At 42.3% G+C, this 349402-nt stretch carries 296 protein-coding genes, 1 tRNA gene and 1 riboswitch; of the genes, 224 read left to right on the top strand and 73 right to left on the bottom strand.

The features are described from left to right. The 7 genes from DUK53_RS05670 to DUK53_RS05640 form a co-directional block, all read right to left on the bottom strand. Positions 1–982 (bottom strand): toxin Cry1Ac domain D-VI-related protein (locus DUK53_RS05670; protein WP_201740713.1); only part of this gene is annotated, 982 nt, incomplete at its 3' end. A gap of 545 nt (positions 983–1527) precedes the next feature. Beyond that, complete coding sequence (locus DUK53_RS05665; protein ID WP_124892615.1) at positions 1528–1770, bottom strand: hypothetical protein; 243 nt, start codon at positions 1768–1770, stop codon at positions 1528–1530. A 751-nt stretch (positions 1771–2521) separates the two neighbouring features. Beyond that, a complete protein-coding gene (locus DUK53_RS05660; protein ID WP_052164965.1) occupies positions 2522–7108 on the bottom strand; it encodes an Ig-like domain-containing protein in 4587 nt (1528 codons plus the stop codon). A 120-nt stretch (positions 7109–7228) separates the two neighbouring features. After that, a complete protein-coding gene (locus tag DUK53_RS05655) occupies positions 7229–7918 on the bottom strand; it encodes a Crp/Fnr family transcriptional regulator (RefSeq protein ID WP_036092944.1) in 690 nt (229 codons plus the stop codon). Between the two features lie 592 nt (positions 7919–8510). Continuing rightward, positions 8511–11954: an isopeptide-forming domain-containing fimbrial protein gene (locus DUK53_RS17955; RefSeq protein ID WP_124892613.1), complete on the bottom strand. Its 3444-nt coding sequence runs from the start codon at positions 11952–11954 to the stop codon at positions 8511–8513. A gap of 639 nt (positions 11955–12593) precedes the next feature. After that, positions 12594–14687, bottom strand: a complete 2094-nt coding sequence (locus DUK53_RS05645; protein WP_036130556.1) for a MucBP domain-containing protein — start codon at positions 14685–14687, stop codon at positions 12594–12596. Then, the gene (locus tag DUK53_RS05640; RefSeq protein ID WP_036130558.1) at positions 14668–18087 is read right to left on the bottom strand and encodes a leucine-rich repeat domain-containing protein; all 3420 of its coding nucleotides are present in this window, start codon (positions 18085–18087) and stop codon (positions 14668–14670) included. The genes DUK53_RS05645 and DUK53_RS05640 overlap by 20 nt, the downstream gene beginning before the upstream one ends. A 378-nt stretch (positions 18088–18465) precedes the next feature. Between DUK53_RS05640 and DUK53_RS05635 the strand changes: the two genes are divergently transcribed. Beyond that, a complete protein-coding gene (locus DUK53_RS05635) occupies positions 18466–18672 on the top strand; it encodes a hypothetical protein (protein ID WP_124892611.1) in 207 nt (68 codons plus the stop codon). Next, a complete protein-coding gene (locus DUK53_RS05630; protein ID WP_081964410.1) occupies positions 18639–18869 on the top strand; it encodes a Tn3 family transposase in 231 nt (76 codons plus the stop codon). Before DUK53_RS05635 ends, DUK53_RS05630 begins: the two co-directional genes overlap by 34 nt. A 251-nt stretch (positions 18870–19120) precedes the next feature. Here DUK53_RS05630 and gyrA read toward each other — a convergent pair whose 3' ends face one another. The 8 genes from gyrA to dnaA form a co-directional block, all read right to left on the bottom strand. After that, positions 19121–21631 carry a DNA gyrase subunit A gene (gyrA, locus tag DUK53_RS05625; RefSeq protein ID WP_036130567.1) on the bottom strand — a complete coding sequence of 837 codons (2511 nt, stop codon included), beginning with the start codon at positions 21629–21631 and terminating at the stop codon, positions 19121–19123. 258 nt (positions 21632–21889) lie between these two features. After that, positions 21890–23830 (bottom strand): DNA topoisomerase (ATP-hydrolyzing) subunit B, encoded by a 1941-nt coding sequence (gene gyrB / locus DUK53_RS05620; RefSeq protein WP_052164830.1) that lies wholly within the window; start codon positions 23828–23830, stop codon positions 21890–21892. Between the two features lie 49 nt (positions 23831–23879). After that, the gene (gene recF / locus DUK53_RS05615) at positions 23880–24992 is read right to left on the bottom strand and encodes a DNA replication/repair protein RecF (RefSeq protein ID WP_036130570.1); all 1113 of its coding nucleotides are present in this window, start codon (positions 24990–24992) and stop codon (positions 23880–23882) included. 22 nt (positions 24993–25014) lie between these two features. Continuing rightward, entirely contained in the window at positions 25015–25233 is a 219-nt protein-coding gene (yaaA, locus tag DUK53_RS05610; protein ID WP_036078868.1) for a S4 domain-containing protein YaaA, read from the bottom strand. Between the two features lie 123 nt (positions 25234–25356). Beyond that, complete coding sequence (locus DUK53_RS05605) at positions 25357–25851, bottom strand: GNAT family N-acetyltransferase (RefSeq protein ID WP_036092939.1); 495 nt, start codon at positions 25849–25851, stop codon at positions 25357–25359. Positions 25852–25899: 48 nt separating this feature from the next. Beyond that, complete coding sequence (locus DUK53_RS05600) at positions 25900–27246, bottom strand: MATE family efflux transporter (RefSeq protein ID WP_036130573.1); 1347 nt, start codon at positions 27244–27246, stop codon at positions 25900–25902. 76 nt (positions 27247–27322) lie between these two features. Then, complete coding sequence (gene dnaN, locus DUK53_RS05595; protein ID WP_036130575.1) at positions 27323–28468, bottom strand: DNA polymerase III subunit beta; 1146 nt, start codon at positions 28466–28468, stop codon at positions 27323–27325. Between the two features lie 279 nt (positions 28469–28747). Beyond that, positions 28748–30106 carry a chromosomal replication initiator protein DnaA gene (gene dnaA / locus DUK53_RS05590; protein ID WP_036078823.1) on the bottom strand — a complete coding sequence of 453 codons (1359 nt, stop codon included), beginning with the start codon at positions 30104–30106 and terminating at the stop codon, positions 28748–28750. A gap of 629 nt (positions 30107–30735) precedes the next feature. On the opposite strand from dnaA, the gene rpmH reads away from it, so the two are divergent. The 4 genes from rpmH (at position 30736) to jag (ending at position 32873) form a co-directional block, all read left to right on the top strand. Continuing rightward, complete coding sequence (gene rpmH / locus DUK53_RS05585) at positions 30736–30870, top strand: 50S ribosomal protein L34 (RefSeq protein ID WP_036084822.1); 135 nt, start codon at positions 30736–30738, stop codon at positions 30868–30870. A gap of 144 nt (positions 30871–31014) precedes the next feature. Then, positions 31015–31368 carry a ribonuclease P protein component gene (gene rnpA, locus DUK53_RS05580; RefSeq protein ID WP_036092932.1) on the top strand — a complete coding sequence of 118 codons (354 nt, stop codon included), beginning with the start codon at positions 31015–31017 and terminating at the stop codon, positions 31366–31368. A 54-nt stretch (positions 31369–31422) separates the two neighbouring features. Further along, entirely contained in the window at positions 31423–32256 is an 834-nt protein-coding gene (gene yidC / locus DUK53_RS05575) for a membrane protein insertase YidC (protein WP_124892621.1), read from the top strand. After that, complete coding sequence (gene jag, locus DUK53_RS05570; RefSeq protein WP_036092929.1) at positions 32253–32873, top strand: RNA-binding cell elongation regulator Jag/EloR; 621 nt, start codon at positions 32253–32255, stop codon at positions 32871–32873. The genes yidC and jag overlap by 4 nt, the downstream gene beginning before the upstream one ends. Positions 32874–32938: 65 nt before the next feature. Here jag and DUK53_RS05565 read toward each other — a convergent pair whose 3' ends face one another. Together DUK53_RS05565 and DUK53_RS05560 are read right to left on the bottom strand one after the other, a co-directional pair. Next, positions 32939–35488 carry a metallophosphoesterase gene (locus DUK53_RS05565; protein ID WP_036130581.1) on the bottom strand — a complete coding sequence of 850 codons (2550 nt, stop codon included), beginning with the start codon at positions 35486–35488 and terminating at the stop codon, positions 32939–32941. Position 35489: 1 nt separating this feature from the next. Continuing rightward, complete coding sequence (locus DUK53_RS05560) at positions 35490–36749, bottom strand: class I SAM-dependent methyltransferase (RefSeq protein WP_036130584.1); 1260 nt, start codon at positions 36747–36749, stop codon at positions 35490–35492. Positions 36750–36967: 218 nt separating this feature from the next. Here DUK53_RS05560 and DUK53_RS05555 point away from each other — a divergent pair, with 218 nt between their 5' ends. The 21 genes from DUK53_RS05555 to DUK53_RS05455 all read left to right on the top strand — a co-directional run bounded on the left by DUK53_RS05555 (position 36968) and on the right by DUK53_RS05455 (position 57036). Then, on the top strand, positions 36968–37633 hold the full coding sequence (locus DUK53_RS05555; RefSeq protein ID WP_036078834.1) for an aquaporin: 666 nt from the start codon (positions 36968–36970) through the stop codon (positions 37631–37633). A gap of 96 nt (positions 37634–37729) precedes the next feature. Further along, positions 37730–38152: a MarR family winged helix-turn-helix transcriptional regulator gene (locus tag DUK53_RS05550; protein WP_036130587.1), complete on the top strand. Its 423-nt coding sequence runs from the start codon at positions 37730–37732 to the stop codon at positions 38150–38152. A gap of 11 nt (positions 38153–38163) precedes the next feature. After that, positions 38164–39312 carry an MFS transporter gene (locus DUK53_RS05545; protein ID WP_052164831.1) on the top strand — a complete coding sequence of 383 codons (1149 nt, stop codon included), beginning with the start codon at positions 38164–38166 and terminating at the stop codon, positions 39310–39312. Positions 39313–39662: 350 nt separating this feature from the next. Further along, positions 39663–40751 (top strand): 3-phosphoserine/phosphohydroxythreonine transaminase, encoded by a 1089-nt coding sequence (serC, locus tag DUK53_RS05540; RefSeq protein ID WP_036130592.1) that lies wholly within the window; start codon positions 39663–39665, stop codon positions 40749–40751. Continuing rightward, positions 40744–41931, top strand: a complete 1188-nt coding sequence (locus DUK53_RS05535) for a phosphoglycerate dehydrogenase (RefSeq protein WP_036092918.1) — start codon at positions 40744–40746, stop codon at positions 41929–41931. Before serC ends, DUK53_RS05535 begins: the two co-directional genes overlap by 8 nt. 68 nt (positions 41932–41999) lie before the next feature. Then, positions 42000–43241, top strand: a complete 1242-nt coding sequence (locus tag DUK53_RS05530) for a DUF1015 domain-containing protein (RefSeq protein ID WP_124892609.1) — start codon at positions 42000–42002, stop codon at positions 43239–43241. A 225-nt stretch (positions 43242–43466) separates the two neighbouring features. After that, positions 43467–44873, top strand: coding sequence for an MFS transporter (locus DUK53_RS05525; RefSeq protein ID WP_171002426.1), 1407 nt, complete (start codon positions 43467–43469; stop codon positions 44871–44873). Between the two features lie 20 nt (positions 44874–44893). Beyond that, the gene (locus tag DUK53_RS05520) at positions 44894–46513 is read left to right on the top strand and encodes a glycoside hydrolase family 43 protein (protein WP_036092913.1); all 1620 of its coding nucleotides are present in this window, start codon (positions 44894–44896) and stop codon (positions 46511–46513) included. A gap of 112 nt (positions 46514–46625) precedes the next feature. Further along, the gene (locus DUK53_RS05515) at positions 46626–47789 is read left to right on the top strand and encodes an ROK family transcriptional regulator (protein WP_036092912.1); all 1164 of its coding nucleotides are present in this window, start codon (positions 46626–46628) and stop codon (positions 47787–47789) included. A 25-nt stretch (positions 47790–47814) separates the two neighbouring features. Continuing rightward, a complete protein-coding gene (locus DUK53_RS05510) occupies positions 47815–48006 on the top strand; it encodes a hypothetical protein (protein ID WP_036092911.1) in 192 nt (63 codons plus the stop codon). 108 nt (positions 48007–48114) lie between these two features. Next, positions 48115–48537 carry an SRPBCC family protein gene (locus tag DUK53_RS05505; RefSeq protein ID WP_036092909.1) on the top strand — a complete coding sequence of 141 codons (423 nt, stop codon included), beginning with the start codon at positions 48115–48117 and terminating at the stop codon, positions 48535–48537. A 218-nt stretch (positions 48538–48755) separates the two neighbouring features. Beyond that, complete coding sequence (locus DUK53_RS05500) at positions 48756–49544, top strand: hypothetical protein (protein WP_036092908.1); 789 nt, start codon at positions 48756–48758, stop codon at positions 49542–49544. A 255-nt stretch (positions 49545–49799) separates the two neighbouring features. Then, a complete protein-coding gene (locus tag DUK53_RS05495) occupies positions 49800–52541 on the top strand; it encodes a hypothetical protein (RefSeq protein ID WP_036092907.1) in 2742 nt (913 codons plus the stop codon). A gap of 239 nt (positions 52542–52780) precedes the next feature. Then, positions 52781–53065: a hypothetical protein gene (locus DUK53_RS05490; protein WP_036092906.1), complete on the top strand. Its 285-nt coding sequence runs from the start codon at positions 52781–52783 to the stop codon at positions 53063–53065. Further along, entirely contained in the window at positions 53062–53616 is a 555-nt protein-coding gene (locus tag DUK53_RS05485) for a recombinase family protein (RefSeq protein WP_036092901.1), read from the top strand. The genes DUK53_RS05490 and DUK53_RS05485 overlap by 4 nt, the downstream gene beginning before the upstream one ends. Beyond that, positions 53591–54826 (top strand): HEPN domain-containing protein, encoded by a 1236-nt coding sequence (locus DUK53_RS05480; RefSeq protein WP_036092898.1) that lies wholly within the window; start codon positions 53591–53593, stop codon positions 54824–54826. The genes DUK53_RS05485 and DUK53_RS05480 overlap by 26 nt, the downstream gene beginning before the upstream one ends. A 23-nt stretch (positions 54827–54849) precedes the next feature. After that, positions 54850–55260, top strand: a complete 411-nt coding sequence (locus tag DUK53_RS05475) for a homing endonuclease associated repeat-containing protein (RefSeq protein ID WP_036092895.1) — start codon at positions 54850–54852, stop codon at positions 55258–55260. 69 nt (positions 55261–55329) lie between these two features. Then, complete coding sequence (locus tag DUK53_RS05470) at positions 55330–55941, top strand: thermonuclease family protein (RefSeq protein WP_036092891.1); 612 nt, start codon at positions 55330–55332, stop codon at positions 55939–55941. Positions 55942–56294: 353 nt separating this feature from the next. After that, entirely contained in the window at positions 56295–56543 is a 249-nt protein-coding gene (locus DUK53_RS05465; RefSeq protein ID WP_036092889.1) for a hypothetical protein, read from the top strand. Beyond that, entirely contained in the window at positions 56540–56752 is a 213-nt protein-coding gene (locus tag DUK53_RS05460; protein ID WP_036092887.1) for a hypothetical protein, read from the top strand. The genes DUK53_RS05465 and DUK53_RS05460 overlap by 4 nt, the downstream gene beginning before the upstream one ends. Next, on the top strand, positions 56749–57036 hold the full coding sequence (locus tag DUK53_RS05455) for a hypothetical protein (RefSeq protein ID WP_036092884.1): 288 nt from the start codon (positions 56749–56751) through the stop codon (positions 57034–57036). The genes DUK53_RS05460 and DUK53_RS05455 overlap by 4 nt, the downstream gene beginning before the upstream one ends. A gap of 41 nt (positions 57037–57077) precedes the next feature. On the opposite strand, the gene DUK53_RS05450 is transcribed toward DUK53_RS05455, so the two are convergent. Continuing rightward, the gene (locus DUK53_RS05450) at positions 57078–57467 is read right to left on the bottom strand and encodes a hypothetical protein (RefSeq protein ID WP_036092882.1); all 390 of its coding nucleotides are present in this window, start codon (positions 57465–57467) and stop codon (positions 57078–57080) included. A 24-nt stretch (positions 57468–57491) separates the two neighbouring features. Further along, a complete protein-coding gene (locus DUK53_RS05445; protein WP_052164795.1) occupies positions 57492–58667 on the bottom strand; it encodes a Tle-like phospholipase domain-containing protein in 1176 nt (391 codons plus the stop codon). A 134-nt stretch (positions 58668–58801) separates the two neighbouring features. Between DUK53_RS05445 and DUK53_RS05440 the strand changes: the two genes are divergently transcribed. From DUK53_RS05440 to DUK53_RS05395, 10 genes are all read left to right on the top strand, one after another. After that, positions 58802–59137, top strand: a complete 336-nt coding sequence (locus DUK53_RS05440; protein WP_159106220.1) for a DUF1433 domain-containing protein — start codon at positions 58802–58804, stop codon at positions 59135–59137. Positions 59138–59155: 18 nt separating this feature from the next. After that, the gene (locus DUK53_RS05435; protein WP_036092877.1) at positions 59156–59545 is read left to right on the top strand and encodes a hypothetical protein; all 390 of its coding nucleotides are present in this window, start codon (positions 59156–59158) and stop codon (positions 59543–59545) included. A gap of 586 nt (positions 59546–60131) precedes the next feature. Next, entirely contained in the window at positions 60132–60446 is a 315-nt protein-coding gene (locus DUK53_RS05430) for a rhodanese-like domain-containing protein (RefSeq protein WP_036092875.1), read from the top strand. Between the two features lie 2 nt (positions 60447–60448). Then, complete coding sequence (locus tag DUK53_RS05425) at positions 60449–62107, top strand: FAD-dependent oxidoreductase (protein WP_036092870.1); 1659 nt, start codon at positions 60449–60451, stop codon at positions 62105–62107. Continuing rightward, the gene (locus tag DUK53_RS05420; protein ID WP_036092866.1) at positions 62100–62396 is read left to right on the top strand and encodes a rhodanese-like domain-containing protein; all 297 of its coding nucleotides are present in this window, start codon (positions 62100–62102) and stop codon (positions 62394–62396) included. Before DUK53_RS05425 ends, DUK53_RS05420 begins: the two co-directional genes overlap by 8 nt. Beyond that, positions 62396–62656: a metal-sensitive transcriptional regulator gene (locus DUK53_RS05415; RefSeq protein ID WP_036092865.1), complete on the top strand. Its 261-nt coding sequence runs from the start codon at positions 62396–62398 to the stop codon at positions 62654–62656. Before DUK53_RS05420 ends, DUK53_RS05415 begins: the two co-directional genes overlap by 1 nt. A 780-nt stretch (positions 62657–63436) precedes the next feature. Further along, the gene (locus DUK53_RS05410) at positions 63437–64450 is read left to right on the top strand and encodes an AcpB/EbpR/MafR family transcriptional regulator (protein ID WP_036130040.1); all 1014 of its coding nucleotides are present in this window, start codon (positions 63437–63439) and stop codon (positions 64448–64450) included. Positions 64451–64480: 30 nt separating this feature from the next. Beyond that, positions 64481–65716: an IS3 family transposase gene (locus DUK53_RS05405; RefSeq protein WP_036092858.1), complete on the top strand. Its 1236-nt coding sequence runs from the start codon at positions 64481–64483 to the stop codon at positions 65714–65716. A gap of 26 nt (positions 65717–65742) precedes the next feature. Continuing rightward, positions 65743–66315, top strand: coding sequence for a hypothetical protein (locus DUK53_RS05400; protein ID WP_036092855.1), 573 nt, complete (start codon positions 65743–65745; stop codon positions 66313–66315). A 343-nt stretch (positions 66316–66658) separates the two neighbouring features. Continuing rightward, on the top strand, positions 66659–67273 hold the full coding sequence (locus tag DUK53_RS05395) for an IS630 transposase-related protein (RefSeq protein ID WP_036130046.1): 615 nt from the start codon (positions 66659–66661) through the stop codon (positions 67271–67273). 319 nt (positions 67274–67592) lie between these two features. On the opposite strand, the gene DUK53_RS05385 is transcribed toward DUK53_RS05395, so the two are convergent. Continuing rightward, positions 67593–69041 carry an AcpB/EbpR/MafR family transcriptional regulator gene (locus tag DUK53_RS05385; RefSeq protein WP_036092850.1) on the bottom strand — a complete coding sequence of 483 codons (1449 nt, stop codon included), beginning with the start codon at positions 69039–69041 and terminating at the stop codon, positions 67593–67595. A 229-nt stretch (positions 69042–69270) separates the two neighbouring features. Between DUK53_RS05385 and DUK53_RS05380 the strand changes: the two genes are divergently transcribed. From DUK53_RS05380 to DUK53_RS17910, 4 genes are all read left to right on the top strand, one after another. Beyond that, positions 69271–69987: a Crp/Fnr family transcriptional regulator gene (locus tag DUK53_RS05380; protein ID WP_036092844.1), complete on the top strand. Its 717-nt coding sequence runs from the start codon at positions 69271–69273 to the stop codon at positions 69985–69987. A 199-nt stretch (positions 69988–70186) separates the two neighbouring features. Beyond that, positions 70187–70903 carry a Crp/Fnr family transcriptional regulator gene (locus DUK53_RS05375; RefSeq protein ID WP_036130049.1) on the top strand — a complete coding sequence of 239 codons (717 nt, stop codon included), beginning with the start codon at positions 70187–70189 and terminating at the stop codon, positions 70901–70903. Positions 70904–71166: 263 nt separating this feature from the next. Further along, positions 71167–73896, top strand: coding sequence for an immunoglobulin-like domain-containing protein (locus DUK53_RS05370; protein WP_124892607.1), 2730 nt, complete (start codon positions 71167–71169; stop codon positions 73894–73896). A gap of 114 nt (positions 73897–74010) precedes the next feature. Continuing rightward, on the top strand, positions 74011–74142 hold the full coding sequence (locus DUK53_RS17910) for a hypothetical protein (protein WP_255410865.1): 132 nt from the start codon (positions 74011–74013) through the stop codon (positions 74140–74142). A 305-nt stretch (positions 74143–74447) separates the two neighbouring features. On the opposite strand, the gene DUK53_RS05365 is transcribed toward DUK53_RS17910, so the two are convergent. Beyond that, positions 74448–77399: a Tn3 family transposase gene (locus DUK53_RS05365; protein WP_059140459.1), complete on the bottom strand. Its 2952-nt coding sequence runs from the start codon at positions 77397–77399 to the stop codon at positions 74448–74450. Positions 77400–77626: 227 nt separating this feature from the next. Between DUK53_RS05365 and DUK53_RS05360 the strand changes: the two genes are divergently transcribed. The 4 genes from DUK53_RS05360 to DUK53_RS05345 all read left to right on the top strand — a co-directional run bounded on the left by DUK53_RS05360 (position 77627) and on the right by DUK53_RS05345 (position 81886). Then, positions 77627–77944: an ArsR/SmtB family transcription factor gene (locus DUK53_RS05360; RefSeq protein ID WP_036092828.1), complete on the top strand. Its 318-nt coding sequence runs from the start codon at positions 77627–77629 to the stop codon at positions 77942–77944. A gap of 107 nt (positions 77945–78051) precedes the next feature. Next, positions 78052–79347: an arsenic transporter gene (locus DUK53_RS05355; protein ID WP_124892605.1), complete on the top strand. Its 1296-nt coding sequence runs from the start codon at positions 78052–78054 to the stop codon at positions 79345–79347. Positions 79348–79361: 14 nt separating this feature from the next. Next, positions 79362–81032, top strand: coding sequence for an FAD-dependent oxidoreductase (locus DUK53_RS05350; RefSeq protein WP_059140460.1), 1671 nt, complete (start codon positions 79362–79364; stop codon positions 81030–81032). 221 nt (positions 81033–81253) lie between these two features. Then, positions 81254–81886, top strand: a complete 633-nt coding sequence (locus DUK53_RS05345) for a recombinase family protein (protein WP_036094682.1) — start codon at positions 81254–81256, stop codon at positions 81884–81886. 145 nt (positions 81887–82031) lie between these two features. Here the strand turns inward: DUK53_RS05345 and DUK53_RS05340 are convergent, their stop codons facing one another. Beyond that, entirely contained in the window at positions 82032–82142 is a 111-nt protein-coding gene (locus DUK53_RS05340) for a putative holin-like toxin (RefSeq protein WP_077917947.1), read from the bottom strand. 234 nt (positions 82143–82376) lie between these two features. Here DUK53_RS05340 and DUK53_RS05335 point away from each other — a divergent pair, with 234 nt between their 5' ends. From DUK53_RS05335 to DUK53_RS05280, 12 genes are all read left to right on the top strand, one after another. After that, positions 82377–82931, top strand: coding sequence for a pPIWI-associating nuclease domain-containing protein (locus tag DUK53_RS05335; protein WP_036094683.1), 555 nt, complete (start codon positions 82377–82379; stop codon positions 82929–82931). After that, positions 82918–83247: a hypothetical protein gene (locus tag DUK53_RS05330; RefSeq protein WP_036094684.1), complete on the top strand. Its 330-nt coding sequence runs from the start codon at positions 82918–82920 to the stop codon at positions 83245–83247. The genes DUK53_RS05335 and DUK53_RS05330 overlap by 14 nt, the downstream gene beginning before the upstream one ends. A 141-nt stretch (positions 83248–83388) precedes the next feature. Next, positions 83389–83721, top strand: a complete 333-nt coding sequence (locus DUK53_RS05325; RefSeq protein WP_036094685.1) for a hypothetical protein — start codon at positions 83389–83391, stop codon at positions 83719–83721. 229 nt (positions 83722–83950) lie between these two features. Further along, positions 83951–84223: a helix-turn-helix transcriptional regulator gene (locus DUK53_RS05320; protein ID WP_036094686.1), complete on the top strand. Its 273-nt coding sequence runs from the start codon at positions 83951–83953 to the stop codon at positions 84221–84223. Between the two features lie 190 nt (positions 84224–84413). Then, positions 84414–85157 carry a DUF6414 family protein gene (locus DUK53_RS05315; protein WP_036094786.1) on the top strand — a complete coding sequence of 248 codons (744 nt, stop codon included), beginning with the start codon at positions 84414–84416 and terminating at the stop codon, positions 85155–85157. Then, complete coding sequence (locus DUK53_RS05310; RefSeq protein ID WP_036094687.1) at positions 85144–86238, top strand: AAA family ATPase; 1095 nt, start codon at positions 85144–85146, stop codon at positions 86236–86238. The genes DUK53_RS05315 and DUK53_RS05310 overlap by 14 nt, the downstream gene beginning before the upstream one ends. A gap of 462 nt (positions 86239–86700) precedes the next feature. Next, positions 86701–87885, top strand: a complete 1185-nt coding sequence (locus DUK53_RS05305; protein WP_124892603.1) for a hypothetical protein — start codon at positions 86701–86703, stop codon at positions 87883–87885. A 493-nt stretch (positions 87886–88378) separates the two neighbouring features. Continuing rightward, the gene (xylA, locus tag DUK53_RS05300) at positions 88379–89692 is read left to right on the top strand and encodes a xylose isomerase (RefSeq protein WP_036094688.1); all 1314 of its coding nucleotides are present in this window, start codon (positions 88379–88381) and stop codon (positions 89690–89692) included. 18 nt (positions 89693–89710) lie between these two features. Next, entirely contained in the window at positions 89711–91213 is a 1503-nt protein-coding gene (gene xylB, locus DUK53_RS05295) for a xylulokinase (RefSeq protein WP_036094689.1), read from the top strand. Positions 91214–91426: 213 nt separating this feature from the next. Further along, positions 91427–93703, top strand: a complete 2277-nt coding sequence (locus DUK53_RS05290) for a glycosyl hydrolase family 18 protein (protein WP_052164958.1) — start codon at positions 91427–91429, stop codon at positions 93701–93703. A gap of 93 nt (positions 93704–93796) precedes the next feature. Further along, the gene (locus DUK53_RS05285) at positions 93797–94183 is read left to right on the top strand and encodes a hypothetical protein (RefSeq protein WP_036094690.1); all 387 of its coding nucleotides are present in this window, start codon (positions 93797–93799) and stop codon (positions 94181–94183) included. A gap of 44 nt (positions 94184–94227) precedes the next feature. Then, positions 94228–94962 (top strand): class I SAM-dependent methyltransferase, encoded by a 735-nt coding sequence (locus tag DUK53_RS05280; protein ID WP_036132269.1) that lies wholly within the window; start codon positions 94228–94230, stop codon positions 94960–94962. Positions 94963–94966: 4 nt separating this feature from the next. Here the strand turns inward: DUK53_RS05280 and DUK53_RS05275 are convergent, their stop codons facing one another. Further along, positions 94967–95887, bottom strand: a complete 921-nt coding sequence (locus DUK53_RS05275) for a helix-turn-helix transcriptional regulator (protein WP_036132267.1) — start codon at positions 95885–95887, stop codon at positions 94967–94969. Positions 95888–95990: 103 nt separating this feature from the next. Here DUK53_RS05275 and DUK53_RS05270 point away from each other — a divergent pair, with 103 nt between their 5' ends. Then, complete coding sequence (locus DUK53_RS05270) at positions 95991–96410, top strand: effector binding domain-containing protein (RefSeq protein WP_036094693.1); 420 nt, start codon at positions 95991–95993, stop codon at positions 96408–96410. Between the two features lie 57 nt (positions 96411–96467). On the opposite strand, the gene aldA is transcribed toward DUK53_RS05270, so the two are convergent. The 5 genes from aldA to DUK53_RS05245 form a co-directional block, all read right to left on the bottom strand. After that, entirely contained in the window at positions 96468–97913 is a 1446-nt protein-coding gene (gene aldA / locus DUK53_RS05265; RefSeq protein WP_036132265.1) for an aldehyde dehydrogenase, read from the bottom strand. A 76-nt stretch (positions 97914–97989) separates the two neighbouring features. Beyond that, complete coding sequence (locus DUK53_RS05260; RefSeq protein WP_052164957.1) at positions 97990–98262, bottom strand: hypothetical protein; 273 nt, start codon at positions 98260–98262, stop codon at positions 97990–97992. A 2-nt stretch (positions 98263–98264) separates the two neighbouring features. Further along, positions 98265–98345 carry a DUF3307 domain-containing protein gene (locus tag DUK53_RS17990; protein WP_081964439.1) on the bottom strand — a complete coding sequence of 27 codons (81 nt, stop codon included), beginning with the start codon at positions 98343–98345 and terminating at the stop codon, positions 98265–98267. After that, positions 98338–99159: a hypothetical protein gene (locus tag DUK53_RS05250; RefSeq protein ID WP_124892601.1), complete on the bottom strand. Its 822-nt coding sequence runs from the start codon at positions 99157–99159 to the stop codon at positions 98338–98340. The genes DUK53_RS17990 and DUK53_RS05250 overlap by 8 nt, the downstream gene beginning before the upstream one ends. A 189-nt stretch (positions 99160–99348) precedes the next feature. Next, positions 99349–99963, bottom strand: a complete 615-nt coding sequence (locus DUK53_RS05245; RefSeq protein ID WP_124892599.1) for a lytic polysaccharide monooxygenase — start codon at positions 99961–99963, stop codon at positions 99349–99351. Positions 99964–100558: 595 nt separating this feature from the next. On the opposite strand from DUK53_RS05245, the gene qoxA reads away from it, so the two are divergent. The 7 genes from qoxA to DUK53_RS05210 all read left to right on the top strand — a co-directional run bounded on the left by qoxA (position 100559) and on the right by DUK53_RS05210 (position 106942). Further along, positions 100559–101659, top strand: coding sequence for a cytochrome aa3 quinol oxidase subunit II (gene qoxA, locus DUK53_RS05240; protein ID WP_036132303.1), 1101 nt, complete (start codon positions 100559–100561; stop codon positions 101657–101659). Positions 101660–101677: 18 nt separating this feature from the next. Beyond that, a complete protein-coding gene (gene qoxB, locus DUK53_RS05235; RefSeq protein ID WP_036094697.1) occupies positions 101678–103657 on the top strand; it encodes a cytochrome aa3 quinol oxidase subunit I in 1980 nt (659 codons plus the stop codon). Further along, entirely contained in the window at positions 103645–104256 is a 612-nt protein-coding gene (gene qoxC, locus DUK53_RS05230) for a cytochrome aa3 quinol oxidase subunit III (protein WP_036094698.1), read from the top strand. Before qoxB ends, qoxC begins: the two co-directional genes overlap by 13 nt. Position 104257: 1 nt before the next feature. After that, a complete protein-coding gene (qoxD, locus tag DUK53_RS05225; RefSeq protein ID WP_036067086.1) occupies positions 104258–104587 on the top strand; it encodes a cytochrome aa3 quinol oxidase subunit IV in 330 nt (109 codons plus the stop codon). Positions 104588–104935: 348 nt separating this feature from the next. Beyond that, positions 104936–105247 carry an ArsR/SmtB family transcription factor gene (locus DUK53_RS05220; RefSeq protein ID WP_036094699.1) on the top strand — a complete coding sequence of 104 codons (312 nt, stop codon included), beginning with the start codon at positions 104936–104938 and terminating at the stop codon, positions 105245–105247. Beyond that, positions 105244–106179: an ABC transporter ATP-binding protein gene (locus DUK53_RS05215; protein ID WP_036094700.1), complete on the top strand. Its 936-nt coding sequence runs from the start codon at positions 105244–105246 to the stop codon at positions 106177–106179. The genes DUK53_RS05220 and DUK53_RS05215 overlap by 4 nt, the downstream gene beginning before the upstream one ends. After that, entirely contained in the window at positions 106172–106942 is a 771-nt protein-coding gene (locus DUK53_RS05210; protein ID WP_036094701.1) for an ABC transporter permease, read from the top strand. Before DUK53_RS05215 ends, DUK53_RS05210 begins: the two co-directional genes overlap by 8 nt. 52 nt (positions 106943–106994) lie before the next feature. On the opposite strand, the gene DUK53_RS05205 is transcribed toward DUK53_RS05210, so the two are convergent. After that, entirely contained in the window at positions 106995–107759 is a 765-nt protein-coding gene (locus DUK53_RS05205) for a DeoR/GlpR family DNA-binding transcription regulator (RefSeq protein WP_308738465.1), read from the bottom strand. A 171-nt stretch (positions 107760–107930) separates the two neighbouring features. Between DUK53_RS05205 and rhaB the strand changes: the two genes are divergently transcribed. From rhaB to DUK53_RS05160, 9 genes are all read left to right on the top strand, one after another. Beyond that, a complete protein-coding gene (gene rhaB / locus DUK53_RS05200) occupies positions 107931–109391 on the top strand; it encodes a rhamnulokinase (RefSeq protein ID WP_124892597.1) in 1461 nt (486 codons plus the stop codon). Beyond that, a complete protein-coding gene (gene rhaA / locus DUK53_RS05195) occupies positions 109392–110675 on the top strand; it encodes an L-rhamnose isomerase (RefSeq protein WP_036094703.1) in 1284 nt (427 codons plus the stop codon). Next, positions 110668–111498 (top strand): rhamnulose-1-phosphate aldolase, encoded by an 831-nt coding sequence (gene rhaD, locus DUK53_RS05190; RefSeq protein ID WP_036094704.1) that lies wholly within the window; start codon positions 110668–110670, stop codon positions 111496–111498. Before rhaA ends, rhaD begins: the two co-directional genes overlap by 8 nt. Before the next feature lie 249 nt (positions 111499–111747). After that, positions 111748–112062, top strand: a complete 315-nt coding sequence (gene rhaM, locus DUK53_RS05185; RefSeq protein ID WP_036094705.1) for an L-rhamnose mutarotase — start codon at positions 111748–111750, stop codon at positions 112060–112062. A 21-nt stretch (positions 112063–112083) separates the two neighbouring features. Then, positions 112084–113388 carry an MFS transporter gene (locus DUK53_RS05180; RefSeq protein WP_036132258.1) on the top strand — a complete coding sequence of 435 codons (1305 nt, stop codon included), beginning with the start codon at positions 112084–112086 and terminating at the stop codon, positions 113386–113388. Next, on the top strand, positions 113381–114535 hold the full coding sequence (fucO, locus tag DUK53_RS05175) for a lactaldehyde reductase (protein ID WP_036132255.1): 1155 nt from the start codon (positions 113381–113383) through the stop codon (positions 114533–114535). Before DUK53_RS05180 ends, fucO begins: the two co-directional genes overlap by 8 nt. 222 nt (positions 114536–114757) lie before the next feature. Next, a complete protein-coding gene (locus DUK53_RS05170) occupies positions 114758–115600 on the top strand; it encodes an LD-carboxypeptidase (protein WP_036094708.1) in 843 nt (280 codons plus the stop codon). A gap of 219 nt (positions 115601–115819) precedes the next feature. Beyond that, positions 115820–116380, top strand: a complete 561-nt coding sequence (locus DUK53_RS05165) for a YdeI/OmpD-associated family protein (protein WP_036132253.1) — start codon at positions 115820–115822, stop codon at positions 116378–116380. 19 nt (positions 116381–116399) lie between these two features. After that, positions 116400–116702 (top strand): hypothetical protein, encoded by a 303-nt coding sequence (locus tag DUK53_RS05160; protein WP_036094710.1) that lies wholly within the window; start codon positions 116400–116402, stop codon positions 116700–116702. A gap of 294 nt (positions 116703–116996) precedes the next feature. Here the strand turns inward: DUK53_RS05160 and DUK53_RS05155 are convergent, their stop codons facing one another. Beyond that, the gene (locus DUK53_RS05155; protein ID WP_036132250.1) at positions 116997–118466 is read right to left on the bottom strand and encodes an AcpB/EbpR/MafR family transcriptional regulator; all 1470 of its coding nucleotides are present in this window, start codon (positions 118464–118466) and stop codon (positions 116997–116999) included. Positions 118467–119219: 753 nt separating this feature from the next. Here DUK53_RS05155 and DUK53_RS05150 point away from each other — a divergent pair. From DUK53_RS05150 to DUK53_RS05065, 18 genes are all read left to right on the top strand, one after another. Further along, complete coding sequence (locus DUK53_RS05150; protein ID WP_236637269.1) at positions 119220–119897, top strand: Crp/Fnr family transcriptional regulator; 678 nt, start codon at positions 119220–119222, stop codon at positions 119895–119897. Positions 119898–120001: 104 nt separating this feature from the next. After that, positions 120002–125077: an immunoglobulin-like domain-containing protein gene (locus tag DUK53_RS17750; protein ID WP_052164956.1), complete on the top strand. Its 5076-nt coding sequence runs from the start codon at positions 120002–120004 to the stop codon at positions 125075–125077. Between the two features lie 78 nt (positions 125078–125155). Then, a complete protein-coding gene (locus DUK53_RS05140) occupies positions 125156–125620 on the top strand; it encodes a DUF4352 domain-containing protein (RefSeq protein ID WP_052164955.1) in 465 nt (154 codons plus the stop codon). 37 nt (positions 125621–125657) lie between these two features. Next, complete coding sequence (locus tag DUK53_RS05135) at positions 125658–126941, top strand: nucleotide sugar dehydrogenase (RefSeq protein WP_036094713.1); 1284 nt, start codon at positions 125658–125660, stop codon at positions 126939–126941. Positions 126942–126981: 40 nt separating this feature from the next. Next, a complete protein-coding gene (locus DUK53_RS05130; protein WP_036094714.1) occupies positions 126982–128178 on the top strand; it encodes a glycosyltransferase family 4 protein in 1197 nt (398 codons plus the stop codon). 15 nt (positions 128179–128193) lie between these two features. Beyond that, positions 128194–129483, top strand: coding sequence for a glycosyltransferase (locus DUK53_RS05125; RefSeq protein WP_036094715.1), 1290 nt, complete (start codon positions 128194–128196; stop codon positions 129481–129483). A 96-nt stretch (positions 129484–129579) separates the two neighbouring features. Further along, the gene (locus DUK53_RS05120; RefSeq protein WP_036094716.1) at positions 129580–130173 is read left to right on the top strand and encodes a hypothetical protein; all 594 of its coding nucleotides are present in this window, start codon (positions 129580–129582) and stop codon (positions 130171–130173) included. Next, positions 130134–132314 (top strand): CgeB family protein, encoded by a 2181-nt coding sequence (locus DUK53_RS05115; RefSeq protein WP_036094717.1) that lies wholly within the window; start codon positions 130134–130136, stop codon positions 132312–132314. Before DUK53_RS05120 ends, DUK53_RS05115 begins: the two co-directional genes overlap by 40 nt. A gap of 15 nt (positions 132315–132329) precedes the next feature. Further along, on the top strand, positions 132330–134471 hold the full coding sequence (locus tag DUK53_RS05110) for a glycosyltransferase (RefSeq protein ID WP_036132245.1): 2142 nt from the start codon (positions 132330–132332) through the stop codon (positions 134469–134471). Positions 134472–134492: 21 nt separating this feature from the next. Continuing rightward, entirely contained in the window at positions 134493–134786 is a 294-nt protein-coding gene (locus DUK53_RS05105; RefSeq protein ID WP_036132243.1) for a hypothetical protein, read from the top strand. A gap of 19 nt (positions 134787–134805) precedes the next feature. Then, a complete protein-coding gene (locus tag DUK53_RS05100) occupies positions 134806–135603 on the top strand; it encodes a hypothetical protein (RefSeq protein WP_052164954.1) in 798 nt (265 codons plus the stop codon). An 18-nt stretch (positions 135604–135621) separates the two neighbouring features. Continuing rightward, positions 135622–136671, top strand: a complete 1050-nt coding sequence (locus DUK53_RS05095; protein ID WP_036132241.1) for a hypothetical protein — start codon at positions 135622–135624, stop codon at positions 136669–136671. 2 nt (positions 136672–136673) lie between these two features. Beyond that, the gene (locus DUK53_RS05090; protein WP_103034793.1) at positions 136674–137483 is read left to right on the top strand and encodes an ABC transporter permease; all 810 of its coding nucleotides are present in this window, start codon (positions 136674–136676) and stop codon (positions 137481–137483) included. 13 nt (positions 137484–137496) lie between these two features. Next, positions 137497–138393 (top strand): ABC transporter ATP-binding protein, encoded by an 897-nt coding sequence (locus DUK53_RS05085; RefSeq protein ID WP_052164953.1) that lies wholly within the window; start codon positions 137497–137499, stop codon positions 138391–138393. Positions 138394–138421: 28 nt separating this feature from the next. After that, positions 138422–138985 carry a helix-turn-helix domain-containing protein gene (locus DUK53_RS05080; RefSeq protein ID WP_036094721.1) on the top strand — a complete coding sequence of 188 codons (564 nt, stop codon included), beginning with the start codon at positions 138422–138424 and terminating at the stop codon, positions 138983–138985. 101 nt (positions 138986–139086) lie between these two features. Continuing rightward, positions 139087–140205 carry a nitric oxide synthase oxygenase gene (locus tag DUK53_RS05075; protein ID WP_483306203.1) on the top strand — a complete coding sequence of 373 codons (1119 nt, stop codon included), beginning with the start codon at positions 139087–139089 and terminating at the stop codon, positions 140203–140205. A 25-nt stretch (positions 140206–140230) separates the two neighbouring features. After that, positions 140231–140527 carry a bacteriocin immunity family protein gene (locus DUK53_RS05070; RefSeq protein WP_036132237.1) on the top strand — a complete coding sequence of 99 codons (297 nt, stop codon included), beginning with the start codon at positions 140231–140233 and terminating at the stop codon, positions 140525–140527. A 187-nt stretch (positions 140528–140714) separates the two neighbouring features. After that, a complete protein-coding gene (locus DUK53_RS05065; protein WP_036132235.1) occupies positions 140715–141053 on the top strand; it encodes a hypothetical protein in 339 nt (112 codons plus the stop codon). A gap of 62 nt (positions 141054–141115) precedes the next feature. On the opposite strand, the gene DUK53_RS05060 is transcribed toward DUK53_RS05065, so the two are convergent. Next, positions 141116–141676, bottom strand: coding sequence for a hypothetical protein (locus DUK53_RS05060; protein ID WP_036132233.1), 561 nt, complete (start codon positions 141674–141676; stop codon positions 141116–141118). A gap of 302 nt (positions 141677–141978) precedes the next feature. Here DUK53_RS05060 and DUK53_RS05055 point away from each other — a divergent pair, with 302 nt between their 5' ends. The 12 genes from DUK53_RS05055 (at position 141979) to DUK53_RS05000 (ending at position 155795) form a co-directional block, all read left to right on the top strand. After that, on the top strand, positions 141979–142638 hold the full coding sequence (locus DUK53_RS05055; protein ID WP_036132230.1) for a DedA family protein: 660 nt from the start codon (positions 141979–141981) through the stop codon (positions 142636–142638). A gap of 516 nt (positions 142639–143154) precedes the next feature. After that, on the top strand, positions 143155–145458 hold the full coding sequence (locus DUK53_RS05050; protein WP_036132227.1) for a glycosyl hydrolase family 18 protein: 2304 nt from the start codon (positions 143155–143157) through the stop codon (positions 145456–145458). Between the two features lie 260 nt (positions 145459–145718). Then, a complete protein-coding gene (locus tag DUK53_RS05045; protein WP_036132224.1) occupies positions 145719–146567 on the top strand; it encodes an aldo/keto reductase in 849 nt (282 codons plus the stop codon). A gap of 148 nt (positions 146568–146715) precedes the next feature. Beyond that, positions 146716–146910: a hypothetical protein gene (locus tag DUK53_RS05040; protein ID WP_124892595.1), complete on the top strand. Its 195-nt coding sequence runs from the start codon at positions 146716–146718 to the stop codon at positions 146908–146910. 294 nt (positions 146911–147204) lie between these two features. Beyond that, entirely contained in the window at positions 147205–150510 is a 3306-nt protein-coding gene (locus tag DUK53_RS05035; RefSeq protein ID WP_052164952.1) for a pectate lyase-like adhesive domain-containing protein, read from the top strand. An 18-nt stretch (positions 150511–150528) separates the two neighbouring features. Continuing rightward, positions 150529–150807, top strand: a complete 279-nt coding sequence (locus DUK53_RS05030; protein ID WP_036132221.1) for a hypothetical protein — start codon at positions 150529–150531, stop codon at positions 150805–150807. Then, positions 150800–151507 (top strand): WxL domain-containing protein, encoded by a 708-nt coding sequence (locus tag DUK53_RS05025; RefSeq protein ID WP_052164951.1) that lies wholly within the window; start codon positions 150800–150802, stop codon positions 151505–151507. The genes DUK53_RS05030 and DUK53_RS05025 overlap by 8 nt, the downstream gene beginning before the upstream one ends. A gap of 19 nt (positions 151508–151526) precedes the next feature. Next, the gene (locus DUK53_RS05020) at positions 151527–152255 is read left to right on the top strand and encodes a WxL domain-containing protein (RefSeq protein WP_077917953.1); all 729 of its coding nucleotides are present in this window, start codon (positions 151527–151529) and stop codon (positions 152253–152255) included. Positions 152256–152304: 49 nt separating this feature from the next. Beyond that, complete coding sequence (locus DUK53_RS05015; protein WP_036132218.1) at positions 152305–153045, top strand: WxL domain-containing protein; 741 nt, start codon at positions 152305–152307, stop codon at positions 153043–153045. A 493-nt stretch (positions 153046–153538) separates the two neighbouring features. After that, positions 153539–154282 (top strand): WxL domain-containing protein, encoded by a 744-nt coding sequence (locus tag DUK53_RS05010; protein ID WP_036132215.1) that lies wholly within the window; start codon positions 153539–153541, stop codon positions 154280–154282. A 159-nt stretch (positions 154283–154441) separates the two neighbouring features. After that, on the top strand, positions 154442–155464 hold the full coding sequence (locus DUK53_RS05005) for a WxLIP family cell surface protein (RefSeq protein ID WP_036132212.1): 1023 nt from the start codon (positions 154442–154444) through the stop codon (positions 155462–155464). Positions 155465–155540: 76 nt separating this feature from the next. Beyond that, complete coding sequence (locus tag DUK53_RS05000; RefSeq protein WP_036132209.1) at positions 155541–155795, top strand: AbrB/MazE/SpoVT family DNA-binding domain-containing protein; 255 nt, start codon at positions 155541–155543, stop codon at positions 155793–155795. A gap of 64 nt (positions 155796–155859) precedes the next feature. On the opposite strand, the gene DUK53_RS04995 is transcribed toward DUK53_RS05000, so the two are convergent. Genes DUK53_RS04995 through DUK53_RS04985 form a run of 3 tightly spaced genes read right to left on the bottom strand, consistent with a single transcriptional unit; the run spans position 155860 to position 158334 of the window. Beyond that, positions 155860–156354, bottom strand: coding sequence for a HugZ family pyridoxamine 5'-phosphate oxidase (locus DUK53_RS04995; RefSeq protein WP_036094733.1), 495 nt, complete (start codon positions 156352–156354; stop codon positions 155860–155862). A 26-nt stretch (positions 156355–156380) separates the two neighbouring features. Then, a complete protein-coding gene (locus tag DUK53_RS04990; RefSeq protein ID WP_036094734.1) occupies positions 156381–157367 on the bottom strand; it encodes a FecCD family ABC transporter permease in 987 nt (328 codons plus the stop codon). A 1-nt stretch (position 157368) separates the two neighbouring features. Further along, entirely contained in the window at positions 157369–158334 is a 966-nt protein-coding gene (locus DUK53_RS04985; protein WP_236637268.1) for an ABC transporter substrate-binding protein, read from the bottom strand. Positions 158335–158485: 151 nt separating this feature from the next. On the opposite strand from DUK53_RS04985, the gene DUK53_RS04980 reads away from it, so the two are divergent. The 10 genes from DUK53_RS04980 to DUK53_RS04940 all read left to right on the top strand — a co-directional run bounded on the left by DUK53_RS04980 (position 158486) and on the right by DUK53_RS04940 (position 170089). Then, a complete protein-coding gene (locus tag DUK53_RS04980) occupies positions 158486–158821 on the top strand; it encodes a PadR family transcriptional regulator (protein WP_036094735.1) in 336 nt (111 codons plus the stop codon). After that, positions 158802–159338 (top strand): DUF2812 domain-containing protein, encoded by a 537-nt coding sequence (locus DUK53_RS04975; protein WP_036094736.1) that lies wholly within the window; start codon positions 158802–158804, stop codon positions 159336–159338. Before DUK53_RS04980 ends, DUK53_RS04975 begins: the two co-directional genes overlap by 20 nt. A 74-nt stretch (positions 159339–159412) precedes the next feature. Next, a complete protein-coding gene (gene relB, locus DUK53_RS04970) occupies positions 159413–159646 on the top strand; it encodes a type II toxin-antitoxin system RelB family antitoxin (protein ID WP_036094737.1) in 234 nt (77 codons plus the stop codon). A 236-nt stretch (positions 159647–159882) separates the two neighbouring features. After that, positions 159883–160341, top strand: a complete 459-nt coding sequence (locus tag DUK53_RS04965) for a DUF4352 domain-containing protein (RefSeq protein ID WP_052164950.1) — start codon at positions 159883–159885, stop codon at positions 160339–160341. Between the two features lie 20 nt (positions 160342–160361). Beyond that, on the top strand, positions 160362–161636 hold the full coding sequence (locus DUK53_RS04960) for a nucleotide sugar dehydrogenase (protein ID WP_036132207.1): 1275 nt from the start codon (positions 160362–160364) through the stop codon (positions 161634–161636). Positions 161637–161650: 14 nt separating this feature from the next. Then, positions 161651–162319 carry a sugar transferase gene (locus tag DUK53_RS04955; RefSeq protein ID WP_052164949.1) on the top strand — a complete coding sequence of 223 codons (669 nt, stop codon included), beginning with the start codon at positions 161651–161653 and terminating at the stop codon, positions 162317–162319. 262 nt (positions 162320–162581) lie between these two features. Next, positions 162582–166472 carry an immunoglobulin-like domain-containing protein gene (locus DUK53_RS04950; RefSeq protein WP_036132204.1) on the top strand — a complete coding sequence of 1297 codons (3891 nt, stop codon included), beginning with the start codon at positions 162582–162584 and terminating at the stop codon, positions 166470–166472. A gap of 138 nt (positions 166473–166610) precedes the next feature. Then, entirely contained in the window at positions 166611–166736 is a 126-nt protein-coding gene (locus DUK53_RS17985) for an immunoglobulin-like domain-containing protein (protein WP_368665712.1), read from the top strand. A gap of 156 nt (positions 166737–166892) precedes the next feature. Further along, positions 166893–169289 carry an immunoglobulin-like domain-containing protein gene (locus DUK53_RS04945; protein ID WP_036132202.1) on the top strand — a complete coding sequence of 799 codons (2397 nt, stop codon included), beginning with the start codon at positions 166893–166895 and terminating at the stop codon, positions 169287–169289. Between the two features lie 173 nt (positions 169290–169462). After that, positions 169463–170089 (top strand): NAD(P)H-binding protein, encoded by a 627-nt coding sequence (locus DUK53_RS04940; RefSeq protein ID WP_036094740.1) that lies wholly within the window; start codon positions 169463–169465, stop codon positions 170087–170089. Between the two features lie 64 nt (positions 170090–170153). On the opposite strand, the gene DUK53_RS04935 is transcribed toward DUK53_RS04940, so the two are convergent. Both DUK53_RS04935 and DUK53_RS04930 read right to left on the bottom strand, forming a co-directional pair. Further along, entirely contained in the window at positions 170154–177176 is a 7023-nt protein-coding gene (locus DUK53_RS04935; protein ID WP_161564221.1) for an immunoglobulin-like domain-containing protein, read from the bottom strand. Between the two features lie 488 nt (positions 177177–177664). Further along, positions 177665–179122 (bottom strand): AcpB/EbpR/MafR family transcriptional regulator, encoded by a 1458-nt coding sequence (locus DUK53_RS04930; protein ID WP_036094742.1) that lies wholly within the window; start codon positions 179120–179122, stop codon positions 177665–177667. Between the two features lie 469 nt (positions 179123–179591). On the opposite strand from DUK53_RS04930, the gene rpsF reads away from it, so the two are divergent. The 6 genes from rpsF to DUK53_RS04900 all read left to right on the top strand — a co-directional run bounded on the left by rpsF (position 179592) and on the right by DUK53_RS04900 (position 185017). Continuing rightward, on the top strand, positions 179592–179885 hold the full coding sequence (gene rpsF / locus DUK53_RS04925; protein WP_036094743.1) for a 30S ribosomal protein S6: 294 nt from the start codon (positions 179592–179594) through the stop codon (positions 179883–179885). Between the two features lie 59 nt (positions 179886–179944). Then, positions 179945–180505 carry a single-stranded DNA-binding protein gene (gene ssb / locus DUK53_RS04920; RefSeq protein ID WP_036094744.1) on the top strand — a complete coding sequence of 187 codons (561 nt, stop codon included), beginning with the start codon at positions 179945–179947 and terminating at the stop codon, positions 180503–180505. 54 nt (positions 180506–180559) lie between these two features. Further along, positions 180560–180799 (top strand): 30S ribosomal protein S18, encoded by a 240-nt coding sequence (gene rpsR, locus DUK53_RS04915; protein ID WP_036061496.1) that lies wholly within the window; start codon positions 180560–180562, stop codon positions 180797–180799. A gap of 464 nt (positions 180800–181263) precedes the next feature. Next, complete coding sequence (gene bcaP / locus DUK53_RS04910) at positions 181264–182658, top strand: branched-chain amino acid transporter BcaP (RefSeq protein WP_036094745.1); 1395 nt, start codon at positions 181264–181266, stop codon at positions 182656–182658. Between the two features lie 139 nt (positions 182659–182797). Further along, the gene (locus DUK53_RS04905; protein ID WP_036132197.1) at positions 182798–183799 is read left to right on the top strand and encodes a DUF4003 family protein; all 1002 of its coding nucleotides are present in this window, start codon (positions 182798–182800) and stop codon (positions 183797–183799) included. Between the two features lie 330 nt (positions 183800–184129). Continuing rightward, positions 184130–185017, top strand: coding sequence for an aldo/keto reductase (locus DUK53_RS04900; protein WP_201740714.1), 888 nt, complete (start codon positions 184130–184132; stop codon positions 185015–185017). Between the two features lie 69 nt (positions 185018–185086). Here the strand turns inward: DUK53_RS04900 and DUK53_RS04895 are convergent, their stop codons facing one another. Together DUK53_RS04895 and DUK53_RS04890 are read right to left on the bottom strand one after the other, a co-directional pair. Next, positions 185087–185830, bottom strand: coding sequence for an HNH endonuclease (locus DUK53_RS04895; protein ID WP_052164948.1), 744 nt, complete (start codon positions 185828–185830; stop codon positions 185087–185089). An 89-nt stretch (positions 185831–185919) separates the two neighbouring features. After that, positions 185920–186465 (bottom strand): TetR/AcrR family transcriptional regulator, encoded by a 546-nt coding sequence (locus tag DUK53_RS04890; protein WP_036081475.1) that lies wholly within the window; start codon positions 186463–186465, stop codon positions 185920–185922. A 135-nt stretch (positions 186466–186600) separates the two neighbouring features. On the opposite strand from DUK53_RS04890, the gene DUK53_RS04885 reads away from it, so the two are divergent. Next, on the top strand, positions 186601–188733 hold the full coding sequence (locus tag DUK53_RS04885; protein ID WP_036094748.1) for an MMPL family transporter: 2133 nt from the start codon (positions 186601–186603) through the stop codon (positions 188731–188733). 70 nt (positions 188734–188803) lie between these two features. On the opposite strand, the gene DUK53_RS04880 is transcribed toward DUK53_RS04885, so the two are convergent. Further along, positions 188804–191482: an immunoglobulin-like domain-containing protein gene (locus DUK53_RS04880; RefSeq protein WP_036132191.1), complete on the bottom strand. Its 2679-nt coding sequence runs from the start codon at positions 191480–191482 to the stop codon at positions 188804–188806. A gap of 144 nt (positions 191483–191626) precedes the next feature. After that, positions 191627–194710, bottom strand: a complete 3084-nt coding sequence (locus tag DUK53_RS04875) for a polysaccharide lyase family 8 super-sandwich domain-containing protein (RefSeq protein WP_036132188.1) — start codon at positions 194708–194710, stop codon at positions 191627–191629. Between the two features lie 408 nt (positions 194711–195118). Here DUK53_RS04875 and DUK53_RS04870 point away from each other — a divergent pair, with 408 nt between their 5' ends. From DUK53_RS04870 to DUK53_RS04855, 4 genes are all read left to right on the top strand, one after another. Beyond that, positions 195119–197095: a DHH family phosphoesterase gene (locus DUK53_RS04870; protein WP_036132185.1), complete on the top strand. Its 1977-nt coding sequence runs from the start codon at positions 195119–195121 to the stop codon at positions 197093–197095. A gap of 1 nt (position 197096) precedes the next feature. Then, positions 197097–197543 carry a 50S ribosomal protein L9 gene (gene rplI / locus DUK53_RS04865; protein WP_036132180.1) on the top strand — a complete coding sequence of 149 codons (447 nt, stop codon included), beginning with the start codon at positions 197097–197099 and terminating at the stop codon, positions 197541–197543. Between the two features lie 135 nt (positions 197544–197678). Beyond that, positions 197679–199079, top strand: coding sequence for a replicative DNA helicase (gene dnaB, locus DUK53_RS04860; protein WP_052164947.1), 1401 nt, complete (start codon positions 197679–197681; stop codon positions 199077–199079). A 178-nt stretch (positions 199080–199257) separates the two neighbouring features. Further along, the gene (locus DUK53_RS04855; protein WP_052164946.1) at positions 199258–199929 is read left to right on the top strand and encodes a Crp/Fnr family transcriptional regulator; all 672 of its coding nucleotides are present in this window, start codon (positions 199258–199260) and stop codon (positions 199927–199929) included. Positions 199930–199985: 56 nt separating this feature from the next. Here the strand turns inward: DUK53_RS04855 and DUK53_RS04850 are convergent, their stop codons facing one another. Then, a complete protein-coding gene (locus DUK53_RS04850; RefSeq protein WP_036094754.1) occupies positions 199986–200474 on the bottom strand; it encodes a GNAT family N-acetyltransferase in 489 nt (162 codons plus the stop codon). 222 nt (positions 200475–200696) lie between these two features. On the opposite strand from DUK53_RS04850, the gene DUK53_RS04845 reads away from it, so the two are divergent. The 7 genes from DUK53_RS04845 (at position 200697) to DUK53_RS04815 (ending at position 209958) form a co-directional block, all read left to right on the top strand. After that, entirely contained in the window at positions 200697–203393 is a 2697-nt protein-coding gene (locus DUK53_RS04845; RefSeq protein ID WP_052164945.1) for an alpha-mannosidase, read from the top strand. Beyond that, positions 203390–204703 carry a glycoside hydrolase family 125 protein gene (locus DUK53_RS04840; protein ID WP_036132175.1) on the top strand — a complete coding sequence of 438 codons (1314 nt, stop codon included), beginning with the start codon at positions 203390–203392 and terminating at the stop codon, positions 204701–204703. The genes DUK53_RS04845 and DUK53_RS04840 overlap by 4 nt, the downstream gene beginning before the upstream one ends. Positions 204704–204758: 55 nt before the next feature. Then, positions 204759–205409, top strand: a complete 651-nt coding sequence (locus tag DUK53_RS04835; protein WP_236637267.1) for a YesL family protein — start codon at positions 204759–204761, stop codon at positions 205407–205409. Positions 205410–205433: 24 nt separating this feature from the next. Next, complete coding sequence (locus DUK53_RS04830) at positions 205434–207191, top strand: sensor histidine kinase (protein ID WP_036132172.1); 1758 nt, start codon at positions 205434–205436, stop codon at positions 207189–207191. Continuing rightward, positions 207166–208674, top strand: coding sequence for a response regulator transcription factor (locus DUK53_RS04825; protein WP_124892593.1), 1509 nt, complete (start codon positions 207166–207168; stop codon positions 208672–208674). Before DUK53_RS04830 ends, DUK53_RS04825 begins: the two co-directional genes overlap by 26 nt. A gap of 114 nt (positions 208675–208788) precedes the next feature. Next, entirely contained in the window at positions 208789–209460 is a 672-nt protein-coding gene (locus DUK53_RS04820) for a TVP38/TMEM64 family protein (RefSeq protein WP_036094759.1), read from the top strand. Positions 209461–209514: 54 nt separating this feature from the next. Further along, entirely contained in the window at positions 209515–209958 is a 444-nt protein-coding gene (locus DUK53_RS04815) for a universal stress protein (RefSeq protein WP_036094760.1), read from the top strand. Positions 209959–210227: 269 nt separating this feature from the next. Here DUK53_RS04815 and DUK53_RS04810 read toward each other — a convergent pair whose 3' ends face one another. Further along, the gene (locus DUK53_RS04810; RefSeq protein ID WP_036081429.1) at positions 210228–210461 is read right to left on the bottom strand and encodes an IDEAL domain-containing protein; all 234 of its coding nucleotides are present in this window, start codon (positions 210459–210461) and stop codon (positions 210228–210230) included. 593 nt (positions 210462–211054) lie between these two features. Here DUK53_RS04810 and DUK53_RS04805 point away from each other — a divergent pair. Both DUK53_RS04805 and DUK53_RS04800 read left to right on the top strand, forming a co-directional pair. Beyond that, the gene (locus DUK53_RS04805; protein WP_124892619.1) at positions 211055–216187 is read left to right on the top strand and encodes a VaFE repeat-containing surface-anchored protein; all 5133 of its coding nucleotides are present in this window, start codon (positions 211055–211057) and stop codon (positions 216185–216187) included. Positions 216188–216386: 199 nt separating this feature from the next. Next, on the top strand, positions 216387–216662 hold the full coding sequence (locus DUK53_RS04800) for a hypothetical protein (RefSeq protein WP_036094761.1): 276 nt from the start codon (positions 216387–216389) through the stop codon (positions 216660–216662). A gap of 88 nt (positions 216663–216750) precedes the next feature. Here DUK53_RS04800 and DUK53_RS04795 read toward each other — a convergent pair whose 3' ends face one another. Together DUK53_RS04795 and DUK53_RS04790 are read right to left on the bottom strand one after the other, a co-directional pair. Then, the gene (locus DUK53_RS04795) at positions 216751–217020 is read right to left on the bottom strand and encodes a zinc ribbon domain-containing protein (protein WP_036094762.1); all 270 of its coding nucleotides are present in this window, start codon (positions 217018–217020) and stop codon (positions 216751–216753) included. A gap of 85 nt (positions 217021–217105) precedes the next feature. Next, positions 217106–217531 carry a hypothetical protein gene (locus tag DUK53_RS04790; RefSeq protein ID WP_036094763.1) on the bottom strand — a complete coding sequence of 142 codons (426 nt, stop codon included), beginning with the start codon at positions 217529–217531 and terminating at the stop codon, positions 217106–217108. A 222-nt stretch (positions 217532–217753) separates the two neighbouring features. Between DUK53_RS04790 and DUK53_RS04785 the strand changes: the two genes are divergently transcribed. The 10 genes from DUK53_RS04785 to DUK53_RS04740 all read left to right on the top strand — a co-directional run bounded on the left by DUK53_RS04785 (position 217754) and on the right by DUK53_RS04740 (position 228324). After that, positions 217754–218461 carry a DNA alkylation repair protein gene (locus tag DUK53_RS04785; RefSeq protein WP_036094764.1) on the top strand — a complete coding sequence of 236 codons (708 nt, stop codon included), beginning with the start codon at positions 217754–217756 and terminating at the stop codon, positions 218459–218461. A 212-nt stretch (positions 218462–218673) separates the two neighbouring features. Further along, positions 218674–219555, top strand: coding sequence for an ABC transporter permease (locus tag DUK53_RS04780; RefSeq protein WP_373862716.1), 882 nt, complete (start codon positions 218674–218676; stop codon positions 219553–219555). 17 nt (positions 219556–219572) lie between these two features. Further along, on the top strand, positions 219573–220547 hold the full coding sequence (locus DUK53_RS04775) for a carbohydrate ABC transporter permease (RefSeq protein WP_036132170.1): 975 nt from the start codon (positions 219573–219575) through the stop codon (positions 220545–220547). A gap of 233 nt (positions 220548–220780) precedes the next feature. After that, positions 220781–222250: an ABC transporter substrate-binding protein gene (locus DUK53_RS04770; RefSeq protein ID WP_124892591.1), complete on the top strand. Its 1470-nt coding sequence runs from the start codon at positions 220781–220783 to the stop codon at positions 222248–222250. Positions 222251–222409: 159 nt separating this feature from the next. Then, complete coding sequence (locus DUK53_RS04765) at positions 222410–222775, top strand: BlaI/MecI/CopY family transcriptional regulator (RefSeq protein ID WP_036094767.1); 366 nt, start codon at positions 222410–222412, stop codon at positions 222773–222775. A gap of 6 nt (positions 222776–222781) precedes the next feature. Then, positions 222782–224734 carry a M56 family metallopeptidase gene (locus DUK53_RS04760; protein ID WP_052164943.1) on the top strand — a complete coding sequence of 651 codons (1953 nt, stop codon included), beginning with the start codon at positions 222782–222784 and terminating at the stop codon, positions 224732–224734. Between the two features lie 146 nt (positions 224735–224880). Next, positions 224881–225594: a DUF975 family protein gene (locus DUK53_RS04755; protein WP_036132165.1), complete on the top strand. Its 714-nt coding sequence runs from the start codon at positions 224881–224883 to the stop codon at positions 225592–225594. Positions 225595–225609: 15 nt separating this feature from the next. Continuing rightward, entirely contained in the window at positions 225610–225963 is a 354-nt protein-coding gene (locus DUK53_RS04750) for an iron chaperone (protein WP_052164942.1), read from the top strand. Positions 225964–226141: 178 nt separating this feature from the next. Then, the gene (locus tag DUK53_RS04745) at positions 226142–227950 is read left to right on the top strand and encodes a glycosyl hydrolase family 28-related protein (RefSeq protein ID WP_036132163.1); all 1809 of its coding nucleotides are present in this window, start codon (positions 226142–226144) and stop codon (positions 227948–227950) included. 14 nt (positions 227951–227964) lie between these two features. Next, complete coding sequence (locus tag DUK53_RS04740; RefSeq protein ID WP_052164941.1) at positions 227965–228324, top strand: MmcQ/YjbR family DNA-binding protein; 360 nt, start codon at positions 227965–227967, stop codon at positions 228322–228324. A gap of 48 nt (positions 228325–228372) precedes the next feature. Here DUK53_RS04740 and DUK53_RS04735 read toward each other — a convergent pair whose 3' ends face one another. Next, on the bottom strand, positions 228373–228948 hold the full coding sequence (locus DUK53_RS04735; RefSeq protein ID WP_036132161.1) for a lipoprotein BA_5634 family protein: 576 nt from the start codon (positions 228946–228948) through the stop codon (positions 228373–228375). 281 nt (positions 228949–229229) lie between these two features. On the opposite strand from DUK53_RS04735, the gene DUK53_RS04730 reads away from it, so the two are divergent. Then, positions 229230–230519 (top strand): adenylosuccinate synthase, encoded by a 1290-nt coding sequence (locus DUK53_RS04730; RefSeq protein WP_036132159.1) that lies wholly within the window; start codon positions 229230–229232, stop codon positions 230517–230519. 378 nt (positions 230520–230897) lie between these two features. Here DUK53_RS04730 and DUK53_RS04725 read toward each other — a convergent pair whose 3' ends face one another. Continuing rightward, positions 230898–231401: a GNAT family N-acetyltransferase gene (locus tag DUK53_RS04725; RefSeq protein WP_036132157.1), complete on the bottom strand. Its 504-nt coding sequence runs from the start codon at positions 231399–231401 to the stop codon at positions 230898–230900. Positions 231402–231610: 209 nt separating this feature from the next. On the opposite strand from DUK53_RS04725, the gene DUK53_RS04720 reads away from it, so the two are divergent. After that, entirely contained in the window at positions 231611–233407 is a 1797-nt protein-coding gene (locus tag DUK53_RS04720) for a glycoside hydrolase family 2 protein (RefSeq protein WP_124892587.1), read from the top strand. A gap of 116 nt (positions 233408–233523) precedes the next feature. Then, positions 233524–233596 (top strand) — tRNA-Lys (locus DUK53_RS04715). A 171-nt stretch (positions 233597–233767) separates the two neighbouring features. On the opposite strand, the gene DUK53_RS04710 is transcribed toward DUK53_RS04715, so the two are convergent. Both DUK53_RS04710 and DUK53_RS04705 read right to left on the bottom strand, forming a co-directional pair. Continuing rightward, positions 233768–234868 (bottom strand): tyrosine-type recombinase/integrase, encoded by a 1101-nt coding sequence (locus tag DUK53_RS04710; protein ID WP_036132152.1) that lies wholly within the window; start codon positions 234866–234868, stop codon positions 233768–233770. A gap of 160 nt (positions 234869–235028) precedes the next feature. Continuing rightward, a complete protein-coding gene (locus tag DUK53_RS04705; RefSeq protein ID WP_124892585.1) occupies positions 235029–236111 on the bottom strand; it encodes a replication initiation factor domain-containing protein in 1083 nt (360 codons plus the stop codon). A 399-nt stretch (positions 236112–236510) separates the two neighbouring features. Here DUK53_RS04705 and DUK53_RS04700 point away from each other — a divergent pair, with 399 nt between their 5' ends. Then, positions 236511–237065 carry a helix-turn-helix domain-containing protein gene (locus tag DUK53_RS04700; protein WP_036132150.1) on the top strand — a complete coding sequence of 185 codons (555 nt, stop codon included), beginning with the start codon at positions 236511–236513 and terminating at the stop codon, positions 237063–237065. A 95-nt stretch (positions 237066–237160) separates the two neighbouring features. Here the strand turns inward: DUK53_RS04700 and DUK53_RS04695 are convergent, their stop codons facing one another. The 5 genes from DUK53_RS04695 to DUK53_RS04675 form a co-directional block, all read right to left on the bottom strand. Beyond that, a complete protein-coding gene (locus DUK53_RS04695) occupies positions 237161–237412 on the bottom strand; it encodes a hypothetical protein (RefSeq protein WP_036132147.1) in 252 nt (83 codons plus the stop codon). 19 nt (positions 237413–237431) lie between these two features. Next, positions 237432–238832, bottom strand: a complete 1401-nt coding sequence (locus DUK53_RS04690) for a T7SS effector LXG polymorphic toxin (RefSeq protein ID WP_052164940.1) — start codon at positions 238830–238832, stop codon at positions 237432–237434. Beyond that, positions 238829–239197, bottom strand: a complete 369-nt coding sequence (locus tag DUK53_RS04685; RefSeq protein ID WP_036132145.1) for a DUF3958 family protein — start codon at positions 239195–239197, stop codon at positions 238829–238831. Before DUK53_RS04685 ends, DUK53_RS04690 begins: the two co-directional genes overlap by 4 nt. 1 nt (position 239198) lies before the next feature. Next, entirely contained in the window at positions 239199–239483 is a 285-nt protein-coding gene (locus DUK53_RS04680) for a DUF3130 family protein (protein ID WP_036132143.1), read from the bottom strand. A gap of 78 nt (positions 239484–239561) precedes the next feature. Further along, positions 239562–239828 (bottom strand): hypothetical protein, encoded by a 267-nt coding sequence (locus tag DUK53_RS04675; protein WP_036132141.1) that lies wholly within the window; start codon positions 239826–239828, stop codon positions 239562–239564. Positions 239829–239923: 95 nt separating this feature from the next. On the opposite strand from DUK53_RS04675, the gene DUK53_RS04670 reads away from it, so the two are divergent. From DUK53_RS04670 to DUK53_RS04650, 5 genes are all read left to right on the top strand, one after another. Beyond that, entirely contained in the window at positions 239924–240145 is a 222-nt protein-coding gene (locus DUK53_RS04670; RefSeq protein WP_036132139.1) for a helix-turn-helix domain-containing protein, read from the top strand. A gap of 24 nt (positions 240146–240169) precedes the next feature. Then, positions 240170–241843 carry an ATP-dependent nuclease gene (locus DUK53_RS04665; RefSeq protein ID WP_036132138.1) on the top strand — a complete coding sequence of 558 codons (1674 nt, stop codon included), beginning with the start codon at positions 240170–240172 and terminating at the stop codon, positions 241841–241843. A gap of 112 nt (positions 241844–241955) precedes the next feature. After that, entirely contained in the window at positions 241956–242819 is an 864-nt protein-coding gene (locus tag DUK53_RS04660) for a DNA adenine methylase (RefSeq protein WP_036132136.1), read from the top strand. Between the two features lie 27 nt (positions 242820–242846). Next, positions 242847–244634 carry a hypothetical protein gene (locus tag DUK53_RS04655; RefSeq protein ID WP_052164939.1) on the top strand — a complete coding sequence of 596 codons (1788 nt, stop codon included), beginning with the start codon at positions 242847–242849 and terminating at the stop codon, positions 244632–244634. A gap of 374 nt (positions 244635–245008) precedes the next feature. Further along, entirely contained in the window at positions 245009–247009 is a 2001-nt protein-coding gene (locus DUK53_RS04650) for an SH3-like domain-containing protein (RefSeq protein ID WP_036132133.1), read from the top strand. Between the two features lie 112 nt (positions 247010–247121). Here DUK53_RS04650 and DUK53_RS04645 read toward each other — a convergent pair whose 3' ends face one another. Next, positions 247122–247349, bottom strand: a complete 228-nt coding sequence (locus tag DUK53_RS04645) for a hypothetical protein (RefSeq protein WP_036132130.1) — start codon at positions 247347–247349, stop codon at positions 247122–247124. Between the two features lie 196 nt (positions 247350–247545). Beyond that, positions 247546–247695: a lmo0937 family membrane protein gene (locus DUK53_RS04640; protein WP_112859896.1), complete on the bottom strand. Its 150-nt coding sequence runs from the start codon at positions 247693–247695 to the stop codon at positions 247546–247548. Positions 247696–247826: 131 nt separating this feature from the next. Between DUK53_RS04640 and DUK53_RS04635 the strand changes: the two genes are divergently transcribed. From DUK53_RS04635 to DUK53_RS04620, 4 genes are all read left to right on the top strand, one after another. Then, complete coding sequence (locus tag DUK53_RS04635; RefSeq protein WP_036132127.1) at positions 247827–248312, top strand: GNAT family N-acetyltransferase; 486 nt, start codon at positions 247827–247829, stop codon at positions 248310–248312. Positions 248313–248368: 56 nt separating this feature from the next. After that, on the top strand, positions 248369–249412 hold the full coding sequence (locus tag DUK53_RS04630) for an acyltransferase family protein (protein ID WP_036132123.1): 1044 nt from the start codon (positions 248369–248371) through the stop codon (positions 249410–249412). Between the two features lie 489 nt (positions 249413–249901). Next, a complete protein-coding gene (locus DUK53_RS04625; protein WP_483306202.1) occupies positions 249902–251284 on the top strand; it encodes an amino acid permease in 1383 nt (460 codons plus the stop codon). Between the two features lie 122 nt (positions 251285–251406). Beyond that, positions 251407–252411, top strand: a complete 1005-nt coding sequence (locus tag DUK53_RS04620) for an inorganic phosphate transporter (protein WP_036094782.1) — start codon at positions 251407–251409, stop codon at positions 252409–252411. Between the two features lie 114 nt (positions 252412–252525). Here DUK53_RS04620 and DUK53_RS04615 read toward each other — a convergent pair whose 3' ends face one another. Beyond that, a complete protein-coding gene (locus tag DUK53_RS04615) occupies positions 252526–253023 on the bottom strand; it encodes a GNAT family N-acetyltransferase (RefSeq protein ID WP_036094783.1) in 498 nt (165 codons plus the stop codon). A gap of 24 nt (positions 253024–253047) precedes the next feature. Beyond that, positions 253048–253779: a glucosamine-6-phosphate deaminase gene (locus DUK53_RS04610; protein ID WP_036094784.1), complete on the bottom strand. Its 732-nt coding sequence runs from the start codon at positions 253777–253779 to the stop codon at positions 253048–253050. A gap of 498 nt (positions 253780–254277) precedes the next feature. On the opposite strand from DUK53_RS04610, the gene DUK53_RS04605 reads away from it, so the two are divergent. The 4 genes from DUK53_RS04605 to DUK53_RS04590 all read left to right on the top strand — a co-directional run bounded on the left by DUK53_RS04605 (position 254278) and on the right by DUK53_RS04590 (position 259872). Further along, positions 254278–256185, top strand: coding sequence for a right-handed parallel beta-helix repeat-containing protein (locus tag DUK53_RS04605; protein WP_036132116.1), 1908 nt, complete (start codon positions 254278–254280; stop codon positions 256183–256185). 469 nt (positions 256186–256654) lie between these two features. Continuing rightward, positions 256655–257140, top strand: coding sequence for a PBECR4 domain-containing protein (locus DUK53_RS04600; protein ID WP_052164938.1), 486 nt, complete (start codon positions 256655–256657; stop codon positions 257138–257140). A 97-nt stretch (positions 257141–257237) separates the two neighbouring features. Next, complete coding sequence (locus DUK53_RS04595) at positions 257238–258923, top strand: DUF6044 family protein (RefSeq protein WP_036089409.1); 1686 nt, start codon at positions 257238–257240, stop codon at positions 258921–258923. Continuing rightward, complete coding sequence (locus DUK53_RS04590; RefSeq protein WP_036089395.1) at positions 258913–259872, top strand: glycosyltransferase family 2 protein; 960 nt, start codon at positions 258913–258915, stop codon at positions 259870–259872. The genes DUK53_RS04595 and DUK53_RS04590 overlap by 11 nt, the downstream gene beginning before the upstream one ends. Positions 259873–259907: 35 nt before the next feature. On the opposite strand, the gene DUK53_RS04585 is transcribed toward DUK53_RS04590, so the two are convergent. Beyond that, positions 259908–260852, bottom strand: a complete 945-nt coding sequence (locus DUK53_RS04585) for a DMT family transporter (RefSeq protein ID WP_036132113.1) — start codon at positions 260850–260852, stop codon at positions 259908–259910. A 112-nt stretch (positions 260853–260964) separates the two neighbouring features. Continuing rightward, on the bottom strand, positions 260965–261429 hold the full coding sequence (locus DUK53_RS04580) for a universal stress protein (protein ID WP_036089391.1): 465 nt from the start codon (positions 261427–261429) through the stop codon (positions 260965–260967). A 340-nt stretch (positions 261430–261769) separates the two neighbouring features. Continuing rightward, positions 261770–261877: riboswitch (TPP riboswitch) on the top strand. A gap of 83 nt (positions 261878–261960) precedes the next feature. On the opposite strand from DUK53_RS04580, the gene tenA reads away from it, so the two are divergent. Genes tenA through thiE form a run of 4 tightly spaced genes read left to right on the top strand, consistent with a single transcriptional unit; the run spans position 261961 to position 264869 of the window. Then, the gene (gene tenA, locus DUK53_RS04575; protein WP_052164937.1) at positions 261961–262659 is read left to right on the top strand and encodes a thiaminase II; all 699 of its coding nucleotides are present in this window, start codon (positions 261961–261963) and stop codon (positions 262657–262659) included. Beyond that, positions 262637–263446: a hydroxyethylthiazole kinase gene (thiM, locus tag DUK53_RS04570; RefSeq protein WP_052164936.1), complete on the top strand. Its 810-nt coding sequence runs from the start codon at positions 262637–262639 to the stop codon at positions 263444–263446. Before tenA ends, thiM begins: the two co-directional genes overlap by 23 nt. Then, positions 263443–264249, top strand: a complete 807-nt coding sequence (thiD, locus tag DUK53_RS04565) for a bifunctional hydroxymethylpyrimidine kinase/phosphomethylpyrimidine kinase (protein ID WP_036132110.1) — start codon at positions 263443–263445, stop codon at positions 264247–264249. The genes thiM and thiD overlap by 4 nt, the downstream gene beginning before the upstream one ends. After that, the gene (thiE, locus tag DUK53_RS04560) at positions 264246–264869 is read left to right on the top strand and encodes a thiamine phosphate synthase (protein ID WP_036132107.1); all 624 of its coding nucleotides are present in this window, start codon (positions 264246–264248) and stop codon (positions 264867–264869) included. Before thiD ends, thiE begins: the two co-directional genes overlap by 4 nt. Before the next feature lie 45 nt (positions 264870–264914). Here the strand turns inward: thiE and DUK53_RS04555 are convergent, their stop codons facing one another. Next, positions 264915–268298 (bottom strand): FtsX-like permease family protein, encoded by a 3384-nt coding sequence (locus DUK53_RS04555; RefSeq protein WP_036089384.1) that lies wholly within the window; start codon positions 268296–268298, stop codon positions 264915–264917. Between the two features lie 10 nt (positions 268299–268308). Next, complete coding sequence (locus DUK53_RS04550; RefSeq protein WP_036089381.1) at positions 268309–269010, bottom strand: ABC transporter ATP-binding protein; 702 nt, start codon at positions 269008–269010, stop codon at positions 268309–268311. Positions 269011–269237: 227 nt separating this feature from the next. On the opposite strand from DUK53_RS04550, the gene DUK53_RS04545 reads away from it, so the two are divergent. The 3 genes from DUK53_RS04545 to DUK53_RS04535 are packed head-to-tail and all read left to right on the top strand — an operon-like array spanning position 269238 to position 270208. Further along, entirely contained in the window at positions 269238–269540 is a 303-nt protein-coding gene (locus tag DUK53_RS04545) for a hypothetical protein (protein WP_036089379.1), read from the top strand. A gap of 14 nt (positions 269541–269554) precedes the next feature. Beyond that, entirely contained in the window at positions 269555–269920 is a 366-nt protein-coding gene (locus DUK53_RS04540; protein WP_036089378.1) for an ArpU family phage packaging/lysis transcriptional regulator, read from the top strand. Between the two features lie 33 nt (positions 269921–269953). Next, positions 269954–270208, top strand: a complete 255-nt coding sequence (locus DUK53_RS04535) for a BhlA/UviB family holin-like peptide (RefSeq protein ID WP_051999458.1) — start codon at positions 269954–269956, stop codon at positions 270206–270208. A gap of 46 nt (positions 270209–270254) precedes the next feature. Here the strand turns inward: DUK53_RS04535 and DUK53_RS04530 are convergent, their stop codons facing one another. The 3 genes from DUK53_RS04530 to DUK53_RS04520 form a co-directional block, all read right to left on the bottom strand. After that, positions 270255–271157 (bottom strand): ABC transporter permease, encoded by a 903-nt coding sequence (locus DUK53_RS04530; RefSeq protein WP_036089400.1) that lies wholly within the window; start codon positions 271155–271157, stop codon positions 270255–270257. 4 nt (positions 271158–271161) lie between these two features. Further along, on the bottom strand, positions 271162–272112 hold the full coding sequence (locus DUK53_RS04525; RefSeq protein ID WP_036089370.1) for an ABC transporter permease: 951 nt from the start codon (positions 272110–272112) through the stop codon (positions 271162–271164). Between the two features lie 140 nt (positions 272113–272252). Continuing rightward, complete coding sequence (locus DUK53_RS04520) at positions 272253–273815, bottom strand: ABC transporter substrate-binding protein (RefSeq protein ID WP_036089369.1); 1563 nt, start codon at positions 273813–273815, stop codon at positions 272253–272255. A gap of 187 nt (positions 273816–274002) precedes the next feature. Here DUK53_RS04520 and DUK53_RS04515 point away from each other — a divergent pair, with 187 nt between their 5' ends. Further along, the gene (locus DUK53_RS04515; protein ID WP_036089368.1) at positions 274003–274962 is read left to right on the top strand and encodes a DNA polymerase beta superfamily protein; all 960 of its coding nucleotides are present in this window, start codon (positions 274003–274005) and stop codon (positions 274960–274962) included. Between the two features lie 41 nt (positions 274963–275003). On the opposite strand, the gene DUK53_RS04510 is transcribed toward DUK53_RS04515, so the two are convergent. Then, the gene (locus tag DUK53_RS04510; RefSeq protein ID WP_036089367.1) at positions 275004–275561 is read right to left on the bottom strand and encodes a DUF1269 domain-containing protein; all 558 of its coding nucleotides are present in this window, start codon (positions 275559–275561) and stop codon (positions 275004–275006) included. Positions 275562–275720: 159 nt separating this feature from the next. Between DUK53_RS04510 and DUK53_RS04505 the strand changes: the two genes are divergently transcribed. From DUK53_RS04505 to DUK53_RS04485, 5 genes are all read left to right on the top strand, one after another. Continuing rightward, positions 275721–276086 (top strand): VOC family protein, encoded by a 366-nt coding sequence (locus DUK53_RS04505; protein ID WP_036089365.1) that lies wholly within the window; start codon positions 275721–275723, stop codon positions 276084–276086. A 130-nt stretch (positions 276087–276216) separates the two neighbouring features. Further along, positions 276217–276396, top strand: coding sequence for a type II toxin-antitoxin system Phd/YefM family antitoxin (locus DUK53_RS04500; RefSeq protein WP_077913905.1), 180 nt, complete (start codon positions 276217–276219; stop codon positions 276394–276396). An 8-nt stretch (positions 276397–276404) separates the two neighbouring features. Further along, complete coding sequence (locus DUK53_RS04495; RefSeq protein WP_036089364.1) at positions 276405–276923, top strand: GNAT family N-acetyltransferase; 519 nt, start codon at positions 276405–276407, stop codon at positions 276921–276923. Between the two features lie 159 nt (positions 276924–277082). Next, the gene (locus DUK53_RS04490) at positions 277083–277304 is read left to right on the top strand and encodes a hypothetical protein (protein ID WP_036089361.1); all 222 of its coding nucleotides are present in this window, start codon (positions 277083–277085) and stop codon (positions 277302–277304) included. Positions 277305–277349: 45 nt separating this feature from the next. Continuing rightward, positions 277350–277652 carry a type II toxin-antitoxin system RelE/ParE family toxin gene (locus DUK53_RS04485; protein ID WP_077917789.1) on the top strand — a complete coding sequence of 101 codons (303 nt, stop codon included), beginning with the start codon at positions 277350–277352 and terminating at the stop codon, positions 277650–277652. A 42-nt stretch (positions 277653–277694) separates the two neighbouring features. On the opposite strand, the gene DUK53_RS04480 is transcribed toward DUK53_RS04485, so the two are convergent. Next, the gene (locus DUK53_RS04480; RefSeq protein WP_036089359.1) at positions 277695–278720 is read right to left on the bottom strand and encodes a LacI family DNA-binding transcriptional regulator; all 1026 of its coding nucleotides are present in this window, start codon (positions 278718–278720) and stop codon (positions 277695–277697) included. 230 nt (positions 278721–278950) lie between these two features. Here DUK53_RS04480 and DUK53_RS04475 point away from each other — a divergent pair, with 230 nt between their 5' ends. The 10 genes from DUK53_RS04475 (at position 278951) to pgmB (ending at position 291151) form a co-directional block, all read left to right on the top strand. Beyond that, the gene (locus DUK53_RS04475; RefSeq protein ID WP_036089356.1) at positions 278951–280633 is read left to right on the top strand and encodes an alpha-amylase family glycosyl hydrolase; all 1683 of its coding nucleotides are present in this window, start codon (positions 278951–278953) and stop codon (positions 280631–280633) included. A gap of 51 nt (positions 280634–280684) precedes the next feature. Continuing rightward, positions 280685–281944, top strand: a complete 1260-nt coding sequence (locus tag DUK53_RS04470) for an ABC transporter substrate-binding protein (protein ID WP_373862717.1) — start codon at positions 280685–280687, stop codon at positions 281942–281944. Positions 281945–281959: 15 nt separating this feature from the next. Further along, positions 281960–282841 (top strand): carbohydrate ABC transporter permease, encoded by an 882-nt coding sequence (locus DUK53_RS04465; RefSeq protein WP_036060744.1) that lies wholly within the window; start codon positions 281960–281962, stop codon positions 282839–282841. Beyond that, positions 282828–283679 carry a carbohydrate ABC transporter permease gene (locus tag DUK53_RS04460; protein ID WP_036132105.1) on the top strand — a complete coding sequence of 284 codons (852 nt, stop codon included), beginning with the start codon at positions 282828–282830 and terminating at the stop codon, positions 283677–283679. Before DUK53_RS04465 ends, DUK53_RS04460 begins: the two co-directional genes overlap by 14 nt. 363 nt (positions 283680–284042) lie before the next feature. Continuing rightward, positions 284043–285095: a zinc-dependent alcohol dehydrogenase gene (locus DUK53_RS04455; RefSeq protein WP_036132103.1), complete on the top strand. Its 1053-nt coding sequence runs from the start codon at positions 284043–284045 to the stop codon at positions 285093–285095. A gap of 18 nt (positions 285096–285113) precedes the next feature. Further along, positions 285114–285905 (top strand): sugar phosphate isomerase/epimerase family protein, encoded by a 792-nt coding sequence (locus DUK53_RS04450; protein WP_036132101.1) that lies wholly within the window; start codon positions 285114–285116, stop codon positions 285903–285905. A gap of 226 nt (positions 285906–286131) precedes the next feature. Next, entirely contained in the window at positions 286132–287166 is a 1035-nt protein-coding gene (locus DUK53_RS04445; RefSeq protein WP_036132100.1) for a Gfo/Idh/MocA family protein, read from the top strand. A 5-nt stretch (positions 287167–287171) separates the two neighbouring features. After that, the gene (locus DUK53_RS04440) at positions 287172–289355 is read left to right on the top strand and encodes a glycoside hydrolase family 65 protein (RefSeq protein WP_373862718.1); all 2184 of its coding nucleotides are present in this window, start codon (positions 287172–287174) and stop codon (positions 289353–289355) included. 21 nt (positions 289356–289376) lie between these two features. Beyond that, complete coding sequence (locus tag DUK53_RS04435; RefSeq protein ID WP_059140663.1) at positions 289377–290495, top strand: glycerate kinase; 1119 nt, start codon at positions 289377–289379, stop codon at positions 290493–290495. Beyond that, the gene (pgmB, locus tag DUK53_RS04430) at positions 290492–291151 is read left to right on the top strand and encodes a beta-phosphoglucomutase (protein ID WP_036089340.1); all 660 of its coding nucleotides are present in this window, start codon (positions 290492–290494) and stop codon (positions 291149–291151) included. Before DUK53_RS04435 ends, pgmB begins: the two co-directional genes overlap by 4 nt. A 46-nt stretch (positions 291152–291197) precedes the next feature. Here pgmB and DUK53_RS04425 read toward each other — a convergent pair whose 3' ends face one another. Continuing rightward, positions 291198–291752, bottom strand: coding sequence for a helix-turn-helix domain-containing protein (locus DUK53_RS04425; protein ID WP_036089339.1), 555 nt, complete (start codon positions 291750–291752; stop codon positions 291198–291200). Positions 291753–291868: 116 nt separating this feature from the next. On the opposite strand from DUK53_RS04425, the gene DUK53_RS04420 reads away from it, so the two are divergent. The 4 genes from DUK53_RS04420 (at position 291869) to DUK53_RS04405 (ending at position 295568) form a co-directional block, all read left to right on the top strand. Further along, entirely contained in the window at positions 291869–292459 is a 591-nt protein-coding gene (locus tag DUK53_RS04420; protein ID WP_036132096.1) for a LysE family transporter, read from the top strand. 95 nt (positions 292460–292554) lie between these two features. Beyond that, on the top strand, positions 292555–293979 hold the full coding sequence (locus tag DUK53_RS04415; RefSeq protein ID WP_036089337.1) for an MBOAT family O-acyltransferase: 1425 nt from the start codon (positions 292555–292557) through the stop codon (positions 293977–293979). A gap of 18 nt (positions 293980–293997) precedes the next feature. Next, entirely contained in the window at positions 293998–295164 is a 1167-nt protein-coding gene (locus tag DUK53_RS04410; RefSeq protein ID WP_036132094.1) for a DHHW family protein, read from the top strand. Between the two features lie 11 nt (positions 295165–295175). After that, a complete protein-coding gene (locus tag DUK53_RS04405) occupies positions 295176–295568 on the top strand; it encodes a DUF1398 domain-containing protein (protein WP_036132092.1) in 393 nt (130 codons plus the stop codon). Positions 295569–295881: 313 nt separating this feature from the next. Here DUK53_RS04405 and DUK53_RS04400 read toward each other — a convergent pair whose 3' ends face one another. Next, positions 295882–296760 carry a helix-turn-helix domain-containing protein gene (locus tag DUK53_RS04400; protein WP_036132090.1) on the bottom strand — a complete coding sequence of 293 codons (879 nt, stop codon included), beginning with the start codon at positions 296758–296760 and terminating at the stop codon, positions 295882–295884. Positions 296761–296901: 141 nt separating this feature from the next. Between DUK53_RS04400 and DUK53_RS04395 the strand changes: the two genes are divergently transcribed. Genes DUK53_RS04395 through DUK53_RS04385 form a run of 3 tightly spaced genes read left to right on the top strand, consistent with a single transcriptional unit; the run spans position 296902 to position 299183 of the window. Continuing rightward, a complete protein-coding gene (locus DUK53_RS04395; RefSeq protein WP_036089327.1) occupies positions 296902–297345 on the top strand; it encodes a MarR family winged helix-turn-helix transcriptional regulator in 444 nt (147 codons plus the stop codon). After that, positions 297346–298698: an MATE family efflux transporter gene (locus tag DUK53_RS04390; protein ID WP_036089326.1), complete on the top strand. Its 1353-nt coding sequence runs from the start codon at positions 297346–297348 to the stop codon at positions 298696–298698. It abuts the gene before it with no gap. 29 nt (positions 298699–298727) lie between these two features. Then, complete coding sequence (locus tag DUK53_RS04385) at positions 298728–299183, top strand: ASCH domain-containing protein (protein WP_036132089.1); 456 nt, start codon at positions 298728–298730, stop codon at positions 299181–299183. A gap of 48 nt (positions 299184–299231) precedes the next feature. Here the strand turns inward: DUK53_RS04385 and DUK53_RS04380 are convergent, their stop codons facing one another. Next, a complete protein-coding gene (locus tag DUK53_RS04380; RefSeq protein WP_036132088.1) occupies positions 299232–300383 on the bottom strand; it encodes an ROK family transcriptional regulator in 1152 nt (383 codons plus the stop codon). A 146-nt stretch (positions 300384–300529) separates the two neighbouring features. On the opposite strand from DUK53_RS04380, the gene yicI reads away from it, so the two are divergent. The 6 genes from yicI to DUK53_RS04350 all read left to right on the top strand — a co-directional run bounded on the left by yicI (position 300530) and on the right by DUK53_RS04350 (position 306422). Further along, positions 300530–302797: an alpha-xylosidase gene (gene yicI / locus DUK53_RS04375; protein WP_036132087.1), complete on the top strand. Its 2268-nt coding sequence runs from the start codon at positions 300530–300532 to the stop codon at positions 302795–302797. 57 nt (positions 302798–302854) lie between these two features. Beyond that, entirely contained in the window at positions 302855–304240 is a 1386-nt protein-coding gene (locus tag DUK53_RS04370) for a glycoside-pentoside-hexuronide (GPH):cation symporter (protein WP_036132086.1), read from the top strand. Between the two features lie 73 nt (positions 304241–304313). Further along, a complete protein-coding gene (locus DUK53_RS04365; RefSeq protein ID WP_052164934.1) occupies positions 304314–304814 on the top strand; it encodes a peptidoglycan recognition protein family protein in 501 nt (166 codons plus the stop codon). A 242-nt stretch (positions 304815–305056) separates the two neighbouring features. Then, positions 305057–305485 (top strand): hypothetical protein, encoded by a 429-nt coding sequence (locus tag DUK53_RS04360; protein WP_036132085.1) that lies wholly within the window; start codon positions 305057–305059, stop codon positions 305483–305485. 15 nt (positions 305486–305500) lie between these two features. Beyond that, the gene (locus DUK53_RS04355) at positions 305501–306064 is read left to right on the top strand and encodes a VanZ family protein (RefSeq protein WP_036132084.1); all 564 of its coding nucleotides are present in this window, start codon (positions 305501–305503) and stop codon (positions 306062–306064) included. 1 nt (position 306065) lies between these two features. Continuing rightward, positions 306066–306422 carry a hypothetical protein gene (locus DUK53_RS04350; protein WP_124892580.1) on the top strand — a complete coding sequence of 119 codons (357 nt, stop codon included), beginning with the start codon at positions 306066–306068 and terminating at the stop codon, positions 306420–306422. A 354-nt stretch (positions 306423–306776) separates the two neighbouring features. Here the strand turns inward: DUK53_RS04350 and DUK53_RS04345 are convergent, their stop codons facing one another. Beyond that, positions 306777–307217, bottom strand: coding sequence for a GNAT family N-acetyltransferase (locus DUK53_RS04345; protein WP_036132082.1), 441 nt, complete (start codon positions 307215–307217; stop codon positions 306777–306779). Between the two features lie 72 nt (positions 307218–307289). After that, complete coding sequence (locus tag DUK53_RS04340) at positions 307290–308873, bottom strand: acetate--CoA ligase (RefSeq protein ID WP_036132081.1); 1584 nt, start codon at positions 308871–308873, stop codon at positions 307290–307292. A 145-nt stretch (positions 308874–309018) separates the two neighbouring features. Between DUK53_RS04340 and tadA the strand changes: the two genes are divergently transcribed. The 10 genes from tadA to DUK53_RS04290 all read left to right on the top strand — a co-directional run bounded on the left by tadA (position 309019) and on the right by DUK53_RS04290 (position 324038). Next, positions 309019–309492, top strand: a complete 474-nt coding sequence (gene tadA / locus DUK53_RS04335) for a tRNA adenosine(34) deaminase TadA (RefSeq protein ID WP_036132080.1) — start codon at positions 309019–309021, stop codon at positions 309490–309492. Between the two features lie 444 nt (positions 309493–309936). Beyond that, positions 309937–311361 (top strand): cytochrome ubiquinol oxidase subunit I, encoded by a 1425-nt coding sequence (locus tag DUK53_RS04330; RefSeq protein ID WP_036132079.1) that lies wholly within the window; start codon positions 309937–309939, stop codon positions 311359–311361. 1 nt (position 311362) lies between these two features. Then, on the top strand, positions 311363–312376 hold the full coding sequence (gene cydB / locus DUK53_RS04325; RefSeq protein WP_036132078.1) for a cytochrome d ubiquinol oxidase subunit II: 1014 nt from the start codon (positions 311363–311365) through the stop codon (positions 312374–312376). Next, entirely contained in the window at positions 312376–314091 is a 1716-nt protein-coding gene (cydD, locus tag DUK53_RS04320; RefSeq protein WP_036132077.1) for a thiol reductant ABC exporter subunit CydD, read from the top strand. The genes cydB and cydD overlap by 1 nt, the downstream gene beginning before the upstream one ends. Further along, the gene (cydC, locus tag DUK53_RS04315; RefSeq protein ID WP_036132076.1) at positions 314091–315833 is read left to right on the top strand and encodes a thiol reductant ABC exporter subunit CydC; all 1743 of its coding nucleotides are present in this window, start codon (positions 314091–314093) and stop codon (positions 315831–315833) included. The genes cydD and cydC overlap by 1 nt, the downstream gene beginning before the upstream one ends. A gap of 372 nt (positions 315834–316205) precedes the next feature. Next, positions 316206–320639, top strand: a complete 4434-nt coding sequence (locus DUK53_RS04310) for an LPXTG cell wall anchor domain-containing protein (protein WP_036132075.1) — start codon at positions 316206–316208, stop codon at positions 320637–320639. A gap of 150 nt (positions 320640–320789) precedes the next feature. Next, positions 320790–321776 carry an ROK family protein gene (locus tag DUK53_RS04305; RefSeq protein ID WP_036089283.1) on the top strand — a complete coding sequence of 329 codons (987 nt, stop codon included), beginning with the start codon at positions 320790–320792 and terminating at the stop codon, positions 321774–321776. 12 nt (positions 321777–321788) lie between these two features. Then, a complete protein-coding gene (locus tag DUK53_RS04300) occupies positions 321789–322046 on the top strand; it encodes a hypothetical protein (RefSeq protein WP_036089274.1) in 258 nt (85 codons plus the stop codon). Continuing rightward, entirely contained in the window at positions 322039–322839 is an 801-nt protein-coding gene (locus DUK53_RS04295) for an HAD family hydrolase (RefSeq protein ID WP_036132074.1), read from the top strand. The genes DUK53_RS04300 and DUK53_RS04295 overlap by 8 nt, the downstream gene beginning before the upstream one ends. A 23-nt stretch (positions 322840–322862) precedes the next feature. Continuing rightward, complete coding sequence (locus tag DUK53_RS04290; RefSeq protein ID WP_036132073.1) at positions 322863–324038, top strand: MFS transporter; 1176 nt, start codon at positions 322863–322865, stop codon at positions 324036–324038. Between the two features lie 54 nt (positions 324039–324092). On the opposite strand, the gene DUK53_RS04285 is transcribed toward DUK53_RS04290, so the two are convergent. Then, the gene (locus DUK53_RS04285; protein WP_124892577.1) at positions 324093–327176 is read right to left on the bottom strand and encodes a toxin Cry1Ac domain D-VI-related protein; all 3084 of its coding nucleotides are present in this window, start codon (positions 327174–327176) and stop codon (positions 324093–324095) included. Positions 327177–327268: 92 nt separating this feature from the next. Then, complete coding sequence (locus tag DUK53_RS04280) at positions 327269–329791, bottom strand: toxin Cry1Ac domain D-VI-related protein (RefSeq protein ID WP_124892575.1); 2523 nt, start codon at positions 329789–329791, stop codon at positions 327269–327271. Positions 329792–330088: 297 nt separating this feature from the next. Here DUK53_RS04280 and DUK53_RS04275 point away from each other — a divergent pair, with 297 nt between their 5' ends. From DUK53_RS04275 to DUK53_RS04195, 17 genes are all read left to right on the top strand, one after another. Next, a complete protein-coding gene (locus tag DUK53_RS04275; RefSeq protein ID WP_036089255.1) occupies positions 330089–331552 on the top strand; it encodes an AcpB/EbpR/MafR family transcriptional regulator in 1464 nt (487 codons plus the stop codon). A 255-nt stretch (positions 331553–331807) separates the two neighbouring features. Continuing rightward, positions 331808–332488 (top strand): Crp/Fnr family transcriptional regulator, encoded by a 681-nt coding sequence (locus tag DUK53_RS04270; protein WP_036089253.1) that lies wholly within the window; start codon positions 331808–331810, stop codon positions 332486–332488. 97 nt (positions 332489–332585) lie between these two features. Then, positions 332586–333050: a DUF4352 domain-containing protein gene (locus DUK53_RS04265; RefSeq protein ID WP_036089252.1), complete on the top strand. Its 465-nt coding sequence runs from the start codon at positions 332586–332588 to the stop codon at positions 333048–333050. Between the two features lie 26 nt (positions 333051–333076). Next, positions 333077–334480, top strand: a complete 1404-nt coding sequence (locus DUK53_RS04260; protein ID WP_052164930.1) for a polysaccharide biosynthesis protein — start codon at positions 333077–333079, stop codon at positions 334478–334480. After that, positions 334477–335823, top strand: a complete 1347-nt coding sequence (locus tag DUK53_RS04255) for a nucleotide sugar dehydrogenase (RefSeq protein WP_236637264.1) — start codon at positions 334477–334479, stop codon at positions 335821–335823. The genes DUK53_RS04260 and DUK53_RS04255 overlap by 4 nt, the downstream gene beginning before the upstream one ends. 25 nt (positions 335824–335848) lie before the next feature. Beyond that, entirely contained in the window at positions 335849–336529 is a 681-nt protein-coding gene (locus DUK53_RS04250) for a YveK family protein (RefSeq protein WP_036089251.1), read from the top strand. An 18-nt stretch (positions 336530–336547) separates the two neighbouring features. After that, positions 336548–337216: a CpsD/CapB family tyrosine-protein kinase gene (locus DUK53_RS04245; protein ID WP_052164929.1), complete on the top strand. Its 669-nt coding sequence runs from the start codon at positions 336548–336550 to the stop codon at positions 337214–337216. Between the two features lie 10 nt (positions 337217–337226). Next, positions 337227–338603: an O-antigen ligase family protein gene (locus tag DUK53_RS04240; protein WP_036132031.1), complete on the top strand. Its 1377-nt coding sequence runs from the start codon at positions 337227–337229 to the stop codon at positions 338601–338603. Continuing rightward, positions 338575–339054, top strand: a complete 480-nt coding sequence (locus DUK53_RS04235; RefSeq protein WP_036132028.1) for a hypothetical protein — start codon at positions 338575–338577, stop codon at positions 339052–339054. Before DUK53_RS04240 ends, DUK53_RS04235 begins: the two co-directional genes overlap by 29 nt. Continuing rightward, positions 339054–340202 carry a glycosyltransferase family 4 protein gene (locus DUK53_RS04230; RefSeq protein WP_036089248.1) on the top strand — a complete coding sequence of 383 codons (1149 nt, stop codon included), beginning with the start codon at positions 339054–339056 and terminating at the stop codon, positions 340200–340202. The genes DUK53_RS04235 and DUK53_RS04230 overlap by 1 nt, the downstream gene beginning before the upstream one ends. A 24-nt stretch (positions 340203–340226) precedes the next feature. Next, entirely contained in the window at positions 340227–341717 is a 1491-nt protein-coding gene (gene murJ / locus DUK53_RS04225) for a murein biosynthesis integral membrane protein MurJ (RefSeq protein ID WP_036132025.1), read from the top strand. After that, positions 341714–342832 carry a glycosyltransferase family 4 protein gene (locus DUK53_RS04220; RefSeq protein ID WP_052164928.1) on the top strand — a complete coding sequence of 373 codons (1119 nt, stop codon included), beginning with the start codon at positions 341714–341716 and terminating at the stop codon, positions 342830–342832. Before murJ ends, DUK53_RS04220 begins: the two co-directional genes overlap by 4 nt. A gap of 14 nt (positions 342833–342846) precedes the next feature. Next, a complete protein-coding gene (locus DUK53_RS04215; protein ID WP_036132022.1) occupies positions 342847–344037 on the top strand; it encodes a glycosyltransferase family 4 protein in 1191 nt (396 codons plus the stop codon). Further along, positions 344021–344629, top strand: coding sequence for a sugar transferase (locus tag DUK53_RS04210; RefSeq protein WP_036089245.1), 609 nt, complete (start codon positions 344021–344023; stop codon positions 344627–344629). Before DUK53_RS04215 ends, DUK53_RS04210 begins: the two co-directional genes overlap by 17 nt. Positions 344630–344667: 38 nt before the next feature. Beyond that, entirely contained in the window at positions 344668–345888 is a 1221-nt protein-coding gene (locus DUK53_RS04205) for a DegT/DnrJ/EryC1/StrS family aminotransferase (protein WP_077947592.1), read from the top strand. A 139-nt stretch (positions 345889–346027) separates the two neighbouring features. Then, the gene (locus DUK53_RS04200) at positions 346028–348313 is read left to right on the top strand and encodes an MSCRAMM family protein (RefSeq protein ID WP_124892573.1); all 2286 of its coding nucleotides are present in this window, start codon (positions 346028–346030) and stop codon (positions 348311–348313) included. Positions 348314–348538: 225 nt separating this feature from the next. Beyond that, positions 348539–349402 (top strand): toxin Cry1Ac domain D-VI-related protein (locus DUK53_RS04195; protein WP_236637263.1); only part of this gene is annotated, 864 nt, incomplete at its 3' end.

Here is a 349402-nt window from a genome sequence, read left to right as displayed (position 1 = left end):
CTTGATCTGTTGTATCTTTAATCGTTCCTGTTACGTCACCATTGGTGAATAAATCTTTCACGCTGGCTTCTGCTGCTTCTTGGCGTGCTTTTTCTGCCGCCGCTGCTGCTTGTTTCGCTTCTAGTTGTTTCTTCGCTTCGTCTAGCTCTTTTTGTAGTGCTGCTTTCTTCGTTGCATCTGTTACAGCATCAACAACTTTTTGCGCTTTATCAATCGCTGCTTGATTCGTTGTATCTTTAATCGTTCCTGTTACATCACCATTGGTGAATAAATCTTTCACGCTGGCTTCCGCTGCTTCTTGGCGTGCTTTTTCTTCTTCTTTTGCCAATTGATTACTAGATTTACCAATAGTTAAATTATCGAAAACCACTGACTTAGAAACATTCCCCGCAGTGTTTAATTGGAAAAATACATCTGTTTCGCTTCGATCAGCTATAAATGTAAACTGAGTGAAACCAGCTAGTCTATTTTGTGCGGCTATGCCTGTTTGTTCGATACTACCATTTGTTCTTCTCACACCAAATAAAAAGTTGCTTACTGATGGTTGATTTATGGGTGTTTGAACATAGTCTAATGCTATCGTATACTCTTTTCCTATCTCTGTTTTGATAGTTTGTACCAGCGTATTTACAACAGATCCTTGACTCCCAATTGTTAAGTTTCCTTCTCCAGTACTAGCTACAGAATGCGTGGGAACGGTGTTACTTCTCCAACCATTTTCTATCTTAGACCAATAGTCCCCCTTATTGACTAGCACTGCATTTTCTACGGTTGTGCCCGATTGCCAATGGACTAACCGATGCGTTGTAGGATCTATCTCAACCGATGTTGTCAGTAAATTAGGATTGTTCGCTGACAGAACTGCTGCTGTACTATTTGCTTCTTCCGCAGCGTAACCTTTTGTTGATAAAACATTCAATGGTGTTACAACGGTTGTTCCTAAAATGGAGGCAATCGCCAATATACTAATTACTTTTTTCATTTTTTTTCTACTCATATCTTTTAAATCCCACTTTCTTATTCTCTAATTTGTTTAATTATTTTCTAACATAGCTCCGTTACACAAAAACCACTCCTTTCATTTGAATTAAATAGGGAATATTCCAATATTTACACTATCTCTAAAAACATATCCGATAGTTCTTGGATATCGAATATTTCGATGGGACAATATTTGTATCTGATCAACTGTTCTTCTTCTAATTGATTCAATATTTTAATGGCACTCTACCTCTTACGACAACAATAGACACCAATGTAATAGCTAGTCATTCCTCTTGGCAAAATATACTTCACTCCTGTTTTAACACCCATTTCCAAAGCTAACTTTCTGAGTAATAGAATAACTCTGTCCCTTATTTGGTATTGAAACTGTGCGGAATATATATTCTCGGTGATTTAAATCATGGATAATTTCAAGTAAAGCATCCGTAAAAAATGGCGTTTCTCTAATATCTCTAAAACAACGCTTGTATCAATACGAATCAACGTAGTCCTCGTAATTGCAGAGAAATCAAATTTTTCATTTTATGAAAACTCTTTATTTAAAATAATATTGTCTTTAGTTAGAAATGAGGTACAGATGATTAGCTGTGCTAGTATCCCTGACTCTAAGATGTAGATATACTGACTATCCTTTTGACTTATCCATTCGCCTTTTTCCACTATGCTTTTCTCTTTCTTGTCATGGAATAGTGGATCTCCGGCAAGGATAAATTGAAGGATGCTATCTTCTTTCATCAGCAATCCATGTACATCTAGATAATTCACTCTTCTCATTCCCCACCTAGATTACTTAGTTTATTATAGCTTAAGCATTTTTAACAAAGAACAGCTTTCTTTTAAGATTTGTTACTTAAAATTTGTATTATCTTAACCCTCAAATATTCTAGAAATCCGAAGTCCTTGTTATTGATGATTAGAAAGTAATCGTATCAAGTAACTTGAACACTTTAGTTGCCTGTAAAATTTATTACGAAATTGTGTCTTTGTTTATAATGTCATAAGGAATGATTGAAAGAAATTTTGCTAGGAATGCTTCCCTTATCATGATTGAGTATTGCAAAGATAGATACTATATTAAGTTCTTTTATTTTGGGCTAAGCTCTATAATTCAATGATATAGGATTTTAATTTGGTATAACGTAAAATTTTATACCTTTCTTATTATTTTTTTAAAATTATTTTTTTATAAAAAAGTCTTTAAAATCGGTACTTAAATGTCATTTTTCTAATCCCTTTTACTTACTTATATTTCCTTTAGACATATTTTAGACAAAATATGCTTCTAAATACGAATTAGTTAGATATACAATGCCTCGAAAATAGTCTGGTCCATACTAGCTGGTAATACTTCTAGTGGGCTCCTACTACGCCTGTAACTCGCACGTTGACGATTAGTTGTGCATTTCTATTTTTTGTTAGGAAAAAATACGTATCAAAAATCTAAATTCAGATTTTTGATACGTATTTTTATAGGTCAGAGAACCTTTTGTCTCAGACTCTATAACCCCATTAAAACTTATATCTCAAACTTTGCTGATAATTCGCTGTTCATGCGTTTATCACTATTCTTTGCTGCTGCCTGAACATTTGTCGTACCTGGTGCTACATAACTACGGAATGATAGGCTACCATCCGGATTTGTTGTCATTTGTGATGCTGAAATCGTACGTTTTGCAACGCCGCCTTCATAAATAACAACGGTTTCTGTTCCTTTTACAGCTGTACCAACGATGTAGTTACCATCCATACGTTCTAGTGTCGGCGCATCTAGTTTCGCAACAGCTGATTCTGTAACTTTAACTGTGGAAACACGCAATGCGTTGTATCCATTTGCGTCTTTGATTTCAATCTTCACTTCTGTTCCTAATGCTTGTTTACCAATAGATGATTGGAAAGTTCCGTCTGCTGCTATAGTACCCGTTTTCACTGCTACTCCGCCAATGCTTACACGGAAAAAAGTTGCTGATCCTGCTGTTACATGACCTTTTATGACATCATCATCTACTGTTAGTGGGCCCAGAACTGGTTTTTCATCGTTTATAATGTTAACCTTCACACGAGCTACTTCTACTTTTCCACTATATCCTACGACTTCTACCTCAGAGCCTTCTTTGATGAGGCCATTTGTTGCGATGCTGTATGTCCCATTAGTGATTTGACCTACTTTTACAATGGCACCATCAATAGATAAGCGAACACTATCAATGCCACTACCTACTGTTCCTGTGATTGTTGCTGTTGAAATACCTGCATCATTTGCTTTCAAAAGATTGGAAAGATCATCTTTTCCTGCTACTATCGCTGTTGCTATTTTTCCTTCTTTACCTTTTGCATCTACAGGACGTACTTCGAAAGTGACACCCGTGTTTAAGCCTAAGCCATATGTGTCAAACTTGTAATTACCTAAAGCGTCTGGTGTCGCACGTTTCACACGAACGCCATTCACGTAAAGAGATACGGTTGCTGTTCCAACGCTTACTTTACCTGTTACATAGCTATCTAAATACGTATATTTATCAATCGTTGGGGCATCTAAAACTGCATTTCGATTGTTTAATTGTTTTTGCGCTTCATCTAGATTTTTTTGTAGTTCTGCTTTTTTCGTTGGATCTGTGACAGCATCAACGACTTTTTGTGCTTTATCAATCGCTGCTTGATCTGTTGCATCTTTGATGGTTCCTGTCACGTCATCATTATTGAATAAATCTTTCACGCTTTTTTCCGCTACTTCTTGACGTGCTTTTTCTTCTGCTGCCGCTTTTCTCGCATCTAGTTGTTTTTGCGCTTCATCTAGATTTTTTTGTAGCTCTGCTTTTTTCGTTGCATCTTTGACAGTATCAACGACTTTTTGTGCTTTATCAATCGCTGCTTGATCGGTTACATCTTTGATGGTTCCTGTCACGTCATCATTATTGAATAAATCTTTCACGCTTTTTTCTGCGGCTTCTTGGCGTGCTTTTTCTGCTGCTGCTGCATTTTTCGCATCTAGTTGTTTCTGCGCTTCATCTAGATTTTTTTGTAGTTCTGCTTTTTTCGTTGCATCTTTGACAGCATCAACATCTTTTTGCGCTTTATCAATCGCTGCTTGATCTGTTGTATCTTTGATAGTTCCTGTCACGTCACCGTTATTGAATAAATCTTTCACGCTTTTTTCCGCGGCTTCTTGAGTAACCGTTGTTGATGCGCTCGATGTCTTACCATCTTTCGTAGCAGTTGTTGTTACGACCGTGTTTGCTGCTTGTTTCGGAATCGTCAAGCTATAGTTGCCGTCTGACCCTACTATTCCTGTTGCAATTGTTGTCGAGCCTGCTTTCACCACGATTGCTGCATTTGGTTCTGCTTTTCCTGAAACAGACACTGAATCTGTTGTAAGGGCGCTGATTGTTGTCGCCGCAATGTTTTTACCTGCTGCTACTGTTGTAGAAGCAGTTGAAGTTTTATCCGATTTTGTTGCTGTTGCAGTTACGGTTGTCCCTTCAGTCTGCTTAGGAATGGTCATGCTGTATTTACCATCTGATCCTACTGTTCCTGATCCGATTGTTTTTCCTTCTGCATCTTTGATAACAATCGCAGCATTTGGTTCTGCTGTTCCGGTTGCTACGGTTGCATCGGCTGTTAGTGTATCAATTGTTGTTGGCGTGATACCATCACGTATTACGGTTGTGTTTGCACTTGATGTTTTACCATTAGAAGTAGCTACAGCTGTCACAACAGTTCCTTCTGCTTGTTTCGCAATGGTTAAACTGTAAATGCCATCTGATCCAACACGACCTTTTGTCAATTCCTTACCATCTTGATCCGTTAAAACAATAGTTGCGTTTGGTTCTGCTGTTCCTGAAGCAGACGTGGAATCTGTCGTAAGGGAATTAATCGTTGTTTGATCAATACCATTACGTGCCACAATAGTCGATGCTGTGGATCTAAATTCCCCTAAAGAAGCTGTTGCCGTAAGAATCGTTCCTTCTGATTGTTTTGGAATCGTCAAACTATACACGCCATCTGATCCTACGCGACCTGTTGCCAGTTCCTTACCATCTGAATCTTTTACAACAAGTGTTGAGTTAGCCTCCGCTGTTCCTGAAACTGATGTTGACTCTGTGGTAACTTCGTTAATCGTTGTTTGATTAATTTCACCACGAACGACCGTTGTTTGAGCGATAGACATTTTTCCAGCTGATTTCGCTGTCACTTTTACAACTGTTCCTTCTGCTTGTTTAGGAATTGTGATGCTGTAGTTACCATCTGATCCTACTTTTCCAGATCCAATAATAGAATCATTTGCTGTGATTTCAATGTTGGCATTTGGTTCTGCTGTTCCGATTGCTACAGTTGACTTTGTTGTTAACGCTGCAATCGCTGTTTGTGCAATATCACCCTGTGTTACTGTTTCTGTTGCTGAAGAAGTAACTTCTCCAAGTGTTGCTGTTGCTGTTACTCTTGTACCAACGTCTTGTTGTAAAATAGTAATGCTATAGTTACCATCTGATCCTACTTTTCCAGATCCAATGACAGAACCATTTGCTTTGATCTCAATGTTTGCATTTGGTTCTGCTGTACCTGTTGCTTTAGTTGAATCTGTTGTTAAAGGTGCAATTGTTGTTTGTGCAATGGCAGCTTGTTTAATAATTGTTGTCGCAGAAGAGTTGCCAGCTGTTGCTGTTACTTGTGTTCCTGCAGCTTGTTTGGGAATTGTAATGCTGTAGTAACCTTCTGATCCTACTTTACCTGTTCCTAAAGTAGTTCCAGCAGCATTCTTAATAACGATTGTTGCATTTGGTTCTGCTACACCTGTTGCTTTTATTGAATCTGTAGTAAGCTCATCAATTGTAGTTTTAGCAATATATATATCTGAATAGCTACCGCCAAAAAGTTTTGCTGTTGTTTTACTTACAAATTGCGATTGGAATTGAGCACTGTTTGAAGTCAAATTCTTTTGACTTAAATTCCCTTTATCCCACCCAGATAAATCCAATGTTGCTGTTGTAAAGTCATTATAGCTACGTGTTGGTTCTACACTATTGGTTAAACCTGAATCCCAAGTTGATAGCCCTTTATCGGAATTGATATTAATTTTTGTTGAAGCTCCTGCATAGTTCGCAAAAACAGAACCTGTACTATTCGTATTTGTAATGGCAAAATTGGAACCGTTCTCAAATACTAATTTACCACCCGTTTGAACTGTTCCTTGTGTTCCTTTTGAAATCGCAGTAAAATCAGCCCCTGATTGAACTGTCAAGTTACCGTTTGTAATGGAAATACCTTCTTCAGCCGTACTACCTCCAGTAGCCTTAAATTTAGCCCCTGTTTTAACAAGCATATCTCCACCGTCTGCATAAATCGCTTGCTGATTTTGAGATGATAGTTCCATATTACCCGCTATAGAAATTTGTGCACTAGCACTAGTAGCATGGATAGTTTTATATCGTGAAGCCACTTTCACATCAGAATTTTTTTCTTGAGTTAGATTTCCATGTACCCAAAATGCCGAGTATCCGGGAGCTTCAACTGAGGAGACATCCATGGATGCGCCCTCTTTAATTAAAAGGTTTTTCCCTTCAAAAATTTCACCTGATGTGGAACTTCCTGTGTATCTCCCTTCTATAATAATTGTACCGTTAGCGTTATACATACATTGCTTACCACTAGAACTTACATTCTTAAAAGTGACCTCTACATTTGCAGCCACCGAATAGAAAAGCGTATAAATATTTTGATTAATTATTGTTAAGTCTTCTACGCGATTGACTGAATCTGCTTTCAAAAGTTGGATATCAAAATTGTTCATATTAATCGTATGCCCGTTACCGTATAAGTTTTTTTGTGTTTCTACGTTAATGCTTCCTGTTAATTTAATATCTGCTGTTAATTTAATGTCTGTTATAGTTTTACTTAATAATGCTGTTTTTAAATCAGCCAATGTCGCTACTTCAGTTGCGCCAGCAGGCACTGTTGATACGCTATTTGTTTCTGCTGCGAAGATGTTTGTTGGTAATACTGTAACTACTTGACTTGCCATAACAGTAGCGACTAGTAAAGCCTTAGCTGCTTGTTTCATTTTTTTTGTAGATAAAACGTTTTGATAATTTGTCTGTTTCGATTTCATGTAAAATTTCTCCCACTTTCTTATCTCTAGTTTTCGTCTCATTTAAATTAGTCTCTAACTTAGCGCCGTTACATAAAGACCACTCCTTTCATTTGAATTAGATAGGGAATATTCCAATATTTATACTGTTTCTAAAGATATATTTGCTAGTTCTTTAATATCGAATATTTCAATTGGACAATGTTTATATCTAATTAACTGCTCTTCTTCCAGATGATTCAATATTTTAATAGCGCTTTGCCTCGTGCATCCACAATAGGCAGCAATATAATAGCTGGTAATACCTCTTGGAAGTATATGCTTTTCTCCATTTTTGATACCCAGCTCTAAAGCTAACTTTTTGAGTAGTAAAATAACTCTGTCTTTTATTTGATACTGAAACTGTGAAGAAAATATATATTCGCGTTGGTTTAAATCATGAATAATTTCAAGAAGCACATCTGTAAAAAAAGGTGTTTTCTCTAATATTTCTAAAACGATGCTTGTTTCAATCCGAACTAGCGTAGCCCTGGTAATTGCAGAGAAATCAAATTTTTCATTTTGTGAAAACTTTTTATTTAAAATAATATTATCTTTTGTTAAAAATGAAGTACAGATGATTTGCTTCCTAACATCATTCCTACCAATTAATTGTGCTAATATTCCTGATTCCAAGATGTAAATATACTGACTGTCCTTTTGATTTATCCACTCGCCTTTTTCCAATACAAGTTTTTCTTTATTGTTATGAAATAGTGGATCTGAGGCAAGGATAAATTGAAAGATATTACCCTCTTTCATCAGTAGCTCATGTACATCTAGATAATTCACTCTTCTCATCCCCTTCCTAGATTACTTAATTTATTATAGCTTAAGCATTTTTAACAAAGAACAGCTTTTTTTTAAGATTTATTACTTAAAATTTGTATTATCTTAATCCTCCAATATTCTAGAAATCATAAGTTATTGTTATTGCTGATTAGAAAGTAATCGTATCAAGTAACTTGAACACTTTATTGATTCGTAAAAAATATTACGAAATTGTGTCTTTGCTTACTTTAGTATGGAGGAATGTTTGAAAGAAATTTTCAAAGACAGATTCCCCTCATTTGATTGATTATTGTAAAGATACATATATTTTATGTTGTGCTGGACTCTATAATTCAATGATATAGGATTCTTATTTTGTATAACGTAAAATTTTTTACCTTTTTATTGTTTTTTTAAAATTATTTTTTTATAAAAAAAGGCTGTAAAATGGGCATTTTAATTTGATTTTCCTTATCCCTTTTACTTTTATAATTCCTTTAGACATATTTTAGACAAAGTACGCTTCTAATTACGAATGATTTGATATAATCCCCTAAAAAACAACTCCTTGCTAGCTTTCGCAGGCAAGGAGTCAGACTCTGTCCTATCTATATTATGCTTTTCTATACTGTCTTACAACTACTGCTCCTAGGATGAAGAGAATCGCTGCGCCTAATAGAATCCAGATGTACTCTAATGCGTCACCTGTACTTGGTAGGAAGCTTGTCGATGCTGGTGTGTTGTCTTTCTCTTTATTCTCCGTCACTTTCATTTCTGCTGTTTTTTCTGCTTGTTTTGTTGACTTGCTTTCTTCTTTTGTTTGGTTTTCTTTGTTAACTGATTTCTCTTGATTAGCTGGTGTTTCTTTTGCAGGTGGTACGGTTGTTTCTTTCGTTGGGTTTTCTGGTGTTTTTGGTGTTTCTTCTGATGGATTTTCTGGTGTTTCTTGAACTGGTACTGCTGGCGTTGGTGGAGTTACTGTTGGAATTTCTGACTGAATCATATCGCCTTCGTTCGCAAAAGCTAGGTCTGCTTGGTTTGGAATACCTCCGTCTTTAATGAATGGGGCTAATTGCTCGTCTGTTACGTCTTGTTTGATCGTTGTTGTCACAGTCATTGTATAGATGTGGCCTGCCAGGTAGGCAAAGCTATCGTCTTTTTTGTTCATCGTGAAGGTAATTAAGTTATTTTCTTCTGTGATGGTGCCGTTTTCTGTTACATCGTTGCCGTTTTCGTCGGTGATTTGGATGTTTTCGATTGCTAGTACGTCGTTGATTTGGTCTGTGATGATGGCTTGGTTCCAGCTTGCTGTTTGGTTACCAAATGCGGTGTGGACGTTCCAGTTGAAAGCGTCGTTGCGGTTCGCTAGCTCTAGGTGGTCTTTGCCTTCGATGTCTTTGCTGATTTCTGGGTTCACTGGTGGTGGTGTTACGGTTGGGATTTCCGATTGGATCATATCGCCTTCGTTACCAAATGCTAGCTCCGCTTGGTTTGGAATCCCGCCGTCTTGGATGAATGGGGCTAATTGCTCGTCTGTTACGCCTTCTTTGATGGTTGTTGTGACAGTCATCGTGTAGGTGTGGCCTGCCAGGTACGCAAAGCTATCGTCTTTTTTGTTCATCGTGAAGGTAATGAGATTGTTTTCTTCTGTTAGCGTACCATTTTCTGTCACGTCGTTGCCGTCTTCATCTGTGATTTGGATCTTTTCAATCGCTAGTAAGTTGTTGATTTGGTCTGTGATAATCGCTTGATTCCAGCTTGCTGTTTGGTTACCAAATGCGGTGTGGACATTCCAGTCGAATGCATCGTTACGGTTCGCTAGCTCTAGGTGGTCTTTGCCTTCGATGTCTTTGCTGATTTCTGGATTCACTGGTGGTGGTGTTACTTTTGGAATTTCTGATACGATTTTCCCGCTATTGTTGAAAGCTAATTCTGCTTGGTTTGGAATCCCACCGTCTTGGATGAATGGCGCTAGTTGCTCGTCTGTTACGCCGTCTTTGATTTTTGTTTGGATGTTCATCGTGTACGTTTGGCCCGATAGGAACGCGTAGCTGTTGTTTTTCTTGTTGATGGTGAATGTGATTAGGTTGTTTTCTTCTGTGAGTGTGCCGTTTCCTGTCACATCGTTGCCTTGTGCGTCTGTGATTTGAATGTTTTCAATCTCTAAAAGGTCGTTGATTTGATCGGTTAGTACGGCTTTTGTCCATGTCGCTGTGTTGTTGCCAAACTTCGTGTCTACGTTCCAGACGAATGAATCGTCGCGGTTTGTTAGTTCTAGTGATTGGCTAGCTGTGGCTGGTGCGCCTTCTAGTTGAGCCATGATGTTCCAGTCAAATGCTTGGTGTGCTGCGACATTTTTGTGGATTTCTGGTACGTCGATTTTCGTATTTTTGTGCGTCAGTGTGATCATTTGGCCTGCGTTGGCTGCTGTGATTTCGAAGGCGATGGGTGTTTTATCCAGGATATAACCAGTTGGTGCTGTCATTTCAACCAGACTGTATTTTCCAAGGGCAAGATCATTGATTGTCAGCGTACCGTTGGCTTCTGTCGTTACCGTCTTAATGGGTGTCCCAGCGGCGTTAAGCAAGTGATACGTAGCACCGGCTAATGTCTTGTTGGTAGCTGCTGCATCGACTTTGCGTAGTTGTACGCTACCTGTTGGATCTGGCTCTGGAATTGGGTCTGGATCTGGTGTTTCTGTTTCTGGCTCTTCTGGTATTTCTACTGGTGGTGTCTCCGTTTCTGGTTCTTCTGGCGTCTCCGTCGGTGGTATTTCTGTTGCTGGTTCTGGTTGGTTATCTACTGTAATCACCATCGTCGTGGCATGGTTGTCCGCTGTAATTTGGAACGTACGTGCTGTGGCGTCTAAGATATAACCATTTGGTGCTTTTGTTTCTACCAATCGATACGTTCCTAGGGCTAAATTATCTAATCGTGCCTTACCAGAACTATCTGTTACAAGTGTACGCTCCGTGTCCACTGTGCTTTCTAATCGGAACTCCGCACCCGCTAGTAGGTTGCTGTGATTGGTCGCATCGCGTTTGATGATTTCTATACTACCTTTTAGATCTGGTGTCTCTGTTGGTGGTGTTTCACCTGTTCCTGATCCGTCACCGCCAAAGTATTTGACTTCTGATTTCTTACTTTCACTTACGTCCGTTCCTGTTAATTTCGCCTCGTTGCCATAGGCTTGACCTGTCACTGGGTTCGCCATTTTTGTTTGGTATGTCACCGATACCGTGTCGTTGATGTTCCCTAAAGCTAACTGGAAACCTTGTGCATTGCCATTTATCAACATATTCGCTATGACAGCGTCCGCTAATTTGTTAGAGGCAATCGGATTTCCGAACCCATCCGTACCTCCTTTATAAACTGCTAAAGAGTCACGTACAAAAGTATGACCGGCACCAATTGTGTCTGTATACACAGCGTTTGGAATCGTTAACTTATCGTAATTGATGAGTACTGTCCAGTTGATTAGCGTTGGATCGTTCGCATCTACCTCGCCCCATTTGGCTAATACGTTGGCTGGTACTTCCGTTGACGGTGGACCTACTACGCCATTATCTGAAATGTTGAGTCCTATTTGCACATTACCATTCTTTGTTGGAAAATTAATCGTACTTTGTTCACCTGAAGTATTCGCAGATCTATCTACTTGCACCCAGACACGCATATCACCATGTACGTTCGTTCTTGATTCTGCATAGTCCGTGAAGGTTACTGTGATTTCATTCGTTGTCGGGTTTACTTTCGCTCTTCCTACGACATTTCCTTGTGCATCTTTTAGATCAAAGTCAAGACCAGCTTCTAGTTTTAACTCAGCAGGCATCTTCACAATCATCGTGTCGCCTGCTTTGACCGTACCATCTGGAATGGCCCAGTTGTAGTTGACCTGAATTTTTTCGCCTAAGCTAGCTGTCGTTTTATCTAAAGTTACATTGGTGATAAGGCTTGGGCCATGATTCGTGCTGGCAGAACTAAAGTTAAACGGGATAACTGTGATAGCGATAACTGCGACCATTAACATGATTAATATCTTTTTCATTTTTTTCATAAATGGATGTCTCTCCTCTATTTTTATTTTTCCATGGCTTGGATTAGGGACCTAAATTCCATCGATATATCTGGCGTTTCAAAGGAGCTATAATGGCTATACTGTAGTACTTCGGAGGCTTCGTATGTGGTCTTGTTTGCTTCTGTACACCTAATATACCATGGTGTTATCCGCCAATTGGGCTATTCCAAAAAAAGAAAATAAGAATGGAATCATCTATTTTAATTTTGATTATTCTGTTTATTATACAAAATATCTGATATTAAGGGTAGAACCAGCATCTCCGAGTAAATCGTACATTACGTAATATTCTGACTATAATGATTGGAATATCTTATGAATCGAGTTTCTTCTATATTACTATATTGGCCACAATCTCGTTAACGGATAGTGGCCACATTTTTAATGCGAAGCAAGCTATTTCTACTGGTCTTCTGTAGGCATTGTGGCTAAGCCTTCTTTAAAGGGTAAACCCTTATCAGACACACACTCTTTGTTCAGACAACAAAAAAACCATCGCGGAAAAGGCAGTAGCCGCGACGGTCAAAAAGAGAGTTTCACATTTCCATGCTTCTAAACAGATTGTTTTACCAAATAATCACTGTTGTAGTTAGATGTAGATACCTATTATTACATTATTTAAAATTTTCTTCTCCAGAGCCACATGCCACTAACGAAACAGAAAACGCCTAGGAATAGGTGTGCCATCGGTACACCGGAAGTATCCCCTGTGACTGGAAGTCGGGCTCCGATTACTTGTTGAACAGCGTCACTTCCTGCCTCCTGTATACTCGTGACAGGTAGACTCACACCTTGCTTGAGGATGGTCGCTGCTACTGGCGTAGCCGGTTTTTCATGCAACGGCACGGCTTCTGGTGTAGGTCTAGGGGGGCTTTCTTCTTGCCCGTCTTTCTTCGGTTCTACTTCTTTTCCTTGGGCGCTATAGACCACCCGAAGCGTTATCACACCTTCTCCGTATGTTCCTTTTGCCTCCGGTGTTTTCGCTAGACGGTAGCCCGGAATCGTCGGAAATGTCAACGTATAGCCTTCTCCCATTTTACCCTCATATCTATCTGGCGCGCGCAGCACCTTTCCTTTGCTATCGACATACTGCACGTCCACGATTCCTTTTGTTGCTTGTTCTGGGACATACACAAGCGTGATTTTTTGCGGTTCTACTGTATACTGACCTGTTGAGGTTGGCGCTTCCTTCACTTGATACCCAGCAATCGTTGGCCATACCAGTTCATACGCTTCTCCAATTTTACCCTCATATCTATCTGGCGCACGTAGCGCCTTTCCATCGCTATCGACATACTGCACGTCCACGATTCCTTTTGTTGCTTGTTCTGGGACATACACAAGTGTGATTTCTTGCGGTTCTAATGTATACTGACCTGTTGGGGTTGGCGCGTCCTTCACCTGATACCCAGCAATCGTTGGCCATACCAGTTCATACGCTTCTCCTACATTTCCTGTATAGACATCACTCATGCGTACTGTTTTTCCTTCTGCATCGACATAATGCACATGGACACTTCCTGTTTCGATTTTTTTATAGACAAAACGTACCGTCTGCGGTTGATCACGAAACACACCTGTCGCATTGGATGGCTCCGCCACTAAGGTATACCCATCCAATGCCTTCGCAACGGCTTCATAAGGAAACTCCTGCATCCCTTGCAAGACACTAGTTGCCGCCAACACATCCCCTGTTTCGGTTTCATACTGCACGGTAACTGGTTGACCGGCTACTTGGGGTTTCACTTCTTGATTGATGTTAATATCAAAAAACTGGTATTTATTCTTCCCCGCTAGTCCATAGCTCACATTGCCATATCCAATCCTGTTCCATTCGATCATACCATTTTTTAATTGACCAATGGTATCCCCTCGCTCACCGTCCATCCGAAAGGTCAGCTTATCCAGCGGATTTCCCAAAACATTCAGTATCCCCAGTGTTGTTGGCTTACCAACAATGGTTGATGGAGCAGTAACCGTCGTACTAATCGAATAACTAGTATCCGCTTGCTGCAGTAATGGTAAATCTTTTAGTGTCCATGCATCGTCAAAATAACCGTCAATGCTTAGATGTTTTAGATGCGTTAAGTTTCTTAGTGGCGCGATACTTGTCACACTCGTTTTATTTAACTGCAACTGTTCTAATTTCTTTAAATTAGCTAATGGCGATAAATCCGCAATCCCTTCATTCGACCATATATACAGTTCTTCTAATTGTGTTAACCCCCGCAACGGAGATAAATCTGTTACATAGCTCACGCCTCCTCCTAAATGTAGTACACGTAATTTCTTTAATGGCGCAAAGTAAGCTAAATCCGTAATATCTGCTCCATAACCACCATCATAAATAACGAACGTCTCCAAATTACGTAAGTACTGAATTCCTTCCATATTGAAAGAGAAGGTCACACCCTCTATGCCTCGATTCCAAATGTCACTCTTGGTCACGCAATCAAAATCTGCTTGGGTGACAATCCGATTATCATACTGCCCATGGGTCCTATAGAATTCATCATACGAAACCTGCATAATCTCTGGTCCAAAGGCTAACCGCGTATTCAAGTCTGGCATGATTTCTTTAAATGTTTTCCCTACGGGAAAGACAGGGCCATCTTCTGCCTGTGCTGTTTTCGGTAACCAGATGGTGCTGCCGATGACTAGCACACATAAAAATAATTTAAACCAACTAGATTTACTCCTTTGCTTGTACATATTCATACTCCTTTATCGTTTGTATTGGGGTGGTAGAAACGGGGACGATTAATCGTTCCCGCACCACGTTTCCATCCGAAGCGACTACTTCCACCACTTGTTTGGGGTTGGTTATCACGCCTTGCGCCGAGATGAGGTAGGGACGATTCGGGTCATTGGTCTGCAACGCGCCACTTTTCTTCGCGACCCCGTCCACATAGAGCACCACTTTCGTCACCCCTCGTGGGAATTGTCCCCGTACATAGGCATCGCCTAAGACATAAGGCTCCACCGTCAAGGGATCTTCGACACGGACTTTCACACGGTGTAAAATCTCCGAACTCCCACGTACCATTACCAGCTCCACGTCTTGAATCGCCGTATCAATCAATCCTTTGGCACTAATCCGATAACTGCCTGTGCTCGCATCTAATGCCCCGCTTTTCTTCGCAACCCCATTCACATACAGCACCACCTTCGTGGCTGCTGGGTCGTAAAGTCCGACAATATCCTGACTATCCAATGGATAAGGTGAAACGGTGAGCCGGTAAGATGGGATCAATAGCTGTTGCGTGACCGCATACTGATACAAGGGATTGGCATGTTTATTCCGTGCCACTAGGAGAAGCGACGATGCCCCGAGCGCTGCGCCATCCACACCAGTCACTTGAAACGTTCCCGACGCATCCACGTTTGCTGTGACGATGGGTAATCGCTTGCCGGTATCCAGATCTGCCAAATCTGCTATCGGTGCGGCATAAATATCCACCCGTGCGATATCCTTGCCAGCCTTTCCTTCCACGGTACCAAACGACGGCAACCATTGCACCTGTGTGACGCCATAAGCTGCCGCAACTCGTGTCAGCGTCGTCACACCTTCTCCGGTCGTGTCTTGGAACAGATTCGTTGCGCTACCACTATAACGATTATTCGACCGCTCTCCAAATTTCGTATCGCCAATGATGGACGGATTCCAGCTCGCGGCGACATTCCGTTCTATCCGGCTCGTCCGGTCTTTGGCGCTTGGCATCGCCGTATCTGTATGCGCATTATGCATCTCACGAAACGCAATCGGTGAAAATACATCGCGCAAACTAGGGACGGCTTTCGCTTTCCCTCCGGTGGCTGTTTCCAAATACCCAATGGCACCAAATTGATTGTCCGTGATGACAAACCCCATATTACTAGACGTCAAACTAATGCCTGCGACTTGTACCGAATGCGGTCGCTCCAATCCAATTTTATTCTGTTCGATCGTCAGCTGTCGTGTTAGCTTAGTCGCAATCCCACCAAAAAAGAGCGTATCCACTTCTCTCGGATAAATAGCGTCGATGGTATTATAGGCAATGAGGGTATCTTCTGTATACCCTTTATTGGTCTCTATTTTTGGCAATACGTTTCCTACGCTATCAAATAGAGGTGTACCATCGGTGGTTCCCCACACAACAATACCCGCTTGCGACGTTGGCGTATGGGATACCCAAGCTTCCCGATCTTGTGGTTGATTGATGCGATTGTGCGTAATCCGCACCTGTTGCGACGGGAAAAAATAGCGTTGACTATATTCTTGGCCACCAATCACAATGGCACGATCCGCACCAATGACCACATTCTCCCGAATGGTATAGTTTTGGACCGAATGCCCATCAATCCCTTCCCAATAGGGATTTTCTAACACCACATTTTTTTCTACGATGATGTCCTCACTGAGCGGAAACCGTAATTGATCTCTTACAATGATTTGTTCCGTCCCTCCGGAAACCATCGGGCGCTCTGTTTTAATTTTACGCATGGATGCCGCAATACCATAAAAGTGCGCACGGACGGAGTCGCCTTTGTCGTGGCCTAATTTTCTAACCAACGTTTGATGCATACGCACATTCTTTCCAGAGTAAACCATAATCCCATCATGCCCCATGTTATCGACGGCCATTGGATGATAGCTTGGCGTTGGCGCCTCTGTCCCTTCTATCGTGACATCATAGACTAAGTCCGCCATAATGCCTGTTCCATTAAAGTTTTGAATTTGCACATCCTGTACAACAATATCATGTTGATACTGAGATAATAAGGGGGGAATCGTCCCCTCTTGTTGATATTGCCCATGTATTGTAATACCGTTTTGATAGGTGAGACCATTTGGTGATAGTGAGCTGTTTCGTTGTCCATCTAATCGTAGTTGTTTGATGGTCGTATAGTTATACAAACGAACCAGAGAATCGTACTGGAAGCTCCGATCATCTATCCCTTTTTCGAAATACTTTGGTTGACGCGCGAGCGTTGTCGTCGTGTTTTCCCCTTGTATAGTAATCCCTTCTAAGACCCTGATTTGGCGCATCACCTGCCAATTCCCTTTCGGGATAATCAAGGTTCCTTTATGATGGTTCTGATTACTCGGTAGCTGATGCAATGCGGCTAGCGCCGTCTCAATTGTAGTAGAATTATCTAATGTGTCCTTAACTTCTTCCCCTTCCTTAAACAGAAAAAAGTTACTCCCAGCAATCTCCTGTCCATCCGCATTCAACAGTACTAAGGGGGTTCCCTCCGGTGTACTGCTTGCCGCTCGTATACCAACAGGTGGGTCTAGCTTTTCGCCACGCACCTCTTGCGTGACAAACACACTAAAAGAGGCACTACTTGCACTGCTCTCTCCATACCATGCTTTATTGGTACCAGGTGTCGTCCAATAAAAACTAGTTTCTCCTGATGGCTCCAAGTTCCCTGTAAAACCAACAGGGGACAGCGGATGGCCATCCTCATCCCAAATCGACATCCATTGGTTTTCTCCCGTTGTTGTCGCTTCCTTTGTGACTGCTTGCGATAAGGCCTGAAAACCAGGCGTCTTCACGACGGCTAAATCCCTTAAAGCACGCAAATCCATGACTTTATTCCCGGAGATGTTTAACACGGTGAGGGATGCCAAACCTGCTAATGGCGCTACATCTTCGATCTCATTGCCTACTAGGTTCACTTCTTCCAATTGTGGTAAGTCGCGCAACCTATCAATGGTTGTGATGTTTTCATTTTTCAAGGACAGCACCCGTAGCTGCTTTAATGTTTCTATTCCTTGTAAAGAATTGATTTTGCCGGTTTGATCGCCTTCTAAATAGAGCGACTCTAATGCTGGCAAATGTTCGATCCCTGTTAGATTCTGGATGCGAAGGCCACGTGTGTAGTCTGTGACCGTTTTTACGTGTGCCAATTCTTCCTCTGTTACCGAGCGATTTAAATCCATCTCTTCTTCCTCTTCGATTTCTGGATGAATCGTGCGATAGACCTCCTGCGCTAACGTGATGTCCGGAAACAAAGTACGATAGCTTTCCAACGTGCTCGCATGTACCTGTGTCTCTCCTTTGATGTCCCAACAACCAATGCCTAGCAGTATGTACAGCCACAGAAGTAATCCCTTTTTTTTAAACATGTTCTTTCTCCCCTTTTTCCTATCAAATGTCTCGTCATTGTTTAGCATACCATGTTGAAATGACCGTCCATGTCTACTATTTTTCGTTTCTCCCCTTTTTTTGTTACCATTTTGTGAACAAATAGCCTCCCATTCACGTTCATCCAGGCGAGCCACCTAGATTCCTTCACTTATTATAGCTAAAGCATTTATAAAAAAGAACCGCTTTCTTTTAAGATTTATGACTTACAAATGGCATGATCTTCCCCTCCCATATGCTTGCAATCAGACGTCATGGTGCTGGATGACTGGGGTATAATCGAATCAAGTCATCGAGACACTTTCATTGTGCATACAAAATAAGACGAAATGGTGTCTTTGTTTACATGGATAGAAGGGATGATGGAAAGAAATTTTAAGAAGCGTACGTCCCATATTGCGGTAGAACCATTAACTTCGAGTAAATGGGACACGCTAGCGTTTTCAAACACTAGGAGAAGAACAGCAAGTGATGATTTGCCTCCTTCCATCGTTCCGCAAGCGATTTCGTCTTTCTTAGCCAAGGTGGCGAAATTCGCCACAACCAGCTGGAAGAATCAGCAATAGCGATGCTCAGCCTCCAACGCATACAAAATGACATGATTTATATGAATACACTAAAAATTCAATCGGCGTTACGTAAAAAGGAATGGCAAAACAAGATGGAAACCGAAGATTATCGAGCGCTAACGTCCATGATTTACAATCATATCAATCCATATGGAGAGTTTCATATGAATATGGAAAAGAGAATACATTTATAATGAGAAAGCAAATCGAGCATCGCGTAATATTCGGAATATTACGTAATGTCCGATTTGCATGGAGATGCTGGTTCTATCCCTATTAGATTTATTTATAAAGAGAGATCATGTCGGTCTCTTTCTTCTATATAAACAATTCTTACCTTGATTGAGTTTCTTCCATAAAGATAAGGAATTACTGCAAAAAGGTACGAGCTATTGATGCTTAGCTCGTACCTTTATTCTCTACTCAAACAAATGTAAACTGTTTTTTAGTTTTCAGTAGTATCGTCCTCAGACTCTTCACTCACTACTGTTTCGTTTTCGGATACTTCTTCGTCCACAAACTCTTCCTCTTCTTTCGGCACTTTCGCAACGGTTGCTACAAACTCATCATCATCTAGACGAATAAGTTTCACACCCATCGCGCTACGGCCAGTCTGAGAAATATCACCAACCGAGAACCTAATCAAAACGCCGCCGATAGTCATCAACATCAAGTCTTCCTCACCGGTGACGGTTTTCAGAGCGACAAGATTTCCGTTTTTCTCTGTGATATTGATGGTTTTAACGCCCATACCGCCACGATTACGAAGCGGATACTGAGCAGCTAGCGTTTGCTTCCCATAACCGTTCTCCGTCACGACAAGCACTTTCTCGTCGTCTTCTAGGATTTCCATGCCAACAACCTCATCATCTTCACGAAGGCGAATACCACGCACACCAGCCGCTGTACGACCCATGACACGAATATCAGTCTCCTCGAAGTAAATCGATTGGCCGAATTTCGTTCCGATGATGATTTTTTTGTTGCCATCCGTCATTTGCACAGAAATCAACTCATCATTTTCACGAAGTTCCACGGCGCGCAAACCACTTTGACGAATCTTCGCGAATTGTGTCAACGTACTACGCTTCACGACGCCAAGTTTCGTTGTAAAGAATAGATACTGATCATCCGTAAAGTCGCGCAGATTAATCACGGCATTTACTTTTTCCTGGCTCTCGATGCCAAGCAAGTTGATAATCGGAATCCCTTTCGCAGTACGGCTATACTCAGGAATTTCATACCCTTTTGCACGGTAAACTTTCCCAGTATTCGTAAAGAATAGCAGCGTATCATGCGTACTCGTAGCTACAAGATGCTCTACGAAATCATCTTCATGCGTGCCCATTCCTTGCACACCACGGCCACCACGGCGCTGACTACGATAAGTCGAAAGCGGCAGACGCTTGATATAGCCTTTATTCGTAAGCGTAATCGCAACTTCCTCTTCTGGAATTAGATCCTCATCTTCCAAGCTTACCAAATCACCCGCCAAAATTTCCGTACGGCGTTTGTCCGCATATTTCTCTTTAATCTCTGTCAATTCTTCACGAATAATTTCTAAAATACGCTCATCATCGCCTAAAATTGCTTTCAAGTCCGTAATCAGAGCCATCAAACTGTTAAATTCATCCTCGATTTTGTCGCGTTCCAAACCAGTTAAACGTTGCAAACGCATATCCAAAATCGCTTGCGCTTGTTTATCAGAAAGGTTAAATTGTGTCATCAAGCCTTCTTTGGCAACATCCGCTGTTTTCGAAGCTCGAATTAATTTTATAACTGCATCGATATTATCAAGCGCGATCCGTAAACCTTCTAGAATATGCGCGCGAGCCTCCGCTTTACGCAGTTCGAATTCCGTACGGCGACGAATAACGATTTTTTGATGCTCTAAATAATGATATAAAATCTCTTTCAAATTCAGCACTTTCGGATGATTCGCAACAAGTGCCAACATATTAATCCCAAAAGTGGTTTGGAGAGCTGTCATTTTATACAAGTTATTAATAATAACGCTGGCACTCACATCACGACGAACCTCGATTACCATACGCATACCTGTACGGTCAGACTCATCATTGGCAGATGTAATACCATCAATTTTTTTCTCACGAGCAAGTTCAGCAATACGCTCAAGTAGACGCGCCTTATTAACTTGATACGGCAGCTCCGTAATAACGATTGTCTCTTTACCATTACTCTTCGTTTCAATCTCTACACGAGCACGAAGCGTGATAGAACCACGACCCGTTTCATAAGCACGACGAATTCCAGAACGACCCATAATCATCCCAGCAGTAGGGAAATCAGGACCAGGAATATATTCCATCAACTCACGAATCTCGATATCAGGATTGTTACTCAGCGCAAGCACACCGTCAATAACCTCACCAAGATGATGCGTTGGAATATTTGTCGCCATCCCAACCGCAATCCCAGACGAACCATTGACAAGCAAGTTAGGAAAACGAGCTGGCAAAATATTAGGCTCACGTTCCGAACCATCATAGTTATCAACATAATCAATCGTATCTTTATTAATATCACGCAAAAGCTCCATCGAAATTTTGGACATTCTAGCTTCCGTATAACGCATCGCAGCCGCCATATCCCCATCGACCGAACCAAAGTTACCGTGCCCATCAACAAGCATATTCCGATAACTAAAATCCTGCGCCATCCGAACCATCGTGAAATAAACCGCCGTATCACCATGCGGATGATACTTACCGATAACTTCACCGACAATACGCGCCGATTTCTTATAAGCCTTATCAGACGTCATACCAAGATCATTCATCGCATACAAAATCCGACGATGCACAGGTTTCAAGCCATCTCTAACATCTGGAAGAGCCCGAGCCACAATAACACTCATCGCATAATCTAGAAAAGAAGTACGCATCTCTTTATTCAAATTGATTTCCGTCACTCTTGACTCTGGTGTTTCTGACATTTTTCAAGAAACCTCCTTCAAATTACAACACATATGATATGTATTCCCCATCATTATTTCCCGGGAAATATTATTTATTTTTAATTAAAATCTCTTGACCTCAAAGTCTCCCGACCTGAAACGGAAAACCTCAGCGCGCCAGCAAATGCTTAGCTGCTAGGCAAAGGCGAGTACCGAAGCGGAGCGTACTTGCGTACGTGAGCATCGGAACGGAACCTTTAACGACGCAGATGAGCGTTTGCTGGTGCGCTGAGAGACTTAGACGTCGAGGTTTTTGACGTACTGCGCATTCTCTTCAATAAACTTACGACGCGGTTCCACATTATCACCCATAAGCATCTCAAACGTTTCATCCGCCGCAATCGCATCATCAATATTCACTTGAAGCAATGTACGGTGTTCAGGATTCATTGTCGTATCCCACAGTTGTTCAGGATTCATCTCACCCAAACCTTTGTAACGCTGAATACCATATTTCGTGTCCGCTTCCAATGTCGCCAAATAATCTTCCAATTGGCTGTCACTGTAAACGTACTCCTGCGTTTTCCCGTGCTTAATCTGATAAAGCGGTGGTTGCGCGATATAAATATACCCAGCATCTACCAAAGGACGCATGTAACGATAAAACAACGTCAACAACAACGTCCTAATATGCGCACCATCGACATCGGCATCGGTCATAATAATCAATTTATGATAACGTGATTTCGCAACGTCAAAATCGCCACCAAAACCAGTTCCCATCGCTGTAAAGATCGTCCGAATTTCCTCATTCGCCAAAATTTTATCTAAACGTGCTTTTTCAACGTTTAAAATTTTACCACGAATTGGAAGTATCGCTTGGAATAACCGATCACGGCCTTGCTTAGCAGAACCACCGGCAGAGTCACCCTCTACGATATAAAGTTCGCTGATAGCAGGGTTTCGCGAAGAACAATCGGCCAATTTACCTGGTAGACTAGAAATTTCAAGACCACTGGATTTACGTGCCACTTCACGTGCTCGCTTCGCTGCAAGACGCGCACGGCTCGCCACAACACCCTTGTCGACGATTTTTCTAGCGACCGTAGGGTTTTCCATTAAGAACTTATCTAAAGCCGTAGAGAACAGCTTATCTGTGATTGTACGTGCTTCAGAGTTGCCCAGCTTCGTTTTCGTTTGCCCTTCAAACTGCGGATCCGGATGCTTAATCGAAATAATTGCTGTCAGACCTTCACGAACGTCCTCACCAGACAAGTTATCATCACTGTCTTTAAATAATTTATTACGTCGCGCATAGTCATTAATAACACGCGTCAAAGCTGTTTTAAAGCCTGATTCATGCGTTCCACCTTCATACGTATGGATATTATTCGCGAATGAAATCAGATTGCTCGAAAAACCAGTATTATATTGCATCGAAACTTCCACCATAATGCCATCACGTTCGCCCTCAATGTAGATAGGCTCCTCATGAATGACCTCTTTAGAACGGTTTAAATGCTCCACATAAGACTTGATTCCGCCTTCATAATGATAATCTTGGCGCTGCTCTTGCCCTTCACGCTTATCTTCAATCGAAATTTGCAAACCACGGTTTAAGAAAGCAAGCTCTCGCGTACGCGTTCTAAGCGTGTCATACTCAAAATCCGTCGTTTCTTTGAAAATCTCTGGATCCGGCGTAAAATGAACAATCGTTCCGCGATAATCAGATGTACCACGTTCCTCCAAGTCCATAACAACATCCCCACGCTCAAAACGTTGGTAATACTGCGTGCCGTCACGGTGAACTTGTACTTCTAGACTCGTTGACAAGGCGTTAACAACAGACGCACCAACACCATGCAAACCACCAGAAACCTTGTATCCGCCACCGCCAAACTTACCACCAGCATGCAGTACTGTGAAAATAACCTCAACTGTAGGGCGACCAATTTTTTCGTTAATCCCAGTTGGAATGCCACGACCGTTATCGCGTACAGTGATGCTGTTATCCTTCTCAATCGAGATCTCGATTTCCGTACAGAATCCAGCCAGAGCCTCATCGATACTATTATCCACAATTTCCCATACCAGATGATGCAAACCACGTTGACTAGTAGAACCAATATACATACCCGGTCTTTTACGAACAGCCTCTAGGCCTTCTAAGACCTGAATCTGATCATCGCTATACTCATCCGCATTTCCTTGCACATTCGTCATATTTTCCTCAGACATCTAATATCCACCGCGCTTTCTTATCCGTTTACAAAACGATATTTTGCTATTATTTCTTCGTTACTGTACCTTGTTCCACCCAAAAAGTTGTTGCGTCGTTCAGCGTTGCATGATCAATGCCGTCGATACTGGTCGTCGTCACAAACGTCTGCACCTTGCCTTGAATCGCAGCCAACAAATGGGATTGCCTGAAATCATCCAACTCACTAAGCACATCATCCAGCAATAAAACCGGATATTCGCCCGTCTCCTCAAAAATCAAATCGATTTCCGCAAGTTTCACAGAAAGCGCTGTAGTCCGCTGCTGGCCTTGTGAGCCGAACACTTGTACATTTTGATCATTGACATAAAAGAAGAGATCATCTCGATGTGGGCCAATGAGTGTAACACCTCGATCGATTTCTCTTTGAGCGATTGATTCCATTTTCTTATATAAATTCGCTTGCCATTCCGCCGCATCTGAGCCCTCAAGCTCTACAGACGGTTTATATTCTAATTTCAAATGCTCCAACTCGCGCGAAATCTCAAAATGGATTGGAACCGCGAATTGCTCCAACCTTTCGATAAAATCCGCCCGGCGCTTCGTTAATTTCACCGCAACCTCGATAAATTGTTCGGTTAAAATTTGCCACATCATTGGATCGTGTTTACGCTTGATTTGCGCTTGTTTTAAAAAATGATTGCGTTGTTGCAAAATACGCTGATACTGACTCAAATCATGCAAGTAAACCGGCTGTATTTGGCCAATTTCCATGTTGATAAAACGCCTTCTCATGCCCGGCGCACCTTTTACGAGTGATAGATCTTCTGGGGCAAACATGACGACATTCAAATTCCCGACATATTGGCTTAGCTTCTTCTGTTCTAAATGGTTGACCTTAGCTTTCTTGCCTTTTTGTGTCAGCGTTAGCTCGAGTGGAACCGATTGCCCATGTTTTTCGACGCGACCTTCAATTTTTGCAGATTCGGCGTCCCAGCTGATGAAATCCTTATCATTCGTCGTCCGGTGTGATTTCGCAACTGCGAGTAATAAAATTGCTTCTAAAAGATTCGTCTTACCTTGCGCGTTCTCGCCTAAAAAAACGTTGACCTTGTTATCAAATGTCAGTTCCTGTTCTTTATAGTTGCGAAACTGGCGCAATACTAGATTCTCTAAATGCATATAATCCCTTATCCTTCTTTGATCAGCCTTGTTGGATCTGGACTTTACCCTCACCAGGAACTAAGACTACATCACCGTTTCGTAACTTACGACCGCGACGATTATCTTCTTCTCCGTTAATATACACCATGTTTTCACTTAAAAAAGCTTTCGCCATGCCGCCGCTCGAGATAACATCCATCATTTGAAGCAGTTGCCCAAGTGTAATATATTCGGTATTAATTTTAATACTTTCCGCCATTTTTTTCACGTCCAATCTTAATAAGTCCTATTCCTCTATTTTACTAGAAAATCAGCCAGAATACAACGAAATTATTTATATATGCGTTTTTTAGCCAATTTTAATAAAACTAATAGGGGGATATTATTTTGGTTTATAAATAAATATGGGGCTTCTCAGCGGGTTTTTGTTCTTAAAGCACAAAACTTCGCGATTTTCTTTTTTCCATCCAGCGTCTTTAAATCCGATCGATACAAACAGATCTTTCGCAATCGTATTTTCCGGGGAAACGGCAACTTTCACTTCAATGCTCTCCGGATTTTTCACAAATACAAAATCTACGAGTTGCTCCAAAGCACGGCGTCCTAGACCTTGATGCTGATAATCTTTATCGATCGCAAAGCCCGAAATCCAGTGATTATCCTTCGATTCATCCTCGTACGTATACAAAATAAAGCCGACTAATTCCTTCTCCGAGTATATGCCATAGGGGTTATAAACCAGCTTCGAATCCTCTGGCTCACCAGCAATGCGCATTAACGAATCCGCGACAGAGTCAACAAATGGCTTCTGCTCACGAAAAACGCTTATTTCTGAGGCCTTTTCCCACATGTCCAGAGGTAGTTTTCTAATAATCATCTATCTTACTCCTTTATTTTCACTTTCTATTTCTTACTTCCCATTCTACTATAGTTCCTTCTTGATAACAGCTTTTCGCATCCACTTACCCGATTTATAGCGCCATAATCCGAGCATCGTCGCACTGACCCAAGCCGCCGGTGTTGCCCACCACAAGCCCATATAACCTAAAAATTGTGCCAAAATAAAACCGATAGCAAGCCGCGCGACCAACTCAAAAATTCCCATCCAAAGCGGAATAATCGCGTCCCCAGTCCCACGCAATGTTTCGCGCACAACGAATAAAATCCCAACGACGACGTAAAACAGCGATACAATTTTCAGATAACCGGTTCCAATCGATAGGGCTTCGGTCGCCGAGCTATCCAGAAACAGTGTCAAAAACTGATGCGCGAAAAGCTGTACTAATACAGTTAAGGCTAAACTGACGACGGTCACTACTTTTATCCCGGACCAAAAGCCTTGTTTGACGCGATCAATTTTTCCAGCTCCCATATTTTGGCCAGCGAACATCGAAGAAGCCGAGCCAAACGCAATCCCAGGTTGGTATGTCAGCGAATCAATCCGACTCGCAGCCGTGTAAGCAGCAACAACCGTCGCGCCGAAACTATTGATCAAGCCTTGAATCGCCATATTCCCAATCGAAATAAACGAACCTTGTAACGCAGAAGGAAACGCAATTCGAAAAATTTCTTTGAAAATCGCGCTATCAAAATGGATATCCTTCTTTTTCAAACGCATGTATGGAATTTTGCGATAGCTGTAAATAATGCATAAAATCGCCGAAACCAGCTGACTAAAAACCGTCGCCCAAGCCGCACCAGCAACACCCATCCCAAATCCAACGACGAAAAGAAAGCTTAACGCAATATTGAGCAACGATGAAATAATAAGAAAATACAGCGGCGTAATCGAGTTTCCAAATGCTCTCAAAATCGCCGAAACTCCGTTATAAAGCCCCATTGGCAATATTCCGATAAATAAAGTCGTCACAAAAAGGACGGAATCATCTAATATTTCTGTGGGTGTTCCTAAAAGCAGCAACAACGGTTTCGCGAGTAAGATGCCGACGATTGTTAGCACGACGGACACCGAAACAATCATAATACTCGCCGTCGCAAGCACCCGTTTCAATCGCTGAAAATCCTGAAAACCGAAATATTGCGCCACAACAACAGAAACACCGCTCATCAATCCAATCACAAGCGATAGAAAAAAGAAATTGAGAGCATTCGTCGCCCCAACAGCTGCAAGCGCATTCACACCAACAAATTTTCCGACAATCATCGCGTCTACCATGACGTAAAACTGCTGAAACAAGTTCCCAATCAACATAGGCATCGCGAAATAAAAAATAGTTTTCGTCGGATTCCCAGTAGTCATATCCTTAATCATACTCTGGCGCCTCCTTATATGTAGTCAAGCACAACACAAAACCCGCCCAATTTTCACTGAGCAGGCAACATAATCTTTAGTACGTACGAACCGGCGTAATCAATTGCAAAATTTCATTTGGATTTTCCGCATCTTTCGGTCGCAATACGAACGGACGCATCGTTCCAGAGAAAGAAATCTGAATATCCGCGCCATCAAACGCACGCAGCGCATCCATCATGTATTTCCCGTTAAATGAAATCTTCAATTCCTCACCAGTAAAGCTTTGACTGAAAACTTTTTCAGAAACATTTCCGACTTCAGGCGAGTTAGACGAAACTTCCACCTGACCGTTTTCCAAAGTCATTAATTTAATCACGTTATTACGATTTTCACGGGCAAGTAGGGACGCACGATCAATCGCTTGTAAAAAGGATTTTGCGTTAATAATTAAATCCGATTTTGTTTCCGTCGGGATAAGGCGAGAAGTATCAGGATAACTGCCTTCCAAAAGACGCGAATAGAAAAGTAAATCCTTCAGTTTGAATAAAATTTGATTATTAGCAAGCACCATTTCAATCGAATCCGTACCTTCATCCAAAATTTTATTCAATTCCGCTAAACTTTTCCCAGGAATGACAATATTATATTCCTCATCGATTTCCGTTGTCAGCGGGATTTCGCGTAATGCTAACCGGTGACTATCCGTTGCAACAGCAGTCAAGACGTTATTTTTGATCATCCAGTTCACACCAGTTAAAACAGGGCGCACCTCAATAGCCGAAACCGCAAAAACCGTTTGTCTAATAATATTTTTAAGGACAGAAATCGGGATTTGAATGCTTTTCCCAGCCGTAACTTCTGGTAATTTCGGATATTCTGCTGGATCAAGGCCAATCAAGTTAAACGACGCTTGTCCAGAACGAATGTTAGTTTGATAATTCGTAGTCACTTCAAGCTCCACGCTATCATCAGGTAAACGACGAACAATATCACTAAAATAATTCGCCTGCAAAACAATACCGCCGAAACTCTCGACTTCCACTAGAATTTCGTCGTTTTCAATTAGAGGTATAAAAGCTTCAATCGAAATATCAGAATCACTACCAGTTAATGTGACACCTTCATCATTCACCGTGATTTTAATACCCGTTAAAATCGGAATAGTAGTCCTTGAAGAAATAGCACGCGTCACTTCATTTACCGCCTGAACAAGACGATTGCGCTGAATTACAAATTTCATGAGAATTCCCCCATTTTTAGTTTCTTTTTCTAAGTATAACATTATATCAAAATATGTTTAATTAATTAATAAAAAATCGTAGTAATAGTAATAGGGCCTGTGGATTTGTGGATAAGTATATGTGAGCCTATCTCTCGCAAAGTTTTCCACATGTTGATAACTTGTTGGTAAGTATGTTCTAGTTATCCACATTATGCACAGATTTAAAAAATGGAGGATATCATGCCTCGGCTCTTTGAAAGCTTCCTTTTGCTAACTTAGAGCCCTATATATAGTCCTTTAAAATAAACTCTGTGGTTTTCGCAAGTTTTTCTCAATCTCAGCCAAATCATTTTTCAGGTTTTGGTCGATTTTTAAGAGTTGCGAGATTTTTTCGTGCGCATGAATCACGGTAGTATGATCTCGACCGCCAAACTCTTCTCCAATTTTCGGTAGGGAAGCATCGGTCAGCTCACGAGAAAGATACATCGCGATTTGTCTAGGATACGCAATACTTTTCGTCCGTTTTTTCGCTTTAAAATCTTCTAAACGAACGTGATAATATTCGCCAACAGCTTCTTGAATATCAGGAATTCGGATCACATGGGATTTCGAATTTGGAATGATATCTTTCAAGGCTTCCGCAGCAAGATTCGCATTAATATCCTTATTTACGAGAGATGAGTAGGCGACAACACGAATAAGCGCGCCCTCCAGTTCCCGAATATTGGAATCGATTTGGTTCGCAATGTAAAGCATGACTTCATTCGGAATATCCAGTCCGTCAGCCTTTGCTTTTTTGCGTAAAATCGCGATCCGAGTTTCTAAATCAGGCGGCGTAATATCCGTAATCAGACCCCATTCAAAGCGCGAACGCAAGCGATCCTCAAGTGTTGGAATCTCTTTTGGCGGGCGATCACTAGAAATAATAATCTGTTTTTGCTCATCGTAAAGTGTATTAAACGTATGGAAAAATTCCTCCTGCGTTCCTTCTTTACCAGCTAAAAACTGAATATCATCAATAAGAAGCACATCGACATTACGATATTTATTACGAAATTCTTCGGCCTTATTTTCTCGAATAGAGTTAATGAACTCATTTGTGAATTTCTCACTAGAAAGGTACATGACTTTCGCGTTTGTTTTATGCTCTAAAACATAATGACCAATCGCGTGCATTAAATGCGTTTTTCCAAGTCCAACACCACCATAAATAAAGAGCGGATTATAGGCTTTGGCCGGCGCTTCGGCTACGGCAAGTGAGGCTGCGTGGGCAAAACGGTTGCCCGATCCAATAACAAACGTATCAAAAACATAACGCGGATTTAGCATGTGTTTGGAGTTGGCTTCGTCCAAGTCCTCGTCTAAATTACGCGGTTTTGGTGGAATATAGTTATCAAATACCTCATCTTGTTCACCATCGATAAACCGAACATCAAAATTTTCTCCCGTAATTTCTTGTAGGATATTAGCGATGAACTGTGAATAACTTTTCTCAAGCCAGTCACGAACAAAATTGTTTGGAGCCGTCACAATAAACGTACTTCCTTCAAGTGAATGCGCCGTGGTAGATTTCATCCAAGTATCATAACTTGGCTTACTCATATTTTGCTTGACGATACGCAAGGTTTCTTTCCATATGTCTTCCATTGTTTGCACTATGTTCCCCCCTTTTCATTAAACGTAAAAGTTATCCACAGATGGATGGAGCCGTGGATAAAGTTATACAGGGGTTGTTTAGAAGTTATCCACAAAGTAAAAGTTGACTGTGGATAAATAATGTTATCCCCAAATAATTTTCTATTCGACAATTGATATAATATCAGAAAAACATCACAATCGCAAGGGATTTCAAATTCTATCCACAAAGTTATGAAGATGTTGAGAAAAGATGTCCACAGGATATGAGCTTGTGCATAACTTGTGAACGAGGACGGGATAAAAAAATATCTGAAAAACAGTTATCCACAAGCAGTTGTGGTTAACTATCGCAAATTGTGCATAACTTTTCAGTATATTTAAGAGTTATCCACAGAAAAAGTGGGTTTTAGAGTATTTAGCTACACTTTTAATGATTATCCACAAGAAAATAAGAAGCAGAAAATCTTTGAAAAAAGTTTCGAAAATAGCTATATATCAGTTTGGAAATATGGTATTATGGAAGATAGAGTTTTTATATTCTACTTTGTTCCGAGGTATTATTGACAAATCCGATATATTTCTGTACAATGTCTAAGACTGTCTATACGAGTAAATTTGTAATAGACCCTTACTAGGAGGTGTAATTAATGAAAAGAACATACCAACCAAGCAAGCGTAAAAGAAAAAAAGTACATGGTTTCCGTCAACGTATGAGTTCTAAAAACGGACGTAGAGTTTTAGCTAGTCGTCGTCGTAAAGGAAGAAAAGTTTTATCTGCGTAGACCACTGAAAAAGACTCAGTGGTTTTTTTTAATTTCAGGCAGAGTGAACCGTTAATCTATCAGTCACTTCCTAGTGTAGGGAGATCTGATAGGTTAACAGGGGTGCATGTGTGAAAGAGAATCTGATTAGAAGATGGAGAATTTATGAAAAAAGCATACCGAATAAAAAAAGATGATGAGTTTCAACGCGTATTTAAAAAAGGGAAGTCGTTTGCGAATCGCCAATTTGTCGTTTACATATTTAAAAGGGAAGATCTGGCGCATTTTCGAATTGGGCTTTCTGTGAGTAAAAAAATTGGAAACGCTGTCGTACGAAATCGTATTAAACGATGTATTCGGCAAACCTTTCATGAGCTGAATGAGCAAATTGATTCAGGTTATGACTATATTATCATCGCCAGGAAACCGGCGGCCAATATGGATTTTCATGAAATCAAGAAAAGTTTGATGCATGTTTTGAAATTATCAAGAGTTTTGAAGCAGCCTCAGAAAAAGTAGTTTCATGAGAAGAATACAGGCGGAGAGTGGAGGTAGCACTATTTGAAGAAGAAAATGCTTTTTGCGGGATTAATGATGGGACTGCTAGCGGTTTTGGCAGGGTGTGGTATTTCGACTGACCCAATCACATCGGAATCATCAGGATTTTGGAGTCATTATATTGTTTATCCATTATCACAAGTAATTATCTGGTTTGCGGAACTATTCGGTGGCAACTATGCGATGGGGATTATCATGACAACCGTTGTGATTCGATTGCTGATTATGCCATTGATGATCAAGCAGCTGAAGAGCCAAAAAGCAATGACAGCGATGCAACCACAAATCAAAGAACTGCAAGAAAAATACAAATCAAAAGACAACGAGACAAAACAAAAACTACAACAAGAAACGATGCGTTTATACCAAGAAAACAATGCAAATCCAATGATGGGTTGTTTGCCGTTATTGATTCAAATGCCGATTTTACTTGGATTCTACCAAGCGATTAGTCGGACAGCGGAGATTAAGACGCAAGATTTCTTGTGGATGACACTCGGCGATAAAGATCCGTATTTCATTTTGCCAATTTTAGCGGCATTGACGACGTTTATTTCTTCTAAATTGTCAATGATGGGCCAAACGCAGCAAAATAAATCGATGAACATGATTATTTACTTCATGCCGTTGATGATCCTTTTTGCAGGTATCAGTTTGCCGTCAGCACTTGCACTTTACTGGGTTGTCGGAAACATATTCACGATTTTCCAAACGATGTTAATTAATAATCCATTCAAGGCCAAACGCGAGGCTGCGGCTTTGGAAGATGCTAAGAAGGAAGAAGAAAGACTTAAAAAGAAAGCAGCGACAATGTCTGCATCGAAAAAAGGAGGTAAGAAAAGAAAGTGAGAGATATAACTGCGCAAGGCCAAACCGTTGAAGAAGCAATTCAAAACGCGTTGAAGGACTTAGGCACAACGCGGGAAAAAGTAGACGTGGAAATCATGGACGCTGGTAAAAAAGGTATTTTCGGGATTGGTTCAAGGCTCGCGATGGTCAAGGTCATCGAGAAGCACAACCAAATCGAAACCGCCGTCCAGTACGTGATGGATGTGGCTACAAAAATGGGGGCTGAGGTCTCCGTTGATGTCTCTGAAAAAGGTAAGGAAGTCAGCATTCAAGTGTCAGGCAACAATCTAGGCTTGCTGATTGGAAAACATGGTCAAACGTTAAACGCATTGCAATATTTGACGCAACTGATCGCTAACAAAGATACGACGCAATTCAAAAATGTTGTCGTAAACATTGGCGATTACCGCGAACGTCGTGATGAAACACTGACTTTATTGGCTAAGAAAATGGCGGATAAAACAGTGAAGACGCGCCGAGTTGTTCATTTGGAGCCAATGCCTTCGTTTGAACGGAAGACAATTCATGCGATTTTGAGCGAAGATAAGCGTGTGGAAACACATTCGGAAGGTCGCGAACCGTATCGTTATATTGTTATTAAGCCCGTAAAAGGCTGAAAAAAGAAGCTTCGCCGAGAAAAAATCGGTGAAGCTTCTTTTTTTCAGTGTTTCACGTGAAACATTTATAAGCGTGGATCAATGTCGCGTTCTTTTTCGACTTCGAATAACAGGTTTGCTGCGGTTTCATTGAACGGTTGATTTGTCGGTGAGATTTCTGCCCACTTTGTTGTGAGTAGTTTGGAACCGAGAGACCATTCGTTAATAGAAGTTCGCAGCTTCTTGTTGATGCTTTTTTGTTTGATAAGTTTGTTGAATTTGTGAGGAAATTGGAAGTCGTAACCGTAAATGATTGATAGATAGTCCATATTTCGAACCTTCATGTAGGGCGCGATGTGTGGGCTTAATTTTTCAGGTTTGATTACGATTCCTTCCATTTTGTTTGTCGTGGTGATAGTTGAAAAATAGTGCTCAGCGGTGGTGAGGAAGTCGGGATGTGTGAGATCTAGCAACTCGAATGTATCGTCATTTAAAAAGCTATACATTTCCGAGGTCGGCCACGCTGGGATTTGCTCCGTGCCGTCTTGATAGATTATTTTTAGTAGGGAAAAGGCTTTGTAATCAAGATCGGATTCTGCTGCGTAGATGTCTAGTTGCTGTTTATACGTGCTTAGAGCTTCTTGATGTTGCGCTAAATTGGTGTGTGTTTGCTTGATTTGATGCAATGGTTTGTAGTTTTGATAGAGTCGCGAGCTGTATTTTTCGTTTAATTGCTTTTTCGTGAGCTGGGTTTGATCGGTTTCAAAATCAGTTGTGTCATATTCGGTGATGAGTTGCGTGAGACTTTCGTCAAAAGCATGCGCTTGCAAAAAGGCTAACTCGGTTTCCAGCGCGGTTTGGATGGGTTGGAATTGTTTTTCGATGAGTTCTTTGCCGAGCGCTTGCCATGGGAGTAGTTCGCCGTCTAGGATGAGCATTTGAATTTTGTTTTGTTCCATGTAATCTGCAAATCGGTGGTGCAAGGATTGATAAATTGGTGACAAGTCAATATGAGTTATTTTGAAGCCATTTCGACTTACTGCGAAACTGTGTTTTGTATTTTTATGCAAGTAGATGTTGCAGCGTGAACCCATATATTTTGGTTGTAGGACAACGTGAGAAATGCCTTTTTCGGCAAAATAGTGTAGTCCTTTTTCTAGGGATTCTAGATTGTTTGTTGCTAGGTCTTTTGGTGCAGGGGACATGGTTCCAGAGATGAAGTTGATTTTGTTTTCGCCGATATAGTGTAATCTTCTGAGGGATTCTGTATCGAGTTCGGAAATTTGAACGGTTTGTTCGCGTTTGAAAAGGGTAGGAAGTTCGCCAGCGAGTTGTTGATTTTCAGACCGAACGGATTTGAACATTGGTTTGCGATATTTTAAGGTTACGGCTGTCAACTCGTTGCCGTGGGCGCATCCAGTATCTAGGTGTAGCTTATTTTTAATGCGAAATGCTTGTTTTGCAGCTACGTGTCCGAAAATATGGTATGGATAATTATTCACGGCTTCGTTTTCTAGGAATGCTAGCTGTTCTTGGACAGGTCTTGTGCGATCTAGATGGAAATTTCGTTGATGACGCATGGAGTTTCCATCGAGTTTACCGATATATTTATTTTGGCACGGTGAATGGGTGACGTAAAAGGATGCTGTTTCTTCGCCAATGTAGCGGTAAAATGGTTGTGCTAGATGGAAAAGTTGTTCGAATTTCGAGAAGAGTTCTGGGTCCGCGACAAGGTCTGGAATCGAGTCGAAGTAATTATCGACAATTTCTTGATTTGCGCCTTTAATTTCGCCCAAAATATATTTATGCACAAAGTTTTCATGATTTCCGAGTACAAATAGGAAATATTGCTGATTTTCGTATAAAAACTCAGTGATTTCGCGCGTATTTTTACCTTTATCAATCCAATCACCGACCAGTATGATTTTTTGTGGGCTATGAGTGATTTTATTGTTTTCGATTTTGCAACCCAGTTTGTGTAGCAGTGATTTTAGTTCATTCGCACATTCGTGGACATCGCCAATCAGTGTGTAGGTCTCGTTTGTTGGTAGGATTGTGTCGAGAAATGGTGTTTTATTCAGGATGTTGACTTTATAGTCCGTGAAATTCTTAGCTCGAATCCTGTGAATGTGATGGTATTGCTCACGCGCCATATTCGGCAGAATTTCCTTTTTCAGACGCGTAATATGCTTGGAAATCAGTTTTTTGGAGCGCTCGCTGGTGTAGTAATCATCGCGATCACGATAGTCAAAAAGGATAACTTCGACATTGTAATTGTTGTTTTTAGCTGTTTCACGAACTTTTTCGCGGAAATCAGCGGTTAGTCCGGTTGTGTCTAAAACTACAAATTCGGCATTGATTGGGAATTTTGTGACCATATCTAGTTTTTTGAACAAGAGTTCGAACGTTTGGTCACTCGCTTCCAACATGATTTGGGCGTATTTATCGTAATCGTGACCGAGAATTTCTTGGCGAATTGCGTCGGATGATAAATATTGAACGTTCGCTTGGAAATTTTTATCGGCCTGGGAAAATTGAAGTTGAGGTATCAAAATTTCTTGTGCAAAAGTAGATTTTCCGCATTCTGTTGGGCCGACAAGCAGGAAAATGGTGTGTAGTTGTGTATTTAGTTCCATATTATACCTCCTTCTTTCGTAAAATGGCGCCTTGTGTTGTGTGAATACCATTTACAGCGTCGCCAATCGCGTGGAATTCAATCGTCATCGTTTTTTCGTCAATGATTTCCGACAACCAATCCTGGAATTCCGCGGTGCTCATTTCCCAATCATGATCATCGTGTCGGAAGCCCTCCAAACCGTAAAACGTATTGAATTCGCTGTTTGGCGTTGTGATAATGAATGTATCAAAATCGATATGCTGCGTCACTTTTCGGATGAGCTTTTTCGCCATGTTAGTAGGCATGTGCTCGATAACTTCGGTTAAAATCACGTCGACTTTCTCAGCTGGACTGTTGTCTAGGAACGTTTCCAGCGAGGAGTAGGTGATAATATTGTCGAGCTCCTTCTTCGCGGCTTTCTTGTTCGTAATAAGCAGCATCTCGGGATCGGTATCAATCGCATAATAATCGAGCTTCGTTTTCTCGGCGAATGGGATAGCATAAAAGCCTTCGCCACAACCTATATCGACAATTACTTTATCAAAAGCGAGCTGATTCGCGATGAAATTCCGTCTTTGAAGGGCAGTGTCGCCGAAATCAAACTGTATATCATAGCGGTTCGTCGCCTCTAATTCTGATTTGAACTGATTAAATGATTTGCGCGTCGTTAGGAAATTGTGCACGAACAGGTTACGAATGTAGAATGGTGGATCGGTGATTTGGACGCTTTTAATGTATTTTTTCAGTAAATCGTCGGTTATATCTAAGTGTTCTTGACTGAAACCGGCGAAAAATAGGCAAAAAAGATTCGAAATATGAATCAGATCATACAGGCTAGATTTAGTGGAGATTGTCACGGTCCAGTTTTTGTCGGAAAGATGCTCAACCTTGAAGGTGTAGTCGGGCATGTACTTTTGAAAGAATTCGACATAATGAATCCGGCGAATGTAGAGCATGTTGATATGAAATTGGTGCGTGAAGCCGGGTATGTCACGCGAATCGGGCTCTTTTAATGAAAAGAACTCGCTCAGCGCATTTAATGGGAAAATATTCGAATTATAGCGAGATAGGTTCAGATATTCAAAATTTTCATCGCGATATTTTTTATAGGATATCTCATTGTCTGCGTCTTTGAAATAAACGTTATAGGTATCAGGCGTGGAATACCAGCCGTGTGCGATGCCTTTTCGCATTTGCCGGAGCATCATGCCTGACTCGGGATTCTTCTTAATAAGGAAAGAAAAATCAGGATTGGTCGATGTTACTTGAATAATTGCCATACTGTTGCTCCTTTACTTTTTGGGATGAGATGTTTCACGTGAAACATCTGTGCGCCTTTGAAATATATTATACAACATAACGTTAAAGTAAGCGCTTCTATTTGTCAATACCGTGAATTTGTCTCAAATGTGTAAAATATTACATAAATAAAGGTTTACAATTTCTTGATTTAGAGGTATATATAATAAGTATGCAATTTTTAAAAGGAGGAGAACACATGAGTAAGAAATTATTTGCTGAATTTATCGGGACTTTTGTTTTGGTATTATTCGGTACAGGTACTGCTGTTTTAGGCGGCGGAATTGAAGGAATTGGGACGCTTGGAATAGCGATGGCATTTGGTTTGTCAATCGTTGCGATGGCGTACAGCATTGGAACTATTTCTGGATGTCACGTGAATCCAGCTGTTTCTGTTGCGATGTTTTTAAACAAGAGAATTTCAGGTAGCGAGTTAGTAGGATATGTTGTGGCGCAAGTGGCTGGGGCGATTGTTGGTTCCGTTACATTGCTTTCATTCTTAAATCTTTCTGATATGTCTACTAAAAACTTAGGTCAAAATGGATTCGGAAATATTGGTGCAGGCGGCGCGTTCTTGGTAGAAGCAATTTTAACTTTCGTATTTGTTTTAGTTATTATCGTCGTTACTGGTAAAAAAGGAAATCCTGCTTTTGCTGGTTTAGTTATCGGTTTGACGTTAGTTTTAATTCACTTACTAGGCATTCCGTTGACAGGAACTTCTGTTAACCCGGCTCGTAGTATCGGTCCAGCTCTATTCGCTGGCGGTGAAGCTTTATCTCAATTGTGGGTGTTCATTGTAGCGCCTATCGTTGGTGGTTTAGTGGCTGCGATTGTTGGTAAATTTGCTATGGATAGCGAAAAATAAGTTGTAGTTTGAGGTATGATAGCGGTGATTTACTGTTGTCATATCTTTTTTTGTGATATAGTTGTTGTGACAATTATTTTGTGAGGTGAATTGGGTATGCGAGATTTTTATGATGGTATTACTTTTCGGATGAATGTGGTAGCGAAGAAGGCTAGTCTTGGCTTGCAGCATGGGTTGAAGCGGTATGATGTGACGCCAGAGCAGTGGTCGGTTTTGAATGTGGTGAACCATAGGGCGCCGATTTCACAACGGCATGTGGCGGAATTAGTGGAGAAGGATGCGCCGACTGTAAATCGAATCATGGATGTGCTAGTTCGGAAAAATCTGATTGTTAAAATAGTTGATGAAAAGGATCGGCGGGTTACTTTACTGTCTTTATCTATGGAGGGAAAGCAGAAAGTGCAGATGATTCGCAATGCTGTGGAAATGACCTGTGTGCAATTTTATAAGGGCATACCAGACGCGGAGCTTGGTGTTTTTTTTGATATTTTAATGCGGATTGAAAATAATTTAAAGTGAGAAGGGATTTTTTGAAGGCGAAGTTGTGGACGAAGGATTATGTGATATTGTTGATTTCGAGTTTGTTTTTATATATTGGATTCCAGATTTTTATGCCGACTTTACCGGCGCAAATTATTAAATTAGGTGGTACGGAAACCCAGGCGAGTTTGGCGGTGGGCTTATTTTCGTTGGTAGCTTTGTTTATGCGGGTCATTGCGGGTGGGCTAAATGATCGTTTTGGTGCGAAAATCATGATTTTGGTCGGCTTTTTTGTATTGATTGCGGTTACGGTGAATTTTTATTGGTCAACGGTCGTTTCGGCATTGCTTGTGTTGCGGTTATTTCACGGCGTTGGTTGGGGGATTACGACGACCTCGATTGCGACTGGGGTTTCGACGCTTGTGCCGCCGAATCGGACGGGGGAAGGAATCGGCTTTTATGGATTGACGACAGCGCTTGGTATGTCACTGGCGCCGATTATTGCGATTATTTTGATGAACCAGTTTTCGTTTCATTTTTTGATTGGATTCTCGATTGTGTTGATGGTCTTGGTTTTTCTATTGGTGACGCGGTTGAAAATGCCAAAACAGGAGATCGTTGTGAAGCATAAGATGCAGTTGTTTGATAAGGGCGCGTTGTTGCCGGCGTTGCTATGCATGTTGATGGCGTTTCCGCTCGGTGGGATTCAGACGTTTATGATGATTTATGGATTGGAATTACACGTGCGGATGGTCTGGATTTTCTTTGTTGGGCAGGCGATTATGGTGCTGGTGAGTCGTGTTTTTGCGGGACGATTGTATGATTTGAAGGGTCATCGGGTGGTGATTCTGCCGGGAATCGTGTTGATGGGTATTGGATTGTGGTCGTTGTCACTGGCAACGGGAGCTTGGAGTTTGTTTGGATCTTCGCTATTTTTCGGGCTCGGCTACGGGATGGTGCAGCCGTCGTTGCAAGCTTTGGCGGTGGATCGTGCGGCACCGGATAAAAAGGGAATCGCGAATGGAACGTTTTTATCGGGAATGGATGTCGGAATGGCGCTTGGTAGCTTCGGATTGAGCTTCATTGCGGCGCATTATAACTACGCGATGATGTATCGTTGGTCGATTGTTACGCTGGTTATTTTTCTGGTGGTTTACTTGATTGTTTTTCGGACGAAACGATTATTACCCGGGAAATAATGTGGCGATTGGTTTTTCATAAAAAGTTTTTAAAAGGATGTGGAAAAGTGAGTCTTGTGGTTTTTAGCCGAATGAGGGCGCTTTCTTGATGTTTTTTAATAAAAACCCGCAGAATAAGTTAAATTTGTCTGAAAATATTCGTATTTTCTGATATAATATATCCAAGTGTTAGGAGTAAGTATTCTTTCTTGGGTTTGATTAGACTGTAAATGGGAATGAGATACATATGTGAACTCCAAAATAGGCTTTTCGCGATACTTGTAATGCTTGTCACAGTTTTTGTATTAAGACCAGATGTGAGAAATCGAAGTTGTAGGTTGGAAATACGATTGGAACAGGAGAGATGTTGTGTGGAAAGAGCGTATAATTTTTCAGCAGGACCTGCGATTTTGCCCGTACCGGTTTTAGAAAAGGTGCAGAAGGAGCTATTATCGTACAAAGGTTCAGGAATGTCAGTAATGGAATTAAGTCACCGTTCAGATTTATTTGAGGAGATCCTTGGGGACGCAGAATCGCTATTGCGTGAATTAATGCACATTCCCGAAAATTACAAAATTTTATTCTTACAAGGTGGGGCGAGTCTGCAATTCACGATGGTACCGATGAATTTGATGGCTGGCAAGAAGGCCTATTTTGTGAATACTGGCTCGTGGTCTGAAAAAGCGATGGAGGAAGCGGCTAAAATTGGCGATATTGAAGTGTTGGCGTCGTCAAAAGATAAGAATTTCAGTTATATTCCAGAGATACCGCGCGTGCCGTCCGATGCGGCTTATTTGCATATTACGACGAATAATACCATTGAAGGTACGGCGATTTTCACACCTCCTGAAACTGGTGATGTGCCGCTTGTTGCGGATATGTCTTCCAATATTTTGTCGAGTGTGTACGATGTGAGCAAATTTGGCCTGATTTATGCGGGGGCTCAGAAAAACATTGGTCCTGCGGGTCTCACGATCGTTATTGTTCGAGAGGATTTGATTGGAAACGTGGCTGGTTTACCGGCAATGCTGGATTACGAGGTGCAAGCGAAGAATGGTTCGATGTATAATACGCCAGCGACTTTTGCAATTTATGTGTCGAAGCTGGTTTTTGAATGGATTAAGGAGCAAGATGGCGTAGCGGGAATCGAGGCGCTTAATAGGAAGAAAGCTGGACTTTTATATGATTATTTGGACGCGTCTTCGATGTTTTCGTCTCCTGTAAACAAGGCGGATCGTTCGCTTACGAATGTGCCGTTTGTGACGGGTTCACCGGAGTTGGATGCGTTATTTATTAAAGAGGCGGAGGAACTTCATTTTGAGAATTTGAAGGGACATCGTTCGGTTGGTGGTATGCGTGCAAGTATCTACAATGCTTTTCCTTATGAGGGTGTCGAAGCGCTGACTGCTCTGATGGAAAAATTTGTAGCGACTCATAAAGGGGGAGAAATACATGTTTAATATTCAGACTTTCAATGCGATTGCTAAAGAAGGATTACGTAAGTTCGATGTGGAAAAATATTTAATTGACGGGAATCAGGCGCCGGATGGTATTTTACTGCGAAGTTATGATCTGCATGATTTCGAGTTTCCTGACAGTGTGAAAGCTGTTGCCAGAGCGGGTGCGGGAGTGAATAATATTCCTGTGGAGGCTTGCGCGGATAAGGGAATCGTGGTTTTTAATACGCCTGGTGCGAATGCAAACGCGGTGAAAGAGCTGGTATTAGCGAGTTTATTTATGGGTGCACGGCCGATTTTGGAAGGTTCGGAATGGGTGAAGACGCTTGATGGAAATGATATTGAGAAAAAAGTCGAGGCTGGGAAGAAGAAATTCGCGGGCACGGAGCTTGCTGGAAAACGGCTTGGCATCATTGGTTTAGGCGCGATTGGTGCGCTTGTGGCAAATGATGCGTCGGCGCTTGGCATGGAAGTTGTCGGCTATGATCCGTATGTTTCGGTGGACACGGCGTGGCGGATTTCGAAAGAAGTGGAACGCGCGATGACGCTGGAGGAAGTTTTGGCGACGTGTGATTATTTGACGGTGCATGTGCCGCTAAAGGATAATACGGCGGGAATGTTCAATCGGGAAACGTTGCAATTGCTGAAACCGGACGCTGTTTTGCTTAATTTTTCACGTGGGGAATTGGTGGAGGAGAAGGCGATGGTGGAGGCGCTGAATGCTGGTCAGTTACGCATGTACATCACAGATTTTGCGACGGAAGCGTTTGTGAAGCATCCGCAAGTGGAAGTCCTGCCGCATTTGGGGGCTTCGACGGAAGAGGCAGAAACCAACTGTGCTAAAATGGCGGCGAAGGAATTGGCTTACTTTTTAGAGACGGGTAGTATTAAAAATTCGGTGAACTATCCGAATGTGGACATGCCTTATAATGGACATCCGCGTTTGGGGGTATTTCACCATAATGTGCCGAACATGGTCGGACAGGTGACGACGGAACTGGCGAACGGGTCGATTAATATTTTGGATATGACGAACCGTAGTAAGGGCGATTATGCGTATACGCTGATTGATATGGAAAAAGGTGCACAGGGTAATTTATCGCTCGTTGTGGATCGTTTGAACGCGATTCCTGGTGTGATTCGAGTGCGCGCGATTGAGCCTGCTGGTGTTACGGCTTACTGAGATAAAAATGAATAGCTGCGATGGATTTTCTGTCGTGGCTATTTTTATAAAATAAGGAGGGATTTTTTGTGGTAAAGATTAGGGCTTTTAAAGGGATTAGACCGAGTGCGAAAGAGGCGATTTATGTGGCTTCGTTGCCGTATGATGTGTTGAGTACGGAGGAGGCGCGGAAATTGGGCGTTTCGAACCCGATGTCGTTTCTACATATTGATAAGGCGGAGATTGATTTGGCCGCTGATTTGTCGCCGTATGATGACTCGGTGTACGCAAAGGCTGCGTCAAATTTGGCGGAGTTTCAGGAGAAGGGCTGGCTTGTGAAGGACGGGAAGCCGGAGTTGTATTTGTATCAGTTAGTGATGAACGGGCGGCCGCAAACGGGGCTTGTGACGTGTACGGCGATTGATGATTATGTGAGTGGCGCGATTAAGAAGCATGAGTTGACGCGTGAGGAGAAGGAGCTGGATCGGATTCGCCACGTAGATGTGACGGATGCGAATACGAGTCCGATTTTCTTGACGTATCGTTCGGATGATGAAGTGAATAATGTGGTGGATGCTTGGATTGGTAGCCATGACCCTGTGTATGATTTTGAGAGCTTTCATGGCGTGCAGCACCGGATTTGGACGGTGGATGATGCGGATGTGGTAGGCGTGCTTACGAAGGCGTTTGAGGCGATTCCGGCGCTTTATATTGCGGACGGTCATCATCGCACGGAATCGGCGGTCAAAGTTGGTCTGAAGCGTCGGGAGGAGTTTCCGGATGCTGGTGCGGACGCTGAGTTTAACTCCTTTTTAGCGGTGTTATTCCCGCAAGATCAGCTAGAGATTCTGGATTATAATCGGGTGGTCGATGTGCCAATCGCGACGGATTTGTTAGATCAAGTGGCTTTAAAATTTGATGTAGAGAAGGTCGGAAAAGAGGCGTATAAACCTGCGACACCGAACACGTTTGGGATGTATTTGGATGGTTCGTGGTACGGTTTGAAAGTGAAACCTGAGTTTGCTGGTGAAGGCGTTATTGCGAGCCTTGATGTGTCTATTTTGGCGGATCAGGTACTTACGCCGTTGTTCGGTATTGAAGATATCAGACGCGATGACCGGATTAATTTTGTTGGTGGGATTCGTGGGCTAGGTGAGTTGGAGCAGCTTGTGGATGCTGGGAAATATACGATTGCGTTCTCGATGTACCCGCCGACGATGGATAATTTGCTTGATGTGGCGGATGCTGGTGAGATTATGCCGCCGAAATCGACTTGGTTTGAGCCTAAATTGTTGAGTGGATTATTTGTACATGATTTGGAAAGTAAGTAGATAGATAGCTAAAAATCACCGTTTCTGGATTAGGGAGCGGTGATTTTTAATGATGTTTCACGTGAAACATTGATTGTTTAATGTAAGATAAGCAACAAACATGAATTATTCCCGCTTTAACATATTTTTTACAAGAAAAGCTCATAATAAGTTGTTCCATCAAACCAACTATGATATACTATTCCTGATAACGGTTACTTCATTTTGAATTCGGGAGGAATTTTGATGGAAAACAGTATGGCGAGGGAAGAAGTGCGTGTTGAAAATGGGTTTTATAAATTGTCGTGGCTGCAAAGAATTGGCTTTGGTTCTGGAGATATGGCGCAAAACCTGATTTACAACACGGTTTCGACTTATCTGTTATTTTTCTACACCAATGTGTTTGGGCTGAATCCGGGATCTGCAGCGACAATGTTTCTGGTTGTTCGGATTATTGATGCGGTTTGGGATCCTATTGTTGGAACGATTGTCGATAAGCATACGACGCGCTTTGGGAAATATCGTGGTTACTTGATTCTTGTCGGTTTGCCACTGTCTATTTTTGCGATACTCGTGTTTTGGAATGGTTTTTCAGGTAGTTTATTGTATGCTTACATTACGTATGTTGGTTTGTCGATGCTTTATACGTGGATTAATGTTCCTTATGGTGCGCTCAATGCTTCGCTGACTCGTGATAATGACGAAATCACAAAATTAACGTCTACTCGGATGTTCTTAGCCAATTTTGGTGGTTTAGCGGTTGCTTATGGCGTACCTGTTTTAGTCAAACTTTTTTCAACGGATGGTTCGTGGGACACAAAAGCATCGGCAAGTGGTTGGCTCATTACCATGACGATTTATGCGGCTGTAGGTTTTGCTATTTTAATTTTCTGTTTTACGCAAACGAAAGAACGGGTTGTCATGGAAGTGGATAAGCAAGATGAGGTGAAAGTTTCTGATTTATTAACGGAGTTCAAACGGAATAAGCCGCTTCGTGTCTTGGCGTTTTTCTTTATTACTGCTTTTGCGATGATGTCGATTGGGAATGCTGGCGGGGCTTATTATATGCAGTATGTTGTCAAAGCTTCTGATTCCGTTCAGTGGTTCAATGCGCTAGGCTCCATTCCGGCGTTCATTTTCCTACCACTTGTTCCTGCTATCAAAAAAGCGATCGGTAAAAAGCAATTATTCATGGTCTTTTTAGGCATTGCGGTTATTGGGATGCTGGCGTTATACTTTATTCCGAATCCTCAAGATCATGTGACGTTGGTGTTGATCGCGCAGTTTATTAAATCTACTGGTGTCATCGTTGCTACGGGTTATATGTGGGCGCTTGTTCCAGAGGTTATTTCATATGGAGAGCTTCAATCGGGACGCCGTATTTCAGGTATTGTAAACGCTTTAACAGGATTTTTCTTCAAATTTGGGATGGCGCTTGGAGGCGTGGTTCCAGGTTTTGTGTTAAGCATTACTGGTTACAGTGCGGGAAGTGAGGCACAGTCGGCGTTCGTACAGGAAGGTATTTTATGGCTCGTTGCCGTACTCCCAGCGATTTTGCTTGTTGTGGCGATGATTATTATTTCGAAATATGATATCACAGATGAGCGCTATCTAGAAATTAGCCGTGAAATTGAAAGTCGTAAAAATAGCTAAAAATGAGGAGGTAAAAGGATATGCAAATTGAAAATCCAGTTTTGAAAGGTTTTAATGCGGATCCTTCGATTATTCGGGTAGAGGATACGTATTATATCGCAAATTCAACATTCGAGTGGTTTCCGGGAGTGCAGATTCACGAGTCAAAAGATTTAGTCCACTGGCAACTCATAGGGCATCCACTAACGACGACAACATTGTTAGATATGAAGGGAAATAAGGATTCGGGCGGCATTTGGGCTCCAGATTTATCGTACGCCGACGGGAAATTTTGGCTCGTATATACGGATGTTAAGACAACGGAAGGCGCTTTTAAGGACGCGACGAATTATTTGACGACGGCGGAGAACATTCGCGGGCCTTGGACGGATCCTATTAAACTGAATGGTGTTGGGTTTGATGCGTCACTTTTTCACGATGATGATGGCAAAAAATACTTAGTCCAGATGGAGTGGGATCATAGGGAGTATCGCCATCCTTTTAATGGTATCAAGCTGACCGAATATTCGCCGGAATTGGGGCGTTTATTACCGGAAACGGGGCGGATTATTTACCACGGAACCGATGTGAAATTAGTCGAAGGACCGCATATTTATAAGTTGTTCGGTCAATATTATCTTTTCTGTGCGGAGGGCGGGACTGTATACACGCATCAGGAAGTCGTTGCGCGATCTAAGGAGCTGTTTGGCCCATATGAAACGCAGCCTGGCGATGTTTTTCTGACGGCATTTGATTCTCCGGGGAACTATTTGCAAAAAAATGGACATGGTGCGCTGGTTGAGACGCCGTCGGGAGAATGGTATTTTGCGCATTTGACGGGGCGCCCTTGGCATCATGAAACAGAGTCGAGCCATGATCCGAGAGGTTGGTGTACGCTAGGTCGGGAAACCGCGATTCAAAAAGTGGCGTGGGACGAGGATAAGTGGCCGCATATTGTTGGTGGTAAACAGGGAAGCCGTTTTGTCGAGGCACCAAAAGACGTTACGCCACACGTGTATCCGCTAACCTACGATGAAAAAGATGATTTTGATGAGCCGCAGTTGAATCTTAATTTCAACACGTTGCGCGTTCCTTTTGATGATAGAATGGGCTCGCTTTCAGTGAATCCGGGGCATTTGAGGCTTATCGGGAAAGGTTCTCTAACGAATGAGCATGAATTATCGCTAGTTGCGAGGCGCTGGCAGGCATTTCATTTCGAGGCAGAGACGGCGCTGAAATACGAGCCAACGACGTTTCAGCAAATGGCCGGGCTGGTAAATTACTATAATTCGCAGCACTGGTCGATGATTCACGTTACTTGGAATGAAGTGAACGGTCGGGTGATTGAGCTAAGTCAGAATAATCGGGGCCAATTGACAAGCTTTTTAAAAGAAGAGGCGATTAGCGTTCCGGAAAATGTGGACTATGTGCATTTCAAAGTTCGCGTGGAAAAAACGTATTATGTGTATGCTTATTCGTTTGATGGGAACAGCTGGCGTGATATTGACATACGATTAGATGCCAAAATTTTATCTGATGACTATGTTGTACAGTCGTATGGCGGTTTCTTCACAGGTGCTTTCGTGGGAATGGCGAATGTGGATTATTCTGGTTATGATTTGCCTGCAGATTTTGACTATTTTTCTTATAAGGAGAAATAAAAGGAACGGATCATTGCGCCTAGAAACGTGCAGTGGTCCGTTTTAACTTTTAAGATGTTGTGGTAATGTGATATACTTTTTAAAAACGGGAAGCAAGAAGGGACGTATATAGATGACGAAGAAAACTGATCAGGATGTTATGAGAGAGAACAATAAGAAATTGGTGTTAAAAACTCTATTTAATGCTGGTCAGACGTCGAGGAGTTCGATTGCTGGCGCGATTCATTTGCAGAAATCCACGGTATCTTCTATTATTCGGGAGCTGCATGAAGAAGGGCTGATCGAGGAGCTTGGTATTGGTGAGGCCTCAAATGCAGGTGGGCGTCGGCCGAATTTGATTCAATTTAATTATCGGTATGGCTATGTTTTGGCTTTCGATATGGGCGCCAGGCATTTGAGGTATTCGGTGAACTATTTGAACGGCGAGGTGATTAAAAAGGATTCGCTGCGCCTTGTTGGGAATAGTGTCAAAGATGTTTTTCAGATGATGCGCGAGGTTATTTCTGGCTTGCAGGCTTTCGATACGATGAAAGGGCTGCTGGGGATTGCGGTGTCGACACATGCGCCGGTTCACGAGAATGAGATTCGGTATAGTCCGTTTTTGGAGCTGGATTCTTTTGCGTTACTGCCTGCGTTGCAAGAAATTGTCGATGTGCCGATTCGATTTGAAAATGAGGCTAATTTAACCGCGATTTCGATTCGAGATTTCTGGTATTATGCTGGCGAGGAACCACTTCAAAATTTATTGGCGCTGAATATTCATAATGGAATTGGCGTGGGCACGATTATTAATGAGCAACTTTATTATGGCGTGCAAGGTTTGGCCGGTGAAATTGGGCGTTCTGTGATTTATAAGGATAAGCAAGTGTACCGATTAGAGGAATTATACTCGGAAAAAGCGATTATGGAGAGAATCGCGAAGCACGAAAAGAAGGCGGAGTTAACGGTGGATGAGTTTGCTGCGTTGATAGAGAGTAAGGATGCGTTTGTTTTGGAGGTCGTTGATGAGTGGATTACGGCAATCGCGCAAATGGCTTATAATCTCGTGCAGTATAGCGCGCCGGAAGCGGTATTCCTTTCTTCGCGGTCCTTATCGCAATTCCCAGATTTGTTACAGCGGATTTTCGAGGAATACAAGGCGCTCGATCCATTAGGCGAAACGCGAATTGAATTTACGCAACACGATATTTATGATTCCTCGTTACTTGGAGGTGTGGCGCTGATTTCGCGGCAGGTTTTAGGACTGGAATCGCAGGATCTTGTTTTTAAGAAGTGAGGAAACCGAAGAGGAGAAATGCTGGATGAGTAGAAAAAAGAAGCGGGCATCCTATGTAAACGGCGTATTAACAATGTCCATCGTCATTTTCTTAGTGCTAAAATTTATTTTCAAGGATACGTGGTTAGAATCGCTCAGCATCTCTTTAGGCGTTTTTTTGATACTATTTATCGTGTCGAAGTATAGATATCGAGGAAATGAGAATGGTACGGAATGAATACTGAAAAACGGCGAATCTAGAGAGCGCGATTACTTGTTCAGGCATATCGAATAGACTACAATATAAATGTATGACGGCACTACAAAATTAGGAGGGAATGATACTATGAAACACATAAAAAAAAAATTCACGCTGGAGTGCGGGCCGAAAGAGGCTTGGCAACTAGTCGTTGATCGCAGTAAGTACGAAAAATGGACAGCAGCGTTCCACGAAGGATCGACCTACACTGGTGAAATGGGACTTAATGAAACCGTTAACTTTGTTGATCCAGATGGAAATGGCCTGGTTTCAAAAGTAGTCGTTTTTGAACCAGAAAAAGAAATCAAATTCGCCTTTTTAGGTGAAATCAATGACGGGAAATACGTCGAAGTCGCTGCATTTGCAGATATGCTGGAACACTATATTTTCGAACCAGTTGGCGACCAGACTCGGATGCTTGTCGATGTTGCGATGGATGATCAGTATTATGATATGATGAATGAGATGTGGGACCGAGCAGGGATTGAGCTTGTGAGGTTGAGTAAGTAGGAGAGTTTATATAGTTTATGCGATGGTGTTGAAACTTACGGGTTTTGGCACTATTTTTTATTTTTAATGAAAATTAAACAGCAAAAAGAAGAAGAGAATAAAATGCTCTGGAGATTGAATCTTGGATAGACTACTGTTAAAATTTATTTTTTTCTTGTAAATTATTACCTTGGTAGGTATATTTAGAATATAGATTAATTGGGAAGGATGGGTGTAAAATGATTGAATGGAATACAATAATATCTGTATGCGCTACGGTTTTATCTTTGGGAAGTATAGGATGGACGATTTATTGGAGTAAAAAAACTAGGAAGGAAGACGAGGACTGGAAGGTGAAATCAGAAAGGTATAAAAAAGAAATGGACTTATATACTAAAAAATTGAATATAAAAAACCAAGAATATATAGAAAAAATGAATGAAAAAAATGAGTTGTTAGAACATGTTACATCATTTTCAAAACTATCATATGCAATTTTAATGCAGTCGATTAATTGTCTGCATATACTAAGCGTACATATAAAATCAGTAAATAAGAAAAAGATTGATATTCCTTCCGAAGAATTAGTGATTCTAATAACTACGGTGTATAAATTAAAAGAAGAAGTCCATGTTTTAAAAACATATACAGGGTATTTGAGTTCATTTTTAGCAGATAAATCACAAGGTGTTATTGTGGGGGAAAGCTATAATAATTTATATTTCTTAGTGGAGCTATTAGAAGATGTGTTACTCAAACTAAAAAAAGAAAAGTTGATTGAGGTTGGGGAATTGAGAAATATCATAAACAAGGCATTAGAATCTAGTGATGAACTGCGCAAAGCACTAGATAGACTTGAATATAATTTTCTTCAAAAGGTATCTAAGTACAATAAGGATATGAATTTATTGGAATCAGAAAGTGTAAGAGGAACAAGTCTTTTTGAGTGGTATTTCCCGCAGTATTCGTTTGAAGTAGAGGGATTTGATTTTGAAAAAGAGTTGCTAAAAAGCTTATTTGGTATATAAGGACTATAAAATTTATTGTTACTCAAAGTCACGAAAAGCTTAAAGCGACCTACGACAAAGGATATACAGATACTATGAAGGGCATATTATAATGAAAAGATAAAATATGGACAAAAAAATAAAATCACTTTTTGAAATTTAATGCTATAATGTAAATATTATACATTAGATAGGGAGGTTATTTACTAGAGGTGTAATACCGAAATAGGAAAATGATATGAAAGTGTATAAAAATGCGGAATACGGGAGGGCAAAATGGTTATAGTTCCAGAAAATAAAATTGTAGTATTTATTAGTTCAAAAATTGATTCGTCATTTAAATATAGATTAGCAAGAAAAGCTATACGAGAATCACTTGTGAACACAGGGCTATTCAATGTGTATTCATTTGAAGAGACGGGGCCTTCTACTGCAAGCGCTTTGGTTCATTACAAGGAAAATATTAAATACTGCGATGTTTGTATTTTTTTAATCGATAATGATGACGATGTTCCAGATGGTGTGGCCACGGAAATTCAAGAAGTAAATAAATATAACATCCCTTCAATATATTATTTTTGTGAGGGTGAAAAGCGTGAGATAACGGCAACTCAGAAAGCAATAATGAAACCAGGTGGCCCAAAAATAAAAGAAATTAAAACATTTGAAGATTTTATTAAAAATGGAGCAAAAGACCTTATAGATGATATATTGTTCATCTATAAACGCTATACTAGAGGAAATCTTGTACAAGTGGAAGATGAGGAGAACGAAGACGTCATACTAGACAAGTCAGTTTACAAGGCAACAACAATATTAAAAAAAGATCAGTTGGCTAATTACCATAGTAGGCAGTACTTTGCTAAAATGATTTTTGGGGATCGTGATGAAAAATCTAATAGTCTCGTTGAAAAAAATTTAGATTATTACTGTTCTTTGTTTTTGCCAGTCTTATTTGAAAATACAGCAATTGAACGCTTTAATACGGGTTTATTTTTAAAAGAGCTGAAGTATCAATTAGATGATAAATATTACGCAATTGTAAGTCTGCGATGGGAAGCAATTGAATCCTACTTTAATGAGGATGTAGAAACAAGTATTGCTAAACTAAAGGAAGCGTTTAAAAAAGCTGAAGAACTACAAATAGAAGAATGGATGATTCAGGATATTCTCATTGATTTAAGAAACCAAATTTATATATATCATGAAAAGCTGGGGCAATTTGCAGAGAAGAATGAAGGAAAAGAACTGTTGGACTTGAGAGAAGAAAAACTGTACTATCCATTAATTGATAGATATGAAAAGGATTTGCTAAGTTGGATTATAGAAGATAGTCAAAAAAATGAAATAAGATCCTTTAGATCTCAAAGATTTTTAGGTGATCTATCCGTGCATTCTAATAAAATTGCGGATATTTATTTTCAATCAATGGCAGTTGGATCGATTACTCATTTGACTAGAATATATGGGCTTATTCAAAAATTATGCTTTCATATCAGTTCTCATTATGAGAATTGGCCATCATTAATGCTGACATTGAAAAACAGCATTATACTTTTAGATAGAACTAAGATTCATCAATTAGTGCGTCATTTCGAACTATTATTAGGAAGAATGAATGACAGGGATGCGAAGGAAGTGTTTGATTACTCAAATAATCTGATACTTGATTATCAAAGGTTTCAAGGGAATCTACTAGCTATTTCTGAGGTAGGATATTATTTAAGTGATGTGGATTTTGATGATAGTTGGAACGGTATTAAAGATGAGTTGAACAAATGGGCCAAAAGTAAAGTCACGCCATACAACATAGAGTCACAAATTTTCAAAACGATTCATAAAATTAAAGAAAGGATATCTAGTGATTATATCATTGAATTTGGCCTGCTTTTAATTGGTGAAGGGAAGAATATTTATTATTCGAATGTTTTCGAAATGTGGGCAAGGGATGTAGATTATGAGAGTGTAATGGAAAAAAATAAAGATAAAGTAGTTCAGACAGTGATCGCATATTTGGAAAACAGAGATAATAAACTCCAGCAGAATGGCATCAAAGAATTATGTTGTATCCTGGGTCGAAATAAGGTTCATAATTTGGATATATTAGAGGAAAAAATCAAGGAAGCTATGCCAGATTTTTATAACCTTGAGTATTTATTAGAAACTAGGAACGATGTTGTAACAAATCAGGATGCGATATTAAGATATACAGATGAGATAAGAGAAGATAATAAGGCACAAGGGGAAAATGGTATATATTCTCATTCTGGAAACTCTCCCTATCAATTTATAAGATTTATAATCTCTCAGCAAACAGAAAGAATTCCTAAGTCAATCTTAGATGCATTATTTGTTGTTTCAACAGAGGCTGTGACGAGTACTAAGCAACTAATTGAAGTCAAAACTGAAGCAATTAAATTATTGATGTTTTTGAATTATTACGATCCAAATATTGGTGATAGAAATTCTGAGTCTATTAAATTATTAATAGAGGGAGACTACCTAATGAATGAAAATCAATCTATGGTGGCCTATTTGGATAACAATTTATTTGAATTAGCGGTGCTATTATTAAAGAGTTGTTTAGGAAATGAAGTGTGGGCGGACCTACTCAACTCCTTATCTAAGTGCTCAAGTTCTGGCGCGAAAATAACAGCTTGCAAGCTTATTCAAGTATATCTTGGAGATGATACTTCTCGTATAAACGACGATGAGAAGGCTTTGATTTTTCAATTTGTATTAGAGTGGTCGACTGCAACGGTGATAGAAGTTCGTTGGGAAGCTGTTAACATCTTGATAACATTACTGCAAGTAGAACGATTTCAAAAAATCATTACTACTCGATTAGTTCAGATTATGAGCCAAGATAATGCGCTTGTTAAAAGTCGATTGGTTCATGCCGCAAAAAAAATAGGTAAACATAGCGAAGATACTGAAGAGTATATATACCAACATGCTCTAATCGATTCTAATTACGTATTAAGAGAAATAGTTCGTGATAAGTATCCAGATAGATAATATTAAAATATTGTTTAGGTAATATGTTACTTTTGGATTTTAAAAGGCGTAAATTTTCTAAGCTAAATGATGCTCACTGGTTTATGGTAATAGCAGGAAAGATGAAATGGAAGTATAAGTAGTACTATTTTCCTCAACGGTGTCAAAACTTATAAGTTTTGACACCGTTTTCGTTTTGTGATAAAATCAGTACATCGAGCGGTGTCATAACTCGTGTTCATAAGTAAGGGGTGTTTTTCATGAATTTTACCAATATGAACCATCGGCAATTAGCAAGTAAGATCCATTCGGATTTGATCAGGTTGGAAAATAATTTGAACGGTATTCATAAATCCAAAAAGCAAGAAGAGCTAGAAAATTATAGAAAAGAGTTGTTGTTGATCGCTGGCCAACTTTCCCAGTTAACAGATGAAAGTTTTGAACGAGCGTTGAAATTACAAACAGATGGTGATTTGGCCGATGTGCGTTCGCTTGGACTATCAAAGTTCCAAGGAAGTACAACAGTGAGGGAATTAGAGGAATGATCTATGGCTATGCACGTGTATCGACAATTGGCCAAGATTACGAAACGCAGGTCGAGCTTTTAACAGCTGCGGGATGTGAAGAGATTTTTCATGAGAAAGTAACTGGATCAAAAATGGCTCGTAAGCAGCTGGATTTATTATTTTCTAAGTTGAATGAAGGAGATACTTTTGTTGTTACGAGATTAGATCGGTTTGCTCGTTCCACCGTAGAAGGATTAACCACAACAAAAAATTTATTTGAACAAGGGATCAAAGTGCATATCTTGAATTTGGGCCTTATTGAGAACACTCCAACCGGTCGCTTAATCTTGGCCAACTTTTTTGCCTTTGCAGAATTTGAGAGGGATATGATTTTGGAGCGAACGGCTGAAGGAAAGAAAAGGGCTAAGCTGAATCCTGATTTTCGGGAAGGGCGGCCGAAAAAATTTACAAAAGCGCAAATTGATTTTGCCTTGGGATTACTAAAAGAGATGTCCTATACAGAGGTGGCGAAGAATACTGGGATATCCAAAAGTACGCTGATTCGTGCAAATAGAAAAAGATCAAAGTAAACGATATAAAATGATAGGGGCGAAAGTAGTGATAAACGTTGAAAAAATGGAGAAAGTTCTGGAATCAATAGAGTTATCGAATAAAATAGACGATGTTGCTTTCAGTTCGGCTAGAACTACTATAATCGATGATATTAATGGGGGGCAGGTAGTTGCATATTTAGATAAATATTTTTCATATAAACTAGCTAGTTTATACAGGAAGGAAAATATAAAGGAATTTGCAGACTTTAAAGAATTTAGCGATGTTACAATGAAATATATCATGATGTATGAAAAAGATTCGAATAAAGTTACTCAAGATTTAAATCAATTTATTATAGATATTAAAAAGCGTAAGAAAAATAATTTTTGGGTGTATTGTATTATTAATGGTTTTGAATACACAGATAGCGAGATGATGCTTGGTAATATACGAATAAGTTCGGAGAAACTATTAAATAAAACTTTGCTTGAGGAAGGACATATTCACCCAAATACTACAGAAAACTCCATGTACGCGTCGATATTGGTTTCTTCATACACTTTAAAATTAGCGTATGAAAAGGCATATAAAATATTTGATGATTTGGAACATATTCTAACGATGTTAACCCCAGCTCCAGAGTACCATCGAATTGAAATAAATAGTGGTACAACAACTGGGAGGCATACGCAATATGATATATATTCAAAGGAAAAAGGTTCATCTACTCGATCAACGGCTAAGCCATACAGACTTGTCAGTTTTGAGGATAGTCATTTTAAAATGGAAGACAATCAGAAATGCCTTAGCTTACTGAATGTTGATAAAAAAACAGAAATGGAGAATAAAATTTTCAACGCATCTATATGGGTAGGGAAATCGATAAAGGAATACGATCTTAAGCGAAAGTTAGTAGAGTTAGTGTATGCTTTGGAATGCTTATTGCAAGTACAGTCGAGGGATTTAGTTAGCCCAGGAATAGTATTTAATTTAGGGTTGACAGCATCTTATATCGTATCAGAAGGAGAGGATAAGAAAGAGATATTTGATTTTATAAAATCAATATATGCTAAGAGAAGTGCCATAGTTCATGGACGTGATACGGAGATAGATAGATACGAAATAGAACAGCTATTAACAATCGTAAAAAAAATTATTTTTAAACTTCTTTGTGAGGAACCATACGCTAGCTTTCAAAAGGGGCAAGAATTACATGAGTGGTTCATAGAAAAAGTGGTTAAATGATATAAAAGGAGAGTGTGAACAATTTGTCCAAAAAGTATACAGATGAATTTCTAATAGAAGAACTTCAACGGATCTCCACAAAAATTGGTCGTCCACCGTCCGGTTTAGCAGAGTATCGTTATAAATATACTGCTGTTGACAGATTTGGCTCGTGGGAACATACATTACGTATGGCTGGATTGACCTTGTACGCTACTGAAGACGAAGGGCTAGAGATTCGAGCTAGGTATATACGTGAGGTAAAGGAGATATACCGCATTTGGGGAAGAGTCCCCAGATGCCGAGATTTTGAGGATATACAGACAGTCAAATATTACTTTCGCACACTATCAGGGCTCTTGGAGGCTTCCGGGATGATTAAGAAACCAAACGGCAATTGGGAGATTCCGAAAGATTTTTTAACGGATGCTGAAGCAAAGAATGATCATAAATAGCTAGTGAGATAGCGCATTCGTGCTATCTTTTCTTTTGCCAAAAATTAAAATAGAAAAGAGTGGATTGGTTTGAAAAAATGGAAGTTAAGGCTACTTATAGCCATCATTGTTGTGATTGCTGGAGCATTCACGACAGGGAAAGTAAACGGAAGCATTCCTGAAACGTGGGATGGACTGGTTACGGCCGTCACTGGGGAGAAACAAAAGGACCAGGATATATCCATCGAGGTACCTAAACATGCGGTTCGTGTGACATTAGATCATGCTGTTGATGGCGATACAGTGGCTGTAAAGCTTGAAAGTGGGCAAGTGACAACGGTTCGATTATTACTCATTGATACACCGGAGAGTGTGAAAAGAGGCGTTGCAGTGCAACCATTTGCCATAGAGGCATCAGATAGGATGAAACAAATAGTAAATGCTGCGGACCAACTTTATCTGGAGTATGACGTCGGTGATCGTACGGATCGGTATGATCGCACGTTGGCATATCTCTACGCCGATGGAAAAAACGTCAATGAAATGATGGTGCGTGAAGGCTTTGCTCGCGTAGCTTATGTGTATCCACCGAACACGAAATATTTGAATCAGCTGAAGGCGGCGGAAAAACAGGCGAAGCACGCAAAGAAAAATATCTGGAGCAAGGTAGGTTACGTGACAGATCGAGGGTTTGGAAAGTAACGATAAAAAAGAAGATGCGTGTCACCAAGCGCGGTGAGAGGCATCTTCAGTGTATGTTATGTACAGAGTTTGTACATGAAGAGTAGCACTTAAAAGGGTTGTTAAAAGTACTACCATGGTCATTATAGCATGATTTGCTGTTGGGCGGTAGAGGCAATCTTAGGTCTTTTTGTACCTTGTCGTTGCCTTCAAAACATTGTAGACTGAAATAGAAGCAAAAAAAGCCTTTGAGTCTATCAAAGGCTAGGACTATATAACGGGAGTTGAGTTATATAGGGATGAATAAACTAATTATAGCATGGATTGTAAACGCGAACAATACCATATACAATCAACAAGGAGAGGTAAAATAGATGACCCCATTTGAAAATATTATGACGTTGGAAAAACAGATGACCGCAAACGGTTACTGGTATAGGGATGTGAAAAAAGATTTACGTATGTTGGTACTAGCTATATCCAATCACGGTATGGTTTATGTCGAGGCGATGGACACAAAAAAGAGCTCGCTGATGATTCGCACACAGCAAGGGAATCCGTTATGCTACCTGGAAAGAAATAAAGTGGTGCCGAAGCCGAAACGGGGGAAAGCTGAGACATGAAAATGATTGGTATGCACCCATCTGGGCGTGCTATTGTTATCGATATGAAAGAAAATGTATATGTATATGAAACGGCGATTAGTAGTGGCCAAGAAACAACTTTGGATAAAGCGAAGTTTAGTGCGCGTTTTGAGAGTTTTACTGTAGCAGAAAAACAACAAGGAATGGACATAGGGTTGTGGAAATGGCGCGAGGTGGGTGAACAATGAAGAAGGACGGTATGAAAATTGAAATCATACAAGATGAGAGCGGATTGGCCGTACCACGGCAGTATATTGTTGTGGTAGATCACCAGATTTTTATGGAATGGCTCGATTATCCGAATAAACCAATTTTTCTTATTCCAGCGCATGTTCCAAACGTGCGTATTGATTTGGCATATATTTTCTTTTTCAAAGAGATGGCTGACAAAGCGGCCATCAAACTTGGTGGAAAAGTCGTTGAAATCAAAGAAGAATGCTATTGTCTTCCCCAAAGAGAAAAGACGCAGTGAAGTTGTACGTACCCACTTTATAGCGTCTTTTATTCGTTAGATTATAGATGAATATTTACCTTGCAACTTTTCTTCAACTCTTGGAAATCTTCTTCACGATCCTTGCATAACTTGGAAATCTCGTCTTGAAATTGTAAGCCGATAGCGTCTCCGGTCTTGCTTTCAAATGCAATGCCTAATTGGCTCTTGGAACGAGTAAGCGCTCGTCCCCAATCATCAAACATGGTCTCTTTCCCGTGTAGTATGTGCTTAGCATCTTCGACAAGCGCGTTGGCATCACGCAATAACTGGCGTTTTAAGGCTGCGAGTTGCAGTTGCCGTTCAAATTCTGTCTTTTGCGCCTTGAGAGCATCAATGGTAGCATCGGCGCCATCGATTAAAGCTTCCGCAATTTTTGCTTCTATCTCTCTTAAGGATTGATATGGATCCATTTTGTTTCCCCCAATATGCGTGTGTTATTTACTAAAATAGCTGGCAGCATTCCCAGCGGCTATTCCTAAAAGGCTTCCAACTGTGTTCTCTAAATCGTGGCCAAGATTGATATCTGTCTGTAGCATGTGTTGCCCAGCTGTTCCAATTTCATGTGCAAATTGCTGCAGGTGATACTGTCTCTCCAGTAGTTTATTGAATAGGTCATGTAGTATTTCTTCATCATGGAAACGGTACACGCCTTCTGTACGACTTACTGCGAGGTCGTGAACGATATTATCGACGTCATTTTCGTTCAATAGATCATATTCCCCACCGTAGGTTTGATTATTGGCTTTTGAGATCATTTTTTTGACAGCATCACTTTCGTAACGCCGGAAATCTTCCAGCAGCCGGATCATACGATCAATATCTGTAGCAACACTTTTAATGATATCTGCCTGAGCTTTGATCTCATCTGGAGATATCGCTAATTTTGTTGTCCCGTTGCTACTAAACTGTTTACGGAAACCTTCCGTTAAATGGGCATTAATTGGATCGCTAGCGGCACCGTTGGCAGAATAATACTGTTGGTAAAAAACAAAGGCATTTGGAGGCAATAGGCCAACTGCATCTCCTGTATGCCGGAAATCTTTAATCAATTGGAAGTAGTCGCCATTCTTTGCCTTGGCTTGTTCTTCAGGAGTCAATTTGTTAAACGATCGAGCGGCAGCAAATGTAATTGCTGGCTTTGTATGTTTCACAGCTTCATACTGTGCTAAAGCACCACCAAGGCTGTGTCCTGTAAAAGAATAGTCTTTCGTGGTATGTGAGGACAAGGTGTTTTTGACGAAATTATCATACTCCTTAAATTGGCTATCTTGTTTTGGGAGTTTGTGTTTTGGTAAATCTGTCAAGTTTGTTGACCAATCAGCCTTATCTTCAGAACCACGAGAGGTAAAGACAATATTCGTAAATTCTTTGGTTTTTCCACTACATACATCTATGTATTCTTTATAGGGAACGACGGCAGCTGCTTGGATGCCACTTTTTTTATCGATAGACCCGATGGTGATCCATTTCGATTTATCGTCGAGTGTGAGGGGTAACAAATCGCTCTCTTTAAACTCTGACAAAGGCCTGATGGGATTGATACGTAGTGACTGATTACGATAAATTTTATCTGCTAGTCCAAAATATTGTTCTTCTGTTATTTTAGCCAAAATTATTCCTCCAGTACAAATTTATGATATGATATATATGGGAAAAGGGCGGTTAGATGAAAACAAAGACAAAGATTATTATAGCAAGTATTGGGATAATTTTACTACTAACTATAACAGGAGGAGCGCTAATTGTGAAACAAGAAGTAACCAAGAAAGAAAATGCAGCATTGGAAGCCGATAAAAAGCTCATGGCAGAAGAAAAACCAAGGATTGAGAAGTACCTGGTCTATAACTACGAAAACATAAAATCTGTCACGTTAACAAAGGTGGATTATAATCCGACTGGAATACCACACATCCTAGGATATGTGAACGGAGATAAGGAATTATCATTTGATGCTGGCATTTATGATGATCATTTTGAAACGGCGCTGGATGCAACGGGAGATCGTTTTCCACATACAAAACTTCCTGGTCATGAAACATTAACCGTTACCGAAATTGAAAAGTTAGAGAAAGAACAGTAATGGGTGGAGGGATAATTCATGATTAATATTCATGCCGGTGGCTTTGGTGGTGGATCTGTGGATGATGTAGTGAGTATGGATTTTCTACATAAAGCGAGCCAATATGCGGAAAGACATGATATGCATCAGCATTTTAATTACTTGTTAGAGGAAGACGAAGCATCTTTTTTCTTGTACCCCAAATTACTGTTGCTATTTAAAGAAGTCGTGAGGAAGCAACAAGTGAATCTGTTTTTATCTTATTTAACGGAGTCAAATCGGCAACTTGTCATGACTATTTATGGACCTGATCGGGTTTACTCCAGTAAGAGGGTCTGTGAGAAGTTGGAGATGACGAATGAACAAAGAAAACAGCAGATTGCTAAAGTACGCTATGAGCTAACCAAATTCTTGGCCAAGAATAATTAATCAGAAAGAGTCAGCAGATATGCTGGCTTTTTGCGTTGTATAGGGTCATTCTAACGCATCTAAAATGTTTGTTGTTGGTAATGTACTGGCTAAATCGACACAGGAACGAGCACGAAAGATGGTTCTTTTTAGGCGCAGAACCAGCATCTCCGAGTAAATAGGACATTTCATAATTTTCAAACAACGAGATAAGAGCATCAAGTACCGAAACAAGCTGTTTCCTACTGAATTTGTATTCAAAAACAAGTGTATCTAACGATCTTAAAACCTACTGAAATTCAAGAAGACTCCTACTATAGTCGGCTCCATTCATTGCTAGGTAGTACTTACCAGCGATGCTATAGAGGCATACTAACAACGTTTTTATTATCATAATATTTCGTGATTTACGATTTACTCGGAGATGCTGGTTCTTGCCTTACTAGTCACCATAAAATAACTAGCATTCGTCTGGGAATCTCTATCATTTCTTTTGAACTAGGTAATCGTGGGGTGACTAGAAGACAAATCTATTGACTTAGGAGTCTTTATATAGTTTAATATACCCCTAAGGGTATATTTTTATTTAGAAGAAAGGAGCTATTGTATGTTTTGTTTATTCAAAAAGATACCAACGATTTCAATACGAGAATTGCAGGGAAAACTAGATAAGAACACTATTTTATTAGATGTTAGAAGCCCATTGGAATACAAACGGGGACATATAAAAAATGCGAAGAACGTCCCCCTGAATAGGATATCCCATTATGAACAGAAAAAAGAGACTACCATTTTTGTCATTTGCCAATCAGGTGTACGAAGCAAGCAGGCCTTTCGTAAGCTAACCAAAAAGGGCTACAACGTTATAAATGTTGGTGGTGGTATGAATCATTGGCACGGACCTATTAAAGGAGGAAACTGATTATGTCAAAAATTATTATTGTGGGTGGTGTTGCTGGAGGGATGTCTGCGGCAACTCGTCTGCGTCGTTTGATGGAAGATGCTGAAATCATTGTGTTAGAAAAAGGGCCTTTTGTATCTTTCGCCAATTGCGGACTACCATATTATGTTTCAGGTGAGATTAGCCAACGAGACGATTTACTTGTTCAAACACCTGAAACGTTAAAAGCTAGGTTTGGATTGGATGTACGTCCTTTTCATGAGGTAATTGCGATTCACTCAGAGAATAAGACGATAACTATTAGGCATGAAGATGAAGATTTTATAGAACAGTATGATCAATTAATTTTATCACCAGGAGCAAAACCTTTTGTACCAAACATAGAGGGATTAGAACATGCAAGAAATGTTTTTACACTAAGAAATGTGCCTGATTTAGATCAGATTATGGGACACCTAGGCGAAAAAAATCCAAAACAAGCTACTGTCATTGGTGCTGGGTTTATTGGTCTAGAAATGGCCGAGAATTTACGTAAAAAAGGGATACATGTAACGATTATTGAAAAAGCACCACATGTATTGCCCACTTTAGATGAAGAAATGGCGGCGTATGTTAGAAATGAATTAATCCGGAATGGTGTAAAAGTCATTACTTCTCAATCCGCCGTAGCTTTTAAAAATGAGGGACAGGATATCATATTAGAAGATGCTTCTATCTTAAAATCAGATATCACCATTCTATCGGTTGGCGTACAACCGGAAAATACACTTGCTCAACAAGCTGGAATTGAATTAGGTTACCGTGGTGGTATTTCAGTAGATACCCATTATCGAACTAACTTACCAGATATATATGCTGTAGGCGATGCCATTGTAGTCAAACAGCAAATTACTGGTGAAGATGCGTTCATCTCACTGGCATCACCAGCAAATCGTCAAGGTAGACAAGTTGCAGATGTTATTGCTGGCCTGGAGCGTCATAATAAGGGCAGTATTGGAACAGCTATCGTACGCGTTTTTGGTATTAGCGCAGCTTCTACTGGGCTGAGTGAACGTGCTGCGAGACAAGCTGGTTTAGATGTCAGTATTGTGCACACTTCTGGCAAGGATCACGCAAACTACTACCCTGGTGCTACTGATATCACACTAAAACTAGTTTTCAATGCCAAAAACGGGGCTATTTACGGTGCTCAAGGTGTTGGTGCCAAAGGAGTGGACAAGCGCATCGATATTTTGGCTACCGCTATAAAAGCAGGTTTAACTATTTTTGATTTACCAGAGTTAGAATTTACGTATGCACCGCCATTTGGTGCTGCCAAAGATCCTGTAAATATGATTGGCTATGCAGCTATGAATTTAGCTGAGGGATTAAGCCATAATATTCAATGGTATGAACTAGAACAAGCAATAGCATCAGGTAAAACCATACTCGATGTTCGGAATAATAGCGAGTTGGTGAATCATGGCACATTTGAAAATGCGATTCATATTCCGTTAGATGATTTGCGCCATCGCATCGATGAATTAGATATTCAAAAGGAATATATTATAACGTGCCATAGTGGCTTACGAAGCTACATTGGCGAGCGTTTATTAAAGCAAAACGGCTTTAGTATTCAAAACCTAGATGGGGCATTTGCCTTATATAATACTGTAAAACCGGAGGGGATTCTACATGTATGAGTCGATTTTTATGGCTGACTTTTATCAACGTGAAAAAAACAATCGTTTGTCTATCCTAGATGTCCGAGAAGTGGATGAATTTCAAAGCGGCCATATCCCTAGTGCGCAAAATTTACCACTGAGTAGGCTGCCAGATATCTTTGAGATACTAGATAAGACGGAAGCCTATTATGTGATTTGCCATTCGGGTGGACGTTCCGCAACAGCATGTACTTTTCTTAGTCATCAAGGATTCAATGTCACGAATGTAATTGGTGGTATGACCTCTTGGAAGGGGGATTTAATATAATGTCTACGTGTGACAAGCAGGTTTGTAATCGTTTAAAAAGAGCAGAGGGGCAACTCCGTGGTGTTCAGAAAATGATAGAAGAAGGTAAAGAATGTCAAGAGGTTATCATGCAATTAAGCGCTGTGCGAGCAAGTGTAGATCGTATTATGGGCACAATTGTTGCTGAAAACTTGAAAAATTGTTTTGAGAATCCGGAGGAAAGTATAGAAAACCAAACAAAAAAATTGGAACAGGCTATACAATTAATTGTCAAGAGATAGGATCAATAAAGGGGTGCACATTAATCTAGGTTGATGATATAGCGCCCTTTTGGGTAAATAATAATACATTAATTTTTTACTTGCTCATCTGTGTATCAGGATTACGAGTAATAAAGATTGAGTGCTTCTTTTCTGGATTTATTTGATTGGCCCATAGTTTTACTGGTGAGATATAAAACAAATAACTTATGGTGGTATCGAGCACGCAATGGAAACCTTTATAGATGACGAATAATTGCTTTGTAATTTGAATCAGATCTTACCGATATAAAACAAGGCTATGCGCTTGGAATCCTTATATGCAATTTCGTATCCGAGGATGAGGCTGAGACAAAAGGGTCTCAAAAATGAAAAATAAGCAGGAATCTTGTGTATACCATTTTTGAAAATAGCTCTATACAACGATTCCTGCTTTTCTAGTTTCATACTTTTGACACTGAATTTTAGTTTTGTCTCAGCCTCATTTCGTAATGTCCGAATTACTTGGAGATTTTGATTGTATTTATATAACTTTATGTCACTTATTTATCAATTGATAAACGGATATATTATAAAAATTTATCAATAGTTCGAATCAGCGTACTAAAAATCAAAAAATTGGGGTATCTATTAAGTACTAAATAAGACCTAAGAAGAAACAAGGCCTTGTGAAACTTAAGGAGCTACAAGTAGTCACCTTTCACTATCATTAATAGGTAAAATTTATGTTGTAGTTCACGAATAAACCTATGTCAGATAAGAAAGATAGGCAACGCGCATCATCTAAAAAGGAGGTCGCGTATGAACCATTTTTGTTTAAGTTTAATAGCTGATAAAAAAGTACATCGCCAAATTTTGTTAATTGAGAAGATCGCAAAGGCTAGGTATGCCATTACGCTGGAGGAAATTTCTGATTCCCTAAATACATCATTACGAACCTTAAAAAGAGATTTGAAAGAAATAGCTAGTATGGAAGAAAATTTAATTATTAGACATTCTGCTGCGAAGGTAGAAATAACAGACAATGAGCTAGTTTCCTTCGTTTTAGCTGAATTTGCTGAAAAATCTCCGCTTTTTATCATCATTAAAAGTATCTTTGAAGGAAAGTATCTGAGTGTGGACGAATGGAGTGATGAACTATATATTTCTACATCCACATTATATCGGCATTTAAATCATTTAAAGGAGATTTTAGCCAGTTTTAATTTAAAATTGCAGTTCTCACCTGTGTCACTAGAAGGGCGTGAAGTGGAAATTCGGTATTTCTTTCATTATTTCTTTTATAGTATGGACGATATTTCTCAAAATTTCAGACCCAACAGAAAAACAGCCGAACTATTTGAAATAAGCTTTCAATATATTATGGAACATAGTGAGCTGGAAGGGCATGTTTGTCATCGTAGTGTATTGTATTGGATTATGGTAATTACAAAACGCTTGGAGCTGCGCCAAAATATTAAAATTAGTAATACCGCACAATTACAGAAAAAGGAGTTGCCCATGACATACGAAGCCATCGAAAAATTGGCTTTCGAAGTATTAGAACTTGTGCCTTCTTCTGACGAAGAGATAACGAAGAATGAAATTCTCTTTTTAGACTTTGTTTTATTAGACAATTATGTGTATACAGAGGAATTTTCCGCTCGTGTCATCGATTACGACGATAAAAAGTTAATTAAAAGTTTATTTTCTCTCGTTAAAACATATTTTATCGACAATGAATTAGAAGAACCTACAGAATACAATGGTACCTATAGAATGGACACTTCAAAAAAAGAAGTGCATTCTATAGGTATTTTTTGTATACTCAAATAAAGCAATAACTCCGCCAGAAAGGAAGGAATCATGAGCAAAAAACTATTCTCAAACGCCGAAATCCAAAAGCTACAACAAAATCCCAATGTAAGAAACGTCTCCCCGCGTGCCATCACATACGCTGACGCTTTCAAGCGTATCTTTGTGGAACGTTATTTAGCAGGAGAATTGCCACGTGCGATATTTGAAGCCCATCATTTTGATGTCGCCATCCTAGGCATGAATCGCGTAGAACAATGTGCAAGTCGCTGGAAAAATGCCTATGAAAAAGACAGTGTTGTTGGTTTGATGGACAATCGTAAAGGCGCTCAAAAAAAGCTCGAGAAGATAGAAGGAAGGTGCTTCACAAGAAAAAATAAATTAACAACGGATATGAAATTCCAATGGATTCAAACACTGGTCTCTGATGAAAATTTCACGCGTTACGTTAGCTATTTCTGTGGCTTATTAGAGGTGTCTAGGTCAGGCTACTACCGGCATGTGCAGTGTCAAACGAATCGAACACAGCGAGAAAAGCAAGACGAAGCATCGCGTGATATCATATTGAAAGCTTTCCATCGCCGCGGTTTCAAAAAGGGAGCTAGGAGTATCAAAATGGTGTTAGAAAATGAATTTGGCATCATTTACAGCCGTAAGAAAATCCGTAGGATTATGCGGAAGTACGACATCGTTTGCCCACATCGTAAACCGAATCCTTATAAACGAATCGCGAAGGCAACCCAAGAACATCGCGTCATTTCAAATAAATTGAAACGCCAATTTAAGCAAGCTATTCCTGGGAAGGTTCTACTCACAGATATTACTTATCTACCCTATGGTGAGCGTCAAATGGCTTATTTATCAACCATTAAAGACGGCTCCACCAATGAAATCTTAGCCTATCACATATCAGATAGAATCACATTAGACATTGCGATACAGACGATTAAAAAACTTAAAAAACGGAAGCACCACTTACACAAAGAAGCCTTTATTCATTCCGATCAAGGGAGCCATTATACAAGCCCTATCTATCAAAAACTTTTAAAAAAATACCACTTAGGCCAGTCTATGTCTCGCAGAGGAAACTGCTGGGATAACGCTCCGCAGGAGTCCTTCTTTGGTCATTTCAAAGATGACATCGATTCTCGCTCCTTTGATACCCTAGCGTCTCTGAAATCAAAAATAGATTATTACATGATTTACTATAATAACTATCGCTATCAGTGGAATCTCAAAAAGATGGCTCCTGTACAATACAGAAACCATCTTTTAGCAAGTGCTTAATTCTTTTTTTTACAAGTGTCCTTGACATGGGTACCACTTTAGAAAAAGCCTTGAGTATTTTTGTCTTTTATTTACGCAATATCATATTATTGAGCAAAATATCTCCTCTTTTCCAAAAAAACTTTTTTGAAATTAATAGTTCCATTCAAAAAAATCATGGTAATATGATGGCGGGTTGGTATGAAATCATAAAAAATAGTAAGGTGGCTGCACTTAAACGACTTAAATATTTAGATGATATCATTGTAAATTTGACGATGTTCACCCTTTACCTTGAGAATGTCAAAATCTCGAAAAAAAACAGTGGAAATACAGCTAAAACACACGTCCTATTCTCTTTGGATGGAAAAACAGCGTACTTGAACTATCTGCAAATTTACGCAAGAAATATATTAGAAACGAGCCATACCAAAATAACATTCTTATCCAATCAAAGAATTGACAATGCATATATTAGGCGTTTTAAAGTCGATATTTTAGTCAAAAACTATAAAGATAACTACGAACATTTCGACTGTCCTACTTACACCTGTTCTAGACAACCCACTACCAAAGACTGGGATAAAGTTTCGCAATATATTTCTGATTTTGAAGGATAGAATCTGTAATGGCCACCTTTTCCGAACAAAATTTATATGGAGAGTAGAACCAGCATCTTCGAGTAAGTTAGGCACGCTGAAATATGCTGATAAATAGAGTGTACTATTATTTTATTAAGTGGTAAAGGAGTAACAGGATGACAAATGATACAGATACAGCAGCTGGGATGGAAGCGTATATCCGTGCTCATCCTGAAAATCGGTGGTGGAACTAGCAAAAAAATATAAGATGACAAGGTATCGTATGGATGCCATCATCAAAGCGAATGAAGTGCTTTATCACGAGCGTCTTACTTTTAGAAAACAGAAAGAGGAGAAGCTGGCGGAAGCTATTCAGGCCTAGGTGAAGAAAAATCCAGATGCAACCATGTCTCACATCTTAGAAAATGCCAGTGATAAACCCATAGCGAAACAGACATTTCTTCGAATTATAGAGGCTTACGCTATTGAAGTCCAAGAAACGCGTAAAGTAGATGAGCGGGTTATCCAACAAATGAGCGCGCATATGGAAAAGTATCCTTATAAGACGCAGCAAGAGATAGCCGACGATTTTCATCTATCGGTGTCGTATGTTGGGCGATTGATCCGAAAACATAGCCTTCCATATCAGCGGAAGCGAAAGAAGAAGGGGTTATTGGAGGCAAGGGAATTAGCGCTATGTCTCGCGAAGCATACAGAGTGGACACATCAGGAAATAGCAGCGCATTTGCAGGTGTCCCGAGAGACGGTCATGAAATATATTAAACAGTATCATCTTCTGTACCTGCCGAAAAATAAAAAGGAAAAAAAGAAAATCTATCGAGACGCTTTACATGCCTTTGTGGTGGCACATCCAGATTTATCTATTTTAAAAGTGGCCAAGCATTTTGGCGTATCGGAAGCTACTATGAAAAAGAGGATGGAAAAACACCATATTCCTTACCGAAAACCGAGAAAGAATGGGTATCGCTTCCTTTGAAGTAACCGTTTATACCAATGGGCGGTTACTTCTTTTGTGTGGATCTGTAGCGTCGTTGGTTAGAGCAGACGGCTCATAACCGCCCGGTCTCAGGTTCGAGTCCTGCCAGATCTATTGTGACCGCTAGTGTGTACAAGAAGCTCAAGCGTAGAGAAATTCAAATCATTATAGTCGGAATATTGCGAAGTATAAGATTTGCTCGGAGATGCTGGTTCTACCCCTGCTACAGAGACCCCGCTTACTAAAAAAGGCCGATTTAATTTTTCAATAAAATAAGCAAGCGGAGCCATCGATATCCTCGCTCTCCGCTTGCTTATTTTTACACTTTCCTCGCTTCAATAATTTCGCCTAATTGACTGAAATCTCGCTTTGTTGGCGGTACATGCCAAACTAATACCTTTGTTTTGGAGGGTAATTCGACATGTGAGTCGCTAATAATTAAGTCATATTGCGGCATATGTTCTTTTGGATCGAGCTCTTCACAAAAAATGAGATATTCCTCCGAGTAATGTTGGCGAATCTGTCCTTTCAGATATTCTTCCCACAAAAAACCACTTTTTGAAATAACTTTCACATGTAAGCGCCGCGTGAACAATTCATTCATAAGAGAAACATTAAATAAATCGTGTAAATAGGTTGAAATCACTTTTTTATTATCACGAACGAAAAGGTAGTCGGGATGGCGCTCATATTTTTGAAGTTTTTGCATAATCATCTCCATTGTAATCACGTCAGGATAGAATTTTTTAGAGAAATGGTCCACATCTAAAATAAGATTTGTCTTTTTCACAAATGTGAAGCGAGTTAAATAGTCTAGGATAGCTAACTTTATTGTATCGTATTCCTGTATGCGACCATCTAGCAAAGTGAGAATGTCCTCAGCTAAGGCGAAGCGCTGTTTTCTGAATTTTTTATGATAATCAATGCGAAATTTTATTCGATCAAGACTGATATCCGTGAACGAGCATAAGAAACTAATATTTAGAATAGTATACCGTTCGATTAAGCTCATAGGTTCGTCTAAAAAAGCATCTAAATCATTAAAATCAATGTTTTCAGCATGATAGTATTTATAAATATCATCAATGGTGCTTTTTTCGACAGGGCTTAGTTCTGCTGCATAACCTTGTTTTATTCTCGTTAAACAAACGCATATGGCGATTGCATACTCCATTCGTGAACTGATTGAAAAAAAGACGCCCATATGTGCTTCAAATTTTTGAATAAAGCTATTGATTTGCTCAAAGCTAATTTCCTCACTGATCCAGCCGGAATAAGGATGACTTCTGATAAAGAGATGGGAAAAATAAAAGCGAATGTTAATCTCATTTCCTTCAATTTGTAGAGGCTTATTCTTTAATATAAGCCTACTGCGAGCCAAGAAAGTATCAATCTCTTTTAGCTTCAAATAAAACGAAGCAGGGCTAATAAAGTTTTTTTCCGCCCATTCCGGTATAGTCAATTTATCATTATGAAAGATGGATACAGAGAGTACAAATAAATCACTATGAGTAATCATATAAGCTTGCAAAAAATCAAAATTGATATCAGGAGCTGTTTTTAAAAATAGACGCTTATCTTCTTCATAGATGTGAGCCATTTCCATAGGACAGGTAGAATTGAATAGTTTTACATCAGCTTTTAACGTATTTAATGAGCACTCCACAGCTGCAGTTAATTCTTTTTTACTCAGTGGTTTTTCTGCAAAAAATAGTATGTTGAGCATTTTTAACTTCCGATAATCAGATGCTGTAATAATATCTTTCATTATAAAGCCCCTCCATTCCTTACCTCTATACATTCATGATAAAATAAGCACAAAAAAAGTGCAAATGATAAAATACTTAACGCGCTACAAAAAATAGGAGTTCAAAAGTTTGCAACACTTCTGTATTTAAAAATCCATAAATTTAGAAAACAAAGGTAATATCTCATGTTACGATCGGTATTATAATTATAAAAAAAGACTATAATCAAAAAGAAAGTGAGAATAACGAATGAATAAACAAGTAGCTGAGATGAACTATTTATATAATGCGAGCGTTGTAGAAAAGGAATTTAGCACAGAAAGGCTTCTACAGTGTTTAAAAGAGGAGCATATGTATCCTATCGAAGGAATGATCAAACAGTACGAAAGATATGAGCACATGATAAAGGAATCGGAAAGCATAGAAGAGGTTTTTTTTATTTTATCTGGGTGTATTATTGCTTCTAAAGGAAAAATGCGAACTCCCTACCTTTATGGAAGTCAAGATATTATTGGCTTAGAGAATCTAACAATGGAAAGCCAATCTTCTTATTCGTTCGAAGTAATTTCAGATAAGGTCAAGGTAATGAAATATAAAAAAGAGGATGTTATAAAGAAGCTATTTAACACACAAGAAGGCTATTTATATCACTATGTATATATGCAAGATCGTTTCAAACAAATAGTAAGAAGAGAACAGTTATTACGATTAAACGCTGAAGAGAGGGTGGGGTCAGCCCTTATTATATTATCCGAAAGATATGGTGAGAGGATAGTATCATCCACTATTTTCAGATTTCCGAAATCCATCAATAAAGGATTGCTTGCAAGGTATACAAATCTAAACCCCAATACAATTACCAACGTTCTTCAAAAGTTACACCAAGAAAATATATTATCGAGAAATCAAAAAGGACTTTATGTGGATATTTCTATATTGAAGGCGAAAATAGCCCATATGTTTTGATAATAACACATTGTCTTAGGAAGATACTACTGCCTTTTGTAAAACGCTTTTCCTTACCAAACACACAAGCACTTATCAAAGAAAATGAAAAAATGTTTCATTTTTTTAGAAAAATGAAACTATTGTCCGATTAGCTGGTAAAGTATAAGTAGGCAAAGGAAAACCAATCATACCACATAGTTGAAGGAGGACAAAACATATGAAACAGAAATTAGAGATGATGAGCCTTTTGTATAATCAACGCTATATAGAAAAGCAGTTTAGTGAAGAAAAATTCCAATTTTTTTTAGAGGAAGATACGATTTTTCCAGTGGAAGGGAGACGTAAGAAATATCGAAAAGGCGATATGTTATTAGTGGAGGATGATGAAGTAGATGATATCCTTTTCATTGAGTCGGGGTACTTGATGGCCATGAAGGATGAGGAAAATATCATCGACTTCTTGGGACCACAGGATATTATTGGATTGAGCAATTTGTTACTAGGCAGTCCATCTGACTATGTTTACCAAGTCATTTCCAATGAGTTGACTGCCCTAACATACGCGAAGGCAGATGTGATTGATAAAGTGATGAATACGCAAGAAGGATACTTTTATCATTATGTACACATGCAAAACCAAGTCGCACGGATGATGGAAAAAGAAGAATTATTACGACTTCCCTCCGAAGAACGCATCAGCCGCGCTATTTTGAAACTCGGAGAAAAATTCGGGCAATCGACGCAAGGTGACCCAGATACCATCTGTTTCCCCACCCAAATCAGTAAAGGCATGCTCGCGCAATACACCAACCTTAACCCCAACACGGTCACGAACATCCTCCAAAAACTGCAAGCAGAAGAGATACTCATTTCGACAAAACGAATGATATATTTTGATACCTATAAATTACAAGAAAAATTGGATGTTCAATAAATAGTAACAAATAGGGGGAAGCCATTCTAGAAATGTGGAAAATGCGGTTGAGAAACCCTGTTACTATTAATTTTGTACCAAGCAGTGACCTAGAAAAGAAAGAGGAGTGATTGTATTCGTCCATGAATAATCGCAACAGACGCACTATTTCTCTAAAGAATTGACAAAGAAAATGAATTTGTTATAGAAAGACAGATGCAGCACAAAATCCTGCTAAAATAAAGGTAAGCCAACAAATAAAAAAAAGAAAGAAGGAATGAAAAATGAAAATGAAAAAATTAATGAGTGTGGTTGCTTTAACATCGATTATCGGAACAAGTGTGGTAACGCCATTTAATGTCTTGGCAACACCTGCCGCAGCATCGGAACAAGCAAACAGCAACAATGTAACTAACCCAAACCTATTCAAAATTTCTACGGAGATGACGAAGCTAGCGGATGGAAAGTATAAATTAAACTGGAATTCCGTAGCAACTACAAACGCATGGACATGGAATGAAGCAAGTAATGTATTTAGTAAAGTGGAAACCAGTAAGAACATTGTTAGTTTGGCTGTAGAGAAAGATACAGCCATTACGCTGAAAAACGACTTGAAAAACTTTGCTTATGTCTCTGCAAACCCAGCAATCGGACAACCTGTTGCCACAGAAATTGGAAAAGAGTACACTGTCTCTACAGATTTTGACATAGTACAAGGCTCAACACTTGCTTCTATTCAAATTTATAATGAAAGCCCTGTGGCAAACCTAGTAAATACTAATAAGAATGCAAACACCGGAACAATGAGTGTCACATTTAAAGCGACCCAAAAAACTACTTTTATTGGTTTCGGAGCATATGGAGAAAAAGGGACAATAAAAGAGGTTAGGTATTCGAATATCAGTATGGTAAAATCCGATGCACAAGTGGCCAAAGACGATGTCGCTACACAAAACACAGCGCGTGAAGCCGTCAACAACTTGTTTGAAAACAAAAACCCACAAGGCAATATTACATCGGCTGTTACAGAAGACAGCATTGCGAATGCCCAAAATCTAGTGGATCAAGTAGTAGATGTAACGAAAAAGGCAGAGCTACAAGCCGATTTAGACAAAGCCAAAGCACAACTAGCAGATAAAGTCGCGAAGGCACAGGCAGAAAAAGAAGCGGAAGAGAAAGCGCGTGAAGCCGTCAACAACTTGTTTGAAAACAAAGACCCAAATGGCACGATCACAACAGGCATCACACAAGCAGACATCACGAATGCGCAAACTCTCATCAATCAAGTAACGGATACGGATAAAAAAGCAGGCCTACAAGCCGATTTAGAGAAGGCAAAAACACAACTAGCGGACAAAGAAGCGCAAGCACAAGTCGAAAAAGAAGCGCAAGAGAAAGCGCGTGAAGCCGTCAACAACTTGTTTGAAAACAAAGACCCAAATGGCACGATCACAACAGGCATCACGCAAGCAGACATCACGAATGCGCAAACCCTCATCGATCAAGTAACGGATGCGGATAAAAAAGCAGCCCTACAAGCCGATTTAGAGAAGGCAAAAGCACAACTAGCAGAAAAAGAAGCACAAGCACAAGCTGAAAAAGAAGCGCAAGATAAAGCGCGTGAAGCCGTCAACAACTTGTTTGAAAACAAAGACCCAAATGGCACAATCACAACAGGCATCACGCAAGCAGACATCACGAATGCGCAAACCCTCATCAATCAAGTAACGGATGCGGATAAAAAAGCAGTCCTACAAGCCGATTTAGAGAAGGCAAAAACACAACTAGCAGAAAAAGAAGCACAAGCACAAGCTGAAAAAGAAGCGCAAGATAAAGCGCGTGAAGCAGTCAACAACTTGTTTGAAAACAAAGACCCAAATGGCACGATCACAACAGGCATCACGCAAGCAGACATCACGACAGCCCAAAATCTTATCAACCAAGTAATGGATGCGAATAAAAAAGTAGTCCTACAAGCCGATTTGGATAAAGCAAAAGCACAACTAGCGGATAAAGAAGCCCAAGCGCAAGCCGAAAAAGAAGCGCAAGATAAAGCCCGCGAAGCAGTCAACAACCTATTCGAAAACAACAACCCGAAAGGTGATATTCTAACGGGAATCACGCAAGAAGACATCGCCATTGCCCAAAACCTCGTGAATAAAGTCACAGATCCTGCAACAAAAGCAGCCTTACAAGCCGACCTAGACAAAGCTAAACAACAAGTAGCCGATCGTTTAGCGACGACTGGTACAGTGAAAACAGATGCCTTCACAATTGGTACAGACAAATATGTTACAGGCACTTACACTGGTGACGTGGCTCGTATCTCTCTTTTCCAAGATGGTGTCGAATACAAAGGGGCAACGGTCAAAAATGGCACATTCAGCTTTTATGCCGCTGACAAGAAAATCAAAAAAGACCAAACAATCATCATGACAGCTTACGATAAATACGGCAAAGAATTAGCCCAAGAAAAAGTAACCTTTGTCGTACTAACCGAAGGTAAAATCACACCGAACGAGATGACGATTCCTGGTGACAAAAACATCACAGGTACGTACACAGATGACGTAAAATCAGTCGTTGTGACAGTCAACGGCACTGTGTACAAAGGTGGAACGGTAGCCAACGGTGAGTTCAAATTCTACAGCCAAGATAAAATCAAAGCTGTCACAGATAAAGTAACGATTCAAGCGTTTGACAGTGTTGGCAAACTATTGGATACAAAAACGGTTAAAATCAAAGCACCAGTCGTTGTCACAGCAGGCGACATCACATTGGACACGTATACAGTGGGCGATAAAAACATCACAGGGATGTATACTGGCGACGTGAAATCAGTAGTCGTAACAGTGAATGGGGCAGCCTATAAAGGTGGTACATTCAACGCAGACGGCACGTTCAAATTCTACGCACTAGACAAGATCAAATCAGCAGACGATGTCATCGCTATCCAAGCTTTCGACAAAGCAGGAAAAGTACTTGACACGCAAACAATCAATATTCAAAAATAAATGGCAATATAGGCGAGAGACTCATAACCATACATGGTGTTTCTCGCCTTTTTTATTGTAGAACTGGTCTTGATATGCTTGTACTTGTAACTACATGGAAAGGAGGCAGATGACATGAAAGAAACGATTCGTATTAAAAATATGTATCAAATAATGAAGAGATACGTGTGGTTTTTAATAAGCACAACTCTTATAGGGGGCAAAATTTTCATTGCCAACTATTCGAAGATTGGTTTCATGAAATGACGATGATTGAGAATAAACTTAAAATTGCTTTTGAGAGCAAGACCGGCGAAGCGATCGGCGCAAAATTGATGCAGGAAAGAAATCGATTGTGTCTTGATTATGGTCAAGTCTATCGAGAGGTTATTCAAAGTTGTAAAGGGAATCATTGGTGAGCAATAAATAAGTGTGCAAACAAATCTATCTGTCTGTTGACAGGACTTTTTTGTGTTGGAGAGAAGCATTCTAGGGGTAGAACCAGCATCTCCGAGTAAATCGGATATTACGTAATATTCCGAATATTACGCGATGCCCGATTTACTTGTTCCTTATAAATGTATTCTCTTTTTCATATCAATATGAAACTCTCCATATGGGTTGATATGATTGTAAATCATAGGAGTCAGTGCTCGATAATCTTCGGCTTCCATCTTGTTTTGCCATTCTTTTTTACTTAACACCGATTGGATTTTAAGTGTGTTCATATAAATCATGCAATTCTGTATGAGTTGGAGACTGAGCATCGCTATTTCTTGTTCTTCTAATTGATTGTGGCGAATTTCGCCACCTTGACCGAAAAAGACAAAGTCACTGGCAGAATGCCAATTTCCTACTGTATTTAAACCGGCATGAATTTCTTTTCGTAGCTCTTCAGATAGGAGATAATCGCATAGAAACATCGTTTTTATCACTTTACCTAATTCTTGAAAAGCGAGATAGGTAGGGTGCGAACTATTTTTGGAAAATTGCTTTAAAATAGCTTCGGTATCCGCGGTATGAATACGTAACGCTGTCGCATATTTCACCATTTCGTTGTACTGTCTGTGAATAAGATCCCAGTTGATGGCTCGCTTCGCAATAACGGGGGCGATATGCTCATATCGATCACTAGCCGATGCTCTATATAATTTTTGTGCATGTATATTTTTGAAACGTGGTAATAACTCATAGCCTAGTAAGTGACAAAATGCGAATCCTACCGCACTTTGGCCATGTGTGTCTACATAATTGCGATCCACTTCTTTTGCTGTGCCATGATGGAGTAAACCATGCAGCATCGCTGCTACTTCTGACGAGTTTGGTGCATTCACTTGCGAATGAATACACATGGACTTTTCTTCAATATGCCAATAAACAGATACGCCAGGACCACGATACCTTGGGAACCATTGCGTTCGTAAATTTTGATCGTAAGCTACCACGCGAGAAGAATCAGAAGCGCAAGCACAAGAAGTGGACCCTTTGCCCCATACACTCTCTGCTCGTTCTGTTAAAATGGCATTCACTATTTTTTGATTGGCCGCTTTTAGATTTTCGGTATGAATATATTTCCGCTTAACGTACAGTAAATCTTTGTAGCTGATGTCTGGACTACCCGATGATACACGTCGTATTCCAGTGTTTGTTCCAATACCGTATAGACATAATAACAACCGTTTTTGGATAGCTTCTCGATCCAGGCGTTCATACGTAGCAAGGCTTTGAAACGTCGTCGAAAATCCTGTTCGTAAATCCGTTTCTTTAATGATATCAATGAGATTCGTCATCCACCAACGATCGGTAATTTCTTTCTTCAGATAGGTAAGTTGATGTGGATCAGGACTTAACTCATTTGGCGCGACAGCAATCCAACCGTTTTTCTTGGTCAATATGTTCACTTTCTTATTATCTGGCATCGTTGTATCCAGCAGATGTAGCTTGTCACGTAGCTCCAGCTGTAGACTTTCTATTTTTTCTGCGCCATCTAAGGGAAGCTGAAGCGTCTCATAGTGCTGGACACGCTTCTCTTCAAAGTCAGCGGGCAAATATTCATCTGGATTTCGATAACGAAAAGCGAAAGATACCCATATTTCACGGCATTTCAACTTATCTTTTAACGCATGTAAGACACATATTTCATAATTAATGCGATTGATTTTTAGCTCACCATTGCTATCTTCTTTAATGACCAAGTCATACCATTTCTTGGGGATAATTTCTGGGCCAAGTGGAATATCCTCAGAAGGAGAAAAGGTAATTTGTTTGGATGTATGATATTGTCGCAGTAAGTCAATCGCTTGAATGACGGGTTGATACCGGTGGTTATTGGATTTGAATTGAAGCGTTTGCAATATATTCGTCACAGCGGAACGATAGGAACTACTATAGGAATTCCGTATACGCCAGTGTACTTTCTCTTGATAAATGGAGTTTTTATATTTTAATTCTTTGACAATATCCCCTACTATTTCTGGAGATGCGACGGAAAAGAGTGTGTCTTTGATAATCCCATTGGGATTTTGGAGCGCGCTCTCCAATAAATGAACCAAGATTTTATTCTTACCAAATACTTTCTTTACTTCTAGTATTAATTCCATTTTCACTTTCTTCTCCGCACGACCATCGATTTTATGGATGAGTGTAATGAGTAACTCTACAAGGCTATCATGCAATTCCCTTATTTTTAGCCAGAAAAAAGCACTCAGTAACGTGTAGCGAATAGGATCATTATGCCGACTCACTTCTGTCTTATCCTCGGACGTGGCCCTTAGTCTATATTTTTGCAAAATCTTAGCAGGAATATCCGTAAACAAATAATCTGGCAACTCTAAGTCGAGAAGTGTTTGCAGTTTATTTAATTCCATGACTAGGGTGGCTTGACTAAGGCGCCCAGGCCCTAAGGTTAACCTTCTAAATGTGATTTTTGTTATATCTTCTTTGTCGTTTTCTTCATTTTCTAATGCTCCCCAGTAGGCTAGTAAAGCAGCCATCTTTTCCAAACTAGTAGCAGAAAGCCTCTGGTAGGTTGTTTGATAAAACTGTTGCTCTTTTTGCCGAATACAGCCACGCACTAACGTTTCTATTTGGGATTCCGAAGGGATGATTATTTTTTCTACACGGTACTTCCTAGATAGCTGTTCTTTTAACACATCTACATCTTGGTTGTACTCGTATATTTTGTCGTCTAACCAATCTTGCAATGATTTTCTATCCGCTTCATTCTCTTCTCGAAAACCGCAAAATTGTAAAATTTCCTGTCGCTGCCGATAGGCTGTTTTGGAATCCAATTGGTAGGTTATATAAGCATCAGACGACAATTGTAATTGCTTCGCGATGAACGCAGGCATATCAGGTGGAACATCGTTCTTTTCTACTGGGAATTGATGCTCCAACTGAAAATATTTTAGCATCACAGCAAAACCAATCCGCGTAGCTCTGTATTTCGTTGTAACAAACGCCATTTCTCGATCGCTCAATATAAAAGCTTCTATTTCTTCATCAATCGTCCATTCTTTTTTCATGATGTTTCCCCCATCCATTTTGTTAGATCAAAGATTTATTGCATAAATTATATCAAATATAGAAAAGTATGCAAAGGATACTTATAGATAAAAAAAGAGAGTGCAAGCTAGTTGAAAATGAACGATATAGACTGTTTTTCGCATAAACGAAGAGAAATACTTGACGTTCCACTTGCAGATGTTTATATTTATAGATAGACAAACATCTATCTATAAGGAGGTTCATTGTGACATATGAAGAAACTGCTCGCCTTTTTAAGGCGATGAGTGACCCTAAAAGAGTTCAAATTATTGATATTCTTTCCTGCGGGGAATTGTGTGCGTGCGATTTGCTGGAACATTTCGATTTCACGCAACCCACATTATCTCATCACATGAAAGTTTTACTGCAAGCAAGTATTGTACAAAGCAGAAAATCAGGAATCTGGCATTACTATTCCTTAAGGGATGCATCTATATTGAAAGGACAACAAGTTCTAGCTTCTTTTTTGGACGAAAAAGAAGTGTGTATTTGTAATGACATACACAAGAAAGGGAGCTTATAAGCTAATGCCAGCCAATGACTTTGGTTGGCGAGAATCCCAGCTATGACTCATATTAATGAAATACACTAGCGAGTAGTATCTTTTTTCGCTAGTAGTCAGGGGGAATTATGCAAATCATACTCGCTATTTTAGTTTTTATAATCACACTCGTATTTGTTATCTGGCAACCTAAAAATCTATCGATTGGCTGGTCAGCGTGTGGAGGAGCTGTTATCGCATTACTAGTAGGTGTTGTCACGCTCACTGATGTAGTGACTGTAACAGGTATTGTCTGGAATGCGACGTTAGCTTTTATTGCTATTATCATCATTTCTCTTATCCTTGATGAGATTGGCTTTTTTGAATGGGCCGCGTTACATATGGTAAGACTCGCTAAAGGGAATGGTATTTTAATGTTTGTGCTCATTGCCATTTTAGGAGCTTTGGTAGCCGCATTCTTCGCGAATGACGGTGCCGCTTTAATTTTGACACCTATTGTGTTGGCGATGGTACGTGCCCTTAAGTTTGATGAAAAAAAGGTGTTTCCATTTATTATAGCTAGCGGATTTATTGCCGATACAACATCGCTACCACTAGTCGTCAGTAATCTGGTAAATATCGTTTCTGCTGATTTCTTTGGGATCACGTTTTCTCACTATGCGCTTATGATGTGGATACCCAATCTTTTTTCTTTAATTGCAAGTATCCTGGTATTGTACCTTTATTTCCGACGAGCCCTACCAAAAAGATACGATGCATCAGAACTCGCCACACCAGCTTCCGCAATCAAAGACGTGAAAATGTTCCATATTTCTTGGGGAATATTAGCTGTTCTGGTTACAGGTTATTTCTTAAGTAGTTTCTTGGAAATCCCAGTTTCGTTTATCGCCTTATTTATAGCCCTAACCTTCTTGTTACTTGCTAGAAATAGTCAAGCTGTCCATACTAAAACGATTTTAAAAGGCGCTCCTTGGAGTATTGTATTTTTCTCCATTGGTATGTATGTGGTGGTGTATGGTTTACAGAATGTTGGTATTACGAAAGTTTTAGCAAATGCTTTGGAATATATCGGTAATTATGGCTTATTCGCAGGCACCATAGGCATGGGGTTCATCGCAGCTATCCTGTCATCGATCATGAATAACATGCCTACGGTGATGATTAATGCTTTGGCCATCGATCACACTTCTTTTACCGGAATCATGAAAGAAGCCATGATTTACGCGAACGTAATAGGCTCTGATTTAGGTCCAAAGATAACTCCTATCGGTTCTTTGGCAACCCTTTTATGGCTACACGTTTTAGCGCAAAAAAATGTGAAGATAAGCTGGGGCATGTACTTTAAAATTGGGATTGTCATTACCCTGCCCGTCTTATTTATCACACTCGTAGGTTTATATCTATCTCTACTAATTTGGAATTAATGGAGGCTTATAGGATGAAAATTATTATTATTGGTTCCGTCGCTGCCGGAACAAGTGTAGCGGCAAAAGCAAGAAGAAACACTGAAGACGATGAGATTGTGGTATACGATCAGGATGTCGATATATCTTATTCTGTTTGTGGGATTCCTTATTATATCGGGGGAGAAGTCCCAACATTAGATACCCTAACCCCAAGAAATGCAGCATGGTTTCAAAGACGTTATAACGTCGCTATTCATACGGAACATCGTGTCATGAAAATTCATCCTGACCAACAAAAAATGGATATTTTAAATCTTAAGACTGGAGAAACGGTGGAAGATTTCTACGACGAATTGGTACTTGCCATGGGAGCAAAACCAGTGACGCCTGTTGCCTTTGAATCATTCGCAGATGCTAAGAATATTTTCCATGTTAGAAATATTCAAGACGCCAGCACGATACATCACTATATCAAGAAGAAGCAACCGAAAACAGCACTCATTGTTGGCGCTGGATTTATCGGTCTAGAAATGGCTGAACAGCTACAGCAGTGTGGTATCGATGTGACGCTCATACAGCGTGGGAATCAAATAATGAAACATCTTGATAGGGACATGGCTTTTCGTGTACAAAAAGTATTGGAGAAACAGGGTGTCAAAATCGCTTTAAATACAACGATAGAGAAAATCAAGCGCACAGATAAAGAGAAACGTTTGGTAACGGTAGATAATCATGCATACGAACGAGAATCGGATATGATTATTCTAGCCGCAGGTGTAACACCAAATACGAGCTTATTACATGGAACCAATATAACACTTGGAAGCTCTCATGCTGTTTCTGTAGATGAAAAGATGCGAACGAATATCCCGCATATATCAGCTGTTGGTGATATTGCAGAAAGTTACTCTTTAATCACTGGAAAGCCGTTGTATCGACCTTTAGGTTCGACAGCTAATAAAATGGGGCGAATTGCTGGAGATAGGTTAACTGGTGGATTATTAAAACACCGGGGAATTCTTGGCACAGGGATTGTCCGAGTTTTTGATATGGTTGTCGCCTATACTGGTTTATCCGAACAGGAAGCACGCGATGCAGGCTTTGAAATAGAAGTGCTCTACAATATTAAGCCGGATAAAGCAGATTATCTTGGTGGGAAAGAACTCACAATTAAAGCCATCGCTGATCGAGATACGGGACGTGTTCTAGGTGCTCAAATAACAGGAACACATGGTGTCGACAAACGAATTGATGTGTTAGCAACAGCTATCACTTTTAAGGCAACGGCAGCGGATCTATTTCACTTAGATTTAGCGTATGCTCCACCATTTGCAACGACAAAAGATCCTGTATTGTATACAGGTATGGCCTTAGACAATGCGATACATGATAATCCACTAATAACGCCAGAAACGCTCATTCAGAAACAAAATGAAGGCGAGAAAATGCAGATTATTGATACACGATCCAAAAAGCAGTTTGAAGCATCTTCTGTTAAAAATGCCATACACATTCCTTTGGCCGAGCTCCGAGAACAGGCCACGTTACTTGACCCTACAGTAATTACAGTAACCTACTGTAATAAAGGCGTAACAGGCAATGCAGCCCAGAATATTCTAAAAAACAAGGGATTCCAAACAGTCTATAATCTGTCTGGAGGCAACAAGAACTATCAATTATATTTGAATATGATTAGTGACTAAATAGTATTATAAGGTGAAAGATGTGCCAATGTATAGATGGCATGTCTTTCACCATTTTTGTTGTGTAATAAGTAATCAATACCTAACGGTAAATACTAACAGCTTGATGGTGATTTAGGGTGTACCCTAAATAGACACTCCGGATTCATTGCTTTATGCTGATTTTTAATGTAAAATTAGGGTGTAAAATAAATGAGTTCAAAAATGGAGTGATTTGGGGCATGAAAGTAGCATATGCGCGTGTAAGTTCCACGGATCAGAATTTAGATCGACAATTGGAAGAATTTAAAAGTCATGGTGCCGAGAAAATTTTTGTTGAGAAAAAATCCGGTGCTGATTTTATTAATCGCGAAGAATTTAGAAAAGCATTGGATTTTGTTCGCGAGGGAGATTTTTTGATGGTGGAGGCAATCGATCGGTTAGGTCGGGATTATGCTGAAATTATCCAAACCGTCAATGTACTGAAAGAAAAGAATATTGGTTTGATGGTTACGAGTATGCCTTTATTAAGTGAGCCAATTGGGGACCCACTTTTAGATCGTTTCGTAAAGGATTTAATCCTTCAGTTACTGGCGATGATTGCAGAACGAGAAAGAACGGAAAGTAAGAGAAGGCAAGCGCAGGGAATCGCGATTGCGAAGGAGAAAGGAGTCTATAAAGGTCGGCCGATTTTATATGCGGCAGATGCGAAGGATCCTCAAAAACAGGCAGTGTATCATCAGATTGTTCGGATGTTAGAAGAAGGACTTCCCATCAAACAAATTGCAGAAAAGAATCGAGTGACACGACCAACGATTTATCGAATTAAAGAAGAACTATATGATATAGAAGAAACACGTCATGAAATGAAGTGATTTTGACGAGATCTTCAAAAAATGCTATAATGAAACCAAGAAAAGGAAGCCATGCGCTAACATGACTTCCTTCCAGTAGCACCGTTAAAAAGACGGCGGCCGATTGTATAGTGTAACCATCAAATCCCGACCAAGCGATTGATGGTTATTTTTTTTGGTCGTTATTAAGCTTAATCAATGCAATAACAAGAGCGATTAGGGAGATCAAAAGACTTCCAAAACCGACTGCTAGTTGCAAAGCTTCTGCTACAGACACAAAGGCCTCTCCTTTCGTTAGAGTAGATACTTATTCGCATAAGCATCCCCCCTTTCATGTAAGGATAGCCACCATCTTTCACTCGCTACTAATTTTTATTATAACATACTTGCGGTGCCGTAATACAATGAAATAAGGCGATGTCAGAACGCATGGTTTTTGACAAGGATTAGAGTTAGAGGGGATAATAAAATCATACGATGGGTTAAATTTAAATGAGAGTAGGATTGTAACATGAATAATATCGAAAAAAAGAAACAAATTAGCTTTTCAAATTTTAAGAATTTAAATATCTTTGACAGTGAGCAGTTAGTGATGTTAAAAGGTGGTATACAAGCACTAAGACAGATATCCAACCCTTGTCGATTAATTCATTTTTGCGTAGATATGAGATGCTTTTTAGATGATTTTTTTAATAAGCGTACTCCATATAAACAAGTACAAAGTGAATCATGGTATGAGCCGGAAATTGACCAAGTCACAAAGAAGCCTAAAAAGCATCCTTCAAGGCAGAGTCATTTAATTTATTGGATTAAGAAAGAAATAGAAGCATATGATATTGATGTTCGAAAGGGTACAATAGATAAAATAAAATCATCAGATCATCTTGTAAAAATGTTGAATTCTTATGGAGGTATATGCAAGAAAATACATTCTGACGGAAAACTAGGCGCACTTTTGAATATATCTGATCAAGAGATTAAAGACCAAAAGAATGAAATCTTAAGTGATCTATACAATTTTTTTTACGCTTGCAAGAGATTTGATCTCAGATATGTTAGAATTTAATCTTGTTAAAAATGAATTACTGAGGTATTGCGTGTATAACTCATTTCAAAATTTGGAAAATGTAGGGTATCATGAAATTGAATGGGTTAGTGTATCGAATATAAATATACGAATAAATTCATATGGCGATTTTTTTGGTAAAGGGAAATGTGAGGTTGATTTAATCTTCCATTTAGGCGGTCGTAAAGATGGTGTACAGCATGACTTTGTAATAACACCGAATTTCACTTTTAAATTAGAAGCAGGAAAATCAATTAAAGATTTGCTAGTTGAAATTGATGAGAATTCAATTGATACGGATGCGTTTTATGAATAATGAAGTAAACGTGCATTAGAATTTGTTGTATCTGGATAAAGAATAAAGAAGATACCTATGATTTGACATTAATTTTACTTTATGGTAAAATTTTTTTATCAGTTATTTTACTATTATGTAAAATTTCGGAGGAATTTAATAATGAAGGGAATTTTTGCTATGGACAGTCTATTTTGTTTCTATAGCGGCAAGGACCGAGATAAAGCTCCATGGGCATGGTTGCAAGGATACGATAACCCTGTAACCAGGTACGTAATAATGAAACTTCAAGATTCCGATACCATTTCTGAAATAGAGATTATTGATCAGAAAAATCAAATATTCCTTCTTAATATAAAATGTGATGAAGAAAATATTTGCTTAATCGGATATATCCATCATGAGTCACATGTATTATGTGGAAAAACTGATACTATGAATGGAGAAATTTTCAATCAAGATTTGCTGGATGTCATAACTATCATAGCAGAGTAAGCCCAACTCTTTTATCTCGGCCGCTTTGCGGCTGCAAAAACAAATAGAAGCATATAATTCCATTATGAAAAAAGTGCTGTACCGAAGGAGAAAAATAACGTACCGAAGTAAAGACTCAAAAAAAGGAGGGAAAAGATGAAAGAATAGTCAGTAGTGACTATCGAATATCTATCGTATTCTAGTAGGTTTTAGTAAAGAGGTATGAAAAGGAAGGAGGGTACTATTTAACATGAGTATTGAAAAAACATTTAATATGGACGAAATGCTTAATGATATAGGCGATATACATGGTAAGGAACTACAATTAAAATTACAGTTAAGTGCTAAAATAAAAGAGATAAGAAAAAATAATAAAATGACGCAAGTAAAGCTAGCGGAACTATCAAATGTACCTACCAAAACAATTTCATATTTGGAGAATGGAAAGAACTTTCCATCCATTCCTACTTTACTACGAATTACTGAGTCGATGGGAGCGACATTAAAAATTAGTATCCGTTAATAATACTTATAATATTTTATCTATGAGATGTATTTATAATTAAAAATCAAAATACCCAGATGAAAGAGGGATTAAAAATAAGCAGGATTCTTCGTATAAAACCATTTTAAATAATGGAATATACAAGGCTCCTGCTTTTCCTTAATTGAAGGAAGAGGTGATTTAGGTGGGAAAGGTGCCCAATAAAAAAATGATTAAGGTTGTATACTTTGATGAGGGATCGGCAACAGATTACATTGTAATTCAAAATGGTGGTCAAATTGATTGGTCAAAAAAAGAAAATAAGGAAAAATTGGCAAAAATGTTGACTGAGATAGATGTGCAAGCAAAAGGTGGATTTAATCTATTAGCGTTGGCGAAGGCGGCAATTTCAGGTTCAATGCAAGTTGGGTATGATGCAAGCTCTACAAAAATGGCAGAGAGCACAATAACGAATACGTTGCTTACAGACTATATAAAATTTGCCAATGAAGATAAACATATCTATAAATTTTATAATAAATATGTTTATGCCCCGGAAAATTCAGTTTCAATGTATAAAATGTATAGCTCTTATCTTAATATTGTCCCGAAAGATCAAATACCAATTGATTTAGGCGAATTAAATAATGCTATCTTGGGAGAACGAGGATATTATCAAATGTTAATATCTGATGATAATGGCAGAAAGCAAGTCTTACGTTTTAATATAAACACCTTTAAAAATGGATATACTTTAGCAGATTTATCAAAAATGAACTTAACATTTTTTGGTGTCAATGTAGGGACATGTATGGAAGCAGATTTATCAATGGAAAATGAATTTAAGTTTGAGACAGGAAGTAAGAAGCCACCTAGTGCACAAGAAGTGGTAAAAGGAGTTCAGGCAGTTGATGAAAACAGGCTAGAAATTTTTGATATTGTATTGGCAGGTGTTATGCGTGACCCGAGTTAATATTTTTTACGGATCTAAGAAAAAATTTAATGAAATTATCCCTGAAAAATATAGAACTTTGACGGATGTAGCTTATGAATCAGACAGAAATAGTAAGCAATTTTATATAGTTGTAAAGGGAGAAGATCAGAAAGAGACAACTGAAGAGAGAGTATCTATTGAAAATTTTGTGGCGAGTTCGGATGAATATGCTGGTGTAAGCGAGCATGTAATTATTAATTTCAATAATTTTATCGCTAAATTTAAAGTTGACAATATGTATTTGCATAATCCACCAATTCAAATTAGTAACCAAGTAAAACGTCTATATGATGAGGTGAAGATTAATTATCAGAACTACACGCAATTAAAAGTAGCTGATTTACAAACAATAAACAAAGAGTATAATAGCACTATTATTGGGCAGGAGTCTGTCAAAAACGAATTAATCCAGGCTTTATTTCCGCTAACTATCGAGACAAGAGTAAAACCCGTTGTAATTCTTTTCTATGGGAAATCTGGTATTGGAAAAACAGAAACAGCCAAATATATATCGAATATACTCGAGGAAACTTTGTTTAGAAAGCAATTTTCAATGTATCAAAATAATCAATTTGCAACCTATCTATTTGGGGGGGCTCACTACGAGAAGAGCTTTGCGAAAGACATGCTAGATAGAGAGTCAAATGTTTTATTGCTAGATGAATTTGATAAAGCACATGCATCATTTCATAGCGCATTTTATCAGCTTTTTGATGAAGGAACTTATGAAGACCAAAATTATAATTTGGATTTAAAAAAGTCAATTATAATATGTACGTCAAATTATTCGAGTTTAAACGAAATAGAAAAGCACTTGGGAAGCGCAATTTATAATCGATTTGATAAAGTTATACAGTTTTCTGATTTATCATTAGAGTCGAAAGCACAGATTGGGGAAAAAGAGTACATGGAGATTTCAACAATTTATAGACACTCTTTGAATAATGATATTAAGGTAAGGCTTGAAGGTAGTTATAAATATTGTGACAATGTAAGGCAAATTCGCCATTTGATAGAAGATACAATAGCTTTAGATATAGTATCAAAGACGCTGAATTAGTTTGGATAGGTTTAAACTAGTGAAAAGTCCAGAATTTAAGATATATAGACACGCTAAATGAGACCAGTAAGTAGAAACATACAGGTCTCATTTAGTGTTTCAAAGTTGGTCTATAAAGCCGAATCTATATAGAAGAAACGAGATGCTAAGACAGATATTTACTTCGTGTATCCGATTGCTAAAGAATGTCATACCAAGTCGATATCTATATCCGTATTTGGTTATATAGATTTTAGCAAAACACTAGTGTAAACTGAGATTATCACATTGTGATGTAACTAGATAAGGTGTTTGTTGAAGAGATTGACTACTATATATTGTATATGATATAGTGATAATAGATAAAAAGGCAATAATGCTAATAGTTTCAGTCACTTTAATTGAGAGCGCTAACAATTAAAGTGTGACGTGTTCAGTAGTTAGTGGTTGACTTCCAAAAAAGTCATCAATTAAAAAAGGGAGATGATTGTCATAGCAGATTTTATGGTAATAAAAAGATTTAACTCAAAGCAAGACGATATGGAGGTTGCGTCAAAAGAGCAGATTTTATCTTTATTAGATAATGGGGAAGAGTCTCAAGATATAAAGGATATTTTAGACAATATTGTCGAAGAAAAATGTAACATTGCTGGCTCGGCTCAAATAATTAAACTATTTAATCAAATTAATAATAAAAAAGATGATATGCGAATAACAGTAGAAGACATTTCTCTTGTTGGATTTGATGAAAAGCAGCTAATACTATCTTTTAATGAGGAAAGTACTGATGATTTGGCTTTTACCGCAAAAGGTATCTATTCTTTTAGCACAGATTTTTTAGATAAATTATTCAGTATGTCTAAATTTGCGAGATACTGTTTTAAAGTAAATGAAATTGACTTTTTACGAGACAGCTTGGATTATCTGTTAGATAAGACAGATGGTAAAATGATGCAGTATCGTTTTATTAGCGGTACGGGTAAAAATAAAGAGGATATGTATATTAGAGCGATTACTTCTAATCAATACAGAAACTTTGATAATAATATAGTGCTGTATCTTTGTTTAGTATCGATACATAATTATTCAAAGGTAATGAATAAGAAAGCCTATATTGAACAAGCTTATATTACAGATTCCAGCTTAGATTTAACTATAAAGTTAGATGAGAAAATCAAATTAAACAATTATTTTTCTATCGAGGTTGGTATTAACATCACAAATAGTGAAATTAGAGAAGGAGCTGTTCTTTTTGAGTTTATATATACTATTAGTGATAAGAACGGTAAGAAATCCACAGCAATGGGAGATACTGTTATAAAGATACAGCATAATAATAAATTTGAAACTGTGGGTTCGAAAATGAAAATGCTTCACAACTTAAAAGATCATACAGATGGAGTGCTAAATGGAATCAATGTTGCAAGGCTAGCTACAAAATTAGATGAAAATGTATTATTTTCTATCTTTAAAAATTTGGCAAGTTCAAAAACTCTTGAAAAAGGCACTAGATCTAAATTAGAAAAACTTCACAAGGAAGAGATAACTAGTAATACGTTAACGATAATAGAACTTTTTGAGAAGCTAGAGCAACTAAATACTTCTGTTGACGATAAAACATATATACAAAAAAAGTTTAATGACTTTTTAACTAATGGTCTCAAGTAAATATTTTTTGGATATTGCTTAAGGCTTAAGGATGAAAAAAGAACAGCTACCCAACATGATAGATTAAATGGTGTAAATTGTATGTTATTGATGCTTTGTTTGAGTCTCACTTAATGGCATTGTGGGATGCTGAAAATACAAAGCGAATCTAACACAATGGACTTGTGTTAGATTGGATAAAACGATGCGAGACATTGGGCGCGTAAGAGAGAAAATGACTTTTTGGCCTTTCTTTTTTCTTTCAGCTTTTTGAATAGCACATAACATATTCTATAGCAGTATTAAGTGATATTCGATAAAAGATGATATTTTTCCTTATGAATGCATACGCACCAAAACTACGAGCCAACCCCGCCCGTAGTTTTTATTTACGAAAAAACTAAATGAAACCGCTTTACAAATGAACTCAAAAAAGGTATGATATCTGTATAGTTAGTTCGATGCACAAACTAATTGGAATCTGCGTGATAATTTGATGAGGAGGCTATATATTATGAGTTATTTTCCACAAGTAGAGAAGATTCAATTTGAAGGTAAGGGGACGAAAAATCGGTTTGCGTTTCGTCATTATAAGGCGGATGAGGTTGTACTCGGTAAGCCGATGAAGGAGCATTTGCGTTTTGCTGTGGCGTACTGGCACACAATGACTCAGGATGGTAGTGATCCGTTTGGAATGCCTACGAATGAGCGTACTTGGATTGGCGCAACGGAGATGGATACGGCTAAAAATCGTGTTGAGGCGTTTTTTGAAATCCTTGAAAAATTGGGTGTGGAGTATTTCTGTTTCCACGATATCGATGTGGCTCCGGCTGGTAATTCGATTGAGGAGTTCATGAATAATCTGGATGAAATTACGGATCTGATTAAGGTGAAAATGGATCAGACGGGTATCAAATTGCTTTGGAATACGGCGAATATGTTCTCTCATCCGCGTTTTAATAATGGTGCGGGTTCGACAAATGATCCGGAAGTGTTTGCTTATGCGGCGGCGCAAGTGAAGAAGGGTCTGGATATTTCTAAGAAACTTGGCGGCGCGAACTATGTATTCTGGGGTGGTCGTGAGGGTTATGAGACGCTTTTAAACACGGATATGAAATTCGAGCAGGACAATATTGCGCGTCTTTTCAAAATGTCGATTGCTTATGGTGAGAAAATTGGTCACAAACCGCAATTCCTTATTGAGCCGAAACCCAAAGAGCCGTCAAAACATCAATATGATTTTGATGCAGCGACAACGATGGCGTTTATTAAGAATTATGGTTTAGAGGGTGACTTTAAGCTGAATTTGGAGGCGAATCACGCGACGCTTGCTGGGCATACTTTTGAGCATGAATTGCGTGTGGCTCGTGAATATGGGGCGCTGGGCTCGATTGATGCGAACCAAGGGGATATGTTGCTTGGTTGGGATACGGATGAGTTTCCAACGAACGTGATGGACGTGACGCTTGCGATGTATGAGATTTTGCAAAATGGTGGTATTGCTCCGGGTGGGGTGAACTTTGATGCGAAGGTTCGTCGTTCTTCTTTTGCAATGGAGGACTTGATACTTGCGCACATCGCGGGGATGGATACGTTTGCTCGCGGGTTGAAAGTGGCTGCGAAACTGATTGAGGACAAGTTTATTTCTGATTTGCTTGCTGAGCGTTATGGTAAGTGGACGAATACGGAGATTGGGAAGTCTATTTTGGCTGGGAAAGAGGATTTGGAGTCGCTTTCGAGCTATGCGTATAAACATGGTGACGCGATTGAACTGGAATCTAGCCATATCGAATATGTGAAATCTGTTTTGAATGATTACGTATTTTAAGCGAAGGAGTTTAGACTGATGGGCTATGTATTAGGTATTGATCTGGGAACGAGTTCGTTAAAAGGAATCGTCATGGATAAGGCGGGGCAAGTGATTGCGGAGGCGTCGGCGGAGTATGAGATTGATTCTCCGGCGCCGGGCTTTTCTGAGCAGCATCCGGAATATTGGGTGGTTGCTTGTGAAGAGGTGTTGACGCGGCTGAATATTGAAGTGGCGGATTTCAACGCGGAGCTTGAGGCTATCAGTTTTTCGGGGCAGATGCATTCGCTAGTGACGCTTGGCGATGAGGATGCGATTGTTTATCCGGCGATTTTGTGGAATGATGTGCGGACGACGAAGCAATGTACGCAGATTATGGCGGAGTTCGGCGATTCGATGATTGAAATTACGAAAAACATTGTGCTGGAAGGCTTTACGTTGCCAAAAATTTTATGGTTGCAGCAGAATAAACCAGAAGTCTGGGAAAAAGTTCGGAAAATTATGTTGCCAAAGGATTATTTGGCGTTCGTTTTGACGGGAAATATGCATTGTGAGTATTCGGATGCTGCGGGAACGTCGTTATTTGATATTGAAAAACAGGATTGGTCGGCGGAGATTTGCGAGAAGTTTGGAGTCGATATGGCTATTTTGCCGGATGTTGTGTCCTCGATGACGCAAGTTGGTGTGGTGAAAGCGAGTTATGCCAAGCGATTCGGCTTGAAACGGGAAGTGAAGGTGTTCGCTGGCGGCGCGGATAATGCGTGTGCTGCGCTCGGAGCGGGTGCGGTGAATGAGGATTATGCGCTCGTTTCGCTAGGTACCAGTGGTGTTTTCAGTTCGTTTGAGGCGAAAATATCGAATTATGAAGGAAAGCTGCATTTCTTTAATCATGTGATTCCGGATGCGAATTATTCGATGGGTGTGACGCTTGCCGCGGGAAACTCGTTGAACTGGTTTAAGAACACGTTTGGCAAGGGCCTCAGTTTTGCGGAGTTGTTGGCGGACGTTTATACGGTTGCGCCGGGCAGTGAGGGTCTGCTGTTTACGCCATATATTGTTGGTGAGCGGACGCCGCATATTGATTCGAAAATTCGTGGTAGTTTTGTCGGGATTGATACGCGCCACGAGCTTAAGCATTTTGCGCGTGCGGTGCTGGAGGGTATCACGTTTAGCCTGAAGGATGCGCAGATATTGATGGAAGATGCGAAAAATAAGAAGTTTAAGCAGATTATCAGTGTTGGTGGCGGTGCTAAAAATGCTGATTGGATGCAGATGCAGGCGGATATTTTCAATGCGGAAATGATTCGTTTAGAGGTGGAGCAGGGGCCGGGCGTTGGTGCGTGTATGCTGGCGGCTGTTGGTAATGGCTGGTTTGAGGATTTTGAGGCTTGCCGTGATGTCTTTGTGCAGTATAAGGACGCGACTTTTACCCCTCGTGCGGAAAATGTAGAGAAATATGAAAAACTGTATGAGATTTATACGCAGGTTTATCCGGCTACGAAGAATATTTGTGGTGCGTTGACGGATTTGCAAGAGATTTGAGAATAGGGACAGATGAGAGTGGTGTGAGTGCTCTTGTTTGTCCTTTTTTGTATTTTTCTTTTTTTAGATGTAATTTTCTGATTAAATATGGTATGATGAAAAAGATTGGGGATGTGATTTTAGTCGTATTTTTGTAAGCGCTTTACGAATGGGCTAACCACATAAAAAAGGTATTTACTTGGGATAATTACAAACAAAGTGGGAGGAAGAAGAATGAAGATTGGATCAAAAAGGTTTTTTGGGAGTTTGATGGTTGCTTTGCTCGCTTTATCACTTGCTTTTTCAGGGGTGTTTGATGCGCCAAAAGTGACTGCGGCTGAGTCGAAATCGCCGTATCGGAATGTGATGTATTATGGGGATTGGTCGATTACGGAATCGGAGGGTAAGTTTTATCCGAAAGATATTCCGGCGGACAAGTTGACGCATTTGAATTTTGCGTTTATGGATTTTGATAGCGCGGGAAATTTGGAGTTTACGGATAAGGATGCTGCGGTGAGTGCGGCTGTTGGGCAGAAGGCTGCGATGGGCGGTATTTTGAATGCGCTTCAGGACTTGCGTGCGACGAATCCGAATTTGAAAATTGGTGTTTCGTTAGGTGGTTGGTCGAAGTCAGGAGATTTTTCGGTGATGGCGGCTGATGATACGGCGCGTGCGAATTTTGTGGAAAATGTGTTGAAGTTTGTGAAATATACAAATATGGATTTCGTGGATGTGGATTGGGAGTATCCGAATTCGCCGCGGGATGGTGATTTATTGGATAATAAGGAGGATGAAGGGACGCCGAATGCCGGGCCTGCGGATAAGGAGAATTATGTGAAATTGCTGCAGGATTTGCGGACAGGGCTTGATGCGCAGGGCAAAACGCTGAACCGGACGTACGAGTTGTCGGTGGCTTTGCCGGCTTCGCAGTGGACGATGAGCCAAGGGATTGATTTGCCAAGGGTTTTTGAGATTATTGATTTTGGGAATATGATGACGTACGATATGCATGGGGCTTGGGACGCTATAACAGGCCATCAGACAGCGCTTTATGATAATCCAAATGATCCGTATGCGAGTTATGGATTATCGATTGATGGTGTGACGAAGTATTTGAAGAGTAAGGGTGTGCCTTCCGAGAAAATTGTTGTTGGCGCAGCGTTTTATACGCGTGGATGGGATACGGTTGCGGAAGGGCCGAACGCGGGTCAGCCGGGCTTATTTCAGCCAGTGGAGCGCACGAATAAAAATGCGGATGGTTCCACGAGTAACGGCGCGGACAATGAGAAGCCGCTTGTTGCTGGGGACGGCGGAACGGTTGGTGGAATTTGGGCATATCGCAGTATTGATACGTTGAAAGCGGTGACGCCGGGCTTGACGGAATATTGGGATGACGCGGCTAAGGCGCCGTATTTGTATAGTCGGGAAACGGGTGCATTTTTCACGTATGATAATGTGCGTTCGGTGACGGCTAAGGCAAACTATGTGAAGGATAATGGCTTGGGTGGAATGATTTCGTGGATGCAATCTCAGGATAAACCGACGACTTCGGCGAAACGTGAGGAACTGACAACCGCGATTAAAAACGGGATGTTTGGGACTGGAAAATTGGTCGGAAACGTGTTGCCGTATCAGGATTTAGCGATTGAAATGACAGTGACGCCGTACACGAATGATGGTACGGGATATGAGATTACGATTTTGAATAAAGAGGTTGCGAACGAGACGAGCGATGTTTTGAAAGCTACGGAAACCGCGGCTGAGACGATTAAGTTACCGAGACTTTACATTCCAATTCGGGATGGGGAGAAATTGATTGCTGCGGATGATAAGGCGGGCATTGTGAAATCGGAAAATGGCTATACGATCGTGGATTTGGCCTCTTCGGATGCGCGGCTTATTTCGCAAGGTGAGAGCTACACGTTCCGCTTGAAATCAAACGTGACGCCGACGGATCTGAAAACGGTAACTTTGGCGCAGCGGATGACGTCTTCGGGTCAGGAATTAGGCCAACAGCTGGTTTATGAAGGTACAGAAGTTCCGCCGAAAGTTGAGGATATTGCCGCGCCAAGTGTGCCTAGTAATTTGCGCGTGACGAAAGTGACTGGCGATGGGGTTGTTCTGAATTGGTCGGTTTCTAAGGATAACGTCGGGGTGACGGGCTATAAAGTGTATCGTGATAGTAAAGAAATCGCGATGGTTACAAAACCGACTTATACGGATAAAAACGTGACGCCTGGCGAGTCTTATAGTTATACAATTAAGGCGTTTGATGCGGCGGGAAATATTTCGGCGGATAGCAATAAGGTGACGGCGAAAATACCGGTCAGCACGACGCCAAATAAAGGAATAGACAAAGCGCCAGTTGCCAATCCGGTAGTGCAAACTGATACAAAGACACCAGAAAAAACGGGCAATTTACCACAAACTGGCGATGCATTTCCGCTTGGTTTAGTTTTGCTTGGAAGTATGCTTGCAGGGACGACTGTAGTTTATCTAAGAAGTCGTTAATGGAATAATGAAAATAGGCATGGTATGGCGCATTTGATGATGCGTCAATGTATCTGGCATGCCTATTTTCTTTTGTGAGGTAGGAGGTGGAAAATGAAAAATAGTATGATAGTGGTGATTATGTTTTCATTGATTTTGATGTTGGGATGTCAGAAAGAGGATGATGTGGTGAGAGAGGAAGTTTCGGTCAATCCGACGGCGGAGGAGGTTTTGAAGGGAAATCAGGATTTGGATATTTTTCAATGGGATGGTGTCATTTATCAGGCGAATATTGATTGGGTCGATGCGTTGGAGTTGACGAAAAAGGAGCAAATTGGTGAGATTAGGCGTACTTTTTCAGAGGTGAAAGGTTTCGGTGATGGGGATGCTACGCGTTTGCCTGCGGGTGCTAAGGTTTTTAATGTCACTGGGCGTGGTGATGTGCTGATTGTGGATGTCGGCGGGAAAACGAAGCATTATTTGGCGCTTATCGAGGGCTAGTTTTTTTGGTATACTATTTACATAAATGAAAGAGGTGTATGAAGATGAAGGAAAATAAATATGATAATCCGGCTTTTTTTGAGCAGTATAGTAAGATGAATCGCTCTGTTGCGGGCTTGAAGGGTGCAGGGGAATGGCATGAGTTTCAGAAAATGATGCCTGATTTCGCGGGGAAACGGGTGCTTGATCTCGGATGTGGTTTTGGTTGGCATTGTCTTTACGCGGTTGAAAATGGCGCGGAATCTGCGGTTGGTGTGGATTTGTCGGAAAATATGCTCGCGGAAGCACGTAGGAAAACGGATTCGCCTAAAATTACGTACATTCGGGAGTCGTTGGAGGATATCGATTTCCCAGCTGGGAGTTTTGATGTGGTGATTAGTTCGCTGACGTTGCATTATATTGAGTCGTTTGAGACGATTTGCGAGAAGGTGAATCAGATTTTGACGCCGGATGGTGTTTTTGTGTTTTCTGTGGAGCATCCGGTTTTTACGGCACAAGGCACGCAAGATTGGTATTATGACGCGGATGGGAATAAATTGCATTGGCCGGTGGATCGGTATTTCACGGAAGGTTTGCGGACGGCGAATTTTCTTGGGGAGGATATCACGAAATACCACAAAACGTTGACGACTTATGTGAATTCGTTGCTTGAAACGGGCTTTGAGTTGGTGCGTTTAGTGGAGCCGGAGCCTGATGCGGCGATGTTGGCGAGTCATCCGGATATGCCAGATGAGTTACGCCGGCCGATGATGTTGCTGGTTTCGGCGCGGAAAAAGTAGCTGTTTATGCGTATTTATGTTGAATTTCCCTCAAATAGGCGACGAATCCATCGTAAAAATCACCATGATTGTGGACGGTGACGTGTGTGCCTAGTTGCAACAGAAAACGGTAGCCGGCTTCGTGATTTGGCAAGGTCACTTTTGCTGAGAAATGGGTTTCGTCTAGTGGTTCTATTGCTGTGGCTCCGAAGCGCAGGGCGATTTGTTCGCGGGCTATTTTGTCGACGATTAGGCTGACTTCCTTCATTTCGAACGGCGGTTGCGTTGCGGATGAGCGGAACGGTTTCAGACTAAATGGGCGCGATTCAAACGTTTCGGTGGACACTTCTAATTCGAGAACTCGCGATAGTTTGAATGTACGAAAGTCTTGGCGCTCCAAGCTAAACCCTTGTAAATACCACGACCGATTGCGGAAAAGTAAATGGTACGGCTCAACTTTACGCGTGGTTTGATTGCCATCGCGATCAATGTAGGTTAGGGTCACCAACTGTTGCTTTTTAATGGCCAAATGTAGCTGTTCCACATTCTCGTTAAATTCTTGTTTCATCGCCAAATTCGAAAAATCCAGTGAAATGGACGTGGCGGGAAGCTCGTTTTCGTGACCGAGCATGTTTTTCATTTTTTGCAGTGTTTTTTTAATATCGGCGGATGATAAAAGTTGCTCGAAACCGCTTAAACCAGTGATGATTGCGGTTAAATCTTCGACGGTGAGCAGTTTTTTGTCTACTTTAGAGGTTGGCATAATGCCGATTCCGCCTTTGACGCCGGGCATCGTATAAATCGGGATATTCGCCATAGAAAGCGAGTCGATATCGCGATAAATGGTCCGTTTCGTCACTTCGAACATCGCCGCCATTTCCGAAGCGCTGACGAGTTCACGTTGAAGAAGTAACATAATAATGCCGATGAGCCGCTCAATTTTCATAATTTTTTCTCCTTAAAATCGGAATGATGACATACATCAGTCAACATTCGCGTGTTATAGTTACATCATAACAAATTTACAGTAACTTTTGGAGGGAAATAGCATGGCATTTGAAATTGTAAAATTAGATAAAGAAGTTTTTTCTGGAAGCAGAGTGGAGATCCCAGCGTTTAATCCACAAGAAGGTTTCGCGGTTATGAGTGGCGTGAAAGAGACGGCAATAGCGGATTTTGCGAAAACAGCGGAGGATTTCGTCGGCATTAACGCGAATATCGATGGCGTGCAAACATACCTTGTTGCAAAAGTTGGCACGGAGAGCGGCGACACATCGTTTGAAATTACGGAAGGGCAATATGCCAAATTCGTAACGAAAGAAACGGAGCGCACAGCAATCGACCAATTCATCGGCCAATCTTACGGCGAGGTCATGCACAGCGACACGGTTGGCGTTGCAGGAACGTTCAATTTAGAGGATTTGCGTGAAGCAGATTTCACGTTGTACATCCCAGTTGTAGCTAAATAATCTAAAAATGGAGCCCACACAAAACAGCGCGAGAAACTGTCTTGTGAGGGCTCTTTTTTATTGGATATTTTGGTCGAATTGTAAGTACACGACATGGGTTTGCAGGTATTCTTCGAGGCCGTGTTTCCCGTCTGCGCCACCGATTCCTGATTTGCGAGACCCAGCGTGGAAACCTTGCATCGCCTCAAAATTCTCCCGGTTTACATACGTTTCACCGAATTTCAGTTGACGAATCACTTTCATCGCGCGGTCTAGATTCGTCGTATAAACAGAGGAAGTTAAGCCATAATCGCAATCATTGGCGAGCTTAATCGCTTCATCTAGCGTTTTGAAAGTTCCGATCGGTGCGACTGGACCGAACACTTCATCGTGCATGATTTCCATGTCGTTGGTCGCGTCGCCAATCACGGTCGGCTGGAAGAAGAATCCGGTTCCTTCCACAGCTTTCCCACCAGTCAAAATGGTCGCACCTTGCGCAACGGCACGATTTACTTTTGCTTGGACGGATTGTTGGGCGCTCTTATTCACGAGAGGTCCCATATCGATGTCGCCGGATGTCAGTGGATTGCCATATTGAACGGCTTCCATTGCTTTCACAAATTTCGCGGTGAAGGCCTCTTTCACGTCTTCTTGCACGTAAATCCGCTCCACGCAGTTGCAAACTTGGCCGCTGTTAATAACGCGAGAATCAACAATTGCTTTGACGGCTAAATCTAAATCGGCGTCATTCAGAACGATTGCCGGTGCTTTTCCGCCGAGTTCCAGGTTCACTTTCGTAATATTCTCACTCGCCGCTTGCATCACTTTTTGGCCTGCAGGTTCGCTCCCAGTCAAGGAAACTAAGCCAATTTTTGGATTTCCCGCGAGTTCATCGCCAATCTCGCCGCCCCGCCCAGTGATCATGTTGTAGACACCTTTCGGTAAGCCGATTTCATCCACGATTTTGGTGAAAGCGACCGCGTTATTTGGCGATTCCGCACTCGGTTTTACCACAATCGTGTTCCCAGTAATGAGCGCTGGAGCCATTTTCCGAGCAATTAAGAAGAACGGGAAATTCCATGGCAAAATTCCAGTCGTGACCCCAATCGCTTTCTTGAATACGAAAATATGCTCATTTGGCCGATCACTTTGCAAAATTTCGCCTTCATATCTGCGCGCCCATTCTGCCATGTAGTCTAAATAATCAGCGGTGAAATTCACTTCAACCTCGGATAAAGCCAACGTTTTCCCGACTTCTTCTGAAATAAGTTTGGCGATTTCAGGTACTTGTTCCCGGATTTTTGCAGCGATTTTATGTAGATAAACGCCACGTTCTACAGCAGGTAGAGCTTCCCACGCGATTTGCGCATCTTCAGCAGCATCGATTGCCCGTTTTGCGTCCGCTTTTGTGGCTTTCGGTACTTGTGAAATAATTTCCTCTGTAGCCGGATTGATAACGTCAAAAAATTCGCCATCACTCGATAAAATAAATTCCCCATTGATATACATTTTATGTTGATTCATGTGATTTCCTCCTTGTTTTATGTTGTTTCTTGTGTATTATTATAAATAAACAAACAGAAACAAGCAAATATAACGCTTACAAATGTAGGGTATAAATGAAAACAAGAGAGAGTAACACGCCGAATATCACGCTCAGGAAGTTGCCAATCAAATAATATTCCGCAAACGTTCGGTTATTTTCCAGTTCTTTGAATCGCGCTAACGTTTTCAAGGCAATGATGATGGGAATCGCTGAATAGATTTGCAATACCATAAAAATGAGCAGTAGCAGTCGTTCTAAGCCACCAATATACCACCCAGCTTTCAATTCTTTATTCGATACGACCGGTATTTCCTGATTTTTCGTCAAAATTATTTTGCCATCTTGTCCGTTTGCAGTACGAAATCTGCTAGGAAGTGGCATAGGAGAAGTGGGAAAAGCAAGTTACTCATCGCTAGCCCCTCCCATCATTTTTTGCAGATCCCCTAAATACGCCACAATATCCGAACGCACTTTTTTATATAGAAAATAGTCGGAATTAGCAATCAGAACGCTGACACGAGAGGAGATATCGGCTTTACTAAGCGCACTATAACCAAGCGCAGTGCCAACCTCAATATTGCTATAATCAGGATGACTATCTTTGATACGAAACAAGTCGCGCTGTTTGTCACTTTTAATCAGCTTCTCAAAAGCAAGGAAAAACATTGCACCGAGCGCATTACCGAACGATTTGGCCTCCGCGATACAGTAGAATTTAAAAGGCTGCTTTTCGAAAAAATAGTCCTCATCATTGTAGAGCGCGCTACGTTTCTGACCTTGTTGCGATTTCATGATTATTTTGGCCTTTTCAGAAGCTTCGATCGCGTTAATAATGCTGCTCCCGTTGACGATATTAATGTTCTGCAAATCTTCGGTAGGCGGTGTGTCGATATAGCCAATCCCAGCCCCGAAATAGAAATTAAGCGTTTCATCCACAACGGCGGAAATCCCGCTAAAGTGACGCCTAAAATCAGGCGAATAATATACCGTTAAACAATGACTATAAATATCGGGCAGCAACTGGAAATCAGAAACACCACCAACAATTGCATCCCCATCCTTAATTGTAAACGGCGTCAGCAGCTGATCTTCATAAGCCGCATTAATACTGTCCGCGATATAGGCGAGAATCTTCGTCCCATCATGTAGCGTAGAAAAGACGTGCCGGCTACTGCTAATATCGATATACACATAAATAGCCTCGAGTTTTACCGATTCCATCAAAAAAAGACCTCCTTTTATATAGTGATAACTATATATTAGCATGTTTATATAGTGTTTGCTATATATTTTGTAAAATTATTCTTAGTTTTGCGAGAGCGCATACCAAAAAGCCCCAAACGAGGAGCAAAGCGGCTAACAAAATTCTTGCTAAGCACTACCAGCTCCCAGTTTGAGGCTACATTTCCTACCTTATTTCAACGTCATTGTTCCATTATTAATCAAGTTCACATCGACAGCTTGATAGAAAGCATTCCCAGTATCCGCAATTTCCCAAACGCCAAGCACAACATAATAACCGTTACGGTCAGTTGGAAGCGGCACTTGATGGTTCACAGTTGTAGAAGTAGGAACCTCATTATGCGCATCAATCGTAGTCAACAACTCCAGGTCGCCACGAGTGAGCAGACTATTTGGATTCCAGCCTTTTTTCGTAATGTAATACTTGTATTCTTTCGTTCTATGAAGCGCAGTGAGCGTCCACGTGAAATTGTTTTGCCCGCCTAAAAGGTCTATGTGGTGCCAACGATCAGGAGTTTGTGCGTCCATTTCTGGAAACTTGCCTCCGCCTCCGCCCGCGATGGTACCGTCAGAAGGTCCGCCAAGTGGGAAATTCCCCGTCGCTTCAACACTTTGCGGCTCCCATTGAATCGCGCCAGCATTTTGGTTAATCCCCAATTTCGCCAAATATGCCCGACTTTCCGGTTTTGAAATGTAACCATGCGCTGATGCCCCCGGTGCAAACGTCGCGAACAACAATGCAAACGCGACTACAAATAAAACTGATTTACCCAAAAACTTCTTCATTTAACTAACACCCCTCGATTTTTTTTGAGCCATCTTCCACGCTCGCTATCTTGTTTACCCATCAGATTTAGAAACGAATCGCAAATATGTGAAAATGAAGCAATGTGCACATGGACTAGACCAATTCTTGTGTTTTGCAGTAGATAGAAAGAGCTGACCTGTTGGCGAGAAAGCGCTTTATCAGATAATCTATCTAGGTATTTTGGTTCTAATCGTGACATTCCAAACAAGCCGAAATGGGCGTCCTGCTCAACGCCTTTTCAACAGATATTACTAATAAGGAATTATTTTTAAGAGAGAGACATGCTCATATAGTAACGTTTGATATTGTGAAAAAAATAACTTGTCTCGATGCTTTGAATATACATACCAAATAAGCTATAATAGTATACGAGTATGCACATGCAGTTTCAAATTCATAATTTCACGAATCGAAAGTTTGTGATATTGTGAGAAATCTACACTATCTAGTTGGCCATATTTCATTATATTATCAATTAGGGGAGTCTCACTGGTCGGGAAATCAGGGAGTCAAGTTGTATTTTTGCGCAAAAATACACAGCAACAAACATCAAAAGGAAAGAAGGGGATTCGGGTGTCAAAAATGCTTAAGTCATTACTACTAACAGTCTCGCTAGTCTTTGTTGGACTTCTTAGCGGCTGTGGTGATTTGACGGTACTAGATCCAAAAGGTCCAGTAGCGCAAAGTCAAAGAGATTTAATCGTGTATTCGATTATTTTCATGCTTATCATTGTACTCACGATCTTCGTGTTATTCGTTATTATGATTACGAAATACCGCGAGAGAAAAGATCATTCCAACTACGAACCAAACATGCACGGTAGTACGAAATTAGAAATTTTATGGACGTTGATTCCGGTTGCGATCGTTATTGCATTAGCTATTCCAACAGTGCAAACGATTTACGCGAACGAAAAAGCGCCAGAGGTTACATCACACAAGGATCCAATTGTTATTTATGCGACTAGCGCAAACTGGAAATGGTTCTTTAGTTATCCAGATCAGTCGATTGAAACTGTAAACTATGTACATATTCCAACTGATCGACCGGTATTATTCAAGCTTACCGCGGCGGACTCGATGACGAGTTTCTGGGTGCCACAACTTGGTGGACAGAAGTACGCGATGAGTGGCATGACGATGGACTTATATTTGCAAGCGGACGAAACAGGCACGTTTAAAGGCCGTAACTCGAACTTTAACGGAGAAGGTTTTGCCGGACAAATATTTGATGTTGTCGCGCAAAAACCAGCCGATTTCGAGAAATGGGCGTTGAAAACGAAAGCAGATTCGCCGACTTTATCGCAAGACCGTTATGATAAATTATTATTACCAGGCAATGTGAAACCACAATCTTACGCGGGCACACATATGGCGTTTGTTGACCCAGCCGCAGATCCAGAGTACGTTTTCTATGCGTATAAACGTTTCGGCTTCGAACTGACAAATCCACATGATCCAAACGCAAAAGATACAAGAACGAAAGAGCCAATTTTGCCAGCGCGTCCGGTAACTATTACGAATCCGCGTTTTGAGCAAATGGACATGAAACCGATGATTATTCCGAATGGTACTGGTTACAAGAAAGATAAGCATTACGATGAGGAAATGAAAAAAATTGGTGACAAAATCAAAACCGATGAGGCAACAGATCACGATAAATCGGGACACTAAAAAGGGGGGTATTTCAACATGAGTTTAGATGAATTTATCATCACCGGCGACCCGCTGATTTTAGGAGCCCAAATTTCGATTGCTCTTGTCAGCATTGGTATCGTCGTGTTACTAACTTATACAAAGAAATGGAAGTGGCTATTCACGGAATGGATCGCTTCTGTTGACCACAAACGCCTTGGGATCATGTATCTCTTGGCAGCAGTACTAATGTTTTTCCGTGGTGGGGTCGATGCACTCATGATTCGTACCCAACTTGCGATGCCAGGGATGGAGTTTCTCGACGCCCAGCATTACAATGAGGTATTTACGACTCACGGAACTATTATGATCTTATTTATGGCGATGCCGTTCGTTATTGGTTTAATGAACATCGTTGTGCCGCTTCAAATCGGAGCGCGTGACGTTGCATTCCCATTCTTGAACAATTTAAGTTTCTGGACATTCTTTATGGGGGCAATGCTATTCAATATTTCCTTCGTAATCGGTGGTAGCCCAGCAGCTGGTTGGACGAACTATGCACCGCTCGCCGAGGAATTTAGTCCAGGTTATGGGATTAACTTCTACTTACTCGGAGTCCAGATCGCCGGTATTGGTACGCTGATGACCGGGATCAACTTCATGGTCACGATTCTGCGTATGCGAACGAAAGGCATGACTCTTATGAAAATGCCAATGTTCACGTGGACATCTCTGATCACTTGTTTAATTATCGTATTCGCGTTCCCAGTACTTACTGTGGCGCTAGCTTTAATGACGTTTGACCGTCTATTTGGGACGGCATTCTTCACGCTTGCAAATGGCGGAATTCCGATGATGTGGGCTAACCTGTTCTGGGTTTGGGGACATCCGGAAGTGTACATCGTTATTTTGCCGGCATTCGGTATTTTCTCCGAGATTATTTCGACATTCTCGAAGAAAAAACTATTCGGTTACCCAGCAATGGTAGCAGCAGTTGTTGTTATTTCCTTGCTAAGTTTCCTAGTTTGGGTCCATCACTTCTTCACAATGGGCTCCGGGGCAGCAGTTAACTCGTTCTTCTCGATTACGACGATGATGATTGCGATACCGACCGGAATCAAGATATTCAACTGGCTCTTTACCATGTACAAAGGGCGAATAACCTTCACCACACCGATGCTTTGGTCACTGGCATTCATACCGAACTTTGTTATTGGTGGGGTTACAGGGGTTATGCTCGCGATGGCAGCAGCCGATTATCAATATCACAACACGTATTTCCTAGTATCACATTTCCATTACGTACTGATCGCCGGAACCGTATTCTCCTGTTTTGCAGGTTTGATTTACTGGTATCCAAAAATGGTCGGTTATCGTTTGAATGAAAAAATTGGTAAGTGGTTCTTCTGGGTATTTGTGATTGGATTTAACGTATGTTTCTTCCCGCAATATTTCCTAGGACTTGATGGTATGCCACGTCGTATCAGCACATATGTGGAAGGCGACGGCTGGACTACATTGAACTTTATCTCATCTGTTGGTGCGTTCCTAATGGGAGCAGCATTCCTAATTCTATGTTGGAATATCGTTTACAGTTATAAACACTCTAAACGCGAAACAACTGGTGATCCGTGGGATGCGCGTACGCTTGAGTGGGCAACTTCTTCAGCTGTACCGCCAAAATATAACTTCGCTAAATTGCCAGAATGGAACGATTTGGACGATTTCTGGGAGAAAAAACAACGCGGCGAAACGTATAATGATGACAAAGAGTACAAACATATTCACATGCCAAACAATACATTGCTAGGTTTCGTCATGTCGGTGTTCTTCTTTATTGCTGGCTTCGGACTGGTCTTTTATTGGTATTGGCTTGGACTACTTGGCGGTCTTGGTGTACTTGCATGTCTTGCTTACCGTTCGTTCAAGAAAGACGACGGTTACCATGTGGAAGTACCTGAAATTGTGGCTACCGAGGAACAAGCAGCACGTGAATTTAAAACAGGCATAAAGGAGGGTAACCCATGGAACCTATAAAAGAAAATTCCAGCCTTCCGTTAGAATATCAATCGGAGCAAGGTCGTTTAAACATTCTGGGCTTCTGGATTTTCCTAGGCGCCGAGATTGCGTTATTCGGTACATTGTTTGCAACATATTTTGTTATGTATAGTGGTGGCTCCAACGCGGGTCATCCACCGTCCGAAATGTTCGAGTTACCGCTCGTTCTGATCATGACATTCCTACTTTTAACAAGTAGTTTTACGTGTGGTCTTGCTATTGGTGAGATGCGCAAAGGTAACGTCAAGCGTCTGATGATTTATTCGATTATCACGCTACTTCTTGGTGCAGGATTCGTAGGTTTCGAGATTTACGAGTTCGCACATTACGTATCAGAAGGTGTTACGCTGAAAGTCGGCTCTTATTGGTCCGCATTCTTCGTTTTACTGGGCACCCATGGTCTCCACGTAACGATTGGTTTGTTCTGGATCGCGTTTATCCTGATTCAAATAAAAATGCGCGGCTTAACCGCTCAAGCAGCATCAAAAGTATTCATTTCAAGCCTTTATTGGCATTTCCTAGACGTTGTGTGGATTTTCATCTTCACAGGTGTCTATCTGTTAGGGATGGTGAATTAATATGGCGAAAAATAAAGCGAACACGGCACACGCTGAAGAAGGCATTCCGTGGAAACATATCGTTGGTTTTGCCCTATCGATCGCGTTAACATTGCTAGCTGTCTGGGTTGTATTCGAATCTACGCTAAGTAAATCAGTAATCATTACGGTTATCTTTATCTTCGCGTTCATTCAAGCAGCATTGCAACTACTAATGTTCATGCACATGACGGAAGGCCAAAATGGACGTATCCAAGTCGGTAATATTCTATTCGCGGCATTCATTGCGATTGTTGTCGTTATGGGATCTTACTGGGTTATGGAAATTGGCCACATGAACCACCTCCTCTAAGTTCTGAAAGGGCACAAACGCTCATCTGCGTCGTTAAAGGCTGTGTTCCGATGCTCATGTACAAGTCGTACATTCCGCTTTGTTGAAGCACTTTGAAGCAAAGCGAATTAGAGCTTCAATATGCAGTGGAACGAAGTGAGGCTGCAGTCCTTTAAGGAGTCTTGCCTAGCATCTAAGCATTTGTGCCCTCTCAGAAGGTTTGGTGGGTTATTCTGGGCTTTTTTAAGAACAAATTTTAGACCTTTGGGATGGTGATTTTTTGCTGTTCTGGGGGTTTTTTATTCTTGACTTTACATTTATGGCAATCTATATTAACATAGGTGAGTATTTATGTATGGGAGGGTAGAGATGGATTATGTGAGGACTTCGTTGGTGCTTAAGGCTATGGCTGATCCGAATCGGATGAAGATTATTGATTTGCTTTCGGCTGGGAGTTTGTGTGGGTGTGATGTGTTGAAGCATTTTGATTTTACGCAGCCGACGCTTTCTCATCATATGAAGGCGTTGGAGAAGGCCGGGATTGTTTCGGTGACGAAGAAGAGTCAGTGGCATTATTATACGTTGCGAACGGATTTTGTGGAGGATTTTATGGGGGCGATGGCGAAATTGCTTTCTAACGATGGACAGAATGATACGGATAAGGAGATAGTTATTACATGACATATGCACTAGAAATAACAGGCTTGAAAAAAGTTTATGCGACGGGCGTTGAGGCGCTGCGTGGGATTGATTTGACGGTTGAAGAAGGGGATTTTTATGCCTTGTTGGGGCCTAATGGTGCCGGGAAATCGACGACAATCGGGATTATTACGTCGCTTGTTAATAAGACATCGGGAAAAGTGAAAGTTTTTGATTATGATATTGATACGGATTTAGTGCGTGCGAAACAGCAGATTGGCTTGGTGCCGCAGGAGTTTAACTTTAATCCGTTTGAGACGGTGCAGCAAATTGTGGTGAATCAGGCGGGTTATTATGGGGTTTCTCGGAAAGAGGCGTTGAAACGGAGCGAGACGTATTTGAAGCAGTCTGGTCTGTGGGAAAAGCGTGATGTGCGTGCGCGGATGCTTTCTGGTGGGATGAAGCGTCGGTTGATGATTGCGCGTGCTTTGATGCATGAGCCGCGTTTGCTGATTTTGGATGAACCGACTGCGGGTGTGGATATTGAGTTGAGACGTGAGATGTGGGATTATCTGCGAGAGTTGAATGCAGGTGGAACAACGATTATCTTGACGACGCATTATCTGGAAGAGGCGGAAATGCTTTGCCGCAATATCGGGATTATTCAGTCGGGTGAGCTGATTGAAAATACGAGTATGAAAACTCTTTTAGGGAAATTGCAGTTTGAGACGTTTATTTTTGACTTGGCGCCTTTTGATAAGGAACCTGAGATTACGGGTTATAAGAGTTGTTTGGAGGATGATCAGACGCTTTCTGTGGAAGTGGAGCGCGATCAGGGCGTGAATGAGTTGTTTGAACAGCTCACGAAACAAGGGATACAGGTTCTTTCGATGCGGAATAAATCGAATCGATTGGAAGAACTATTTTTGAAAATCACAGACGAGACACATCAAGCGGAGGGGAAACATGTTTAATCTTTATTTTACAGCTTTAAAAAGTTTAGCGGCTAAAGAAACGAATCGCTATATGCGGATTTGGATTCAAACCTTAGTGCCACCAGTGATTACGACATCATTGTATTTTGTTATTTTTGGAAATCTGATTGGCGGGCGAATTGGGCAGGTCGGCGGATTTTCTTATATGGAATTTATTGTACCCGGACTTATTATGATGTCTGTTATTACCAGCTCTTATTCCAATGTATCGTCCTCGTTCTTTTCGCAGAAGTTCCAGAAAAATATTGAGGAGTTATTAATCGCGCCGGTGCCGACACACGTGATTATTTGGGGCTTTGTCCTCGGCGGAATCGGCAGAAGTATCCTCGTTGGGGCGCTTGTCACAATGGTTTCGCTGTTCTTTGTGCCGCTACATGTACATTCATGGCTACTGGTTATCATTACGCTGCTCATGACGGCGATTTTATTCTCGTTAGCGGGACTATTAAACGGGATCTTCGCGCAGTCTTTTGATGATGTGTCGATTATACCGACGTTCGTTTTGCAGCCATTGACGTATCTTGGTGGCGTATTTTATGCAATCTCGATGCTACCACCATTTTGGCAAGCCGTTTCAAAAGTCAATCCGATTGTGTATATGATTTCAGGATTTCGGTTCGGCTTTCTTGGAAAAACGGATATTTCGGTCTTGTGGTCGATGGCGATTTTGATCCTGTTTATCGTGGTGCTTTATGCGATTTGCTGGTATCTGATTGATAGAGGTCGTGGATTGAGAAGTTAATTATTAAAAAAGGACTGTAAACATGATGTCAAATGTTTACAGTCCTTTTTTGTTAGTAAATCAGTGTTACCTCTTTTTCCTTCAAAAATTGTTGCCATTCGTGCGTTGGTTCTTGGTCGGTGATGAGGTAGTCGATTTCTGAGATGTCGACTATTTTGATGAAGGCGTTTTTGTCGAATTTAGAGGAATCAGCTACTAGTATCACTTTGTTAGCGCGCTTTAGCATGTGGTTTTTGATTTCGGCTTCGGGCTCGTTGGAATCTGTGATGCCGTTTTCCATGGAGAGGCCTTTGCAGCTGATGATCGCGTAATCCACGAAATAGCGGCTGATTGTGTTGGCTGCGTCGGAACCGATGAGTGAGTTGGACTTGGTGCGCAGGGTTCCGCCGGTCAGAATGAGGTGTACTTTGAACTTGGCGAGTAGTTCTACTGCCGTGATCGAGTTGGTAATGATGGTGAGATTCTCTTTTTCGCGGACGAGCAGGTTCAGCGCTTCGAAAACGGTGGAACTCGTGTCTGCAATGAGGGAATCGCCGGTCTTGATGAGTGATGTTGTTTTTGTTGCGATGTTCTTCTTTTCTTCGACGTTGATGACGTTTCTTGTTGCGTACGGTAAGTCTTCGTTCGTGTGTTGGCTGAGTGTTGCGCCGCCGTAACTGCGGTCCACGATGCCTTCTTTCTCCAACTTGTCTAGGTCGCGCCGAATCGTTTCTTCGGATACATTGAAAATTTTAGCTAGTTGGGATACGTGGACTTTCTTGTTTTTCTTTATTTCTGATAGTATTTTGTCTTTTCGCTCGAAAGCAAGCATTTTCATCACATCCTTGTCTCTTTCATTGTAAACAATGGGACATTTACAAGCAAGTTTTAATTGAAAACCACACAAAAACAACATAAAGCTACAAAATAATAAATAAAAATGTTGACTTAATGACGGATTCGGTGTATTCTTGGTTTATAAAATAAAAGTGTGAAGGAGGAGGAGCTTTTGAAACATGTGGCTGTGGATGTTGGCGCATCGAGTGGGCGTCTGCTTATGGGCGAGCTAGTGAATGGGACGATTGAGCTGACAGAGATTCACCGTTTTAAAAATGGTTTCACGGAAGTTGATGGTCATTGTGTATGGAATATTGATCATATTTTCACAAATATATTGCTTGGCTTGGAGAAATTGAAGAAAACTGGTGTCACACGTTGCACGTTGGGGATTGATACGTGGGCGGTGGACTATTGTTTGGTGGGCGAAGAAAGAAAGCGGTTACACGAGGTGGTTAGTTATCGTGATAAGCGGACGGATTGTGCGATGGATGCGGTTTTGGCGGAGGTGCCGGCTGCGGATATTTATGCGAAAACTGGGATTCAGTTTTTGCAGTTTAATTCGTTGTATCAGTTGTATGTGGAGGATGCGGGATTGAAGGCGCGGACAGATGCGGTCATGATGGTGCCGGATTATTTGGGGTATTTGTTGACTGGTGAGCGTGTGACGGAGGTTACGAATGCTTCTTCTACGCAAATGTTGCATTTACATACGAAACAGTTTGATGTGGATTTGTTGGATTTAGTGGGATTGGATGCTGGGCAGTTTGCGCGGTTTGTGAAGCCGGGTGAGATGTTGGGCAAGATTTCGGCGGAATGGCATGAGCAATATGACTTGCCGGATTGTGATGTGATTGCGGTTGCGACGCATGATACGGCTTCGGCGGTGCTTGGTGCGCCTGGTGTTGGTGATGATTGGGCGTTCTTGTCGAGCGGGACGTGGTCACTTCTTGGAGCGGAGTTGGAGAGTCCGATTAATAGCGCAGAGGCGTTTGCGGCGAATTACACGAATGAGTGGGGCGCGTATGATACGTTTCGCTTCTTGAAAAATATCATGGGGCTGTGGCTCATTCAAGAGGTCGCGCGGATGCAGGATTATGCGTATAGTTATGCAGAACTTGCGGAATTGGCGGCGCGCGAGGAGGCCTTTGAGGTTTTGATTGGGGTGGATGATCATCGCTTTTTGAACCCGACGGACATGATTGCGGAGATTCAGGCGTACTGCATGGAGACCAGGCAGGAGATTCCACGAACACCGGGCAAATTGGCGCGTGTTATTTATGATAGTTTGGCGATTCAGTATGCGATCCAGATTGAGCAGTTGCAGGCGCTGACAGGGCAAGAAATCAGGCATCTTCATATTATTGGTGGCGGCGCTAACATTGCGATTTTGAATCAGTTGACGGCGGATTTGACTGGGATTGCGGTGCATGCGGGGCCAACTGAGGCGACTGGACTGGGGAATTTGGCGGTGCAGTTGATTGCGAGTGGTGAGGCCAAGGACATCACGGCGGTTCGGGAGTTGATTCGCAGGTCGACGCCGATGACGACGTATACGCCGGGTGATGGTGTGAACATGATGGAAATTCGAGCAAAGTACAAAAATATATCTGGGAAACAGGAGGCTTTTTAAATGGGAAACGAGAAATTACAACAGCAGTATGCGTGGGCAAAAGAGGAATATGCGAAGTATGGCGTGAATGTGGATGATGTTTTGAAACGGTTGGCGGATGTGAAAATTTCGATGCATTGTTGGCAAGGGGATGATGTGACGGGGTTTATGAATCCTGATCAGGAGCTGACGGGCGGGATTTCGGTGACGGGGAATTATCCGGGTGCGGCGCATACGCCAGAGCAGTTACGCCAAGATTTGGAGAAGGCTTTCTCGCTGATTCCTGGAAAACATAAGGTGAATCTGCATGCGATGTATGTGGATACGGATGGAAAAGTGGATTTGGATGAGATTGAGCCGGCGCATTATGCGAAATGGGTGGACTGGGCGAAGGAGCAGGGATTGGGTTTGGATTTCAATCCCACATTTTTCTCACATCCTAACTCGGAAGATGGTTTTACGCTGAGTCATCCGGATAAGAAGATTCGTGATTTTTGGATTGAGCATGGGAAACGGGCTAGGAAGGTTGCGGCTTATTTTGGTGAAGAGTTAGGGCAAACTTCGGTCAATAATTTCTGGGTTCCTGATGGTTTCAAGGATAACCCAATTGATCGTTTGGCGCCGCGTAAGCGTTTGATGGAGTCGCTGGATACGATTTTTGCGGAGGAGTTGGACCGGAAATATACGCTGGACGCGGTGGAAAGTAAGCTGTTCGGACTTGGCGCTGAGGCTTATACGGTCGGATCGCACGAGTTTTATATGGGATACGGGATTACGCGGAATAAGTTGATTTGTATGGACGCTGGACATTTCCACCCGACGGAAGTGATTTCGAACAAGTTGTCATCGTTATCTTTGTTTAGTGAGGGAATTCTGTTGCATGTGAGTCGTCCGGTGCGTTGGGATAGCGACCATGTGGTGATTATGGATGATGAATTGCAGGAAATCGGGCGCGAGCTGGTTCGCAATGACTTACTTGGCAAAACGCATATTGGGTTGGATTTCTTTGATGCAACAATTAATCGCGTGGCGGCGTGGGTTATTGGGACGCGAAACACGTTGAAATCGCTTTTAAAAGCAATGCTTGAGCCGACGGAATATCTTCGCAAAATTGAATTGGATGGCGATTATACGACGCGTTTAGCGCTGACAGAGGAATTGAAGGACTTTCCTTTTACAGCGGTTTGGGACTATTATTGCGAGACGCAAAACGTTCCAGTTCGCGAGGCTTGGTTAAAAGAAGTGAAGGATTATGAAGAAAAAGTTTTGGTAAAACGGTCTGAGGAGGCAATTGGAATTGAGTAAAGATGTTGTAGCAGCACCATTTGTACAGGAAATGATGAAGGTAACGGCGAATTTATATCGTCTAGGTTGGGATGAGAGAAATGGCGGGAATATTAGTTATCTGCTGACGGAAGCAGAGGTTGGTGCATTTATTAATCCGAACCAAGTGATTCGCACAATTCCGATGATTTTTGACGCAACCGAGCTTGCGGGGAAATATTTTATCGTGACGGGTTCTGGGAAGTATTTCAAAAATGTGATTGATGCGCCGGATGTGAATCTTGGTATTATACGTGTTGCCGAGACGGGTGATAGTGTTGAGTTACTTTGGGGCTTAACGGATGGCGGTGTGCCAACGAGTGAGCTGCCGGCACATTTTATGAGCCACATTGAACGCCTGAAAATTGATCCGGAGCACCGTATTATTATGCATAATCATGCGACGAATATTATCGCGATGACATTTACGCATTCGCTTGAGGAACGTGATTTCACGCGAACTTTATGGCAAATGTGCACGGAATGTATCGTAGTTTTCCCAGAAGGTGTTGGGATTTTGCCGTGGATGGTGCCTGGGACGGACGCGATTGGGATGGCTACGGCTGCGAAAATGCGCGAATTCCGATTGGTTATTTGGCCACATCACGGGATTTTCGGAGCGGGAAGCACGATGGACGAAGTGTTTGGCTTGATTGAAACGGCTGAAAAAGCTGCGGAAGTTTATACGTTGGTTCAAGCGCAAGGCGGCGCGCGACAAACGATTACGGACCAACAATTACAAGATTTAGCGGATGCATTTGGTGTGACTGCGAAATCGGGATATTTACAAATAGGCGTTAAGTAAATTTTACAGGTCTGGGGCATAATCTAGATAAATCGGCGACAAGCGCTCGTATTACATTAATTTGGCGGACTTCCGGTTCTCACATACTCAAGTATGCTCCGCTTCCGGATTCCACCAAATTAATGTAATACAAACGCTTTCACTCGATTTGTGTAAGGCGTAATTTACTTCTTACCCCTAAATATGGGTCAAGAGGAACTGTCTTGCTTTGAGTTATACCTCAGTCTCTAATATAGGAGGAGTCGCAACATGGAAAGAATCGCATCGATTATGTACTTAAAAGATGGTTTTTCGGAGGAATATAAGGCGAGACACGATGATTTATGGCCGGAAATGGAGCAAGCCTTGAAGGAACACGGCGCACAGAACTATTCGATTTTTCTGGATGATAATACACACGTTTTGTTCGCGTACTTAGAAGTGGAAAATAGAGAAAAATACGACAAAATTGCAGAGACTGAAATTTGCAAAAAATGGTGGGCGTATATGGAGCCATTGATGGAAACGAATGAGGATAACAGCCCAGTTTCGAAAAATCTAACATCTGTTTTTTATCTCGCGTAACATAAAAAAGGAGGAAAAAGTATGGCGAATGCAGGTAAAGGAAGTTTAAAAGCCACTCTAACTGTGTCGATGTCCAATTTTTTGGAGGCTGGATCGATCGTTGCGGCGGCCGGGGGACTGACATTGTGGGTGAATTATTTGAATCTATCGGATGCGTCTGTTGGCTTGCTCGGCGCGGTTAGTGCGAATGGTTTCGGATCGGCGGTCGGTGCCTTTATTGGTGGAGCTTTGGTTGATAAATATGGGCGGAAATTCATCTATAAATATGACTTAATTGTGTATATGATTGGTGTTCTTTTGATAGCGCTATCAATGAATTTCGGCATGCTATTGACGGGGTACATCATCACGGGGATAGCGGTCGGGGCAGCGATTCCAGCGGCTTGGACGTATATCGCGGAGGAAGCGCCGGCAAAAGATCGGGCGGCACATGTTGGTTATGGGCAGTTGGCTTGGTCGGTAGGTCCTGCGGTAATGCTGTTCTTGGCGGTATTAATGGCGCCACTTGGCTTGATGGGAAGTCGGATTATCTTTGGAATGTTGTTTGTAATCGCTCTCATCACGTGGGTTTTACAGCAGCAAATCAATGAATCGACTGTTTGGGAAGATCAGAAGAAAGAGGACGCAAAAGCTGAGAATGTGGGTAAAAAAGTCTCGATTAAGGAGTTATTTACGATTAAGGCGAACCGAAAAGCGATTACGCTCGTGCTTGGTATCTACTTTTTCTGGAATTTGGTTGCAGGTGTGATGGGCTATTTCATGCCGTATATTTATCAGGTTGTTGGCGGTTTGACGTCGGCGCACGCGAACTTGTTACAAGGGACGCTGTGGGTGTTCACGATTCTTTCGACGTACTTTGTCTTTATTAAATTGGGCGATAAGATGAATCGTAAATTGTTGTTCGGAATCGGTGCTGTGATGGGAATTGTGGCATGGATTATCTTGACGTTTGGTTCGATGGGAATGACGGAATTGTTGCTATTCATTATTTTGTGGGGTGTTGCAGCTGGTTTTGGAGCGCAAGCGTTCTACGGATTGTGGGCTGGTGAACTTTTCAAAACGCAATATCGAGCAAAAGTGCAAGGCATGATGTTTGGATTGGTGCGGGTTGGTGTTGGTTTGATTTCGCTAGTCGTGCCGGCGATGATTACCTTCTTAGGATTCAAAGCGGCAGGCGTCGTGATGATTATTTTCCTTGTGATTCACTTGATTATCGGTCTTATTTTGGCGCCGGAAACGCGTGGTAAGACGCTGAAGGAGATCGAGGAAGAGCGGTATGGTCCGGAAGAAAACAGCATGATCGAGGAGGAACAATTAGATGGTTAACAGAATGATTTTGAATCAAACTTCTTATTTTGGCGCGGGTTCGATAGGGAAAATCACGGATGAGGTCAGAAAATCGGCTTTTCAAAAAGCGTTTATCGTGACGGATAAGGCTTTGGTGGAGCACGGAATCGCGCAAAAAGTGACGGCGTTATTGGACGCGGAACAGCTTCCATACGAGGTTTTTGATGGCTCGATTCCCAATCCGACGATCGCGGTTGTGAAAGCAGGACTCGCCGCGTTCCAACAATCAGGCGCGGATTACATCATCGCGATTGGTGGTGGCTCCCCGATTGATACGGCAAAAGCGATTGGGATTATTGCGACGAATCCGACGTTTAGCGATGTGCGAAGCTTGGAGGGTGAGGCAGATACGACGCAGGCTAGCGTTCCAATTTTTGCAGTGCCAACGACTTCGGGAACGGCGGCGGAAGTGACGATAAATTACGTGATCACGGATGAGGAGCGGCAGCGCAAGTTCGTTTGTGTGGACCCGCATGACATTCCGCTCGTGGCGTTTGTGGACAGCGATATGATGATGTCGATGCCGAAATCTCTTTGTGCTGCAACGGGTATGGACGCTTTGACGCATGCTATCGAAGGCTATATCACGAACGCGGCTTGGGAATTGACCGATATGCTACACTTAAAAGCAATCAAAATCATCGTGGGATCGCTGCGTTCATCGGTGAAAGGTGATGCGGCAGGACGCGAAAAAATGGCATTAGGTCAGTACATCGCAGGAATGGGATTCTCCAATGTTGGTTTAGGTCTCGTGCACGGCATGGCGCATCCGCTCGGGGCTTGGTACGACACGCCTCATGGGGTTGCGAACGCGATTATTTTGCCGACCGTCATGGAATACAATGCGGCGTATACAAGCGAAAAATATCGTGATATCGCCGAGGCCATGGGTGTTGTTGGCACCGAATCGATGTCGCTTGATGAAGCCCGAAAAGCAGCTGTCCGAGCGGTTGCTGAGCTTTCCAAAGATGTCGGAATTCCGAGTTCACTGAGCGAGGTCGGCGTCAAAGAGCAAGATTTAGAAGCGCTCGCCAAAGATGCCCTGGCTGACGTGTGTACTGGCGGGAATCCGCGGACGACGAATGCCGAAGAAATCCTAACTTTATATAAGAAACTACTTTATTAACAAAAATTTCACATTTTCATCTTAAAAAATTCATGACTGTCCTGTAACATAGGTTTTGTAGACAACAACAATTACTTTTTAACTCCCTTTTAGAGTAGTTGCATTGTTTCTCACCTTTTTTCATACCTCTCTTAGAAAGACATCGGCCCCAACTAACTGGGCGTCGGTGTTTTTTGCATGGTACAGGTATTGTGCTAAACTAGAGATATGGAGGTGCGGTATATGTTGCAAAATGGAGACACTATTGGCCTGGTTGGTTGTTCTAACGGGCGGGAGCAAGAGCGAGAAAAGGATATTAAACGTGTCGAGGAGCTACTTTCTAAGCATTTCGGTATTGGCGTAGTTCGCGCGACAACGATTTTTGAAACGGAAAGCAGGATGCCGAAACAACGCGCAGAATCGCTCTTAAACATGTATCAAAATCCCGAAATAAAGGCTATATTTGATATTTCGGGCGGTGATTTAGCGAATGAAATCCTGCCATATCTTGATTTTGAGGCAATCAAGATAGCGAATAAACCTTTCATTGGTTACAGCGATTTAACGGTTATTTTGAATGCTATTTATGCGAAAACAGGTGTGTCGGGTTATAACTACCAACTGTTGCATTTAGCAGGAAATGAATCGGAATTACAGTTGCGGCAGTTTGAGAATACCTTTTTAAAGGGGGAAAAAACAGTAATTCCGTATGAAACGATAGTAGAAAGCGCTAAAATGACAGGCCAGGTAATTGGTGGGAACATTCGGTGTTTATTGAAGTTGGCGGGAACGGAATATCTTCCTGATCCGACTGGGAAAATTATTTTGCTTGAGGCGATGAGCGGGGATCGTAGCAAAATCGCGACATTTTTTGCTCAGCTTGATCAAATTGGCTATTTAAAAGAGGCGAACGGCGTTATTTTAGGAACTTTTTCAGAGATGGAGAAATTGGAGCAACAAAAAGAGGTAGATGAAATGGCGCGTGAATACATGCAACGATATCGTAAATTCCTGATAAAAACCTCGATTGTGGGGCATAATGAAGACGCGCAACCATTCCCGCTTGGCGAAAAACTTGAATTCTAATAAAATTCTCATGGAATCCCCGCAAAACTTTCATCGACGCCCTGTATTATAGAGAATGTAAACAAGGACAGCAATTAGGTTTCCCCCCTTTTTCCTAATTGCGATATTCCTTAACAAACTCTCTTTTTGACCAGCTTCCCCGGCTGGTTTTTTTGTGCCTATTTGGAAGTAGTCAAAGCGGTTAGGAGTATGAGATAATGGGGTTTGGGAGGGATTTCGATGGAGATTGATAATAAAGTGTACGCGACGAATCGGGATGAATGGAGATCGTGGTTGGAAGCGAATGGCGAGACACAGAAGTATTGTTGGCTTGTTTTGCCGCGGAAACAGAGTGATTTTACATATATTGATGCTGTGGAGGAGGCTTTGTGCTTCGGTTGGATAGATAGTACGAAAAAAGGACTGGATGAAAAGCATATCGGGCAGCGGTTTTCGCATCGGGTGCCAAAGAGTAATTGGACGGAATTAAACAAAGAACGGGCGCGCCGAATGAGGAAACTGGGATTGATGACGCCCCAGGGAGAGCGGGTTTTGCCGAATCTGGACGCGGAATTTGAAATATTTGAAGACATTTTAGAGGCGATAGAACAGGACGCCATTTTGAAAGAAAATTTTGCGAAACTTCCGGATTTATATGTTCGAATCAAGCTGGACAATATCCAATCGGTTTTTAAGGACCGTGCGCTGTTTGACAAGAGATTGGCGACATTTTTGGAAAAAACACGAAAAGGCGAATTGTACGGCAAATGGCATGATGACAGCAGATTAACGGATTATTAGTGGAGGGAGCGGAAATAGGATGGCGTTAGAGATCAGTATAGTTAATAAATCGCAGAACAAGTTGACGCAAAAAGCTTTTATCTACATAGATGGCCAGCAGAAAACGACGAATATCAAGCAATTGGAGCCGGGTGAGGAATGCCAGATTGAGATTCCGACAACAGAGAAAGACGTAACCAGCGATATCATGCTTTCCTATTTAAACACAGATAGCGCGATTATTATCACAAAAATGGGCGAAGTGACCAGCCAGGCTCAAAACATGCTGCTAGACATCACAGATATAGCGCCAGAAGGAACAATTAGATACCAGTTTTCATAAAAAATGAAAGTTTCATGGAATTCTCATAAAAATCCCCGCAAACTTTCATCGAAGCCCTGTATTATAGAGAATGTAAACAAGGACAGCAATTAGTTTTCCCCCCCTTTTTCTAATTGCCGCTAGTCCTTTAAACTCCTTTTTTGAACCAGCTCCCCCGGCTGGTTCTTTTTGTTGGTGCTGTTACGACCAAAAGGAGTTACAGCACCAATATAAGGGTGAGCGTAGCGAACAGTTAATCCATGCACTGAACAAAGTGAGGCACAGCCCCAACATAAGCGCGAACAAAGTGAACAGTTAATCCATTCCCCCAAGTTTCCCATCCCGAATCCCCTTCAACCGCTCCTCCAAACGCACCCAATCACCCTGCGTCGGCGGAAAATTCCAAATGAAAACACGATCAGAATTCCCTGAAACAGTCGTGGTCTCCGATATCATGAGGTCAACTATTTTCGGAATATCCTGCGTACTGATTTCGATATTCAAATCTAGTTTGCGAAGGATTTGCGACTTTAATTTATTTAAAATAGCGTTATCCTGACTCGTAAACAAAGCAACTTGCAATCGCGGTTCATACTTTTTCATTGCGAACCGTTCTACAATCAGAACCATGTACTTATAGCAAAAATAAATAGGTGGCGCCGAAACGTGCTTCAAACGCTTAGGATCAAATAAATGCACCGTTATCTTATCTAAAACCATCCATAATCCAGGATTTTCAGCTTTGAAATAGTCAGCCTGTGCGCGCACATCTTGGTATATATACAAGTACGGAAGCGATAATCCATAAAAGTTAGCATTGATAAAATCGAGCCATAAATGATCGTTATCTTCTATTATAATATCTGGGTAGCATTTGGTAAATTCCTCAAAAAAGGATGCAGCAATTTTATAAGGTAGTGTTTGCTGTTGTCTGTGCCACGCAATGAGTCCAGTTGCAGTGGAATCACGAGCTTTAGGGTACATCAAATTACTAATAGCAATCGTTAAGTATTTTTCCTCCAGATCTTTGTGCTGTGCAGGTACATCGTTTATTAAAGATTCTCCATAGTCTCTAATAAATTGCGTCACTTGGGGAGGCACGCAATCCTGCAATATCATCTCCTCTACATAACGTTTTTGAGCATGCCTCATGTATTTTACTGCCAGACGATAAAGCAGCTGTTCTTTCTCAATCGCGTTCACGTAAACATCCACTTTACGCAAAAATTCATCGAGTTCGTATACCAAAACTTCTCTGGATATGGAGCGAAATGGCCATGTTCTCCCTTTATATACAAGCCAATATAGGTGATAGTAACATTCTCTCACCCAAATCTCAGGCCCAGTAATGCGTAGGGGGTTTGTTTGGATGCCCAAATGGCTTTTGTGAAGGATGTTTTGTAAGCGTTTTAATTTTAGGTAGAAGGTACTTTTCGTAATAAAATGTTGCTCATAAAATTGTCGTGCTCGTAAATGTGGATAATTAAACGTGCTGTCCAACAAAAGATACGCGACAGAAGAAGTCATATATTTTTCAATAATTGCATCTACAGGCAGGTCATCGTTTTTTTTCAGATAAGCACCGATCCCTTTTTTGATAATTAATTGGGTACCAGGGGCGTTTTTAGCCAAGTATAATGCAATATCATCGAGTGCTTTGTAAACTGCATCTAGGTTGTAATTTAAAATATGAGATATCTCAGAGATTGGCCAGTATTTTTTCTCTGTCCCTATCAACCGTATAATTTCGAATTCTCGTATTTCCTTCTCATCCAAAAAATACATGTCATTTCCCCTTTCTGGCATTGTTAATCGTATTTAATAATACCCTTTTATACTATTTTTATGCTAATTAGCGATATGTTAAGAGATAGTCACAAATTCTTTAGATTCTGATAGCGATAATTGTATAAACTTATGAAACGGATAAAAATAGCCGTGATAAGCTGAGTATGTATCCTATTTCAAAATTAGGTGGAAGCGGGATGCTAGTTTTACTTTTTAATAAGAAAAGGAGGGTTATTTCTATGATTACATAAAAAAGAGCACTAAATGTACTTTTTAAGAAAAATATACATCTGGAGGAACATATTGATATGACTTGAGTCTGCTGTATTTGTCCTATTGGCGCGAAAAGAAACCTATTTTTTAGGAAATAATTCGAAAGTAAAGTATTATACTATGAATGTACTTAAGAAACAGCATACTTTTAAAACGTTCAAACCTAATGTACTCAGGATTTCCTAGGTTAAAAAAACGTCATATGACACAAAATATTCACAGTTAGCCTGACTAGTTGCAACTCTGTTGTGAAATCTAAAACAAGAAGATGATACACTTAGTAACAGTAACAAATTTAGCTTTACAGAGCCGTTTGTACAGAAAGGAATAGGCAGACAAGGTGAAAAGACATAAAAGATTCACAATTCTTCTGGAAATCTGCACCATAGTTGAAACTTAGAAAACGGGAACATGTTAAATTTATAAATGTAATCTTTCGCAACTATTCAAGATGTTAGAAAGGAGAAATCATAATTGGTGTATATTTCAAGTGATACGAGTTTAGACGGGATTATTAAAGAATTACAAACAAATGCGTATGGCGATAATTTAGTACAAGAAGTTACATTTGATAAAGGGCAACAAATTATTGCGCCAGGGAAGCCGAACAATGCACTATACATTATTACATCTGGGATTTCCATCACGACCCAGACGATGAAAGATTCGCTAAAGCCAGTCATATCCTTTCTAACGGATGGGGATATCATCGGGCTGGAATCGTTTTTCAGGAAAAATGAGAGTGTGGTAATGACGCAAGCAACAACATTAACAGAGTTACGAGCAACGAGAATCGACATGGATTATTTAATGAACTATTTAGCGAATCGACCGTCATTCATGGAACACTTTGCGAACCTAATGACAGAGCAATTGTACAATCTATACGAGCGTTACATGCAACTGATGCTAGGTCGAGAAGAACGATTCGTTAACTCGCTTTACGATATTGCAAACAAACTAGGAACCGCAGTAGAGGAAGGCATTCAAATCCCATCTGTTATCAATACGAAGCTTATCGGGGCGTATTGCAACGTGGATCGAAACTTCATACCAAAGCAGCTAAAGAAAATGATAGAAGAAGACCAGATTAATGTGGATCATAAAAATATTACTATCAAAAACGTATCCACAAGTCGGAATATTCAGTTATAAAAATTCTGAATGTAAGGAGGTGTTTATCATGTGAACCCATAATCGTTCGATGGTAGGCAGACATTTTACAAAAAAAAAGAAACATAAGAAGGAGAAACATAAACATGAAATTAGAACAAAAGGGACCTATTAACGTCTTATCTATGAAAACCGTTAAAAAAGCGGCTAAAACATTATTAATCGCGACAGTGGTTGCAAGTCAAGTATTTACAGTACTACCAACAGGCTCACATGCTGCAGAAGCAGCTGGAAGCACAACAACAGGAACAGAGGCTCCAAGTGCAGCAGTCGTAGCACAAAAATACGCTCCACTAGGCGCAACTTTAGCACTGGATGGCGGAGTTACAGAGAAAAGACAACAAGTTTCAACATTTGCTGAATTTAAAGCAGCAGCAGAATCAACAACTGTAAACGTAATTGAAATCACTGGGGATTTTCAATTAGCAAGTAATGTAACAGTTAACAGCAACATGCGTATTGAAGGTAATGGACATACGATTAGTGCAGCATCTTACCAAGTAATCATGAAATCTAATTCGATTGTTGATTTAGAAGACGTAATCATGACAAACGTTGGAACGAAAGCAATTTTCACAGGTTATACATCTTCAGCAGCACCAACAGTAAACATCATTGATAACGTTCAAATTCGCGGTATGATCATGGGTGGATCTGGTAAACTTTCACTATCTATCGCTGGAACAAATAACCGTTTAGTAAATGCTGAGCGTCAAGGTATGGATGTTGATAGCCTAGAAATCGCTGACAACACACAAATCGATCAACTAGAAGCATTGGAAACAGCGGTTAAAGTTCGTTCATCAGGTTCTGTAAACATTGGTGACAACGCGAAAATCAACATGATGTCAAACAAAGGCTATGCATTTGACGTATCAAACAGCGCACTTGTAGTCGGCGAAAATACAGTTATTAACTCCGCATCTAAATACGGGACGCTAAAAGCTGCTACATTAGTTGTAAAAAATGGCGCAGACTTAACGCTAGCTTCAGGTGATGTTGGTAACGGTATTTACGTATCAGGTAACATTACAATCGGCGACAGCGTAAAAATCAAAGCAACTGGTACTGGTACAGCAATCTATGCATACAACACAGGCGCTTCTATTGTTGTAGGTAAAGACGCAGATATCGACGTAGTTAGTGATAACGGCAGTGGTATCTACGGTAACGCAACAATCACGTTTGGCGATCGTTCTTCTCTTAAACTAAGAACACATGATAGAGGTATTTATTCAGCTGGAGCAGCAACAATTCGCTTCGGTTCAGTATCTAACCAAAATCCACAACCAGAAGATCGCGTGAAAATTGATATCGACTCAGGCGTTAGTTACGGAATTTACTCTGGCGGACCAGTTATCTTTGGTGACAACACAGAAATAGCTATTAAAGCTAAAAGTGACGCAATCTACGCATCAGGTAATTCACGTGTTGATTTCGGTGCCAATACAGCGTCAAACATCACTTCTTCAAGTGGCGACGGCGTTAATGCAGGCGGAATCAAGTTTGGCGACAATTCTACAGCCTACATTAAAGCATACACAAACGGTCTTGAAACTACCAACACAAGCGGTGAAGGTATTTCTACAGGCAAAAACGTAAACATGACAATCATTTCTCCAAACCATGACGGTATCTACACATATAAAGATACAACGTTTGGCGATAACAACACACTTTCAATCACGGCATTGAACAGCCATGCTATCCATACTTTCTACGGTGGTTCAGTTAAATTAGGCGTAGATTCTAGTCTATATCTAAATGCCCAAACTGGTATGATTCAAGAAGGTAGCGCGGCAGCAACATTCAATGTAGGAAACAACACACTTGTTAAAATCGAGTCTTCTGATTACGGTATCAACACATCAGGATCCATCACTTTTGCAGAAAACGCGAAAGCTAACATCCGTGCAGCATCTGGACAAGGAAACTACCCAGCAATCAAAGCTAACGGTATTGTTACATTCAACAAAAATACAATGGCTTACGTAGAAACACTTTCAAATACATCAACAACTGTATTTGATCTAAGTGGCGCGCAAAGCTCGAAATTAGTTCTTAATGCACCAAAATATATCGATTTCCGTCAAAACAACAGAGCGGTAGCAGGACACATCGTTCGCGGTTACGGTAACGACAATGCATCTTACGTTTCTCGCGTAGAAATGAACAACATGGCTAAAGTTTACGCTTGGGAACATGCGGCAGACTGGTCTAAAGCAACAGGAAGCGAATGGACAAGCGTTGATGATGCTAGAATCCCATTAACTTACAAAGTTGGAAGCGCGTATACAAGCTATTACAGTGGTGTAGCAACTGGTCAAAACATCGAAGGATTCAGCCTTTTTGATTACTCACGTGTATCAACAGAAGGTTCAAGCATCGTAGAACGTCCAGTAGTATCTCCAATTTTTGAAGGTGCAACAACTGTTTCAGGAACTGGTACAGCTGGTGACGAAATCATTGTAACATTCCCTGATGGCAAAACTGCTAAAGCAAAAGTTGACGCTGATGGTAAATGGACAGTTGACGTACCAGCAGGAACAAATTTAGTAAAAGATCAAAGCGTTCTAACTTACCAAACAAACGGTGTTAACGATAGTGCACGCGTAACAACAAAAGTACAAAAAGACACTACGGTTCCAGCTCCACCAACAGTTGATTCTATCAAAGCAGGCGATACAACAATCAGCGGTAAAGCTGTTCCAAACAACACTGTAACAGTAAAACTTCCAGACGGAACAACAGCAACAGGTACAGCAAATGATAAAGGTGAGTTCGCAATAACAATTCCAGCTCAAAAAGCAGATGCAGCTATTGATGTAACACAAGCAGGTAAAAATGGTCTACCAAGTGATCCAGCATCCGTTGTAGTTAAATCTAACGAAAAACCAGTGATTACAGCAAGCGACAAAACAATCAAAATTGGCGACACGTTCAACGCATTAACAGGCGTAACAGCAACTGACAAAGAAGATGGTAGCTTAACAGCAGACATTAAAGTCGTAACAAACACAGTAGACACAACAAAAGCAGGCGTCTACTCCGTTGAGTATTCCGTAACAGACTCAGATAAAAACACAACAACAAAAACAATCAAAGTAACAGTTAACACGAACGAAAAACCAGTTATTACAGCGACTGATAAAACAATCAATGTAGGCGACACGTTCGACGCGTTAACAGATGTAACAGCGACTGACAAAGAAGATGGTAACTTAACAGCGGACATCAAAGTCGTAACAAACACAGTAGATACAACAAAAGCAGGAACATACACTGTGGAATACAGCGTAACAGACTCAGATAAGAACACAACAACAAAAACAATCACAGTTACCGTTGTTTCCGTAACAGCAGGAACAATTACAGCTAACCCATTTGTTATCGGTACAGATTCTTATGTAAAAGGTAACCTTACTGGCGACGTTACAAAAGCGTATCTAATTGTTGACGGTAAAACTTACGCAACAATCAATGTGACAGGTTCCACTTACCAATACTATGCATCAGACAAAATCAAAGACCCAGCAAGCAAAGTTTACATCGTTGGTCTAGATTCAACTGGTAAAGAACTACAAAGAACAGAAGTTGCCGTTTCTAAGAAGAAAGTCGGAACAATTACAGCTGACCCATTCACAATCGGAACAGACAACTATGTTAAAGGCGCTCTAACAGGCGATGTAGTAAAAGCAGCACTTGAAGTAAATGGTAAACAATTAACTACTATTACTGTATCAGGAACTAGCTACCAATACTACGCAAAAAGCAACATCACGCAACCAACAGACCAAGTTTTCATCATCGGTCTTGACGCAGCAGGTAACGTACTACAAAGAACACCTGTAACAGTTAAATCTGCAAAAGTAACAGCAGGAACAGTTACACCAGCTAAATTCGTACTTGGAACAGACACATATGTAAAAGGAACATTCACAGGCGATGTAGCAAAAGTTAGCATCACAGTGAACGGAACAGTATCACAAACAATCAATACACCAACTTCACCATTCCAATACTATGCAAAAGCACTTATCAAAAATGTTACAGACATCGTAACCGTAACAGCATACGATGCAACTGGTAAAGTATTAGATACAAAACCAGTAACAGTAACAAAAGATCAAGGCGATGCAGGAGCAGTTATTGCTAATAGCTATAAACTAGGTAAAGACAGCTATGTAACAGGAACGTACACTGGTGATGTCGTGAAGGTTTCTCTAGAAGTTAACGGAACAGAATTACAAAAAATCAATCCAACTGGCGGAACAATCAAGTATTACGCAAAAACTCAAATCACGTCTGCAACAGATGTTGTAAAACTAAACGGTTATAACTCAGCAGGTGTGCTAGTAAGTTCTAAAACAGTTGCTATCACAACAACAGATGGTACTATCACAGCTAACCCGTTCGTTATCACAGAAGATGACTACGTAACTGGTAAAGTAACAGGTGATGTTTCTAAAGTATCAATCACAGTAAATGATGTAGAACAATCGTTAATTCCAGCAGTAGCAGGAGATTATAAATACTACGCTAAATCATTAATCACAGACCCAACAGATGTTGTAATAGCAACTTTGTATGATGCAACTGGCGCGGTATTAAGCACAGCAACAGTAGCAGTTAGCAAACCAGCTGACGTTGTAACAAAAGGAACAGTAACACCAACAGCTTTCAAAATTGGTACAAATAACTATGTAGATGGGACATATACTGGTGATGTAGCGAAAGTAGAACTAGAAGTAAACGGCACAAAATACAGCCAAATTCCAGCTTCTAACGGCACAATCCACTATTACGCAGCATCTCTAATCAAAAATGCAGCAGACGAAGTAAAAGTAAACGTATATGATTCAGCAGCAAAATTATTAGACAGCAAAACAGTAACAATCAACGCAGCAACAGGAACTATCGAAGCTAAAGATGTAAAAGTTGGCGATAGCTATCTAACTGGTACAGCAACAGGCGATGTAACAAAATTAGCACTAAGCGTGAACGATGTTGTTCAATCAAGTGTTGCATTTATCCAAGCAGATGGTACGTACAAATACTACATCAAAGCACTAAACCTAAAACCAACAGATGATGTAAAAGTAATCGGACTGGATGCAAAAGGCGGTCAAATAGCTACAAACACAGTTACAATCGCAAACTAATAAAGTAGAGACAAAAATTATAAAGGGGAATAGCACTATTCCCCTTTAGTTATTAAAAGAATGAGGTGTACTAGACAGATGAAAAAAGGTATAATCGCAGCCGCAGCAGTATGCATGCTTGTATTCGTAGGCGCATGTGGGAATGATTCGACAACAAAAGATACAGATAAAAAAGCAGAAACAGCTGTTACAGAACACGTAACAAAAACCGTTAACAACATCGATATGAAAATCGGTACAATCAAGACAACAGAAAGCACAACTAAAAACAAAAATATGGTCAGCATCGACATGTCTTTCCTCAACAATGATAGCTCAGATGTAGGCGTCGGCGCAGCTGATTTCAAAATAAAATCAGACGGAAAAACATATGAAGTTTACCCACAAGGTAATAATTTTGGCGATATGTTCAAACCGAATGCCAAATTAGAAGGAAAAGCGTATTTCGAATTACCAACGAGCGTCAAAAAAGGCACACTCGTATACGCACCAATGGACAAAGAGCAAGCTAGCTGGTCGATTGTGATTCCAGCTGCCAAATAAGAAAATAAACTAAAACAGAACCGGAAGGGTGTAACAATTGAAATTAGTCGTTATGGGATTAGGATATATCGGACTTCCAACAGCCATTATGTTTGCCAACCACGAGCAAGATGTATTAGGTATTGATATCAATGAAAAAGTCATTCAAGAATTAAATGCAGGCAAGATTCATATTGAAGAGCCAGGATTGCAAGCAGAACTCGATCGAGCGATTCAAAATAATCGATTCCGCGCGGGTCTGGATGTAGAAGCAGCAGACGCTTTTATCGTATCCGTTCCAACTCCGAATAAAGAAGATGAGCTAAAATCATGTGATCTAAAATATGTGATCGCAGCTGTAAATAACATTTTACCCGTGTTACGAAAAGGTAATACGATCATCATAGAATCTACTATTGCCCCACGATCTACGGAAGATCATATTTTGCCACTAGTTGAGAGTACTGGATTAATCGTTGGACAAGATGTATTCCTCGTACATTGCCCAGAACGCGTGTTACCCGGTCAAATTATCCACGAACTAATCTACAATAATCGTATTATCGGAGGCGTCACTCCCGCGTGTACCCAAGCCGGGAAAGCAATTTACAGCGTCTTTGTCAAAGGTGAATTAATCGAATCAGCCGCGTCTACTGCCGAAATGTCGAAGCTTATGGAGAACACGTATCGTGATGTGAATATAGCGCTGGCAAACGAACTTGTGCATATTTCCGCTAAGTTAGGCATTAACGCGTTAGATGTCATTGAAATGGCGAACAAGCATCCTCGTGTGAATCTACATTTACCAGGGCCAGGCGTTGGTGGACATTGCCTAGCGGTTGATCCGTACTTTATCGCAGCCGCAGCACCAGAACAATCTTACTTGATTCAGCGTGCGCGTCACATCAACTCGACGATGCCAGCTTTTATTGTAGAAAATACGATGGCGATTATGAAAAAAATCCAAGGTAAAAAAATCGCGGTATTCGGTCTGACGTATAAAGGTGACATTGATGATATCCGTGAAAGCCCGGCGCTTGAAATTTACCATGAGTTGAAAAGACAGCAAGAATATGACGTTGTCGCGTATGATCCACATGTCGAAGCAGATTTTGTCGAGCACGATATGCAAGTAGCTACGGCGGATGCTGATCTTGTTTTGATACTGGTAGATCATTCGGAATTCCGTTCGTTAACGAGTCAAGATTTTGCCAATATGCATGAAATGGTTATTTTAGATACGAAGAAAATTGCAACGGAGTGTGGAGATATGGAGCATTACTTCCACCTTGGTACGCTTTCGGAAATCAGTCAGTTAGAAAAAGTAGGCGTAACAGCATAAAGCCATAGCATGTGATCAAAAATAGAAATGTGGATGATGAATGAAAAAGATACTATTAATATCACAAAATTTCTATCCCGAGATCGGTAGCGCGGCGAATCGAATGAAGCAATTGTTTCGTTTATTTCGCCAAGACTACGATACGACCTTGTTCACAACAGAACCGCAATACCCGAACCGCGATATGTACGAACAGGAAAAGTTTTGGGACGCTGATCTCGAGGATGCCAACATTGTTCGGGTGAAAACGAGAACGAGCAAATATGAAGCAAACATGATATTACGATTTCTTCTCTATTTGGAAACACTGTGCCGATTCATCTGGAAAATCCTAACGGAAAAGCAATCCTTTGATGTCGTCTATGTGTCGAGTCCGCCGATTTCTATTGCACTTGCTGGGCTCATTGCCAAACGAAAAATGAAAGCCAAGCTGATTGTTGATATTCGCGATTTGTGGCCAGAAACGTTGAAGGGTGTCGGCAAATTCACATCCCCCATTTTTCTACACATCGCATATCGATTGGAGAAGCGGATTTACAAAAAAGCAGATGAAATCATTGTGAATAGCGAACGGTTTGCGACGTATATGATTGAGCAAGGTGTGGATCCAGCCAAAATCACCTTTGTGCCCAATTCGCTCACGCAAGAAGAATTTGATTTAGGTGCTAAAAAAAGGCCACTCATCAATGAACCATTGACGGTCATATACACTGGAAACATCGGTTTAGCACAAGAGTTGGCAAGCTTCATTCGGATGGCAGACTATTTTCAAGATAATCCGCACGTACGCTTTAAGATGATTGGTTACGGCGCGAACTATCAAAAATTAGTCGATTCGGTGAAAGAAAAGGACCTGAAAAATGTCAACGTTAGCCCGCCAGATACACGAGCGAATGTCCTTCATGAGCTGGCCCAAGCGGATGTAGCTTTCGTAAGTTTAGTTCCGCATCCGGTTTTTGAAACAGTGATTCCTGGTAAAATAGTGGATTACATGGGCATTGGGTTACCGATTATTGGCATGGTTTCTGGTTATAGTAAAGACGTGATCAATGCTTCTGAGACAGGCTTTATTTTTGGCCATGATAAGGAACAAGAAATGTACCGCGGCTTGTGTCATTTGATTCAAGACCACGATTTGCGAAAGAGACTGCATCAGAATGGGTTAGCTTTCGCGAAAGAGAACTACAATTGGCAAGAAAACTTCAAACGTATTGAAAAAATCATTGCAAAAAATTGAATGAGGGATGAACGTATGTCAAAGAAAGTTGCCGTTTTTGTTTGGAACCATTTTACGAATGATGCACGCGTATTACGAGAATGTATGGCGTTGCAGGAAGCTGGTTATTTGGTTGATTTGATTGCGATTCATGATTTGAAACAGCCCGATTTACCGTATTTTGAACAACGGACAACGCGTTTTTCCGTTCGACGTGTCAGGGCAGACCAAGCTAAATGGGCAGATTTTCTTTTGAATGGTATTGGTCGCATCAAGCAAAACAAGATGCTTCTTCTGGCGTTTAGTATGTTATTCCTTCTTCTCCTCCTGTTTTTTCCTCTTATCATGCTGGTTATAGGCGCGATGATAGCAATTTATCCTCTCCCAAAAGTACAAACGCTAATCCGTCGTAGCATGATTTTCAGCCGTATGGTTGCTTACGGCTTACGAAACAAATACGATGTTTACCACGCGAATGATTTGAACACGTTACCCCAAGCCATTCTTTGTGCGAAGTTATTTCATCGTGAAAAATTGATTTATGATTCGCATGAAATTCAGACGAGTCGAACGGGCTACAACAACCCAATGTATGGCATCTGCGAACGGTTTTTCCTTCGATTTACAGATGTGTGTATTCACGAAAACCATACACGTGCGGCTTATATTCAGGATAGGTATCACTTTTATCCGAAAGTCGTGCACAATTATCCAACGCGCCAATTTCCCGAGCAAAATAAGGATATCGATTTACATCAAATGCTACAAATTCCAACACAGGAACCGATTTTATTATATCAAGGCGGTGTGCAGGTTGGCCGCGGTTTAGATAAGTTAATACAAGCAGTACCAATGTTCCAAAAGGGTGTCGTCGTCATGATTGGTGATGGGCGCATCAAGGTGGAATTAGAGCAGCAAGTGCGACAGGCTGGTTTGGAGCAGAAAATCCGATTTTTGCCGAAAGTACCTTTGCAAGATTTGCTTCACTATACGAAAAACGCGTACCTAGGTTTCCAGCTTTTAAACAATGTGTGCTTTAATCATTATTCTGCTTCATCGAATAAGTTGTTTGAATACGTGATGAGTGGCGTGCCAGTGATTGGGAGCGATTTTCCGGAAATTAGGCGTATTGTGACGGGTGAAGAGGTTGGCTTAGTCGTCGATTCACATGATCCAAATGCGATTGCGGCGGCGGTCAATGAACTGCTGACAAATCCGGCGTTACGAGAGCGATATAGTCAGAATTGTTACCGAGCGCGTGAAATTTATAATTGGGAACGCGAAAAAGTGCCGTTTTTAAAGATTTATGATGGATTGAAAGGTTGATGTAATCTGCAAGTCCTGAAATGATTCATTTTTCTAACAAATGCTGGGTGGAACGAAAGAGAATTTTATCAAAAGTTGATAGAGGTGTAGGGCGTAATGAAAGGCAAGCAAGTAAAAAAGAAGTACCACAAACAAGCGGAAACAGTGGCGTACGAGTCCCAACTCAAGGTCGCGTTACAGGAAATAGATCAGTTACAAGAACAGCTAGAAGAACGGGTTCACAACGAAATCTCACTACGTGCTGAAACAAAGCGATTAGAGCATGAAAAAGAAATGCACGAAGAAAATGCGGAACAACTCAAGCAAGAAAATGCGAAATGGAAAGTAACCAATCAGGGTTTGCAAGAGAAGAATGAAGCATTAGCCAAGCAACTTAGAAAAGAAGCAGACCTGATAGATCAAATAAAAGCGATACAAAAAGAGTTAAGCGAGTATAAAGTGAAGACGCTGGAAGTATTGTCTAGTCAAAAAGAACCGCTCGAAGAAATTTCTAAAGAACACGAGAATACCGTCAAGAAAATCAAGCAATTAGATAATGAGTTGATAAGGATGAAGAAAGAAGAAAAACTTTTAAAAGAACGGCTGAATAGTTTGCGAGCGCGGCATAATCAAATAATGAATACTAAAATGATGAAATGGACTGGTTTATATTGGAAACTACGCAAAAAATTAAGATGGAAGAAAAAATAAATCACGTACGCGAAACCATTACTAATTTTCAGAATGAGTTAATGTCAGAGCTGCATCCAGTTTTCTTAGCAGAAGAGGCATTGAAGGATTCGGCGCAGTGGTGGTGTATTCAGGACGAGGGTTTGCAGGTTTTTGAAGAAGCTGGTGATTTAGTTTTCCAAAATACGGGAGAACGTGCGAATTATGCCTCCTTCCAAGAAGAAAATGTCGCGTTTACACGATTACCACGCGTTTTTATCGATGTTTTGCCAGAAGAAACGCTTGCTATTCATGTGGAGGCAGAAGTAGAAGCCGGGATGTCAGTCAAAATCGCCGTCGTGGAATATGACGGACAAAAAAAGACGGCTACGACAATGGTGGACGTCAACAAGGAGATGCAGATTACGTTGGGACAAGCAGCAAAGCATATCCGATTAGCGTTGAAAGTAACTGGAAAAGGACTTATACGTATTCAAAAAATGGTGCTGCAACGTGTATTCAGTGCTAAGAAAAGCCAGTTGCCGCAAGTAGTATTGCGAGAACCGTTCCAAAACTTGAAGCAATTAGATGAGCTAAAAGTGGCGTGCATTTTCGATGAATTTACGATGACGAGTTACAAAGAAGAAGTCGAATTAATCACGTTTACACCGGAAAATTGGCAAAGCGTATTGGAGGAAAATCCACCGCATTTCCTATTCGTGGAATCTGCATGGCACGGGAATTTTGGTTCGTGGCAATATAAGGTTGGGCGTTACGCGAATGAAGATCGTCATGAGTTGTTTGAGTTATTGGAATGGTGTCAAGAACGTGGCATCCCAACGGTTTTCTGGAATAAGGAAGATCCGATTCATTTTGATAAATTTATTGATTCGGCGAAGCGTTTTGATTATATTTACACGACGGATGCGAATCGTATTCCGGATTATGTGAAACATGCGAAACATCAGAACGTGTTTGCTTTACCGTTTGCGGCACAACCGAAGCATCATAATCCTGTGCAATTGTTAGAGCCACGCGTGGATGGCGTTTGTTTTGCAGGTTCGTATTACGCGAATCGTCATGAAGAACGGCGCGACGTGATGGACCAGATGCTTGCGATCAGCGAGGAATTCAACTTGGCTATTTATGATCGGAATTATGAACGTCCGGAGCCGGAATTCCGTTTTCCGAAGCAATTTGAGAAAAATGTGAAGGGCAGCTTGGCGTATAGCGAGATTGATAAGGCGTATAAAGGTTATCGTTTCATGTTGAATGTGAATAGTGTTATCCACTCGCCGACGATGTTTTCAAGACGCGTGTTTGAAGGGATGGCTTCGGGAACGCCAATCCTCAGCAGTTATTCGGAGGGCATTGATAAAATTTTCGGGAACCTTGTGATGATTGCGCAGAAACCAGAAGACTTGCGTGCCCAGATGAAGGAAATCGCACAAGACGAGCACTTATACCGCAAAAAGTCTTTAGAAGGTATCCGCGAAATTTTCGGGAAGCATACGTACAAACATCGCTTGCATTTCATGTTGGAAAATATGAATCGACAGGTGCCTGTGCAGGAGAAAGAAGTCACGGTCATTAGTTTCGCAAGCTCCGAACAGGCCTTGAAAAACGTGATTGCGGCGTTTCATAAACAAAGCTATCTGACGAAAAAACTATGCGTCTTCGTTCGTAGTGTCGATGATTTTACAGACTTTAATGCGATTATCAACACGTACCAAAACGAAACGGTATCGATTTTTCTACTGGATTATATGCAAAATTATAAGCAAGTGACGGACTTTATTGGATCGGATTTTATGACGGTTTGGAATCAGAAGCATTTTTATGGGCGGCATTATTTGAAAGATTTAATGCTTGCGTCTGTGTATACCGATGCCGATTTTATTGGAAAAGGAAGCTATTATACGCAAGTTGGGCAACGATGCCAAGACCAGAATACAGAGAAAGAGTATCGTTTTGTGATGAATCTTAAGTCCACACAAGCGATTGTCAGAACGAACTATCCGTTCCGCAAAAATGTGAAGGCGTTATTGATCGATTTGATGCGCGGCATGGATTTATCCCTTTATATGAACCAAGGCGCGAAAATGTTTAGTGCAGACAAGTATAACTTTATTGAAAATGGAACAGAAGTGGGCGAAGAATGGCTTCACCACGTTGAAATTTAGGAGGAAGATAACGCAATGAGCAAATTACGGATTCTTTTGTACGGAGATATTGATTTGAATTTTATGGATGGGTCAGCGGTTTGGTTAACGTCGATAGCACCGGTTTTAAGTCAGAACGCGCATATTCACGTGGATTTACTATTGAAAGCACGGGAGCAAAATGATCGATTGACAACCGCATTAAAAAACAAAGCCAATCTCCGTCTGATTCAGCCGTTTGAAGCCTTTTCGACGATGTCATTTCAAGGTCCGCGTTTGAACGTCGAGGAAGCAGTGAACATTATGTCGAAGCTGCATCTAGAAGAGGCTTATGATCTTGTGATTGTTCGTGGCTTTGATTTAGTGCGGGAAGTCATGAAATATGAAGCGTTTCGCCATATCACGGTGCCGTATTTGACAGATTTCAAGCATGACGAGCGCTCAACGGCACAAGAACAGGCCGATCTAAAAAGTGTCTATGCGCATTTTGATTATCTATTCCTACAAACGAAAGAAACAAAGGAAGCATTGAAAAACTTGATTCACGTCGATGGTGAAAAAATTCGTTTGTTGTACCCAATGGTTCCAGAATCAGCAGCGATTCCGAGTTTTCGAAATAAGCACAATCGGTTGATCTATAGCGGAAAATTCCATGAAGATTGGCATACGGAAGAAATTATTTCTGCTACGAAAAAATTAGCCGCATCAGATACGCGGATTCACACGCAAATTGTGGGCGATAAATTTCAGGAACGGTTGCGCGAAAAAGATAACCAGCTGCGGATTAAAGCGGCTTTTAAAGAAGAAACATCGATTGATTGGGTTGGCGCTGTCTCACGTGAAACATGCCAAGAGCTGATTGAAGAAGCGGATATCGGGATTAGCTGGCGCAGTGCTTCACTTGATAATGATGCGAGTGTAGAGTTGTCGAGTAAGCTGTTGGAATATGGGAGACTCGGCAAACCGTCGTTAGTGAGAAGAACCAAGATGCATGAAGATTTGTTAGGCAAGGATTACCCGCTTTTTGTCGATACAGAAGAAGATTTTATTCAAAAGACACAAGCCGTTTTAAAAGATGAGCGTTTGTATTTGAAAGCTGCCACGATGATGTATGAGGCAAGCCAATATTTCACTTTCCAAGCTGCTTATGCGCGCCTGAAGGACTTCATTTGGTCCTTTGAAAAACGGAAAAAAAGAATCGTATTTGCGGGCCATGATTTGAAATTTGCCAAAATGATTATCGCGCACTTTGAGGCGCATCCAGCTTTCGAGGTGCAAATCGATGAGTGGCAATCGCATGAAAAGCACGACGAGAAGCATAGCTTAGCGTGTGCGAAATGGGCGGATATTGTTTTTTGTGAGTGGGGCTTAGGGAATGCGGTTTGGTATTCGAAGCATAAACAGCCGGATCAGGAATTGATTGTGCGTATGCATTTTCAGGAGAAAGATTTGAAATTTCCGCGCTTGATGGATATCGAGCAGGTTAATAAAATCATCGTGATTACGCCGTATATGCTGGAAGAGTTTCATCGTATTTTTAAAATTCCGCGTCATAAAATGGTGTATATTGATAATTTGCTGGATGCGGAGAAATTCGATTTGCCGAAACAAGACGGGAAAGAGTTCCGATTAGGGATTTGTGGTATTCTCCCAGAGCGCAAACGAGTGGATTTGGCGGTGGATCTTTTTGAGGAATTGTGGAAGCAGGATAAACGCTACCAATTGTCGATTAAGAGTAAGCATCCGAAAGACGTGGCGTGGTTGATGGCGCGTGAGAAGGAACGGGCGTATTATGATGCTGTTTTTGCGCGAATCGAGCAGGCGCCTTGGAAAGATAACGTGATTTTTGAACCGCATGGCGATGACGTGAATGAGTGGATGAGCACGATTGGTTATCTCCTTTCACCGAGCGATTATGAAGGTTCGCACGTTTCGGTTTCCGAGGCAATGGCGAGCGGTGCGGTGCCGATTATTCGAAACTGGAAAGGCGCCGATACTGTTTACCCGGAAAAATATATAGTCGATTCTCTGGAAACAGCGAAGCAGGCAGTAGAAGAACACGGTTTTACAACGAAAGAATTATTAGAACGCAAGCAGTTTGCGAAATATAAATTTGATCAAAAGCGAATCGTCCAAGAGATAGAAGCCTTGGTGAATCAGAGCTGGATCGCATTGTAGTAGGAAGGATAGGAAATCAGAATGGCACAAGAGATGATTCAACATATAGAAACGTTTTTCACGAAAAATTATTTACAAGTAAAGGTCACGTTAGCAGAAACAGACGAAAATAATGTGTACGCTTTTTATGTCTACAAGGGCGGAGATGCGGAGGCAATCGCCAAATCGCCTTACAAGAAGTTTGACACGTATCAATTGGAAGTTCTAGAAGCCGGAGAATATCGCGTGAAGGTCTTTGTGAAAAATACGAAAACGGGCCAAGTGGTGACGAAAACGAGCGAACGAATCCGAAAAACCATTATTGTGGAATATTGACGAAAAGGAGCGCGAACGGATGTTACACGGAAAACACATGATAAACGGCAACGACACACTGGTTCTTGTTTTTCAGAATGCAGCGAAGCCATTGAATGATGCGATACCAGGCATTTATAGTGGAAAAGTAACGCAGCAGGAAGTGGCGGAAATGCATGAGCGGTATACGTGGATGAAATTCGCGCAACGTGTGCCACAAGCCGATTATTTCTTCATCAAGGACCATTTTTCGAGTGTGTATGGATGGTATCTGGTCGACGGTGGGAAGCTGATTCATGAACGATTTAATGAGGAGTTAACGGCATTTATTAAGAAGCATGGCTATAAACGGGTGATTGCATTTGGTTCGAGTAAAGGCGGGACGGGGGCGCTGCTATATGGCGCGATGAACCCACTCATAACGGATGTCTTTTCGCTCATCCCGCAAATTCATGTCGCGACATTCATTAATAAACTGTGCCCGAATGAGAAGCGTTTATTCTTTGGAAAAGATAAAAAATTCGAGAAAAAAGTGGATCATATTTTATTTACAGATACCTTGTACAGCAATTATAAAAAGAAGAAGTTGTATTTTTATACGGGAACAATGGATATTCAGTTTCAGGCATTAGTGAAGTATCGGGAGTTTTTAGCGGAAAAAGGGATAGATAGTGAGTTGTTTTTAAATCGGAGTGATGAGCGGCATACGCGTTTGGTGAATCAATATACACCGTTTATCTTTGGGGTGTTGGAAGATTTGATTGACCAGAGCGATAGTCGAACGAAGCAGCAAGTGACGCAGATTCATCCTTCTGTTCAAGTATTAAAAGAACAATAGAAATGAGGAACGAGAGTTATGAAAATCGAGATGAGCCATTTAGCGTATAACAAGCCGGATATTCAATTGCCGTTTTCTACAAAGGGTTCTTTGTGGGGTTGCGAATTTGCGTACTATATTTATCAGGATGGGAACATTATAAAGAAAGAATGGTACGCGGAGTTGACGCAAGATAGCCACATCCGATTTCAGCCGATATACAGCGGTACGTACCAGATTCGCTTGTTTATTCGGAAAAAAGGGACGCTTTTGTATAACGAATTGTCGACGAAGTTACATTTAGATCTTAGCAGTGGGCAAACGATTGAGGCCAATTTCCCGAATGAAGCGGTGTTTTATAGTGATGTACCGGTCAAATATTTATTCCAGCCGGCCAAAACAAAATCGGACCATCTTATTATATCTTTTTCCGGACTTTATTCGACGGAGTTCAAAGGTGGAGCGCCGGTGTATAACCATATCCGAACGCTGGCGCCGGTGGATGCGCATAAATTGTTTATTTTAGATTCGTATCAAGATCAGTTTTGCTATTATGTCGGGTTTGGTGGTTCGCATGATTTTGAGCGTAGTGTGGTCAGTCTGATTACGACGATTGCGAATCAACACAATATCTCGCCGCAAAATATCATTGCTACGGGTTCGAGTAAAGGTGGGGCCGCGTCGCTTTATTACAGCATGAAGTATCATTATGGCAAGGCGATTATCGGTGCGCCACAAGTCTATATTGCGAATTATTTATATCGACGTGCCAATTCTGAATCGATGAGAGCGCGTTTTAATCGCATTCTTGGAGAAGACAGTCAATACGGGATGCAATTTTGGAATGGTTTGATTTTGAACCAAGTGAATGTGAACACGACGTTTCCAGAAATGCATTTTCATGTCGGAAAAGGTGATTTTCACTATGCGGAACATTTGCAGCCGTTATTTAAAAAATTGGACCAGAAGGATGTTCCGTATACGCTTGATTTGGCGGATTACGAAGAACATGGTGACACAGGTCTTTATTTCACGCCGTTTTTACTGAAAAAAGTAACAGAACTCGTGCAAGAAAAAAATGAGGTGTAAGTTTGAACGTTTTAATTAATTGGTGTCGCGTGCAATTATATAGCGGTAGTAAAATCATGCGTGTTGCGCGTTTTGATAAAAAGGCTGCCCATCAAAATCATTTTCTCGGTCTATTTTGGGAATTCTTGAGTCCAACCATTCAAATTGTGATCTATTACTTGATTTTCGGTTTGCGTTTAGGTGGACAAAATATGGTGAATTCCGATGTGCCGTACGTGTATTGGATGTTGATGGGAGTCATTCCTTGGTTTTATATGAGTGCTAGTATTAATGCGGGGGCCAATTCTATTAGCGCGAATTTGAATTTAATTTCGAAGACGAAATTTCCAGTCGAGATTTTGCCGACGATAGCGATTGTGAAGGGGTTAAGTGGGTTTTTCTCGATGTTTGGTTTGTTTCTTTGTCTGTACATTGGGACGGGGAATTTTCCGAATATACACTGGTTGCAGTTCATTTATTACTTTTTCGCGATGATTTTATTGTTGGTTTCGGTGTCGACGTTAAACGCTGTTGTCGTGATATTTTTCCGAGATTATCAGTTAATTATTAGTTCGACGATGCGCCTGTTGTTTTTCATATCGGGTGTCGTGATTGATGTATCCGCGAATCCGGATTCTTTATTGACGAAAATCCTGCATCTGAATCCATTTGTTTATGTGATCGAAGGGTTCCGGGATGCGTTGCTTGCTCGGGCTGCTATTTTTGATCATTTTTGGTGGGGGATTTATTTTTTCAGTAGTACGTTCCTTATTTTGGTGATTGGGATTTACGCGACTACGAAATACAAGCGCTACTTTGTCGAATATACGTAAGGAGATCGATTTAATGGAGAGCATATTAAAGCTAGAAGCGATTGACAAGATTTTTTATTTAGAACGGAAAAAGTGGAACAATGTGTGGCGAAATCCATTCCGGAAGCGGCAGGAAAAACTGTTTCAAGCGCTAGAAAATATTTCGTTTGAGGTGAAAAAAGGGGAATGCGTCGGACTTATCGGCTTGAACGGGTCGGGAAAATCGACGTTAGCTAACATTATTGCGGGGCATTTAGCGCCAACATCTGGTCGGTTAGAACAAACGGGGAGTGTCTCCTTGCTTGCGATTGGATCGGCGCTTAAGCCAAATTTAACAGGGGTGGAGAATATCCAGTTGAAGATGTTGTTAATGGGATTTAAGCCGAAAGAAATCGAAAATCGGATTCAAAACATCATTCAATTTACGGAGTTACAAGATTTTATCAATCAGCCGTTGAAGCAATATTCAAGTGGAATGCGGGCGAGATTGGGTTTTGGCATTGCGATTCAGACAGATCCAGATGTATTAATTATCGATGAAGCGCTGTCTGTTGGGGACTCGACGTTTTATCAGAAATGTGTGGATGAAATTGAGCGCATGAAAAAAGCGGGCAAAACGATCTTTTTTGTCAGTCACTCGTTAAAGCAGATTCGCGATATTTGCGACAAAGTAGGATGGTTGCATTACGGGCATTTGAATATATTTGGGGACAGCGAGGAAGTTTGTTTGGAGTACAGTAAGTTCATTCATCATTTTTCTAAAAAGACACCGGATGAAAAGCATTTGTACCAAAAAGAAATGATTTCGAAGCAGAAAAAGACGGTTTTGACGAAGCAGAAATATGAGAAATTGAAGTTTCCGGTCATATATTTCACAGCGTTACTCCTTTTATTTATGGCGAGCGCGAGTAAATTATTAGGCCTATGGTAATGAGCAATTCAAAAAAGCAGGTGAGAAGATGGGGAAGAGGCAGGCAGTTATAACGCTTCAAAAAGAGGAATATTTAGAAGAAAACGGGGAATATATCATTTTATCGGGGCATTTGACGTGCAGCATGGGTGAGCAGTTATTATGTTTTTTGCGCGAAGGGGAACGGGCGATGTTACATGATCAACTTTTGCCAGAAGCGCTCGTGTATCAAGCACGTGATGTGGTGAGATTATTGAAATTAGAGAGTAGCATGACGAATATGCGCTTAGAAGAGCGATATCGGGAGTTTGAGAAAGAAATAGTGGGACTAATGATGGAGCGAATGGAGATGCTGACGCAACAGAAAAAACAGCGATTAGTCAGCACGCTTTTGAAGTTAGGGAGAGAAATAGGAGTTATAGAAGGGGCGAATTGCCGGATTCCGAAAGTTTGGAATCAAATCGAATTGGCGAGTTACATCAACTGTACGAGGGAGTACCTGCTTACTCAAAAAAGGGTTTTGAGGGAGGAAGGCGTCATTTTGGATAGCCATCAGTGGGTTTTGTTGGACTGGGAGCGATGGACGGGGAAAGTGGCAGTGACTCAAATATAGTGGAGAGAGGACTTCTTAATAAGATGAGGAGTTCTTTTTTTGTGTGGGCTTGTGTTAAAATGAGAACATAAGTAAGGTCTAGGAGGTACGCAAAAATGGCGATGAAAACAGAGGAAGCAATCGAATTTCTAACGAAGTCTTACGTGGAATTGGGCAAAAGTGGCGCGGAATTGGAAAACCGTATGGATGAGGTGAAGCTGGAAATCGCGCAAACCGGTACATATTCGCATACGTTTGAAGAACTGGCAATCGGTGCAAAAATGGCATGGCGGAACAGTAACCGTTGCGTCGGCAGGCTGTTCTGGGATCGCATCCAAGTGGTTGACGCGCGCGAGGCAAGGACGGTATCGGAAATTCGCGTTGCCCTTTTTGAACATATCGAAAAAGCAACGAACGGCGGTCAAATCCGGCCTTTCATCACGATTTTCAAGCCGGGTAGCGATGGTCCGCGGATTTGGAATCACCAGCTGATTCGTTACGCCGGATACGCGTCAGAGCACGGTGGCATTATCGGCGATCCAGCATCGGTGTCCTTCACAGAAGTCTGCGAAAGCCTCGGCTGGCGTGGCGCGCGCGGCGAATTCGACATTTTGCCACTCGTCATCCAGGAAAGCGCTGACGCCACGCCAACTGTCATCGAAATCCCGCCTGAACTCGTGCTCGAAGTCCCGATTGCGCATCCCGATTTCCCGTCAATCGCCGAGCTCAGCCTGCGCTGGTATGCCGTCCCGATCATATCCGAAATGCAGCTCGAAATTGGCGGCATCACGTACCAGGCGGCGCCGTTCAACGGCTGGTATATGGAAACCGAGATCGGCGCGCGGAACTTCGCGGATGAAGGCCGCTACAACAAGCTCGCCGCCGTCGCCGAAAAACTCGGACTGAGCACGAAGCGTCTCGATTCGTTATGGAAAGACCGCGCGCTAGTCGAGCTGAACGTCGCCGTCCTCGACTCCTATCACAAAGCCAAAGTCCAGATTGTCGATCACCACACCGCGGCCCGCCAATTCGGCCAATTCGAAACAAACGAGCAAGCCGCAGGGCGCGAAGTCACTGGCGAGTGGGCATGGCTAATCCCGCCGCTATCCCCAGCAATGACGCACATGTTCCATCAACGCTACCCAAATAAAATCGTCAAACCGAACTTTTTCTATCAAGACGCACCATTTGAACGCACCGAAATCACCCCAGTAAAGCGCGGCGGTTGTCCGTTTCATTAAATGATTTAACAGGAGGAATAAAAAAATGTCATCAAGAAAAAAATCAAAGGTAGAAGAAAAAATTTTGAATGACATCTATGATATAGTCCTAGATGCAGACACATTAGAATATGAAAGAAATATGTTTCTACACTACAAAAACGCAATTGAAAACGGTAGCTATGTCCTTAACTGTATTTCACAATTGCTAAGCGAGTTACGCCCGTATGCAATAAAACAGGAACTTTCTCCAAAAGTCGCAAAATTTTATGTGGAAAGCTCGTCCTACAAAGCCATAGATAAAGAACTTGGTCGAGGATTAACTTTTTGGAATGGGCTTTGATAGCATAAAATCCAATGGAATTTCTAATTAGATAGACAAAAGCAAATTTGGTGTAAAAATGGATGGAGTTGACGAATCTATTCTTGTCAAATACTATGTAAAAATGGTAACATAGAAGTATCCAAGAGTTTGTGTTAGCTTATACGCACAGGACGGATAAATATGTCTTTCGAATGGAGTTTTTACGATGAATTTTGCGAAAACATTGGGGATTATTGGAGCATTGCTCGCGATGGGGCTTAGCCTAACCGTTATTTCCGTCGACAGCATTGCACGCGTTTTGGAAGAAGATTCATTAGTATTCACGATTCTGAACTTCATAGCATTAGGTATGTCATTTGTCGGCTTGTTCGGCGCCATTATCATGAACAAAGCACCGTTAAAAGGCGGCGTCATGCTAATCGCTTCGGCCGTAGCCTGCACAATGAGCGTATCGATGATGTTCCTAGTTCCAATCGTACTGCTTTGCGTAGCTGGATTAATCAGCCTGAGCACAGCAGATGACCTAACCGAAGCAAAAGCGTAATTTCAAAAAGGCAAAATCCGCGCCTCACTCAGAACTTTTGAGTAGACGCGGATTTCGTCTTTTTATTGATATTTACTATAAAGCCGATCCGCCTGGTCTCTCAATTCCTTCATGTCTTGGCGCGCTTTATTCAATTTTTCATCCGATTCGTTTTTAGCTGAATTCAACTGAGTGGCTTGCGTGTTCAACGTATCAACTTGCGCTTTATATTGGTCTCGCTCAGATTTTAGCTGATTAATCGTATTGTTCAACTGGCTAATCTGGTTATTCAATGCGCTGACATCATTATTTTTTTGATTCACTTCATTTTGTTTGTTCTGCAATTCCGTCATTTTCGCATTCAATTCTTGTTGTTTTGCTGCAATTTGATTATCTTTATCAGTCAATTGGTTTTTCACATTTTGAATGTCGTTCGTCAAATCATTAATTTTTTGTGTGTTATCCTGTTTGGTTTGCGTCAATTGCCCGATTTTTTGATCCGCCCAAGTCAACACTTCGGAAACCCTAGCCTTGTCGCTTTCTCCGCCCCATAAAATCACACTCGCGCCCAGTACAAGTGTCCCCGTCCCAAATACCATCAACGCTACCAACATAACAACTGTAAACCTCTTCATTTTCCGCATGATTTTCAACCCCTTTTTAGTGTTTTAGATGAAAAATTCCGACTTTTTAAGTATAATCAGAGAAATTCAACTAAGCGTAATATCTTAAATGTTAATAAGTTAATACTGATTTATACCACCGCAAATAAATGTTGAAACCTGGAAATTAAATTTATTTCAAAAAAAATGTTAGCCACGTGCAAATTGTTAAGTTTATGTAAATAAGTCCCTAGTATGATATAGTATGAACAAAAAATATGTTACAATAGAAGCTAACTGTGACTAAATAGAAAGCAGAATTTAAGTTAGGACGTGGTACATTCGTGGATATTATCCAAGCGATGATCAGTTTTATCATCCATATTGATCAGCATCTTGTTGAAATTATCAATACATTTGGCATCTGGACATATGTCATTATCTTCTTAATTATATTTGTAGAAACGGGACTCGTTATTTTCCCATTCTTGCCAGGAGATTCCCTACTTTTCGCAGCGGGCGCCTTGGCAGTACTCCCAGGATCGGAGCTCAATATTGTCGTTCTCCTCATCGTCTTGTGGGTAGCCGCAGTACTTGGCGACACCGTCAACTACCATATCGGTAAAAAAGTCGGCACTTCGATTCCACCAGACAGTTGGCTCGGCAAATTCATCAACCAAGAAAAAATGGACAAAGCTGAAGCGTTCTTCAACAAGCATGGAGGTAAAACAATTTTCATCGCGCGTTTCATGCCATTCATCCGTACTTTCGCGCCATTCGTAGCCGGTGCAAGTCGCATGAATTACCGTTATTTCTTAAACTACAACCTACTAGGCGCAACAGTCTGGGTACTACTTTGTACGATGGCCGGCTATTTCTTCGGGAACATCCCAGTCGTAAAAGATAACTTCTCACTCGTTGTACTAGGCATTATTTTCGTATCAATTTTACCGATGATTTTCTCGTTTGTTAAGAGTAAAATGGACAGTCGGAAAGCTAAATAAGTGATTGGAAAAGTAGATGAACCCTGATTCGCGGTTTCGTCTATTTTTTTATGGCTATATCCTTGACTTATTTGAAAGGAGCACCAAAATACAGCCAAATATCATTGGAGAGCAGATACAAATCACAGTAAATAATAACTATGCAAAAGCTACCGTAGTAGGATTCCGTTTTATATAATTATGAACATAAAATCTAAAATTCCTAATAAAAATCCAACTAATAGTTTCAATCTAGCTCTGAATAATGCATTTAGAAACTCATAATTAGCATTAAAAGACAACCTGTGTAAATAAAAACCAACCGTGTAAGTAGTGTGTGTAACAAAAATTACATCCAAAATGCGATGTTAACGCTTTCTTGTTTGGCACAATACTTGCATAATACATAAGTGACCAGAATTTAGTACACGGTAAAAGGGGGATCTAACGGGGGATTTTTGAAATTCTGGGTTTAGAAATTGCAGAGAAAGTAGGCATACCGTAAGCAGAACGCAAAAATTATGAAGAGGTGAAGAAATGAAAAAGGTAACAAAGAGGGTTGTAAGTGTAGTCTCGGTGTTGTTGTTAGTCGTTTCGTTATTTGCGTCATCCGTTCTAGGTAGTGTAGGGAATTCTTCTGTGAAAGCTAAAGCCGCAACCACATCGCAATACAGAAATGTGATGTATTATGGAGATTGGTCCATTTGGGGCGGGGAAGGTCAGTTTTATCCGAAAGATATACCAGCAGAGCAATTAACACATCTAAACTTTGCGTTTCTTGATTTCGATAGTAACGGAAACTTGAAATTCACAGACAAAGATGCAGCAGTTGGCGCACCAGTTGGGCAAGATGGAGTTCAATGGGGCGGAGCAAATGCGGGTATTTTAAACGCGTTACAAGAGTTGAGAGCAAAAAATCCGAATATGAAAATCGGTATCTCCATTGGCGGTTGGTCGAAATCTGGTGACTTCTCTGCAATCGGAGAAAATGCCACAGCGCGTGCTAATTTTGTAAGCAATGTCATGAAATTTATCAAATATACAAATATGGATTTTGTCGATCTAGATTGGGAATATCCTGCATCTGTTCGTGCCGCTGACTTAGTGGACAATAAGAACGATGAAGGTACACCAAACGCAAAACCAGCGGATAAACAAAACTATATTACGCTTCTTCAAGACCTGCGTACGGCTTTAGATAAGCAAGGCGTAGACGTGAAGAAAAAATATGAGTTATCTGTAGCATTACCAGCGTCTCAAGGCATGCTTGCAAACGGTGTCGATGTGGCGAAACTTTTCAATGTTGTTGATTTTGCGAATATCATGACGTACGATATGAACGGTGCTTGGACTCCGAATAGCGCGCATCACACGGCGCTTTACGGCAACCCGGCGGATCCTAATTATAGCGACGGTTTCTCCGTAGACCAAACAGTGAAATATCTGAAGAGCCAAGGCGCAGCATCTGAAAAAATCGTTGTTGGTGCAGCATTCTACACACGTGGTTGGAACAAAGTGGAAGCGGGTACAAGCACTACGCAACCAGGGCTTTTCCAAGCAGCTACAAAAAATAACAAAGATGCAGACTTAGGAGCAACATACGGCGCTCCAAACGAAAAACCACTAGCAACAGGTGACGGTGGTCGTGCAGGCGGAGTTTGGGCATATAAGAGCATCGATGCTTTGAAAGCCAAATCACCAACGTTAGTCGAATACTGGGATGACGTGGCAAAAGCGCCATATCTATACAGCAAAACGACTGGCGAATTCTACACGTATGACAATGTTCGTTCTGTCACTGCCAAAGCACAATACGTGAAAGATAACAATTTAGGCGGTATGATTTCGTGGATGCAATCTCAAGATAAAGAGACGACATCAACAAAACGCGATGAATTAACGAAAGCGATTAAACAAGGAATGTTAGGCACAGGAGCCCTTGCAGCAAACACAATCGTCTATTCCAACCTAAACATAGAAGCCACTGTAGCGCCATATAGCGAAAACGGTGTCGGCTATGAAATCACAATCAAAAATAAAGAAGTAGCCAATGAAACAAATGAAGTCTTACAAGCGACCGAATTTGCGGCAGAAACTGTGAAATTACCGAAGTTCTACATCCCTGTAAAAGCTGGCGAAACATTGACCGCTGGGGATTATAAAGCCGGTACTGTAGCGACTGCCAATGGTTACACAACAATCGATTTGGCATCTGTCTATGATGCACAACAAATTCCGCAAGGTGCAACGTATACATTCCGATTGAAATCCAATCTAACGTCTGTAAACGTGAACAACATTGCGAATATCTCCTTAACACAACGCATGTCTAAAACTGGCACAGAGCTTGGCAAACAAGTCATTTTCGGTGGAGGCGCGGTTGTTCCTGATCCTAGCGATACAGTAGCACCAACAGCACCAACGAATTTGGCAACAGTAACAGCGAACGTGACAGACGTAGCGGTTCCATTAAGTTGGGCAGCTGCAACGGATAATGTTGGCGTAGCAGGTTACAAAGTGTATCGTAATGGTACAGAAGTTGCGACTGTTTCTGGAACAACATACACAGACACAGGCCTTACAGCTTCAACAGCTTACTCGTATACTGTAAAAGCCTATGACGCAGCGGGCAACACTTCCACTGCAAGCGCGGCACTTTCTGTAACAACGAAAGCTGGTACAGTAACACCGCCAGTTGGAACAGGTACGTGGAGTTCTACAGCCGTTTACAATCAAAATGACCAAGTAACGTATAATGGTCACACGTATAAAGCGAAATGGTGGACACAAGGCGATGTTCCAGGGGCAGAGCAATGGGGCCCATGGGAACTAGTCGCGTGACGACAAACGCTCATTTGCGTCGTTAAAGATTCCGTTCCGATGCTCACGTACAGTCGTACGCTCCGCTTCGGTACTCGTCTTTGCCTAGCAACTAAGCATTTGTCGTCCCGCTCAGGTTTTGTGGGGAGTTCGTGATTGGAGTTATATAGAGAAGTGGGGGAGTGATTGGGCTCTCCTGCTTTTTTTTGCGTGTGAAATCTTTGGAAAATTGTGTTTGGAGGTCTATACTGGAGGTGAATGATTATTTGGGAGGTTTTGATATGGAGTTGAAGGCTACGGATAGGAAGGTTTTTCATAATGGGCAGGGGATTCCGCTTGTTGGGCTCGGGGTTTGGAAGATGCAGGATGAGCGGGAGGCGGTCAATGCGATTCAGGTGGCTGTCGACGCTGGGTATCGGGCGATTGATACGGCTAAGGTGTATGAGAATGAGGCGTTTGTTGGTCGGGCGATTCGTGAGGTCGGGACTCGGCGCGAGGATTTGACGATTACTTCGAAGCTTTGGAACGCGGATCATGGTTATGACGAGACGCTGCGGGCTTTTGAGACTTCTTTGAAAAAATTGCAACTGGATTATCTGGATTTGTATTTGATTCATTGGCCGGTCGGGAGTTACAAGGATTCGTGGCGGGCAATGGAGCGGCTGCATAATGAGGGGTTGGTGAAATCGATTGGTGTGAGTAACTTTCATCAGCATCATCTGGAAAATCTATTCACGACGGCGAATGAAAAACCGGTGATTGATCAGATTGAAATGCATCCGTTGTTGTCGCAGAAGCCGTTGCGGGCGTATTTGGAAAGTCAGGATATCGTGCATGAGGCTTGGTCGCCGCTTGCGAAGGGTGGGGAGTTGTTGCATCATCCGGTTTTGACAGCGATTGCGGAGGATAAGGGTTTGACTGTGGCGCAGGTGGTTTTGCGTTGGCATCTAAATAATGGCTCGGTGGTTATTCCTAAATCGGTTACACCTGAACGGATTCGGAGCAATTTTGATGTGTTTGATTTTGATTTGAGTAATGAGGAGATGGCGAAGATTGATGCGTTGAATGAGGATAAGCGTACGGGGTCTGATCCGGATAGTGAGGAGTTTTTGGCGAGGACTTGGAACTGAATAAATCCAGCATACTGAAATGGCGGTATGTTGGATTTTTTATTAGATTTTATTCGATAACTGTTGGTAATACTGCCTCGAGCGCTACAATTAGGTCTGGGTTTGTTGTTTGTTTGTTTGATGTGAACAATGTTGGAAAGATGCCTTTTTGTCGAAGTTAATTCTGGCATACGTATCGATGGCGAACACGACAACATTCGAAAATCTGGCTTGCAAAATGGAACCGATGCACATGGGGCAAGGGTCTAGCGATGTGACTAAAACAATATTTTCAGGCTCGGGTAAATCGTTGGTTTCTGTGAGTTATCAGCGGAAATGTCTGGTGTTACTTTTTGCAATGTGACTATTATCATATTAAAATATTTTTGTCAACGTCATTTTGTGTATCGAACGACTATTTAGGTTGTTGTTTGTGTCTAAAATGTGTCTAAAACAGAAAATTAATCAGTCTTTTTGTCTAAAAATAGTGAAATATATTACGTATGTGTTATTATTGGAATGTGAGCGGAAGATTTTTAAATACCGCACTAGTTATTTTCTGCGTGCTTTTTGAGTGGTGGAGATGATTAGATAATGGCAGAATTATAGAAGACTGAAAAAAACATATAGTATACAATGATTGGGGAGACGTTTTTTTATGAGGGAAAGAAGGCATATTCTTAGGACGCTTATTGCATTTCTCGTTGTCGGACTTGTTATACTAGGTCCGATGCAAGGTTGGGGCGCGAATCTTTTAAATCAATCACAAGAGAATATGGACATCATGATGACAACGGACTTGGCTGAGGTAGAAATAAACCAATCTGTTGTTATTCTTTTTGAGGATAAGTCGGAGGATGGGACGCTGACTTTTGCGATTCCTGATGGGCTGGTTTTTGATGAGGCGAAGACCGTGGAGGCAAATCAGGGTGTGAATATTTTTACGTTTGATGAGAAGGAACGGGTTTTGAAAGGGACTCAGCGGACTGGGAAGATCGTTTTGCGGGTGAGTCGTGTTGGGGATTTCCAGGTGACGGCGAACAAGTTAGTGGGCTCGCAAGTGGTGGCGACTAGCGGGTTGGTGGTGACTGGAATCGCGAAAAAAGTGGCGCGTGTGGCTCGAGCTGTGAATACGGCGGATGTGTATGATGACGCGACTTTGCGTGCGGCGCTGAACAATAAGGATATTACGGTTATTAATGTGACGAAGGATTTTCAGGTGACGGCGAACGCGAATGAGCTGAGTCAGTATTTTCCGACGAAATCATCGCTGCTTTTTAACGGGAATGGGCATACGGTTGATTTTCAGGGGTTGAGTGCTTGGTTTACGATTAGTGCGGCGACTCCGATGAATATGACGATCAAAGATGTGAATATTCTTGGGCGGAATTATTATGGTCCGGTTCGGCTTACGGGGACGCGTGGTTACGGGAAAATTCGCTATGAAAATGTGACGTATACTGGTGCGCAAATTACGGCTTCTTATGAGGCGGATATTGACATTGCTGGGCGTGTGGAGTGTCGGATGGTCACGAGTTATGTGAGCTTGGCGGGCGCGACGGTGACTACGCAGGCGAGTAACCAGGCCAATTTTGAGGCGACGAACATGAACTTTTTGGAAGGGTCGCATTATATTGGAAATACGGTGAATGCGGGCGCGTTTCTGCTTTATTCTGGCGGGAATGTGGACGTGGGCAAGAATGCGATTATTGATTTGACTTCTTTTGGCAATGGTGGCGAGGGTGATACGACTTACGCGACGGTTGCGACGCAGGGAAATATCAGTATTCATGATGGTGCAAAATTCAATATTAATACGGATGCTGGGAGTCGGCGCGGCGGGATTCGTGCTTCGGGTGCGAGTAGTCAGATTTTAGTGGAGTCGGGCGGCGAGCTGAATATTAATACAAAAGGTGCGCTGGATGCTTACCGGCACGCGATTTACTTAGGAAATGGTGCGGGGATAACGGTTCAGAATAATGCGAAATTGAATGTGCGGGCGGAAAACACGGCGGGCTCGACGACGAATATTATTGATACGGGGAGTAGTAGTAAATTCCTGATTGGTAAAAAGGCGACGTTCAACGTGTATAGTGACGGGACGGCTTCAAAACAGCTGATTTCGATCGGTTCGAGTGCGTTGTTTCAGTTCGCTGATGCGGCGAGTGTGGATTTGAATTTGAATAATACGAATGCGAATAGTCGGTTGATTTATATGGCGGGTTCGGCTGGGAAGCTGGTCGTGGATGTGCAGCGGGTTTTGGCGTGGAATGCGATTGGTTCGACGGGGAACAAGGACGCGACGTATGAGTGGAATCCGATGTATGGCATGAATATTAGTTATACGGGTTCAAACGTGACGGCTGCGGCGGGTAATTCGTTGACGACGCCGGTTCAGGATAGTTTTCGAACGAATTTCCGGACGCAAAATTTTAAGCGGGTGTTGTTTGAATATATTCCTGATGTGGCGGTGACGCTGGATATTTTGACGGATGCGCATTTGCAGGCGAATAGCCACGTGATTACTGGGACGACGAATCCGGGTGCTTGGGTGATTTTTAGCGGCTCGACGGTGATTCCGGCTGGGACGATTGCGGCGCAGAGCGTGAATGATGCGACGTTGTACCATGTGAAAGCGGATGGGACGGGGAATTTTTCGTATGCGCTACCTGTGAATAAGTATTTTACGGCGGGTGAGACGATTACCGCGAAGTCTTATTTGAATGGGAAAAGTGCTACGGCGACGACGGTTGTGAAGGATTTGACGGCTCCGAATGCGCCAGTTTTGAATGGGATGAAGGATCGGGATGTTGTGATTTCGGGAACTGCGGAGGCGAATGCGACGGTGCGGGTGTTTGGTGCCGATGATACGGTTTTTGCGAGTGGTCAGGCGAACGCGGCGGGGGTTTACTCGATAGCTGTGCCGGCCGGGAAACAACCGTTAGTTCCGTATTCTGTCTATTATACAAAAGCGACGGATGCTGCGGGAAATAGTAGTACGAAGTCGAATGTGGTGACGGTTGCTGATACAACGCCACCGACGGCGAATCCGATTATGCAGACGGTGGATTTGAATGCCGCGTTTACAACGAATGCGAAATCGCTTGTGCGGGATGTGCATGATAATGGCGGTGATGGGGATGATAATCTCACGTATACGCTGACGAAAAAGCCGAACGTTTCTGTGGTAGGCTACACGACGGCGGAGGTTCGGATTCAGGATCGTGCTGGGAATGCGTTATTTGTTTCGATTCCGGTTTTTGTGAAGGATGGTTTTACCGTGACGAATGATAAGGCGATGCTTCAGGCTTATGGTTTCACCGTTTTTGGTAAGGATTTCCCAACGACGCTGGCTGCGGTGGATCAGATGATTTTTACCGAGGCAAAAGTGAAGGCGTGGGGCGTGCCGAGTGGGCAGGATGTGACGTCGCAGGTGCAGATTGTGGATCGAGGTGGTTTATCGAAGACGCCGGGCTCGTATTTGGTGAAGCTGAGTGTGCTGGGCGTTGAAAAGACGGTGGTTGTGACGGTGAAGGCCGGGACGCTGGCGTTTAAAGATGTGACGCAGGATGTTTCGTTTGGCACGGCTACGATCAGCTCGAAAAGCAAGATTATTGCGCCGGAGACGGATTTAAAAGTGACGATTGAGGACACGCGTGCGGTGATTTCGGATTGGAAGTTGTCGGTGAAATTGACGCAGAATTTGCAGACGGCGGACGGTGAGGAAGTGGCGAATGCGCTGATTGTACGGCAAAAAAATGGGCTGGGCGTGACGTCGGATATGCCGCTTGGCGGTTCGGCGACACCGGTTTATGAGGATAAAACGGGAGTTGATGGCGTCAAAGTGGTGGATATGGCACCGAATCAGTCGCAAAGCATTTTGCTGAATATCGAACCGGGTACGGTGAAGGCGAATAAGGAATACACGGCGCAAATGGAGTGGACACTGGAAAATGGACCATGATAGTAAGGAGGGAAAGCGATGCGAAAAATAACACGATTCCTAGCTATCGCAGTGTTTAGTGGATTTTTATTTGTTGGCCAACCTGTGTTAGCGGAGAGTTATGAGTCGGATGTCGGTCTGACTTTTGAAGGATATGAACCGAGTCGTGAGGTCCCGCCGAAGTCGACGGGTGGCGTGGTTGCGTTGCCTGAAACGGGAGATGTTGCGCCTGGCGGGATGCAGCTGGTTTTTGGAGTGGGATTGTTGTGTTTAGGCGGTTTCTTGTTGGACCAAGCGAGGAGGCGGGCGGATGATTAGGAGATGGATGCTGGTCGTGCCGTTCGTGTTGGCAAGTTTGGCTGTGGGTAGCGATGTGACTTTTGCCGTTTATGAGTCGAATGTGGATATGATTTTGGAGGGGCAGGTGGAGGTTGTTGATCCTGTGAATCCGGTTGATCCGGGAAAACCTGTGAGGCCTGTGAATCCTAGTAAGCCGGGGACTCCGGGGCCGCTGAGCATTGATTATGTGTCGAATATTTATTTTGGAAAGCATCGGATTGGGAAGGAAACGTCGACGTTCTATGCGAATTTGGAGCGGGTTGTTCAGGCCGACGATGGCGCGGAAATTGATGTGCCGAATTATGTGCAGGTGACGGATAATCGCGGGAATAACAAGGGTTGGCAGTTGAACGTGAAGCAGGCGGGGCAATTGAAAAATGGGAATCATGTTTTGGAGGGTGCGCAATTGACGCTTTTGAATACGAAGCTCGTTTCACCGTCACGTGGCATGGAACCTGCGTCAAGCCAGAATATTCGGCTGAATCCGGTTAGTGGTGAGGCTTCTGAGGTGATGTACGCCGCGGAAAACCAAGGTACTGGGACGTGGATTGGTCGGTTTGGTAAGGACGCGGATGAGGGCAGGAGTAGTATTCGGCTCACTGTTCCGGGCGACACGAAGAAGTATGAAGGGCATTATAGTACAACCTTAATTTGGGAGTTACTTGACTCTCCGATTTAAGCGAGAAAGGAATGAGGCTATGAAAAGGGGCATCGGAATGGTGATGCTGGTCGTTGTGTCGGTTGCGGTGCTGGGGATGGTTGGCGCTCCTAGTTTTGCGAAGAGTACGACGTCAACGGGTGACATTATTTTAGAGCGCGGGACGACTTGGCACAAACCGATTGATCCGACTTTGCCGGGTGATGGGCATGAGATAACGCCGACTGATCCGGACGTGAACCCGCCGACACCAGGGCCGCTGAGTATTGATTATATTTCGAACATTCATTTTGGTAAGCAGAAGATTACGGGAAATGATGTGCGGTATTTTGCGGATAGTGACCATATTAAATTGGATGCGACGGGCGCGATTAAAGATGTGCCGAACTTCATTCAAATTACGGATGATCGCGGAAACAATGCGGGTTGGCGGCTCACTGTGAGGCAGGATATGCCGTTTACAAATGGGAGTCATGCGCTAAATGGTGCAGTTTTGAAGCTGAGCAATCCGAAGGCGGATAGTGTGACGGCGAAGGCTCGGAATAAGCCGCTGGTCCGCGAAGTGACGCTAGATTCTTCTGGGAAAAATGCATCGGAGGCTATTTTGGCGGATGAGAATCAAGGCGTGGGCACGTGGGTGCATCTTTATGGCGCCAACGCTGCGATTGGGAAGAAGAGTATTACGCTGGACGTGCCGGGTGAGGTGCCGAAAGTGGAGGGTGTGTATAGGACGACGCTTGTTTGGACGCTGAGTGATGCACCGAGTTGAGCGTACTTTTAAGGAGTAAAAAATCAAAAAACGAAGGGAATTAGAAACGATGAAAAATTTAGGGAAATTAGTTTTAGCAGGAATTGTAGTATTGGGAGGAACATTTACTTATGCGGCGCCAACATTCGCTGCAACGGCGGGCACGACGACTTCAAAAGGGGATATCACGTTTACGACGGATGACGGAACGGCGCCGACAAATCCAACTGACCCGACTGATCCGGGAAAACCTGTAACGCCAACGGATCCAGATAAGCCAACTCCAACAACAGGGCCGCTACGTATCGATTATATCTCGAATATTCATTTTGGCGAGCAAGTGATTTCAGGGAGCGACACGACTTATAAGGCGAAATACGATGAAGTTTTGACAGAAGATGGTGTGACGAAAAAATACGTGCCGACTTTTGTGCAGGTGACAGATAATCGCGGTTCGAACGCGGGTTGGAAGTTGCAAGTGAGCAATGACCAATTTGCTGCGGGCGCGAATGAACTGACGGGTGCGGTTTTGACGTTCAAAGATGCAAGACTGAACTCGACAAACTTGGCAAAACCAGATAACGTGGCGGCCGTCGTTTTATCAGGAAATAGCGTGAACCAAGACGTGGTAAACGCGCCGGAAGACACGGGGATGGGCGTATGGACGAACACATTTGGAACGGTGACAGGGCAAGACGCGGACGCTGAGAATGCCAGTGTGACACTGAAAATCCCAGGCGAAACGAAGAAAGTAGCAAGCAGTAAATATGTGACGACGCTGACGTGGACGTTGGGGGATACACCAGACTGAAAAGCTGAAACAGCCCGTTTAGCCTCGACAGAAATTGTTAGGGGGCGCAGTGAAAACCCTCCTTTGGTTTTTGCGGAGGCCACGAAATTTCCGAGAGGCTGGGGAAAGGAAGGCAGTCTCATTGCATTCCACTGCATATTGAGGTTCTAAATCAGCAAGAGATGCTTCATAAGAACCACAACAAAGCTGGATCTGGAAACGACAATAAGTCAACCCACGGAGCGTTCCCACAAACAAGATTGCCGAACACGAACCACCTCAAATCAAAACTACGTCTTCTAAAACCAGTTCTAAGAAGCAAGAGCAAAAAAGGAAGGCAGTCTCATTACATTCCACTGCATATTGAGGTTCTAAACCAGCAAGAGACACCCACAACAAGAACACCCACATTTCCACGCAATCCCACTTCGCTCTACCACCTCTCGTCATGAAAGAGCCCCCAAACTCAACCATGACACCCAAATAAAAACAAAAAGACAGGGGAATTTTAAATATGAATTTAATCAAATTAGCAACTCTAAGCACCATCATGGTAGCATCACTTTCCGTAACAGGCCTAAGCGCATTCGCCGCGGACAACGACACAACATCCGACGCAAAAGTAATGTTCAAAGCAGACGACGGCGGAACAACCAATCCAACAGACCCGACTGATCCAGGAAAACCGGTTGATCCAACAGACCCAGTAAACCCAACAACAGGAGCGCTACGCATCGATTTTGCCTCTCAAATCAATTTTGGCGAGCAAACGATTTCTGGTGCCGCGAAAGATTACTACGCATTATACACCGAATTACAACCGCTAGATGAGGCAGGTCAAGCTTCTGGCGCTAAAAAATATGTACCGCATTACGTGCAAGTGACGGATAATCGTGGCTCAAACGCGGGATGGAATTTGACGTTATCGGGAACGACTTTTAAAAATAGTACTGGTGAAGTGCTGACTGGCGCGGCTTTGACGTTATCTGACGCGACATTAAGTTCGGAAATGGCGGACACATTGAAACCTGGCACGGTGACGCCAGAAGTGACGGTGGGCGCAACGCCGGCGGAACTTGTGAGCGCTGAGGCGGACAAAGGAATGGGGACTTGGGTAGACTCGTTTGGGACTACGCCAGGGACGAGCAATACGGATACGAATAAAAGCGTGAAAATCCACGTTCCGGCTGAAGCTAAGAAAATTGCTGGTGAAACCTATACATCGACGCTGACTTGGACGATTAACGACACACCTTAATGCTGAGAGGGCCCATTCAGCTCCGAAAAAAACTGGAGCATTTCTAAACGTGAGTGGAGCTACAACAAAGCTTCGTTTTCATGCACACTAAGGCTCTAACATTTGGCAACGCTACTTACTATGAGTAGTGTTGCTTATTTTTCTCGAGGAGGCTGGAAAATGATCAAAAAACTAGTAGCAGCACTAGCCGTGATTGGCGTGCTTATCAGCGGGATTTTTATACATACAGAAATATCGAAAGCTGCGGAAATGAATTTTTCGGTGTCGGCGGTTATTCCGGAAAATCAGATTGATAAGTCAAAAACCTATTTTGAGTTGCGGATGAAACCGGGGCAAGTGCAGGAGCTGGAAGTTGTGCTGACCAATGGTTTGGCGCATCCGGTGACGGTGGAAACCAACGCAAATACGGCGGTGACGAACGATAATGGCATTGTTGATTACAGTAATAAGGCGCCGAAATTCGATAATACGCTCCAAGCACCTTTTTCTAAAATTGCGGAAATGCCTGATGAAATCACAGTTCCGGCGAATGGGAGCAGGACGGTGAAGGTGAAAGTGACGATGCCGCGCGATCCTTTTGATGGCTTTATTTTGGGCGGACTTCATTTTTCTGAGAAGGATAATGGGGATAAAACCGAGTCGGGAGAGGGCGTGCAGATTAAGAATAAATATGCCTACGTGATTGGCGTGATTCTTTCTGAGAATGATGTCGCGGTGAATCCTGATATGAAATTGAACCGAATTAAGCCGGATCAGGTCAACTACCGCAACGTTTTGAAGGTTAATCTACAGAATATCAAACCCGTGATTCTGCAAAGTTTGGATGTGGATGCGCAAGTATATAAGGATGGTGACGGCGAGGCGCTTTACACGACAAAACAAAGTGCGCTGCGCATGGCTCCGAATTCTAATTTTGATTTTGGGATTAGTTGGAATAATCAGGCGTTCAAACCGGGCAAATATCGTCTGAAAATGGTGGCGACGTCTGGGGATCACACTTGGAAATGGGACGAGCCGTTTGAGATAAAAGCAGATGCCGCGGCGGATTTCAATGATAAGGCGGTGGGGCTCGAGAAGGATTACACGATGTGGTACGTTGCGGGCAGTGTTTTGTTAGGGTTGTTGGTGCTTGGATTAGTGTTCTGGTTAGGACGGCGAACGAGGAAGAAGGATGAGGAATAATCATACTGTCCGGAATTGCGTGTTCCTCAAAATACGTATATACTGCGTATAGGGAGCAGAATTCGGAGGTATGAGTATGGCAGCTAGAACGACTAAATTAAAAAAATGGGAAGACAACTATGGAGTTATTCTTCCAAAAGAAACACTGAAACAAGCTGGCTTATGGGATTTTGAGGATGTGAAATTCGATGTTATTTCAAGAAGAAACGAAATAATTTTAAAACCTAGAAATTCAGTTAATAGATTAGAAAAATTGTTTGAAAACTATACAGGATCGCACATGAGTGACTCGGAGATTATTCGAGGCAGCATAGGTGAAGAACTTATATAGTATAGGCAACCGAAAAGGATACTGCACACACGAGTTTGATGTGTGCAGTATCCTTTTTTGCAACCTATTTCTTCTCGACCACAATATGCTCCAGCTTCTCCGCTGCGAAATCCACGGTAAATGCTTGTCCAAAGCCAATCACATAGCGGCCGTCTTTTGGTGTCAGCTCGAAAATCGACATGTCGATGGTGCGCAGTAATTGAATCAGTTGGGCGCCATGAATCGCTGTCATTTTTTCGAAAATCATTTCCAAATCGTCATTGCCGATATTTTCAGCGGTGCATTTCAGATAAAGTCGCTCGCGTGCGAAGAGGTTTTTCGTGTCTTGTTCATCGGCAATCATCATAATCTGAATCGTTTTGCTTTGCTCGATAAAATCGTAATGCTCGGCAATCGCGCTGATGTAGATGTAGAGTTTGCCTTCATGCGCAACGAAAGGCGCGTAGCTAATGAACGGATTTCCGTCCGCGTCGTTTGAGCTAATCACGATTGTTTTTCGACTCGCGACAAATGCATCATAGCGCGATTTTACTTTGTCAATATTGATTGTTGCTACCATATTTTATCCAACCTTCCATGCTAAAATTAGATGTCTCCTGTGCGCATTAAATAGAGGAAGTACGGCGCGCCAACGATGGCCATAATGATTCCGGCGGGTATGTCGAGCGGTGCAAAAAGGGACCGGCCGATCGTATCTGCTGCGAGTAAAACGAGGGCGCCGAGAACCATGCTCATCGGGATGAGGCGCCAATAATTCGAGCCGACTAGGAAGCGCGCCATGTGTGGCACAACGAGACCAACGAAGCCGAGTAGTCCGACGACGGAAACCGAGATTGCCGCTAGGTACACCGCGATAATCGACAGCATAATGCGTGTCTGATTCATTTTTTCACCAAGATTTACAGCGATATCGTCGCCGAGACTTAAGATATTGGCTTTTCGAATGAAGAGAATCGCAAAAATCCAGCCAATTATCGAGTAGGGAAGGAGCAGTTCGACGTCACCCATTCCTTTTGCGGCAAGGCTTCCGTTCATCCATTGCACGACGGCGGGTAATCGGTCGCTATACAGAATCGAGAGCAGGCCGATGATTCCGCCCATAATCGCGTTGACAGCGACGCCAGACAGGATGATGCGCATCGGCGAAATTTTGCCATTTTTCCAAGCGAGCGCGTAGACAATCACGACCGCGACGAGCCCGCCAATCATGCCGGCAAGCGGTGCAAAACTGCCAAAGTTCGGGAAAAGGAGTACGATGGCCAAAACGGTGACGGCGGCTCCGCTGGAAACTCCGGTTAAACCAGGATCGGCCAGTGGATTGCGCATCACAGCTTGCAAAAAGGCTCCTGATACGGCGAGATTTGTACCGACAATGACGGCGATGAGGACACGCGGAATCCGCAAATTCCATAAAATCGTTTGGGATAACTCGGCGCCTTCGCCAAATAAAGTACGGACGCTTTCTATCGGAGCGATGTGAATACTTCCGACGCCAACCGCGACAATCATCGAAACCACAAGTAAAATGGATGTCGTCCCAATGATAAACCAGCTTTTTTGTTGACGTTCCATCTTATTTGTAGAGAATGTCTTTCAGCTGTTCCAGGCCAGTTGTTGCGTTGGCAAGGGATGCATAGCCGAAAATATCATAATCGAGCGCTTGAACTTTATCGTTTTTGAAGGCATTTAATTTTTCCCAAGCGCCGTTTTTCTTCACATCTGCTTTGAATTGCGTCAAGGCGGCATTGGCATCTCCGTGCGATACGAGCAGGATCGCGTCAGGGTTTGCGGCCGTGACATCTTCCATATTTAGCGGTACATAGGATTCTTTCGTTTTCATCGTTTCGGTGACGATGTTTTTCGCTTTCACCGTTTTCACAAGGCTGCCGACGTAAGTTGTGTCATTCATCAGCATGAACGAGCTGCCAGTTCCGAATAAAATCATTACTTTTGGCGCAGCTTTATCTGGAATTGAGGTGACGATTTTGTCTTCGTCTTTTTGCAATTTGGTGAGGTATGTAGTAGCGGCATTTTCTTTATCGAACGCGGTGCCAAGAACCTCCAGCGATATTTTTAAATCAGGGTAGGAATCGGTCGGCAAGTAAGCGCCTTTTAGATTGATTTGGCTGATTTTCTTGTCGATGCTATCCTTGATGGACTCGGAACCAATGACTAAATCCGGATTCAGGCTCGCGATTTTTTCAACGTCAGGCTCAACCGCAGAACCGATTTTTGGAATAGCTGTAAAATTGTCTGGAAGTTTGTGCGTGGTGCTCGGAATACCGACGGGCGTGATTCCTACTATATCAAGCATTTCGGTCACGGAAACAGAAGTTGCGACGACATTTTTGGCAGGTTCAGTTGGAAATTGTGCGGCAAGCATCTTGATTTGCGCTGCTTCGGTTTTGGATTTCACCGGTGTCGTGTTGCCGTGTCCGGATGTTTTGACTTCCGCCTTCGTGGCTTTATCTGTTCCGCCGCAACCAGCTAGCGCTAAAGCCGATACGGTTACGATACTAAAAACTAATTTCTTCATCATCTCATGGAGACCCCCTTTAATCTTAATTGATAGTGATAATCATTATCAATTAATTGGAGTATACCAAATTTGGTTTTGTTTGGCAAGCTTGCAAATTATATCGAGCCGTGATATATTGTGATTATCAAATACATCGAGGTGTGATATATTTATGGATGAAAAACTAATAAAAACCTACGTCCCGATGACAGAGACCGCCTTTTACATTTTGCTATCTTTAATGCAACCAAGGCACGGTTATGCGATCACAGATAATGTCAAAAAAATGACGAAAAACCGCATTGTTCTAGGTCCAGGAACCATTTACGGCAGCCTATCGAAAATGAAAAAAGACCAACTAGTCGCGATCATTCAAGAAGAGAAAAATCGGAAAATCTATCAAATTACGGAACTAGGAAAACAAGTTCTTGGAATGGAAAAATCACGCATTGAGGAACTATACACGAATTCTAGGGAGGCGAGCCAACATGACGAAGAAGGTATTTAAATTTATTACGGTGGATAATGTGGAGAAGGAAGAGGCGTTTTTGGAAGAAATGGCGAATCAGGGGTGGTTTTTCAGTAAGTATGCTTCATTACGATATCATTTTGAACAAGGCGAGCCAGCCGAATACACTTATTGCATTGATTATAAGGAAGAAGCTGGCGATGAAGAGGAGTATTTGGCGTTGTTTGAGGACGCAGGTTGGGAGCACGTGTATGCGTATCCAATTTTGAGCGGCAAGTGGATGTATTTCAGGAAAGCGGTGAAGGAAGGCGCGCCGAAAGAAGCCATTTTCACAGATGACGCCTCGATGGTAGTGCTTTGGAAAACAATCCGTTCGCGGTGGACCTGGTTTGGTGGGAGTGCGATCTTGATGCTAATCGTCGTGGGAATCGCCACCTTACTTGCCTCAGTGTATCTGATTGGAAGTATTTTCACGTTTGCAGTGGCGCTATTTCTCATCGTCCTCTACGGTAAAATGTACATCAGAATAACACGAAAAATCAAGCTCAGAAGTTAGCGCTCGCTATGTTTCTCGATCTCCTTAGTCAAAGCCAACGCATTTTGAGCTAATATCAATAAGGAGGATTATGCATGGCTACAATAACAGTTCACGTTTCAGATGTAGAAAAGCAGTTTTTAGATGAAATGGCAAAGCTTAAAGGAAAGAGTTTATCTGACTTACTGAAAACAACAACACTTGAATCATTAGAAGACGAATATGATGCTCGCGTGGCTGATTGCGCATATGAAGAATATCTAAAGAAGCCTGAATCATGTCCTTTGTCTGAAACTATATCAGAGTATGGATTAGGTAACGGTGAATGAGCGACTAGATTAAGTCCTACAATGAAATATTATCAAAGAAAAACCCCTGTCTCGGGCGTGAGATAGGGGTTTTTCTTTGGATACACCCGTACTCCATAACCCTCCTCTGTCCTACAAACTGAAAATCCAAATCAATTTTCTGGAAAATCCCTGTTTTTGGATTTCGGGATGGTAAGCTATGAGTATATTAAATCGCAACACAAAAAAATAATCGCAAATAAGAGAGGAAGTTTTTTATGAAGAAAAGTAAAAGCTGGATTGCATTATTTATTTTAAGCTTGACATTGGTAGCGGTCGTCGCAGCATGTGGTACTACAGCAGGTGCGAACGATATCGGGAAAACCAGAACGGCCAATGATTTAGAAATAACAGTGACGCATGTCGAAACTTTAAATAGTAAGAATGATAAAAAACAACTCGCAAAAATCGATTTTGAAGTCTTGAATGTAGGATCAGACGAAGCAGGCGCTGGAGCAGGAGATTTCGTTGTGAAGACGGAGAACGGCAAGAAGCACAGTGTCTACGGAATGCACGCCAACAACTTCGGTGACGCGATTGCAGCAGGAAAGACGCTTCGAGGTTCTGGTTACTACGAAGTACCGGCAGGCAAGCAGGACGTGACGGTCATTTATCAACCGGCAGTCGGCAAGGCAGATCAAGAAGCGACATGGACAATTACACTCCCTGAAAAATAAGAAAGGCGGAATGCAAAACAATGAAAATTACAGTAGTAGGACTTGGATATATTGGATTACCAACCGCGATTTTGTTTGCGAAGTACGGCAATAAAGTGACAGGTGTGGATTTATCCCCAGTCATGACGGACAACTTAAACGCTGGACGAATTCACATTGAAGAACCCGGACTCGAGGCAGACTTGCAAGACGCTTTGGCCTTAAATAATTTTCACGCTAGTACAACACCAGTCAGCGCAGAAGCCTATATCATCGCAGTACCAACGCCTAACAAAAACGACGAGTATAAATCATGTGACACAGCGTATGTTGAGTCAGCGCTAGGAAGCATCGCACCACTTTTGAAGGAAAACGACACGATTATCGTCGAGTCAACGATTGCGCCAAGAACGATGGCAGACGTCGTACAACCGCTTATTGAAAAACAAGGATTCACCGTCGGGCAAGACATCTTCTTAGCACACTGCCCAGAACGAGTTTTACCAGGAAACATCATGCACGAACTAATCCATAACCCGCGTATCATCGGCGGAATCACCGAGCAATGTACAGAAAAAGCAGCAGCAGTATACGGCGAATTTGTTGAAGGCGAGATCATCAAAGCACAAGCCGGCGAAGCAGAACTCAGCAAATTGATGGAAAATACGTACCGTGACCTCAATATCGCACTCGCTAACGAACTTGCAAAAATCAGTAATTACCTCGAAATTGACGCTCTACGTGTGATCGAAATGGCGAATAAACACCCCCGTGTCAACTTGCACCAACCCGGCCCCGGCGTTGGCGGACACTGTTTAGCCGTAGATCCATACTTCGTTATTGCAGCAGCCCCTGAACAATCCCCACTTATGCAAACAGCCCGTAAAGTAAACAACAGTATGCCAGAATATGTCGTAGAAAACGTGAAGCAAATCATGGAACAACGCGACGGAAACACAGTGACGCTATTTGGTTTGACCTATAAAGGTAACATTGATGACATCCGTGAAAGCCCGGCGATGGAAATCAAAGAAATGCTCACAAAAGAAGGTTTTGACGTAAAAAGTTTCGACCCCCATGTTGTATCCGCGCCACTAACAGGTGAAGAAGCATGTGAAGATAGCTCGCTCATCGTTGTTTTAAGCGATCATGACGAATTCCGCACGATTCCAACCACTTACACAGATAAAATGCGCTCAGCCATCGTTTTTGACACGAAAAATATGGTTCAAAACGTCGGTGAACAAGTCGTCTACGCCAATTACGGCAACCTGCATGAGATCACCAAGGACGTGGCACAATACCAATTCAATTAAGGACGTGAAAGCCCATGGAAAAGACCTATTACAATTTCCGAGAACAGGCCAGAACAGCCCGAGAAACCCACGAAAAACCACTGCACGACAAAGTATGGCGCATCTTCGACATCATCGCCGCCGTCTTTGCCCTCCTCATTTCCCTCCCAATCCTCCTCGCAATTGCCATCACCATCAAATTCGAAAACTGGAAAGCCCCGATTTTCTTCAAACAAAAGCGCGTCGGAAAAGACGGCGAACTCTTCTATATGTATAAATTCCGCTCGATGTACGTCGATGCAGAAGCACAACTCGCCAAACTCCAGACCCAGAATGAAATGGACGGCCACATGTTCAAAATGAAAGACGATCCCCGCATCACCCGCGTCGGCAAATGGATTCGCAAAACGAGTCTCGACGAATTCCCCCAATTCATCAATATTTTAAAAGGCGACATGTCCTTCGTTGGACCACGCCCACCACTGATGACAGAATATGCGAACTACACAAACCACGAAAAAAAGCGTCTCCTCGTAACACCAGGATGTACCGGTTTGTGGCAAGTCAGCGGCAGAAACAACCTGACTTTTAACGAAATGATTGACCTCGATTTAGCATACATCGAAAAAAGATCGATCCTCTTCAACATCAAGATTCTACTACTCACTTTCAAGGAATTCACAAGCAAAGGAAACGGCATGTAAAAAACCGCGTGTCTAAAAAGTTGATTTTCAAAAATAAGTTTCTGGAAAATCCCTGTTTTAGGGAAAAATCTTGATAAAGTATACGTAGGCCAACAAATTAGGAGGTGGGAACAATGTGAAACGAAGCAGCACGACCCAATAAGAAAACAAACAATTATCCATTCCTCGTAACAAATTCCCTCATAAAGATTCTTAATAATAATACCCCAAAAAATTCAAGTTATGAGACAGACTCTCATAACAAAAGGAGAAACAATAAAACATGAAAAATCAAATTCCATTCAACGTATTACCTACTAAAAAGGTGAAAAAAGCTCTATTCGCAACACTAGCAACAGTAACAGTTTTATCACAAATGTTAACAGTATATCCAACAACGAGTGCAGCAGCAGAAGGATCCGAAATTGGAACAACAGAAGCACCAACACAAGTAGGCGATTTTGCGACATTAAAACGAATCATTGAAGAAGATAATGGCATTACAAATATAGAATTAACAGCAGACATCACGATGACAGCAGGAATTCAGATTCACAATAAGAAAACAACACTCACAATTAACGGTAACGGGCACACCTTAACAGAGAGCAAAGCATCTATCAACGGAGCTAACATGACAATCTTTGCTTACACTGGCTCGGCTATGCAAACAATGAATATCAAAAACCTAACGATTCGTGGTTCCCATTACTACTCACCATTCACAGTATACGATGGTGTCAAAGGTGTAGTACAAAATTTTGAAAACATCGATTATGTTGGTCCACAATTTGTTTATAATATTAATGGATTTGTAAACTTCACAGGGAAAAATAAAATTGTAAACGGACAAGGCGTTGACAAATTAGGTACGCTAAATGAGCTTGTTCAAGCAGGCGGAGTTACCATTGACGGTGAATTTATCGGTGAGCATAATACAACAGGAACATATGCTTTCGCTTTATACGGCACGAACCCGTACTTCATCATTAAAGATGGTTCAAAAGTAGATATCGCAGCAAATGGTGGAGAACTTTTATATGCTCCAGCTAACACAGCAAACTTTGTAGTGGGTAAAAGTGCAACATTCAACCTTAACACGCTTCGTGAGTTATTCCCATATGCAATGGCTAACGTAACATTCGATACTAGCTCTACAACAACAATTAATCGTACAGACGTATCAGCTGCGGCACTAATGAACGTAGCGCAAACTTTAACTATAAATCCAAACGCAAGCTTAGTAGCGAAACAAGCAGCAGGAGCACCAGCAGCAGCGCACATCTTCCGTACAACAGTAGCAAACGCAGTGATCAACATCAATGATCCACGTAAATTAGACTTAGATGCAAACGGAACAAGCACTAACCGCGTATTCTCAGCAGCAGGCAAAACAACCATTAACTTCAAAGGCTTATCAGAAATCGGCGTATTTAAACCAACAAACAAAACAGAAACACCAGACTTATCATGGCAAGATGCAACATTCCAAGTTGTTCAAGCATCTGCACAAGCTGGAATCGTTCAAGTAGGCGCACAGTCATCTACTGGCGACATCCAAACTAAATTCGTATTAGCAGACGCAAAACGTATTACAACAACAGGAACAGTTGAGATTGCACAAAAAGCAGTAAACGAACTTTTCACTAACAACGACCCAGCAACAGACGCAATCAAAGATACAACAACACAAGCAAAAATTGACGCAGCACAAAAATTAGTAGACGCAGTAACAGATACAGTAGAAAAAACAGCATTACAAAAAGATCTAGACCGCGCACAAGAACTTTTAAATGAGCGTAATGCAGCAAGTACAGATAAAGAGCGTCAAGCAGCAGCACAAAAAGCAGTAAACGAATTATTCACGAGCGATCAACCATCAACAGACAAAATCAAAGACACAACAACACAAGCTTCTATTGACGACGCACAAGGATTAATCGATTTAGTAGTAGACCCAACAGTAAAAGCAGCACTACAAAAAGACTTAGATCGTGCCCAAGAATTGTTGAACGAGCGTAACGCAGCAAATGCAGCAGAAAAAGCACGTCAAGAAGCAGCTCTAAAAGCAGTAAACGAACTATTCAACAGCGACAAACCATCAACAGACGCAATTAAAGACATCACGAACCAAGATGCAATCGATGCCGCACAAAAATTAGTAGATGCAGTAACAGATCCAACAGTAAAAGCACAATTACAAAAAGATCTAGACCGTGCCCAAGAATTGCTAGATGCACGTAACGCAGAATTAGCAGCAGAAAAAGCACGTCAAGAAGCAGCTCTAAAAGCAGTAAACGAACTATTCAACAGCGACAAGCCATCAACAGACGCAATTAAAGACATCACGAACCAAGATGCCATTGACGCAGCACAAAAATTAGTAGACGCAGTAACAGATCCAGAAGTGAAAGCACAATTACAAAAAGATCTAGACCGCGCCCAGGAATTACTAGATGCACGTAACGCAGCAGCATCATCAGAGCAAGAACGTCAAGCAGCAGCGAAAAAAGCAGTAGACGAGTTATTCACTAACGACAAGCCATCAACGGATACAATCAAAGATACAACAACACAAGCTTCAATCAATGCAGCACAAAAATTAGTGAACGTAGTAACAGATCCAGAAGTAAAAGCTGAACTACAAAAAGATCTAGACCGTGCGCAAGAATTACTAGACGCTCGTAATGCAGCAGAAGCAGCAGAGAAAGCCCGTCAAGAAGCAGCACAAAAAGCAGTAAATGAATTGTTCAACAGCAACAACCCATCAACAGACGCAATCAAAGGATCAACAACGCAAGCTAAAATTGACGCAGCACAAAAATTAGTAGACGCAGTAACAGACCCAACAATAAAAGCACAACTACAAAAAGATCTAGACCGTGCGCAAGAACTTTTAGATGCTAAAAATGCAGAGAAAGCACGCCAAGAAGCAGCACGTAAAGCAGTAAACGAATTATTCACGAACGATACACCAGCATCAAACGAAATCAAAGACCCAACAATCCAACCATCTATTGATGCAGCACAAAAAATCATCGACACAGTAACAGATCCGGCAGTAAAAGCACAATTACAAAGAGATCTAGACCAAGCGCAACAACTATTAGACATGCGTTCATCAACAGTCGGAACAATCACACCAGCTGAATTCCTAATCGGTGGCGACAAGTATGTAACAGGAACATTCACAGGCAGCGTAGCTAAAATCTCCCTACTTGTAAACGACAAAGAATACACTGGCGGAGCAGTCAAAGCAGATGGCACCTTCACATTCTACGCAAACGACAAAAACATCAAGAAAACAGACACAGTATTCGCAGTAGCATACGACAAATACGGTAAAGAACTAGAAAGAACAAAAGTGAAATTCGTAGTCGTAACAGCAGGTAAAATCACACCAGCAACATACAACCTAGCATCAGACAAAAACATCACAGGAGCGTACACGGAAGACGTAGCTAAAGTAACTGTAACAGTTGGCGATAAAGTGTACAAAGGCGGAACAGTAGCAAACGGCACGTTCACATTCTATGCTTTTGACAAAATCAAGAACGCAACAGATACCGTAACTATCCACGCATACGATTCAGTAGGTAAACTGCTAGACACGAAAACACTAAAAGTAGTAACAGGCGTACCAGTTGTAACAAAAGGTACCATCACAGTGAACGACATGTTAGTACCAGGCGACAAAAACATCACAGGAACGTATACAGATGACGTACATCATGTAGTTGTAACAGTAGACGGCGTCGAGTATAAAGGAGGTACTTTTGTAGACGGCGAATTCAAGTTCTACGCTTTCGACAAAATCACAAGCGCGAGCAGCAAAGTAACGATGCAAGCCTTCGATAAAGCCGGTAAAGTCCTAGATACGAAAACAGTGAAACTTGTAGCACCAGCAGGCGAGAATGCAAATAAAGGCGCAATCACGCTGAACGCATTCACACTTGGCGATAAAAACATCACAGGAACTTACTCAGGTGAAGTAAAATCAGTACAAGTAACAGTAGGCGAAACAACGTATAAAGGCGGAACATTCACAGACGGCGAATTCAAATTCTACGCTTTCGACAAAATCAAATCCACAACAGATACAGTTACTATTAAAGCACTAGACAAAGACGGTAACGTATTAGATACAAAAACAGTAACAGTAGCAGCAAAATAATTAGTTAGGCGTTGAGCGGTAACCTAGAAATTTAGGGTTGCCGCTCTTTTTTGATTGTAAAGTATATTGGATATTGTTACATAATTTTTACTAAAGATAAAAATATGCTAATATAATGTCGCAAAAATCTAAGTAACAATAAAGGGAAAAGTCTACCGAGGTGGTACATTCAACGCGGACGGCGAATTCAAATTCTACACCTTCGACAAAATCACCTCGACTGACGCTATTATAATGATTCAAGCATTCGTTAAAGTATCATAACAGCTGCTATTTTTTGCCGTTTTTTAAAAAAATTTATATTTTTTAAAAAATATAATAAAACAGCTGTATTTGCGGTTCCGCCTGTTAAAGTATAAGTAAGGCAAGGGATTACAAAAAACAAAGCCTAAAAAATAACCACTTGAAGGAGAGAAATCTATGTTAAAGAAAAAAGTAATGACTGTTTTAGCAACAACGAGTATTGTAGGTTCGACAATCATGTCCCCATTCACAGTAATGGCTGCTGAAGATGCACCAGTAAATGTAGTAGCCCCACAAAGCACTTTCGCCGAACAAGTATTAAAGAACATCATCGAAAACCCAACTTTTAACTTTAATGCATCGAAAACCTCAATCAACAGCTGGGATTTATATCGAAATAATGTAGCGATATCGAATGCAATGACAGGCCTGAGGTTAGTACCACAGCTTGATGCAGATAACAATATAAGCACGAATAACGAAAATATGAAGCTGAGAAGTGACTCGAAATCAGGCGAACTACAAGGATATATTAAAGGCGACAACACTTTCATCATCGGCCAAACGCTAACAACAATTCCAAATCACGAATATAAATTAGTAGCCAATTATACCGGTAACGGGAGGATAACCGTGTACGACGGAGACAAGGCGTATGCAGGAAGCGCCGGACTTTTAAGCGCAAAATCATTCAAAAATTCAGATGCAGAACAAGTCGAAGTAACATTCACCGCGAAATCTGCCAAGACATCCATCGGGAATCGAGCTATTTCAGATCTTAGCGAAAACTGGCAAGAATTTGGACTAGCGGACATTCAGGTCATCGACGTAACCGAACAACAAGCCCAAGACAAAGCCCGCGAAGCAGTAACGAACTTGTTTGAAAACCAAAATCCAGACGGTAACATCATCTCAGGTCTAACGCAATCAGAAATCGATAATGCGCAATCACTCATCAATGAAGTCACCGATGCAGACGAGAAAGCCGAACTTCAAGCCATGTTGTATAAAGCTCAAGTTGCATTATATGACGCAGCATCAGCAGAAGCAGGCAATCAATACAACGCCATCCAACGGGAACTCATGAATATCACGGAAAACCCAGCGTTCAATTTTTCAGCATCAAGTTCTTCCGTCGCAGGGTGGAATCTATATAGAAACAATGTCGCGATTTCGAATGCAATGACCAGCCTTGAACTAACGAAAACGCAAGATACCGATAACAACGCGCTCACAACAAACGAGAACATCAAGCTTAAAAATGGCTCCAAGCCAGGTGAAATAGGCGGATACATCAAAGCAGACAACACATTGGTCATCGGTCAACCCTTGAAAACCGCTTCGAATCGTCAGTACAAGCTGGTCGCGAATTACACAGGTGAGGGCAAAGTAACCGTATTCGATGGCAAAGACGTCTATGCAGGTAGCGCAGGCCTCATCACGACGAAATCCTTCACAAATGCAACGCAAGAAAAAGTCGAAATCACATTTACCGCGAAATCCACAGAAACAACCATCGGAAACCGCATGGCCTCAAATCAGAGCGCTAACTGGCAAGAATTTGCGATTGAAGGTATTCAAATCATCGATGTGACCGAAGAACTAGCTCAAAACAAGGCTCGCGAAGCCGTCGACAACCTGTTCGAGAACAAAGATCCAAACGGCAACATCAAAGAGGACTTAACCCAAACAGAAATCGATGACGCTCAAAAACTAATCGACCAAGTAACCGACCCGGACAAAAACGCAGATTTACAGAAGGATTTAGACAAAGCCCAATCCCAACTAGACGCGAAACAAACAACAGGAACTATTACAACAAATGATTTTGAGATTGGTCTCGATAAGTATGTAACTGGAACCTACTCTGGTGATGTAGCCCGTATCGCAATGCTTCAAGATGGCGTTGAAATCAAGAATGCGACGCTCAAAAACGGCGAATTCAGTTTTTACGTAGCGGACAAGAAGATCAACGAAAACCAAGCGATCTTCATGGTAGCGTACGATAAGAACGGCAAAGAACTCGCACAAGAAAAAGTAACATTCGTCAGCACGACAAAAGGCACAGTAACACCAGTCGAGATGACGATTCCAGGCGATAAATATATCACGGGAACGTATACAGGAAGCGTAACGAAAATAGAAGTAACTGTGAACGGAACGCTTTACAAAGGCGGAACAGTAGCCGATGGAAACTTCCAATTCTACTCACAAGACAAAATTTTGAAAGAAACAGATGAAGTCGTGATCAACGCCTATGACCACACTGGAAAATTATTAGACACAACAAGCGTAACCATTAAATCCACGACCCCAACAACAGGAACAATCAACCCGGACGCCTACAAACTGAAAAGCAGCAACATCACAGGAAAATTCGAAAAGGATGTAAAATCAGTCATCGTAACAGTGAACGGCACAGCATACAAAGGCGGAACGTTTAATGAAGACGGCACATTCAAATTCTACGCATTGGACAAAATTAAATCCGTAGACGATGAAGTCACGATTCAAGCATTTGATGCGAAAGGTAAAGAGTTAGATAAGAAGGTAGTGGAAGTGACAGCAAAATAATATTCGAGGCAGAGTAATGACCCCATGAAGCGGGGCTGTTGCTCTGCTTCTGAGTTTAGAAGGGAAACAAATTTTGACATAATGGCAGAACTTGTTTATGATGAGGCATATAGAGATTTTTTGTGATTAATTACACAATTCATTTCTACTTACAACGAATGGAGGAACTTGAAATGAATATCATAATTTTAGGCGCATTTGGGCATCTTGGAAAGGCGGTTTACCAACTTTTAGAGCCGCTGCCGAATGTCAATTTGACGTTGTTTGGACGGGAAAAAGAGAATATCGAGGTAGCTTCGACGACAAAAGTGATTTTTGGTGATGCGACGAATCCAGAAGATTTGGAAGATGCGCTTCGTGGACAGGATGTAGTTTTCTCAACGCTTGGTCCGTTTCATGTGGAGACTTTCGCGAAACCGCTAGTGGAGACGATGGAGAAGCTGGATGTGACAAGGCTTTTTTGGACGACGCAGTTTCAAATTAGACAGGACGAAGTGACGGAGGAGAACATTGCACTTGCGAAGACGTTTGGCTTTGATGAGGAGATGGAGCGGACGTATGTGGCGAATCAGAAGCTGGGCGCGCAGATCATTGAAGATAGTAGCCTCGATTACACGCTGTTGATGCCTCATTTCTTTAAATACGATAACAGCATCGCAAAAGTGATTCTGCAGGACGAGGATGAAACGGTGGAAGGTGAGCCGATTAGTATTTATAGTTTAGCGCTAGGACTGGTGTATTTATTGCTTCGACCTGAGCTTTATAGTAAAAAAGGTGTTATTATCTCTGCCGCTGAATGAGATTAGCGTTTAATATGTATTAAGAGCCCCCTGATTATGGAATCTAGAGGGCTCTTTCGTTGATTTAGTTTACAATAACATTAGTTTCCTGAAGAATCTCGTTCGTCGCATTATACGCGGTCAGGACAACTTTATCATTCTTACTTGTGATTAAACTTTTCGCATAGTACTGGAATTGACCGGCTGGGAGAACTTGAACAGTCGCTTGTTGCACGTTGTTTACTGTTAGGCGTATTCTCACTACATCGCCTGTATATTCCCCTTTTACGTAGTTGTCAGCTCCGATTGTGAATGGGTTTACCGTGACGCTTCCGCTGGCTGATGCGATGGAGAGCACTCTGCTGGTAACTTCTTCGCCTGCTGTATTAAAGGCCACTATTTTTACGCTATCTGTGGCTTTTGTAATGTTTGTTTTTGCGTAATATTTGATGATACCATCTGTCGTGCCAACTCGTTGTAGTGTAACGCCATTGACTTGTAGCTCGATTTTTTTAATATCGCCAATGTATGTGCCTGTTATATAGTTATCTTTGCCGATAGTGAACGTGTTTAGGGTGTCGATTGCTCCTGTGATTGTGACGGGCTTGGTGTCGAGTACTTTTCCGGTGCTGTCATATGCTGTCATTGTAGCAGTATCCTTTGCACTGCGAATGATGTTGTTAGCGTAATACTTGAAATCTGGAGCAGTGACGCCAACTTTTGTACCTTCCACGCCATTGACTGTCAAACTAACTCTCGTAACGTCACCAGAAACTTGACCAGTCACGTAGTTTTCTTTGCCAGGTGTGAATGTGTTTATCGAAGTAATTTTTCCAGCTGTTGCATCAGTAGTAACTGAAATCGTTTTTGTGTCTAAGACTTTGCCGGTATTGTCGTAACCAGTGATCTTAACCACGTCCTTTAGGTTCGAAATAATGTTGCTTGCGTAGTACTTGAAGTCTGGCGTCGTAGCTGGAATTTTCGTACCTTCTACACCATTAACTGTCAAACTAATTTTCGTAATGTCACCAGAGACTTGGCCGGTTACATAATTTTCTTTACCAAGCTTGAATGGATTTAGAGAAGGGAAGGTTCCTGTTGTAAGTTCTTTCGTGACGATAACTGATTTTGTGTCTAAGACTTTGCCGTTCGTGTCATAACCAGTAATTTTAACGTCATCTGTTAATTTGAGAATAAGATTTTTTGCATAGTACTTAAGGTCTGATGCAACAACACCGACTTTCGTACCTTCCACACCGTTGACTGTCAAACTGATTCTCGCAAGATCACCAGTAAATTGCCCGGTTACATAGTTGTCTTTACCGATATAGAAGAAGTTTGGTGTCATTTTAACGGTTGTTGACATTTGCACGTTTACCTTCGTTTTTTGTAGCTCGTTACCGTTTTTGTCATAAGCAATCACGGAAACTTGGTCTGTAGCTGCTTTGATTTTGTCTTTTGCGTAATACTGGTATGGCGAACTGCTGACGGGAATGATTTGTTGTGGCACATTGTTGATTTCTAGCCCTATTTTAGCGACGTCGCCAGTATACGTTCCTTTCACGTAGTTGTCCACGCCAAATGTAAAGGCATTTGCAGTGATAGTTCCCGATGTTTTGTTGTCTAATAAAAATTTGGCTTTAGCTAGCTGTGCTTGTAGTTCTGCTTTTAAAATTGGATCTTTTACAGTGTCTACTGCTTTTTTGGCTGCGTCAATGGCTAGTTGGTCTGTAGCTGGTTTGATGGAGCCTGAATCTGGGCTGTTATTTGTGAATAATTCTGAGACAGTTTTCGCTGCTGCTGCGTCTTTTTGTGCATCTGCTGCTTCTAGGGCATTATTTGCTGTTGGTCCCCAGTTGTTTGTTGTGAACGCACGGACAGTAAGTGATGTCGTTTTTGGCAAAACAGTTCCTGCTGTATATTTCGTTGCTTTGCTTGATACAACGCCGTCTGCTCCCATCGGATCGGTGCCGTCTGTTGTGTAGTAAACGTCTGTGTTGGCATTCGGGTTGTTTAAAACGACGCCGGATCCGCTTGGGATGATGCTAACGTTTTGCAATGTGTGCGCCATGCCGTATTTTGTCCACATTTCTAGGTTGTATTTCACACGGTCTGGGACTTGGGCTTGAACTTTGACTTGTGTTGTTAACCAATCTTTGTAGATAGTCGTTCTAGCGCCCATGAATGCTGCGTCAAGTTTGTATGCTGCATCGATTTCTTTTTGGTTATCCAGAATGAGTTGTCTCACGTTTGCGACAGATAATGGAGCACCGTCTGCACCTGCGAAGTCACCGTTTGCTGGACCGATTTGTTTTAGTACTTGGTCTTTTACAAGTGTTTTGAACTCGAGGTTTCCGGCTGTTGGGACAGTGGTACTATCTCCTGAAAAATTACCGAACAGGATGCCGGCGCCTTTTCTTGAGTTAGCGTCTGCCCATTTGTAGCGATACGTTCCGCCGCCACCTGCAAAGACAGAAGAGCTTGTCCCAGTGCCGCCGTTATTGTAGAAAGCACCGTCTGTATCATTGATATTGAATTTCATCTTAACACCATTACCGTTTAAAATATCATTGGAAACGACGGCATCTACTTCTTGTTCGGTATCAATAAACATGAAGAGAATTTGTGTTTTGATTAAATCTTCTACATCGACATAGTTTTTGAATTCTTGGAAGTTTTTCGCTGTTGCGACGGCTTTTACTTTTGTTAAAATGTTCGCGTCACCTTCGCCAGCTTCTACGATACCGGGAATAAAATACCCATCTTGGAAGCGGATTTTCGTGTAGTTATCATCGCTGTCGCCGAAGTATTCTTCAAACATGTTTTGACCAAAGTCTTCGCGCATTGTTTTTACGCCCATATATTTCCCGTTGTAGTAGTAGTGTACATATTTTGTGTGCAGGGAAATTTTATTCATTTGTTGTGCCAATGTGTTTGTAACGGTTTCGTCGTAACGGTTGTAGCCTAGGTTATAGACGTCGTTTTGCGGACCATCTTGACCTTCTTTTAATTCTAACTTACTGAATTTACCTACGACTGGGAAAGTTTCGCCTGGTGTTGCGTCAAAGAAGTTGTATTTTGCTTTTTTCGCGTTGTAGTCACGGTGGAATTTCACTGCTACGCCGGAGTTGTACTGTCCAACACTTGCTTGGCCGAATTTTTTTGCGCCGGAGTAGTTGAAATAGTTGGTTCCGCCGCTACCCATGTGTGAATCTAGATACTCAAATGTTCCTGGTGTGTAAGGATCAGCCACTAAATCTGCTGCTGCCCCAGTTACGGAAACGATTGGAAAATCATCGATGGCTTGTGCGTATTCATCGCTTGTAATGTTGTTTTTGAACTGCCATTGATAGCCTGATGTGACTTCGTTTTTGTAGTTATCGCGCAGAACGTACGTGTTGGAAAGGACGCCAGTGTTACCAGTTGCGTCATAGCCGTAGACTTTAACAACGGTTGTTTTGCTGATTTTGATTGGGCCAGTGTAAACCGTACCTTTTGTCGCGCTTGGTTCGCTGCCGTCGAGTGTATATTTTAGTGTAATGCCGGCTTTTGAAGTCATTGTTAAGTCAAAACCAGTGTCATACATGCCGCGATCTTTGCTGAATTGGACGGCGTAGTTTGTTTGACCGCTGTTGTTGGACGTGCCAAACGTTTCATTGCTGAATAGCGTTAATGTTTTGCTTGCGTCTGTTTGGCGCCCGAATGTTTGGTTGTACGCTTGTTTCGTATACTTGATCGAGTCGACCGTTTTGAATTCAGAACCGATTTTTGCGGATAAAACAACGTCGCCGCTACCACCGATTTCGAAGCTTAGGTGATTATTTCCAATTTCGGGCGCTTTATCTGAATACAGCACGCGGAAACCTTTGGCCGGAATAACAAGGTTGGAAAACTCGAATTTGTCGAGTGTTTTTGTTTTATCGGTCAGGTACATACCCTTGCCTAAAACAACCGGGACATCATTGTCGTTGTAAAGCTCGACCCAGGCGTCTTTAGAGCTTGTGGTGCCTTCTGATGATAGTTCGTTGATGAAGACGTTTTTGATTTTGTCTGGTGTCGTGAGGGCGCCTTCGATGCTTGGACCTTTGGCATTGTTTTTGTATTTGATGATGAGTCTGGCTGAGTTGGCTCCGCCGCCTTGATAAACACTACCGATGTAATTATCACCATCGACGCGGAATGCCATGGATTGACCGTCTTTCCAGCCATTGAAGCGATTTTCGTTGATGATATCTTTCAAATTGGCCGTGCGAACGATTTGGTTAGTTGCTGTGAATGCTGGTTGACTATACTTCACGACCATGTTGCTGTAAGAACGGGAAGTGATGTTTCCAGCTGTGCTTTTGTATATTTCTGGATTGCCAAGTTCGCTACGGATCTCCATGTTAGAGCTTACTTTTGCAGTGGTTGAAGCGGATGTTGTGAATTCTAAATAAGCATCTTCAATTTCTGCTGATTCTGGGAGGTTAACATTGTTAAAACGGAATGCTGAGATGTCTTTGTACGCGGGAGTAAGGGTAGCTGACCAGTAACCGCCGATTCTTAGGTTGTCACCGAGGTTCATTGTTTTTGCAGTACCGTATTCCTCTGCGTCGTCGTTTGCTGTTGCCACTTGAGCTCTAGAATCACCGTCTTCTGAGTAATATTCTAGGACTAATTTCGGCGCCATTGTAGCACTTGATTCAAAAGAACGGGCAACGTAAGATCCAGTTTTATCGCCATCTACTTTGAAAACAAGGTCTTTCAGTACGGCGTTGGAGCTGCGCATTTCATTGATAACTTCTGTCAAATCGCCTGTGTTCACAAGATCGTTGACTGCTACTTTTGCTGGTGTTGTAGATTTCGCAGTAGTTTCTGTCAGGGCGCGATTTGTGAAGGAAGCAACGGTGGATGCGAAGGCCTCACCATTTCCGACTTGACCTGCAACTGACAAATTCGTTGGTGTGCTTGATGCTGTTAGTGTCGTGAAGGTAAGGTAAGCTTTTGTAATCACGGCATCGGCTGGGATAGAAACATCTGCAAAACGCACAAATGTAGATTCGGGCACAGCTCTTAGAAGACCGTGTAGATTGAGTGATGTAGCCGTCAAATTGGTAGATGTAGCATTTACTGAAGCATCATCTGTACCGGCTTTGACAAGGTATTCTTTTTTCGCTGAAGGAATGTTTTCCGCATCATCACGAATGGAATACACATACGCTTGAACACCGCTATTTTGTTTGGCGTTATAGGCATAGGCCTTCACTGTCATATTTTTGTCGACTTTGATCGGGCCTGTATAAGTCGTGCCGTTTGTTTCGCTAGGCGTTGAGCCGTCAAGCGTGTATTTGATCGTGTTGATGCTGTCTGTTTTTAGCGTTAAGTCGAAACCGGCTTTGTACATTCCTGTTGTTTGGCTAGGCGTGATGTTTACTAGTGGAGTCGCGCCATTGTTCGAGCTTTCATACGTCCCAGTTGTATAGGAAACGAGATTTTTGTCGGCGTCATTAAAACGGCCTAATGTTTCGTTGTAAGGCATTTTTTTCACGGCAAAAGTATCCAGCGTGTGGAAGCTGCCGTCGTATTTTGTAGATAGATAAAGCGTTGTGTCGCGGTCGCCTAGCGTGAAGTTCGTAGACGCATTATTTTGCGTACCGTTTGCCTTCACGACACGGTATCCTTTTGCTGGGATATAGATGTTGCTGAGCTCAGATTTACCTAAAGCATTGGCGTCATCGGATATAAAAACATCTTTTGAAAGAAATACTGGAGCATCGTTGTTGTTGAAAATTTCGATCCAGCCGTCTGTCTGAACGTCTGTCCCCATGCTCGCAACTTCGTTTATAAATAGGTTTTTTATTTTGGCGGGATCTTGGGTAACTTCTTCGCCAATCGCGTCTTTTTCGCTGTATGAATATTTAATAACAAGCTTTGGTTGTAGGGCAGCATCGGTTCCACCTTGATAAATACTGCCGATATAGTTGTCGCCGTCGACTTTAAAAGCGAGCGCGTTTCCGTTTGTCCAACCCATTAAGCGTGTTTCGTCGATGATGCTTTTTAGATTAGGCGTTCGGATAACTTGTTTGGTGGTTGCAAAAGATGGTTGCTGGTATGTCACGGTAGAAGCTGTGTAGTTACGGTTGCTGATGTTTCCAGCGGTAGTTGCGTAGGTTGCTGGATTGCCTAATTCGGCCGCAATCGCCATGTTGGAAGTCTGGTTGGCAACGGTAGCTTTTGTTGTGAATTCCAAATAGGCATCGTCAATTTTCGCGTTTTCTGGAAGGTCTACATTCGCAAAACGGAACGCGGATAGGTTTTTATTTGCCGGAGTTAGCGCTGCTGCTGTGTAACCGCCGATTTTCATTTCAGCATTTAAGGCGATTGTTTTAGCTGTGCCTGATTCTTCTGCGTCATCGGATGTGTTGCTGATTTTCGCGTTGTATTCGCCTGTTGGAGACGTGTATTCAATCATGAGTTTTGGCGCCATTGGAGCGCTAGAGTCGAAAGAACGCATAACGAATGAGCCTACGCCACTGCCAGTTACTTTGAACACGTAATCTTTAATGTCCGCAGTATTCGCGCGCATTTCTTTCACTATAGATGAAACGTCGTCGGTATTGAAAATGGTATTTGTGGCAACAACGGGGGTTTTCATGCTCATCGTGGTGGTTGTGAAGGTGCGGCTTGTGAAGGATGCGACAGTGCTTGCAAATGCTGCTTGCGTGCCAAGTTCTCCTGCCACATTAATGGTCGTGGATTGAGCGGCTGAGGATGCATCACGAGCTGTGAATGCGATGTAAGCTTTTGTGATTTTTGCGTCTGTTGGTAAGGCTACATCGGCAAAACGTAAATACGTGGCCTGTGTTGCGCCTGCTAAACCGTGTAAATCAAGGCCGGTACTCGTTAAGTTCACCGCCGTACTCGAAACTTCGGCGTCATCGGCACTTTTTTGAATCGGAAATTCTTTGGCGAATGCAAATGTTTGCTCCTCGTTCACAGTGTTTGTAGATTGCGTCATGGCTTGGGTTTCTGCGAATGTCACGATATTCCCGATGGAACTAGGTACCATGAGAGAGACGATCATCGCCATCGATAAAACTTTTAATCCAAAATTACTTTTCTTTTTCATGTTTAAAATCATAACTACTTATGCATAATTCTTTATGGCTGGCAGTTATATCCTCCTTATTTTCTCTAGAATAGTTAACATTTTTTCTTTGTTTGTGTCGAACCATTATTTTACAATTAAACCGTGTTTTTCTATATCGGATAGATTGATTTTCATTATGTTATAGAAATATCTAATCGCATGGTAATGCTAGATTCATAGCACTCAAACATGCGTGTTAATCACCACTTTCCTAGTTATTTTTAAATGGGAGTGCCTTTGCTATTCGCTCTTATCCCTACTTATATTTTACCTGCGTTTGGGGTTTCAAGTCATTAGAATGGGCGTAACTTTTTTTGCGTAAAATGGGATGTTCACAGAAAAGACATCAATGTAACAGCTTAAAAACGCATGATTTGTGATTCATCAGAGTGCATATTTATTCGCTAAAAAGCAGAAAAAGCAGCATGACTCACCTAACTAAAAGTAGGGAATGATACTGCTTTTTCTTATTTGCTATGGGATCTAGCTTCCAAAACCTCACCTAAAGCGGTGAAATCTCGTTTTATCGGCGGCATATGCCAAACGAGCACGTCGACGTCCGTGATGCTGGGCAGAGGCGAGTCACTGATAATAAGATCGTGTTGCGCCCAATGTTCCCTAGGCTTTAGATCATCACAGAAAACAATCATTTCCTCCGAATAATAACGGCGAATCTGCGTTTTCAAATATTCCTCCCACATGAACCCGCTTTTTGAAATGATTTTAACGTGAAGAGCGCGAGTATATGCCTCCGTCAGTAACGCCACAGAAAAAAGATTATGGATGTAAGTCGCAATAACCTCTCGATTGGACCTCAAAAACTGAAAATCCGGCCAAGTTTCATATTTTTTCAATGTCGTTATAATTTTTTCTTTCTCCTGCGTATCGGGAACAAGTTTTTTCGAGAAATAATCGACATCCAGGATCAGATTTGCTTTTTCAATGAAAAGAAAGCGCGCCAGATAATCCACAATACTCACTTTTAGCGCAAGCGTATCCGCAACGCGACCATTCAAAATCGTCAAAAGATCCTCCGCAATCGATGTACGCGGACCTTGAAATTTTTCGCTATAGTACAGGCGCATCACCATCCGTTCACGATTGACATACGTAAACGAACCCAGGAAACACATAATAATAATCATATAACGCTCCACAGGAATTATATGGCTACCAAGCGCATCTTCCAAATCACTAAAATCAATCTCCATCGCATTATGATACGTATAAATATCTTTCCAAAATTGCTCATCCTCCGCGCTTGGATTAATCGTATGCCCTTGTTTAATGCGCCTCAAAGACACTGCAATAGCCGTTGCATAATCGACACGGGTACTAGGTGAAAAATAAACTTTCATATGATGTTCGAATTTTTGAATAAATTTATCTATATAGGTTTCAAAGTCGAAATCCGGAATGACCCAACCAGAATACGGATAGCACTTACTGAAAAGATGGTAGAAAAAGAAACGGATATTCATCTCACCACCCTGTATTTCGAGCGGGGCATTGTTCAGCACAAGCCGACTTCTAGCCAAGAAAGTATCCACCTCAGCCAATTTCACATAGAAGGTAGACCGACTCACAAAATTGTTCTCCGCCCATTCCGAGATTGTCGTTTTCTCGCCATCAAAAGCAGAAAGCGCCAATTGGAACAGGTGACTTGTCGATATCATATACGCCGTCAAATAATCAAAATTAATCTGAGGAGTCGTTTGCATCGATAGCTTTTTATCCGCCTCAAGAATCTGAGCGACATCCTCGGGAAGTGTGGCGTTGAGCGTCTCGATGTCCGCATTCAAAGTATTAACAGAACATTCCACAATAGTAGCAACTTCTTTTTTTACAATCGGAGCATCTGCAAAAAACAGTAAATTGAGTAGTTTTAATCGGCGATAATCCGATGCGGGAATAATATTTTTCACTAGTAAAACCTCCCTCGTATCCTTATGCTACTATCCTAATGAAATTTCCAGCTGAGGTCAAATATGAGTTACCATTTTCTTGCGCAATGTAGAAATATCACTATATAGAAGAAAGCAGAAAATTCGACGCTATTTCTAACACAATCAAGGTTGCGATACCCAATAAGCTATGCTATAATTATACCTCGTGAGTAATTAAAAATTATTCCTTGCCCGTTTCTAGTCCCGAAGCCGCAAAACGTGTTGGAAAGACTGGAGAGGTTGTTATAATATAAGAGATGAAACGCTTAAAAAAGATTGTAGGTCTTTCTTGTTTTTAAATGGGTAGGACGTAAAATTCTGCTTTAAACAAATCGAGCGAAAGCGTTTGTAGTCCGCAAAATTGTTGGAATGCGAACGCTTGCCGCCGATTTATATCGCTTATCGAACCAACCTTAGGGCCGCTAAGACCACAAGGAGGTGTAAAGAGATGGCAAGAACATATGAAATTATGTACATTATCCGTCCAAACATTGAAGATGAGGCGAAGAAAGCTTTAGTAGAGCGCTTCGACGGCATTTTAACTGACAATGGTGCGGAGATCATCGAATCGAAGGATTGGGGTAAACGTCGTTTGGCTTATGAAATCGAAGACCATAAAGACGGTTTGTACCAAATCACTCGTATTTCTGCTACTGCTGCGGATTCTATCAATGAATTCGACCGTTTAGCAAAAATTTCTGATGATATCATTCGTCACATGATCATTAAAGAAGAAGCTTAATATTCCCCGAGTCATGGCTCGGATTTTTATGAAAAAAAGAGAGGAGGTTGGTTCTACTTATGATGAACCGTGTTGTATTAGTTGGTCGTCTGACAAAAGATCCTGAATTACGTTACACTCCTGCGGGCGTTGCAGTTGCGACATTTACACTTGCTGTAAACCGCAACTTTACTAACCAAGCTGGAGAACGTGAAGCAGATTTCATCAATTGTGTTGTTTGGAGAAAGCCGGCTGAAAACGTTGCGAATTTCCTTAAAAAAGGGAGTTTAGCAGGTGTTGACGGTAAGGTTCAAACGCGTAATTATGAAGGTCAAGACGGTAAGCGTGTCTATGTAACAGAAATTCTTGCTGAAAGTGTCCAATTCCTAGAACCCCGCAGTGCAAACGGTGGCGGTAATGGTGGTGGCTACAGCAATAACAATAATGATGGCGGTGGACAGCAGCAGTCGTATAGCACTAGCAATACTGGCGGCGGCTTCAACCAACAGAATGATAATAGCTACGGACAACAGAATCAACAACAACCTCAATCTCAGAGTTACCAAGCACCACGTAACGCCGATCCATTTGCTAGTGATGGCAAGCCAATCGACATTTCAGATGACGATTTGCCGTTCTAATAAATCGAGAAGATTACGTATGACTGGATTTTAATTTGATAGGAGGAAACTATAATGGCTGGAGGACGCAGAGGCGGACGCCGTCGGAAAAAGGTTTGTTACTTTACTTCGAACGGAATTACGCATATCGACTATAAAGATACTGAGTTACTGAAAAAATTCGTTTCCGAACGTGGAAAAATTCTTCCTCGTCGTGTAACTGGAACGAGCGCTAAATATCAACGTAAATTAACGATTGCTATCAAACGCTCACGCCAAGTAGCATTATTACCATTTGTTGCTGAAGAGAAATAAAACCTGAACCTCCCGATTTCGGGAGGTTTTGTTTTGTTTTGGTTGTTTGAACGAAGTGAATTACAACCAAAATATAAGGGTGAGCGCAGCGAGCAGTTAATCCACCAGAGTTGTTCCCCTGATACACCCACCAAACCTGATTGAGAGTAAAACCTCGCTAGAAGATACACCCCAATGCAGGCCAATTGGTTGTTTGAACGAAGTGAATTACAACCAAAATATAAGGGTGAGCACAGCGAGCAGTTAATCCATCAGAGTTGTTCCCCGATACCCCACCAATCCAAACCAACTTTTCCAACCTAATTTCCCAGCCCTACAAAAAACATACATAACAAACCCAAGCTGTACTTCCTTTTACTTATCTCGTTTAAAGCATTGACGCACATACGCATTAAAGTGTATGATAGATAGAGGATTTTAAAATACATTTTATAACAAAAAACAATAGGGAGCTATAAAAAATTATGTTTTGGAAATCGTTATTAAGAAAGAAACCGTTAGAAGCACTTATTCATAATAAAAGTAATAGTATTCATTTGAAAAAAACGCTTGGCGCGATGGATTTAATTTTCCTAGGCGTCGGGGCGATTGTTGGAACTGGGATATTCATTTTACCAGGAACGATTGCGGCGCTTTATTCGGGGCCGGCAATCGTGCTATCCTTTGTCATTGCGGCGGTAGTCTGTGCGCTCGCGGCTCTTTGTTACTCTGAGTTTGCGTCGTCGGTTCCGGTTGCAGGAAGTGCCTACACGTATGGCTATGTCATTTTTGGGGAATTTATTGCTTGGCTGCTCGGCTGGGCGCTTTTGCTGGAGTACGGTTTGGCCGTGGCATCGGTTGCAAGTGGCTGGTCATCGTATTTCAAAACGTTGCTGTCTGGATTCAACTTGCATATTCCCGATGCGATTTCGGGTGCATTTAATCCGGCGGCTGGGACTTATGTCAACATTCCGGCGATTGCGATTGTCGCGATTATTGCGTACTTATTGACGCGCGGAATTCGTGAATCGACACGGGTCAACGCGTTCATGGTTATTTTGAAAATCAGCGTGATCCTGCTATTTATCTTGGTTGGCGTATTCTATGTGAAACCGGATAATTGGGAGCCGTTCATGCCATTTGGATTTAGTGGCGTGCTGAACGGTGCAGCGCTAGTATTCTTCGCGTATCTCGGGTTTGACGCGGTTTCGTCGGCTGCTGAGGAAGTAAAAAATCCGCAGAAAAACATGCCGATTGGGATTATTGGGTCGCTGCTCGTGTGTACGGTTTTGTATATCGCGGTTTCCATCGTATTGACTGGAATCGTGTCATATCAGGACTTGAACGTGGCTGATCCAGTTGCTTTTGCGCTACAAGTTATCAATCAAAATTGGATTGCGGGAATCGTGTCGCTGGGCGCGGTTGTTGGGATGATTACGGTTATTCTCGTGATGCTTTATGGCGGAACGCGCCTGATTTATGCGATGGGTCGTGACGGGTTGTTGCCGAAAAGCATGGCGGAAATCGATGCAAAAACAAACACGCCGATCAAAAGTACTTGGACGTACGCGATTGTTATCATGTTTTTCGCTGGTTTTGTGCCGCTGAATCGCTTGGCGGAACTGGTGAATATGGGGACGTTGTTCGCGTTCATGATGGTTTCGATTGGGATTATCTTTTTGCGTCGTAATAAATCGATTGCGACTGGCGGCTTCAAAACACCGCTATATCCGGTATTGCCGATCGTCTCCTTCTTGATGTGCCTATTCTTGATTACGAGATTATCCGTTGAAACGTGGATTGCGTGCGGGGTTTGGTTCTTGCTAGGCTTGGTTTTATATTTCACATTTGGACGTAGGAACAGTACGTTGAATAAATAGGAAAAAGGTACCTTAGCTACGTCGGTAGCTAGGGTATTATTTTTGGTCGGAGCAAAATTTTTTCGTGTTTGTAGTCTTTTTCTTCCTTTGGTACAATAGGGATAATAAATAACGTGATATCAAAGGAGTGCGACGGCGGATGGCAGATTTGGTTTTTGATAGTGGTAGAATCGTTCGTGATTTATTAGTGAACTTTCAGCAGGTGAAAAATTCGGGCGTGATGGGCGTTGATAAGCGGATCAGGTTTTTGGTGGCGCAATTATTCACAAGTGAGCAGGAAGTGATGGACGGTCAGGCTTTTAAGGATACGACGACGCTTTTTAAGAAGCAATTGGGGTTTTTCAATGCGCTCGATGGGAATACGCGGGCGTCGCTTGCTGGGCTGTTATTGGTGAATGGGCAAAATGATGAGAAGACCGTGGCGCGCGTGATTGATAATTATGAATTGCTTGTGGAAAGCGGATTCAAACGGACGAACTTTACGTATTTTGGCGCGTATTTGCTTTTGCGGACGGCGGATAAGCCGCGAAATGTGGCGGAGCGGGCGCGTAATATTTACATGGCTTTGCGGAAGCAGCATCCGTTTTTGACGGGGGCGGAGGATGTGACGTCGGCGGTTTTGATGGCGCAGCTGGATACGTCGCTTTCGGTGGAGCAGTTGACGGAAATCAATGAGTATTATTTTACTGAATTTAATCGTGCGGGATTCCGAAGAAACGACAGTTTGCAGTTTTTGGCGGCGACTTCTACGCTGATTTATTTGGATCGTGACGCGAATCATGTGAAAAAAGTGGTGCATTTGGCGGAAGAGCTCGAGCATGCGGATGTGAAAATTAGACCGATTCATTATGTGACGCTTGGAATTTTGGCGTATGTGAGGGAAAGTGCGGAGCTGGATGCGGTGTTTTTTGATTTGCTAGAGGCGATGCGGGGGGACAGCGGTTTGCGTTGGAATCGGGAGTTCTACACGGCGATGGCGCTTAGTTTGTACACGGAGGATCAGGCGCGCAACATGACGAAAGATCAGGTCGAGAGCTTGATGGTATCGGTGCACGTGTTGATTGCAATCGAGCGAGCGGCAGCGGCCAGTGCAGCAGCGGCAGCCAGTGCGGCGGCTGCGAGTAGTGGCGGAGGTTCTTAATTGACTTCGCCCCGAGACAGTGTAAAAATGAGAGGGTAAGTGTTTATCAAATGAAGCTGTGATAAAACTCAGAACAGGGAGAATCGCCAACCTAAAGTGGGTGGGACGTAAAATTTCGCTTAACACAAATCGAGCGAAAGCGTTTGTATTCAGGGGAGTTGGCGGAAGCCGGAAGCGGAGCATACTGGTGTATGTGAGAACCGGAAGTCTGTCAACTCCCCTGAATGCGAACGCTTGTCGCCGATTTATCTGAGGTAGGCTCCAGACTCATTTATCAAATAAGACAAAGAGGTGTTTCCATTGAACAAAATTAATCTTGGTAACAGTGGCATGCTCGTTCCTGAAATCGCGCTTGGTTGTATGCGTATGGCCGATTTATCGAAGGACGATGCGGCAAAAATGATTAACACAGCGATGGATGCGGGGATTAATTTCTTCGATCACGCGGATATTTATGGTGGCGGAAAATCAGAGGAAGTTTTTGCGGATGCGGTGGGAATGAATCCAGCGGTACGCGAAAAAATGATTTTACAGTCGAAATGTGGCATTCGCCCAGGCATGTTCGATTTTTCGAAAGAACATATTTTAGAGTCGGTGGACGGTATTTTAAAACGTTTGCAGACGGATTATATCGACATTTTATTGCTTCACCGTCCTGATACATTAGTGGAACCGGAAGAAGTAGCGGAGGCGTTCACAGCGCTTAAGAAAAGTGGCAAAGTGCGCGAGTTTGGTGTGAGTAACCAGAACCCGATGCAAATCGAGCTTTTGAGCAAATACGTGGAACAAAAATTGGTCGCAAATCAGCTGCAGCTCAGCATTACCAACACGGGCATGATTGACGCAGGGCTTAATGTGAACATGAAAATTGACCGCTCGATTGACCGTGATGGCAGCATTTTAGACTATTGCCGTCTGAAAGATATTACGATTCAAGCGTGGTCGCCGTTCCAATTCGGCTTTTTCGAAGGGGTTTTCCTCGATAATCCGAAATTCCCTGAGTTGAACAAAGTGATCGATCGCATTTCTGCTGAAAAAGGCGTGGAAAATACGGCGATTGCGACAGCGTGGATTTTACGTCATCCGGCGAAGATTCAAACGGTGGTTGGCACGATGAACCCTGAACGTTTGCAAGCGATTAGCGCGGCGTCTAATATTACGCTGACACGACAAGAATGGTATGAAATCTATTTGGCAGCGGGTAATGAATTGCCTTAATCCGACGAATAAAAAAGGACACATGCATGACCACCGAATTTGAGGCGGTTTTGCATGTGTCACTTTTATTTAACGAAATATTCTTTGCCATAGTGTCCGTTTAGCAGTAACCTCTAGCTGTTCGGCTAATAAATGCTGTGTTTTTTGAATAGCATGGCCGAGTTGTCCAAACTGGCTTTGCGATGCTTTACTCGTTTGCTTGATCTGATTTTCCATTTTGTTCAACCGAGCGTTGATAGCCACGAGTTTTTTATCTAAATTTTGAATCAAGAGGGCTGTATCGGTGATTGTTTTATTTGCTTTTTTCGTGCGGGCGTAGAAAACTTGATATTGTTGCGTGTCTTTTGGCAGGAATGGGATAACCTGTTGTCGTTTTAATTTCCGCGAATGTTGCCATCGTTGTAGTAATGTCATGTGGAGTAAGCGCTTCTGATACAGATGCAACGGGAGTGAATCTTTTGCGAAGTTACATGTCATGCAAGCGCAGACTAGGTTTGTGAACGTTGTGAGACCGTTCTCGCAAGCCGGAATGACATGATCCGCCGTATCGCCGCGACCGCCACAATAAACGCATAGTTGCCGATCGCGCCTGCGAACCATTCGTTTAATATCTATTTCTCGGTAAAAAATATGAATCCGATCTGGCTGAATTAAGCCAGCAACGCCACCACTAATAAGCTGTTTGGCCTCGTCATAAGATATTTTGCGCTTACCTTGCTTGTTGGTATGAAGCGAGATAGCCGTGATACTTTCCTTTTTTGCCAGTAACCTATAGTCATAAAAATAATGAACCCCATCGAAAACTGTCTTCATGTCTAACCTCCTATGCAGTATGTCCATACGAGAATTGTACAATGGATAGCTAGAAGAGTCAAAAATAGTTTTTGTAACATTTTAAACGTTTATAAATCGATTTTCACCGGCAAAACGGCCTTAAACAGCTTATCCATCTGTGCCCAATCGGCGGGCGTTGTCATCTGCTGCGACCAATACATAATCGCGCCCAAATTTGCCGCATAAATATACGTCAACAGCTCAGCGGGAATATCATCTGAAAGCGTCAATTTATCCATATTCGCCTCGATATCCTTCTGAAATTCCGTCAAAAAAAACGAAGCCATCGTCTTGAAAAACGTATCATCATTCTTCTGCTTCTCAAGCACCAACTGCATATCCATGTATACCGTATCAAACCCAGACTGAAACGGATGATTAATCCGGTCCTTAATATCCAACGCAAAATAGTCCTGAAACTGCTCATGCAACACATACATTAACAAATCATACTTATCAAAAAAATGCTTATAAAAAGTAGTCCGGTGAATCAAAGCTTCCTTACAAATACTATTCACTGTAACACTAGCCAGCTCCTGCGTTTCAAGCATTTGCAATAGCGTTTTATAAAGTGCATTTTTCGTTTTTCGCACACGTAAATCCGAATCATTCATCTACACATCTCCTAAAGTGTTGCTTAACTATACAGACCAAACAATCTGGTTCTTACATTTCATCTCGAAATCGTGTAATATACACTGTATGTCTATAAATATATAATAGCGTGAATCGAAGGAGGAAACAACCAATTGGCAAATTTACTTTACAAATTAGGACAGACTTTCGCTAAACACAAATGGAAAACAATCATTTCCTGGTTTGTTGTTTTAGGAATAATCGTGGCCGTACTAGGCGTCAAAGGTATTAATTTTACAGATGACATCAAAATGAGCGGTCTTAAATCACTAGATACATCGAATAAAATCGAGGAAGAATTCAAGCAGGACAGTCAAAAAGGCAGCATCCGCGTCGTCTTTAAAAGCGACCAAGAAAAAGGCATTGTGACACCTGAATCTCAAGCTGCAATCACGCAAGTTTTAGCAGAAATTAAGAAAAGTGATGACAAAATAGAAAGCATCGCGAACCCGTACGAAGCAAAAACAATCAGTCCAGACATGACAACTGCATTTGCGGACATTAGTTACAATGTCAGTGCGCTCGCGGTCAATGAGAAATCGATTGATAAAGTCAAAGATGCGCTAAAAGGCATGGATGACAAGCATCTTCAAACCGAGATGACTGGTAATGTCATGATTACACCAATGGATATCGGCGGTTCATCAGAAGCAATCGGTATCGTGGTGGCGCTAGTCATCCTGATCATCGCATTTGGTTCGGTAATCGCAGCAGGACTGCCAATTATCACGGCGATTCTAAGCTTGGGAACAAGTGTCGGCATTATTGCGATCATTTCCAGTTATTTCGAAATGCCAAACGTCACGCTCACGCTGGCGGTCATGATTGGCCTCGCCGTTGCGATAGATTACGCGTTATTTATCCTATTTAAATACCGCCAAATCATCCGCACCGAGAAAAATCACCTAAAAGCAGTCGGACTCGCGACAGGAACAGCAGGTAGCGCCGTCATTTTTGCCGGAATTACCGTTATTATCGCCGTATGTGGTTTATCCCTTGTCGGCATCGAATTCCTGACCGTTATGGGACTCGCATCCGCACTCAGCGTCCTATTCGCCGTGCTTTCCGCGCTAATCCTAATCCCAGCATTCATCGGCGTTTTCCATAAGAAAATTAAGCCACAAAAAGAAAAAGCCGGCAAAAAAGGCGACAACATTTGGACGAAATTCGTTGTTGGGAAACCACTTATTGCCTTCCTAATCGCGGTTATCGTTCTCGGCGGACTCAGCATCCCGTTCGGCTCGATGGAACTCGGAATCCCGGATAACGGCTCGAAACCGAAAGACTCCACCGAGAAGAAAGCGTACGATATTCTATCCGACAAATTTGGCGAAGGTTTCAACGGACCATTGGTTATTTTAGCGGATACAACAGAAAAAGGCAGTGCTGCCAATCTAGCCGCAGTCACAAAACACATTTCTGGTATGAAAGACGTGGCCATCGTAACGCCGCCAATGCCGAATGAAAATGGTGACTACGCGCTGATTACCGTCATTCCAAAAACAGGACCGACAAGCAGTAAAACAACGCAACTCGTTCATGATTTACGCAGCTACGCAAAAACAGCCGATAGCAAATACGGCGTCAACATGGAAGTAACCGGACAAAGCGCAATCAACATCGACATGTCCCAAAAACTCAACGACGCGATTCCAGTTTTTGCAACCGTTATTGTTGTATTGGCATTCATCCTGCTCACAGTCGTGTTCCGCTCACTACTGATTCCACTGACTGCCGTTCTTGGCTTCGTGCTCTCACTAACAGCAACACTCGGCTTCACGACGATGGTTATGCAAGACGGCGTATTTAGCGAACTGTTCGGCATCAGCACCACCGGCCCAGTTCTCGCCTTTCTGCCAGTCATCACGATCGGCATCCTGTTCGGACTCGCAATGGATTACGAGGTATTCCTCATGTCCCGCGTCCACGAAGAGTACACACTAACAAAAGACAACACGCATTCCATCAAAACTGGCTTGAAAGAAAGCGGCCCCGTCATCATTGCAGCAGCTCTGATCATGTTCTCCGTCTTCATCAGCTTCGTTTTCGCACCAGACCCAATGATCAAATCAATCGGGATCGCGCTAGGCTTCGGTGTCCTATTCGATGCATTTATCGTGCGTCTAACAATCATCCCAGCCCTAACAAAACTATTCGGAAAAGGCTCATGGTACATGCCGAAATGGTTGGATAAAGTGTTGCCATCGATGGATATTGAAGGGCATCATTTGAAGGATAAGAAGTAAGGATTTTTAGTAGCATAAAACCCGCGGACATCGTAATCTCATACGTCGTCCGCGGGTTTTTATGCGCCGTCTATTTAATGTTAATGGTCATAGAGGAAACTGCAGAACCCGCTGAACTGTAACCGACAAGCGTTACCTTATCTGTAATTTTTCCTTTAGGGATTACGGAGACCAGCGTTTTATTAACGAAATTGCCTAGTCCGTCATACGTATTAACATACACGACGTCTGATGCGTTTTTAATTATTTTTGATGAATAGTATTGGAAATTGTTTCCTGATACCGAAATTTTAGTGCCTTCTACGTCATTTACTGTTAGGCTGATTTTGCCGACCGAACCTGCATACGTTCCGCTCACGTAGCCAGTTCCGAGTACGAATGGGTTAGCTGTTGCACTTATATTGGTCTTTATAAGAACATTAGCAGAAGATACAGCAGATCCCGCTGAATCGTAAGCAACAAGCGTTACCTTATCTGTTGCATTTGTAATAAGTAGTTTTGCATAGTATTTTATCGTTCCACCTGTTACGTTGATACGTTGTTTAGCTACGCCGTTAATTTGAAGCTCTACTTTTGCGATGCCTCCTGTATAGTGCCCTGTCACATAGTTGTCAGTGCCAATTTGATAGGCATTGGTAGCTGTGATTTTTCCTTTAAGGGCTACTGGAACCAGCGTTTTATTGATGAAATTTCCTAGTCCATCATACGTATTAATATACACGATGTCAGTGGTGTTTTTAATTAATTTGGCGGCATAGTATTGGAAATTGTCTCCTGATACTAGGATTTTAGAGCCTTCTACGCCATTTACTGTCAGGCTAATTTTGCTCACATCCCCTGTGTACGCTCCTTTTACATATTGGTCATCTGTATAATAGGTGGAAGGCGTCACATTTACATTGTCTTTGATTGTCACATTTTTTTGTCCAACTACGAGTCCATCAGAATTATAGCCTACGAGCGTTACTTTATCTGTTGTTTTCGTAATCAGTGGTTTGGAATAATATTTTATTATTCCATCTGTCACATTGATTTGTTGTTTCGCGACACCGTTTACGATTAAACCGACTTTAGCTACGGGCCCTGTATATCTTCCTTCGATATAAGCATCTGCCACCCTATAATCAGACAGAGCTATAGCGAAATTCTTAGGTATTATTGCTACTTTCGTCTCGCATACTTTCCTGCCAGCTGAATTATAGCCAATAACTGTTACTTTGTCATTTATTTCTGTAGCCCAACGATAAATCTTGAATGTACCATCCGCAAAAACCGGATATTTCCCTGAATCTACGCCATTTATCTGCACACTAACCTTATCGACTTTTCCAGTATATGTTCCTTCTATTTGTTGACCTACCACATGAGGTTTGGTGAATAGTTCGCCATCACCCGGTTTAGGTTCGGGTACAACATTCACAGTACGCTCGAATATCTGTTTACCTGCTGAGTTGTAACCGATTAATTTTACCTTGTCCTCGGCAGATGTAATGAAATTTTTCGTATTGTACTGTATTTTCCCATTCGTGATATTCACTCGTTCTTTAGCTTCATTATTCACTTGTAGTTCTACCTGTGTAATCAAACCCATATAATTTCCGCGAATATAAGTATCTTCTCCATACATGAAAGAGAGTAGGGTCATAGATGGGAATGGTGCTATAGGAAGCAATCGAGATTTCGATATAAAGCCATCCGTTTCTGTGGTGGCGTAAACACGATTATAATACCCGTAAACATCATCATTTATAATTAGAGTAGGAATAGAGACAGTCCATTTTCCATCTGCACCAACTGTACCACTACCAATTTGAATGGTGTTAAAATCTACATAATTATATACGGATTCATAGATTTTTACGGTTGAATTAGGTTCTCCTGTTCCTGAAATTACCCCAGCTTCTGGATCCATAATATCAGATGCTGATGTTATAGTTGTTGGAGCCACTTCTGTTCTATCATATAATTTTAATTCGGAAAATTGTATTACCGCATCGCCTTGGACTCGTAACAAAACATTTGATACAGTAGAAGTGGCTTTAAATTGCACCGAATCTTTATATACTTTATCTTCATAATATAGATCATATCTATCAGAAATCTTTGGAACGTTACCATCACTTATACTGATACGATACTCATAATCATCCGGCGACGCTTCTAATACCTTCCCTTTAGCCTTAAACTGATACGTATGCCCTGGGATTGTAGCGAATGTCTGAAAAATACCACCTTGATTATCGAAATATTCATCTTGTCCCGTTTCATCAAAAGAGAGGTCACTTCTGACGCCCCCCCTCAAATCTACACTGCCATCACTATTTGCTCTAGCTTGGAATGGGCGATCAGAGACACCAGAAAAACCTTCATTGTTAGCCGCTGTGAACTTGGCCGCAGTGACATCCATTGACTCAATCCAATCATCGCCTCCATGGTGATAAGTCTCATTCCACCAAAGTGGTGTCCAATTATCGAATCCTTTAAATTCTGTATTTTTTAGAAAATCGACTGGTATCGCAGCTTTTGTCACGGGAGGGTTTATATCACTAGCCGACATTGGGTTTGGATTAAGTCCTGTTAATTCGTTAGTCAATAGCGCTGCCTTGGACTCTATTATTCTGCTCCCTTCTTGATTCTCAACCTCGTTCGCCAAGCTCTTAATCGGTGTTCCAAAAATACTAGCAACCAGTACGGCGCTCGTTACCGTAGCAGCCAATACTATTTTCTTCATCATTTTTCCCTTTTTCATATTATTATCCCCTCTGACTATGTTGTATTTTATTTTCTATATTATTACACGAAGCAATATATATTAGTATGTTGCAAAAATACTAGCGTAGGTGTCAAGATAGTTCAGTGATATTTGATAGGATCAACGAAAATTTATTACAAGTTATTGCAGAGTGACTTTTGAACGTTTCAATTCAGTACCAGAGGGGTCATAGCCAATAATATATACTTCTTTAGAGGTTTTCTGTATTTGATTAAGGGCATAATATTTATAAGCCGAACCAGTTACGGATATCATTGATTTGACAACCCCGTCTACCTCTAAGGAAATCTTGGCTATATTTCCGGCATACGTTCCCTCCACATAACTGTCTGTGCCGATAGTAAATGCATTTGTTTTTATTTCGGGTTTCGGATATACAGCCACTTTGGAGCGTGCCACTTCAGAACCGGATGAATCGTATCCAATGATGTACACTTCATTAGTGAGTGCTTTTATTTGGCTGAGTGCATAATATTGATAAACAGAGTTGGATACAGATATGGTGGATTTTAGGGTTCCGTCTACTTCTAACGCAATCTTAGTTATATCTCCGGTGTAGGTGCCTTTCACGTAACTATCAGTACCAAGCGTAAAGTTGTTAGCTTTTAATGCTGGAGGATCTTTTTCAAAAGTGAACTGGAATGATTCGCCTGATTTTCCTGTTGTATCAACAGTTATATCCCAGTTATCCCCTGCCGATGTGATGGTACCTTTTTCGGATTTTGTATTAATTGCTGTATATGACTCTTTAGGAACAGAAAAATGGATAGAGTCTGCCTCTCTAGAAGGATCTGATAGTGTGATTGTTTTTGTTTGTTTATCTTCTGTGTTAGCATAACGAATCATGATAGAACCAGGTGTATAGGCTTTGCTATTATAGTTATGATTTGTGATTGTTGGATAGCCAGCTTCTCCGGGTGCGCGGTAGTTCATGATTGCTAAGTCTTGTTCTTTGTCAAGTACGCCTTGAACGGTACTTGTATTCGTAGTTAATATGCCAGGATTAGTAGCAGTTTTCTCTGTATTTTCCTTGGAGCTACCAGGTAAAATCATGTACATGTAAGAAGCATTTGAAGGATTTGCCCCATGAGGTATAGTTAAGCCGGCATATGTGGCAGTGACTATGTTGTCATTGGTATTCCTTGTACTCATATCCTTCCATTTTCCAGACTGCTCTCTTTTATAGGCGTCAACATTTGTAGGATATGGGAAAACGTAACCGATATCTTGGCTAGGCGTTGTGCCATCCAGATGCGCCCACTTAGCATTTGTGATTTGGCTTACTGGGTTAGATAGGGAAATATTTTGTCCGTTGACACTAAAAGCCCTTGAGGTGTCGAGTAGTTGTCGATTTTCAACAATGGTTTGTATATTAGGGCCTCCAGTATTTGAGATGCCATTTCCCATCGCTACAATTTTTCCGTTTAAAAAGAACCATGATTTACTAGCTTTGAGATTACTTCCAGTTACTTCTTTCATAGTATAGTCCATTGTAGCAGAGCCGTTTACTTTGTCTGATATACCACCGGTCCATGATTCGGTATTAGGATAGAGTTGGTTGTCTTCAACTCCTTCTGCTACAAGATTTCGAGTCATCAAATCAGTTGTAGTACCAGGTAAACTAGTCATACCTACAGTTGGATAGTAGTCATCTTTGAAGGCGTCGTCTCCGTTATATAGGGATAGTACACCGGTTCCTGTATAAAAGCCGAGCAGATTTGTGGCACTGAGGTATTCAAACGCAGAGACATTCTTAGAAAACATACTTAATCCAACTTTGTATCCGGGCTTTTGATCAATCATTTGGCTAGCTCTTGACATCATTACGTTCGTGGGCTTTTCGGAGTATTCACTAGAAGTTCCGCTATCTGCTAATAATGCCTGAAACGCTTGGGCCACTGGGAGTGTGAGATCAGCGTAGAAGTTTGGTTGTAATGATTTTTCGAAGATAGATGATTTTACAAAATTTCTGTACTTATTAATGTACTCTGTATCGGTGTTACCGCCCAACGTTTTTTTTGCGCTGATGGTATATATGTTGTACATCATTGTGTTTGCTAAGTTTTCACTTTTGTTAGTGGGGAACGCAATTGTGCGTCCGCGAGTCATATCAAGTGTTTCATTTTTATAAAAAACATGGGCATAAGCTGTATCTAGTAGATTAAATATAGCGAGAGAGCCTGTGTAGTTTCTCATTCCATTTGTACCATCGAATAATCGGTATAAATCAGCGAAGCGAGCCAATGCATCAGCGCCGTATCCTGTGTTGTAAGGGAGGTATTGGTGTTGGATGAACGAGCCGTCACTGTAATACCCGTCTCCTGCGGTAACTGTAAGGTATCCACGTCGTATCGTATCAATACCTACTTGAGCCTTATCTGCATTGGAGTCAATAATTCCACGCAGGAGGATAACAAAGCCTTTATTAATCCGGTTTGCTCCAGTTCCGACGTGATCGCCGCTTGCGGATGTGCCATTATAAACAGATGGTTCAAAATAATCAAAGGCCAGCATATATTTTTGCAATAGTTCAGTCGGAATTTTGTTAGATTCATCCGTTTTTTCATCGGTGTTTCCCATTAAAGCGAGTGTGTTGACAAGTGAGAGTGGAGCTGCGATTTGATTATCATACCAGACGCTTCCATTGGTCGGTGGCTTTTCGCTACCAACTTTAATATCCCAACTATCTGTAATTCCCATGAATCCGTTAGGTGCACTGTATATATTTTTGTTATACCATTCAAGTGCTTTGATTATTTTACTACCTAGTTCCTTATCTTTATAATAGCTAGAATTTGGTGTCTTATAGAGTATTGCCATTTCTTCAATTCTTTTTGCCGTTGTCGTCCATTGAGTTGATGTCCATCTGGTTGGGATTTTAAGGTGGGGCTCTTTATCCTCAACTTTTGCGGCGACTTGGCCGAGATCATTTAGAGTTTTGGGCATATCTGTGAAAAGTATGTCCGGACTGTCGGTGTAACGGTTTAGAATTTCTTTTTTGAATGTATCTTCTTTAGCATTCAGTAGTTTCTTTAAGTCAGTGTTAGAGTCTGAAAAGCTAGTACCTACGAGTGACTGCTCCCAATTTTGCAATGCCCGGTCCCGTTCTGCAGGCGTCTGTTGAAAACCATCTGCCAATACTTTATTCGAGCAAATGAAGAGCAAAAATAATGCTAAAATCCCTGTAAACCAATATTTTTTCATAAGTGTTATATCCCCTTTTTTAGAAAATTTCGCATTCTAGTTCATGCTACATAATTCGCGATATAAGCGCAATATAATTTTCGGTTATTTTAATCATGAAATTACAAAATACACAACATTGTCACTTAACGCTCTGGAAAAGTATACTTATTCGCAATTTCGGTGCAAAAAATACGGTTTAGTAGGGTATATGTTTTTTGTGCAACAAAACAAACATTGTTACATTTTCGCTTCATAGTAACATTCAAAACCCGATTTATGGTATGATTAGAGTATTCTTATCTTCGCGCAAAAACGGGGATGGAATCTTAAAGGGATGCTTGGAAATTTATATTTACAAGGCTAATTACATAACAATAGACACCTAATTTCGATGCTAATCTAAGAAAGCAAGGGGGCTTTTCGCTGATGTCAGGCTTTTTTCAGAAGAGAATGCTAAAATATCCATTGTATGGGCTAATAGCAGTCGTACTTGTCCTGACGGTTGTCACTTTTTATTATAAGTGGTGGTTGGCAGTACTCTTATTTGTTGCTGTTACATCGCTCATTATAACGCTGTTTTTCATGGAGAATCGGTTGAATAAAGAGGTTCAGGAGTATATTTCGAACTTGTCGTATCGGATTAAGCGCAGTGAGGGTGAGGCGCTGGTTGAGATGCCGATGGGGATTTTACTATATGATGAGAATTATAATGTGGAATGGTTTAACCCGTTTATGGCGAAATATTTTGGGCAGGATGATGACATTTTAGGGTCGTCGCTCGCGGATGTTGGGCCGGAGTTTTTGACGGTGATTCGTGGGGAAGAGGACCAGGGGATTCAGTCGATTGCTTGGCGGGAGCACCGTTTTGATACGATTGTGAAACGGAAGGAACGCATTATTTATTTGTATGACCGGACGGAATACTATGATTTGAATACGCGCTATCAGGCGGATAAATCGGTTTTTGCGATCATTTTTCTGGATAATTATGATGAGTGGACGCAGGGGATGGATGACCGTAGACGTAGCGCGCTGAACAATTTGGTGACGTCGATGTTGACGAACTGGGCGAAGGAACACCGGATTTATTTGAAACGGATTTCGTCGGATCGCTTTATTGCCTTTTTGACGGAGGCGCAGTTGGCACGGCTTGAGGAGGAGAAATTCCAGATTCTTGACCGGATTCGGGAGCGGACGTCGAAGCAGAATATTCCGCTGACGCTCAGTGTTGGGATTGGTTACAAAGAGGATGATTTGATTGATTTGGCGGATCTGGCGCAGTCGGGGCTTGATTTGGCGCTCGGTCGTGGCGGGGATCAGGTCGTGATTAAGCAGCCGGAGGGCCAAGTTCGTTTTTATGGCGGCAAGACGAATCCGATGGAAAAAAGGACGCGGGTTCGGGCGCGGGTTATCTCGCAGGCGTTGCAGGAAATCATTACGCAGAGCGATCAAGTTTTCGTGATGGGGCATCGTTATCCGGATATGGATGTGGTCGGTTCGAGTCTAGGCGTGATGAAAATCGCGGAAATGAACGAGCGGCAGGGTTATGTCGTGGTGGAGCCGGGCAAAATGAGTCCGGATGTGCAGCGTTTGATGCGCGAAATCGAGAAGTATCCGGACGTGATTCGCAACATTATCACGCCACAGGCTGCGCTTGATATGATTACAGACAAGAGTTTGCTGGTCGTCGTCGATACGCATAAACCTTCGATGGTTATCAATCGCGAATTGTTGGAGACCGCAGCACATGTCGTGGTTGTCGATCACCATCGCCGTTCCGAAGAATTCGTTGAGAACCCTGTGCTCGTCTACATTGAGCCATACGCTTCCTCGACGGCAGAGCTTGTGACTGAGCTGTTCGAATATCAACCAGCCACTGAAAAAGTTGGCAAAATTGAAGCAACGGCACTCCTTTCGGGAATTGTTGTGGATACGAAAAACTTCACGCTTCGCACTGGTTCACGTACGTTTGACGCGGCGAGTTATTTACGATCGCTTGGTGCAGATACCGTTCTTGTGCAGCAATTTTTGAAAGAGGATATTGAGACGTTTAGGCAGCGGAGTCGCTTGGTCGAGTCATTGGAAGTGTACCATGATGGCATGGCGATTGCGACGGGACACGAAGATGAAGTTTTCGATACGGTCATTGCGGCTCAGGCGGCAGACACGATGCTTTCGATGGAGAGCGTTCAGGCCTCATTCGTCATTACGCTACGCCCGGATAAGATGATCGGGATTAGCGCGCGCTCACTCGGCGAAATCAATGTCCAAGTGATCATGGAAAAACTGGGCGGCGGCGGACATTTATCCAATGCGGCCACTCAGATAAAAAATAGTACAATTTCAGAAGCTAAAAAACAACTTTTACAAGCCATCGATGCTTATTGGAAGGGAGAAAACTAAGATGAAAGTTATATTTTTAAAAGACGTAAAAGGCACAGCTAAAAAAGGCGAAATCAAAGAGGTAGCAGAGGGCTACGCACAAAACTTCCTCATTAAAAAAGGCCTAGCAACAGCAGCGACGAGTAGCAGTATCAGCGCGCTTGAAGGTCAAAAAAAGAAAACAGAAAAAGAAGCGGCACAAGAACTCGCAGACGCAAAAGCCTTGAAAGAAACCGTTGAAAAACTAACAATTGAACTAAAAACAAAATCAGGCGAAGGCGGCCGACTTTTCGGATCCATCACGTCGAAACAAATCGCCCAAGCCTTAGAGAAGGACCATAAAATCAAAGTCGACAAACGCAAAATCGACCTCCCAGAAGCCATCCGCGCACTAGGACACACAAAAGTCCCAGTGAAACTACACCACGAAGTCGTTGCAACACTGGATGTCCACGTTTCCGAAGAATAAAGCCGAACTAATCCTCATGATTGAGAGTCCAAACGAGCGGGCGCCGACAAGCGTCCAGACCCTAGGCGAAGTTGAGCACCGAAGCAGAGCGTACGACTGTACGTGAGCATCGGAGCACAGACTTCAACGACGGAGATGGATGCTTGTCGGTGCCCGCATGAAAGGAGGGTGAATGTGGATACACTAGATCGTACCCCACCTCAAAATATTGAGGCTGAACAAGCCGTTTTAGGTGCAGTATTCCTGCAACCCGAAGCCCTAATCACAGCCTCAGAAATTTTAATGCCTGATGATTTTTATCGCCAGGCGCATCAACATATTTTCCAAGCAATGCTTGAACTGAGCGATCAAGGAAAAGCTGTCGATGTGGTGACTATTTATGAAGCATTGGCGTCCACTGGAAAAATTGAGGATGTCGGTGGCTTGCCGTATTTGACGGAGCTTTCTGGAGCGGTTCCGACCGCAGCCAATTTAGAATATTACGCCCATATTGTGGAAGACAAAGCCTTGTTGCGTAGACTGATTCGCACCGCGACGCAAATCGCGACGGATAGTTATGCGCGCGAGGATGAAGTCGAAACCCTCATGGACGAAGCCGAAAAGAATATTTTGGAAGTTTCTTCACGTAAAAACGTAGGGGCTTTTAAAAATATTAAAGATGTCCTCGTCAAAACGTATGATGATATCGAGATTCTTCATAATCGAAAAGGTGATATTACTGGGATTCCGAGTGGATTTAGTGCGCTTGATCACATGACGGCGGGTTTTCAACGCAATGATTTGATTATCGTGGCCGCCCGTCCTTCCGTGGGTAAAACCGCCTTCGCACTGAATATCGCGCAAAATGTGGCTACTAAAACCGATGAAAATGTCGCGATTTTTAGTCTCGAAATGGGGGCGGAGCAGCTCGTGATGCGGATGCTCTGCGCAGAAGGTAATATCAACGCTCAGAACTTGCGTACCGGTTCCCTAACCGCCGATGATTGGCAGAAGTTGACGATCGCGATGGGGACGCTATCTAATTCGGGTATTTATATCGATGATTCACCAGGCGTGCGTGTGAACGAAATCCGTTCTAAATGCCGTCGTCTGCAACAAGAAGCTGGCCTTGGCATGATCGTGATTGATTACTTGCAGCTGATTTCAGGAAGTGGCCGTAATGGCGGTGAAAATAGGCAACAAGAAGTTTCCGAAATTTCACGTTCCCTAAAAGCTCTTGCGCGGGAATTAAAAATCCCGGTTATTGCACTGTCGCAGCTGTCACGTAGCGTGGAATCACGACAAGATAAGCGCCCAATGATGTCAGATATTCGTGAATCTGGTTCGATCGAGCAAGATGCGGATATCGTGGCCTTCTTATATCGTGACGATTACTATGATCATGAAAGCGAGAACGATGGTACAATCGAAATTATCATTGCCAAACAGCGTAACGGACCAGTTGGAACCGTGCAGTTGGCGTTTGTAAAAGAATATAATAAATTCGTCAACCTCGAAGTGAGGTATGATGACTCTCAAGTTCCGCATGGAGCCTAGGATGCAAAAGCAGTTGTAACAGCCAAATTTGGTTTTACAACTGTTTTTTTATTTTGCAAACTGTAACAAAATCTATGCATTTGGGACTCATTTACAGGAAATATGTTATTTTTTTTGGGGTAAATAATGGTATCGTTAAAGTACGGTTAAGATAACAAGAGAGGGGAGGGCGAATAATATGCAAGAGATGTTAGTTGAATTATACAGTCACCGCGTCATTCGCAATCGATTTAATTACGAGAATTTTTTGGATACATTGTTAGAAAATCGAGTACCTTATACGAAGAAGACTGTACCTAAACAAACAGTTCTAATAATGGAGAAAGAAATTGATCCAGTCGTATATTTTATCGAGAGTGGTGTAGTTTCATTAGAACGTGAGGGGCAAGTCATTTCATTTTTAGGGGCTAGCCAGATTGCTGGGTTAAGTAACACTTTTATTATTGAGGAAAGTTTATATACTTTTAGAGCGTTAGAGCGATGCAGTGTGTATGCGTTTCAACGTGAAGCTGTGGTTGAATTATTACTCAGTATGCAAGAGGGCTGGATTTATTTGTATATGAATCACATGAACCATGACGGTTTCTTAGTAGAACAATGTTTAATTATGCGAGAACCGAGTGAAATACGGCTGAAGCATTGTTTAGCAGCATTGTTACCGAAATATGCTGTTTTAGAAGGCGAAACAGTGATACTGGAAAGATGTTTCACAAAGAAAATTATTTCGAATTATGCTAATGTAAGTACGAAAACAATGACGCAGACGTGGAAGAATTGGAGTGATGAAGGGTATATTGATGGTGCTGCAAATCAGTTTATATTCCATTCCATTGATTTTTTGCAAGAATAGGACAGAAAGAGGATAGTGCCCGTATAAAAGTGGCGAGACTATCCTCTTTTTATGTTTTAGAGCGTGTAGGTCATGGTGTAATCGTCCATGATGAAACCGCCGCCGACATCGGTTATAAGGGCTTTTTCGACGGTGAACCCCATTTTTTTGTAGGCTTCGATGGAATTTATGTTGTATTTATTCACGAAAAGTCGGATGCTTGGCAAGTTGTTTTTTTCTGCAAATTGGGTGATTTCGGTGAATAGTTGTTTGCCAATTCCTTGTTTGTGGTAGGTGGGATCAATGTATAGTTTACTAAGGAATAGTTCGGTGTCTTTTTGGTAGAATGCCGCGTAGCCAACGAATGTGGAGTCTTGGTAGGCCATGAGGTAGGTTGTGCCATTCGTGATTTCGCTATATATGGTGTCAGCGGATTGGAATTTGTTCAACATGTAGTCGATTTGTTCTTCGGTAATGATAGAAGGATAGTGTTCGTGCCAGATGTGGTGTGCGAGTTTGGAAATATGTTGGCTATCTTCTTTTGATTTTGCAATTTTTATATGCATGGTAAAACTCCTTTATTTGAAAGATAGTATTATCGTAGCATATTGGAGATTTGATGGGAAGTGGAGCGGGTTGGGAAGGTAGACAAAACTCATAAAAATAGACTTATCATAGGAGTTGCTCGTGTGTCATTGATTTTCGAAATGGGGGTCGATATACTGAGAATGAAAACGAATACAAAAATGGCTGGAAAACTGTTTTGGGATAGGTGAGAGGGGCGGGATTTGATGAAGAAAACGGCGTACATAATTTCACATTCGCATTGGGATCGGGAGTGGTTTTTACCGTTGGAGACGTTGCGTTATCGGTTGGTGACGTTGCTGGATGAGACGGCGGATTTGTTGGAGAATAAGGATGGGTTTGATTATTTTCATTTGGATGGGCAGACAATTATGTTGGAGGATTATTTGGCGGTGAAGCCTGGGGCGCGAGCGCGAATGGAGCGTTTGGTTCGGGACGGGAAATTGCGGATTGGTCCTTGGTATATGTTGCAGGATGCGTTTTTGACGAGTAGTGAGGCGAATGTGCGAAATCTGCTTTATGGGATGCAGGATGCGCGGGAGTTTGGCGCGGTGGAGCGAATTGGGTATTTTCCGGATACGTTTGGGATTTATGGTCAGGCGCCGCAACTTGTGAAACAGGCTGGGATTGATTCGGTGATTTTTGGGCGGGGCGTGAAGCCGACTGGATTTAATAATCAGGTTTTTGAGGGCGGTTACACGTCGCCGTTTTCGGAAATGTTTTGGCAGGCGCCGGACGGGACGCGGGTTTTGGGTGTGTTGCTGGCGAATTGGTATTCGAATGGGAATGAGATTCCGGTGGGGCGCGAGGATGCGTTGGCATTTTGGGATAAAAAACTTGCGGATGTGGCGGATTATGCGTCGACGGATGCGTTGCTGTTTTTGAATGGGTGTGATCATCAGCCGGTGCAAGTGGATTTACCGGAGGCGTTGGATGTGGCGCGGGAGCTGTATCCGGACGTGGATTTCAAGCATAGTCATTTTACGGAATATGTAGCGGAGTTGCGGAAGTTGTTGCCGAGTGAGGATTTGCAGGTGATTGAGGGCGAGCTTACGAATCAGCGGACGGATGGCTGGTCGACATTGGTGAATACGGCTTCGTCGCGGATGTATTTGAAGCAGGCGAATCAACGGGTGCAGCAGTTGCTTGAGAAGCAGGTTGAGCCGATTGCGGTGATGGCGACGCGGACTGGGACGGCGGCGTACCCGGAGGAGTATTTGAAGTTTACGTGGAAGTTGCTGATGGAGAATCAGATTCATGATAGTATTACGGGCTGTAGCGTGGACGCGGTGCATCGGGAGATGGAGACGCGATTCATGAAGGCGGAGCAGGCGGCGCGCGCGATGCTGGACGATAAGGTGGCACGGATTGTGCGGCGAGTGGACACGACGGCAAAATTTGATGGGGGCGCTGAGGCTGTGCCGGTTGTGGTGTTTCATACGTCGGGTTATGCGGCGACGCGGGTCGTGACGGTGGATGTGGAGTTTGCGCGGACGTATTTTGCGGAGATGCCGTTTGAGGAGATTCCGGCGTATTTGGATTCGTTGCCAAGTGTGCGATTGGAGATTCGGGATCGGGACGGGAATTTGGTGGATGCGGACGTGACGGAGCTTGGGATGCAGTTCGATTATGAGCTGCCGGATCGGGCATTCCGGAAGCCTTATTTTGCGCGGCGCTATCGTGTGCGCTTTGTTGCGGAGGATTTGCCACGGATGGGTTTTGCGACGTATTTTGCTGTACCTGTGCGGGGTGAAAAGGAGACTGTAAGGGTTGAAAATGACGCGAAACGGTTGGAGAATCAGTTTTTGCAAGTGGATGTTGCGAAAAATGGTTCGTATACGCTGGTTTGTAAGGAGTCGGGGCAAACGTTTGCTGGGCTTGGGGCGTATGTGGATCAGGGCGATATCGGGAATGAGTATATGTTTAAGGAGACTGGCGACGGGCTACGGGTTTCGACGGAGGGCTTGGACGCGGAGTTTGTGGTTTTGGAGAGTTCGAAGGTTCGCAAAACAGTGGAGATTACGCATCGGATGATGTTGCCGGAAAGTGCGGATGCGGAGGCTTTTTCGGATGAGAAGGCGCGTGTGGTTTGGCATCCTGGACGGGTGTCGCCGAGATCGGAGCGTTTGCGCGAGTTTGTCGTGCGGACGAGATTGACGCTTGAGTCGGGTTCGAAGGCGCTGAAAGTGGATGTACGTTTGGATAACGACGTGGCGGATCATCGTTTGCGTGCGGTTTTCCCGACTGGAACGACGCGCGCGACGCATTTTGCGGATAGTGTTTTTGAGATTGTGGAACGGCCGAATCAGGTGAGCGAGGAGTGGCAAAACCCGAGCAATGATCAGCGGCAGCAGGCTTTTGTGGCGGTTGGAGGCTTGATGGTGGTGAATCGTGGTTTGCCGGAATACGAGGTGAACGCGGATGGTTCGGAGATTCGTTTGACGTTGTTACGTGCGAATTCGGAGCTTGGTGATTGGGGCAACTTCCCAACTCCTGAGGCGCAGTCGTTTGGCGAGCAGGTCGCGGAATTTTATGTGATGCCGTATGTGGAGGAGACGCTTCGGACGGAGGCGGCGAAATGGGCGTATGAGTATCAGATGGAACCGCTGGCTGTGCAGGCGGATGGGCAACATGACGGGGAGCTTTCGAGTCGTGTGGAATTTGCGATGTGGCATGACGCGCCGGGACTTATTTTTTCTAGCTGGAAACGGGCGTCGAGCGGGGACGCGGAAATTTTGCGATTTTATAGTGTGAGTGAGACGGTGTGGGAGATGGCGTTGCTGGATGAGATGCGCAAAACGACGATTTTGGAGGAAGCGGTTCCGGATGTGGCGTTAGCGCGGAGTTGGCAGGTTGCGCCGAGTGAAATTATAACGTGGAGAAAAGAGGATGGGAAATGACGACGAAAAATGTGCCGAAAAGTTTTCAGAAAATGATTAATCGGGTTGCGGAGGTTTTTCCAGAGCATGAAAAGTTACAGGAAATGTTTCAGCAATGCTTTTTAAATACGTATGCTACGACGCTGACGGAGACGAAGGAAGGGTTGCCGTTTGTGATTACTGGGGACATTCCTGCGATGTGGTTGCGCGATTCGACGAGCCAAATTCGGCCGTACTTGATGGTGGCGGAGGATGATCCGGAGATGGCGGCGGTGATTGCGGGGCTTGTGAAGCAGCAGATGCGTTTTGTGCAACTGGACCCGTATGCGAATGCGTTTAATCAGGAGGCGAACGGGAAGGGTTTTCAGACGGATAAAACGGAGATGTCGCCGCACGTTTGGGAGCGCAAATATGAGATTGATTCGCTTTGTTATCCGATTCAGCTGGGCTATTTGCTGTGGCAGAGTACGGGAAGTTTGGCACATTTTGACGCGGATTTCCGTCGTGGTGTGGCGGCGATTCTGGCTGTTTGGAAAACGGAACAGCATCATGAAACCGAGTCGCCGTATTCGTTTGAACGTGCGGATGTTCGCCAGTCGGATACGCTGAATCGTGATGGAAAGGGTACGGAGGTCGCGTACACCGGCATGACGTGGAGTGGCTTCCGGCCTAGTGACGACGCGTGTCTTTTCGGTTATTTGGTGCCGAGCAATATGTTCGCTGTGGTCGCGCTTGGTTACCTCGAAGAAATCAATGAGGCGTGTTGGAAAGACGCGAATCTTGCCAAGGAAATCGCGACGCTAAAATCGGAAATTGAGCAGGGAATTCAAGATTTTGCGGTGCAGGAGCATCCTTATTATGGCGAAATGTACGCCTATGAAGTCGATGGAACTGGACGTAAAAATTTCATGGATGACGCGAATGTTCCGAGTCTCCTAGCCGCGCCGTACTTAGGTTTTGGCGATTTCACCGATCCAAAATACCTCGCAACACGGCATTTCATTTTGAGTCGCGAAAATCCTTTTTATGTGGAGGGAAGTCAGCTGACGGGGATTGGCAGTCCGCATACGCCAGATCATTACGTGTGGCCAATCGCGCTTAGTGTGCAAGGTATGACGGCGACGAATTTATCGGAAAAGCTAGCGATTCTGGAGATGCTGACAACGACGGATGGCGGTACTGGTTTTATGCATGAAGGCGTCAACGCGAGCGATCACAACGAGTACACCCGCGAATGGTTCGCCTGGTCGAACGCGATGTTCAGCGAATTCGTTCTGAGTCTGTGCGGCATCTGCGTGAAAGGTTCGCCGCTAGCCAAAAATACAAAATAAAATGCGAAAAGAGTGCGCCTAATTTGGCTCGCTCTTTCGTTGTAGGAGATGATATATGATGAATAAAGTAGAAAAAATGGATAAATTCTTCGTCGCCAGCCAGTGGTTGATCCGCTTCGTCTGGGCGAACCTCATTTGGATGTTTCTGATCGTTCTAGGGCTGGGCATTTTCGGCTTCATGCCAGCAACCGCAGCGCTTTTCACCGTAACTCGGAAATGGTCGCAAAAAGATATTGATGTCGCGATTTGGCCGACCGCTTGGAAAGCCTACAAAAAAGCCTTCGTAGAGACCAATTTGGCGGGATTATGTTTCGCGGCGATTCTGGGATTCCTATACATCGATCTCCGCATCGTTTTTGCAACAATGAATGGCTTGGCGTCAAGCTTGCTCTACTTTTTTCTGTTTTTCCTATTCGCGATGACGATACTTGCGCTCGTGAATTATTTTTCCGTTTACGCGCATTTCATTTATCCGCTACGAGGCTATGTTATCCAGTCGTTCTTGCTCGCCTTCACAAGCTGGAAAACCTCACTGTTGCTCATCGCGGGCTTCGGAATCGCGGCTTATCTCATCGCCCAAGTCCCAGCGCTCATCCTCTTTATCTCAGGCGTTTTGCCGGCGTATTGGGTGATGAAAGTCAATCTCGTTCGCTTTCAGAAAATGCAAGCAAAAATCGCAGCCCAATCCGCGCAAAATGTGGCATAATAGGGACTGGGGGTGTTTTCTAAAATGAGTGCAAACAAACGAAAAAGGCGAATTTTTCAGCGCATGTTATTGATTTTTTCCTTAACATCGCTGTTCACCGTCGGACTACTGCTGTTTTTCATATCCAAATACTACACGAACATAAAAGTCGACGCCGTGTTGCAAGAAACGAAAGCGGTTTCAGAGTCGCAACTTGTCGCAGTGGACCGAAAAGAAGCCGCGCTCGTTGCTATGACGCAGGAAATCTACAAAAACAGCGATCTCATGAATGACGTCCAGATTGCGATGACCCACGATTACGCCGATTATATCCGGCAGAACATCGATAACTATTACGCGCGGCAAGGCTTTTACAGCGTGGATTTGCAGAGTTTTCTGAGGTCCTATTTTACATATGATGAGGATGTAATCGCGGTGCAGCTCGTGTCGGCGGACAAAGAATTCACGTATACTTTTCCGACAAATTACGGCAAATGGCAACCGTTTTTCGAAAAATACGGCGAGAAAAAACTGCTACAGAGCATTTCGCGTAAAGAAAATGTATTCCGATTGGGCGAGAGCCTCGTGTTCAAGCAAGTCATCAATGATCCGAGTACGCTGCAACCGCTTGGAACCGTTTTGATGTACACCGACCCCGGATTCCTCGGCGATCTGATTCCAAATACCAAATCAGCATCCACATTCGCCGTCCTAAACCGCGAAAAGGCAACGCTATACAGCAATCACGCGCTCCCTGACATCACGTCCGAAAATATGGAAAATGGCTACCGTCACGGCAGCGGCTACATCCAAACCACCGAAGAACAAGCATCCGGCGTCTTCGGCCAAGTCGTCATCCCAGAAAGCCAAATCGGCGGCATCCCCGTTCTCCAGTGGACACTATTCGGCGTCGGAGTTGGCCTCGTCCTGATTTCCATCGCGGTCAATTTTTTCATCAGCAGGCGCTATTCCAACCGCATCCAGGTTATTATCGACGGCATGGATCAAATGGAAAAAGGCGAGCTCCACGCCAAGCTTCCCGTCGACGAACGCGAAGATGAACTCACGCTGATCAGTCAAAGCTTCAACAAGATGGGAGACAGCCTGAACGACTACATTAAGCAGGTTTACACGCTCGAAATCGAGGAACAGAAAGCCCAGTTGAAAGCGCTACAAGGCCAAGTCGAGCCTCATTTCCTCTACAACTCTTTAGAAGCCATCCGCATGCACGCGAGGTTAGAAGGCGCGAAGGTGACCAGCAACATGATTTACCACCTATCCACGCTTCTGCGCTACACCGCCGACAATATCGAGATGGTCACGCTTGCCGACGAGGTCAACTACGTCCGCCAATACTTACAATTCATGGAACTCCGCTACCAACAAGGAGTCCCATTTTTCCTAGAAGTCGAAGAACCACTATTAGAACACCCATTTTTAAAATTCACGCTACAACCGCTCGTCGAAAATTTCTTCAAATACGCGCGACATGAGGAAAAGCGAACGAGCCTCACGTTCAGCGCAAAACGAGTTGGCGGCGTACTCGAAGTGAGGATGCGTGACGACGGACTCGGCATTACAGACGACAAAATGCGTCAAATACAGAGCGATCTCGCGGATGAAAAAAGCGAACAGGGCCGCATTGGACTTGTGAATATTCACCGCCGCATCCAGCTTTATTTTGGAGAACAATACGGACTCGCGATTACGAGCATCGAAGGCCAGGGCACCGAAGTGACACTACGCGTTCCATACACATCGCAGGGGAGGAAAAACTATGTTGAAAATGCTTTTAGTAGATGACGAACCGCTGATTGTGCAAGGTTTACAGGCGGTAATTCAGGAATTTGATGAGGAAATTGAGATTATTGGAACCGCGAAAAACGGGATGGAGGCGCTGACGCATTTCGCGAATGAGCCGTGCGACCTCGTGATTACGGATATCAAAATGCCGAAAATGGACGGTTTACAGCTGATTGAGGCTTGGAAAAAAGAACAACCCGAGACGAAATTCATCGTTTTGTCGGGATTCCAGGAATTTGAGTATGTGAAACGAGGACTCGCAATCGGGATTGAGAATTATTTGCTCAAACCGCTGAACGAGACGGAGTTACTTGAAACAATCACGCAGATTAAAGAGAAAGTGGAGGCCGATTTTCAAGCGACGGGAGACGATGCCGCATACTATATTTTGCGGGATAATGCGCTATGGCGTTGGCTAAATGACCGCATTGGGATGGAAGATTGGAAGGAACGGATGGCGCTTTATAAAATGCCGCTTGCCAAAGAAATGAGGACGGCGCTCGTGTGGATTCAGCCGATGTATGGACAGGTAGACCGAACGGCGGACGGCTGGAAAAAGCTACAGAGCCATTTGCGCGCGGAATATCCTTTCATGTTGCTAAATCCCGAAGAAGAACTGCTCATCGGTTTAATGGCGGAGGACGATGCTGGAATCGCGGCGCAGATCACGACGGTATACGAAGAAATCGGGGCCCTCATCGGCGTGGAACAATGCTTCTTTTTGATGAGCGAAGTTGGAACCGGAACCGCCTATTTTCCGAAAGCATTCCGCGGCCTCGAACAACTACTCCAAGAACGCCTCGTCTCCTCACCAGGCACACTTATTTCCGCCGACAAAATTTTACCGCATCGCTGGCGCCCGAATTTCAGCCAACATCAACTAGCGCGCGCCCTCGTTTTGCAGGAAAAAGAAAAGACGCTAACCTGGCTCGATAATTTTTTCACCGAATGGGAGGCACACCTTTACGAAAGCGACCCACATCAAGTCATCCGCGTGCTCAGCGAAGTCGCGCTCATGATGTCCGAATCCGACCCGGAGCAACTACTAAAAGCGATCCGCAGACTAGACGGCGCCGCAACCCCATGCGAACTCAAAACCACGATGCTGGAGCTGATTCATCCATTTTTCGATCGCAATCAACACGATGAAAACAGCAAAAGTCCGATTATCCAGAAAATCATTTCTTACGTCACCGAACATTTCACAGAGGGCATGTCACTGAAAACGCTAGGCGCCAAGTTCCACATTAACGCCGTTTATCTCGGTCAACTTTTCCAAAAAGAAGTCGGCAGTCATTTCACGGACTACCTCAATCAATACCGCGTCAACCATGCCAAAGAAGTGCTGCTAACAACCAAGCAACCCGTGACCGCGATCGCCGAAGAATCAGGCTACACCGACATGGCCTATTTTTACCGGCAATTCAAGAAATACACCGGCTACACCCCGAACGGCTTCCGCAAAAAAGAGAAAGTACATTAAAAAAGTGTCGCGTCTCAGCTTACAGAGTGGGGCGCCATTTTTAATACAGGTGGAATTTGCTAAGTTGAAAACGCCGAGCTATAATTGATGTAGTACGCGAAAAGGGGGGACGATATGAGCACTCGTCTGAAAGTACTGTTTATTTTATTAGGCCTCATCTTAGTGATTATACTAGGTTATGTGATATACAAAGATTACTACGCGGATTTCATGCTATTTCTTGACCCAAAAGCAGACCGTGCCCACCTAATGGAAAGTATCCGCAGTCATAAATTAAAAGACGCGTTACTTCTAGTGGCTCTGACCGCTGTCATGTGCGCTATCCCAGGCGTCCCCAACTCGGTTATCGGCATTTTTATAGGTGTGTGTTTCGGTCCGTGGATTGGTGTTTTAATGAACGTTAGCGGAAATATACTGGGAAACTTCATTGTTATCCTAATTTTGCGCAAATACGGTTTATCCAAAAAAGCGAAAGATCCCGGAGAATTCATAACGAATATTTTAAACATGAAAAAGCCTACCGTCGGGATTACAGTAGGGTACATGATACCGGTGCTTCCATCCGTGATTGTGAATTACGCAGCAGTAAAACTGAAATTACCGCTGAAATCTCTTTTGCTGGCGGTGACAATCGGTGTTTTGCCAACCTCCTTTTTATACGCATTTGGAGGAGACGCCTTACTTAAAGGAAATACTAAGATCGCCATTTTATCGATCGTTTGCGTTGTGATTCTTGTATTCGTCCTGCGAATTTTCCAAAAAAGACAAGTAAGAAGCAATGCGTGATTGGCGCTATGGCGATCTTAGCAACTATAAAAATAAGAGAGTGAGTGAAGTAGCATGACAGAAACAAAGATAAAACAAATTTTGGTGGCGTTTGACGGTTCAGAACAATCAAAGGATGCATTCCAAGAAGCGGTCAGGATTGCGAAATTCGAAAAAGCGAGTTTGACCTTCCTAACTGTGATAACCGAAATCATGCCAAACGACGACGAACTCTACTTACAGCTGGATGTCCGCCCAGAAATTGACGACATCTACCGAGCGCTGGCAGAAAAAAGATTAGAAACCATAACTGCCGACCTTGATAAAACAATTCCCTACAAAAATGAAGCAGTGCACGGCGACGCAAAACGAAGCATTGTAGAATACGCGAAAGAAAACGGAAGCGATCTAATCGTGATCGGCGCAACAGGAAGAGGCGCATTAGAAAGAAGACTAATCGGCTCTACAACAGCATATGTAGTCAACCACGCACCATGTAACGTGATGGTAGTAAAATAACGATTGTTAGAACCCTATACATGAAAAAAAGCCTATCTCATCATTGAGGTAGGACGAAGATATTGCTTTAAACAAATCGAGCGAAAGCGTTTGTATTCAGGGAGTTTGGTGGAAGCCGGAAGCGGAGCATACTGGTGTATGTGATGACTGAAAACAGGGAGGGAGTAGTTTCCCCGACCATGTAAGAAGTTAAGCGTTAGCCGAACCGGAAGTCCGCCAAACTCCCTGAATGCGAGCGCTTGTCGCCGATTTATTTGGGTTATGCACCTTTACATATGAAGTTGCTCGTCTTGCAATCGTTTCATCCGTGTAGTCAAACGATAAAAACGCCGTCTATTTTGAGTTTCCAAAGCAAGATCAATCTCGTTTTGGATTCGTTCCATCCGTTGTTTCTGTGCGAGCATTGTCATGAAACAGTCGATGAACATATCCATAACGATTCTTTCATTTTCAAGCTCCTTGTATTGTTGGGACATTGCTTCAGATATTTTCTTGGCAGACATGACAATCACTCCTTCAAAGTGTATTTTCTAAATTATTAATAGACAATACCACCTTAAAAGAGGGATGAAACCTTTTTATGGAAAAATATTTAGTAACATGGGCGTTTGGATGATGCGTCTGGTGCTATAAGGGGGTTATAAATAGAGGTTATGCGTTTTTTTTTAACATAACGTGAGAAAAATTGCAGAGGGGTCTCTATTTCTGTATTTATCGGGTTATATTAATTAGACGTTTACTTTAGTGATTTCAAAAAACGGTTCTTTTTTCTATATTGTTTAAATAATTTTTATCTAAATATCGCTAATCCAAAGAAAAAAGTATCTAATGGCAACCTGATTTCATATCCTATTTACTTTTCAAAAAAGGGGGCTATGTTTCCTCTCTTTGAGTACATTTTTGAATTCGTTTACATTACCCCATATAGATAAAAAGAAGTAATAAATATATTGTTCTTTAAATTATATACTTTTCGAAAATTTAAATCATAAAGTCAATTGAAAAAATAAAAACGTTGACAATTATACGTTATCACGTTAAATTTACGTTGATAGCGCTATCATGATTTGAATTTAAGGAAGAGGGGGAAGATATAATGAAAACGATAAAGAAAATAATTTCTATGTTACTGATTTGTACGCTAATCATGGGTTTGTTACCGATACAGATGATGGCATCTGCATCGGTGTCTTGGGGAACGGAGTTTATTACTAATATCAACATTACAGATAGGAACGGGAATACTATCTCAGAAGCCCCTATAAGTAAAAGTTTTAAGGTTCGATATGATTGGACGATACCAAATAATATAGATGTTAAAGAAGGAAATACAATGAATATCACGCTGCCAGAAGGACTACGAACAGCGCAAAATGACGTGATGGAGTTCAAAGCTGCGTCAGGCGCGGTCGTGGCAAGAGGACAAGCAACTTCGCCTGGTGGTACAGCCTACAATGTAACGTTTACTGATTATCCAGAAACGCATTCCAATGTAAGGGGATATGTTGAATTTTATATACAATTTGACTCAAGTGTGAAACCTCAGCAGAAAATTGAATTTGATTCTTTGCCTGGTAAACAGCCGGTGACAATAACGGCTATAAAAGAGGATGAAGGGGAAGGCCCTCCTGGGGAACCAGGGCCTGTAGAGATTACCACGGACACCAGTTATAAAATGCGATCGTATAGAGGGAATGGCATAATAGAATGGTATATTTTTGTTATTCCACCTAAACTTAAATCCAATCCAGCAGGTCCGGGCTACTACGACCCAGTATATAACGTTGTGCTAGAAGACACTTATGGCGTAGGTCACACGCTTATTTCAGACTCGGTTAGAGTTAGGCAAGCATACGGAGTTAGAGGCGGATTTTTTGTAGAAAATAGATTGCCTGAGATGGAAATAACGAAAAAGGATGCTGCGGCAAGGACTTTTTCGTTGGATTTAGGGAATCTAGATGATGGTTTCGGAAGAGAGATTACGTACAGAACAAAAATAACAGATGCGGATCAAGAAGCATTTTATAATGAGGTAGCCATCAAAGGAGATGGGTTTGAAAGAAAGATTAACGGTACGTTACGACTTGAAGGCGGTACTGGCGGGGCGGAAGGCGAGCAAGCTGGTTTCACTGTCATAAAACAAGATGAGAATGGCAAACCGCTGGAAGGCGCTAGTTTTGATTTATATCGTATGTCAGCAAGTGGTGGGGAAACGGAGATAGCAACTGACTTAACATCGGATAAAAATGGTGTTATAAGCCATGACAAGTTGCGTTTTGGGACGTATGAGCTTCGTGAAAAAATTGCGCCTGAAGGATATAAACGCTTGGATGCGCCATATCGTTTTGTGTTAGATTCTAGTGGCATGACGACATTGGGAATTCCGATTATCAATGAACGTGAAAAAGCGCCTGTCGGATCTGTAGAATTAAGCAAGTACGATGAGGCTGACAAAAGTAAACAATTGGCAGGAGCGAAGTTTGATTTATATCGAGGACCACCAGCAGCAGGAAAGACACCAATCAGCTCCTATACAACGTCAGCAAGTGGGATTGTATTAGTCAATGATTTAGAATTCGGAGATTACTATTTTGTAGAGAAAGAGGCACCAGAGGGTTATGAGTTAGATGTAACACCAAGAATGTTCACTATTGGACAAGATCAAGTAGCTGTACCATTTGAATTAGGCGTCGCGAATAGAGCGATTGTTGACCCGACCATTCAGACCATCGCGTTTGAAACGGGGACAGAGAATAAAGTTCTTTTTCCAAGTGAAGAGGCGCAGATTAGTGATCGTGTTTCTTACAACGACTTAACGTTAGGTAAGGAATATCGTTTGGACGCAACACTTGTAACAAAAAATAGTGCACTACAGCTAACAACAGGGCAAAAACAGTTCACTGCAACGAGCACGGCAGGTCAAGAAGTAGTCGATTTAGCAGCTTTTGACGCGAGGGCATTGCGCGGCCAACAAGTTGTAGTATTTGAACAATTGATCGATGTAAAGTCCGGACTTATCGTCGCGACACACGAAGATTTGAACGATGCAGATCAAACGGTGGCATTTTCAGATCCGCGTGGTGGTGTAAGTTTTACAAAAGTAGATGCAGATACGCAAAATCCGTTGGCAGGAGCAGAGTTCACCTTATATGAAGGGACGTCAAACACGCCTGGCAATGCGCTAGGTGTCTATATAAGTGCCGTGTCAACTGGAAAAGTGGAGGTAAATAACTTACCATACGGCAATTATCACTTTGTTGAAATAAAAGCACCGAGTGGCGGTTATATTTTAGATGGTAAGGCGATAGATTTTGAAATTATGAGCGACGGAACGGTTCTAGAGTTGGATAATGTCACAAACAAACGTGATTACCAACCGCGAATCGAAACGCTAGCTTTTGAAACAGGAACGAACAATAAAGCACTGTACCCAGGGGTGGCAACGTCTATTAGCGACCGTGTTATGTATGAAGAATTAACACCTGGCAAAGCGTATCGTCTAGAGGCAGAACTGATGACGAAAGATGGTCAAACTGTGTTAACGCAAGGTTCGAAAACATTCACAACGACAACGGAGAATGGCGAAGAAGTCGTAGCATTAGACGGATTTGACGCACGTGCTTTGAAAGGGCAACAAGTCGTCGTATTTGAACGTCTGATTGATACGTCAACGGATGAAGTAGTGGCAACACATGAGGACTTAAATGATGCAGATCAAACAGTATCTTTCTTTGCACCAAGTTTACAAACATTTGCATTTGAAACGAGCACAGGATTACAACATGACATCCATCCGCACCAAAACGTGGAACTTAGCGACCGCGTAGTTTATACGAACCTAAATCCAGGTGAGCGCTACACATTAGAAGCAACATTGGTAGACAAGTTAACTGGTAATATTGTATTCACGCAAGGAACGCACGAATTTATTCCAACAACAGCATCAGGAGAAGTCACAGTACCACTTAACAATTTAGATGCGACAGACTTAAAAGGTAATTCCTATGTTGTCTTTGAAGTGTTAAAAGACGAGTCAGGACAAGTGATGGCAACACACACAGATAAAGATAGCATGACACAAACCGTATCATTCATTGAGCCAAGTATTGGAACAGTAGCACGTGATAAAGAAACAGGCGAAAGCAATGTACACGCTGGACCAATCACGATTGTCGATGAAGTACAATATCAAAACCTAGACACGACGCAAACGTATGACATCGAAGGCGTTTTGATGGACAAAGCAACGAATCAACCATTATTAGTAAACGGTCAAACAATTACGGCAACAAAATCGTTCAGCCCAGCGAATACAAACGGTAGCGAAGAAATCGAATTTACATTAGACGCATCACAACTAAAAGGCAAAGACATCGTTGTTTTTGAAACGTTGAAATTAAATGGCGCGATCATGGCTGTTCACCAAGATATCAATGATGCAAAACAAACGATTAAAGTCGTAGATCCAGCGATTGGAACAACATTACGTGACGAAGAAACAGCAACACAAACACCAAGTCCAGAAGAAGACGTAACATTAGTAGATGTTGTGAAATATGAGAACTTAATTCCAGGCCGTGAGTATACGGTAAAAGGAATTTTGATGGACAAAGCAACAGAAGCACCACTCGTGATTGACGGCGAGCAAGTAGAAGCAAAAACAACCTTCACACCGGAAAGTCCGAATGGTGAAGTGGACGTGATTTTCACATTTGGTGCTAAAGGTTTGGCGGGGCAAGGTGTTGTAGCATTTGAGCGTCTGTATACCGACAACAAAGAAGTAGCCGTGCATACAGACATTAATGATGCGAACCAAACAGTTACGTTCAAAACACCAGAAATCGGGACAACAGCAACCGATCAAAACGGTGAAAAAGAACTGAATGCAGACAGCGAAGTAACCATCATCGACGTAGTAGCGTATAAAGATCTAATCGCAGGGAAAGAATACACGCTCCAAGGAATTTTAATGGACAAAGCAACAAACGCACCAGTTCTTGTAAATGGTGAAGAAGTACGCGGTGAAACAACCTTCACACCAGAAGATACAGATGGTTCTGTAGAAGTAGCTTTCACATTTGACGCAAGTGACTTATACGGTAAAGATCTAGTCGTATTCGAGAAATTAATGCGTAACGGTAAAGAAGTAGTGAATCACGAAGATATTAACGACGAAGGACAAACAGTAACAATCAAAACACCGGAAATCGGTACAACATTACGTGACGAAGAAACAAACACACAAACACCAAGTCCAGAAGAAGATGTGACACTTATCGATATCGTTCGCTACGAGAATTTAACACCAGGTCGTGAATACACGGTCAAAGGAATTTTGATGGACAAAGCGACAGAAGCACCATTATTAGTAGACGGTAAGCAAGTAGAAGCAGAAACAACATTCACACCAGAAACACCAAATGGCGAAGTAGAAGTAACCTTCACATTCAACGCCAAAGCTTTAGCAGGTCAAGAAGTGGTAGCATTTGAGCGCCTATATACCGACAACAAAGAAGTAGCGGTGCATACAGATATTAATGATGCTGACCAAACCGTGACATTCACGAAACCAGACCTAAAAACAATCGCAACAGATCAAAATGGTGAGAAAGAAATCATGCCAGAAGAAAAAGTAAGCATTATTGACAAGGTATACTATGAAGACTTAATCGTCGGAAAAGAATACACGGTAACTGGGAAATTGATGGACAAAGCAACGAATAAGCCAGTTCTATCAAACGGTAAAGAAGTACTAGGCGAAACAACATTCACACCAGAAGAGCCAAACGGTGTTGTAGAAGTAGCATTTGACTTGGACGCACGTGAATTAGGTGGACGTGAAGTCGTTGTCTTCGAGAAATTATTCCGCAATGGGAAAGAAGTTGTGGGACACGAAGACATTAACGACTTAGACCAAACGGTTCGCTTTATCGAGCAGCCAGACCCAGAAAATACAGGTCAACCAGAAAGAGTAGACCGACTAGGAGACCCACAAAATCCGCTAAAACCAGAAAATCTATCTGTAGCGGGTAATGGTATAAGCAAAATAGAGGAAATAGAGAAAGTTGACAAAGTTGACAAAGATAACAAAGGTAAAGAGAACACAATTTTAACAGAAAAAATGCCGAAAACTGGAGACACATTCTCACTGCTGAATCTCTTATTTGGAAGTATAATTATAGTGATGGGGTCGAGTATGTTCCTTCGTAAAAGGAAGCAGCACCTTTAAAGATAAGTCATGAGAGCGTTTATGCAGCGCGTTTTCCAAAGTGAAAGCGCGCTTTTTAATGCGCAAATTTGTGACTCAAAGTATGCATTATATTCCAAGTTAAGCGTTTACAAAATATCAAAATAATGGTAAAGTAGGAATGTATATAAAAAGATGTGATTTTATATGCTCATAAAAACACAAAGAAGGGATGAAGAAAATGAAAAAAATTCTAGCAAGTATGATGATGATAGCTGTTCTTTCCGTTAGTTTTGTTGGTGCGTCGGGAGTTATTAACGAGCAAAAAGTAGAGGCTGCCGCTGCAACTAGTATTTATGTAAAAGTTACTCGCACGTCTCAGATACAATATGGCTCGCTCTATGTTACAGTGTCACAAAATGGTTATACTTATAGAGGTACCGTCTACAATACAAAGGCAGCAGCATGCTATTCTAAGAACGTTACCGATGCTTATTATGGTTGGGTATATAGATAAGCCCTTTTCAAAAAAGTGGACTTGACAATAAGAAACTTCACTAAGGCGTTCACCTGAGGGAGGACGCCTTAGTGTGATTTTTACAAATCTAACGCCAACGCTCTAACTTCTTCAAGAATTTTTTAGTATACATCTTATTAAGGAAAAACTTCCCGACTTTACTCATATCAGATTCCTGAAATCCTTTTAAACTAATTTCGTAAAACTCATCAAACGTTGCGTCAGGATTCGTCCACTCGCCATTTTCGTAACATTTCAAACAGAATTTCTCCGAGCGCGTACCATCTTTTTCCGTACCAAATTCTTCAGGTTTACTCATAGGCATGCCGCAACTTTGGCACTGTGGTGTTTTCGCCATTCTTCATCTCTCCATTTCCATAACATATAGTATAAAGTATAGCGTACTCCGATTCTGCGCACAATAGGCGAGCTGAAAATAGTAATTATTTCATGTACCCGAGGATTAAATCTTGCTCAGCTTGTATCTCTAGTTTGCGAATAATTAACATATACTGATACAAAGCAGTGTTTGAACAGCTGAACTTGTTTTGCTGTAATTGTTGAAAAAGATATTCCAGTGTAGCTGTAAATACAAGATGGAAGTATTGAACCGTTTCTAACAATGGCGTTCCGATATCCTTCCGATCTTCTCCAACATTTTGAAAGATGGAAGTGCTGACATAGTTTTGTTGTATTTGCTTACTAACCATTTGAAAAAGTTGTGTAATTTCCTGTGTTTGCGACACAAGAAACCCGTCGTATTCCTTGCGCTGTGCATATTCGTCGGTCTCCGTGTAATAAGTAGAAACCCAATAGCGGACAATATTTTCTATATTCTGCTCAACATATTGAAAAATTTTTTGCACCATGCGAATCCCCTACTTTCTAAATACTGCCATGCTAATTCATTATACTGCCTTGGCGTAGAAAAAGATAGATGATTCGACGTTGTTCACAGAATTGTCGGAATTATAAGGATATCTGGTAATATTTTTCCTCTTATGAAATAAAAACCAATCACAACTCGCTCGCTATCCACCGAAACTTCCGCTATACTATAAAGTAATAAAGTTCGAAAAAAGGAGAAGTCTATGAATACCAATGAAGTGATGCAACAACTCGAATCTCTCGGTTCTGAGCAAACCAAAAAGACCCTCTGTCGACACGGCGTTAATGAGCCAGTTTTCGGTGTTAAAATCGGAGACATGAAGAAACTTCTAGTCAAAAAAATAAAGGACTCAAATGTTTCACGTGAACTTTTCGCGACTGGAAATTATGATGCACAATATTTAGCAGGCCTGACAATCAACCCAAAAGAAGTCACAAAAGAAGAGCTTCTCACCTGGGCAGAAACAGCGAATTGTTCTGCGATAAACGAAGCAATCGTCGCCAGTCTTGCAGCAGAAACCCCGTACGCAACCGAGCTCGCTAAAACATGGATGGCATCCGACGAAGAACGAATAGAAGATACCGGATGGAGCTGCTACGCCAACTATTTGTCACTAACACCAAACGAGGAAATCAACGAAACCGAGGTCCTCACGCTTTTAGAAAATGTCGAAAAAAACATTCACGAAGCCAAAAATAGCGTCAAATATACGATGAACCAATTCGTCATCTGCACAGGAAGCTACTACCCACCTCTACTTGAAAAAGCCATCTCCGTTGCCAAAAACATCGGCCAAGTACACGTAGACATGGGCGACACCTCCTGTAAAGTCCCGCTAGCAAGCGACTACATCGAAAAAGTAATAGAAAAAGACCGCGTTGGGAAAAAACGAAAACGCGCCATTTGTTAAATGAAAGCCTGTGAAATCAAATTGGTTTCACAGGTTTTCTTTATTCTGGAAAACTAGAATACTAATTTTGTCCACAAATCTATATTTCCCCCACTATTCGCACAGCCCCTAAAAAAGGTACACTTAAGATGTTGAAAACACTTACAAAAGCGGGGTGACACGAATTGAAGAAGTTCTTCAAAAAACTCTACGCGAATAAAATCTGGTTATTCATGGTTTTGCCGGGAGTCGCATGGTTTTTAATCTTTGCGTATTTACCGATGTTCGGAACTGTGATTGCCTTTAAAGATTACCGTGTAGATGGAAACGGTTTCATATCTAGTCTGATGAGCAGTGACTGGGTAGGTTTAGAAAATTTCAAGTTTTTATTTAGAACCGATGATGCCTTTATTATCACGCGGAATACCGTACTTTATAACTTAGTCTTTATCATCGTGGGGCTCCTTTTGGGCGTTGCTTTGGCGATCGTCTTTAACAGTCTCGTGAACAAACGCATGGCAAAAGTCTACCAAACCGGTATGCTATTTCCCTATTTCCTATCTTGGGTTGTTGTAAGTTACTTCCTATACAGCTTCCTGAGTGAAGATAGCGGACTACTTAATTCACTGATTGTTTCCTTTGGCGGCGATCCGATTTCGTGGTACAGCGATCCGAAATATTGGCCCTTTATCCTGATTTTCATGAACATCTGGAAAGGCCTGGGCTATGGAAGTATCGTTTATCTGGCCGCGATTGCCGGAATTGACCGGAACTACTACGAGGCTGCGATGATTGATGGTGCTGGCAAATGGCAACAAATCCGCCACGTGACAATTCCAGCTTTGACGCCGCTGATCATTATCTTAACAATTCTAAACGTCGGCAAAATTTTCAACTCTGATTTCGGTTTGTTCTATCAACTTCCGCGAAACTCAGGGCCACTTTACCCAGTGACGGATGTTATCGATACATACGTTTATCGCGGTTTAACATCGCTTGGGGACATCAGTATGAGCGCTGCGGCAGGACTTTACCAGTCGATTGTCGGTTTCATTCTCGTCATGCTGACAAACTATATCGTGAAGAAAATCGATCCAGAATATGCACTATTTTAAAAACGGAGGCGAGTTAATTGGCAGAACAAATAGAACAAGTCGAGCAGTTAGAGCAGGTTAATGGCGACCTCCGCCTGCCGAAAAAAAATAAACCTAAAAAATCGGACGTCGTAGATTTTGAACCGAAAATGAACGTAGCAATGAATATCTTGCTCGGATTTCTCGCCATACTCTGCGTTTTTCCGTTCCTGTACATCATCGTTATTTCATTCAGTAGCCAAGATGCACTGGCAACAAACGGTTTCCGCCTCATTCCGAGCGAGTGGAGCACCGAAGCTTATAAATATCTGTGGAATATGAAAGGTCAACTGCTCCAATCTTATGGCGTAACAATCGTCGTGACGGTAGTTGGTACTGTGTTTAGCGTATCGATGATCGCCTTATACTCCTACGCGATTTCCAGAAAACAGTTCGCCTACCGCAAGCAATTCACGTTCTTAGCCTTTTTCACGATGCTATTTAGCGGCGGGATGGTACCAGCATACATCGTCATGACCCAAGTACTCCAACTGAAAAATTCCATCTGGGCACTGATTCTGCCACTAGCGATGAACGCATTTTACATCATGATTATGCGGACCTTCTTTATCCGCTCGATTCCAGAGCCGATACTCGAAGCCGCACGAATCGAAGGCGCCAGCGAACTACGCATTTTGCTAAAAATTGTCTTACCATTATCGTTACCTGGTATCGCAACAATTGCACTGTTCAGCACGCTCGGCTATTGGAACGACTGGTTCAACGCCTCACTTTACATCGACAACCCGCAACTAGTCCCGCTCCAATCCTTGTTGATGAAAATTGAGAATAATCTAGAATTCATGCGCCAAAATGCAGACATCGCGTTCACATCGGGAGCCTTCAAAGGAATCCCACAAGACGGCGCAAAAATGGCGATGGTTGTTATTTCGACAATTCCAATCGCGATTACGTATCCATTTTTCCAGAAATATTTCATAAGTGGTTTAACCATCGGCGGCGTAAAAGAATAGCCCAGCGGGCTGAGAAACGGTCATCTGCGTCGTTAAAGATTCCGTTCCGGTGCTCATGTACAGGTCGTACATTCCGCTCCGGTACTCATCCTTGCCTAGCATCTAACCATTTCTCAGCCCGCTGGGGTTCGGCGATGCAAGACTGATTTTGAGTAAAAAAACATTTAAAAAATCTATGATAAAATAGGGTTCTGGGTTGTGCTCGGAATCCTGATGAAAAGGGAGGATTTTTGATGAAGAAGAAACTGTTTTTGGTGATGATTTTGAGTTTTGTGATGTTGGTGATGGCTGCTTGTGGGAGTGATAAATCGGCGAGCGGGGATAGTGAGGTTACGCTGAAATGGTATATGATTGGGACGCCTCAGAAGGATCATGATAAGGTGATGAAAGAGGTGAATAAATATACACAGGAGAAGCTTGGTTTTGGCGTGGATATGACGCAAATCGACTGGGGCGACTACGGTAGCAGAATGCAGACGATGATTAATTCGGGCGAAAATTTTGATATCGCTTACACGGCTGCGGGAGAGTTCGTAACGTATTCTCAAAAAGGCGCGTTCATGGATATTTCGAAGTATCTTGATAACGAAGGCAAGAAGATGAAAGCCGAATTGAATAGCCAGCTTTGGGAAGGCGTGACGATGGATAACAAGGTCTATGGTGTGCCTTCGAACAAAGAAATCGGCGAGCAGCAAGTGTATGTTTTCAATAAAAACTTAGTGGATAAATACAAAATGGACGTTTCCAAAGTGAAGAATTTTGCTGACTTAGGTCCGCTTTTGAAAATAATCAAGGAAAATGAGCCGAACATCACGCCAATCGGTGGGAATAAAGACTTTAAACCGGTAACGCCGTTTGATTATTTGATTGACTCTGCGGTTCCGCTTCCATTTGCGGTCGATGAGTACAATGATACTGGCAAAGTAGTGAATTTTTATGAGCAACCTGAAACGGTGAAAATTTTGAAAGACTTGCATGGTTTTTATGAGGATGGCTATGTGAGTAAGGATATCGCGACGTCGACTGATCCGTGGTCTTATGAGAAGGAAAACTGGTTTGTGCGTATTGAGAAATATCAGCCGTACGCGGAATCGATTTGGGATAAGCAAACGAATGGTCAGTATAAAGTGGTGACGCAGCCAATTATGAAAACGCCAATCGTTAAAAATAGTTCTGTGACGGGCGCGATTCAAGCTGTTTCTATGACGTCGAAGCATCCGAAAGAGTCTGTGGAGTTCTTGAACTTGCTGAACACAGATCCGTATTTGCGTAACTTGGTTGACAAAGGGATTGAAGGGACGCATTACACGGAGCTAGCGGATGGCAGTATTGAGGATCTACCAGCGCGCGTGGAGAATTATTCGATGCCGACTTATGCGCTCGGAAACCACTTTATTTTGAAGCGTTATTCGGATGAGCCGAAAGATAAATGGGAGAAATTCAAGGAGTTTAACGAGGAGTCAAAAGCATCGCCAGGACTCGGATTCTATTTTGACTCGAAAAATGTCCGCACAGAAATTGCCGCGATTACGAACGTTTGTAATGAATTCGGACCAGCGCTTCTGACTGGGACGGTAGATCCGGATGATTACATGCCGAAATTCAAAAAGAAATTGAATGATGCGGGAATGAAAACCGTGATGACTGAGATGCAGAAGCAGTATGACGCGTTTAAGAAAGAGAATAAGGAAAAGGTAAATTAAATACTGTTAAAACGCTAAGTCGTGGTTCGATAGCCTCTATCAAACCACGACTTTTCTGCGTTCTAAAACTAATTTCCAAATAAACGCTTGACTTTTAAAAACTACAACTGTAGAATGTAATTAACGACAAGTGTAGAAAGTGGAAGGAGGGTTGAGAAAATGAAACGTTTACCGGATGCAGAGTTTGAAATTATGAAGGCTGTTTGGAAGAGTTCGCCACCAGTTTCGACGAATGAAATCATCGCGGTGTTGGATGGGGATAAACATTGGAAACCGCAGACTGTTCTTACTTTATTAGTGCGCTTAATCGAGCGGGACTTTTTAGAAAGTGAGAAAGTTGGGCGGGAAAGGGTGTACACGCCGATCGTTACCGAGGAGATGTATCTTCAATCGGAGACGGAGCAGTTCATGGATAAGCATTACAATAATTCGCTGGTGGGGCTCGTTAATACGCTGTATAAGGGCGGCGATATGTCGGACAAAGACATTGACGAACTGAAAGACTGGCTTTCAAAAAGGAGTTGATAAGATGTGGGGCAAATAATGTTTGACTTACTAGAAGCATCAATCACGATGGCGATTATTATCGTATTGGTCATGTTGTTTCACCACTTTTTCGGGAAAAAATATTCAGCAAAATGGCGATATTACATTTGGTTCGCTGTGTTAATCGGATTGTTGTTGCCGTTTCGTTTGGAGTTCGAAACAGCGTTGATTAAAGCGCCGATTATTGCGCAGACGGGTGTGGCTGAACCGGCTACTACGATGGGGAATCTGAATGAAGTAGTCGATGTTAATCCGGTAAATACAGCCGCGTCGCCAGTTGTGGAATCGTTCTGGACGTTACCGATGGTTTTATTTAGTATCTGGTTCGCTGGATTTGTTGTTTTCCTAAGCTACAACGTGTGGAAGCATTATCGCTTTTTGCGGATGGTGAAAAGGTGGACGACGCCAGTAACGGATGCATCGATTTTGGCATTATTTGAGCAAGAGAAACACAATGTGGGGGTAGCTTCAAAGCATATTGAGATACATATGTGTCGATTTGAAATTAGCCCGATGTTGATTGGATTCCTGAAGCCGACGATTTTGCTGCCGGAAAAACCAATTGATGAGGAAGAAATGGCCCTGATTTTGCGTCATGAATTAGTCCATTTTAAACGCAAGGATTTGTGGGTGAACGCGGCGCTCTTGTTGGCAACTGCGATCCATTGGTTTAACCCATTTGTATACGTGATGGGCCGAGCATTCCAGAACGATTGCGAGGAATCCTGCGATGAAACGTTGCTAACAGGCGAAAATATGGATAAAAGAAGAACATACGGAGAAGCGATTATCGGCTTAATTCGTAACAAAGATGTAAAACGAACAGCATTATCAACTAATTTTTATGGAGGGAAAAAGACATTGAAAAACAGACTGACATCTATCATGGACACGAGTAAGAAGAAGGTGGGCATAGCGGTACTTTGCTGCGGTGCAACGGTTACAGCGATTTTCTTATCGGGAAGCATTTTTATGAATCAAGGCGGCGAAAAAGCGGAGGCGGCTGCTGAAATTACGGCTAAGCGCGCACAAGAAATTGCGTTGGCAGAAACGGGCGGCGGTACGGTTGTGAAGTATAGCCTCGATTATGAGAACGGCAAGAAAATGTATGATATTAAAATCGTGAACGGTAATACGGAATATGAAATGGACATCAGCGCGACGGATGCTAAGATTTACAGTTTTGAGAAAAAGGCAATTAAGGCTACAACCGCAACGAAAACGCCAGCTTCGACTAAATTGACAGTGACGCCAGCTAACGAAATCACGGTGGCAAAAGCGAAACAGATTGCGCTAGCTAAAACAGGCGGTGGAACAGTGACGCGTGCTAATGTGGACTATGAAAATGGCAAGAAAGTCTATGATATCCAAATTGTGAACGGAAGCGCGAAGTACGAAATGGATATTGGCGCGACGGATTCTAAAGTATACAGCTACGAAAAAGAAACAATCAGAACGAGTGCAACAACACCGAGCAAAAACACACAAAGTAACACGACAAAACCAGCGCAAAATACAACACCGAAAACGAATACGGGAACAACAAACAAAGTAACGACGAATAAAACAACAACAACCGAAATTTCAGCAGCAAGAGCACAACAAATCGCACTAGGCAGAACTGGTGGCGGAAAAGTGGTACAATCCTATGTGGATTACGAGAATGGCCGTAAAGTGTATGATATTAAAATCGTAAATGGCAACACGGAGTATGACTTGGAGATCGGCGCGGCGGATTCTGTTGTGTACGGTTTCGAGAAGGAAACGATTAATAGAGCGGCTACAAGTACGAAGCCAAACACAAATACAACTGCGAAGTCTGCAGGAACTGCTCACAACGACAACGATGATGACGACGACCGTTACGATAACGACAACGACGACGATGACAGATATGATAACGATTCGGACGATGATGATCGCTACGATAACGACTAAAAATTAGAAATAGGAAACCGTCTTATCACTTTCTTTGGAAGGGATGGGGCGGTTTTTCCAATATTTGTTGGAATGGCGGGATATTTTACGTTATAATAGTGGGAACTGTTGGCATCAGCAGAATCACATTAAAAAGGGGATACATAATGAAAAAGATAGCAAAGCAGAGGTTAAAGGGCGTTTATTTTTATTCGGTTATTGTTTGGTTGGTTTATATGTTTGTGACGGATCAGGTTGGGACGTATAAAACAGAGTATAATGGGTTAGGTTTTTCGATACCGACAATAGGTGATTTTCTGCCAGATACGATATTGGTTGCGTTATTTTTAGGGTTGTTCTATATTTTCGTAGTTTTACCGCTTATGGCATCTATTCAGTGGTTTTTCTTGCGAGTAGCGAATGTGCAAAAAGCGAGTTGGCGCGAAATCTTGGAAGTGTTCATGAAGCAGAATTATGTGCGTTATTTTTTAGCGAGTTTACTTATCACGATATTTACTTTCTTATGGTCGCTTCTTTTTATCGTACCAGGAATCATAAAATCGTTTAGTTACTCGCAGGCGTTTCGATTAATGTGTGATAATCCGGATTTGACGCCTTTAGACGCGATTAACTTGAGTCGCAAATTGATGGATGGACGAAAAACGGATTTATTTATGTTGCAATTGAGCTTTATTGTTTGGTTTATTATACCGCTTGTTTTGCTTATCGCAGCTGTGATTACGGAGAATATCTTGTTGACTCGAGCAACGGATATTGTATTTTTTGTAGTGCTTATTTTCGTTGGGCCTTACTTTCATACCACGAATGCTGTGTTTTATGTCGAGGAAATCAGAGAGCGCTCGGAGCCATTAAAACTATAATTTGGAGGGATTGGGATGGTTGATACGGTGGAGGAATACATGGCGGGGGTGGAGACGGATGAGCAGCGGAAATGGACGATGACATTTGTTAGTTTTATGCGTGAAAATTATCCGGATTTCGAGGAGAAGATTTCGTATCAGATTCCGACATTTAAATTTGGGAAGCAGTATATCGCGTTTTCGAATGCCAAAACACATTTTTCGGTGCATACGCTGGATTTTGAGTTGGTTTTGGAGATGAAGGAGCGATTGCCACACGCTAAATTTGGTAAAGGGTGCGTAAAAGTGAAGTTTGAGGATGATGACGCGATTCCGGAGCTTTTCAAGTTTTGCAGGGAAATTGTTGTTCGAAATCACATAGGAATGTAAGTGGAAATCGCCCAAGTTGGATGACAGCTTGGGTGTTTTTTTGGCTTCTAGACACACTTTTGACAAAATGAGGATAGTAACACTGGATTTCTTGAGGTTAGATATTGGAATTCGTGGTATATTTAAAAGGGAACATAAGTTCTTGTTTTATTTGGGAATAGAGAGGGGAAATTTTGAGATGTATGATGATACGATTTTAGATGGGGCAGTTGTGAATGTGAAGGATGCGTTATTTGGCGCGAAAGGGGACGGAGAGACGGATGATACGGTGGCGATTCAGGCTGCGATTGATGCGCTGTTTGCGTCGCCGGTTGGCCCGGACTCTACGGTTGCGATGGAAGGGGGCATTGTGTTTTTCCCGCCTGGGGATTATGTGATTACGAAGCCGATTCATTTGGTAAATACGGGTGTCAAGCTGATGGGCGCGTCACCGGTTTCGTCCACGATTGTTCCGCGAGGCGAGTTGGTGATGGATGAGAATGGTGTGAAAAAGCTATTGTTTGACGGGAAAGAAGAGGGAAATGCTGCGATTGAGATTAAGTATATTAACAAAGAGGGCAAGCGGACGTTTATGCGGAATATGAATATTCAAAATCTTGGTTTTGATATGGGGAATGTGAATAAGACGACGATGATTCGAGTGATTCGGCCATATGATTTGTGCCATTTTGAGAATTTGATGTTTGTGAATATCCGCGGGACGGCGATTGCTTGTATGAGTGAATATCCAGATAATATGCAGCCGGAGCCAAAAGGATTGGGGCAGGGCGTGATTTTCCGGGATATTCATATTGATAATAGTGCTACAGTGCTCGACAATTTGAAAAATGGGCAGTATGTGACGTTTAATAAGTTGTTGGATCGGGGACGACCGCAAGATGCAACGTTGCCCGCGATTTATTTGGAGAATGTGAATGAGAGTTATATGGACAATGTAAAAGTGAATGCGACGGGTGTGAAGGTTGATTTGGCTGGGAATGTGGTGCGGGATGCGACGAACCAGACGGCGATTTCTTACGCTCCGAGGTCGGCAGTTTTGATGGAAGGTTGCCAAGGTATGAATATTCACATGTCGTCGTTTAACCAGTTGAGCAAGCCGGCGATTGATATTCGGCGCGGGACGATGGGGAAACAGGGCGCGTCGATTTATCATTTTATCGGTGGGAATACGTTCGAGGAGATTTCAGATTCGGCGATTAGAGTGGACGGAGATGTTGTCGCGGCAGGTGCTGGTAAGAATGTCAGCAATATTATTGTGGAGGAAAACCGGATTCTTGGCAAAGAGCAACCGGAGTACCAGTATGTTCTCGATAATTGCGATTTGGTGACGATTCACGGTCGGGCTAGTGTGAAAGTCGGGAAAAATGCGCTGAATACGACGATTTATGCGACAGATGTGAATAAAGCGGATGCGGCGAATCCGATTTTGGGCCAGCGAAAAATTCTTGATGAGGGGCAGCGAACGTTGATTATTGGGCGGGAATACCGATTTGATGATTATACGCAAACGCTCGCTATCAATTCTGTCGTGAAGCCGGCCGGAGCAATTTTACCGGTACAAAAAATGGCGGATTTGGCGCGTGCTTCGGTGAATAATGTTGGGAAAGTGGCATTTGTGAGGGAAGGAGCGGGTGCGGCGGAGCAGGATAATTTGATGTATGTCAAAAAATGCTTGGATGGGACGCATCAATGGGCGCGCGTTCAAAGCCAGATTGTGTATACGGAAACGGTGACGCCTGTGAAATATAAACTGAGTGCCTCGTATATCACGGGAACTTACACGGGGAATGTGAAAAAACTGCGTGTGACGGCAACGAATAGTGCTGGGACGGTGATTGATAAGCAGGGGGGCGAATTTTTGGCAGATGGGACGTTTCGTTTCTACTATAAAACAGTGTTGAATAATATCAATTATGATGTTAAACTTCAAGTACTTGGAGCGAACGACGAGATTATTTACAAGACGGGGCTCGAATTAGAAGCGTAAGGAGAGATGCGAAAGTGGCGAAATATCCGACGATTCACGAGGCAGCGCTGAGCTTGAAAGGCGCGACGCATGATTACAAAGAAGAATGGGGCGCTGACCGCTTTTTTGTAGGTGAAAAAATGTTTGCGATGCTTGGAACGAACAAAGAAGGCCGCGATATTCTCACGGTAAAAGTGGAGCCGAATCAGGGCGAGATTTTGCGATCAGAAAACCCAGCGATTATTCCGGGTTATTACATGAATAAGTCGCACTGGGTATCGGTATTATTGGATGAAGAGAATAACGCAGAATTCTTGGCAAAATTGTTGGCGCATGGCTACGAACAAGTCTTGCGAAAACTACCGAAGTATCGCCAAAAAGAGATAGAAGGCTAAGAAAAAGAGATTATCGCCGTCAAAGGGTAGCGATAATCTCTTTTTGTGTCATGATTTTAGATCAGCGAGTTGCGCCCGATCGATATCTTTAAAATCAACTAAATAATCCGACGCGTCTTTTTTCATTATCACGGTCGCGACGCTTTCTGATTTAGCGTTGATGGTGTTCCACAAAGCATCAGGAACAATCACGATTTTTTTCGCGTATGTCCGTGCATCGCCGAGTGTGATATTGCCGCCGTATGTGACTGTTTGTTCTTTTTCGCCAATTTGGATTTTCGTCGCGTCACTTTGCGCCAACAGGAGTAGCTTTCCGTTTGTGGCGGGTAGCTCTTTCAAAGCTTCTGTTTTATCCGAATCGACCAATTTCGTGAAAGCTTGCTGTTTTTGCATTTTCTTCGCATCCGATTCTTTTATGAAAACGGTCAAATTATCGCCATCACCGTCTTGTTTTGCCTCATAAATAGTAGATGAATCGATATTTTCCTTATTACTAGCAATCGTTTTTGTCACCTGATCATGACCGCCGTAGACAATTAAGCCTTTCGCTTTATCAAAAATGCAACCGGACAAAGCCAGTAAAAGCCCGCCCAGAACCATTCCAATCAGTAAAGTTTTTTTCATCTTATTCCCAACTCCTAAAATAGATTGAGCATTTCTCTTAGCTCTTAAATCTATCTTACCGAACTTCAAGGCATGCTTCCCGCGATTTACGTGACACTATATGTAGTTTTTCTTACGTTTTTGTAGGAAGGATGTCATTTTGCGTATAGACGAACGATTTTTGCATTCCATTTCGAAAACGTTCGATAATTCATTGACTATTGCCAGGACAAACGGTACAATTAGGAGTGGAAAAAGCTTGCGAAATCGAGCTTAAAAGACCAATTAAATGAGGTGTTTAGATGTCTTCAGTTGTTGTTGTAGGAACACAGTGGGGCGATGAAGGAAAAGGGAAGATTACGGATTTTCTTTCCGAGAATGCGGAGGCTATCGCGCGTTACCAAGGCGGTAATAACGCAGGCCATACGATCAAATTTGATGGAGAAACATACAAATTGCACTTAATTCCATCTGGCATTTTTTACAAAGAGAAGATTAGTGTTATCGGAAACGGGATGGTTGTTGATCCGAAAGCGCTTGTGACAGAGCTAAACTATTTACATGAAAAAGGCGTAAGTACGGAGAATCTGCGTATTTCGAACCGTGCGCACGTTATTTTGCCGTATCATATTCGCATTGACGAAGCTGATGAAGTACGTAAAGGTGCTAACAAAATCGGTACAACGAAAAAAGGGATTGGCCCAGCGTACATGGATAAAGCCGCGCGTGTTGGTATTCGTATCGTGGACCTTTTGGATAAAGAGGCTTTTAAAGAGAAATTAGAGCATAATTTACAAGAGAAAAACCGTTTATTGGAGCGTTTCTATGAGTTGGAAGGCTTTAAAATAGAAGACATTTTAGAAGAGTATTACGAATATGGTCAGCAATTTAAGCAATATGTTTGCGATACATCGGTTGTGTTGAATGACGCGCTGGACGATGGAAAACGTGTTCTTTTTGAGGGTGCGCAAGGGGTTATGCTGGATATTGACCAAGGTACATATCCGTTCGTAACGTCGAGTAATCCGATTGCTGGTGGCGTGACGATTGGTAGCGGTGTTGGTCCATCTAAAATTAACCACGTTGTCGGCGTTGCAAAAGCCTATACGACGCGTGTTGGTGATGGTCCATTCCCGACGGAGCTTGATAATGAAATTGGCGATAATATTCGTGAAGTTGGCCGTGAATATGGAACGACGACTGGCCGTCCGCGCCGTGTTGGCTGGTTCGACAGTGTTGTTGTCCGCCATGCCCGCCGTGTGAGTGGTTTGACGGATCTTTCTTTGACGCTTTTAGACGTTTTGACAGGCATTAAGAAATTGCAGGTCTGCGTTGCGTATGAGTTGGATGGCAAGGTTATTGAAGAATTCCCGGCGAGTTTGAAAGAATTAGCTCGTTGTAAACCGGTATACGAAGAGTTAGACGGTTGGGAAGAGGACATTACGAATGTGAAATCGTTGGATGATTTACCAGCGAATGCGCGTCATTACATGGAGCGTATCGCCCAATTGACCGGCGTTCAGGTTTCGATGTTCTCGGTAGGACCGGATCGTTCGCAGACGCATGTTGTGAAAAGTGTTTGGCGATTATAAAGCTGAAACGGCCCGTTCAGCTCCGAAAAAAACTGGAGCGGCCGCAGTAAAAATCCTCTTTTGATTTTTATGGAGGGCGTGAAGTTTTCGAGGAGTTGGCCGTTGAAGCTAGATTTCGAAGATGCAAAACGTGATGTAGAGCATGGATTACATGCTCACTGCGTTCTCATGCATATTGAGGTTCTAAATCGGCAAGTAATGCCTCATAAGAACCACAACAAAGCTGAAACAGCCCGTTAGACTCGAAAGAATTTGTTAGGGGGCGCAGTGAAAACCCGTACTTGGTTTTTGCGGAGGTCACGAAAATTCCGAGAGGCTGGCTCTTGAAGCTGGATTTCGAAGACGCAGAAATAGGAAGAGAAGTTAGGTGTTAAATTCCTAGCTTCTCTTTTTTATCGTGTACATAATCTCGTTTCCGTCCGCAAAATCTGGATTTAGCGTGAAATTGAGTTTTTTGAGGAGTTGGGTGGAGCGGTCGTTGTTTTTGTGCGTTACGCCGTCGATTTGTTGGAGTTGTGTGAAACCGTAGTCGAGCACGGCTTTTAAAGCTTCAAGCATGTAGCCTGAACCCTGAAATGTCGGCAATAATTCATAGCCTAAATCCGCGCGTGTCTGTTCTTCTGAGAAATTCCAGAGGCAAGCGGTTCCGATGAGTTCGGCGGTTTCTTGTAGCGTGATGGCCCAGAAAATCCAGGTTTCGCGGTCGATTCCTGTGTTTATTTTATCGATAAATGCGGCGGATTCCTCCAGGTTTTGCTGTAACGGGCGGTCTTGAAAAGCGGCGACTTCCGGATTTGATCGCAGGGCAAAAATGGCGCTGGAATCATCGGGGGTTAGTTGTCTTAGTGTGAGTCGCGGCGTTTGGATGATTGGGAATGTCATAGGATTAGCCTCCTTAGGTTGTTTGTTCGATCATAGAACATTTCTTTGTGAAAAGCAATACGTTTATAGTTTACGTATAAGTTAATGTTATTTTTATCTGTTTGACACAATGGTTATCTATTGTATATAATGCAAGTAAGATGGCTTTTTAGTTTGATTAACTTTAGAGTTTATTGTAAGCGTTTTTTTATAAGGAGGAGCGATGTGAAATGTTGAGAGAAGAATATCCGCGACCGCAATTTGTGAGGGAAAACTGGATGAATTTGAATGGGGAATGGGAATTTGCTTTTGATGATGGGGACGTTGGGTTGCGTGAGGGCTGGTTTCGTGGCGATGTGACGTTTGCGAAACGGATTGTCGTGCCATTTGCGTATCAGACGGCGCTTAGTGGGATTGATGACCAGGCGCATCACGAGATTGTTTGGTATAAGCGGGAGTTTGCGCTGGCGGATTTGGACGGTGGCAAGGAAGTGAAGCTGCATTTTGGTGCGGTGGATTATTCGGCGAGCATTTTTGTGAACGGGCAGAAGGTCAGCGAGCATGACGGCGGGCATACGTCGTTTACGCTGGACATCACGCCCTTTGTGGCTGGTGGTGAGGCTGTGACGCTAGTTGTGAGGGTATTTGATCCGCAAAAAGATGAGACGATTCCGCGTGGGAAGCAGAGTTGGACGCCGGAACCGGACTCGATTTGGTATACGAACACAACGGGAATTTGGCAGACGGTTTGGCTGGAAATCGTGGACGCGCTACATATTGAAAAGCTGCGCATGACGCCGAATGTGGACACAGGTATGGTGGAACTCGATTTGAATTTTGCGGGCGGCGTGATTGGTAAGCGCTTACGATATGCGATTCATTTCGGGGAGACGCTGGTTGCTGAGGATGCGGTGACGTTGACGCAAAACCATATACAGCGCGACGTGGCGATTTATCAAAAACAGATTTTCCGCTCGCCGAACCATAATGACGGCTGGAATTGGACGCCAGAAAACCCGAACCTTTTTCAGATTGAATTTTGCCTAGAGGACGATTCGGTGGTGTATGATGAGGTTTCGTCGTATTTTGGAATGCGCAAGGTGCACACGGAGGCCGGCATGGTTTATTTGAACAACCGCCCCTACTATCAAAAATTGGTGCTGGATCAAGGCTATTGGCGTGATGGTTTGTTGACTGCGCCGTCCGATGAAGCGTTGCGTTACGATATCGAGCTCGCCAAGGAAATGGGATTCAACGGTTGCCGTAAACATCAAAAAGTAGAAGATCCGCGTTTCCTATATTGGGCAGACACGCTGGGCTACCTCGTTTGGGGCGAATGCGCGGCGGCACCAGTTTATACAGAAGACGCCGCGACCCGACTGACTCGCGAATGGTTAGAAATTATCGAGCGCGATTACAATCATCCGAGCATCGTGACCTGGGTGCCAATCAACGAAAGCTGGGGCGTACCAGGCATTCACAACAACCGCGAACAACAACATCACACCCAAGCGATGTATCATCTCATTCATTCGCTCGACAAAACCCGCCCGGTAATCTCCAATGACGGCTGGGAAATGACCGAAACTGATATTTGCGCGGTGCATAATTATTCACACGGCCGCGAAGACGAACCCCAGAAGTACGCCGATTTTAGCGCTATGATTCATGACGAAGAAGCCATTTTGAAATCCCAATCCACCTTACGCGCCATTTACGCAGTAGGATTCGAGCACCAAGGCGCGCCAATTTTGCTAACAGAATTCGGTGGCATAGGCTTTCAAACCGGCGACCAGAGCGGCTGGGGCTACACATCCGTGAAAAACGCCGAAGAATTCGTCGCCGATTACAGCCGCGTCATGCAAGCCGTTTACAACTCAAAAGCCCTACACGGCTACTGCTACACCCAACTGACCGACGTAGAAGTCGAAATCAACGGCCTGCTAACATACGACCGCGAACCAAAATGCGAATTAAAGCGGATACGAGAGATAAATGACCAGTATTTCGATCAGATTGTAGAATAGACCACAAACAAGAAGGGCCTCGTTGCTGGGAGGCCTTCCTATCTATGTGTGAAATGTTTGCCAAGCCAGAGCGAAAGTGCTAGAATAAGTCTTGTCGGTAAAACCATTTATCGCACGGGTTGTTAGCTCAGTTGGTAGAGCAGCTGACTCTTAATCAGCGGGTCGTGGGTTCGATCCCCTCACAACCCATCCTAGAGCCTCAACGGTTTATGACTGTTGGGGTTTTTATTTTGCCTTGAAATATGTACTAAATTGGAGTAGTATTGCCTTAAAATTGCCTACGCCTAGAAATAAGAAAGCTGAAACCGTTCGTGCTCAATTGGTTTCAGCTTTTTGATGGTGACTAAATTGCTTCGAAAACTACAGGAAATCCAGTTTATCGCTCATTTCTCTTTGTTTATTAGGGAATAGATGTCCATATGTATCAATTGTAGTTGTGATACTAGCATGTCCCATCCTTTCCTTTATCACTGTTATATTTTCACCGTTATCTATTAGCAAAGCCACATGGGAATGCCTGAAATCATGCAAACGAATGGGCTGAACAGCACAACGATTACATATCCGTTGAATTTTTTTAGTCCCGAAGTTTTCTCGGATTGGATGTGATGTCTTATGCTGAAAAATTACTAAATCTTTCATTGGAATGGAGGGGAGAAGCTTGGATTGAGCCTCTTTCCAATCGGATAACTTTTTAGCGAGTTTGGAATTGATTGTTATCACTCGATTACTGGTCTCGCTTTTTGGTGGAGTCACAATCATTTTCCCATCGATACGGGAGACAGTCTTACATACGTGAATTTCCTGTTTCACAAAATTGATGTCAGACCACCTTAGTGCTAACAGTTCCCCTGCACGCATTCCAGTGAGATAGGCAGTTTGATAAAAAATCTTATGAACTTCTTCGTCTTCCCTGATAGATGCGATAAAGTGCAAGTATTCTGTAGTTGTCCAGAAATGCATTTTTTGTTTGATGATTTTCAACTTTTTAATTCGCAAGCAAGGATTTGTGTAAACAAGGGATTCATCCACAGCAACGTCAAAAATTTTCTTTAGTAGAATCATATGTTTATTGATGCTGTTAAAGGATAAGCTCAAAGTGAGTAAATGCTCTCGAAATTCTCGAATATGTGTCTGCGTGATTTTCTTGATCAAACAATCTTTAAAATATGGGAAAAGATGATTGGAATAATAGCCACGCTGAGTGCGCACATAAGTTGGTTTATGATTAATTGTATAGGATTGGAAATAAAGATTCCCTAGTTGCTCAAAGGATAATGATTTATCGGGCAATAGAGTACCATTGTAGTAATGCTGTTTTAGATGATTCTCCAATTGTTGCGCGCTACGTTTAGTAGAAATGTTATTATGTCGGACACGACGCTGTTTTCCTGTTATAGGGTCAACTCCGAGGCTAATATCGACACGATAACTTTTACGCGCTGTTTTTGTGATTGCCATAAACGATAACCTCCATCAAATTGTATTGAAAGTTTCTCCATTTATGATATAATAACCTTGCAACGGGTAGTGTTTATATCTGGAGAATTTACTTCTTTGGTTATAGCGCTACTTTTTTTATGCCCTATTTTAGACATTTTAATAGCACCCTTTCCATGTGTTAAAATTCTGTTTGTTTCGTCTGTTCGTACACTAATGGTATAAGCTCTGATTTTCCTATCATACTTAGATGGGTGATAATTTTCGCGCCAAGATTAGTGCTGAATTGTGTTTTCTTTTTCATGGATTCCAAAGATTGAAGACCACCAAGCGCTTGTTTGTCTTCTAAAAATTCAAATGCTTTTAAAGCCGCTAAAGCTCCACCGTCTAAAAGCCAATCTTGGGTATCTAGCAGAGTATTTACGGTGGGTTGAATCTCTAGTTTAACTGGTTCAGCATTTTCCAAAAAGCGTTCCCAGAAACGGCAGGAATCCCATCTACTTTTATTGGATTGCTCAGGGTTTTCTACAAGAAAATTAAGATTACCTCTCAAGAATCCAAATGCTAGTTCGCGAAGTGTCTGAGAACTAGAACGAATCTCGTTTGCTAGCATGTTAGCTTTTTCATCGCGTAATTGGATTTCTGTACGTTTCCAACTTCCCATTTCTTCGATATCAAAATTACCTTTCTCAGCTTGTTCTTTGTCTTTATCGTAAAAGCGATATTGAATATTAGATTTACGATGCCCAATGTAAAGTGTCTTAGCACTTTTAACCTTGTCAGAGCTACTTTGCTGCAGCCGATGGTGGCGACTTTTAGAGATAAATTCTCCTTTCTCGCACTTTCGATGTAATTGAGCAACTGTAAAGGCGGGTTTTATATTACGGTCATCAATAGCCACATCCATACGGGTGACATGAAAGCCATTTTTTCCTGATTGTTGGGCGCAAGATTGGAAAAAATCTTTCCATGAGCGCTTTTGTGCATCAAGATAGATTTTTAATTGTTGGCAACCAGTACCGCTAATGTTTAGATAACAGCCTGTCCCTTTGGGATTGTTAAGTGAGGGCTCAATATCCGCATAAACCTGTATGTTTCCATGTTGGTATAAGGTTGTATATTTTTTATAACGAATTCCCTGAGGCTGTTTACTAAAGTACAGTTCATTAATATCTAGGATGTTATCAAATACATCTTTTGCGTGTAGATTGTCAAATACGATAGTCAGCCAATCTATTCCAACGCTGATATTCTCTCTAGCCAAATTATTCACCTCCTTTCAAGTTTAGGCGTATTTGTGCGTGCTAACTAGTACGCTATTGCTTGGTATACCAGTCATTTTCTTATTTATTTTTGTATTATTAGGGCGGTGTTACATATGCGCCCTTAGTGCCAAGCAAAGCTTGGCACTGTCCCGATCGCTGCCGCTCAACATTGCCATTTGGCGCTTTCGCGCCATGTCGGGACAAAGTTATATTTCAAACGTGACAAAATACGACAATCGTTGTCAAAAAATAAATGCGACAATTTACGACATAATGTAATTATATCTATTATATTTGAATATGTCAATGATTTGGTGACAATTTACGACAAATATGATAAGCTTGTATCTTAATCTTTTACTTGTACAAAATTTTTACAAAAGGGAGGATTATTAATTATGAGGGATAAAAAAATAGATGCTAGAAAAAAGAGTGTTGGAAAGAATATTAAATCGATTAGATTATCTTTAGGTGTTACCTTAGAACAATTTAGTCAGATGTTTACGCCACCAACTACGCCTAGCATAGTATCAAAATGGGAGAGAGGGGTTAGTCTACCTAAGCCAGACAGATTAAAACAAATTGCAGAAATATCTGGACAGTCTGTGGATGATATTCTTCTGCCAATTACGGACGAGATGTTTTTGAACCAAATGGCTGGTATTAGTGAGTACTACCATATGCATAAAGATGATATAAAACAAGATTTAACAAATGGGTATTTGATAAAAAATATAGCTATTAAATTTTTAGATGCAAGTATGGAATCAGATAAAAAAGCCATAGCCCGTGTAGAGGAACTACTCTACAATATAGATATGATAACAAGTAAGCAATACTATGAATCAGCTGGAAATAATCCGAAGAAAGCATTTGAAGCGGGGAAAGAAGAAATTATTCGAAATCTTGATGAAATGTTCATAGAGATAATGAAAACACACAAAGCAAAGTAGGTTTAATGAGAGTATCTAACTCTAAGACGCTTGGAAAATTGAATAATCCACGAAAAACTCCCTTTAGTAGTATTCTAAAAGGAGTTTTTATATTGTTAGGATTCAATTGTAGTTCGTTCAACAAAATTGCCATTGTCTTTAATAGCCATTCTAGCCAAGCGCCTTCCAGCTCGCTTAAAAAAGAATTCATCTGGATAAAATTCTGAAACAATAGGCTCTTGCTGGCTAATCATGCCGTTATCCTTGTTATATTCAATAATGCCTGATATTTTTTCATCAGGACCATATTTATAGACGACTTTTTCCTCATTTTCGTACTCTTTTGTCATGACTATAAAAACTGCCACTGTATTCACTCCTTTAATTTTACTCGAAATCCCAAGGTCTTCCTGATTCAATTGTCTTATTGTGGGCAGTTCGATAATCAGTATTAAAAATGCTTTCAAATTTAGCTTCAAAAATCTCATGATCCAATAGTTGGAGGTCAGACTTTTTGAATGTACCGAGTCTTAAACGTTCCCAAGCTTGTGCGATTTCAAAATCGGGGTCGAATCTAGCTACTCCAGAATCTTTTATATGGAGGTTATTAAAGACGTGATTCTTAATGCGCTCTACTCTCCATTCTGGAACCCCTGTATTGCTTGAAATAGATTTTATATCTTGTTTGCCCATGGCTCGAAAATTAGCGTACATTTCTTCTGCTAAAGCTTCTTCTTTAAAGAATTGCTCAGCAGAAATATTTCTAGCGCCTGTTTCAGCAAACTCAAAGCTAGGGGCAGTATTTTTAATGCCAAATTTAGATGTGAACTTAGCTAAACCAAGCACAGGAGCCCCATATTGCGTCAATACGAGTGCACCATCTAATAGTCGCTGTCCATCACTAACATGTTTCCCTGATACAGAATCTACGCCGTAAACAGCACGATAAAACGAACCCACGCCAAGCACTTCACGGAAAACGGTCTCACTCTGCCAATAAATCATTTGTTGATTCACAAAATCGAGGGTCGCTTCTGTACTCATTTTACCATCAATCGTGATGAAGCCAGCACTATTTCCTTTTGGAACGTTGGGAGTTAGTCCGATTTCCTCAATTTCTTTTATCTTATCATCGATTTTTTGCTGGCTCGCATACATTTTAGTGAGCTGGCTGAATGTCGCAGGATTCAATTTTTCGAGATGATACATGCCTGTTTTGCCGTCAAATTTAAGATTTTGCTGAATATTATCGAGTGCCTGCTTAATATAATGTGCTAATTCTCCAACTTCATAAAAGAAATTTCCATGACTCTGCTCAAAATCCATAAATTTATTCAGTATATCTTCTTTTTTATGTGCTTCGAAAATTTGCGTGGCTAAATAATTTAGTTCGGAAGCATGTCCTGTTCCGTTTAAAGCCGTCAATTGGGACGTAACATTCTCTAGACGATTTTCGAAACCTGTTATTTTTTGATTTAGGTCATGAATGCCGTCTACATCAAGTCGAGAATTGGGGGAAGAATCTACTTGAGAGTGGAAATCAGTGATATATTTCTGCATCTTACTTTCACTTAAATCGAGTGCTTGCTTAATGGATGTACATAGCGGAAAATAGGCACCTGCGTAGTATTCTTTTGAGCTAGCGATGGCATCTCCACTAATCGATGTATCATTGATATAAGCGATGACGGCTTGTTTCACGGCGTTTACATACTGTTTTAATTCCTGATTAGATGTGCGCAACTGTTGTGAGAAATGAGTGACCTCTGCAATATCGATGCGAGTCATAAAATCAGCTCCTTATGTAACAGTTTCCGTTCCTCTTCTATTTGAGATAGGCTCGATTGAATGGTTTTCTGCTCTTGTTGTAGCTGCTCCCGTGTACTTTCAATATGCTTGCGTAATTTTCTCCAACTTTCATGCGCTGTATCTTCCGCATCATAAGCCACACTTCTGCCATGATTTCCACGCCATACATCATGAGCTTGAGCAATAAGGTTTTCTTTCTCACGTTCGATGTGCCGAAGCTCAGTTTCTGTGTCTTCTAGCTGAATTTGCTGTTTCCTTAGCGCATAGAGCTCGTCTTCTTGTTGTTCGGTCTTCCGCTTTAACTGTTGCAATGTCTGATGAATTTGCGCGCTTCTCGGTTCCATCTTAGCGCACCTCCAATTGCATTTTCTGGCCGACTTCTCGATCCTTGGCAGCATAAGCTTCCCCGATTTGTTTGATACGAATAGCATCTTCCTGCACCACTTTTCCAAACAAATCGACATAGTTCACCAAATCAAGTAAAGCTCTCTGACAATTAGTCATAGAATTGCACTGGGTGTAAGACATCGTATTATTTTTCTTTGTATGGTGGGTCATTCCCGAGACACTATCTCCAAGTTCCGCAGCGTGATGCATCATCTTTTCTCTATTAACTTTTATTTGCGTCATATCCCTATTCTCCCGTCTAAAGTTAGTCTATAAATCCATTATAAAGGAAAATAATTGAATTGTCGTCATAAAATAAGGTTATTGGGGATTCTTGGAGAATAATATTCCTTCTTTAAAAGCGGTTGCATAGATACGCATAAAAGCTTCTGTTTCATATTTAAATAATTCATCAAGATATTTTAGCTCATTATCGTTATTTAACTTTTGTTCAAGTACATCCCTTATATGGAATTGTCTTTCTTGTAGTGCCTTAAATTCAATACTAGAATTTTCTTCTGATAAGAAATGTTCCACACGCTCGTGACAAAATAATGAAAAATCGTGATTAAATGATTTTGACAGCATAAATTTTCCTCCTTTTCGAAAAGTTGCTCAATTGAGCAACGGTTTTGTTTTCATTATAGTATAAAATGTTCGTATAGACAAGAGGTGGTGTGGATATGGAAAAAGTTATAGTGGTTAATCTAAAATCATTAGTTGAGAAACACGGAATTTCGATGAAAGAACTATCTAGGTTAGCTGATATAGAACCAGCCATACTCAGTAAGTTAGTGAATAATAAAAGGCAGAGCATTTATTTTGATCATATCGCACGGATTGCAGATGCTTTGGATGTGAAGGATATACGGGAGATTATTGATATTGAGGAGAGAACTGAATAATACTTTAAGAGGGGAACAATAGGGATGGATAATCAGAAATTTATTACCGATATGAACAAAGCTAAAACGAAAAAAGCTTTAGGTGTTATTGATAATAAGCAGGTAGAGATAAAAAGAGTATGCGGGATACATATCCATAATTTTAGGACACTAAAAGATACAAGAATACCATTAGGAAAAAATCTTACCGTTATTTCTGGGAAAAATGGGACAATGAAATCTGCGATAATGGGGTTAATTGGACACCCCTTCAGTACAGATGCAAAAAATATTTTTGGAAAAGATTTGAAAACACCAGTTCATAAAATTTTTAAACTATCAGAAGAATATGATCAGACTCGCTATAATTATGATTTACTAATCGAGCTAGAGAATGAAGAAATTTTGACTACACCTGTTGAGTTCTATTTGAGAAATGACGCTGGGAGCACCCCTGTACCACGTGTCGTGGTTTCTGGGAGACGAAAAGGAGATGGGAATTTTAATTTAAACACTGCGTTTATTAATTTGCAGAGGTTGTTCCCTATGATAAATACGGAGGCAGAAGAACTAGAAACCATAGAATATTCTGATGAGCAAGCTATTAAAATAGGAAAATTCTATACTAAAATAATTCAAAAAGGTAATTTTTTTAATGCGAATGCAGTTTCTGATGAAGGTTTCAAATATTCGCTAGGTCCAGCAAAGTCTGAAAAGACTTCGTATGATTTTTCAGCAATATCATCAGGTGAGGATAATTTAGGTCACTTGATTAATGTTATCATGGCATTTGAGGACGCTATGAAACAAAATGGTTTGAGGGGTATTTTATGTATTGATGAAATAGAAGCGAGTCTACATCCTTCTGCGCAGAAGCAATTGCTGGACTATTTATTGAAGTGGTCTAAGAAAAATGATATACAAGTTATTTTCAATACTCATTCTCTTTATTTAATTCAAAAGGCGATCGAATACGAACGAGATATTAGGGATAATAATTTACAACTAAATTTCATAAGCACTCAGGGAGCCAGAGATTTAAATTACAATATAATTGAGAATCCATCGTATTCACAGGCGTATAAAGAACTCACTTTTGAGAATCCAGAAGATTTAAGTGATAACTATAAAATTGATGTTCTTGTAGAAGATGATTCAGCTAAATCATTTATTAATGCTTTGTTACCAAGAAATATAAAGAGTCGTATAAATATTACTACAAAAATTTCTGAAGGTGCTGGAACCAGTAAAAATATATTGAAAAGTCTGTGTAAAAATGCAAGTTTTCTATTGTCAAACTGTATTGTGGTGTTAGATGGTGATGTTTTACCAACTGAAATTAGTAAAATTAGGTTTGATAGGTTACTTATTCTTCCTGATCAATTTTCATTTGCTCCAGAAGTTTCTCTGGTTTACTATATTGGCAATTTACCAGAGGGAGATGATTTTTTTGTTAAAATGGGGAAGGAAAAGCAAGCATTTATTAGAGACTTTTCGAATTATGAGCTATACCCTGGGGGATGTGCTGTTAATGAAATGAAGGTGAAGGTGGCTGGTTGTAAGTCGTGGGCTAAGAGTTTGAAAAGACAAGAATTTAATAAATATGTAACGTATTATTGTAAAAATGATAATTTTATATCAAAATCAAATTTCAAACAAAATTTCATTTCTAAAGTAAATGATTTGTTAGTAGAGCAATCTTTGCCTGCTTTTGAATAGGTAGTGCCAGATTAAAAAAATAATGGCGAAGATTGGTATGACATTTGATAAAATTAAAAGAATGAACTATGATTTGTAGAAAGACTGATTTTCAGGCAGGAGGATAATATACATGAATCCATCTCCGTTAAGATACCCAGGAGGGAAATATAAATTATATAAGTATGTAAAAGAGTTAATTATTACAAATGGAAGTACAACTTATATTGAGCCATTTGGTGGAGGCTCAGCTATTTCTTTGGCATTGCTAATTGAAGGGGTAGTCAATAGAATAATTATTAATGATTTTGATTATACAATATACTGTTTTTGGAACAGTGTAATCAATGATACAGATAATTTTATTAAAATGATAGAAAATACAGATGTCAATATTGATGAATGGCGAAGACAAAAAGAGGTTAGGAACAATATTGATTATTTTTCAGAATTAGAGGTTGGATTCTCTACCTTCTTTTTAAATAGGACTAATCGTTCAGGCATTATTGACAAGGCGGGGCCAATAGGTGGGTTTGACCAAACGGGTAATTATAAAATGGATTGTCGTTTTAATAAACCTGCTTTAATAAATAAAATAAGAATAATAGAAAGTTATAAGAATAAAATAACATTAAAGAATATGGAAGCCATTGATTTTATAAATGATGAGATATTAATAACAAGGAATTCGTTTACTTTTTTTGACCCACCTTACTATAAAAAAGGACCAGGACTATATAAAAATTTTTATCAACATGGAGATCATGTGAATTTGGCTAATGAAATACACAACGTTATGAAAAATAGGCGATGGATAGTTACTTATGATTCAACAAATGAGATAAAAGAAATGTATCAAGCAAACAATGGTATGGAATTTAATTTACAATATACTTTGCAAAATAAGCGAGCGGGAAAAGAAGTAATGTTTTTTTCAAAGAAGACTAAATCGTTGTTAAAACCAGAGCGATATTTATCTGTGACTGAGTATCTATAAACTAATAAACATTAGGAGTGGACAATATTGGGACAAACAATAAATATTAAACTTGATGAACTTCTTAATGATTTTGAAAACCCTAGACATGATATAGCGGTAAACGAAGAGGACGCAGTAAAGAAATTGATAGAAAAGGTCGGTGGTGAGAATATGTTGCGCCTTGCCGAAGACATATATACAAGAGGATTAATTCCTTCTAATGAAATTGTGGTAATATATAATGAAGATATCGGAAAATATGTGGTATACGAGGGAAACCGAAGAGTGGCGATAATGAAAATTTTAAAGGATCCTGAACAATTTAGCTTTTTGAAAAAAACTTTTTTGGCTAGTATAGAAAAAATAAAGGCCAATAATAATCCAGTAATTAACTTTGAAGAAATAAAATGTTATGTGACAAATGTAGATGAAGCTTTATTTATTATGGAAAGACAACATTCAGGTGAAGATAGGGGGAGAGGGCTTAAAGCTTGGACACCTAGAGAAAAGGACATTTTCAAGAATAGAAGAAACAATTCCAAAACAGTACCAGCAATGATTGATGAGAAAGTTCGTGAGTATTACAATAATAAAGATATCACTCAGGAAATGAAATATACTAATTTAGGTCGGATTTTTAATAATAGAGGAGTAAAGAAAATAATAGGGATTTCTGATGAGGCGAGTTTGGATAAAAAATCCATTGATTTAATTCTTTCTTTGGTTAGCCAAGTTAACAAGAGAGCAGAACGAGATAATACAAGTGTTTCACGTATGCTTAATAGAGCCAGAGATACCGAAGATTTGATAATTGCACTGATTGAAGAATCTAAATCAGAAAATGATCCAAAAACCCCTGAGGAAGGTGATGTTTCGATATTAAAGGTGAAAACGCATACTATTATTGAGGGTACAGAACTAACGTTAAAAGACTTGATAAACGAAGGGCTACCTGTAGATAAAATAAAAATATTTTCTGATTCTAACTTGGTAATCAGGGATAAGTTTGTTGTACTCGGAGATAATCATAAAGGGGAATATACAATAGGTTTTACTTTGAACACAAACAATGAAGATTTACATTTGAAAATTGAAGAAAAGAAAGTAAAGAAGCCCGACTCATTTGAGATTATTAATCATTTTGTTAAAGTGGAAAATGGGAACAGCGTTAATTTACACGATTTTATTAAATATTCGGGAGATGCTAGTGATTTGAGGTTCCATTCAACTAATTTAGTTATTGCGAAAAATGGAAATGTATCAGCTACTAATGCTATAGGAGAATACAGTGTCAGAATTAATTTGCCAGAGAGTTCTTATTCTCGAATTATCGAATTACAAATTTATGAGAAAAAGAAACCTCCTATCACAACTGATTTAAGGTTGCAGATAGACAATGACTGGTTGCTGGTACTTGATTATGGACTCGCTAAGGAGTACGATAGGAAAATTACTAGTTTATTAACAGAACTTATTGACTTGAATATGTTAGGGTTAGATAATATAGAAAAATTTAACTCAGCTAGGCATTTGCTAGTTCTATCATTACTAGAGGTGTGTTTCCTAAGATATACGTATAGAACTAGTGGTAATTTAGATGGCATCTCTGAGGGTGGACTCCACGGGAAGATAATGCAAGTGATTAATAAAATGGCGATGGATAAGGTTATTGATAAAGGTGAAAAAAATCAAATTAAGGTACTTGTGAATGATAATGGTTATATTACTACAATGAATAGTATAAAGCATTCATATGTTTTAGGCGATGTGTATATATTAAAAACAGTTTTCTCTACTCTAAGATGCTATATAGCTTACTGTATCAACATCTAAATACTCTTAATCAGCGGGTCGTGGGTTCGATCCCCTCACAACCCATTTCATAAAACCGTTTAGGCTGTAGAGCTTAGGCGGTTTTTTGTTTGTGAAATTAGAGGTAAAAAAGTTAAGAAATGGTTTCCATGGGCAGGGATGCTAAAAAGCGAGCTTCCATTGAAAGCATAGTTACTCTCTGATTTGGTTTTTTTGGAAAAATTTTAGTAAGAAAACATCACCTAAATATTCCGATATATGCTACAATAAAGTTGATAAATCCCAATTTTGTTAACGTTAATAAATATACAAAATGAGAGCGTTAACTAAAAAGGGGAAGGGGGGAGAAAAGGGAGTACAGGTTACCTAAAACTATAGAAAAAGGAGAATTTAGAATGACAAACAAAAGAAATTTGCTGAAAAAAGGCTTTATTATGTTCTTGGTAGTGTTGATGGCTTTAGTTGCTATACCTCAAAAGGGGGAAGCTGCGTATAGCACTATTACCTCATCGAAAAATGTTAATTATTCAATGGATATTGTAAAAAGCGATATAAAGTATAATGTTTTTAAGAATGCTCCGTATAATTTACCGAATTCAACTTTAGTATCTGATTCAGTAAACTTTATCGGTAGCAAATATCAAGCTGTAAAAGAAGTGGTAACTGATAACAGTAGAACGTGGGTTAATTTCAAAGATTTAAAGGGTACTGAAATTGGCTGGGTAGACAAAAATGCGGTTAAACAAGGCGCTAATTTCCGGACAGTTACAGCAAGTAAAGTGGTCAATTATTCTATGGAAATCGTACCTACAGAAATCACTTACAATGTGTACAGCAATGGGCCTCATAACACGCCAAACTCTGCCCTAGTTAATAATTCAAGCGCTTACTTCAAGCAAACATTCCGGGCTGTAAAGGAAGTTGAGACAGATTCGGAAAGAACATGGGTCAATTTTGTGGATTCTACAGGAAAAGATATGGGGTGGATTGACCTTAACGCTGTTCAATCTAATGAAAAGATGACAAAGCCAGTTGTAACAAGCCATAAATTGACTAGTAACACTGGATATCTTAATTTAAAATGGGAGCCGAGAGCAAATGCGGTTGCCTATAAAGTTGGTTTTTTCAATGGATATAACTATCAATATGTGAATGTCGGCAATGTCACAAGTTGGAGTACCCAAGGAAAGAAAATATGGGCAACAAATGAAGATTTGGCTGTAGGTAAATATCAATTGCATGTGGACGGAGCAGGAAGTGAATTGCCGATAGATCCATTAAGAACCTATGTATCGGCTAATAAGGCCAATCCTAGTGTGAATTATACAGATAGGCTGTACTACTATGCTCGTGTGGTGGCTGTTTATGCCAACGGTGAATCGCCTGTGTCAGATGCTAATACTGCAACGATGCCACTTTCTAGTATAGACAATGTTAGTACTATCTCTCCAGCGATAGATGAAACTTCAGGAGTACTGAGTATTGAATGGGATGCAGTTAGCCAAGCAGCTGGATATAAGGTGTGGATATTCGATGGGAAAACATTCCATCCTTACGATGTGAAAAATAATTTAGGATGGAGCTCGCAAGGAAAAGGGATTTGGCCAAGTGCTGATGATACTAATCAAGGGAGAAAAGAGCTTTATGATAATGGATTGGGAAGTGAACTTGCTATTAATCCAGCTCCAGTTTACCACTTAAATAATCCGGATTTTGCAACAACAACCGATTATTACACCCGTGTGACGGCATATGATGTTAATGGCGATACAATTGCCTTGCATCAAAATCAAAGCATTAGTATGGAGAGTAATCTTTCAGAAGAAGACGTAATAGATGATGATGCATTCGGTAGTGGGGTTGACCAAGGAGTTGTAGAGAATGAGATAGGGGAGAAGACAGAATACTACGATCCTGAAATAGTGGCGGATACGCCTGAAGGGGAAGAAATAGAGTTTGACGAAGGACCTCCTATGCTACGAGCAGTGGTTTCCTACTGGGTTGTGGCTAGTAAAACTAATACAGGTAAATCGTATGGTCCTTGGAGAATTGGAGTGGCGTCTAAAAAATCTAATGCGACAGGTACACTTTCATATTCTGAATCATTGACTAGTAGCAATTCATTTACCGGGACGTTGAAGGTACCTAAAACGAAAGTTGATGCTTCTGTGGGTTTTAATATTACTAAGAGTGTAACAAAAACGGCAGGTATGAGTGTGAATGTTAAGAAAAATAAATCGTACACGATTTATCATCGCAGAGTATATACAACATATAAAGTTCCACAAAAGCTAAAAAAAGTTGATAGTTGGACTGGTCAAACGTACTATGGATCAACTTCATATCTTTATCTGAAAAAATTTTCACACATTGAATTTAAATCGGTAGAAAAATAAATAGTGTGAGCTAGTTTTACCCCACGACGTACAAATGTAAAATAAAAATTTCCTTGAGGTCATAGTCTGCTCAAGGAGATTTTTGTTTTAATATGGAATTTTTGAAGATGTTTTATTTTATTTTTAAATCTTTATATATATACAACACCAAAAAAATAAAACTGATACTAAAAAACATAATAGGGATAGGCATTAAGCCAGTATCGAATAGCCCTGTATATGTATCTCCATTAATTAATCCACCTTGAATGGCTATTTTTTTCACAAAAACGATAGCCTGGATAATAAATATAAGGATAGTTCCTATAGTAACACTGATGAAAAAATATTTAAAATACATAGTTACCTCCTTTTTTATTAGTAATCTAACATATATTAACTTTGATTGTATTTTAAGAGTGATTTTCTGCTACCCATATATATCTAACTATGAGTAAAACAACTAGTATACTACCCTTTCATAATATCACTAAAAAGAGAAAAATCAAATAAAAGGCCATGCTATCCTCTGTTCGAAGATAGTACAGCCTTCCTCATCACCCATTCCCCGTAATCAAATTCCACACCAACAGCACCAAAGCTAAAACTAACAATAAATGTATTAACTTCCCGCCGATGCGTAGAATCAGACCGATAACCCAAATCACAAATAAAACCACAATAATCGTCCAAATAATTCCTGACATATGTAACCTCCTCAGGCTCTGCCGTCCTTATCTTTACCACTCTGCAAAAAGGTGAAACATACGAATTAGTAGGGTAGCAAACCGGAAATATGCTAAAATAAAGCAAATCTCAATAAAAAGGAATGATAAGCATGAAAATCCACATAACATCTCAAACCGAATCTGACATCCCAGAACTATGGGAAATCGAAAAAAGCGTGATGGTGAAAGGAACCACCCCACATGTCGTGACTGAAAACGGTTATGAGCAATTCAAAAAAGACGTCATGACGCAAAATATGCTCGTAGCTAGAAATGAAGACGGAATCGTTCTAGGATCTCTAGTCTATCACAGTCCAGGGCTAGCCCCATCTCGCCAAAAACAATGGCTTTTCGGCATCTCGGTAGCCAAACAAGCGCAGGGACAGGGCGTTGGAAGACAGCTAATTGAACATTTAATCGAGCTTGGTAAACAAAATAACATCGGCAAAATTGCGCTTCGGGTCATGGCTACCAACACGAATGCTCTCCACTTTTATCAACATCTTGGCTTTGAGCAGGAGGCCTATTTTAAGCGTGAATTCTGGGAGGACAATCAATGGTTAGATGACTACCAGTTGGCCTATTATCTTGATTAGTCGCTAAAATTCATCTATTTCCCAAAACCATGGTATAATCTTCTGGGAGGTATATCATGACAAAAGATGTTAAATTTAGCAATATAAAAGGGATTCTCATCTTCTTAGTAGTACTCGGCCATTTATTACTCATAGTCAGAGGCGGCATGGAGTCGCTCATCCTGCTAATCTACGCATTCCACATGCCAGCATTTATTTTTCTGAACGGCTATTTCGCGAAAAACGTGACTTGGAAAAAGGTATTAAATCTACTTTTGCTATACATAATCTTTCAATCATTCTACGCGGTCATAACATACGTCACACATTACGGCGAAATATTCACGTTCCGCTTCACAACGCCAATTTTCCACTTATGGTACTTAGTCAGTCTAGCATGTTTCTACGCAGTCGCAATCCTGCTCCACAAAATCGGGAAGTATCGGATCTGGAGCATGTTCATCATAGCGGGTATCTTAGTCGCTAGCGTCGGAATTCGCTGGTGGGCAACAGGTTTCCTAATCGAAAACCCCACAATCTCAGGCCAATTCCTATCCATCCAGAGAACATTTGTATTTTTCCCATTCTTCTTGCTCGGTTTCTACATCAACAAAGAGACGATGGGCAAATATAGCGCGGCGCTCGGAAACTTCAAATTCAAAGCACTACTCAGCGCAGTTCTGATTTTCATCATCGTCTATGTGCTATCCAACAACCCACTACGATTTGAAAATGCGTTCTACGGCTTCCTGCAATCCAGCGCTTTTTCCAACACGATCCTGCAATTCCTAAAAATCGAGTTCCAGCAATACATCATCGCACTTATCATGATTACGATTCTATTCATGCTCGTCAACAATCGCGAAAGCACACTCACAAAATGGGGCGATAATTCACTAGTCATTTTCCTGCTCCATCCGATATTTTTCTTCATCATTCGAATGTTCGCCGCGGATTTCACGACTTGGAACCCCTTCGTAAAACTCGCTTTCATCATCTGTATCTCGATTTTCGCATGCAGCTCGTTGGTTGCCATTAGCAGTCATATTCGCTGGCTACTGAACCCTCTAGACAGCATTCAAAAACTCCGACGCACCGAAATATTGGAGGAAGAAGCGTAATCCAAAATAAGCATGAGCGCAATCAGGCTCGTGCTTATTTGTCGTTCGCCTTATAAATTGGTATAGCCTTATTCGGCATGTGATTTTCCTAGCTGCATTCAACGTATAAAAAAATACATTTGCGACATATAACCCTACGAATATACACATATATTCACAAACTCGGGACATTTGTTGTATGTCCGTCCTATTTACCCGATGATTCAGCCTATTCATATATAAAATTAAAAACATAGTAATACCCTTTATCTATCAATGGTTACAAAGAAAAATAAAAATTATAAGCGTTCTTCTTTGTCGAATGGGTAATTTCTGTGGTACAATAAACTCAAATGATAGCGTTTACATTGTGAAATAAAAAAGTATGGTGTTTGGATTCGTTTTGCTGTATGATAGAAGAATAATCTTGAAAGACATTGTTTCACAGAGGCTCGAGATGTTGCCTGATTGGTAGGGTTTCATCTGGCCAATAATAAGGGGGAAATACATATGTCAGAAGAACGAACATTAGAGAGAGGCTTAAAAAATCGTCATGTGCAGTTGATAGCGATTGGGGGTGCGATTGGGACTGGTTTGTTCCTTGGTTCTGGGAAATCGATTCATTTAGCTGGTCCGTCGATTCTGTTTGCCTACACGATTACTGGGATTATTTGTTTTTTGATTATGCGTGCGCTTGGTGAATTGTTACTATCAAATTTGAATTATCATTCTTTTGTCGATTTTGTTTTTGATTATCTTGGAAATGGAGCCGCGTTCGTTACTGGTTGGACGTATTGGTTCTGTTGGATTTCGATTGCGATGGCGGATTTGACTGCGGTCGGTCTTTACACACAATTTTGGTTCCCGAATGTGGCGCAATGGGTTCCAGGGCTAATCGCGTTAGTTATTTTGCTCGTGATGAACCTTGCAACCGTAAAGCTGTTCGGCGAAATGGAATTTTGGTTCGCGCTAATTAAGGTTATTGCTATTTTAGCCCTGATTATCGTTGGTACATTTATGATTATCAAAGGATTTTCAACGGATGCAGGTGCGTCTAGTTTTACTAATCTATGGAGTCACGGCGGTTGGTTCCCGAACGGTGCGAGCGGCTTTATCCTGTCGTTCCAGATGGTTGTATTCGCCTTTGTGGGCATCGAGCTCGTCGGTCTGATGGCTGGTGAGACGAAAGATCCTGAGAAAGTTATTCCAAAAGCGATCAACAACATCCCAATTCGGATTATTATCTTCTATATTGGTGCGCTAATCGTGATCATGAGTATTTATCCGTGGAATGATATTAACCCGGTGCAAAGCCCGTTCGTGCAAGTTTTCGCGGCACTAGGAATTGCGGCAGCTGCGGCAATCGTTAACTTCGTCGTCTTAACTTCGGCAGCATCAGCGTGTAACAGTGCGGTTTTCAGTACGAGTCGTATGGTTTACTCACTAGCTAAGGAAAAAAATGCACCATACCCAATGACAAAATTAACATCGCATAAAGTTCCGGCAAATGCGCTGTTCTTCTCCACAATCGTTATCTTGATTGCAGTTATTCTGAACTACGTGATGCCAGAAGGTGTGTTCACGTTAATCACGAGTATTTCGACAGTGTGTTTCTTGTATATCTGGGGAATCACGGTTATCTGTCACATGAAATATCGCAAAACACGCCCAGAACTTGCAGCGAAAAGTAAATTCAAAATGCCGTTATATCCAGTTGCGAACTACGTTATTCTCGCGTTCCTTGCGTTCATTCTAGTCGTTCTAGCATTGGCGGAAGACACACGCGTGGCACTGTTCGTAACACCGGTTTGGTTCGTACTTCTGGTTGGGATTTACTTTATTCGTAAAGCTAGAGGGCAGAAGCAAGAACAGAATGCGACAGATTTAGACTAATATATAGATAGTAGAAAACGCTCCTTTCGAGGGGCGTTTTTGCGTTAAACTTGAATAAATCCTTTTTCAGGCGCAAAATAGGGTATATAGAAAGTAAAGCGTGCAGATTAGGGGAATGTTGGATGGATTCGGTGATTTTAATTACGATTATTATTGTGATTGTTGGCTTGGCCTTCGATTTTATAAATGGCTTTCATGATATTGCGAATGCGGTGGCGACGAGTATTTCGACGCGTGCGCTGAAACCGCGGGTAGCGATTGGGATTGCTGCTGTGATGAATTTTTTCGGGGCGATTTCGTTTACGGGTGTGGCGGTGGCTTTGACGTCAAGCATTGTGGATCCGTTTGCCTTGAAAAATGGGGAATTCGTGGTTTTATGTGCGCTGATTTCGGCGGTGATTTGGAATTTGATGACGTGGATCGCGAAAATGCCGAGTAGTTCGTCGCACGCGCTGATTGGGTCGATTGCTGGTGCTTCGATTGCTTCGGCGGGGAGTTTTGGCGTGCTGAATTGGAGTGGTTTCACGACGATTATTATTGCACTGATTATCTCGCCAATTATCGGTTTTTCGGTCGGATATTTGATTTATTCGCTGTTCAAATTCATTTTTCGGAATAAGAAGTTGGTACAGACGAATCGGCATTTCCGGATGGCGCAGATTGGCACGACGGCGATGCAGGCCTACGCGCACGGAACGAATGATGCGCAGAAGACGATGGGAATTATCACGCTGGCCTTGATTGCGAGCGGTTTGCAGACGGATTCCACGATTCCATTCTGGGTGCAAGTGAGCTGTGCGGCCGCGATGGCGCTCGGTTCATCGATTGGCGGTTATCGGATTATTAAAACGGTAGGCACGAAAATCATGAAAATTGAACCGGTGACTGGTGTTGCGGCGGATCTAGGCTCACTTTCGGTAATCATGAGTGCGACGCTAATCCATTTGCCAATCAGTTCGACGCAAGTGATTGACAGTTCGCTGATGGGCGTTGGGACCGCGAATCATAAGAAGGAAGTTAACTGGCGGACTGGGAAAAGTATGCTGGTGACGTGGATGATTACATTGCCGTGTGCGGGTATAATGGCGGCGGTGGTTTATTGGATTAGTGCGGCAATATTTTTGTGAGTGGAAAAAGAGTAGTATGGAGCAGATTATTGGTTTTACACAACGACGAACATAATAATTAAAGGGTCGAGAATAGTCGCTGCCGTGTTGTGGCAACTATTCTCGACCCTTTTTTTACAAAAACAACACCATATGCTCTTCATCAAAATACGTGCCATCCAGCTTCAAAGCGCGTTTCTCGAGACTGTAAGGTACAAATCCAAGCGAGGTATAGAGTTTTCGTGCCTGCTTATTATTCGTAACGACGGATAAATAAACTTGCTCGATGCCTTCTAGTTGTTGCGCCTGCTCGATTGCAGTGCCGATTAAGGCTTTGCCGACGCCGCTGCCACGTCTTTCTGGGGCAACGTACATCGCGACGATATTGGCTCGGTGACGCGTTTTGATACGTTCTTCTCGAATTAAAGTCACGACGCCAACTAAATTCCCGCCTGAAAATGCGCCGAATGTCAGGGAATATGGGGATTGGAAGCGGATTTCGTATTTTTGTAAGGCGGTGTATTTCTCTTCTTCAAAACTTGTCGCAAAAGCTGCGGGACTTTCTTGCAGGGCTTGGAGTCTGATTTTTACGTATTGATCGACATCTGCTGTGGTTAAAAGCCTGATTTCCATTTTTTCACCCCTGATTCCAAGTTTTTAATACTTAGTCAGTAATGATCCTGCTGCTTCGTCGATAATGAACACGACATTTGGATGTTTTTGCAAAATGGATGCTGGGCAATCTTCGGTAATTGGGCCTTCGAGTGTTGCTTTTACGGCCTCTGCTTTTCTTGTGCCAGAAGCGGTTACAAGGATTTGTTCTGCTTCCATCATATCGGCAAGACCGAGCGTCAGCATTTGTTCTGGTGCTTCTTCGCGTGTCACTTTGTAATAAAGCATCGTGCTATTAATCGTGGAATCGTCGCTATCTGCTAGGAATAAACGGGAGTCAAAAGGTGTTCCAGGCTCGTTCGCGCCTAAGTGAGCGTTTACACCAAGTCCGAGAATTTGTAAATCACGTTTATTGTCACGCAAAATCTTATTATAGCGCGCGATTTCTTCGTCAAAACTGGATAAACTACCATCTAATAGGCCGATTTCGCGTGGTTGCTTTTTAATTTGATCGTAGAATTTTTGGTGCATGTAGCTGTATACGCTGAATGAGCTTTCGCGCGGGGCGATAAATTCATCGAGGTTCATCATAAACACTTTTTCGATGTCGACTTCATCATTATTGATGCCTTTTACGAGATTTTCGAACATACCGTCATAACTTGCGCCGGTTGTTGTGTTGATTACTGGGTTTTCTTTGGAATCGATGACTGCTTTTACAACGTCATACGCTTTTTCGGACATTTCTTCATATGTTTTTGTACGGATTATTTTCATTAGTTCTCCTCCTTGTCGATTAACTCCAGAATACCGTGTTTTGGGTGATTTTGCAACATTCAGATTTGCATTAGAGTGAACTGGAAGGTGTATACTGAACTTGTTGAAAAAGCAAGATTGCACGCTGTTATTGTTTTTAATGACTAATAATCGAATGAATCTATGTGAAAAAGTGCTTGGTTTCGCTTACAAGGACTTTTTGCCGTGGAATTGTCACATTTGAAAAATGGTAAATTGGGGGATAAGGAGTGTTTTTTGGTCGATTTTTAGTGTGGGAAACTCTATTTTGTGTCGGAGTTGCTAATTCGGAAAATGGCGGGAAATGTTGAGATGTAATCTTTTATAATATTGGTGGAAAACGATGAAATATCTTGAAATTTTGTGTTTTTGGTGGAAAATGCAATTGTTTCGCGTGATTTGGCGAGGTATACTTTCTTTATCTGAATCAACACGTTATGAGTTGTTTTGGAATTATGTTGTTGAAAGGGAGTTGATTTTGTGAAACGGAAAGTAGTGTTTTTTGCTTTTGTGATGATGTTGATGTTTGTTTTTGGTGGAGTGATGAGGGTTCAGGCGGCTGAGGTGATTCAAGTGGATCGGTTTATGGAGAAGGATAATAAGGCGGCTGCGACGGGGAATGCGCTTGGATGGGCGAAAATTTTGGAAGCGATTAACCTGAGTGATGACAGTACGACGATTCAGTTTGGGACGGGGAAATATTATGTTGATAATACGTTAAAAGTCCCGTCTAATGTGATTATTAAAGGGGCGACGGCGAATGCGAAAGATAGTGAATTAGTTTTCACGGCGCCGAAGCAAGGGTTGACGACAGAGGCTGCGAATCCTACGAGCCCTAAGTACATAAAGAATGTGTTGATTCGCGATATAAGCATTCGGTATGAGATTGATCCAGTCATTATGAGTGGGCATGCGTACGCGTTTTCTTTGATTAATTTTGCGGGGGATTATAAGGATGATAGTACATCGCTTGCTGAGCCTTACGAGCGCCTCGATAATATCCAAATGGAGAACATTATTGCGGACGGGAATGAGCAGGCGAACTCGATTATTTATCTGGGTGGGATTAAGAATGGATCGGTGAAAAACTCGGAAATTCGGAATTCTAATTTGCAGAGTGGGATTGCGATGGAGTATTGCCAGACGGTGGTTGTTGAGAAGAATAAGATTGAAAATATTGGTCGTGCGGGTATCGTGATGTATCGCGGGAATGGTGGTAGCGGAACGAAGCAAATCTCGATTATTGGGAATGAAATTCGTGATTGGATGCAGCGCTATGGTACGCAGCATTTTTATGCACCGGCGAACATGGAATATTCAGCGGATGATCGGAAATCGATGGTGGACGGCGGGATTGATAGTTACGGTGCCGCGAATAATAATATTATCATTGATAGCAACCGGCTTATCGGCGGGGAGGGCAGCAATAAATACAATCCGAGCAATATTCAAATCAATAACACCGAGCGAAAAAAGAAGGATCCACAGGCAACGGATTTAAGTTTACAGCATGAGGTGCAGACGGATAAGGGTGGTAAAATTGTAGCGGATAGCGTGGATGCAACGCTACAGAAAAATATGACGGGTTACACGGCGATTCGCTTGTCTGGGGCGGAGAACGTGCGGGTTACGAATAATTTTGTCCAGTTGGATAGTTATGATAATTTTGCGTTTATGGCGCTGTATGAACGGGATCGCCAAGGTGTGAAAACAACGCCGAAAAATATTATTATTAAAAACAATGATTTCAATGCGAGTGGTAGGATTCGTTATCCGGTGCGAATTTTGACGGGCGCGGTGAATAAATCGCGTGGTATTAGTATTGAGAACAACCGTTTCGACATTGATGGGTTGGTGGATAATTATTATAAGGTGATGGTGGAGGTTCGGAATCCGGTGGAACTGCTGAGTGTTACGGATAATAAGGCTTCCTGGGATAAGCAAATCAATGGCTGGGTAACGGTTGCGGATACGACGACTTCGAACTATATTAATAACCTCTTGATTTGGGGGAATGCTGGTACGAAGAAGACGGATGCGACGCGGGTGTTGAATAATACGATGCCGTCGACGTTGCGGATTGCGCCACTTGAGCTTCCGAATCCGGTGACGCCGTTTATTGGTAATTTATACACGGGATATGCAGATTATAAAGTCGGCGAAACGAATATTAAAGGAATGTTGGTGAATAATCAAGGGCGCTATCAAATCGTGATGGTCGTTATTAATGGCATTGGTATCAAAAATGCGACAGTGAACCCTGATGGGAGTTTCTTGATCAATGTGAAAGCGAACAATATAACGAAGGATATGCAAGTTGCGGTGCGCTATCGGGTGAATGGGAATGAGACGTATGATTCTGAGATGCAGGTGAAAATTACAGAATAAGGGGTCAAAAACACGTCAATCTGTGTTGGAAAAATAGTTGCAAGATGAAGTGAGTGTGTGCTATACTCAGGTTAGAGAAAAGAATGTGGGCAGGCACATGGTCAACTCGATATAAATGTCAGACATAAGGGCTGACTGTTGGCGAGCAACGGAAAAACCTGCCATGTGGAGAGAAGAGTAGCACTAGCTATTCTTCTTTTCTTTATCTAATTTTCATGAGGAGTGTTAACTATGTTGAAACAACTGACGAGTGGGCATGCATTTTTTAAGGAACATTTTGTTAACAAACGGGTGACTTATGTGTATAAGGATAAAGAGAAATTGATAATGTAGAAAAAGCACTCGACGTGATGGCTCGTCTAACCTCAGTGTGTCGACAAATGCTTAGTTTCTAGGCGAAAGCGAGTACAAGAGCGGAGCGTACTAAGGTACGTGAGCACTGGAACGGAACTTTTAACGACGAAAATGAGTGTTTGTCGATACACTGTATGCATTTGTGTGGTGTGCAGTATCGGTAGGTGCGGCGACTTTTTATAATGACATTGATAATAAAACATTACGAATAAAGGATGTTATTTTGAAGAAGGATGGGACAACGAAGCAGAAGCTACAAGCGTTGCCGCTTTTGAATGAGTTGATTGGGGAGCAGGTCAAAGTGTGCCTTCAGGGGAACTATTTGCATTTAGCGTATGATATGGCGATTAGGTCTAATAAAAGTATTTTGGCGGTGACATTGAAGCATGCGTACGTGGATAAATATGTGCCGACGTCGCTTTTGAATTTGCGAAACGGGAAGTATGATACATTGAATCCGAGCTTTCTTGTGATTTGTATTGTGAAGGAATGCTTTTCTACGGGGGAAAGGGCCTATTTATTATTTAAGGAATCTTATAGAGTGGAAATAGAGCGATTTTTGGAGCATGATGCGTGGCTAGTTGGCAATGTGCTAGTGTGAGGATATAACTTTTGCTTATTTTTTTGCGATGTATGGCAAGTATTGTTATAATTGACAACAGATGCAAAAAAAGAGGTGGAATTGGATGAAAACTTGGATGATAGAAAGAAAGCAAGAATTATTGGCGATTGCGCTGATACTTATTTTTACCGCACCGCTATTTATTCTTGGTGGGAACAGCCATATTCGAATTCACGATAATTTGGATTCTAATATGACATGGTATCGAGTACTGCTTAATAGTGGGAATTATTTGGCGGAAACGGGGAGTAATATTCCTCAAATGTTGGATGGTGTTGCGCCTAGGGATGCGTTTGATTCGCAGTTTGTTGGGATTGTCTGGTTGTACGCGATTTTTCCGACGCCACTCGCGTTTGCCTTTAGCCAGCTGATTACGCGGGTATTTGCGTTTATCGGTATGCGATTGTGGTTGCGCGATTATATTATTAAAGATCCATCGAAAAAATACATAACGCTTTTTGTATCAGTAGCATTTGCCTTGACGCCGTTTTGGCCATCGGGAATGCTCAGTACGCTGGGAATGCCGCTTGCGTTATGGGCGTTTCTGAACATTCGTAAAGGGAAGAAGAGCATCTGGAATTGGTTGATTTTGACGTTGTTACCGTTTTATTCAAGTCTGATTCTTGGTTTTTGCTTTTTGTTGTTTTTAGTAGCGTGTATTTGGGTGTATGATATTGTGAAGAAACGTGGCTGGAATTGGCGTTTTTTTGGCAGTATGGCTTACATGTCAGCGATTTACTGTGTGGTGAACTATCGTTTTATTTCGCAGATGTTTTTCCAAACGAATGAGCCGGATTCGAGAAGTGCTTTTGATTTGCCGAATAATAGCTTTTTAGGGTCTATTAGGCTGACGTTTAAGAATTTCACGATTGGACATACGCATGATCAATCACTTGCCACATATATTATTTTGCCGGTGATTTTACTAGCCCTGATTGTGATGTTAGTGAAAAAGGATTGGCGAACGCAAAAACCATTTTTGTGGTTACTGGGGCTTAACTTTTCGTTATCGGTTTGGTATGCGTTTTGGTGGTGGGGTGCTTGGAATCCGATTAAAGAACAGATTTCGATTATGCGCTCGTTTAACTTTTCGCGGTTCCATTTTTTACAGCCGTTCATTTTTTATGGAATATTTGCTCTTGCGCTTGTTTATTTTGCAAGTAAGGGTGGTTGGTGGAAGAAGTTTGCGATTTTAGGGTTGGTTCTGCAGATTGGTGTAGTATTTGCTGGGAATTCAGAGATTGTTTATCGTGAGGCTGGGACGCCATCGATTGATCAGTTTTATGCACGGAATCAGTTTCAGGATATAAAAGCGTATATTGGGAAGCCGCAGAAGGATTATCGAGTGGCGAGTATTGGGATTCACCCTTCGATTTCGCAGGAGAATGGTTTTTATACGTTGGATGGATATGTGAATTCGTATCCGCTGAGTTATAAGGAGAAGTTCCGCGAGATTATTGCGAAAGAGCTGGATAAGAGTCCGTTGTTGAAGGGTTATTATGATGGCTGGGGGAATCGGGTGTATATTTTCTCGGCAGAACTCGGGAAAAACTATTTGTTTGATAAGAATTCTAAGAAGCATATTAAGCATTTGGAACTTGATACGAAGGCGTTTAGAGAAATGGGTGGGGAATATATTTTCTCGGCGGTACCTATTGATAATGCGGCGGAAAATAATCTACATTTAGAAAAAACATTTGAGGATGAACAATCAGCTTGGAAAATATACTTATATAAAGTGGGTGACTTGAATGCGGGATAAACCGATATTAACGATTATTGTTCCTTGCTACAATGAGGAGGAAGTTTTGAAAGAGACGATGAATCAGCTGGGACTGATTTTGCAGGATATGAAGGGTAAATCGATGATAGATGAGGCTAGTGATCTGCTTTTTGTTGATGATGGAAGTCGTGACAAGACGTGGGATATTATTGCGGATGCGATGGCGACGGTGGATCATATCAATGGCGTGAAATTGAGCCGGAATTTTGGACATCAAAATGCGCTGCTTGCTGGAATGCAGGCGGCGGAAGGACGTTCGGATTGTATTATTTCGATTGATTCGGATTTACAGGATGATGTTGGTGTGATTCCGGAGTTTGTGGAGAAATATCGCGCGGGTTATGAGGTTGTTTACGGAATTCGTGATGAGCGTAAGACAGATACTCGATTCAAGCGTGGTTCGGCGCATTTATTTTATAGTATGATGGGCAAGTTTGGGATTCATTTAATTCCTGATCATGCGGATTATCGGTTGCTTGGAAGTATGGCGCTGCAAGAGATGAACTTGTTCCCGGAGAATAATATTTTCTTGCGAGGGATTGTGCCGCTGATTGGTTTTAAATCGGAGAAGGTTTATTATCATCGGAAAGAGCGGTTTGCGGGTGAATCTAAGTATCCTTTGAAAAAAATGCTGGCTTTTGCTGCGGATGGTTTGACGTCGTTTAGTGTGGCGCCGATTCGACTGGTGACGGGGCTTGGCGCGCTGATGTTTGTCATTGCGATTGTGATTGGCATTTATACATTTGTGCAACATTTATCTGGTACGGCAACAACGGGGTGGTCGTCTTTGATGCTCTCGATTTGGGTCATTGGAGGCGTGCAGATGATGAGTCTAGGTGTTGTCGGAGAATATATTGGGCGTATTTATTCTGAGGTGAAACAAAGACCGCGGTTTATTGTGGAGCAGGATTCTTATGTCGAGAAATAATTGGAATCATGGATGGGGATGCTTTTTAAGAGGCATCATTCATCCATGATTTTTTCTGGATTGCGTATTCTTTTTCTGGCGCGGATGAGTTCAGATAGGGCACCGGAACCTAGCACGACGCCAATAATAATGAGTAGGAAGCCTAGGATTTGCATGAAACTGATTTGCTCGTTTAGGAATAAAGCGGCACCGATAAGTGAGAAGAATGGATTTAGATTCATGAAAATGGCTGTTTTCGATGGGCCGATTTGACCGACTGCGAAATTGTAAATTAGGTTTCCGAATGCTGTCGCAAGTAGGGCTGAGGCAAGGAAAAGTAACCATAGGGATGACGAGTGGCCGCTCATTTGGGCAAGTCCGTTTGGTTCTTCGATAAGGCTGGTGAAGAATAGTAGAATCGAGCCGATGAGTAGCATGTACGCGGTCATTAGTCGCGGATCGAGTGAACCGGAGATGCGTTTAATGATGATGAAGCTGAAACATTGAGATAGGATTGCGATGAATACATAGATGTCTCCGAGTGAGGCGCCTGAAAGTCCCTGGCCGCCAGTGAGCACGATGAGTGATACGCCGAGAAGTCCTGATACGAGTCCGATTAATTGTGGAATCGAAATGGCTTCACGCAAAAAAATAACGGCTAAAATAGCTGTTAAGATTGGTCCTATTCCTAAAATAAGCCCGCCATTTGTTCCAGTTGTCATCGTTAGACCTGATGCTAGGAAATAATGGTGTAGCACGATATTGAATAGGCTTCCGGCGAATATGTAGCCGAGTTCGCGCCGTGTTGGAAGTCTGAATTTGCCGATTGCGACCAGAAAAATAAAGACGGCGACTGCGGCTGTGAATATTCGGAAAGATGTCATGGTTATGGGTGGGAAATGGGCGACTAGGACTTTGGTGGCTGTCACGTTTAGTCCCCAACTGGCCATCACGAGAACGAGTAGTAAGTATAGGGATGTTTTTGTTTTTTCATTTTGCATGGTTGGTACGGCCTTCTTTCTTTGTTACTATGTAAGACGTTAATACTCGTAGTATAGCACAGAAAGCATGCATAAAACCAAGCAGAGCGATTGGCCTACTTGGTTCACAATGTTATTCGATTGATTTACGATCGTGCCAATTTTTCCCGCGGACGATTATGACGTCACAAGGTGCGTGTGCGGCTACGTAATCGGAGACGCTACCTAGGATGAATTGCTCGGTGGGTGTTAATCCAGTGGATCCGACGAGTACTAAATCTGGCTCGAATTTATCGATAATTTTCTTCACAAAAGTTGTTTTTGGAGTTCCGAATTTGACGAATGTTTCTACGTTTTCGACGCCGAGTTGTTCTGCTTCATTTTTATAAATTTCAACGAGGCCTTTGCCGTATTCTTTGGCTTTTTTGGCGTATGTTTGCTCGTAATCGATAAGTGGCGCGATTCGGCGGACATCAGCGACAAAGCCGATTCCGAGTGTTGCGCCGTCTTTTTTTGCGATTTGAATGCCGCGTTTTAGAGCCTCTTCTGCTTCATTGGAGCCGTCCACACCTACTAAAATCCTACGATAGATTGTCATTTTGACTTCCCATCCTCTCTACGTTGGTTTCCCTTATAACACCATACCCATTTTTTCGATGGATAATGCGTATTTTTTGGAGAATCGGATTTATTTGTGGTACACTTGGGGTGAAAAAACGAATAATTGGAGATTGGGATAGAACGCGAGATAAGAATGGTTGTTGTCCTGCTGGGTAGGAAGAAGACCATGCTTTACACAAATCGAGCGAAAGCATTTGTATTCCACAAGTTTAGTGGAAGCCGGAAGCGGAGTGTACGACTGTACATGAGAACCGGAAGTCCGCGAAACTTGTGGAATGCGAACGCTTGCCGCCGATTTATCTTGGGTAGTAACCAATCTCTTGTACTAGGGGAGTCTTACTTAAGACCGAGATATGGATATAAATTCATGGACCCTTTGAACCTGTTGAGTTAGCACTCGCGTAGGGAAGTATTGGGAACTTGATGTAGAAATCATGACGCCTTTTCTTGCGCTATTGCTGACGTGAGGGAAGGCGTTTTTTTGTATGGAAAAAAGGAGGAGTTGGAAATGGTGCGTTTTTCGGAGGAATTACATGCGGAAAATCGGGAAATTTGGCAGAGGAGTAAGGATCATCGGTTTGTGCAGCAGTTGGTGGACGGGAGTTTGGACAGGAGTGCGTTTCGGTATTATTTGTTGCAGGATCATTATTATTTGACGCATTATGTGAAGGTGATTGCACTTGGGATTGCTTATGCGGATGATTATGATGCGATGATGGAGCTGAGTCAATCGCTTGCTTCTTTGGAGGCTTCGGAACTTTCGATGCGGGAAAAATTTTATCCTCATGTGGGGATTGAGACGGCGGATTTGGATGGGATTTTGCCGAGTCCGGCGGCTTATCATTATACGTCGCACATGTATCGGCTGGCTGGTTCGCAGTCGCTGGGCAGGATTTTGGCGGGAATTTTGCCGTGTTATTGGTTGTATCGGGAAATTGGCGAGCAGTATGCGGGTTGTGTGAGTCCGGATCCGTTGTACCAGGCTTGGTTGGATATTTATCAGGATGCGGCGTATGCGGAAGGATTGCAACGGCAAATTGATTTGTTGGACCGGGTGGCGCAGGGGTTGCCGGATGGTGTGTTGGCGGAGATGCGGGCGGATTTTCGGATTAGTAGTTACGCGGAATTGGCGTTTTGGGACATGGGTTTCGAGCGGCAAACATGGGATGGGAGAGGTGATTTGGATGGCGAATTGGCAACTTATTGAGGCGGTTCGGACGCGAAATCCGTTGGTGCACGTGATTACGAATATTGTGGTGGCGAATGATTCGGCGAACGGCTTGCTTGCGATTGGGGCGTCTCCGATTATGGCGGCGGCTGTGGAGGAAATGGCGGAGCTTGGCGGGATGGCGGATGCGGTTGTGATCAATATTGGGACGCTGAACGCGGATTTGGTGGCGTCGATGCTGGCTGTTGGAAAAGCGGCGAATGTAGCGGGAAAACCGGTGGTGCTGGATCCTGTAGGTGTTGGTGCGACGGTGTTTCGGCGGGAAACGGTGCGGCGTTTACTGGCAGAAATTCAGTTCGCGGTGATTCGCGGGAATTTGGGCGAGCTGGCGAGCATTGCTGGTGTTGATTGGCAGGCGCGAGGCGTTGATGCGGGTTCAGGAGATGCATCGCAAGCTGCTGAGATTGCTTTAAAAGTAGCGCGGGAATATCAGACGATTGTTGCGATTAGTGGTGCTGTAGACGTGATTTCGGATGGTAGGCAAGTGATTACCGTGGAAAATGGGGATGCACTTTTGCCACAAATTACGGGTTCGGGTTGTTTGTTGAGTTGTGTGATTGGAGCTTTTGTTGGCGTCACGGATGATTATTTAGATGCTGTTGTGGCGGCGTCGGCGAGCTATGCGATTGCTTCGGAATATGCTGTGAAAACGCTAAATCGGCGACTTCCGGGCTCTTTTCGGGTGGCGTTTATCGATGAATTGGCATCGTGGCAGACGCATAATCAAGAGGAGCTGGCGTGCGTGAAGGAGGAGGTTCGGCGATGATTTTTCCACAAGCAGTTACGATTGCTGGGTCTGATAGTGGCGGTGGAGCGGGGATTCAGGCTGATCTTAAGACGTTTCAGGAGCGCCGTGTTTTTGGCATGTCAGCGATTACTGCGATTACGGCGCAAAACACGATGGGGGTTCAGGCTATTCACCCGGTTCCGGTCGAGATTTTGGCGGCGCAACTGGATGCTTTGAATGATGATTTTACGATCACTGCGGTCAAAACGGGGATGCTGGTGGATGTTGCGACGATTGATACGGTTGTTTCGAGGTTGCGGCATTTTAGTTGGGGCGCGTTGATTGTCGACCCGGTCATGATTGCCAAAGGTGGCGCGCCGCTCGTGAGTGAAGATGCGATTGCGACGATTCGTGAAAAATTGCTACCGTTAGCGTCTATCGTGACGCCGAATATTCCGGAGGCAGAAGCGCTTGCAGAAATGTCTATTGAAACCAATGCGCAAATGGAAACAGCCGCGAAATGCATTCAAAAACTTGGCGTCCCAACGGTTATCATTAAAGGAGGGCATAGTCAGGATAGCGAGGAATCGCGTGATTATGTGTTGGATGGGGACACTTCCTTTTGGCTTGATGCGAGGCGTATTGAAACGACGCAAACACATGGCACTGGCTGTACTTTTTCGGCGTGTATAACGGCTGAACTCGCGAAAGGTGCTTCTACGGAATACGCGATTCGTACCGCCAAAGCTTTTATAACGAGTGCGATTTCGCAACCGCTTGGCATTGGGAATGGGCACGGTCCGACAAATCATTGGGCACACAGGAAGGAGCATCAGGAATGAGTGTTAGAGATATGTTAGAAATTTATTTCGTTGCGGGGACGCAGGATGTTCCACGAGGACAGCTACTTTCCGTTTTGGAAGATGCACTTCAATCTGGCGTTACTTGCTACCAATTCAGAGAAAAAGCTCTTACTGAAGCGGCTGAAATTGAGGTGCTCGCTAAGTTATGTCAGGAAATTTGTCAGAAGTACGGTGTTCCGTTTTTTGTGAATGATGATGTAGAATTGGCGTTGAAAATTGGCGCGGATGGGATTCATGTGGGGCAGGATGATATGGCGATTTTGGATGTGATTGGAAAATGTGCTGGGAAAATGAAAATTGGGCTTTCTGTCAATACGCTGGCACAGGCGGAGGTAGCGGCTACTTACGCGGAACTTGATTATATTGGAGTGGGCCCTATTTTTGCAACGACTTCGAAACTGGACGCGAAACCAACGACGGGATTGCGGTTGATTCGTGATATTCGGGAGGCTGGGATTGGGTTGCCGATTGTTGCGATTGGGGGCATTTCACAAAATGATGTAGAGTCAATTCGAGATGCTGGTGCAGAAGGGGTTGCGGTTATTTCGGAGATTACAAAATCTGGAAATATACCGCAAACGATTGCTAGTTTTAGATAAGAAAATAAGCGACTGTTCTTAAACTCAGAACGGGTCGCTTATTTTTTATTCGACTGATTTTAATGCTTCGATCATGTCTACCCGCTTTAATTTGATGTGCATAACGATCATGACAAGCGTTGAGAACAGCAATGTTAGGATTGCTGCGTAGACGTAACTCATCGCGTGGATGGTTGGGCTGAACATCAAGATATCGACCTCGGCTGTGGAGGTGACGAAGCGATGTAGGAATGTCCCGAGTACGAAGCCGACGACGATGCCCATCATGGTTAAAATAAGATTTTCGCGGTAGACGTACATCGTGACTTCTTTTGGATAGAAGCCAAGTACTTTGATGGTCGATAATTCGCGAATTCGCTCGGAAACGTTGATGTTGGTCAGGTTGTAGAGAACGATGAAGGCGAGTGCTGCCGCTGAAATAATCAGGACGACAATCACGATATCGAGGCTATCCATCGTACTGCCAAACGCATTACTCGCAGTATTGGTGTACGTGACGGCGAGCACGGCGGGATTCTTGAGCAGTTTTTCCGCAAAATTATCTTGCCATTTTTGATCCGTATTTTTGAGTTTCAGCAACTGGGTATTGTATTCTGGCTGGTTTTTGAAAACTTGGTCGTAATAGGTCGGCGTCATGTAGATGTAGTGCATCGCGTAGGTTTCTGTGATGCCGGTGACCTTGATTTTGTAGCGATTGTTGTCGCCGTCTTTGATGGTTAAGGAATCGCCGGGCTTGACGCCATAGAGTTTCGCGAGTTTTTCCGAGAGCACTGCACCATTATCGGTTAGTGGCACGGCTTTATGCGTTTTCCGGTCGCGTAACACGACGTAGTTGCTAAAATTATCGAGTGATTTCGGCGTGATTAGCGTGGCGCCTTGATTTGCGACGCCTTTTTCGACCGCCGTTATATTTTTTTGAGCCACATCGAGCGCGCTTTTCACATTTGGCGTATTATCGATAATCGTGTTGTAGTCCTGAAGCGGCGTTTTCGTAGCGTTACTATCCAAAACGACCACCGCATCGTATTTCATAATTTGATCATATTGTAGCGGAACGATGTCACCAATCGAATTTTTGAGGCCGAATCCTGTGAGCAGAAGCGCTGTACATCCCGCCACACCAAGGATTGTCATCAGCATCCGTTGTTTATATCGGAAAATATTCCGCGCTGTGACCTTGCTCGTGAAATTCATCCGTTTCCAGACGAAAGGCACGCGTTCCAACAAGATTCGCTTCCCGTTTTTCGGTGCTTTTGGACGCATCAAGGAAGCCGCATTTTCTCGTAATTCCGCACGACACGATACGAAAGCCGTCAAAGTCGTACAGAATAGCGCCACAGCAAGCGAAATCAGGCTGTAACTCCAATAGAAGGAAATATCAAGCGCTGGCAAATTATAAAGCGAACCGTAAGCCACAAAAATGATCTGCGGGAACACTTGAAAACCTATCGCGAGCCCAATCACAGTCCCCGCGAGGCTTGCCAGTGAGCCGTACACAAGGAATTTAGCGATAATATCGACATTGCTATATCCAAGCGCTTTTAACGTCCCAGTCTGCGTTCGTTGCTCCTCGATCATCCGCGTCATCGTCGTCAAACAAACGAGCGCTGCAATCAAAAAGAAGAACACAGGAAAGGCCGTGGAAAGCGAGGCAATCCGATCCGCATTATCTTTATATTCCGTATAACCAGGATTATCTGTCCTGTCACTAATAAAATACTTCGGCAAATCGAGCGCATCCAATTTTTCCTGCGCAATTTGGAGGTCTTTCTTCGCGGTCGCTATCTCCGCCAGAGCCTTCTTTTTCTCCGTTTCAAAAGTAGCTAAATTCGCCGCATACGTCGCTTCGGCAGCATCCAACTTGGCTTTTGCAGCGTCCAGTTTCGCATAACCAGCCGTTTTGGCGTCCGCGAGTTTCTGTTTCCCCGCTTTAAGCTGCGCCATTCCGTTTGCATAGTCCGTCTTGCCCTGCGCTAACTTCTCCTTAGCCAGATCCAGCTCCTGTTTCTTCAGAGCTAATTCGCGTTGTTTGTCGGCGAGCAATTGCCGGTTGCGGTTGATTTCCCGTTGCGCATCTGCGACTTCCTTGTTCGCCATCGCGAGCTGATTCGAAGCCTCACTTTTCAGGCGGTTTAACTGATCTTCCGAAAGCGTCCCGTCAAAATAATCTTGGATGTAGCCGCCGAGTTCGGGATCAAACGCATTGGCGTTATCAATAATCTCCTGTTGCGTTTCCTCATCCAAATCTGCGACTGGAATATCACCAAGCGTATAGTCTTTCACGGCGTCGTACAAACGTTGCACCATCGCGAGTTGTTCCTTGCTCTCGTCAAGCATCATCTGCCCATCATCTAGCTCCAATTGGGCATCTTCCAACTGCGGTTCTGCCTCGCGAATCCGCGCTTCACCATCCGCGATTTTCCGCTCCGCAGCTGCGATATCTTTCCTTGCCTGCGCAAGCTTCGCCTCGTTTTTATCAATCTCAGCCTGGCCGTCCGCGAGCTTCGTTTCCAGCTCCTGTTTCCCGTCATAATATTCCGCCCAGCCTTGATCTATCGTCGCGCGCGCATCATCCAATTTCCGCTGATTCTTCTCGATTTCCGCAAGGCCATCCGCGATTTTCTTGCGTCCCTCATCGATTTTCACCTGGCCATCCGCTTGAATCGCGTCCAAGCGCGCAGCTGGCTGTCCTTTCAGCGCCTTTTTCACGAGCGCCGTATTCCGCTCAATCGCCGAATCATACGCGTCACTATAAGCCTCCGCATTCGCCGTATTATCAAACGTCATGAACGCCGTCGAGTAATATTTCGCGTCAAAATCAGCCTCCGGAACCACCGCAAAAATATCCGCGCGCCCATTCCCAATCGTCGACGTCCCGCGCGTTCCTTTTTCAATATATTCCGCCGTGGAAACCGTCCCAACAACCGTAAACGTAGTCACGTGAAACTTCCCTTTCATAGCGCTACCATCACTGTTTACGAACGTAATTTTATCACCAATTTTGTAATGGCTCGTCGCCCTTCCAATAGAATCAATCGCGATTTCGCCACTTTTTCGCGGCAACCGTCCTTTATCAACGGTATACTTATTAATCAGATTATTCTGAGGCAAAGAAAAAACCTTCGTAATGAGCAGCGAATCCTGAAACATCACGTCCGTCGTATAGCCTGGTTGAACCGTTCGCACACCAGGAATATCATTTAAAATGGCGATATCATCCTTGTTCAAACCGTACGTCGACTGCACCTGCAAATCCATCAAGTTCTGCGCGTCATAGTACTTATCCGTCGTGTTGATCATATCCGGTCCGGTCGCTTTCAAGCCCACAAAAAAGGCCACGCCCAGCGCGATTAGTAGGAAAATCGAAATAAATCTGCCTTTAGATTTTGCGATTTCTCGCCATATGTCTTTCCATAATGCTTTTTTCATCGGATTCTCCTTACCATTCAATGCTATCGATCGAAACAGGATTTTTCTGAATTTTGACATCACGAACTTTGGCGTTATTAATCTCGATAATACGGTCAGCAATTGGCGTGATCGCCGTATTATGCGTTATCACAATCACTGTCGTACCAGTGTTTCGACATGTATCCTGAAGCAATTTCAAAACCGCTTTCCCAGTATTATAATCAAGCGCGCCGGTCGGTTCATCACAAAGCAACAATTTCGGCTGTTTCGCGAGCGCTCGAGCAATCGCAACCCGTTGCTGCTCCCCACCTGAAAGCTGAGCTGGGAAATTGTCCATCCGCTCCTCCAAACCAACTTGCTTCAAAACGACCTCCGCATCCATCGCATTCGGTGAAATCTGCGTCGCTAGTTCCACATTTTCCTTCGCCGTCAAACTCGGCACCAAATTATAAAATTGGAATACAAAACCAACGTCCTGCCTCCGATATCCTGTCAATTGCTTCGCGTTAAAAGCCGCAATATCCGTTCCATCAATATAAACATGCCCCTCATCGCTCATATCCATACCACCCAAAATATTGAGTACAGTAGATTTCCCCGCGCCAGAAGGACCTACAATAATAACAAACTCACCCTGTTCAATTTGAAACGTAATACCATCATTTGCCGTCACTATTTTCTCACCTAGTTGATAGCGCTTATAGATCTGATCCATTTCGACAAAAGCCATTCCAGCATCCCCATCCGTATGTTAGTTTTCGAACATTAATATTTTTATTATAGCACAAAATTTTCAAAAAAACTCCCAAATTTAAAAATAATAAACCGCTTCATTCAAGCTGTATAGCCAACTTTAAAACACATTAAGAACAAGTGTTCGTTTTTTCCTTGACTTCGTATTCGGTGGGGTTTATAGTAGGATTACTCCTTAAAAAATGGGGCAAGGGAGAGATTAAGATGAACAAAAAAAGACAGAGAGAAATTAACGTTCTATTCTCGCGGCTGGTTGATTTTCACAACGAACAAGCGGTCACATTTTACCAATGCAATCGCAAATGCTTCATATGTCGTAAAATCAGAAATCTGAGAAAAGAACAAGAAAAACTAGAAAATAACGATGAGGAAGCAAGCGAAATACGCACACAATTATCCCTCATCAGCTACTTTTCAACCTATTCCAAGCAACAATTAGCAACATGGGACGACCAAGAACGGCAACACCTATATGAATCTATTTTAACCAAAATAAAGCAGTCTTAGGGGGAGCATAATGAATGAGCAAATGCAAAGAAGCCGAGCATTTATTGTTCAAGTACAACGCATTATTACTAAGTCTACCAAAACGAAGTATGCCGAGGCGCACGAAAGAAAACGAATTGCGATTAACCAAAAAAATCTCCGAAGAACCAGCATATATCGAAATTAGACAAATCACAAGCGCGATTAATGGATTAAACAGCGATCAACGGGAGGTCCTGTTAGCCAAATACGTGACGTGGAGGAAACGCACAAATATCGAAGTGTACATGAGTATCGGTTGGAGCGAATCGCATTATTACCGATTAAAGAAAGCCGCGTTGGAAGCATTTCTAGTTGCGTATGAAGCAGAGTGTTCGCAGGAGAAATTGGTTTTCATGTAAGAAAATCATACTGAACGGGGAGGTATGATGGAGATGGAGAAGAAAAACTATTACAGTTTGGAAGTGATTATTACGGGACTAGAGAATTTAGTGGCAAACGCGACCGAAATCACATTTGGCATCCTTTTTGTAGCCTTACTAGTGTGGATGATGCGCAAGAATGATGAACGGGAAGAGCGTTACCAAAGAACAATTGACAATTTGAGTGAATTAGCAAGCGAGATCAAAATCATCGAACAAGCCGTCAACGAGATGCGCGCAGATGTGATTGAACTAAAGGTGAAATAAATAAAACAGCCCCAGTGCTTGATTGCATCAGGGCTGTACATAACGATTATTTATGAACATCACGAGGTTCCAGGCCTTTACGGAACACATCACCAAGAACGTTAAATGACAGGATAGTTAGTAGAATCAAGGCGCCTGGGAAAAGTGCTAAATACGTAGCGTCTCCAATATAACCCTGCGCATTGTTCAACATACTACCCCATGAAGAATTCGGTTGTTGCACGCCGAGTCCAAGGAAGCTTAGCGCCGACTCGGTTAGAATCGCAGCAGCAATATTTAGCGAAGCCGCAACAACAATCGAAGGCATTGCGTTTGGAATGATATGGCGGACGATAATGTGCCAAACACCCGCACCGCTTGATTTAGAATACAGGATAAATTCGCGTTCTTTAAGCGACAGCGTTTCAGCTCGAACAATCCGAGCAACGTCCATCCACGAGAGTAACCCGATAATCAAAATAATATTTCCGATACCAGGCTTCAAATAAGCGTTCAAAATCATCAATAAGAAAAAGGATGGTATCGACATGAATATATCTAGGAAACGCATCAATAGGCTATCGACAATACCACCGAAGAATCCACTGATTGTTCCAGCTACTGTTCCCACAACGAGGGCGATTAACATAGCGAGGAAGCCAACAGTTAATGATACACGACCTCCGTAAAGCACGCGCGTGAAGTAGTCGCGGCCGTGATCATCTGTGCCGAACCAATGCGAACTGCTCGGTGGAAGTAGCTTGTCTTGGATAGATAACGCGTTTGGATCATAGGGTGATAAGAATGCTAGTCCGCAGGCTAATGCTAACAAGACCAGAATTCCAATTGAGATAAGTCCGCGTTTTTCACTTAATAAGAAATGCCAAAATGTACGTTCTCGAGGCAATTGTGCTTTTTCAGGAGGTTGGACATTTTTAGGCTTGGTGAATTTACTTAAATCAGCTTTCATCATGTTAGCTAACCTCCCTTATGCGTGGATCGATAATGGTATAGGCGACGTCGGCTAGCAAATTACCGATAATCAGTAGTAAAGCAGAGAACATCGTAATAGCCATGATCATTGGATAATCCAATTGGAAAATCGCGTTGATGCCAAGCGACCCCATACCAGGCCAAGAAAACACGCTTTCTGTGATAAAAGCCCCCGTAATAATTTGCGGTAAGTACATGCCGAGTAATGTAATAACTGGGAGCAATGAATTTTTCAGGACATGGCCACGCATAATTTGTGCTTTAGAAAGACCTTTCGCGTATCCGAATAATACGTATTCTTCTTTAAGCTGATTGATCGTGTTCGATCGCACATACCGATAATATGAAGCGCACCCTTGAAAAGTCAATGCGGTAACTGGAAGAATGGCATGTTTCGCGATATCCCAGAAAGATTCAACACCGATAGTGCGCATCCCCAGACTTGGAAGCCAATGAAGGCGAATCGCGAATACATCAATCAAAATCATCGCAAACCAAAAAATGGGAATCGAGATACCAACGTAAGAAATCGCATTGAGGACGCGATCTAATTTTGTATTTTCATACGCGGCAGCAATGAGACCAAGTGGAATGGAGAACAAGAGTGTAAAGAACAGCGCTGTTCCCATTAAACCAATTGTTGCGGGCAGGCGTTCGATAATTTGGCCGAGGACAGGCTGGTTATTAATCAAGGAATAGCCGAAATTTCCTTGTAACACATTGCCGAGCCATTTGAAATACTGCACATAAATTGGTTGGTCAAGACCGAGACTTTGACGTATCCGCTCGACATCATCAGGGTTCATATTCGGCGTAACGAAAGAAGAAATCGGATCTCCAGGCGCCAATTGAACCAATGCAAAAGAAACAAGCGAAATGATGAACAGCATTGGTATAATTTGTAGTACACGTTTGAAGATGGTTTGTATCATGAAGAAAAGCCCCTTACCAAGAAAGTATAGTGAAACAACGTAAAGCCCTCACCAGCAGGAAAATTGGAACTTGGCTTTCCTACCAGTTTGGGGCTTCATTTTATACACATTAAGTTATTATAGCATGCGAGAGGCAAAACTTACTTAATATAAAGCTTAGATAGATCACGGAACATCGTTACAGGTTGTGGTGTTGCTTCTTTCGTGCCTTGATATTTCTTGTCAATCGCAAGTACGGCGTTATCGTAAGAAATTGGATATACGACAGCATCGTCTGCAATGGTTGTTTGGATTTGCTCGTAGATAGCTTGACGTTTTGGTTCATCTGCTGTTACAGCGCCTTCGTTCCACAATTTATCTAGAGCGGGGTTGCTGTAGTTTGAGTAATTATACGGTTCGCCTGTCATATAAAGTGTTTTGTACGGATCAGGGTCGTTACCCATGATATAGCCACCGAGCATTAAGGAGTAGGCGTCACTTTTGCGATCCAGTGTGATATTGTTCATCGCTGTTGGATCGGTTGGTTTTAGTTCTATAGAAACGCCGATAGATTTCAGTTGTTCTTGAACATAGAGTGCAATACTTTCTTGTGCTTTACTGTTGTTTAGATAAATGATATTGAGTTTATCAGAAGATTTATAACCACTTTTCGCTAAAAGTTCTTTGGCTTTCGTAATATCTTGGTTATATGTTTCTACCTTATCAGTGAAGAATTTTGTGTTCTCCGTTAAGAAAGAACTTGCAGGTTTTGCGTATTCTTGGGAACCGTAAGCGGCATCGATTAAATCTTTGCGGTCAAGGGTTAATGAAATGGCTTGGCGCAAGTCTTTTGATTTAAGCGCGGCTACGTTTTGGTTGAATGCAATGTAGCTTAAACGATTTTCTGGGTACGTAATAATGTTGACGTCACTTGCTTTTTCGACTTTATTACGCTCAGCAGGTTGGATTGATTTTAGGTTGATCTCACCATTTTGTAACGCTAGGTTTGCTGCGTTTTGGTCTTTTGTGATACGATATGTTACTTTATCCAGTTTTGGTTTACCATCGAAATAATCATCGAACTTCTCTAATGAATAGTATTCGCCAGACTTATAGTTCACAAATTTATATGGACCAGATCCAACAGGTTCATTGTTTTTATCACTTTTACCGATATCTGCAACACCTTCAAAAATATGTTTTGGAATTGGGTAGAAAGTATTTAATGTATTTTCAAAGGCAGGGGCAACTTCTGGTAATGTGAATTTTACGGTCGTGGCATTTTCAGCAACTGCTTTCACAGGCTTATTGTTAAATACCCAGCTTCCGCGGAATGGGCTGTTTTGTTTTTCATCAATAATAGAGTTCACACTGAAAACAACGTCGTCAGCAGTTAACGGTTTGCCATCATGCCATTTTAGGCCATCTTTTAGAGTCACCGTGTATGTTAAGTTATCGGCGGAGACATCGAGTTTATCAGCAAGTGCTGGCTTACCATCGTACTCCCAGAATAACGGTGCATAGAGTGCTTGCTGGATAGTTAAAGTGACGCGATCGCTTGAATATAGTGGATTCACGACTTCAGGATCACCAGGTACACCGATAATGATAGAATTATTATCTTTGGAACCACTCGCACTGTCTGACGAGCTTCCAGAACCACCACATGCTGCTAATACCAACATTAAGGTTAATGTGAAAACGAATAAAATACTTTTTTTCATACTTTCTCCCCTTTTCTCAGGTAACTACTTTTTAATTCTTACTTTATAAGTAGGAATTGGTTATACTTAAAATACCCCGATTCGTATGTAAAGTCAAGATATTTTGATTGGGGAGAGAAATTATTTTTTGGGGAGCAGTTTTTGGTATACTAGTAGTAAATATCAGAGTGGGAAGAGTTGATTTGAAATGACGAAGTATGATGCTGTTATAGAGACATCTGCGTATGATTTTTTAAGGGATAATAGAGATTTGAGAGGGATTGCTTATCTGGTTGCCAGCGGTTCGCATGGTTACGGGACGAATATCGAGACGAGTGATTTGGATTTACGTGGCTTTTTGATAGAAGATAAACGGTATTTGTTCGGGTTGAATACGTTTGAGCAGTTTGAGGAAAAGGAGACGGATACGGTGATTTTCGGGGCGCAAAAGTTTATGAAGTTGTGCGCACAGGGAAATCCGAATGTGCTGGAATTGCTTGGTGTAGATGAGGATGAGATCGTTATTTGCTCAGAGGCTGGTAGGGTAGTGCGAGATAACGTGGATTTATTTTTATCGAAGCGTGTGGAGCAGACGTTTGGGAATTACGCGAACGCACAACTAAAACGATTGCAGAATGCTTTGGTTCGAAATGAGGCATCGCAAGCTGTGCAGGAGCAGCATGTATTGGAAACATTGCAGAGACAAATGAAGCATTTTGAGGGGAAGTATGCAGATTTAGGGGATAATGGTTTGGTGCTGAGGATGGAGAATGCTGAGATTGTGATGGATGCAAGGCTACGAGGGTATCCGTTACGGGATTTTGTTGGGATTTACGGGGAAATGCAGGGAACGATGCGTACGTATGGGAAGCTCGGGACAACGGAACATCCGAAAGATTTACCAAGACTATATAAGCACGCGATGCATTTGGTTAGAATGTTGGTGACAGGGCGAGATATTCTAGAGGGAAAAGGGATTATAACGAAGCGACGGATAGAGCATGAACTGTTGATGGCGATTCGAAATGGGGAGATATCGTTTGAGGAAATTTTTGAGCAGGTTGCTGTTTTACAGAAGGAGTTTGAACGGGCGGCTAGAGAGACAGATCTTCCTGAGCAGGTGGATATGATTCAGGTGGAGGAACTGCTGATTTCGTTGTATAGATAGAAATCCTAGCATAAACGCTATGCTAGGATTGGAGTTTCATATTAGTCTTCTTTTTTGTTGAACCAGCCTTTTTTAGCACTTTTCTTAGCATCGTTTTCTGCTTGTTGTGCTTGGTTTATTTCACGAGCAACAAGGTTTGCGTCCATACGAACAACGCGGCCGCCGAGTTTGTTGTTTACTAATTCGTTGATGTATTCGTTGTGCTCTTCTTCGGCGATAAGGATAACGCCGGTTTGGTCTTCAGGAATGGTTTCCAATGTCTTTTCGAAAACGTTCATGGCATCGCGAATTTCTTTAGCATCTTGTGAAGAGCCAATAATTGCGCCGGTCATCCAACCAAGAAGAACGCCTAGTGGACCGCCTAAAATACCTACTAGCATACCGATTAGGCTGCCTTTCATATTCTTGTCACCGCCTGTGAAATCTAGGAAATCTTTGGCGTTTATTTTATGATTGTGGTCGTGTTCAACAACCGCCATTTGCTCACCGCGAATTTTTCTTTCTGTATGAAGGGTTTTGATTTCTGAAAATGCTTGATAGGACTTGCTTTCTGTTTCGAAGTTCATGATGAGTACGGTTTTATTTATTTGCTTGCTCATGTCGAATAGCCTCCTAAAATTTTCTATAAAATATCGGCAAGTTGTGCCTCCATTTCAGTATACTCGTTATGTGCGGGAAAACAAAATGTTAACTGTTTTAGTTTTGTGTTGGGTAGTTAGGGAAATAAATAATAGGAAATGAAGGATGGAGGAAATGCGATGATTGAAGGCTTAGAAGGAATTAATATTGCGGTTAGTAATCCAGAAGCATTTGTACGTTTTTATAAGGAACAGTTGGGTGTGCCACTGATGTTTGAGGGACATGGCAATCATGTTGGGGCTAAATTGGCTTTTTCGAGGCATGATCCTGGGATTATTGTTTGGGATAAGGCGAGTGGGGATGTGGCAACGCACGGACCTACGGAATTTGTTTTTCGATCGGCGGATTTGGATAAGACATATGAGACATTGAAATTTAATGGTGTAGCTATTCAACCACCATTTTTGGCAGATTGGGGAGGAAAAGAGTTGCGATGTGCTGATCCAGAGGGAAACAGTATTTTGATTCTGGAAGGCGCCTATTAATTGAATTTATTGGGAAATGGCTGGTTTTAGGACTGGCTATTTTCTTTGCTTAAAATCGGTTTTTTACTAGCCATTATATCATAATTATGATATAATAATGATAATATTATGATAAGAGGAGGGCAAGGAGATGCCTGAAATTAGACCGGTTTCTGATTTGAGAAATAATTTTACTGATATTTCCAAGATTGTCCACGAACGTAGTGAACCTATTTTTTTGACGAAGAATGGGCATGGAGATATGGTAGTGATGAGTATCGAAACGTATGAAGAAATGTGTCAATATGAGACGCGTGCGGTTACGAAATAAACAGGGGAATGGTGAGATATTTGGAGAAGAAGCGGAATTATCATGTGAAATTTTTGACGGAGAAAGATGTGGCTTTGGCTGAGGAAGTTTGTGCGAAATGTGAGGATTATTTCTTGATAGAGCAAGGGGTGGCAGCGACCAAGGAGAATGCGCGGGATATTATTACGGAGATACCGAAGGGCAAGACAAAGTTAGATAAGTTTGTGATGGCAGTACTTGATGAAGCGGATAAACCGATTGGGCTGATTGATGTAGTGGCGGATTTTCCACGCAAAGGACAGTGGATTATTGGACTGTTAATGTTGATACCTGAAGAGCGTAGCAGCGGATTTGGGAAAGTGCTTTATCAAGTTATTAAGGATTGGGCGTCGGATGGGAGCGCGGATTCATTGCGAATTGGTGTTCTTGAGGAGAATAAAGAGGCTATTGGTTTTTGGTCTCACCTTGGCTTTGAGAAACAGGAAGAAAAAAGACAAACTTACGGTGAAAAAGAGCATACTGTCCATGTGATGGTTCGTAATATATAGATGGCAAAAAGATACTTTGAAGGCTAAAGTATCTTTTTGTATAGGTTAAAAAAGCTTAAAGCCTATGCAAAAAACGAATTTGACACAAAACGAATGAATGAATAGGAAAAGATTTCGATATGTGTTATAATAGAAAGATAAAAGACGGAGGTGCAGAAGATGACAGCGAGCATGGAAGATAGCTTTGTAAATGAAACAGCCACAAAATTTGCATATGAACAGACATGGGTAGCTTCAACGGATGAAATGGTTCATGAGAAACTAATTCAGGCAGAACAAGACTTCGTAACTGGGCGTACAAGCACTTGGGAAGAAGTGAAGAGTCATGTAGCGATTTTGACAGAACGCGTACGCGCAGAATCTGCTGCTGAGTGGGAATAGGCGTATGGGTGATAGCGTGAAGATTAGCCTTTCTAGGCATCTAGCATCGATTATGAAAGCATCTCACTTTATTTGTTAGAAGATTTGTATCAGTCGCAAGCGGAGGAGAATTTTAGCAAGGGCGTGGAGCAGTTGTTTGTGAATTTGGCTGCATTTCCTAAAATGGGTAGCCTATACGATAGTGAGAAGTACCTTTCTAAACCCTATCGTAAACTGAGCTTTGATAGGTATACCGTTTTTTATGTATATCATGAAGAGCAACAGCTCATTGAAGTGCATCGGATTTTGTCTGGACTATCCGATTATACGGTGATTATTAAGGATGCCACGCCAACATATGAAGCATAAAAAATCTGGAAAGAGTCGGTGACAAGCTCTCTCCAGATTTTTTTATGCGTTTAAATGGCTGATTGATGCTCCATTTATGAGTTTGGTTTCGATAATCATGTTCTTGATTGGGGTACCATTTTGCTGGATTAAGTTGAAAAGTAACTCGGTGGCAGCTTTTCCTAATCGCTTAGTGGGGATGTCGATGGCGGTCAGTGGTGGAGATAGGAAGCTAGAGACTACGCGGTCATTGTAGCCGACGATGGAAAGGTCATGCGGTATTTGTAGGTTGTGCTCCGAGGCTACTTTATAAATGCTGAGTACTTTTAAATCGTCTGTGGCAAAAATGGCGGTGGGGCGGTCAGGGTGTGATAGTAGCTGGTGCGCCGCGTTGTAGGCATCTTCGGCTGTGTATCCGCTATCTAAAATCCAGTCGCGACGAATGTCTAGGTTGTGATCAAATAGGCAACTGCGGTAGCCGGCAAGTCGGTCGATGGAGACGTGATGGTTCAGTGGTGCGTGTAGGCAAGCGATGTTTTTATGCCCATTTTTGATGAGTAGGTTTGTTAGTTCGTAGGAGTCTTTGAAATTGTCTGTATCTACGGAGTAAACGTTGGTGTAGTTGCCATCGATTTTCCCAGTCACGACGATGGGGATGTTGAATGGATCGAGTTTTTCGAAAAAGGATTCGTCGGCGGGTGAGCTTAGCATGATAATTCCTTTGATCATTTTTTCTTTGATTTTGGCAATGCATTTATCGAGTTCATCGTCGGTATTGCGAGATGTTTGCAGAATTAAGTCGAAATTCTGATCTTCTGCAATGGCCGAGATGGAATGGATGATTTCTGAGAAAAACGGATTTCCTGCCGTGGTCTTGGTTGGCCGGTTTGAGATGACCATAATCGCGTCGAATCCTGAATTTGTCAGTGCGCGTGCGAGTTTACTTGGCTTATATTGCAGTTCTTCAATGGCTGTGAGAACGCGCTTTTTGGAGTCGGCGGAAATGTTTGATTGATTGTTTAGTACGCGCGAAACGGTAGATTTCGAGACTCCAGCGTGGCGTGCTATGTCGTAAATTGTGGCTCCCATTGTAGTTGTTTCCTCCTTGTTTCTATCTTGATGAGACCGTTCCCATCTTTTTATATATCTATGCTATCTATTCTACTCAATTGTGGTAAAGATGTCCAATGAGAAATGAAATGACTGATAACATAGTGTTAGAGAATATTTTTTAGGAGAATGTGAAAAATAGCATTGACAGAAAGCGCTTTCTGTAATATACTCTTTTTGTGGGAGCGGTACCATAAAAGGAGGTAGAAATGGATATTCTTTTAGGACGATTGGAAAATATATATGGCAGTGAAAGCGCTACATCTCTAGAGAAGGCGATTAGAGAGCGAATAGAAGAAGCGCGAACGAAAAAGTTGAAGCAACGGAAGTCAGGCTGGGATCAAGAAGATGTGGTAATGATTACATATGGTGATCAGTTTTGGGAAAAGGATCAGCCTACACTGACGACGCTTAAGAAGATGTATGATAGATACTTGGATGAGATGTTTGAGGTGGTTCATATTTTGCCATTTTATCCGTATTCTTCGGATGATGGTTTTTCGGTTATTGATTATAAAATGGTGAATCCAAAGCTTGGTGATTGGCGGAATGTTGGGGATTTGACGCAATCGACGCGATTGATGTTTGATTATGTTTGTAATCATATGTCGGCGAAAAGTGACTGGTTTCAAGGGTTTCTGAATCAGGATGCGGCATATGATGATTTCTTTGTTTCGTTGCCGAAAGAGACGGATTTGACGGCCGTGACTAGGCCGCGTGCGACGCCGGTTTTGACAGAGTTTGAGATGGCGGATGGTACGAAAAAGCATATTTGGACGACGTTTAGCGCGGATCAGATTGATTTGAATTTTAGAAATCCGAATGTGTTGCTGAAAATGATTGATGTTTTGGCGTTTTATTTGGAGGAAGGTGCGGAGTATATTCGGTTGGATGCGGTCGGTTTCATGTGGAAAGAGCCGGGGACGTCTTGTATTCACTTGGAAAAAACGCATGAGATTGTGAAGTTGTTCCGTGGTATTTTGGATGAGATTGCTCCTGGAACGGTGATGATTACGGAGACAAACGTGCCGCATAAAGACAATATTACGTATTTTGGAAATGGCCAGGATGAGGCGCATATGGTGTATCAGTTCCCGTTGCCGCCACTTGTTTTGCAGGCGATACATAGGGGTGATGGGCAGGCTTTGTCAGGCTGGGCGCGTGATTTGGAGTTGCCGGGTGAGGATGCTACGTTTTTCAATTTCCTCGCTTCGCATGATGGTATTGGCTTGAATCCGATTCGTGGAATTTTGCCGGAGGAGGAGATTTTGGCTCTGGTAGCGGATTTGGAAAAGGAAGGTGCGCTTGTTTCGTATAAGCAAAATCCAGATGGAACGCAGAGTCCGTATGAGATTAATGTGACGTATATGGATGCGCTGAATCGCTTGGCGGACAACGATGATACACGTTTACAGCGGTTCTTGTTGGCGCATTCGATATTGCTGACGATTCCAGGTGTTCCAGCGGTTTACGTGCAAAGTATTTTAGGCGCGCGAAATGATGTGGATGGTGTCGCACAAACGGGGCATAATCGCTCGATCAACCGCAAAAAATACCCGATTTCGGAGATTGAAACGGGGCTCGCGGACGATAAAACGTTGATGCATCGTACTTTTGAAGGGATTAAAGACATGATCCAAGTTCGCAAAACGCAAGCTTTATTCCATCCCAATGTACCGATGGAAGTCGTGGATTTAGGGAAAGAAATTTTTGCGATTAGGCGTGTGGATGCTTCAGGGAACAGTATTTTGGTGTTGCATAATTTGTCTGATCAGCCGATATCGTGTGATGTCGCTGCGAACTGGGATATTTTAAAAGATCAGCCGATTTCTGGGAGCGCTCCAATTGTTCTTGCTCCTTATGAATTCCGTTGGCTAACAAACAAAAACTAGGAGGGTTTTAAGGTGAAAAAGAGAGGTTCGATTTTACTTGTTGTTGTGTTAATGTTGAGTGCAATTTTGGCGGCGTGTGGCGGTTCATCGGGAAGTGCGGATGACAAAGAAGTGACGATTGAATTCATGCATTCTTCGGTTGAAAAGGAACGTTTGGACGTTATTAAAGAATTAGTTGCGAAATTTGAAAAGGAAAACCCGAACATTAAAGTGAAGCAAGTGCCAGTAGAGGAAGATGCGTTTAACACAAAAGTTGTAACGTTGGCACGATCTGGTAAGTTGCCGGCAGTTTTGGAAGTAAGTCAAGATTTTGCGAAAGTAATGGATAAAGATAAGTTGATCGATCAAGCGGCGATTAAAGACGTGATTAAAGAGGTTGGCGAGGATAGTTATTATGAAGGTGCGTTGAACTTGGTGCGTTCTGAGGATGGCAAAAGTTATATCGGCGTTCCGCTTACGGGCTGGGTGCAAGGTATTTGGTACGACAAGAAGGCTTTAGCTGCGGCGAATTTCGAGGAGCCGAAGAATTGGAATGACATTTTGACAATTGCGAAGCATTTTACGAATAAAGCAAATAAGAAATACGGTATTGCGATCCCTACAGCAGAAGGCGCGATGGCGGAGCAAGCATTTTCTCAGTTTGCGCTTTCCAATGAGGCGAACGTTTTAGATGCGAAGGGCAACATTACGATTGATACGAAGGAAATGAAACAAGCGTTGACATTCTATCAAGAGTTGGCGAAATACACGATGCCTGGATCGAATGATGTAACGGAAATCAAGGATGCGTTCATGAATGGTACGGCTCCAATGGCGATGTATTCGACGTACATTTTGCCGGCGGTATTCACGGATGGCGACCCAAGTAATGTCGGATTTATCATTCCGGAAGAAAAGGAAAAAGCAGTGTACGGAACGGTTTCGGCGTTAGCGCTTTCTGACGGCTTGGATGATGCACAAAAAGATGCAGGTAAAAAATTCGTGGAGTTCCTGTCACAACCTGAGAACCAAACGAAATGGGTATTAATGTCTCCAGGTGGCGCACAACCGGTAAATAAAGGCGTTATCGAGAACGAAGCGTACAAAAACAATGAAGTCGTAAAATCGTTTGGCGCGTTGTCTGAGGAAATCGCGAAATCGTTCGATGATATTCAAATTTTCGGCTTAGTTGACGGTAAAAACTTCACCAAAATGGGCGATATCACAAGTTCAGGCGTTATCGCGAAAATGGTGAATAACGTGACGGTTGGCGGCAAGGATGTCGAGTCGGAGCTTGAAAAAGCGCAGAGCACAGCCGAATCCAATAACTAAGAATAAGGAGGCACTATGAAAACAAAAGCATATAAACGCTCGGATGCAAAAATGGCGCTGGCCTTGCTGTCGCCTAGTATCCTCTTATTACTTGTGTTAGTGGCATATCCGATGATTTCAAACATTCAAATTAGCTTTTTAGAGTTACCGCTCAATCCGAATTTGGATTCAACATTTATCGGTTTGCAAAACTATATTGATATTTTAACGGATGCCGAATTTTATAAGTCATTGGCTTTAACGTTTGGTTACACGATTCTAGTAGTTGTTGGTAGTACAGGAATGGGGCTTCTGGTTGCGATTTTCTTCAACCGGGAGTTCAGATTCCGGAAAACGGCGCGTTCACTTATCATTTTGTCATACGTAACGCCGTCGATTTCACTGATTTTTGCTTGGAAATACATGTTCAACAATAGTTACGGTGTGATCAATTATGTTGGTGGCGATATTCTGCACCTTTGGAAAGACGCGCCGCTATGGTTTGATAATCCCGTTTCAAGTTTCATTTTAGTCGTGTTATTCGCGATTTGGCGCTATTTCCCGTATGCCTTCATTTCGTTTTTAGCGATTCTGCAAACGGTAGATAAGTCGCTTTATGAAGCAGCGGAAATGGACGGGGCAAGCGTTTGGGATAAATTCAAAATTGTAACATTACCAGCGATCATGCCAGTTTTGGCGACGGTTGTGACATTGCGTGCAATTTGGATGTTCTACATGTTTACCGACGTATACTTACTGACGAACAAGGTAAATATTCTTGGGGTTTACTTGTATCAAACAGCCTTTGCGTTCAACGATTTAGGTAAAGCATCGGCGATTTCGGTGATTCTATTTGTCATCATTTTCGTGGTCATCATGGTTACAAGAAAGCGAGTGAATTTAAATGGCGGTAAGTAGTAAAAAATCAAAACGGACGAAGAAAATTGTTTTTTATGTGAGTCTAGTGTTATTTCTCTTGTTCACGCTGTTTCCATTCTTGATTATGATGATGACGTCATTTAAGAGTCCAAAAGAGGCAATTTCAACAACGCCAACGTTTTTCCCAAAGGAATGGACATTTCAGCATTATTTAGATATTTTCAACCCAGATATCTTCCCATTTTTAACGTATTTTAAAAATAGTTTTATCGTTGCGTTAGTTGCAGCGGGAATTGCGGTTGTTTTAGGGATTCTTGGGGCGTATGCATTGTCAAAATTACGTTTCCGAGCGCGGACAACGATTAACGCAAGTTTTTATACGGTTTACATGTTTTCAGGAATTTTGTTAATTGTGCCGTTGTTTAAAATTATTTCGAGTGTTGGCTTGTATGACACGAGAACGGCGTTGATTATTACGATGGTTGTGCAGACATTACCGACTGCGATTTTCATGTTGATTAGTTATTTTGATACGATTCCAGTGGATATCGAGGAAGCAGCGATGATGGATGGTTTGAATCGGATGCAGATTATTTTGCGGATTATTGTGCCATTGGCGATCTCAGGGATTGTTTCGGTGTTCGTGTATTGCTTCATGGTAGCTTGGAATGATTATCTGTTTGCATCGATATTCTTGTCGGATTCAGAGTTATTCACGTTACCGATTGGTTTGAACACACTGTTCAGTACACCAGATTATATTTGGGGTCGAATGATGGCGGCGTCCCTTGTAACAGCACTACCAGTTGTTATCATGTACGCTTTGTCAGAACGCTTCATCAAAGGAAATCTTACCGACGGTGGCGTCAAAGGCTAAGCCAGAGCGACGAGAAGCATTCATCTTCGTCGTTAAAAGTTCCGTTCCAGTGCTCTTCTACACGGAGTTTCGCATAACTTCTCACATGGTTGGGGATAATACTCCCTCCCTGTTTTCAGTTAACGTACGCAAGTACGCTCCGCACCTGGTACTCACTTTTGCCTAGAAGCTAAAAGCTTCTAGGCACTCTGACTCATGTTTGGAGGCACGAAAGTGCCTTGGTGTTGGAAGGAATGTCTGGGTGAGGGACGATTTACCTGCACTGTTAAAAATGCTGTTCTAGTTTTACGTACGCAAGTATGTTTTGTGTTTTATGAAATTTTACAGGAAATGGATTTGGAATTTAGAAAGGAAGTTTGGATAATGAGAAAGTTGATTGCTACGGAGCCGCGGGTTGCGGATTTGGTGGAGTATGTGGATCGGGAGCTGGCGAAGGATGAGGCTCGGATTCAGGTGAAGTTTGCGTCGCCGAAACATGGAACGGAGGTCGTTGATTTTCGCGGTGTGAGCCCGTTTATTGATGAGGAATTCAACGAGGAATGGAATATGTTTATGCCGCGTCCGGAAGGTTCGGCGCGTGGGATCGTGTTCGGTGAGTTTCAGCTTGGGAACATGGTTGTCGGCGAGATCGTTGAGATTGGCGAGGACGTGACGGAGTACGCGATTGGCGACATGGTTTGCTCTTACGGGCCGATTATGGAGACGGTGATCGTGAAGGCGGTCGATAATTATAAATTGCGCAAAATGCCGGAGGGCGCTAGTTGGAAAAATGCGGTTTGTTATGATCCGGCGCAGTTTGCCATGAGTGGTGTTCGTGAGGCGCATGTGCGTGCGGGCGATTATGTCGTGGTTGTTGGGCTGGGTGCGATTGGACAAATTGCGATTCAGCTGGCGAAAAAGGCTGGTGCGAGTATCGTGATTGGTGTCGATCCATTGGAACATCGTCGCGAAATTGCGATGCGTCATGGTGCGGATGCTTGTTTTAACCCGATTGGAACGGACGTTGGATTTGAAGTTAAAAAACTGACTGGCAAACTTGGCGCGGACTCGATTATTGAGACGAGTGGGAATTCTCAAGCGCTTGAAGCAGCGTTACGCGGGATTGCGTATGGCGGAATTATTTCGTACGTAGCGTTCGCGAAGCCGTTTCCGGATGGATTTAATTTGGGACGTGAAGCGCATTTTAATAACGCCAAAATCGTGTTTGCACGCGCGTCGAGTGAGCCGAATCCAGATTATCCGCGTTGGAATCGGAAGCGAATCGAGGAAACGTGTTGGGAACTTTTGATGAACGGGTATCTGGATTGTGAGGATTTGATTGATCCGATTGTGAGTTTGGATGAGAGTGCGCAGGCTTACATGAAGTATGTGGATCAGAATCCGGATTTGAGTATTAAGATGGGAATCGAACTTTAGAAGGAGACGGTAAACGTTATGAAAATTGGGACGCAGAATCAGGCATTTTTTCCAGAGGGTATCATGGAGAAATTCGAATATATGAAGGAAATGGGATTTGAAGGTTTCGAAATCGACGGAAAACTGCTCGTGGAAAACGTGGCGGAGGTCAAAGCGGCGATTGCGGCGACTGGGATTCCGGTTTCGACGGCGTGTGGTGGTTATGATGGTTGGATCGGTGATTTCATCGAAGAGCGTCGTTTGCGCGGTTTGCAGGAAATAAAGGCAATTTTAGAGGCGTTGCAAGAGGTTGGCGGGAAAGGGATTGTGGTTCCTGCGGCTTGGGGAATGTTCACGTATCGCTTGCCACCAATGGTTTCGCCGCGTTCGGAAGCTGGAGATTTTAAAGCTGTGAGTGAGTCGCTCGTTTATTTGGACGGGGTTGCGGCAGAGACTGGCACGACGATTTTTCTGGAGCCGCTGAATCGCTATCAGGATCACATGATTAATTTGCTGGGCGATGCGCGTCGTTATATTGAGCAAAATAACTTGAAACATGTGAAAATTATCGCGGACTTTTATCATATGAATATTGAAGAAGACGGGATTTCGGAGGCACTTCACGCGAATCGTGATTTAGTGGAGCACGTGCATGTGGCGGACAATCATCGCTATCAGCCGGGCAGTGGATCGCTTGATTTTAAAAAGCATTTCGACCAGTTGAAGGCGGATGGCTACGACGGGTTCTTGACGTTTGAATGCCGAGTTCGTGCGGATAACCCGGAAAAAGCGTATCGTGATGCATTGGAACATTTGAAGAATTGTAGATAAACTCAGCGTGGCGACAAACGCTCACTTTCGTCGTTAAAAGCTCCGCTCCAGTGCTCACGTGCCATAGTACGCTCCGCGCTGGTGCTCGCTTTTGCCTAGAAATTAAGCATTTGTCGCCACGCTGAGGTTTGGCGGTAAATCATAGATTGTAGTTTTTCTATATTCAGAAATACGATACTCCTCTAAAATCCGATTTTGGAGGCAGTATTTCAAGGGGGAACATGAGTTGAAAAAAGTGGCGATTATTGGTGCGGGGCAAGTGGCCGAGAAGGTGCATGCGGCGTATTACAAAACGCGGACGCAGGAGTTGGAACTGGTCGCGGTCGTGGATCCAGATGCAGGGCGTGCACGGGATTTTGCGGAACAGAATGGCTTTGCGCGTAGTTACGTGGATGCGTCGGCGATGTTTGAGGCGGAAAAACCGGATATGGTGAGTATTTGTACGCCGAATCGGTTTCATTTTGATAATGTGATGTTGGCGCTTTCGCATGGTGCTGCGGTTATGTGTGAAAAACCGCCTGCAATGACGGCGAATGAGGCGCAGCAGATGCGTGATTTGGCGGCGAAACAGGGGCTTGTTTTGGCGTATGATTTTCATCACCGGTTTGCGACGGATATGCGTGAAGTGAAGCAGGCTCATGCGGACGGTGTGCTGGGTGAGGTTTACATGACGAAAGCGAAGGCGTTGCGTCGTTCGGGCGTTCCAGGTTGGGGCTCGTTCACGAATAAGGCGTTGCAAGGCGGAGGTCCGCTGATCGATATCGGCATTCACATGTTGGACGCGGCGATGTACGTATTGGATTTTCCAAAGGTCAAGAAAGTGACCGCCAAAATGTTTCAAAAAATTGGGACAAAGAAGTCGGAAGGTACGTTTGGAACGTGGGATCCTGCCAAATACGATGTAGAGGACGCGGTTTTTGCGTTTATTGAGTTTGAAAATGGTGGCTTGTTGCAGTTGGAGACGTCTTTTGTATTGCAGATGAAAGAGAAGGCTGTGCTGAATGTCGAATTTTTCGGTGATGAGGCTGGTGCGACGTTGTTTCCAGCAGAGATTTACACGGATCGGGCTGGCGAATTGGTCACAATTTTGAAAAAGGAAACGGCGGACGAGGAGCGACATGCAAAAAGTATGCAGGCGTTTGTGGACCGAGTGCTTGGTGCGGAAGTTATGGTGGCTGACGGGGAGCAGGGTTATCAGGTTCAGCGTTTGATTGAGGCGATTTACGAATCAGCAGAAAAAGGTGAGAGTGTATATTTATGAGTAGAATCAGTGTATTACGGGAGAGTAGAATAGATCCGCATTATTTCGATACGTATGCGAGTTTGATGACGACGGGGAACGGCTACATGGGCGTCCGCGCGGGATTTGAGGAAGATTATCCGGAGCAAACGCGTGGCATGTATGTGGCGGGAATATATAATAAAGCGCAGGGGCAAGTGAGTTCGGATTTGGTGAATTTGCCTGATGTGACGCGGTTTGAGTTCGAAATCGATGGTGTGATTTTCTCGATGCATAGCGGGGAAGTGCAGGATTTTGAGCGAGTTTTCGATTTGGCGACAGGGGAAGTGTGTCGTGAATTAGTTTGGCAGCATCCGAATGGGAAACGGTTCGGGCTTTGTTTGAAACGCTTTGTAAGTAAGAAGGAATTACATAAGGTGTATGCGAAAGTGGCGATTACGAGCCTTTCGGGGGACGCGGATGTGCGGATTCGGACGGGGATTGATGGTCAGCAGACGAACTTTGGGACGCAACATTTGGTGGAAAAATCGCTTCGTGTGTTTAGTGAAACGTGGATGCAGGGCGATTATGTGACGACGCAAAGTGGGCAGGATGTGACGGTGACGTCGATGATTAGCGCGCCAGGTAGTTTTGCAGCGAAGAATCGGCAGTTGCTCGTGACGGTGAACCAGAAGTTGGCGGAGAATGAACCGTTTTCGCTGGAAAAGGTAAGCGTTATCGCGACGAGTTTGGAGACGGAAAACCCAGCGGAATTTGGACTCGGTGAAATACGCGCGGCGAAGAGTTATGAGGAAGCTTTGGCGGAATCGCGCGGTTCTTGGCAGAAATTTTGGCAGGATTATCGGGTGGAGGTGACGTCGGAAAATGCGTTTGATCAGTTGGCGTTGGATTTTGCGGCGTATCATTTGGAAGCGATGACACCGGCTCACGATGAGCGTTTTAGCGTTGGGGCGAAAGGGCTGACGGGTGAAGGTTACAAGGGGCATGTGTTCTGGGATACGGAGATTTTTATTGCGCCGTTTCATTTGTATAATCATCCGGAAAAGGCGCGGAAGTTGTTGCGCTATCGTTATCTTCATTTGGAGCAAGCACGTGAAAAGGCCGCGAAAAATGGCTATCAAGGGGCGTTGTTTCCTTGGGAGAGCGCGTTTAGTGGAGAGGAAGAGACGCCTGAATTTGCTGCGATTAATGTTCGCACTGGGAAGCGTCAAAAAGTGGCGTCGGCTCTTGCGGAACACCATATTGTGGCGGATGTGGCGCATGCTGTGGTCAATTATTACGAAGCGAGTCAAGATGAACTGTTTATGGAACGTGATGGTTTGCAAATTTTGCAGGAAACGGCGCGTTTTTGGTTAAGTAGGGCTGTATTAAAGGATGGAAAATATGTTATATTAGATGTAATCGGTCCGGACGAGTATACAGAACATGTGGATAATAATGCATACACGAATTATTTGGCGCACGAAAATGTGTACCAGACGTTGCGGTTTATGTCTAAATATGGCCAAAAACATACGGCGTTTTATGATTTATGCGAGGCGTTTTTACGGAAAATTTATTTACCGCAGCCGGATGTGTCGAAGTTGATTCCGCAAGATGATACGTTTTTGGGTAAACCGGAAATTGATTTGTCGGAATATAAGGCGCGGCAGGGATCTCAGGCGATTTTGCTGGATTATTCGCGTGCGGAAGTGAATGAGATGCAGATTTTGAAGCAGGCGGATGTGGTGATGTTGCTTTATTTGATGCCGAATCTGTTTTCGGAGGAAATTGTGGCGCGGAATTTGGATTATTATGAGGAGCACACGATTCATGATTCTTCGCTTAGTAAGGCGATTCATGCGATTGTCGCAAATCGGGTTGGCCAGCCGGAGAAGGCATATCGTTTCTTCGAGGAAGCGTGCCGAATTGATCTTGAGGCGGCTCCTGGTGGGACAGATGAAGGTGTGCATGCGGCGTCGCTTGGTGCGATTTGGTTGTCGGCGATATTCGGATTTGGCGGTGTGGCGATTGCGGATGGCGAACTGCATTTGAATCCGCGACTACCGGCTGGATGGAAGCGCTTGGCATTTTCGTTCGTATGGCACGGAGAACGTTTGGAAATCGAGCTGGAATCGGATAAAATTCGCGTGACAAAAGACACGACGGCACCAATTCAGATGCACATTTTTGGTGAGAAGCATTGTATGACGACTGGACTAGAAATTTAAATTTTGGAAGGAAGAGCGATCATGAAAATAGTCATTGCCCCAGATTCATATAAGGAAAGTTTAACAGCGCAGGAGGTTGCGGAGGCGATTCGAGTGGGATTTGCTGACGTGTTTCCAGACGCGGAGTATCAGCTTTTGCCTGTGGGCGATGGCGGGGAAGGGACGATCGAGATTCTGGCGGATGCGTCTGGTGGCGTGATGGAGGAAGTGCGTGTGACGGGACCGCTTGGTGAAGTTGTGACGGCGAAAATGGCGTTTAGCGCGGATCGGACGCGGGCTTTTATTGAGATGGCCGAAGCGTGCGGATTGCATTTAGTACCTCTGGAAAAACGCAATCCGTTGATGGTGAGCACGGCGGGTGTCGGCGAGTTGATCAAGCATGCGCTGGATGCGAAGGTACGGGAAATCGTGATTGGCGTCGGTGGAAGTGCTTCCCATGACGGCGGAATTGGCATGGCGGCGGCACTTGGCGCGCGATTCTACAATTTGCGTGGCGAACCGGTGCCGGCGATTGGTGCGAATTTGAGCGCGATTAGTTCGGTTTCGCTGACGGATCTCGATTCGCGATTGGCGGAAACGACGATACGGATTGCGGCTGACGTGGAGAATCCGTTATGTGGTGAGAACGGTGCTGCAGCTATTTTTGGACCGCAAAAAGGCTTGGCACAGGACAAGATTGCGAGCATGGATAACGCGATGCAAGGCTTTTATTCGATTTTTGAACAGGATGTGCGCGAGTTGCCGGGAAGTGGTGCTGGTGGCGGAATGGGTGCTGGTTTGATGCTCTTTACAGGTGCGAAATTTGAGCCGGGAATCGAGCTCGTTTTGCGGGAGTTGAAGATGGAAGAAGCTTGCGCGGACGCTGATATTATCGTGGTTGGCGAGGGTCGCATGGACGGTCAGACGGTCTTTGGCAAGGCGCCGATTGGTGTTGCGAACTGCGCGCCTGAAAACGCGACGGTGATAGGAATTTGTGGTAGTATTGGAGATGGAATTGAAGCGGTTTATCCAAAAATAGATGCGGTGTTTCCAACGATTGCAACGGCTGGGACGCTTGCTGAAATTTTGCCTAAAACGCGTGAAAATATTGAACGAACAGCCCGAAATGTGGCGGTTCTGCTGAAGGGGAGAATACGGTGAAACAGTTAGAAGCAGTTATTTTTGATTTGGATGGTGTGATTACGGATAGCGCGCACTTTCATTATTTAGCGTGGAAACAGTTGGCGGCGGATATTGATATCGAGATCGACGAGGCGTTCAATGAGACGCTAAAAGGGATTAGTCGGATGGATTCGCTCGACTTGATTCTGGCAAAAGGTGGGCGCGAAAAAGACTTCACACTGGAGCAAAAAGAGGAATTGGCGGCTAAGAAAAACGCGCATTACGTGGAGTTGTTGAAAGACTTGTCTGCCGCGGATATCTTGCCTGGCATCAAGCCATTGCTAGCTGCGATTCGCGCGGCAAACTTGAAAATCGCCTTGGCTTCCGTTTCTAAAAACGCGCCGATGGTTCTGGCAGCGCTTGGCTTGACGGATAGTTTCGACTACCTTGCCGATGCAGCCAAAATCACACATTCGAAACCAGACCCAGAAATCTTCCTTGTCGCAGCCGCTGGACTTGGCGTAGAGCCTGCAAACGCGGTCGGAATCGAGGACGCCCAAGCCGGCGTGGAAGCAATCAAATCCGCTGGTATGAAAGCGATTGGCGTCGGAACTGGCCTCGTTGGAACAGACGAATTAGTCAGCGACACATCGAAATTAACACTTGCCATGATTCAAAAAGTATTCCAGATTTAATATGAAAAAAGTAGCGTGAAATTCAAACTTCACGCTACTTTTTTATCTAATTTGGGTAGTAAATAATCATGCTCAGCCTACAAACATCTGCGCTCGCATTCGTATACACATGTTCCTGATCCGCCTTGAACCGAATCGAGTCCCCATCTTTAGCCTTCAACTCTTCCCCATTAGTAGCAATCACAAGCTCCCCAGAAAAAACCGTGATAAACTCCTCCGTACCATCTGGATGAGGCGTCGATTCCAACCTTCCATCCGGATCAATCTCCAAATAGTATGTCTCAAAGCGGCGTTCACTGTCAAAAGTAAACATCGGATAGTTGCGACATTTCCCGTCATCAGCAATGAGCGGTTCCCGCGTTTTACGATCAATCACTTCATAATCAATCTTCGGTTTTGTCACGAGTTCTGTAAAAGAAACCTTCAACCCATTCGCGATTTTCCATAAAGTTGATATCGTTGGATTGACGTCTCCGCGCTCGATTTGGCCAAGCATACTCTTACTGACACCAGTGAGTTTCGCTAGTTCATCGAGGCTGAGGCGTTTTTTCTGGCGAGCCAATTTTAGATTTTCTGAGACGACAGCACTAATATTATCCACAAATTTGTCCTTCTTTCATGTTGACAATATAACGCACGTAATGTATCGTATACTGTATAAACGTTATAGTATCCTTTTTGTGTATTATATCATCCGACGAGAGGAAGGTAAAGAATATGTTCAATATCGCAGCATTTTTATCCTATATATTTTTGACAGCCTACACACCAGGGCCAAATAACATTATGGCGATGTCAAATGCAAGTAATGACGGCTTTAAAAAGAGTTTTAAGTTCTGTTTAGGTGTTTTGGCAGGTTTTTTCGTTATTGTACTAGCATCGGCGATTTTTAGCGCAGCATTATATGATTTTATCCCAACTATTGAACCATTTATGCGTTTTGTCGGGGCTGCGTACATTTTGTGGCTAGCTTGGGTGATTTTGCGAGACAAACCGAAGAATCCAGACGCGAAAAAAGTGCGATTAGACCCAAATTGCTTTTTTACAGGCATGGTAATGCAATTCATAAACGTGAAGGTGATTTTATACGGAATTACGACCTTTTCAACGCTTGTTTTGCCGTATTTTAGCGGCGTATGGCAAGTATCCCTGTTCATATTGATTTTGACCGTTGTCGGCTTTTCAGGCACGTGTTGCTGGGCTATGTTTGGCTCGGTTTTCAGCAAAATATTTGTAGAACATAAGCGTGGACTGAACATTGTGATGGCGCTCTTGCTTGCCTATTGCGCGGTATCGATTTTGTTGTAAAATGTATATTGTTTTTTACCCTTACTCGTAGTAAAATGAATAAGATATATAGTATTCAAAAAACTTCAAGAATCGAGAGAAAAGGGAGAAAAGTCATGCTATTTAGTACTACGACGTTTTTGTTTGTATTTTTACCACTTGTTTTAGCTATTTATCTTATCACGCCGAAAAAATTGAAAAACATTATGTTACTGTTAGCCAGCTTATTTTTTTACGCTTGGGGAGAACCGAAATTCATCTATGTCATGCTACTTTCGATTTTACTTAACTACGTGTTCGGACTGCTCGCGGACAAGGCGAAGCGGGAAGGAAAGCACGGCAAGTTAGTTATCACATTGATGGTTATCGGAAACTTAGCGATTTTAGGAATTTTCAAATATGCGAACTTTGTTGTCTTTAATATCGAGACGTTTTTTGGTTCCAATTTTGAATGGACAGCGATTGCTTTACCACTTGGAATTTCGTTTTATACGTTCCAAGGGATAAGTTACGTGATGGATGTGTACCGCGGTGACGGGCGTGTGCAGAAGAATCCATTGAATATCGCGCTATACATATCGTTGTTTCCTCAACTTGTTGCTGGGCCGATTGTGCGCTATCAGACGGTTGCGGATCAGATCGAGAGTCGAAAAGTCGATATTAATTTGTTCACGAGTGGAGTAAAGCGCTTTATTATAGGCCTCGCGAAGAAGATGTTTATCGCGAACAACTGCGGACTTGTCGCAGATCAGATTTTTCAAAGTCAGGGTGGCGGCTTATCGGTTGGGACGGCGTGGATTGGCTTGATTTTCTATTCGCTCCAAATCTTTTTTGATTTCTCAGGTTACTCTGACATGGCGATTGGTCTTGGTCGGATGTTCGGCTTTAAATTCCTTGAGAACTTTAACTACCCGTATATTGCAAAATCGGTATCAGAATTTTGGCGGAGATGGCATATTTCGCTTGGAACGTGGTTCAAAGATTACCTCTACATTCCACTTGGCGGGAATCGTGTTTCTCCAATTAAGGTCTATCGAAATTTGGCGATTGTATGGCTGGCGACAGGGATTTGGCACGGCGCGAGTTGGAATTTCCTACTTTGGGGCGCGTACTACGGACTGTTCATCATGCTGGAAAAAGCCTTTTTGGGCAAAGCTTTGCTGAAAGTTCCGGCGGCGTTACAACACGTGTATGCCTTAATCGTCATCATCTTCGGTTGGCTCCTATTCCGAATCGACAATGTAAGCGATATTTGGAGTTATTTGGGCTCAATGTTCGGTTCCGGTGTGTTCTGGGATGCACGAGCAACGTATTATATGCATGAATATGCAATTGTTCTAATTGTGGCAATCATTGCATGTACACCGCTTGTGAAAAATTTCTTTGCGAGCGACAAACTCTTAACGTTCATGCAAAGCCATCGAGCACTCCACGTGACAAAAGACGTGGCGACACTTGCAGTTCTAGCTTTCATTTTCGTATATTCCGTCGCGCTCGTTGTTGGCTCGACATTCAATCCATTCATTTATTTCAGATTTTAAAACGTTAGGAGAATAACTGTGAATAAAAAACTATTTAACATACTACTATCGACTGGGTTTCTACTCTTTATTTTCGGCGTTTTTTTCTTCTATCTGTTTGCTGGAAAAAATCAAGTGTCTATTTTAGAAAGTCGTAACTTGGCGCAAGAGCCTGCATTTAGCTCGGAGGCAGTGAAAAGCGGTCAGTATATGAGGAGCTGGGATGTCTTTTTTAACGATCAATTTCCGCGTCGTGATGCGTTTACGGAGCTAAATATGCGCGTGAACCAAGTGGCGCTGGGGCAAGATGTGTACAAAGATGTATACGTCGCGCCAGATGGCTATTTGCTGACAAAAGTGGAGCAATATACAAAGGCTGATGCGGATAAAATCGCTGAGCGTGTGAATGATGTAGGTAAGGAATTGCAAAAACAAGGCGTTACAACCAGTTTGGTGATCGTTCCGAATAAGTCGACGGTGTTTGAGGACAAGTTTCCGACCTATTATCCGAGTTTTGGGCGTGAGGGATACGAGCGTTTGATGCCGCTTATCGACGAGCAGTATGTGCAGAATATCGATGTTTCGAAAGTCCTTTACAAAAATAAGAACGAGAAAAACATGTTTTTCTATACCGATCATCATTGGCAAGCCAAAGCCGCATTTTTAGCATCGGAAAAAGTGGCGAAAGCGATGAATTCTGGCGTGAAACAATTGACGGTGGACGATTGGACTTGGAAATTGGAAGGTTTGTCATTTTACGGTTCGGATGCTCGGAAAACGACTTCTTCGCTTGTGTCTAAGTCGGATCAAGTGATGGTCGCGGAGCAGAAAAATCTGAGTGCGCCGTATCAATTGGATGTGATCAAGGAGAAGCGCGATTCGTTATACGTGATGAGTCGTTTGACGGATCCTGCGGTGTATGCGAATCGTTACACAGCCTACATTGGGACGGATTATCCGGAGCTCCATATTAAGACGCCAGATCCGTTGACGCAGAAGAATTTGTTGATTTTTAAGGATTCCTATGCGAACGCGTTTATCCAATTTATCGCGCCGTATTATGCGAATGTGCACGTGTTGGATTTGCGTTATTATAAAAATCTCGATTTGCAAGCCTACGTGAAAAAATACGATATTGACCAGGCGTTGTTGTTTTTCAATAATAATTCGATTTATGCGACACCACAATTAACGACATTTAAGTAGGAGGCAAGCCCATGTTAACGCAAGAAACGATTATGCAAGTCGCGACGAGTGAGGCGAACGCTGGCGATTTCCCGAAAGTCGTGCAAGGATTCAAAGCGGCCGGCGTCGTGAAATACGATTATCTCGTGGAAACGGGGATGTATGTTTTCTGGGATGCAGAGGGCGCGAAGGTCGAAGCGCAATTGAACGGCGTACCGAAAATCGTGGCGCTAGCCTCCTCAGTAGTTGCCATCAAAGACGCGGTGAAACAAGCACAAGCTGGAAAAATTGATTTCGAGCAGTTTTGCGAGTTAGCGGGTGAGGCGGGCGTTCCAGTTTGGCATTCCGACTTGGTTGAGATGATGGTTACTTATGAGGATAAGGAAGGTAAGGCGCTACTTCAAGAGCCGATTCCAAGTAAATGATTTGAAAAGTCTTCTTCGGGAGGCTTTTTTTAGTTGGCAGCATACCTCAAAAAACGATTCCACGTGTACAAAACAGTAGAATCGTTTTTTTTGTGCATATTTTTTTTGAATAGGGTAAACAATTAGAGTTGTTAGTATTTTTTTGAAAAGGGGCTATGCGATGTATCTATTAATCATTGGGATTGTAGTGTTAGGTATTGGACTTTTCATTTTTGAACCGCAGAGCAGGGAGCGCCCGGACGAGTAACCGTTAGCATATCTAAAAATAGCGTTTTCAATCGTTTGAGTTTTGGAAATTATTCCAGAGCTTTTTTTATGTTTTCGCTTCATAAAGCAGGCAACTCAGATAAGCAAACAGCAACCCATCTGTTTTTCGCAGCGACAGGTTCGTCAATTCTTGAAATTTATCGATGCGGTACTGAATCGTGTTGCGGTGCATGAATAGCGCTTTTGCAGTCATGCTCAGATTCCCTTGCTGCTCCCAAAGCGCCTTAATTAGCGGTTTCCAAGTCTCATCTTTCTCAAAAAGCTGGCCGATTTCACGCGCTAATAAACTACTCGTCAACTGTTCGGCAATCATCGGCAAGCAGTTGGATTCGACGGTTTGCACGAGTTGGCTGGAATTTTGTCGGAACAGGCGTTGTTCTTCGGCGAATAAGTCGCGGAGCAAGGCGTTTTTCTCGTGGAATAGCCCCATGAAAAAGTGAACCTGCACGTAAAAATCACTTTCCAGCGTGGTCGCGATGGCATCGAGTTCTTCTTCACCGAGCAGGGATCCCGCTATTTTTTCAATCAGAATGCCGTAATTATCGGTCAGCATGAGTAATTCGGTGTCCTGCGCGAAGAAACTAATCAACGCTTTTTGCCACTCGAGTAGTGTTTTTTTGGATGGCGGTGCGGACTGGATTTGGAATTGTGTGATGCGGTAAGAATGCGGCTCTGGCTTGATTGTGAGCGGTTCTTGCGTGAATAGTAAGGCGTGCCATTCGGTGAGCCGTTCGTTTTTGAAAACAGGTGCTGGTGCTTGGAAAAGTGTTTGCAGTAGGTCTATTTCCGCTGTTGTTAGCGTTCTCTTAGGGATCGCGAAATAGTATGGATTCTCGTAAAAGAAGAGATGTGTCGTATTTATTTTTAACGGTTTTTCGGAATATGTAAGATCGGGATAGCGCTCTTTTAGTTTTTTGATTTGCATCGTTCTAGCCTCGCTTTCTACTCTATTTATTGTGTCAAAACCGCTAGATAAAGTCAAATTTGATTGCGGCGGGAACTTATATTCGGTATAATGAGTAAAGTTGATGTCGCAACCATTTAGAGGTTGGAAAAGGGGAATTTTATGGTGAAACATTATGAGATTATTGCAAAATCGATGTCTATCGTGAATCGGTGTGGAAATACATTTAAGTTAGAGCGGTTGAAGGAGTATGGCCTGGGAGTTGGGCAGTTACGTTATATTACGACGCTTTATCATGAGGATGCGTTGTCACAAGATGAGATTGTGAAGCGATTTATGGTGGACAAGGCGAACGTGGCGAGGCATATTCATCGCTTGGAAGAGTTGGGCATGATTCGCCGAGAAGTGAATCAGCAAGATAAGCGTAAACATATGGTTTATTTGACGGAAAAAGGGAAATCGGTGCAACCTGTTATTGAGGAGACGATGAAGGCGTGGTCTGGCGTTTTGACAGGTGGATTTTCCGAAGCAGAGCGGGAGCAATTACTCGATTTACTGCTTCGAATGGCGGACAATGCGCAAAATCATGAGAAGGCGGGTGAGTAGATGAAGGAACAAAGTAAGCGCTTAGGTGAGGATAAAATTGGTTCGTTGATGTGGCGTCTTTCGGTTCCTGCGTTTGTCGGAATGTTCGTGATGGGTATGTACAATATTGTCGATACGATTTTCGTGGCGCGGGGCGTTGGATCGCTTGGTGTGGCAGCGCTCTCGATTGCGTTTCCAGTACAGATGATTATGATGGCGATGGCAGCGATGTTCGGAATTGGCGGTGCGTCGATTATTTCGCGGGCACTTGGCGCAGGAAAAGGCGAGGAAGCAAACCGGGTGTATCATCAGGTTATTTGGCTTGTGGTCATTTCGAGTTTGCTGCTGGCGATTGTCACGTTCATTTTCCTGGATCCGCTGGTGACGATGTTTGGCGCGACGCCGGAGATTCACCAATACGCGAAGGATTTCTTGCAAATTCTACTGCTGGGCTCGGTATTTCAAACCTTTGCGATGGCGATGAATAACATTGTTCGTTCTGAGGGCAATGCCAAAATTGCGATGCTGACGATGATTATTTCGGCGGTTTTGAACATGATTTTGAATCCAATTTTCATTATGGGACTAGATATGGGGATTCGAGGTTCGGCTTTTGCGACGTTGATAGCGCAGGCGGTTGGCGCGGTTTGGCTGTTAATCTATTTCCTATCTGGCAAAAGTTCGCTGACGTTAAAAGGGTTCCGATTCCATATTGATTGGAAATTGTCGGGAAGCATCATGGCGATTGGGTTCCCGTCGTTTATCATGATGTCGGCTGGGAGTATCGTGTCGATTTCGGTGAACTGGATGCTCAATATTCATGGTGGAACGATGGCGATTGCGGCGTATGGCGTGGCGAACAGAATCGCATCGTTCATGATTATGCCGATTAATGGCGTGACACAAGGGATGCAGCCGATTGTCGGTTTTAACTACGGCTCGCGGGAATATAAGCGCGTGGTGAAAGCTGTGAAAATGTCGATTGTGGCCGCGACCGTGATGTCCGTCGTTGCTTTTGCGGTGGTGGAACTGTTTCCAGACTTATTGGTTAGCGTCTTCACGAATGACAAACAACTGCTAAAAGATGGGGCGCATGCGGTGCAGGTTGTCTTGTTGGCAGCTCCGACGATTGGATTCCAGATTGTGTGTGGTGGTTTATATCAAGCACTTGGCCGAGCGCGGATTTCCTTCGTGATTTCGTTGATGCGTCAGATTATTTGCCTGATTCCACTGCTCTTAATCCTACCGAATTTTTGGGGACTCGACGGCGTTTGGTATGCCTTCCCACTTGCAGATGTCGGAGCCTTTACGGTTTGTCTGATTATCATGCTACGGACTTGGCGCGGGTTGTTTAAGAATCCAGAAATGGTTTAGTTTTATGCAGAAAAAAGGAGGCGAGAAAAATGTCTGAGATTATTAAGAAATACTGGGAATCATTTGCTAAGGAGCGTGGCTTAGACTTGGAATGTCCAGAGGCGTGGGCGTTTGGCTATGGTTCTGAAATGGCGGATCGGCTGGGAGCGCTCGTTGTGGATGGCGTTAAAACGGCCTCGTGTGCGGCGCATTGTGTACATGAAATAGAGGACGAGCCAATTCCAGAAGTTGGGGAGTATAATATTGTCTTGGATGGGAAAAATGAACCATTGGTAATTATTCGATATACGGAAGTGGAGCTTGTGAAAATGAACGAGGTGTCGCAGGACTTTGCGAGGTCAGAAGGGGAAGGCGATCTTAGTTATGAGTATTGGTATGACGCGCATGTACGGTTTTTTACGTCGGAATTAGAGCAGTTTGGATTGACGTTTACGCCAGATTTATTGCTTGTGTGTCAGCGGTTTGAGGTGGTTGATACGAGATGAAAAAATAAAGACGTGTAGCTACTTTTCGAAGTAAATGCACGCCTTTTCTTATTTTAATTCAAATTTTGGGACTTCTAAAAAGTTGGAAATTGTCACAACCGCGGCGCCGAATAGAATGGCTTCTTCGCCGAGGCTGGCTTTTTTGATTTCGATGTTTTGTGCGGTCAAATATGGTAATTGTTGCTCTATCTTCTCTGGGAAATCAGGAATGAGGCGACTGATTTCACTGTGAATCGCGATAACTTTTGGATTGTAGAGCGTGATGACATTGTGAACGGCGATGCTCAAATAGTCCACCATGTTCGCGATGAGCTTCGTAGCAATGGCATCATTCGCGGCATAAGCGCGGTACAGGTCGGGAATGATGGCTTCCTGATTATCCGTTAGTTCGCGATACGTGTCTAAAATCACTTTTTCGGAGCTGTAGGTCTCGAGACAGCCTTTACCGCCGCACGTGCAGGGATTTCCGTTTGCCTGGACAATCATGTGGCCAATCTCGCCGCTGAGGCCGTTTTCGCCAGTGTAAAGCGTGTCGTTTGTGATGATTCCGGCGCCAACTCCTGCGTGAATACTGATACAAACGAGATTGTGGTAGGCGCTATGCTTGGCGTGTTCACTGAGTGCGAGCAGATTCGCTTCGTTTTCTAGGAAAATCGGATAGTCAAAGTGCTCTTGCAGGGCTTCGGCCAGCGGGAAATCAGTGAAATCATAGGCGGGCGTGAAGTTAATCTGGTTGTTGTGGACAATGCCGTGAATCGCGATGGTCATACCAACAATGCCAAAAGGTGATTTTGGGAGTTTTGCGGTGATTTCTTGGATGATGGTGACTAAATCAGCGGTGATTGTGGCTTTTTCGATGGTTCGAAAGGGAAGCAGTTTGCGATTTCGGATGGTGCCGTCTAGGTAATGAATCATCGTATCTATGTAATCGTAGCCAAGATCCACGCTAATCGCGAAACCTGCTGCTTTATTTAGCTCAAGCATAATTGGTTTTCGACCGCCTTGAACGGTGCTTTCGCCGATACCGATTTCTGTGATTAATTGTTGTTCGATCAGTTTTTTGACGATGGCGGAAACACTTGCTTTGTTTAGGCCGATTTTTTCGGAAAGATTCGCTCGTGAAAGCGGACCGTCGTTAACGATGACGCTCAAAACGGTGCGTTCATTGGCTTCTCTAATTCCAGTTCGATTTGCAAACATTGTGGTACCCCCTTGTTCTCTTATCTATTGTAGCGATAAATGAGGGCTTTGTCTAATAAGAAAGCGCTTGACAAAATGTCACGTTCGTATTATTATAATGTTAGTTAGTTTATCATGCTAACTAACTTGATGAGGAGGGACCAGTGATGAAATTTACAGATGGTATTTGGCTCGTGAAAGAGGGTTTTGAAATTCAGAATCCGAAAGAAGTATTTGACTATAGTTTGAAAGCGGATACAGTGACCGTTTTTGCTCCTTTTAAAAAAATTAAATCGCGTGGGGATACGCTGAATCTTGGTTTGATGACGACGGAGATTAGTTCGCCGCGAGAAGATGTGTTTACAGTACGTTTGAAGCATCATGATGGCGGAGAGCGCAAGTCGCCTGCGTTTGGGATTAATGAACAGCAAGTTCTTCTGAATACGACGGATGATGAGAAAGCGATTACAATTCAGTCTGGTGATCTAAAAGTCATGATTGATAAGGAAAACTATGCGTTGTCTTTTTACGGGAACGAGCAGTTTTTGACGAAATCGGATGTGAATGGGCAAGGTTATATTACGTCTGCGGATCAGAATTACATACGCGAACGGCTTGATTTGGGCGTTGGAGAAAACATTTACGGGCTTGGCGAGCGCTTTACGAACTTTGTGAAAAATGGCCAGACGGTGGATATTTGGAACAAGGATGGCGGCACGAGTAGTGATCAGTCGTACAAGAACATTCCATTTTTTGTAAGTAATAAGGGGTATGGTGTTTTTGTGAATCATCCGGAGCATGTGTCGTTTGAGGTTGGTTCGGAGCACGTGTCGAAAAATCAGTTTAGCGTTGCGGGTGAGGCGCTGGAGTACATGATTATTTATGGTCCGACGATGGAGGCAATTTTGCGGAAGTATACGGATTTGACTGGGAAACCTGCGTTGCCGCCTGCTTGGTCGTTTGGCTTATGGCTGAGCACGTCGTTTTGTACGGATTACGATGAGGCGACGGTGAACGCTTTTATTGATGGCATGAAGGAGCGCGATATTCCGCTGGATGTGTTCCATTTTGACTGTTTCTGGATGAAGGATTTTGAGTGGTGCAATTTTGAGTGGGATCGTCGTGTTTTCCCAGAACCTGAGAAAATGCTCGCGAACTTGAAGGCGAAGGGTTTGAAAATTTGCGTTTGGATTAACCCGTACATTGCTCAGAAGTCGGCGCTTTTTGCGGAAGGTAAGGAGCATGGCTACTTCATTAAAAATCGGGACGGTTCCGTGTGGCAGTGGGATTTATGGCAAGGAGGACAAGCGATTGTCGACTTTACGAATCCGGCGGCGTGCGCGTGGTATCGCGATAAGTTGAGTGCTTTGATGAACATGGGTGTGGATGCGTTCAAGACGGATTTTGGCGAGCGTATTCCGACCGATGTGCAGTATTTCGACGGTTCTGATCCTGAAAAAATGCATAACTATTACGCGTACATTTACAATGAAGTCGTGTTTGACCTGTTGAAGGAGAAGCGTGGCGAGCAAGAAGCGGTACTATTCGCGAGATCGGCAACGGTCGGATCGCAAAAATTCCCGGTTCATTGGGGCGGTGACTGTCTTTCTACGTATAGCTCGATGGCGGAATCGTTGCGCGGCGGGTTGTCGTTCATGCTATCTGGATTCGGATTTTGGAGTCATGATATTGGCGGGTTTGAGGAGGGCGCGACGCCGGATATTTACAAGCGTTGGACGCAGTTCGGCTTGTTGTCATCGCATAGCCGTTATCATGGGAACGTGGAATATCGCGTGCCGTGGATTTTCGATGAGGAAGCGGTGGACGTGACGCGGAAATTTACGAAGCTGAAAATGCGTTTGATGCCGTACTTGTTTAAGCAAGCGGTGACGGCGCACACGGATGGCATGCCGATGATGCGTCCGATGGTGCTTTCATACATGGAAGATCCAGCTGCTGCAACGCTTGACCGTCAGTATATGCTGGGCGAGAATTTACTCGTAGCCCCGATTTTTAACGACGAAGGCCGCGGCGAGTTTTATCTACCAAAAGGCAAATGGACGAATATCCTGACAGATGAAGTTTATGACGGCGGCACGTGGGTTAGCGAGCATCACGATTACATGAGTTTCCCGTTATTGGCGAAGGAAAACAGCATTATCGTGTGCGGTTCGCAGGATGATCACGCCGAATATGATTATGCGGAAAATCCAACGATTCATGTATACGGTTTTGAAACGGCTAGCACACACGCGGAAACGGTGATTTACCAAGCAAACGGTACGCAAAAAGCAACGATTCGCGTGGAAAACAACAATTCCGAAATCACAGTTCACACAGAAGGTTTGGCGAATTACGAAGTCATCTGGCATAAACAACAGGAATCAGGGATAAAAACATATGAAACATCTGAAAAAACAATCAAACTAGCATAAAAAATCGAGCCCGTCTCCGAAACGAGATGGGCGACTACTAAAAAAGGTGGAGATTTAATGGAAGCGACAGGAAGAATATCGACGGAACAGCCATTGAAAGCAATGGTGCCATGGAAAGAACGAATTAGTTACGGTTTAAGTGATACAGCATGTAATCTAGCATTTCAAGTTATTTCGACCTATTTAATGTTTTTCTATACAGACGTTTACGGACTAAGCGCGGCCGCAGTTGGAACGCTATTTCTAGTCGCGCGCGTGATCGATGCCTTTGATGGACCGATTATCGGGATTTTCATCGATCGCACCAATACACGCTGGGGCAAAAGTCGACCATTTTTCCTCTGGTTCGCGATTCCATTTGGCCTCATGTGCGTGTTAACCTTTACGACACCAGGCTTTGACGACGCCGGAAAATTGGCATGGGCATATATCACATATATTTTAGTAGGTATTTTATATTCTTGCGTGAATTTGCCGATCACATCGATTTTGCCAAGTTTGACGAATAATCCGCAAGAAAGAACGGTTTTGGGAACAATTCGCCAATTTGGTGGCACGCTAGGACAAATCATTGTAACCGTATTCACATTGCCAATCGTAGCAGCACTCGGAAAAGGAGACGACCAAAAAGGCTTTTTCCTCACGATTTTGATTTTTTCCATCGTGGCGGTGGTATTATTACTGAACACTTTCTTCAACACGAAAGAACGGATTGAAAACGTGCAAAAAGTGGTGCGCGTGAAAGACAGTATAAAAGCGATTAAGCGCAACTGGCCATGGGCAATCATGATTTTGATGAACTTCATTTATTGGATGGCTATGACGATGAAAAACCAAACGACGATTTACTTCTTCAAGTACAATTTGGGACGTGAAGATTTGGTGCCGATGATTATGGCGCTGGCGTTTGGCTCACTTTTGACATTGCTGATGACGCCTGCTGTAGCGGGAAGATTGGGCAAACGAAACACGATGGTCGGCGGACTTGTTTTGGCGATTATTGGGCAAGTGATTATGGGCGTTGGGGCATATAGCTTGAGCGTGCCGATTATCATTGTCGGCGTTGTGATTAACGCGTTTGGAACTGGATTTATCTCCGGATTGCTTTCAGTTATGCTTGCTGATACCGTCGATTATGGCGAGTGGAAAAGCGGTGTGAGAGCACAAGGTTTGCTGACTTCCGCATCAAGCTTCGGCGCGAAATTCGGAATGGGAATTGGTGGCGCGATGACTGCAGGAATTTTAGCGGCGGGTGGTTATCAAGCGAATAAAGTCCAATCCGCGAGCGCGCTACATGCGATTGAGTTCAATTTTATTTGGATTCCGATTGTCGGCTTTGCGATTGCAGCGATTGCGTTGATGTTCTATAAAGCAGATAAGCAGGAGAAAATGTATCTTGTGGAACTGGCGGAACGGAATCGGAAGTTGAGAGAAGAGAAATAATGAGACGGGCCACTCCGAAATTGGGGTGGTTTTCGTGTGTTATACTTTTAGAAAAAGCAAGGAGGCGAATTTCATGGCGATGATTAGTCCACTAGCGACCCCGCATGATTTTGAAAGTTTTGTGAATCCCGGTGAGGAGAGATGGAACAGCAGAGAAGGCGCAGAAATCACGACGGTAGTTGTTCATCACATGGCTAAAACGGATTTTGATGATGTCCCTGAGGTTTGGCGAGAACGGGAAGCTTCGGCGCACTATGGCATTGGACCAAGCGGGGAAATACGGGCGTATGTTGGCGAGGACAAGAGGGCTTGGCACGCACGAGCGGCGAATTCTTATTCGATTGGGATTGAGTGTTGTAATGTTACGGAAGCGCCGGATTGGAAGGTGAGTGAAGCGACGATTGATTCGCTGGTGACGCTGATTCGAGATATTAATACGCGGTACGGTAGGAAGATGCGGATCGTTGGGCATCAATGTGCGGAGGGGAATTCGGTGGATACGACGGAGTGTCCGGGGCCGGGTTTGGTTCCGAGATTAAAAGGAATTATTCAGCGGGTGAATGGGCGATTTTGAGTTGAAATTTAAGCTTACGTTTTTATACATTTTTAGCACTAATTAGGAAAAGGCTAAACTAACAATCAACACGTCCTCACTAATCACGATTCCTAAAATACAGGCCATCAGCGTTTTCACGACGTTTTTGGTCTATATTTTTTGTTTAGTATCTTTCTATACATTATTTTTATAATATTTTGACTATTATCGTGTAGTCGTTTACAATAACACTTGATACTAAATAAAGGGAGTTGGGAAAAGTGAGGGAAAACAAGTTTCAAAAATTTATAACAGCATTTATATCAGGAGTCGTGATGCTAAGTATTCCGCTGTTGACAGCATATGCGTCGGTAAGCCAAAATGTGAATATCAAATTTCAGCATGAGGTAGTAAACGGTGCTAAAAACGGTAAATACCACAAACTCAAAAAAGGATACGCGAATTTACAACTCATTGTTTCGGCTGAGGGAAAGGTCGCTACGCCAGTTACTATAACGCTTAAAAAAGAAAGATTCGGTTTTGATTCATCATATGGTACGAGGACCTTCATACCAGGAAAAAGCTATACTGGAAAAACTACAACGCATCAATATTACATAGACGGCGATTCTTCTAAGTACTATCTAATTGCTAACAAAGACAATCGCTACTACTGGATAACCGCAAATGGCACACTCAAAAACAAATAGGCAGGTGAGATTAACGTGACGATAAAAGCCGAATTACTGCTCGTTATAGCGCCGCTGATTTATATTCCATTTTTGATCAGCTGTATAAGACACAAAGCGCCAGTCGAAAAAATTGTTTTTAAAAGCTTCCTATTTGTTTATTTGGCGGGTGTTGTTGGTTTTACGTTGTTCCCAATCGAGCTTGAGCCAGAGCTTCGGGAGACTATGTTTACGAATCTGCGGTGGATTAACGTAGTACCGTTTGCGACGATTAGCGAGATATATGTGTATCGAAATGTGGATAATTACGGCACGGTTTTTCAGGTCGTTGCGAACATTATTATGTTTATTCCGCTTGGATGTCTGTATCCACTATGCTCGAAATATCGTGTGACGTGGAAGCGGATGTTGGTGACGGTGCTTATTTTCACCCTTGCAATCGAGATGGCGCAGCTGATTCAGAATCTTTTATACCAAGCTATCCCGCATTCCATTGACGTGGATGACCTCATGCTTAACACGGCAGGCGGCATGATTGGGTTCGCGATATTTTACGTCTGCAAGCCGCTTTTTCGGAAATGGAATGTGTATGAATTTTAGGATGGTGAAAAGAATAGTACTGGTTCTTGGAATCCTGCTAGCTGGCCTGTGTCTCTACGTGGGAATTCTGTGGGTAAAGAATGTCTGGCCTATTGGCGATACTTCGCTAAAAAATGAGGGGGTCGGCAATTTAGTCATTGGAATGGACGAGTCGCAAATGACGCAGTATTATCCTGAATTTGCATATGACAGTGGCGTGTACTACTTCCATGATGCAGATGGGTTTATTGTGACGACAGATTCTAAAACTAAAAAAATTGTATGTATGGAGCTCCGGGATAAGATTGATGGACAAACTTTTACGACAAAAAAAGGAATCGGGATTGGCAGTAGTTTTGCGGATGTTCAGCGGAAATAGGGGGCTAATTACAGAAAGAAAAATACGGAGATATATGGTGACATGGTTGAATTTCAGGACTCTAACACAAATCAAAAGATAGGTTTTGGAATGGATTACAAAAATGGTAGAGTGACAGTTGTCGTGCTGTATGACTATGAAAAATATAAATTTCCGTATTAAGCTGTGTTATACTTCTCGTATAGGTAAGTGATTACTAATCAGAGAGAAGAACCCATGAATAAGAATGATCTATTTTTCAAACAGGTTGCTTAATATTGTAGATTCTTTACCAGGTTTTATGACCCAGTAAGGACATTCTATGTTACCAAAACAAAGCCCAAATCTCCGACCAGAGATTTGGGCTTTGTTGCATCATTTATAATCTTTCCCCATCCGATAATGCCCACCAATCTTCGGAATCACGAACTCTTCTCCAACCGAATAGAATCCCATTTTCTCATAAAATCCAGTGGCTATCACGCGTGCATTACACCAAAGCAAGTCGGCGTCACGTCGCGCCAGCTCTTCCTCCGCGAACACAATCACAGCTTTTCCAAGTCCGCGCAATCGTGCGTTGGAATCGCTCGCCATGCCGCGTAAACGGTACTGTTTTTCACCTTTAAAATGGTTATCTGATTCTTCGTAAAAACTCCCAATCGCAACCAGTTTCTCGTCGTCATCAAACACGCCAACATGAAACGTCGTCTGATCCTCGTCTCCGGGGTAGACAAGTGCCTCCACTGGGTGATCTGGAATTAGCACGCGGTGGCGCAAATCGTGTGTTTGGGTGGCCTCTATAAACCGTGTCTCCATCTATACCATTCCCTCTCTCAAAAGCAAGTTACTTGGAATGATTGTACCCAATTTTGCGGGATTTGGCAACGATTATTGTGCGGTTTTCGCGAATTCTGCGTCGCGCAGGGCTACTCGGCGAACTTTTCCGGAATCGGTTTTTGGCAAACTTTCTACAAATTCAATGCGGCGTGGATATTTATACGGTGCGGTGTGTTCTTTCGTGAAGTTCTGCAGCTCTTTCACAAGCGTCGCATCCCCAACAAAACCGTCTTTCAAAACGATGAACGCCTTCACAACCGTACCGCGAATCTCATCGGGGCTCGCTACAACCGCTACTTCTTTCACGCTCGGATGATTTGTCAACGCATCTTCCACCTCAAACGGTCCAATTGTATATCCGGAACTAATAATAATATCGTCATTGCGGCCTTGGAACCAGTAATAATCGTCCTCATCACGATACGCGCGGTCGCCGGACACGAAATAATCGCCGCGAATCGCTTTTTCCAGACGCTCAGGTTCTTTGTAATATTCTTGGAACAGCGCTGGGAAATCCTTGCGCATCGCGATATCGCCAATTTCGCCGACACCAACAGGCTGGCCATTTTCATCAATAATCGCCATGTACTCCGGCATAATCGGCTTGCCCATCGACCCCGGACGAATCGGAAACTCCACAAGCGTCCCAATCAGAAGCGTACTCTCGGTCTGGCCATAACCATCGCGAACCTTAATGTCAAAATTGTCTTGGAAAACCGTGATCACTTCGCGGTTCAGCGGCTCACCAGCAGAAACGGCGCTGCGCAAATGACTCAAATCATACGCACCCAAGTGATCTGCTTTCGCCATCAAACGGTATTCCGTCGGCGTACAGCACAACACGTTAATCTTCCTATCTTGCAAAAGTTCCAACTGTTTCGCGGGACGGAAACGACCGCTATAAATGAAACCCGTCGCGCCCTTACCTAGAACAGACAAGAACGGCGACCAAACCCATTTTTGCCAGCCAGGTCCAGCCGTTGCCCAAACCGTGTCGCCCTCGCGGATATCCAACCAGTGGTCCGCAGCGATCCGAATATGCGCGTAACCCCAACCATGCACGTGCACCACACCCTTCGGATTCCCCGTCGTGCCTGACGTAAAGGCCAGCAAACACGGATCATCCTTGCGCGTCGCTACCTTCTCAAACTCAGCGTCGGCATCCTCAACCAACCGCTCATAACTCTGCCAACCATCGCGCACACCGTCCGCACCAACAACAATCCGCGTCACGACACTTGGCGCGTCCACAATTTTATCAAATTCCGCAGTACAACTCGCGTCCGCAATCACAGCTTTCACGTTCGCATGATGAATCCGATACTCCAAATCGTGCGCCTTCAAAAGCTCTGAGGCCGGAATAATAATCGCGCCCGTCAGCCAAATCCCCATATAAACCGCGTACGTCTCAAGCAAGCGCGGCATCATCACGATCACGTGGTCGCCCTTCCCAATTCCAGCATCCTTGATCACATTCGCAAACCCGTTCGCCTGCTCCAACAAATGATGATATGACCATTCCTTCACATTCCCAGCCTCATTCTGCCAAATCAGCGCCGTCTTCTCCGAGTCAAATTGTGCAATCTCATCCGTAATATTATAAAATTCAGGGGCAATTAAATTTTCTGATTTCATTTGGTAACATCTCCTTGTTTTCAATTCGTTTTTTATGACCTAGTATTAATACATGGTACTATATGATTCCAACCAAAGCAAATAAAAGACACAAACCGCATCCCTATGCTAAAATAAAGAATAATCAAGAGGGGGAGAACAATTCATGTCTAAAGAAACCTACATGCGCGAGGCCCTAATCGAAGCCGAAAAAGCACGCGAAAAAGGAGAAGTCCCAATCGGCGCGGTTGTCGTGCTTAACGGGGAAATCATCGGACGCGCGCACAATCTCCGCGAAACAACGAAAAATGCCATCACGCACGCTGAAATTCTAGCCATCCAAGACGCCTGCAAAAACCAAGATGCCTGGCGACTCGAAGGCGCGGAACTCTATGTCACGCTCGAACCATGCCCAATGTGCAGCGGCGCGATTTTACTCTCCCGTATTGCCACCGTCTACTACGGAGCTGCCGATCCAAAAGCTGGAACTGCCGGAACACTCATGAACCTACTCCAAGATTCGCGCTTCAATCACCAGTGCGAGGTCGAATCAGGAATCCTAGTGGATGAATGCGGTGCCATTTTAACGAACTTTTTCCGAGATTTGCGCGCGAAGAAAAAACAGCAAAAGAAGCCTTAATACCTATTTTAATGCAATTAACATCCATTATACTGTTTTATGTGAAAAAATGCGCAATAAACTGATGCCACTCAATTGAGCCACCCGACTCATTTCGAGCCTCCACGTTTTCCCTTATGAAAATAGAACCAAAAGAACTAAACAAATCTAGGGCAAAATGAGATAGAATAAGAACTAGGTAAAACTTATTCTAATGAACCGAGCTGTACATATTTATGTGAGAAAATAGACAAAGCCTGAAAAATAGAAATTTTTCACGGTAAACAGGGGATTTTCACATGTTTCTTTTCTTACAAAATCATTTGTGAATTAAAACACAACCAACTGCAATAGTATTCGCAGTTTTTCACAAGCGATTAACGTGTATAGTATACAATCGGCAAATTATGATAACGCTAAACAAAAGGGGTTAAACGCCCAAATAACACAAAAGGAGGAAAAAAGGTGGATAAACTTTTCTTAGCTAGACTTCAGTTCGGATCAACAACCGTTTTCCATTTCTTATTTGTACCGCTTTCTATTGGACTTGTATTTATGGTTGCTCTTATGGAAACGTTGTATGTTGTGAAGAAAAAAGAAATCTACAAAAAAATGTCGAAGTTTTGGGGGCATTTGTTCTTAATTAACTTCGCGGTAGGGGTAGTAACAGGGATTATTCAGGAATTCCAATTCGGGATGAACTGGTCGGATTATTCGAGATTCGTAGGGGACGTATTTGGGGCACCGCTTGCTATTGAAGCGCTACTTGCTTTCTTTATGGAATCGACATTTATCGGACTTTGGATCTTCGGTTGGGATCGCTTGAACAAGAAATTACATTTGGCGTGTATTTGGCTTGTTGCACTTGGAACGGTTTTCTCCGCGTTCTGGATTTTAGCGGCGAACTCATTCATGCAACATCCAGTAGGGTTCCAAGAAATCAATGGACGTGCGGAAATGAACGATTTCTGGGCGCTTATTACGAATGGACAGTTACTTGTGGAGTTCCCACACGTTATCTTTGGTGCGTTCGCGACGGGGGCGTTCTTTGTAGCCGGGGTCAGCGCGTACAAATTACTTAAAAAGCAAGATGTGGACTTTTTCCGAAAATCGTTCCAGATCGCGCTCGTTCTCGTTATTATCGGTGGTTTTGGTACGGCCTTCAGTGGTCACCAACAAGCGCAATATCTTGTTAAAACGCAACCGATGAAAATGGCGGCGACGGAAGGGATTTGGGAGGATACAGCCGATCCGGCACCGTGGACGATGATCGCGGGGATTGATGTGGAAAACCAGAAAAACACGTGGGAAGTCAATATTCCATACGCGTTAAGTTTCCTTTCTTACTCGACGTTCTCTGGTAGCGTGCAAGGTATGAAATCGCTACAGGCAGAGTATCAAGAGAAGTATAAAGATCGTTTCGGGGCGGACATGAACTACATTCCACCTGTTAAAACGTCCTTCTGGAGCTTCCGGATTATGGTGCTTTCAGGGATGTTGATGATTCTATTCGGCTTGTGGGGAGCTTTCCTTGCATGGCGCAAAAAATTAACGACTTCAAAAGTGTATCTACGTCTGATGATTCCGATGATTGCTTTCCCATTCATCGCGAACTCGATGGGTTGGATTATGACGGAAGTTGGACGGCAACCGTGGGTGGTCTTTGGCTACATGTCAACGGCGGACGGAGTTTCACCGAACGTTTCGGCGGGCTCGATTTTGTTCTCACTCATTGCGTTTTCAGCGATTTATTTAGCGCTCGCGATTGTACTCGTATGGCTATTTATTCGCGAAATTAAGGCTGGACCTGACGCGCATAATCACGATAAGAAAAAAGGCAAAAAAGAACCAGCGTCTGTCGATCCATTTGATTTAAAGGGGGCGAATTAAGATGGAATTAAACGAACTGTGGTTCCTTTTAGTTGCTGTACTTTTCATCGGCTTTTTCTTCTTGGAAGGTTTTGACTTCGGTGTTGGGATTTCGACTCGTTTTGTGGCTCGGAATGATTTGGAGCGTCGTGTTTTAATCAATACGATTGGACCGTTCTGGGATGCAAATGAGGTTTGGTTGCTGACGGCTGGGGGCGCGATTTTTGCGGCGTTTCCTAACTGGTATGCGACGATGTTTAGTGGGTATTACATTCCACTTGTGTTCTTCTTGCTGGCGCTCATTGGCCGTGGTGTTTCGTTTGAATTCCGTGGGAAACATGATACAAAAGCTTGGGTGAAGACGTGGGATTGGGTTATTTTTATCGGTAGTATTTTGCCGCCGTTCTTACTTGGCGTCTTGTTCTCGTCACTTGTTGCGGGGATGCCGATTAATAGTGAAATGAATATGAATGCAGGATTCTTTGATTACATTACGCCGTTCTCGCTTATGGGTGGGTTGACTGTGACGCTGATTTGTTACTTCCACGGTTTGCTGTTTATTACGCTTCGTACGCATGATGATCTTCGTGAGCGCGCGACTCGTATTGCAAAACGGATGTGGTTTGTAACGGTTCCTGTCCTTGCGATTTTCGTCGTGATGGCGTTCTTCTATACAGATATTTTCCAAGCTCGTCCGATTTTGTTGCCGATTATGATTGGCGCAACGGTCGTGTTCTATGTAATCTCTGCGCTTGCTCTTTGGAAGGGCCGCGAAGGTTGGGCGTTTGCCTTTAGTGGACTTGGAATTGTTGGGACGATCGGTGCGATTTTTGCAGGATTATTCCCGCGTGTAATGATTAGTTCGACAAGCTCGTTGTATGATTTAACGATTCATAATGCAGCATCCGGCGATTATTCGCTAAAAGTAATGACAATCGTGGCTCTGACGCTTTTGCCGTTTGTACTAGGTTATCAAATCTGGAGCTATTATGTGTTCCGCAAGCGTGTATCCAGTAAGGAGAAAATGACGTACTGATGGGTAGAGATTTATTGAAATACCAAGGTATAAAACCGATCCTTGCCGTGCTAGCCGTCCTGACTTTGATTCAGGGCGCGGCTATCATTGCGATGGCGAAATACTTAGCAACTGCGATTACGACGCTGTTTCACGGAGATCCGTGGGGTGACGCGCTGTTCGATTTAGGCCTCTTTGCGGGGGCTTATCTCGTACGGCATTTTTTGAATGTATGGAAACGCAAAATTGTGTATGATTATGCTGCGAAAACGGGGACGGCGATGCGTGAGGCGTTGCTTTCGAAACTGTTTTTACTTGGGCCGCGCTTTACGAGTGCGGAGGGGACAGGGAAAGTCGTGACGATGGTCATGGAAGGTGTCGCTGATTTCCGACGTTATTTGGAGCTGTTTTTGCCGAAATTGATGAACATGTCGATTATTCCGGCGATGATTTTAATCTACGTATTTATAGAAGATACGACGTCGGGCGTGATTCTGATTCTGACGTTGCCGATCTTGATTCTGTTTTTGATTATGATTGGGCTGGCTACGAGGGCGCAGGCGGATCGTCAGTTTGAGACGCATCGGGTTTTGTCGAATCATTTTGTGGATTCGTTGAAGGGCCTTGAGACATTGAAGTATCTGGGAATTAGTCGCTCGCATGAGGGGAATATTGCGAAGGTGAGTGAGGATTATCGGAAGGCGACGATGGGGACTTTGCGGATGGCGTTTTTGTCTTCGTTTGCGCTGGACTTCTTTACGATGCTGTCGGTCGCGACGGTGGCGGTGTTTCTTGGGCTGGGCTTGATTGAGTCCACGATGATTTTGCAGCCGGCACTGGCGATTCTGATTTTGGCGCCGGAGTATTTTTTGCCGGTTCGTGAGGTTGGCTCGGATTATCACGCGACGCTGGACGGGCAAGAGGCTGGGCGTGTGATTCAGGAGATTATTGATAAGGACATGACGGAGGTCGCGACGGGTCAGGTTTTGGATTTTGATGCGAATACGTCGTTTGCTTTGGAAAATGTGACGGTGCAACATCAGCCGGATTCACAGGCTTCACTTGATGCGGCGAATTTTACGGTGTCGGGTTTTGAAAAGATTGGGATTATTGGTGCGACGGGGGCTGGGAAGTCAACGATGATCGATGTTCTGAGTGGTTTTTTGGAGCCGACGGACGGTGCGTTTTTGTGGAATGAGGAGGAGCATGTGGGATTGCGTGATGCGGCTTGGCAGAGTCAGGTGACGTATATTCCGCAGCATCCTTATTTGTTCCATGAAACTGTGCGGGAAAATATTCGTTTTTATGCACCGGATAGTGATGATGCCAAAGTGGAACGGGCGGCGAATGCGGCGGGCTTGCGCGATTTAGTGGCGGATCTTGACGCGGGTTATGATACGCTTGTTGGTGAGGCTGGGCGTGTGCTTAGTGGTGGCCAGGAGCAGCGAATTGCGATTGCGCGGGCTTTTCTTAGTGATCGCCGGATTGTGCTGATGGATGAGCCGACTGCGCATTTGGATATTGAGACGGAGTATGAGTTGAAGCAGCCGATGCTTGATTTGTTCGCGGATCGCCTTGTCTTTTTTGCGACGCATCGTTTGCATTGGATGCTTGAAATGGACCGGATTATTGTGTTGGATCATGGCGCGATTGTGGAAGTTGGTACGCACGCGGAATTACTCGCGAAAAATGGCTTTTATGCGAAGTTAATCAAAGCCCAATTGGAGGAGATCTGATGAGACAAAGTAGCTGGATTGGGCCTTATATTAAACAAAATCGGATGCTTTTCCTCTGGGTTATTTTGCTTGGTTTGCTCACCGTTTTTTCAACGGGGGCGTTGATGTTTACGTCGGGGTATTTGATTTCGACGGCGGCAACGATTCCGGAGACGATTTTATTGATTTATGTGCCGATCGTTGGGGTTCGGGCATTTGGAATTATGCGTGCGGTATCGCGGTATATTGAACGGCTGGCGAGTCATTCGCTCGTTCTGCGGATTTTGGCGAAGATGCGTGTGCGTTTGTACCGAATCATTGAACCGCAGGCGTTGTTGATGCGTTCGCGTTACCGGACGGGAGATATTTTGGGGCTTCTTTCGGATGATATTGAGCATTTGCAAAATTACTATTTGACGACGCTGTTGCCGAATATCGTGGCGATGGTTTTGTATGGCGGGATTGTGATTTCACTCGGCGTCTTTTCGATACCGTTTGCGATTTTATTTTTCGCGTATATTGCGCTTCTTGTGCTAGTGATGCCTTGGATTTCGTTACTTTACGCGCGCGGGAAAAATGCGTACATGAAGCAGGAGCGGAATAAGTTGTATCAAAAGTTCACGGATGCGGTGTTCGGGATTAGTGACTGGATGTTTAGTGGTCGTGAAAAAGGCTTTATCGCGGATTATGAGGCGGACGAGAAGGAGCTTTTGGCGGCGGAGACGAAGCAGGCGCGTTTTGCAACGTTGCGGGACTTTGTTGGGCAGCTGATTATTGGTGTCATGGTGCTTTCGATGGTGTATTGGACGAACCGGCAAGTCGTGGATGGCGTTTTTGAACCGACGTTTATTGCGGCGTTTGTGTTGGCGATTTTGGCATTGTCGGAGAGTTTTATTCCGGTGAGTAATGCGGTCAGTGATGGCTCGCTTTACAAGGATTCGATTGCGCGTTTGGAGGAAATCGAGGACGCGGAACTTCTGACTTGGGAAGAGGAAGGTGCGCTTGAAAAAATTGCGATCGATACGGAAAACGTGACTTTACGTACGGAAAAACTGACTTTTAGTTATGGGGAGTCGAAAGTACCGGTTTTGCGTGATTTGGATTTTGAGTTGACGCAGGGCGAGAAGGTCGCGATTTTGGGACGGAGTGGTACGGGGAAATCGACATTTTTGAAATTAGTGCAGGGGGCTTTGGCGCCGACATCGGGCTCGGTTACGTTGAATGGGGATGATGTGGCAAAACTTCGACCGCAGATTTCGGAGATGATTTCGATGCTGAACCAGAAGGCGCATTTGTTTAATACGACGGTGCTGAACAATATTCGGATGGGGAATCAGGATGCGACGGATGAGGAAGTGGCGGAGGTTGCGAAACAGGTGAAGCTGCACGACTTTATTATGAGCATGCCGGATGGGTATCATACGCAGATGACGGAGATGGGCGCGCGTTTTTCTGGTGGCGAACGGCAACGGATTGCGCTGGCTCGGATTTTACTGCAAGATACGCCGATTGTTGTGCTAGATGAGCCGACTGTTGGACTTGATCCGATTACGGAGAAGGAATTGCTCGGCACGATTTTTGAGACGCTGCAAGGGAAGTCGCTCGTTTGGGTGACGCATCATCTTGTCGGTGTGGAAAAAATGGATCGGGTGTTATTCTTGGAAAATGGCGATGTGATTATGGACGGGACGCATCAGGAATTGTTGCGGACCGAAGAGCGGTATCGTCATTTGTATGAATTGGATCGGCCAATCAAGCTGTGAAAAAAGTGATACAAAGTAATTTTTTTAACGTAGTAAAGACCTGTTTTTGTTGTTTTTGACAGCAAATGCAGGTTTTTCTTGGTTTTATAAAGAAATATGTGTTATTATTTACTTGTTGCATAAAAAGTCACAATTTCGACACATTTAACTTGCGATACATATGCATCTTATCGAACAAAAAATAGTGCTTTTTTAATTGCGTTAAGAAGCTCGTTTTGAGTGGACGGCGTTCTTATATAAACATCTTGAAAGGGCTTACGATTTTATTGGACTCAGCGGAGAATGACAATAAAAACACAGGCCATCCTAGATTCAGCAACATGTTGTGCAGTGCGGGAACTGTGCAAATAAATGAAGAGGGGATATTTAGAGATGAAAAAGGCAGTAGTTTTTACGGTTTTGGTGATGTTAGTTATGTTTCAATTTGTGTCGGTTATTCCAGCGAGTGCGGATGGTGTCGCGGATGGATTTGTGAAGGATGTTACAATTGAAAAGCAGGATGGAATTTCTGATGGTGATTTGAAGGTCGTGTATGCCTGGGAGTCTGGGATGGGCGTTGTGGAGGCTGGGACTGATACGGTCTTGGAGTTGCCTGAAAATCTAATTGTTGCAAAACAGGTAGTGGACTTGAAGGATGTGTCGGGGATAGTGTACGGGAAGGCAACGATGGACCCGGTTGCCCGGAAAATGGAAATCAAGGTGGATACGGAGATTCCTCGTTCGGCGAGTGGGAATTTGTCGTTTTTGGCGAATGTGGAGAATAAAGAGGCTGACGTGAAGCTGGCGTTTGATATGGGGGCGAAGTCAAAAGAGGTAACGGTTCCGATGAAAGCTGCGCCAAAATTGAAAATGGGGAAAAAAGCAATTACCGGGTCTGTGCTTACGGACGTGGCGTTGACGGATAAGGATGGAAACGCTTTTACGGAGGGGAATCGGCTTACGGTGGATTCGGCGGCGAATATTTATTTTGAATGGGCGTTGTTGGATGAGTGGAACGTGCAGGGCGGCGATACGTATACGTTTGAGTTGCCTGATATTTTCAAATTGTACTCGAATGTGACGGGGTCGCTTGGGGATTATGGGACGTTTGTTGCGCATACGGACGGGACGGTAGTCATGACTTTTAATGAAAATGTTGCACTCGATTCGGGCGTGACTGGATCGCTGCAATTCAATACGAAGTTTGATTTGTCGAAAGTGGATACGTCGACTTCGCAAGTTGTGGAGTTTCCAGTGGAGGATTCGGATAGTTTGACGCTTCATTTTATGCCTGAAAATGGGAAGGATATAGATAAAACGGGCGTGGCGAATCGGGCGTTTAGTCCGGATGGTTTGAATTGGAAGATTCAGGTGAATGGGAAGCAGAACGTGATGCAGGACGCGGTTTTGAAGGATGCGATTCCGGATGGTTTGGTGCTTGATGCGGATAGTATTGAGGTTTATCGTTTGGATGTGTTTATGGATGGGAGTTCGAAGGTTGGCGAGCTTGCGGATGCTTCGGAGTATACGATTGTGAACACGGATGATGGATCGCTTGAGATTCGGTTTGCGGATGGATCGACTGCTGCGTATGAAGTGCGATACAAGACGGCGATTGAGGATATGAGCAAGGTTGATTTTACGAATGTGGCGACTTTTGAAAATGGTGGGAAGACAGTGACGGATTCGGCGACGGTTCCGATTAAGCGCGGGGAGCATTTGAATAAGCGTGGTACGTTCGATCCGAAGACGCAGCGTGTGAAGTGGACGATTGAGTATAATTTTGATGGGATGAGTGTGGCGCAGCAGGATGCGGTTTTGCATGATTTGTTTGATGGGACGCATAGTCTTGTGGACGGCTCGATTGTTGTGAAGCATGTGAGTATTGATGCGGACGGGAACGCGGTTGCCGGGGATGTGGTTCCTGCTGAGGATTATGTGGTGACGCCGGTTGTGAATGGGACGCAAAATGGGTTTGATTTGCAGTTTAATGACGGGGTACAGACGGCTTATGTGATTACGTATGAGACGGAAATGACGGACGCGAATGCGGATTTGACGACGGTTGTGAACGAGGTAGAAACACCGAATGCACCGCCTAAGAAAACGACGGTAAGCGTTGTGGCGCATAGTATTACGAAGCAATTGGTGGATGCGGATTATAGTTCAAAAACGATGAAGTGGGAGCAGCATATCAATGTGCATAATTATGCGATGGATAATGCGGTGATTCGGGATACTTTTGCTTCGGGTGGTTTGACTTTATTGCCGGAAACGTTGAAGTTGGTCGATGGTGAAAAAGTGTTGACGGAGGGCGTGGATTATACACTGAGCTCGCATGCGGGCGGTTTTGAAATCGCGCTGATTGGGGATTACGCGAGTCAGATGACGCATGAGCTTGTTTTGACGTACGCGACTTCTTTTCAATTTGAGGATATTCAAAATGGCTCGGTTTTTAAAAATGATACGAAATTAGAGTGGAAGTTGGGCAGTGGGAAGAAATCGAGTACGGATTCGGTGACGGTTGACCCGGGGTATTATACGCAGAAAAATGGCTTTAAATTGGGGTCTTATGATGCGTTAAGCAAGGAGATTACGTGGACGGTTGGCTTTAATTTTAACTTGTTGACGATTGAAAAACCGATTTTGAAGGATGTTGTTCCGGATGAGCAGAAGCTGTTGCCGGAGACGGTGGAAGTGCATAAGATGGCGCTTGGCAAGGACCCGTATAGTTATTCGGATGGTGGTATAGTCGATGCGGATGCTTACACGCTTGATACGAGTGATAATACGGTGACAGTGACTTTCAAAAACGAGATTTCTGAGGCGTATTATGTGACTTTTAAGACGAGTATTGCGGATGGAAAAGTTTTGCCGGTGTATGAGAATTCGGCGACTTTGGCTGATGGGGACAAGGATTTGACGAAGGTGGATGGTTTTGTTACGATTCCGCATGGTGGCAATTATGTTAGCAAAAATGGCGTGCAAGATGGCGATAATATGCGCTGGGACGTGACGATTAATGCTGGGCAGTCGGTGATTCATAATGCAAAAGTGGTCGATACGCCGAGTAATAATCAGATTTTACTGCCGGAAACGATTCATTTGTATCACACGGAAATGGCGGCGAATGGGAGTTTTGTGAAGGGCTCGGAGCTCGTTCAAGGTGAGGATTATGAGCTGGTTGTGCATCGGGATAGTGTGACGGGGGAGCAGTCGTTTGAGATTGTTTTTGCGGATACGATTTCGACGGCTTACTTGCTGAGTTACGAGACGTTTATTGATGCGGCGGACATGGAAGTGGTCAGCAACGGGATTCATTTGACGGGATCTAATTTGACGACGGAGCAAACGACGACTTCGGCGGACGTGATTGTTAGGACATCGGATGGATCGGGTGGTGCTTCGGGTGGACGCGGAACGTTGACGGTGCATAAGGTGGATCAGGCAACTTCGGAAAAATTGGCAGGCGCGGAGTTTGGCTTGTATAGCAAGGATGGGACAGTACTTTTGCGGACGGCGACATCCGATGAGTTTGGTGTTCTGACTTTTGCGTCGATTCGCTACGGGGAGTATGTCGTGAAGGAATTGACGGCGCCGACGGGGTATTTTAAATCGGAGAGCTCGGAGGCCGGGATTGTCGTTAAGATGGACGCGGCGAATAAAGATGTGACGGTTGTGAATGAGGCTTTTGTCGGTGAGGCGAGGCTCGTGAAGTATGAGAAAGGCACGACGGAACGCTTGGGGGGCGCGACTTTTAGCTTGATGAAGGGCGAGGAAGTCGTGTTGACGGATTTGAAAACAGATGAAAACGGTGAAATCGTAGTGCGTGATTTGGAGCCGGGAGATTATAGTTTTGTAGAGACGATGGCACCAGGTGGCTATAAAATCAATGAGGAACCGCAGTACTTCACGATTGGTGAGAAGCAGAACGCGCTGGTAAATGTGGTCGTGGAGGATGAATTGATTCTCGGAACGTTGGTTATTACGAAGCAAGACCAGACGTCAAAAATGCTACTTTCGGGTGCGATGTTTGATTTGGTGGACAAGGATGGAAACGTTGTGGAAGCTGGACTTGTCAGTGATTTTGAAGGGAAGATTGTGATTGATAATTTGCCGCTTGGGGAGTATAAACTTGTGGAAACGCAGGCGCCGACGGATTATCAATTGGACGCGACGGAGATTCCGATTGTGATTTCAAAAGCGACGGGGGATCAGAATGTGTATTACCAAACGGTGGATAATACACTGATAAAAGGTGGCGTTGTTTTGACGAAAATGGATAGCGTGGATGCCGCGAAACATTTGGCGGGGGCCGTTTTTGATTTGATGGATAGTGATGGGAATGTGATTCAGGCGAATTTGGTGACGGATGATTTGGGACAGATTGTTGTTGCGGATTTGGAGCCGGGGGATTATCAGTTTGTGGAAACTGCGGCGCCAGAGGGGTATAAGTTAGACGCGATGCCGATACCATTTTCGATTGTGAGGTCGCAACAGGAATTTGTGCATGTTGGGGTGAGCAATGTGATTTTGGATACGCCAGAGGAATTGCCGGAACCACCGACACCGGTCACGCCAGAGGAACTAGGAACACCAGTGAAGCCGGATCAAGAAGTGGTTCCGCCGAGAGATGAGTCACCAGAAACGGCAATTCGTGTCACACCAGAAAAAGTTACGCGAAATCAGATGGCGCAACCTATGACTCAAAAAATGACAGCGCATCGTTTGCCGAAAACTGGCGATACAGAAAATCAGACGCTAATCTGGATTGGTGGAGTTTTTATTTTGATGAGTGGTATTTATTTAAGCAAGCGTAGAAAATAATAGTGAATGGTGCTCTCGCGCATGACAGGTCGGTTTCCTGAAGTGCGCGGGAGCTTTTTTGTGAAGAAAGGCTTTACATTTCCGGTTAATTTTTATATAATTAAGGTACTTAATTAAGTCTTTTAAATATATTCCGGAGCGGTGAAATAAATGGAAAATAAGCATGTGGTGAAAGCGGCAAATTTGAATAGAATTCGGCGTATTTTGTTCAAATATGGCTCGGCGACGAAAGCGAAATTGGCGAGCGAGTCGGATATAAGTACGGTTACGGTGAATGGTCTCGTTAAGGAGCTTGTGGAGGCGGGCGAGTTTATCGGTGGGGAATTGATTCACCCTAAAATCGGGCGTCCGTCTGTGCATTATCATTTCAACTATAATTTTGAGCATTACGCGCTCCTTTCGATTCAAGAAACGGCCGGGAAATTACATATTGTGGCGCGAATTGTGAATATGCGTGGGGATGTAAAGCTGGCGAAGGATTATCCAATGGAAAATGTGAAAATTGACGCGGTTGTTGATGCTGCCACGGAAATTTTGGCGGAGGAAATTGCGATTTCTGGCATTGCGATCTCGATTCCTGGCAAAACGGTAGGTTCCAAAATCGCGGTTAGTTGGCATAATGCGCTCAACGGCTGGGATTTGGAAGCGGAAATTGGGAATCGTTTTGGCATTCCGGTTCATGTGGAAAATGACGCGAATTTGGCGACGATCGGTTATTGCAAGGCGATGAAAATCCCGGAATCGGATTATGTTGTTGGGATTTATTATTTGCCGATGAGTATGCCTGGCGCGAGTCTTTTTCACAATAATCAGCTTTTCAGAGGGCAGAATGGTTTGGCGGGGGAAGCCCGGTATTTGCCGCAGTTGATTGGTCAGGATTGTGCGAGCTCGTTTGCGGAATCGGTGCAGAATTTGTTGGAGATAATCGGGATTTATAACAGTCTTTTGGCACCGCATACGTTTGTGATTCACATGACGGGTTTGAGTCAGTCGGAGCTTATGACGCGGATTTCGGAGGATGGAATTTTGCAGGGACAGCCGAATGAGGCGCAATTTTTCTGTGCTGATTCGTTTGATGAGGATGTGATGGCGGGCTTGCAGTGGCTGGCGATGTCGGATTTGGCTTATCTTACTTGAGGAGTGTTGGCGATGAGGGGATTGCTGAGAGTGGAGAAACAGGAGTATCGGCGGGAATATGATGTGGGATATCGGTTGTCGCAGAACAGTTTGTATATGATGGCGCTTCATCAGGATGACGTCACGATAATTCCGATTCGAAAAATTTTGGCGACGTGTGAGCTGGATAATCGCGCTGGGATGCGGTTTCACGATGCGGGTTTTACGTATTGGATTCAAAATGAGGCATTGGTTGAAAAATTATGGGAAGTGGTGAAAACGGATGATTAAATTAGTGATTACGGATATGGATGGGACGTTTTTGGATAGTAAGGGTGCGTTTAATCGGGAGTTTTATCAGGAAGTGAAGGAATTGATGGCCCAGAAAAATGTGGCGTTCGCGGCTTGTACTGGGAAGCAATGTGACCGCGTGGAGGAAATGTTTGGACCGGCAGACACGAAGGATTTGTGGATTTTGGGGGATAGTGCGGCGCGGATTAAGCGGAACGGGGAGTTTGTTTATGAGTCGCTGATTCAAAATAAATTGGGGCTTGAGATGATTGCAAAATTGGAGGCATATCGTCTGGATTATGTGATTATTGCTTGTACTTCGGCGGGCGCGATTGTGAAGGATACGGTGCCGGATGAGATTTTTAATCGGATGAAGCATTCGTATTCGGAATTGCGTCGGGTTGCGGATTTTAACGAGATTGATGTTGATTTTGTGAAGATTTCCATTTATGATGTGAAAGAGGATAGTTTTCAGACGCGGACGCAGTTGGAGGACTTTTTTGATAAGGCGTATATCGTGGCGTCGGAAGGGGCTTGGATTGATATTTCGGATGTTGGCGTTCACAAGGGGACGACGGTGGCGAGATTGCAGGAGATTCTGGGCGTGACGCATGATGAGACGATGGTTTTCGGCGATGGGCTGAATGATTTGGAGCTGATGGAGGCTGGGCTTTATAGTTTTGCGATGCGGAATGGTTTTCCGGAAACGAAGGCAGCGGCGAATTTTATCGCGCGGTCGAACGATGAGGACGGCGTATTGTGGACGATTAAGCAGATTTTGACACTGCAGTAAATGGGATAGAAAAGGGAGTTTTTATGGAGAAAAAGTGGTATTATGCGATTTTGATAATTTTTACGACGTGTGGATTTAGTTTTTCGAGTTGGATTTCGCGAACGCCGGAATTGCGGGACGCGTTGCATGCGACGACGGGGACAATGGGGGTTATTTTGCTCGGGTTGTCGATGGGATCGATTCTCGGATTGGTGTTGGCTAACTTTTTTGTGCGGGCACGGGGCGGAAGATTTGCGATTATGACGAGTGCATTTTTCATGTTTAGCGGGTTTATCGCGCTTTCGATCGGTGCGCTTGTCGCAAGCCAAATCGTGGTTTTCGCAGCGCTCTTCATTTTTGGAATGGGCGCGGGAATGTGCAATGTCGCGATGAACTTGGAAGGAACGGAGATCGAGTACCGGATCAAAAAGACGATTTTGCCGGTGTTGCACGCGATGTTTAGTATTGGGACGTTGGCGGGCGCTGGAATCGGTGCGATTTGTATCAAATTGGGCATCTCAGTCAGCTGGCATTTGACGGTTGTGGCGTGTTTGTTGTTCGCGACGCTGATGATTTCGACGCGATTCGTGCCGGCGGGAATTGGGAAGGATTCGGCTGCGGACAAGACGGCGAGTGTCGAGGAAAAGGCTGCGGATCGGCGTTTGTGGCTGAATAAACGGACGGTGGCGCTGGCGATTATGGCGCTCTGTCTCGCGTTTGTGGAAGGATCGGCGAACGATTGGATTCCGCTCGCGATGGTGGACGGATATGATGTTTCGCATAGTTTTAGTACGATTATTTACGGAGTTTTCCTGACCGGCATGATTAGCGGGCGTTTGGTGAGTGGTCGCCTGATTGATACGTATGGCCGCGTGTTGCTGCTCCGCATTGCGGTGGTTCTCGCTGCAATCGGCCTACTTCTAGTCATCTTGAAAATTTCTATCGTGCTTTGCGTCATCGCGATTTTCTTATGGGGACTTGGCGCTTCGCTCGGTTTCCCGATGACGATTTCAGCGGCTGGGGACGAGAGTGAGTTCGCGGTTCGGCGTGTGAGTTTGGTGACGCTGGCTGGATATAGTGCATCGCTTGCTGGGCCGCCGTTGCTGGGATTCCTAGCGAATCATTTCGGCTTGCTTAACGCGTTTATTTTCGTGCTTATCGCGATTTGTGTGGCGGGATTATTTACGAGTAATGTGGCGAAGGTTCGGCAGGCATCATAAAAATACCCCGATTTCTCTGAGTTTCAATGAGAAATCGGGGTATTTTTGTCTAGATTATTGAACAATTTGTGTGGAAGTGTAAAGAATGTTACCAGCTGTGTCTAATGCTTTTACTTCAAAAGTAGTACCGGCGATACGTAGAGCTGGGACATCGTAGATATATACTTTGTAGTCTGTGCCAGTGACTGCACCATAGCGGACAAATTTACCGTCTACATAGAGTGCGATCATGTGAACATCGCCAGTGACTGTACCTGTGTTGTAAGTCGAAAGTGTTGTTGTTTCATTCGGTAAGACGTTGCCTTTTACTGTTTTCGATTTGACATCGGATGAAGCGCGTTCGCCTTCGTTGCCAAGGTTATCGACAGCGACTACTTCGAATGTTTGACCTTCTGTTTTCATTAGAGCGACATCAGATGCATAGATTTTGAATGTGTCACCTGTAACAGCGCCGTAGCGGACGAATTGACCGTCGATGTAAAGCGCGATTTTCTTCGCTTCAGAGGAGACTGTACCTGTGATGTAGCTTGTGCCTTTGAAATAGTCGTCAATCATTGGTTTTGCAATTTTCTTAGGTGCTACTTTTGCGGAAACTACAGAGTTTGATTTGAGACCGATTGTTCCGTCTGTTGCGATTGGAGCGACTTCGAAGGCTTGTCCAGTGACCTGTAGTTCGGGTGCTGTGCTAGCATAGATTTGATACGTGCCATTGCTTGCAGCAGCTGTGCGGATAAGTTTACCATCCACATAGATACCGACTTTAGTTACGCCTGTTTTCGTTGTTCCTGTGATATAGTTGCCGCCGATAGTGTAAGTGTCGATTGTAACTTCACCGAGTGCGAGTTGGCGTTGGGCTTTGTTGACTGCTTGTTGTAGCTCGCTTTTCTTGGCTGGATCAATCACAGAATTGACGAGTTGTTGAGCAGCATCGATGGCAGCTTGGTCCGTCGTGTTTTTGATAGTGCCTTTCGTATCGTCGTTGTTGAATAGTGCTTTGACTGTACTTTCAGCTTGTAGAGCGGCATTTTGTGCATCAAGGATACTTTGAGCTTTTGCGATGTCTTGTTCTAAAGTAGCTTTAACAGTTGGGTCAGTGACTGTATTTACAAGAGATTTCGCGTCATCAATGGTGCTTTGACTAGTTGTGTTTTTGATAGTGTCGCTTGAAGTGTCATCATTTGTGAAAAGTTCTTTGACAGCTTTAGAAGCGGCATCTTGACGGTCTTTTTCTGCTTGAATAGCGGCGTTTTTAGCATCAAGTAAATTTTGAGCTTTTGTAATGTCTTGTTGTAGAGCAGCTTTTACAGTAGGGTCGGTGACTTTGTCTACTAATGCTTTTGCAGCGTCGATGGCTGTTTGGTCTGTTAAGTTTTTGATGCTGTTGCTAGAAGTATCGTCGTTCGTGAATAACTCTTTGACAGCTTTAGAAGCAGCATCTTGGCGGTCTTTTTCTGCTTGAATAGCGGCATTTTTAGCGTCAAGTAAATTTTGAGCTTTTGTGATGTCTTGTTGTAGAGCAGTTTTGACAGTAGGATCAGTGACTTTGTCTACCAAAGCTTTTGCAGCGTCGATGGCTGTTTGGTCTGTCAAGTTTTTGATGCTGTTGCTAGAAGTATCGTCGTTCGTGAATAATTCTTTGACAGCTTTAGAAGCGGCATCTTGACGGTCTTTTTCTGCTTGAATAGCGGCATTTTTAGCGTCAAGTAAATTTTGAGCTTTTGTAATGTCTTGTTGTAGAGCAGTTTTTACAGTAGGGTCGGTGACTTTGTCTACTAATGCTTTTGCAGCGTCGATGGCTGTTTGGTCTGTTAAGTTTTTGATGCTGTTGCTAGAAGTATCGTCGTTCGTGAATAATTCTTTGACAGCTTTAGAAGCAGCATCTTGGCGGTCTTTTTCTGCTTGAATAGCGGCATTTTTAGCATCAAGTAAATTTTGAGCTTTTGTGATGTCTTGTTCTAGAGCAGTTTTGACAGTAGGATCAGTGACTTTGTCTACCAAAGCTTTTGCAGCGTCGATGGCTGTTTGGTCTGTTAAGTTTTTGATGCTGTTGCTAGAAGTATCGTCGTTCGTGAATAATTCTTTGACAGCTTTAGAAGCAGCATCTTGACGGTCTTTTTCTGCTTGAATAGCGGCGTTTTTAGCGTCAAGTAAGTTTTGAGCTTCTGCAATATCATTTTCTAAAGCCAATTTTACTACTGGATCAGTGACTTGGCTTACAAGATTTTTTGCGTTATCGATGGCAGCTTGCGTCGTTGTATCTTTGATTGAATCGCTTGATGAGGTGTTGTTTACAAATAGTGCGTCTACAGCTGTTTTGGCATTATTTGATTTCGTTATATCGTCAGCTACTTTTTGTTTCGCTTTGTTTAGTTCTGTTTGGAGCGCTTGTTTTTTCGTTGCATCTGTTACTAAGTTGATTTGGCCTTGAACTTCATCGATCCATGCTTGATCCACAGTTGTCTTTACTTTGCCATCTGTTTCGAACATAGCGCTAACGCCTTCTTTCGCCATTTGGTAGTTGGACTTAGCTGTGGAAAAATCAGATAGTGTTAGCGTTTTAGCTCCGGTAGTTGTGACAACTTGTTGTATGAAAACAAGTGTTTGACTTTCTGTTGCTGTAAACGTATGCTCGTCTGTGCCACTAGCTGCGGTAAACTTACTATCATTAATTACATCGGCGCTTGATTGTACACCCATCCAGAAGTAATTGGATGTAGCGTTCGGATTAGGATTTGTATACTTAGATGAGATTGTATATTCTTTTCCAATTTCTGTATTAATGTATTGACCGACCATGAAATATTTTCCACTTGTGTTGACTAGGGCAATTTCAGTGGGGCTATTTACTTGAATAGTTTTACCATCCGAAGTGGAATATTTATTTCCGCTTTGGGTGAAGGTTGGGGTATTAGCTTTTATATTGTTTGTCGCAGTACCAGTAATCCAGTTTTTAAGTTTGAAGGATGTTGTTTCTGTAGCTTTATCAAAATTAAGATTAAGCAAGTTTGGATTTGCACCTACGGATTGTGTTGTCACAGAGGCAAAAGCTTCTGTGGATATAATATTTAGAGGAGTAACAATGCTTGTTCCTAGGATAGATGTTGCGGCTAAAACGCTAATAATTTTTTTGATTTTCAAATGAATAACCTCTTTCGAATTTTGGATTTTTTTTGATAAATTAGGCTTACTAATAGTTTGCTGAATGGTTGCATTTAACGAGGGGAGAAGTCTTATTGAACTGTTTGAGTGGAAGTGTAAAGAATGTTACCAGCTGTGTCTAATGCTTTTACTTCAAAAGTAGTACCGGCGATGCGTAGAGCTGGGACATCATAGATATATACTTTGTAGTCTGTGCCAGTGACTGCGCCATAGCGGACGAATTGACCGTCAACATAGAGTGCGATCATGTGAACATCGCCTGTGACTGTACCTGTGTTGTAAGTCGAAAGTGTTGTTGTTTCATTAGGCATGACGATACCTTTGATGGTTTTCACTTTCACGTTAGAAGAAGCGCGTTCACCTTCGTTTCCAACGCTATCTACAGCAACTACTTCGAATGTTTGCCCTTCTGATTTGAGCAAGGCAATATCGGATGCATAGATCTTGAATGTGTCACCTGTAACAGCGCCGTAGCGGACGAATTGACCGTCGATGTAAAGCGCGATTTTCTTCGCTTCAGAGGAGACTGTACCTGTGATGTAGCTTGTGCCTTTGAAGTAATCGTCAATCATTGGTTTCACGATTTTTTCTGGTGTTACTTTTGCGGAAACTACAGAGCTAGATTTTAGTCCAATTGTGCCGTCTGCTGCGATTGGTGCGACTTCGAAGGCTTGCCCCGCGACTTGTAGTTCTGGTGTTGTGCTAGCGTAGATTTGGTACGTGCCATTACTTGCGGAAGCAGTGCGGATGAGTTTACCGTTCACATAGATGCCGACTTTGGTTACGCCTGCTTTCGTTGTTCCTGTGATGTTATGGCTACCTACAGTGTAAGTGTCGATCGTGACTTCACCGAGTGCGAGTTGGCGTTGGGCTTTGTTGATCGCTTGTTGTAACTCGATTTTCTTGGCTGGATCGATCACGGTGTTTACGAGTTGTTGGGCAGCGTCGATAGCAGCTTGGTCCGTCGTGTTTTTGATAGTACCTTTCGTGTCGTCGTTGTCGAATAAGGCTTTGACTGTATTCTCGGCGGCTAATTGATTGGCGATTTCTGCATTTTTGGCGTCTAACAATGCTTGAGCTTTTGCGATATCTTGTTCTAAAGCGACTTTAATAGTCGGATCTGTGACTTGGTTTACGAGATTTTTTGCGTTGTCGATGTCAGTTTGGTCTACGTCATTCGCTAGATTTGTATGGTTGGTGTCGCTAAACAAGTTGTCGACAGATGTTTTTGCGCTGTTTTGAAGAGCAAGTTGTGTATCTAATTGTGATTGTGCGTTGTCTAATTCGGTTTGTAACGCTGCTTTTTGCGCTGGATCTGTGACTGTATTGATTAGATCTTGGATGGTATCAATAGCTTCTTGGGTGGTTGTGTCTTTGATTGTTCCGCTTGGATCATTGTTATTGAACAAGTCTTTTAAGCCATTTTCAGCGGCATCTTGGCGGGCTTTTTCGGCCGTTTGTGTATTTAGTAGGTTTTGAGCCTTGTCTAAGTCTTCTAGTAGGGCTGCTTTTTTCGTAGGATCAGTGACTGTATCTGCTAATTTTTTTGCGTCGTCAATTTCTTGTTGTGACGTTGTATTTTTAAGGGTGTTATTGGTTGGATCATCTCCTGTGAATAGTTCTTTCACTGCTTTTTCGGCAGCTTCTTCACGGGCTTTTTCGGCAGCAATTGCTTCATTACGAGCATTTAGTTGCGTTTGAGCTTCGTTTAATTGATTCTGCAATTCTGCTCGTACGCTATCCGATAGTACGGCATCCACTAGTAGTTTTGCGGCATCTATTGTTGCTTGATCCGCGTTGTTGTTTATAGTACCAGTCACTTCTTTATCGATAAATAGGTTAGCTACAGCATCCCGTGCCTCTTGGTTTGCAGCTTCATCTATTTCTGTCACAGAATAATTACTCATAGCAGCAAAATGATAACCAGTGTTCGTACCAAGATTCTGGTAGGACATTTCTGCGGAAATAACTGTTTTATCGGAGGTTGCTCTAAACTCAATAATTTCATTTTTATTCGTTATGGTTTCTGCGGATCTTCCAGCTAAACTATACGAATTACTTTTGTATGTCACATTACCAGTATGTGTTGCGACCCGTGCGTTCATTTGGATGAGGCCATTTTGTGGGCTTGTAGCAAAACCGCCTGTATTATAGAGCTTTGTGTCATATTTAAACTGATATAATTTTCCAGGTTCTGTTTTGATAGTTGTCGCAATATACGCTTTCTTTTGAGCAGTAACTGCGGTATCACGTGTAGAGTAACTAAATGGATTAGTTGCGGAAATTGCTTGAGTGGAGTTGATATTTGTACGTAACCAGTTGCTATCATCATACAAGGTTGGCGTTTTTGTGGGATCTGGGTTTGTTATAATGCTCGATTCACTGATTTGGTAATCTTTGAATTTGTTATTGATAGTTGTGAAGTCTTGGCTGATAAGATTCGGTCCAACGGGGGTGTTAGTATAGTTTCCAGTAGATCCAATGATGATTGGATTTTCCTCAGCGGCAACTGATAATGCTTGAAATGGTGTCATTAAGCTAGCTCCAACAATAGATGTTAGTGCGAGTGTGCTGACTAATTTTTTCATTTTCATAAATAATAACCTCTTTCAAATTTTTTTGGAATTGGTAATTTATTTTTGTGGCTTTCTTTGTCTGTGTGCTTCTTGCTGATAACTCTATTTAACCATGGAAGCCAAAAGTTGTGTATTCACTCTTGTCAGTTATGAGTGTCATTTTTAAAAGAAGAAGTTGCGGTAAAGAGGAAGTTGCATTTATAATAAGTCGCAGAAAGGAGGAATGATATGGAAACCTTTTTTAGAAAGGAGGAATGTTTTCCAAGAGAGCAAGGTAACGTAAGCAAGGATATATAATTTGAAGGAGGGTTTATCATGAATCATTTTTTTTCACAATTGGTTGCTGATAAAAAGATAAAACGCCAAATTAAGTTGTTGAGAGCAATTTATGAGGCCAACTATCCGATAACGCTGGATGAGATTGCGGATGATTTCGGGACTTCTAAGCGGACGTTGTTTCGGGATATGAAGGATTTGGAGTATATCTTGCCAGAAGATAATATTGTGGAGTTTAGTTCGGCTTCTGGATATACTATTAATCATGCGCATTTAATTGAGGATTTAGTCGTCCAAATTGCAGAACAATCACCGCTGTATACGATTGTCAATAGTGTATACGATGAGATATTTTTAACTATTGATGAATGGGCAGATGATTTATTTTTATCTACCTCGACGTTGTATCGCTATCTAGGTCATCTGAAAAAGATATTAAAGGAATTTAAATTGGAGTTGACGTTAACCCCAGTTGCAATCGTTGGCGATGAAGTGAACATTCGTCATTTTTACTTTCATTTTCTCTACAATACGAATGATATTTCTTCTATGAACAAGCCGACAGAGGAGGATAAAGAGATTTTTCTACGGTGGTATAGTGAGGCTATAGATAAAACGGATCGTAAAATAGCGACACAACATTGGAGTGGTTTGTATTGGATTATGATAATTAGGAAACGATTGGAGCAGGGGCACACGCTTGTATTAGAGTCACGTTTGAAAGCGTCTGTGAGACAGTTGTCAACGTATAAGTTCATGCCTAGGTCTGGACGGAGTTACTTTCCAGGTATTGAGGAACAGTATGTGACAGAAGATGAGTTTATGTATGGTAGCTTGTTATCTCTTGATAACTATGTGTATGAGAAAGGCAAGACAGTAGACATAGAAGGATTGATAGATGTAAAGAATTTAGAATTAATCAATCAATTTTTAGTAAATGCTTTTACGAAACTAGAAAAGGAATTGCCTGAACCAGAGATGTTTTCTTTATACGTGCTATACTTGCGGAATGTCTATTTTCTCACCCAGTTAACGCCACTTTTCCAACGAAATAGCACGGATATCAATCGGCTTATTAAGCACAGACATCCAGCTATGTATATAAAGTGGTTAGAAATATTGACTGATGCGCCGATTAAAAAAAAATTTGGGATAGAGTATGTAGAGGATGTTGCGGTTAATTTTACGATGTTTACCTATTTTTCACACCAAAGTAAAGGAGAGCGGAAAAAACATGTGGTGTTTGCTTTTGATGGCAAAAATTCTTATCTGAATTATTTGAATGTTTTGGTGGATAGTTTTGTGAATCCCGATGTAGAGATAACTTTCCTAGTAAACCAGCATATTACGAATAAAGTAGTGAAGGATTTAGACGCGGATATTGTTGTATATAACTACAAAGAGGATGGTGAGCGACTTGATTGTATTAAATACAGAACGGAACGCATGCCTACAGATCAAGATTGGGAGAAAATAAATAGCCTTATTTTTGATGTGGAATAAGAACAGCATTGAGCAAAGAAACGTGGTTTAGGCTACGGTTCTTTGCTCTTTTTTGTAAGTTTTTTCACGTTTGGCAGTCATTAGTGACAATTGTGATTACTCTAACATACCAGGAGATGATTAAATAGAGTTAGCAGCAAAGCAACAAGGCACTGTCGGATAATTCACGAAATAGACATAAATTAACGGGATTAGTAGCGTTTTTTTAAAATAAAAGATAATTATAACTGTTAGTATAATTTTGGAGGTGAGGAAATGGAATTAATGGAGCTTTATAATCGTGATACGATTGAACAAGATTTCCATCCGCAAAAATTATTTAGGCTATTACTTGAAGACAGTAACTTCCCGATTTATAAGGAACGTGTTGTATTTGGGAGAGGTGATCAGATCATTTTGGAATCGGCTCAAGTGGAATCACCATATGTATATGCTGTAGAAAATGGTGTCGGCGCGCTGTATATTGGCAAGCAGATTATTGATTTCGTCGGTGAAGGAGATTTTATCGGTTTACATCATAGTCAAGAGATTCGCAATACGCAGATGCGTGGTGAGGTTTTAACAGGAAAAATGATGGTTTGGCGCTTTTTGCTAAGTGATGTTATCGCTAAAATGATGAGTATTCAAGAAGGTTATTTGTACCATTACAACTATATGAGAATGATGTACGAACGTTACGCGATGAAAATTGTAAGTGGTAGCGATACGAATCAGCAGAAGATTGAAAATATGCTTCAAGTCATCGTGGAGCGTTTTGGAACAGATCGCATCGATAATTATGTGAAACTGCCAAGATGTTTCACGCGTGGAGCAATGGCTAATTATGTTGGGGTAAGTAATACCACCCTGAGTGCTGTATTGACGCAGTTGGAAAAAGAAGAAAGTATTATTTTTCAATCACGAAATATACTAGTATTAGATGACTTATTTTTCTGATGATTAGTTTATTAAATTTTTTTAGAATAAATAGATATTATTAGAGATGAAGATAAATACAGTTACTGAAACAGTAAATGCGTTTGGAGGGATTAGAGTGTTCAAAAAATTATTAGCTATTGCGGGTATCGTTGTAGTATCCATGACTATCGCCGCCTGTACTGGGAGTGAAACGCCTGAAAAAGCAAATAGGCCAAGTCACCAAGTTCAGGAAAAAGTAGATGCGAAGGGTTTGGAAATAAATATGGAACAGGCGAGTTATACGGATGAGCGAGATCAAGATACGCAGCAAGTGAAGCAAGTTTTACGGTTGAAAATAACGTTGAAAAATACATCGATTGAGGATTTGTTCTTTGATAGTACAGCACTTCAGGTGACGAACAATAAAAATGAAAAGCTAGCTATATATCCATTTGAAAATATGATAGAAAATATTGCATCGAAGGAAAAAATGACTGGATATGCCTATTTTAAATCAGATAATAAGGGCCCGTATACGGTAGTTTATAAGCATCCGATTACAAAAGAAAAATATGAATGGCAAGTGAGCCCTGAAAAATGATAGACAATGATTGCGAGGTATAACAAATGGTTTTGAAAAGGACGGTAATTATCGGTGGTGGAGAAGCGGCTAACTATGTTTTTCACGAGCTGACGAATAGAACGGGTTCCGAATACCAAATTATTGGGTTACTAGATGATAGTCCGCATGTGAAGTTGGATAGAGCGCCGAGGCTTGGTGGGCTAGATCAATTAGAGACAATTGTGAAAGATGAAGCCATTACATGTGTATTGCTGGCGATACCTTCACTGGAATATGCCAAGCGCGCACAGATATTGGACATATGTATCGCATTACAAATTGAGACGCAAGTTTTGCCAGCATTACAAGATATTTTTGCTGGAAAGGCGAAAATTGAAATGCGTCCTGTTGCGTACCAAGATATCATTGAACGTGATGAGTTCGAGTTGGACTACCAAGACGTAGCACGGATGGTGAAGAATAAAACGATTTTAGTGACTGGTGCTGGTGGCTCGATAGGATCAGAAATTACACGCCAAATTATGCGTGGAAAGCCGGAAAAGTTAATTTTGCTGGGGCATGGTGAGGCGAGTATTTACAATATTCATCGCGAATTAAGAAAAGCGTATTCGCACGTGGCATTGGTTCCATGTATTGCAGATATTCAAAATAAAGAACGACTAGAAGCTGTTTTTGAGGAGTATCGTCCAGACATTGTTTACCATGCTGCAGCGCACAAACATGTACCGTTGATGGAACAAAACAGCACGGAGGCAATTGCGAATAATGCGCAAGGTACGTGGAATTTGGCGGCAGTTGCTGATGCACACAGTGTGGACAAGTTTGTCATGATTTCAACTGATAAAGCTGTGAAGCCAACAACTGTGATGGGCGCGGCAAAGCGTATCGCTGAAAAAATTGTACAGTTATTCAACCAAACATCTCAAACGAACTTTTGTGTGGTGCGATTTGGAAATGTGTTAGGCAGTCGTGGTAGTGTAGTCCCGCTATTTCACGGTCAAATTTGTAACAACGAACCGGTGACATTGACGCATCCTGATATGGAACGCTACTTTATGACGATTCCAGAGGCGAGTAAGCTTGTGATTCAGGCGAGTATGCTGACATCCGGTGGTGAAATATTTGTTCTTGATATGGGTGACCCGATTAAGATTTTGGATGTTATTTATAAATTAATTGACTTGACTGGAAGAAGACGTGAAACGGTTTCGATTGAATTTATCGGTATCCGTAAAGGTGAAAAAGTACAGGAAGAATTATTCGAAAATCACGAAAAAAACCCAGTTCAAATTTTTGATAAGATTTTTGTGGGGGAAGGCAATCCGCATCCGGCCGAATTAGTCGGCATTCAGATGTTGCTGGACATTTATATGGGTCTCACAGATGAGGAACGTAAAAAGCGGTTATTCGAATTAGTAGAATTAGATTGGAGATATGAAAAAATATGACGTATACGCAATTGGAAACTATGACAACAGTTAGCAACTACGACATTTTGACGAATAAAATTTTGCAAAAAGAAGCGGTGATTGGCGTTATCGGTATGGGTTATGTCGGCTTACCATTGGCGATGGAATTTGCATCGGAAGGTTTTCAAGTTATTGGTGTGGATTTGGATGATAGCAAGGTAGAAACCCTATCACTCGGAAAATCGCACATTATCGACATTCCAGAAAGGGTGATTGGTGAAGCATTACAAAATCAGCGCTTCCAAGCAACGACGGATTATCAGGAACTGGAAAAAGCCAACATCATCAGCATCTGTGTTCCGACGCCACTTACCAAATCCCATGAACCTGATATGAGCTACATCAATGACACTGTTTCTCGTTTGAAACCAGTGATTCAAAAAGGTACGCTACTCGTTTTGGAGAGTACAACATATCCAGGTACAACGCGCGATCTGATTTATGCCGAGTTCGAAAAAGAAGGCTGGACAACTGGTGAGGACTTATTCATCTGCTTTTCTCCAGAACGAATCGATCCAGGGAACAAACAATTTAAGCCGAAAGAAGTCCCGAAAGTAGTCGGTGGTATGACAGAGAAATGTTCTGCACTCGGCCAGTTATATTATGAAAATGCATTTGATACGGTTGTTCCAGTATCTACGCCAGAAATCGCCGAAATGACAAAATTACTAGAAAACACGTTCCGCAGCATTAATATTGCGTTTATCAATGAAATGTCGTTGTTGGCAGAACAACTTGGTATTGATTTGTGGGAAGCCATCGATGCAGCAAAAACCAAACCTTTCGGATTCATGCCATTTTATCCAGGGCCAGGTGTTGGTGGGCATTGTATTCCGCTTGACCCGATGTACCTTTATTGGAAAGGCAAAGAGAAGAATTTTTTCAGCAGATTTATTGATCTGGCGCAACAAGTGAACACTTCGATGCCAAAACATGTCGTGGAAATCGCCAGCAAAGCGCTTAATAAACAAGGCAAGTCACTCAGTCAGTCGCGCATTTTACTCGTTGGTATGGCGTATAAGAACGATATTGACGATGTGCGAGAATCCCCAGCATTACACGTGTATGAGCATTTGAAAGAAGCTAATGCAAAACTCACTGTACTCGATCCTTTTGTGAAATCGTTCCGTGATGCTTCTGGTGAAACTATTTATCCGGTATCCAAAATAGCGGATGTCAAAGCCTATGATGGTGTTATTATCATGACAAAGCATTCGACGGTTGATTATGATCAGATATTAGCAACAAGTCCCTGCATTATTGATACTAGAAATGTTTGGAAGAAGCAACATGCACACGTGCACAAGATAGGTCAAGCATGAATAGAAAAAGTAGAGGTGAACAAAAATGAGTGCAAAAACAATGGAGCTGGGCGTCACATTAAAGATTATTAAAAATAATCTAATCTGGCTAATCGCCTTGCCATTGATTGCCATGACGATTGCGTTTGGTATTAGTAAATATTATATCGCACCGCAATATACTTCATCCGCGCAGATTTTTATCACAACTAATGTGGAGTCTGGTTCGGAAAAAGAAACAACGGTGTATTCGGAGCAACTAAAGACCAATATGCAGATGGCGAACACATTCAACACGATATTAAAAAGCTCACGAACGCTGGAAACAGTGAGGTCAGAGCTGAATCTAACTGAATCAAATGACGCTTTAGCAAAAAAAATAAGCATCCAATCAGATAAGGATTCCCTCGTTTTCACGGTATCAGTAGAAGATGGAAGCCCTAAAAGAGCACAAGAAATCGTAAATAAGATTACAGAGACTTATCAAAAAGACCTACCGAAGCTCGTTTCTAATAATAAAGTCATTATATTAGAGCCAGCGAATCTTCCACTAGAACCAACATCCCCAAATATTATTATCAACACGATGATTGCTTTTGTTCTTGGAATCATTGGCAATATCCTCTTAGTCTCACTTATTTACCTTTTCCGGAATGTCATTGAAGGAGAATCCGATTTGGAAGAACTGTCGCTGAAATTTATTGGTGATATTCCGCTTATTAAATAACGCAGAAAGGAGACTGGTATGAAGACATATCGTGATTTTGAACAGAGTAAAGAGATTCAATTTTACAAAGAAAAATTCCATAGCATTCAGACAAGTCTGCAATTCATGTTGAAAAAACAAGGTATCCGCAATTTTATGGTGACTTCGGCGAATATGAGTGAAGGCAAGAGTTTTACGAGTGTTAACATTGCTGGTATTTTCGCGGAGAAAGGAAATAAAACGTTACTAATTGATGCGGATTTCCATAGGCCATCTTTGCGAAAATATATGCAAATTTCGGAAAATATAGGATTGATAGATCGCTTGATGGGTGAAAAAACATTGATGGAATGTACCCAAGAAACGCATCATCCGAATTTGAGGTTAATGCCCACAGGAATTGCGCCGCTAAATCCGAGTGAGTGGGTGGATTCTTTAGAGATGAAGCAGCTTATTGAAGAGGCGAAACAACAATTTGATTACGTTATTATTGATGCCCCGCCGCTTCTGCCAATTACCGATAGCCGGATTCTCAGCTCATTGTGTGACGGTGTACTCTTTGTTGCTTTTGCTAAACGGACGAAGCGTAGCGATATTAAGCAGGCGATGCGATATCTGGAGATTTCTGACGCGCATGTGATTGGCAGCGTAGTGAATGGTGTGCCGGCATCTAAAAATGATATGAAAGGTTATCGCTACAAATACTGAGGTGGAGATCGTGAATAAAACAATAACTTTAAAAGTGACCTTTGTATTTAGTTTCTTAGCATTACTTGCTGTAGGAACGCTGTATAAAGAAGTGTTAGTTCTCCCGTTTCTTATCGCTATCATAGTATTTAGTTTCTTTTTCACACTGAAACAATTAGCAGAAATGACTTGGGTAATTCTCGTTGTTGCCTCATTCTTCGGCTCAATCCTTTCTATTCCTGGATATGAGAGCTTGTTCTTGTATCGAATTTTACTACCAGTTCAAGTGCTGTTATTACTGCTAACTTGGAAAGACTGGTCCTGGCTCAATAGACGTGTGCGAATCATGTTACTTCTGCTCCTCGGTTGGCTCTTTGCAGCGGCAATAACACTCGTCTGGGCAAAATATCCAGTAGCAGGATTCCGAAATTTATATTACATCATCGAAGCGATTTATCTGATAGGAACTGGAATTTACTATTTGGATAGCAAAAAGAAACTAGAACGACTGGCGCTACTCTTGTGCGGTGTGATTAGCATCAACATCAGCATCGCTATGTATGAGATAACGACAGGGCTTCACTTGAAAAAATCAGCGTTAAACGGTGCGATTGGAAATGTTCAATTCTTGCCTAGTGGAACTTTTTTTAACCCGAATGACCTCGCGTCTTTCCTTGTGTTATTCCTGCCCTTGGTCCTCGTATACATGCGATCTGAGACATATTTTGGGAAAATAATAAAAATCTCGCTCTCAGTTATGTCTGTTTATATTATCATCGCGACACAATCTCGCATTGCACTTGTCTTAATCGCAGGTATTTTGTTTCTCCTTATTGTAAAAAAATCGTGGAAATGGGGAGTGCTGATTGTACTCTCTATCCCACTTATCTTACAGTTACCAGCGATGCAAGAAATCACAAAACAGGTGAATCGAACCTATACAGAAAAAGATACGTCAACTGATTTTCGACTGGAGATTACAAACTACACATGGCAGACGATTCAAGATACGCATTTTATTGGACTTGGCCCTGGGAATGTGCAAATGGCATTAGCGCAATACTTTCCAGCCGATGAGCAAAATGGAGAAGGTGGCGTATCCGTGCATAATTTCTTGCTAGAAGTTTTAGCTAATTACGGTTTGCTATCCGCGTTGTTCCTTTTCTTATTCCTGTACTTCGTGTGGCAATTTAGCTTCCGATTATGGTACGAGAACAAAGGAAAAGAACCTTGGTATATGTTGCCCCTAATCATTAGCATCGCCTTTCCATTCATTTCATTCGCATCAAGCACAACACTTGAAAAAAGCTATGTATGGATCAGCTTTGGGATAATTCTGGCGATATTGAACCATTACTTTAAACGAACGGAGCTTGAAAATGAAAAAAATCATACTTTTAATAAGTAGTCTATTTGTAGTAAGTGTGCTTGTTTCTTGTCAGCAAAACGAAGAACCGAAACAAACTACGGCGAAACAAATGCAACATGATTTTCCAAAAGATGAGGCAGCAATCGTCACGAGCTTGAAAATAGAAATGGTATCTATAAAAGATGCCAGCAAAAGCCTACCAAAAGGCGAGAACCTAAAAGAGAAAAAATTAATGAAAGTAAAAATGAAGATTGGAAATATGACAGAATACAACATTCCGATGGCGGCGAGTTTTTTCAAAGCATTGGATTCCAATGGGAAATATCAACTAAACTACCCAATGGTAGACGAGCTTGGCGAAACGATTTCTGGGGATAAGGTAATTCACGGCGCTGTATATTTTGCCATTCCAAAGGATCGTGTCATTGAGAAAATCGTCTATGAAGATCCGAAAAGAGACGCGTTTTATGAGTGGGCGGTGGAAAAATAATGATGGAGAAACTGAATGTCTTAATGGTGTCCGATGATTTCTATCCAAGTGTTGGAGGAATTGCCGCTCATGTACTAGAAATTAGCCGCGCCATCAGTGCTCTAGGGCATAACGTTGTGTTGCTTACAAAAATATATGACCCGGAGAATGAATTGCCGGAAGAAGTGTATGTCGGTAACGTCCGTGTCGTGCGGGTGAAAGTAAGTAATAGACGAAAAATTAGAGCATTAGAATTCATGTATAAAGGCAGGCGTAAAATAAAACAACTGCTGGAAGAAGACGTATTTCAAGTGATTCACTGGCATAAACTTATCGCTGATTCGGTCATTACGAAAATCCCATTCGACGGTGTAAAAATTTTTACAAACCATTCCTCCACTTTTCTGAATTGGTATGCGCAAAAGAAATTTACGCGTTGCCGTGTTTTGCTTGGGCATATGGATGGCGTTATCGCGCCGAGTTCTGAGCTGACGAGTAAAATTGCTATGGTTTTGCCAAAGAAAGCTGCTCGGAATATTTCAAACGGTGTGGATGTCTCTAAATTTTATCCAGATAAAATGATGCGCCGTGTAATGCGCTTGAAGCTAGGATACGAGGCTTCGGATAAGGTTGTGATGATTGCGAGGCGACTGGAAGAAAAGAATGGTGTCCTGTACTTTACGAAAGCTATTCCAAAGATGCTGGCAAACAACCCAACGATTCAAATCTTGATTGTTGGGAGTGGAAGTCAGGAAGCTGCAATCCGTACTTTCATTGAAGAAAATGACCTGGAAGAGCGTGTGACAATCGTGACGGGTGTGATGAATCCAGAAATGCCACATTATTTTAATGCAGCGGATGTTGTCGTGCTACCTTCCTTGATGGAGGCGACGAGCATTGCTGGCCTAGAAGCGATGGCGTGTGGGAAACCGCTTGTTGGAACAAGTGTTGGCGGGATTCCTGAGATTATATCTCCTCACGAAACGGGTTTGCTCGTACCTGCGAAATCTATTGAATCATTGGCGAACGGCGTTTTGGAAATGCTAGCTGATGAAAAGAAACTCCTCGAGATGGGGGATAAAGCTTTGAAAGCTGTTCATGATAATTTCGCTTGGCAAGAAATTGCAAGAAAAACAGTGGCGTTTTATAAACAGAACTTAGAGGCCTAAAAAGCTAGAAAAGGTGATTTACGAGTGACTTCCAAATTAATGAAACCATTCATGCTGATGATACTACTGACGATTGCCACTCAATTTTTCGGTTTGATAAAAAATGTATTTATCGCAAAAATTTTCGGAGTGGGCGCGGAAGTAGATGCTTATAATTTAGCGAATACGTATACGGTATCGATTACGAACTTAGCTATACCAGCGATTATCATTGTACTCATCCCGTTTTTAACGAAGCGCGGAGATACTGTGGCTGAACGAGCGGCAATCAATACGTATGTCAGTGTCTTGCTGCTAGGAATTATAGTGGCGGTAGGGCTAGGTATTGGAAGTTTGTTTTGGATATTGAAGCATCAGTCTGGTTTATCGGAAACACTAACATTAACCTTGTTGATTATTATGATTCTGAGTGTTGCACAAATTTATCGCGTCTTGACCGCTGTCTTAACTGCATTCCGGCAAGTCGAGAACGATTTTCTAACTGCAAAAATAGCGACGTTATGCAGCACAATTTTCAGCGGTATCTACATCGTCTTGGCGCAAAAACCCTCTATTTTGTTAGTCAGCTTATTTTTGACTATTTCATTTATTCTTGAAGCAGGCATCTTGCTTGTTCGAAACCGTGGATTTGGATTTCGTATCCAGTTTAAATGGGGAAATCAAATTTTCCACAAATTAATACGCCAAACTGGGCCAGTTGTTTTTAACTCGATTGTGTTTCAAGTTTCGCTACTTTTCTCAACAACGCTGGCTAGTTTTTTAGGTCAAGGGTACGTGGCAACATTAGGCTATGCAAACCAGATTTTAAGCATTATTCAGGCGCTTGTTCTTGTTAATATTTTAACTCTCGTGTACCCTTCATTGACGCGCATGTTTGCTAAAAAAATTAACGCTGGAAAAGAATTATTTATCAAATATGTCACCGTTACGAACATACTTGTCATTCCATTGGTCGTTGGGATTGCGGTTATCGGTGACCTGTTCACGGCACTGCTTTTCGAACGGGGTGCGTTTACCTCAGCGGATACGCAACAAGTGACTTTATTTATGACCATGCTGGGTATTGGTTTACCGGGATTAGTGCTACGAGATTTCATTTACCGGGTTTACTTCTGTTTAGATGATACAAAAACGCCGTCCCGAATTTCTATTTTCACAATACTCGCCAATGTTTTGTTACTCCTGATTTTAACTCCTATTTTTAATATCTACGCAGTACTTCTTATCCCCGGATTTATGAATTTTGTATCTGCTTGGTTTGCTTATCGACTACTCGAAAAACGAATTGGGCGAATGGATGCGCGGCATAAGTTGGTCAAACAACAACTGATTATTCTTGTCAACGCAGGCGTGATGGGAGCTGTACTCTACTATTTAAAAGCGCAAATTAGTTTGTCCCCAATCGTATCTTTATTACTGCTTGTTGTAGTTGGAATAGCAATATACGGCGCACTTGTCGCCCTCACGCAAAGACGTTTTATCCGAACTTTAAAAACGAAAGGAGCAAGCGAATGATGAAAAAAGTTCTAATAATGAGCTCGGTCCATCCTTGGAATGATACGCGTGTTTTTCATAAAGAGGCTGTGAGTTTGGCTAATCTAGGCTATGATGTAACGCTTTATGCAGCAGCCAGTAATCATGTCTATGAAAACAACATTCCGAATTTGCGTGTGATTACATTTACGTCGAAAAGCATGATGAAGCGGTGGCAAACATGGTTTAAATTCTATTCCATTGCTAGCCAATCTGATGCTCAAATCATTCATCTACACGATCCAGAACTACTACCACTCGGCTATTTTCTGCAGAGAATGCATCATAAAAAAGTGATTTTTGATATGCATGAAGATTTCCCGGCAGTGTTGAAAGCGAAAAAAATCGGTAAGTTAAGCATGCCGAAGTGGTTGATACGAATCGTTTCTTCCGCTGAAAAAAAGATGCTTCAAAACATGAACGCAGTGATTTATGCAGAGAAATATTACAAAGAAAACTATGGGGTATTGACGACGAAACAGATGGACGTTTACAATTATCCCTTTTTACAAGAGGTATTTGAAATAGCGAAATATGAGACGCCGACATTGATTTATGCGGGAGCGATTCATGAAATACGCGGTTTCAAGGAGATGCTTGCAGTCGCGCAACTTTTGAAACAGGCAAACTATCAATTTCAGTTGCTTATTATAGGAAAAGTGCCGGAACGATTGGAAGTGTATACAGAGGAATTCCTGGTTGAGAACGATTTGGTGAACGAGGTGCAGCTGGTTGGCCGCTTAGATTTATGTGAGTTGATGACGTATTACGCGAAGTCCCACATTGGTCTGGCAATACTTCACCCTGAAGCGAACTATTTACGCTCATTACCAACGAAAGTTTTTGAATATATGTCGTTGTCTTTACCGTATGTGCTTTCCAATTTCAAGTCATATGAGCGTTTGGCGGAGGAAACGAAGAGTGGCTATGCGGTCAATCCATTGTCTCCGAACGAAATCGCAGCACAGATAAAGATGCTACTAGATGAACCAAAAAAGCAAATGGAACTCGGCTCGAATGGCTATAAACAACATGTAGCTAACTTCAATTGGTCGATTGAGGAACGCAAATTAGGCGAATTATATGACGAAATTTAAAGGAGTCAGTTACTTTGAAGATACTATATATACACCAGCATTTCCAAAAAGAAAAAGGCGCGACACGGTCTTATGAGTTCTCAAAATATTTCTTAAAACAAGGTCATAACGTCACGCTTATCACTGGAACTGGAACGAGTGAAACGACGGCAGAAGGGCTTGAGGTCATTTCTACCGCAACGAAATATAATCAAAAAATGAGCAAATGGCGCAGGATTCAAGCATTTGGCCAATTTATGACTGGTAGCTTCAAACAAGGCATGAAACAAAAAAGTGTCGATGTGATATATGCAACGTCAACGCCTCTAACGGTAGGTTTGGTTGGTTTAGCGCTCAGCAAAATAAAGCGCGCACCATTCGTATTCGAAGTCCGCGATGTTTGGCCAGATGTGCCCGTGAAATTAGGTTATTTGAAAAATCGTTTTTTGATTGGAATGCTGTCTTATTTAGAGAAGCAGTTGTATAAGCATGCAGCACATGTTGTGGCATTATCGCCGGCAATGAAGGAAAACATCGTTGCGAAAGGTGTGAGCAGTGAGAAAGTGCACGTTGTGGAAAACCTCGCAAATAATGAAGCAATGAATCGAATTACCGCGAAAATACCGACTTCTCTCGCTGTGAAATCGTGGATGAAGGATCGTTTCGTCGTCGTACATCCAGGTACGATGGGTGAGGTAAATGGATTGCAACATTTGGTGAATGCCGCTCGTGAAATGAAAGATAAATCGCATATTGGTTTTTTACTCATCGGTGAAGGCTCAGAGAAATCGGTATTACAACAACAGGTTGCGGAACAGGGACTGGAGAATGTGCTAATTCTAGATGAAATGCCAAAAAAAGAAGTACAAAGTTTCATTAAGTGTTGCGATTTAGGTGCGATGACAGTGAAGGATGCTCGGATTCTTTGGGATAACAGTGCCAATAAATTTTTCGACTTTTTAGCAGCGGGGTTACCGGTGATATTGAATTATCAAGGTTGGCAGCATGATGTCCTAGTGAAAAGCGGTGCTGGCAAAGGATTTCTATATACAGATCAGGCAGGGTATTGCCGATTTATTGAAGAGATGGCAGAGGACAAGGCGCGTTATTTCAAAGCGCAGAAAGCAAGTAAGCGACTAAGTGAAAATTATGATGCTGAGCGTTTGGCAGGTCGTGTACATGATATTTTGGTGAAAGGAGTCGCTAGAAATGAAGCGTTGTATTGATGTTGTTGTTGCTTTTAGTATGGGAATTATCGCGATTTTGCCAGTTTTAGGTTGTGCGATTATATTTTACCTTTTATATAGAGAAATACCGTTTTATGTAAGTGAGCGTGCTGGGAAGAATCGGAAAGCTTTTCGAATTTATAAGTTGAAATCGATGCGTCAATTGTTTGCCTCATCAGGAGAAGCGTTGCCAGATGATGCGCGATTAACCTCGTTTGGGATGTTTTTGAGGAAGTACAGCCTAGATGAGTTGCCGCAATTATGGAATGTGTTAAAAGGTGATATGAGTCTGATTGGGCCACGTCCGCTCCCGATGGAGTACAACGATTTGTATAGCGAAGAACAGCGTAAACGAAATGACGTGAGGCCTGGCATAACAGGTTTGGCACAAGTGAACGGACGCAATGCAATCAGTTGGGAAGCAAAATTTGCATGGGATGTTTATTATGTGGATCATTATTCAGCTAAACTGGATTTAAAAATTTTTATCCAAACTATTGGTAAAGTGCTTGGTAGCGCGGATATTAGTCAAGATAATCATGTCACCACGGAAAAATTCCAAGGAACGATAGGCGAGACACAGGTAGAATGAGTCACGTATAAATTTAATGATGAAAGAGGTTAAAACGGATGAATAAAGCCATTTTACTATCAACACCACATATGAGCGGCAAGGAACAGGACTACATTCAAGAAGCATTTGACACGAATTGGATTGCGCCGCTAGGAACGAATGTTACAGAATTTGAACAGCAAATTAAACAGTACACTGGGGCTAAATCAGTTTGTGCGACAAGTTCTGGAACAGCTTCGATTCATTTAGCGTTGCGTTTATTGGAAGTAGGGCACGGAGATATGGTTTTCTGTTCCTCCTTCACGTTTATAGCCAGTGCAAACCCGATTAAATATTTAGGGGCTGACGTGACTTTCATCGATTCAGAACCAGAAACGTGGAATATGTCGCCTCAAGCATTAGAACGCGCGTTAGCAGATGCGAATAAAGAACAATGCTTACCAAAAGCGGTGATTATCGTACATCTATACGGACAAAGTGCAAAAATGGATGAATTAGTCACTGTTTGTGAAAGCTTTGGTGTTCCAATCATTGAGGATGCCGCAGAATCACTAGGCTCTACTTATAAAGGGCAACAAACAGGGACATTCGGAGACTTTGGTATTTTTTCCTTCAACGGTAACAAAATTATTACAACATCTGGCGGCGGTGCGTTGGTAGCTAAAGATCCAGCGATGATTGAAAAAGCCATTTTTTTAGCCACACAAGCAAAAGAAAAAGCGTGCCATTATCAACATGAGGAAATCGGTTATAACTACCGAATGAGCAATATTTTAGCAGGGATTGGACGCGCGCAAATGGAAGTTTTGGATGAGCGTATTGCGGCAAGACAAGCTAATTTCCGTTTTTATACAGAGAAGTGTCGATATTTGGACGAAGTAAGTATGATGCCGGAATTTTCTAACTCGGTATCGAATCATTGGCTCAGCGCTATCACATTAGATATAGAGAAAACAGGTATGACACCGTACGATGTGATGGAAAGAATGCAAGCATACAATATTGAAACGCGTGTCCTGTGGAAACCGCTACATTTGCAACCAGTTTTTGAAACAACGCCATTTTATAAACATGAGCAAGAGGAAGAATCTGTTTGTGAAAGGTTGTTCCGCGAGGGGTTGTGTTTACCATCAGGATCGAACTTGACGCAGGCCGAACTAGAATATGTCAGTACAGCTTTAGAGAACATTTTTAAGGAGAATGAACAAAGCGAGAAAAGTAAAGGAGGTGATGGCAAGGCTAATTTGGTTGAAACGGGAACTATGGCGCTGCTTTAAAAACATCTATGCGCAAGGGACATGAATTTTTTTTTGAAGGGGGGCACAGTGATTTTTAGATAAGAGAAGTGTCTAAAATAGAAAGATAGATAGACATAGATAACTCAGGTAAAAATATAAAACTGTGGGGGAATTGAATTTGAAGAAATGGATATATTGCTTAATGATGCTCGTTCTTTTCATAAATACTATTTTTATGGCAGCGGTAAATGCTAGTGCGGTAACAACGAATAATGGCGTGCGGGCAACAGGGAATTTCAATATTGATTTAAGGGTATATGATGCGCCAATTATTAGCTCGGGTAAAGTGAATTTACGCGTGACATTAAGCGCGGATGCAGATACTGTGCATGATGACGGAGAATTAATTTCGGTAGTGATTCCTAGAGAAGTATACAACGCAGGCACGTTAACAAATATAAATTCAACGGCTTTCACAATCGATCACGTGGACAAATCACCAGCATCGATGCCAGACAGCATTATTGTGTACGTAAAGCCAGTTAGTAGCTTTAACGTTGGTGCGGCATGGTCGGCGTCATTTACAATCTCTTTTCAAGCACCGATTATCCGCACCAATACGACATTGCAAGCAGATCAAAAATTCACAGCGAGCTACCGAGGAAAAACGGACACTGAAATTGTACCGATTTCGATGCAGCCAATTGGAACGCCTGTCCCTTTTGAGAAATGGTGGAAGGGAACAGTAGATAAAAACGGTATTGCTTTGGTTCATGCCTCGGATAGTAGTTTTAATACAGTTCATTTGGCGATGAATGTGCAGACACATTTGAATCTGCATGATGTCGTCGTTACCGATGAAGTGCCACAAGGCTTAGAAATTGATCCTCACGCACCTGTTACAAAAGGTATTGATGCAACAGATAGCAGTTCCGTCGATGGTATTCGGATTATTTTAACACATCCAGATGGCTCACGAGAATACGTCACAGCTCAATATGCTGATAAAATCAACTACGATCCAGTCACCCAACAGCTAACATTTAGCGTCGATCAGTTAGATCCCGATGAAATGCTTCTTGTCGAGTATAAAGTAAAAGTAACGCATGTTTATGAACAATACAAAGGCCCAGCGAAGATGACAAGTCAAGAAGTTACGAAAACAGCGAGTCTCACGTACCGACTAGATGGTGATGAGAATTTTAATAAAGTATTGAAAAAAACAGTGGACGAAACAGTTATTACAGCAAAAAATCCAACCATCCATTATTCTCTAGAATTAGGTGCGATAACTGGAACGATTAAAGCTGGCCAAACATTTACCGATAAATTGGATAGCCGTCTTGATTACAGCGGTATCATAAGTGACGATTCAGGTGCATTTGACATTGTAGAACAAAACAATGAGCTAACGATAGTTGTCAAAAAAGATATTCCAATCGGTAGTTCAGCTACAGCCAAATTTAGCGTCGATGCAACACGTTTAGCGATTGGAGATAGTGTTCATAATACAGGAGCGATTTTGCTAAATGGCGAATATTATGATTCCAATACGGTTACTACGAAGAAAATCCGCGGTGATATCCTTATTACGAAGCAAGATGCAGCTGATTCTACACAAAAACTAGCCGACACAGTATTTGAATTACAGAACCCAAACGGAGATGTAGTAGATACTGGTGTGACGAATGCAAATGGTGAATGGCTAATCGAAGGCTTAGTACCTGGAGATTATCAGCTCGTCGAAACAAATGCAAGTCAAGGTTACGCGTTGGATTCGACACCGATTCCAGTCACAATTACGAACAACAGCCTGAGCACACTAAACATCACAGTTGAAAATAAAAAAATAGCACCAAGTACACTTGAAGTTACAAAAGTGGACAAAGATACTGGCGTGTTTTTAGCTGATGCAACCTTCCGTTTAGAGAGCCCCGATGGAACTTTTGTTGAAGGAAAAACAGATATCAATGGAAAACTATATTTCATTGGGTTGCTGCCAGGTAAATATTTATTAGAAGAAACAGCGGCACCGATTAACTATTTGTTAGACCCAACGATTCATGAAGTAGACGTAGTTAGCGAAGGAAGTAACATACAATTAACTGTCGAAAATAGCGCGATTCCAGTAATACCACCAATTTTCAACGACCCAATCGATCCGGTTGAACCTAATGACCCAAGTAATCCAGATGATCCTGCTAAAACACCAGAGAATTCTGTCACAACACCAGAAAAACCAGTAAAAACACCTAACAAGCCAATAAGCCCTATTTCGCAAAAAGCACCATCTATTGTGCCAATCTCCAAATCAAATATTAGCGTAAAACAGGAAAAAATAGCACAAAAAGCAAATGATTCTAAACTCCCTAAAACAGGCGATCATAGTTCCTTAGTTTGGGTAATATTGGGCTCTTTACTACTTTTAGCGTGTATTAGACATCGAAGAATAAGTGAGAAGTAGAATATATTTGACAAAAAAACGAAAAAAGTTCATGAAATCGTCATATAAAAAAAATATGGGATTGAAAACTAAAAAAAAACTGACAATTATAGCTGGTAAACTTAAATTAAGGAGGTGAGAGAGAAAAATCGTTAGAAGGTAATACTAAAGAGTTCCTATTCGCGGTATAAAAAGCCGTGATTGTAAGAAATAAAATTTTAAAAATTGAAAGAGGTAAAAACTAAAATGAAAAACGCAAGTAAAAAAATAGCAGTAGGTTTATTAACAACGACAATTGTAGCATCGCAAATTTTCCCAACATCATTAAGTTTATCAGAATCATTGAGCGGTGGACATCTAGCAGAAGCAACAGTAGCAACGGATTACTTCAGTGCTATATCATCTCAATCATCAAACATAATTGTGAATGAAGCTAACGGAAAAATTAACGTTGTAGTTAATTTAACAAAACTTAGTACTGGTGGAACAATTAGAATTAGAGCTACTAGTAATGGAGTTGGTGCCGAACTTTATAATTATGGAATATTGGAAACACCAACAGCTACTGGGATAAAAATCTATACATTAGATAAAAAAGTTGAGATTCCTAAATTTGGAATGCTTACTGTGGATTATTATAACAAGGCAGGAACAGCTGTTGTTGCAAGTGTAAGTTATTTAGTTAACGATGGCTTTACATCGACTAGCCAAGATATTTCGGATGCAACAAACAAGGTCAATAATCTTTTCAAAGATGCTAATAAAAATAGCTTGAAGCCAACAACAGACCAAGCAGCAATTGATGCAGCACAAGCAGCAGTAGATAAACTTGCAGCAGGAACGGATAAAACCAATTTACAAAACGATATTAATAAAGCAAAAGAATTGTTAGCAAAACAAACAGCAGATAAAGCAGCGCAAAATACTGCGAAAACTGCTGTGGATGCCCTATTCACAGATGCAACAAAAACCGGCATTAAATTGACAACAGACCAAGCGGCAATCGATGCGGCACAAGCTTTAGTGAATAAAGTACAAGATCCAACAGTAAAAGCAGACTTACAAAAAGATATCGACAAAGCACAAAGCTTACTAGATGGACAAAACGAA

It is taken from the genome of Listeria sp. SHR_NRA_18, from assembly GCF_003856515.1.
Taxonomy (GTDB): domain Bacteria; phylum Bacillota; class Bacilli; order Lactobacillales; family Listeriaceae; genus Listeria_A; species Listeria_A newyorkensis.
Note: the sequence above shows the minus strand (reverse complement) of the source record. Positions and strands in the feature narration are given on the sequence as shown.

Bases quoted from the DNA above. Each gene is read 5' to 3' on its own strand.
- recF (WP_036130570.1), bottom strand. From the start codon at position 24,992: ATGCATTTAGAGAATCTAGTATTGCGCCAGTTTCGCAACTATAAAGAA.
- DUK53_RS04710 (WP_036132152.1), bottom strand. From the start codon at position 234,868: ATGGCAATCACAAAAACAGCGCGTAAAAGTTATCGTGTCGATATTAGC.
- DUK53_RS04465 (WP_036060744.1), top strand. From the start codon at position 281,960: ATGAAAACAAAAGCATATAAACGCTCGGATGCAAAAATGGCGCTGGCC.
- DUK53_RS04620 (WP_036094782.1), top strand. From the start codon at position 251,407: ATGGATTCGGTGATTTTAATTACGATTATTATTGTGATTGTTGGCTTG.
- DUK53_RS05505 (WP_036092909.1), top strand. From the start codon at position 48,115: ATGAAACACATAAAAAAAAAATTCACGCTGGAGTGCGGGCCGAAAGAG.
- DUK53_RS04800 (WP_036094761.1), top strand. From the start codon at position 216,387: ATGAAAAAAATTCTAGCAAGTATGATGATGATAGCTGTTCTTTCCGTT.
- fucO (WP_036132255.1), top strand. From the start codon at position 113,381: ATGGTTAACAGAATGATTTTGAATCAAACTTCTTATTTTGGCGCGGGT.
- DUK53_RS05080 (WP_036094721.1), top strand. From the start codon at position 138,422: ATGGGGAAGAGGCAGGCAGTTATAACGCTTCAAAAAGAGGAATATTTA.
- qoxC (WP_036094698.1), top strand. From the start codon at position 103,645: ATGGAACCTATAAAAGAAAATTCCAGCCTTCCGTTAGAATATCAATCG.
- DUK53_RS04415 (WP_036089337.1), top strand. From the start codon at position 292,555: ATGCTATTTAGTACTACGACGTTTTTGTTTGTATTTTTACCACTTGTT.
- DUK53_RS04955 (WP_052164949.1), top strand. From the start codon at position 161,651: ATGGAAAAGACCTATTACAATTTCCGAGAACAGGCCAGAACAGCCCGA.
- DUK53_RS05490 (WP_036092906.1), top strand. From the start codon at position 52,781: ATGAATTTTACCAATATGAACCATCGGCAATTAGCAAGTAAGATCCAT.
- DUK53_RS05645 (WP_036130556.1), bottom strand. From the start codon at position 14,687: ATGTACAAGCAAAGGAGTAAATCTAGTTGGTTTAAATTATTTTTATGT.
- DUK53_RS04895 (WP_052164948.1), bottom strand. From the start codon at position 185,830: ATGAAGACAGTTTTCGATGGGGTTCATTATTTTTATGACTATAGGTTA.
- DUK53_RS04905 (WP_036132197.1), top strand. From the start codon at position 182,798: ATGGCAGATTTGGTTTTTGATAGTGGTAGAATCGTTCGTGATTTATTA.
- DUK53_RS04770 (WP_124892591.1), top strand. From the start codon at position 220,781: ATGAAGAAGAAACTGTTTTTGGTGATGATTTTGAGTTTTGTGATGTTG.
- DUK53_RS04480 (WP_036089359.1), bottom strand. From the start codon at position 278,720: ATGGGAGCCACAATTTACGACATAGCACGCCACGCTGGAGTCTCGAAA.
- DUK53_RS05045 (WP_036132224.1), top strand. From the start codon at position 145,719: ATGGAGTTGAAGGCTACGGATAGGAAGGTTTTTCATAATGGGCAGGGG.
- DUK53_RS05290 (WP_052164958.1), top strand. From the start codon at position 91,427: ATGAAGATTGGATCAAAAAGGTTTTTTGGGAGTTTGATGGTTGCTTTG.
- DUK53_RS05350 (WP_059140460.1), top strand. From the start codon at position 79,362: ATGAAAATTATTATTATTGGTTCCGTCGCTGCCGGAACAAGTGTAGCG.
- DUK53_RS04390 (WP_036089326.1), top strand. From the start codon at position 297,346: ATGAAGGAACAAAGTAAGCGCTTAGGTGAGGATAAAATTGGTTCGTTG.
- DUK53_RS04995 (WP_036094733.1), bottom strand. From the start codon at position 156,354: ATGGTAGCAACAATCAATATTGACAAAGTAAAATCGCGCTATGATGCA.
- DUK53_RS04785 (WP_036094764.1), top strand. From the start codon at position 217,754: ATGAATACCAATGAAGTGATGCAACAACTCGAATCTCTCGGTTCTGAG.
- DUK53_RS04455 (WP_036132103.1), top strand. From the start codon at position 284,043: ATGAGAAAGTTGATTGCTACGGAGCCGCGGGTTGCGGATTTGGTGGAG.
- DUK53_RS04610 (WP_036094784.1), bottom strand. From the start codon at position 253,779: ATGAAAATAATCCGTACAAAAACATATGAAGAAATGTCCGAAAAAGCG.
- DUK53_RS05180 (WP_036132258.1), top strand. From the start codon at position 112,084: ATGGCGAATGCAGGTAAAGGAAGTTTAAAAGCCACTCTAACTGTGTCG.
- DUK53_RS04820 (WP_036094759.1), top strand. From the start codon at position 208,789: ATGAGCACTCGTCTGAAAGTACTGTTTATTTTATTAGGCCTCATCTTA.
- DUK53_RS04850 (WP_036094754.1), bottom strand. From the start codon at position 200,474: ATGCATATAAAAATTGCAAAATCAAAAGAAGATAGCCAACATATTTCC.
- DUK53_RS05435 (WP_036092877.1), top strand. From the start codon at position 59,156: ATGATTAATATTCATGCCGGTGGCTTTGGTGGTGGATCTGTGGATGAT.
- DUK53_RS05525 (WP_171002426.1), top strand. From the start codon at position 43,467: ATGGAAAACAGTATGGCGAGGGAAGAAGTGCGTGTTGAAAATGGGTTT.
- DUK53_RS04370 (WP_036132086.1), top strand. From the start codon at position 302,855: ATGGAAGCGACAGGAAGAATATCGACGGAACAGCCATTGAAAGCAATG.
- tadA (WP_036132080.1), top strand. From the start codon at position 309,019: ATGTCTAAAGAAACCTACATGCGCGAGGCCCTAATCGAAGCCGAAAAA.
- DUK53_RS05345 (WP_036094682.1), top strand. From the start codon at position 81,254: ATGAAAGTAGCATATGCGCGTGTAAGTTCCACGGATCAGAATTTAGAT.
- DUK53_RS05095 (WP_036132241.1), top strand. From the start codon at position 135,622: ATGAAAATCGAGATGAGCCATTTAGCGTATAACAAGCCGGATATTCAA.
- DUK53_RS04660 (WP_036132136.1), top strand. From the start codon at position 241,956: ATGAATCCATCTCCGTTAAGATACCCAGGAGGGAAATATAAATTATAT.
- DUK53_RS05020 (WP_077917953.1), top strand. From the start codon at position 151,527: ATGAAAAGGGGCATCGGAATGGTGATGCTGGTCGTTGTGTCGGTTGCG.
- DUK53_RS04550 (WP_036089381.1), bottom strand. From the start codon at position 269,010: ATGGCTTTTGTCGAAATGGATCAGATCTATAAGCGCTATCAACTAGGT.
- DUK53_RS05125 (WP_036094715.1), top strand. From the start codon at position 128,194: ATGTCAAAGAAAGTTGCCGTTTTTGTTTGGAACCATTTTACGAATGAT.
- DUK53_RS04515 (WP_036089368.1), top strand. From the start codon at position 274,003: ATGACGAAGTATGATGCTGTTATAGAGACATCTGCGTATGATTTTTTA.
- dnaN (WP_036130575.1), bottom strand. From the start codon at position 28,468: ATGAAATTTGTAATTCAGCGCAATCGTCTTGTTCAGGCGGTAAATGAA.
- DUK53_RS04525 (WP_036089370.1), bottom strand. From the start codon at position 272,112: ATGATACAAACCATCTTCAAACGTGTACTACAAATTATACCAATGCTG.
- DUK53_RS04280 (WP_124892575.1), bottom strand. From the start codon at position 329,791: ATGAAAATGAAAAAATTAGTCAGCACACTCGCACTAACATCTATTGTT.
- DUK53_RS05430 (WP_036092875.1), top strand. From the start codon at position 60,132: ATGTTTTGTTTATTCAAAAAGATACCAACGATTTCAATACGAGAATTG.
- DUK53_RS05275 (WP_036132267.1), bottom strand. From the start codon at position 95,887: ATGAAAATTGAGCGGCTCATCGGCATTATTATGTTACTTCTTCAACGT.
- DUK53_RS04235 (WP_036132028.1), top strand. From the start codon at position 338,575: ATGAAAAAAATCATACTTTTAATAAGTAGTCTATTTGTAGTAAGTGTG.
- DUK53_RS04500 (WP_077913905.1), top strand. From the start codon at position 276,217: ATGCCTGAAATTAGACCGGTTTCTGATTTGAGAAATAATTTTACTGAT.
- DUK53_RS05000 (WP_036132209.1), top strand. From the start codon at position 155,541: ATGGCAGCTAGAACGACTAAATTAAAAAAATGGGAAGACAACTATGGA.
- DUK53_RS05410 (WP_036130040.1), top strand. From the start codon at position 63,437: ATGAACCATTTTTGTTTAAGTTTAATAGCTGATAAAAAAGTACATCGC.
- DUK53_RS04780 (WP_373862716.1), top strand. From the start codon at position 218,674: ATGGTTTTGCCGGGAGTCGCATGGTTTTTAATCTTTGCGTATTTACCG.
- DUK53_RS04365 (WP_052164934.1), top strand. From the start codon at position 304,314: ATGGCGATGATTAGTCCACTAGCGACCCCGCATGATTTTGAAAGTTTT.
- DUK53_RS05555 (WP_036078834.1), top strand. From the start codon at position 36,968: ATGAGTAAGAAATTATTTGCTGAATTTATCGGGACTTTTGTTTTGGTA.
- yicI (WP_036132087.1), top strand. From the start codon at position 300,530: ATGAAATTTACAGATGGTATTTGGCTCGTGAAAGAGGGTTTTGAAATT.
- DUK53_RS04940 (WP_036094740.1), top strand. From the start codon at position 169,463: ATGAATATCATAATTTTAGGCGCATTTGGGCATCTTGGAAAGGCGGTT.
- DUK53_RS04260 (WP_052164930.1), top strand. From the start codon at position 333,077: ATGGTTTTGAAAAGGACGGTAATTATCGGTGGTGGAGAAGCGGCTAAC.
- DUK53_RS05600 (WP_036130573.1), bottom strand. From the start codon at position 27,246: ATGATTAAGGATATGACTACTGGGAATCCGACGAAAACTATTTTTTAT.
- DUK53_RS04545 (WP_036089379.1), top strand. From the start codon at position 269,238: ATGAACAAAAAAAGACAGAGAGAAATTAACGTTCTATTCTCGCGGCTG.
- DUK53_RS04900 (WP_201740714.1), top strand. From the start codon at position 184,130: ATGCTCGTTCCTGAAATCGCGCTTGGTTGTATGCGTATGGCCGATTTA.
- qoxD (WP_036067086.1), top strand. From the start codon at position 104,258: ATGGCGAAAAATAAAGCGAACACGGCACACGCTGAAGAAGGCATTCCG.
- DUK53_RS05370 (WP_124892607.1), top strand. From the start codon at position 71,167: ATGAAAATGAAAAAATTAATGAGTGTGGTTGCTTTAACATCGATTATC.
- cydB (WP_036132078.1), top strand. From the start codon at position 311,363: ATGGAATTAAACGAACTGTGGTTCCTTTTAGTTGCTGTACTTTTCATC.
- DUK53_RS05030 (WP_036132221.1), top strand. From the start codon at position 150,529: ATGCGAAAAATAACACGATTCCTAGCTATCGCAGTGTTTAGTGGATTT.
- DUK53_RS05450 (WP_036092882.1), bottom strand. From the start codon at position 57,467: ATGGATCCATATCAATCCTTAAGAGAGATAGAAGCAAAAATTGCGGAA.
- DUK53_RS05220 (WP_036094699.1), top strand. From the start codon at position 104,936: ATGGATTATGTGAGGACTTCGTTGGTGCTTAAGGCTATGGCTGATCCG.
- thiD (WP_036132110.1), top strand. From the start codon at position 263,443: ATGATTTTTCCACAAGCAGTTACGATTGCTGGGTCTGATAGTGGCGGT.
- qoxB (WP_036094697.1), top strand. From the start codon at position 101,678: ATGAGTTTAGATGAATTTATCATCACCGGCGACCCGCTGATTTTAGGA.
- DUK53_RS04245 (WP_052164929.1), top strand. From the start codon at position 336,548: ATGAAGACATATCGTGATTTTGAACAGAGTAAAGAGATTCAATTTTAC.
- gyrA (WP_036130567.1), bottom strand. From the start codon at position 21,631: ATGTCAGAAACACCAGAGTCAAGAGTGACGGAAATCAATTTGAATAAA.
- DUK53_RS04535 (WP_051999458.1), top strand. From the start codon at position 269,954: ATGGAGAAGAAAAACTATTACAGTTTGGAAGTGATTATTACGGGACTA.
- DUK53_RS04855 (WP_052164946.1), top strand. From the start codon at position 199,258: ATGCAAGAGATGTTAGTTGAATTATACAGTCACCGCGTCATTCGCAAT.
- DUK53_RS04990 (WP_036094734.1), bottom strand. From the start codon at position 157,367: ATGGAACGTCAACAAAAAAGCTGGTTTATCATTGGGACGACATCCATT.
- DUK53_RS05400 (WP_036092855.1), top strand. From the start codon at position 65,743: ATGGGTACCACTTTAGAAAAAGCCTTGAGTATTTTTGTCTTTTATTTA.
- DUK53_RS05425 (WP_036092870.1), top strand. From the start codon at position 60,449: ATGTCAAAAATTATTATTGTGGGTGGTGTTGCTGGAGGGATGTCTGCG.
- DUK53_RS04400 (WP_036132090.1), bottom strand. From the start codon at position 296,760: ATGCAAATCAAAAAACTAAAAGAGCGCTATCCCGATCTTACATATTCC.
- DUK53_RS04965 (WP_052164950.1), top strand. From the start codon at position 159,883: ATGAAGAAAAGTAAAAGCTGGATTGCATTATTTATTTTAAGCTTGACA.
- DUK53_RS17955 (WP_124892613.1), bottom strand. From the start codon at position 11,954: ATGAAAAAAATGAAAAAGATATTAATCATGTTAATGGTCGCAGTTATC.
- dnaB (WP_052164947.1), top strand. From the start codon at position 197,679: ATGGATGCTTGTCGGTGCCCGCATGAAAGGAGGGTGAATGTGGATACA.
- DUK53_RS05330 (WP_036094684.1), top strand. From the start codon at position 82,918: ATGTTAGAATTTAATCTTGTTAAAAATGAATTACTGAGGTATTGCGTG.
- DUK53_RS05065 (WP_036132235.1), top strand. From the start codon at position 140,715: ATGAATTTTGCGAAAACATTGGGGATTATTGGAGCATTGCTCGCGATG.
- DUK53_RS05165 (WP_036132253.1), top strand. From the start codon at position 115,820: ATGGAGATTGATAATAAAGTGTACGCGACGAATCGGGATGAATGGAGA.
- DUK53_RS04475 (WP_036089356.1), top strand. From the start codon at position 278,951: ATGGATATTCTTTTAGGACGATTGGAAAATATATATGGCAGTGAAAGC.
- ssb (WP_036094744.1), top strand. From the start codon at position 179,945: ATGATGAACCGTGTTGTATTAGTTGGTCGTCTGACAAAAGATCCTGAA.
- cydD (WP_036132077.1), top strand. From the start codon at position 312,376: ATGGGTAGAGATTTATTGAAATACCAAGGTATAAAACCGATCCTTGCC.
- cydC (WP_036132076.1), top strand. From the start codon at position 314,091: ATGAGACAAAGTAGCTGGATTGGGCCTTATATTAAACAAAATCGGATG.
- DUK53_RS04635 (WP_036132127.1), top strand. From the start codon at position 247,827: ATGAAAATCCACATAACATCTCAAACCGAATCTGACATCCCAGAACTA.
- DUK53_RS04665 (WP_036132138.1), top strand. From the start codon at position 240,170: ATGGATAATCAGAAATTTATTACCGATATGAACAAAGCTAAAACGAAA.
- DUK53_RS05060 (WP_036132233.1), bottom strand. From the start codon at position 141,676: ATGCGGAAAATGAAGAGGTTTACAGTTGTTATGTTGGTAGCGTTGATG.
- DUK53_RS05320 (WP_036094686.1), top strand. From the start codon at position 83,951: ATGAGTATTGAAAAAACATTTAATATGGACGAAATGCTTAATGATATA.
- DUK53_RS04730 (WP_036132159.1), top strand. From the start codon at position 229,230: ATGTCTTCAGTTGTTGTTGTAGGAACACAGTGGGGCGATGAAGGAAAA.
- DUK53_RS04670 (WP_036132139.1), top strand. From the start codon at position 239,924: ATGGAAAAAGTTATAGTGGTTAATCTAAAATCATTAGTTGAGAAACAC.
- DUK53_RS05455 (WP_036092884.1), top strand. From the start codon at position 56,749: ATGAAGAAGGACGGTATGAAAATTGAAATCATACAAGATGAGAGCGGA.
- DUK53_RS04345 (WP_036132082.1), bottom strand. From the start codon at position 307,217: ATGGAGACACGGTTTATAGAGGCCACCCAAACACACGATTTGCGCCAC.
- DUK53_RS04680 (WP_036132143.1), bottom strand. From the start codon at position 239,483: ATGACGCAAATAAAAGTTAATAGAGAAAAGATGATGCATCACGCTGCG.
- tenA (WP_052164937.1), top strand. From the start codon at position 261,961: ATGGTGCGTTTTTCGGAGGAATTACATGCGGAAAATCGGGAAATTTGG.
- DUK53_RS04385 (WP_036132089.1), top strand. From the start codon at position 298,728: ATGTCTGAGATTATTAAGAAATACTGGGAATCATTTGCTAAGGAGCGT.
- DUK53_RS05050 (WP_036132227.1), top strand. From the start codon at position 143,155: ATGAAAAAGGTAACAAAGAGGGTTGTAAGTGTAGTCTCGGTGTTGTTG.
- rnpA (WP_036092932.1), top strand. From the start codon at position 31,015: ATGAAAAAAGCATACCGAATAAAAAAAGATGATGAGTTTCAACGCGTA.
- DUK53_RS05510 (WP_036092911.1), top strand. From the start codon at position 47,815: ATGAGTAGAAAAAAGAAGCGGGCATCCTATGTAAACGGCGTATTAACA.
- DUK53_RS04805 (WP_124892619.1), top strand. From the start codon at position 211,055: ATGAAAACGATAAAGAAAATAATTTCTATGTTACTGATTTGTACGCTA.
- DUK53_RS04725 (WP_036132157.1), bottom strand. From the start codon at position 231,401: ATGACATTCCCAATCATCCAAACGCCGCGACTCACACTAAGACAACTA.
- DUK53_RS05210 (WP_036094701.1), top strand. From the start codon at position 106,172: ATGTTTAATCTTTATTTTACAGCTTTAAAAAGTTTAGCGGCTAAAGAA.
- DUK53_RS04220 (WP_052164928.1), top strand. From the start codon at position 341,714: ATGATGAAAAAAGTTCTAATAATGAGCTCGGTCCATCCTTGGAATGAT.
- DUK53_RS04745 (WP_036132163.1), top strand. From the start codon at position 226,142: ATGTATGATGATACGATTTTAGATGGGGCAGTTGTGAATGTGAAGGAT.
- DUK53_RS04230 (WP_036089248.1), top strand. From the start codon at position 339,054: ATGATGGAGAAACTGAATGTCTTAATGGTGTCCGATGATTTCTATCCA.
- DUK53_RS04650 (WP_036132133.1), top strand. From the start codon at position 245,009: ATGACAAACAAAAGAAATTTGCTGAAAAAAGGCTTTATTATGTTCTTG.
- DUK53_RS04580 (WP_036089391.1), bottom strand. From the start codon at position 261,429: ATGACAATCTATCGTAGGATTTTAGTAGGTGTGGACGGCTCCAATGAA.
- DUK53_RS05405 (WP_036092858.1), top strand. From the start codon at position 64,481: ATGAGCAAAAAACTATTCTCAAACGCCGAAATCCAAAAGCTACAACAA.
- DUK53_RS04870 (WP_036132185.1), top strand. From the start codon at position 195,119: ATGTCAGGCTTTTTTCAGAAGAGAATGCTAAAATATCCATTGTATGGG.
- rpmH (WP_036084822.1), top strand. From the start codon at position 30,736: ATGAAAAGAACATACCAACCAAGCAAGCGTAAAAGAAAAAAAGTACAT.
- DUK53_RS05280 (WP_036132269.1), top strand. From the start codon at position 94,228: ATGAAGGAAAATAAATATGATAATCCGGCTTTTTTTGAGCAGTATAGT.
- aldA (WP_036132265.1), bottom strand. From the start codon at position 97,913: ATGAATCAACATAAAATGTATATCAATGGGGAATTTATTTTATCGAGT.
- DUK53_RS05565 (WP_036130581.1), bottom strand. From the start codon at position 35,488: ATGGAACTAAATACACAACTACACACCATTTTCCTGCTTGTCGGCCCA.
- DUK53_RS04590 (WP_036089395.1), top strand. From the start codon at position 258,913: ATGCGGGATAAACCGATATTAACGATTATTGTTCCTTGCTACAATGAG.
- rhaM (WP_036094705.1), top strand. From the start codon at position 111,748: ATGGAAAGAATCGCATCGATTATGTACTTAAAAGATGGTTTTTCGGAG.
- DUK53_RS05070 (WP_036132237.1), top strand. From the start codon at position 140,231: ATGTCATCAAGAAAAAAATCAAAGGTAGAAGAAAAAATTTTGAATGAC.
- DUK53_RS04765 (WP_036094767.1), top strand. From the start codon at position 222,410: ATGAAACGTTTACCGGATGCAGAGTTTGAAATTATGAAGGCTGTTTGG.
- DUK53_RS04450 (WP_036132101.1), top strand. From the start codon at position 285,114: ATGAAAATTGGGACGCAGAATCAGGCATTTTTTCCAGAGGGTATCATG.
- DUK53_RS05270 (WP_036094693.1), top strand. From the start codon at position 95,991: ATGGCATTTGAAATTGTAAAATTAGATAAAGAAGTTTTTTCTGGAAGC.
- DUK53_RS04310 (WP_036132075.1), top strand. From the start codon at position 316,206: ATGAAAAAGGCAGTAGTTTTTACGGTTTTGGTGATGTTAGTTATGTTT.
- DUK53_RS05520 (WP_036092913.1), top strand. From the start codon at position 44,894: ATGCAAATTGAAAATCCAGTTTTGAAAGGTTTTAATGCGGATCCTTCG.
- gyrB (WP_052164830.1), bottom strand. From the start codon at position 23,830: ATGTCTGAGGAAAATATGACGAATGTGCAAGGAAATGCGGATGAGTAT.
- DUK53_RS05495 (WP_036092907.1), top strand. From the start codon at position 49,800: ATGGTTATAGTTCCAGAAAATAAAATTGTAGTATTTATTAGTTCAAAA.
- DUK53_RS04205 (WP_077947592.1), top strand. From the start codon at position 344,668: ATGAATAAAGCCATTTTACTATCAACACCACATATGAGCGGCAAGGAA.
- DUK53_RS05605 (WP_036092939.1), bottom strand. From the start codon at position 25,851: ATGATTATTAGAAAACTACCTCTGGACATGTGGGAAAAGGCCTCAGAA.
- DUK53_RS05205 (WP_308738465.1), bottom strand. From the start codon at position 107,759: ATGAAAATGCTTGCTTTCGAGCGAAAAGACAAAATACTATCAGAAATA.
- DUK53_RS04270 (WP_036089253.1), top strand. From the start codon at position 331,808: ATGGAATTAATGGAGCTTTATAATCGTGATACGATTGAACAAGATTTC.
- thiM (WP_052164936.1), top strand. From the start codon at position 262,637: ATGGCGAATTGGCAACTTATTGAGGCGGTTCGGACGCGAAATCCGTTG.
- yaaA (WP_036078868.1), bottom strand. From the start codon at position 25,233: ATGGCGGAAAGTATTAAAATTAATACCGAATATATTACACTTGGGCAA.
- DUK53_RS04750 (WP_052164942.1), top strand. From the start codon at position 225,610: ATGGTTGATACGGTGGAGGAATACATGGCGGGGGTGGAGACGGATGAG.
- rpsR (WP_036061496.1), top strand. From the start codon at position 180,560: ATGGCTGGAGGACGCAGAGGCGGACGCCGTCGGAAAAAGGTTTGTTAC.
- DUK53_RS04835 (WP_236637267.1), top strand. From the start codon at position 204,759: ATGATGAATAAAGTAGAAAAAATGGATAAATTCTTCGTCGCCAGCCAG.
- DUK53_RS05155 (WP_036132250.1), bottom strand. From the start codon at position 118,466: ATGTATTTTTTGGATGAGAAGGAAATACGAGAATTCGAAATTATACGG.
- DUK53_RS05110 (WP_036132245.1), top strand. From the start codon at position 132,330: ATGAGCAAATTACGGATTCTTTTGTACGGAGATATTGATTTGAATTTT.
- DUK53_RS05035 (WP_052164952.1), top strand. From the start codon at position 147,205: ATGAGGGAAAGAAGGCATATTCTTAGGACGCTTATTGCATTTCTCGTT.
- DUK53_RS05485 (WP_036092901.1), top strand. From the start codon at position 53,062: ATGATCTATGGCTATGCACGTGTATCGACAATTGGCCAAGATTACGAA.
- DUK53_RS04875 (WP_036132188.1), bottom strand. From the start codon at position 194,710: ATGAAAAAATATTGGTTTACAGGGATTTTAGCATTATTTTTGCTCTTC.
- DUK53_RS04700 (WP_036132150.1), top strand. From the start codon at position 236,511: ATGAGGGATAAAAAAATAGATGCTAGAAAAAAGAGTGTTGGAAAGAAT.
- DUK53_RS05385 (WP_036092850.1), bottom strand. From the start codon at position 69,041: ATGAAAGATATTATTACAGCATCTGATTATCGGAAGTTAAAAATGCTC.
- DUK53_RS04815 (WP_036094760.1), top strand. From the start codon at position 209,515: ATGACAGAAACAAAGATAAAACAAATTTTGGTGGCGTTTGACGGTTCA.
- DUK53_RS04510 (WP_036089367.1), bottom strand. From the start codon at position 275,561: ATGAGCAAGCAAATAAATAAAACCGTACTCATCATGAACTTCGAAACA.
- DUK53_RS04890 (WP_036081475.1), bottom strand. From the start codon at position 186,465: ATGAATGATTCGGATTTACGTGTGCGAAAAACGAAAAATGCACTTTAT.
- DUK53_RS04720 (WP_124892587.1), top strand. From the start codon at position 231,611: ATGTTGAGAGAAGAATATCCGCGACCGCAATTTGTGAGGGAAAACTGG.
- yidC (WP_124892621.1), top strand. From the start codon at position 31,423: ATGCTTTTTGCGGGATTAATGATGGGACTGCTAGCGGTTTTGGCAGGG.
- DUK53_RS05375 (WP_036130049.1), top strand. From the start codon at position 70,187: ATGAAACAGAAATTAGAGATGATGAGCCTTTTGTATAATCAACGCTAT.
- DUK53_RS04255 (WP_236637264.1), top strand. From the start codon at position 334,477: ATGACGTATACGCAATTGGAAACTATGACAACAGTTAGCAACTACGAC.
- DUK53_RS04950 (WP_036132204.1), top strand. From the start codon at position 162,582: ATGAAAAATCAAATTCCATTCAACGTATTACCTACTAAAAAGGTGAAA.
- DUK53_RS04435 (WP_059140663.1), top strand. From the start codon at position 289,377: ATGAAAATAGTCATTGCCCCAGATTCATATAAGGAAAGTTTAACAGCG.
- DUK53_RS04275 (WP_036089255.1), top strand. From the start codon at position 330,089: ATGAATCATTTTTTTTCACAATTGGTTGCTGATAAAAAGATAAAACGC.
- DUK53_RS05305 (WP_124892603.1), top strand. From the start codon at position 86,701: ATGATTGTCATAGCAGATTTTATGGTAATAAAAAGATTTAACTCAAAG.
- xylA (WP_036094688.1), top strand. From the start codon at position 88,379: ATGAGTTATTTTCCACAAGTAGAGAAGATTCAATTTGAAGGTAAGGGG.
- DUK53_RS05130 (WP_036094714.1), top strand. From the start codon at position 126,982: ATGAAAAAGATACTATTAATATCACAAAATTTCTATCCCGAGATCGGT.
- DUK53_RS04755 (WP_036132165.1), top strand. From the start codon at position 224,881: ATGAAAAAGATAGCAAAGCAGAGGTTAAAGGGCGTTTATTTTTATTCG.
- DUK53_RS04945 (WP_036132202.1), top strand. From the start codon at position 166,893: ATGTTAAAGAAAAAAGTAATGACTGTTTTAGCAACAACGAGTATTGTA.
- DUK53_RS05515 (WP_036092912.1), top strand. From the start codon at position 46,626: ATGACGAAGAAAACTGATCAGGATGTTATGAGAGAGAACAATAAGAAA.
- DUK53_RS04830 (WP_036132172.1), top strand. From the start codon at position 205,434: ATGAGTGCAAACAAACGAAAAAGGCGAATTTTTCAGCGCATGTTATTG.
- DUK53_RS05120 (WP_036094716.1), top strand. From the start codon at position 129,580: ATGAAAGGCAAGCAAGTAAAAAAGAAGTACCACAAACAAGCGGAAACA.
- DUK53_RS05075 (WP_483306203.1), top strand. From the start codon at position 139,087: ATGAAAACAGAGGAAGCAATCGAATTTCTAACGAAGTCTTACGTGGAA.
- DUK53_RS04825 (WP_124892593.1), top strand. From the start codon at position 207,166: ATGTTGAAAATGCTTTTAGTAGATGACGAACCGCTGATTGTGCAAGGT.
- DUK53_RS04300 (WP_036089274.1), top strand. From the start codon at position 321,789: ATGAGGGGATTGCTGAGAGTGGAGAAACAGGAGTATCGGCGGGAATAT.
- DUK53_RS04290 (WP_036132073.1), top strand. From the start codon at position 322,863: ATGGAGAAAAAGTGGTATTATGCGATTTTGATAATTTTTACGACGTGT.
- DUK53_RS05160 (WP_036094710.1), top strand. From the start codon at position 116,400: ATGGCGTTAGAGATCAGTATAGTTAATAAATCGCAGAACAAGTTGACG.
- DUK53_RS04675 (WP_036132141.1), bottom strand. From the start codon at position 239,828: ATGCTGTCAAAATCATTTAATCACGATTTTTCATTATTTTGTCACGAG.
- DUK53_RS04645 (WP_036132130.1), bottom strand. From the start codon at position 247,349: ATGTATTTTAAATATTTTTTCATCAGTGTTACTATAGGAACTATCCTT.
- DUK53_RS04350 (WP_124892580.1), top strand. From the start codon at position 306,066: ATGGTGAAAAGAATAGTACTGGTTCTTGGAATCCTGCTAGCTGGCCTG.
- xylB (WP_036094689.1), top strand. From the start codon at position 89,711: ATGGGCTATGTATTAGGTATTGATCTGGGAACGAGTTCGTTAAAAGGA.
- DUK53_RS05550 (WP_036130587.1), top strand. From the start codon at position 37,730: ATGCGAGATTTTTATGATGGTATTACTTTTCGGATGAATGTGGTAGCG.
- DUK53_RS04470 (WP_373862717.1), top strand. From the start codon at position 280,685: ATGTTGAGTGCAATTTTGGCGGCGTGTGGCGGTTCATCGGGAAGTGCG.
- DUK53_RS04420 (WP_036132096.1), top strand. From the start codon at position 291,869: ATGTTCAATATCGCAGCATTTTTATCCTATATATTTTTGACAGCCTAC.
- DUK53_RS04380 (WP_036132088.1), bottom strand. From the start codon at position 300,383: ATGTTTGCAAATCGAACTGGAATTAGAGAAGCCAATGAACGCACCGTT.
- DUK53_RS04250 (WP_036089251.1), top strand. From the start codon at position 335,849: ATGAGTGCAAAAACAATGGAGCTGGGCGTCACATTAAAGATTATTAAA.
- DUK53_RS04540 (WP_036089378.1), top strand. From the start codon at position 269,555: ATGAGCAAATGCAAAGAAGCCGAGCATTTATTGTTCAAGTACAACGCA.
- DUK53_RS04985 (WP_236637268.1), bottom strand. From the start codon at position 158,334: ATGATGAAGAAATTAGTTTTTAGTATCGTAACCGTATCGGCTTTAGCG.
- DUK53_RS05005 (WP_036132212.1), top strand. From the start codon at position 154,442: ATGATCAAAAAACTAGTAGCAGCACTAGCCGTGATTGGCGTGCTTATC.
- DUK53_RS05365 (WP_059140459.1), bottom strand. From the start codon at position 77,399: ATGAAAAAAGAATGGACGATTGATGAAGAAATAGAAGCTTTTATATTG.
- DUK53_RS05420 (WP_036092866.1), top strand. From the start codon at position 62,100: ATGTATGAGTCGATTTTTATGGCTGACTTTTATCAACGTGAAAAAAAC.
- DUK53_RS04935 (WP_161564221.1), bottom strand. From the start codon at position 177,176: ATGAAAAAGAAAAGTAATTTTGGATTAAAAGTTTTATCGATGGCGATG.
- DUK53_RS04810 (WP_036081429.1), bottom strand. From the start codon at position 210,461: ATGTCTGCCAAGAAAATATCTGAAGCAATGTCCCAACAATACAAGGAG.
- DUK53_RS05460 (WP_036092887.1), top strand. From the start codon at position 56,540: ATGAAAATGATTGGTATGCACCCATCTGGGCGTGCTATTGTTATCGAT.
- rhaA (WP_036094703.1), top strand. From the start codon at position 109,392: ATGGGAAACGAGAAATTACAACAGCAGTATGCGTGGGCAAAAGAGGAA.
- DUK53_RS04460 (WP_036132105.1), top strand. From the start codon at position 282,828: ATGGCGGTAAGTAGTAAAAAATCAAAACGGACGAAGAAAATTGTTTTT.
- DUK53_RS05640 (WP_036130558.1), bottom strand. From the start codon at position 18,087: ATGTTTAAAAAAAAGGGATTACTTCTGTGGCTGTACATACTGCTAGGC.
- DUK53_RS04795 (WP_036094762.1), bottom strand. From the start codon at position 217,020: ATGGCGAAAACACCACAGTGCCAAAGTTGCGGCATGCCTATGAGTAAA.
- DUK53_RS04490 (WP_036089361.1), top strand. From the start codon at position 277,083: ATGACAGCGAGCATGGAAGATAGCTTTGTAAATGAAACAGCCACAAAA.
- DUK53_RS04340 (WP_036132081.1), bottom strand. From the start codon at position 308,873: ATGAAATCAGAAAATTTAATTGCCCCTGAATTTTATAATATTACGGAT.
- DUK53_RS17910 (WP_255410865.1), top strand. From the start codon at position 74,011: ATGAAAGAAACGATTCGTATTAAAAATATGTATCAAATAATGAAGAGA.
- DUK53_RS04790 (WP_036094763.1), bottom strand. From the start codon at position 217,531: ATGGTGCAAAAAATTTTTCAATATGTTGAGCAGAATATAGAAAATATT.
- DUK53_RS04395 (WP_036089327.1), top strand. From the start codon at position 296,902: ATGGTGAAACATTATGAGATTATTGCAAAATCGATGTCTATCGTGAAT.
- DUK53_RS04585 (WP_036132113.1), bottom strand. From the start codon at position 260,852: ATGCAAAATGAAAAAACAAAAACATCCCTATACTTACTACTCGTTCTC.
- DUK53_RS04880 (WP_036132191.1), bottom strand. From the start codon at position 191,482: ATGAAAAAGGGAAAAATGATGAAGAAAATAGTATTGGCTGCTACGGTA.
- DUK53_RS05170 (WP_036094708.1), top strand. From the start codon at position 114,758: ATGTTGCAAAATGGAGACACTATTGGCCTGGTTGGTTGTTCTAACGGG.
- DUK53_RS04615 (WP_036094783.1), bottom strand. From the start codon at position 253,023: ATGGAAATCAGGCTTTTAACCACAGCAGATGTCGATCAATACGTAAAA.
- DUK53_RS05100 (WP_052164954.1), top strand. From the start codon at position 134,806: ATGTTACACGGAAAACACATGATAAACGGCAACGACACACTGGTTCTT.
- DUK53_RS05245 (WP_124892599.1), bottom strand. From the start codon at position 99,963: ATGAAGAAGTTTTTGGGTAAATCAGTTTTATTTGTAGTCGCGTTTGCA.
- DUK53_RS05025 (WP_052164951.1), top strand. From the start codon at position 150,800: ATGATTAGGAGATGGATGCTGGTCGTGCCGTTCGTGTTGGCAAGTTTG.
- DUK53_RS04405 (WP_036132092.1), top strand. From the start codon at position 295,176: ATGTTAACGCAAGAAACGATTATGCAAGTCGCGACGAGTGAGGCGAAC.
- DUK53_RS05325 (WP_036094685.1), top strand. From the start codon at position 83,389: ATGAAGGGAATTTTTGCTATGGACAGTCTATTTTGTTTCTATAGCGGC.
- DUK53_RS04685 (WP_036132145.1), bottom strand. From the start codon at position 239,197: ATGGAACCGAGAAGCGCGCAAATTCATCAGACATTGCAACAGTTAAAG.
- thiE (WP_036132107.1), top strand. From the start codon at position 264,246: ATGAGTGTTAGAGATATGTTAGAAATTTATTTCGTTGCGGGGACGCAG.
- DUK53_RS05380 (WP_036092844.1), top strand. From the start codon at position 69,271: ATGAATAAACAAGTAGCTGAGATGAACTATTTATATAATGCGAGCGTT.
- DUK53_RS04840 (WP_036132175.1), top strand. From the start codon at position 203,390: ATGACGACGAAAAATGTGCCGAAAAGTTTTCAGAAAATGATTAATCGG.
- DUK53_RS04975 (WP_036094736.1), top strand. From the start codon at position 158,802: ATGACGAAGAAGGTATTTAAATTTATTACGGTGGATAATGTGGAGAAG.
- DUK53_RS17990 (WP_081964439.1), bottom strand. From the start codon at position 98,345: ATGAGTAACTTGCTTTTCCCACTTCTCCTATGCCACTTCCTAGCAGAT.
- bcaP (WP_036094745.1), top strand. From the start codon at position 181,264: ATGTTTTGGAAATCGTTATTAAGAAAGAAACCGTTAGAAGCACTTATT.
- DUK53_RS05465 (WP_036092889.1), top strand. From the start codon at position 56,295: ATGACCCCATTTGAAAATATTATGACGTTGGAAAAACAGATGACCGCA.
- DUK53_RS17750 (WP_052164956.1), top strand. From the start codon at position 120,002: ATGAAATTAGAACAAAAGGGACCTATTAACGTCTTATCTATGAAAACC.
- DUK53_RS05015 (WP_036132218.1), top strand. From the start codon at position 152,305: ATGAAAAATTTAGGGAAATTAGTTTTAGCAGGAATTGTAGTATTGGGA.
- DUK53_RS05105 (WP_036132243.1), top strand. From the start codon at position 134,493: ATGGCACAAGAGATGATTCAACATATAGAAACGTTTTTCACGAAAAAT.
- DUK53_RS04295 (WP_036132074.1), top strand. From the start codon at position 322,039: ATGATTAAATTAGTGATTACGGATATGGATGGGACGTTTTTGGATAGT.
- DUK53_RS04625 (WP_483306202.1), top strand. From the start codon at position 249,902: ATGTCAGAAGAACGAACATTAGAGAGAGGCTTAAAAAATCGTCATGTG.
- DUK53_RS05660 (WP_052164965.1), bottom strand. From the start codon at position 7,108: ATGAAATCGAAACAGACAAATTATCAAAACGTTTTATCTACAAAAAAA.
- DUK53_RS05315 (WP_036094786.1), top strand. From the start codon at position 84,414: ATGATTAAGGTTGTATACTTTGATGAGGGATCGGCAACAGATTACATT.
- DUK53_RS04530 (WP_036089400.1), bottom strand. From the start codon at position 271,157: ATGAAAGCTGATTTAAGTAAATTCACCAAGCCTAAAAATGTCCAACCT.
- DUK53_RS05085 (WP_052164953.1), top strand. From the start codon at position 137,497: ATGGAGAGCATATTAAAGCTAGAAGCGATTGACAAGATTTTTTATTTA.
- DUK53_RS04505 (WP_036089365.1), top strand. From the start codon at position 275,721: ATGATTGAAGGCTTAGAAGGAATTAATATTGCGGTTAGTAATCCAGAA.
- DUK53_RS05635 (WP_124892611.1), top strand. From the start codon at position 18,466: ATGATGGAAAGAAATTTTAAGAAGCGTACGTCCCATATTGCGGTAGAA.
- relB (WP_036094737.1), top strand. From the start codon at position 159,413: ATGGCTACAATAACAGTTCACGTTTCAGATGTAGAAAAGCAGTTTTTA.
- DUK53_RS05335 (WP_036094683.1), top strand. From the start codon at position 82,377: ATGAATAATATCGAAAAAAAGAAACAAATTAGCTTTTCAAATTTTAAG.
- DUK53_RS05415 (WP_036092865.1), top strand. From the start codon at position 62,396: ATGTCTACGTGTGACAAGCAGGTTTGTAATCGTTTAAAAAGAGCAGAG.
- DUK53_RS04690 (WP_052164940.1), bottom strand. From the start codon at position 238,832: ATGACTCGCATCGATATTGCAGAGGTCACTCATTTCTCACAACAGTTG.
- DUK53_RS05215 (WP_036094700.1), top strand. From the start codon at position 105,244: ATGACATATGCACTAGAAATAACAGGCTTGAAAAAAGTTTATGCGACG.
- DUK53_RS04210 (WP_036089245.1), top strand. From the start codon at position 344,021: ATGAAGCGTTGTATTGATGTTGTTGTTGCTTTTAGTATGGGAATTATC.
- DUK53_RS05010 (WP_036132215.1), top strand. From the start codon at position 153,539: ATGAATTTAATCAAATTAGCAACTCTAAGCACCATCATGGTAGCATCA.
- DUK53_RS04520 (WP_036089369.1), bottom strand. From the start codon at position 273,815: ATGAAAAAAAGTATTTTATTCGTTTTCACATTAACCTTAATGTTGGTA.
- DUK53_RS04735 (WP_036132161.1), bottom strand. From the start codon at position 228,948: ATGAAAAAAACTTTACTGATTGGAATGGTTCTGGGCGGGCTTTTACTG.
- DUK53_RS05535 (WP_036092918.1), top strand. From the start codon at position 40,744: ATGTTTAATATTCAGACTTTCAATGCGATTGCTAAAGAAGGATTACGT.
- rpsF (WP_036094743.1), top strand. From the start codon at position 179,592: ATGGCAAGAACATATGAAATTATGTACATTATCCGTCCAAACATTGAA.
- DUK53_RS05285 (WP_036094690.1), top strand. From the start codon at position 93,797: ATGAAAAATAGTATGATAGTGGTGATTATGTTTTCATTGATTTTGATG.
- rplI (WP_036132180.1), top strand. From the start codon at position 197,097: ATGAAAGTTATATTTTTAAAAGACGTAAAAGGCACAGCTAAAAAAGGC.
- DUK53_RS04305 (WP_036089283.1), top strand. From the start codon at position 320,790: ATGGAAAATAAGCATGTGGTGAAAGCGGCAAATTTGAATAGAATTCGG.
- DUK53_RS04960 (WP_036132207.1), top strand. From the start codon at position 160,362: ATGAAAATTACAGTAGTAGGACTTGGATATATTGGATTACCAACCGCG.
- DUK53_RS04555 (WP_036089384.1), bottom strand. From the start codon at position 268,298: ATGAAAAAAGCATTATGGAAAGACATATGGCGAGAAATCGCAAAATCT.
- DUK53_RS05500 (WP_036092908.1), top strand. From the start codon at position 48,756: ATGATTGAATGGAATACAATAATATCTGTATGCGCTACGGTTTTATCT.
- DUK53_RS04495 (WP_036089364.1), top strand. From the start codon at position 276,405: ATGGTGAGATATTTGGAGAAGAAGCGGAATTATCATGTGAAATTTTTG.
- DUK53_RS05140 (WP_052164955.1), top strand. From the start codon at position 125,156: ATGAAAAAAGGTATAATCGCAGCCGCAGCAGTATGCATGCTTGTATTC.
- DUK53_RS04630 (WP_036132123.1), top strand. From the start codon at position 248,369: ATGACAAAAGATGTTAAATTTAGCAATATAAAAGGGATTCTCATCTTC.
- DUK53_RS05560 (WP_036130584.1), bottom strand. From the start codon at position 36,749: ATGGCAATTATTCAAGTAACATCGACCAATCCTGATTTTTCTTTCCTT.
- DUK53_RS04980 (WP_036094735.1), top strand. From the start codon at position 158,486: ATGGATGAAAAACTAATAAAAACCTACGTCCCGATGACAGAGACCGCC.
- DUK53_RS04595 (WP_036089409.1), top strand. From the start codon at position 257,238: ATGATAGAAAGAAAGCAAGAATTATTGGCGATTGCGCTGATACTTATT.
- DUK53_RS04640 (WP_112859896.1), bottom strand. From the start codon at position 247,695: ATGTCAGGAATTATTTGGACGATTATTGTGGTTTTATTTGTGATTTGG.
- DUK53_RS05355 (WP_124892605.1), top strand. From the start codon at position 78,052: ATGCAAATCATACTCGCTATTTTAGTTTTTATAATCACACTCGTATTT.